The organism is Levilactobacillus suantsaiihabitans (assembly GCF_004745505.1).
Lineage (GTDB): Bacteria > Bacillota > Bacilli > Lactobacillales > Lactobacillaceae > Levilactobacillus > Levilactobacillus suantsaiihabitans.
The window spans coordinates 1-355,595 of record NZ_RKLX01000001.1; the positions used below are offsets into that span (position 1 = coordinate 1).

The 355,595-nt window shown below is 52.4% G+C and carries 330 protein-coding genes, 2 tRNA genes, 1 pseudogene and 2 riboswitches; of the genes and pseudogenes, 113 read left to right on the forward strand and 220 right to left on the reverse strand.

Annotated features, from left to right (window positions below):
• Positions 1-225 (forward strand): transposase (locus EGT51_RS00005; RefSeq protein WP_167850096.1); only part of this gene is annotated, 225 nt, incomplete at its 5' end.
• A 586-nt stretch (positions 226-811) separates the two neighbouring features.
• On the opposite strand, the gene EGT51_RS00010 is transcribed toward EGT51_RS00005, so the two are convergent.
• The 6 genes from EGT51_RS00010 to EGT51_RS00035 form a co-directional block, all read right to left on the reverse strand.
• Positions 812-1,771: an ABC transporter ATP-binding protein gene (locus EGT51_RS00010; protein WP_135366753.1), complete on the reverse strand. Its 960-nt coding sequence runs from the start codon at positions 1,769-1,771 to the stop codon at positions 812-814.
• A complete protein-coding gene (locus tag EGT51_RS00015) occupies positions 1,771-2,871 on the reverse strand; it encodes an ABC transporter ATP-binding protein (RefSeq protein ID WP_135366754.1) in 1,101 nt (366 codons plus the stop codon). Before EGT51_RS00015 ends, EGT51_RS00010 begins: the two co-directional genes overlap by 1 nt.
• 13 nt (positions 2,872-2,884) lie before the next feature.
• Positions 2,885-3,910, reverse strand: a complete 1,026-nt coding sequence (locus tag EGT51_RS00020) for an ABC transporter permease (protein WP_135366755.1) — start codon at positions 3,908-3,910, stop codon at positions 2,885-2,887.
• Positions 3,911-3,921: 11 nt separating this feature from the next.
• Entirely contained in the window at positions 3,922-4,851 is a 930-nt protein-coding gene (gene opp3b, locus EGT51_RS00025) for an oligopeptide ABC transporter permease (RefSeq protein WP_135366756.1), read from the reverse strand.
• Positions 4,852-5,051: 200 nt separating this feature from the next.
• Positions 5,052-6,680 carry a peptide ABC transporter substrate-binding protein gene (locus EGT51_RS00030; protein WP_135366757.1) on the reverse strand — a complete coding sequence of 543 codons (1,629 nt, stop codon included), beginning with the start codon at positions 6,678-6,680 and terminating at the stop codon, positions 5,052-5,054.
• Positions 6,681-7,738: 1,058 nt separating this feature from the next.
• Positions 7,739-9,364, reverse strand: a complete 1,626-nt coding sequence (locus EGT51_RS00035; RefSeq protein WP_135366758.1) for a peptide ABC transporter substrate-binding protein — start codon at positions 9,362-9,364, stop codon at positions 7,739-7,741.
• A gap of 329 nt (positions 9,365-9,693) precedes the next feature.
• Between EGT51_RS00035 and hflX the strand changes: the two genes are divergently transcribed.
• Complete coding sequence (hflX, locus tag EGT51_RS00040; protein WP_135366759.1) at positions 9,694-10,971, forward strand: GTPase HflX; 1,278 nt, start codon at positions 9,694-9,696, stop codon at positions 10,969-10,971.
• A 1,050-nt stretch (positions 10,972-12,021) separates the two neighbouring features.
• On the opposite strand, the gene EGT51_RS00045 is transcribed toward hflX, so the two are convergent.
• From EGT51_RS00045 to EGT51_RS00085, 9 genes are all read right to left on the reverse strand, one after another.
• A complete protein-coding gene (locus tag EGT51_RS00045) occupies positions 12,022-12,678 on the reverse strand; it encodes an amino acid ABC transporter permease (RefSeq protein ID WP_135366760.1) in 657 nt (218 codons plus the stop codon).
• An 18-nt stretch (positions 12,679-12,696) separates the two neighbouring features.
• On the reverse strand, positions 12,697-13,335 hold the full coding sequence (locus tag EGT51_RS00050; RefSeq protein WP_135366761.1) for an amino acid ABC transporter permease: 639 nt from the start codon (positions 13,333-13,335) through the stop codon (positions 12,697-12,699).
• Positions 13,332-14,168 carry a transporter substrate-binding domain-containing protein gene (locus tag EGT51_RS00055; RefSeq protein ID WP_135366762.1) on the reverse strand — a complete coding sequence of 279 codons (837 nt, stop codon included), beginning with the start codon at positions 14,166-14,168 and terminating at the stop codon, positions 13,332-13,334. The genes EGT51_RS00050 and EGT51_RS00055 overlap by 4 nt, the downstream gene beginning before the upstream one ends.
• A gap of 22 nt (positions 14,169-14,190) precedes the next feature.
• Positions 14,191-14,931: an amino acid ABC transporter ATP-binding protein gene (locus EGT51_RS00060; protein WP_135366763.1), complete on the reverse strand. Its 741-nt coding sequence runs from the start codon at positions 14,929-14,931 to the stop codon at positions 14,191-14,193.
• Between the two features lie 1,186 nt (positions 14,932-16,117).
• A complete protein-coding gene (locus EGT51_RS00065) occupies positions 16,118-17,047 on the reverse strand; it encodes a DUF6681 family protein (RefSeq protein WP_135366764.1) in 930 nt (309 codons plus the stop codon).
• Positions 17,048-17,067: 20 nt separating this feature from the next.
• Positions 17,068-17,586, reverse strand: a complete 519-nt coding sequence (locus EGT51_RS00070) for a hypothetical protein (protein WP_135366765.1) — start codon at positions 17,584-17,586, stop codon at positions 17,068-17,070.
• A gap of 74 nt (positions 17,587-17,660) precedes the next feature.
• Positions 17,661-18,119: a Fur family transcriptional regulator gene (locus EGT51_RS00075; protein ID WP_125576723.1), complete on the reverse strand. Its 459-nt coding sequence runs from the start codon at positions 18,117-18,119 to the stop codon at positions 17,661-17,663.
• 178 nt (positions 18,120-18,297) lie between these two features.
• A complete protein-coding gene (locus EGT51_RS00080; protein ID WP_135366766.1) occupies positions 18,298-18,873 on the reverse strand; it encodes a nucleoside/nucleotide kinase family protein in 576 nt (191 codons plus the stop codon).
• Positions 18,863-19,285, reverse strand: a complete 423-nt coding sequence (locus tag EGT51_RS00085) for a bis(5'-nucleosyl)-tetraphosphatase (RefSeq protein WP_135366767.1) — start codon at positions 19,283-19,285, stop codon at positions 18,863-18,865. The genes EGT51_RS00080 and EGT51_RS00085 overlap by 11 nt, the downstream gene beginning before the upstream one ends.
• 711 nt (positions 19,286-19,996) lie before the next feature.
• On the opposite strand from EGT51_RS00085, the gene EGT51_RS00090 reads away from it, so the two are divergent.
• The 3 genes from EGT51_RS00090 (at position 19,997) to EGT51_RS00100 (ending at position 25,881) form a co-directional block, all read left to right on the forward strand.
• A complete protein-coding gene (locus EGT51_RS00090) occupies positions 19,997-21,391 on the forward strand; it encodes an APC family permease (protein WP_135366768.1) in 1,395 nt (464 codons plus the stop codon).
• A 469-nt stretch (positions 21,392-21,860) separates the two neighbouring features.
• Complete coding sequence (locus EGT51_RS00095) at positions 21,861-24,302, forward strand: Xaa-Pro dipeptidyl-peptidase (protein ID WP_135366769.1); 2,442 nt, start codon at positions 21,861-21,863, stop codon at positions 24,300-24,302.
• Positions 24,303-24,969: 667 nt separating this feature from the next.
• Positions 24,970-25,881, forward strand: a complete 912-nt coding sequence (locus EGT51_RS00100) for a proline-specific peptidase family protein (protein ID WP_135366770.1) — start codon at positions 24,970-24,972, stop codon at positions 25,879-25,881.
• Between the two features lie 285 nt (positions 25,882-26,166).
• Here the strand turns inward: EGT51_RS00100 and EGT51_RS00105 are convergent, their stop codons facing one another.
• Entirely contained in the window at positions 26,167-26,766 is a 600-nt protein-coding gene (locus EGT51_RS00105; RefSeq protein ID WP_135366771.1) for a L,D-transpeptidase, read from the reverse strand.
• A gap of 98 nt (positions 26,767-26,864) precedes the next feature.
• Positions 26,865-28,418 carry an ABC-F family ATP-binding cassette domain-containing protein gene (locus EGT51_RS00110; protein WP_135366772.1) on the reverse strand — a complete coding sequence of 518 codons (1,554 nt, stop codon included), beginning with the start codon at positions 28,416-28,418 and terminating at the stop codon, positions 26,865-26,867.
• A gap of 184 nt (positions 28,419-28,602) precedes the next feature.
• Between EGT51_RS00110 and EGT51_RS00115 the strand changes: the two genes are divergently transcribed.
• Together EGT51_RS00115 and EGT51_RS00120 are read left to right on the forward strand one after the other, a co-directional pair.
• Positions 28,603-28,986: a VOC family protein gene (locus EGT51_RS00115; RefSeq protein WP_135366773.1), complete on the forward strand. Its 384-nt coding sequence runs from the start codon at positions 28,603-28,605 to the stop codon at positions 28,984-28,986.
• A gap of 15 nt (positions 28,987-29,001) precedes the next feature.
• Entirely contained in the window at positions 29,002-29,703 is a 702-nt protein-coding gene (locus EGT51_RS00120) for a CPBP family intramembrane glutamic endopeptidase (protein ID WP_135366774.1), read from the forward strand.
• A gap of 664 nt (positions 29,704-30,367) precedes the next feature.
• Here the strand turns inward: EGT51_RS00120 and EGT51_RS00125 are convergent.
• From EGT51_RS00125 to EGT51_RS00140, 4 genes are all read right to left on the reverse strand, one after another.
• On the reverse strand, positions 30,368-31,138 hold the full coding sequence (locus EGT51_RS00125) for an ABC transporter ATP-binding protein (protein ID WP_135366775.1): 771 nt from the start codon (positions 31,136-31,138) through the stop codon (positions 30,368-30,370).
• On the reverse strand, positions 31,068-32,036 hold the full coding sequence (locus EGT51_RS00130; RefSeq protein ID WP_135366776.1) for an ABC transporter permease: 969 nt from the start codon (positions 32,034-32,036) through the stop codon (positions 31,068-31,070). The genes EGT51_RS00125 and EGT51_RS00130 overlap by 71 nt, the downstream gene beginning before the upstream one ends.
• A gap of 17 nt (positions 32,037-32,053) precedes the next feature.
• A complete protein-coding gene (locus EGT51_RS00135; protein WP_135366777.1) occupies positions 32,054-33,025 on the reverse strand; it encodes an ABC transporter substrate-binding protein in 972 nt (323 codons plus the stop codon).
• Between the two features lie 952 nt (positions 33,026-33,977).
• Entirely contained in the window at positions 33,978-34,880 is a 903-nt protein-coding gene (locus tag EGT51_RS00140; RefSeq protein WP_135366778.1) for a DegV family protein, read from the reverse strand.
• A 724-nt stretch (positions 34,881-35,604) separates the two neighbouring features.
• On the opposite strand from EGT51_RS00140, the gene trpX reads away from it, so the two are divergent.
• From trpX to EGT51_RS00160, 4 genes are read left to right on the forward strand one after another with little or no spacing between them, the layout of a single operon-like run.
• Positions 35,605-36,600 carry a tryptophan ABC transporter substrate-binding protein gene (trpX, locus tag EGT51_RS00145; RefSeq protein WP_135366779.1) on the forward strand — a complete coding sequence of 332 codons (996 nt, stop codon included), beginning with the start codon at positions 35,605-35,607 and terminating at the stop codon, positions 36,598-36,600.
• Entirely contained in the window at positions 36,597-37,496 is a 900-nt protein-coding gene (locus tag EGT51_RS00150) for an ABC transporter permease (protein ID WP_135366780.1), read from the forward strand. Before trpX ends, EGT51_RS00150 begins: the two co-directional genes overlap by 4 nt.
• Positions 37,489-38,259: an ABC transporter ATP-binding protein gene (locus tag EGT51_RS00155; protein ID WP_135366781.1), complete on the forward strand. Its 771-nt coding sequence runs from the start codon at positions 37,489-37,491 to the stop codon at positions 38,257-38,259. Before EGT51_RS00150 ends, EGT51_RS00155 begins: the two co-directional genes overlap by 8 nt.
• 10 nt (positions 38,260-38,269) lie before the next feature.
• The gene (locus tag EGT51_RS00160) at positions 38,270-38,704 is read left to right on the forward strand and encodes a GNAT family N-acetyltransferase (protein WP_135366782.1); all 435 of its coding nucleotides are present in this window, start codon (positions 38,270-38,272) and stop codon (positions 38,702-38,704) included.
• A 449-nt stretch (positions 38,705-39,153) separates the two neighbouring features.
• Here the strand turns inward: EGT51_RS00160 and EGT51_RS00165 are convergent, their stop codons facing one another.
• Both EGT51_RS00165 and EGT51_RS00170 read right to left on the reverse strand, forming a co-directional pair.
• Positions 39,154-40,023 carry an NAD(P)-dependent oxidoreductase gene (locus EGT51_RS00165; RefSeq protein ID WP_135366783.1) on the reverse strand — a complete coding sequence of 290 codons (870 nt, stop codon included), beginning with the start codon at positions 40,021-40,023 and terminating at the stop codon, positions 39,154-39,156.
• A 148-nt stretch (positions 40,024-40,171) separates the two neighbouring features.
• Entirely contained in the window at positions 40,172-40,960 is a 789-nt protein-coding gene (locus tag EGT51_RS00170) for a TerC family protein (RefSeq protein WP_135366784.1), read from the reverse strand.
• Positions 40,961-41,194: 234 nt separating this feature from the next.
• Between EGT51_RS00170 and EGT51_RS00175 the strand changes: the two genes are divergently transcribed.
• Positions 41,195-42,511 carry a serine hydrolase gene (locus EGT51_RS00175; RefSeq protein ID WP_135366785.1) on the forward strand — a complete coding sequence of 439 codons (1,317 nt, stop codon included), beginning with the start codon at positions 41,195-41,197 and terminating at the stop codon, positions 42,509-42,511.
• Positions 42,512-43,035: 524 nt separating this feature from the next.
• Here the strand turns inward: EGT51_RS00175 and EGT51_RS00180 are convergent.
• Positions 43,036-43,662: a glycoside hydrolase family 73 protein gene (locus tag EGT51_RS00180; RefSeq protein WP_135366786.1), complete on the reverse strand. Its 627-nt coding sequence runs from the start codon at positions 43,660-43,662 to the stop codon at positions 43,036-43,038.
• 116 nt (positions 43,663-43,778) lie between these two features.
• Between EGT51_RS00180 and EGT51_RS00185 the strand changes: the two genes are divergently transcribed.
• Positions 43,779-44,765 (forward strand): YdcF family protein, encoded by a 987-nt coding sequence (locus tag EGT51_RS00185; RefSeq protein WP_135366787.1) that lies wholly within the window; start codon positions 43,779-43,781, stop codon positions 44,763-44,765.
• A gap of 143 nt (positions 44,766-44,908) precedes the next feature.
• On the opposite strand, the gene EGT51_RS00190 is transcribed toward EGT51_RS00185, so the two are convergent.
• The 3 genes from EGT51_RS00190 to EGT51_RS00200 form a co-directional block, all read right to left on the reverse strand.
• On the reverse strand, positions 44,909-45,886 hold the full coding sequence (locus EGT51_RS00190; RefSeq protein WP_135366788.1) for a linear amide C-N hydrolase: 978 nt from the start codon (positions 45,884-45,886) through the stop codon (positions 44,909-44,911).
• Between the two features lie 83 nt (positions 45,887-45,969).
• Positions 45,970-46,731 carry an acetoin reductase gene (locus EGT51_RS00195; RefSeq protein WP_135366789.1) on the reverse strand — a complete coding sequence of 254 codons (762 nt, stop codon included), beginning with the start codon at positions 46,729-46,731 and terminating at the stop codon, positions 45,970-45,972.
• A gap of 419 nt (positions 46,732-47,150) precedes the next feature.
• Positions 47,151-47,378: a hypothetical protein gene (locus EGT51_RS00200; protein WP_135366790.1), complete on the reverse strand. Its 228-nt coding sequence runs from the start codon at positions 47,376-47,378 to the stop codon at positions 47,151-47,153.
• Between the two features lie 202 nt (positions 47,379-47,580).
• Between EGT51_RS00200 and EGT51_RS00205 the strand changes: the two genes are divergently transcribed.
• Positions 47,581-50,382, forward strand: coding sequence for an MMPL family transporter (locus tag EGT51_RS00205; protein ID WP_135366791.1), 2,802 nt, complete (start codon positions 47,581-47,583; stop codon positions 50,380-50,382).
• Between the two features lie 454 nt (positions 50,383-50,836).
• Here EGT51_RS00205 and EGT51_RS00210 read toward each other — a convergent pair whose 3' ends face one another.
• The 4 genes from EGT51_RS00210 to EGT51_RS00225 form a co-directional block, all read right to left on the reverse strand.
• On the reverse strand, positions 50,837-52,273 hold the full coding sequence (locus EGT51_RS00210) for an MFS transporter (RefSeq protein WP_135366792.1): 1,437 nt from the start codon (positions 52,271-52,273) through the stop codon (positions 50,837-50,839).
• A complete protein-coding gene (locus tag EGT51_RS00215) occupies positions 52,270-52,812 on the reverse strand; it encodes a PadR family transcriptional regulator (RefSeq protein WP_135366793.1) in 543 nt (180 codons plus the stop codon). The genes EGT51_RS00210 and EGT51_RS00215 overlap by 4 nt, the downstream gene beginning before the upstream one ends.
• Before the next feature lie 106 nt (positions 52,813-52,918).
• Positions 52,919-54,172: an ATP-binding protein gene (locus tag EGT51_RS00220; RefSeq protein WP_135366794.1), complete on the reverse strand. Its 1,254-nt coding sequence runs from the start codon at positions 54,170-54,172 to the stop codon at positions 52,919-52,921.
• A 67-nt stretch (positions 54,173-54,239) separates the two neighbouring features.
• Entirely contained in the window at positions 54,240-54,710 is a 471-nt protein-coding gene (locus tag EGT51_RS00225; protein WP_135366795.1) for a MerR family transcriptional regulator, read from the reverse strand.
• 208 nt (positions 54,711-54,918) lie between these two features.
• On the opposite strand from EGT51_RS00225, the gene EGT51_RS00230 reads away from it, so the two are divergent.
• Positions 54,919-55,404 carry a C40 family peptidase gene (locus EGT51_RS00230; protein ID WP_135366796.1) on the forward strand — a complete coding sequence of 162 codons (486 nt, stop codon included), beginning with the start codon at positions 54,919-54,921 and terminating at the stop codon, positions 55,402-55,404.
• 213 nt (positions 55,405-55,617) lie between these two features.
• On the opposite strand, the gene EGT51_RS00235 is transcribed toward EGT51_RS00230, so the two are convergent.
• Positions 55,618-56,052, reverse strand: coding sequence for a GNAT family N-acetyltransferase (locus tag EGT51_RS00235; RefSeq protein WP_135366797.1), 435 nt, complete (start codon positions 56,050-56,052; stop codon positions 55,618-55,620).
• A gap of 14 nt (positions 56,053-56,066) precedes the next feature.
• Positions 56,067-56,732, reverse strand: a complete 666-nt coding sequence (locus EGT51_RS00240) for a histidine phosphatase family protein (protein ID WP_135366798.1) — start codon at positions 56,730-56,732, stop codon at positions 56,067-56,069.
• A gap of 343 nt (positions 56,733-57,075) precedes the next feature.
• Here EGT51_RS00240 and EGT51_RS00245 point away from each other — a divergent pair, with 343 nt between their 5' ends.
• Positions 57,076-59,166 (forward strand): LTA synthase family protein, encoded by a 2,091-nt coding sequence (locus EGT51_RS00245; RefSeq protein WP_135367052.1) that lies wholly within the window; start codon positions 57,076-57,078, stop codon positions 59,164-59,166.
• Positions 59,167-59,925: 759 nt separating this feature from the next.
• Here EGT51_RS00245 and EGT51_RS00250 read toward each other — a convergent pair.
• Positions 59,926-60,921 (reverse strand): NAD(P)/FAD-dependent oxidoreductase, encoded by a 996-nt coding sequence (locus tag EGT51_RS00250; protein WP_135366799.1) that lies wholly within the window; start codon positions 60,919-60,921, stop codon positions 59,926-59,928.
• Between the two features lie 36 nt (positions 60,922-60,957).
• Between EGT51_RS00250 and EGT51_RS00255 the strand changes: the two genes are divergently transcribed.
• Complete coding sequence (locus EGT51_RS00255) at positions 60,958-61,716, forward strand: alpha/beta fold hydrolase (RefSeq protein WP_135366800.1); 759 nt, start codon at positions 60,958-60,960, stop codon at positions 61,714-61,716.
• Here the strand turns inward: EGT51_RS00255 and EGT51_RS00260 are convergent.
• Positions 61,701-62,741, reverse strand: coding sequence for a PrsW family intramembrane metalloprotease (locus tag EGT51_RS00260; protein WP_135366801.1), 1,041 nt, complete (start codon positions 62,739-62,741; stop codon positions 61,701-61,703). The genes EGT51_RS00255 and EGT51_RS00260 overlap by 16 nt on opposite strands.
• 332 nt (positions 62,742-63,073) lie before the next feature.
• On the opposite strand from EGT51_RS00260, the gene EGT51_RS00265 reads away from it, so the two are divergent.
• Positions 63,074-64,033 carry a nucleoside hydrolase gene (locus EGT51_RS00265; RefSeq protein WP_135366802.1) on the forward strand — a complete coding sequence of 320 codons (960 nt, stop codon included), beginning with the start codon at positions 63,074-63,076 and terminating at the stop codon, positions 64,031-64,033.
• A gap of 140 nt (positions 64,034-64,173) precedes the next feature.
• Here the strand turns inward: EGT51_RS00265 and EGT51_RS00270 are convergent, their stop codons facing one another.
• The 7 genes from EGT51_RS00270 to EGT51_RS00300 all read right to left on the reverse strand — a co-directional run bounded on the left by EGT51_RS00270 (position 64,174) and on the right by EGT51_RS00300 (position 71,996).
• Complete coding sequence (locus tag EGT51_RS00270) at positions 64,174-64,836, reverse strand: hypothetical protein (RefSeq protein WP_135366803.1); 663 nt, start codon at positions 64,834-64,836, stop codon at positions 64,174-64,176.
• Positions 64,837-64,915: 79 nt separating this feature from the next.
• The gene (locus EGT51_RS00275; protein WP_135366804.1) at positions 64,916-65,731 is read right to left on the reverse strand and encodes a Cof-type HAD-IIB family hydrolase; all 816 of its coding nucleotides are present in this window, start codon (positions 65,729-65,731) and stop codon (positions 64,916-64,918) included.
• Positions 65,732-65,872: 141 nt separating this feature from the next.
• Positions 65,873-66,673: an alpha/beta hydrolase gene (locus EGT51_RS00280; protein WP_135366805.1), complete on the reverse strand. Its 801-nt coding sequence runs from the start codon at positions 66,671-66,673 to the stop codon at positions 65,873-65,875.
• A complete protein-coding gene (locus tag EGT51_RS00285) occupies positions 66,663-67,949 on the reverse strand; it encodes a PTS transporter subunit EIIC (protein ID WP_135366806.1) in 1,287 nt (428 codons plus the stop codon). Before EGT51_RS00285 ends, EGT51_RS00280 begins: the two co-directional genes overlap by 11 nt.
• An 80-nt stretch (positions 67,950-68,029) precedes the next feature.
• Positions 68,030-68,845 (reverse strand): HAD-IIB family hydrolase, encoded by an 816-nt coding sequence (locus EGT51_RS00290; RefSeq protein WP_167850097.1) that lies wholly within the window; start codon positions 68,843-68,845, stop codon positions 68,030-68,032.
• Positions 68,846-69,196: 351 nt separating this feature from the next.
• Positions 69,197-70,363, reverse strand: a complete 1,167-nt coding sequence (locus EGT51_RS00295) for a serine hydrolase (protein ID WP_135366808.1) — start codon at positions 70,361-70,363, stop codon at positions 69,197-69,199.
• A 463-nt stretch (positions 70,364-70,826) separates the two neighbouring features.
• Positions 70,827-71,996: a D-alanyl-D-alanine carboxypeptidase family protein gene (locus tag EGT51_RS00300; RefSeq protein WP_135366809.1), complete on the reverse strand. Its 1,170-nt coding sequence runs from the start codon at positions 71,994-71,996 to the stop codon at positions 70,827-70,829.
• 221 nt (positions 71,997-72,217) lie between these two features.
• Positions 72,218-72,308: riboswitch (TPP riboswitch) on the forward strand.
• A gap of 86 nt (positions 72,309-72,394) precedes the next feature.
• On the opposite strand from EGT51_RS00300, the gene EGT51_RS00305 reads away from it, so the two are divergent.
• The 5 genes from EGT51_RS00305 (at position 72,395) to EGT51_RS00325 (ending at position 76,576) form a co-directional block, all read left to right on the forward strand.
• A complete protein-coding gene (locus EGT51_RS00305; protein ID WP_135366810.1) occupies positions 72,395-72,961 on the forward strand; it encodes an ECF transporter S component in 567 nt (188 codons plus the stop codon).
• 441 nt (positions 72,962-73,402) lie between these two features.
• Entirely contained in the window at positions 73,403-74,815 is a 1,413-nt protein-coding gene (locus EGT51_RS00310; protein WP_135366811.1) for an ABC transporter ATP-binding protein, read from the forward strand.
• Positions 74,812-75,465, forward strand: coding sequence for an energy-coupling factor transporter transmembrane component T family protein (locus EGT51_RS00315; RefSeq protein ID WP_135366812.1), 654 nt, complete (start codon positions 74,812-74,814; stop codon positions 75,463-75,465). The genes EGT51_RS00310 and EGT51_RS00315 overlap by 4 nt, the downstream gene beginning before the upstream one ends.
• Positions 75,466-75,478: 13 nt before the next feature.
• Positions 75,479-76,165, forward strand: a complete 687-nt coding sequence (gene tenA / locus EGT51_RS00320) for a thiaminase II (RefSeq protein WP_135366813.1) — start codon at positions 75,479-75,481, stop codon at positions 76,163-76,165.
• Positions 76,166-76,204: 39 nt separating this feature from the next.
• The gene (locus EGT51_RS00325; RefSeq protein WP_225428652.1) at positions 76,205-76,576 is read left to right on the forward strand and encodes a hypothetical protein; all 372 of its coding nucleotides are present in this window, start codon (positions 76,205-76,207) and stop codon (positions 76,574-76,576) included.
• A gap of 675 nt (positions 76,577-77,251) precedes the next feature.
• Here EGT51_RS00325 and EGT51_RS00330 read toward each other — a convergent pair.
• Positions 77,252-77,434, reverse strand: a complete 183-nt coding sequence (locus tag EGT51_RS00330; RefSeq protein ID WP_135366814.1) for a hypothetical protein — start codon at positions 77,432-77,434, stop codon at positions 77,252-77,254.
• Positions 77,435-77,725: 291 nt separating this feature from the next.
• Here EGT51_RS00330 and EGT51_RS00335 point away from each other — a divergent pair, with 291 nt between their 5' ends.
• Positions 77,726-77,920, forward strand: a complete 195-nt coding sequence (locus EGT51_RS00335; RefSeq protein WP_125577738.1) for an LBP_cg2779 family protein — start codon at positions 77,726-77,728, stop codon at positions 77,918-77,920.
• Between the two features lie 76 nt (positions 77,921-77,996).
• On the opposite strand, the gene EGT51_RS00340 is transcribed toward EGT51_RS00335, so the two are convergent.
• The 4 genes from EGT51_RS00340 to EGT51_RS00360 form a co-directional block, all read right to left on the reverse strand.
• Positions 77,997-78,512: an O-acetyl-ADP-ribose deacetylase gene (locus EGT51_RS00340; protein ID WP_135366815.1), complete on the reverse strand. Its 516-nt coding sequence runs from the start codon at positions 78,510-78,512 to the stop codon at positions 77,997-77,999.
• 273 nt (positions 78,513-78,785) lie between these two features.
• On the reverse strand, positions 78,786-79,130 hold the full coding sequence (locus tag EGT51_RS00350) for a hypothetical protein (protein ID WP_135366817.1): 345 nt from the start codon (positions 79,128-79,130) through the stop codon (positions 78,786-78,788).
• A 281-nt stretch (positions 79,131-79,411) separates the two neighbouring features.
• Entirely contained in the window at positions 79,412-80,575 is a 1,164-nt protein-coding gene (locus EGT51_RS00355; protein WP_135366818.1) for a hypothetical protein, read from the reverse strand.
• Between the two features lie 80 nt (positions 80,576-80,655).
• Positions 80,656-81,639, reverse strand: a complete 984-nt coding sequence (locus tag EGT51_RS00360; RefSeq protein ID WP_287708291.1) for an asparaginase — start codon at positions 81,637-81,639, stop codon at positions 80,656-80,658.
• Positions 81,640-81,769: 130 nt separating this feature from the next.
• On the opposite strand from EGT51_RS00360, the gene EGT51_RS12880 reads away from it, so the two are divergent.
• The 5 genes from EGT51_RS12880 to EGT51_RS00380 all read left to right on the forward strand — a co-directional run bounded on the left by EGT51_RS12880 (position 81,770) and on the right by EGT51_RS00380 (position 86,132).
• Entirely contained in the window at positions 81,770-81,925 is a 156-nt protein-coding gene (locus EGT51_RS12880; protein ID WP_167850100.1) for a hypothetical protein, read from the forward strand.
• A gap of 51 nt (positions 81,926-81,976) precedes the next feature.
• Positions 81,977-82,075, forward strand: a riboswitch (purine riboswitch).
• Between the two features lie 120 nt (positions 82,076-82,195).
• Complete coding sequence (locus tag EGT51_RS00365; RefSeq protein ID WP_179951116.1) at positions 82,196-83,566, forward strand: nucleobase:cation symporter-2 family protein; 1,371 nt, start codon at positions 82,196-82,198, stop codon at positions 83,564-83,566.
• Positions 83,567-83,878: 312 nt separating this feature from the next.
• A complete protein-coding gene (locus tag EGT51_RS00370; RefSeq protein WP_135366820.1) occupies positions 83,879-84,775 on the forward strand; it encodes an ABC transporter ATP-binding protein in 897 nt (298 codons plus the stop codon).
• A complete protein-coding gene (locus EGT51_RS00375) occupies positions 84,768-85,985 on the forward strand; it encodes an ABC transporter permease (protein ID WP_135366821.1) in 1,218 nt (405 codons plus the stop codon). Before EGT51_RS00370 ends, EGT51_RS00375 begins: the two co-directional genes overlap by 8 nt.
• Before the next feature lie 74 nt (positions 85,986-86,059).
• Positions 86,060-86,132: transfer RNA gene (locus tag EGT51_RS00380), tRNA-Ala, on the forward strand.
• Between the two features lie 397 nt (positions 86,133-86,529).
• Here the strand turns inward: EGT51_RS00380 and EGT51_RS13175 are convergent.
• Positions 86,530-86,616 (reverse strand): type I toxin-antitoxin system Fst family toxin, encoded by an 87-nt coding sequence (locus EGT51_RS13175; RefSeq protein ID WP_125575124.1) that lies wholly within the window; start codon positions 86,614-86,616, stop codon positions 86,530-86,532.
• A 447-nt stretch (positions 86,617-87,063) separates the two neighbouring features.
• On the opposite strand from EGT51_RS13175, the gene EGT51_RS00390 reads away from it, so the two are divergent.
• The 4 genes from EGT51_RS00390 to EGT51_RS00405 are packed head-to-tail and all read left to right on the forward strand — an operon-like array spanning position 87,064 to position 90,842.
• Positions 87,064-88,173, forward strand: coding sequence for an ABC transporter ATP-binding protein (locus EGT51_RS00390; RefSeq protein WP_135366822.1), 1,110 nt, complete (start codon positions 87,064-87,066; stop codon positions 88,171-88,173).
• The gene (locus EGT51_RS00395) at positions 88,151-88,975 is read left to right on the forward strand and encodes an ABC transporter permease (protein ID WP_135366823.1); all 825 of its coding nucleotides are present in this window, start codon (positions 88,151-88,153) and stop codon (positions 88,973-88,975) included. The genes EGT51_RS00390 and EGT51_RS00395 overlap by 23 nt, the downstream gene beginning before the upstream one ends.
• Positions 88,972-89,775, forward strand: a complete 804-nt coding sequence (locus tag EGT51_RS00400) for an ABC transporter permease (protein ID WP_135366824.1) — start codon at positions 88,972-88,974, stop codon at positions 89,773-89,775. Before EGT51_RS00395 ends, EGT51_RS00400 begins: the two co-directional genes overlap by 4 nt.
• Positions 89,772-90,842 (forward strand): ABC transporter substrate-binding protein, encoded by a 1,071-nt coding sequence (locus EGT51_RS00405; RefSeq protein ID WP_135366825.1) that lies wholly within the window; start codon positions 89,772-89,774, stop codon positions 90,840-90,842. Before EGT51_RS00400 ends, EGT51_RS00405 begins: the two co-directional genes overlap by 4 nt.
• A gap of 472 nt (positions 90,843-91,314) precedes the next feature.
• Here EGT51_RS00405 and EGT51_RS00410 read toward each other — a convergent pair whose 3' ends face one another.
• From EGT51_RS00410 to EGT51_RS00430, 5 genes are all read right to left on the reverse strand, one after another.
• Positions 91,315-92,145: a hypothetical protein gene (locus EGT51_RS00410; protein WP_135366826.1), complete on the reverse strand. Its 831-nt coding sequence runs from the start codon at positions 92,143-92,145 to the stop codon at positions 91,315-91,317.
• A 108-nt stretch (positions 92,146-92,253) separates the two neighbouring features.
• On the reverse strand, positions 92,254-93,057 hold the full coding sequence (gene pstB / locus EGT51_RS00415; RefSeq protein WP_135366827.1) for a phosphate ABC transporter ATP-binding protein PstB: 804 nt from the start codon (positions 93,055-93,057) through the stop codon (positions 92,254-92,256).
• Between the two features lie 12 nt (positions 93,058-93,069).
• The gene (pstA, locus tag EGT51_RS00420) at positions 93,070-93,957 is read right to left on the reverse strand and encodes a phosphate ABC transporter permease PstA (protein WP_135366828.1); all 888 of its coding nucleotides are present in this window, start codon (positions 93,955-93,957) and stop codon (positions 93,070-93,072) included.
• Positions 93,947-94,900 carry a phosphate ABC transporter permease subunit PstC gene (gene pstC, locus EGT51_RS00425; RefSeq protein WP_135366829.1) on the reverse strand — a complete coding sequence of 318 codons (954 nt, stop codon included), beginning with the start codon at positions 94,898-94,900 and terminating at the stop codon, positions 93,947-93,949. Before pstC ends, pstA begins: the two co-directional genes overlap by 11 nt.
• 81 nt (positions 94,901-94,981) lie before the next feature.
• On the reverse strand, positions 94,982-95,875 hold the full coding sequence (locus tag EGT51_RS00430; RefSeq protein ID WP_135366830.1) for a phosphate ABC transporter substrate-binding protein PstS family protein: 894 nt from the start codon (positions 95,873-95,875) through the stop codon (positions 94,982-94,984).
• 285 nt (positions 95,876-96,160) lie between these two features.
• Between EGT51_RS00430 and EGT51_RS00435 the strand changes: the two genes are divergently transcribed.
• Positions 96,161-96,511, forward strand: coding sequence for a hypothetical protein (locus EGT51_RS00435; protein ID WP_135366831.1), 351 nt, complete (start codon positions 96,161-96,163; stop codon positions 96,509-96,511).
• Positions 96,512-96,561: 50 nt separating this feature from the next.
• On the opposite strand, the gene EGT51_RS00440 is transcribed toward EGT51_RS00435, so the two are convergent.
• Together EGT51_RS00440 and EGT51_RS00445 are read right to left on the reverse strand one after the other, a co-directional pair.
• On the reverse strand, positions 96,562-96,765 hold the full coding sequence (locus EGT51_RS00440) for a hypothetical protein (RefSeq protein WP_135366832.1): 204 nt from the start codon (positions 96,763-96,765) through the stop codon (positions 96,562-96,564).
• Between the two features lie 292 nt (positions 96,766-97,057).
• Positions 97,058-97,327, reverse strand: a complete 270-nt coding sequence (locus tag EGT51_RS00445) for a PTS sugar transporter (RefSeq protein ID WP_135366833.1) — start codon at positions 97,325-97,327, stop codon at positions 97,058-97,060.
• Positions 97,328-97,479: 152 nt separating this feature from the next.
• Here EGT51_RS00445 and EGT51_RS00450 point away from each other — a divergent pair, with 152 nt between their 5' ends.
• From EGT51_RS00450 to EGT51_RS00460, 3 genes are read left to right on the forward strand one after another with little or no spacing between them, the layout of a single operon-like run.
• Complete coding sequence (locus EGT51_RS00450) at positions 97,480-99,846, forward strand: ATP-dependent DNA helicase (protein ID WP_135366834.1); 2,367 nt, start codon at positions 97,480-97,482, stop codon at positions 99,844-99,846.
• Positions 99,843-100,535 carry a hypothetical protein gene (locus EGT51_RS00455; RefSeq protein ID WP_135366835.1) on the forward strand — a complete coding sequence of 231 codons (693 nt, stop codon included), beginning with the start codon at positions 99,843-99,845 and terminating at the stop codon, positions 100,533-100,535. Before EGT51_RS00450 ends, EGT51_RS00455 begins: the two co-directional genes overlap by 4 nt.
• Positions 100,532-101,449, forward strand: a complete 918-nt coding sequence (locus EGT51_RS00460; protein WP_135366836.1) for a sce7725 family protein — start codon at positions 100,532-100,534, stop codon at positions 101,447-101,449. Before EGT51_RS00455 ends, EGT51_RS00460 begins: the two co-directional genes overlap by 4 nt.
• Positions 101,450-102,033: 584 nt before the next feature.
• On the opposite strand, the gene EGT51_RS00465 is transcribed toward EGT51_RS00460, so the two are convergent.
• Positions 102,034-103,074, reverse strand: coding sequence for a lactonase family protein (locus tag EGT51_RS00465; protein ID WP_135366837.1), 1,041 nt, complete (start codon positions 103,072-103,074; stop codon positions 102,034-102,036).
• Between the two features lie 139 nt (positions 103,075-103,213).
• Between EGT51_RS00465 and EGT51_RS00470 the strand changes: the two genes are divergently transcribed.
• Complete coding sequence (locus tag EGT51_RS00470) at positions 103,214-103,657, forward strand: GNAT family N-acetyltransferase (RefSeq protein WP_135366838.1); 444 nt, start codon at positions 103,214-103,216, stop codon at positions 103,655-103,657.
• Between the two features lie 359 nt (positions 103,658-104,016).
• Here the strand turns inward: EGT51_RS00470 and EGT51_RS00475 are convergent, their stop codons facing one another.
• The 3 genes from EGT51_RS00475 to EGT51_RS00485 form a co-directional block, all read right to left on the reverse strand.
• Positions 104,017-105,606, reverse strand: a complete 1,590-nt coding sequence (locus tag EGT51_RS00475) for an APC family permease (RefSeq protein ID WP_135366839.1) — start codon at positions 105,604-105,606, stop codon at positions 104,017-104,019.
• A gap of 267 nt (positions 105,607-105,873) precedes the next feature.
• Positions 105,874-106,584 carry a VIT1/CCC1 transporter family protein gene (locus EGT51_RS00480; RefSeq protein WP_135366840.1) on the reverse strand — a complete coding sequence of 237 codons (711 nt, stop codon included), beginning with the start codon at positions 106,582-106,584 and terminating at the stop codon, positions 105,874-105,876.
• 14 nt (positions 106,585-106,598) lie between these two features.
• Positions 106,599-107,285 (reverse strand): VIT1/CCC1 transporter family protein, encoded by a 687-nt coding sequence (locus EGT51_RS00485; RefSeq protein WP_167850101.1) that lies wholly within the window; start codon positions 107,283-107,285, stop codon positions 106,599-106,601.
• Between the two features lie 415 nt (positions 107,286-107,700).
• Between EGT51_RS00485 and EGT51_RS00490 the strand changes: the two genes are divergently transcribed.
• Positions 107,701-108,201, forward strand: a complete 501-nt coding sequence (locus tag EGT51_RS00490; protein ID WP_135366842.1) for a Fur family transcriptional regulator — start codon at positions 107,701-107,703, stop codon at positions 108,199-108,201.
• 527 nt (positions 108,202-108,728) lie between these two features.
• Positions 108,729-109,826, forward strand: coding sequence for a peptidoglycan recognition protein family protein (locus EGT51_RS00495; RefSeq protein ID WP_135366843.1), 1,098 nt, complete (start codon positions 108,729-108,731; stop codon positions 109,824-109,826).
• A gap of 467 nt (positions 109,827-110,293) precedes the next feature.
• On the opposite strand, the gene EGT51_RS00500 is transcribed toward EGT51_RS00495, so the two are convergent.
• The 3 genes from EGT51_RS00500 to EGT51_RS00510 form a co-directional block, all read right to left on the reverse strand.
• Complete coding sequence (locus EGT51_RS00500) at positions 110,294-111,079, reverse strand: YibE/F family protein (RefSeq protein WP_135366844.1); 786 nt, start codon at positions 111,077-111,079, stop codon at positions 110,294-110,296.
• Positions 111,076-112,191 carry a YibE/F family protein gene (locus tag EGT51_RS00505; protein WP_135366845.1) on the reverse strand — a complete coding sequence of 372 codons (1,116 nt, stop codon included), beginning with the start codon at positions 112,189-112,191 and terminating at the stop codon, positions 111,076-111,078. The genes EGT51_RS00500 and EGT51_RS00505 overlap by 4 nt, the downstream gene beginning before the upstream one ends.
• Before the next feature lie 573 nt (positions 112,192-112,764).
• A complete protein-coding gene (locus tag EGT51_RS00510) occupies positions 112,765-113,190 on the reverse strand; it encodes a universal stress protein (RefSeq protein WP_135366846.1) in 426 nt (141 codons plus the stop codon).
• 253 nt (positions 113,191-113,443) lie between these two features.
• Here EGT51_RS00510 and EGT51_RS00515 point away from each other — a divergent pair, with 253 nt between their 5' ends.
• From EGT51_RS00515 to EGT51_RS00525, 3 genes are all read left to right on the forward strand, one after another.
• Positions 113,444-114,328 carry a hypothetical protein gene (locus tag EGT51_RS00515; RefSeq protein ID WP_135366847.1) on the forward strand — a complete coding sequence of 295 codons (885 nt, stop codon included), beginning with the start codon at positions 113,444-113,446 and terminating at the stop codon, positions 114,326-114,328.
• Positions 114,329-114,778: 450 nt separating this feature from the next.
• A complete protein-coding gene (locus tag EGT51_RS00520) occupies positions 114,779-115,282 on the forward strand; it encodes a MarR family transcriptional regulator (RefSeq protein WP_135366848.1) in 504 nt (167 codons plus the stop codon).
• A 484-nt stretch (positions 115,283-115,766) separates the two neighbouring features.
• Complete coding sequence (locus EGT51_RS00525) at positions 115,767-117,683, forward strand: M13 family metallopeptidase (RefSeq protein WP_179951119.1); 1,917 nt, start codon at positions 115,767-115,769, stop codon at positions 117,681-117,683.
• A gap of 101 nt (positions 117,684-117,784) precedes the next feature.
• Here EGT51_RS00525 and EGT51_RS00530 read toward each other — a convergent pair whose 3' ends face one another.
• From EGT51_RS00530 to EGT51_RS00575, 10 genes are all read right to left on the reverse strand, one after another.
• The gene (locus EGT51_RS00530) at positions 117,785-118,372 is read right to left on the reverse strand and encodes a cob(I)yrinic acid a,c-diamide adenosyltransferase (RefSeq protein ID WP_135366850.1); all 588 of its coding nucleotides are present in this window, start codon (positions 118,370-118,372) and stop codon (positions 117,785-117,787) included.
• Between the two features lie 102 nt (positions 118,373-118,474).
• Complete coding sequence (nrdJ, locus tag EGT51_RS00535) at positions 118,475-120,724, reverse strand: ribonucleoside-triphosphate reductase, adenosylcobalamin-dependent (RefSeq protein WP_135367055.1); 2,250 nt, start codon at positions 120,722-120,724, stop codon at positions 118,475-118,477.
• 810 nt (positions 120,725-121,534) lie between these two features.
• The gene (locus EGT51_RS00540) at positions 121,535-122,548 is read right to left on the reverse strand and encodes a LacI family DNA-binding transcriptional regulator (RefSeq protein ID WP_135366851.1); all 1,014 of its coding nucleotides are present in this window, start codon (positions 122,546-122,548) and stop codon (positions 121,535-121,537) included.
• A gap of 113 nt (positions 122,549-122,661) precedes the next feature.
• Positions 122,662-124,125 carry a UDP-glucose--hexose-1-phosphate uridylyltransferase gene (locus EGT51_RS00545; RefSeq protein WP_135366852.1) on the reverse strand — a complete coding sequence of 488 codons (1,464 nt, stop codon included), beginning with the start codon at positions 124,123-124,125 and terminating at the stop codon, positions 122,662-122,664.
• A 2-nt stretch (positions 124,126-124,127) separates the two neighbouring features.
• The gene (gene galE / locus EGT51_RS00550; protein ID WP_135366853.1) at positions 124,128-125,129 is read right to left on the reverse strand and encodes a UDP-glucose 4-epimerase GalE; all 1,002 of its coding nucleotides are present in this window, start codon (positions 125,127-125,129) and stop codon (positions 124,128-124,130) included.
• 268 nt (positions 125,130-125,397) lie between these two features.
• On the reverse strand, positions 125,398-126,567 hold the full coding sequence (locus EGT51_RS00555) for a galactokinase (RefSeq protein ID WP_135366854.1): 1,170 nt from the start codon (positions 126,565-126,567) through the stop codon (positions 125,398-125,400).
• Positions 126,568-126,739: 172 nt separating this feature from the next.
• Positions 126,740-128,179 carry a glycoside-pentoside-hexuronide (GPH):cation symporter gene (locus EGT51_RS00560; RefSeq protein WP_135366855.1) on the reverse strand — a complete coding sequence of 480 codons (1,440 nt, stop codon included), beginning with the start codon at positions 128,177-128,179 and terminating at the stop codon, positions 126,740-126,742.
• A 60-nt stretch (positions 128,180-128,239) separates the two neighbouring features.
• Complete coding sequence (locus EGT51_RS00565; RefSeq protein ID WP_125574986.1) at positions 128,240-128,482, reverse strand: hypothetical protein; 243 nt, start codon at positions 128,480-128,482, stop codon at positions 128,240-128,242.
• 350 nt (positions 128,483-128,832) lie between these two features.
• Positions 128,833-130,566, reverse strand: a complete 1,734-nt coding sequence (locus EGT51_RS00570) for a phospho-sugar mutase (protein ID WP_135366856.1) — start codon at positions 130,564-130,566, stop codon at positions 128,833-128,835.
• A 207-nt stretch (positions 130,567-130,773) separates the two neighbouring features.
• Positions 130,774-131,796, reverse strand: coding sequence for an aldose epimerase family protein (locus tag EGT51_RS00575; protein ID WP_135366857.1), 1,023 nt, complete (start codon positions 131,794-131,796; stop codon positions 130,774-130,776).
• A 252-nt stretch (positions 131,797-132,048) separates the two neighbouring features.
• On the opposite strand from EGT51_RS00575, the gene EGT51_RS00580 reads away from it, so the two are divergent.
• From EGT51_RS00580 to EGT51_RS00590, 3 genes are read left to right on the forward strand one after another with little or no spacing between them, the layout of a single operon-like run.
• Positions 132,049-133,170, forward strand: a complete 1,122-nt coding sequence (locus EGT51_RS00580) for an acyl-CoA dehydrogenase family protein (RefSeq protein ID WP_135366858.1) — start codon at positions 132,049-132,051, stop codon at positions 133,168-133,170.
• Between the two features lie 10 nt (positions 133,171-133,180).
• Positions 133,181-133,972, forward strand: coding sequence for an electron transfer flavoprotein subunit beta/FixA family protein (locus tag EGT51_RS00585; RefSeq protein ID WP_135366859.1), 792 nt, complete (start codon positions 133,181-133,183; stop codon positions 133,970-133,972).
• A 13-nt stretch (positions 133,973-133,985) separates the two neighbouring features.
• Complete coding sequence (locus EGT51_RS00590) at positions 133,986-134,951, forward strand: electron transfer flavoprotein subunit alpha/FixB family protein (RefSeq protein WP_135366860.1); 966 nt, start codon at positions 133,986-133,988, stop codon at positions 134,949-134,951.
• Positions 134,952-135,335: 384 nt separating this feature from the next.
• On the opposite strand, the gene EGT51_RS00595 is transcribed toward EGT51_RS00590, so the two are convergent.
• From EGT51_RS00595 to EGT51_RS00605, 3 genes are all read right to left on the reverse strand, one after another.
• Positions 135,336-135,665, reverse strand: a complete 330-nt coding sequence (locus tag EGT51_RS00595) for a hypothetical protein (protein ID WP_135366861.1) — start codon at positions 135,663-135,665, stop codon at positions 135,336-135,338.
• A 198-nt stretch (positions 135,666-135,863) separates the two neighbouring features.
• Entirely contained in the window at positions 135,864-137,582 is a 1,719-nt protein-coding gene (locus tag EGT51_RS00600) for a phosphoenolpyruvate carboxykinase (ATP) (protein WP_135366862.1), read from the reverse strand.
• Positions 137,583-137,895: 313 nt separating this feature from the next.
• Complete coding sequence (locus EGT51_RS00605) at positions 137,896-138,783, reverse strand: LysR family transcriptional regulator (protein WP_135366863.1); 888 nt, start codon at positions 138,781-138,783, stop codon at positions 137,896-137,898.
• Between the two features lie 166 nt (positions 138,784-138,949).
• On the opposite strand from EGT51_RS00605, the gene EGT51_RS00610 reads away from it, so the two are divergent.
• The 4 genes from EGT51_RS00610 (at position 138,950) to EGT51_RS00625 (ending at position 142,701) form a co-directional block, all read left to right on the forward strand.
• Positions 138,950-140,182 (forward strand): MFS transporter, encoded by a 1,233-nt coding sequence (locus tag EGT51_RS00610; RefSeq protein ID WP_135366864.1) that lies wholly within the window; start codon positions 138,950-138,952, stop codon positions 140,180-140,182.
• A 51-nt stretch (positions 140,183-140,233) separates the two neighbouring features.
• Positions 140,234-141,085 (forward strand): quinate/shikimate dehydrogenase, encoded by an 852-nt coding sequence (locus tag EGT51_RS00615; protein ID WP_135366865.1) that lies wholly within the window; start codon positions 140,234-140,236, stop codon positions 141,083-141,085.
• Positions 141,086-141,099: 14 nt separating this feature from the next.
• On the forward strand, positions 141,100-141,918 hold the full coding sequence (locus EGT51_RS00620) for an SDR family NAD(P)-dependent oxidoreductase (RefSeq protein ID WP_135366866.1): 819 nt from the start codon (positions 141,100-141,102) through the stop codon (positions 141,916-141,918).
• A 348-nt stretch (positions 141,919-142,266) separates the two neighbouring features.
• A complete protein-coding gene (locus EGT51_RS00625) occupies positions 142,267-142,701 on the forward strand; it encodes an ASCH domain-containing protein (RefSeq protein WP_135366867.1) in 435 nt (144 codons plus the stop codon).
• Between the two features lie 61 nt (positions 142,702-142,762).
• On the opposite strand, the gene EGT51_RS00630 is transcribed toward EGT51_RS00625, so the two are convergent.
• Positions 142,763-144,175, reverse strand: a complete 1,413-nt coding sequence (locus EGT51_RS00630; protein WP_135366868.1) for an MFS transporter — start codon at positions 144,173-144,175, stop codon at positions 142,763-142,765.
• Positions 144,176-144,364: 189 nt separating this feature from the next.
• Here EGT51_RS00630 and EGT51_RS12885 point away from each other — a divergent pair, with 189 nt between their 5' ends.
• The 3 genes from EGT51_RS12885 (at position 144,365) to EGT51_RS00640 (ending at position 146,428) form a co-directional block, all read left to right on the forward strand.
• Entirely contained in the window at positions 144,365-144,538 is a 174-nt protein-coding gene (locus EGT51_RS12885; protein ID WP_164505563.1) for a hypothetical protein, read from the forward strand.
• Positions 144,539-144,679: 141 nt separating this feature from the next.
• The gene (gene map / locus EGT51_RS00635; RefSeq protein ID WP_135366869.1) at positions 144,680-145,474 is read left to right on the forward strand and encodes a type I methionyl aminopeptidase; all 795 of its coding nucleotides are present in this window, start codon (positions 144,680-144,682) and stop codon (positions 145,472-145,474) included.
• 237 nt (positions 145,475-145,711) lie between these two features.
• Positions 145,712-146,428, forward strand: a complete 717-nt coding sequence (locus EGT51_RS00640; RefSeq protein WP_135366870.1) for a demethylmenaquinone methyltransferase — start codon at positions 145,712-145,714, stop codon at positions 146,426-146,428.
• Between the two features lie 826 nt (positions 146,429-147,254).
• On the opposite strand, the gene EGT51_RS00645 is transcribed toward EGT51_RS00640, so the two are convergent.
• Together EGT51_RS00645 and EGT51_RS00650 are read right to left on the reverse strand one after the other, a co-directional pair.
• Positions 147,255-148,106, reverse strand: a complete 852-nt coding sequence (locus tag EGT51_RS00645) for a helix-turn-helix domain-containing protein (protein WP_135366871.1) — start codon at positions 148,104-148,106, stop codon at positions 147,255-147,257.
• 166 nt (positions 148,107-148,272) lie between these two features.
• Positions 148,273-148,902 (reverse strand): DNA-3-methyladenine glycosylase, encoded by a 630-nt coding sequence (locus EGT51_RS00650; protein ID WP_135366872.1) that lies wholly within the window; start codon positions 148,900-148,902, stop codon positions 148,273-148,275.
• A 57-nt stretch (positions 148,903-148,959) separates the two neighbouring features.
• On the opposite strand from EGT51_RS00650, the gene EGT51_RS00655 reads away from it, so the two are divergent.
• Positions 148,960-149,352: a DUF488 domain-containing protein gene (locus tag EGT51_RS00655; protein ID WP_135366873.1), complete on the forward strand. Its 393-nt coding sequence runs from the start codon at positions 148,960-148,962 to the stop codon at positions 149,350-149,352.
• On the opposite strand, the gene EGT51_RS00660 is transcribed toward EGT51_RS00655, so the two are convergent.
• The 6 genes from EGT51_RS00660 to EGT51_RS00685 all read right to left on the reverse strand — a co-directional run bounded on the left by EGT51_RS00660 (position 149,306) and on the right by EGT51_RS00685 (position 155,629).
• Positions 149,306-149,983: an HAD-IA family hydrolase gene (locus EGT51_RS00660; RefSeq protein ID WP_135366874.1), complete on the reverse strand. Its 678-nt coding sequence runs from the start codon at positions 149,981-149,983 to the stop codon at positions 149,306-149,308. The genes EGT51_RS00655 and EGT51_RS00660 overlap by 47 nt on opposite strands.
• Before the next feature lie 312 nt (positions 149,984-150,295).
• A complete protein-coding gene (locus tag EGT51_RS00665) occupies positions 150,296-150,754 on the reverse strand; it encodes a universal stress protein (RefSeq protein WP_135366875.1) in 459 nt (152 codons plus the stop codon).
• A gap of 207 nt (positions 150,755-150,961) precedes the next feature.
• The gene (locus EGT51_RS00670; protein ID WP_404819910.1) at positions 150,962-152,575 is read right to left on the reverse strand and encodes a BCCT family transporter; all 1,614 of its coding nucleotides are present in this window, start codon (positions 152,573-152,575) and stop codon (positions 150,962-150,964) included.
• A 312-nt stretch (positions 152,576-152,887) separates the two neighbouring features.
• A complete protein-coding gene (locus tag EGT51_RS00675) occupies positions 152,888-153,499 on the reverse strand; it encodes a sugar O-acetyltransferase (protein ID WP_135367056.1) in 612 nt (203 codons plus the stop codon).
• A 666-nt stretch (positions 153,500-154,165) separates the two neighbouring features.
• A complete protein-coding gene (locus tag EGT51_RS00680) occupies positions 154,166-154,636 on the reverse strand; it encodes a VOC family protein (protein WP_135366877.1) in 471 nt (156 codons plus the stop codon).
• 117 nt (positions 154,637-154,753) lie between these two features.
• Positions 154,754-155,629: a ribonuclease H family protein gene (locus EGT51_RS00685; RefSeq protein ID WP_135366878.1), complete on the reverse strand. Its 876-nt coding sequence runs from the start codon at positions 155,627-155,629 to the stop codon at positions 154,754-154,756.
• Positions 155,630-156,179: 550 nt separating this feature from the next.
• On the opposite strand from EGT51_RS00685, the gene EGT51_RS00690 reads away from it, so the two are divergent.
• Complete coding sequence (locus EGT51_RS00690; protein WP_135366879.1) at positions 156,180-156,653, forward strand: hypothetical protein; 474 nt, start codon at positions 156,180-156,182, stop codon at positions 156,651-156,653.
• Positions 156,654-157,229: 576 nt separating this feature from the next.
• Here EGT51_RS00690 and codA read toward each other — a convergent pair.
• Both codA and EGT51_RS00700 read right to left on the reverse strand, forming a co-directional pair.
• Complete coding sequence (gene codA / locus EGT51_RS00695) at positions 157,230-158,465, reverse strand: cytosine deaminase (protein WP_135366880.1); 1,236 nt, start codon at positions 158,463-158,465, stop codon at positions 157,230-157,232.
• A gap of 27 nt (positions 158,466-158,492) precedes the next feature.
• Positions 158,493-158,789 carry a hypothetical protein gene (locus tag EGT51_RS00700; RefSeq protein WP_135366881.1) on the reverse strand — a complete coding sequence of 99 codons (297 nt, stop codon included), beginning with the start codon at positions 158,787-158,789 and terminating at the stop codon, positions 158,493-158,495.
• A 118-nt stretch (positions 158,790-158,907) separates the two neighbouring features.
• On the opposite strand from EGT51_RS00700, the gene thiD reads away from it, so the two are divergent.
• On the forward strand, positions 158,908-159,726 hold the full coding sequence (gene thiD, locus EGT51_RS00705) for a bifunctional hydroxymethylpyrimidine kinase/phosphomethylpyrimidine kinase (RefSeq protein WP_135366882.1): 819 nt from the start codon (positions 158,908-158,910) through the stop codon (positions 159,724-159,726).
• Between the two features lie 166 nt (positions 159,727-159,892).
• On the opposite strand, the gene EGT51_RS00710 is transcribed toward thiD, so the two are convergent.
• Positions 159,893-160,072 (reverse strand): hypothetical protein, encoded by a 180-nt coding sequence (locus EGT51_RS00710; RefSeq protein WP_135366883.1) that lies wholly within the window; start codon positions 160,070-160,072, stop codon positions 159,893-159,895.
• Positions 160,065-160,760, reverse strand: coding sequence for an NAD(P)H-dependent oxidoreductase (locus EGT51_RS00715; protein WP_135366884.1), 696 nt, complete (start codon positions 160,758-160,760; stop codon positions 160,065-160,067). The genes EGT51_RS00710 and EGT51_RS00715 overlap by 8 nt, the downstream gene beginning before the upstream one ends.
• A gap of 176 nt (positions 160,761-160,936) precedes the next feature.
• Here EGT51_RS00715 and EGT51_RS00720 point away from each other — a divergent pair, with 176 nt between their 5' ends.
• On the forward strand, positions 160,937-161,698 hold the full coding sequence (locus EGT51_RS00720) for an SDR family NAD(P)-dependent oxidoreductase (RefSeq protein ID WP_135366885.1): 762 nt from the start codon (positions 160,937-160,939) through the stop codon (positions 161,696-161,698).
• A gap of 142 nt (positions 161,699-161,840) precedes the next feature.
• On the opposite strand, the gene EGT51_RS12890 is transcribed toward EGT51_RS00720, so the two are convergent.
• Together EGT51_RS12890 and EGT51_RS00725 are read right to left on the reverse strand one after the other, a co-directional pair.
• Positions 161,841-161,990, reverse strand: coding sequence for a hypothetical protein (locus EGT51_RS12890; RefSeq protein WP_164505564.1), 150 nt, complete (start codon positions 161,988-161,990; stop codon positions 161,841-161,843).
• Positions 161,991-162,149: 159 nt separating this feature from the next.
• Positions 162,150-162,467, reverse strand: coding sequence for a hypothetical protein (locus EGT51_RS00725; RefSeq protein WP_125575019.1), 318 nt, complete (start codon positions 162,465-162,467; stop codon positions 162,150-162,152).
• A 126-nt stretch (positions 162,468-162,593) separates the two neighbouring features.
• Between EGT51_RS00725 and EGT51_RS00730 the strand changes: the two genes are divergently transcribed.
• Positions 162,594-162,667, forward strand: a tRNA-Arg gene (locus tag EGT51_RS00730).
• A gap of 53 nt (positions 162,668-162,720) precedes the next feature.
• Here EGT51_RS00730 and EGT51_RS00735 read toward each other — a convergent pair.
• The 5 genes from EGT51_RS00735 to mutY form a co-directional block, all read right to left on the reverse strand.
• Positions 162,721-162,963: a cytochrome b5 domain-containing protein gene (locus EGT51_RS00735; RefSeq protein ID WP_135366886.1), complete on the reverse strand. Its 243-nt coding sequence runs from the start codon at positions 162,961-162,963 to the stop codon at positions 162,721-162,723.
• A gap of 232 nt (positions 162,964-163,195) precedes the next feature.
• Positions 163,196-163,399 (reverse strand): cold-shock protein, encoded by a 204-nt coding sequence (locus EGT51_RS00740; RefSeq protein WP_024746588.1) that lies wholly within the window; start codon positions 163,397-163,399, stop codon positions 163,196-163,198.
• A 185-nt stretch (positions 163,400-163,584) separates the two neighbouring features.
• Entirely contained in the window at positions 163,585-164,205 is a 621-nt protein-coding gene (locus EGT51_RS00745; RefSeq protein ID WP_135366887.1) for an alpha/beta hydrolase, read from the reverse strand.
• 10 nt (positions 164,206-164,215) lie between these two features.
• Positions 164,216-164,536, reverse strand: coding sequence for a hypothetical protein (locus EGT51_RS00750; RefSeq protein ID WP_125575025.1), 321 nt, complete (start codon positions 164,534-164,536; stop codon positions 164,216-164,218).
• Positions 164,537-164,616: 80 nt separating this feature from the next.
• Complete coding sequence (gene mutY, locus EGT51_RS00755; RefSeq protein WP_135366888.1) at positions 164,617-165,756, reverse strand: A/G-specific adenine glycosylase; 1,140 nt, start codon at positions 165,754-165,756, stop codon at positions 164,617-164,619.
• A gap of 517 nt (positions 165,757-166,273) precedes the next feature.
• Between mutY and EGT51_RS00760 the strand changes: the two genes are divergently transcribed.
• Complete coding sequence (locus tag EGT51_RS00760) at positions 166,274-167,929, forward strand: peptide ABC transporter substrate-binding protein (protein ID WP_225428655.1); 1,656 nt, start codon at positions 166,274-166,276, stop codon at positions 167,927-167,929.
• Positions 167,930-168,033: 104 nt separating this feature from the next.
• Here EGT51_RS00760 and EGT51_RS00765 read toward each other — a convergent pair whose 3' ends face one another.
• Together EGT51_RS00765 and EGT51_RS00770 are read right to left on the reverse strand one after the other, a co-directional pair.
• Complete coding sequence (locus EGT51_RS00765) at positions 168,034-168,354, reverse strand: DUF7671 family protein (RefSeq protein ID WP_135366889.1); 321 nt, start codon at positions 168,352-168,354, stop codon at positions 168,034-168,036.
• Positions 168,351-169,391, reverse strand: coding sequence for a lipoate--protein ligase family protein (locus EGT51_RS00770; protein WP_135366890.1), 1,041 nt, complete (start codon positions 169,389-169,391; stop codon positions 168,351-168,353). Before EGT51_RS00770 ends, EGT51_RS00765 begins: the two co-directional genes overlap by 4 nt.
• Positions 169,392-169,661: 270 nt before the next feature.
• Between EGT51_RS00770 and EGT51_RS00775 the strand changes: the two genes are divergently transcribed.
• The 3 genes from EGT51_RS00775 to EGT51_RS00785 all read left to right on the forward strand — a co-directional run bounded on the left by EGT51_RS00775 (position 169,662) and on the right by EGT51_RS00785 (position 171,518).
• Complete coding sequence (locus tag EGT51_RS00775; RefSeq protein ID WP_135366891.1) at positions 169,662-170,042, forward strand: glycine cleavage system protein H; 381 nt, start codon at positions 169,662-169,664, stop codon at positions 170,040-170,042.
• A 283-nt stretch (positions 170,043-170,325) separates the two neighbouring features.
• Positions 170,326-170,541, forward strand: a complete 216-nt coding sequence (locus tag EGT51_RS00780; RefSeq protein ID WP_125575030.1) for a P8 family protein — start codon at positions 170,326-170,328, stop codon at positions 170,539-170,541.
• A gap of 224 nt (positions 170,542-170,765) precedes the next feature.
• The gene (locus tag EGT51_RS00785) at positions 170,766-171,518 is read left to right on the forward strand and encodes an SDR family NAD(P)-dependent oxidoreductase (protein ID WP_135366892.1); all 753 of its coding nucleotides are present in this window, start codon (positions 170,766-170,768) and stop codon (positions 171,516-171,518) included.
• A gap of 380 nt (positions 171,519-171,898) precedes the next feature.
• On the opposite strand, the gene EGT51_RS00790 is transcribed toward EGT51_RS00785, so the two are convergent.
• From EGT51_RS00790 to EGT51_RS00820, 7 genes are all read right to left on the reverse strand, one after another.
• Entirely contained in the window at positions 171,899-172,522 is a 624-nt protein-coding gene (locus EGT51_RS00790) for a histidine phosphatase family protein (RefSeq protein WP_135366893.1), read from the reverse strand.
• 11 nt (positions 172,523-172,533) lie between these two features.
• On the reverse strand, positions 172,534-173,445 hold the full coding sequence (locus EGT51_RS00795) for a DMT family transporter (protein WP_135367058.1): 912 nt from the start codon (positions 173,443-173,445) through the stop codon (positions 172,534-172,536).
• 612 nt (positions 173,446-174,057) lie between these two features.
• Positions 174,058-174,732 carry a methionine ABC transporter permease gene (locus tag EGT51_RS00800; protein ID WP_404819911.1) on the reverse strand — a complete coding sequence of 225 codons (675 nt, stop codon included), beginning with the start codon at positions 174,730-174,732 and terminating at the stop codon, positions 174,058-174,060.
• A gap of 9 nt (positions 174,733-174,741) precedes the next feature.
• Positions 174,742-175,806: a methionine ABC transporter ATP-binding protein gene (locus tag EGT51_RS00805; protein WP_135366895.1), complete on the reverse strand. Its 1,065-nt coding sequence runs from the start codon at positions 175,804-175,806 to the stop codon at positions 174,742-174,744.
• A 57-nt stretch (positions 175,807-175,863) separates the two neighbouring features.
• The gene (locus tag EGT51_RS00810) at positions 175,864-176,670 is read right to left on the reverse strand and encodes a MetQ/NlpA family ABC transporter substrate-binding protein (RefSeq protein WP_135366896.1); all 807 of its coding nucleotides are present in this window, start codon (positions 176,668-176,670) and stop codon (positions 175,864-175,866) included.
• Positions 176,671-177,185: 515 nt separating this feature from the next.
• The gene (locus EGT51_RS00815) at positions 177,186-177,734 is read right to left on the reverse strand and encodes a DNA-3-methyladenine glycosylase I (protein ID WP_135366897.1); all 549 of its coding nucleotides are present in this window, start codon (positions 177,732-177,734) and stop codon (positions 177,186-177,188) included.
• Positions 177,735-177,983: 249 nt separating this feature from the next.
• Entirely contained in the window at positions 177,984-179,624 is a 1,641-nt protein-coding gene (locus EGT51_RS00820; RefSeq protein WP_135366898.1) for a peptide ABC transporter substrate-binding protein, read from the reverse strand.
• A gap of 440 nt (positions 179,625-180,064) precedes the next feature.
• Here EGT51_RS00820 and EGT51_RS00825 point away from each other — a divergent pair, with 440 nt between their 5' ends.
• Positions 180,065-182,320 (forward strand): glycoside hydrolase family 3 C-terminal domain-containing protein, encoded by a 2,256-nt coding sequence (locus EGT51_RS00825; protein ID WP_135366899.1) that lies wholly within the window; start codon positions 180,065-180,067, stop codon positions 182,318-182,320.
• A gap of 66 nt (positions 182,321-182,386) precedes the next feature.
• On the opposite strand, the gene EGT51_RS00830 is transcribed toward EGT51_RS00825, so the two are convergent.
• From EGT51_RS00830 to EGT51_RS00850, 5 genes are all read right to left on the reverse strand, one after another.
• Positions 182,387-182,836 (reverse strand): GNAT family N-acetyltransferase, encoded by a 450-nt coding sequence (locus EGT51_RS00830; RefSeq protein ID WP_135366900.1) that lies wholly within the window; start codon positions 182,834-182,836, stop codon positions 182,387-182,389.
• 10 nt (positions 182,837-182,846) lie between these two features.
• Positions 182,847-183,830 (reverse strand): choloylglycine hydrolase family protein, encoded by a 984-nt coding sequence (locus EGT51_RS00835; protein WP_135366901.1) that lies wholly within the window; start codon positions 183,828-183,830, stop codon positions 182,847-182,849.
• A 486-nt stretch (positions 183,831-184,316) separates the two neighbouring features.
• Complete coding sequence (locus tag EGT51_RS00840) at positions 184,317-187,466, reverse strand: AAA family ATPase (protein WP_135366902.1); 3,150 nt, start codon at positions 187,464-187,466, stop codon at positions 184,317-184,319.
• Entirely contained in the window at positions 187,463-188,596 is a 1,134-nt protein-coding gene (locus tag EGT51_RS00845) for an exonuclease SbcCD subunit D (RefSeq protein ID WP_135366903.1), read from the reverse strand. The genes EGT51_RS00840 and EGT51_RS00845 overlap by 4 nt, the downstream gene beginning before the upstream one ends.
• Positions 188,597-188,612: 16 nt before the next feature.
• Positions 188,613-189,173 carry a DNA-3-methyladenine glycosylase I gene (locus EGT51_RS00850; RefSeq protein WP_135366904.1) on the reverse strand — a complete coding sequence of 187 codons (561 nt, stop codon included), beginning with the start codon at positions 189,171-189,173 and terminating at the stop codon, positions 188,613-188,615.
• Positions 189,174-189,393: 220 nt separating this feature from the next.
• Here EGT51_RS00850 and EGT51_RS00855 point away from each other — a divergent pair, with 220 nt between their 5' ends.
• The 4 genes from EGT51_RS00855 (at position 189,394) to EGT51_RS00870 (ending at position 193,835) form a co-directional block, all read left to right on the forward strand.
• Complete coding sequence (locus EGT51_RS00855) at positions 189,394-190,323, forward strand: matrixin family metalloprotease (RefSeq protein ID WP_135366905.1); 930 nt, start codon at positions 189,394-189,396, stop codon at positions 190,321-190,323.
• Positions 190,324-190,466: 143 nt separating this feature from the next.
• The gene (locus EGT51_RS00860) at positions 190,467-191,411 is read left to right on the forward strand and encodes a GH25 family lysozyme (RefSeq protein WP_135366906.1); all 945 of its coding nucleotides are present in this window, start codon (positions 190,467-190,469) and stop codon (positions 191,409-191,411) included.
• Between the two features lie 152 nt (positions 191,412-191,563).
• Entirely contained in the window at positions 191,564-192,517 is a 954-nt protein-coding gene (gene hemH / locus EGT51_RS00865) for a ferrochelatase (RefSeq protein WP_135366907.1), read from the forward strand.
• On the forward strand, positions 192,510-193,835 hold the full coding sequence (locus EGT51_RS00870; protein WP_167850103.1) for an Nramp family divalent metal transporter: 1,326 nt from the start codon (positions 192,510-192,512) through the stop codon (positions 193,833-193,835). Before hemH ends, EGT51_RS00870 begins: the two co-directional genes overlap by 8 nt.
• 40 nt (positions 193,836-193,875) lie before the next feature.
• Here the strand turns inward: EGT51_RS00870 and EGT51_RS00875 are convergent, their stop codons facing one another.
• From EGT51_RS00875 to EGT51_RS01010, 28 genes are all read right to left on the reverse strand, one after another.
• On the reverse strand, positions 193,876-194,997 hold the full coding sequence (locus tag EGT51_RS00875; RefSeq protein ID WP_135366909.1) for a glycosyl hydrolase family 8: 1,122 nt from the start codon (positions 194,995-194,997) through the stop codon (positions 193,876-193,878).
• A gap of 234 nt (positions 194,998-195,231) precedes the next feature.
• Complete coding sequence (locus EGT51_RS00880) at positions 195,232-195,552, reverse strand: carboxymuconolactone decarboxylase family protein (RefSeq protein ID WP_125580805.1); 321 nt, start codon at positions 195,550-195,552, stop codon at positions 195,232-195,234.
• A 12-nt stretch (positions 195,553-195,564) separates the two neighbouring features.
• The gene (locus EGT51_RS00885; RefSeq protein ID WP_135366910.1) at positions 195,565-195,975 is read right to left on the reverse strand and encodes a cupin domain-containing protein; all 411 of its coding nucleotides are present in this window, start codon (positions 195,973-195,975) and stop codon (positions 195,565-195,567) included.
• Between the two features lie 5 nt (positions 195,976-195,980).
• Positions 195,981-196,406 (reverse strand): MerR family transcriptional regulator, encoded by a 426-nt coding sequence (locus EGT51_RS00890; protein ID WP_135366911.1) that lies wholly within the window; start codon positions 196,404-196,406, stop codon positions 195,981-195,983.
• Between the two features lie 84 nt (positions 196,407-196,490).
• Positions 196,491-197,060 carry a TetR/AcrR family transcriptional regulator gene (locus EGT51_RS00895; protein WP_135366912.1) on the reverse strand — a complete coding sequence of 190 codons (570 nt, stop codon included), beginning with the start codon at positions 197,058-197,060 and terminating at the stop codon, positions 196,491-196,493.
• 234 nt (positions 197,061-197,294) lie between these two features.
• Positions 197,295-199,148 (reverse strand): SpaA isopeptide-forming pilin-related protein, encoded by a 1,854-nt coding sequence (locus EGT51_RS00900; RefSeq protein WP_135366913.1) that lies wholly within the window; start codon positions 199,146-199,148, stop codon positions 197,295-197,297.
• A gap of 291 nt (positions 199,149-199,439) precedes the next feature.
• Positions 199,440-200,282 carry an aldo/keto reductase gene (locus EGT51_RS00905; protein ID WP_135366914.1) on the reverse strand — a complete coding sequence of 281 codons (843 nt, stop codon included), beginning with the start codon at positions 200,280-200,282 and terminating at the stop codon, positions 199,440-199,442.
• 65 nt (positions 200,283-200,347) lie between these two features.
• Positions 200,348-201,523 (reverse strand): MFS transporter, encoded by a 1,176-nt coding sequence (locus EGT51_RS00910; protein ID WP_135366915.1) that lies wholly within the window; start codon positions 201,521-201,523, stop codon positions 200,348-200,350.
• An 81-nt stretch (positions 201,524-201,604) separates the two neighbouring features.
• A complete protein-coding gene (locus EGT51_RS00915) occupies positions 201,605-202,792 on the reverse strand; it encodes an MFS transporter (RefSeq protein ID WP_135366916.1) in 1,188 nt (395 codons plus the stop codon).
• Between the two features lie 191 nt (positions 202,793-202,983).
• Positions 202,984-203,412 (reverse strand): EutP/PduV family microcompartment system protein, encoded by a 429-nt coding sequence (locus EGT51_RS00920; protein ID WP_135366917.1) that lies wholly within the window; start codon positions 203,410-203,412, stop codon positions 202,984-202,986.
• Positions 203,413-203,567: 155 nt separating this feature from the next.
• Complete coding sequence (eutJ, locus tag EGT51_RS00925) at positions 203,568-204,416, reverse strand: ethanolamine utilization protein EutJ (RefSeq protein ID WP_135366918.1); 849 nt, start codon at positions 204,414-204,416, stop codon at positions 203,568-203,570.
• A 38-nt stretch (positions 204,417-204,454) separates the two neighbouring features.
• Positions 204,455-204,988, reverse strand: a complete 534-nt coding sequence (locus tag EGT51_RS00930) for an NADPH-dependent FMN reductase (RefSeq protein ID WP_135366919.1) — start codon at positions 204,986-204,988, stop codon at positions 204,455-204,457.
• 27 nt (positions 204,989-205,015) lie between these two features.
• A complete protein-coding gene (locus tag EGT51_RS00935; protein WP_135366920.1) occupies positions 205,016-205,792 on the reverse strand; it encodes a tyrosine-protein phosphatase in 777 nt (258 codons plus the stop codon).
• Between the two features lie 93 nt (positions 205,793-205,885).
• Positions 205,886-206,230: a BMC domain-containing protein gene (locus EGT51_RS00940; protein ID WP_135366921.1), complete on the reverse strand. Its 345-nt coding sequence runs from the start codon at positions 206,228-206,230 to the stop codon at positions 205,886-205,888.
• Positions 206,231-206,248: 18 nt separating this feature from the next.
• Positions 206,249-206,476, reverse strand: coding sequence for a hypothetical protein (locus tag EGT51_RS00945; protein WP_135366922.1), 228 nt, complete (start codon positions 206,474-206,476; stop codon positions 206,249-206,251).
• A 4-nt stretch (positions 206,477-206,480) separates the two neighbouring features.
• The gene (locus EGT51_RS00950; RefSeq protein WP_135366923.1) at positions 206,481-206,951 is read right to left on the reverse strand and encodes a GlcG/HbpS family heme-binding protein; all 471 of its coding nucleotides are present in this window, start codon (positions 206,949-206,951) and stop codon (positions 206,481-206,483) included.
• Between the two features lies 1 nt (position 206,952).
• Positions 206,953-207,531, reverse strand: a complete 579-nt coding sequence (locus tag EGT51_RS00955) for a cob(I)yrinic acid a,c-diamide adenosyltransferase (RefSeq protein ID WP_135366924.1) — start codon at positions 207,529-207,531, stop codon at positions 206,953-206,955.
• Positions 207,532-207,556: 25 nt separating this feature from the next.
• A complete protein-coding gene (locus tag EGT51_RS00960) occupies positions 207,557-207,826 on the reverse strand; it encodes a EutN/CcmL family microcompartment protein (RefSeq protein WP_135366925.1) in 270 nt (89 codons plus the stop codon).
• Positions 207,814-208,317, reverse strand: coding sequence for a PduM family microcompartment protein (pduM, locus tag EGT51_RS00965; protein ID WP_135366926.1), 504 nt, complete (start codon positions 208,315-208,317; stop codon positions 207,814-207,816). Before pduM ends, EGT51_RS00960 begins: the two co-directional genes overlap by 13 nt.
• Before the next feature lie 37 nt (positions 208,318-208,354).
• Positions 208,355-208,645 carry a BMC domain-containing protein gene (locus EGT51_RS00970; RefSeq protein WP_135366927.1) on the reverse strand — a complete coding sequence of 97 codons (291 nt, stop codon included), beginning with the start codon at positions 208,643-208,645 and terminating at the stop codon, positions 208,355-208,357.
• Positions 208,646-208,683: 38 nt separating this feature from the next.
• Complete coding sequence (locus tag EGT51_RS00975) at positions 208,684-209,214, reverse strand: BMC domain-containing protein (RefSeq protein ID WP_135366928.1); 531 nt, start codon at positions 209,212-209,214, stop codon at positions 208,684-208,686.
• Between the two features lie 14 nt (positions 209,215-209,228).
• Positions 209,229-209,582 (reverse strand): glycerol dehydratase reactivase beta/small subunit family protein, encoded by a 354-nt coding sequence (locus EGT51_RS00980; RefSeq protein WP_135366929.1) that lies wholly within the window; start codon positions 209,580-209,582, stop codon positions 209,229-209,231.
• The gene (locus EGT51_RS00985) at positions 209,572-211,419 is read right to left on the reverse strand and encodes a diol dehydratase reactivase subunit alpha (RefSeq protein WP_318531296.1); all 1,848 of its coding nucleotides are present in this window, start codon (positions 211,417-211,419) and stop codon (positions 209,572-209,574) included. The genes EGT51_RS00980 and EGT51_RS00985 overlap by 11 nt, the downstream gene beginning before the upstream one ends.
• 26 nt (positions 211,420-211,445) lie before the next feature.
• Positions 211,446-211,952, reverse strand: a complete 507-nt coding sequence (locus tag EGT51_RS00990) for a diol dehydratase small subunit (protein WP_135366930.1) — start codon at positions 211,950-211,952, stop codon at positions 211,446-211,448.
• A 12-nt stretch (positions 211,953-211,964) separates the two neighbouring features.
• Entirely contained in the window at positions 211,965-212,663 is a 699-nt protein-coding gene (locus EGT51_RS00995) for a propanediol/glycerol family dehydratase medium subunit (RefSeq protein ID WP_135366931.1), read from the reverse strand.
• Positions 212,664-212,680: 17 nt separating this feature from the next.
• Positions 212,681-214,357: a propanediol/glycerol family dehydratase large subunit gene (locus EGT51_RS01000; RefSeq protein ID WP_135366932.1), complete on the reverse strand. Its 1,677-nt coding sequence runs from the start codon at positions 214,355-214,357 to the stop codon at positions 212,681-212,683.
• Between the two features lie 27 nt (positions 214,358-214,384).
• The gene (pduB, locus tag EGT51_RS01005) at positions 214,385-215,101 is read right to left on the reverse strand and encodes a propanediol utilization microcompartment protein PduB (protein WP_135366933.1); all 717 of its coding nucleotides are present in this window, start codon (positions 215,099-215,101) and stop codon (positions 214,385-214,387) included.
• A gap of 118 nt (positions 215,102-215,219) precedes the next feature.
• On the reverse strand, positions 215,220-215,498 hold the full coding sequence (locus EGT51_RS01010; protein ID WP_135366934.1) for a BMC domain-containing protein: 279 nt from the start codon (positions 215,496-215,498) through the stop codon (positions 215,220-215,222).
• A gap of 221 nt (positions 215,499-215,719) precedes the next feature.
• Between EGT51_RS01010 and EGT51_RS01015 the strand changes: the two genes are divergently transcribed.
• The 4 genes from EGT51_RS01015 (at position 215,720) to EGT51_RS01030 (ending at position 220,587) form a co-directional block, all read left to right on the forward strand.
• Positions 215,720-216,784, forward strand: a complete 1,065-nt coding sequence (locus EGT51_RS01015) for a helix-turn-helix domain-containing protein (RefSeq protein WP_135366935.1) — start codon at positions 215,720-215,722, stop codon at positions 216,782-216,784.
• A 331-nt stretch (positions 216,785-217,115) separates the two neighbouring features.
• Positions 217,116-217,874, forward strand: a complete 759-nt coding sequence (locus tag EGT51_RS01020) for a glucose 1-dehydrogenase (RefSeq protein WP_135366936.1) — start codon at positions 217,116-217,118, stop codon at positions 217,872-217,874.
• A 170-nt stretch (positions 217,875-218,044) separates the two neighbouring features.
• Entirely contained in the window at positions 218,045-219,151 is a 1,107-nt protein-coding gene (locus tag EGT51_RS01025; protein ID WP_135366937.1) for a D-2-hydroxyacid dehydrogenase, read from the forward strand.
• 344 nt (positions 219,152-219,495) lie between these two features.
• Entirely contained in the window at positions 219,496-220,587 is a 1,092-nt protein-coding gene (locus EGT51_RS01030) for a helix-turn-helix domain-containing protein (RefSeq protein ID WP_135366938.1), read from the forward strand.
• Positions 220,588-220,678: 91 nt separating this feature from the next.
• Here the strand turns inward: EGT51_RS01030 and EGT51_RS01035 are convergent, their stop codons facing one another.
• Genes EGT51_RS01035 through EGT51_RS01055 form a run of 5 tightly spaced genes read right to left on the reverse strand, consistent with a single transcriptional unit; the run spans position 220,679 to position 225,740 of the window.
• Positions 220,679-221,410: a DUF4430 domain-containing protein gene (locus EGT51_RS01035; protein ID WP_135366939.1), complete on the reverse strand. Its 732-nt coding sequence runs from the start codon at positions 221,408-221,410 to the stop codon at positions 220,679-220,681.
• A 28-nt stretch (positions 221,411-221,438) separates the two neighbouring features.
• Complete coding sequence (locus EGT51_RS01040; protein WP_135366940.1) at positions 221,439-222,488, reverse strand: fucose-binding lectin II; 1,050 nt, start codon at positions 222,486-222,488, stop codon at positions 221,439-221,441.
• A 15-nt stretch (positions 222,489-222,503) separates the two neighbouring features.
• A complete protein-coding gene (locus EGT51_RS01045) occupies positions 222,504-223,142 on the reverse strand; it encodes an ECF transporter S component (RefSeq protein ID WP_135367060.1) in 639 nt (212 codons plus the stop codon).
• 43 nt (positions 223,143-223,185) lie between these two features.
• The gene (locus EGT51_RS01050; RefSeq protein ID WP_135366941.1) at positions 223,186-224,859 is read right to left on the reverse strand and encodes an ABC transporter ATP-binding protein; all 1,674 of its coding nucleotides are present in this window, start codon (positions 224,857-224,859) and stop codon (positions 223,186-223,188) included.
• The gene (locus EGT51_RS01055) at positions 224,847-225,740 is read right to left on the reverse strand and encodes an energy-coupling factor transporter transmembrane component T (protein WP_135366942.1); all 894 of its coding nucleotides are present in this window, start codon (positions 225,738-225,740) and stop codon (positions 224,847-224,849) included. Before EGT51_RS01055 ends, EGT51_RS01050 begins: the two co-directional genes overlap by 13 nt.
• Positions 225,741-226,227: 487 nt before the next feature.
• Here EGT51_RS01055 and EGT51_RS01060 point away from each other — a divergent pair, with 487 nt between their 5' ends.
• Positions 226,228-226,470: an alpha/beta fold hydrolase gene (locus EGT51_RS01060; RefSeq protein ID WP_225428656.1), complete on the forward strand. Its 243-nt coding sequence runs from the start codon at positions 226,228-226,230 to the stop codon at positions 226,468-226,470.
• Between the two features lie 201 nt (positions 226,471-226,671).
• On the opposite strand, the gene EGT51_RS01065 is transcribed toward EGT51_RS01060, so the two are convergent.
• From EGT51_RS01065 to EGT51_RS01085, 5 genes are all read right to left on the reverse strand, one after another.
• Positions 226,672-227,370: a type 1 glutamine amidotransferase gene (locus EGT51_RS01065; protein WP_135366943.1), complete on the reverse strand. Its 699-nt coding sequence runs from the start codon at positions 227,368-227,370 to the stop codon at positions 226,672-226,674.
• Positions 227,371-227,533: 163 nt separating this feature from the next.
• A complete protein-coding gene (locus tag EGT51_RS01070; protein ID WP_135366944.1) occupies positions 227,534-228,076 on the reverse strand; it encodes a hypothetical protein in 543 nt (180 codons plus the stop codon).
• 99 nt (positions 228,077-228,175) lie between these two features.
• Positions 228,176-228,586 (reverse strand): prenylated flavin chaperone LpdD, encoded by a 411-nt coding sequence (gene lpdD / locus EGT51_RS01075; protein WP_135366945.1) that lies wholly within the window; start codon positions 228,584-228,586, stop codon positions 228,176-228,178.
• A gap of 2 nt (positions 228,587-228,588) precedes the next feature.
• A complete protein-coding gene (locus EGT51_RS01080; protein ID WP_135366946.1) occupies positions 228,589-229,152 on the reverse strand; it encodes a UbiX family flavin prenyltransferase in 564 nt (187 codons plus the stop codon).
• 14 nt (positions 229,153-229,166) lie between these two features.
• Positions 229,167-230,633, reverse strand: coding sequence for a UbiD family decarboxylase (locus tag EGT51_RS01085; protein ID WP_135366947.1), 1,467 nt, complete (start codon positions 230,631-230,633; stop codon positions 229,167-229,169).
• A 122-nt stretch (positions 230,634-230,755) separates the two neighbouring features.
• Between EGT51_RS01085 and EGT51_RS01090 the strand changes: the two genes are divergently transcribed.
• The 3 genes from EGT51_RS01090 to EGT51_RS01100 are packed head-to-tail and all read left to right on the forward strand — an operon-like array spanning position 230,756 to position 232,644.
• A complete protein-coding gene (locus tag EGT51_RS01090; protein WP_135366948.1) occupies positions 230,756-231,643 on the forward strand; it encodes a LysR family transcriptional regulator in 888 nt (295 codons plus the stop codon).
• Between the two features lie 3 nt (positions 231,644-231,646).
• A complete protein-coding gene (locus EGT51_RS01095; RefSeq protein ID WP_135366949.1) occupies positions 231,647-232,207 on the forward strand; it encodes a DUF1697 domain-containing protein in 561 nt (186 codons plus the stop codon).
• Between the two features lie 26 nt (positions 232,208-232,233).
• Positions 232,234-232,644, forward strand: coding sequence for a peptide deformylase (locus EGT51_RS01100; RefSeq protein WP_135366950.1), 411 nt, complete (start codon positions 232,234-232,236; stop codon positions 232,642-232,644).
• Between the two features lie 171 nt (positions 232,645-232,815).
• On the opposite strand, the gene EGT51_RS01105 is transcribed toward EGT51_RS01100, so the two are convergent.
• From EGT51_RS01105 to EGT51_RS01115, 3 genes are all read right to left on the reverse strand, one after another.
• Positions 232,816-233,208, reverse strand: coding sequence for a hypothetical protein (locus EGT51_RS01105; protein ID WP_135366951.1), 393 nt, complete (start codon positions 233,206-233,208; stop codon positions 232,816-232,818).
• Between the two features lie 488 nt (positions 233,209-233,696).
• Positions 233,697-235,106: a subtype B tannase gene (locus tag EGT51_RS01110; protein ID WP_135366952.1), complete on the reverse strand. Its 1,410-nt coding sequence runs from the start codon at positions 235,104-235,106 to the stop codon at positions 233,697-233,699.
• Positions 235,107-235,189: 83 nt separating this feature from the next.
• Positions 235,190-235,600, reverse strand: coding sequence for a hypothetical protein (locus tag EGT51_RS01115; protein WP_135366953.1), 411 nt, complete (start codon positions 235,598-235,600; stop codon positions 235,190-235,192).
• 197 nt (positions 235,601-235,797) lie between these two features.
• On the opposite strand from EGT51_RS01115, the gene EGT51_RS01120 reads away from it, so the two are divergent.
• The gene (locus EGT51_RS01120; RefSeq protein ID WP_135366954.1) at positions 235,798-237,237 is read left to right on the forward strand and encodes an APC family permease; all 1,440 of its coding nucleotides are present in this window, start codon (positions 235,798-235,800) and stop codon (positions 237,235-237,237) included.
• Between the two features lie 39 nt (positions 237,238-237,276).
• On the opposite strand, the gene EGT51_RS01125 is transcribed toward EGT51_RS01120, so the two are convergent.
• Together EGT51_RS01125 and EGT51_RS01130 are read right to left on the reverse strand one after the other, a co-directional pair.
• Positions 237,277-238,218: a 3-hydroxyacyl-CoA dehydrogenase family protein gene (locus tag EGT51_RS01125; RefSeq protein ID WP_135366955.1), complete on the reverse strand. Its 942-nt coding sequence runs from the start codon at positions 238,216-238,218 to the stop codon at positions 237,277-237,279.
• A 67-nt stretch (positions 238,219-238,285) separates the two neighbouring features.
• Positions 238,286-239,677: a type II restriction enzyme gene (locus tag EGT51_RS01130; protein WP_135366956.1), complete on the reverse strand. Its 1,392-nt coding sequence runs from the start codon at positions 239,675-239,677 to the stop codon at positions 238,286-238,288.
• Positions 239,678-240,127: 450 nt separating this feature from the next.
• On the opposite strand from EGT51_RS01130, the gene EGT51_RS01135 reads away from it, so the two are divergent.
• Entirely contained in the window at positions 240,128-240,901 is a 774-nt protein-coding gene (locus EGT51_RS01135) for a DNA-methyltransferase (RefSeq protein ID WP_135366957.1), read from the forward strand.
• Between the two features lie 2 nt (positions 240,902-240,903).
• On the forward strand, positions 240,904-241,854 hold the full coding sequence (locus EGT51_RS01140) for a DNA adenine methylase (RefSeq protein WP_135366958.1): 951 nt from the start codon (positions 240,904-240,906) through the stop codon (positions 241,852-241,854).
• 136 nt (positions 241,855-241,990) lie between these two features.
• On the opposite strand, the gene EGT51_RS01145 is transcribed toward EGT51_RS01140, so the two are convergent.
• Positions 241,991-242,641, reverse strand: coding sequence for an MIP/aquaporin family protein (locus EGT51_RS01145; RefSeq protein WP_135366959.1), 651 nt, complete (start codon positions 242,639-242,641; stop codon positions 241,991-241,993).
• Between the two features lie 161 nt (positions 242,642-242,802).
• On the opposite strand from EGT51_RS01145, the gene EGT51_RS01150 reads away from it, so the two are divergent.
• Entirely contained in the window at positions 242,803-243,426 is a 624-nt protein-coding gene (locus tag EGT51_RS01150) for a DUF4867 family protein (protein WP_135366960.1), read from the forward strand.
• Positions 243,427-243,485: 59 nt separating this feature from the next.
• Here EGT51_RS01150 and pcp read toward each other — a convergent pair whose 3' ends face one another.
• Both pcp and EGT51_RS01160 read right to left on the reverse strand, forming a co-directional pair.
• Complete coding sequence (gene pcp / locus EGT51_RS01155; protein ID WP_135366961.1) at positions 243,486-244,094, reverse strand: pyroglutamyl-peptidase I; 609 nt, start codon at positions 244,092-244,094, stop codon at positions 243,486-243,488.
• 56 nt (positions 244,095-244,150) lie between these two features.
• Positions 244,151-246,370 (reverse strand): alpha-galactosidase, encoded by a 2,220-nt coding sequence (locus EGT51_RS01160; protein WP_135366962.1) that lies wholly within the window; start codon positions 246,368-246,370, stop codon positions 244,151-244,153.
• 294 nt (positions 246,371-246,664) lie between these two features.
• Here EGT51_RS01160 and EGT51_RS01165 point away from each other — a divergent pair, with 294 nt between their 5' ends.
• Positions 246,665-246,979: a winged helix-turn-helix transcriptional regulator gene (locus tag EGT51_RS01165; protein ID WP_135366963.1), complete on the forward strand. Its 315-nt coding sequence runs from the start codon at positions 246,665-246,667 to the stop codon at positions 246,977-246,979.
• A 427-nt stretch (positions 246,980-247,406) separates the two neighbouring features.
• Here the strand turns inward: EGT51_RS01165 and EGT51_RS01170 are convergent, their stop codons facing one another.
• Both EGT51_RS01170 and EGT51_RS01175 read right to left on the reverse strand, forming a co-directional pair.
• Entirely contained in the window at positions 247,407-248,846 is a 1,440-nt protein-coding gene (locus EGT51_RS01170; RefSeq protein ID WP_225428657.1) for a glycoside-pentoside-hexuronide (GPH):cation symporter, read from the reverse strand.
• A gap of 27 nt (positions 248,847-248,873) precedes the next feature.
• Entirely contained in the window at positions 248,874-250,433 is a 1,560-nt protein-coding gene (locus EGT51_RS01175; protein WP_135366964.1) for a glycoside hydrolase family 31 protein, read from the reverse strand.
• A gap of 301 nt (positions 250,434-250,734) precedes the next feature.
• On the opposite strand from EGT51_RS01175, the gene EGT51_RS01180 reads away from it, so the two are divergent.
• Positions 250,735-252,462 carry a phosphatase PAP2 family protein gene (locus EGT51_RS01180; RefSeq protein WP_135366965.1) on the forward strand — a complete coding sequence of 576 codons (1,728 nt, stop codon included), beginning with the start codon at positions 250,735-250,737 and terminating at the stop codon, positions 252,460-252,462.
• Between the two features lie 61 nt (positions 252,463-252,523).
• Here the strand turns inward: EGT51_RS01180 and EGT51_RS01185 are convergent, their stop codons facing one another.
• The 4 genes from EGT51_RS01185 to EGT51_RS01200 form a co-directional block, all read right to left on the reverse strand.
• A complete protein-coding gene (locus EGT51_RS01185) occupies positions 252,524-254,293 on the reverse strand; it encodes an ABC transporter ATP-binding protein (protein ID WP_135366966.1) in 1,770 nt (589 codons plus the stop codon).
• 17 nt (positions 254,294-254,310) lie between these two features.
• Positions 254,311-254,838 (reverse strand): MarR family winged helix-turn-helix transcriptional regulator, encoded by a 528-nt coding sequence (locus EGT51_RS01190; protein WP_135366967.1) that lies wholly within the window; start codon positions 254,836-254,838, stop codon positions 254,311-254,313.
• A 175-nt stretch (positions 254,839-255,013) separates the two neighbouring features.
• Positions 255,014-255,892: a hypothetical protein gene (locus EGT51_RS01195; RefSeq protein ID WP_135366968.1), complete on the reverse strand. Its 879-nt coding sequence runs from the start codon at positions 255,890-255,892 to the stop codon at positions 255,014-255,016.
• 356 nt (positions 255,893-256,248) lie between these two features.
• Positions 256,249-256,710 (reverse strand): VOC family protein, encoded by a 462-nt coding sequence (locus EGT51_RS01200; protein ID WP_135366969.1) that lies wholly within the window; start codon positions 256,708-256,710, stop codon positions 256,249-256,251.
• A gap of 131 nt (positions 256,711-256,841) precedes the next feature.
• Here EGT51_RS01200 and EGT51_RS01205 point away from each other — a divergent pair, with 131 nt between their 5' ends.
• Positions 256,842-257,558 (forward strand): sulfite exporter TauE/SafE family protein, encoded by a 717-nt coding sequence (locus EGT51_RS01205; protein ID WP_135366970.1) that lies wholly within the window; start codon positions 256,842-256,844, stop codon positions 257,556-257,558.
• Between the two features lie 41 nt (positions 257,559-257,599).
• Here the strand turns inward: EGT51_RS01205 and EGT51_RS01210 are convergent, their stop codons facing one another.
• The 5 genes from EGT51_RS01210 to EGT51_RS01230 form a co-directional block, all read right to left on the reverse strand.
• On the reverse strand, positions 257,600-258,670 hold the full coding sequence (locus EGT51_RS01210; RefSeq protein WP_135366971.1) for a 2,3-butanediol dehydrogenase: 1,071 nt from the start codon (positions 258,668-258,670) through the stop codon (positions 257,600-257,602).
• A gap of 120 nt (positions 258,671-258,790) precedes the next feature.
• Positions 258,791-260,179, reverse strand: coding sequence for an MDR family MFS transporter (locus EGT51_RS01215; protein ID WP_135366972.1), 1,389 nt, complete (start codon positions 260,177-260,179; stop codon positions 258,791-258,793).
• A gap of 230 nt (positions 260,180-260,409) precedes the next feature.
• On the reverse strand, positions 260,410-261,951 hold the full coding sequence (locus tag EGT51_RS01220; protein WP_135366973.1) for an FGGY-family carbohydrate kinase: 1,542 nt from the start codon (positions 261,949-261,951) through the stop codon (positions 260,410-260,412).
• A gap of 96 nt (positions 261,952-262,047) precedes the next feature.
• Entirely contained in the window at positions 262,048-262,824 is a 777-nt protein-coding gene (locus EGT51_RS01225; RefSeq protein ID WP_135366974.1) for an SDR family oxidoreductase, read from the reverse strand.
• A 123-nt stretch (positions 262,825-262,947) separates the two neighbouring features.
• Positions 262,948-264,375 carry a glycoside-pentoside-hexuronide (GPH):cation symporter gene (locus tag EGT51_RS01230; RefSeq protein ID WP_135366975.1) on the reverse strand — a complete coding sequence of 476 codons (1,428 nt, stop codon included), beginning with the start codon at positions 264,373-264,375 and terminating at the stop codon, positions 262,948-262,950.
• 416 nt (positions 264,376-264,791) lie between these two features.
• Between EGT51_RS01230 and EGT51_RS01235 the strand changes: the two genes are divergently transcribed.
• Positions 264,792-265,910, forward strand: a complete 1,119-nt coding sequence (locus EGT51_RS01235; RefSeq protein WP_135366976.1) for an ROK family transcriptional regulator — start codon at positions 264,792-264,794, stop codon at positions 265,908-265,910.
• Between the two features lie 93 nt (positions 265,911-266,003).
• Here EGT51_RS01235 and EGT51_RS01240 read toward each other — a convergent pair whose 3' ends face one another.
• Together EGT51_RS01240 and EGT51_RS01245 are read right to left on the reverse strand one after the other, a co-directional pair.
• Positions 266,004-267,566 (reverse strand): BCCT family transporter, encoded by a 1,563-nt coding sequence (locus EGT51_RS01240; protein ID WP_135366977.1) that lies wholly within the window; start codon positions 267,564-267,566, stop codon positions 266,004-266,006.
• Positions 267,567-267,601: 35 nt separating this feature from the next.
• Positions 267,602-268,702: an alcohol dehydrogenase family protein gene (locus EGT51_RS01245; RefSeq protein WP_135366978.1), complete on the reverse strand. Its 1,101-nt coding sequence runs from the start codon at positions 268,700-268,702 to the stop codon at positions 267,602-267,604.
• A 243-nt stretch (positions 268,703-268,945) separates the two neighbouring features.
• Here EGT51_RS01245 and EGT51_RS01250 point away from each other — a divergent pair, with 243 nt between their 5' ends.
• Complete coding sequence (locus EGT51_RS01250) at positions 268,946-269,812, forward strand: LysR family transcriptional regulator (RefSeq protein WP_135366979.1); 867 nt, start codon at positions 268,946-268,948, stop codon at positions 269,810-269,812.
• A gap of 48 nt (positions 269,813-269,860) precedes the next feature.
• Here EGT51_RS01250 and EGT51_RS01255 read toward each other — a convergent pair whose 3' ends face one another.
• The 13 genes from EGT51_RS01255 to argF form a co-directional block, all read right to left on the reverse strand.
• A complete protein-coding gene (locus EGT51_RS01255; protein WP_135366980.1) occupies positions 269,861-271,141 on the reverse strand; it encodes an MFS transporter in 1,281 nt (426 codons plus the stop codon).
• A gap of 34 nt (positions 271,142-271,175) precedes the next feature.
• A complete protein-coding gene (locus EGT51_RS01260; protein WP_135366981.1) occupies positions 271,176-272,225 on the reverse strand; it encodes a proline racemase family protein in 1,050 nt (349 codons plus the stop codon).
• A gap of 495 nt (positions 272,226-272,720) precedes the next feature.
• Positions 272,721-273,485 (reverse strand): ABC transporter permease, encoded by a 765-nt coding sequence (locus EGT51_RS01265; RefSeq protein WP_135366982.1) that lies wholly within the window; start codon positions 273,483-273,485, stop codon positions 272,721-272,723.
• Positions 273,478-274,188, reverse strand: a complete 711-nt coding sequence (locus EGT51_RS01270) for an ATP-binding cassette domain-containing protein (protein WP_135366983.1) — start codon at positions 274,186-274,188, stop codon at positions 273,478-273,480. The genes EGT51_RS01265 and EGT51_RS01270 overlap by 8 nt, the downstream gene beginning before the upstream one ends.
• On the reverse strand, positions 274,181-274,555 hold the full coding sequence (locus tag EGT51_RS01275; protein WP_135366984.1) for a GntR family transcriptional regulator: 375 nt from the start codon (positions 274,553-274,555) through the stop codon (positions 274,181-274,183). Before EGT51_RS01275 ends, EGT51_RS01270 begins: the two co-directional genes overlap by 8 nt.
• A gap of 244 nt (positions 274,556-274,799) precedes the next feature.
• On the reverse strand, positions 274,800-276,215 hold the full coding sequence (locus tag EGT51_RS01280; protein WP_135366985.1) for an NAD(P)(+) transhydrogenase (Re/Si-specific) subunit beta: 1,416 nt from the start codon (positions 276,213-276,215) through the stop codon (positions 274,800-274,802).
• Entirely contained in the window at positions 276,212-276,526 is a 315-nt protein-coding gene (locus EGT51_RS01285) for an NAD(P) transhydrogenase subunit alpha (RefSeq protein WP_125575806.1), read from the reverse strand. Before EGT51_RS01285 ends, EGT51_RS01280 begins: the two co-directional genes overlap by 4 nt.
• 2 nt (positions 276,527-276,528) lie before the next feature.
• Complete coding sequence (locus EGT51_RS01290) at positions 276,529-277,716, reverse strand: NAD(P) transhydrogenase subunit alpha (protein WP_135366986.1); 1,188 nt, start codon at positions 277,714-277,716, stop codon at positions 276,529-276,531.
• Positions 277,717-277,928: 212 nt separating this feature from the next.
• Positions 277,929-278,585, reverse strand: coding sequence for a hypothetical protein (locus EGT51_RS01295; protein WP_135366987.1), 657 nt, complete (start codon positions 278,583-278,585; stop codon positions 277,929-277,931).
• Between the two features lie 77 nt (positions 278,586-278,662).
• Positions 278,663-279,631: an aldo/keto reductase family protein gene (locus EGT51_RS01300; RefSeq protein ID WP_135366988.1), complete on the reverse strand. Its 969-nt coding sequence runs from the start codon at positions 279,629-279,631 to the stop codon at positions 278,663-278,665.
• A gap of 592 nt (positions 279,632-280,223) precedes the next feature.
• Positions 280,224-281,771 (reverse strand): YfcC family protein, encoded by a 1,548-nt coding sequence (locus EGT51_RS01305; RefSeq protein WP_135366989.1) that lies wholly within the window; start codon positions 281,769-281,771, stop codon positions 280,224-280,226.
• A 111-nt stretch (positions 281,772-281,882) separates the two neighbouring features.
• Positions 281,883-282,812, reverse strand: a complete 930-nt coding sequence (arcC, locus tag EGT51_RS01310) for a carbamate kinase (protein WP_135366990.1) — start codon at positions 282,810-282,812, stop codon at positions 281,883-281,885.
• A 14-nt stretch (positions 282,813-282,826) separates the two neighbouring features.
• The gene (argF, locus tag EGT51_RS01315; protein WP_135366991.1) at positions 282,827-283,825 is read right to left on the reverse strand and encodes an ornithine carbamoyltransferase; all 999 of its coding nucleotides are present in this window, start codon (positions 283,823-283,825) and stop codon (positions 282,827-282,829) included.
• A 107-nt stretch (positions 283,826-283,932) separates the two neighbouring features.
• Here argF and EGT51_RS01320 point away from each other — a divergent pair, with 107 nt between their 5' ends.
• The 6 genes from EGT51_RS01320 (at position 283,933) to EGT51_RS01345 (ending at position 290,166) form a co-directional block, all read left to right on the forward strand.
• The gene (locus EGT51_RS01320) at positions 283,933-285,228 is read left to right on the forward strand and encodes a sensor histidine kinase (protein WP_135366992.1); all 1,296 of its coding nucleotides are present in this window, start codon (positions 283,933-283,935) and stop codon (positions 285,226-285,228) included.
• Positions 285,228-286,061: a DNA-binding domain-containing protein gene (locus EGT51_RS01325; protein ID WP_135366993.1), complete on the forward strand. Its 834-nt coding sequence runs from the start codon at positions 285,228-285,230 to the stop codon at positions 286,059-286,061. The genes EGT51_RS01320 and EGT51_RS01325 overlap by 1 nt, the downstream gene beginning before the upstream one ends.
• Positions 286,062-286,296: 235 nt before the next feature.
• Complete coding sequence (locus EGT51_RS01330) at positions 286,297-287,274, forward strand: serine hydrolase (RefSeq protein WP_225428659.1); 978 nt, start codon at positions 286,297-286,299, stop codon at positions 287,272-287,274.
• A 303-nt stretch (positions 287,275-287,577) separates the two neighbouring features.
• A complete protein-coding gene (locus EGT51_RS01335) occupies positions 287,578-287,949 on the forward strand; it encodes a cupredoxin domain-containing protein (RefSeq protein ID WP_135366994.1) in 372 nt (123 codons plus the stop codon).
• Positions 287,950-287,968: 19 nt separating this feature from the next.
• Positions 287,969-288,241, forward strand: coding sequence for a cupredoxin domain-containing protein (locus EGT51_RS01340; protein WP_135366995.1), 273 nt, complete (start codon positions 287,969-287,971; stop codon positions 288,239-288,241).
• On the forward strand, positions 288,238-290,166 hold the full coding sequence (locus tag EGT51_RS01345) for a copper-translocating P-type ATPase (RefSeq protein ID WP_135366996.1): 1,929 nt from the start codon (positions 288,238-288,240) through the stop codon (positions 290,164-290,166). The genes EGT51_RS01340 and EGT51_RS01345 overlap by 4 nt, the downstream gene beginning before the upstream one ends.
• Positions 290,167-290,376: 210 nt before the next feature.
• Here the strand turns inward: EGT51_RS01345 and EGT51_RS01350 are convergent, their stop codons facing one another.
• The 5 genes from EGT51_RS01350 to EGT51_RS01370 all read right to left on the reverse strand — a co-directional run bounded on the left by EGT51_RS01350 (position 290,377) and on the right by EGT51_RS01370 (position 295,204).
• Complete coding sequence (locus EGT51_RS01350) at positions 290,377-290,856, reverse strand: glutathione peroxidase (protein WP_135366997.1); 480 nt, start codon at positions 290,854-290,856, stop codon at positions 290,377-290,379.
• Positions 290,857-290,965: 109 nt separating this feature from the next.
• The gene (locus tag EGT51_RS01355) at positions 290,966-291,679 is read right to left on the reverse strand and encodes a matrixin family metalloprotease (RefSeq protein ID WP_135366998.1); all 714 of its coding nucleotides are present in this window, start codon (positions 291,677-291,679) and stop codon (positions 290,966-290,968) included.
• A gap of 295 nt (positions 291,680-291,974) precedes the next feature.
• Entirely contained in the window at positions 291,975-293,168 is a 1,194-nt protein-coding gene (locus EGT51_RS01360; protein ID WP_135366999.1) for a multidrug effflux MFS transporter, read from the reverse strand.
• Positions 293,169-293,349: 181 nt separating this feature from the next.
• Entirely contained in the window at positions 293,350-294,156 is an 807-nt protein-coding gene (locus EGT51_RS01365) for a Cof-type HAD-IIB family hydrolase (protein WP_135367000.1), read from the reverse strand.
• Positions 294,157-294,334: 178 nt separating this feature from the next.
• On the reverse strand, positions 294,335-295,204 hold the full coding sequence (locus EGT51_RS01370) for a tyrosine-protein phosphatase (protein ID WP_135367001.1): 870 nt from the start codon (positions 295,202-295,204) through the stop codon (positions 294,335-294,337).
• A 230-nt stretch (positions 295,205-295,434) separates the two neighbouring features.
• Here EGT51_RS01370 and EGT51_RS01375 point away from each other — a divergent pair, with 230 nt between their 5' ends.
• The gene (locus tag EGT51_RS01375; RefSeq protein WP_135367002.1) at positions 295,435-296,178 is read left to right on the forward strand and encodes a glucose 1-dehydrogenase; all 744 of its coding nucleotides are present in this window, start codon (positions 295,435-295,437) and stop codon (positions 296,176-296,178) included.
• Between the two features lie 16 nt (positions 296,179-296,194).
• Positions 296,195-296,407: a hypothetical protein gene (locus tag EGT51_RS01380; RefSeq protein ID WP_135367003.1), complete on the forward strand. Its 213-nt coding sequence runs from the start codon at positions 296,195-296,197 to the stop codon at positions 296,405-296,407.
• A gap of 46 nt (positions 296,408-296,453) precedes the next feature.
• Here EGT51_RS01380 and map (EGT51_RS01385) read toward each other — a convergent pair whose 3' ends face one another.
• On the reverse strand, positions 296,454-297,242 hold the full coding sequence (gene map, locus EGT51_RS01385) for a type I methionyl aminopeptidase (protein WP_135367004.1): 789 nt from the start codon (positions 297,240-297,242) through the stop codon (positions 296,454-296,456).
• Between the two features lie 266 nt (positions 297,243-297,508).
• On the opposite strand from map (EGT51_RS01385), the gene EGT51_RS01390 reads away from it, so the two are divergent.
• The 4 genes from EGT51_RS01390 (at position 297,509) to EGT51_RS01405 (ending at position 300,833) form a co-directional block, all read left to right on the forward strand.
• On the forward strand, positions 297,509-298,426 hold the full coding sequence (locus EGT51_RS01390; RefSeq protein WP_135367005.1) for a hypothetical protein: 918 nt from the start codon (positions 297,509-297,511) through the stop codon (positions 298,424-298,426).
• Between the two features lie 251 nt (positions 298,427-298,677).
• Positions 298,678-299,514: an undecaprenyl-diphosphate phosphatase gene (locus EGT51_RS01395; protein WP_135367006.1), complete on the forward strand. Its 837-nt coding sequence runs from the start codon at positions 298,678-298,680 to the stop codon at positions 299,512-299,514.
• Between the two features lie 229 nt (positions 299,515-299,743).
• Positions 299,744-300,142, forward strand: a complete 399-nt coding sequence (locus EGT51_RS01400; protein ID WP_135367007.1) for an aggregation-promoting factor C-terminal-like domain-containing protein — start codon at positions 299,744-299,746, stop codon at positions 300,140-300,142.
• 151 nt (positions 300,143-300,293) lie between these two features.
• Positions 300,294-300,833, forward strand: a complete 540-nt coding sequence (locus EGT51_RS01405; RefSeq protein ID WP_135367008.1) for a hypothetical protein — start codon at positions 300,294-300,296, stop codon at positions 300,831-300,833.
• Between the two features lie 57 nt (positions 300,834-300,890).
• On the opposite strand, the gene EGT51_RS01410 is transcribed toward EGT51_RS01405, so the two are convergent.
• The 4 genes from EGT51_RS01410 to EGT51_RS01425 form a co-directional block, all read right to left on the reverse strand.
• Positions 300,891-301,373 carry a hypothetical protein gene (locus tag EGT51_RS01410; RefSeq protein WP_135367009.1) on the reverse strand — a complete coding sequence of 161 codons (483 nt, stop codon included), beginning with the start codon at positions 301,371-301,373 and terminating at the stop codon, positions 300,891-300,893.
• Between the two features lie 87 nt (positions 301,374-301,460).
• The gene (locus tag EGT51_RS01415) at positions 301,461-302,624 is read right to left on the reverse strand and encodes a DUF998 domain-containing protein (RefSeq protein ID WP_135367010.1); all 1,164 of its coding nucleotides are present in this window, start codon (positions 302,622-302,624) and stop codon (positions 301,461-301,463) included.
• Between the two features lie 129 nt (positions 302,625-302,753).
• Positions 302,754-303,620 (reverse strand): aldo/keto reductase, encoded by an 867-nt coding sequence (locus EGT51_RS01420; protein ID WP_135367011.1) that lies wholly within the window; start codon positions 303,618-303,620, stop codon positions 302,754-302,756.
• Between the two features lie 4 nt (positions 303,621-303,624).
• Positions 303,625-304,494, reverse strand: coding sequence for an aldo/keto reductase (locus EGT51_RS01425; protein ID WP_167850104.1), 870 nt, complete (start codon positions 304,492-304,494; stop codon positions 303,625-303,627).
• 119 nt (positions 304,495-304,613) lie between these two features.
• Here EGT51_RS01425 and EGT51_RS01430 point away from each other — a divergent pair, with 119 nt between their 5' ends.
• Entirely contained in the window at positions 304,614-305,483 is an 870-nt protein-coding gene (locus tag EGT51_RS01430) for a LysR family transcriptional regulator (protein WP_135367012.1), read from the forward strand.
• Between the two features lie 103 nt (positions 305,484-305,586).
• Positions 305,587-306,627: a zinc-binding dehydrogenase gene (locus EGT51_RS01435; protein ID WP_135367013.1), complete on the forward strand. Its 1,041-nt coding sequence runs from the start codon at positions 305,587-305,589 to the stop codon at positions 306,625-306,627.
• Positions 306,628-306,714: 87 nt separating this feature from the next.
• Here the strand turns inward: EGT51_RS01435 and EGT51_RS01440 are convergent, their stop codons facing one another.
• Positions 306,715-307,290: an NADPH-dependent F420 reductase gene (locus tag EGT51_RS01440; RefSeq protein WP_135367014.1), complete on the reverse strand. Its 576-nt coding sequence runs from the start codon at positions 307,288-307,290 to the stop codon at positions 306,715-306,717.
• A gap of 196 nt (positions 307,291-307,486) precedes the next feature.
• On the opposite strand from EGT51_RS01440, the gene EGT51_RS01445 reads away from it, so the two are divergent.
• From EGT51_RS01445 to EGT51_RS01460, 4 genes are all read left to right on the forward strand, one after another.
• Positions 307,487-307,912 (forward strand): Rrf2 family transcriptional regulator, encoded by a 426-nt coding sequence (locus EGT51_RS01445; RefSeq protein WP_135367015.1) that lies wholly within the window; start codon positions 307,487-307,489, stop codon positions 307,910-307,912.
• Between the two features lie 630 nt (positions 307,913-308,542).
• Positions 308,543-309,268 (forward strand): WxL domain-containing protein, encoded by a 726-nt coding sequence (locus EGT51_RS01450; RefSeq protein ID WP_135367016.1) that lies wholly within the window; start codon positions 308,543-308,545, stop codon positions 309,266-309,268.
• 352 nt (positions 309,269-309,620) lie between these two features.
• Positions 309,621-310,685 (forward strand): DUF916 and DUF3324 domain-containing protein, encoded by a 1,065-nt coding sequence (locus EGT51_RS01455; RefSeq protein ID WP_135367017.1) that lies wholly within the window; start codon positions 309,621-309,623, stop codon positions 310,683-310,685.
• Positions 310,686-310,702: 17 nt separating this feature from the next.
• A complete protein-coding gene (locus tag EGT51_RS01460; protein WP_225428660.1) occupies positions 310,703-312,160 on the forward strand; it encodes an Ig-like domain-containing protein in 1,458 nt (485 codons plus the stop codon).
• Positions 312,161-312,307: 147 nt separating this feature from the next.
• Here the strand turns inward: EGT51_RS01460 and EGT51_RS01465 are convergent, their stop codons facing one another.
• The 3 genes from EGT51_RS01465 to EGT51_RS01475 all read right to left on the reverse strand — a co-directional run bounded on the left by EGT51_RS01465 (position 312,308) and on the right by EGT51_RS01475 (position 315,542).
• Positions 312,308-313,438: a GGDEF domain-containing protein gene (locus EGT51_RS01465; RefSeq protein WP_135367018.1), complete on the reverse strand. Its 1,131-nt coding sequence runs from the start codon at positions 313,436-313,438 to the stop codon at positions 312,308-312,310.
• A gap of 646 nt (positions 313,439-314,084) precedes the next feature.
• On the reverse strand, positions 314,085-314,753 hold the full coding sequence (locus EGT51_RS01470) for a GNAT family N-acetyltransferase (protein ID WP_167850105.1): 669 nt from the start codon (positions 314,751-314,753) through the stop codon (positions 314,085-314,087).
• A 534-nt stretch (positions 314,754-315,287) separates the two neighbouring features.
• A complete protein-coding gene (locus EGT51_RS01475) occupies positions 315,288-315,542 on the reverse strand; it encodes a winged helix-turn-helix domain-containing protein (protein ID WP_167850106.1) in 255 nt (84 codons plus the stop codon).
• A gap of 261 nt (positions 315,543-315,803) precedes the next feature.
• Between EGT51_RS01475 and EGT51_RS01480 the strand changes: the two genes are divergently transcribed.
• Genes EGT51_RS01480 through EGT51_RS01495 form a run of 4 tightly spaced genes read left to right on the forward strand, consistent with a single transcriptional unit; the run spans position 315,804 to position 319,831 of the window.
• Positions 315,804-316,847 carry an ABC transporter ATP-binding protein gene (locus EGT51_RS01480; protein WP_135367021.1) on the forward strand — a complete coding sequence of 348 codons (1,044 nt, stop codon included), beginning with the start codon at positions 315,804-315,806 and terminating at the stop codon, positions 316,845-316,847.
• Entirely contained in the window at positions 316,840-317,748 is a 909-nt protein-coding gene (locus EGT51_RS01485; protein WP_135367022.1) for a carbohydrate ABC transporter permease, read from the forward strand. Before EGT51_RS01480 ends, EGT51_RS01485 begins: the two co-directional genes overlap by 8 nt.
• Complete coding sequence (locus EGT51_RS01490) at positions 317,748-318,575, forward strand: carbohydrate ABC transporter permease (RefSeq protein WP_135367023.1); 828 nt, start codon at positions 317,748-317,750, stop codon at positions 318,573-318,575. Before EGT51_RS01485 ends, EGT51_RS01490 begins: the two co-directional genes overlap by 1 nt.
• Positions 318,572-319,831 carry an extracellular solute-binding protein gene (locus EGT51_RS01495; RefSeq protein WP_167850107.1) on the forward strand — a complete coding sequence of 420 codons (1,260 nt, stop codon included), beginning with the start codon at positions 318,572-318,574 and terminating at the stop codon, positions 319,829-319,831. The genes EGT51_RS01490 and EGT51_RS01495 overlap by 4 nt, the downstream gene beginning before the upstream one ends.
• Positions 319,832-319,918: 87 nt before the next feature.
• Here the strand turns inward: EGT51_RS01495 and EGT51_RS01500 are convergent, their stop codons facing one another.
• From EGT51_RS01500 to EGT51_RS01555, 12 genes and pseudogenes are all read right to left on the reverse strand, one after another.
• On the reverse strand, positions 319,919-320,566 hold the full coding sequence (locus EGT51_RS01500) for a hypothetical protein (RefSeq protein ID WP_135367025.1): 648 nt from the start codon (positions 320,564-320,566) through the stop codon (positions 319,919-319,921).
• A 329-nt stretch (positions 320,567-320,895) separates the two neighbouring features.
• On the reverse strand, positions 320,896-321,843 hold the full coding sequence (locus EGT51_RS01505; RefSeq protein WP_225428661.1) for a helix-turn-helix transcriptional regulator: 948 nt from the start codon (positions 321,841-321,843) through the stop codon (positions 320,896-320,898).
• Between the two features lie 339 nt (positions 321,844-322,182).
• Positions 322,183-324,642 carry a phosphoketolase family protein gene (locus EGT51_RS01510; protein WP_135367026.1) on the reverse strand — a complete coding sequence of 820 codons (2,460 nt, stop codon included), beginning with the start codon at positions 324,640-324,642 and terminating at the stop codon, positions 322,183-322,185.
• A gap of 610 nt (positions 324,643-325,252) precedes the next feature.
• A complete protein-coding gene (locus EGT51_RS01515) occupies positions 325,253-326,845 on the reverse strand; it encodes a TIGR03766 family XrtG-associated glycosyltransferase (RefSeq protein ID WP_135367027.1) in 1,593 nt (530 codons plus the stop codon).
• A 73-nt stretch (positions 326,846-326,918) separates the two neighbouring features.
• A pseudogene (locus EGT51_RS01520) lies at positions 326,919-327,281 on the reverse strand (6-carboxytetrahydropterin synthase); the annotation flags it as partial.
• 2 nt (positions 327,282-327,283) lie between these two features.
• Positions 327,284-328,639 (reverse strand): TIGR03111 family XrtG-associated glycosyltransferase, encoded by a 1,356-nt coding sequence (locus EGT51_RS01525; protein ID WP_135367067.1) that lies wholly within the window; start codon positions 328,637-328,639, stop codon positions 327,284-327,286.
• On the reverse strand, positions 328,639-329,238 hold the full coding sequence (gene xrtG / locus EGT51_RS01530) for an exosortase family protein XrtG (protein ID WP_135367029.1): 600 nt from the start codon (positions 329,236-329,238) through the stop codon (positions 328,639-328,641). The genes EGT51_RS01525 and xrtG overlap by 1 nt, the downstream gene beginning before the upstream one ends.
• A 63-nt stretch (positions 329,239-329,301) precedes the next feature.
• Positions 329,302-330,501 (reverse strand): Firmicu-CTERM sorting domain-containing protein, encoded by a 1,200-nt coding sequence (locus EGT51_RS01535; RefSeq protein ID WP_135367030.1) that lies wholly within the window; start codon positions 330,499-330,501, stop codon positions 329,302-329,304.
• Positions 330,502-330,936: 435 nt separating this feature from the next.
• Positions 330,937-331,083, reverse strand: a complete 147-nt coding sequence (locus EGT51_RS13180) for an LPXTG cell wall anchor domain-containing protein (RefSeq protein ID WP_135367031.1) — start codon at positions 331,081-331,083, stop codon at positions 330,937-330,939.
• Positions 331,084-331,158: 75 nt separating this feature from the next.
• Positions 331,159-332,166 carry a helix-turn-helix domain-containing protein gene (locus EGT51_RS01545; protein WP_135367032.1) on the reverse strand — a complete coding sequence of 336 codons (1,008 nt, stop codon included), beginning with the start codon at positions 332,164-332,166 and terminating at the stop codon, positions 331,159-331,161.
• Between the two features lie 252 nt (positions 332,167-332,418).
• Positions 332,419-334,659 (reverse strand): lectin-like domain-containing protein, encoded by a 2,241-nt coding sequence (locus EGT51_RS01550; protein WP_167850109.1) that lies wholly within the window; start codon positions 334,657-334,659, stop codon positions 332,419-332,421.
• A gap of 176 nt (positions 334,660-334,835) precedes the next feature.
• Positions 334,836-335,597 carry a helix-turn-helix transcriptional regulator gene (locus tag EGT51_RS01555; RefSeq protein ID WP_135367033.1) on the reverse strand — a complete coding sequence of 254 codons (762 nt, stop codon included), beginning with the start codon at positions 335,595-335,597 and terminating at the stop codon, positions 334,836-334,838.
• A 544-nt stretch (positions 335,598-336,141) separates the two neighbouring features.
• Between EGT51_RS01555 and EGT51_RS01560 the strand changes: the two genes are divergently transcribed.
• Positions 336,142-338,286 (forward strand): amidase family protein, encoded by a 2,145-nt coding sequence (locus tag EGT51_RS01560; protein WP_135367034.1) that lies wholly within the window; start codon positions 336,142-336,144, stop codon positions 338,284-338,286.
• 898 nt (positions 338,287-339,184) lie between these two features.
• On the opposite strand, the gene EGT51_RS01565 is transcribed toward EGT51_RS01560, so the two are convergent.
• The 4 genes from EGT51_RS01565 to EGT51_RS01580 all read right to left on the reverse strand — a co-directional run bounded on the left by EGT51_RS01565 (position 339,185) and on the right by EGT51_RS01580 (position 343,070).
• Complete coding sequence (locus tag EGT51_RS01565; RefSeq protein ID WP_135367035.1) at positions 339,185-339,385, reverse strand: hypothetical protein; 201 nt, start codon at positions 339,383-339,385, stop codon at positions 339,185-339,187.
• A 555-nt stretch (positions 339,386-339,940) separates the two neighbouring features.
• Entirely contained in the window at positions 339,941-340,471 is a 531-nt protein-coding gene (locus EGT51_RS01570; RefSeq protein ID WP_135367036.1) for a plasmid pRiA4b ORF-3 family protein, read from the reverse strand.
• Between the two features lie 19 nt (positions 340,472-340,490).
• The gene (locus tag EGT51_RS01575) at positions 340,491-342,122 is read right to left on the reverse strand and encodes an SWIM zinc finger family protein (protein ID WP_167850110.1); all 1,632 of its coding nucleotides are present in this window, start codon (positions 342,120-342,122) and stop codon (positions 340,491-340,493) included.
• An 81-nt stretch (positions 342,123-342,203) separates the two neighbouring features.
• The gene (locus EGT51_RS01580) at positions 342,204-343,070 is read right to left on the reverse strand and encodes a LysR family transcriptional regulator (protein ID WP_135367038.1); all 867 of its coding nucleotides are present in this window, start codon (positions 343,068-343,070) and stop codon (positions 342,204-342,206) included.
• 153 nt (positions 343,071-343,223) lie between these two features.
• On the opposite strand from EGT51_RS01580, the gene EGT51_RS01585 reads away from it, so the two are divergent.
• Positions 343,224-344,045, forward strand: a complete 822-nt coding sequence (locus EGT51_RS01585; RefSeq protein WP_135367039.1) for an aldo/keto reductase — start codon at positions 343,224-343,226, stop codon at positions 344,043-344,045.
• 18 nt (positions 344,046-344,063) lie between these two features.
• Entirely contained in the window at positions 344,064-344,708 is a 645-nt protein-coding gene (locus EGT51_RS01590) for an NAD(P)-dependent oxidoreductase (RefSeq protein ID WP_135367040.1), read from the forward strand.
• A gap of 211 nt (positions 344,709-344,919) precedes the next feature.
• On the opposite strand, the gene EGT51_RS01595 is transcribed toward EGT51_RS01590, so the two are convergent.
• The 6 genes from EGT51_RS01595 to EGT51_RS01620 form a co-directional block, all read right to left on the reverse strand.
• Positions 344,920-345,243, reverse strand: coding sequence for an NAD(P)H-dependent oxidoreductase (locus tag EGT51_RS01595; RefSeq protein ID WP_225428662.1), 324 nt, complete (start codon positions 345,241-345,243; stop codon positions 344,920-344,922).
• Positions 345,244-345,601: 358 nt separating this feature from the next.
• Positions 345,602-346,369, reverse strand: coding sequence for a hypothetical protein (locus EGT51_RS01600; protein ID WP_135367041.1), 768 nt, complete (start codon positions 346,367-346,369; stop codon positions 345,602-345,604).
• Positions 346,369-347,457: a CAP domain-containing protein gene (locus EGT51_RS01605; protein ID WP_135367042.1), complete on the reverse strand. Its 1,089-nt coding sequence runs from the start codon at positions 347,455-347,457 to the stop codon at positions 346,369-346,371. Before EGT51_RS01605 ends, EGT51_RS01600 begins: the two co-directional genes overlap by 1 nt.
• Before the next feature lie 11 nt (positions 347,458-347,468).
• On the reverse strand, positions 347,469-348,032 hold the full coding sequence (locus EGT51_RS01610) for a hypothetical protein (protein WP_135367043.1): 564 nt from the start codon (positions 348,030-348,032) through the stop codon (positions 347,469-347,471).
• An 18-nt stretch (positions 348,033-348,050) separates the two neighbouring features.
• Positions 348,051-348,614 (reverse strand): hypothetical protein, encoded by a 564-nt coding sequence (locus EGT51_RS01615; RefSeq protein ID WP_135367044.1) that lies wholly within the window; start codon positions 348,612-348,614, stop codon positions 348,051-348,053.
• A 201-nt stretch (positions 348,615-348,815) separates the two neighbouring features.
• The gene (locus tag EGT51_RS01620; RefSeq protein ID WP_135367045.1) at positions 348,816-349,778 is read right to left on the reverse strand and encodes a 2-hydroxyacid dehydrogenase family protein; all 963 of its coding nucleotides are present in this window, start codon (positions 349,776-349,778) and stop codon (positions 348,816-348,818) included.
• A 99-nt stretch (positions 349,779-349,877) separates the two neighbouring features.
• Here EGT51_RS01620 and EGT51_RS01625 point away from each other — a divergent pair, with 99 nt between their 5' ends.
• From EGT51_RS01625 to EGT51_RS01635, 3 genes are all read left to right on the forward strand, one after another.
• Positions 349,878-350,279 (forward strand): winged helix-turn-helix transcriptional regulator, encoded by a 402-nt coding sequence (locus tag EGT51_RS01625; protein ID WP_135367046.1) that lies wholly within the window; start codon positions 349,878-349,880, stop codon positions 350,277-350,279.
• A gap of 239 nt (positions 350,280-350,518) precedes the next feature.
• On the forward strand, positions 350,519-350,773 hold the full coding sequence (locus EGT51_RS01630) for an AbrB/MazE/SpoVT family DNA-binding domain-containing protein (protein WP_135367047.1): 255 nt from the start codon (positions 350,519-350,521) through the stop codon (positions 350,771-350,773).
• Positions 350,770-351,120, forward strand: coding sequence for a type II toxin-antitoxin system PemK/MazF family toxin (locus tag EGT51_RS01635; RefSeq protein WP_135367048.1), 351 nt, complete (start codon positions 350,770-350,772; stop codon positions 351,118-351,120). Before EGT51_RS01630 ends, EGT51_RS01635 begins: the two co-directional genes overlap by 4 nt.
• A gap of 538 nt (positions 351,121-351,658) precedes the next feature.
• Here the strand turns inward: EGT51_RS01635 and EGT51_RS01640 are convergent.
• Both EGT51_RS01640 and EGT51_RS01645 read right to left on the reverse strand, forming a co-directional pair.
• Positions 351,659-352,432, reverse strand: a complete 774-nt coding sequence (locus EGT51_RS01640; protein ID WP_135367049.1) for an ABC transporter permease — start codon at positions 352,430-352,432, stop codon at positions 351,659-351,661.
• Between the two features lie 13 nt (positions 352,433-352,445).
• Positions 352,446-353,381: an ATP-binding cassette domain-containing protein gene (locus EGT51_RS01645; RefSeq protein ID WP_135367050.1), complete on the reverse strand. Its 936-nt coding sequence runs from the start codon at positions 353,379-353,381 to the stop codon at positions 352,446-352,448.
• Between the two features lie 149 nt (positions 353,382-353,530).
• Between EGT51_RS01645 and EGT51_RS01650 the strand changes: the two genes are divergently transcribed.
• Positions 353,531-354,049, forward strand: coding sequence for a MarR family winged helix-turn-helix transcriptional regulator (locus tag EGT51_RS01650; RefSeq protein ID WP_167850112.1), 519 nt, complete (start codon positions 353,531-353,533; stop codon positions 354,047-354,049).
• A gap of 82 nt (positions 354,050-354,131) precedes the next feature.
• On the opposite strand, the gene EGT51_RS01655 is transcribed toward EGT51_RS01650, so the two are convergent.
• Positions 354,132-355,595: ATP-binding protein (locus EGT51_RS01655; RefSeq protein ID WP_318531297.1), on the reverse strand; the 1,464-nt coding region annotated here is incomplete at its 5' end.

Sequence of the window (355,595 nt, forward strand, 5' to 3'; positions counted from 1 at the left end):
AGTCCTCAGCTTCTAACGACCCTTAAAACCTTTATCCATAAAAAGCAGTTCATCAAGAATATGACAAACTGCTTACTCTCCAACGGTCCAGTCGAAGGCGTCAACCGTAAGATCAAACAAATCAAGCGCACTGCCTACGGCTACCGCAACTGGACTAACTTCCACTATAGAATACAGATTGAATTCAATATTCGGGTCCAAAAAAGAGGCCCAATTCGTAAGTGAATTAAACCTCTCAAATTCTCCCCATCAACACCGGTTGACAAAGAGCCAAAAAAACGAGGACCCACAGACAATGACTGTCTGCGAATCCTCATTCCGTTTTATTCAGTTGAAGGTTGAAGATTGAAAGACGAAGATCAGCTGAAACTACTGTATCACGTCCTCATGGCGTCAAAAGTAGTCGTTTTCAGCCTTACAATGCAAACTGATTGCCTACCGTTCGCCAAGGCAATGCTCACCAGTAACAGGCGTCTTATCCCCAGATAGTAGCTGCATTAACGACTAGTCTTTCATTAACACAATGTTGCTGATAGCCGTCAACCTTGCCGGAGGCAGCCAGGGTGGAGCCAGCTGTGTCGGCGGTGTTGGCTGAGGTTTTGTCTCAGCCTACAGCGCGGGACGACTTGGAAGACTGACGGTCTTTGTCAGGCTTTCAAGCGAACCGGAAGACCGCTTCTCAGTCTGGAGGTGTTCCCCAGAGCAGGCGGAACCCTGACTGACGCAGGCGTCTGGTTTCATCAATTCAAGTGGACAGAACACCGTCATTACGGCAATCAGCGCGCTAATTTCACTTTCAACCTTCAGTCAGTTACTTGTGAATCAGCGATGCTTCGTGCGCGCGTTGGGTGTACATGTCAATTTCATCATCAGCGGCGCGGACCCAGTGACGGGGCGCGATTTCGACCAGCTTGCGTTCCTTGCCGTCGTTTTCGCCGCTACCGTCGTAGGCAATTTCTTCCCGGGTCCGTTCGAACTCAGGATCAGGAATTGGCACCGCGGACAGTAAACTCTTGGTGTAGTCGTGCAGCGGGTGGGCGTAGATCTCGTCAGAGTCGGCGATTTCTAGCATCCGGCCGTAGTGCATGACACCGATGCGGTCGGAGATGTACTTGACCATCGACAAGTCATGGGCGATGAACAGGTACGTTAAGCCCTGTTCACGTTGCAACTTCTTCATCAGGTTGACAACTTGCGCTTGAATCGACACGTCCAATGCGGAGATCGGTTCATCGGCGATTACGAACTTAGGATCCACGGCCAAGGCCCGGGCAATCCCGATCCGTTGCCGCTGCCCACCAGAGAATTCGTGGGGGTACCGACTGGAGTGGTCCTTGTTCAGTCCGACCGTTTCCAGCAAGTCTTCCACCTGCTTGGTCCGGTCGGCATCGTCTTTGGCCAAATGGTTGATGTCGATGCCTTCCGCCACGATATCCTTGACCTTCATCCGTGGATTCAATGAGGCGTACGGATCTTGGAAGATCATTTGCATGTCTTGACGGAATTCCCGTTGGTCATCCTTGCTGGTAAAGTTATCCACGTTCTTGCCGTTGAATAAGATCTCACCGGACGTGGGTTCATACAGATGGATGATGGCCCGGCCCGTCGTGGTCTTCCCAGAACCGGATTCACCAACGAGACCAAACGTTTCCCCCTTGTAAATGTCAAAGGAAATATCATCGACCGCGCGAACCTCATCGGCCTTGCCCACGTTGAAGTACTGTTTGAGGTGCTTGACCTCGAGGATTTTTTCGGCATTTTCGTAATCCATTATTGCTGTTCCTCCTGTTCTTCAACTGGGACGCTTGGCCGTTGCTTAGCGACCAAGTCTTTTTGCATAGCGGCGTACTTCTTTTGCCGTTCGACGATTTGTTCCGGTGGGGTCACCTTGGGTGCATCCGGGTGGAGCAACCAGGTCGCCGCGTAATGCGTATCGGATACCTTGAAGAACGGGGGTTCCTGTTCGGTATCGATCTTTAGCGCATAGGCGTTCCGGGCAGCAAAGGCATCCCCTGCTGGCGGATCCAGTAAGTCCGGCGGCGTCCCGGGAATCGATGGCAACTCGTCACCACTGGAATCCAGCGTTGGCATGGAGCTCAACAGGCCCCAGGTGTACGGGTGCTTAGGGTTGTAGAAGATTTCGTCAACCGTTCCATATTCCACGATCTTCCCGGCGTACATGACGGCCACCCGGTCAGCCATGCCGGCCACAACACCCAGGTCATGGGTGATGAAAATGATCGACGTGGAGATTTTGTCTTGCAGTTCCTTCATCAAGTTCAGGATCTGGGCTTGAATCGTCACGTCCAAGGCGGTCGTTGGTTCATCGGCAATCAGGATTTCGGGGTAGTTGATCAACGCAATCGCAATCACGATCCGTTGCCGCATCCCCCCTGAGAATTGGTGCGGGTAATCATTGATCCGGTTTTCCGCATCCGTGATGCCGACCAACTTCATCATTTCCAGTGCCTGCGCCAAGGCCTTTTCTTTCTTCATGCCCTTGTGGACCATCAACGGTTCGGCGATTTGCTTACCGATCCGCATGGTGGGGTCCAGAGACGTCATTGGGTCCTGGAAGATTTCGGCAATATCTTGGCCCCGAATGCTTTCCATTTCCTTGTCGCTTTTCTTCAGCAGGTCTTGGTCCTTGTAGAGGATCGACCCACTGGTAATGTCTGCGTTACGGGCGTTTAAGCCCATGATAGTCCGGGTCGTCACTGACTTCCCAGAACCAGATTCGCCGACGATGGCCAGGGTTTCACCCTTACGGAGGTCAAAGCTGACGTTCCGAATGGCCTTAACGTCACCGGCATACGTTTTGAAATTAACCTGCAGGTTGCGTACTTCCAAAATATTTTTTTCGTTTTCCATGACGTTAGTTCACCTACTCTTTCGTCCGCGGATCAAAAGCATCCCGTAAGCCATCACCCAAGAGGTTGAAGGCTAACATGATGATGGACAGAATCAATGCTGGCCACCACATCTGATAAGGCAGGAACTGGAAGTTCTTTTGCCCATCGTTTAACAACGTCCCTAGCGAAGCCTGTGGTGAGGAAATCCCGATCCCAATGTAGGACAAGGTGGCTTCAAAGAAGATGGCGTTGGGGATGGTAAACATCGTGTTGATGATGATCACACTGGAGAGGTTCGGCAACAGATGCTTAAAGGCAATCTTAAGCGGTCGCTCCCCCAGTGTTCTCGCCGCGAGAATGTATTCTTGCTCCTTGATCTCCATGGTCTGCGCTCGGACGAGTCGGGCCATGTTGACCCACGACGTCAGCGCGATGGCGATAATAATCGACGTCATCCCTGGTTTCAAGATCAAAATCAGTAAGACGATGACGACCAGGTTAGGGATGGAGAGGATGATTTCGATGACCCGTTGCATGAACGTATCAACGCGACCACCCTTCCAGCCCGAGAACATCCCGTACGTGACCCCAATCGTTAAGTCAAACAGCGTGGCCACTAACGCGATGATCAAGGAGATCCGCGTCCCGTAGAGTACTCGAGAGAACAGGTCCCGACCTAAGTAGTCGGTCCCCATGATGTAAAACTTGCCGGAAGCCCCAGCCTGCTTGTAAGCGTCGACCCGTTCGCCCGCCTGGACCAAGGTCCCGTTGAACCCGTTGATGTTCACACCGGGAATCTTCGACGGTAAGTTGGCGTAGGACGGGTTAACGGCGTTAGGGTTATGCGGGGAGACCACCAGTGACCCGAAGGCCATGATGAAGATGATGGCCAACACGATCAAGGAGACCCAGGCCCCCTTGTTTTTCTTCAACCGCCGCCAAGCATCTTGAGCGAACGTTAAGGAAGGTGCCGCAATTTTTTCACTATCCAGTGATGCCCGATCATCGCCGGAAATTCGCTTAAAGCTATCTTCAGGGAGTTTAACTGTATCTGCCATTTATTTACCTCCTAGTTAGCCTTGCCTGTGATCCGAATCCGTGGGTCAACGATTCCGTAAAGGATGTCGGTGATCAACAGAACGACACAGAGCATAAATGAATAGATGATGGTCAGACCCATAATGGTTGGGTAATCGTTCGTTAAGACGGACTTAACAAATTGTTCCCCGATTCCAGGGATGGAGAAGATATTTTCCACAACCATGGATCCGGTCATGATGTTCACGGCTAACGGTCCAACGATCGTAATCAACGGAATCAGACTGTTCCGCAGCGCATGGTGGTAAATGATCCCCGTGCGACTCAGCCCCTTGGCCTTGGCGAGTTCAATGTAATCCGAACTCAACACGTCGACCATTTCCGTTCGGACGAACCGCGCCGACTCGGCTAACGGCGTCGCTCCTAACGCGAGGGTCGGCAACACCGTGTAGATGAAGCCACCCCATTCGGCGATGGGGAACCAGCCCAGCTTTAACCCCAGGTAGTACTGGAGTAAGACGGCCAACACGAAGGACGGAATAGAAATCCCTAAGATGGACACGACCGTAGCGGTGGTATCAACCCAGGTATTTTGCCGCATGGCCCCAAAGGCCCCGACGATGATACCCAGGATAACCCCGAAGATCATGGCTTGCAGCCCAATCTGCAAGGATGGTCCGATCCGACTTGAAAGCAAGTAGGAAACGGGTTGATCGCTAAATTGGAAGGACGTTCCGAAGTTACCGCGGACAGCCCCTGCCAGATACAGCAGGTACTGTTGCCAGACTGGCTTATCCAAACCATATTGTTCGTAGATCAGCGCAATCTGACTTTTGGACAACTTAGCTTGGTTGGTCAGTGGCGTCCCGGGTAACAACTTCATTAGGAAGAACGTCACGGTAATAACAATGAATAAGGTCAGGATCAAGTAAAAGATCCGCTTTGCTAGGTACTTTGCCATTTGTTTACCTCTCAATCAGTAGACTTATTCGTTACCGTTAAGTTGTTAAACTTAACAAGAACTCCACAAAAACAACAAGATGATAAATGATTGCAATAATATCGAAAAGTAAGGACCAACTCGCGTTAATCCTTACTCCCCGATAAAGCTTATTATGTCAGATTTACACCTGACGAGTAATAACTGAATTAATTCGTGGCTTACTTAGAAATGTAGGCTTGACTGAAGTCCCAGTTAGCGCCGGTTGGGAAGTAGATCAATCCCTTGACGTTGGACTTAACCAATTGGGCTTTCCCTTGTTGGTAAATTGGGATGATCCCTTGGTCATTCAAGATGGCCTTTTGTGCACCAACCATGTCGTTCCAACGAGCAGCGGTGTTGTTGGCATCCTTACCAGTTGCGGCAGCGACATCCTTGTCGTAAGTCTTGTTCGACCATTTCCCGTTGTTGTATGAGTTGTCAGAGGTGAACAGTGACAGGAAGGAAATTGGGTCTGGGAAGTCGGCACCCCAAGCAGAAACCACGGCATCGAATTGCCCATTTTGTGAACGGCTCAACCGCGTCTTGAATGGCAGGTTGCTGTTGGTAACCTTGATGTTGCCTAACTTCGCCCATTGACTTTGCACAAATTCGGTGATGTTCTTACCGGCTGGCGTATCGTCGGCCATTAAGGTGAAGGAGTAGCTTGAACGACCGGTTTCCTTCAAGGCTTGCTTCCAAAGCTTCTTCGCCTTAGCCAAGTTTTGGGAAGTTGCTGAAGGAACAGCGGCGTCCGTGTTGAAGTCCTTACCCTTGTAAGAAGCTAACCCGGTTGAAACTAACCCTTTAGCCGTCGTTGACCCATCGGCTAAGACCTTGTTGACGAATTGGTTCCGGTTGATGGCCAATGATAAGGCTTGACGTGCCTTCTTGTTCTTCATCATGGAATCTTTCTTTTCGTTCAACTCGATGTAGAAGGTCGAAGCACTCTTCCGTTCAACGTATTGCTTAGAGTTCTTGTAGTTCTTTGGTTGTTGGCCACTCAAGTAAGTTGCATCCAGCTTGCCACTTTGGTATTGACTCAAAGCCGTTTGCGGATCCTTCATCGTCTTGATGTTGATCTTCTTTAGTTTAACATTCTTCGCGTTCCAGTACTTAGTGTTTTTACTCAAGGTCCAGTTATCGGACGTCCCAGTCCAGTATGTTAACTTAAATGGACCGTTGTAGACGTTCTTCTGGGCATTTGTTGCGTAACCCTTGCCGTACTTTTGAACGACTGATTGGTTTTGCGGGAAGAACATGGGACTGGCTACCAATGAAGGGAAGTAACTAGTGGCTTGCGTTAAGGTAACGACCACTTTGTAGTTCCCGACAGCCTTGACACCCAAGCTAGAAACGGCCTTCTTCTTGTTCATGATGGCGTTGGCGTTCTTAACCGGTGCGTACATGTAAGCGTATTGGGAAGCCGTCTTTGGATTGACGGTCCGGCGCCAGGCGTAAACGAAGTCTTTGGCGGTTACCTTGTCGCCGTTGCTCCAGTTGGACTTCCGGAGGTTAAAGGTGTAGGTCTTCCCGTCTTTGGACTTGGAGTAGCTCTTGGCGACCCCAGGATGAATGGAACTGTTCTTGCCAATCCGTAACAGACCTTCACCGGTGTTGTTCATGGTTTCCCCAGAAACGACGTCGGTTGCGGTCGATGAATCCATGGAAGGTAATGCGGAACTTTCCATCCAATTTAACGTTTGCTTGCTGGCTTCGCTAGAACTGCTGGAAGATGACCCACACGCTGCAAGTAAGACTGCCGCGAACGTAGCCACCGTCCCTAGTTTGACTGCCGAATTGATTTTCATTTAAATCCAACCCCTCTTAGTTGTTGTTTGCGAAATAAATTGACAACCTCAAATTTGATATTGCAATTGTATATTAGAAAAAGATTAAAATCAATAGGAATGGCTAATTTATTTTAAAAAAGTTTATAGAAACGTTGATATATCAAGGATATAAAATAAAAATTAAAATCTGATGTCACATTTAATCGGCCAAAAATTCACCATTTTTGTATACCATATACAAGAAAATGGCATAAAAATTAACTCGCTACTCACCGAGTATTCAATCTTTAAAGTGCTTACCAAGATGGGTAAAACGGTTTATGAGAATTGGACGAGGAACTTCGGTCGCTGACCGATCAATCCGGTTCACCAGAATTGACGGCTAGTTGGGCCACCACGGCGACTTATAACCTTCCCCGCGTTATTAGCCGGCTTCCTACCAATTGGCCCGGACAGCCCCGTTTTGGGCGACGAGTGAGCAAAACAAAACGAGCCTGGGAAAACCTCCCAGGCTCGTTGCGTTACCTTTACATAGTCGAAACGTGGCCACAAAGTAGTCGTTTTCAGCCTTACAATGCGAACTGGCCGCCTACCGTTCGCCAAATATGGGTTGGAACGCTGGGGCGGACGGGTCGAGCCAAAAGGCGGTCTCGACACCTCGCTTTGAGCCGCAGCCCACGTCTCAAAGACGCCAGTTGTCTAAGCGGCATGAATCGCGCCGCTAAGACAACTCCCACGGCTGAACCCATATTTGGCGAACTCTCGGCTACGGTGGTGCGTGCCAGTAGTATTCGTCTTAACCCCAGATAGTAGCTGCATTGACGACTAGCCTTTCATTACAGTGCTGTTGGTAACCGCCAACTTGCCGACGGCAGCCAGGGATGGCCCCATCTGGGTCAGCGGTGTTGGCTGAGGTTTTGTCTCAGCCTACAGCGCGGGACGACTTGAGAGAATGGTGGGCTTTACCAGGCTCTCAAGCAAACCGGAAGACCGCCCCTCAGACTGGAGGTGTTTCCCAGAGCAGGCCCCACCCTAGCCTGACGCGGGCATCTGGTTTCCGCAATCTATCTGACGACTTACTTGCTAATGTAAGCCTTGCTGAAGTCCCAGTTCGAGCTGACTGGGAAGTAGACGATGCCCTTGACTTTGGACTTCATCAGCTGTGGCTTGCCGCTTTGGTAAATCGGAATGATCCCTTGGTCCTTCAACAAGACCTTTTGGGCGTCGACCAGGTTTTGCCAACGCGCGGCTGGCTTGTTGGCGTTGGTCGTGGTGGCTTCCTTGACTAGCTTGTCGTAAGTCTTGTTCGACCATTTCCCATTGTTGTAGGAATTGTCAGACGTGAACAGCGACAGGTCGGTGATTGGGTCTGGGAAGTCCGCCCCCCACAGGGTCACCACGGCATCAAATTGGCCATCAGCAGACCGGGCCAACCGCGTCTTGTATGGTAAATTGCTGTTGGTGACCTTGAAATTAGGCAGCTTGGACCACTGACTTTGAACGTATTCCGTCGTGCTCTTGCCTTCGGCGGTGTCGTCAGCCATCAGCGTCAGAGAATAGCTCTTCCGGCCGGTCTCCTTCAACGCTTGCTTCCAGAGCTTCTTGGCCTTGGCGACGTTGTGTTCCGTAGCTGCGGGAATCGAGGCTTCAGACGCGAAGTCCTTGCCGTTGCGCACGGCCAGTCCCGCCGTCACGATGCCGTTGGCGACCTTGGAGCCGTTATCCAGCACTTGGTTGACGAACTGTTTACGGTTCAAGACCAGCGACAACGCCTGGCGCGCCTTGACGTTACGCATCATGGAATCTTTCTTCTCGTTGAGTTCCAGGTAAGCGACCCGCGAACTGTTACGGGCGTGGTATTCCTTAGAATTCTTGTAGTTCTTCGGTTGTTGCCCACTCAGGTAAATCGCGTCGAGCTTGCCACTTTGGTATTGACTCAGCGCCGTTTGTGGATCCTTGACGGCACTAAATTTGATGTGCTTGAGCTTGACGGACTTGGCATTCCAGTACTTGGTGTTCTTGGTCAGCGTCCAGTTGTCGGACGTCCCGGTCCAGTACGTCAGCTTGAAGGCCCCGTTGTAGACGTTGTTTTGTGCGTTGGTGGCGTACTTCTTGCCGTATTTCTCCACGACCCGTTGATTCTGCGGGAAGAAGGCGGTCTGAGCGACCAACGTTGGGAAATAACTGACTGGATGAACCAACGAGACCTGGACCTTGTAATTGCCCAAGGCCTTGATGCCCAGCGTGGAAACGGCCTTCTTGCCCGCCATAATGGCGTTGGCGTTCTTCACGTCCGCGTACAGGTAAGCGTACTGCGACCCCGTCTTGGGATTCACGGTGCGTTGCCAACCGTAAACGAAGTCCTTGGCGGTCACTTTGTCGCCGTTACTCCAGTTGGATTTACGCAGATTAAAGGTGTAGGTCTTGCCGTCCTTGGATTTGGTATAGCTCTTGGCCACGCCGGGATGCGTGCTACTGTTTTTGCCAAATTTCAACAGGCCCTCACCCGTGTTATTCAGCGTTTCCCCGGAGACCACATCGGTTGCCAATGAATTGTCCATCGTTGGTAATGCCGAGGACTCCATCCAATTTAACGTTTGATTCTTGGCTTGACTCTGACTCGACGAGGTCCCACACGCTGCTAACGCAACCGTTGTCAGCGCGGCGACCGTCCCTAATTTCAAAACTGATCGAATCTGCATAGACTTCCAACCCTTCTCATTAGTTTACCTAACCAATTGGTTATTGATGACAACTATATATTAAAATAAGATGAGAATCAATACCGAATCTTAATTATTTAACAATTTCGTAGGGAGCCCTTTAACCACAGTCACTTTCGCCCATCTTTTAGTTAAACCAGCGCCGTATTCTCACTGCAGCAGCCACATTTTCTATCATCGTATTATCATTTATTGATCTGAATTATTCGGCGACTGCGCGTCTTTTCAGCGAACCATTGCCTAATCCTGCGGCGTTTGCCAGCAAGCATGTTATACTTGGCCTATAGACTTTAAAGGAGGGTGATCTTTTGGAAGAAACCCCACGAACACCGGTCGTCACGATTGGCTTAAACGCTGGTCAGGCCACCTTTGGCTACTCGATGACTGAACTGAAAAACTTGGTGGAAGCCAACAACATGACAGTGGTTGAAGAGATTCAACAATCACTGCCCAAGCCCAACCCGGGCACTTACTTCGGGACGGGGAAGGTCGAAGAGCTGGCCACCATTGTCGCCGATGATGGCGTCGATACCATCGTGGTCAACGATGAGCTGACCCCTAGTCAGATTCGTAACTTGGAGGCGGGCACCAAAGCGCGCATCATGGACCGGACGGGTTTGATTTTGGAAATCTTCGCCAACCGGGCCCAGTCCCGCGAAGCCAAGCTCCAGGTCCAACTGGCCATGTTGCAATACCAACTGCCCCGGCTGCACACCAGCGCTTCGCAACGGCTGGACCAACAGACCGGTAGCGGTGGCGGCGGTGGCTTCACCAACCGTGGTTCTGGTGAATCCCAAACGGAAATGAGTCGCCGGACCATTCAGCGGTCCATCAACCACGTGAACCACGAACTCAAGGAAATTAACCAGGCGGCGGCCACCCAACGCCAACAGCGGGAACGCAATGAACTGCCTTCCGTCGCGTTAGTCGGTTACACCAACGCCGGCAAGTCCACGTTGATGAACGCGTTGGTCCGTGAATTTGGTAAGAGCGAAGAAAAACAGGTCTTCGTCAAGAACATGCTGTTCGCCACGTTGGATACCAGCGTGCGCCAGCTGACCTTCCCCGACCAAAAGAAGCTGCTACTTAGCGACACGGTCGGCTTCGTGAGTCAACTGCCAACGCAACTGGTCAAGGCCTTCCGCTCCACGTTAGCCGAAGCCGCCAACGCCGACCTCTTGATCCAAGTCGTTGACTACGCGGACCCAAACAAGGAAGCCATGATGGCCACCACGGAACAGACGTTAGAAGACATTGGCGTTACCGATGTGCCGATGATCACAGTCTTCAACAAGGCCGATTTGACCGACGCCCACTATCCGAACCGGGTCGGCGATCAGCTGATTCTCTCCGCCATGGATGCTGATTCCATTGACGCATTAGTTCAGGCCGTTAAGGAAAAGGTCTTCCACAATTACGTGACGGCTAACTTCCTGATCCCGTTTGCGGATGGGGACGTCGTGGCCTACATGAACGACCACGCCAACGTGCTGGACACCAATTACGAGGCGGATGGCACTGCGCTCAAAGTCGAGCTCCAGTCCGCCGACTTCGACCGCTTCAAGCAATACGTCGTTACTGAGTAAGGCGGTTGGCCGCCTCCAGCTCGCCAACCGCCTTACCGCTCCGTGAAATTCTAGTCTGGAACGCTGGGGGAAGGACCGCCCCGAGCCTGAGAAACGGTCTCGGGGCTTGCTTTGAGCCAGAAAATCACTGTCTCAAAGACACCAATTTGCCAGCAAAACCCGCTGGCAAATTCCCCGGCTGAGACTAGATTTCACTCCGCTCTCGGCTACTTTTGTGGTCATCCCTATTTACTTCCAGCGGCTCATGGTTGTCGGTAACATTGTGCTAGCAGGAATTAAGTGACGAGCTTCCGGCTACAGGGTGCTTGTCAGTCACAACGGTTCAGCTCTCGGCAGGTGTGAATTCACTGACTAATTGCTAGTCATTCAGCGCCGTTGATCTAAGCTCTTGTTTTTACTAGGTACTTAGTGGACACAAAGCCTGGACGCCAACCCGTTAGCGTTACTTTCAATAATCATCGACCTAGCCACTCGCTTCTTCTTGCGAGTGGCTTTTTGTAACTCTTTCTTAGCTAATTGAAGGTTGGACCTAAAATTAACGCGCCGATTACCGTAATGACGGTGTTTTGACACCTAAGATTGATGAAATCTGGTGCCTGCGCCGGCCAGGCTGACGGCTACCAGTAACACTATGTTAATGACCAGTCGTCAATGCAGCTACTATCTGGGGTTAAGACGACTGTTACTGGCAAGCGCTACCGTAGCCGGGAGTTCGCCAAATATGGGTTCAGCCGTGGGAGTTGCCTTAGCGGCACGGTTCATGCCGCTTAGACAACTGGCGTCTTTGAGACGTGGGCTTCGGCTCAAAGCGAGGCGTCGAGACCGAACTTTGGCTCGGCCCGTCCGCCCCAGCGTTCCAACCCATATTTGGCGGACGGTAGGCGGCCAGCTCGAATGTGAGGCTGTAAACGACTATTTTTGACGTCATAAGTCGCATGATAACAATGGCTTCAGTTGATTTTCACCTTTCAATCTTCAGTTAGCTAATGATCAAAAAACGCCCAGCCATTTCGCAATGAGATGGCTGGGCGTTTTTGGTTTTCATTTAAGTTAGGCTTGGCGCTTTTCCAGGTAATGGGCGAGCACGGACAAGCAGTAACAAACGATAAAGTACATCAGAGCAATCGCCACGAACATCGGGATGATGTAGTTGGTGTTTTGCCCGTAGATAATCTGTGAGCGGTACAGCATTTCTGGCAACAGGATGATGGTGGCCAGCGACGTGTCCTTGACCAGTGAAATGAACTGGCTGACGATGGCCGGAATCATCTTGACCATAGCTTGTGGCAACACAATGTACCACAGGCCTTGCCAGTAGGTCAACCCGTTGGCGCGGGCCCCTTCCATCTGGCCTGGGTCGACGGCTTGAATCCCGGAACGCACGATTTCGGCCAACATGGTCGATTCGAAGATTGTCATGGCCAAAATGGCGGCCGGAATAATTTCGGGTTTGACCCCCAGGTTGGGGAGCCCGAAGTAAGTAAAGAACAGGATCAAGATCAGCGGCAGGTTACGGATGATATCAATGATCAATCCCACGATGGCTGATAAGTATTTGATCTTCACGTACCGAATGACCCCGAGAATCGAGCCGATAATAAAACTCCCAATGATGGACACGATAGAGACCAGAATCGTGATCCCCAGCCCACCGAACAGGTAGCGTAGGTTATCTGGGGAGTAGGCATCAATAAAGTTTTGTAACATAATTTATTCTCCTCCCCTTTAAGCTAACCGTTTTTCCAAGTAGCGCATGTAGTAACTGATCGGCATGGTGATGACCAAATACAAGACCCCGACCGCCGAGTACGCTGCGATGGTTTCCAGCGAACTCGAGGCGATGACGTTACCTTGGTACATCAAATCAAAACCACCCACGAAGGCTAACGTTGAGGAGTTCTTGACCAGGTTCACGAATTGGTTACCCAGTGGCGGAATCACGTAACGAAAGGCTTGCGGCAAGATGATGTAGCGCATGGCTTGCCAGAAGGACAATCCATTGGAGCGAGCCCCTTCCATTTGCCCCGGGTCAACGGATTGGATCCCGGCCCGAACCGTTTCGGCGATAAAGGCCGAGGTGTAAAGCGTCAACCCAATCGTGCCGGCCGTAAACCCGTTCATCTTGATGACGTACAGCGGGAACACCACGTAGAAGAACATGGTGATGACCAGCAGCGGGATGTTCCGAAAAATTTCAATATAGACCCGGGCAATGCCACGGGCCACCTTGCTGGGTGATTCTTCTAACAGGGCAAAGAACGTCCCGAGAATCAAACTGAAGATCAGGGCAAGAATGCTACAAAGCAGCGTTTGGCCTAACCCATAGAGTAAGGTGCCCCCATATTCTGAAAAGATATGAATCATTCTTTAGCCGCCTCCTTGTAGTCAAAGCCCTTGACGTTGTGGAACCACTTGTGCAAGAGCTTGTCATAGGTCCCGTTTTGCCGCAACTCGGTCAAGGCCTTGTTGGTGGCATTTCTAAACGGTGTCTGGTTCTTGTCCATCGCGATGCCGTATGGTTCGGAAACGAACGTCCCTCCGGTCACTTCATAGCCTGGATTTTGGACGGACATCCCGTACAGGATCCCGTTATCGGTGGTCAACGCTTGCCCTTGGCCGGACTTCAATGCCGTCATGGCTTGCGCGTAGTCGGTCAGTTGTAAGACCTTGGCGTTGGGTGCGACCTTGGCGACGTTTTCCACGGAGTCAGAACCCACGACCCCAAGGACTGTGCCTTTTTCCCGGTTCAAATCTTTGACATTTTTAATGCTGCTACCACGCTTGACCAACAGCGATTGGCCGGCGTAGAAGTACGTGTTGGAAAACGCGACTTGCTTGCGCCGCTCCGGCGTATTGGTCATGGTCGCAATAATGGCGTCGATATTCCCATTTTTCAGCATCGGCATCCGGGTCGAACTCGTGACCTGAATGAACTTGGCCTTGGCATCCTTGCCCAGCATCTGCTTGGTCAGCGCCGTGGCTAAATCAACTTCAAAGCCCTTGATTTTCCCATCCTTGGTGTCTAGCAATCCAAACAACCGGGTATCTGCTTTGACACCCCAAGTGATCGTCTTAGACTGCTTGTCCGTCTGGTACACGTTTCGTGCGGACAGCGGCTTGCTGCCACACGCACTGACGATTACGGTCAAGGCAACCAGGGAGAGTAGCAGGCCCAAACTGCGAATTAATTTTTTCATCGTGAGCATACCTCCCCTGTGATTAGTGTGTCAAAATCTTGCTTAAGAATTGCCGTGCCCGTTCGTTGCTTGGCTCGCCATCGAAGAACTTCTCCTTGGAGTCGTCTTCCAAAATGCGGCCGTCCGCCATGAAGATCACCCGGTTGGCCACTTCACGCGCAAAGCCCATTTCGTGGGTCACAATCAAAGACGTCATACTGGAGTCACGGGCAATCGTCTTCATAACGTTCAGCACATCATCGATCATTTCGGGGTCCAAGGCACTGGTTGGTTCGTCGAACAAGAGGCACTTCGGCTTCATTGCCAGCGACCGCGCAATGGCGATCCGTTGTTGTTGCCCCCCGGAGAGTTGCGACGGCATCTTGGGTGCTTGGTCAGCTAACCCAACGCGGTCGAGCATTTCCATGGCGACCTTCTTGTTTTCCGTTTCGTCGCGGTGCAAAACGATCCGCGGTGCCAGCATGACGTTTTCCAAAATCGTCTTGTTGGCATAGAGGTTAAAGTGTTGGAACACCATCCCCACGTTCTTGCGGATCCGGTTCATGTCCGTCTTCGGGTTGGCCAGGTCTTGGCCGTTAACGATCAATTGCCCATGGCGAATCTGTTCCAGCCCATTGACGGTCCGAATCAGCGTCGACTTCCCGGAACCAGACGGCCCAATCAGCACAACCGTTTCCCCGGCATCGATCGTTAAATTAATGTTGTGTAGCGCGTGGAAATCGCCGTAATACTTTTCCACGTTGTGAAATTCAATCATTGACATAAGTATTCCCTCCACTAGTGATTTTTTGCCGTACTTGCGGCGACTAGCGCCCGAACCCAATCCCGTAAGACTGAGTTTTTAAAGTGTCTAAAGTAAAGTTTAAACCAAAAAAATTACCCGGTCAAAATAAACAGCTCTAGACCGCCTAGTCCCACAGACCGTTTTGGGGGTCAAAGGTTAGGTGTACCACGGGTTTTTGCGCCCTAAATTTTTTTCAAACGCGTCAACCCGTGACAGATGCGTCATTCGCCAACTTTTCACGTCCGCAACCATTTATACTACCGCGACGATTTTTCCCGTGATTGCGCCATTTTGGGGTGACAATTCTGGGTTGGATTTCGTTAGTAAAGATAGAGGATGATTGGCCTGGTTGGTGTCCGCGGCAGGGTGTGTACTGGCCGCCTTACCGTTCACTAGCTAGTCGTTGGAACGCGGTGGGCGGACGGGTCGAGCCAAAGAGCGGTCTCGACACCTCGCTTTGAGCCGATAAATCGCGTCTCAAAGACGCCAGTTCCCTAAGTGGCCAGAACCGTGCCACTAAGGGAACTCCCACGGCTGAACGCCTATCTAGTGAACTCTCGGCTACGGTGATGTTTGTCCGCAACGACTGGTGCCAATTGCCAGTCACAACCTGTAGCTTCAACTACCGTTATTCCCCCAATCCGACGGTAATCGTAACCGCCGACTTCGCAAATGACTGCATCCAAACAGTACTCAGGTGCTCCAATCGTTTTAGTATCACCCGTTCGTGTCGTCCCCTCATGCACCGCTTCAGGATACTAGCTAATACCGGTTATTCCTGAGGTTTACACCAGAGTCTCCCTCGCCACAACAAAAAACGCCGACCCCGATAATGGGCCGACGCAATGCTTTTCAGTTTCAGATTAGTTGACACGACTCTGTCACCACCACTAACCGGCTTGGCGAACAATCGTCAGCCAGTTACTTGGCAGGAACTACCGTAGTCGGAAGTTCGCTAAGGATGAGCTCAGCCGTGGGAGTTGCCTTAGCAGCGCTCTTGGCTGGTTAGGCAACTGGCGTCTTTGAGATGCGGGCTTCAGCTCAAAGCGAGGGGCGAGACCGCCCTTTGGCTCGACCCGTCCGCCCACCGCGTTCCAGTCTCATCGTTAGCGAACTGGAGGCGACAGGCGTCCCCACCATTAACGCAGGCGGACACCCACCAATCTTAGTGGTGGTAGCGGGAGGTGCGCGTCATTGGTTCATCGCTGGTGGCAGTGGCGTCGTAGCGGGCCTGACGACTGGTTTCTGTCGGCGTCTCGCGCTGGGCGTAACGTGCCGTAGCTGGGCGGTCGTCATGGTGCTTGTACGCCAGTTGGACGGCCACTTGGAACTCATTGGGCTGTTCGATCAACGACGTCCGGCCCAAGACCTTGAACGGCCCGCCGACTAACGTTGCGTTGGCCAGGTACAGTTCAAACTGGTCGCGGACATCGGCGACGTCTTGCAGGCCGACCGTGCTGACCACGCCGACCCGTTGTTTCTCCGCTTGATTGATGCCGGCGTAAACCACCAGTTGGTGGCCTTCCGTTTGCATTTCAAAGTAGGGAATCAAGACCGCCGGGCCAGAGGCGTAGACCGGTTTGCCCGTCTTGCGCGTCTGTTCCATGATCTCGCGGTCGCCCAAGCCAGAATAGTCCAGCTGGAGCAGTTGGTTCTGTTGTAAGCGCGTCGCCAGGTTTTGGACGTTTTGCGCGTCGCTGGCGGTGGCCGTTAATTTCCCGGGTAATATTTTCTTTTCATCGAAATACCCGTTGGCCGGAATGTTGCGGCCACCACGCATGGGTTGGGGCGTTTCCTCTGCTTCTTTGGGCTTGATGTGTAGCCATTTTTCAATCTTCGGTGAGATGTCAAATGGCGCCTTTTTTTCCGTGAAATAATACACCGTGTTCAAATAAACAAAGTATAACAGAATCAGTGCCACGAGCAGGATCAATAACCCCCAGAACGGGTGGCCATTTTGGAGATACCGGAACCCGATGTAAAACAGATAGAGGTCCCCTAAGGCGCCAATGATGACGTAGATACGGTTCTTAATTTTCGCGTTGACGTTGATGTAGCCTAAATAATGGTTGACCATGTCAAGAAAACTTAACATTGTCGGTCCCCCTTCCTTCGTTATTGATTCGAATCAGTTGTCCCGTAAGTCGTCGCATTCTGATTATCGGTCGTGTCAGTGGTGTCATTGGCGGTGTCGGCCGTACTGTTGTCGGTCGTGTTATCATCCGTCGTAGTCGTTGAAGAACTGACCGCACTGGAAGACGTCTTCTTTTTCTTCGACGTGGTCGTCCCAGTACTTCCAGTCGTGCCCGTCGTATCAGCCGTGCTGGATTCCGTGGTGGACGTCTTCTTGGCCGACGAACTTTCCGTATCCGTGGATGAGCTGTCAGACGACTCGCTACTGCTGTCAGAACTGTCTTTAGATGAATCTGAATCCTTTTTCTTACTGTCGTCGCTGGCCTTCTTCGAATCACTCGACGAGAAGCTGCTGACGAGTGATGAGCTGGTATTTGACACCCGTGAAGCCCCTTCATTGGTCTTCGTGACGGTGTTGGTCACGACGTTCGTTGCCCCGAGCGCTAGTGCCATCGAGACAATCGCGAATGGCGTAATCAAGGGTGGTGTACGATACCCCATGCGTCATTCCTCCTTCCGTTTACCTAACTACGACCATTGTCGCATAGGAAACTCAAAAATCCGTCAAATTTCTCTTAATTTTTCACTAAGTCTTGTTCCTGGACACCGGCCGCCTTGCACTCGGCACACAGGCCGTAGAGCTCAAAGCTGTGACCCGCAATTTCACAACCGGGTAACTGGTCGGAGAAAAAGTCCATCGGGCACATTTGCAGTTCAATCACCTTGCCGCAATTTTGGCAGACAAAATGATGGTGGTGCTGGTGGTGCAAGTCACACTGATACTTGACCCGCGCGCGTTCTTGTTCCGTGTTTTGCTCCACGATGCCGACTTCCTCGAATTCCTTCAAGTTGCGGTAGACCGTGTTGTGGCTCATCCCCGGAAACTCCGTGCGCATGTAAGCATCGACGGTCACCACATCGGTGTAGTGCGCCTGATTGGTCAACAGGAACTCTAAGAGTGCGTGCCGTTGCTTGGTCATCTTTAATTTATTCTTCTTTAAAATCGCTACGGCGGTACTTAAAGATTCTGCCATGATGGGTGGCCTCCTTGATTTATTTTCTTTGCACTAATGTCGGTGGTACTGGCCGCCTTGCCGCTCCGTGAAACTCTAGGCTGGAACGAGTGAGTGGCTGGCTTAGTGAGCGACCAGTCGGCTAGTGTTATTGCTAGTTGCCGAATTCCCTGTTAGTTTATCATATTTACTGCGAAACTCAACTATCGATTGCTTCGTCGCGCTGGAGGCGGGTCATCAGGTCGTCCAGCTTGATCTGGGTTTGTTGCCAATCGTCGTTGTTCAACTGAATGGCCTTGCCCTGTAATGCCAGGGGCATGGTCAAGTCGCGGCGGTACTCGGCACTGGCCAGGCGTTGGGCCATCATGTGCTCATCGTCCCCCCGTTTGCTCAACCGGTGGGCCAATTTATCTGGCTGACTCACCGTTAGGAAAATGATGACGGCTTGGTCGCCCAACTCCTGAGCGTAGGTGATGGCGCCGGCCGAATCTAACACGATCGCGTCAAACGGCGCCCGTTTGAACCCGCGCGCCAGTCCTTCTTTCGACGACCCATAATGGTAGCCCGCATAAACGACGGATTCCAGATAATGGTTCTGCGGGAAACTCGCTGGCGTTTCAAAATAATAATCAACGCCGTCGACTTCCCCCTGGCGTGGTGGGCGCGTGGTGTGCGTGATGACCTTGGTCACGGGATAGTGGCTCACCAGGTAATTTTGGACCGTGGTCTTGCCCGTTCCCGTAGCGCCGGTAATCACCAATACTTTAGGCGTCATGGTGGCCCTCCAGATAGGTGTTGGCCTGATCCAACAAGCCCTTCAGGTTGTCATAGCTCAACGTCTGCCGTGCTGTGGGATAATCAAACCAGCCAAAGTCACTGATTTCTTCAACCTGACGCGTAATCTTGCTATCGGCTGGCACCAACGCCGTATACAGCACCACATGCTTGTGATGCCCATTGGCCATGTCGTAATCCAGGTCCGCATGAAATTCCGGATTGATGGCGACCGCTAACTGGGTCTCCTCGCGAATCTCACGAACTGCCGTGGCAATGTCACTTTCGTCGCCCTCCACGTGGCCCTTGGGAAATCCCCAGAAGTCGCTGGTGGCACTCTTTAATAGTAGATATTGGATCTGATCATCAACCAAGCGGTAAACGACCGCTCCACTAGCATTTTCGGTAATCATGTGGTGTTTCCTCCTCGAATTTGACTAAACTCCTTCTATTCTAAATCGAAACACCGGGTAATGGGTAGAATTTCACTCTCTTTTCCCCGAAAATGCCGCGAACTCTCATTGACTTTTAATTTAATCTTAGGGTACACTATCTGCAACATCACCATTTTCGCGGGAAAAACCGCCTAAAGTGCTGAAACTCGCGGGCACAATGTGTATTATCAATGTATGGGGGAGCGCACCCCGGTCGCCTTACCGTTCCGTAGTGGATGCTGTCCGCCTTGCCGTTCGCTAAATCTGGGCTGGAACGCGGTAGGCGGACGGGGCGAGCCAAAGAGCAGTCTCGCCACCTCGCTTTGAGCCGAAGCCCAGATTTAGCGAACTATCGGCTCCGTTGGTGGCCATCAGTCATGTTAGTGTCACCTGCTATCTTACATAGCCGCAACACCCATGACAATCGACATCACCTCACAATGGTCTAAATAGCCACCATGTTAGCCGGGAGTGGAGCGAAGGCTAGGCTCAGCCGGGGAATTTAGCAGCGCCTTTTGCTGATAAATTGGTGACTTTGAGACGGTGTTTTTCCGGCTCAAAGCAAGGTCCGAGACCGGGCTTTGGCTCGGGCCGTCCTCCCCCAGCGTTCCAGCCTAGACTTTCGCGCAACGGTAGGCGACCAACACGACTCAGATTTCATGTTTCATCTATTATATTAGGAGGCTTTTTATGGGACTTGCGCGTATATTTCGTCGCGAACGCTTAGATAACTACTTGCGAAGTGACCAACACTTTGCCAAAACAATGACGGCCAAGGACTTGATGTCGTTGGGGATTGGGGCCGTCATTGGGACCGGGATCTTCATTTTGCCCGGTACCATCGCCGCGCAATACAGTGGCCCCGGCATCGTCTTATCCTTTCTGATTGCCGCCATTGTCTGTTCCACCGCCGCCATGTGCTACGCCGAATTTGCCTCCGTCTTGCCGGTCGCCGGTTCAGCTTACTCCTATGGCAACCTGGTCTTTGGTGAAATCATTGGCTGGGTTCTCGGGTGGGCACTGATTCTGGAATACGTTTTAGCCGTCGCCGCCGTGGCCAACGCGTTTGGCGCCTATTTCAAGTCCTTTCTGGCAGGATTCGGCCTCAATCTGCCCAACACCATCACCGGTCCCTACGACCCGGCGCACGGCACTTACGGCAACCTGATCGCCATTCTGGTGGTTTTTTTCATCAGTTGGCTGCTCAATCGCGGGATGCGTGAATCCATGCGCATCAACAATGCCATCGTCATCGTCAAAATTGCCATTATCATTTTATTTGTGGCGGTCGGCATTTTCTACGTGCGGCCCAGCAACTGGCAACCGTTCGCTCCGTTTGGCTCCAAGGGGATTTTGCGCGGGGCCTCGACCGTGTTCTTCGCTTACTTGGGCTTTGACGTGGTCTCGGCATCGGCGGCCGAGGTCAAGAACCCCAAGAAGAACATGCCCATCGGAATCATCGGCACGCTGATTGTGGCCACCGTTTTGTACATGCTGGTCGCCATCGTTTTGACCGGGATGGTCCACTACACCAAGCTAAACGTCGCCGATCCCGTGTCTTTTGCTTTGACGCTGGTCCACCAAAACTGGACGTCTGGCATCATCTCGCTGGGCGCGTTGGCCGGGATGTTTACCATGATGGTCACCATGATCTACAGCTCCTCGCGGTTAATCTACTCGGTCGGTCGCGACGGCCTGTTGCCGAAATTTCTAGGCAAGATCGACGACCAAACCGGGACGCCAAAGCATAGTCTGGGCGTGGTGACCATTGTGATTGCTTTACTGGGCGGCTTCGTGCCACTGGCCCAGCTGACCAACCTGGTTAACATCGGGACGTTGGTCGCCTTTCTGTTTGTCTCCTTCGGGATCTTACGCTTGCGCAACCTCCCCGATTTGCCCCACAACACTGGCTTCCAGGTGCCGTTGTATCCATATTTGCCGATTCTGTCCGGGCTTTTATGCTTTTACATGATGCTCCAACTGCCAGCTGAAACGTGGATTGCGTCGTCCATCTGGTTTGCGCTGGGCCTGCTGATCTACTTCGGCTACGGCCTCCGCCACAGCCGGCTCAACGACCAATCCTAGGTTCTAAGCAACACGGTGCGTGCTGGCCGCCTTACCGTTCGCCCCAGCCAGTCTGGAACGCTGGGGGACGGCGAAAGCCAAAGAGCGGTCTTTCACCTCGGCTGAGCCCGGCTGGGACTTCACTCACGGCTTAGATGGCAGATGTCAGAATCATTGGCCGCGTTGTGTCGTGTGCCTCAGCAATTGCTAATCCCACTTTTCAGCTAACTGTTTTCGTAGCCGGAGGCTGTCAGGGATGGCGCCAGCTGTGTCGACGGTGTTAGCAGAGGTTTTTTCTCTGCTTACAGCGTGGGACGACTTGGGAGACTTGCGGGTTGTGCAAGGCTTCCAAGCGAACCGGAAGCCCGCTTCTGGGCTGCAGGTGTTCCCCATAGCAGGCAGAATCCCTGACAGCCGCAGGCGACCAGTCCCCCCTAGTTTTTCCAAGAAACGTTGATTTCAAAAAAATTGATAAGGTAGGCGAAGATTTATGCGTAACCAACAATTTGCCATTCGGCCCACGGCACCCGCCCAGGCCCTTGACGAACTTCAACGAATTCACTTTTTAGATGAGAAAAGTGCTGACCTCAGTACCCCAAGTCTGCTCTTGCAAGACTTGTATGACCGGAGTTGGCCAGAGTTTAAGACCCCTGACGTCATTCACCAGCAACTGGCCAACCTGATGGCAACGCCAGATACCGATGGCTGGGCGTTTCTAAGCCATCATGATACTGTCCCTGTCACAGTCTTTTACAACCTAGCGTTACAACGGCTGGGCTTTGCGGTCGACCTGGACTTCAAATTGGCCGACCCGCTGGCTGCCATGGCCAAGATTCAGTTGCCCGTGGCCGACCATGCCGGCAATGACTTCACTATTGCCGAGCTCAAACAGGCTTGGTATCACCTGCTGACGACGCATTCCAAGAACGGGCAGACCTTCTTAGACCAACTGACCACCCACGGCTATTTCGAACCACTCGTGCACGACCCCAACGTGGACAAGCCCCTGATCTTTAACGGCAAATCCCAGGCAGTCTTTGACACGACCCAGCTGATTCGCGAGGTCGTTTACGTCGAAAGCGCCCAAGATACCGACCACGACGGCCAACGCGACCTGTTGAAAGCCGAGATCATTCGCCCAGCGGAAACGGAAGCCGGGTTAAAAGTGCCCGTCCTCTACACCGCCAGCCCGTACAATCAGGGCACCAACGACGAGGCCGGCGACCACATGATGCACAACGTCAACGTGCCGCTGCAGCCCAAGCAGCCCAATGACACGACGTTAGCCGACGTGACCGCCCAACCAGATACCACGCCAGTCCCGGCCCCTCGGCCCGTCACTGCCACCACCAAAGAAGCCGAACAGACCTTTGCGCGAGAACAATCCTACACGTTGAACGACTACTTCTTGGCCCGCGGCTTCGCGGTCGTTTATGCGGCCGGAATCGGGACGCTGGATTCCGATGGCGTCCGGACGACCGGTGACCCCGAGGAAACGACCTCCACGATTGCCATCATCGAATGGCTGGCTGGCAACCGCACGGCCTTCACCAGCCGCGCGGCCACTCAGGCCATCCCCGCTTGGTGGAGCAATCACGCCATCGCCATGACCGGACGTTCCTACCTGGGCACGCTAGCCACGGCTGCGGCCACGACCGGTGTTGCGGGTCTCAAGACCGTCATTTCCGAAGCGGCCATTTCCAACTGGTACGATTACTACCGTGACGGCGGTCTGGTCATTGCGCCCGGGGGCTTCCCCGGTGAAGACGCCGACGTGCTGGCCGAGGAAACGTTTAGCCGGCAACTCCAAGCTGGCGACTACCACCGCATCCAGGCCAAATGGCAAGCCGACCTGGCCGCCATCACCCATGACCAGGACCGCGCGACCGGGAACTACAACCGTTTCTGGGACGCCCGTAACTACCTGAAGCATGCGAAAAATATCAAGGCCGACCTCTTGCTGGTCCACGGCCTCAACGACTGGAACGTCAAGCCACGCAACGTTAATAACCTTTGGAACGCCGTGCGCGACTTACCCGTCACCAAGAAATTGATTCTGCACCAAGGCCAACACATCTACATCAACGCCTTTCGTTCGATTGACTACACCGACATCGTCAACCTGTGGCTGACCCACGAACTGCTGGGGGTCGACAACCAGGCCGAAACGCTGTTGCCCAACGTTATCATTCAGGACAATACGCAACCGGAAACCTGGCACGCCTACCCCGACTGGGATGCGCCAACCAACCCAACGCGCAGCTTTAATTTACAACACGATGAGCTGGTCGACCAGCAGACCCACGACCCGCTGGCCTACGCCACCAGCTTTAACGACCAATTGCCGGTCGAACAATACAACCGCTACACACACGACATCGCGGCTTGGCAAAACGACCTGCTGGGCGACAAACACAATGCCATGTTTAACCACCGGTTGATCTTCAAGTCCGCGGTCTTGACCGACGATCTGTTGCTGGACGGCAAGCCAGTGGTCGACCTGCGCGTGGCGGTCAACCAACCGGTCGGCATGTTGAGCTTCCAACTCGTGGACTACGGCGATGCCAAACGCCTAGGTGTCTCACCCACCATTCTGGCGCGCAAGGCCCTCGACGAAGGCTACCGCTGGCGTGAAGACGACCTGCGTGAATTCCAGCCGGCCGCAACCACGCCATTTAAGATGATCACCAAAGGCCATCGCAACCTGCAAAACCGGACCAACACTTACCACGTCGATGAGCTGAAGCCTAACGCGTTCTACGACCTGAGCGTGACCCTGCAGCCGACCCACTACCGGCTGCTTGCCGGCCACCAGTTGGGACTGGTCATCTATGCTACTGACTTCGGCATGACCGTCCGCGGTAACCAGGACCTGCAGTACTCCATCCAGCTCGGCAACTCCGCCCTGCACCTGCCTTACCTGGCGGAATAGTCTGGGCAACGTGGTAGCAGGGGCTGGCCGCCTGCCGTTGCGCGAAATTCCAGGCTGGAAACGCTGGGGGAGGACCGCCCCGCTTCATAGCAGGTGCTGGCCGCCTACCGTTCGCCAAATATGGGTTGGAACGCTGGGGCGGACGGGTCGAGCCAAAAGGCGGTCTCGACACCTCGCTTTGAGCCGCAGCCCACGTCTCAAAGACGCCAGTTGTCTAAGCGGCATGAACCGTGCCGCTAAGACAACTCCCACGGCTGAACCCATATTTGGCGAACTCTCGGCTACAGTAGTGGTTGTCAACAACCATTGATTCAGCTCTTAATAGTCGCCTAGTCCATCAACTAGCGTTCAGCTGACATGTTGTTCCTGGTCAACTCGCTAGAGCCAGTCAGGGATGGTACTTACTGTGCCGCTGGTATAGGTTGAGATTTTGCCTCAGTTTGCTTCTTGAAACAGCTTTGACAACAGACCGGTACAGGTCCAAAGTGAACAAGAAATCGTCTCTGCAGAAATTTTCCCCAAGCAAGGCAACATCCCTGGCGGCCACGAACGACCTAGTCACCACCAATCCTGTAGCCGACACTACATCATTCCGCGGTTAACGGTTTAGAAATATAGCTAACAGTGATAAACTATTAGTAACTCATTAGAAACGGGGGAATTTGACATGAAGCAAGGTACCACGATCATTACCTTAGACAACGGTTACCACCTTTGGACCAACACCCAAGGCACTGGTGACATCCACCTGCTCGCCTTACACGGGGGCCCTGGTGGCAACCATGAATATTGGGAAGACACGGCCAAGCAATTAGCCGCCCAAGGCCTGAACGTTCAGGTCCACATGTACGACCAATTGGGTTCTTGGTACTCCGACCAACCCGACTATAGCGATCCTGAAATCGCTAAGAAATATCTGACTTACGACTACTTCTTGAATGAAGTTGAAGAAGTTCGGCAAAAGCTGGGCATCGACAAGTTCTACTTGATTGGTCAATCTTGGGGTGGCGCATTGGTCCAAATGTACGCGGCTAAATTTGGCCAACACTTGAAGGGCGCTATCATTTCCTCCATGGTTGATAACATCGACGAATACGTTGAAAGCATCAACCATATTCGGGAAACGGCTCTGACCGCCGACCAAGTGGCTTACATGAAGCAGATCGAGGCCAACGGCAACTACGACGATCCGAAGTACCAAAGCTACGTGGACATCTTAAACGACGGCTACGTGGACCGGAAGAAGCCCGCTGCCATTTCTCATTTGATCAGCACCATGGCGACCGACGTTTACGGCGCCTTCCAAGGTGACAACGAATTTGTCATCAAGGGCAAGTTGGCTGAATGGAACTTCCGTGATCACTTGAAGGACATCAAGGTGCCAACCCTGTTGACCTTTGGCGAACACGAAACCATGCCACTGGCTACTGGTAAGAAGATGGCTGAGTTGATTCCACACTCCCGCTTCGTCACCACGCCAGAAGGTGGCCACCACCACATGATCGACAACGCACCCGTTTACTACGATCACCTGGCAACCTTCATACGCGACGTCGAAAATGATAATTTTAATGATTAAGGATTAACCACAAAAGCCTTCACCACCCCACTGGGGCCCGGTGAAGGCTTTTGTGTCGGTAACCTTGTGAAAATAGCACCCACGTCGACCATAGGTAAAAAAGGTTTGACCTAAACACAGAGATTCTCAGTTCCGTGTTCGGTGAGTTTATAAAAGCCTTGCCTAATAATCTAGTCAGATTATTAGGCAAGGCTCAATGATGACAAATGACGATATTTATCTGCTTCAATTCAAATTTCCCCAGGGTTGAGGCCTGTTTTGTTACTTTCAACCCTTAGTTCAAACCTAGTGAACCACAACTTTCATCCCGTAAGGCACGTGATTGTAGACCCACTTAGCATCCGCCACTGACAGGCGCACGCAACCGTGAGAAGCGGCCGTCTTGCCTAGCTCCTCGGCTTCGCTCTTAATGTAATTGCCGTTAGCATCAGTGGGCACGCTGTGGAATAGATAAATCCCGTGGTCCTTCCAAGAGACCCAATATTTAGCCCCTTCACCAGAACTTTGATTGTAGAAGAATTTTCCCCGTTCCCCTTGGATGGCATACGTGCCGTGAGGGGTCTTATTTTCCTTCCCCGTTCCCGTGGAGCAATACATGGTGTACAGCACCTTGTTATTGGCATCCCGGATGTACACCCGTTGGCGACTGGTATTCACGTCCAGCCAGGCATCGGTGTGTTGTTTGAGGTTCGGATAAGGCTTGTCTTCCGACGGCTTCCGCCAATTAATGGTGTCCGCCTTGGCCGTGTTATTGGCCTTCTTCGTCGTTTGGCTAGTGGGTTGACTCGTCGGCTGTGCTGTGTGGCCTTGGATCAGCCGGTTTACACCGACCGCCGCCACGATGACCAGCGCGACAACTACGAGTAACTGTCTTAAACGTCTCATTGTCTGCCGTCCTTTTCAAATTTTCCTAACTACCCCTACTGTAACGGATTTTTCTGAAAAAGGGAACGCCTTTTACCAAAACGTAATCTCGGTGCAATCTAGTTTGCAGAATTCTTTAAACTCAGCTTCTCCACGTTCAAAATCTTATCGACTAAGCCGGTGTAGAAACTGGCCTCATGGCTAACGATAATCGCATTGCCCGGGAAATTCAAGATGGCTTGCTTCAACGCCTGCTTGGTTTCGTCATCCAAGTGGTTGGTCGGTTCATCCATGATCAAGAAGTTGGCGGGTTCAAATTCCATCAACGCCAACTTAACCTTGGTCTGTTCTCCACCGGAGAGCTCACCGATCGGCTTCATGGCGTTGGCGGAGTCCAGCCCACATTTCGACAGCTTCGTGCGAATCGCCTTTTGCGGCAACTTTTCGTACTTGGCCTGGATAATCTGGAGTGGGGTTTGTTGGGTGTTGTCCCAAACCAGATCCTGACTGAAGTAGCTGATCCGTGCGGACGGTGAGAAATGCGCTTCCCCACCCTTGGCCTTGATGATGCCTAAAATGGACTTGATCAGCGTCGATTTCCCGACTCCGTTGAACCCGGTCAGACCAACTTTTTGGTCGGTCGTCACGGAGAACGTCACCGGCTTCAATAATGGCCGGTCATACCCCACGGATAGTTCATCGACCACCAAGGCGTTTTGCGACCCGGTCTCTTGATACGGAAAATCAAAGTGGGCTTGCACGTTAGTCGATGGCGGATCGACCCGTTCCATCCGGTTGAGCATCTTTTCCCGTGACTTGGCCATGGTCGACTTGGACCCGGCCTTGTTTTTGCGGATAAAGCGCTCGGCCTTTTCGATGACGACCTGTTGCTTGTCGAATTCCCGTTGTTGGGCCTTCTCGCGTTCACCCCGTTGGCGCATGGCTTGCTTGAAGCTGCCCCGGTACTTGGTGATCTGGCCAAACGCCACGTTGATGATACAGTTCGTCACGTTTTGCAAGAAGTCGTAATCATGGGAAATGATCAACGCGGCGCCGTCAAAGTTGTTTAGGTAGTCTTCCAACCACGCAATGTGGGCGACGTCCAGGTAGTTGGTCGGTTCGTCCAGTAAAATGACGTCGGGGTTTTCCAGCAACAGCTTGGCCAAGATGATCTTGGATCGTTGCCCCCCGGACATCTTGGCAACTTCATGGTCGCGACCGATGTCGTCTAAGCCCAACCCGGAGATGACCCGTTCGATTTCCGTTTCCACGTCGTAAAAGTTACGCGCGTCCAGTTCTTCTTGAATCCGACCGGCCCGTTCGAGCAACTTATCTTCCATCGTTTCCGCGTATTCGGTATACATCGCCGTCATCCGGTCATTCATTTCGTACAAATCGGCGTAGGCCGTATGCAGAAAGTCGATCAGCGTCATGCCGTCTGGAATATCGGCGTACTGATCCAAATACCCAATGTGGGTTTTCTTTTGCCATTTCACGGACCCCGTTAACGGGAGCTCCTGGCCGGTAATAATTTTAATTAAGGTTGACTTCCCAACCCCGTTTTGCCCGACGACACCCATGTGTTCGCCTTTTTCTAGGGTAAAACTGGCGCCTTCGTAAAGCTTCTTATCTGCGAAGCTCATGCTGAGGTCGTCAACTTCTAATAGTGGCACTGTTTGTCCCTTCCCTTCTTCTCTCAAGCCGAAAAAAGCCCCGACAACGTCAAGGCCTTTAGCTAAACCCATATTAGGTAGTAACTTACCACGAAAACCGGGGGTTCGTCAACTTCCTGGCCTAGGGCGGCCACCTATTTTATGCTATAATGATTAAAATTTATGCCTAAAGGACTGACACTTCATGAATATTCGTAACATTGACCACCTCACCTTAACTGTTAGTGACGTGGAGCATGCCGTGCGCTGGTACCACGAGGTCTTTGACCTGCCCATCATCGAATTTGATGATGGGCGCCGCGGCGTGAAGCTGGGCAAACAAAAAATTAATTTCCAACAAAACGACCAGCTCCATTTACCCGTCGCTAAGCACCCCACGGTCGGTGGCGCCGACTTCGCCATCATTGCGACCGACCCACTCGCCAACATTTTGTCTCACCTCACCAACTATGCGGTGGAAATCGTCGACGGCCCCGTGACCAAGCAAGGTGCCCTGGGCCCCATGACGTCAGTCTACGTCCGCGACCCCGACGAAAATCTGATTGAAATCGGCAAATACGACCAGTAGGAGGCGGACCCGTTCATGACTAAATTGACCCAATGGTTGGCGGCCGGTGGCGACTGGCTGGTGCGATGTCTCAAGTGGGTGGGCTTTTTGGCCATCTACTTGGGTGACACCCTCCTGCTGTCCATGGCGACCAGTCAGGCTCACCATCCCCAAGTGGCCACGCGCCTGATTGGGGTCATGCTGATCTACTCGGCCTTGCTGCTGGCCTTCTTGACCTGGCGCTACTGGCAACAGATCAAGCAAAGTAACCCCCGCCACATCGGTAAGTCCCGTTTCACGACCAAACGCAGTTGGCAACTAGCGGGCCTGTTTGTCCTGATGCTGGCGATTCAATTCGGCTGGAACCTCCTGATCAATTTCCACATCTTGAGTAGCCCCGCCAACCAGACAGAACTCAACTCCCAGATCCTGCAACTGCCATTTTGGAACCTGGCCTACGCCATCTTACTGGCGCCGTTCGTGGAAGAAATGATTTTCCGCGGCATCTTCTTGAATTACTTCTTCCGGCAAGACTCGCGGGTCATGAACTTCCTGGGCGTCTTCATGTCGGGGATGATCTTCGGCATGATGCACGTGATGAGCTTCACGCCTACGCTGTTCATGTATGCGGCGCTGGGCTGGGTGCTGGGCTTCACCTACCTGAAGTTCCGCGACCTACGCTACAACGTGACGCTGCATTTCTTGAACAATGCGTTGTCGTTGCTGGCATATATTTAAAACCGAAAACAGCCGGTACTCGTCTCACTTCAGAGATGACGTACTGGCTGTTTTTTAACTAAAGATTGCAAGTGAAATGAACGCGCTAATTGCGGTGAAGACGGTGTTCCGACAGCTGAATTTGGTGAAACCAGGCGCCTGCGTCAGCCAGGGTTCCGCCTGCTCTGGGGAACACCTCCAGCCTGAGGGGCGGTCTTCCGGTTCGCTTGAAAGCCTGACAAAGCCCGTCAGTCTCTCAAGTCGTCCCGCGCTGTAGGCTGAGACAAAACCTCAGCCAACACCGCCGACACAGCTGGCTCCACCCTGGCTGCCTCCGGCAAGGTTGACGGCTATCAGTAACACTGTGTTAATGAAAGACTAGTCGTCAATGTAGCTACTGCCTGGGGCTAAGACGATGGTTACTAACATGCACTACCATAGCCGAGAGTTCGCCAAATATGGGTTCAGCCGCTTAACAAGAGTGTGACGACAGGCGGTTAACTGCCTAGCAGTGTTAAGCGGAACCAGTTGCCTGTTGGCGAACGGTAGGCGGCCAGTTCGCATTTTGAGCTTGTGAACGACTATCTTTAACGTCACGAAGTACATGAACCAGTAGTTCCAGCAAATTTTGCTGCACTCTGAATGACAATTCGCGATGTCATTACAATTTCTCCCCGTCAGACCATCATTCCGCAAACAACGCCATCAACTTATCCTGTTGTAGATTGGCCTTGGCAGCCCCGCGGACGTCGAGCTTGATCTGGCCGTCTTGGACCATGACCAGCCGGTTGCCATAAGCCAAAGCATCGCTCATTTTGTGGGTGATCATCATCGTGGTCAGCTGATGCGTCTCCACGATCGTCTGCGTCAGCGCCATGACCTGACGGCTGGTCTGGGGGTCCAGGGCCGCTGTGTGCTCATCCAGTAACAACAAGTCCGGCTGGCTCAGCGTGGCCATCAACAGTGACAGCGCCTGGCGTTGGCCGCCCGACAGGTACTTGACCTGCGTCGTTAACCGGTCCTCTAGCCCCATGTTCAGACTTTTAAGCAATTCCCGATACGTGGCGTCCTGACTAGCCTGGCGGTAGCGGCGCAGGCTCATACTGCCGGTGTGGCGCTGAGCCAACGTCAGGTTCTGGGACACGCTCAGTTCCCCCGCCGTGCCCAACTTGGGGTCCTGGAAGACGCGCGATAGCCATTTAGCACGGTAGGCCACCGATTTTCGGGTAACGTCGTGGCCAGCCAAGGTCAATTGGCCCGCATCGGCTGGCAGCGTGCCGGCAATCGTATTGAGCAGCGTCGATTTGCCGGCCCCGTTATTGCCGATGACCGCAACGAAATCGCCCGGTTCAATCGTCAGACTGACATCCTTCAAGACGTGGCGCTCATTTACCGTCCCGGGAAAGAAGACCTTCTGGAGATGCTTGACGCTTAAGACTGCTGGTTGTTGATTCATGTTCATCGGCTCCAATCTGTTTGAGGTAACGTTTCAGCTGTTGACGGGTCTTGACCTTGGTCCGCAAAATCGGCAGGCAAATGACCACGACCAAGATGATGGCGGATAAAATTTTCAAATCGTCGACCGGGAAACCTAAACCCATGGCGACGGTCAATAAGAAGCGGTAAATGATGGCGCCCACGACCATGCCGCTCAGGCGCACCCACATCTGCCGACCATGCAAGAAGATCTCGCCGACCAAAACGGAGGCCAGCCCAATCACGATGGTGCCGATGCCCATGCCAATGTCGGCATAGCCGTTGCTTTGGGCGATCAGGGCCCCGGACAAGGCGATGCAGCCGTTGGAGACCATGTAGCCCAAGATCACCATCCGGTCCGTGTAAATGCCGTTGGCGGCACTCATGGCCGGGTTATCCCCGGTCGCCATCAGCGACAATCCCAACCGCGTCTTGAACAGCCAGATCAAGAGCGCTATCACAACGCCGGTCACGACCAGCCCCACCACGATGGTTTGCAGATCGCTGGACCAAGTGGCTGGCAGGTAGTTGGTCAAGACCTTTTGCGTCAACAGTGGCACGTTAGATTTGCCCATCACGTGCATGTTGATGGAGTACAGGCCGGTCATGGTCAGGATTCCGGCCAGCAGTGACGGCATGTGCAGCTTGGTGTCGAGTATCCCGGTAACCCAGCCTGCGACACAACCGGCGAGAAAGCCCAGTAAACTAGCGACCACGGCCGATTGTCCGCTCAACATGGCACTCACGGTGACCGCGGCGCCCAACGGAAAACTCCCCTCGGTGGTCAAATCGGGGATGTCTAAGATACGAAACGTCAGGAACACGCCAATGACGAGCGGCGCCCACAGTAAGCCCTGACCGATGCTGGTGATTAACATAACGGATTACCCCTTTCTTACGGCTTGGTGATCTGACTTGGCTTCAACCCAATGGCTTTGGTGTTGGCTTGGTTGATGTAGAGGTGAAGTTTCTTCGACGTTTGGACCGCCATGGTTTGCGGCTTTTGCTTATTTTCTAAGACGTTGTACGCCATCTTCCCGGTCTGCTTGCCCAAGTCATAGTAGTTGATGCCGTAAGTGGCGGTACCGCCGTCCTCGGCCATTTCAATCGATCCGGTCACAACGGGCAACTTGGCCGCCTTGGCCTTGGCGCCGATGGTCTTCATGGCGCTGGCCATCAAGTTGTCGGTCGGTAAGTACAGGCCAGAAACCTTGCCCGTCAAGCCGGCTAAGACACTGGCGACATCGTTGGTGCTGGTGGCGCTCACGACCTTTAGGTTTAAGTGGTGCTTCTTGGCGTAGGCCTTGGCCAGCTTGACCTGAAGCACGGAATTTTCTTCGGAGGAGTTGTACATGATGCCCAGTGGCTTGTTGCCGGTCGTCAGGCTCTTCAACAGTTTCAGCTGCAGGCCCACCGGCGTTAAATCACTGGTCCCACTAACGTTGGTCTGCGGCTTGGCGTTGGCCTTGACCAACCCGGCCGCTTTGAGATCCGTGACCGCCGTGACCAAAGTGGGCGTCGTGGTGGTCTTCTTGGCGAGTGCCTGAGCCGCCGGTGTGGCGATGCCTAGCAGTAAATCATTCTTTTGTTGAACCAATTGTTGGCTCATGGTATTCAAATTGGCTTGGTCGCCCTGGGCGTTTAAATAGTGATACGTCACCTTGGTCGACTTGCCGTGGGCCTTGAGTTCGGCCTTTAACCCGGCCTTGAAGCCTTGGCGCGCCTCATCTAAAGAGCCATGTTGCACGACCTGTAAGATGCCGACGTTAAGATTGCCAGATTTGGCACTGGATGTTTTGGTCGAACAGCCGGCCAGAACCAGCCCGAGACCGAGTAACGCGAGACTACTTGCTAATAATTTTTTCATTGTGATTTCCTCCTGTGAATGCTGCTGAAATTTAAAATGGGTAAATCTCACCAAATTTTTCGCAAGTGGCTTGCGTCCAAGCCGCCCTGGCCAATGCCAGGAAAACAAAAAACACCAGACAGATTCTGAGTAGAATCTACCTGGTGTTATCGGGCCCGATATACTTTTCCAGATAGATTACCCGTATCTATCTGGCGCTAAGTTCATGCTGAAAAACTTTAGCTATTCGATAGATACAAACGCAGTTGTGCGGCGCGTTCGTATCCAACGAGATGAATACAAACGCTATCTAAAGAAAAAGCTAAAGGCAAATTGGCTATTTAAATGAGTTCGGTAATGAAGTTGCATGATGGCAAGCTCCCTTTCATTTATCAATTTACATCTTTCAGTTAACCATGAAAAAATAAGACTGTCAACCCTGAATTTTAATTTGATTCTCATTTTTCAAGTGCGTTATATAGTACAAAACCGTACCTGCGGCAGCCAAGAACTCCGGCAGATGGGGGCACTAACTCCACGTGGATATCGATTATTCTTGGTCGACTCGTGAGGTCCGGCCGTGGCTGTCCAGTCACCATTGACACGACGACGGTGTTCCAATACCTAAAATTGGTGAAACCAGGTGCCTGCGTCAGCCAGGGTTGACGACTATCAGCAACACTGTGTTAATGAAAGACTAGTCGTCAATGCAGCTACCACCTGGGGTTAAGACGACTGGTATTAACACACACTACCGTAGCCGAGAGTTCGCCAAATATGGGTTCAGCCGTGGGAGTTCCTTTAGCGGCGCGATTCATGCCGCTTAGGGAACTGGCGTCTTTGAGACGCGACCTTCGGCTCAAAGCGAGGCCGAGACCGCACTTTGGCTCGGTCCGGTCCGCCCACCGCGTTCCAGCCCATCTTTGGCGAACGGTAAGGCGGCCAGCACGTCCCCATGCCGCCACGAAAACTGTTACTGGTCGCTGAAGTCGGTGGCTGGTTCGAGGAGGCTGCGGTAGTCCTGGCACCAGGCCAGGCCCATGGCGCCATCCCCCACGTGGACGCCGAAGCTGGGCCCGATCAACGCGACGTCAAATTTGACCGTCGGAAACCGCTTCTGTGCCCGGTCGACGGACCGTTGGGTGGCCTCGGGTTGGTCGGCATTTAAAATCGTGGCCCGCACCGGCGCGGCACCCGCCAGATCCGTGGCCAAGGCATCGGAGAAGTCGGCCATGGCCCCCTTCACCCGCAAGGCACTGCCGGCGACGCGCATCTTACCGGACGGGTCGAAGATCAAGATGGGTTTCCCAGCCAATAGTGGCGTACTGCCGGGACTGTGGCTGGGATTGACTTCCCCAGTCCGCAGCAGCGGCTTGATGGAGTCCACCACGAACCCACTGTGCGCCGTGGCCCGCAGCTGCGTCAACCGTTCAAAGATTTGGTCCACCGTGGCCCCCCGTTCGACCAGAGCCGCGGCTAGCCGCACCTGCTCGCCCATCGTCGTCAAGATGCCGCGCGAATCCCACGGCCAGACGTGGACACTGGTGATATTTTCCGCGTAAGCCGCTAACGTGTTCACAAACCCGGAGATGCCCAGCGACGGCCCGATCACGATGACGTCGGTCACGCCGGTTTGGGCCAAGTGATCACAAGCCGCTTGAACCGTCTTCATCGAAATCTGCGGGGCAGTCGGCACCATTTTCTTGGATTTCGACAGCCGCATCAACCGGTAGTAATCGGCCGTGCTCAGGTCCTGGTACTCGTGATATTGACGGTTGCCAAACATGATGGGTGCCGCTAGCAACGTCACGTGCCGTCGCTGCGCCTCATCAAAGTCGATGCCCGAAGACGTATCTGTTAAAACTGCAATTTTCATGGAGTAGCCCTCCTTGTCTCTGCTTTCAAGGCTGGTGTAGCCTCGCGCGACCAACCATGCCAACAAATCAACATCGTGATCAAGCGCAATTGGTTACCGTCTAGTATACCAAAATCCGCGGCCGCTAACGCAAAAATCGTGTTGAAACCGTGACACAATTAACCACTGGACCTTTTAACGTGAACACTAAGCCCGGACACCAACCTATTGATTAACAATCAACCGACTAGGTAAACTGATTATCCGCAAGAACTAGCCTGAGGTGATGTTCGTAGCCAGGTTCCGGGGTGATGTCAACGTTATTGCCCACCGCCCTGCAGGCTTTCACCGTCCACGTCATATTTGGCGGACGGTAAAGCGACCAGTTCACACCGAAAATCCCACCAAATTTGACCGAAACCACAAATTAAGGTTGACGGTCTGAAAAGGATGCCGTAAACTGAATTTATTCAATTACGGAAAGAAGGAAAAGTTATGCAACTGTCTAGCATTGAACTTAATGGACGTTGGCAAAGCCGGTAAATCAAGTCTCATCAGTGTTGATGCGACTTGAGCTCCCAGAGCGATTCTCGCATCTGCGCCGGCTAACTTTTCTGATGCAAAAGCCCGCACGGATGTTGTCATTCCGGTTTTGCGGGCCTTTTTATTTGGGCACCCAGCCGGTCTGGGTGCTTTTTTGTATCACCGACCGTTCATTCAATCCAGTAAAAGTGAGGTTATCATCATGAAACGCATGTACGGACTCATTGCGATTCTGCTCTTATTCCTCGGGTTTGCCTTCGTTCAGGAGAGTCGACCCGAATCCGCGCACCAAAAGGCGGTCCCGACCGTCGGCATTTTACAGCTGCTCTCCCACCCCGCCCTAGACGCCATTCACAAGGGCATCATCCACGGGTTGGCCGAGGAAGGCTATCACGTCGGCAAGAACGTCAAGATTGATTTTCAAAACGCCCAAAACGACCAGAGTAATCTCAAGACCATGAGCGCGCGTTTCGTCAACGAACACGCCAACGCTATGATTGGGATTGCCACCCCAGCTGCCCAGGCGTTGGCCAATGCCAGCTCAAACATCCCCGTGGTGTTGGGCGCCATCACCGATCCGAAGGGCGCCGACCTGGTCAAGAGCAACACCCGTCCCGGCAATAACGTGACCGGGGTGTCCGACCAAGCGCCGCTGAAATCGCAGCTCAAATTGATTCAACGGATCATGCCCAATATGAAGACGCTGGGCATCATTTACACCTCATCTGATGATTCCGCCACCGCGCAGTATCACCAGTTTGCGGCGCTGTGCAAGCAAGAACACGTCCGCCTCAAGGCCTACACGATTGCCAGCACCAACGACTTGAACCAGGTCGCCGAGCAAATGGTCAGTCAGGTCGACGCCATTTACGTGCCAACCGACAATACCGTCGCCAGTGCCATGCAAACGCTAGTATCCACGGCCAACGCCAAGAAGATTCCGGTCTTCCCGGCCGTCGATACCATGGTCAAAGCGGGCGGTCTGGCCACGCTGAGCATCAATCAGTACCAGCTGGGCGTGGAAACCGGTAAGATGACCGCCGCCATTTTAAAGGGCAAGAATCCTGCCACCACACCAATTCACTTTGAAAAGCGCGGGGAAATGACCATCAACTTGACACAAGCCAAGAAGTTGGGCATCACGCTTCCCGCCGACGTTGTCAAAGAAGCCAAAACCAACGGGGAGGTCTTCAAATGAGTTTAGCTGTATCCGCCATCGGTCAGGGCCTGCTCTGGGCCGTCTTAGGGGTCGGGCTGTTCTTGACCTTTAGAATTCTAGATTTTGCCGACATGACGGTGGAAGGGACCTTTCCACTCGGTGCCGCCACCGCCGTCGCTGCCATTAGCCAGGGGATGAACCCCCTGCTGGCCACCCTGCTCGCCTTCGTCATCGGGGCACTAGCCGGCTTGATCACCGGTCTGCTCTACACCAAGGGCCACATTCCCATCCTGTTGGCCGGCATCCTGGTCATGACCGCCTGCTACTCGGTCAACCTGCGGATCATGGGCCGCGCCAACGTGTCTTTGCTGGGAAAAGCCACGCTGTTCAAGAACCACCTGCTCGCCGGCCTGCCACAATACTTTGACAGCGTCGTGTTGGGCATCGTGGTCATGGTCGTCATCACCAGCATCGTCATCTACTTCTTACAAACGGAACTCGGTCAAGGCTTCATCGCCACCGGGGACAACCAGACCATGGCCCGTTCGCTGGGCATCAACACCGACAACATGAAGATCATGGGACTGATGGTCTCTAACGGTCTGATTGCCTTTGGCGGCGCACTGGTTGCCCAAAACAACGGCTATGCCGACGTCAACATGGGGATTGGCATCATCGTGATTGCGCTGGCCTCCATCATCATCGGTGAGGTGGCCTTTGGCGATTTGACCCTGAACCAACGACTGGTCGCCGTCACGCTGGGCAGTATTTTGTACCGCTTCGTGCTGTTGCTGGTCCTCAAGCTGGGCTTCAGTGCTAACGACCTCAACTTGATTTCCGCCATCATCCTGGCGCTATGCATGATGTTGCCGGTCTTCAAGCGCGTTTTGAACTTCAAGCACATTTTGAAACGGGGGTTGGATACCAATGACTAAACCACTACTCGAATTAAAGGACGTCGTGTTAAAGGTCAACCGCAACACGCCCGAAGAAATTACGATCTTAAATAAGCTCAATCTGACCATCAACGCCGGCGATTTCATCACGGTGCTGGGATCCAACGGGGCCGGGAAGTCCACGCTATTCAACGCGATTGGCGGCGACCTCAGCATTGACAGCGGCCAGATTCTGTTAAACGGCCACGACATCGCCCACGAATCCGTGGAAAAACGGACCCGCTTCTTAGCCCGCGTATTCCAAGATCCCAAATTAGGCACGGCACCGCGGATGACCGTCGCCGAAAACTTATTGCTGGCCGAACGCCGCGGACAACGGCGCGGGTTGATGCCCCGGGGGTTGAAGCATCACCTGGCCCACTATCAAGAACTGACCGCAACCATGCACAACGGCCTCGACCAACGGCTGACGACCGCCACCGGTAACCTATCCGGGGGGCAACGCCAGGCCTTGAGCTTCTTGATGGCCACGTTGAAGCGACCTGAGATCTTACTGCTCGACGAACACACGGCGGCGCTGGATCCACGGACCGGCCAGGACCTAATGCATTTGACCAACGAACGGGTCGCGCAAGATCAGCTGACCTGCCTGATGATCACCCACCACATGGAAGACGCTTTGACCTACGGCAACCGGCTGATCGTCCTGCACCACGGCCAGGTGACCTACGATGTGGCCGGTGCCGAGAAACAGGCGCTGACCAGCGAGCAGCTCTACAGTTTCTTCGCTGAGATCGAATAGGCGGTGCCCCATGGAAATTGTGATCTCAAACGCCCCGTTTAACCGTGCGGCCGCCCTATCCCTACGCCAAGCCACCTTCGTGACGGAACGGGGGATTCCCCGCGACGTCGAATTCGACGACCGCGATACACCGGACCGCTTGTACGTGGTCGCCTATGACCGACCAGACTTGCCGGTGGGCACGCTGCGCTTAGAACCCCAGTCACCCACGGAAATGCGCTTTGGCCGCGTCTGTACCAGTCAAGCCTACCGTGGTCAGGGAATCGGTCGCCAAGTCCTGGCCGCTGGAGAAGACTGGGCCCGCGTCCACGGCTTTACCGCTGGTCTGATTGACGGCGAACTCACGGCTCAAGCATTTTACGAACGTTGTGGCTATCACGCTATTGGCGCGCCCTTCGATGAGGACGGCGCGCCGGTCGTGACGCTGCGAAAAAAATTTAACTGAAAACACGCCACAGACTGACAGTTGTCGATACTGTCGGTTTGTGGCGTGTTTTATTTTCTTACTGCAAGATTCAACCCCTGCTGCGACTGCGGCGTATGGACTCGCCGGTAGAAATCAAAGAAGTCGTCTAAGTTCGTAATTTCTAAGCATCCCGCAAAGTAAGGATCCATGGCTTGAACCGAGGCAAAGCTGGCCGCCCCGGTGTTAAAGACGTGAAGACCGTAGTGGTGGTCGGCGTCTCGCTTGTGCTGGCAAGCTCACTATCAGGAATCAGATTAATAGGGGAACATATCTCAGTTCCTAATTTTACAGGGTTAACTCATGGCGCCCTCAACAGCACAATAAAACAGGCCAGGACAACACATCCTAGACCTGTTTTTGCCGTCTACTTTAAATAGCCGAAACGTGGGCCAACAAGCAACTGGTTCCGCCTGTTGGCCCACTTTCCTTCACGACTTCTGCTTGTAGGTCTTGATCAACCCCTGCGTCCCGTCGTTGCCCAGGCCGTCGTCATCGACCATGGCCTCGTACAACAACTTGGCCTGCTTGGTCGCTGGCAAATCCAGGTGCATGCGGTCGGCCTCTTGTAAGGCGATACGCAGGTCCTTTAGGAAATGCTTGGCGAAGAAGCCGGGGGTGTAATCGCCCTTCAAAATGCGGGGCACGTAATTGTCCATGCTCCAGTTGTCGGCACCGCCGCTACTGAGCGTGGCCAGCACCTGAGGCAGGTCCAAGCCAGCCGCCTTGGCGTAGACCAACATTTCCGTCAAACCGGTCATGGTCCCGGCAATCATGATCTGATTGGCCATCTTGGTGTGCTGGCCTTTGCCGGCATCCCCAAAGTAGTTGACCCGCTGGCCAATCTGTTCAAAGACCGGCAAGACCTGGTCGTAGGCGGCCCGATCACCACCGACCATGACCGTCAACGTGGCGTTCTTAGCGCCAACATCCCCGCCGGAAACCGGGGCGTCCAAAGCCAACGCGTGATGGTCGTGGGCAATGCCGGTTAATTTGACCGCCAGCGCCGGCGTACTGGTCGTCAGATCGACCACGACACTGTCCGGTTGAATGGACGTGAAAATACCGTGCTCGCCGGTGTAAACAGCCTCGACATCGCTGGGATAGCCAACCATGGTCATGACCAATTTCGCCTGCTTGGCCACGTCAGCGGGTGATGCCGCCCAGGTCGCGCCCGCGTCCAACACCGTTTGGGCGTGCGCCTTGGTCCGGTTGTAGACCACGACCGCATGCCCCGCCTTCAAGAGATTCAAGACAATGCCAGTACCCATGACGCCGGTACCGATAAACCCAATTTGCATAACAGTTTCCTCCTTGTTTATCACTCTTTTTATCATACCACGGACCACTGCTAGACCCAGTCGGCACGCTCACTGCCAACTGGTAGGTTTGACCATTAGCCCTATCCAAGCAAAAAAGATGACCCTCGTCAGGTCACCTTTGCCAGAATTACGATTCAGATTTTGAAGGATGCTTGACGGTCTTGGCCGCTGTCGCCCGTGCATGACGCCGCTTGCGAATCACGTGAATGATCAGCGTGATGACGATGGCGCCCAGGACTACGAAGCCAAACAGCGTTGCTGGAATCTCGATATCGATCGCGGGAATCGAGATGAACAATTTGACGGCGATGATGCCAATCAGGATGTAGGCCATCGGTTCCAGTTCCGGAATCCGCCGCATCAGGTTCATGATGACCTCGGCGACACCCCGCATGGCCAGAATCCCAATCAGGCCCCCAATCAACACAATGACTGGGTTGCTAGAAATGGCCAGTGAGGCCAGCACGGAGTCTACAGAGAAGATGATATCCATCATTTCAATCTGCAAGACGACCGACCAGAACAATGGCAGCCAGCGTTTCTTCTTATCCTTGACCAGCTTGCGGGTGTGCTTGACCCGCGTCTTGGTGAAGTACTGAAAGACCAAAAAGACCAGGTACAAGGCCCCGACGACCTTGATCTCCCAGAAATTAATGAGGTAAGTCCCCAAGCCAATGATGATGAACCGGAACAAATACGCGCCCCAGATGCCGTAAAACAGGGATTTTTCCTGTTCCTTACGCGTAGGCAGAGACTGGGTCTGCGCCGCCAAAACGACCGCATTATCCACGGAGAGTAAACACTCAATCAAAACTAATGAAAAGATAATCAACCAATCGTTGCCGGATGAAATCACCGTTTCCCAATTGTGTAAATCAAAGAATGGCCCATAAAGTTGGCCAAGAAAATGTAACAATGCTGGGGTCAGCTCCTCATAACTAATTTTATATTGGAGGTAATTTTACCACACTCCCTATAAACTTGCGACCCATTAAGTGAGTTAAGCCTAAATTTTTTTGTCAACTTAGTTAGTTCACCGAATTCGATTATAAAATAAATTGTTCAAAATGTTACCGAAAAGTGACAGTCCTGTTACCCTTTCGCAACCAAACCGCGGTACTATGGAAAACACTATAAGGGGAAATGGATGATGATTGTGAAGAAAATTTTGTTAATTCTGGGAACGGCTCTGGGTCTGGTACTGGTCGTGCCTGCCACTTTGGCACACGCCAGCAGTTACCTCAAAATCACGAGCCAAAAGTCAACCAGCTACAATGCCCGTTTTGTGAGTCAGAGTAGCCGCAATGATGGGATTTATTACTATGCGCCCTACTACACGCAACGGTCGGCCAAGACCCGCGATGCCAGCGGAAAAAACTGGCAACACCGCTTCGTCAAGGTCACCAAGGTCGCTAAGCTGTCTAACGGCACGACCTACGTCAAGTTCGCGTGGTACGGCAAAACGATTGGCTGGGTCAACCAAAAGGCCCTGCAAAAGTACAGTCGTTCGCAAAATGCTGCGGCCTTACTGAACAACGCCCATTTCCAAGGGCGCGCCATGTTATTTAACCACTACGCCACCGGGGCGAGTCGCGTCAGCGTGGGGGATGCCGACGTCTCAAGCAAGTTGGCCAACACTGCCAACACCCTCTTCCCAATTGCGTCGTTACAAAAGGTCCTGACCGGGGCCATTATCGAACAATTGGCAGCCAGTGGCAAGCTGTCCTTAACGGATAAATTAAGCAAATACTACCCAAGCGTGGCCGGTAGCGGCAACATCACCTTGCGGCAGTTGCTCAACCACCGGTCCGGTATCGACATGGACGAAACCACGCCGGATACCCTGTTGACTAGCCAGGCCTCCGAGCTGAACTACACGCTCGATCAGCTGAAAAGCACCGGGTCGCAGTCGTTTAACTACACCAACGCTAACTACACCTTGCTGGCGGCGATTGCTTCCAAGGTGACCGGTCAATCCTACGACACGTTGGTCCAAAACCGCATCATCAAGCCGTTGAATCTCCAGCACACTTACGCCTGGGACGACCTGCCCAGTGACAGCGTGGTGGCCAGTGGCTACACCTACAGCAATGGCAACAGCGTGACCAACAACGTTTCTCAAAAGCTGATGTCATCTCTGCTGGGAGCCGGCAATTACTATTCCACGCCGGAAGACTACTACAAGATTCAAAAGGGCTTGCGTAACGGCAAGATTTTGACCAAGAATCAGTACTATGACTTGGCCGATAACTACAAGCTCAACTACGCCGGTGGCTTGTACCACTACAGTGGCGGCATCAAGCGCGTTCGCGGGGCTTTGAGTGGCTCCGGTTACGAAACGCTGTACTACGGCTCCGAAGGCAACAAGAAAGGCGTTATCTTATTCGCCAATCAGAAGCCAACGAAGTCGATCGACAAGCTAGGCAAGACGCTCTATGACCTGGCCCGTTACTACAATGAAAACTAAGCCTTAACGACAATCCCCGCCATCAACATCCAGTCCATGAACGTTGGTGGCGGGGATTTTAGGTTAACTTTGATTGAAACTAGTGACTGATTGCTGCACGTTACAAACCGACCGCCCACCGTTCGCCAAATATGGGTTGGCACGCTGGGGCAGGTCGAGCCGAAGAACCCGTCTCAAAGTGGCCTCATGGCCGAAATGTGCGCCAACAGGCAACTTGTTCCGCCTATTGTCACACGCTATTTCAGCGGCTGGACCCGTAATATCCATCGACTTTCCTATTGGAACATTGTCTGGCTCTTATCACAATCGAGTAGTCTCAAGCCACAATCTGCCGGAGGAGGCCAGGGATGGCGCCAGCTGTGTCGACGGTGTTGGCAGAGGTCTTTTCTCTGCCTACAGCGTGGGACGACTTCGGAGACTTGCGGGCTAGGCAAGGCTTCGAAGCGAGCCGGAAGCCCGCCCCTTGGCTGCAGGCGTTCCCCATAGCAGGCAGAATCCCTGGCAGCCGCAGGCACTGGTTTGTGTTATGTGTCATACTGGTTCAAATTGTAAGTGGCAATGACGTTGTCGAGTTTTTTGGCGTAATCGGGATCGGTCGCGTAGCCGTTTTCCTGCAACAGCTTGGCCGCCGTTTGATAATCCGTGACCGTCTGCTTAAAGTAATTGGCCTTCAACAGCGCATCGTGATCCAAGATGGCCGCCGTCAGGCTCGGGTAATCGCGGAAGTTGGCGTGAATCTGAATCTTCTTGCCGTTCACGTATTCACTGGTCGGAAACGACTTGGACTGTCCCTGGTAACTGCCCTTGACCCCAAACGGGTTGTTGGCCTGCTGGAACAGTGCCGAGGTTCCCCAGCTGGATTCCAAAATGGCCTGGGCAATCACGATGCTGGGCAGCACCTGACCGTTTTGTTGGTAAACGCGTACGGCCGGCGCCGCCATTTTCTTGATAAATTTCCGCTGGGCTGCGGTCGTTTGTCCCATGACCGTCCCCGTGCTGGTCTGGTCTACGTGCGTCGCGCGGATGACCGTTTTGATTTGGCCCCGCATTAACAGACCGCCGCCCAAGACCAAGAGGACCACGACAAAGATCCAGGTCGCCGTTGCGGGGTTAGTCCCAGTTTTTCGTTTGTTACGCCGTCGTTTAGGCACCCGAATCCCTCCGTTTCCGTTATAATGGAGTCAATTATACCGAGTTTTCCCCCGAGTGCTACCCGCAATGAGGAAGCCTCAAAAAAACTTAACCTTTACGAAAGGAGTCAATGGCCATGTTGTTCAGTGCCAGCCTATTTCTAATTTGTTTAGCCGCTTTACTGACCTTCTGGCAGCCCCACGGTTTGAGCTCAGCCGTGGTGACCTGCATCAGTGGCGGAATCATCATCTTGCTAGCCGGTTTTTCCCATCACGCCGGCTGGCAAGTCGTGGCCCACGTCGGTTGGGTCCTGATTGGTCTAGTCGCGGCGCTGGGACTCTTCATTTTGCTGTTGATTCTCAACGTGCCCCGGCTGGTCGTCCGGAAAAATGAGCACCTGACCTACGGCGTGTTGGCCGGCATTTGGCTCTGGCTGATCTTAGGGATTGGCTGGCTTTACAACATCAGCCACGGCAACTTCTCCGGGACGCTGTGGCCCTGGGTCACCTTCATCCCCGTCTTTAGCGTCTACATTGGTATCCTGTTTGCCGCCAGTCTGGTCGGGTTCTTGCGGGCCAATCTCTGGCGCGCCCGCAAAGCCGACACCATCGTTATCTTGGGCGCCGGTCTGTTGCACGGTGACCAAATCGGCCGCGTCTTGGGCAGTCGACTAGACACCGCATTAGCCTTGGCACGACGCCAAAAAGGCCCCGTCACCCTCCTCGTTACGGGGGGCCAGGGACCAGACGAAACAACCACGGAAGCCGCAGCCATGGCGGATTATTTAATCGCTCACGACTGGCCTCAAGACCAAATCGTGCAGGAAACCCAAGCGACCAATACGTTCAGTAACTTACTTTACAGTCAGCGGCTGTGGGGCCAATTGCCGCACCAGGGCGGCCGGGTCGTCATCGTGACCAACAACTACCACCTGTTTCGTGCCGAGCACCTGGCCAGTCAACTGGGGATTCGCTTCGGGGGCTACCCCGCGCCGACGCGGCTAGGCTACCTGCCGACCGCTTGGGCCCGCGAGTTTCTAGCCATCATTATGTTACATCCCCGCTTGCACCGCGGCGTCTTGGTCGGCCTAATTGCGACGAACATCTTGTGGTTCTTGATTTAGCGGACTTTCGGGCGCTGGCCGCCTACCGTTCGCCAAATATGGGTTGGAACACTGGCTGACGCAGGCGCTTGGTTTCCCCAACTCTAGGTGTCAGAACACTGTCATTAATCAGCACGTTAATTTCACTTTCAACCTTCAGACGCTTAGTTCAATGCTGTCACGCTCAACTGATTGGGAACGTTGTAGAATTTGGGCTTCGTCCAGTTCAACATTTCCGGCGTCAAGCGCAACTGGACCGTGTCCAAGCGATTGTAGGGCTGGAAATAATACGTTAACGACTCGCACACCGTGGCTGCACGGTAGACGGAATACGTCGGCCGGTATTGAGAGCTGCGCGGAACCGTGACGCTGTCCAATAAGTGCCAGGCACTGATGATGGCCTCGTCCTCGTCGGCGGGCAGGTCCGCACGTTCCTTGTAATATGCCGCCCGGACGAAGCGCCCGCCCGGCGTGAAGGAGCCACTGGGGACCGGTTTGCCAGAGAAGCGGCCGGTCGTGACGCGCGGTGCGTTCAACGGCACCGTACCGGCTTGAAAATCGTCGGTGTAGTTCACGTACTGGCCCAGCCGTTTCAGCTGTAGCTCGAAGTCCTTACTGTTGGTGACCACGCCCAGCGGATTCTCACGTACGCGCATGGGAAAATGCGTGGGTTCAATGACCACGGTCCGCCCCGTCCGGTCAACCACGGCGAAGTGCAGCTCAGAATCGCCAATGTTATTGACGGCAAAGCGGTTGGTCATCAGTTGGATCTCGTCGATGTGGGCCTCAATGTCCGCAACCGACGCGTAGTGACCCAATAGATAAAATGAAAATTCATACGGTGCCAAGTGGACTTGCCCGGGCGTCGGCGTATCTACCAGATTAGAGCCATTGGCAAACGTCAGCTTTTGCACGCTCAATCCCATTTCATTCACACCGTCGGAAACGTCAATCTCATGATCGTGCGCCCCACCACCGCCAATCATGGCGTAGCGGTTAGTGTGCACGGCGTTGTCATATAGGCCCTGCCATTGAAAGTTGCGGGGCACAAACAACGGCTGCACGTACAGCGCGTGCCAATCCATGGTCCGCGCCAAGACGTGACTGCCATCCTTGGCAATTTGTAAAATACTGGTACACACGGGTCTCAGCCTCCTTTAAAAGTGAGCAAAAAGTCGGCCACCGCAAGAAGCGATGACCGACAACTTTATGCAGTTATTCTATTTTAAGCGAAATTAATCCCACCATCAACAATAATGGCTTGCCCGGTAATGTAATCGGACTTCTTGTCAGCTAAGAAGGAGACCAAGTTGGCCACGTCGGCAGGCTGTTCACCCCGACCTAAGGCAATGCTGTCAATGTTCTTCTGTAAGGTTTCCCCTTCAGGAACGTTGTAGATCTTCGCCATGCGCTTATCGATTTCATCCCACATTGGCGTCAACACGATGCCTGGGCAGTAAGCGTTGACCGTGATCTTGTCCTTGGCCAATTCCTTGGCAGCGGCTTGGGTCAGGCCCCGAACGGCAAATTTCGTCGCGGAGTAAGCCCCCAACATTTCAAACCCTTCATGGCCGGCAATGGAAGAAGCACTGATGATCTTCCCACCGGTGCCTTGGGCCTTGAACTGTTCCGCAGCGGCTTGGATACCAAAGAAGGCGCCCTTGATGTTAACGTCTAAGATTTGGTCCAGGTCTTCTTCGGAGGTTTCGATGACGGGGTCAATCTTGGCGATCCCGGCGTTGTTGACCATCACGTCCAAATGCCCCATGTCCGCAACCACGTTCTTCACTAAGTCAAACATAGCTTGCTTCTTGGAGACGTCGACGAAGTAACCCTTGGCACCATTCCCCACTTCAGCGGCAACCGCTTCAGCATGTTCTTGGTTCAGGTCAGCCACAGCAACTTGTAAGCCGTCGGACGCCAGTTGTTTCACGATTCCGGCACCAATTCCTTGGCCACCACCGGTAACAATCGCAACTCTAGTCATATGCAAACACTCCTTCTGATTTGTGAATTCAATTGGAACACTCTTATTAAACCACACCCGTGAAACCGCTTCAATTATTTTTCTAACGCTCGCCGCCACCCAGGATCGTAACACCCCGAATTATCTGGGGTTCGGTCACGAAAAATAAAAACGATCAAGCGGCTGACTTAACCAACTGATCGTTTCATTTGACCGGAGGCGAGAGTGGGACAAAAGGCGATTAGCCGGCGAGCATTTCAGCTATGTGAAGGTAAAACGAAGGAACCTGGGAGGTTTTATCCCAGACTCGACACAGGCCTAGCTTCACCAATTTTAGGTGTCCGCCCACCGCGTTCCAACGCCTATCTAGTGAACGGTCAGGCGACCAGTTCAACCCAGGTTGCTGACAACTCGTCCTCCAGAGCAGGCGACGGTGCGGCCTAAGCCTGCGCGTCGGTCAAAAAGGCTTGGAAACGCCGGTCGATTTCCTTCAGCCGAGCCGTCTCCCCCAAGGTGTTGGGCACGCTGGCACTGATTTTCAGGTAGGCAAACATGACCTGACTGGGATCTAGGCCCGCCTGGGTGGCCAATTGGCTGGCAAACGGGTAACGTTGGTCAGTTAACATTTTGGCAAATGGGCTCTGATAGGCTTGGTGATGCTTGGACATTGAACTCCCCTCCCTTTTTGGCTAATACAAGTAGTTATCACTTTAACAGTTTCGGTTTTGAAAGCAACTAAAGAGTTTCTTAAAGTTTGTTAAATCCGGCTTAAAACAGCCCGAACGCCGGTCATTATGGTAGAATTGAGTATGGATTGTACCCTGCTCGCACGGCAGGAATTTGGATACATAGAGGGGACTCAGATTACTTATGCAAGAACGGATTAGAAAGCTTCACCACAACCGAATCTTCGCACTCGTATTCTGGTTGATCGTGGTATTTGCGGCGATTGTTACTTTGCCGAATGTCAATACCATCATTCAGTATGATGGTCAACCACAATTGGCGAATACGAGTCAGCCCGTCAAGGCGACTCAGATTCAAAATACTTGGGGACGTAACTTGAATGGCACCTACACCGTCAACGCGGTTTTCAACAACCCAGATGGCGCATTAACGAACAAGCAATTGGCTGCGATCAACAAGACCGTCTCCAATCTGCAGAAACGCTCGAGTTATTATGGGATCCAAAAGATCACCACAATGACCAATACGCCAACCAGTAAACCGCAACTGTTCTCCAAGGATAAATCGACTGAGATCGTCCAATTAGCGGTCAGTCACAACCAGGGAACCGTCCGGCAAATCTCCGGTCAATTGACCAGCCAGATTGCGACAATTGGCTTAAAGACGTACGTCACTAGCCCAGAAATCGTGAGCGACGCGGCTAACGAACACATCGCGTCCTTCACGTTGATCGTCATCTTGATGACCTTACTGATCGCCTTAGTTGCCATGGGGATTTTATTCGCATCAATCATCGCCCCAATCATTACGTTCCTTGCCATTTTAATTAGCTATATTTCCACGCTTAGTTTGGCGACTAACCTGGCCTATCACTGGAACTTCGCGTACTCCGAGTACACGCCGATCTTCCTGTTGCTGGGGATTACTTTGTTTACGCTGTTGACCAGCTTCTGGTTCTTCCGCGACTTGCGTAACCACATCGACGACGGCATGGAAAGTCAAGAAGCCACGTCCAAGGTGATTCAAAACCTGGGTTACCGCATCTTGATCAGCACCCTGAGCTTAACGTTAGCCTTCGGGAGCCTGATGTTATTTGACTTCTCGTCCATTCGGGCTTACGGCCTGCTGGGCATCGGCTTTGCCATCACAGGGATTGCCAGTGTTACCCTGATTCCGGTCTTTGCCGGGATGTTGGGTGGTAGCCTCTTCTGGCCAAAGAAGACACGGCCAAAATTAAAGGACCACAAGCTTTGGCACAGTCTGGCCCGCTTCGGTCTGTGGCAACCCTGGATCGCCATCCTGGTCGTCATTTACCTGATTGGCCCATTTGCCTATGGCTACCGCAACCAACTCAGCTATGATAACGCAACGGATATTCCAAATAACCAAGCCGTGCAGGGTGCTCGCGTCTTAAGTGCTCACTTTGGTCAAGGGAAGGCCACACCGGTCACCCTTTACCTGCAAGCGAACAAGCGTCTCGATAATCAAAATCAATTGTTCCAGTTGGATAATCTGACCAAGAAGTTGCAAGCCCAACCCGGCGTTGCCAGCGTCACGTCGGTTACCCAACCGGGTGGTCAACCGATCACGCAGTACTACGCCTCAACTCAGTTAGGTAACCTGAACAATGAACTAACCGGTATCGTGGGGCAATTGGGCACCGTGCGCAACGACCTGAAGTCGGATAGCAACAACCTCCGGCAAAAGACGTTACAAAGCGAAGTCAAGCGCCTGCAAAAGCTGGCCTCCCAAACCAATAGTTTGGTCACCGACAGTAGCTCCTTACAAGGGGCGTTACAAGCGGCCCAGGCCAAGTCATCCACGGCAACGACCAGTTCTTCGTCTAAGCAAATCAAGCGCTACATCAGTCAACTGCTGTCGGTCAACTCTCAGTTGAACGCAGCACTGTCGACTCTGAGCACCTTGACCAGTGACATCACCACGTCGAACACGGATGCCACGGCCGCCCAAAGTAACTTGAGCAATTACGCCAACACCATCAAGGCCGTCAACAGTAGCCTGAAGGATTCCCGTAAGCAAGTTACCAGCATGCAAAAGTCATTGAACAAGATGTACCTGTACCTGAGTGGTTTACAGAGTTCTGAAGCTGCCAAGTCGTTGTACCTGTCACCGACGCAAATTGCCAGCGGTGATTTCCAACAATCCTTGGTCAACTTCACGGACGAAAAGGTCCAATCCACTTACTTGACGATCACCTTAAAGCACGCACCAAATGCCAAGGATACCGCCAAGACGCTGACCCAACTGAAACAAGTGGCCAACGCCCAATTACGTGGCACGGTGCTGGAAGGCTCACCACTGACCTTTGCCGGCCAACCAGCCACGACCGCCACGATTCAAAACCAGTTCCAACACGACTTACCACGGGTCTTGGCCTTGGTCTTCGGCATCACCTTGATCCTGTTGATCATCTTCAGTCGGTCCCTGCTGCAAGCCAGCTACTGGTTCTTGACCTTCCTGGCATCCACTGCGGCCAGTTACCAACTGACCCATCTGTTGATGAAGTGGTTGACGGGTAACGGCGACTTCAACTGGCAAGTGCCATTGTTGGCCTTCGTTCCGGTCACCGTCTTAGCCGTCGTTGAATTGACCCAGTTAGCTCTGAGCTACCGGTTAAACGACGCTCCACTCCTCGACTGGTTATTGCCAGGGATTCACGAGGTCGGCCAAACCATGCGCCATTCCCTGTTCATCATCATCGCCGGGGTCTTAGGCCTGTTGGTCGCCGAATCACAGACGTTGACGGCGGTTACCCTGATTACCATTCTCACGGCAATCATCTTCAACCTGACCTTACCAATCATGGCTGCGGCCTTTGGTAAGTTAGCGGTCATCCTGCCGGCCCAAAAGCCCCACGATTTCCACATGCCACGGCGGAAGAAACGGCAAAAGCGCGCTGATCGGCCAATCAAGTCTGTCACAAGTGATGAGACCAAATCGACTGACGATAACGACGCTAAATAAATGAATAAGTTTGCTGAAAGTCACTGACTGCGGTCGGTGGCTTTTTTGTTTGCGCTACTTCAAGCGTCCTTCCCCACTGCCTCAGCGTATGTACCAGGCAATTAAATAAGTTATCCCCCGCCAGTTAGGACGCGCCACAGCCCCGCTCAGGCCCCGATCACGGCAGACTAAAAACGACTGCACGCCGGTTACTCACCGAAGCTGCAGTCGTTTTGCGTGGGTCTAAAAAGGGTTGAAAGTAGCATTGACGCGTAGATTACCAGAGCAGTGGTGTTCTGACACCTAAAGCTGAGGAAACCAGGCACCTACGACAGCCGGGATTTCGCCTGCTCTGGGAAACACCTCCAGCCTGAGAAGCGGGCTTCTGGTTCGCTTGAGAGCCTGGCAAAACCCGCCAGTCTCTCAAGTCGTCCCGCGCTGTAGGCTGAGACAGCTGGCTCCACCACGCCCAGGGTTAACTCCGGGCTGGACGGCGGAAAAGCCGCCAGCCCGTGATGACCGTGGCCACCAGACAAATGGCCAACGAGACCATAAAGGCCACGCGCATGCCGGTGATAAAGATCTCCGGATGCGCCGGCAGGTACGCCGTGACCCGGCGCCCGGCGTAGTGACTCATGGCGCTGAACAGGACCGTGGTCGCAATGGAGATACCGATAATCATGCCCAGCTCCCGGGCTAAGGCGTTGATACCGCCCGCGACACCCAGGTTTTGGACCGGCACGGAACTCATGACGATCGAGTTGTTAGGCGACATGAAGATGCCGTTTCCCAGGCCGACCAGACCGATGAAAAACATGAAGATCCACAGCGGCGTGCCCAGGTTGGCCAACATGTAGCCGACCTGACTGATGGAGATGAGGACCAGCCCGATAAACGTCAGGAGTTCCGGCCCAATTTTATCGGACACCGTCCCGGCAATCGGCGCCACGACGACTTGGACGATGGGAAAAGTCATCAGCGCGTAGCCGGCGTAATTGGCCGCCATCCCCCGGGCATTTTCCAGGTAGAACGGCGCAATCACGTTGAAGAAGAAGTTGGCCACGAAGATGAGAAAGGCACAGAGAATACTAATGCTGAAGCGCTTATTTTTAAATAATTGCAACGCTAAGATCGGATCGTCCACCCGCAACTCCAATCGGACAAAGACCACCAAAGCCACGATGCCGATGACGAACAGCCCCAAGATGAGAGGTTGCGTGAAGCCGATTTCTTGGCCGATAAAGACCGCGGCAAACAGACTGACCATGATGACGGCAAATAAGCTGGCCCCCGCCCGGTCGATGGGCACGCGGGTCACCGTGATGTCGCGCGGCAGGATGCGTTGGCCGATGAACCAAGCCACCACCCCGACCGGCACGTTGATCCAGAAGATGTAGCCCCAATGGAGGTGGGCCAAGATGAGACCGCCGACACCGGGTCCGGCAATGCTGCCGAGGGCCACGAAGGACCCAATCATCCCCAGCGCCCGTCCCCGTTCACTGAACGGAAAGACTTCGGTGATGATGCCGTTGTTGGTGGCCATGGTCATGGCGGCTCCCACGGCTTGAAGTGCCCGCGCGACCAACAGGAAGGCCAGGCCCGCGCTGAACCCACACATCAGGGAACCCAGAATGAACAGGACCGAGCCCATTTTAAAGATGCGAATCTTGCCGCGCGTATCCCCCAGCTTACCGAAGACCAGCAGCAAGGCACAGATGACGATCAAGTAGATCGACACGACCCACTCCGCTTGGTTCATGGGGATGTGCAGGTCACGACTCATGACGGGCAGCGCAATATTGACGATGCTGGCATCCAGCGTCGACATGAAGGTGAAGAGGCACACGGCCACCAGGATCCACCAGCGGTGCTTTTGAATCTGCGGATCATCCGCAAAGGTTTTAACGTTCATTTCAAATTCGCTCCCTTATCCAAATCTGCCAGGCGAGCGGCGATCCAGTCGGCCTGCGCCTGCGCCCGTAATTGTTGTAACTCATTGACGCCCAGGGCATCGACGACATCCAGTGGGACCATTCGGGGGTGGTCCGTTAAATACGCCCGGACCGCCGCTAAATTGACCAGTTGCGCCTGACTAAAGGCCTGGAAGTCGCGTAACACGGTCTGTTGCCCCGCCGCGTCGAGAAGATGTAAAAAATTACATTTAATCTGAAAGGCCAGTTGCGCTTGCTTGTTGATGGTGACCGGTCGTAAGACTAGCCGTTGAAAATGCGCGCGCCCCTGGGCAGTCAACGTGGCCGCACGTTTGGACCGCGAGCCCGCGCCGCTAGCCAAGACAATATCACCGGCCCGATTCAACCGGTCCAGCAGCGGGTACAGCACGCCGTAACTGACGGTCTGTTCCTGCCCGACCACGGTGACCAGGGCCTTACGCAGCTGATAGCCCGCCATATCGTGGTCCATCAGTTGCCCTAACACAAATAATTCGTACACACTGTTCCCTCTTTTCTGCTTGCCTAGTATAATCTATCTGGCCGATACATGCAATAGGGCAAAAAAATAGCCATTTCGGATTGGGAAATGACTGTTTGTACCCGACTTATTCAGATTTCTTTAGTAATAGTTCATCTTTATGTTCCCGAACATAAGCCTTAAACATTGGATCGACAAATCGCCAAGAATTACGACCTTCATTTTCGACAATACCAAGACTAGAACTCTTCAGTTGCGTTAAAGCAGTACTGATTGGACTGGTCTTTTCTTGAGGATTATTACGGATTTCGTTCACTGCCTTTAAAATATCCTGGACAGTCATTGTCATCCGATCATCGTTTGCCATTACGTATAAAACATAGTTTCTGACCGTTGTTTTGGTACTTGTCTTATTTTTTGCCTTATTCATTTTTGACTCATATTCCAGTTCATTAACCTCAAAGATTCCCTGGATTGCGTCATCAATATACTCGTCCTTGATAATCTGACTATGATTATCAATAGCTGCATAACCAGTCTTTTGCCCCAACTCATGAACAACTTTACCAATTCCACTGGAAATAAAAACGGTTTTTTTAACCTGTTTTTCTGAACTCGCTAATTTAGCCTTATCCCAGCCAGTTTTTATAATCATCTTACTCTCATCTGAGTTCAAATACGGAACAGATATCGTTGCTAATCTACTCTTTAGCGACTGAACATCTTTCCACAATTGTTCAGCGGTGCTGGCAATGCCAACGAAGACAATCTTAGCATATGACTTTTCATAATTTACAGCATCATCAGACATATTCTTAGCAATTTCTGCCAATCTGATGCGTAGGTCACTAGCGTTATCAGTCAAGTTCTCCATATCATCAACAACCAGAACCATATTACGCTCAAACAAAGTTTTCTCCAGAATAGCAAAGTCATCAGTTCCTGAATACTGCTCTGACGTTTCTTGCAGAGAACCTCTATCTTGTCTGCTAAACTTGGCTGCCAACCAGCCCCAACCAGTCACGCCGCCCTCGGCTTTTTGACTGGTCTCGTTCATCTCAATATCCTGAACATGATGCATCAGTTGCAACTCATTTGCCACATCGGCAATAAAGCTTTGGGTAGTCGTTTTATTCGTCATGGTAACTCTGATACTTTCCGTTTTGTATTTATCTTTTAGTTTCGCTAAATTATCAAGGACCATACTTGTCTTACCAGCACCAGTTGGTCCAAAAACCAGTACTTGTCTCCCTTGCTGCGAAAACTCACGGAAAATCGTCTTATCCAAAGTACCACGCCCAACATAATTTTTGGTAGCCGGTTTACTGGGTGTGAACCATTTGGTTAACTCATCCTCAGACTTCTCACTATTCCAAGCCATTGCCGTCCCTCCCTATCCTTGTAAGTATATCATTGAGCGACCAATTAAACATGAAGATTATTCTCCATCATTCCGGCTCCGCCTGTACCAGCCGCTGGGCCTCCGCGTTGGGCAATAACCGGTAGCGAATCGGCCCCTCATCCGGCACAATGGCCAGCAGCGTTTGCTCGGCATCAAAGGCACCCAGATTCAAGGCCAGTTCCCCGTCGACCTTGGCAAAGCCCTTCAGCCCCGCCGTCACAAAGTGGTGAATGTATTTCATCCGGTCCTGGCGCTTATCCGCCTGTTTGGCGGCGCCAGCTAAAGTGAAGCCCTCATCCAAGAAATACTTGATCAGTGTGACCCGCACGAACGTCTTAAACGTGTACACGCGCGCCTGTTGGCCGTCGTCACGTTCACGGGCGGAGATCAACCCCTTCTTTTCCCAGTACCGCAACTGCCGCGCTGAGACTTCTGTCATGGACGCCAGCTCCCCGATGCGAAAGACTAGGCGTTGAACATCGAAATATTGCCGCGCTTCATTTGAAAATTGTGCCATTTACTCAGTTCCTCCCCTTAACGCTTATGTAAACTAAGTTACCAATAATGTGAGCTAATAGCAAATTTTACCCCCCAATCACTCATTTGTGGGCAAAAGTAATGATTTGTTTAAGACATTTAACAGCTCTGCAACTGGCTTGTTACATGTTTGTCATATTACATTGCTATTCTAGAACTTGTAAAATTCATGAGGGGTGTTTATTAGGATGAAAAAATTTATTAAAACAATCGCAGCAAGTGCTTTAGTTTTCGTTGGCTTTTTCGCTTTTAATGCTAGCAACACCACGACCGCTTCGGCCGCTACCAAGAGTGACTTCACGTCCATCTACAAGGTGGCCAAGTCACACTTAGGTGCCCGTTACGTTTACGGTGCCACTGGTCCTTCTGCATTTGACTGCTCTGGCTTTACCAGCTACATCTACAAGAAGGGTGCCAGCGTTACTTTACCACGGACTGCACAAGCCCAATACAATGCTTACAAGCACGTCAGCTACAAGAACATCAAGAAGGGTGATTTGGTCTTCTTCGGTGGTAGTGCCTACTCCATCTCCCACGTCGGGATGTACATCGGTAAGGGCAAGATGATCGACGCCCAAAACCGCGGGGTCGTTCGCGAAGCCGTTCACGCGCCATGGTGGCACGCTGTTGGTTACGCCCGGGTAAACACGTCTAACGCTGACAACGCTGATTAATTAACCGGTAACCCGTTCAGTAAACACCTCATGAATTCATCTGAACGTAAAAAATGTGACACGTTACGCACTGGCTAGAGGCCGGTGGTAGCGTGTTTTTTTGTGTGCAAAAAGGAGCCTGGGACAAACCTCCCAGACTCCTTCACCTTTACCTAGCTGAAACGTGCGCCACAAGGCAACCGCTTCCGCCCTCCTCTTTACAATATAGCTAACTTATTTCCCCGCATACCGCACCGTCTGATGCTGAATCCCAGCTTCTTCAAACGGTTCGCCGATGGGTTCAAAGCCGAGTTCTTTGTAGAAATCCATGGCCGTTAGCTGGGCATCCAGCTCGACGTGAGCCACGTCTGACTTCTTGGCGTCCTTGATGATTTGCTTGATCAATTCCGCTGCGTAGCCGTGCTTGCGTTGGTCAGCGACCGTAGCCACCCGCTGGATTTTTACCCGGTTGCCGGCCAGCATGTCAATTCTAGCCGTGGTGACAGGTTCATCATCCACATAGCCAACGTAGTGCATCTTATCCTCGTCGGTCCCGTCCAACTCTACTTTCGGGTCAATCCCCTGCTCTTCAATAAAAACATCCTTACGCATCTGCAGGGCATCCTTAAAGACCGGATTCAATTTACCCCAAGCCATTCTAATTTCCATCAAACCATCCTCGCTTAATCTTTTTGGTTGTAGCTTAATACCTGAATATCATCAGGCGTTAATAATAATTTGGTCACACTACCATTGGCGGGCCGCACGCTGAGATCGTACTTGCCTTGACCGTAGCGTTCCATCAGGCTCAGCAGCGTATTGCCGTGACTGATCATCAAGACGTTGTCGCCGTCGTTGAGGTCTGGGTTGTGGCGGATCAGGTCAAAGCCTTGGTCCACCCGCGCCCAGTATTCATCGTTGTTTTCGGCTTGACGAAACGGGTCGGCTTCCTTCAAGAAGTCCTTGGCCTTGCCAATCGAGTATTTTTCTTCAATCGCCTTAAATGAAGGCACCCCATGTGGCGCGCCGGCGACGTACCAGGCCTGGGCCATGTCCGTGCCTTCGTAATAACCGTAGAACTCTTCTCTAAAGAAAGACGCCGTGGTCAACTGCGCGGCCGGTTGGGAATGGTTGGCAGCTAAAATGGTCTTAGCCGTCTGTTCCGCGCGGGTCGTGTCACTGCAGTAGGCTGCCGCAAATTGCACGTCTGCGAGCCGTTTGCCGGCCCCTTCCGCATCCGCGATACCCGCTTCGGTCAGGGGTGAATTACTCCAGCCTTGAAGTTTATTGTAGATGTTAAAATACGTTTGCCCGTGACGGACCACGTACAGCGTGAGTTGTTTCGTCATAATCTAGTCACACCTTTCATCTGAATATACCTCTAGTGTACCAAAGATACTGCGATAGCGGTTACAATTTTCCAGCCTGACTTAAAGTTTTCCTAAACTTCTAAGAAAACCCCGTCGTGACTGCCAAAGTTTGCTACCATTAGGCAAATACGGGATTTTTTACCCGGTCAGCGGACGTGTTTCTATAATAGTAGAAACCAATTGTCCCGTCATCTGACTGCCCCACCAGCCCCGATCACCATCATGGCTGGATCTATGGTAAAATGAGACTACTTTATCTGCACAGAAGGAGCGAACGAACGTGGAACGTTTCAAAAAAATATGGGCCAGAACTGGGACCCGGATGGGCTTTGTCACCCTGATGGTCGTCTTGTTTTGGCTGAAGACCTTGGTCGCCTATTTCGTCGACTTCAAGCTAGGACTCAGCGACCCGTTTCAATTCCTGATCCTGCTCTTGAATCCCCTAGCAACGACCATCCTGCTCTTCGGGTTGGCGCTATACTTCAAACGCGCCCGCTTCTTCTACCCGTTTTTATTTCTGATTGACATCCTGAACACCCTGTTGCTGTACATCAACGTCATTTACTTCCGGGAATTCACGGACTTCATGACCGTTAGTACGATGCTGGGCTACTCTAAGGTCGACCAGGGACTGTCGGGGAGCTCGCTGGCCCTGACCTCGCCGCACGACATTCTGTATTGGCTGGATCTCGTGGTGGTGCTGGTCTTGATGGCCACGCGGCGCATCTACATCGACCCACGACCACTAAACAAGCGCGTCGGGCTGGCCGTCACGTCGAGCGCCCTATTGCTCTTCACGGTCAACCTGACCATGGGCGAAATGGACCGGCCGCAACTGTTGACGCGGACCTTTGATCGCACCTACGTGGTCAAGTACCTGGGGCTGGACGCCTTCACCGTGTACGACGGCATCAAGTCGCAGCACACCAGTGAATTGCGCTCGCACGCCAAGAAGTCCGAGCTCAGTGGTATTTTAAAATACGTCCACAAAAATTATGCCGCGCCGAACAAGAAGCTCTACGGGGTGGCAAAGGGCAAAAACGTCATCATCATTCACCTGGAGAGTTTCCAACAATTTCTGATCAATAAGAAGATCAACGGCCAAGAGGTCACGCCATTTTTGAACAAGCTGTACAAGAGCAAATCGACCTACAGCTTCGACAACTTCTTCCATGAGGTCGGCCAAGGCAAGACGTCCGATGCCGAGACCATGCTGGAGACCGGGACGTACGGCCTGTCGCAAGGCTCGCTGTTCACCCAACTGGGCAATGACAACACCTTCCAAGCGGCGCCCGCCATCTTTGATCAGGCTGGCTACAGCACCGCGGTCTTCCACGGCAACGTCGCCAGCTTCTGGAACCGTAGTAGCACCTACAAGAACCTGGGCTACCAGTACTTCTTCGACGCCAGCTACTACGACACGTCTGGAGACAAGTCGCTGGGCTACGGCCTCAAGGACAAGCTGTTGTTCAACGATTCCGTGAAATACCTGCAGCATCTCCAGCAGCCATTTTACGTGAAATACCTGACCGTCACCAACCACTTCCCGTTCACCCTAGACAGCGAAGATTCCAGCTTCAAGACGCCTAATACCGGGGATAAGACGGTCGACAACTACTTCAAGACCGCCCACTACCTCGACCAATCCATCAAGGAATTTTACGCCTACTTGAAGAAATCCGGGCTGGCCAAGAATTCGCTGGTCATGATCTACGGGGACCACTACGGCATTTCCAATTCCTCGAACAAGAGCCTGGCCAAACTGCTCGGCGTCAATCCGGATGACTGGAACGACTACGACAATGCCCAGCTCCAACGGGTACCGCTAATGTTTAACATGCCCGGCTACAAGAAGGGCAAGGTCGAACACACCTATGGCGGCGAAATCGACGTGCTGCCGACGCTGATGCACCTGATGGGCATGAGCACCAAGAAGTACATCCAGTTCGGGACCGACCTGTTCTCCAAGGCCCACAACCCGGTCGTGGCGTTCCGTAACCGCGATTGGGTCAGCCCCGAGTACACGTCAATCGACGGTACAGTTTACAGCAACAAGACCCAAGAGGAGATTCACCCAACCAAGCAGCAACAAAAACTGATCAACGCCATGCAAAAGCACGTCAATCAGGGGCTCAGCGATTCCGATTCGCTGAACCAAAAGAACCTGTTGCGCTTCTACCATCCCAAGGGCTTCAAGGCCGTCGACCCGTCCGATTACAACTATTCCGATGGGCTGCAAAAAGAAGAAAAGATCGAGAAGAAGTTAGGTCTGAAATCAACCAGCCTCTTCTCCCGCAATGGCGACAAGTCCACGCAACCGTTCTACAAGACGGATGCGCCTGAGCTGGGCCACAAGACGACTGATTCCAACCGAATCAAGATTACCAACCAGGATGACACTAGCGGGAAGTAACTTTGCGCACAAACATTGCATCCGTCACCACGACATCGATTACTAAATTAATAAAGAAGCTGTCCGTTCAATCTTAACGATTGGCCGAACAGCTTCTTTGCGTTTGTAAGAAAAACTTCTATTGTTAGAGATGGATAGATTGGTGAATTAGTGTTGTTGGCTGTCGCCTTCATCGGCAGTACCAGTCAACCGCTACGCTTATCCACGAATCTCCGGATAAGCAGCCCTACTGGCTGACCAACACGAGTAGTGGCGTTCAACTACTAATCGTAGCCGAGAGTGGAGCGAAACAGCGCTCAGCCGTGGGATTCACTTAGCGGTGCCCTTTGCCGGTTAGGGAACGGCGTCTTTGAGACGCGGGCTTCGGCCCAAAGCGAAGGTCGAGACCGCCCTTTGGCTCGGCCTGTCCGCCACCGCGTTCCGGCGTTAATTTCGCGTAACGGCACGGCGGCCAGCTCCAGCCACCCCTGCCTGTCCACCATTACGGCAGACGACCAGTACACTACTGGCTGACCAACACAACTGGTAATGGTCACCCACCAGTCGTAGCCGAGAGTGAAGCGAAATCTAGGCTCAGCCGGGGAATTTGCCAGTGGGCTTTGCTGGCAAATTGGTGACTTTGAGACGTGCTTTCCGGCTCAAAGCAAGGACTGAGACCGGGCTTTGGCTCAGGCCGTCCTCCCCCAGCGCTCCAGCCTAGACTTTCGCGCAACGGCAAGGCGGCCAGCCTCATCCACTGTCGCCCCACCGTCCACCAACTTAGTGTTGGTCGGACAGTGAGGTGCTGTGGACGGGGCCGCGGCGGTCCGGGAAGTAGCGCATCATGATGTCGCGCACCGCTACCGGCGCCTCACCATACCCCGTCGCAATCAGCGGCTGTTTGCCTGGATAGCTAACGCCGTCGCCAATCGCGTAGATGCCGGGCACGCTGGTGGCCATGGTCGAATCCACCGCAATCAGCCGGTGATTCTCCGCCAAGTCAACGTCCCAGGCATCTAACACGTGGTGGTCCGCCGTAAAGCCGTAGCTGACGACCAAATCATCGACCGTCGCTTGAGCCATTTCAGCTGACGAACCGACTTGTTTCAAGGTCACGGCTAAGCGGTCATCGTTGGTTGCCTGCAGGTCGCGAATCAAAAACGGCGTCTGCACGGTCACCGAGGAGGCCCGCAACAGGTCGACCATGTGCGGTAAGCCTCGGAATTGGTCGCGGCGGTGCAGCAGCGTGACCGATTTAGCCACCTTCTCCAACATCAAGGCCTGGTCGATGGCCGCGTCGCCCCCGCCGGCCACCATGACGTCGTGGCCGCGGAAATGGTCCAGGTCGCGGACGCTGTAAAATAGGTGACTGTCTTCAAAGTCAGCGACGTTGTTCACATTGAGTTTTCGGGGGGTAAAGGCACCGTTGCCGACCGCAATGATCACGGCGCGGCTCTGCGTCGTCCCGGCCGCGGTGGTGATGGCAAATCCGTCATCAGTAGCCGTGACGTTGGTGACCGCTTGGCCCGTCTTGATGGTCAACGGAAATTGGTCCAGTTGCCGTTGCTGGTTCGCAATCAGGTCTCGGCCACTGACGGCCGGAAAACCAGCGACGTCTAGAATCGTTTTCTCTGGATACAAGGCGTTGACCTGACCGCCGAGTTCAGCGAGGCTTTCGACCAGCTGAGTCTTGGCGTTGTTCATGCCGGCGTAAAAGGCGGCGAACATCCCGGCCGGGCCGCCACCAATAATCGTAATATCATAAGTCTCTGTCATTTGATCTGCTCCAATCTTGTTTGGGAGGTGGCCACTGTGAAACACCGTCGCGGACTCACCGTATTGTTAACGACACTTTTAGTCTTGGGAAGCTTCGGGGGGTGGTGGAACGACCGCTGGGCCGTGTTGCGGTCGGTGCGGGTGCCGCAAACGCGCACGGCCACCCTCTTTTTGCCGGGGACCCACGGCGCGTGGTTATCGCTGCGCAGCATGGTGACCAGCTTGGACCGGCCCCACGTGGGCACCTTTGCCCTGACCGCGCGGGTCTCCTGGAACGGCCACGTGCACTGGCACCAACGGCGGCGGGTGGCGGCCAACAATCCGCTGGTCCCGGTCATTTTCGCCGATAATACCCACCCGCACCGGCAGGCCCGTCAGCTGACGACCGTCTTGACCCAGCTCCACCGGCGTTATGGCGTGACGCGGGTCAATTTGGTCGGGCATTCCTCGGGCGGCACGATTGCCTACGACTACCTGGCCGACCACGCGCCGGCGCCGGTGACCGTGCGGCGCATCGCTATGGTGGGTGCCGACTTTCCCGGCCGCACGCGGTTGCGCGACCACTACCCACAGCTCCAGATTTTGAACCTGGCTGGCGTGATTGGCCGCACCGCTAACGACAGCGAGGTGCCCGTAAAGACCGTCACCCCACTGCGCCACCTGGTCGCGGGGCACGTCGGCCGCTACCAATTTGCGACCATTTCCGGGCCCGTCTGGGACACGCAACACTCCCTGCTCCACGAAAACCCGGCGCTAGACGTGCGGCTAATCCGCTATCTCTATCCGCCTAGCTGAGTGGCCTTTAAAATGCGTTGGCCTTGCAGCGTTCGGGCCTCGCGCAAACCGGCGTTGATCAGCACGAAGATGGCGACCCAGCCCACGGCAATCAGAACCCACTGTTGCAGGTATAAAATATCCAATAAGGCAAACGGCGCGTTCCAATCCCAGATGGCGTGCAGGGCAATCGCCAGCAGGTAGAACCGCAGAAATTTCGGCGCGACCATGTTACTCCCGGTCACCGGCTGATGGCGTTCCTTGGCCAAAATAATCGCCGCGCCCATAATGGCGGACCAAATCGTGTGGGTGCCGATAGCCTGCCAGCTGCGCATCAACAGCGTGACCAGACCATATTGCCCGGTGTAGCCGGCCGTTTCAAATACGGCAAACCCCGCCCCGATGGCCGCCCCCACCAACAGCCCATTAAAGATGTAATTCAGGTGGAACCGGTTGATGAAGTAAGCAATCACCAGCATCTTGGCGGTCTCTTCGATGAAGCCAACGATCAACGCTGATTCCCAGGAGGTCCCATTACCGGACGGAATCAACGAGTAGAGAATCATGGTCGCAATCAGCGATAGGATGCCACCAACTAAAAAGACCGTCATTAATTGATAGACTGAGATGTTGCGAAAGACGTTGATCTCAAAGAACATGATCAGCAACGCAAACGGCACGGTCAGCGAACCGATGAAGATCATCCCCGGCACGGCGTTGTTACTGCGAAAGACCAGAAATAGCATCGCCAGCAATACGAAGCTGGCTCCCAGCAGCGCGAAGACCCGCGAGAATAACCACGGCTTGACCGGAGCCGCCGAGACGGCTTCCAGTGATGGCGTGGTTTCCCGCGTGCCCACGATAAACAACGCCTCGGCATCGTCCAGGTCGTGGTGTTTGAAGACCTCGGAGAACATTTGGAACAGGTGAATCTCGACCACCTTGTTCTCCCCTGTCCACTCATTCATTTCCTTCGTCGCATCATCGAGTAAATGGTTGTGATACTCGAAGCGTTTCTTCGCTAATTTATTAACAGATTTGGCCATAGCTGGCCCCCCTCTTTGACCCGGTGACCCGTCCCAACTGGGGGGGCCGGCCACCGGTGTGTAAAAAATTTAAATTTTTTTAATGACGGCAATCACGGCTGATGTAAGCGATTTAAACAGCGATACACGGGTGCGTAAAACGCTTTACTCAAGCCCTTCCGAGCGCCTCATGAGGGGTCAATTTGACCGCTCAGTTAGCCTCTTCATTTTACCGTGAACGGCTATTTGCTTCAACTTGGTGACGACGTGAGCTTGCTAAATGTAACCAGTTACATTATAGTTAAAGATGGAATTTAACCTAAAACTTTACTCAAAGGGGAGACACTCTTATCATGGCAAAACGTAAAATGATTTTGGACTTGGATACTGGGATTGACGATTCTCTTGCAATCGCTTACGCATTAGGTGCACCTGATGTTGACTTAATCGGGATCGTTGGTTCTTACGGCAACGTGGTCGTTGAAGAAGGCGGCAAGAACGCGTTGAAGATTTTGGAATTGTTGGGCCACACCGACATCCCCGTATACTTAGGCGAAAGTCACTCCTCAACCTCTGATCACTTCGACCGGATGGAAGTTAGTGCAAACATTCACGGTCAAAACGGGATCGGTGAAGTGGAACTGCCAGAACCAACGCGGCCACTCGAAAAGGAATCCGGTGTTGATTTCTTAATCGAAGCTGCCCACAAATACGGCAAGGACCTGACCTTAGTGCCAACCGGCCCAATGACCAACCTGGCCGCTGCCTTGAAGAAGGCCCCAGAAATTGCCAACGAAATCGGCAACATGACCTTCATGGGTGGTGCCTTGACCATGCCTGGGAACGTTACCCCATTTGCTGAAGCCAACATCAACCAAGATGCCGAAGCGGCCAACGCCGTTTTGACCAGCCCACTGCACTCAACGATGGTCGGCTTGGATGTCACACTGCGGACCCTCTTGACCAAGAAGGAAACCCAACAATGGCGTGACCTCGGGACTGTTGCCGGTGAAAAATTTGCCGACATCGTAGACTACTACATCGAAGCCTACAAGCAATTCAACGACAACCTGGGTGGCTGTGCATTGCATGACCCACTGGCTGTTGGGGTGGCTTTGGACCCTAGCTTCGTTACGACGATCGACTTGAACATGGTCGTAAACTACAACAAGGAAACTTATGGCCGGACGATCGGTGACGACAACCGCTTGAACGAACCAACCAACGTCAAGGTTTCTGTCATGGTCGACAAGGACCGTTACCTCAAGGTCTTCATGGACTACTTGACAACTCTATTCAAGAACAACAAGTAATTTTATGCACGGTAAAAACGCCGACTCGCTTAACTGGTGAGTCGGCGTTTTATTGTGTCCTGCATAGTGATTCCAGGCCGCGCTGGTGGCGCTACAGTAAAAGACTGCCCCACTTCATCGGCGGGACAGTCTTTTTATAATTATGACTTGTAGTTAAAGTTATTGATCATGGTCTTAACCGCGTTGTTCGTGTATTGCGTAGCGTATTGTTTCTTTTGTGCAGCGGTCAATTCCGTGGAACTATTAAAGATCTTGGTGTACTTCTTTTGCAATGCTGGCTTGACGTACTTCTTGGCGTAAACAGAAGCTGGGCTCTTCTTGACCTTGGAGTAGGTGACCGACTTGCCACTGGTTGCCAGGCGCCGGTTTAATTTGGACCCGGTGACCTTGGTACTGAAGGTGGTGCTGGACTTCTTCGTCAGCTTGAAGGTGTAAGCCTTCTTAGTCAGTGACGTGGTCGTCTTGTTTTCAGTCGTCTTGAATTCGATCAGCTTGTACTTCGTCGTCAACGTCTTGCCAGTCTTGTTAAGCTTAATGGAGGTTGGCACCCCATATTTGACGTTGGCGTTGTTGCCGTTAAAATCACCGAAAATCAGCAGTGTCCCCGTCTTGCCGTTGGACTTATAGGTCTTGAAGTAAAAGGCTGTCTTTGACTTGGCGTTCTTATAGTAGCGTTTCAAATCAGTGTTCGTGAAGGTCGGTGTCTTCTTGGTGCTAGCGCTGGCCACACTTGGCGCAGCCACCCCACCCAGGGTCCCTGCTGCCAGTACAACCAATCCGAGTTTAACCATCAAACGTTTCATGCCATAATCCTCCTTAAGATTTATCCTATACACATTTAATAGTGCCATTACATCGTCAAAATAGCAAGTGTCCGCTCTCTTAGCTTAGACGTTCGCCGAAGGTTTGTTGCAGATATGCCGCAACTCCTGCCTCATTATTGACTTTTGGTGTGATGTGGTTGGCAGCGGCCTTGATTGCCGGCTGCCCGTTCAACATCGCCACGCCATCACCGGCGGCCTTGATCATGCCCAGGTCGTTTTCGGCATCGCCAAAGGCCATCAGATTGCTGAAGTCCCAGCCAAAATGCGTCAACAGTTGGCCCAACCCAACCGCCTTATCCATGTCGGCGGCCAAGAATTCCAAAATCTTGGGCTGTGACCGGACCACGTGGTATTGCGCGTGCATTTCCGGCGTCAAGGCGGCGACCGCGGCGTCTAACGTGGCCGGGTCGGTCGCCATGACGGCCTTACTGAAGAGATGGTCCGGCAAGTCGGCAAAAGCGGTCGGTGTAAAGGTCATCGGGGCCTTTAACATTTGTTGATAAACCGATGGCGTTAGATCTGACAAGGGGTAGACCTGCTCAAAGTCCAACACGTCTAAGGGGTAGCCGTGTTCGTGGGCGAAGGCGTGCAACTGCTTGAAGTCGTTGCGACTCAGGCCACTTTGCGCCAGGGCTTCCTTAGTCGTGTTTTGAATCACGAGCGCCCCGTTAAAGGTAATCGTGTAGTCCTCCGCGGTCGTCAAACCCAGCTGTTCGAGGTAGCCCCAAATCGCATTGATGGGCCGACCGGTACACAAGACCACCTTGATCCCGGCGTCGTGCAACCGCCGTAGCGCAGCAGCGTTGGCGTCACTAATGGTTTTGTCCGTATTGAGTAGCGTCTCATCTAAATCGAGCGCAATCATCTTGATCATTCGTTGTTAGCCTCCATGAATTTCCTAGTAACTCTAGTTTACTCGTCTCGGCTAGTGAAATAAACCGTTTTCCCCACAACGCCCGGGAATTTTCTCGGGGGTGCGGTCTCGCGTATAGACAGATACCTGCTAGACCAGTCCCTACGGCAAGATATCTTGTCGCATCAGGCCGACGATTTGCTGGTTTTCGGGCAGATCAGCGTGGTTGGCGTTGGCGCCGGTCACCGTGATCTGCGTGAAACCCTTGACCTGGTCTTGGAACAGATACTTGCCGCGGTTAACGCTGTCAAACGGCACGATACCATCGCCGGTAAAGGTCTTGCTACCGGCGATCGAGTAGACGACCAGATTTTTGGGCAGGCGTTGACGCCCGGCTTCGAGTAGCTTAAACATCGGCGTGTCCACGTCGGGGTCAGCCTCCTCCAGGTTGAACGGCGCCGCAATCGTCATGAGTTTATCGGCGTGCGTCTGGGTGGCGGCCAGGTCATTTTCCATAAAGAGGGTCAAGACCAGCCCGCCATTCGAATGCCCCATAGCTGAGAAATGATTGAAATGGTACGTGGCCTGCAATTTTTTAAAGGCAATCGTGAACCATTTGGCCTGTTTGACGATGTTGGCGTAGCCGTCGTGACGGTCCTGAAAGCCGACCACGATAAATGGGTGATCATCCCCCGCAGCCAGCGTGCCACTGTATTTCAAGGTGCCATCGGTCATGACCTCCACCCGCAACAGGCTGTGGGTCGTGTTCGTCTCATGGTTGAGTTCCTTGACTAGCGCGTTGAACCGATTCTGCGTCGCACTAGACCCTGGTACCAAGATGATGGGGTCCAACTCACTGCGATACTGGGCACGAACCACCGCTTCTTGGTGCGGCCGCCACCAGAAACCGGGCAGACACGCCAGCAACAACAGGCCCAAAAGGACCCAAAATTTAGGCTTCATCGTGCGCGCCTCCTTCTTTCAGCTGGGCCAAGCGATGCCATTTGACGAACGGGTAATAAATGGCGGTACTGATGGCCAGATCGACCAGCGCCAACAACAGCGCCGGCCAACTGCCCCCCGTACCCAGATAGGCCAACAACGGTCCCGGCGTCCCAGTCGCTAACGGATAGGCCACGGCCGGCACCCAGGCCAGACGCACGCAAAGCCAGCTGACACTAATGGTCGCTAATGGCGCCAACAACAGCGGAATCCCCAGGAGCGGACTGAGCACGACGGGGACGCCCACCATCAGTGGTGCGCCCACGTTGCCCAGCGTGGGAATCAGACTCAACCACGCCACGCGCTGCTGCCGGCAGGCGCCGCGGGTCAAGAAGATGGCGAACAACAACCCCAGCAACATGCCGCTCCCGCCGAATTGGGCATAGACGTTGACGATGGTGTGTAGCGTGAGGGGATGCGGCACCTGCCAGCCACGATGATCCAAGACGGCGGCCAGGTTTTGGGTGGTGATCATGCTCTGACCGCTGATGGTCAAGGGTCCCAAGACCCCCAGCCACTGGTAGACGCTGGTGAGAGCACTGACGCCTAGTAAGCCCAACAGAAAGTGCGGCAACTGGAGCGGTGCCCGCAACAGCCCGACGAAGGCGGCATTGAGACTGACCGTCTGCGTACTGATCCACAACAGGCCCAGTAACGCGGCACCCAGCACCCAACTACTGGTGATGCCAAACATGGCACCGAGACTGTCCGCAGCGCGCTGTTGCCGGGCCAGTCCCCACCGGTAGGTATTGCCGACTAGTAAGCCGACCAGTAGCCCCATGAGAATGCCGGTCAAGCCCAGGTTGGTCGATACCCATTTCACGGGTTGCAGGCTCAGGACCGACCCGCGACTGACGTTGAAAAATTTTAAACTGATGACGGCCGTGATTCCGGCCAATAACCGGTCGGCAATCCGCTCAGTGCTGGGGGCGACCAAATAAAAGCTCACGCCAAAGGCCATGAACATCGCCATCAACCCCAGTGTCCCGGCACTGATCAGCCGTAGATACTCGCGCAAGGCCCGCAGTTGGAACAGCCATTTGGCCACGTGCAGCGTCTGGTAGTAGTAGCCATTCGTCTGGAGCCAGGCCTCATCAACGAACTGGGCGAGGCTCCCCAACAGGACAAACGGGAAGCTCAGCCGCAACGTTTGACGAATCGCCGTGATCTGACGATTGCGTTGCCACCGAACTTCCAGGTCAATCAACCAAGACCCCCATCCCTGCGTCATTTGCATAGCACCACCCCCATACTGGCCATTGTACGGCGCGGATTAGGGGCGCGTCATTTCCTTAACTTGGTTAGCAAAGCGGGCACTCAAACCAACCACTGGTCAATTTGTTCACAGACCGCACCTTGGTCATTGGTGTGCTGCAGGCGTTGGGGCGCACCGGCTAAGACCTCCGGCGCCGCATTGGCCACCGCAAAGCCTTGGCCCACCTGCTGGAGCATGGCCAAATCGTTACCCGAATCACCAAAAGCAGCCATCTGGGCCGAGCCAATTTGCCAGCGGTCCCCCAAAAAGTCGAGGGCCGCGGCCTTGTTGACGCCCGGCAACGTCACGTTCATACCGCCCAGCCCACTGCTGGTCGCGACTAGACTGCCGGCGAAGTGCCGGTTGAATGCCGCCACCTGGGCCGTGATGTCAGACTTTAGCCAGGTCAGGTCTAATTTTAAAATGGCATCCCCGACCGTGGCCAACTGATCGACGTGCGTCAGGCTGGGATAGAATTCTTGCGAGTCACGAAAACGCTGGCTATCGGCGGTCAGCTGCGTGTAGGACCGTTTCCAGCCACACGCTAAAATAAAGCAATCCGCCATGATTGGCTCGCACTTGAGCCAAGTCACCGCGGCCAGCCACAGCGAGGGCGCTATGGCGGCCGTTTTAAGCACCTGCCCGTTGGCCGACGTGATCAAGGCGCCGTCTTCCACCACGTAGGTAATCTCGTGGCGCTGCTTTAACGGGCAAAACAAGCTCTGCGCGTGGTCGAGCGGGTCGCCCGTGGTCACAACAAAGCGGATGTCCCGAGCCTTCATAGCCGCTAACTGCTGGTCAAATTTAAGCGCGTCATACCGCCCCGTGCTATCGAGAAATGTGCCATCTAAATCCGTTGCTATCAACCGTGGAATCACTGCCCCCAACTTCCTTTCCGTTATTCGTGTAATCCCATCATACCGGGCCAGCGCGCGCAACGCAACGATAATCCCTTACAAATAAATTCATGAAAAAAACTGGTGCTTGCGGGTTTTTCACTGGCTTCTTCCGGGGCGTTTGTTGCGGCTGAAATTGGTAAACTTCATGACCGCATCGGTAGTTGGCCGCAAGAAATAAGCCTGGGAAAAATTTTCCAGACTCGTTCACGTCACTTCTACGTAGCTGAAACGGGCGCCAACAGGCAGCCGCGTCAAATTACCCACTTAGTCATCCACCTACCCAACAAAAAAGCGACAACCCATCAGCGGCTGCCGTTTTCTAGTCATGATTTACGCGTTCATACTACTGTAGCTGTAAGCCTTGTTCATCAACGACCGCGTTTCCGTGAATTCATTGATGTCATGCAGGACCACCGTGATGACCCGGTGCTTGCCAGTCTTTTGCCCCGTCCCGACGAAGCAGTAACCCGCCAGTGGCGTGTAACCGGTCTTCAAACCGTCTACGTTCAAGGACGCCTGATAGTACTTCCGGCCAGCCAAGAGGTTGTTGTAGTTGTAGGTCGTTTGGCCGTCAACTGACTTGGACCCAATGGCGCCATCCGTTAAGATCCGCGGGTAGTCTTGGATCAGGTGCCGGGCAATCAAAGCCACGTCCTTGGCCGAAACCATGTTGGCGTTGGCACTACCGTAAGCATAGCCAAAGGCCTTCAAGTCGCTGTTTTCCAACCCCGAGGCCGAAACGAAATTAGCTTTACCCAAGTTCCAGCTCTTGGCCTGAGCGTTCATTTGCTTGATAAACTTGGCGTTGCTGCCAGCGACCCATTTCCCCAGCGCAATCACGGCGTTGTTTGAGGAGTCCAGTAATGCCGCGTAGTACAGGTCTTGGACCGTGTACTTGTGACCACTCTTGAAGAGGAAGCCCCCACACGAGTAACTTTGCCCCATGGCAATCAGGCCCTTGCTGCTGGTATCGACCACGTCACTCCAGCTGCCAGACCCGCTACCGACCTTTTGCAAGACCAAATACAGCGTCATCAATTTTGACACGGAGGCGATGGGCCGCGCGGTGTTGGCCTTCTTGGACCAAACGGCCTTGCCCGTCGTGTAATCCATAGCAATCGCATTCTTGGCGTACTTCAGGCCAAACGGCGCCTTACCCTTGGTCAAATAGCCGTGCCAGATCCATCCCTTAACGGCCCCTGACTTATTCGACACATAATAGTAAATCCCCTTGGAATTGCCGTGCTTCAACGTAGCCTTCTGCGTCACGTACCAGGTGGTGTTGGGATACCCCTTCATGGTTGCCAGCTTGCGGTTGTGCGCCTTGTTATAAATGGCCCCCGCCGTACTCTTCTTGTGGTACGCGGTCTTGGCCAACTTGGTGGTCGACAACGTGGTGTAAACGGCCGCGTGGGCGGTCTCAACACCAGCACCTGCACCGACCGTCAACGCAAATAGAAAGGCCAGCGCGGCCCACTTGATTTTGTGTTCTCTCATGATGACTTGTCCTCTCTTGTTCAAACATTCTCACCCACCCTATCATGGTTAAGCCTGACGCGACAAGGGTTCTCGCGACTTTGTAACTAACTTGTTGGGGATGTAACGTTCGCGTAATCCACCACTTCTTGCCATAATCAGTTGGTGCATGAATCAATTTAAACCTGAACTGACAACGGTGGCTGGTACTGGCCGCCTGACCGTTCACTGAAAATTCTCCCGATTACAGCCCCCATCTCACGGTTGCCAGGCCCTGTCGACCTTCTGCACACAAAAAATGCCAGGGCGCTGACTGTCACCCTGACATTTTATGTTTACACATTTAATTGAACCGTTCACCCGGACTGACGGGGAATCCGTTGCCACCCGCCCCTCTGGCAGTCGGCTGTGCTGCCTGACGCAGGCCATTAGCCTAGTTTTCACGCAACGGCAGGCGGCCAGCGTGTACCAAGCAGACCAAGTGCTAGTTACTCATGCGACTCAAGCGGTAGGCGTGGTCCATCAGTGAACGTGTCTCCGTGAACTCGTTGATGTCATGCAGCACCACCGTGATGACCCGGTGCTTGCCGCGCTTGTGGCCGGTCCCCACGAAGCAGTAACCCGCCAGTGGGGTGTAGCCGGTCTTCAAGCCATCGACCTTCAGGGAGGCGCGGTAGTATTTACGCCCCTTTAAGAGGTTGTTGTAATTGTAGCAAACTTGGCCGTTGACGGTCATGGACCCAATCTTGCCGTCAGTCAAAACGCGCGGATAGCTGGTCATCAAATGCCGGGCTATCAACGCCACATCCTTGGCTGAGACCTTGTTGGCATTGGCCTTGCCGTAGGCGTAACCGAAGCGCTTCAGGTCACTGTTCTCCAGGCCCGAGGCCGAAACGAAGTGCGCCTTACCCAACTTCCAGGCCTTGGCTTGGGCGTTCATTTTCCGGATAAACTTGGCGTTACTACCGCTGACCCATTTGCCCAGCGCAATCGCCGAATTGTTGGACGAATCCAAGAAGGCCGCGTAGTAGAGCTGCTTGACGGTGTAGCGATGATTCAATTTAAAATGAAAGCCGCCACAATCCGCACTTCGGCTCATCGACACCAGGCCACGACTGGTAATCTTGACCTTATGATTCCAGTTGCGCTTCTTGCCGTCGATTTTCTTCAAGGTGAGATACAACGTCATGATTTTTGACACGGAGGCAATCGGCCGCGCCGTGTTGGCGTGCTTGGACCAGACGACCTTGCCCGTCTTGGCGTCCATGGCGACCGCAGCTTTGGCCTTGGTCAAGACGAACGGGGCCTTCCCGCGCTTCAGGTAACCGTGCCAAATCCACCCCTTGACGCTGTGCTTGCTGTTTTGCACGTACAGGTAAATGCCCTTCGATTTACCGTGCTTGAGGGTTGCCTGCTTGGTGGCGTACCAGGTGGTATGGGGATGGGTCGTTAAGTTGCTGACCTTTTTGGTGTGTTTCTTGTTGTAAATGGCGCCCTGACTGTGTTTCTTGTGGTAAGCGGTCTTCTTGATTTTCTTGGTGCTGACGGTGTGGTAGGCCGCCGCTTCGGCTAGCGAGGTCGGCATTAGCACCCCACCCAACGTGACGAGCGCCCCGAGCGCCAAGGCCCAGTGATTGAGATGACTTTTTTTCATAAGTTAAGTGCTTCCTATCCTTTAATAATTAAGTTCACTAACAATTAGAATAGCACTCTTCCTCATCGCCGGATAGCGCATTTGGCCGTTTTGGACGGGCTTTTGAGGCTTTGTAACTAAACTGTAAAAAACGTTTCCATCCTGAATAGATCAACGACTCGGCACGTATTTTTCCAGTCACGGTTGCATTTACCCGCCAAATTAGTTACGCTTAGGGTATTCAAATACGACTGGGGTGCCTCGCGGCTGAGATCAAACCCATTGAACCTGCTCTGGTTAATACCAGCGAAGGGAACGCGTTATTTAGCTATCAATGAACCCCTACTAAGTTTTTTTAGTGGGGGATTTTTTTATTCGTTGGGCACCCCCGTCAAAACTCTCATAGGAGGCATCATCTCATGAAAAGTTGGCACATCCGCGATATTATTTTGGTCACGATTCTCGCAATTTTTATGGGCGTCATCTTCTGGATCATTAATCCCGTCTACACCTTCCTGGCGGCCGCTTTGGCCCCATTTGGTCTGCAACCTTTGGCAAATGAAATTCTGTTAGGTATCTGGGTCATGGCCGGTCCTTTAGCTGGCTTTATCATCCGCATCCCCGGTTCAGCGACGTTGGGAGAATTTCTCGGCGCCGTTGTTGAAATGTTTCTGGGCGGCGTCTGGGGCGCTAGCACGCTGATTTCCGGCGCGGTTCAAGGTCTCGGGGCCGAAATTGGGTTTGCGGTGACTGGCTACAAACGCTACAACTGGGTCAGCCTAAGTCTGAGTTGCCTGACCACGGCCATCGTGACCTTCACGTGGGACCTGTTCCGGAGTGGCTATGCTGCGTATCATTTGGGCTTTCTGGTACTGCTGTTTGCAGTGCGGTGCTTATCGATCTTCCTGTTCGGCGGTGTGCTGACCAAGCTGATCACCAACCTGCTGGCGCGGGCCCACGTCTTACCCAACGTCAGCGCCAAATAACCATTCTGTGCGCTGGCTTGGCAACATTGGTATTGGCCGGCTGGCCGCCTGCCGTTACGTGAAAGTCTAGGGGGGGACTGGTGCTGGGGGAGGACGGACCGAGCCAAAGTACGGTCTCGGTCCTTGCTTTGAGCCGAAGAACCCGTCTCAAAGTCACCAATTTGCCAGCAAAATCCACTGGCAAATTCCCTGGCTAAGCCTAGATTTCACTTCACTCTCGGCTCCTGCGGTGTATTACCGCTACGGCAGCGTTAACTGTTATTTCACATTATTGGTTGCTCGCAACTGCGGTGAGTGGCGCAGGTTAGCTATTTCTTGGTCTTCCTAGGCACTATGCCTCGACTTTAAATCACTCAAGCACTCGCCAACCAATCGCTTTTTGTTTCACTTTCATTAATTTTAAAAAGTTTGCAAAATCTGTTTCACATTGGAGGAATTTTCGTGGCCACTGTAACCGTTCATGCACTCACATTTTCCTATCCCAACCGCACCCGGCCGGTCTTGGACGACCTCAACGTGACCTTTCCCAGCGGTAAGTTTTCGCTGTTGACTGGGGTGTCTGGTGGGGGGAAGTCCACCCTGCTTAAGCTGATAGCGGGGCTCACTCCTCTGCCGGATGCTGGGACGATCACCTTTGACGGGCAACCGCTCAGCCAAATCAGCCCCGCCGACCGGGCGGCCACGGTGGCCATGCTGTTTCAGGAACCCAGCACGCAATTTACCATGGATACCGTAGTCAATGAGCTACGCTTCGCCCTGGAAAATCAATGCGTTGACCCGGCGGCCATCCCCGCCAAGATCACCGCGGCACTGGACTTCATCGGTATCGCTGACCTGCGCGACCGGCAATTGATGCAACTGTCCGGCGGCGAGCAGCAAAAAGTCGCTTTAGCCATCATCGTGGCTATGGACAGCGACGTCATCTTGCTAGACGAACCCTTTGCCAGCATCGACCCGCCTACCCGCTTGGCGTTACTGGAGAAGCTGGTGATGCTATGTACGCAGCGCGGCAAGACCATTATCTTGGCCGACCACGACCTCAGCAATTACGACCGGTGGGTGGACCACCTGGCCGTGCTGGATCAGGGTCACGTGACGTTGTTGTCGCCGGCAGAAACGCAGACACGTTTTGCGGCATTCACACCGGACAAGCTCCGGTTGACACACGTGACGTTGCCTACCGACGACCTCACCGTCAGCCTGCAGGGCACCCAACTGGCACTGGGTCACGAACACCGGCAGTTGTTACGGCCGCAAGACCTGGCGTTATTTGCTCACCAGGCCACGCTGATCACCGGTCCCAACGGCAGCGGCAAGTCCACCCTGTTTCGCGCGCTGGTGCGATTGGGCAATTATCAAGGCCAGCTCACCTACGACGGCCAAGACATCCGTAAGCTCCCCCGCAAGCGCTACGCTCGCCAAGTTAGCTTGATGTTTCAGTCGGCCAGCGCGCAATTTCTCAACGTAACCGTGGCTGAGGAGTTAGCGTTGTCGCAAAAATTTGGTAATCACACCTACTTCACCCCAACACGCGTTCAGGACCTGTTGACGCAGCTGAATCTCGCCGACCACGTCGATCAGATTATCTACTCGTTGAGCAGTGGCCAACAAAAGAAGCTCCAGCTACTGTGCATGCTGATCATGGCGCCCAACGTGTTGCTGCTAGACGAACCCTTGAAGGGCTTGGATTTTGCGTCCATTCAAGTGGTCATGCGCATTCTGACCACCGTTCAACGCGACCTCAACTTGACGCTGATCATGATCAGCCACCAGCTCAGCGGCCTCGACGACCTGATCACCTTACACCTGGCGCTCGATCACCAGCAACTCACCTATCAGGAGGCGACACCATGAATCCCAGTTTAAAATTAGCCTTGGTCGTCTTGATTGCCTTGGAGGTGTCCTTCACCCAGGTCTGGACAGTCAACGTGGTGCTGATCATCGTCAGTTTGGCCTTGATGCTGTTGAACCACGTCACACTCAAACGCTTCTTGTGGCTGACGCTGGTCCCATTGTTCTTTGCCAGTGCGTTGGTCTGGTCATTGACCTTACAAGGCACCGCCAGCCAGCATTTTCTCCTGGTCATCTTCACCCGGATGTTCGTCTACGTCTACATGGGCGGGCTGTTCACCCAGACCACGGACCCCTTGACGTTGACCCGCTCGTTGGAACAAAATGCCAAGCTGCCGTCAAAATTTGCCTATGGCTTTCTGGCCGCTTTCAACCTGATGCCTAAGATTCAAGCCGAGGTCGCCACGATTCGCGCTGCGGCCTTGATGCGGGGCCAAGAACTGCACGTCTGGTCACCACAACTGTATTTCAAAGTCATTCTGGCTGCGATGAACTGGTCCGACCAACTGGCCGCTGCGATGACCTCGCACGGCTTTGTCGAGGGCGCACCACGGACCCATGCCATCACGGTGGCCTTAAGGTCGCGCGACTGGTGGGTCTTTGCCCTCAGTCTCATCGCCGTTCAAGTCGGGCTGTTCATCGGCCTACCCTAAAAGGAGTTTTGTTATGTTTACTGATCAAGCACATGCGCAAACCCAAGCCCTGTGGGACGCGTCCAAACGCCACCCCTTTATCACCCAACTGCAAGCCGGCACCCTGCCCGCCGCCACCTTTCGCTACTACCTGATTCAAGACCACCACTATCTCCACGAATTCGGCAAGCTCCACGACCTGGCGGCTGACCAAAGCCACGACCCGCGTGTAGTCAATCAGTTACGGGCCGGTGCGGCCAGCCTGCGCGACGGCGAAATTGCGGTGCGCCAGACCTTCTTTGACCGGCTCAACATCACCCCGGCAGAAGTCGCCGCCGTGACTGCCGCGCCCACGTGTTACGCCTACATCAGCCACATCTATCGGGCATTGCTGACAGCGGGGCCCGCGGGAGCCGTGGCGGGTCTGTTGCCGTGTTATTGGCTGTACGCCGAAATTGGTCAGGCGCTGGCCGGCACCGGATCGCCCGTCCCCATCTACCAATCCTGGATTGACACCTACAATGCCGATGATTACACCGGTGCCATGCACGACCAGTTGGCCCTCGCTAACTATGTCGCCACGCCAGCCAATACGGACGCGCTGTTAGCTATTTTCAAGAAGAGCAGCTGGTACGAACTGCAATTCTGGCAAATGGCGCTGGATCAAGAAGATTGGTCAATCACCGACGCTAACGCAGCATCTGCATTTTCAAGGCACTAAACCAGCGTTATAATGGAGCTACCGCAAGAAAGAAAGCAGGTGGCAATCTTGAAAACGTCACGTTTAACATTTCTAGAATTTTTCGGTTACCTAGCCTTGGTACTGGGCGTCGCCATTGAGCTCTATGCCCTGCTCAGTAGCCCCGGTAGTAAACTCAGTGGTGACAACATGTTCGGTGGAGCCGTCGTCATGGCCCTCGCCGTCGCCTTTATCCACAGCAAGCACCTGATCTTTAACCTGATTCTAATTGGCTTAAGCACCCTGGGCTTTGCCTACTTCACCTTCATCCACACGCAAAACTGGCTGTGGACGGTGGTCCTAGGCGTGGCCGTCGCGGCCTTTCTGGTCTACTTCTTCGGTATCCGCAGCGACGTCCGCCGCAACCAGAGCGACTGGTTTCATTTTAATTGAGCAAGGGTGCGGCAAAGGGTCCCTTACGCAGCGTTTGGATTTTTTCCAGACGCTTTTTGTTTGGCCAACTAAAGGTTGAAAGACGGAAATCAGCTGGAACTACTGTTAGCATGTGACTCATGGCGTCAAAAATAGTCGTTTTCAGCCACACAATGCGAGCTGGCCGCCTACCGTTCGCCAACGTCGTGCTTGCCAGTAACAGTCGTCTTAACCCCAGATAGCGGATATATTGACGACTGGTCTTTCATTAACACAGTGTTGCTGATAATTGCTACCTTGCCGGAGGCAGCCAGGGTGGAGCCAGCTGTGTCGGCGGTGTTGGCTGAGGTCCTTTCTCAGCCTACAGCGCGGGACGACTTGAGAGACTGGCGGACTCTGCCAGGCTTTCAAGCGAACCGGAAGACCGCTTTTCAGGCTGGAGGTGTTTCCCAGAGCAGACGGAACCCTGACTGACGCAGGCGTCTGGTTTCACTAATTTAGGTGTCAGAACACCGTCGTTACAGCAATCAACGCGTTAATTCTACTTTCAACACCTAATTTTGGACAGAAAAACAGGCCTGCCCGAAGGCCGACCTGTTTTCCTGCTTGATAAACTACAAGTGACTGTAGTGTGTAATCACAATGATTACCAAAGAGTTAGATGAAACAGCCGGGCGAACCCGACTTCGGGGCGGATCATTCCGCATTATTGACACTCGCGCGAAAGTTGCGCGTGTGCGGGGCATCTAAAATGCCCACGGGGCTGGTGGTCTGGCGCGTCGTGGTGTGTTTGCCCATCGTGAACCAGGCCAACCCGCTCACGACGCCCAAAATAATTACCGCGGCCACGAGGCTGCCAATGATATGTCTTAAATTCACGCTGCCACCTCACTAGTCGATGTTATCAAAATTTTCTAATAACTAGCTTAACCGCTGGGCATTGCAAACCTGTGACAGACTCACGTTAGTTTCCTAACAATTCTGCGACAATGGTTAACAACCGCGATTCCGGCCCATTTTCATATTGCATTTAATTTTACGCAATTTTTCCCGATTCAGCAAGCATTATCGAAAAAAACTTCAGATATCGGGACTTATTCCGCCGATTTCTGAAAAATTTAGTATAATGAACTTAAGCAGTCATTAGGATTATCATTTGGAGGGATATTAATGAGTCAAGAATTAAACGATTTGGCCGAAGCAATCATCGCCTACCAAAAGAAATACGATAAGACAGATGGAGAAATGGCCTTTGGCTCTCGACTGTCCGTTGAGAAGTTTCATGCCATCAAGACCGGTGAACTCGCCCCAACCAGCGAGGAACAAAGTGCTTTAAAGGGTTTCATCGCTACCAAGCCCCACTAACAACACTGATTAAATAAAAGACGCGTCAAGACGTTTGGCAAGTACGCTAACGTTTTGACGCGTCTATTTTTTTACATTAATCCACGACTTGCGCCCAGGCGCCCCGGTAAGCCGCCGCGGTCGCATCGTCAAACGCGACCATGCGCACCCGCTGGAGGTCGTTACTCTTGGCCAGCACCGACGCAATCGTCTGCGCCGCCACGGCCGCCGCATCCTCTAACGGATACCCGTAGACCCCGGTGCTCAGCGACGGAAAATCGACCGTTCGGCATCCGTGGTCCATGGCCAGCTTCAGGCTGTTGCGGTAACAGTTGGCCAGTAGTTCCGGCTCCCCGTGTTGCCCACCGCGCCACACGGGACCAGGCGTGTGAATCACCCATTTAGCCGGCAGTTTGAAACCGGGCGTGATCTTGGCTTCACCGGTCAAGCAGCCATTCAACGGCACGCAAGCCGCAAAGAGCTCCGGTCCCGCCGCGCGATGAATGGCCCCGTCAACGCCACCACCGCCTAATAACGTGGTGTTAGCGGCATTGACGATAGCGTCGACCTTGCTTTCGGTAATGTCTCCCCGAATCACTGCAAATTCAGCCACTATGCTCACTCCTTTGACCAGGGCCAGTGCCACCGCCGTTTTGGCTTGGCTGGCGCTTGCCCCTCCTTGGCTTTCAGCCGCTTCATGCCCTCCCGATACGGGTTGGCATACAGCGACGACAAATTCAGTTTTTGACTTGATTGAGGCGGCTTAGGTGAGTCCCGGTAAGGACGCAAGTCGGTTTGACACTGCGGACAAACCGTATCGGTCGCGCTCACGGCCGCACCGCAATGCGGACAAAATTTCAATTCAGCTGCCACCGCAATTTCCTCCTTAGTCGTGTCGCCGTTGCTGATGGGCCTGGTTTCGCGCCAGGTTCTTCTCGCGGGTCGCTGCCGCCATCTTGGCCCCAGCGGCCTTTTCGGCGGCCCGCTTTTCTTGCCGCTGCTTGGCCGCTTCGGCCTTCTGTTGTTCGGCAAGCTTGCGTTTTTGTTGACTGCGGTAGCTAAAGTAGCTCCACACCCCCACCGCTAACAGTGCCACCACGATTTGGATCGGGACTAACACCCAATTGACGTGCTTGGCAAAGAACGCATCGTAGATCACCAACAAGACCGCCATCGCGCCGACCACCGAAATCGTGTCTCGCGCCCAACGCGGTAATTTTTGCCATTTCATGTTTAACAAACTCCTTATGTAAGCGGCCGAACTCGGCCGACCGCAGTTAGTCATTTGGTTCTAAGTTTGATTGGAGCCAGCTGTGTCGACCCAGTTAGCTGACGTTTTGGGTCAGGTTACTGGGTGGGACGACTTGAGAGACTGGCGGTCTTGGCCAGGCTTTCAAGCGAGCCGGAAGACCGCTTCTCAGGCTGCAAGCGTTCTCCATAGCAGGCGGAGCTCTTGGCAGCCGTAGGCATCTGGTTTACGCCATTTCACCTGCAACCATCAGCGCTAGTGGCTTAAAGTTCGCCTTCGATGCGGAGCTGGCGTTCGACCAGGTAGGCGTCGAGGTAACCGAAGGAAATCTCGTCCACGTCGTCAATTTGGTACACCGCTCCCACGCGGTCAAGGGCATCGTCCTCAACCTTATGGAAGATAAACCGGCCGCCAGCGACGTGACTGGGATAACCACTCAGACTGTCGCCCCCCGCAAGTTTAATGTGGACGATCGTTTGAAACGCCGCGGCTTGACTCAGGCGGGCCTGGAATTGATCGACCGTCGCATCGAACAGGCGCTCATCGTTTAACACCGGCTGCAAGGGCTGCTGGCGTGCTCGGTTGAGCAACGAGAACAGCCGCATGGTCTGCAGGTAATCCGATTCAATGACGATGGCGTGCAGGCCGCTCAGACGCATCAGCGTGTAACCACCGAATTGCCCGGTCATGTCCAGTAGGCTCATGATAACCGCGTCGTCGGTCAGCAGGTTGATCCGCCCCACGTAAAACAGGTCGCGATTGTGCTTAGGAATCAGCGCCACTAACGGGTCCTTGCCCACCAACTGGGCCAGCGTGTCGTGGAATTGCGTGGCATCGGTCACGGCCACCTGGTCCTGGTGGGTCAGCTGTTGCAAGCGTGATGCCGCGATACCTTGTAAGGTCAGTTCGCGACCCTGAAATTCGATGACCTCAATATCGGCCGGATTCAGCGTTAAGGCCGGTTGATCACTAAAATCAAACTTATTGATCAGCTGGATCCCCACCGCATCGCTGGCGACACTAGTGATGACGCCTTCGTAAAAGTGTTCATCATTTTTCAAGACCACCATCAACACCAAGTGGTCGACCCAAGCGTGGCTCAAGACCTGCCGGCGTAAGTCACGTCGCTGGTCAAAGGTCATGGTCAAGCCCCCGGCCTGGACGAATTGCTCATCACGAGCCGTTCTGATCCGGAAGGCCATATTTTCCAAATCTTCACTCGAAAATTCAACTTCATCGATGACGTCTAACGCTAAGAAGACGGCACCATCAGGTATTCCGAAATCATCGTAAGTCGCGAGGATGATTCCGGATGTGCCGACTGTCGTCACGTACCCGGTGTAAACCACATCTTGATTCGTTTGATACACGTTGACCAGCAAATGCCGGTCCGATGCCCGGTTTAAGTCATTCACAATTGAATTCACATGACGACCCCCTTTTTCCTATTATCAGAAAATCTTACCATATATTGACCAAAATAGCCCGTCAAGTCCGTCAGGGTTGGTTAGGAAACCGCCGTACTGAGAAATTGGGCGAGTTGCTTGCCCGTTAGACCAGCGCTCAAGCCGACCAGCAACTTGATGCGCGCCTTTTGGCCGTTTAACCCTTGGCACAGCATCAAGCCCATTTTCCGCAGCTCGATTCCGCCGCCTTGGTAATCGTAAATGTCTTCGGCAACGCCATTATAGCACCGCGAGACCAACACGATAGGAATCTGTCGGTCTAACAGGCGTTGAATGGCGGGCAGCGTTTGTGGCGGTAAGTTGCCAGCGCCCAGGCCCTCGATGACTAAGCCCGCGGTCTGGTCGTTGTCCAAAAAGTCAAACAGGCTACCGTCCATCCCCGCGTAAGCCTTCAACAGGTACACGTGGTCCGTTACGTGGTCGATATCACAGGTGTCTTGGCGAATCAATTTCTGGAAATACACGGCGTGGTCCTTGGCTACGATACCGATGGGACCAAACGTCGGCGTCCGGAACGTAGCCACGTTGGTGGTGTGGGTCTTGGTCACGTAGCGTGCCGTGTGGATCTCGTCGTTCATCACGACCATCACGCCATTGCCCCGTGAGGCGTCGTCTGCGGCCACTTCAATGGCGGACTGAAAGTTATACAGGCCATCGGAACCAACCTCGTTAGACGAGCGCATGGCCCCGGTCACAACGACGGGAATCGTGCTGGGTAAGGTCAGGTCCAAGAAATACGCGGTTTCTTCCAAGGTATCCGTTCCGTGGGTGATGACCACGCCGTCGATGCCGTCGCGCTCGGCCTGGTCAATGCGTTGCTTGATCTGCAGCATTTCGACGGGCGTCATGTGCGGGGATGGTAGGTTAAACATCTCATCCGTGAACAATTCAACGCGCCCCGCCAGGATGGTCTCCTGTTCGGCGATGGGATTCTTGGCGTTGGGCACCACTTCACCCTGGTCATTTTGCGACATGGAGATGGTGCCGCCGGTGTGAATCGCTAAAATTTTCTTCAAAACTGTCAGCTTCTTTCCTCAAAGTTAAGCGTTAGGGGTAGAACCTGTCGGCTTTGCCGGTCACCACCCAAACTCGTTATCCACATTGTACCGTATTTGCGGTAAAATTAAGTTAGAATTCGGAGAGGATGACTCATAAATGTCAAAAAACGAAGATCGCGACAAAGTCTATGTTCCCGGGGTTCACGTCCATCCCAAGAAGTACAGCTCATCCGGCGGCATGGCCGATTGGGGCCCGGTATTCCACTGGTTCGGCGACATTCTGAAAAATCTCTGGCACAAAATCCGAAAATGACATCAGGGATTGTTTTTTTCATTTACCCGTGGTAAAGTAAGTGACATTCCATTTAAAAAATATGTGATTGCCTATATAATGCCATAATAAGGTTGGCGAGTTTCTACCCAGAACCGTAAATTCTGGACTATAAGCAAATTGAGGACGAAACTCTTTTTGCCGATGAAAAGAGTTCGTCGGCGAGTTTTCAGTAGCCCCCTTTTTGCAAGGGAGCTTTTTTGTTTTCACCAACCTTGGGCCAATAGACATCACAACAAGGAGGAAATTGTCTTGCAGTCCAAATCCGCAACTTCTACGTCGTCAGCGGCTCGCCAGCCACTTTCCCTGTGGCGCGCAGCAATTTTAGGGTTTCAGCATTTATTAGCCATGTATTCTGGTGACGTCATCGTGCCCCTTTTGATTGGGGGCGCGTTACACTTCAACGCCATGCAAATGGCCTATTTGATCAGTGCGGATATCTTCATGTGTGGGGTCGCGACCCTCTTACAATTAAAGCGTACCCCGCTGACCGGGATCGGCTTACCGGTCGTCTTAGGCTGTGCCGTCCAAGCCGTGACACCCCTGAGCGCCATTGGTAATCAATACGGCGTGGGCGTCATGTACGGCGCCATCATCAGTGCCGGGATCTTCGTCTTCTTGAGTGCCGGTTGGTTCTCCAAGATCAAGCACTTTTTCCCACCAGTCGTGACGGGGTCGTTGATCACCATCATCGGTTTCACCCTGATTCCCGTGGGCTTTCAGGACCTGGGAGGCGGCGATGCCACGGCCAAAAGCTTTGGCGATCCCAAGCTGCTGTTCATTGGCTTTCTGACTATGGCCATCATCTTGGGCTTAAACGCCTTTGCCAAGGGTTTCTTGAAGTCCCTATCTATTCTAGCCGGGATCCTGATTGGAACGTTCATCGCGGCAGCCATGGGGTTGGTCTCGCTCAAGGCGGTCGGCCAGGCCAGCTGGTTCCACCTGCCCCAATTCTTCTACTTCGGCGCGCCCAAATTCGAATGGTCCTCTATTCTGACTATGATTCTGGTCTCCTTGACCACCATGGTCGAATCGACTGGCGTCTTCTTTGCCTTGGGTGAAATCACCGGTAAGCCGATCGGCGAACAAGACTTGAAACGCGGCTACCGCGCGGAAGGCATCGCCGTCATCTTAGGCGGCCTGTTCAACACCTTCCCGTATTCCACCTTCTCCGAAAACGTCGGGGTGGTCCAACTCTCCGGCGTGAAAACGCGCAAGCCGCTGTATTTCTCCGCGGCCTTCCTGATGCTCTTGGGCCTCTTACCCAAGATTGGTGCGTTGGCCACAGTCATTCCCGATCCCGTCTTAGGTGGCGCCATGATCGTCATGTTTGGCATGGTCGGCGTCCAAGGCATCCGGATGCTCCAACAAGTTGATTTCAAAGATAACAACAACCTGTTGGTCTCCGCCATCTCCATCGGCCTGGGACTCGGCGTGACCGTCTATCCACAAATCTTCCAGGCCCTGCCGCAATCCTTACAGATCGTGATGAACAACGGCGTGGTCATTGGGAGTTTCTCGGCCGTCTTACTCAACATCATCTTCAACATGCGGCCCGCCCGTAAAGTGGCGCCGGCCCAAGCACAAGTCAACAGCACTGCGCAACCACAGAATAGAAAGTAATGCATATTTCAAACGACCAACCGGGCCCCTTTGCCCTGGCTGGCCGTTTTTGCCTCTAAGCCCGATTATAATGAATGTTATAATTGGGTACCTTTACATCGCCAAAAGGCAGTCGGTTCCGCTTAAAACTGCTAACCAAACAATCTCAACCCGGGATTAGTCGGCGAGCCTGAATGCTCGCCGGTTAATCGCCTTTTGGCTCACTCTCTCGTCTTTAGATGACAGCTACTTTACAAAGTGCCTACCCGCCTTTAGTTTCCCCACCATCTACGGGTATAATAGAGCCATTAACGCGATAGGAGCGAAACTGCCATGTTAAGCATACAGCACATCAGTAAGGAATTTGGCCCCGTCAAGGCCCTCAACGATGTTAGCTTTGACGTGCCGGACGGCCAGATCCTCGGCTTGATCGGCCAAAATGGGGCTGGTAAATCCACGACCTTTCATAGCATCTTAAATTTCATCACGTACGCCGGTCAGATTCACTGGCAAGACCACACCTTGGCCGCCACTGATTTCGACCAAATCGGCTACCTGCCAGAAGAGCGTAGCCTGATGCCCAAATTAACTATTGAACAACAAATCATCTACCTGGCACGGCTCAAGGGCCAATCCGCCAAGGTGACGCGGCCCCAAATCGACGACTGGCTCCAACGCTTCGCCGTCAAGGGGACCCGCAAGAGTAAGATCAAGGACCTCTCCAAGGGTAATCAACAGAAGGTCCAATTGATCTGCACTTTGATCCACCACCCCAAGCTCATCATCCTAGACGAGCCATTCAGTGGCCTGGACCCGGTCAACGCCGATCTGTTAAAGCAGGCCATCCTGACGGCCAAACAAGACGGTGCGGCCATCATCTTCTCCAGCCATGACATGGAAAACGTCACGGCGGTGTGTGATCGGTTAGTCATGCTGCGCAAGGGCAACGTGGTCCTTCACGGCACGCTGGATGAGGTTCGCGACCAATTTGGGAAGACCGAGCTGTTCGTGACCACCGATTGGTCGGCCGACCGCCTCGCCACCCTTCCCGGGGTTGCCAGCGTCACTTCGCGGCACGGTCGCCGTTACGTCTTACATTTGACCGACGCGACCGCGGGACCCGCCATTTTTGACGCCCTGACCCAGGGCCACTACATCGAGGAGTTCAGCCAACAACCGCCGACCCTTGACGAAATCTTCCGACTGAAAGTAGGTGAGGAACATGTCTAAGACTTGGGTAGTGACCTTTGAGACCTATCTGCGCCAGGTAAAATCCTGGAGCTTCCTGTTCATGATCCTCGGTCCGTTTTTGATGATTGCCTTGACCGCGGGCATCAGCTACATCAGTGCCAACAGTAATCGCAGTAGCAGTCAAGTCGCCGTCATCAGTGAGACCCCAGCACTCCGGCGGGGCTATCTTGCACAACACTCGGACAACATCAACACCAAGATCACCACGGTGGCCGCGGCCAAAAAAGCGGTCAAGGCCAACCACTTGGCCGGCTACCTCACCCTCAGCAATGACGGGACGCGCCTACGCGGGGATTATCACGGCAGTAAGTCAATGAGTAGTGGCCTGCAAGCGCAGGTCAAGAACTTCCTGACGCAATACCAGCAGGTCCAAAATTACCAAACGGCCAACCTGTCACCCAAGCAACAAAAGGCGCTGGCCCAAACACCGGTGTTGAAGCAACACGTGGCCACCAAGACCGGGACCTCTAACCTGGCCAAACTCATTTCTTTTTGGGTACTGGTGACCATGATCTACATCATTCTCATCACCTATTCTTCGATTACGGCCCAAGAGATTGCCTCGGAAAAAGGCACGAAGATCATGGAGATCATCTTCTCCAGTACCACGGCCACCAGCTACTTCGTGGGTAAGATCACGGGAATCCTCCTGATGATCGTCACCCAAATCGTCATTTACCTGCTGGGAGGCTGGGCCGGATACGCCATCGCCATGAACTATGCGGGGATTCACCGCCTGATTGTCGACCATCAGACACTGGTCAGCGGTGTGTTCCACAACCTGTTTAACCTGAACCTGTTGTACCTGTTGTTCGGCGTGGTCATCTACACGATTCTGGCTGCCTACAGCGGGGCGCTGGTCGCCAAGGCCGAAGATGCCTCTAAGGCGGCACAACCGGTCGTCATGTTGGGGATGCTAGGCTTCTTCGCCACCTTCCCGTTCCAAAACAACATGGACGCGGTGATCGTCAAGATCTTGTCCTACGTGCCCTTCTTCTCGTCATACTTCATGCCGATGCGAATCATCAACGGTACCGTGGGCTGGGGCGAACAATGGGGATCGCTGGCCATCTTGATCGTGGCCACCGGTCTATTCGCCGTTTACATCGGCCGTCAATACCAACGGTTGATGTTGCAAACGGACAGTCAAAGCCTCTGGCAGCACCTGTTCAAGGGATTCAAACACTAAATTTTTAAAGCCAAAAGCCACTTTTGCATTAACATTTTCAATCATCGTGATATAATAGAATGCATAAGTGGTATGGGCCTTTAGCTCAGTTGGGAGAGCGCCTGCTTCGCATGCAGGAGGTCGTCGGTTCAAATCCGGTAAGGTCCATTGAAGTAAGATTTACGATGAGAACGGTGGCACCAAGCGTGGCCCATAACGTTCTCATTTTTTTAATCCCTTCACTCGCAGCTGCCTTCATCGCAGACGGTCACCGTCATGGCTGACCGTCGTCGCACACACACCTTGGCAGGGGCAACACGGAACTGTTAGCTTAGCGGCTAGCAGTTTTTTTGTATTGCGGTTTACATTTATGTACAAAGCATCTCGTTTTAGGTATAAATGACAGCTGGTGTGTGTCAGTTGTTATTTATCGCTGTTGTGATATACTTAAGGTACAAAAAAAGTTTGTAACATTGGATTCACCAAAGCCCCTGACTACTGCAATAGTCAGGGGCTTTTTTATACGTCCAAGTTAACAAACGGGTGGGTCAGAAGTCGCCTAAAACTACCTATGCCGCCTACGTTCCAACCAATCCGTAAAGATGGCAACTAGGAGGCCAACAACCAGTGGTGCAAAAAAAGTTTGCAACATAAGGATTCACCTCCCCACTGTTGCTAGTGTGGGTAGGCAACCTCTTGATTATCAGGTATAGCTGTGACAATTGCCATGTTTTGTGAGATTTTTTATCGTAAACTTCTTAGCGCTACTCCGAAAAATATCGTGGCCATGAATCGCCGCACCTTCGTCTTGGAACGTCGGTTTTAGCCGGTCCGCTTAACTTTAGACACATCCCCCAGCCTGATGATGGCTTTTCTCGTCAACGGTTGGTAGGCTATAGGCATCATCCCGCGGTCGGGGCCACTGGTCTCGGCCTTTTTCGGCACGCGCAATTTCCGCCCTGGCTGTGTTAATTGTCCACCTTAATTATCTGACCCAACCACCATCTTTTTTCGTTTCAATTTCTTGCTAAACCCGCTATAATCAAAAAGGTTGCCCGGTTCGCCCCGCAACCAAATCTACCTTAGAGGAGGCCGCCTGATGCCCCAACCTATTATTGAACTGCGTCACGTCACCAAGCGTTACGATGACCATCCCATTTTGAAAAACATTAACCTCACGCTGGAGCCTGGAAAGTTTTACACCCTTCTCGGCCCATCAGGCTGCGGTAAGACCACCATTTTACGAACTATCGCTGGTTTTACCGACGTGACTGAGGGCGACGTGCTGTTTGCCGGCCAGCGGATCAATGCCGTGCCCGCCAACAAGCGCAACGTCAACACGGTCTTCCAAGACTACGCCCTCTTCCCGCACATGACCGTGGCGGAAAACGTGGCCTTTGGCTTAACCTTGAAAAAAACACCGAAACCAGAAATTGAAAAACGGGTCGCCCAGGCACTCCAGCTGGTCCAGCTCGCCGACTACGGCGACCGTGAGATCAGCGCCCTGTCCGGGGGCCAACAACAACGGATCGCCATTGCCCGCGCCATCGTGATGGAACCGCAAGTCCTGTTGCTCGATGAACCGTTGTCGGCGTTAGACGCTAAGTTGCGCCGCCAAATGCAATACGAGTTGCGCGACCTGCAGCAACGCCTTGGCATCACCTTTTTGTTCGTCACCCACGACCAGGAAGAAGCCCTCGCCATGAGCGATGAGATTTTCGTCATGAACCAAGGCGAGGTCCTCCAAAGCGGCTCACCGGTCGACATTTACGACGAACCCATCAACCATTTTGTCGCCGATTTTATCGGGGAAAGCAACATCTTACCCGGTAAAATGATTGCCGACTTCCAAGTAGCCTTTGGTGGCCACCAATTCGAATGTGCCGACGCCGGCATCCCGGTCAACGAACCAGTGGAAATCGTCATTCGGCCCGAAGACCTGACGCTGACCGACCCAGAGCACGCCAAGCTGACCGTGACCATCGACACCCAGTTATTTCGCGGCGACTACTACGAAATTGCGGCGACCGACCGGCTGGGCAACGACTGGCTGATTCACTCGGTCAATCCCGCCGAGGACGGTACGGCCGTGGGCATCACCTTCCGGCCGCAAGACCTGCACGTCATGCGCTTTGGCGAGAAGGAAGCCGAATTCGACGCGCGGCTAGAGACTTACGAAACGGAGGATGAGACCCGTGACGAAACGTAAAACCTGGTTGTACTTCATCCCCTACGGCCTGTGGCTGGCACTATTCGTCATTGCGCCGGTCGCTTTGATTATTTACCAATCCTTCTTTGACCTGGGTCACCAGTTTACCTTCAGCAATTACAGCACTTATTTTCAATCCGCCACCTACCTCAAGATGACGCTGAATTCCGTATGGTATGCCTTTTTGATCACCCTGTTCACCGGCCTGATCAGCTACCCCACGGCCTACTTTCTCCATCAGCTGAAGCACCGGCAATTCTGGTTACTACTGGTAATCTTGCCAACCTGGATCAACATCTTGTTAAAGGCCTACGCCTTCATTGGTATCTTCAGCCAGGCCGGATTGGCCAATCAATTTTTGACCTTCATTGGTATTGGCCCGCAACAAATTCTGTTCACCAACGCCAGCTTCATCTTCGTGGCCACCTACATCCAGATTCCATTTATGATTCTACCGATCTTCAACGCCCTTGATGACCTGAACCCGGCCTTCGTCAACGCCAGTCGGGACCTGGGCGCCAGCAACTGGCAGACTTTTCGGCGGGTCATCTTTCCGTTGACGCTTCCGGGCGTCAAGGCGGGCGTCCAAGCCGTCTTCATCCCCTCGCTGTCCCTCTTCATGTTGACGCGCCTGATTGGCGGCAACAAGGTCATCACGCTGGGGACCGCGATTGAGGAACACTTTTTGACCACCATGAACTGGGGCATGGGGTCCACGATTGGTGTGGTCCTGATCATCGCCATGATTATCGTCATGACGCTGACCGGCGACCAACGACCGAAAGGAGGGACGCCGCGATGAGACAAAAATTTGCCAAGGCCTACCTGATCTTGGTCTTTATCATTTTGTACGCGCCCATCTTATTTCTAATCGTCTACTCCTTCAGTCAGGGGGAGACCATGACCAACTACCACGGCTTCACCTGGCGGCACTACCAAACGCTCTTTAGCGACGCGCGGATGCTAGCCATCGTGGCCAATACGCTGCTGGTCGCCCTGTTGTCATCGCTGATTGCGACTCTGATCGGCACACTGGGCGCCCTGAGCATCAACCGCACCACCAAGCGGGTCACCCGTGAATCGCTGTTGACGTTAAACAACGTCTTGATGGTCTCACCGGACGTCATCATCGGGGCCAGCTTTCTGATTTTCTTCACGATGCTCAAAATTCCGCTGGGCTTTGGCTCGGTGCTGATGAGCCACATTGCCTTTGAAATTCCCATCGTGGTCTTGATGGTACTCCCCCGGCTACGGGAAATGTCGGCTTCCATGTTGGACGCCGCGCAGGACCTGGGTGCCACCACGCGGCAACTCCTGTCGCAAGTCATCGTGCCCTTCATTTCGCCCGGTATCTTTGCCGGCTTCTTCATGGCATTGACGTACTCGCTGGACGACTTTGCCGTGACCTTCTTTGTGACTGGCAACGGCTTTTCCACCCTGTCCGTGGAAATCTATTCCCGGGCGCGGCAAGGCATCAACCTGGAGATCAACGCGCTGTCCGGCGTCATGTTTCTCTTCTCCCTGTTGTTGGTGGGCGGCTACTACTGGATTCAACAGGCCAGTCGCAAACGCAAGCATCGTAAGCGGGAGGTGGTCTCATGAAACGTTTAGTCAGTCTGATCATCGGCTTACTCGCCATCTGCGGCCTGCTCGCTTACAGCAGTGCGCAATTGGAACGCTCCAGCGGCAGTACCGGCGACAAGGTCTTGAATCTTTACAACTGGGGCGACTACATTGACCCCGGTCTCCTGAAGAAATTTCAACGAGAAACCGGCTACCACGTCAACGTCGAAACCTTCGACAGCAACGAGGCCATGTACACCAAGATCAATCAGGGTGGTACGCACTACGACCTGGCCATCCCTAGCGAATACATGGTCGCGAAAATGAAACGGGCCCACCTCCTACAGCCACTGGACAAAAGCCGGCTGACCGGGTGGCACAACTTCGACCCACAATTTTTGAATCAGCCCTTCGACCGCGGTAATCGCTATTCGATGCCGTATTTCTGGGGCACGCTGGGCATCATTTATAACGACAAATTCGTCAAGGCCAGTCAGGTCCAGCACTGGCAAGATCTCTGGTCCCCTAAGTTCCGCGACCAGATTATGTTGATCGACTCGGCCCGCGACATCATGGGCATGGCCCTGATCACGCAACACCAGTCGATGAACACCACCGATCCGCAAAAATTGCGCGCCGCTGAACAAAAGCTCAACCAGTTGGCGCCCAACGTCAAGGCTATCGTGGCCGATGAAATCAAGATGTACATGGTCCAAGACGAAGCCGCCATCGCGGTCGACTGGTCCGGTGAGGCGGCCGAAATGCTGGCCAACAACCACCACCTCCACTACGTCGTGCCCAGCGAGGGCAGTAACTTGTGGTTCGACAACCTAGTCATCCCCAAGACGGCCCAACACTACAACGCCATTTACGCCTTCTTGAACTTCATGAGCCGACCCGCCAACGCCGCTCAAAACGCGGCTTACATCGGGTACGCCACGCCTAACGCCAAGGCCAAGGCGCTGTTGCCCAAGGCCATTCGCGATGACCGCCAGTTCTACCCCACGCAGTCGACCATCGACCACCTGCAGGTCTACCGCGACCTGTCGCCGGCCAAAGTCGAACTGTACAACGACCGTTATTTGGAATTTAAGATGCATCATTAACGCAACAGTTATTGACCGCTTCATAGCAGGAACTGGCCGCCTACCGTTCACCAAATATGGGTTGGAACGCTTGGGCGGACGGGTCGAGCCAAAAAACGGTCTCGACGCCTCGCTTTGAGCCGAAGAACACGTCTCAAAGACGCCAGTTCCCTAAGCGGCAAGAACCACGCCGCTAAGGGAACTCCCACGGCTGAACCCATATTTGGCGAACTCTCGGCTACAGGAATACACGTTAGTAACTATCGTCTTAACCCCGAGCAGTAGCTGCATTGACGACAGATCCTTCATTAACACAGTGTTACTGATAGGCATCAACTCACCGGAGTTGGCCAGGGATGGTCACATCTGAGTTGGCGCTGTAGGCCTCACCCTAGCCTGACGCAGGCTACTGGTTTCGCGAATTTCACTTTCAATCATTACGCAAAAAGCAGCAAGCTCTCAGAAGATACTGAGGGCTCGCTGCTTTTCCTTTTTAGGCCGGGTAGACCGTGGATTCACTCATGAAGTACTGTTGTTTGCCGACCTGGTAACCGGCGGCGATTTCAATCGAGTTCAAAACGTTCTTGGTCTTGGCCTGGTAAAAAGTGGTGGCATAATACTGATTCAGCCGCTTAATCGTTACGCGATACCGATACTTGCCGCTCTTCTTGACCTTGGTCCCGATGGCCTTGGGCACGGCACTCTTGGTATACAGCGTCGTCTTGCCACTCTTGCCCGGGCGCACGGCCTTGGTGATTTTTACGGAAGTCGTGGGCTTGCCGTCGACTTGCTTGTTGATGAAGGCACTGCGTTTGTAATACTCCAGGTAGCCATCCGGTGTGATGTGCACGCGGGCCAGCTTGGCCTTGGTATCATTCTTGGGGTACTTGGTGCCCTTGAACAGGTTGCCATCTCCCTTGTAGTTGCGCAATGCGCCGTCGGGATAGGTCTTTTGCGTCGCGTAGAACGCTAAGTATTTGGGCACAGAGACGTGTTTAAAATTCTTCGTGGTCGCCGCAATCGACCGCGTCATGAGACCCTTTTGGTGGTCGGTCTTGCGAATATGATAGCTCAACTGATTAATATTCAATCCGACCGCCGTCTTGCCGTTGCTGGCACTGATAGCTTGAATCTGAACCACGGTCCCCTTGGGGATGGTAATCGTCGCCGTCTTCGCCGCATTCTTGGTCACGATTTTACGTTTGGTTTGTAAAAATTTATGCGTCGTGACGCCCAAATACTGGGTGCTGGCGGCTGCTGGCACCATGCCACCAATCAATGCGCCGATAAAGACGAGTCCCGCCGCAAATACTTTCCTGTTCATCGTCAATTCCTCCCAAAACCTTGATAGGTTCATTATACGACAAGCACAGTCTTCGCGGCACCCAAAAAAGCTCGTGAATCAGCGTCTCGCGCTGACCCACGAACTCCATTAACCGAAGCTCCCGGCGATATAATCTTGCGTGACCGGAATCTGCGGATTGCTAAACATGGTTCCCGTCGACGTGTATTCCATGACGTGCCCCAAGTGGAAAAAGGCACATTGACTGCTGACCCGCGCAGCTTGCTGCATGTTGTGGGTCACGATGATAATCGTATACTTTTTCTGCAGTTCCAACAGGGTCTCTTCCACCTTGACCGTGGAAATGGGATCCAGGGCGCTACAAGGTTCATCCAACAACAGTACATCCGGTTCCATAGCAATCGACCGCGCAATGCACAGCCGTTGTTGTTGCCCACCAGACAGCGACAAGGCACTCTTATCCAGTGAGTCCTTGACTTCATCCCACAGGGCCGCACCCCGCAAGCTCTTTTCCACGCGTTCTTCTAGTTCTGCCTTGTTTTTCAAGCCATTGGCCCGCAACGCGTAGATAATGTTTTCGCGAATCGACTTGGCAAAGGGGTTGGGCCGTTGGAAGACCATCCCAATGTGCCGTCGAATCTCGTAAATGTTAACGGTCGGCTCGTTGATGTCGACCTGGTGATACCAAATCTTACCGGTGACCGTGGCGATACCGTCGTTCATCCGGTTCAGTGACCGCAAGTACGTCGATTTCCCAGAACCAGAAGCCCCAATCAATGCGGTAATCTGATTCTTGGGAAATTCCAAGTTGGCATCGTGCATGGCGTGGTTGGCCCCGTAAAAGACCTGTAAATTCTCGGTCTTCATGGCCAGTGGCGTATTGTCAGCGAAGGTCTGCACCGCCGTTTTATCAAATGAATATTGTTTTAACATTGCAGTTCCCCCTTACTTGCTGGCCGTGACACGCCGGTAGAGGAAGTTCCCCAGTAACCGGGCGCCCAGGTTGAATAACAATACGGCAATGATCAACACCGCTGAGGCTGCCGCAGACAGTTGGGCGGCATTGGTGGCCAGCCCTTCCGTGTTCACTTTCCAAATGTGCACCGCCAACGTTTCTGCGGGCCGGAATGGATTGAGCGGACTCGCCGCATCCATCGGGTTCCAATCCGCAAAGTTGGTGACGGGCGCACTTTGCCCCGCCGTGTAGATCAAAGCGGCGGCTTCCCCGAAGACCCGACCGGCACTCAAGACGATCCCGGTCACGATTCCTGGCAATGCCACGGGCAAAATGATGCCGATTTCCGTCTTCCATTTGGATAGCCCTAACGACAGGCCAGCTTCCCGTTGGTTCCGGGACACGGCGCTCAGGGACTCTTCAATGTTCCGCGTTAACAGCGGCAGGTTGAAGAACGTCAGCGCAATGGCCCCAGAAATAACGGAAAAGCCAATCTTGAACTTCACGACAAACAGTAGGAAGCCAAACAACCCAACGACCACGGAAGGCAGTGAGCTCAAGACTTCGATGGCGGAACGAATCAGGCTGGTCCGCCAGTTGTCCTTGGCATATTCGGCCAAATAGATGCCGGCCCCCAAGGAAATGGGAATGGAGATCAACATGGTCAAGACCAACAGATAAAACGAGTTAAACAACTGGACGCCGATTCCGCCGGCGCCACTGAAGGCATCCGTAGTCCCGGTCAAGAAGTTCCAGGTGACGTGAGGCAACCCAGAGATCAGAATGTAAGCCAGCAGGAAGATCAAGATTCCTACCACGGCGGCGACGATTAAGTCAATGATGACCGTCGCCAAAAAATCCGTACGTTTAGCGTTCATGTTTGAGTTGCCCCCTCTTTGCAATCACCCGCACCAGTGCGTTAAAGAATAATGACATCAGTAGTAAAATCAACGCCAATGACCACAGCGCGTTGTTCGGTAACGTGCCATCAATGGTGTCCCCAATCCCCGTGGTTAATTGACTCGTCAGCGTTGAGGCTGGTGAGATCAGGTTTTTGGGCATGATGGCCGCGTTCCCAATGACCATTTGGACGGCCAACGCTTCCCCGAAGGCCCGCGCCATTCCGAAGATGACGGCGGTCAGAATACCGGGTGTAGCGGACCGTAAGATGACCCGGGAGACCGTTTGCCACCGCGTTGCCCCTAAGGCTAATGAGGCTTCCTTGAAGTGACGCGGTACGGCCCGCAGACTATCCACGGTCATGGACGTAATCGTGGGTAAGACCATGACGAACAGCACAAACGTTGCGGAAATAATCCCGAAACCGGAGCCACCCACGATGCTACGCATGAAGGGCACGACTACGGCTAACCCAATGAACCCGTAAACGACGGATGGAATTCCCACCAGTAATTCAATCACGGGTTGTAGGAGTTTCCGGCCCTTGTTAGGTGAGATTTCGGTCATAAAGATGGCGGTCCCCACGGCAAATGGCGTGGCGACGATGGCGGCGGCAAAGGTCACCGCAAACGACCCGACGATCATGGGTAACGCGCCAATCTTGCCTTGATCCGGCGCCCAGTTGGTCCCGGTCAAAAACTTACCCAGGCTCACGTGGTTTTGCGTGAAGGTGGCGATGCCTTTAGACGTGATGAACCACAGCATGGACGCCACCACCAAGATGATGACCCCAATGCACAGGTAGCTGATACTTTTACCCAGCCAGTCTTCCCGCGTGGCCCGAGTCGCGTGATGCAACCGGGCAGACCAGTCATTGGACTGGGTCTTTTGTTGTTTTAGTTGGAAATTTGTTTGCTCCATGAATTGACTCCCCCTTTAAAAAAAGTGAAGGTGCTGTGTTCGCACCTCCACCCCTGTGACGACGACTATCGCTGCTGACGCTTAGTTTTGGGTAACTGTCCCCTTAGCGTCCTTGGTAACTTTCATATCATGGATACTGATGTAACCCATGTCTTTAACCAAACTGTTTTGAACCGCCTTGGAATCCATGTACTTCAAGAAGGCCGCAGTTGCTTTGTCAGGCGTCCCCTTGGTGTACATGTGTTCGTAAGACCAGATCTTCCACTTGTTATTTTCAACGTTGTTGTCCGTTGGCGTCACGTTGTCGATGGACACGGCTTGTAACTTGTTCGTGAAGTAAGAGAAGGCCAAGTAGCTGATGGCACCTGGAGTCGTCGCAACGATCTTTTGAACCGCACCGTTAGAATCTTGTTCTTGCGACTTCACAGCAGTGGCACCCTTCAAGACAGCATTTTCAAATGTTGCTCGCGTCCCACTTCCCTGTGCCCGGTTGATGATCACGATCTTTTGGTCTTTCCCACCGACTTCTTTCCAGTTGGTGATCTTCCCGGTAAAGATTTGCTTAACTTGGGCCATCTTCAGGTTCTTGATCCCGGCATCCTTGTTCACAACAGGTGCCATCCCGACAACAGCAACCTTGTGGTCAGTTAATTTGTCAGCCTTGATCCCCGCCTTTTCTTCAGCGAAGATATCCGAGTTCCCGATGGAAACGGCGCCGGCTTGAACTTGGCTCAACCCAGTCCCGGAACCCCCACCTTGAACGGTCAGGTTAACCTTGCTGTTCTTGGCTTGGAAGTTTGCGCCCGCCTTAGCTGCTAAAGGTTGTAAGGCCGTGGAACCCACTGCCGTTACCTTACCAGATAAGGCTTCGCTACTACTGCTCTTGCTGCTCGTTGAACTCGTTGCCTTGCCACAACCAACTAATAATAAACTAATTGCCGCAATCCCCATTGCTAACTTTGATCCCTTATTCATCTCTGTCACTCCATGTCTTTTTAAGATAGTAGAACCACCACAACGTAAGCTAAGATTTAAAAACCTTCCGTGGTGCTCCCCTTAACTTACAACCCTGATTCTACGTGGTGAATATATATTTTCCGTCGCATTCGTGTAAATTTTCGGTAAATTTTGCCAAAATCCTAAAATTAATGAAATTATGCCGATAGTTAAGGGTCAAACACGATTAATTTATTAATAACGTGCGATTAATTGCGTAATATTCCGATAATGGCTAGAATTAAGGGTGAGAGGTGACCAGAAGTGGCAAACAAAAAAGAAAGAGTCGCACGGCACGCCATCATCGTTGATATGAATGACTTTTTGATGGATTACGCCGCTAACAAATTAGGGAAACAACCCAATTTAGCTGAAAAGGTCGCGGCTGCGGCCAAGACCGATCTCAACGGATTAGATGACTTGTTCAAGGACGACGGTGCCGGCCGCCGGACCAAGTATTTGGACCTGGCGGAAGGGTTCTTACACGATGAAGCCGACGCCGATGAAGCCAATGCGCCCCACGACTTTACCGCTGCTAGCAAGGCCTTGGCGCAAGAAGCCATGAGCTACCTCAGTAGCCACCCCAACGAATTCGACCGTTGGGAAGAGGAATAAAAATGTCTATAAAATTAGCGTCGTGACCCCAAGGGGACGGCGCTAATTTTTTATTGCCATTGCCACAGATCTGCCTTCATATTCGTCGCAATGATTTTAGATAAGAGGTCAATAAATTGATCAGGCATATAGCTTGCGGTATCGAACGTCGTGGCTTGATCGTTTATTTTGGTAATTATCAAACCCTGATGTTCCAGGTGCAGGCCATACTTGGGCGCAATCTCACAGAGCCGCGCCACTTGTGCTTCGTCCATACCGATTCCTCCCTCGTCTGCTTTGAGCTTAGCGAATCGTCTGCCGGTCGTCAAGTGGCGGTCAGCTGTGGCACGATTGCCAATGAAAATTGATCAGCTGCCCGTTGGCGTACGCTTCAGCTATGTCAGGGGACGCCAAAAAGCCTGGGAAGTTGCCCCAGGCGCGTTGAGATTAGCGATTCACCGCTTAAGGGCGGAATCGACATTCAGTTATTTTAAGAACCGCCTAATCCAGGCACTAGCGAACGGTCAGGCGACCAGTCCAGGTCCTGTGGCGTAACTTTTTTGCTTGTTAATAACAATACTTATCTTTGGCCAGCTGCTGATGAATGGCGGCCGCCAACTGAGCCTCATCCGGGCCGTCCGCAACGACCTGGACAAAATCGCCACCATACTGGGAAAGCTGCGCCACTTCCTGGGCTAGCCGCGGATTCAGCTCAACGTTTGCGTTGACCCGAATCGTGGCCGTCCCAGAATAGCGCTGGCAAATCCGTTGCAGGGCCGCCCCGTCATCTTGGAGCGTGGGTGTTTCTTGGTATAATGGAAATCCGATTGTCTTCATCTTAATCACCTCTGCATCCTATTGTAAGCGATTACATAACAATTGCCAATCCTTTTAGAACTTTTTCACAAGAAAAATATCTTTCGCGAACACGCGTTCAAACTCGGCGGAAAGTGTGGTATGATATTGCCAGAAATGGAGGCGATGGCCGGATGCCAATCAAATTAGGGGTGCGTGAGCTGGTGGAGTTCACCCTGCGTACCGGTGACCTTAGTGCCACCTCAGGCAGCCAGAATACGGCGCTTCTCGGCGCTCAGATCCACCGTCGCCTGCAAAAACAGCGCGGTGAAAATTACCAAAAGGAATACTACTTAGATAAGGAACTGAACTTAAACGGCGACGACTACCTGCTTCACGGCCGAGCCGATGGCGTGACCCTGACCGAACAGGCCGCCAGCATTGAGGAAATCAAGACGTCGGAAACGGTATTTGACCAGCTCAGTGACAACACGCTGACGCTGTATTGGGCCCAGGTCAAGATCTATGCTTACCTATTAATGAACAAAGAAACCGACTTGGACCAGGTCACGTTGACGTTGACCTACTTCCAGACCAACACGGAGACCACAACGCAGACCGACCAAGTCATCACCCGTGCAGAAGCCCAGGACTTCTTTAAGCAAGTCATCACGGAATATGTGACCTGGCTGAAATTTCGGGCGGACCTGCGCGCTCGGCGTGACCCCACTATTCAAGCGCTCAGCTTTCCCTTCGGCGCCTATCGTCCGGGGCAACGCGAGCTGGCCGTCGCCGTGTACAAGACGATTTTAACCAGCAAACGGCTCTTCGCCGAGGCCCCCACCGGTACCGGGAAGACCATCTCCACCCTGTTTCCCAGCATCAAGGCGATTGGCGAAGGCGTGATCCAACGCATTTTTTATTTAACGGCCAAGCAAAGCACACGGCGGGTCGCCGAAGAAGCCGTCAGTCTGATGGCTAGCCAGGGGTTGCGGCTCAAAAGCATCACCTTGACAGCCAAGGACAAGATCATGTTTCCCGAAGAAGCCGACCTGACACCCGAGGAGAACCCCTACATGTTGGGATACTACGACCGCTTGAAGCCGGCGTTGCTGGACTTAATTCAACATAACGACCAACTCACCCGCCCAGTCATCGAAGACTATGCGCGCAAACACACCCTGGACCCGTTTGAATTTCAACTGGATGCCAGCCTTTTTTGTGACGTCATTATTGGCGACTACAACTACCTGTTCGACCCGCAAGTCCACCTGCAGCGGTTCTTTGCAACCGAGGACCCCGATAATTTCTTCTTGATCGACGAGGCCCACAACCTGGTCAGCCGCTCGCGCGATATGTATTCGGCCGCCATCACCAGTCGGCCGCTGGACCACCTGATCGACACCAGCCGCGACGCCCCTCAGGCCACGCCCAAGTTGCGTCGGCGCCTGCAAGATCTGCGGGCTACCTTCAGCGACGTGGCCCAGCCCATGCTGGCGGACGGGGCCACCGACAAGACCTTCTTGTTGCCGCCAGAAAATTTTGACCACGACCTCGGCCGCTTGGTCGAAGCCATTCACGACTGGTTAGTCGACCAACCGCAAACGCCCTTTACCCAGGCCGTTTTGGACTACTACTTCACGGCCATCAGCTACCAGCGCATCGGCGAGTACTTCGACGACACCTACCGCATGCGCCTGGAGGTCACGGATGGCGACATCACGCTCAAAGAGCTGTGCTTAGACCCCAGCGCGTTTTTGGCCGACAGCCTGGCGTTGGGCCACGGCGCCGTGCTTTTTTCCGCGACCCTGTCGCCCATGGCTTACTACCAAACGGTGTTGGGCGGTGACCAGGACAGCCTGGCCTATCAACTGGACTCGCCCTTTGAACCCGAGCACCAAGCCATCCTGGTAACGACCTACATTCAAACCACCTACAAGCAGCGGGACGCCAACCTGGCCAAGATCTTACTTGCCATCAAGACGTTGGTCGATGGCAAGACCGGCAATTACCTGATCTTCTTGCCGTCCTACAGCTACCTGCTCAACGTCAGTCAAGCCTTTCACCTGGCCTATCCACACGTCAAGACCGTCAGTCAGGAAGCCAAAATGACCGAGGCCGACCGGTCGGCGTTTCTCGCCAACTTTACCGCCGATCCCAGTGAAACACTGGTGGGCTTTGCCATTCTCGGTGGCATCTTCTCCGAAGGCATCGACCTCAAGGCGGACCGGCTGATTGGCGTGGGTATCGTGAGCGTCGGCCTGCCCGGCATCAATCCGGAAACGGACCTGTTGCGCGACTACTTCGACGAGCAGTCCCATAGCGGCTTTGCCTTCGCCTACCAGATTCCCGGGTTAAACAACGTCTTTCAGGCTGCCGGCCGGCTGATTCGCGGGTCCCAGGATGTCGGTATCATTTTACTGATGGACCAGCGTTTCGCCAGTCCTCGCTACACCGACCTGTATCCGCGGCACTGGCAACATTTCCGCCGACTCTACCGCCCCGAACAATTGTCGCAAGCCGTGCACAACTTTTGGCATCAGGAGGTCTCTCAACCATGAAAACCAAATTAACCTTGGCCCTAGAGGCTACGCTCTACGCTTATTGCCGCGAGGCCGGGGCCTTTGCCGTCGAGGAGGTCACCATGCCCGATGACCAGGGCATCGTCGACACGCTCAGCTACCAAGAATTGCCGGACAAATCCATCGAATGGCGCTGCTACGAGCTGAAGGTCACCAAGAGTGACTTTCACTCCAAGGCCAAGCTGTCCTTCATCGGCCACTACAACTACTTCGTCTTGCCGCTCAAGCTCTATCAAGAAGTCGCGGACGAAATCCCGGCGAAGATCGGCGTGCTGATCTACCGGCCGTTTGACCCCGCCCTGTTAGCCACCGCCACGGAAGCCCCCAGCACCCCGGGGTATTTGACCGTGGCCCGGCCGCCGCGTCGCCAAGACTTACAGGTCCCCGCATCCGAATTGACCACCCGCTTCATCGCCTCGCAGGCCCGCGAAGTCGGCAAGGCCAAGCAGATGGCCACCGGGTTAAAACAGTACAGCACTGAACGGTTGTACCAAGAATTGAAGAAGCGCCATCAACATTATGATATTTATGATCCGGACGCCAACTTCTACGACCAGTTCATCGAAGACACCCAGTCGACGGCGGTCACGGCTCTCCAAAGTGAAATCGACGCGCTGAACCTCGAACGCCACCAGCTTCAGCAACAGGTAAAGGAGTTGCGCTCATGATTTATTTCCCCTATTTTCGGGGACGCCAGTACGATTTGTTGGCGCTGAAAAATATTGCGCAACAACACGTGCTCCCACCCAATATCATCCCCATCATCGAACCCGTCCGCGACATCCGGGCCCTGCCGCAAACCGTGGCGGCCTTTGTCGCGCACGGCCAACCCCTCGTGGTCATCGCCAACCCGACCGTCAGCGATTACGCTCTGACCCAACAAAAGCTTTATGATTGTCGGCCCTACGCGACCAACCCGCACCTCATCGTGGGCCACGTTTTGACACCCACCACGATTCCGGAGCACTTAACGGCCGCACCGAACCACCGCACCCTACTGGTAGCCCGCCAATATGACGAACTGGTCGCCGCTGATCAGTCCGGCTGGCTGACGGCGCCGACCTACCTGCTGGTACCGCCCGAGGCCCGGATTCGCCAGCTGCTCGACCGCCCCAGCGTGAGTCTCTTTGATCACGCCTGGGTTCCCGAACACGACCGCAGCTACGCCGATATCGTCGACGGTTTCTTCAGTGACGACTGGGCGATAGCGGCTCTCGACGGTTACCAAGGCGTCAGCGACTACACCATTGGCGGCGCGCATTACAGCGAGCACGGCTACCCCGCCCGCGCCGTCACGCTGCACTTGACCTACTTTGCCGGTGACCAGCTACGGATTCACCGCTTCGTATCCGACGACCGCACCGACTTTCGCCACCCCAAGGAAAAGTTCTTCCAGGCCGTGTCCAAATTGGCGCAGTGGTTGCCAAAACAAGCAGTCGCCGTCCAAACCCCTGCCGCGCAAACGTTAGCCGCCTATCATGAGCAACACCATTTCCCCGGTCTGGGCGTAGTCAAACGGCTGAGCCTGGAACACCATTTGCAGACCATGGCCGCTTATTTTAAGGCGCATTACCCGGTTTAATCTGCTGGAATTTCTGGCATTAGGATTAGCTGTTGGACGCTTCGTAGTCGGGGCTGGCCGCCTACCGTCCGCCAAATATGGGTTGGAACGCTGGGGCGGACGGGCCGAGCCAAAGTACGGTCTCGGCGCCTCGCTTTGAGCCGAAGCCCACGTCTCAAAGACGCCAGTTGCCTAAGCGGCATAAACCGCGCCGCTAAGGCAACTCCCACGGCTGAACCCATATTTGGCGGACTCTCGGCTACAAAAGCGCCAATCAATATTAACGGCTTAACCCTTGGTAGCAATTGACTCATCAACTAATTTTTAGCCAATACAGTATCACTAATAAACCCTAACTTGGTAGGAGCAGCCAGGGATAGTCCCTTTGGATTCGGCGGAGGTTCTACCTCAGGCTAAGGGTGTTCACCCATAACCGGCCTACTCCAGACGGACGCCAGCTTCTGAATTCACTAACTTTAGTAGACACCCCACTGTTGTTCCAGGAATTAGACACATCACTGCTATTTTCAATCTTTTACCGACCCGTACAGAAAAATACCGCAGTCAGCAAGTTTACTGACTGCGGTATTTTAATCTCATACAAATTAAGCGGGTAAGACGCTGACGCCTTCTGGAACCATGAAGTCCTTTTGAACCATCGTCAACTTACCACTGTCTGCATCGCGCTTGTACAGCGTGGCGTTATCCGAGTTTTGGTTGACCACGACGACCAGGCTTTGATCAGCGGTCCAATTGAAGTCCCGTGGGAAGTCACCTTCCGTGGAGATTCGTTGTACCAGCGTCAATTTGCCGGCGTCGTCACTGGCAAAGACGGCCAAGGAGTTATTGCCCCGGTTGGAAACGTACACGAACCGACCGTCGCTACTCAACCGAATGGCTGCGGCACCGTTGTGGGTCGTCCAGTCGGCGGGAATCGTCGAGGTGATTTCCTTCACGGCAAATTGACCGGTGGCTGGGTCGTAACTCAAGGTGGCCACGTTACTGCTCAGTTCGCCGACCAGGTAGGCAACACCCTTTTGATCATCAAAGACAATGTGCCGTGGGCCGTAACCGGCGGTCATTTCCAATTGACTAACTGGGGACAGCTTGCCTGCAGCAGACACGTCGTAGACATACACTCTGTCGGAGCCCAGGTCGCAGACGACTAACCGGTTGTCCGGTGTCAGGTCAGCGAAGTGAGGATGCGGACCATCTGCTTGTTCGGGTGCGGGCCCGACTGGATCTGAATCCACGACCTTGTCCGTTTCCGTCAACGTCCCATCTTCAGCAATCGCGTAAACCGTGACTGCGGCCGTGTGGTAATTGGCCGTGTAGACCAGTTGCCGAGCCTCATCAACTGAAACGTAGGCTGGTGACGAACCGGGATCCAAGACCTGTTGGATGGCCCGTGGCTTGTCTTCAGAAACGTCATAGATGATCAACCCGCCGTGGGTCTCGCCATCCGTTTCCTTCTTGTTGATGACGTATAAGCGTTTGGCTGCGGCCTTGGCAATGTAGGTTGGGCTTCCAGCTGAAGCTAACCATTCACAATCCATGAGCTTAGGTGCTGCGGTGTCCACGCTGATCCGGTAGATCCCGCGACTAATGCGCTTGGTATAAGTTCCAATGTAAAAATCTTCCGTCATGTGTGCTGCCCCTTTCAACTAGTTACTATCACTTCTAAGTATAGCACAGCTCGTGGGCAAACAACGAGGAAGTCACTGGTAGAAATCCGTAAAGACCGGTACAATGGAGTAAAATCACTTTTGAAAGGACCCACTACCCATGTCTAGTTTTGAAGGGTATCATCCCCTACTGACCCCCCTCTTTCGCTTCGATTGGTTGACGCAATTCAACCTGAAAAATGTCGCCGACCTGACTGGCAACGACCTCGGTGTCACCGCCGATTGGGTCAATACCACCATGCACGACACCATGAACCGGACTGCGCTGACCTGGGGCATCGAACGCCGCCGCGTCCACAAGCTGGTCGCCTGGGGCGGCTTTTCCGAACTGAACCTGACCAAACACACCGGCCAGATTGGCTTTGCGGGCAAACGCCTGCCTGCCAGCGAGCAACAAGAAATCGTCGACCGCCTGGTACACTTTGGCCACGAGGAACTTCAGCTCACGGAACTGACGCTCATCGACGCGGGTAAATTGGACCCCGCCGTCTTGGCCGCAGCCGGCTTCCAGCCACACGCCAACACTTGGCGGTGGCGCGCTTAGACTGGTGGTTAGTGGTCAAAACGATACCGCTATTATCGACGTTTTCCTTTAATTAATACCTATTTCAGGATGCCCGCCCAATCGCGAGCATCCTTTTCGTCTGCCTAACTATTCGGCACTCGAACTAATCTATCCTCATAAAACAGCATCTTATTTTCAGATGGCAGGTCAATTCTCCTTAGCCTGAATGACCAACTTTCGCCGGCGTCAGCGGCACTGGACTCCGTGTGCCCCAACCTCAAATGGCCGAAACGTGCGCCAGCAGGCAGCCGGTTCCGCTTAAGGCTGGTAACCGCCTTCTGCCCCACTCTCAACAAAAAAGGGCCGCCCACCTGGACGACCCTCGGTGAGCGACGGCGCTAGTCCTCGCTCACCCGTTGATTTAATTCTTCTGCAATCCCGAAAGACTCGCTGTAGTAGGCGTCGCGCACGCCCAGGTAGTAACAAGCCAGGCTACCGGCCGCTACCAAGACAAAGTCTAGGGGATAAGCCACCCAGCCGGCCCCGCCGAAATCGTGGCTACCCGCCAAAGACATCAGCGTGAGCCAGACCATTTCTAACAACAACCACCGACTGCCGCGCAAACTGGCACGTAAGGCGCGCCAGCCCGCGGGTCGACGGACTTCGTAGTACACGTAAAACACCAGACCCAGGGCAATCACGCCAAAGACTTCAATGGTCGTGGGCCATTTTGCCCAATAGATTGCCAGGCTGGCCAAGACGTAGGCCAACGGCGCCCAGCCACGCAGGCCGTGTAACCGAAATGGCCGCGCAAACTGAGGGGCTTGGTGGCGCAAGGCGGCCACGGTGACCGGTCCCGTCAAGTACGCAATCAGCGTCGACGTTGAGATCACGTTGGATAAGGCACTCCAATTCCGAAAGCCCGCCACTAAGACCACGCCCAACAACATGTTGACGACCATGGCCCGCCGCGGCGTTTGGTACTTGCGGTTGACCTCACCTAACCGCGTCGGCATGTGCTTGGTCCCGGTCATAGCAGCCAAGGCCCGACTGGTCGTGGCGACAAAGGAGACTCCAGTCCCAAACGGCGACACGAAGGCGTCCAAGTACAGCAGCGTCGACAGCCAGCCCAGATTCAACAGGATGGCTAGATCGGCGAACGGTGACTGGAAGTTGATGCCTTGCCAGCCGTGAACCAGCTGCGATGCCGGTACCGCGCCAATGAAGGCCACCTGCAAGAGCGTGTAAATGACCGTGCTAATGCCAAAGGCAATCACAATGCCCCAGAGAATGTTGCGCTCCGGGTGGTCGATTTCATTGCCCATGTTGATAGTCGTTTGAAAGGCGTTGTACGAGAAGATAATTCCCGCCGCGGTCGTTGCCGAAAAGATCGATGCGCTACCACCGGGCATGAAGCCGGCCGTTTGGCTAAAGTTGTGAACGTCAAAGCCGGTCCAGATCAACACGATGATGGTCAACGTTGGAATCAACAATTTAAAAATCGAAATAAAACTGGTAAACCGCGTCAGCAATTTAACCGACCAAAAGTTCAATAAAGTAAAGGCGAGAATGAACAGGAACACCACGAGCAACCCCTGATTGGTAATGTTGCCATGACTGATAAATCCGCGTGTCCAGTTCGCCCAGGCCCAGGGCCACGACGCCATGTACTGCACGGCGGCCACGGCTTCAATGGGGATAATGGTTAAGAGTGACAACCAATTGGACCACCCCGCCACGAATCCCAGTAACGGGCCGTGGGAGAAGGCGGCGTACTGACTCATCCCGCCGCTCGTGGGAAACATCGTCCCCAACTCGATATAATTCAAAGCAATCAGGCCAATGACGACGGCCCCTAAAATCCATGATAAAACTGCGGCTGGACCAGCGATTTGGGCTGCCATTCCGGCCCCAAATAACCACCCCGAGCCAATGATGGCACTCAGCGTTAGCATGACCAGAGAGAATAAACTCATCTTGCGCTTCAAGCCAAATTCCTCACTTTCAAAAAATAGTCCGTTAACTCAGACACTTGGAAAATCCTTTCCAACATCTACGCCTCAGCCTTAGGCCGAAACGGGGACCAAAAAGGCAGCCGGCTGTGCTTAAAGCTGACAGCCCAACCATCCTCACCAGGATCATTCGGTCATCATCCTTAATACTCGCCGGCTACCTGAGTCCACTCTTAGTCAACGTGTTCGATACATTGTACACTTGCTATCTGGCAATGGCATAAGAAAGTGGAAATAATCTGCTTAGAAGAATTGCCCAACGTAATAGTGAATAAACATGGTAATAATGCCGACAATCAGGTTGCGGACAATGGCCGTCTTGACCAGGCCGTGACCTAATTTGGCACTCAGAAACCCGGTCAAGGTCACGGACAACAGGACCGCCACGATGGTTGCGGGCCACTGAGTCGCGGCTGGAAACAGCGTCATGGCTGCCAGCGGGAAGATGCCCCCTAAAGAAGCCGCGAACAGTGAAGAAAAGGCGGCGTCCCAGGGATTCATATAGTGGCCGAGTTGAATATCTTCCTTGACGTTAACGACCGTGCCCAGAGCATCCTTGGCCATCAAATCCTTGGCGATAGCCAGAGACGTTTCGGCGGACACCCCGCGGTCCTCGTAGAATCGTTGGACGGCCGCCTGCTGGTCGGCGTAGTTGCTCTTCAACAGCCGCGCTTCTTTTTCGACAGCAGCTCTTTCGGTATCCTTTTGCGTGCTGACGGAGGCGTATTCACCGGACGCCATGGAAAACGCGCAGGCCAACAGGTCGGACAAGCCGGCGATGAAGATCGTAAATTGATTGGTCGTCGCCGCGGCGACACTGAACAGCACCCCAACAACGGTCAAAATCCCATCGTTGGACCCGAGCACGCCGGCTCGCAACGTATTGAGCTTCTCATCCATTGTTTGGTGTTGCTTAGTTTTTTTATGCGTACGTAATTCTTGATTTGCTACCATTTAAACTGCCTCCCCTAGGCGAATAACCGCCCGATGCCGTAAGTGACTAGCATCGTTAAAATTCCCGCAATCACATTGCGAACCGTGCCGTTCCGCCGATTGGCATTGCCCAAGATGGCCGCCACGTAACCGGTGATCGATAAGGCAATCACCACAGCGACGAACGTCCCGGCAATCCGCCAGTTCTTCGGCATCAGACTGATGGAAACCAGCGGTAAGATGGACCCAGTTGGAAACGAGATCATCGACGCAATCGCCGCTGAAAATGGATTGGTATACTCCCCCACGTTGAAGCCGAAGCGCTCACGCACCGTGGTCTTCAGCGGATCTTTGGTCATCATTTCATGGGTGGCTTGTTCCGCCAATTCTGGCTTGATGCCACTAGCTACGTACTTGTCGCGCACAAATCCGTATTCCGTTTCGTAGTCGCTGTCCAACGCATTGGTCTGTGTCTGAATCGCCTTGCGTTGGGCGTCCTTTTGCGTATTGACCGACACGTATTCCCCCATGGCCATCGAGACCGTCCCGGCAATCATGCCGGCGATCCCGGAAATAAAGATGGCATAGCTGCTGGTCGCGGCCCCCGCCACCCCAACAACGATGCCGGCCACCGACAAGATACCATCGTTGGCGCCCATGACACTCGCCCGTAATACGTTGATCCGTTGCGCCAAGGTTGCTGGCTTCTTAGTTCTCTTCATCAATATCCGCCCCCAGATAAGTTTTGTGACATCCTTTTTTATTCTAACACTGTTCGAAATAAAAGTTTGGGTTAACTAATAATTTTGGCTAATTTAGAATCATTCTTATCTGTCACTAGACCCATTGTAAGCATCTTGCCTTGAAAAGTAAACTCTTATTTTGACTTTTTGGCAATTAATTGCGATTGATTCTAAATAAGTCGTTTTACTGGAACTCTTGGCTAGATGTGGTTTAATAGAGTCAGACTAGAGTCATTCTTAAAAAACATTTTCCCTAACCACTAGAATATGCGTATAATGGTCAAGTCGCTTCTATTCGGTAAGTGATACCAGCGACTCCATTACCACCTAAACCAAAATTTTGCTTCACTATTCTTATTGACAATAACACCTTTAATTAGAGGAGGGATTTATCTTGGCTGGTCAGCAGCAACTTCTTACTCACGCCTTACAAACGTTAAAAGACCACCACGTCCGGGTGACGCCCCAACGGCAGACGATTCTGACCTATTTGGTGACGCACCACAACCACCCCTCGGTCGACACGATTTTTAACGCGCTCGCCGTTGAGGCGCCCAACCTCAGCATGGCCACGATTTACAACACCTTGAATCTCTTCGTCGACCTGGGCATCGTGATTGAACTGCCCAACGACAACGGCGGGATTCGCTACGACTTCTACGGACGACCGCACTATCACGTTATCTGTGAAAATTGCGGTAAAATCACGGACGTCTTTACGCCGGAATTTTCTAAGATTGAAAATGAACTGAATGAACAGGCCAGTGCACAGACCGGCTACCTGGTCACCAGCAATCACGTTGAGGTCTACGGCCTGTGTCCGGAGTGCCAGCAAAAGCTCCACATCGACCCAGACCGACAAAAGTGGGCGCAAGAAGCCAACGACCGTCTATAACCTTCCGCCTACCGTTCGCCAAATATGGGTTGGAACACTGGGGCGGACGGGCCGAGCCAAAGGAAGGTCTCGGCATCTCGCTTTGAGCCGAAGTTCGCGTCTCAAATGGCCTCATGGCCGAAACGTACGCCAACAGCCAGCTATTTTAAATAAGTTCCAACCAGGTGGTCAGGGCCGTGGTCTTGACCCCTTTTTTCGTGCGGCCGTGGTTAGGAAAATTTTACTGAACCGTTACCAAACCAGCGGCTGGTTCCTTTCACAACTGTTTTCATAAAAAGGCCGCTCAGCCCCGCCATGGCAATGTTACAGCCACATTACAGGTGTCGTTAACTTTTAATCTATTTGCAAACACACCGAACAAAGGCCGCGGCTATCGTTATTAGCATCGTAATATTGGCCATGAAGCCCCGTCTGGCGCTTGTCGTGGCCACTGATAATGTATATAGTTGATAACGGATATTAATCGAAGACGACTGAGCAATCGGGTTTTCCCGGTTGTCGTAAAAATGACTAGAAAGATATGAGGGATGATCAGGGTGAAATTGCACAAAGTATTATTAACGGCATTGGCGACGTTGAGCGCTGCTGGGATCTTAGGACTGACCACGACTAACGCTTCGGCCGCGTCCAAGGTCAACAGTTACATTGACAGTCAAAACATCAAACCAGCTAAGATAACCAAGTCCATTTGGAGTGGTTTTCCAAAGAACAAGTACCGGCACGGCAAAGGCAAGCCTGAAGGTGTCGTCGTTCACGAAACGGCCAACCCCTCCTCGACCATTTATAACGAAATTGCTTACATGAAGCGCAACTACAACAACGCTTTCGTGCACAGCTTCGTCGATGGTTCCCGGATCATCAACATTGCCAACACCGATTACCTGGCTTGGGGCGTTGGTTTCCCCGGCAACGCGCGCTTCGTTCAATTCGAACAAGTTGAAGTCCACAGCAAGTCCGCATTTGCCCACGAAATCGCTAACGCTGCCTGGTACACGGCTTACCTGTTAAACGAATACAACTTGAAGCCTAACGACGCCGCTTACGACGGTAAGGGGACGGTTTGGTCTCATGGTTCAGTCGCCAAACATTTAGGTGGCTCCACGCATACCGACCCCGTTGGTTACTACGCCAGTGCGGGGAGCAAGTACTTTGGTCAAAAGTACACGATGTCCATGTTCTACACGATGGTCAAGAAGTACTACAAGGCCATGAACGTCAAGCACACCAAGCTGGTCTCAGCTAAGTACACGTCCGTGAACAAACAAGCAACGTTGAGCAAAAATTACAAGAAGTACTACCTGTACAACCACCTGAAGGGTGCCAACAAGAACGCCAAGCGGCAAAGTTGGTCCAAGATTTCGCCTAAGGTTGGCAAGACTTACTACATCGACATGGTTGGTAAGAAGAGCACGGGCCAGACTTGGTACCGTATCAAGCCTTCTAAGAACACCAAGAGCAAGACGCGTTACTGGGTCTACTCCAAGAACCTGTCTGGCGTGAAGAACGTGCCAACGACTAGCGCCAGTTCTAGTTCTGCCAGTTCTAGCAGCGTCGCCACCGCAGCGGCATCCAGTGCCAGTGCCAGCGGCAGCACCACTGAAACCAGCAGTGCTAGCAGTAACTAACTTATAACTATGTGAAACGACCATTCCGGTTCCCCCGGGGTGGTCGTTTTTTTGCCTGGTACGCAGTGACAGCGTGCAGATGGCCGCCAAATCTGAGAGAACGCTGGGACAGACGGTCGTCATGCCAGTGCCTCTCGCCGAGCACCCTACCGTAGCCTAAAAATTTCGTACAACTTTACAGATAAAAAGGCGTAGACCTACGAACAAACTTGGTCTACGCCTGAATCTTTTAAATTGGTGAAACTAGGCATCTACGTCAGTCAGGATTCCCACAAGTTAACGCTTATCAGCGACACCCTGCTAATCGGTGAATCAGTTAACAAGTCAAATGTGACAAAGGGCTAAACCAATTGTGGTTGGCAAGCACTCCAGTAACCGAGAGTCCACCGCGTTCCAACCCATATTTGGCGGACGGTAGGCGGCCAGCACAAACTCCGTTCTAACGAACGACTGGCAGATAAGCACCGCTATTTGTCCGCAGAGATTCGCTTAGCCGCGCGCTTGCGTTGGCCGGCGACGGCCCGCGTCATGACCCAGGTCGTGATGGGCACGGTCAGGATCACGCTGACCATGGCGAAGAGAATCATGAGAATCTCCGATACAAATATTTTATCATTTAAGATTTCACCCACTGAGTAATGCACACCGGTAAACCAAATGAACAGCGCCAGAAAGCCACCGAAGAAACCAAAAAACAAGGTGTTAAAGGTCGTCCCGATGATTTGCTTGCCCACGGCGATACCATCCCCCAACAAGCTCCTTAACGGGACCTGCGGGTGCTGCTCAAGGATTTCACTGAGACCCGCGGCAATCGCCATGGCGGCCTCGGCAATCGCCCCCAGCGTGCTTAAAATGGCCGTAGCGGTGGTCACCTGAACGAACTTGACGCCAACTAGCACCGACAAGCCCTCCAGGTCCTCGCTGTCCTCGGGACCGAAGCCCTGAACCAGCGCCCAGTGCTCGACCGGGACGATCAACAGGACCAAGACCACCAACACTACCGCCGAGGCGATGAAGGCCACCGTACTGGAGAGGTCGTCGCCACTGCTCATGAAGATGGTCAACGCCAAGACTAGCAGCCCGACCACTAACGTCACGATCAGCGGTGGAAATTGAAAGGCCACCAAGACGATGGCTAAGAACAAGAGCCCAAAGTTGAGCAGCAATGCCAGAAACGACTGGGCCCCGGCTTTGCCCCCCACCAGCACCATCAAGACCAATAAGACGAGTCCTAACACAGTAATCGTACTCATGCGCGCACCTTCTTTTCCATAAAGCGACTGGCCAAGAAACTGGCCAATGGGACCGCCAGCACGATGCCAATGCCACTGATGAGACTTTGGACGACCCCCATCGACATGTTCATCGAGAAGGTGTAGCCCCAACTATTGCCGTTTTTCAGATACAGCATTGCCATGGGGAAGGTGTCCGCCACGAAGATGAAGAACAGCACGTTGATCAGCGGGCCCATGATCGTACTGCCGATTTGGCGGCCGGACTTGAACACCTGCGCGGCTGAGAGTTCGGGCCGCTCACGTTTCAACGCAAACAGCGACGAGATGATGTCGGTCGACTCGTCCATGACCGCCCCCAGCGACCCCAACAAGGTCTCCGCCAAGAACAACGGCCGCGGCAATTGGGTGACGTACTGCATGGATTCGTAGTACATCCCTCGTTCATGGGTGAAATGAAAGACGATGAGCCCCACGACGATTGCGACGGCCGTGCCACCCAGCGTCGTGGCCAAGGTGATCAGCATTTGCCGATTGGCGCCCAACACTAACCACAGTGTCAGCGCCGCAAAGACCACGGCCAGGCTCCCGAAGATCCACAAGACCTGGGCGCCTTGCGTGGAACCGTTGAGCAGGATGGCTATTAAGAAGAGGACGCCGTTGGCCGCCACGCTCAAAAAGGCCATGAAGCCGCTGAATTGCATGATCAATAAGAGCAACCCCACGACCAGCCAGATCATGAAGACCAGCGGCGTGTCGCGTTTCAAATCCTTGGCCGAAGCCGTCAGGTGATCGTCCTGATGATCATGGACCACCACGAAGAGTTGGCTGCCCACCCGGTAGCGCTGATCCATGGCGCCCGACCGCGAATACGTGTTGGTGATCGTCAAATGGCGGCCGCGATATTGGCCGTTTAAAATCTGCCCGTGCAGCGTCTGCTTGGTCTGGACATCGGTGTTGTGAAAATCATCGGTCTCCTTGCTGCTGGGCCCCGTGGTGACTTGGGTTACGCGCATGATGGGGTCACGGTACAACGCCGCGTCATGTTGGGTCCCCCAGACCAGCAGGCCCCCAATCAGCAGTGTCACCAACCAGGCGAGCACCCGACCCCGGTTTGTCTTTAAAAATTGCATGTCCCCGTCCCTTTCTTCCTATTTTGCAAACACGCATCCAATATACCACTTTCTGACAGGTCGATTCCCTATCACCAAAAATTTTAACAAAATCACAGGAACCCGCGGACTGTCAACCCTTCTGACCCTAAATAATTGTGAAAGTCCCGGGAAAGCCTTGCATTTTGGCCTAAAAACCAGTACACTTACAGTCGATTGTTATTTTAATTAAGCGAGGGTTTTTACAATGAGAAAAGCACATCCAAATGGCGTACAAGGCCGCCGGAAGGTTAACCGTAAAAAGGACCGGAAGCGCCGCGACGAAATTTCAGACTTACAACGTTGGTTAAAGAACAAGAAGTAAGCTGAAACGCCAATACCATGAAACGCACTGACACTCGTCGGTGCGTTTTGTTTTGCCTTAAAATCAGTGTATCAAAAAAGGACTGCCTTGAGTTCCTGCAGTCCCGGATAATAGCTATTTAATTTAGGCTCAGCTGTTAACTGCTGGTAAGCCTGCAATGTAGCGCCGGTAGTCGATGGGTCACCACCCGAACTAACGGCTGGGTCGTTAACGAACGGTCAGGCGGATGCTTAATCCACGACCAAGACGCTGGTTTCGGAGTTGTGGACGACGTAACTGGTGGTAGAGCCCATGATGGCGCGGCCGAGCCCGTGTACCCCGGAGCGGCCGATCACCGTCAGCGACGTGTGCAAGTCAGCTGGCAACGTCTTGGCAATCGTTGGTTTAGGTAACCCCACTTGGAATCTGGTTTCCACGGGAACCCCTTGCGCCTCAACCTCTTTGACCGCACTATCCAAGAATTTGCTAGCGGCATCCTTGAAATGCGTCACGATTTCGCTACCGAATTCCGCGCCGTAGTGGGCATAGGTCTGATCACTGGCGACGGAAACGATGAACAATTTAGACCCCAGCTCCTTGGCTAACTTAGTGGCCTCAAGCAGTGCTGCGTGCGCGTTTTTACTACCATCCATTGGTACTAAGATCCGTTCATACATAATATCCCGTCCTTCCTATAGTAAACCATCCATGTGGTATCGTTTTCCACAACTTCATCATAACAATTCTGGCCAGTCCCGGGAAGTCTTTTGCTTGATTTATCACGAGATTTTTAGGCTTCCTGGCGAAATGTTAGCCAATTCTCATAGTCCCCCTCAACGAATTGGGGACTCGGATTTTGTTCCTACAAAATGCCCCAGATTGTGGTAAGATGGGTCAAGTAAAATTAATCACTGAGGGATGGATATCAATATGAAGAAAATTCTGTTGGGCGCCCTGGGTCTGCTTGCCTTGACCCTTGCCGGCTGCTCGAACAACGCACTCACGACGAACAAGACCAGCTACCACCCAACGGCTATGACCGCGGTGATTAAAGGCAGTGCCAAAACGAAGACGGTGGCCTACCGCATCAACGGTGGCACCACCCACCACGTCAAGACCGATGGCGGAACCTACTTCTTCCAGGTCCCGGCCGCAACGAAAACTCAGACGGTCAAATTAACCGCCGGCAAGGCCACCAAGACGGTCACGGTCAAACCAGTCACGGCCTTGGCGACTTATAAGACCTTTGCGGCCAAATACAACCAGATGGTAATTGCTAGTCATTTGCCAACCAAAGTCCAAAAACAACTGCAACAGGCCCAAAAGACCCAAGCGGCTACGAAAAAGAAGCTAGCCGCACTGGCCAAGACGGACCCGAGGGCTGCCGCAGCGGCGGCACAGCAACAACAGGCGGCTGCTAAAAAACTGCAAGCGCAAATGGCCACAGCTAAAAAGCAGGCCAAAGACGACCTCTTCCCCACCACGACAAAAGACGGCTTGAAAAACCTGGTCGACACCCAGGACGTGACCGTTCGTGGCAACGTTCAGGACGGCAAGCTGATGGGCTTGTCCCTCATCGTTCCCACCAAGCAAATGAAGACCAAGGCCGGTCAAAAGGCCTTTGGGACCACCTTTGCCTTGCTGGGCACCACGTTAAAGGCCAAGCCGAAAGTCGTCATCAACAAGTTTGAAAAGGTCTTGAAGGACGCCAAGAAGAACAGCACCTCTACCAATACCAAGACGATTCGGTCTAACGGGATTCGCTTCAACACAGGCTTCTCCACGGACCATTTGTACATCTACATGACTAAGTAACCCTTGTTGCTGCGAAGCCTCATAGTGGGAACTGGCCGCCTACAGCTCACCAAATATGGGTTGGAACGCGGTGGGACGGGCCGAGCCTGCAAGACGGTCTCGGCACCTCGCTTTGAGCCGAAGTTCACGTCTCAAAGACGCCAACTCTATTGACAACTTGTAAACCAAATCACTATTCACTGACCCAAACGAGACACGGCATTTCGCCGGTCTCGTTTTTTTGACGATTCAGATGTCCAACTAACACCTTTAGTTGTCGTAAATTCACTTACTTTTTTGCGTCTGAATACAAGCTGACTTATCTTATCCACTGTCTTCAAGCGCAATTATTTTCATCCCCACTCGTCAGGCCGCATAATAACGGTATGCTGAGTTAGTGAAGATGAGCCGTGATTTCCCAAGCCAACTTTGCTAAGGCGGCAACATTCGTTTTTCTAGGGGGAGTTTTTTATGCAAAACGAAGAAAGAGTATTTGAGACGTTTCTTCGGCAGTATCGCGAAATTTTTCGGGTGCTGATCAACGCGGCTGAACAAATTACCAGTCAGTATTCGGTGAGCTTCGAACAATATTTGTTGTTAAAACAAATTCATGAACAACGTAATATTACGTTAAGTGAACTGGCTGATTCAACCCGGACGACCCGTTCCGCTGCGGCTCGTAAGTTGCGGGCACTGTTACTGGACGGATTCGTGGAACAAGAGGCAAAGATGGACGACCGGCGGGTCAAGTACCTGCGGCTGACCACCAAGGGGGCCAACGTGGAACACGATATCCGGCAAGCCTTTCTGCAAAGCGCCACTACCTGGGAGGAAATTCCGTCCAACTTGAGTGGCAAGGACATCAATGAATTCTTCACGCAATATCAACAAAATATTGCGATTTGGGACCGGACACGGCCGAAGTTCCGTCGGCCAGTACTCCGGGCCAAGAAAAAGACTGCTGGCAACCATTGAAGATTCAGTGGCCGCACACGAATACCCAAGAGCGTGCGCCAAAAGGCGATTAGTCGGCGAGCATTAAGGCTGCTAACCGAATAATCCCGGTGTTGGATTGTTTGGTTAGCAGTTTTAAGCGGAACCGGCTACCTTTTGGCGCACGTTTCAGCTATGTAAAGGGTGACACGAACGAGCCTGGGAGGTTTTGTCCAGGCTCGTTTGTTTTACCCCGGGTGACCGGTAGTGACTTGTCCGCGACGTGGGTTGAACTGGCCGCCTTGCCGTTACGCGACAGCCAGGTTGGCACGCTGAGGCAGGACGGCTCAAGGTTACTCCCCTTCAACCCGTGATTTACCGCCCAATTGACCACTTTATGAGAATTTCGTGATAAAACAGTTTTCTTTTCGCGTTGAAAGGGTTAACCTGTTGATAACAAATAGTTTTTAAGGAGGATTCTTGTATGCGACTTGATAATTATTCGTCTAACCAAACACTCCCAACCATGGCGAGCGGCTTTCCGGTGGACACCGACCGACTGACCGATGACCTCTACGAAGCCGTCAACGGCAAGTGGGCCGAGCAAGCCACCATTCCGGGTGACCACTCCTCAACTGGGGGTTTCATGGACCTGGTTGACAACATCGAACACACCTTGATGGCCGACTTTGACGACCTGTTGGCGGGCAAACTCACTCCAGGTAACGCCGAAATGGGCGAGTTCAAAAAGCTCTACACGTTAGCCTTGAACTTTGACCAACGCGAAGAAAACGGCGTGGCTCCACTGAAACCTTACCTGGAGAAGATTGAAGGCCTCCGTGACTTTGCCGACCTGAATGCCCACCTGACGGAATGGTTCCTGACGGGCTTATCCACGCCGGTCACCATCAGTGTGGACCCGGACATGAAGGACACCGACCACTACGCCCTGTACCTGGACGCGCCTAGCCTGATTTTGCCTGACAAGACCTACTACGCTAAGGATAATCCGGCGGCTAAGCAACTCCTGCCGATCTTCACCACGACTGCCGAAAAGCTCTTACAACTCTGTGGCTACAGTGCCGACCGTGCCCAGACCATCGTGGCCCAAGCCAAGGCCTTCGATGCCCAAATTGCGCCTCACGTCAAGTCCGCTGAAGAATCCGCCGACTACGTTAAGATGTACAACCCATTCCCACTGGCCGACGTCGATGCCAAGACGACGCAACTGGATCTGACTGGTGCCATCAAGGGCCTGATCCACGACGCCCCTGCGCAAGTCATCCTGCCACAGCCAACCTACTTTGACGCCTTAGACAGCCTGTTGACTCCAGACAACTTTGAAAATCTCAAGAGTTGGATGCTGGTCAACACCGTCTTCGATGGCACCGGCGCATTGACCGAAGAATTCCGTCAAGTCGGTGGCACTTATCGCCGTGCCCTGTCCGGCCAAAAGGAAGCCCGTTCCCAAAAGAAGGCGGCCTACTACCTGGCAACCGGCACCTTTGGGCAAGTGGTCGGTGACTACTACGGCCGCAAGTACTTTGGGGAAAAGGCTAAGGCTGACGTGCGCGACATGGTCCTGAAGATGACGGCCGTTTACCAACGCCGCTTGAAGACCAACACCTGGTTGAGCGCCGCTACACGGGAAAAGGCCATCGTCAAGCTGCAAAAACTGACCATCAAGGTGGGCTACCCCGACGAGATTGACCCACTCTACCAGCAATTCAAAATCGATGACCACGCCTCATTATTTGAAAACCTGCAACACATTTCTGAAATTGCTATCAAGCACCACTTCAGTCGTTGGGGCCAACCCGTCGACCGTAAGCGTTGGGACATGAGCGCCAACACGGTTAACGCCTACTACTCTCCCGACAACAACGAAATCGTCTTCCCGGCGGCCATCCTGCAAAAGCCATTTTACAGTTTGGACCAATCCAGCAGTGCCAACTACGGGGGAATCGGAGCCGTTATTGCCCACGAAATCTCTCACGCCTTTGACAACAACGGGTCGCAATTCGATGAGTTCGGGAACATCAACAACTGGTGGACCGACTCAGATCTGGCCCACTTCAAGGACCTGGCTCAGGCCATGATCGACGAATTTGATGGCATCGACTTTGCCGGCCAAAAGGTCAATGGGAAGCTGACCGTTTCCGAAAATATCGCCGATGCCGGTGGATTGAGCTGTGCCTTAGAGGCCGCTAAGTCCGCTAGTGAAATCGACCTGAAAGCCTTCTTCATCAACTGGGCCAACGTTTGGCGGATGAAGGCCACCACGGAATACATGCAACTGTTACTGTCGATCGACGTTCACGCACCGGCCAAACTGCGGGCCAACGTGCAAGTCAAGAACCTCGACGACTTCTACACGACCTTTGACGTCAAGCCAACGGACAAGATGTACCTGGCGCCTGACAAACGGGTCAAGATTTGGTAATCCACTGCGATTGCGAATAAGAAAAGGGTAACTGTGAAATTTTCTCACAGCTACCCTTTTTGTTTTGGCTTGCGTTGCGGACTCACCCGCAGCAATCCCGCTTAATCCTTCGCTTGCTTCTCCGCTCTCGCCGCGCGCCGGGCCGCCTTCTGTTCGGCCTTGGCCTTGTTGCTAGGCACCTCTTGATAGCCGTCCAAATGGTTGACGTAGCGGGCCATCGCAAATAAATAATCCGATAAGCGGTTCAGGTACTTCAGGATGGCCGGTTCCAGCGGTTGTTCTAAGTTCAACGCCACCGCCGAACGTTCCGCACGCCGGGCCACCGTTCGCGCGTATTGGAGCTGGGCGCCCGCCGTGGAGCCCCCGGGCAAGATGAATTCAGTCAGCTCTGGCGTATTGGCCATGAAATAGTCCACCCGTTCCTCTAAGTGGGTGGTGTCGGCCAACGTGATCTCTTGATGGCGCTTCACGCTGATGTCGGCCTCCAGCATGTAGAGCTTGCGCTGAACCTCACTCAGTTCGTCGACCAGGTCCGGATGGGCACTCAGGCTAGCGACCACGACGCCCAGGTAGGATTGGAACTCGTCAATATCACCCAAGGTCACGATTTGGGCATCGGTCTTGGAGACCATCTTGCCGCTGACTTGCTTGGTCATACCTTGATCGCCGACCCGTGTATAAATTTTCATAATTTCGTTGCCACCTTCGTTAAATGATTTCGCTTACACTTTGATAATACAAGAAGCATTGACCAGGTACAATCAATGCTTCAAAAAATAGCGATTTAATTTTTACCGGATTGGGCAGGCGCCACCGGCACAGTCAGATTGGTCGACCAGCTCGATGTCCTTTTGGTCATGGTTACCGGTCATGGCCGCAAACGTTTCGGCGACGTCAGCGGTGATTTCTGCGCGCTTGGCGGCGTAGGTATCGGCCGTGATGGGTTCCTTCGGTGCTTGCTTGAAGTCGGCGCCACTGTATGGCAACAGGGACGTGGACTTGATGGTGTTGCGGTATTGGAGCAACAGGTCGCTGATTTGGTCGCCCTCTTCTGGTTGGAAGGTGATGGTGCAGCTGACCGCGTTGTCGGACCAGTACGTTTGCAGGAAGGCTTGGGTCGCAAATTGTTCAGCGATCGACACTTCCCCGGCGGACGCAAAAGCAGCGTTGTCGGCGTGAGCGGCCTTCACTGGGAATTCCACGCACATCGTGTTTTGGCTGTAGACGTCGGGTTCGACCTTGTAGCCACTAGCCTCCAGAGCTGGCAACAAGGGATCGCTGTCCTGGAAACGAATCCGTTGAATCAGGTAACGGGCGTAGTGGAAGTGCATCCCCTCGGAAACGCCGGCCAACTTGGCCACTGTCCCGGAAGGCTTGACCGTCGTGTGCTTGATGGACGGTTGGCACCCCAGCGTGTCGGAGTACTCCTTATCGGCCTGCACCACAGCATCGTACAGTGCACTGAACCGCTGAACGGCCGCCTGATTGTAGATCGGTGCCATGAACGTCTTGCCCGTTTCCGCATCATGCTTGGCTTCAAAGCCCGTGACCACGCGTTGTTTGAAGGTCTTTAAGATCCAGTCTTGAATCCCGGACATAGAAACGCCGATCCGCCGATTCTTTTGAATGGCGTTACGAGAGACTTCCCAGTCGTAGTGGCTAAACGTGACTCGCTTGGTGTACCGGGCGCCCAAGCCAAAGGCGTCCTCGAGTTGCCAGCCCTGTTCTTCGGCCACGCTCGGGAAGATTTCAAATAGGTTGCAAGGTTCCCCGTTGCTCAAGGAAATTTCCCCACACGGGTTGGTCCCTTCAACGGCCTCATCAATGCCTTCTTGACGGCCATCGATCAAGCGGCCGTAGTCGCGAGACAGGCCCAGGTTGACGATGCCGGGTTCTCCGTTGTGTTGGATAGAGTCGGCGATGGGCTGGTAGTCGGTAAACGCACTGTCCACGGCCACACTGTTGTTGGACGCCCACCGGTGATGGTAAAGCTTGTCCTTGTCTTGCTTCATGGTAATAAAATCATCGTCTTCGGCACCACCCAGCGCTAATTCAGCGGAACGGCGCACGTTGCCGGCCACGACGGTCTTACCGATCATGTTGCCCATATCCGTGCAGTCCACGGCGGTCAACTTGCGGCCAACCGCGTCGTTCAAGATGGTGTTGATGTCAAAGAGCATTTCGACCAATGGCATAGGACCAGAAGCCGTCCCCCCGAAGCCGTGGATGGGCGCATCCTTGGGCCGAATGTCGCTGATATCCAAGACGACCTTGGTCTTGCCATCGGGGTTGGTGCTGTCAAAGTGCGCATCGATCATGTTGGCGTTGGCCAAGACCCAGCCCTCGCGCGTATCCGGCAAGCGGTAGTAGCGCGCATCGGCCAGGGAGTGGCTGTGCATCCATTCCGAGCGATCCACAGCACCCAATTTGACAGACGCGTCGTAGGACTCGCTTTCGGCATCGATGACCACCGTCAGGTCCACGGCGTTGTCAACTTCTGGCATTTGGCTCACGTTGTCTGGCGTCACGGAGAAGCCGACACCGCCACCCTTCATTAATTGGTCGAACATGAAGGAAAATGGCATGGAAGCAGCGACCTGTTGGGGTTTGAGATAGCTGGGAACGATATGGCTATCTCCGTATGGTTGCGGCCGCACGGCGATGAACCAGCAGTTGTTCAAAGCATCCCCATTACGATGTTGATAGTCGGTCCCGGAGATCCACAGGTTCCGGCCAGAAGGCGTTGCGGCCAGGCCGTAGATCAAGCGGAATAATTTTTGCGCTTCTTGGGTCAGATCGGCGATAACTTGCGGATCCACATCCTTGGCCTGTAGCCGGGGGTCCAAATTGATATTGCCTTCGACCACCCGTTGGACCGTTTCCGGCCATTCTTCATTGCGTTGTTGATCCGGGAGCCAGCGAGCGTAGGTCCGCTTATAGGTCACCCAGCCGAGTTCACCCCAATGTGGTGTTACCTCATTTTCTGTTTTGGCGATAAATTCTGGCGTCAGCCGTACTGGCGCAGCGGTTTCTACGTTCATCATAGCAATCTCTCCTGTCCATAAAGTCTATACCAGATATAGTAGCGCATTCGCCAGGCAAATACAATATATGGTTAAATTGAATTGTCCCTAGACATTTTCCGGCCAGCCGTTAATAGCAAATCTGAGCCAAAATGCAACTTTTTTCGTCCGCCCAATTAATTGTAATTGGACAATTCAGCCGTTTCCCGCCAGAACGCGTCAACCAGCCGAGACAAACCACCGACACCCGGCGGTAGTAAACTACCCGCAGTCCTGGCCAATCAAGTTGGTGAACCAGCCGCGAGTGAAATTAAAAAATTTTAAGTCTGGTCGGTCAGTGACCCAACCGCTCCAATTTTGCATGGTCACCCCATATCTAGGGGGTCGCTCCTAACAGTCACTACTTCTAGTGGTTAAGACTGGGCTTCCCTGCCGTCAAACAGCCCGCCACTGGCTCTGACAAGCCGTGAGTCGCTTAGTCGTCCCCAATGCGGGTGCTTGCCTGGACTAGAGAGATCAGGGCCAGGGGCGCCGCTGAGGGGGATTGTGGCATGGCCGTGAAGTGGTTGGTTGATATAATTTTATTTATATAATTAACACCATTGACTTTCTTGACTGGATATGAGAAAGTAGCTGTACCACCAATACAAAAAAGCCCGGACCTGCAGTCCAGACTCTCTGTCAACTCAAATTTAATTCGTCCATAACGCCGTCACTAAGCGTGCAGTTCACGCATTATCGAGACCGCCTTTCGACCGTTCCCGCCCGGATTGGGCAAACGGTCGGCGGCCGGCCTCAACCTGACACTGTCGCTCATTCACTTCATCATTATGACTCGCGCGTGCTCTCGCGCAACATCAGCTCAGTCCCCACAGTAACCAACTGTGGTGTAGTCCGACCAGTCTGCAAACGGTTTTCGACCAAGTCCACCGCCGTTGCGCCCAACAGTTCCGTGTTCACGTGCACACTGCTCAACTCTGGGAACACGTACTTGGCAATCGTGGTGTCATTGAAGCTAAAGAGACTCACCCGTTGTGGCACGTCAATGTCGTTTTCGTGCAATGCCTTGAGAGCCCCCGCTGCCATGGGATCATTGGTGACGAAAAATGCGCTCGGTAGCTGATCCCCCAACTGGGCAATCGCCGTTTGCATTTCCTGATACCCGGAGTGATTCGTGTAATCACCGGCAAAGGTCAAGTCGGGATTGAAGGCTTGCCGTGCCGTCATTTCCCGTTTGAAAGCCTTGTAGCGGGGATCCGTGACTTCTAATTTACCGTCCGTGGTCCATTCGGAACCGTACAACAGGCCAATCTGGTCATGACCCTGCTTGGCGTAGAAATCAATCACTTGTTCCACGGCGAACCGGAAGTCCGTGACCACACTGTCGTAGCCGTGACACAGCTGATCTTGGTCCACAAAGACCAGGTTCGGCGTCAACTGGGCCAGCGCACTGACCTGTTGATCACTGAATTTACCGATGGCCACAATGGCGTCGACGTCTGGGTCAATGGCGGACAGATCATTTTGAAAGGTCCGGGTCGCTAAGATGCGTCGTTCCTCACAGCGCTTTTCTAAGCCCAACCGAATCGACATGTAGTACAAATCATCCAGTTCTTTGGTTTTCGAATACCACTGGACGATGGCAATCTTCAACTGCTTGCTCGGTGTCGCCGTGCGCCGTTTCATCTTCGTGTAATTCAGCTCTTCAGCAACCTCAAAAATCTGTTTGCGGGTCGCTTCACTCACGGATAGCGTCCGGTCATAGTTCAAGACCCGTGACACCGTCGCCAGCGAAACCCCCACAGAATTGGCAATATCCTTTAGCGTGGCTGCGATTGCCATCACCCCCTTCATCTTATTTTAGCATAATACGTCACATGGGGTTGCTGCCGCTGGGCACGGCGATTGCCATCCCCAGCCACGACAACCCCATGGACCAGAAGCTTTCATTCAGGTTAAATTTGGGCAATAAACTTGTCCAAGGCCGCTTGGCCCGTTGCGTCTCGCTTGAAGACCCCGGCGTCGGCCAGAACTCTAGCGAAGACGTTACCGATTTCTTGGTGCAAGACCTCAGTGACGTTCTCTGGCGTCAACTGGTGGTTTTGCTTGATCTCATCGGCCCAAGCCTTGTGCATGTCCGCAATCTCATTGGGCTGATCCAACAAGTACTTGGTGACTTCGGCCATTTCTGCCTTCAGTCGGGCTGGTAAAATCGCACGGCCCATGACTTCAATCAACCCAATGTTTTCCTTCTTGATGTGTTGGACATCCTGATGCGGATGGAAAATGCCATCGGGGTACTGCTTCGACGTCTGGTTGTCTCGCAAGACCAGATCCAAGACGTAGTCCTCACCGTCACGGTACGCGATTGGCGTAATCGTGTGGTGTCGGGTGTCCCCGGTGTAGGCGCGCACGTCAACGGATTCATCGGAATAACCGATCCAGCTGTTCAACACCTTGGTAGCGGCATTGATCAGTGGTTCCGGTTGACTCCCGGTCAGCCGAATATCGGTCATTGGCCAAGCCACGACCCCCGCCGTGACGCCGGCAACGCCCAAGTCAATCTTGCGGTCGATGGGTGCCTTCATCATTGGGAAGGTGTGCTTGCCACCTTGGTAGTGGTCATGCGTCAACATGGACCCACCCACGATCGGCAAATCGGCGTTACTGCCGACGAAGTACGTTGGCAGCGTCCGAACAATTTCCAACAGGTTGGTAAACGTATGCTGGTTGATGATCATTGGTCGGTGTTCCTTGGCCAAGAAGATGGCGTGTTCGGAGAAGTAAGCGTACGGGGAATATTGGAAGCCCCAGGTCTCGCCGCCCAGCGTCATCCGAATGATCCGGTGATTGCTGCGGGCGGGATACCCCAAGCGGCCCTCGTACCCCTCGTTGGTCATGCATAACTGATCCAACGGGTAACTGGTATTCTTGCTCTTCAACGCAGCGGCAATCGCCTTGGGGTCCTTTTCAGGCTTCGACAGGTTGATGGTAATTTCTAATTCACCAGCTGGTGTCTGCGCCGGAAAGACCACGTTCTTGGCAATATTGCGCGTCTTAATGTAGTTGTTGGCCTGGCTTAATTGATAGAACCAATCCGTCGCCTTGCTGGGACTGGCTTGATACCGATCCCAAAAGCCGCGGTTCACTGCGGATGGCAGTGGCGTCATGAAGTTCATCAAGTCGGCTTCCAAGATTTCCTTGGGACTTGGTGAGTCTTCAATCTTGCCGTTAGCGACCGCCGTTTCGATCATGGCATTGACCAGATCGATCGGTTCATCGGAGGCAGCCGCCCGAGCTACCCCATCGCCAATCAAGGCAAAGATGCGGTTCGTGACGTACTGCCGGTCCAGCTCCGTGTAAGGGGCTGGGGAGGCAACGACGTGATCAATGAAAGTTTGAATTGTGTCTTTAGCCATGTTTACTTCGTCTCCCGATCATTGTAGCCTTGTGGATGCGTTTGCTTCCAGTTCCAGGCTGTGCGAATAATGTCTTCCACGTTGTCAAATTGTGGTTGCCAGTTCAAGACTTCGCGAGCCTTGTCACTTGCGGCAATCAATGTGCTTGGGTCACCAGCCCGCCGTGGGGCCATCTTGGCAGGGATTTCCTTGCCTGTGACCTTGCGAGCGGCTTCCAGCATTTCCTTGTTGGAGAACCCGGTTGAAGACCCGAGGTTGAAGGCGTTACTGTCATGACCAGCCTTCAGGTATTCTAAGGCCAAAATGTGGGCGTCGGCTAAATCAACGACGTGTACGTAGTCCCGCACGTTGGTACCGTCCTTGGTAGGGTAATCGTCACCGAAGATCGACAATTCCTTGCGTTCGCCAGCAGCGACTTGCAAGATAATTGGGACCAAGTGGGTTTCGGGATGGTGGTCTTCACCAATGCTCCCGTCTTCCTTCGCACCGGCAACGTTGAAGTAGCGCAAGGCCACAAACTTGATGCCGTAAGCTTGGTCGGACCAGTGCATGATCTTTTCCATCATTAACTTACTTTCACCATAAGGGTTGGTTGGAATTTGCGGATCCGTTTCCTTGATTGGAATCTGTTTAGGTTCGCCATAAGTTGCGGCCGTCGATGAGAAGACGATGCGCTTAACATTGTGCTTGTTCATGACTTCCAGCAAGGAAACCATGCCGGCCGTGTTGTTGTCGAAGTACTTCAATGGCTTTTCCATGGATTCTGGGACCACGGAGAAGGCAGCGAAGTGAATGACCCCTTCGATATCTTCCTTATCAAAGACGTCGTTCAAGAACTTTTGATCCCGAACATCGCCTTCGTAGAAACGCGCCTTGGGGTTCACTGCGGCCCGGTGTCCCGTGACCAAGTTGTCGACAACGGCAACGTCATAACCCTTTTGTACCAAACGATCGACGGCGTGAGAACCGATGTAACCGGCACCACCTAAGACTAAAACTGTCATTGATCAATTCCTCCTCAATTATGTAACATCGCGGACCGCTTACGCACGGCGCCGCAATATCAGTTTAAACTGGTTGATTATTATTGTTAAGGCCTGGCGACTAGTGACGTTAATGCTCGCTGCCTAATCGCCCTGCGTACCACTCTATTGAAACGTGCCACTACCGGGCAGGCAGTTCCGCTTAACCCCACTAAACCAGAAATCAAAAACCGGGATTTCCGGCTTAGTGACGTTAATGCTCGCTACCTAACCGCCCTGCGTACCACTCTTACTTCGTTAATTCCTTAGGACCGTCCGCGATTTCAGCGACGTAGAATTCTGCCTTGTGGCCGATGGTTTCTTCGTAGACCTTGCCGACCTTTTCTTCAAAGTCCTTGACGTTTTCCTTCTTCACGATGGCAATGGCACAGCCACCGAAGCCGGCACCCGTCATCCGGGCACCCAAGACACCTGGTTGTTGCCATGCGGTTTCTACCAGAGTATCCAGTTCCTTACCCGTAACGGCGAAGTCGTAGTTCAAGGAAATGTGAGAAGCGTTGACCAAGCGGCCGAAGCTTTCCAGGTCATTGTTTTGCAGTGCCTTGAAGGCCTTCAATGTCCGTTGGTTTTCGAAGACGGCGTGACGAGCACGCTTGATCAAGGTTTCGTCGTTGATCAGGTAAGCGTTTTGGTCGAATTGGTCTTCGTCCAGGTCACCCAAGGTCTTGATGTCCAATTTCGTTTGCAGGCGCCGTAAGGCTTCTTCACATTGGGCCCGCCGTTCGTTGTACTTGGAGTCGGTCAGTTCCCGCCGCTTCTTGGTGTTCATGATAACGACCACGTTGTCGCCCAATTCTAGCGGCGCGTATTCGTAATCCATGGTGTTGGTGTCTAACAAGATGGCTTGGTCTTTCTTACCCATGCCAATGGCGAATTGGTCCATGATCCCGGTGTTTAAACCGAAGTAATCATTTTCAACTTGTTGGCCCACCTTAACCATTTCGACTTCATCCAACTTCATGCCGTAAGCCGCATGCAGAATCTCGCCCATCAACATTTCCATGGAAGCGGATGAGGATAAGCCAGAAGCATCTGGTAAGTTACCGTGGACGAAGAGGTCAAAGCCATGGTCGATGGTTAAGTTTTGCTTAGCCAGCTCGAACAACATCCCTTTGAGGTAGTTGGCCCAGTTGTCAGCCTTGTCAAATTCCAAATGGTCCAGTGAGAACGTCAACATCCCGGCGTCCGGCACGTTGGCTGAGTAAACCCGGAACTGCTTGTCATCACGCGCTGAGTAAGCGGCGTAGGTACCCATGCTGATGGCAGCTGGGAAGACGTGGCCACCATTGAAGTCGGTATATTCACCGATCAAGTTGATCCGACCGGGAGAGAAGAACACCCGTTGTGGTGCGACATCAAATTTTTCTTGGTATTCAGTTGCTAAGCTGGCGAAATCCATGGCGATTAACTCCTTAATAAATTTTTAGTAAAACTTTACTGTAATTATCATAGTCGCTTTTCGCGGCATTGTCAATGATTTTGTGAAGCGCTTTCTTACTAGTCTGGCCTGGCATCTAAGCACCCCACCCTACACAAAAGCCCCAGGCATTTATCCTGAGGCTCAATTTTAACTAGTTGTTAGATTCAGCCTTTTCTTCAGCTTCTTCTTCAACTTTTTCTGTTTCCAACTTGCTTTCCAATTCCTTAACGATTTGTGCGTGACGCTTTTCAGACAAGGTAACCTTGAACTGGTAGATCAAAGCGGACACAACCAACAGGATCATTGGCATGTAGAAGATGAAAGAGTGGAAGATAAACATTCCGTGGGCGGTAATGTCACTAGGCTTAGCGTTACCAGTCATCCCCGCGTGAACGGCGGCAATAACCACGATCCCAGTGGAGAAGGCCCCGGCTAACTTATCGATCAATGGCCGAACGGACAACGTGACGGATTCGTTCCGTGTCCCGTTCTTCCATTGCCCGTATTCCACACTATCGGTGATGGTCATCAAGGCGGCCAAGAAGATCATAGGGTATGGGAAGAAGAAGATGGCATCGGCAATGTACATCACGAGGGCGCTGTCACCAGCGAAGTTGAACAGAATGTAACCGACTAACATCATGCAAATCCCACCGACGTAAACTCCACGCCGCGTAATTTTCGAAACGATGATTGGGAACAATGGCACGGACAGAATCCCCAGAATGGCGGTAACCACCCCAATGACACTGTAAGCACCGGCGTTACCAATGACGTAACGGAAGTAGTAAATCAACAGTGAGTTCGTGACCACGTAGCTCAAGGCAAACAGAAGGTAAGACAACCCTAACCACATCAATTGGTCATTTTCACCAATGACCTTGAAGACATCGCGGAACCGGGTCCGTTCGGTGTTTTCCCGAATCAGACTCTTTTGTTCCTTGGTTCCAAAGAAGGTGGCCAAAGCCCCTAACAGAGAAACCAGCCCGATAACTGTCGCAAACCCTAACCAACCGGCACGGGTCTGCGTACTGCCGTGAGTACCAGAGAATTGTTGTGAGAAGTAAACAACCAATGGGGTAACGACAATGATGACCCCTTGTGAACCTAAGGTAGAACCGAAACGACCGACCGTCCCGAACTTGTTACGAACCTTGGTATCAACACTCAAGGCTGGCAACATGGACCAGAACGAAATATCTTTGAATGAATAGAAGATATCCATGATGACGAAGACGATTCCGAAGGCCAGGAAGTAAATCGAGGTGTTGGAGTCCGCTAAGCCAAACAGGCTAGAGAACATCAGAATCAAGCCGACGGAACTGACAATGGCCCCGGCCAGCAACCAAGGTTTGAACTTCCCCATCTTGGTATCGGTATTATCGACCATCCCCCCAATCATGGGGTCAAAGGCGATTTCAATCAACCGAATAACCACAACCATCGTGGTAACGATCCCGGCTTCAGCCGCTGAACCTTTACCCACGAACAAGGCACTGGTAACAAAAATAGCAAAATAAGTATTAAGTGTTGCGTAGAAGGCATCGTGTCCGAATGCCCCTAAAGCATATGAGAGATATTGCTTAATCATTGTGTTCTTCCACACCTTTCAACGGGAACTTGTCTAACAATTAACGGCCACCAGTTATGTCTAGTGATACCGGCGTTCAATGATCTTCGATAACACGTCTTCCCGTTGTTGTGCCTTAGCCATATCAAACTGGGATTCTTCCAGCTTGTTGAAGTCTTGTGCCAATAACGTGGCTTCCAGATAAAGAGTCAGTTGCCGTTTGATGTACAACTTATTTTCTTCATCAGGATACTGTGCGTTACCACCCAAAACTGCCGCAGCGAACTTCGCGGGGTCCAACGTAATCTTGTCATTCTTAGCCATTTGGAAACACCTCTGATTTCTAAAAATAGAATAATAACAAATTTCGGTAAAATCGCGCTTGCCTTTAACTAAAATGTAAGCGCTTTACAGTCATTATTCTAAGGACCTGTCCGGATAAATGCAACCTTTTTCATTGTGAATAAAGTTCTAAATATCGCTTAATCACGCAACTGTAAGCGATTGCAACCGGTTGTCTTTTCTTGATAAAAAATTTAGTAAAGGTCCTGGTAAATCCCGAATGTTCCCGGAGTTTGCGGTTATCGTGTAGCCACTGACCCTTGGAAAAATTTTGTAAACAAAAAGCAGTCGGCGAGGATGTCCCCACCGGCTGCAATCAATACACTCTTAAATTACTTAACGGAATCCACGTACTGCTTCAAAGCCGTTTCGTATCCGGCTAAGCGCTTTTGAGCTGCGGCGTCCGTTTGGTCACTAGTCCCAATGTAGAACTTGACCTTGGGTTCAGTCCCGGATGGGCGAATGCAGATCCAGGTGCCATCGCTCAACCAGTACTTCAAGACGTTGGACTGTGGCAGATCAATGGTGCTGGTCGTGCCATCGGCTGTGGTCTTGGTGCTAGTCGAGAAGTCTTCGACCGTTTCAATCTTACTATCGGCAAAGGACTGCGGCGCATTTTCCCGGAATTCGCTCATCAAATGGGCCATCTGGTCGGCCCCATCGACGCCTGGGAATTCCTCAAACGTGGTCTTTTCGGCAAAGTAGCCGTAGGTCGCGTAGAGTTCTTCAATGCCGTCGTAAAGCGTCATGCCGCGTTGCTTGTAATCGGCAGCGACTTCGGCCAACAGCACCGTGGATTGAATGGCATCCTTGTCACGGACGAATGGCTTGATCAGGTAACCGTAGCTTTCCTCAAAACCAAACAGGAAGGTGTGGTCGCCGGTCGTTTCGTACTCGTGAATCTGTTCGGCGATAAACTTGAAGCCGGTCAGGACGTTCTTCATTTCCACGCCATAGGCCGCCGCAATCTTGGTGGCCAGTTCAGTCGATACGATGGACTTGACCACGCGGCCGTTAGCCGGCAGTTGGCCAGCTTGCTTGCGGGCCTTTAAGATGTAAGCCAACAAGATCGAGGCAATCTGGTTCCCCGTCAACAGTTGGTAGTCGCCATCGGGTTGACGCACGGCGGCGCCCAACCGGTCAGCATCGGGATCGGTGGCGACTAGCAGGTCAGCGCCCTCCTTTTTCCCAAGGGCAATCGCCATGTCAAAGGCCTGGGCGAACTCAGGGTTCGGGAAAGGAACCGTTGGAAATTCGGGGTCGGCGATAGCCTGTTCCGGCACCATGGTAAAGTTCTGGAAGCCCGCTCCCCGTAAGGCGCGTTCACCGATGACTTTCCCAGTCCCGTGCAGTGGCGTGTAGATCAACTTCATGGTCTTCCCCACGGATTGGACCAGGTCGTGGTTGATGGTGACGCTCTCCACATTTTGTAAATAAGGTTGGTCGACGTTTTCACCAATGATCTGTAACGTCTTGTCCGCGCGCAAAGCCTGTTCATCGGCCACGGCAATGGCGAAGACGTCCTTGGCTGACCGGACGAAATCCGTGATCATGTCTGAGGCCTTCGGTGGCATTTGCCCGCCATCGGGACCGTAGATCTTAAAGCCGTTGTATTGCTTCGGGTTGTGGCTGGCCGTGATCATGATGCCCATGGCCGTGTGCAGGTGCCGCACGGCAAAGGACAGTTCAGGGGTCGGCCGCATGTCGTCGAAGACAAAGCTGGGGATGTGGTGTGCGCCCAAGACGTGTGCCGCTTCGTGCGCAAATTCGCGAGAGTGGTAGCGAGAGTCAAAACTGATGGCCACCCCTTGTTGCTTGGTGGCGTCGTCCAAGGTGTCCAAATACCGGGCCACCCCTTCGGTCGCTTGGCGCACGGTGTAGACGTTCATTTGTCCAATTCCGGGACCCATAACGCCGCGCATCCCGGCCGTCCCAAAGCTCATTGGCGCGCTAAAGGCCGCCTTCTTGGCGCTATCGTCATTGGCGATGGCATCCAAGTCATGTTTAATGTAAGGAATCATCGTTGGTTGTTGTTGCCAAACTTGATAATTATCTTGCCAACTCATTGTACAATCTCTCCTTGTTTTTTATGTTTATTGTTGATAACCGCCTGCTCTGAGGGGCGCTGCTCGCCGAAAAAGCGGGCTACCAATAGACCTACAGCCACACCCCATCATAGCATGCTCTCAGTCAATACTAAATCAGGGGCACCCGTCACCGGTCAAATCGTTAACCCACTTATCCACCGGTGGCGTGTTACTTAGGTCGAGCGTTTATTTCCGTACGTACTGGTAGCTGATAAAGTGCGTGACGGGTTGGTTAGCGGGTAAGATGACGTCGCCGAAGTCTTCATGGTGAATCGCATCCGGCAAGGTCTGGGCCTCCATGGCCAGCGCGTTGTAGTCCCGGGCATCGGCGCGCTTGGCGTCCGTTGGGTTGGCCGTGAAGACCACTAACCCATTGCGGTCAGAGAAGACCTGCACTTCGCGGTGGCCGGCTTCATCCCCGACCGTGGCGATTGGCGTATCCTTGCTAGGTTCCACGACGAAGGCATCATCGTATTCGACCTGCCCCGTTTGATGCAACTGGTCCAAGCCATCCTTGATGGTCCGTGGCTTGCTGAAATCGTAGCCGGTGCCGGCCGTCTTGGCCATTTCGCCCGTAGGAATCTTTTCACCGTTCAAGACCAACCGCTTGTCACCGGACAATTTCAACCACTGATGGTCCAAATCGTGTTGGCCGTCGGTGACGTTGAAGTAGGTGTGGATCGTCGGGTTGAACAGCGTGGCGGCGTCACTCTTGGCGTCAAAGGTAATGTCCAACCGGTTTTCTTCCGTCAACGTGTAGGTAATGGTCGTCGCCATGGTGCCGGGGTACTTGTCGTCGGCCTCCGTAGACGTGTGGGTCAAGACCACGCTAGCCGTGTCGGCCGTCTGCGTCGTCGTAGCGTCCCAGTTGGCAAAGGTAAAGCCGTGAGGACCCCCGTGACTGGCGTTAGGCTTTTCGTTTTGGTCAAGGTGGACGGTCTTGCCGTCGAGGTCAAATTGCGCACCGGCAATCCGGCCAGCGACCCGGCCCAAGGCTTGGCATAAGTAGTACGGGTTGTGATCGTAGCCTTTTAAGTCCGGCAGGTTAACGATCAATTGATGGGTCTGACCATCTTCAACGACGCTAAATTCTTGTAAGGTCGCACCCCAAGTCAGGACGGCCACGCGGGTCCCCTGCTGGTTGGTCAGTAAGTATTTCGTGACTTCTTGCTGGTTCAACGTCCCAGCGACACTCTTCGTAATTTCCATAAATGTTGCACCTCCATAATAGAATCCGCTTTCATTGTAACCTAACTGCGGCGTGAGCACCAACATTTTTACTAAATTTTTCTAGAACTTTTACCAATCGTCATGCCTGACGAGAATCCATTTTATTCCTATTAGGCATGATGGATATTCAACAATCATAAACTTTCACTGGACTTATCAATTGATTATCCGCTATACTGGCCCCAATCGTGCAGAACTACACAATTCGTGTTCAATAAGGAGGAAATATTTATGCCATCTACAACTGCTGCCGCCGAGAAGCTTTTGCTTCAAATGGTCGACGACTATACGCAACGGGAAATCAGTCCCCAAGATATGGCCATGGATGCCGCGGGTGACTTCCCTGAAGGGTTTCTCGCCAAGCTGACCGAGACTGGATTTCTCGGCATCATGCTACCCCAAGAATTCGGTGGCGCCGGCTTTGGGCCCGAGGTCACGGCGACGGTCTTGAACCACATCGCCCGGGGCAACGCCAGCACAGCAGTCACCCTGGAAGGCCATTTCAAGACGATTGATCAGATCTTAAAGTTCGGGACCCCAGCGCTGCAGAAACAATTACTGCCGAGCGCGACCGAACGGATCTTTGCCTTTTCCATGACCGAAGCTTCCGGGGGATCCAATCCGATGGGCATCAGTTCCACCGCTACTCGTGAAGGAAATCACTGGGTCTTAAACGGCGATAAGATCATGATCACCAACGGCGGGTTGGCCGAGGTCTACTGCGTCTTAGTCAAGACCGCGCCTCACGAATTATCTGTCTTCGTGGTCGATCAAGACATGCCCGGGTTCTCCTTTGGGAAACGTGAAGACTTCATCGGCCTGCGCGGCACCCCGGTCGGCGAAATCGTGATGGACCACATCATTGTCGACGATGACCATTTGCTGGGAAAAGTCGGTGACGGTGGTCTTATTGGTGATTCCGCCCACGACGACGCCCGCATCTTAATGGGGGCGGTTTTGACCGGCATCATGGAACACGAATTAAAAATTGCGACCGACTACGCCAAGGAACGTAAGGCCGGCAACACGCCGTTGACCGACCTGCAAGTCACCCACCGCAAAGTGGCTGACATCGCCTTGCGCAAGGAAACGACCAAGTTGTTGTACCAACGCGCCGCACAACTCAAGGCCGCTGGGCAACCGTACAGCGAAGAAGCCGCGATGGCCAAGGCCCACGGTTCCCGGGCCGCCGTTAGCGCCGGTGACGACACGCTCCAGATCCTGGCCGGCTATGGCTACAGCCGTGAATATCCGGTTGAACACCTGATCCGCGACGCCCGGGCCATGGAGATCGCAGAAGGCACCGTCGAAAAGATGCGCTCCGCCATCGCCACCGCTGAATTTAACAAATAGGAGGTTCCCCATGAAAATTGTGGTTTGTATCAAACAAGTTCCCGAAACCAACGACGTCAAAATCGACCCGGTCACGCACAACCTGGACCGGCGCGGTCTGGCGGGCGTGATGAATCCCTTTGACAAGAACGCCATCGAACTGGCCTTGACCTTAAAAGATAGCCGTGACGACGTGCAAGTCGCTCTGCTGACCATGGGACCCGACGACTACGCCGAATCCCTGCGTGAAGGCATGGCCATGGGGGCCGATGAAGGCTACCTGTTGTCTGACCGCGCCTTTGCTGGGGCCGACACCCTGGCCACGGGCTACGTGATTGCCCAGGCCTTGAAGAAAATTGGCGACGCCGACCTGATTTTATTTGGTCGTCAAGCCGTCGATGCCGATACCGGTCAGGTGGGGCCCATCGTAGCCGAATTTCTCCACCAACCGCAAATCACCTACGCCGCCAGTCTGCGACTCAGTGGCGCCAACGAGGTCACGGCCGAACGCCTGTTAGAAGACACCAAGCAAACGCTAGTCGCCCAACTGCCCGCCGTTGTCAGTGTCCGTAGCGAACTCAATACGCCCCGTTACCCCACGCCGCGTAACATTCAACTGAGTTTCGCCAAGCCACTGACCGTTTGGCACCATGATGATTTGGACCTCGACGATTCGCGGTTGGGGCAAGCTGGTTCACCGACCATCGTCACCAAGGTCTACGCGCCAGAACCCGTTAAGCGCGAATTGACCCCACTGACCGGGACGCCAAGTGACGCCGCCAGTCAACTGATCACGGCCCTGAAGAACCGGCAATTAATCTAAGGAGGAAGCTGCTATGTCAAAACCAGAATTATGGGTCATTGCGGAACGCCGCTTAGATCACGTGGAACCCACGACCCAACAATTGATTACCAAGGCCAAAGGATTAGCCGGCGACCATTTCAGCGTCGTGACCATCCTACTAGAAGCCACCACCGATCATTTGGAAGATGAACTCAGCGTTTACGGCCCAGATGAGATTCGCATCGCCCGCGACGACCGCTTTCCGACCGCCACGGACGCCGAACTCGCCGACGCCATCAAGCAGTTGGTCGATCAATACCAACCCAACTCGATTCTCTTCGGCGCCACCATCACCGGCCGTTCGATTGCTCCCCGGCTTCAAGCTAAGCTCCAGACCGGCTTGACGGCCGACTGCCTGGACCTGCGTTTCGACGACGAGACCCTGGTCGCCACCAAGCCTTCCTATGGGGACAACATCATGTGTGAAATCATTTGTCCCGACCACCGGCCCCAAATGGCCACGGTCCGGCCCAACACCTTCGTGGCGGCGCCGGCAGCCGGTGCGGCCACGGTGACGGACAGTCCTGTGACCTTCCATCCCGTTGACCGCCTCCACGTCACGGCAGCCACACCGGTGGTCAACACGGCCACCACGGTCGGCGATGCCAGTCGCGTTGTGGCGTTAGGTCGTGGTGCGGCTAGTGCGGCCACCATCGACAGCGCCACGAAGCTCGCGGAAAAGCTCGGCGGTCGCATCGGGGTCTCCCGGCCACTGACGGACCAACCGCGCTTCACCCACGACGACCAAATCGGCCAGAGTGGTAACACCATTCACCCCGAACTGATCGTCAACTTCGGGATCAGCGGCGCCGTTCAGTACCTGGTCGGCATGCAAGATTCCCAGACCATCGTTGCGGTCAACGCCGATGAAAATGCGCCGATCTTTGACGTGGCGGATTACGGCTACGTCGGCGATGCCCAGGCCTTTATGACGGCTCTGCTGGCGCAATTCAATTAAATTTAGATACATTGGCGAAACCAGGTGCCTGCGTCAGCTAGGGGTTCCGCCTGCTATGGGGACCACCTGCAGCCCAGAAGCGGGCTTCCGGTTCGCTTCAAAGCCTCGCAAAAAGCGCGAGTCTCTGAAGTCGTCCCGCCCAGTAACCTGGCCAAAAACGCCAGCTAACTGGGCCGACACAGCTGGCTCCACCCCTAGCTGACTCCGGCGAGATTGGGTGTTTATCATGACTTAGTGTTGGTCTGGTAGCCAGCCATCCGTCAAGGTATCTCTTTAAATTTCAATGACAATTAGAAAACGATAGACGAACAAGCGCCGTGCTTGCCGTCTACCGTTTTTTGCGTTTCCAAGAGATTTCTGTCCGCACTGAAACCGCCTCATCTATCAGCCCACCAGCGGTACCAGCAGATTGCCGATCACGATTAGAGGAGCGGTCAAGAATACTAGTGCCCCTGCCGCAACATCACTGCCTATTCGGGGGGTTCCTTGTGACGACTGAACCTCGCGTTGCCACCGCTTAACCTGGCTAGCGGCCCACGGAAAGGTCAGGTAGCTGCAGACCCAGTACCAGGACACCTCGTTCCAAGCAAACAGCGCCGGACTCAGCGTTAAGCGCCCCGTCAGCCACAACAGTCCCACCAATAACGGCAAGGCCTCGGTGTACCCCACCAGGTCGTGGCGCAGCGATTGGCCTAATTGTTTTGTATTGCGCACCGCCATCACCTTCTTTAATACCCTCAGCATAGTCCCGCTTGCCTGAATTGCCAGCGTTGTGAAATAGCCCGTGACGGTTCGTTTAGTGAAAATGCCAATAGTGGCTTAGCCGTTTAGGGGTGCGTGCAAACACCCCATTTTCCCCAACCTTAAGTCACCAAAAAAGCCCAGGCACTCGGCCCGGACTCCGTGTAAAACTCACATTTTCAACAAGACTTGCAACAATTCCCGCGCCGATTCGTTCAGCTTGTCTTGGGACTTGTCGTTGCCTAGGTGGGTATAGATTTCGCCCACGTAGACGTCGTCGTGGAACAGTTGGTCGAAGACGGCGTCGATCACCGGCTTAGTGGCCGCCTGTTCTTGGACAGGGCCGAATGGGTTGGCGAAGAACGTCGTGCTCATCCCCACCTCATCCGTGGTGCCCAGCGCCTTTCGCTTGCCGGCCACGAAGGTCGCCTTGGCAGATTCCTGGTCAGTAAACCGGTGAATGCCGATGGCGTCATCGTAGTTGTTGGCGTAGACCCACATGTCGATTTCGTGGTGCGCCACGATGCGTGACCAGGTGTTGGCCGGGATGATGACCCGCGCGTTCTTTTGCTCGGGGTTCATGTATACCCCCCGGTCCATGTTGTTGAAGGCCACTTCGCTACTCAGGTCATCCAAGCGGACAAAGGCCCCGGTCTCCGTGCCTTGGGCGTAGAGTTTGCCGTCAGCCAGCGTGAAGCTCCCCATGTCATCGAAGATGGTTTCGATGTTGACGATTTCTTCGTCGGCCACATTTTGCAGAGCCTCGATGGACTCGGACTTGCCGGCCCCGGAATCGCCGAAGAAGACCACCGTCTTGGTTTTCCCGTTGGCAAAGGTGATCTTGACCATTGAGCCGTGGATTGGCAGCTTCTTTTCCGCAATCATGTGGAGATTGTGCAGCGTCAAGCACATCTTCTTCATGTAGCCGAAGTAAGTCGTCTGGTCGTTGTACGGCACTTGGCCGACGTAGATGCCATTGGCGGCGTCGTAGAAATAGTGGCCGTTTTCTGGTTGGTCATCACTGGCAACGCCGGGTGTCCCAAATAACAGGACCAAGTCGGGCTTTTGCCCAGCAATTTCCTGGCTATCGGCCAACTGGAACAAGTTGGCCAGTGCAATTCCGGAAGCCAAGTAATCCCGGTGGAAGTAAATGTACGCCAGGCTCTCGCCAATCTTAGCGGGGTAACAGAACCAATCGTCTTCGGTCCCCTGGAAGTTGTCCAACGGGTTGACCTTGGTCGCCGTGAACAGGCCCTTACGCTTGTTACTCTTGGTGTGCAGCATCATTGGTGGCCGCAACATCAAGCGGCTGATGAAGCGAATATTTTTCAGCTTTTCGTAGCCGGCCGGTTCTGGCCACTTGACCTGTTCCAGCAGGACACACGCACTGGAACCGGCGCTGATTTGCCGATAAACGTGGTTGGCGTGCCCCTGTAGCTTCTCTTCGATCGTCCGGTACAGCCGAATGACTAAGTCATTAAAATGTTGGTCGATCGTCATAAATTCACTGCTGACCACATCATTTTGCCGGACTGTCATCGTGGCGACCCGCAGATACGTCCGGTAATACGAGTACAGGTCTTCGATGCTGGCCAAGACTTCACTCGCCGGGAACTGACGGGTAGCGTTCGGCTGATCAGTCAAAATGGCCTTGACCGTGTCCAAATACGTCTCCGGTGAAACCAGATTAAACGTGCCGGCCGGATCCGCGTCGGCGGGCACCTTATCGCGTTGTTCATCCAAGAACAGCCGCACGAAGCTGGCGAGCTCCTGACTGTTGACCAAATCAAAAATGCTGGTGATGAAGCGGGCGTTATAGTTGAGCACCGCCACACTCCGGTCTGGGTTCGCGTAAAACGCGGCTAAATCAATCGGTTTCGGTGTTTGCATGCAAAAACCCCTTTCAAATTATGTAGCCCCTATCGCTGCTGGTCGACTGGCCAGCGGACACTGACGACAGTCGATCAACCAGTACCGCCAAAATCAATCGGCGTTGACCTTAATACATCATTCTAGCCTAAATCCGTCCCGGTGGGAAGCAACTTCGTCAAAATCGACTGGCACCTAAAAACCAGCCCATCAGTCACGCCAATTCGCTCACACCCCTGTGCTTCCAGCCGCAACACCCATTAGCGACGTGGGGCAACGGTCGGTAACGCCACCACCGCAACCAACCGATAAGCCGGTCCAGCACCACTGCCTTCTACTTTTGCCCTGCCGATTGAAAGACTTGAAACAGCTGACGCAGGGTATCGTGTTGCGGATTATCCGCGCGGTACATGGCGTAGATGACCCGCAAGTCTTCGGGTACGTTGACCGGAATCTTGACCACGTCAAAAGCTTCCAGGTACAAGGTGTCTGCGACCAACCCGACGGCCGCGCCGGCTTGAACCATCCCGGCGATCGAGATCTCATCGGGATAGGCCGCGTCGACCTGTAGCTGGTCGGCCACGCCCTGCCGGCGCAAGGTGCGCTGGACTTTTTGGCCAATCAATAGGTCGGGCGTATAGGTCAACACCGGATACGCTGCCAGGTCCGTCAAATCCAACCGCGGCTTAGCGGCAAGGGGATGGTCGGGCGCCACGATGACGATGAAGGCCTGCTTAAGCAACGGCTGATACAGCACCCCGGCCGCGCGACTGTCCGTAGCGGCGATGCCCAGGTCATATTGCTTGGCGGCCAACCCGGTCTGAATCTTTTCGGTGGTCACACTGTGGAGCTCGAAGCGGACCTGCTGGGTGTGGGCTTGTTCAAATTGATGCAAGACGCGCGGCAAATAGGTCCCGATCACCGTGGGGATACAGCCGACCCGCAACGTCACCGGCTGCGTGGCATGGGCCGCCTGAAGCCGAGTTATCCCGTCATCTAACGTCTGTAGGCTTTGTTGGACCACTTGCAGGAGCTGCCCACCTGTGGATGTTAGCACAATGTGGCGCCCCTGTTTGACAAATAACGGCAAATCTAACTCGTCTTCTAATTTATGAATCGCGGTCGTCAGACTCGGTTGACTGACCCGCAACTCTTGGGCTGCCTGGGTGTAGTTCTCCAACCGCCCGACACATTCAAAGTAGCGTAATTGATTTAGGTTCATGTTCGTCCCTCTGTTCTATCTTTCACAATCTATAGGCATAGACTATGAATCGTTGACCAATCGGTAGTGGTATTTTTCCCTCCTCCACCTTAACATAAAGGGCGTAGAAAACGTTTTCTAATTCGAACTTATTCAATTCCTATTCTATTCAAGGCGGTGTTCAATCATGGAAGCAACTCACACAACTCCAGTATCCGGCCACCGACGGCTCATCTTTACCGCGGCCTTTATCATCATCTTCTGCTGTTCCGCATCCGCAGCGTTTTCTGTTTTCGCCGACACTTTGGTGAAAGCCACCAGTGCCACGGCCTCACAGGTGGCCCTGACCCTGACGATCTATCAATTCTTCATGGCGGCCTTCGGGATCCTGTCCGGGCGCATCATCGACCACTCTTCTCCCAAGAAACTGATGTACGTCGGTGGCTTTATCTTTGGCCTCGGCTGGTTTCTCGGGGCCTTCGCCCACAACATTTGGTTCCTGTACTTCTCCATCGGCATCCTCGCCGGGAGCGGCAACGGTCTGTTGTACAACCCTTCGCTACTGACGACGCTGAAATGGTTCCCCGAAAAGCGCGGGACGATTTCTGGCCTGTTGTTAGGCGCCGCTTCGCTCGGGCCGCTGGTCTTGGCCAAGGCCGGTGCTTGGCTCTGTGATACCATGGGCGCCAACGGCTTGATGCCGATTGGGATTGCCTATCTGGCGTTGATCTGGCTGGTCGGTTGGCTAATGGCTTCTCCAGAAACGCCGGCGCAAGACACCAATCAACCCGCACCGGCCACGACCGGTCAATCCCCTAAGCAAATGATGGGGTCCTTAAACTTCTGGCTATTACTCTTGCTGTTTGCGATTGCCTGCACGGCCGGCATCATGTTGATTGGGTCGCTGTCTTCCATCGCGCAGATTCAGCTGCAATTGACCCCCATCGTGGCGGCGAACTTCGTGGTCGTCAACACCCTGGCAAACTTCTTCGGTCGGATGATTACGGGGCGGGCCGTCGATAAATTAGGCGAGACTCGCACGTTACTGGTCATCTTATGCCTGACCATCATCGGCCTGGCCGGCCTGCGCTTGGCCACCAACATTGCCATCTTCACCATCTTCTTGATTGTCTTGGGGGCATCCTTTGGCGGCGTGCTGGTCGTCTTCCCAACCTTGACCGGTAAGACGTTTGGCCAGAAATTCTCCGGTACCAACTACGGCATCATGTTCTTCGGATACGCGATTGGGGCGCTGATTGGTCCGCAAATCGCGACGCTCTCCATGAATGCCGGCGCCGGGACTCACGCCTACTACGGCTCTTACTTAGTTGCCATTGGCGTGGCCGTCATTGGGATTCTGATTGACCTGTACCTGATTCACCAAGGCATCGGTAAGCACACACCAGCCCCTACCGACTAATCTTTCTGGCTGAGAAACGAACTTTAACCCATAACCAAAGGAAGTAATCTTATGGAAATCGATGGACATACTAAATTAGTGGGCCTGATCGCCCACCCGGCGGGACACTCAAAGTCTCCTGCCATGCACAATGCGGCCTTTGACCTGGACGATATCAACGCGCGCTTTCTGGCATTTGACGTTGACCCAGACCAACTCCCCGCTGCCGTCAACGCCCTGCGCGCCTTTAAAATGCTGGGAGCCAGCGTCTCCATGCCGTTCAAGCAAGCGATCATTCCGCTCCTGGACCACCTCGACAAAACCGCAGAACTGGTTGGTGCCGTCAACACCGTGGTCAACCACGACGGCGAACTGACCGGTTACACCACCGATGGTATCGGCTTCGTGGAGGCGTTAAAAGACGACGGTGTACACTTGACCGGCCAGACCATGACGCTGGCTGGCGTCGGCGGGGCCGGGACACCCATTGCGATTCAGGCGGCCCTCTCCGGCTTAACGACGCTCAACGTCTTCAACATCAACGACCCGTCCGTGGCCAACGCTAAAAAGATCGTCCAAATCATCAATGACCAGACCGATTGCCACGCGACTTTCTATCCACTGGAAGACCGGGACCAATTTAAACAAAAACTCAGCGAAAGTGACGTCTACACCGACGCGACCGGCCTAGGCATGGGCAAATTGGTCGACCAGACCTTGGTGGACGACCCCAGTTGGTTCCACGCCGACATGACGGTCTTTGACACCGTCTATGCCCCAAGCGTGACCAAGCTGATGGGCGTGGCTAACCAAGCCCACGTGGCACACGTCATCAACGGGCAAGGCATGCTACTGAACCAAGGCGCCGCGGCCTTCAAGTTGTGGACGGGACAACCGATGCCCTTAAAAGATATGACACTTTAGAGGAGGAAAAACACATGGCAGATTGGTTAGGATTAGCAGAAAAAGTCTGTGTCGTCACCGGTGCGGTCGGTGGTATGGGCGCTAAAATTTGTGAGGCTCTGGCGGAACAGCACGCCACCGTCGTCGCCCTGGATATGGATCAAGACAAAACGGCGGAACTGGTGACCACCCTGATTAATGAGGATCACATTGCTGGACTGGCAGTCACCTGTGACGTGACCAAGGAAGCCAGCGTCCAGCGCGCCGTCGATCAAGTTAAGGATACCTTTGGTCACGTTGACGTGGTCATCAACACCGCGGGTATTCTCAAGTTCGACCCCTTGGAAGACCTGGACTACGCCACTTGGAAACAAGTCTTAGACGTCAATTTAAACGGCTACTACCTGATTACCCATGAATTCGGTAAGCTCATGATTGCCCAAAAGCACGGCACCTTCGTCCACATCTCCACGGTGGCCAGTGACATCCCCGAAACCTACAGTGGCGCCTACAGCACCAGTAAGGCTGGCGTTAACATGCTCTCCAAGCAGGTGGCGGCTGAATGGGGAATGTTCGGCATCCGCAGTAATGTCCTCGAACCGTGCCTGGTCAAGACGCCCATGTCAGCAGCCTTCTACGCGGATCCAGAGGTGGAAAATGGCCGCAAGTCCCTGACTGCCAGCAAGCGTATTGGGACCACCGACGACATTGCGAACGCTATCTTATTTTTGGCCAGCGACCGGTCCAGCTACATCAACGCCACCGGCCTCGCCATTGACGGTGGCTTCAGCGTGATGATGCAAAACCAAATCCCTAAGCCCGGCGGCCGCCGCGGCTTTGCGGAAACACATTAATCGAATAGCCATTAAAATCCCGTTGATGTTGGTAGCGATGCCAGCATTGGCGGGATTTTTTGGTGTTACACGGCAGAATGGTAGCGGTAAACTGGCGGAAAACCGCCCAGTCCCAGCCCCATGAAAGTACTGCTCAATAACAGATGCTTAATCAGTGGTCGCATGTGTCTCTTCCCCTCTTCGATTGCCATCAACGACTAACAACAGCACCATCATACTACTAACAGCAGGCTTAGTCCAGCGTGTATATTATTAATGCAGTTATAATTATGCCACAACAAATTTAATATTGGACCTCCCCATCCCAGTGGCGTATAGTATTCTCAATACATACGAGGAGGCCTTCTCATGGACGTAGAAATTTTTTGGCAACAGTTTAAAAACGCTCACCCAGAAGTCACGACTAATCATCACGACACCTATGCGTTTGGCAGTGACGCTGACGCTTTGGCTCACCTGGTCAAAATCGGTCGCAAGACAGCCACCACTTCGGCCCTCGAGCTGTACGAAGCCGACGAGCCGTTGCCCTACGTGGGGGAATATAACGTTATCTTAGACGGCCACGACCAGCCGGTGTGTATCACCCAAACCAAGGTGACCGAGGTCGTTGCGTTTGATCAGGTCACCCAAGAACATGCCTATCACGAAGGTGAGAACGACCGGACTTTGACCAGCTGGCGGCAAGGCCACCGTGACTTTTTCACCGCGGAATATCAAGCCGTGGGGCGGACGTTTAACGAACAAATCCCCTGTCTTTGCGAGGTCTTTGAACGCGTGGATTAGCGGCAGTAAAAAGGAGCGGATCTCTTGTGTGGAGGTTCGTTCCTTTTTAATGGTTACCATTTTAGGCTTGTTGTTTCCGCCCATCGCGCAACATGGCCGCGAAGATCCAGCCGACCACGGCGACGGCCAAGAAGGTGACGAAGACGGCGTGGTAGCCGGCCAAATTAGCGGCGGCGTGACCCGCGACCTTAAGGTGATCAGCCGTGACCATCGCAAGAATCAACGTGGCGACGGCGACCCCGGTCGACCCTAAGATCTGCCGAACAGTCGTAATGACCGCCGTCCCGTGGGAGATCAGTTGGTCGGGCAAGGAATTGGCACCTAACGTGACCGCTGGCATCATGACGAAGGCATTGCCGCCCTCAATCAAAGCGGCCGTAAGAATCATCGCCACTAAAGACTGTTGACTGGTGACCAGGGTCAGCCACAGCCAGCCCAAGACGATCATGGTCATCCCCGTCAACATGGTGGCCTTAAAGCCAATCTTGTCGGCTAATTTCCCAGTCAACGGATTCAACAGACTCAAGACGACCGCCCCGGGAACCAGTGCCATCCCGGAAGCAAATGGCGAAATGCCTAAGACTCCCTGATAGTACAACGGGAAGATGATGGTGACGACGATCAGGGCGATGTAAGATGCCCCCGTCAACAGGACGGCCAGATCGAAGTTAAACGTCTTCAAGACCCGTAGATCCAGTAACGGCGTCGCCACGTGAAATTGCCGGTAAACGAAGTAGGCCACGGCCAAGAGACTAACGGCCAGCAGCGCCCCCATGGCCCCCCAGTTCACGGCCGTCTTGCCGATTTGGTTGACCACGTAGAGAATCCCGATGAAGCCGACACTACTGAGGACGGACCAGTAATCCAAGTGCGCCTTGTGTTGCGGCATCACGTCCTTGACCGTCTTTAACGCAATCACGAAGACCACAGTGATGATGACCATGAAGACCACGAACAGCCCTTGCCAAGTCGTGTAACGCAAGACGATTCCCGAGATGATGGGACCGACCGCTAACGCCGAGCCCATGACCAGGCCAGCGAAGCCCATGACACTACCCCGCTGTGCTTCTGGCGTGATTCGCAACATGACCGTCTGGTAGGACGGAAACATGATGCCGACCGCCATGGCCTCCATCACCCGTCCCAGCATCATCAGCGGAAAGCTGGTCGCCAGGTAAATGATGAACGTGCCGACGTCAAACAACGCCAGGACGCTTACAAACAAGACTGGAAAGCGGATATTATTTAACAACCAGGGACTGACTGGCATCATGACCACCATCACCAGCATGAAGCCGGTGGTCAGCCACTGGACCGTCGACGCCGGCACGTTAAAGTACTTCATTAACGTCGGGTACGCGGTCGATAGCGATGATTGACTGATGGACATGGTGAACGTCCCCGCTAGCAACGTCCAGATAAAGGCCAGGTGGCTGTAAGGCCGCCCCTGTAAATCGATTGGCTGTTCTGCCATGTAACTCACTCCTCATTCCCACTTTAGAAACATTATTAACTGACTTCTATCCTAGTCCTTTTCCGCGTCGCTGTAAACCAAACGCACGCCACCTGTTGAACGAAGTTACTTATTGGGCAATCTTTGTTACAATAGGGTTAATCACCGCAGCACTCGTTGCGAACTACGGAAAGAATTGAGGGCAAAACCATGGACTTAGTAGCATATTTAACCGATGAAATCGAGTTTCTCACGGAACAAATGGACCGGGCCAAGCAGGAAAAAGACAACGCCATGAATTTCTTGTGCGATGCCCGGATCACGGAAGCCAAACGCATCTTAGACCAGGTCAACGCCGGTAAGATTACCAGCCTGAAGGCCTAGTTTTTTAAGCCGAGCGCCAGGGTGTGCTGGGCTTTTTTGCTGGGAGATTGCCTCGCGACGAAAAGTTTTGACCCAGTCATTCGCCGAACGGGGAAAATAGGTGTACATTAGAAGTAGTTAAAAATTTTAGGAGGTCACACATTGATTACAATTAAATCAGACCGTGAAATTAAAAAAATGGCGGAGTCCGGTGCCGTTTTAGCTGGTGTCCACAAGGGCTTACGGGACATCATCAAACCTGGTATCTCCAGCTGGGAAATCGAACGTTTCGCCAATAAATATATTGCAGAACATGGCGCTACGCCTTCCGAAAAGGGCTTCGAAGGCTACAAATACGCCACTTGCGTCAGCGTGAACGATGAAGTCGCCCACGCCATCCCCCGCAAGGAACTGTTGTTAAAGGAAGGCGACATCGTGGCCGTGGACATGACGGTCAACCTGGATGGCTTTGAAAGCGACTCTTGCTGGACCTACGCGGTAGGCAAGATCAGTCCGGAAGCCCAACACCTGATGGACGTCACCAAGAAGTCCTTGTACCTGGGCATCGACCAAGCCGTTGTCGGCAACCGTATCGGTGACATTGGCCACGCCATCCAAGCCTACACCGAAGGCCAAGAACACATGGGTGACGTTCGCGAATTGATTGGTCACGGCATTCAACCGACCATGCACGAACAACCTAACGTCCCAAACTACGGGGAAGCTGGCAAGGGGCTGCGGTTACGCGCCGGCATGACCATCACCATCGAACCCATGATCAACCTGGGAACCTGGGAAATCGCTTCTCGGGAAACGGCCGACAAATCCTGGGAATACTACGTCACGGCTGATGGCTCACTGTCCGCACAATACGAACACACGCTGGTCATCACGGATGACGGTCCCAAGATCTTGACCTCCCAAGGCGACGAGATCGACAAGAAGTACCTGCTGTAAAACTTAACCATTGGCGCCAGGATTTGGTTCATTTCCTGGCGCTTTTGTTTTACACTGAGGGTTAGTAGACAAAAATCAGCTAGAAAGCAGGGTCACCCTGGCTGCCTCCGGCAAGTTGACGTTTATCAGCAACACTGTATTGGTCGAAAGCCAGCTGACAACCACTAATTCTAGCCGTTTTTTTGATTCTCAACCTTTAGCTGCACACTAAACCTAACTTACCTAGGGGGCATCACCATGACTTTAACCAATCACACACCGGAAGACACGGTGCAAGATATTTTTAACCGCATCGCACCACAATACGACCAAATGAATAGCGTCATCAGTCTGGGGACCCACCGGCTCTGGCGTCAACAGGTCATGCGCGCCATGACGCTTCACGCCGGCGACTTTGCCTTGGACCTGTGCTGTGGCACTGGCGATTGGACCCTGGCCTTGGCAAAGGCAGTCGGTCCCCGCGGTCACGTGGTGGGATTGGACTTTAGTCACGTCATGTTGCGCGAGGCCGACCGCAAAGTCCGCGCCGCTGACCTGGCCAACCGCATCACCCTCCGTCAAGGTGACGCCATGCACCTACCTTACCCGGATAACCACTTCAACGTCGTCACGATTGGCTTTGGCCTGCGCAACGTGCCGGACGCCAACCAGGTCCTACGCGAAATGGCCCGGGTGGTCAAGCCTGGCGGTCAGGTCGTGTGCCTGGAAACGTCACAGCCGACCAATCCCGTGATTCACGCCGGCTGGCAAGTGTACTTCGGCCACGTGGTCCCTCTGATGGGACGCTTGGCCCATCACTATCAGGCCTACAACTACCTCCAACAGTCCACGCACCGTTTCGTGTCCGTGCGTGAACTGGCGGACATGTTCGCAGCGGCAGGGTTATCCCAGGTCCACTACCAACAATTCAACCTGGGCGCTGCGGCCGTACACTTCGGCGTTAAACCGTACTAACCACGTCCACTGGGCTGATTGCCTGGCGTTCGCTAAATTGACGCGTGACAGACAGCGCCGTTCGTTAGATCCCCATACAGTTACTAACGAAATGAAATCGCTTTTTGTGACCCCCATTATTCGGTTCTTAACCTTTTCTTTAAGAACTGAGGGGTGAGAGATAAAAATCAGTCGTTTACAGCTTCGTAGTTCAAGCTGGCCGCCTACCGTTCGCCAAATGGGGTGGAACGGGTCGAGCCAAAAGGCGGTCTCGACGCCTCGCCTTGAGCCGAAGAACACGTCTCAAAGTGGCCTCATGGTCGAAACATGCGCCAACAGGCAACTGGTTCCGCCTAACACCGTTAATGCTCGCCAGTTAACCGCCTGTCGTCACACTCTTTTTAAGCGGCTGAACCCATATTTGGCGAACTCTCGGCTACGGTAGTACGTGTTAGTAACAATTATCTTAACCCCAGATAGGAGTTACATTGATGACTAGTCTTTCATTAACACAGTGTTACTGATAACTGCCAACTTGCCGGAGGCAGCCAGGGTGGAGCCAGCTGTGTCGGCGGTGTTGGCTGAGGTTTTTTCTCAGCCTACAGCGCGGGACGACTTGAGAGACTGACGGATTTTGTCAGGCTTTCAAGCGAACCGGAAGACCGCTCCTCAGGCTGGAGGTGTTCCCCAGAGCAGGCGGAACCCTGGCTGACGTAGGCTCTGGTTTCACTAGTTTTAATGGACAAAATGCTGTCGTTTCGGGAAGTTAACGTATTGATTCATCTTTTACTCTTTAAAAAGTCAATTAAAAAAGCTCAGTGCCGGCACCTGCCAGGACTGAGTTTTTTTAGTCTTGCGGAAACGCCGCAATCTGTTTTAACAATTTTTCGTTGCTGTTCAACCGCGCAAAGGCCGCGGCATCCTGCAAGTCTTGCTTGATTTGGGCCGGTTCGCCCGCCTGTTGCTGGGCGTTGCGGGCCCGTTGGTACAGAATCTTCGCCAGGTAATAGGTCACGTGGTAGCGAGCACACACGTCCACGCCGTAGTTCAACAGCTTGTCGCTAGCCTGTAAGTCACCAGTTTGCCCGTAGAACTGACCGGTGTAGTAAATGATGTTCAGGGACCGCCAAATGCTGTGGTTGTTTTTGAAGGTCAGGTTGTGGATCTCGCCGGCCACCTTGTTGAAGTAAAATTCCGCCCGAATGTGGTCGCCGTCCTGGTTGTACGCCACGCCCATCCCCGTGTAGGCCAACAGGGAGTACATGGAGTGATGACCCTCATCAAAGCGGTTCAAGATTTGCGAGAAGTCGTAGAGTGCATCGGCAATCGCGCCGCCGTTCAACGCCGTGACGTAACCGCGGATGAAGTAGTAGCGCATCTGAAAGTTGAGCGTGCCATTGGCGGGATCGCCTAGCTTGTCGAGGCTGGCCTGAGCAGCGTCATACTCGCCCACCAGCAGCTGGAATTCCGCCTGTTCCAGGGCCTGGGAGCGCACCGAGTCCTCATCATGGTTCAGGGGGAAGAGGTCATTTAGTGTCAATTCAAGCCGGTCACACAGTTGTAAGAGAATCTTGAGTGACGGGACCTTCCCGTTTCGTTCAAATTTACTCAATGTCGCTTGGGTACAAATTCCTTGCGCCAATTGGTCTTGGGACAGATGAAGTCGTTTTCGCGTTTCAATAAAGATATCAATGTTCATGAATTGTGCCATCCCTTAAAATATTCTAGGTCAATTATAGCAATTAATGATGCGCAAGCCTAGCTGATTTCTGCCGAACTGAAGCGTTATCCCAAAACAGATGCGGAACCCGTCCGATGACCGTTTGCTCTAAAGAGCAGCTAGTCCAGGCCCACAATCACCCGCGCTACGCTTGCCACCCATGGTGTTCTCGGTCCCAATCGCGTTTGCGGCTGCCGGAAACGAACGGATTGCCGGCCACGATGTAGCGCAGGGGCCGCTCTTGCCAACTACCAGCGCTGACGCCGACGCGCGACGTGGCCGCCACTGCTCTAGGGTGACGCGTGGCTTGTTCCGTGATCGTCAGATTGTTGGCGCCCAGCATGGTGCGGTTCAAGTCCTTCGATTGCAGGCCCAACGCCGCCGTTAATTTGCCCGGCCCATTGGTGATATCCGGGACGGGCTTGGCGCGATGCTGCTGCATGAGGGCCAGTCCTTGATGGGGTTCGATGCCCCGAATCAGGATTCCTTGTGGGGTCCCGGCCGCCTGGGTCGCTACGTCTAGCATGTAGTACCCGCGGAGGATGTAAATGTAAATGGTCCCCGGCGCATCGTACAAGGCCGCATTGGCCGCAGTGTAGCGGCCGTTGAAGGCATGGGCCGCCGTATCCTGTTCACCCAAATAAGCCTCAGCCTCAACGATCCAGCCGCTCATAGTCCCCGCAGGCGTCTGGTAGATCAATTCGTGGCCCAACAAGTCCTGGGCAATCTGGGCCGTCGGGCGGCCGGTAAAGAAGTCAGCTAAGGTGGTAGTCATTGTTTTTTCTCGCTTCCCTTTCACTATGGTAGAATTGACTCATGGAGATGGTCAACTATGGCAATTAAACTCGAACGTATTTACACAAAGCCCGCGGATCTAGCCGGTTATCGCGTGTTGGTCGACCGCTTGTGGCCCCGCGGTATTTCTAAGGTCAACGCGCAACTGGCGTCCTGGGAAAAGGAAATGGGTCCGTCGACGGAGCTGCGGAAATGGTTCAATCACGACCCCGAAAAGTTCCCCGCCTTTCAAGAAAAATACCTGGCGGAACTCGCAGCCAACCCAGCCTTACCGGATTTCTTAAACCTGGTGGCGACGCAGCTGGCTAAGCAAGACGTCATTTTCCTCTATGGCGCCAAAGATGAGACCCACAATCAGGCCGTCGTCTTAAAGGACCTGGTCCTCAAGCGTCTGGCTGACCGAGTGCCCGCAGAACGGCTGGCAGACTGAGGTCCCGCGTACTGGCCAACTGTGCGTCGGCCCCCGGTAGCGGGTCAACGTTAATGGCCACGGTCAGGCACCCGGCCGTCTTAGCGGCTTGCACGCCAGTCACGGTGTCTTCCAAGGCCACGCAATGCGTCGGGGCCAACCGCAACAACCGTGCGGCCGCCAAATACACGTCGGGAGCCGGCTTGCTGGCCTTTAAGCTACCGGCCGCCACGATGTGGGGAAAGTAGTCGGTCAACTGGAGACGCGCAATCTCGGCCGGCGCATTGGTCGAAGCTGACGCCAAGGCCATGGGGTAGCCCGCGGCCACCAATTCGTCCAAAAAGGCGGTGACGCCCGGCAAGCGATTGGCCGGCGTCATGGCCGCGACGTATTGGCGGTACAGGTCGTTTTCGTGATCGGTGATGGCTTTCATCTGCGCCGCATCGAACGCCCCTTGGCGATTGGCCGAGGCCAGAATCGTTTGTAGCGACCCCAACCGGCTCATCCCCGGCAACACCTCCGCCAAAACCGTGGTCCACGGAATGTGCAATTCCGCAGCGATGGCTCGCCAGGAGGCTAAATGATACTGCCAGGAGTCGGCAATGACCCCATGCAGGTCGAACAAGAATCCTTGAATCTTAGACGTGGGCATGCGCGTTTCCCCCTCTAATGGTTAAATGAATGCCTTAATTATACCACGCGTACCGTGGTGACTGGCGCCTGGGCGTAACCTGCCTGGGCGCTTTTTGGTTGCGCAAATTGACAGTAACAAAAAAGTTTGGGACAGACAAAGCCGCCCAAACTCTCTGTGCGCCATCCTTAAATGGCTGAAACGTGGGCCCCCAGGCAACTGGTTCCGTTTAAACCAGCTAACCACCTGGCCCCTGCTTCCTGTATCACAAATTCAGCTAACCGAAGCGCGCGGCCTAATGCCAACAATGCTTGGTCAGATTTTCGGATGCACCTAGCGAATCACAATGACCGACACGTCCGCCTTCTTGCCTAACCGCAAGCCAATGGCTCCGGGCTTACCGTGGCTGGCAAAGTCAACATCGGCCCCACACACGATCAGGTCGGGTTGGAAGTCGGGCACGATCTTTTGCAAGATCACGTCGTCCACATCTCCGCCCTCCGCGACGATGGGCCGCACTTGTTCAACGCCAAAGGCCTCGGCACGCTTGGCGTAGTCTCGAACGACCTGACGCAAGTGGTCTCGTTTTTCATTGAGCTTATCCGGCATCAGTGACTCATAAATGCTGATGTCATTGCTTTCCAAGACGGAAGCGATTCCCAGGTGAGCGCCGTAGTCCTTCGCCAGGGTCATCGCAAACCGAAAGGCCCGGGTGGTCGATGGACGGTCATCCTCATCGATCGTAATCAAAATACGTCGGAAAAACAGCGGATCATTACTTTCATCTGCCATAATTAATTTAATTCCCTCCAATGGATGATTCGGCCCTCATTGTATCATATTTGCGGGAAAAACTGGGGAAGAATCTTTTGGTTTTTACCGCGGGTTACCGGTAATGGGAAGTGGCTGGCGGGACAGGGCTTACTTTCCCCCAATATCCATTTTACCCAAATAAAAAGGCCAGGACACACGGTCCCAGCCTCAATCAAGTTCAATTTATTAGTTTGCGTGGTCTGGTGACAAGATCATTGGTCCCCGGACGGCACGCGGTAATTCGACGGTGATGCGCCGAACCACAACGGGTTGTGGAACGACCACCGGTGCTGGCTTGGGTTTGGCCGCCAGCATGTGCCAGATGGAATGCAACAATAAGATGCAGACGAACATCAGCGGGAATCCGGCAATCGTCGAGACAGTTTGCACAGTCTTGAAGCCCCCGACCATCACGATTCCAAAGGAGAAGATGATGAAGACGATGACCCAGATCATCCGGTTCCAGCGACTTGGTTCTTGCCCATCATCCAGGTGCAGACTCGTAAAGGACGACACGATGAAGGCGGACGACGAAATCGTCGTGGCCAAGAAGATGAAACAAGAGATACAGTACAAAGCCAAGATGATCATCTTAAACGGCAACGTCGCAATCACCGTGGCCACCACGGCGGCTTGGCCTTGCGTATTTAAGATGTGGACCAAGTTAACGGCCCCGGTCCGTTGGAGCCACAAGGAGTACCCGCCAAAGATGGCGTAGAAACTCATGCACCCCAAGGCCCCGTACGTCAGCATGCCGACTAAGACCTGCCGAATCGTCCGGCCCTTAGAGATACGGGCGATAAACAGCCCCATTACGGGCATGTAAGACAGCCACCAGCCCCAGTAGAAAATGGTTTCCTGCTGAGCGGTACTGTCCCCACCGTTAGGCAAGGTGTTGGTCGACATCGAAATAAATTTCTGGGCCATCAACCCCAGGCTGTTCGTTTCCGAATTCAAAATGTACACGGTCGGGCCAATAATTAAAATAATGGCTAAGAGCCCCAGCGCCGTCCAAATGTGGGCGGAACTCAAGCGGTTGATACCGCCATTTAACCCATGGAAAACTGTGACCGCAAATAAAATAAACAGGATGATGAAGAGCTCGATCTTTAGCATCAAGTTATCTTGCACACCCGTAAGTCGGCTCAAGACTTTGGAAATGATCGGAATTTCCATTCCAACGGACGACCCAATGCCGCCCATAATACCAAAGACGACCAAGAAGTCAACGACGTGCCGGGCAATCACCTTGCCACGGCTGTCGCCTTGCAGGCTGGTGATGGCGGCGCTGACGCGTTGGACCTTGGCGTGCTTCACGTAAAGCACGTACGCAATCGCAATCGTCGCGGGCGCAAACATCATCCAGGCCATGGGCCCCCAGTTGAACTGCCCCAACATGTGAGCTGCCCCATAGGCGTTGCTCGAAAATGGCTTAAAGCCAAACGCCGGGTGTTGGACGTAACGCAGCGGATCGACGATGGACAGCATCAAGATGCTGGCGTCGATGGCCGTTGCGAAGACCATGCTCCCCCACTGGAAGTTGCTGTAGTGGGGTTTGTCTTCGGGGTCACCTAACTTTACCTTACCAAACTTACCGAATGCCAGATACATAAAAAATAAAAAGTTGACGACGTACACCATCAAATAGGCCCATGACATGCGAGTATCAATCCAGTTCAACAATGAACTGAGCGTGGCCTGTAACTGGCCACCGCCTAAAATAAATAGCAATGACGCGAGTATAAATAAAACGATGGTTGGTACGAATACTAACTTATCAATATTTTTACGCGCTAAAATAAATAATCCTCCTCATTTGTTTCCTGCAGGCCAAGCCTCCAGCGGATGGTACTTCAATTAGATTGTACGAAAAAAGCGCGTTTCCAGGGTCGTTATCCGAGCTACCTGTACAGCGCGCTACCGTTAAATACAAATTGCTTTCGAAAATCTTCTTAAAGCGATATCCAAAATCTATTATACGCGGTCATTTAAATTAGTAAAATCTTGCTGGACGATAAGTTTTTTCTGTCTAAAATAAACCGGTTACAAGCCACGTCATGTTAGTAATCTAAGAATTTGATTAGAATTTAGAATTGGGACCCAAACCGGGGGTTACTTCCCCAGTTGATCCGGCCATTTGGCCCGAGCCGCCGCATCGCCAGTCGCACTATTATCAATTTCCTTGATCACGCGCGCCGGATTCCCGGCAATCACCACGTTGTCGCCAAAGGACTTGGTCACCACGGACCCCGCACCGACGACCACGTTGTTGCCCAACGTGACCCCCGGTAAGATGGTCACACGACCGCCCAACCAAGCATTATCGCCAATGGTGATGGGAGCGCCCATTTCCACATCATTGCTGCGTGCCATGGCGTTCAACGGGTGGACCGGCGTGTACAGGCCGATGTTGGGGCCGAAGTAGCAGTGACTGCCAATCGTGATGGGACAGGTGTCCAAAAAGGTCATATCGTAGTTGCCATAGAAGTGGTCACCGATGTGAATGTTCCAGCCGTAATCGAACATGAAGCTGGCTTCAACGAAGAAATCATCGCCGGTATCCGCCAGCAATTTCTTGTAGGCGGCGTTGCGGGCCCGGTTATCCGTCAGTTGGTTTGCCGCCTGTAACGACTTGCGGGCCAAGATGCGCCGGTCGATCAGTTCCTGGTCAAATTGTTGGTAGGGTTGCCCGGCTGTCATTTTTTCTCGTTCTGTTGTCATGATGTTATCAATCACTCCTCTTGGTTTTATGATACCACTGTTGGTAACGGGGCGACAAAAGGTCAATTATACTGGTCAAACCAGATGCCTGCGTCAGGCAGGGGTTCCGCCTGCTCTGGGGAACACCTCCAGCCTGAAAAACGGGCTTCCGGTTCGCTTGAAAGCCTGGCAAGACCCGCCAGTCTCCCAAGTCGTCCCACGCTGTAGGCTGAGAAAGAACCTCAGCCAACACCGTCGACACAGCTGGCTCCACCCCTGCCTGCCTCCGGCGAGATAGCGACTTGACCGTCATCTGGTTAAGCCAACAGCGAACTGTCCCTTGTTCAGCACCGGTGCATCAAGTGTTTTGGTAAATATCGACACAAAGAACTCGGTGACAACCCAAAAGTTGTTCTGGTTACTGGCCGCCTACTGTTCGCCAAGTATAGCTTAACAGCAACGACCGCTGTTGATTTGCCCACTACCGCAGTCCGGTAGCCATCACCTTGAGTTGTGCAAGTTCATCAGCAAAAGAGTCGCCCTTCACAGTAGAAAGTCGTGACTCGGCCATTAAAAAAGAGCCGGAAATTTTCTTTCCGACTCCCCCATTACTGATTAAAGTTGCGTGATTGACTCCTGCTACGGCCCCACTGACGGCGACCATTTTACACGAGTGTTACCCAGTCAGAATTAAGCTTCCGTGGTGGCTTCGCTGGGGTGGGCGGGCAATGACTGCTCGCTGAGAATCCAGGTGATGCCGTATGCATCCACGATTTGTCCCATTTTGCCGCCCAGTGATTGTTTGGCAAAGGGACTGATCACCTTAACGTCTGACTTGATCAGCCGTTGGTACAGCGCGTCTAACGCCTTGACGCTGGCGCTGTCGTCCTCATCGACTGCCAACATCAGTGAAATCAAGGTGGACGACGTCGGTTGCCCCATCAAGGCATCCGCGCACTGAATATCCAACCCCATGATTTGAAAGCCTCCGCGCATGGTCATTTTTTCCAGGTCAACCGCGGGATCCAAGCCGAAACGTTCGGCCTCGTCCACGGTTGGGCTGACACGGTAAGCATTCGTAGCGCCAAAGACGCTCTGATAATAATCGATCGCCTCTTTGGCATTTTCAAACTCCAGATACGGAATTAACTTTGCTTGCATCATCGGTACCCCATTCAATCCTTAATATTTGCTGGACTTAGGCTAGCCCCTAAATCCTTGGGTGCTGGTTCTCCCAATTAGATTACGTCTACAATCCCTCTAGCTAGCATTATACCCTTAATCATCTGTAAACGGTAGGTCGCGCAGGCTCCGCGCAATGTCAGCCACCGATTCGGCGGTCGATCGATGGGTCATCTCGCGTTGCGGTTGGTCCACCTGAGCCTTGGTGGGCTTGGGTTTGGGCGCTGCTGGAGTGGTCGTCACGGCTTTTGTCGTCGACGTCACTCCAGATTTGGTCATGTGGTCCATCGTTTGATTGAGTAAATGATCGACGAAGACATTCCCCTGGTTGGTGGCGTGGCCCTTGGTCCAACGGTACTGGAGGTCGGCAAATTGTGGCAATAAGCGGTCCACGTCCTGCCAGAGTTCCGCGTTGACCAGGGGACCGGCACTACGCTTCCAGCCGCGGCGTTTCCACCCGGCCAGCCAACCCTTGGTCACGGCATTCAAGACGTACTGCGAATCCAGCACGAATAAGATGCTCTCCCGGGTCTGGCCCAAGTCGACCAGGTGCTGCAAGGCATTGCGAAACGCCATGATTTCCATGCGGTTGTTGGTCGCACCAAATTCACCGGCCGATCCAGTCTCCACGCGGTCGGGCAACTCAATGCGGTAGGCCCAAGCAGCCTTGTCCGCGTCTCTGACGTGCCCGCCGGCGACATTGCCCGTGTTGCGGGACCCGCCATCGGTGTAGACGGTAATCGTCGCCTGGCTGGTCGCCGCGGGACGCGCCGTTGTCTTGGCCTGGGTCTTGCCGTGAGCGCTCGATTGGTTGCTTGCTTGCCCCTGCATAAATGCTTGAGCCGCGGCTTCAGTGGTAAAACTCTTGTATTGTGCGCCGGAATAACCGTTGACTTGCCGTTGCGTTTCCGGCCAGGTCCGGTAGATACCCGGCTGTTTGCCTTTGCGGACCGCATAGTATTTTTGTGCCATCTTCGTTCCTGCTTTCATGTTTTTTGCGTAACGCTTTAATCATCAGTTGGGTGTCAGCGGCTTGGTGGAACTGGGCCGCCCAATATGGGATGGAAACGCGATTAGCCAAGCCAGTGTCGCCTCGCTATGAGCCAACGACGCTGACGGGTTCACCGATCTCTCAGCGCCTAATTCGGGGCGCCTGGACGTTCCCAACCACCATTTCTCCATTTGGGAGGTGGCCAATTCTATTGACCATTCGCGACATTCCCGGTTGGCTTTTCGCCCATAAATCGGTTTAATTATTTCTCAAACTCGCCCTAGTTTACCATACTTTTTCCTGGATTTTTTAAAATCCGCCATTACCAAATTTATGAATCCGGCGCCATTGCCAGTGGGCTCGCGTCCATTTTTTTGCGAAAAAATTAAGTATCCGGAAAATCCCGAATTTATAAGGTTAAATTGTTTCCATAACTTTTAGATTATGCTAATCTAGAAGGTGTGAAATAATGACCGGAGAACACCGTTTTTTCCTGCATTTTCTAAATTTTTGAGGGGGTTTTCGTTTTTCATGAAGAATCCGATCCGTGCGACCATTATAACCGTCGACCAAGCCCGTGCCATGCTGAAAGACCAGCGTGACCAACGCGATGAACGTTTTCCAGAGCTAGCCGCCTCCGGTCAATACATCTTACCAGACTACCGGTTGACTCGTAAGCGAGAAGCCTTTAAGATTCGGCGCCATACGTTTTTGAAGAAACACTTCCGCTCCTACGTGGCGTTTGATTCCGACAATGGCCAGACGCTGTGGATCCACAACTTTCCCAGCCTCTCTGAAGCTTGTTTCTGGTTGAACACCGGCCTGAAGCCCAACGACACGGACTCGACCAGTTCCTATCAGGAATGGAAGACCAAGCACACCGATGAGATTGAGGCCTTGAAGGAACAGCTGCGGGCCCAACACCACGAAAAGAAAAAGCCGGCCGCCGTTGCCAAACCAGCGCACGTCTCGGCCGTTAAAAAAGTTAAGCACACCAAGAAGTAATGTCAACGCCGCCACTCCCGCAGTGACCGGCGTTTTTTTGCGTCCTGCAATGGTTTCCTAGGTGAAACCAGCCGCCTGCGTCCGCCAGGGGTTCCGCCTGCTATGGGGGACACCTCCAGCCCAAGCGCGGGCTTCCGGTTCGCTTGGAAGCCTGGCAAACCCCGCCAGTCTCCCAAGTCGCCCCACGCTGTAAGCTGAGACAAAACCTCAGCCAACACCGTCGACACAGCTGGCTCCACCCCTGGCAGCCTCCGGCAAGTTGACATCTATCAACCACACCGTGTTGGTCGGCGCCAGCAAGCGGTTAACCGACAATCATTAACGGTGCTAGGCGGAACCAGTTGCCTGTCGGAGCACGTTTCGGCCATGCGGCGTCTTTGAGACGTGGGCTTCGGCTCAAAGCGAGGCGTCGAGACCGCCCTTTGGCTCGGCCTGTCCCAGCGTTCCAACCCATATTTGGCGAACGGTAGGCGGCCAGTACGCGTTGTGCGGCGGACGCAGGCCACTGGTTTGCACAATCTAAAAAAGCAGACTGGCCAAGGAGCGGCAGTCTGCTAAGCGTGATGGTGTTTAAGTCTACAGATCCAGGTGAACCTGCTTCGGGTCGGTCTTGACGATGACCTTGCCGTGGTGAATCGAGTACAACACTTCGGAGCGTTGGTTCAGCGCGTTGTAGAAGTTGTCGTTGTTCATGACGACTAAGTTAGCGGGCTTACCCACTGCGATGCCGTAGTGATCGGTCACGTGCATGGCCTTGGCCCCGTGAGTCGTGACGAATTGATACGAGTTCATGATGTCATCGTACCCCATCATTTGCGTCACGTGAATGCCCATGTGCAGGGAATCTAACATGTTGCCATCCCCCATTGGGTACCACGGGTCCTTGATGTCGTCTTCCCCGAAGGCCACGTTGACCCCGGCGGCGTTTAATTCCTTGACCCGCGTCAAGCCCCGACGCTTCGGGTAGGTGTCAAAACGCCCGCCCAAGTGGGTGTTGATCAGTGGGTTAGAAATCATGTTGATGTGGGACATTTGTAAGAGGCGCATCAATTTGTAGGCATAGGCATTGTTGTAAGAACCCATCGCCGTGGTGTGGCTGGCAGTCACTTGGTCGCCCAACCCGGTCTCCAAGGCCAGTGTGGCCAACGTTTCCAGGCCGCGGGAAGCTGGGTCATCGATTTCGTCACAGTGGGCGTCGACCAGCTTGCCGTACTTTTGGGCCAAGTCAACGGCGAAATGCAGGGATTCCACGCTGTATTCACGGGTGAATTCGAAATGCGGAATGGCCCCGATGACGTCGACACCTAACTTAGCGGCCTGTTCCATCAATTCCTTACCGTGAGGAAACGACAAGATCCCCTCTTGCGGAAAGGCGACCAATTGGAGTTCGATAAAGTCCTTGACCTCGTCGCGCACCTCGATCAACGCCTTGAGCGCCGTCAAATTAGGATCGGTCACGTCCACGTGTGAACGGACGAACTGGATCCCGTTAGCGGCTTGGCGTTCCAGCGCTTGCCGGGAACGGGTCTTGACGTCTTCGATGCTCAACGTCTTCTTGCGTTCTGACCAGATCCGGATCCCGTCAAATAGCGTCCCGGACTGGTTCCATTCGGGGTCGCCGGCCGTCATGGTACTGTCCAAATGAACGTGCGGGTCAACGAATGGTGGTAAGATCAATTTATCCGTTGCATCAATCACCTGTTCATTGTCCTGTGGCGTTAAATGATCGGCAATGGCCGTGAATTGACCATTTTCAATCCGAATATCTTGTGGCTGCTTTGCATTTTCGATGTGCCCTTGTTTAATTAACATGCACGCTAATCCTCCTAGTCGCGATTTTCAATAAAATCCTGAGATGGTCAAGCCCAGTGCTAGCAAGGACCCGTCCGTGACGATGCCCGCAACGACGGCAATGCTTGCCACCGTCGCCGGTACCAGGCCCCACTGCGGTCCCCGGCGTGCCGAGCGCACCAACCCATATAAGCTTATCACAGTTAGCGTCAATCCGAGCGCTAAAGTCAGCGGTTCGTTGGGAATTAACGCATACAATTGGTCAAACGCCCCGGCGATGGCGACCCAACTAGCCGCCACGCCGCCGAGACTCCACCCTAAAACCGCTTTGCCCCCTGTGGTCATGCGCCCCACACCCCTTTTCATTTTGAGCAAACTTTCCGCGCCTTTTCAATAGCTATTTTCATCGGTTCCATGGTATGCTGAATACAATCAAGTCAAGTCATGGAGGTCCGATCAAATAATGATAAATTCATATCCACAAGCCTTAACGATTGCCGGTTCCGACAGTGATGGCAGTGCCGGGATGCAGGCCGACCTGCACACCTTTTTCGCCCGCGGGGTTTACGGCGCATCCGTGATGACCGCGTGTGTGGCCGGCAACTCGTATGGCATCCACGCCAGCGTGCCAATGCCCACCGATTTCATCGACCAGGAGTTTGCTGACCTGGCAGACGACTACCACATCCGTGCCGCCAAAACGGGGATGCTCGCGGATTCCGAGCTCATCGAAGACGTGGTCAAAAACTATCAAGCCGCCGACTTCGGTCCCCTGGTGGTCGACCCGGTCATCATGACCAAGCACGGCAATCAGCTGTTAGAGGAAAGTGCCTTCAACACGCTGCGAACCAAATTAATTCCGTTGGCGACAGTCCTGACACCGAACTTTTATGAAGTCCAAAAGATTGCCGAAATGACCATTCACAACGATGACGACATGATCATGGCCGCCAAGAAGATGCAGGCCATGGGCGCCAAAAATGTCGTTGCCAAGGGCAGCCACGCCGATAACCAGCAGACGACCGTCCGTGACTACATTTTGTTGGCATCGGGCGAAGGTTTCTGGCTCAGCGAACCCTACCACCAAACGGACCGGGTCAACGGCACCGGCGACTCCCTATCCGCTTGCATCACGGCCGAACTGGCCAAGGGCACCCCGATGAAACAAGCGATTGAAATCGCGAAGCAATTCGTCAACACGGCCATTGGCCACCCCATTGAAGTTGGCCACAAGTTTGGGCCCATCAACCACTGGGCGGCCCAGGACCGTTCCTACAATTAAAGATGACTTGGAGGCCGCAGTTGGCCTCTTTTTTTGTTGCTTTCGTAAACCCGAAGCGTGTGGGCGGTTAACTGTTTAGTCGTGTTAAGCGAAACCTGTGGCCTGTTGGCACACGGCGGCCAGCTTGGCCCAGGTCAACTGCTATTTGCCATAGCCACCCAGGCAGCTACCACTTGTCCGGGCGCCAGGTGCGGCCGTCGACTTCGCCGCTGAGCTGGTCGTTGCGCCGGTCTTGTTCGCGGACCATTTCCTTAAGTGCCAGCCAAAACGCCCGGTCGGTGAACTTGGCCTGTTGTTCCGCCAGCTTGTCAATTTGCAGTTGTAACCATTGCGATTGCTCAGTCATCGTCTCGCTCCTTAATCAAAGACAAGGTATCCGCCAGCGCGTCGAGATCGTCTTGTTGCTGGGCGAACTCGGCTTCGATCAAGCGTCCCGTGGCCTGTTGTTCCGGCGGTAGTTGGTCGATCATCCCCGGCAATTTTTGGGCAAACCAGGTCTGGCGTGACTGCAAACTATCCGGTTGGGTCTGCGTTAGGTAACGCTGATAATCCACGACCAATTGGAGCTTCTCCGGTTCCTCCAGGTAGGCGAATTGGTGAATCGCAAACGTCGGCAGCCAAGTCATTTTCGCCCGGTGCGCCACGGCGGCTAACGGTGCCAACGCGGCATCTAGCGTCAGTCCCTCGGCGCCCCCGCGCTGAAAGGCCTTGGCCGGCATCCCCGTGGTGACCACGATGCCCAGCTCCTTGTCGGCCAACGGGTAACGGTGGTCGCCGTAAACGAAGGTCCGCGTCAAAACAGTGTCTTCCCACTGCTTCAAGCCCGCGGGTGCCGCGTACCAATACAAGGGAAATTGTAAAATGATGCGGTCGGCTTGCCGCAGTTGCGCTTGTTCCTTTTCAATATCCAGGTGTGCTTGACTTTCAATGTGTTCCCAAACGATGTCCGCGTTCGTTGGCAAACTCGCCTTTAAAAATTGTTGGCTGGTTGAGTCGGCCAGGTGTGGATGGGAAACCAATACCAGGGTCGTCATGGCCTCAGCTCCTTTACTTATGTTCTCTAAAACTACTCTATCACAAAACCGCCGGGCAACGGATCTGAACGCCCAGTTAGTTTGTGACCTTTTTGTGAAAACGATTACAAAATTGCCGATAACGTGTATAATTGCTTGCTGGTAAAATGATTAACCAATATCAGGAGGGATTCATTATGGCAATACAATGGGACGTACAAGGTAAAAGTGTGATCATCACCGGTGGCGCTGGCGGTATCGGCCTGGGCATGGCCACGGCTTTCGTCAAGGCGGGCGCGCAGGTCTTGATCGTCGACGTCAACAAAGACCACTTACAGGCGGCTGCCCAGAAGCTTGCGCAATTTGGCACAATTGAAACGTTGAATCTGGATATTTCCCAGGTCGAAAATGACCGCCAGATTATCGACACCGCCGTGGCCACCTTTGGTAAGCTGGACGTCTTGATCAACAACGCCCACGCGTCGAAGCAAAAACCATTTACCAGCCTGACGGATGACGACTTTGCGCTGTCCTTTAATACCAGCTTCGCACCCACGCGACACCTGATGTTGCTGGCGCACGACCAACTCAAGGCCACGCACGGTTGCGTCATCAACTTCGCTTCTGGCGCCGGCATTCGAGGTCAACAGACGCAAGCCGCCTACGCTGCCGCCAAGGAGGCCATCCGCGGATTGACCCGGGTGGTTGCGCACGAGTGGGCCGCCGATGGCATTCGCTTGAACATCATCTCGCCCATCGCAGAAACGGACGGCGTCAAGCAATGGCACCAGGCCGCACCACAGCAATACGATCAGCTGGTCAACAGCATTCCGCTCCACCGACTGGGCGACCCTGAACACGACATCGGCGCCGTGGCCCTGTTCTTAGCCAGCAGCGCCAGTGCTTACATGACCGGGCAAACGTTGATGGTCGATGGCGGCGATATTCAACTGTATTAAGTTGTATCAAGAGAGTGGGCCAAAGGGCGATTAGCCGGTTCTGCTATGTAAAGATGACGCAAACGAGCCTGGGAGGTCTGTCCTAGGCTCGTTTGCGTCCCAAAGAAAAACGCCCAGCCAATCGACTGGACGACCCTAATTCTTAACTTAACCGACGATTGCTGTCGTCGTGGAATTTACTGCGCGTGGCCAAATGCTTACTCTTCTTCCGAAAAGCCGCCAGATTATTCAGGTACAATTGACCCACTCCGGCAATGACTAAAATCAGTAAAATGATCGCTACTGCATGCATAAGAATTCCCCCCGTCAACATTAGGTTACAAATATATTATCCTAATGTTACAGGAATATTGCAAGTGGTCACGCTTAAAAATTAGAATTTCTTGATAATTCAACACTGAACGACTGTTAGTTCCCTGATGAACCCCCAGCTCTTCTACTATTTATCAGATTATTTACTATCTGACTGATCAGCTGAGTTGCTAGATGATTTCTGTTGTGACTCTTTTTTCTCGGATTCTTTTTTCTGTTGATGCTTCTTTTGGACCTTACGCACCTGATCAGAAATCTGTGTCGACGGGTTCACGGTCTTCTTCCCGGACAGATTGGAGACGGGATAGGCAATGAACAACACAACGGCAGAAATGATTAAGTAACGGATATTTTTCTTGCGGTCACCGAGGACTTGTGTGATTTGAAAGAAATAATAAATTAATAAAATGGCAGCGAAGAACACAATGACTTCGGCAACGATATGGACAACACCCACGAGAAACCCTCCTTGACTAGTTTAGCCTAACTTTACTGGAACCACCGCCCCCTGTCAACTAACCGGACAGAACAGTGATTGACACGACCCGCTCGCTTCTCTATAATTAAGAAGTTATGGGATTTTGTCGCAATAGCTCAGCTGGATAGAGCAACGGTCTTCTAAACCGTAGGTCGAGGGTTCGAATCTCTCTTGCGACATTTAAAAAAGCGCCTGGAAGCTAGCTTCCGAGCGCTTTTTGTATTGTTTCCCGTTAGTCTTGATACTGACCCACGACGGGTAAGTTCTTCAACACCTTGCGGCCATGTGGCGACTTGCCATCGATCACACTAGTCAGTTCTTGGCCGGCCAGGTTGCCGTGGTGCTTACCACCGGCCCAGGCGTCAACGCCCGTGACATCATAAACGATGCCGGCAATCGCCACGTAAGCGGGTTGCCCGTCTTGTCCGTTAAACTTCGCTAATTCTGCTTGGTTAAATACCTTTTCTGCACTCATTAAAAGCACCACCTTCATTATTTGCTTTCATCATACCCGGAATTAGTTCCCAGCACAACTAATTCGTTTGTCACTTGATAAGCCAACTGGTTGGTGGTGCTCACTAACCAATACCGCCAGAAAATTGGGCATTTAACCGGCCGTCTTGGCACTCACTCGTTAAAAATGACCGCAAAAAAACCACTAACCGAAGTCAGTGGTTTTTACTAAGCACGATTTAGGCTAATGTAAATTAGTCAACTACCGTAACGTTAGCAGCTTGTGGGCCACGGTCGCCTTGTTCTACATCAAGGGATACGTGTTGGCCTTCTTCAAGAGTCTTGAAGCCTTCACTGTTGATAGCAGAGAAGTGAACGAAAACGTCTGAGCCGTTTTCCAAAGTGATGAAGCCGTAACCTTTATCAGCGTTGAACCATTTAACAGTACCTTGTTCCATAAGAATGAAACCTCCATGCGCATAGCGCAATAATATTTGCATTTGAAAGCTGGGGTAAAAAGGAGCCATTCTTATAAGAACGTCGAGCCTTTAAAACTTCCGAACCATAAATACATTAACCATAGGATAACAGGTATTTCCCAGAATAGCAAATGCAAAGTGCTATTTTTTTGAAATGTTTTTGCCTACCCCTGTAAAGCGTTTACCGCTAACCACTGTTGGGCTGCCAGCACCTCATGCGGCGTCAGCTGGTGGGTTCCGCCGGTTTCTTCCAACGTGGTTTCGACACCAATTGTCGTCAAATTTGCCAAAACTTTTTTTACCGTGGCAACCGTCACCAACGGATCATGGGCCCCCGCCGACAACCAGGCGTGATAGCCCGGGCGCGGCTTAGGCTGGGCGACTGGCAACAGTAACGGGTGGAACAAGACGGCGGCTTGCCCGGGCAACTGCCCCGTTTGCACGCCGTACGCCGCCATGGCCGCGCCGTTGGAATAGCCCACAACCACCAGCTGGTCGCTGTCCCAGCGGTGCTCGCGACAAATCGCTTGCGCCTGTTGCCCCAGCCACTCGGCCTCGGTCGCAATCTGCTGCGTATCGACCGGCCCGGCCGCCGTCTGCGCATAATATTGGCGCTGGCGGCCCTGCCCCTGACGCCCGCCAATCGTGATCAACGGACTTTGCGGCGCCAGTCGTCGGCCAAAGGTCAGCATCTCTTGATTCGTGCCCCCAGTTCCTTGCAACAACAACAGGGGTGGCGCGGTATTGGCGCCCGGCATGGTCTCAATCAACTGTTCTTCTGCCATCTGCGTCCACCTACCGGGCCACGATGAGCTCGATTTGACCCTTTTGTGGAGCGAAATTGAGGCCCTCACAATTTTCCGTCAAAATCTTACTGTACTCGGCCAACACGTCAGCGGGCAGCGGCGTGTGGGTGCGCAAATGCTCGATCAGCTCCGCCGCAGAAGCCAACTCCTTTAAGGTCACGAACAATAGCGCATTATTAATTAAATCATGTAAAAGATCTGTCAACAGACCGTTGGGCTTTCCCGCACGGTCCGTGATGACGACTTGCGGGCTCTCAACTTCTTGGTGATTCACCGAAATATGCTTTAACACGTCAAAAATCGTTTGCACGATTGATCACTCCTTCTTCGTTAGTTCTGTCGTGCCGGGATTGTTGCTTAAATCATACTGCAATTTGCCGGCGACGGAAACTAATTCTTAGCAAAAGCTGCCGGATGGCCCTGATTTTGGAACCGCGTCATCATTTTTTCTTGGACCTTCGGCAGGGGCAACGTGGCAATCTCACTGCCAGCCACCCATTTGCCGGGGAAAAAGGCCAGAGAAGGCGTCGTTGCGAGTTCGGCCACCAGCAGTTTCACCCGCCAGCGTTGATGGGTGTAGGTGTGGCTGACCGGCTGGCCCCCGACCACGGTCAAATCCAGGTCAAGTTGGTAATCCGTTTTAAATTGCCGTGTAATGGCCGCCAAGTCCTGAGCCAAGTTATTAGTCTCGGTAGCGTCTGCGGGGGGCAAATCGGCCTGTAACAGCAGCGGAAACGTCCAATATCCCGTTAACATCTGGGTAGCATCGCGCTGGACCAGTAAATAGCCCGCCGGTGAGTGGACGATGACCGCGTAGTACGGTATTAATTTGGGCCGCGGTGCCTTGGTCTTGACCGGAAAATCAGCGACCCGTCCCGTCTGATACGACGCGTCAAAGGCCTTGACCGGCGAATGCTCAGGATCAGAGTTCTTGGCGCGCATGTAACTGGCCCCCAGATCCATGATGGCCTGGTTGAAGGCCCCGGGCCGCTTGGGGTCCACGATAGGCTGAATCGCCCGTTCAAATACCTGGCGCGTCTGAGGCTTGGCAATGTCATCATCAATCAGCAACAGCCGCGCAAAGACCCGAAACGCGTTGCCATCCACCGCTGGCACCACCTCGCCAAAGGCAATGCTGGCGATGGCGCCCGCCGTATAGGGCCCAATGCCGACCAAATCGGTCAATTCAGCGGCCGTTTTCGGCCAGTGGCCCTGATAGTCGGTGACGATTTGCCGAGCCGCGCGCTGCAGATTACGGGCGCGCGAATAGTAGCCCAGCCCCTGCCAGGCCTTTAGTAGCGTGGCCTCGTCGGCGTTCGCCAGGTCGGTGACCGTCGGAAATGTCGCCATGAAATTTTGATAGTACGGAATCACCGTGTTGACCTGAGTCTGCTGGAGCATGATTTCACTGACCCAAACGTGGTACGGATCGTGGTCTTGACGCCAGGGCAGGTCGCGGCCCTCTTGATCGTACCAGTCTAATAATGTCCGGCGAAAATCCCGGATCGTCGCCGCTGACCATTTTTCCATCGGCTCTCCTCCTCAATTGTTTTTTCCTATTCTAACGAATTCCGCGCCCCGCCACAAGTAACCCTTGACGCCGCTGGTCTAGTCCCCTATCATCAGAAAAGAATAGCGCAGTTATATTGGCTAAACCATCACCTGCGGCTGCCAGGGGTTCCGCCGTTGAAAAAGAGTGTGACGGCAGGCGGTTAACTGGTGAGCATTAACGGTGCTAGGCGGATAATCCTGGGCTTGGATTATTTGCCTAGCAGTGTTAAGCGGAACCAGTTGCCTGTTGGCGCACGTTTCGGCCATGAGGCCACTTTGAGACATGGACTTCGGCTCAAAGCGAGGCGGTAAAACCACTTTTTGGCTCCACCCGTCCGCCCCAGCGTTCCAACCCATATTTGGCGAACGGTTGGCGTCCAGTTCGCATTATGTGGCTGTAAACGACTATTTTTAACGTCATAAGTCGCATGATAACAATAGTTTCAGTCAACTACATAAAAGATAAATCAACCATTAAGACACAGGAGTGGTACACGTGAAACATTGGGGAGCAATACTAATTTTCCTGCTGGGACTGGGAGTGGTCGCCGGGTGCCAGATGCCCTCAGAAACCAACTCGACCAGCGACAGTCAAGGGGTCATGACCAAGCGCCAGGTGCTGACCCTGGCCACGTCACAGCCCTTGACTACCTTAGACACCGACAAGCTGACGCAATTTGGTCGGCTGAACAATACGATTGAAGGCCTCTATTCCGCGACTGGCGAGGGCCAAGCCCAGCTGGCACTGGCCAAAAAGGTGCACGTCAACGCCGCCAAGACCACCTATACGTTTACCCTCTATAAAGATTCTTATTGGAGCAACGGCGACGTCATCACCGCCCAGGACTTCGTTTACTCCTGGCAACGGGCGCTGGCGCCGCAGACCAAGGCGCCGAACGCGGACCTGTTTGTCGGCATCAAGAATGCCCGCAAGATTTTGGATGGGCGCTTGCCGGCGACCCAACTGGGCGTCAGTGCGCCAGACAAATTCACCTTGGTGGTCCACCTGGATCATCCCATGGCCGAGCTGCCCCAACGGCTGACATTTCCGCTGTTTGGCCCGCAGAACCAACGCGTCGCCCGCAAATACGGCAAGCTATACGCCACCAAGCCGCAGTATCAGGTCTACGCCGGGCCGTTTATGGTCGCGGCCAAGGGCAATACGCGCCAGCACTGGCACATGGTCCCCAATCCCCACTACTGGGACCGCGAGCACGTCTACCTGCAGCGCATCAACGTGGACGTCTACCATACCACGCGGCAAATGTGGCGCGCTTATCGCCAGGGCACGCTGGATGAGATGCGGTTGGTCGGCATTTCCAACATCAAATCTTACGAGAAGCAAGCGGCCTATACGGCACGGCCCTACTCGAAAATGGTGCTGCTCAACTACCGGCAATTCGGCAAGAACCCGACCGTGGACCGGCTCTTGAAGCAGCGTTTGGCCCGGCTGGCGATTTCTCACGCCATCAATCGCAAACGCTTGGGCCAAGACTCTTACGGCAACACCTCGCTGGTCGCCCAAGGCGTCGTTCCCGCGGGGCTCAGTCAGGGCCAAAAAGGCACGGCGGACTTTGCGGCGTCCCAACCGGCACAAGCCACGTTGGCCTACCAACCTAAGCTGGCCAAACAACAGTGGGCGACCGCGCGCAAACGGGCCGGACTCAGCCACGTGACGTTGACCCTCAGCTATTTGGACGCCCCTTACAGCAAAAAAATTGCGACGCTGTTGCGAACCCAATTACAGTACGCCCTTCCCAGACTCACCGTGACGCTGCAGAAGCGACACTGGACCGTCAACCAAGCGGATGGTCCGGCCAACGCCGACCTGACGTTAACCACGCAACACGCGCAGTACGCCGACCCTCTGGCCATGCTGGCGCTTTTCACCAGCGACAATGCCGCCAACACCGGCTACTGGTTCAGCGAACGCTACGACGACCTGATTGCCCAGGCCAGCAACGCGCCGTCCTTTAATAGCCAGCGCTGGAAGACGCTACTCAAGGCCGAGGGCGAGTTGATGAAGAATCAAGGGGTCACGCCGCTATTTCAACCGGCCAGCACCTATCTGATCAATCCCAAGCTCAACGGTGTGCAATACAACACGGTTGGCACCCAGTCGAACTTTAAGGGCGCTTACTTCGTGAAATGATTTACTGCCACCATCAAAATTTGAATCACAGACCAAAGACAGCGTCCCACCAAAATTCGGTGAGGCGCTGTCTTTTTTGCTGATAAATATCGTTATCACCACGTTCAGTCGTCACTGGCCAGTGCTTGCCGCACCGTTTGGACCAGATCGTCGCTGACGAATTCACTAGTCAGCCGTTGCATCGGCGTGTAGTCGTGGCGCTGCTTGTAGTCCAGCGGTCGGGCCACGATGACGGCGACCCGCAGGTTGTTTTCCGTCAAGAAAATCTGGCCAACTCCCTTGAACTTACCCTTGCTGTGGCGACCAGTCCGCCAGTCGTGGAGCTTAAAGCTGCCATCGGGGTCGCGTTTGATTTCGTACTGACCGGAGGCGTTGGTCTCGACCGGCACGCCGCTGTAGACGTTCACGTCGTACTTGGCCTTCATTGCTGCGCCTCCCCCGCTAGAATTGCCGTAACCGGTGCGATGGCGTCTTCACCCAAAACAGCTACCACGTCCGGTTGCTGGAGTACCGCGGCAATCGCCGTACTGGTGGCCGCGATACCGGTCAGCTGTTCTGAAATGGCGTGGAGCTCGGCGGGGGTGCCGACTGAACCAAACAGCAGGGCCGCCCGCAACTTACCGGCGTGGCGCGTGAAGTTCACGTGCAGCTGTCCCTTGGCAACGGTCAACTTTTCATAGGCGCGGAAACCTGGGTTGGCGCCGTAATTCCAGGCGTCGGTGTTGTATTTTTCCGCCAGTCGCTGGTCGATGACGGCCCAGTCATGGTCGGTCAAATGGTACGTCTCAATTTGGTCCAGCCGGTCGACTTCAAAAATGTGACACAACAAGGCTTCCTTGAAGGCCTGGATGTCCAGATTTTGATATTCCGGCGCCAGGTATTGCCGCAGATTGGTGATGGGCACCCGGTTGGAGTCGACACCACGGTGCGGCCGTTCACTGGCCGGCAACAGTGCCGCGTGAGCCGCATCCACGTTCAAGTCGTACATGATGGTCCCACCGGCCGCGTAACCGTCACCATTTTTAAACATGGTCATGCCGGAAAATTTCTTGCCGGCCACCGTCAGGGCACTCTTGTTGCTGATGCCCAGGTCGGCAACGCCCATGGCCTTGAGCGCCCGCAAAACGGGTTCGGCAAAGACCGTGTAGTCGCCAAATTTGGACCCATCTTGCGGGTCACCATTGATGATGTGCTCGAAAATCAGGTTGCGCTCGTCGTGGTAAACGGCGCCGCCCCCGGATGTCCGCCGCACCAGCTGGACGTGATGCTGCTCGAGATAGTGGAAATCCACCTCGGCGCCGACGGTTTGGTTGATGCCGACAATGACGGCCGGCTGATTGACGTACATCATCAGGCCGTGGCCCGGCAATTTCAGGTCGTTGACGAGATAATTATCAATGGACTGGTTGACGATGGCATCCGTAACCACCTGGCCGTTGCGGCTGGTATCGATTAAAAACATTTTTGGGTAACGCTCCCTTCACGCTAAAACTGGCTGACGCTGGGCCAGGCCGCTTAGCGCTTTATTTTTTAAATACTGGTAAATACCAAAATTTTTCCAACTCTGGCACCTATTTTAACTGGCCCACTCTCCTACCGAGTGAAATTATTTTCAGTGTAGCATAAGCCCGCGGTAGCAACAACTCTCGCAGCCCGTGAGCAAGTTATTGTCAGCGGTTACACGTAAAGGGTATACTAGATGTTAAACATGACATACAGGGAGGAATTACTCATGGCTGCACAACACTCATTTTGGCAACGACTCATCGGCTGGTTCACTGGCAAGAAGACCCCAGCCGCCCCAGCAATCACGGTGAAGGACGGCGTCTGGCTGGAACAACGCGACCAGGGCCACTACCGCCTGGGCCTATCCAGCGACGCGCTCGAACAGATCGGTGACATTAGCTTTGCCGACCTGCCGATTCTAAGCGAAGACGTTCTGGCCGCTGGCGACGACATCTTAGAAGTCGAAAGCGACAAGGCCGTGGAAAATTTCAAGACGCCATACGCGGGCACTGTGGTTAAGGTCAACGAAGACTTGGTCAGCGACCCCGCTAAGATCAATAAGAATAAACAAGCGGATAATTGGGTGCTGGATCTACAGGTGGTTTAAGCCACGTTTGTCAGCCCAGTTACCAACCCGACCGCACTAACGGCCAGGTTTTTCGTTTACCAACGCGCGCCAATCCCCGTCAATCAACAGTTACTGTGTCAACGCAAATCTCCTCGCGACTGTCCATTCCCAGGCATTTAGGCCGGTATCACCAGCAAACTTGGCGACGTTAAACAAAATATTTACCATTTTGAAGTTTTAGGACTACTATGAAGATGAAGCCGGTGGCGTATGCCAGTAACAGAACCGCTGACCCCAATATTCATTTTGGAGGTAATTGGTTATGGCTGTTGTAGAAAAGACTGCTTTATTGGATGAAAAGATGAGTGAAGTATTCGACTGGTCAGATTCAAAGCAACCAGTTCGGGATGCGCTTTGGAACCACTTTATGGAATCCAATGGTCACAACACCGATGAAACTGAAGCTTCGATGAAGGAAATCGATGCGAAGTCCGACGATGAAGTTCGTTCTTACGTAGAAGATAACCTCAAGAAGTAAACCGGCTGTCTCAACCTAAAAATAACCTCGCCTTGGTGGCGGGGTTATTTTTCTTTGGAGAGTGAAACCAAAGGCGATTAGCCGGCGAGCATTAAGGCTGGTCGTCGATGACATCGCAGGGCACCGGTCGCCACCCTCACCTTTAGCTGTCAAGCAGACCCACTCAGTTTGTTTTGTGATATAATGAACATGTACAATAATCTTACATACTGGAGGTTTTTAGCATGACTGAACGACTCGATGGTAAAATTGCACTGGTAACTGGCGGCGCGGCTGGGATTGGCCTGGCAACGGTTAAACGCTTCTTAGCAGAAGGCGCAACCGTCGTTTTCACGGATATTAACGTCAAGGCGGGCGAAAAAGCTGCCGCTGACCTTGACACCCCTAAGGCCATCTTCATGCCACAAGACGTCAGTCAAGAAGCCGATTGGGAAAAGGTTGTCAAAGCCACACTTGATAAATTTGGCACGATTGACATTCTCTTCAATAACGCCGGCATCTTCCGCCTCATCAACCTACCTGAGATTACTGAAAAACAATGGGACCAACTCATGAACATCAACGTTAAGGGCGTCTTCTTCGGCATGAAGCACGTGATTCCGATCATGGCCGCCAAGAAGAGTGGTTCCGTCATCAACACGTCCTCAATCGCTGGCTTGGCCGGCTCCCCACAGGCCACCCTCTATGGTGCCAGCAAAGGGGCTGTGCGTTTGATGACCAAGGATGCCGCCATTGAATACGCTCCCGCTCAGGTCCGGGTCAACTCGGTTCACCCCGGCCTGATTGAAACGGAAATGGCCGACTACGCTTCAGACGTCTACGAAGCACCGAAGACCGACCTGGGGAAGATGCATCCCCTGGGCCGGTTGGGTAAAGCATCGGAAGTCGCTGCGACAGTCGCCTTCTTAGCCTCCGATGATGCCTCCTTCATCACCGGTGCCGAAATCCCCGTTGACGGTGGGGTTACCGCCCAATAACATAGAAACTGAAGATTGAATCTAAAATTAACGCGCTGATTGCCGTAATGACAGTGTTCTGACACTTAAAGTTGGTGAAACCAGGCTCCTGCGTCAGCCAGGAGTTCGCATTGTGAGGCTGAAAACGACTATCTTTTAACGCCATGAGTCGCATGATAACGATAGTTTCAGTTGATTTTCGTCTTTCAATTTTCAGATAGAACTTAATAAAAAAGTTGCGTAGCCAAAACTGGGCTGCGCAACTTTTTTTAACTGCTATTTTTTCAGAATAGCGCTTATTTTCATTATTCCGTTCAACAACTTTAGATGGCCGAAACGTGCGCCTTAGGGCAGCCGGTTCCATTTAAAACTATCAACTGCCTTGAGGCCCACTCGATTCTCTAGCGAAACTGCCCACTGACCGCATAGGACCGCAAATAGCGTTGGCCGGTCACCGGATCGATCACCATCCGCGTCAGGCTGGTGTTGCTTGGTTCTGGCAATGCGGTTGTGGCTGGGGCCGCCAGCATCAACAGGGCGGTGGCCTTGATGGTCAAGCCGTGGCTCACCACCAAAATATGGTCGTTGGGATGGTCCACGACCTCTTCGGCCAACCATTGCCCTACTCGCCGTTGTACGTCCAGGTAAGTTTCACCGCCGACTGCCGCTAAGGTGTCCGGCAAAGCTTCCCCCGTCAGCGCGTCAAAATCTGCCGGTTGCTGGGCCCGCAGTCCTTGAAAATTAGCGCCGGTCCACTGCCCGTAGTCGGCCTCCATCAGTCGGTCGTCAAATTGCGGCAACACGTCTAACGTCGCCGTTAAAGCCGCCGTCGTTTGCCGGGTCCGGTGTAAGGGGCTGCTGACCAACTGATCGTAGTGGCTATTTGACAGCCACTGGGCCAGCCGTTCCGCTTGTTGTAAGCCGTTGACCGTTAAATGCGTGACGGCACTATCCAATTGTCCTTGCATAATCTGGTCAACGTTGGCTTGCGTTTGACCATGACGCACCCAATCAAAGGTCGTCATTTGCTCACTTCCTAATCTACCCGCTCAAATTGCGTTTCAATCTTCCGCCGCCCCTGTTGTAACAGGTAAATGGCCACGATGACCAGGACGGAGCCGATGATTTCAGCAATCGTAATCTTGAGGCTTAAGAATAAAATCGACAACACGAACGTCACCACCGGCTGCGTGGCGTCGACGATACTGATGACGTCGGACGGCGCAAAGTGGGTGCTGTAGAGGATCAACGAGAATGGTAGGATGGTCCCCACGATGATGACCGTGGCCATAGACCCAATCAGCGTGCCGGTAATCGGTGGCATGTTCATGAAGACGGGGTGGTACAAATTGAAGACCACACCCGCAATAAACGTTCCCCAGCCTAACACAGTAATCGGCGCATGACCATAGTCACGTACCAGTGGCCGTGGTAAAACGACGTAGCAGGCGGCCGTGATCCCTGACCCAATCCCCCACAACAGGGAATTGAGCGGAATGGCTAACTGCGTAATGTCACCACGCGTAATGGCCAAGAAGACGCCGACTAACGCCACCACGAAGGCAATCAAATCACTACGCAATGGACGTTCGTGTTTGAACAACAGACTGCCCAACACGATGAACAACGGGCTGAGATACTGAAGAATCGTGGCCGCGGCCGCATTCCCCGTCTGCACAGCGATGTAGAAGGTCAGCAGGTTCGCCCCCAACCCAATCAGCGCATAGGCGACGATCCACCCAATTTCTGCCCAACTCTTAAAAATCGTAAACGTCTTTTTACCATACAATACCAAACTAATGAACAACAAAATAATGCCGGCACCCATGGTTCGCGCAGATAAGAACCAACTGGTCGGAATTGATTGGCCTTGTGAAATGAACTGCAGGACGGTCCCGGAAATCCCAAACATGGCCGAAGCCACGGTTGCCCAGAAGATCCCCTTCATGACATTTTCAGTTGGCGCACCTAAATTCTTCAAAACCCGATAAATCCTTTCTCTCTCATACCCGTAACGATATGCATCATAATTTTCCTATTTTACCGGAATATCATTAGAATTCGGCGGCAAAATGGGCCTTGCAAAAAATTTTTTTCAACACTGGCGTGGGAGTCAGCCACTGGTCCCACTCCAGCCCAGAACAGCCGGTCACGCGAAGCCAACATCCCTCTCGCTACACCTAATTATCCCAGTGAAACCTCGCCAACAAGCTTAGTCAGATAACCTAATTTGTCGAAAAATAGTTCAGCCTAGCCAATTTCTCTTAAAATCACAATGAGGCCAGGGCAAGCGCCCTGACCTCACGGTGATGGTATGTGTTAAATTTTAAAGTCCTGAAGATTGAACCTGAAATTAACGCGCTGATTGCCGCAGCGTTCCACCCTAGACTTTCACGCAACGGTAAGGCGGAACCCACGTCTCAAAGTGGCCGCATAGCCGAAACGTGCGCCAACAGGCAACTGGTTCCGCTTAACAGGGCTAGACAAATAATCCAAACCCGGGATTATCCGCCTAGCACCGTTAATGCTCGCCAGTTAACCGCCTGTTGGCCCACTCTTTTTAAGCCGTGTGGTCCACTTTGCGGGCCCAGAGGTCGCCAATCAGCTGGATGGCAAACACCAGGACCAGAATGATCAGCATGGCCGCAATCGTCACGTCATTTTCAAACCGACTGTACCCGACGTTGATGGCCAAGTTCCCGAGGCCCCCACCACCAATGGCACCGGCCATGGCGGTCAGGTCGATCAGACTGATCAACGTGAGGACGGACGAGCGGATGATATCCGGCAGGCCTTCCTTGAGGTACACGCGGAAGATGATGGCGATGGGACCGGAACCGACCGATTCGGCGGCTTCAATCACGCCCCGGTCGACTTCGGACAAGGCGTTTTGAATCTGCCGAGCGTAAAACGGCGCGGAACCAATGACCAGTGGCACAATGGCCGCGGTCGTCCCAATCGCAGTGCCGACGATCAACCGCGTCAGTGGCGCGATGACGGCGAGTAAGATCACGAACGGAATCGACCGGCACAAGTTGACGATTTTATCGAGGATGTTATAAACAACCCGATTTTCCAGGATGCCACCCGGTTGGGTCACAATCAACCCGACCCCGATGGCCATCCCGATGATGCCCGCCACGACGGCCGTGACAAACGTCATGTACAGCGTTTCGCCCGTGGCCTGCACGAACTCATCTTGCATGGTTACTGCATTAGGAAAGTATTTCGCAATAAAATTCAATTAGGCCACCTCCGGATCTGTTGGCTGTAAATGCGTTACGGTAATGCCCGCGTCCTGGCAATACTGCCAAGCGGCGGTCAACTTGTCGGGGTCCCCGGTCATAACAACGATCAGGTTCCCGAGCGGTGTATCCTGTAAAATTTCGACGTTCCCGTACAAAATGTTGGACACCACGCCGTAGCGCTTGTAAAGTTCGGTAATCAGTGGCGCGTCGGTGCTGGCGCCCACGTATTGGAGTTGGACCAGCCGGTGATGATCGTCGAGGCCCAGCGTGCGGGCTTGTTTGAAGATCTTTTCTCTGGCTTGGTCCACTTGCGTTGCCGTATTGATGAAGTCTTGCGTCAACGGCTTTTCTGGTCGACTGAAGATGGTGACCAGATCACCACGTTCAATGATCTCCCCATCGTCCATGACGGCTACCTTGTTACAGATTTCCTTCACGGCTTCCATTTCGTGGGTGATGAGCACGACCGTCAAGCCGAGCTCACGGTTCAGGCGTTTCAACAGTTCCAAAATGGACGACGTGGTCTTGGGATCCAACGCACTGGTCGCTTCGTCACTGATCAGAATCTCGGGATCATTGGCTAACGCCCGGGCAATGGCGACCCGTTGTTTTTGCCCACCGGAAAGCTGGGCGGGATAATCCGCGGCCTTTTCCGTCAGACCAACCAGGTCCAAGAGATGGGCTACTTTTTGTTGGCGTTCCTCATGGGACAAGTCGCCGCCCTTTAAGGGGTAGCCCACGTTGTCCGCAATCGTGCGGGATGCCATCAGGTTAAAGTGCTGGAAGATCATCCCGATCTTGGTGCGCGCCACCCGCAGTTCCTTGGGCTTGAGTGCCAAAATATCTTGACCATTAACTTCTACCGTACCGGCAGTGGGCCGTTGAAGGCGGTTAATGACCCGAACCAACGTACTCTTCCCGGCGCCGGAATACCCGACGACCCCGTAAATGTCCCCCCGTTCTACCGTGAGTGACACGTTTTTCACAGCCGTAACGGTTTGACCTTTGTTGTGGAAGGTCACATCGATGTCTTTTAATTGAATAATCGCTTCATTAGTCACAGACTCATTCTCCTTACTCGCCAATGCCGGCAGTTTCTCAGTCAACGGTCGTCGCTTTTACCAAGCTGGCACGGACAACCCGTTGTAGTACTTCTTGATCAATTTTTTCGTTTCGTTAGACTGGTAAGCCTTCACGATCTTCTTGTAAGTCTTGTTGTTCTTGTCCGCCTTGTTCGTGGCAATGATGTTGATGTACGGGATCGAGGCCTTGTTCAGCTTTTCCTTGTAAATGGTTTCGCTGTTCGGCAGCTTGGCTTCGGCCGCAAATTCGTTGTTGATAACGGCACCGGCAGCATCACTCAAGGAACGTGGCGTTTGGGCGGCGTCAACTGGCGTGATCTTCAGGTGCAACTTGTTTTCCGTGATGTTCTTTGGCGTTGGCAAGGCCAGCTTGTTGTTGACCTTGATCAACCCAGCAGATTGCAGTAAGTGTAAGGCCCGCCCTTCGTTAGTGGAGTCGTTTGGAATCGTGATCTGGTCACCCTTCTTGATGTCAGAGACGCTCTTGACCTTCTTAGAGTACAACCGCAGTGGTGCGCGCATGGTCTTCCCGATGGAGACGATGTGGGTCTTGTGCGCCTTGTTCCATTGTTGCATGAAGTAAGTGTGTTGGAACGAGTTGATGTCAACTTCGTGGTTGGTCAACGCAGCGTTGGGCTGGTTGTAATCCGTGAAGGTGACCAGCTTGATGTTAATGCCTTGCTTCTTCAAACGCTTTTGGATTGGTTTCCAAATCTTTTCATCAGAACCCATGATGCCGACCTTCACCGTCTTGGAGCTGCTGGACTTGCCACAGCCCGAAACGATCAGTAACGGAATCAACAATAATAAGAGCCAACTAAAATGTTTAAATGATTTCTTCATACTCAATAATCCCCTTTATCTACTAAATTCTAAATTTTAAGCTAAACGCCGCGATTGCACTGTGACCAAAAGAAAAAGTCCGCTCCTAAATTAATAGAAACGAACTTTGTCGTGGTACCATTCTAAATTCAAGTCAGGTACGAATACCCAGCTCCTCATTAACACTCGCCGGCTTGCGCCTTGAAGTGCGTGCACGATAATGAGTGCCGGACATTACCGCCTCATCGAAAGGACTCAGCGATACCAATTCATTTCAGGCCATCTTCACCCCGCCGTGGGCTACCCGCTTGCAGCAAATCACGGGCTCTCTTCAAACCATTGACGGTGGTTACTCTCCTGATCACATTGTTTTTCAATCGTTTAATTTATCTGTAAGTCTAATGCAACTTTAATCGGGTGTCAAGACAAAGTTGTCATAAATTTATTCATAACGAATCGCGCAATACCGGCATTCCCTTACCCATGTCCCCCGGAAACCGTTTGCGGGTGACATGACTTTCTCACCTAAATTTCACTTAATCGTCGCGGATTGGCTCACGCAAGAGACCCGCGGCCAGCAAGAACATGTGGGTGACGACTGGGCCAACAAAGCTAAAGCCCCGACGTTTCAAATCACGGGCCACCGCGGTCCCCAGTGGCGACTGATTGGTCAATTCCTCGCGGGTCACGGCCGGCAACAACAGCGGCGTCCCCTGGACGAATTGCCAGAGGTACTGACTAAAGCTGCCAAACTCCCGCTGAACTTGGACGATGGCCCGCGCATTGTGAATCGTCGCGCGAATCTTGCGGCCATTGCTGATCATCTCAGGATCCCGAGCGATTCGCTCGCCGTCCAGTTCATCTTCAAAGCCGGCGACTTGCTGCGGATCCATCCCCGCAAATAACCGTCGATAAACTGGCAACTTGCTAGCGGCCGCCTGCCAGCTGAGTCCCACCTGAAACACGCCGACCGTAAGTAATTCGAACAATATGTGGTCGTCATGCGTCGGGGTACCAAAATAAGCTGAGTATTCCTGGGTCCCGTTGCTATCCCAGACGTGACCGTCATTAGGCCCAATTGTCATGATTGCCATCCCCCTTCTGTCGTCCATGATACCAGAAAAGCCATCCCGTGGTTGTGGGGATGGCTTTTCAACTTGAAATGAGACAAACCAGATGCCTGCGTCAGTCAGGAATATTGTGTTAGCCCACACAACCCGAGTGACCGAACCGCTGATTTGCTACGCGTAACTAATCGCTCGTCAAGCATGAACTTGAGCGATTTAGCCAGATTGACTAGCCGAAAAACTAACTAGTTGCTACACCAACCATTTTTACTTGATATAGGCGTACTTATAACTCCACTGCGTACCAGCCGTGTTGTGGATGATACCGTGGACGTCGGAGCGCGTTAGGTAAGCGTAGTTGGCCTGGTACAGTGGCGTGAAGCTTTGCGTCTTGTTTAACAATTTTGCCGCTTGGACCATATCTTGCCAACGGGCCTCGTCATTGCCAGCATCCTGGTTTTGGGCCTTGTCGATCAGTGCGTCGTAACGCTTGTTCGACCATTTCCCGTAGTTCAGCGAGTTAGAGCTGACCGGAATCTGGAGGAAGGAAATCGGGTCGTTGAAGTCGGCGCCCCAGTGCGACAGGTAGAGGTCAAAGTCGCCGCTGGTCGACCGAGACTGGGCAACGGAAGCAGGAACGTTTTGAATCTTCAGGTTAAAACCCTTCAGGTTCTTTTCCAAAGCGCCCTTCAGGTACTGCGTCACGGTGCTGGCCGCGACGTCATCGTTGCCGGCCATGATGTTCAAATCGACCTTCTGGATCCCCAGTTGTTTCAAGCCGGCTGCCCACTTTTGCTTGGCCAGCTTGGGATTGTACGTGGTGGTGTTTTTGACCGCCTGTTGCTTGGCAAAATCTTCGCCCGTCTTCGGATCGTTGGCCAATCCACTGGCCACGAACCCGGTCGGCGTCACGGATCCATCCCCCAGAACCTTCTTGGTCAACTGACTGCGGTTGATGGACAATGCAATGGCCTGACGAATGTTTTGGTTACTCATGATGCGCCGCTTGGCCTTGTCGGCGTCTTGGAAGTTGTATTTCAAATGAATCACGATGGAGTAGGGATATTGCTGGAACTCCTTGTTGTTCTTGTAATTCTTGACCTGTTCGTTAGACAGTTGGGCAAAGTCCAGCTTCTTATTTTGATACAGGCTTAAGCCGGTCTGCGGATTGGTGACCACCTGGTAATTGATCTTGTGGAGCTTCACAACCTTGTGATCCCAGTACTGGTTGTTCTTGACGAAGGACCAGGTGTTGCCCGTCCCGTTCCAGCCTTGAATCTTAAAGGGCCCGCTGTAGACCATGTACTCGGACTTGGTGGCATACTTCTTGCCGTACTTGTCGACCACTTTTTTATTTTGTGGGGCAAACAGCGGATAGGCCATTAAAATTTTAAAGTAGGCGATTGGCTTGTCCAATTGGACGACGACCGTCTGCTGGTTCTTGGCGTGAATCCCGATGGTGCTGGGGTCGGCCTTACCGGCGATGATCTTATCACCATTCTTGATGCCGGAGAACATGGTCGTGTAAGACGACTTGGTGGATGGCGTCAACGTGCGCCGCCAAGAATAAACGAAATCTTGTGCGGTGATTTTGTCCCCATTACTCCACTTGGCGTTGTCGCGAATGTGGAACGTCCAGGTTTTCTTGTCCTTTGACATGGTCACCTTGTCTGCCAATCCAGGCGCGACCTTCCCGTTCTTCCCCAGCCGATAAAAGCCTTCAAAGACGTTCCCCGTCTGACCATACCCAGTTGCCTTGGCCAGGTCGATCGTGTCGAGCGCCGCGGTTGCGGGTAGCCGCAACTCCTGTTTGGGCTTGGCCGTCGATGATGTTTGCCCACAAGCAGCTAACCCCATGCCTAGTGCGACAACTGCGGCGACTAACCCAATTCCAGTCCATTTTTTCATCAGATAACTGCTCCTTTTTTCCTCAAATTTTGGTGTGCAATCCACAAAATTTTTAATTTTAAAGCCGAAAAAACGGGTTACCCCCCTCACGACATTCGTGAAAGTGGTAACCCGTTAGACACTGCCAACTTGAGTCGGCGCTATGTACTGCTACGGTTTAGCCGGAAGATCACGAATTGAGGCAACGCAAAAAGACACGTTACATTCGCAACATGCGGCCAGTTGTACTTGCATTTGGCTAGCGTTCATCATCGTGATCTTCCTCCTTTACTTATTTTTAGTTATTAAGTGGATTGCACAAGATTAAAGTTAACCTAAAAGCTGACGTTTGTCAAAGAATAAGTTTGTCCCGCGTAAAAAAAACATCACTGAGGGTAACATCGCGTGGTTGAAAACGGTATACTGGAAATAAGTTTAACTAGTAGAAAGGATTTGAACGTATGGACATCGAACGAACGCTAGCTGCACTCACGTTACCGGAGAAGGCCGCTTTGGTCTCAGGAAAAAAGAGTTGGTACACCGCGGCCATTGACCGCCTCGACATCCCCGCTCTCATGATGACGGATGGCCCTTCTGGTTTACGCAAGCAGACCGCCGATTCAGGCACCACCAACATTAACGATTCAGTTCAAGCCATCACCTACCCCGCCGCTGCGCTAAGTGCCAGCTCGTGGAACACGGATCTGCTCCGGCAATTGGGTGAGCATCTAGGAACCGAGGCCCGCGCTGAACAGATCAGCCTGTTGCTCGGTCCTGGTGTCAACTTAAAGCGCTCTCCGCTGGGCGGGCGCAACTTCGAGTACCTGTCCGAAGACCCCTTAGTCGCCGGTGAGCTCGGCAGCGCCTACGTTCAAGGCGTTCAATCCCAACACGTCGGGGTCGCCGTCAAGCATTTTGCCGCCAACAACCGGGAAAATCAGCGGTTCACGGCGTCCAGCGACATGTCGCAACGCACCTTGCGTGAGCTGTACCTGCGCACCTTTGAAATCATCGTCAAGGCCGCGCTACCCGCCACGGTCATGACCTCTTATAACAAGATCAATGGCACCTTGAATTCGCAAAACCGCCGTTTGCTCCGCAGCATTTTACGCGACGAATGGGGCTTCCACGGAGCCGTCATGTCCGACTGGGGCGCCGTTGCCAACAACGTTCAAGCCTTGCGCGCCGGTCTCGACCTGGAAATGCCGGGTCAAGGACAGGCCTCCGTTGACAGTATCATCCGCGCCGTGGAGACCGGTGAACTGGATGAAGGCACGCTGAACAAGGCCGTTCGTCACTTGCTCCACATCATCGAAAACTGGTTGCCCGCAGATCACCATGACACTTACGACCATGCGGCCCACCACGACTTCGCGCGCCACGTGGCTGATGACAGTATTGTCTTGCTGAAGAACCGGCACCAAGAACTGCCCCTGACGGCTAAAAACGCCGGTAACCTGGTCGTGGTCGGTGAACTGGCCGCCCAACCCCGTTATCAAGGGTCCGGTAGCTCGCACGTCAACCCGACCAACCTGGTCACGCCACTGATGGCTCTCCAAAACAGCGAACTGACAGCTAACTACTACCCAGGTTATCGCCTCGACCAAAGCGAAACGGACGACAGCCTGGCCCAAGCCGCCTTGGAAGCTGCTAAGTCGGCGGATCACGTCATCATTTTCGCCGGATATCCGGAAAACACCGAATCGGAAGGCTTTGACAAGACCTCGCTGATGCTCCCCGAAAATCAAGGAGAACTGATCGGTAGCTTGGCCAAGGTCAACGACCACGTGACCGTCGTCTTACAAAACGGTTCGGCCGTGGAGATGCCTTGGATCAACAGCGTCGATGCGGTCGTCGAAACCTACCTGGCCGGCGAAGCGGTCGGTGAAGCCACTTGGGACATCATCACTGGCAAGGTCAACCCATCAGGTCACTTGGCGGAGACCTTCCCTCGGCGGTTGACTGACACACCGATGGCCCCGACCTTTGGCCAAGACCCACATCACGAACGGTATACCGAGGGCGTCTTCATGGGCTATCGGTATTACGATACCCACGAGATGCACGTCTTGTTCCCATTCGGCCACGGCCTGAGCTACACCACGTTTGAATACACCAACATGGCGATCACCGAAAACGAACACGGCGCGACGGTCAGCTTTGATTTGACCAACACTGGCGATCGGCCCGGCCAAGCGGTCCCGCAACTCTACGTGGCGAACCACGCCTCTCACGTGCCCATGCCAACTAAGGAATTGCGCGCCTTTACCAAGGTTGCCGTTGCCCCCGGTGAAACCAAGCCGGTCACCCTCAAGCTCACCCGCCGCGACTTCAGCTGGTGGTGCGAAGGCAAGGCCCGCTGGCAAGCCGACACTGGGGACTACGAAATCATGATTGGCGATTCCTCACGAGACATTCGGCTACAGACCAAGTTGACGATGGACTTTAAGAACTCGCCCGCCCCGGTCACCATGGAGACCTACCTGACGACCATCGTTCAAGATCCGCGGTTACGTGACATTTTCCAAGCAACCGTCTTAGCCCCGAAGTACGCTGGTGAGAATAACTTCTTAGCCGCTACCGATGAAAATGGCAACTTGGCCCTGTTGCAAGATCAAATGTTTCTGAACATGCCGTTGCGCGCAGTGATTGCGCTCGGCGGCCCCGCACCGTTGATTGCCGACTTCATTGCCGCCGCCAACGAACGGAAAGGTTAAATTTAGATAGACTGCAGGCGCGATTATCAAGTATTTCAACTTGGTAGTCGCGCCTGCTTTTGTGTGCTAATCAGCCAGTGGCAACACCATATCTAAATGGGGAATCCCCGTGTCCAAATACACGTCGCTCACGGGTTGAAAGCCAAATGATGCGTAAAACTTTTGCAAATAAGCCTGAGCCTGTATCACGATGCGCTGCGCCTGCGGATAGGTCGTGCGCGCCGCTTGGATGGCCGTGTTTACCAGTTCATGCCCAGCGCCGTGACGACGGGCTGAGGGTGCCACCACTACCCGACCGATGCGGACCTGGCGAGGTTCGGGAATCAATCGAGCATAGGCCAACACGTGCCCGGCGGCATCTGGCAAAAAGAGATGCTGCGCTACCTGGTCAGCGTCGTCAACTTCCTGATAGGCGCAGTCTTGTTCCACCACAAAGACGGCTACCCGGAGCCGATAGATCTCAAATAATTCCGTCGGGGTTAACTCAGAAAAGGTCTTTTGGATAAATTCGTTCATACAGGCCTCACTAGTTCAGGTACTTGACGTGCGGGGTATGGTCCAACGGGTATTCCACGGGCGTATCCCAGTCGGTTAACATCTCGTCGGTCAGCTTGATACCTTGCAGTTCCAGGTTATCATACGGTTCCATGAAATAAGACCGCTCGTCCAAGTTGGCGTAGCCGCGGTACTGGGTGTAATCACTCTTGCCATCGGCCTTGAGCTTGACCCCTTTGGGAATCGTGACGCTGTCCAACAGGTGTTGTAGCAGGTTCAGCGTAGCCGGTGTGCCGGCCGTCTTCAGGCTGTAATGCTTGTTGAAAACGGTGCGAACAAAGCGCGACGGTGAGGTGTAGTCCCCGGGTAAGCCCAGCGCCCCGGTTCCTGGGCCTTGCGTCTTCAGTGAAAAGTCCATGTAGTCATGTAATGGCCGTTCTGCCGCTTGCATCGTGCCGTACGTGCTGAGATTTTGCAAATGCCAGCTCAGTTGCGGCGCATTAGTCATGACGCCCACGGGATCATCGATCAGATGCAGGTCTTCACTCGTGGCTTCCAACACCGCCGTTTCGCCGGTAGGGTCACTGAAGATAAAGTGTAGTGGCGTGGTCAATCCCAGCAGGGCTACGGGCACATCGAGGATCTGAATGTGGTGCACCAGCTCCCGCAAGTCAGCGACACTCTTGGCATTGCCGAGCACCCAAGCCGTGACGTCATGCGGTGCCAAGCCCAACTTGTCGGCTGGCGCCGTCTTTTGGTATTGCGCATATTGAGGGAAGTACAGGGCGGCGGCCCCCAGACCATATTCATTGACGCCATCCACAAACATGTAGTGGCTCAAGTTCCGGCCAGCGCCAATGAAGCCATACTTCGTGGTAAATTCGCCCGCATCCCCTTGAATCTTTTGGTTCCGCGGCATAAAGACGGGTTGGCCCCCTAGTTCAAAAGCAAAGTCCATCGTGCGCGCCAGAAAATGGTCGCCTTGACTGTTTTCGTAAGTCAAACTCGTACACATTGAAAATCATCCCGTTTCTAATTTAGTTACTCATTATTCTAACCCTTCAAAATCAATTTTGCACGGATAATCATTGAAACTATAACCAGTTAATTCAGTCTCACGCTAAACCGTTTCAGGGGTTATTTTGACGATTAACTTAACGGATGATGTGTGTGCGCAATCGTTTGGGGACAAAATTAGCTCACCATTTAAAGTCCGACAACCTAACGGCCAATTTTCACGTCATCTCGTGCTGGTCCGGTATCTATTTCGGCCAAGTCCGGGTATGCTTACGGTGAGAAAGGCGGCTTGGGGCAACCCCATCGATGACTAGTTTTTCCAGGGTGCCTAAACAGCAGCTTGTCCGTGACCCCCAAGGAAAAGGTGGTTCAGTTCGTGACACCAACCTTTCCGCTAGCCAGCGTCGTTCGTATTGACACGCCTTTCGCATTGAGACTGGGACCGACCACTCCAGCCTCTTTATTTTGGCCAAAATCTTTGCCCTCATTCGGCGGCGTGGTAACGAATCGTACTCTCACCGTTGCCATTGGCGACGACCTGAAGTTGGTTCTCCACCTGGTCCCGCAGTTCACTGACATGGCTAATAATACCAATCATCCGGTGCTTGCCTTCGATGGTCTCCAGCGATTCTAGCGCCGTCATCAAGGCATCCTCGTCCAGAGAGCCAAAGCCTTCGTCAATGAAGAGCGCATCCACGTCAACACTCCCGGTGGTCTGTTGGATCACCTCACCCAACGCTAACGCCAGGGCTAACGAGGCGATGAAGCTTTCCCCACCGGACAACGTGTGAACGGAGCGCTGTTCACCCACATGGTCATCGTAGACGTTGATCTCTAAGCCAGAGCGTTTCTTGGAATTGGCCTGTGCCTCATCGATGACAAACTGGTAACGACCGTTAGTCAGCTGTTTCAAGCGATGATTACCCACCGTCAGGATCTGACGCAAGTAGGTTTGCAGCACGTAGCGTTCCAGTCCCAGCTTGCTATTCGGTCCATCCCCGTTGACTACCCCGCTTAACTCGGTGAGTTCCTGAGTCTGTTTCAAGGTGGCCGCTTGGTCGGCAATCAACTGCTTTAACTGGGTCACCCGTTCGGCGTTATAGTCTGCCAGATTCTGTAATTGCCGTTGCTGTTCTTGCAAGTCGGTCACTTGCGCCTTGGCGGCCACTAATTGGGCCTGGGTTTGTTCACGTTGCGGCGTAGGTTTCCCCTGCGTACGTTTGACCAGCGTGGCAATCGACGTGGCCAGTTGAGCTTGTTGCTGCTGGAAGTCCTGCAACGTTTGCCGCTTGGTCGCTAACGTTGGCAACTCGGCAATTGCGGCCGTGACCAGGGCTTCTTGGTCGTCACCGACGGCTTGAAACTGGGCTACTAACTGTTCATGCACCGCCGCTTGTGCCGTCGCGAGGTCGGCTTGGCTGGTGTCGAATTCTTGGTGCGCCTGGGTCACCTGGGCCTGGCGTACTTCCACCTGCTGCTTGGCCTGTTGGACCGCCGCGTTGGCATCGTCCCAGGTCTGTTGATCCTGCTTGATCTGCTGAGTCAAGGCCGTTAACTGTTGATCGAAGTCAGCGACCGTCGGGGCATCAACCGGCAGTCGTTTGGTCTCCGTGGCCAGTTCCGTCGCCAATTTATCGGCCGTGGCCTGGCGATTCTTGACCGCCGTGGTCGCTGCCGTCAGTTGTTCCGTTAACGTCTGAGCCGTGGTCTGCAGTTCCGTGAGCGCCGCTTGCGCCGCCTGGAGGTCGGTCAATTGTTGGCGATTCTGGGCAACGTCTGCTTGGTAAGCCGTGACGGCGTCCTGATAGGCACTCGCCAGTTGGGCCAGGGCTGCGGTCTCGGGTTGGGCCATCGTCTGGCGCAACGTGGTCAGCCCCTTTTGAACGACCGCTTGTTGCTCGACCAGCTGTTGCTGGGCCGATTTAAGTTCTGTGGTCAGCTGCGTTGCCTGTTGTTCTCGTTGCTGGGCTTCTGCCGCAAGGCGCTTGACCTCATCTTCGGAAATAGCTGCGGCTCCAGTCGTGGCCGCCGGGTGTGGGTGGTGCACCGAGCCACAGACGGGACAGGGGCTCCCCTCGGTCAGCTGGGCACTTAACAACACGATTTGGTGGCGCAGAAATTCTTGGTTCTTCGCCTCGGCCAAGGCGCGTTGCTGGGTCGCCGTGGCGGTTGCGGCAGTCGCTTGCGCCGTTAAGTCTTGCTGGCGTTGTTCCAGGTCGGCTTGCTTACGAGTCGTTTCCTGTAACGTCGTCAGTTGTTGCTGTTGCTGCTCTAGGGTCGCCTGGCGTTTGGTCAGGGCACTCTGCGTCGCGTAGATCTCGGTTTGCCGGTCGATCACCTGTTGGTGCTTTTTCTGAGCCGCTTGGTTCGCGGTCACTGCGGTCTGACTACTGGTCACTGACCGAGTCGCCTGTTCAACGGCCGTTTGGGCTTGTTGGTTGGCCTGCTTTAGTTCAGTCACCCGCTGATAGACTGGCACCAGCGCCTGTTGTTGCGCCAAGGTCGTGTTGGCCTGTTTCAACTTTGCTACCAGTGGTTGTTGGCTCTTCAGATCTGCTTGCGCCGTAGCCAATTGCGCTTGTGCTTGGCTGAGTGCTTGTTGGGCCTGCTGGTATTGCTGTTGACGTTGGGCGACGGTCTGAGTAGCCCGGGTCCGTTGCTGCCATTGCGGTTGTAGTTGCTGGGTCCATTCCAGTTCGGCAATGCGTTGCTGGAGTTGGTCCATCGCCGGTTGCTGCGCCGTTAGGGCTTTTTGAGCCGTGCGTTGCTGAGCCAATTGCTGTTGGTCCTGAAGAAATAGCCGTTCTTGCTCATCTTGGCGAACCAACTCACTGTGCCGGTGATCGGCCGTCTGGAGAGTCGCCTGCACGGCGGCCACATCCTGTTGCGTCGTGGTCTGTTGACTGGCCATTAACGTTAGCAAGTCTGGCGTCTGATGATTGGCCAACAACGCCTGTGCACGCTCCTGATTAACCGGCGTCCATTTCAATTCGTCCAGCAACCGGTCTTGGGTCGCGGCCGTTTGGCGGTTAGCCGCCTCGTTTTGTTTCAATTGTCGTTTCAACTGATCCGTCCACCGGGCAAAAATCGTGGTGTTGAACAATTGCTCTAACACCGCGGCCTTGTCCTCACTAGGCGCAATCAAAAATTTCCGGAACTGCCCCTGAGGCAACAAGACGATCTGGGCGAACTGTTTGCCGTCCATCTGTAAGAGCTCTTGTAAGTAGTCGCGAACTTGGCCCTCCTTGGTCAATTGCGTCACTTCGTCTTCACCGGCAAATACTGTGAGCGTCACACTGGCCGTCGCTTCGTGGACCCCGGTACCGCGTTTCTTGGCTAAGATCTGACTGGGTTCACGCACGATTTCGTAGCGGCGGTCGCGATGGGTAAAGGTAAACGTTACCCGCGTGGTGTCGGTCATCGTGGCAAAATCCGAGCGCATCGACTTGGCCTCGCGGTCCACGCCCGAGGTTTGGTTGAACAGCGCATAGCACATGCCGTCAAAGATGGTGGTCTTGCCACTCCCGGTCTTGCCGCTGATCAAAAACAGCGGGGTGGCGGCAAACTTGGTGAAGTCAATGGTCTCATCGCGGTAAGGACCAAAATATTCAAGATGTAAGGTTACTGGACTCATTGATTTTCCTCCTTTTCCGCGCGCTGCAAGGCTTGCTTAGCCCACGTGAGTTGTTGGTCACTCAGGGGATGCTGCGTGACCTGGGCAAAGAAATCTTGTAAGAGCGTGACCGGATCCTGTTGCACCTGCTGCACATCTAGGGTGTCGGGCGTGACGTCCAACTGATTGACCCGATTCAACTCGATGACCCGCGGAAAACGGGTCTTGAGCCGCTGCATGACGTTGGTGATCGGCGTGGTATCCGTCAGATTCACGGCAATGAAGTCTGCCGGCGTCACCGGATAAATGTGGTTGGGGTCCAGCAAATGTTCAAAGCTGTCTTCCAAGACCACCAGATTATGCCACGGCCGCAACGGTTTAAAGGTCACCGTGACCGGCGTCGTGTCGGTATCCACGATCCACACGCCCTTAGTGTCGGCCGCCTCACTGGTCGAAAATTTCAACGGCGAGCCACTGTACTTGACCGTGGGTTCATTTTGCAAGGCTTCCTTACGGTGCAGATGCCCCAACGCCACGTAATCAAACGGCGCCAACAGGTCGACCGGCACGGCGTTGAGTCCCCCTACTTGAACCTGCGTCTCCGAATCCGTGTGCTGGCTGCCCGCCGCGAAGAAATGCGCGATCAAAACGTGGTGCTTATCTGGCGCAAACTTTTCCTGCATCGCAGCCACCAGCCGTTCCATGGCTTGGTTGACCGTTCTGATTTGGTCGTCGTCAAAGAACTGCCGCGCCGCGATTGGCTCAAAATACGGCAAGAGGAAAAATTGTGTGTCCCCTAAGGTCACGGGCGTTAAGGCGTCCGCCAATTTGGTGCGCAAGAAAAAATCGGTGCTCGAAAACCACTCTGCGCCGTAACCCAACCGCACACCAGAGTCATGGTTGCCACTGATGGCCAGCAACGGGAATTTATCCTGCCGGTTTAAGGTCACTAGCATCTGCGTAAGTGCCGTCACGGCCGGCTCGCTGGGCAAAGCGCGGTCGTAGAGGTCCCCCGCAATCACGATTGCATCCACGTGCTCCTCTTGGGCAATGGCTTCAATCTGACGAAACGCCTCTTCTTGTTCCGGAATCAAGTCATAGCCGTGAAGCTTCTTGCCAATATGCCAATCCGCTGTATGTAAAAAGCGCATAGTCGTTTCCTTCTTTCTACTTGTTCTCCGGTGCCCAATCACAACTAAGCACGTGGTCGTTTACCAATCCCGCCCCTTGCAAGAAGGCATAAATCGTAGTTGGCCCCACAAACTTGAACCCACGTTTCTTCATTTCTCGAGAGATGTGCTGCGCCAGATCTGTCGTGGCCGGGATCTGGTCGGTCGATTGGACGGCGTGCCGAATCGGTTGGCCGCCCACAAAGGCCCACAACCAGGTCGCAAAGTCTGGTCCTGCTGGCCAATTGGCCAAGACCTGCGCGTTGTTGACCGTGGCCTCTAGCTTGCGGCGGTTGCGAATGATCGCTGGATCCGTCAACAAGCGGTCGATGTCTGCGGGCGTCATGGCGGCGACCTTGGCGATGTCGAAATCGTCAAAGTCCCGACGAAAGGCTGCGCGTTTATTAAGGACCGTTTGCCAACTCAAGCCAGCTTGATAAGTCTCCAAACACAGCATTTCAAAGAGCTTTTGCAAGTCATGCTGTGGGCGACACCATTCCTCATCGTGATACCGTTCCATTACCGGCGAGCCTGTAGCCCAGTCACATCGTTTAACCATGACGATTCCTCCCATTTTTCCGTTAAATTCACTATACCAGATTCTGATTTGAAAACCAAACAAATGTTCGATTTATTATTTCATGAAAACGTCACCAATGCCGTTTTGATAGGTTAATTCCTCTGATGATTCAGTAATTAATTTTGCTTGACCCTTTGCCCCGAATGGCCTATGCTATTGTAAACACGATATGTTTTGGGGATTAGAGGAGGTTATCACTATGCGTAGAACACACCATCTCAAGGCGCGCTCACTGATTACGGCCGTTGCGGCAGCCCTAATCGTGACGCCCGTCGTCACCACCAGTACCGTCACGGCTTCGGCCGCCAGCGTAACCCCGTCTAGTGCATTGTTGAAGAAGTCTAAGGGCTATTACCAAAAGCACGCCAAGACTTTGGGGAAGAAATACAAGTTGGCTTATGATGCCCAGACCGCCCTGAAGAAAAACGGGAAGACCGCGGTGTACGTCAAAACCAAAGACAAGACGCTCAAGAAGAGTGTCACCACCGCGATGGCCTACTGGAACAAGAAGCTTGGTAAGAAGGAATTTACCCTCGGTTCCAAGAAAAAGCACAACCTGACGTTCTCAGTTTCCAAGTCGACCCCCACGAAGAGCGATCAAAGCGATGCCTGGTGGACGCCCGCTAAGAAGCAGTTACAGATTCGGCAATCCTTTTACACGGCCGAAAAGCAAAATATCGGCATTGCCATGACCAATCAGCTGAATGACGCCTTTTACAAGCAGTATTCTGGTGAGATTGAAGCCAAGGCCAAGGCAAATCTTGCAGCGGAGGGCATTAGCACCACTGATACCAGTTACTCAAGCCGCTTCAACCAAGAAGCTAGCAAAATCGAAACCAGTTTGCCAGAATACGCCGTCTTGAAAAAAGACGTGACACTGGTCAAAACCAAGCTGGCTAACGAAGGCCGGATGTACGAGTATGCCAGCACGATTGCCCATGAACTGGGCCACGTAATGGGGCTCAACCACTCCCCCAACAAGAAAGATCTCATGTACTTTGAAAGCGGCAGCACCAATGTTTACAGCTACAAGAAGGTCAAGGCTGGCCTTTCCAAATACACCCCAGTGACCAAGACCGATACCAAGCGCGCCAAATTAGCGCTGAAGATTTATGTGGCCGTTCACTGATCAACTCCGTAAAAAGTTGCTCATTATTTTTTGGTGGGCAACTTTTTTCTGCAATCGAACTGTAATCAATTGTAAATTGTCCGTAACCTCCTCGCAAGTCAGACCGTGTACAATGGACCCAAAGACTGAGGAGGATATCATTCATGCAAATTAAGTTTCGTAAATTAGGGGCCGGGTTGGCCGCTGCAGCTGCGATCTTAGCCGTGGGTATTGGGTTGAGCACGACCACGGCACAAGCAGCCGGCAATAAAGTTGCGGATGTTTCTCAATATCAAGGAAATATCAACTGGACCAAGGCGTCCAAGGACTTAAAGTACGCCATTATCCGGGTCCAACACGGGAGTAAGGGCGACGCGGGTTACATGGTCGACAGCAAGCGTAACGTCAACGCAAACGGCGCTTACAAGGCTGGCGTGCCATTTGGCCAATACATGTTCGCCGAATTCACGAGTGTGAAGGATGCCCAGCAAGAAGCCAAGGATTTCTACAAACGCAGTAACGCGCACACCAAGTTCTTCGTTTTAGATGAAGAAAAGCGGATGCCAAGTGCCAAGAAGTCAGAACAAACCTACGTCAACGCTTGGTTAAAGACCATGCGGAGTCTGACGGACAAGCCGCTGATCATGTATGCTGGTGAATACTACGCCAACGCGCATAAGCTGGACTTCTCCAAGTTTGACGGTTCTTGGATCGCCAAATACAGCTCCACGAAGCCTAAGGTCACTGGAACGTCCATCGACTTGTGGCAATACACCAGTACCGGTCGCGTTTCCGGAATCAGCGGCAACGTCGACTTGAACAAGATTCAAAACAATTCCGTCGTTAAGAGTTGGTTCGCCGGCACTTCTGCCCACAGCACCGCGAGCTACTACAAGAGCGTTAAGAACGTGACGGGCATCAAGATCGACAAGAACGTTTACGAATACAACAGTACGTTATTTACCAAGGGTCAACGCAGCACCAAGTTGACAGCTGGTAAGAAGGTCGCTGTCAAGGCGATCACCAAGAATAGCAAGGGCGCTTACCGGTTCCAATTGAACAACGGCAAGTACGTCACGGCTAACAAGGCGTTTGTCACGACTTACTAAACAAAATTCTCATCTGATTAGGGACTGCAATCTGGGATTGTGGTTCCTTTTTTGTTTCCACCGATTTCCCGAAAAATCGCCGTCCGGCAACACTGTAAGCGGTTCATTTATGCTAAGATTAGTTTAAACATAAACCCTTGGGGGGATTTTTCATGAATGGCTTACTCTTAGTCAATCTCGGCTCGCCCGCCTCACCCACAACGGCGGACGTCCATCAATATTTACAACAATTTCTCAGTGATCGCCACGTGATCGAAATGCCGCCCGCCCTGTGGCAGCCGCTGTTGCGCGGCATCATCTTACCCACGCGTTCCTGGCGTTCGGCGACGTTTTACCAACATATTTGGACCCAGGAGGGCTCGCCGCTCGTCGTGTATACCCAGCGGATGGCCGCACAGGTGCAGGCGCTACTGCCCGACTGGCACGTGGCTTACGCCATGACTTACGGGCAACCGGCGATTGGGCCGACGCTGACCCAGCTGGCGCAGACCTGTGACCACATCGTTTTACTGCCGCTTTTTCCGCAGTACACGCAGAGCACGCACGGTGGTATCTTCCAGCAGGCCCAGGATACCGGCGTTGCCGTGACACCAGTGCGCCACTTTTACGATCAGCCGGCCTACCTGGACCTCTTGGCCGATCAGGTCTGGCAGGCCTACCAACAGGCCAATTTCGACGCCGTCTTGTTTAGCTACCACAGTATCCCCAGCGCCATGGTTCGCCACGGTGACCCTTACCCGACGGAGTGTCAGGCTACCACGCAAGGCGTCTTGGATCGGCTGCCAGACCTCCCCGCTGATAAGGTCCAGACCGTTTACCAGTCCAAATTCGGCCCCATGCCTTGGCAAAAACCGTATCTCAAAAATACCCTGATGCAACTCGTTGAGCTGGGCAAACGCAACGTCTTGATCGTTACGCCGTCCTTTGTCGCCGACTGTCTGGAGACCTTGGAGGAAGACTATGTGCAAAATTACCAAACGTTCAAGGCCAGCGGCGGCGACAATTTCCAACTCGTTCCGCCCATGAACGACGATCCGCGCTTTGGCCGCTTTCTGGCCGACCTGGCGCAACAACAGCTCGCCAAGGCGGGTGATGCGCATGCCTGAACCCACGCGTCCCAGCCTAGACGAGGTCAACCGTAGCGTGCCTGTGCCTAGTGTCTATGAGACCTCCTTTTTTCAAAAGTTCTTGGCCTACAGTGGACCAGGCGCCCTGGTCGCGATTGGCTACATGGATCCCGGCAACTGGCTGACGTCGCTAGCCGGGGGCAGCCAGTACCGTTATCAACTGCTGGCAGTCCTGGTGCTGGCGATTCTGGTCGCCATGTTCATGCAGGACCTGGCCATCAAACTGGGTGTGGTCGCGCGCCAAGACCTGGCCCAAGCCATTGCGGTCCAGGTCCCCACGCCCGTGCGGATCACCTTATGGTTGCTCAACGAAGTGGCGATGATGGCCACTGACCTGACCGGCGTGGTGGGGACGGCCATCGCGTTGAAATTACTCTTTGACTTACCGCTAGTCTACGGCATTCTATTGACCGTGGCCGACGTATTGATCGTCCTGTTGTTCCTCCGCTTTGGAATTCGGCGGATCGAATTCATCGTGCTGGTCGCCATTTTGACCGTTGGCCTCATCTTTGCCATCGAGGTCTGGCGCGCCCAGCCCGTCCCCAGTGCCATCGCTCGGGGATTGGTGCCTTCGTTGAGTCTACTGACCAACCATGAAAAGTTAATCTTGAGCGTCGGCATCATCGGGGCGACCATCATGCCCCACAACCTGTATCTCCACTCGGCGCTGGCGCAAAGTCGTCGCTACGACGAACACGACCCTGCGCAGGTCACCGAGGCTTTACGCTTTGCCCGCTGGGATTCCACCGTGCACTTGCTGGCGGCCCTGCTGATCAATGCGCTGCTCTTGATTCTGGGCGGCACCCTGTTCTTCGGCCAGACCGGTCAACTCTCCAGTCTGCAGGCCGTCTATTTGGGCCTTAAAAATAGCGCCGTTGTGGGCGCACTGGCCAGTCCGGTGATGAGCTGGTTGTTTGCGGTCGCTTTGTTGATCACCGGACTGATCTCGTCGATCACCAGCACCTTGTCCGGGCAAATTGTGATGGAAGGCTATATCCACATCCGCTTGCCGCTCTGGCAACGGCGCCTGTTGACACGGTTCGTGACCTTGGTGCCCATCATTTTGATTGGGGTAGCGGTGGGCTTTAACGACCACACCTTCGAGGCCCTGATCGTTTACGCACAGGTGGTCTTGAGCATCGCCCTGCCGTTTACGCTCTTCCCCCTGATTCATTTGACGGATCAACCATCCTTGCTGGGCAACCACGTCAATCGCCGCTTCACCGTCATTTTGGGTTATGGATTAACGGCGGTCATCACAGTGTTTAACTTGCAATTATTACTTTCGGTCATTTAAAAAATGCGCTTGGGCACTCGTCCCAAACGCATTTTTGCTGTTAACTCAACGCCGTAACCACTTGCAAGGTCGCTGAGAAATAGTTCTTCTTTTCAATTGACTTCGGTAGCTGCTTAGCCGTCTTCTTTTTCAAGGCCGTGCGCTTCATTACCCGGGCCGCGTAGTTTACGGGCGCGGTGAAGGCCGTGTTTTCGTAACTGTTGACGGCCTTGCCACCCAACGTGTAAACCGCGGTGATCTTTGACTTGCGGTTGTAGAACTTCAACTGCTTGTTCAGCGCCTTTTTGGTCACGCTGTCATGTTTTAACTTATAAGTCTGAGCTAACCGCCACGGTACCCGGCAGGCGTTGTAACCGACTTGATTGTCCGTCCCGGATTCGATGGCATACGGCTGCACGGCCTTGAGCTTGAGGCTCTTGCCGGTCACAAAAATGAAGTCGGGGAACAACCCTGTCTTGTGACGAGCACTCAGCTTCTTGACGGCGCTTTGACTGCGTTTGGCGACCTTATTCCAAGAGCTGTCGTGGGTGTATTTCGCAAATGTCTTGAAGTAGCCCGTCATCAGGTCCGCCGTCCGCAACTTACTGCGATCATAAGCGCTCGTCGCCCAGTTGCCCATGGTTGGCAGCGAGGTCGTCGGATTGATTTCCTTTTGCTTGATGGCCTTGATCAGCTTCTTGGCCGCAGCCTTGTAGTTGACCTTCTTGCTGCCCCACTTCTTATCGGCAAGAATCAGTGCGTAGGCAATGTCCAAATCACCATCGGTCGCGGAATTCTTCTGCTGGCCGGTACTGGTCATCTTGTTGCCCCGCTTGGTCTGTTGCCACTGCATCAACGGCGTCTTCGCCGAGACCCGGTGTGCGCGGTAATACTTATAGAACTGATTAAACGTAGCGTGGGTGTTAGCTCCCTTCTTGGCGGCCAATACCGCGGCTAACATGCCATAACCCTGACCTTCCGATAAGGCCGTCGTGGCACCCTGGCCGTTGTTGGACTTGACGTATTTTTGCGTCTTGCCGCCCACGTAGGCCTTTTGCCACTGCTTATACAACGTCGTGGCCGACGCAGCGTGGGCCGTCACGGGTTGTTGGGTCAAGGCGACTCCCCCGACCGTCAAGCCGCACAGCACGGCCAAACCAGTGATCATCTTATGTAATTTCATGGTGTGAACTCCTTTCTGCTTTATAGGTTTATTATACCGCGCCACAGAAAAAGAGTGGATCAAAAGGTGGTTAGTCGGCGAACATGAAGGCTGAAAACCAAATATTCTCGGTCTTGGATTGTTTGGTTTTCAGGTTTAAGCGAAACCGACTGCCTTTGGACGCACGTTTCGGCTATGTAAAAAGCCTGGGAGTTTGTCCCAGGCTCGTGAATGTCCGATTTGATTTGCTAGCCATTAATCCGTGAAGATTTCCTTGGCGATGTTAAATGCGGACCACGCCTTAGGCCAACCCACGTAAAATGACAGATGGGTGATGACCTCGGCGATTTCATCCTTGGTGATACCATTGCCCTTGCCGATCTTTAGGTGGGCTGGTAATTGTTCAAAGTTACCGGCGGAGATCAGCGCAGAAATGGTAATCAGGCTGCGTTGGTGCGCGGACAATTGTTCTTCACGTGACCACACTTGGCCGAATAACACGTCATCATTGAGTTCCGCGAACTTTGGTGCAAAATCACCTAAGTTGTCGCGACCAGCTGTTTGTTTTTTTGCCATAAGTTTTACCTCCTAATCCAACGCATCGTAATGTGCGTCATCAACCGGTTCCAACCATTCTGGTGTGCCCGCAGTGATGGCCACGTGGCTGAGCCAGCTATCCTTGGTGGCACCGTGCCAGTGCTTAACGCCATCCTTGGTGACGACAACGTCGCCGGGATGTAATCGCCGAGCGGGCTGGCCGTCTTCTTGGTACCAGCCTTCGCCACCGGTGACCAGCAGGATTTGAAAGCCGTTGTGATGGATGTGCCAGTTGTTCCGGCAACCGGGTTCAAAGGTCACATTGCCAACGCCCACGCTGACATCGGGATCGTTGACCAACCCTTGGAGATAACTTTGGCCGGTGAAGACGTCTTGATACGCCACGTTCTTGTCACCGACGGGAAAAATCACGCCGTCTTTAACATTTTCATTTTTTGCCATTTGCTTTAGCCCCTATCTTGAAATTTTTGCAAGTAGTCATGGAAGCTCTCAGAATCCGCAATTGTCTGATCAACTTTGCCGTCGTACCAGTCGATCTTGTGGCTCAAGACCTTTAAATGCATCTGCAGTTCGGCGATGTCGGCTTCGGCATCATCCTTGACCTGCTGAAGCATCGCCCGGCGTTCGGGGATGGTGCTGTCACCTGCGGCCCGTAGCCGGACGTAGCGTTTCAGATCATTTAGCCGCATGCCGGTTCCCTTCAGATGAAGGATAAATCCGACCCAGCGAATGTCATGCGTCGTGTAAAACCGCACGCCGTTGTCGTCACGCTGGGGCAAAATCAGGCCTTGATCCTCGTAATACCGTAACGTATACGCTGACAAGCCTACCAGCTTGGCGAACTCGCCAATGCGGTACCGTTTTTCTGCCATGTTGTGCCTCCTTTACTTGCTAACAAGACCAGTAAACACCTTCAAGTGCACTCTAAGGCAAGGGGTTTTGACACTATTTTTAAATTAATTGATCGTCGTGAATTGGTCGATAGCCAGCTGCATCGTTTGATCGAAGCGCTGGTCAATTTTACGGGGCGACAGGCGTAAGAAGCCGCCAATCTCCTGGACAATGAAGCCAAATAACGCCGAGCGGTAAAGGGACGATTCCACTAGCGCCGAGTTATCCGCTTCATCTAAGTGGAGGCTCTTGAACATTTGTTGGTACAAGTCGACCAGGGCCTGATGCGTGGCGGTCAATTGCTGCAAATCGTTGGGATTTAACAATAATGGCGCCAAGTGCTGTTGTTGCAGGCACCCTGCCCGAAATTCATGGGCAAAGATCCACAGTGCTTCCTTACCGGCGACCCCCACCAGTCGTCGCATCAAGCGATCCGCCAGTTCGTTGACAAAGGTCAACCCGACCTGATCCAGCAAGTCGTTTAAACTATCCACATAGTTATACACAGATTGCGGTCGCACGTCGAGCCGGTTGGCCAAAGCCCGAATCGTCAGTTGGCTCAAGCCCTCGGTAGCGATGATGTCGTTGGCCTGATCCAATACCTGTTCCCGCGATAATGTCCGTCGTTTTACCATAGTGTAACTCCCCTTTTAGCGTCTTGGAGTTATTATACCGTGAATGGCCGGCAAAATAAACGGGGAGTGGCCTGGCATCAATCGTGGGGAACGCAATTGACGACCAGCGAAAGATTTTCCTTGCTTCGCTGACTATCATAGCATATAATCATCACCAAGGATAGTTAATCCTATTATAAATATATTTATAAAAAAGACGCCACCTGGCAATGCCAGATGACGCCTTTCTCCACCCTAATCATGACGACGAACGGTCAGATAACCGAATCCACTGATCAGCAACAAGCTAAGACCAATCCAGAAAACAACGGGATGGTGTTGTTCGCCGGTTTGGGGAAGCCGCTGCGCACTTGCTGATGACGCGGTTCCGGTAGTCGTCTGGCCTTGCGCTTGGCTTGACGACTGACCGTCGACACCGGTGGTTGCTTGGCCACTAGCACTACCAGCTGGCGTTGCTGCACTTCCGCCGACAGCAACACTCGAACCGGTCGCACTGCCCGCGGGCTCAGTCGCAGAACCCGATTGTCCCGGCTGCTGAGTCGTTGGCTGTTGTGGTTGCGTGACCGTTGGCTTTTGCGGCTTTTGTGGCTGCGTTACCGTTGGCTTCTGTGGCTGTTGTGGTACCGTTGGTTTCTGTGGTACTTCAGGTTTCTGCGGTACTTCAGGCTTTTGCGGTACCTCGGGTTTCTGGGGCACTTCAGGCTTTTGCGGCACCTCAGGCTTCTGGGGCTCCTCAGGTGTCTGCGGTTCACTTGGCGTGGTTGGTGGCGTCGTGGTACCAGGATTCTCAGGTGTCGTACCCGGATTTTCAGGCGCCGTACCTGGCGTCTCAGTACCAGTACCACCGCCACCTGGATTTTCAGGCGTCTCGGTACCGCCACCATCTTCGCCAGGAGCCTCGCTATTTTCCCGTTTGTCAGTCGCAAAGACTTCAACGGGAGTCGTTTGGCCGGCTACAATGGTGAATGGTAACGGCGTATCATCAAGCTCAAACCCAGCTGGTGGCGTCGTTTCTACAAATTCATAGTCACCCACGGGTAAGTTCTGGTAAATGATCTGGCCATCTTCATCGGTGACCAAATCGCTGGCAACAACGGTCCCATCGGCCTTTTGTAACCGATAGACCGCACCGGCCAACATCTCCTCATTACTTAGCGCCTGCTTGTTCAAGATGACTTCACCAGTCGCGCTGTCGCCAGCACCGCTACCGCTGCCACCCCAAGCAATCTGTGAGCCGACCGTCTTACCGTCCCATGTGGCTTGGTTGGTCCAACTACCGCCGTTGTCCAGCGTCGTCGGTCGCGTTTGGTAAGTCATGTTGATGGCCGTGGTGACATTGTCAAAGGTAAACGTTAATGTGTTACCATCCTGGCTGACGGTTGGCGTAGTCGTTCCGCTGGCCACAAAGTCACTCTTAGTAACGTATTCTCCCGTTTGCGCAACGACGGACCCCGGAATGTACTCCTGATTAGCGCCTAACGTATCCGTGACCACTGCATGGCCGACGTCTTGGCCAGTCGGGTTAAAGGCGATATTCCAGGTCAACTTGGCTGGCGAGCCGTCCGGATTCTTCTCACTGATCCAGCCGATTTTGTTTAATCCCCAGTCATCGCCGGAACCGGCCGTAATGGTCGTACCTTTGACATAGAACTGCAGTGTCCCGCGGCGGTTCGTCCCAACTGAGGCAAACGCGTCGTTGAACATGATACTCCCGGTCGTCGCACCGGCCTCGATGGTAAAGATTCCAACTTCACGACCCGTGTCATCGAGAATTGACACCGTGGTATCGTGTTCCGCCACGGCACCCGTTGGCAACTGAACCGTGGCCGTATCGCCAGTCGCAATCGGCTCGCCATCCGGAATTGCCCAGTCATAATGCACGGAATAACTCGTCCATTTGTCCAATGGCGTACCGTTGGCAATGGCGTTACCGTTCACATCCGTGATGGTAGCGTCGCCTGCCTGAAGGCCAGAAGTTGAGACCGCTGAAGCGTGAGCCGTGACGTTGTTGCAGAGAAATCCCCCAAACAGGAAGACGGCCACAGTCACGACCAGGCCAATGAATGCCCGATAGATTTTCCTTCGCATCTGTAATCCTCCCCCAATCCAAAATTCTAACTAAATGTTCCTGTCTATCCCACACCCTGTAATCACTATAGGCGCCTTTAGCGGGAAGGGGTTAGTGTTTCAATTCACCGGCAGTCGTTTTCGTCAATTATTCACCCAACCCACAAGTTTAAGCGTTGTTTGGTTGACTAACCCGCCAAACAATCATCCACTAATGCCGGTATACCGCCATTTAGCCGACAAAAAACGCGCAATCATTACGATTACGCGTTCAATAGAATAAGTCAACGAGTGATTTACTCCCGGTGCCAGTTAATCAAATTCTTCATAGGTGTTGGGGTCTTGGCCTTCCAACCGACCATCGGGCCGATTCAAGCCATCGATGGCGGCCACCTCATCCGGCGTCAGTGCAAAATCAAAGAGTGCCAAATTGGTGCGTTGATGGTTCAGATTGCGGGCCTTGGGAATCGGCACGATACCGCGCTGAACGTGCCAGCGTAAGATGATCTGACCGACATTTTTGTCGTATTTCTGAGCCAACTGTTGAATCAATGGTTCTTGGAGTGCGGCACTACCGCGTCCCAGTGGGCTCCAAGCTGAAGTCACAATGCCGCGTTGTTGGTCAGCGGCGACCATAGCTTTTTGGACCCAGTAGGGATGGACTTCGATTTGATTGACCGCTGGCGTCACGCCGGTTTCGTTGATGAGCCGGTCTAAATGCGCCGGTTCAAAATTCGACACGCCAATCGAGCGGATCAATCCCCGTTGCCGGGCGTCGATCATAGCCTGCCAGGCTTCGACGTAGTGGTCCCGCTTGGGCAATGGCCAGTGAATCAAGTAGAGATCCAGGTAGTCCAGTCCCAGGCGGTAAAGCGATTCTTGAATCGCCATGGTCGCATCGGCGTATTGATGGTACTTTCCCGGCAGTTTAGACGTCACAAAAAACTCGGCACGGGGAATCCCCGAACGCCGAATCGCTTCACCCACGGCGCCTTCATTGTCATAGTTGGTCGCCGTGTCCAGGCTGCGGTAGCCATCGTGAATGGCCGCTAGGATCTGATTGACGCCTTGGCCGCCCCGGACCTGAAAGGTACCCAGACCGATGGCCGGCATTTGGTAACCATCATTTAAGGTCACGTTTGGAATTGTTGTCATTAGAAAGCCTCCTCGAGCTTAACAGCTGATAGTTCCAGCTTACCGCAACCGATTCGAGATGTGAATTATGCTGTCTGCCGATGGTGTTTGATCACCCGGTTCAAACCGATAGCCAAGACCAGCGAGATGGCCGCATATCCGGCGGCTCCCCAGCTAATGTGCTTGAGGCCGACCGTTCCCAACATCCCCGAAGCCGTCGCGGACCCCAGAGAGATCCCAAAGTTAAAGAAAATCGAGTTCAGCGACGAGGCCAAGACCGTAGATTGCGGATAGTCCGCCTCGGCAATATTTAGAAAATGAATCTGAATTGGTGAGTTTAAGATGGTCACAATCAGGCTCAAGACCAGTAGCATCGCCAATCCAAGCACCTTGCTGGAGAGGCCCCACGGCAGCAAGACCAGTAAGATGACGTCGGCAATGTAAAACCGTGGCATGACCCGTAGCCCGTTGCGTTCGGCCAGCATCCCTGAGAACCGGTTGCTCAAGATGCTCATGATCCCAATCAGGAACAGCAGCCAATTTAAACTGGTCGTGCTAAAGCCCAGGGCGGTGGTCAGCAGCGGTCGAATGTAGGTGTAGTACGCATACATGGTAGCCGCGGTGAATAGCACCAGGGCAATGCCCACGATGACACGCCGGTCCTTCAACAAGACCAACTGGTTTTTCACGCTCCCCTGCACCTGTTCGACCTGACGCGGCAGCAACCAACCCAGTAAGACACACGTGATGGCACTGATGACGGAGATCAGGTAAAAGGCGTCGTGCCAGCTGTAACTGGTACTGATGGCCGTCCCAATCGGCACCCCGAAGACGGAGGCGATGCTGAATCCGGCAAAAATCCAAGACACCAAGCCGGCCCGCTTCTCCCGTGGGGCAATGGTACTGGCAAAGGTCATGATCAACGAGATAATGGCGCCAGCGACCACAGCCGTGATGATCCGCGAGACCAGCAAGATTGGAAAGCTCATGGCCAACCCACTGAGCGTGTTGCCAACCAGGAAGATGCCCATCAGGGTCATCAGCGTTTTATACCGACTGAACCGGTTGGTCAAAATCGTGATAAACGGCGTGCTAACGGCATAGACCGTGGCAAAGATGGTCACCAGATACCCGACCGTTGCCACAGGGATCCGAAATTCTTGGGCGATATCGGACAAGACCCCGACCACGATAAATTCATTGCACCCCAACATAAACGCCACTAGGACAAACACGATGGCTTGCCAACGATACTTGTTCATAACTGTTTTCCTCTGTTTTTCGTAGATTAATTATAGATTACCTGGTTTCGCACTAAACCGGGTACGAAATGACTCGTAAATTTAGCGTGCGGTCGCACTGGTCGCCCGGTGCCGAGCAACCACGTGGTTCAACCAGACGGCCACTACTAGCGACAGCCCGGCAAACGCAGCCCCACCCAGACCTAATCGGTTAAGCCCGCCGTGCGTCAACACGAGGGATGCCGTGGCGGACCCAATCGAAATGCCAATGTTGAAGAAAATGGCGTTTAACGACGAGGCCAGCAAGGTTGACTGCGGATAGTCCGCCTCGGCGACGTCTAAGAAATGGAGCTGAATCGGTGAGTTGACCACTGAGATAATCAGCATCAGCACCAAAAAGACGCCGAACCCGGTGATGGGATTTTTCATAGCCACTGGCAACAGTAGCAATAAGATTATATCGACCACGTAAAACCGCGGCATGGTCTTCAATCCGCTCCGTTCTGCCACCGTCCCGGATAACCGATTGCCCAGGATACTCATGATTCCCAGCACAAACAGTAACCAGTTCAACGCGGTGGTGCTAAAGCCTAGTCCGGTAGTCAATAACGGCCGAATGTACGTGTAGTAAGCGTATAGGGCCGCCGCGGAAAAGAGAATCAACACTGCGCCCAAGTAGACGCGCTTATCCGTCAGCAACACCAGTTGGTCCTTGATGCCCCCGGGCGTCTGCGGTAAATGCCGCGGCAATAGCAGCGCCATCACGATACAAGTCAATAGACTGAGTACGGAGATCAGGTGAAAGGCCACGTGCCAACTGGTCGCCGTACTGATGGCCGTCCCCACCGGCACGCCGACGACCGAAGCGATGCTAAAGCCGGCCGCAATCCAAGAGATCAACATCGCCCGCTTGTGGCGAGGCGCAATGTCGTTGGCAAACAGAATAACCAACGACTCGATGGCCCCAGCAACCGCAGCCGTCATCATTCGTGATACCAGAAACCACCCATAACTCGTGGCAAACCCACTCCAGGTATTGCCAATCAAAAAGATGAGCAGTAAGACCATCAGCGTCTTGTAACGACTAAACCGATTGGCCAAAATCGTGATCAGCGGTGTGCTAATCGCGTAAACAATTGCAAAGATGGTCACCAAATACCCCGCCGTCGCCACCGTTACTCGCAGTGAGCGCGCGATATCTGAAATCACACCCACTACCATAAATTCATTACACCCCAACATAAACGTCACCAGCACTAGGGCACTGGCTTGCCACCGGTATTTCGTCATGGCTGGACCTCCTGTATCGCAAATTGTTGATACTCCCTAGTTTAGCTAACTTTGGATAAGATAAAAAGAGTCTGGGTCTAAAACTTCCCAAACTCTTGCGCGATAACTTTAAGAAACCGAAAGATGAGTCAAAAATATTCAGATCTATTCCCTCAACTCTAGCTTCACATTTGAAGTATTACCTATATATATCAGTCATTTAAAAGCAGTTGGAGATCCTCAGTATTATCCCCATATAGGGCTGACACTTCAAATATCTGTTTGGCACCTGCCCGCTCAAGCTGTTCTCTGGCCAAATTGATGTCGTCATGATTAGCCACATCAATTTTTGTTACAACACCTATCACTGGCTTACTAAACATTGTACTAAAGGCTTCCGGGAAAACAAGTCGCTTATCTATTGCGCTTTGGAGTATCACAACTAAGTCAACATCCATTGCTGTTGTTGCCAAGCTTGTATACATACGCCGATGCTCTATATACTCACCCGGCGTATCGATAATATTCTGATAGAACTCAATGGATTGTGTCTTATTATAGTGGATAGCCATCCCCTTTAACCGTTGCAGCAAGGTCGTTTTTCCACATCCAATCGCCCCAATAAACATTGATCGCCGCATTCTCAAATCTCCTTCACCTGCTGGATCCTCATATTTTCACGATATGCTTTTAGCAAAATAGTATTCAATTATTTAAACAAATCAGTGTACCTTTCAATGCCAAATTAAAATAGCTAAAATAAAACCGCAAATAAAAACTCATATTTTCAGTTATTTTATTCATGATCTTGCATAGCGATACCGATTGGTGTCACAAACTGCGGATAATCTGGTTTATACGCCTGTACGCCTAAAGCAGAACTAAACGTATCAATGAATTTTTTGAAATTGATAGCCCCGCCAACTACAATAACGGGTTCTTGAATTTTATCCGTAGTAATTGATCTAGTAATCGCTGCCATTTTCTCAACCACAGGTCTAATAACCGCAAATACATCATTTTCCTGAGCAGCATTTCGCTTTGCCTTTTCTGCAGTCTCCATATCCCAATGATAATGCCCTGCTAGTACCAATGACATATGAAATCCACCTGTAGCCTCGTCACTCACTTGTACTAATTTCTGATTTTTAAATACGCTGACACCTGTGGTTCCTCCACCGATATCAACTACTGTTCCGTTCTGAACTTGAAGAAAATACGCAGCAGCTGTTGGCTCATCAATTACTGATCTGCAAACAAAGCCAGCTGACTCGATAACATTGCTTACAATTTTTGCACTACCTGCACCTGTTCCAGGTGGGATCGCTCCACAAGCCGTGGTCAATCGAGTTCCTAAAACATCTTCTGCCCGATCCTTCAACTTGGTTAGAATTCGGACTGAATCTATAAAATTCACTACTAGCCCATCTCTAACTGCATGATCATATTCAAAATTTCCATAGAGGACGTGATTCTTTCCATCCAGCACTATAAGTACGATACTTGACGTTCCAAGATCAATACCCACTCGTAGCTCTTCACCTTTTTGAACTTGCCGAACTGCTTTATTGCCGTTTACAATCTTTGCAAGTTGATTAATCTGCTTATTGGCCCTAACTATTAAATCAAGTTGCGACTGACTCATTTCATCACTCACCCTTACATCTAAATATTATCCTACATTTAAGTTTCTGCAAAATCAGCAAAATTTTTAACTGCACTATCCAACATTGTAGCTACCTGTGAATCTTGTAATTCACCATTATGGTCAAAAATGTCCTGTACCTTACCAATCGCAATCAACTCATTCATCACATTTGCTCCAGCATATCGCAGAAGTTGCTGAATATGGGTATTGGCAACAACGCCTCCACGCTCACCTGACGAATCAGTTATAACTAAAATTGGTTTCTTTTCAATATGCGCCTGTGGCAATGGTACGGATAATACATCAATAGCATTTTTCAATCCCCCAGGAATTGAAAAATTATATTCTGGTGTCACGATGAGCAACGCATCCATTTGATCCACAACGTTTCTGAAGACCTGCCATTCTACTACAGGAACTTGCTCTAAATCTGGATTATAAAGTGGTAAAATATCAAAATTCAGTTGAACCAGATTTAGAAACGACTGTGACCTTTCCAAGTAATTGACAATTCTTTGACTATATGAACGGGTGCTAAGGCTTCCCACGAGCACTCCAATATTAGCCATAATCAAACACTTCCCGTCTTGTATCGGCTACGCCAAGAATCGATCCTTAAATAACTGAACTTCCTCATCATGAAGATTTAATTGATTATGAAAGTAATGATCAAAACCACCATAGTCTTGCTTAATTTGCATGAGCACCTGATTAAAATAATCTTCTCGCACACTCGAAACGTCAAATATACTTTGTAAAAAAGCATCTTGTGTATTAATCATTCTAGCTTCAACTAGCCGTTCATTAATCCTTCGTGATAAAAAATAATTGCTTAACAAATAATCCTGCTTAATTACGTTTATTGGTATATCTAATAACTTTAAGAGTAATATGGTAATGATTCCCGTTCTATCTTTCCCAGTAGAACAATGAAATAGTACACCACCAGCCGGAGAATCAAGTAAAGCATCGAAGAATTGACGATACGCGTGTTGCGCCTCACCACTACAAATTAGCTTTTGATACCCCTTCATCATCTGTCTAAAACCAGTTAACCGTTCAGCCAACGGCCCTTTCAGCTCACTGAATTTGGTTTCACCATCCGTTAAGTTTTGTCTTGAGAGTGGAATTTTCAAATACACAATCCGACAATCCAATTGGTCAGGATAAAGCGTTACTTCTCGTGGAGACCTCAGATCAATCACCGTTCTTATACCATAATCATAGAGTTCTTTCTGATCTACGGCATTTAATTCGGTTAAGTAACCAGAACGGACTAATTTTCCATACTTAATTGAGGCACCACCAAGAGCGTTATAACCACCTAAATCACGGCAATTAAAACCATGTTTTAGTCTGATTTCCTTAACCATTATTTGTCCCCTCCAAAATAATTTCCAAGGCAAGACTTTTGTTTCACCAAGCAACAAGAAAAGGGCCACGGCCTAACGCTGTGGCCCTAAATCTTATGTCCTTGTAATCTTAGGAATGTCAAACCCTAACAAATCATGTAATTTAGCAATCACTGCATTCAAGGCTGATTCAACCTCAGATACCTCGCCAACAATTACAACGGAGCCACTAAAACGATCGATAAATCCCAACTTAACAGAACTAGACTTAGTCGCAATGTCGCCTGCAACTATCGCTGCTTCACTGGGCGTAATTGTTAGAATTCCTAATGCATTTTTAGGCGTTTGAATCCCTAGCTTTTCATAAATATCCGGTGTTGGGTTCGCAACGATGTGTGCTAACGTCACTTGTTTACCGGGAACATATTCTTGAATTGTTCGCTCAATATTACGTCCCATAAAACATCCCTCACAGACTTAGACTAGTTTTTCAACCTCATGCTTGATATTTTCTAACAAAGGAGAATTATCAACATCAGCTGATTCCCCCTGGATCTTTGCTCGCACAGAATCACGCACATCTTTTAATAAGGGCGACATTTCGTCTCTATGCATACTATTAGTAGCATGATTAACGCTTTCGGTAGCACCAACCTCTTGTGCTAACACATTACGAATAATCGATTCAATCTTTCCTTGATCCATAAGTCTAATCACTCTCTTTCATAAATGCATTAACTGCCGCTTCACAAATGGCCTGATCTTCTGCAACAGCACCACCACTAACGCCAATGGCCCCGATAATATGACCATCCACTTCCAATGGTATTCCCCCACCAAAAGTGGCTAATTGGCCACCCATCATTGTTTCAATTTGATATAATTCTGCACCTGGTTGCACCAGCTTGGACAACTGAATGGTCGGTTGCTTCATTGCAAGAGCACTCCAAGCCTTTTTTGGCGCCAATGTACTACTAACCAAGTTTGCCGATGGCATGTGATAACTCATTTGAACAACTTGATCTTCACGCATAATAACTATTGTGACACCAATACCAAATGACTTAGCGGTTTGCACAGCGGAATGAATGACACGTTCCATTCTATCTAAAGAAAAGTAACTAGTTTGCTGCTTTTCGATAACGCTCTTAACTACATGTTTCAACTGTTCTTCGTTCATATTAATGGCCATCCTTAACTCTTGAATAAACCTCAACGACTTGCTTCGTCACATGGTCAACCAAATCTTCATAGTCTTCCGAGCGAGCCATAATATACAAAAAGTCTGACAGTCTATTAATATATCTCTCTAACTCGGGACGAAATTGAACACCTTTTGATAATTTCACAAATGAACGTTCAGCCCGACGACAGATAGTTCGACAAACATGAAGCTGAGCACCAGCTACACTTGTTCCTGGTAAAATAAAGCTATGCAACTCTGGCAATTCTTTAGTATAGCTATCAATCACCGATTCTAGCATATGCGTATCATCATCAGTTATGAACTGACTCTGTTTTAAAAATTGCTCAGAATTCTGCGTTGCAATTTCACCTTGCAGGTAAAACATGCGATATTCGACAGCATGTAAAATTTTTTGATTCCTATCGCTTTTACAAAACTTATCTGCCAAACTAATATTGGCATTCAATTCATCAAACGTTCCATAGGTTGCGACACGAACAGAATCTTTTTCAACTCTCAATCCATCAAACAGGCTTGTCTTACCCTTATCACCGCCTTTAGTATAAATAGCCACTAGGATCATACCTCCTCAGACCACACTACTTATCAAATCGATCAATAATCCCCACAATTGTACAATCATTTACGTCCGCCGACTCATTTCCAGATTCACCGTCAGCTCGCCTAGCACCGGCACCTCTAACAACCAACACATTATCACCAATACCTGCATTAACTGTATCAGCAGCCACTTGCTCGAAACGGATTTCTTTCTGGTCTGAGTCAATTGGACGAACAATCATCAATTTTTTTCCAACCAACGATGAATCCTTTTGAGTTGAAACTACGCTACCAATTACTCTAGCCATATACAATTTTCTTCAGTCCTAACCTTTATTTTGATGTTTTTCCGGTCACAGATTTCTAAGCCCTCATCCGTTAATACTTGTCCTATTGTTTTAATAAGTACAGCATTGTCCGGCAAAACCGCAATTTCTCTTCTTGAGATAATCTTGTGATAGTCACTCACAACCAGTGAATTATGACCAACAATAAAATTGACCGGCCAGTCTAAGATCATTGTACGTGGAATGAAATTAACGATGCGTTCATTCACATTTAAGTAAAATTGAACATCATAATTGAGACCACTTAATATCCAAGACACCAGAGCATCATTAGACCGCAGGGAATATAAATTCTTAATCAACTGCACAGAAACATCATCAATAATGATACAACCGTAATCGATAAATAATTGCTTATCTAATGGAGATGGCAAGCTGTTGAGAGAAAGAACTTTATTGGATGCCTGTCTTTTCCTCAGCTTTGCAATAACCTTTTGGATCAAGTCATCCATAACCCCACCCCCAGTTCATCAAGAATTAATTATGCGTTTACTCTGCAGTGGTACCCGATACAGCTGGCAGAATGGTTTCAACCTCACTGTGTGGCCGTGGAATTACATATGAAGATACAACCTCTCCGACCGTTTGTGCTGCTTGAACACCTGCGTCAACCGCCGCTTTAACCGCTCCAACGTCTCCTCTAATCATGACCGTTACTAATCCTGCCCCAATCTTTTCTTGGCCAGTCAGTTCAACATTGGCTGCTTTAACCATTGAATCTGCTGCTTCAATAGAAGGTACTAAGCCTTTAGTTTCAATCATTCCTAAAGCGTTATTCATTTTAAATTCCTCCTAAATTCTTATCAATCTACTTTTCCTTAATCATTGTAATGAATGCACTTATTATGCGGTTCACCTAATTTACGTGGACAATTAGGATCACCACATAAATTACAAGTAACCTGATCATCAGAAACATTCTCAACAGATTTTTCTTCCAATTGTTTTTCTACATCAACACTCGTTTTTGCTACCGAAGTCTGTTGCTCTTCAGAATCTGGACGAGGGCCAAACATCGCTGACTTCTTCATCGTTCCATCCAAATTATATTTTTCTGGATTGAAGTTCTGCGGATCAACATCGGTAGCTCCTGAGCTCCCCAATTGATCTAATCCATCAGTTGGGCTCCCAATAACCAGACCTGCAACATAGCTCTCTGATAAAGTTTGCTTAACTGTTTCAACGGCAACTTTCAAAGCAGCTATATCACCTGTAAATTCTAGCGTAATCCAACCGTTGTCTGCATTGCGAATTCTACTAAGCTTCACATCACTCGTTTTCAGCATACGATCAGCGGCAACAGTTGCGCTAGACAGGCCATTACATTCCACATATCCTAACGCTTCCATAATTTAATCCCCATTCATGACAAATTCTTAAAGGGTATTCCCTTCACTAACCTAGCGGCATTGGCACCAAGCGTTCGGAGCTGTTTGGCGTCTACTACAGTTACATCAAATAACGGTTCTTGTTCAGGCAAATTCTTGTAATGAATGACATAACGTTTATTATCATAGGCAATCCCAACAGATAATCGCGATGCTAATGCTGCTTGGTAAGCTCGTGACACAGTATCTTTGACCGCAATACTTTGCAGTGAGAACGGAATTTGCTCTTCTTCAATACCATTCAGCAACGGTTTCAACCATTCTGTTCCTAAGCCATCTCGGTCAATTGAACCAATAACTATTGTTGGACGTTCGAGATCATTTGCCATACTGCTGCCTTCTTTCTGCTGCATAGCGAAGAACTAGACCAGTAGCAACAGCGTTTCGTGGGCCCATTATTCCTCGAACGTTTCCTCGACCTGATACTAAATTATAATGAGCGAGCTCATCTGTAACAAGCTGAGGAATTTCAAAATCAAGCGCTGATCCGCCCACTATTACGACAAACGGAATATCGCGAATATTTCCAGTAGGACTTACATACTTAAGCGCCCGAATTGCATTAGTCACAAAGACACGCTTTTTCGCACTTTGACGTACCAATTTAATTTTTTCGATACTTGGATTACCCGTTACTGGAACATATCCCTCAGGCTTAATGACAACAACTCTAGCGAACAATTCAGAAGGCAACGGCTTTTCAAAGAACTGAACTGAGCCATCCTCGTGCCGCAATTGAAACAGATTCTCAACTTTAGCCAACGGGTAACGCTTGATATCCTCAGCTAAATGAATATCAGATAATCCTAATTCAGAATTAATAATCATGGTCACCATATCTCCAGCCCCTGCCAGATGAATTGCGATCATTTTATCATCCTTATTAATAATAGATGCATCTGTTGAGCCAGCTCCAAAATCCAAAATGGCAATCGGCTTTGAAGTTCCCGGTGTCGTCAGAGCACCGTGAATCGCTGACTCTACTTCAGCTCCACCTATCTCGACCTTAACGTTAAGTTCTTTTTCAATTAACTTTGCAATCACTTCCATTTGTAAGTGATCAGACTTAACCATTGCTGCGATACCAACGGCGGACTCATTTAAAAATTCTCCAGCCAGTCCTCCCTTAACTTTAACTGGTACTTGCGTGTCAATTGCCAATAGATCTTGAATTGCAACATCCTTATTCTGCTTTCCGGTCAAAGTTGCCATAGTTTGGCGAACTTTTTCTAACATACCACCAATGTTTGTCCCAGATTCACCGGTAATATCTTTAATATGACGAAAATTAGAAATTTTTTTCATAATCGTTTCAGCGCCTCTTGAGACGCCGACTTCTTCTTTTCCATTTTCACCATTTATAACAATATTTCCGGCAGGAATGACTCGTGCCTTCACATCGCCCGCGGGCGTTTTGATGACAACGGCTGACCGATTTCCAATGAGTGCTCGCGAAACTGGAACAATATTTCTAGTTTCCTCTGAGTCCAGCTTGAACAACGTGGCAATTCCGTATGGATTAGCAAGCTGAGAAATAACTTGACCAGGACCGGCGACTTCAACGGCCGCTAGCATATGAACTGGCACCTTGTCAATCAAAGCAACCTCGTCAACGATTGGAATCCTCTTGGTTAAGCGGTTATCAACAAGAACCGCATCATCATTTTGAAGTATTGCCGCAACAACCTTGTACCCAGCAGCAACATATGCATTAATCAACTTTGCACAATTTTCAAAATCGATTTCTTTTGGCACAATAACAATATAGTTTCGATCCTTATCTTGTTCCTTAGCCAATTCTAAAATTGGTATTGTAATACCAGACTGCGTTCCAATGCCACCCGGCGTATCAGGATTATGGCCAATCATGGTGGATTCCGTAACAACTGTCTCAGTAATCGTTTCCATTGCTACATCTCCGATTACTGGAGTAGCCTCGTTAATTCTAATTAAATCAATATCATGAATTGACAAATTAGTTTTATCCAGCACCTGATTAAGTGCATCACGGATACCAACGAGATTTTCCTTAGTACCCTTAATCCCTGTCGTTGCAGCTATACCAGAGCCAATAAAGCTAGCCTCACCACTATCAGAAACACGAGCGAGTGCAACTTCGGTTGATGAATTTCCAATATCAACGCCAATCACATTTTCCATTGCCATCCCTAAACACCCTTTTCGGCTTTCTACTACTTATCTCCTTTGAGCTTCTTACGGCTCTCGTAATACTTTGCAGCTTCCTCAAACCAATTTGCACAAATAGTTGCATCGTATTTCGATCTCAGTTCTTCGGCGATCTCTAATAATTCATCCTTTGTAGAACGATATGGTCGCAAAGCGTTGTACATCTCTAATAAGCGATCATCCGGAATCTTAGTTAGCTCAGCCGCCCGATCAAAATTCATCTGAAGCGTTTTACGTCCAGCATCTCCGGCTACATCACCTTGCATTTTAAGTGCTTCAGCTGTAATCCGTAAATCCTTCCGGTCGATTCGATTATTTTTAATGTCATCCAGAGTTACTTCGCCAAGTGACTTACCAGAAGGCGTCTTGATGATATCGCGGTGTTGTTCATACAACGGATAATCTTCAACACCATACTGCTTTTCGCTATGAGAATCAGTTGTGGTCGTCACACCATCCGACTGATTAACTTGCTTCAAAATACTCTTAACTAAATCGTTAATATCACTCATCAATATCCCTCCTTAAAGTGTGACTTTAATCTCTTCTGCCGACTTACCAGCAACAACCTGGTGGGTCTCACGAATATGTAAGATGGCAGAAATTGCTTGGAAATTAGGTCGCGCCATTTGATCATTTGGCTGAGAAACTGGCTCTGGAGAGTCACCCTTTGCATAACGCGCTGCGTTCTTGCCGATTTGACGGAACATCTTTTCATCAATGACAGGAGCCTCTGGGAATAGTTCCAAATTGTTTAACGCCTCTTGGTCCTTCTGATGAATAATTACCGTCCCTTTTGACTGAATACCAATTGAGATACCAGACCCAGACAAATGATCGGCTTCAACCGCCATAAATGAAACGTCAGACGTATCATAAGCTTTAATCACTCGTGCTTTAAGGCCTTCCTCTTCAATCCCTGCGATCACCTGACGCAAAGCTTCCTTGTGAGAAACTCCCGATTCTGTCTTAGTTAGAACCGTTGCATAGGCTGGAGCCACTGCAATTACAATTTCATCCTTGGAATATCCTGGTTGGGCCAAGCCTACCGGTTGAAACCAGTCAACATTATTTTCTGGAACTGCACTTTCGTTACTAGATGTATTCTCAGCATCCGTCACAGCTGGTGCTTTCTTTTGAAAATCAATAGATTGATCAGTCTGCGTCTGTGATAAAACCTCACGAACAATTTTACGAACTAAATTTTCATCAATATCAGTCATAAAATAACCCTCCTCTCCTACATATCAAAGTGTTCTGGATCGATAACTTGAGGAATATCTGTTACTTTCTTCCATTCATCTGGATCATCATACAACCGATAACCAGTTCCTGGTCCCATGTAGTCATTGCCCTCATTAACAGCAGATTCAACATGCCAGTTTTCATCGAAGATCGCCGAGGTTTGTAAATAATCACCAACCACTTTTTGTTTCTGTAAATTAAGGATAGCCTCAGCGACGTCGTTAACATCACCATCAGCCAATGCTTTAATTACGTCAACAGCAGTAATACCACGGTCCATCATGTCTTGTGCCGCTTTCATATCAGCGACCTTATCACGTTTTGGCATATCTTCATGAACATCCGCATAAGTTGCTGCTTCAACTTCTTCATCAGTAATAGACGGTAATCCTAGTCCCTTAAAGACTACCTGTAAGGCTTTAGCAGCTTTCCGACGTACGTTAATCGCTTCTTCTTCTTTAATGGAATGGATCCCAAATGACTGACCGTAATCCCGTGATAGGAAGTGAATATCATCATAGTCGTAGACATCTTCATTAGATCCAGCAAACGTGTTATCCGGATTAGGTTCTGCACCATAACCAGAGCAAATAAAGTCAGTACCACCAATGAACTGACCCATAAATCTCCAAGTACGACGCATTGAAGAATGTGAAAACGATTGGTCACTACCAGTAGCAGATTCCAGGTCATACATCATGCACAATAAGTTTTCACCTAATACTTCGCGCAATCCATTCGGAACAGCGGTAGGGATTGAGATACAACTAAGTGAGCCATTTTGTAATCCCTGAACTCCGGAAGCCTTTGCCAACAAAATACAACGAGCTTCTAGATACAACATCGACTTACCTTCAGGATATCCCATTAATACTTCTGAACCAGAACCAGATGTGAAACGCATCTTAATTCCCCGAGAGGCATAGCAAGATGCCAGGAATCCTTTAGACCAAGGCGTGTCATCCCCATCAGTAAACGAACGATCCGTACCATAAACAGAAATAGTTTCAGCATACGACGTCAATCCACGCATCCCTAATTGTAGCTCCGTAGCTTCATCGACTGAACATTGATGCAAAACACCTGGACGTCCCGTCTGCGATCCAACTAGGACAGAAAGCGCGTTGAAAGGTGCGTCCCGGCTAACAGCAGTCGTCGTTTCCTCTTCAGCAAATCCTCTAAGAGCTGCTTCAGCTGCATCGGCAGCCAATTCAACTGGATTATCAATATAATTAGTGACATGACTTTGGTTAGCAGGTTTTCTCCGCTCACGCATCTTCTTGGCACCCATAATCATCTCGCCAAAATCCAATTGATTAATAACATCTTGGCCCTTGGCCGGCGTCATAGCCGTTGTATATTTCAAAACTTCCTTGTGAGAAATATTAGGATCAATCAACATCTTAGCAATTTTTGTAGAATCCATTGCCATAACCTTTTCAGCATTGGCAATATTGATCCCATAATTTGCGATATACATGTCAATCAGGTCAAAATCCTCACGTTTTTTCCCATCCATTTCGACAATAACCCCATCTTGGACCTTAATACTCGGTTCAGGATCATTGGGGCTCTTCATCGCAACAAAGCCTTCTTCAGGCCATTCCTTAACAATGACATCCTTATTGATCGGCCGCTGTTCAAGCTTTTCGAATCTCTTTTGACGTTTCATTAAGTAATCCTCCTTAGAATAAAGTTTTTACTGAATGTAGGAGGGATAATCATTTACTGGTTTATCTCCCATTTGTCCTAATAACTCTAATCCACGTTCGCGACCGGCGATAATCGCCTGTCGAACGGCACCCGACTCACCGCTAATAGTCAATGTCCCTTCATTAGAGGGGCTACCATTATGACTCGGAGTGGCAACTGAAATAATTTTCACGCCCGCTGTTTTTAATGCTGTATCCGCCATTACGATACCCACAGCAGCAGGACAAGCGTTTAAAATGCCAAACGCTTTTCCTTCTTCAGCACCTAAAGCCTCTACCAAGCATCCGGCTGCTCGTGCGGTATATTGAAGTTCCACATAGCCAGCATCATTACCGTAAACATCACCGAAGTACCGGTGTAAGTTTTTAAATGTAACCTTGATTGCTTCACGAACATCAGATGGATCATAGCCACCAATTACAATCATGCAACCTTGGCCGCCTCCACCTTTAGTATCATTTGTCCATTCAACATCAATACATTCTGTATTTGTTGACTTGATCCCTTCATCCATCGAAAATAGTTGGGGGCCACCACCGGTACGATCACTCACGATACCAATAACTGAATACTTTTTCTTCACATGCATTTTTTCAAGGAGTAGCGGATCCACATTGGGAATGCATAACCCAATCGTATCCCCAGCCTTGTCTGCACCCACAAATTCTGGTGCTACGCTGGTGGAATTCAAAAAGTCAATCATGAGACTGCCTCCTAATAATTTGTAACAGGGAGTTTTCAGACATAACGTTTATTACTAAAAAGGTCCTTATTTGTCCTCCACTCAAACAAAATAAGAACCAATTTCACTAGATCATTCTTTATTCCTTACGTGGAAGAATCTTCTCAACGTCTGTGTGAGGACGTGGAATGACGTAGTTAGAAACAACTTCGCCAACATTTCCTGCTGCCTGAACGCCAGCATCTACAGCAGCCTTCACAGCACCAACATCACCACGAACCATGGCAGTTACAAGACCAGCTCCAATTTTTTGTTGGCCAATTAAACTAACATTTGCTGCTTTGACCATAGCATCCGCTGCTTCGATTGAAGGTACTAAACCTCTTGTTTCAATCATTCCAAGTGCTTCTTGTTCCATAAGGAAACCCTCCTAAAGTCAATACGCTTGAAAGCGCTTACTTTTTGCTACACGGCTATTATATAACAAGTGATTCAAATTTTCCTGAACAGATTAGGATATATAATATGCAAGTTTACAAATATTCAGCTTAAATTATGACAATTATTTGCTTTAAAATTAAAAATATCTTATTGTGTAGATAGTAACAAAGCTAGTGATCAACGAAAGGAGATTTTCTTATGAATTTAAATTCACAAGAAAAGCAATACACCCAAATAAAACAAATTATATCTTTATTTTTTCAATTAACTAAAATTCGTATTGCTTTTATCGACCCTACGCTTCATGTAATAACCAGCGAGGGCCTTCTCGCTGATCCAACTAACTCAACCAACTACTTTGAAAAGAAAAAGAATTTGATTTTCTTTCCCATCGTGACTAATGATCGACTCAATGGCTTATTCCTTGCTGACAAGAGTGATATTACAGTCAATATGCTATCATTAAATCAAAAATCATTGGAAAGCGTCGCAAATGAGGTTTTGAGCACATATTATCAACGGGTCCTTATACTGTCCCCCCTAACTAAAGATGAAATTAATCAAAATCTACAATTATTTAATCTGCTCATCAACAATTCACATAACGCTACCCCTCTGGTACCGATTAAGAACAGTACATCTCCCATTACTACCCGAAACAAAGGTGTTAATGACATTGACATTGCCTTAAATTATATAGATCAGAACATCACAAAAAAGCTTACCCTACTCACCGTGGCCAACAATGCTTACCTTTCTCCAGCTTATTTAAGCCGCCTATTCAAGGAAAATTTTAAGATCAATTTCTCTGACTACATTCGACTTAGAAAAATCACCTTAGCTCAAAACAAATTAATGACGACTACGCAATCTATTAATAGCATTGCAAATAACTTAGGATTTTCTAGGGCAAACTATTTTAATAAGGTTTTCAAAGAAACCACAAATCTCACTCCTTTACAATTCCGTAAACACTATAGCGGCTCTAAAAAAATTTACACAATCTATCGTGACTTGACTTGGAACGACAATATTTCTGTCTATGCAGCTTCAAAACGTTTCTTTCAACAGCAAGGAATCGATTTAAAAGAAAAAGATGTTAATGGTCGTCCATGTATTGTCGCGATTGAAGATCTTTCATCACTTGGGAACGCTAGCGGGTGGGTTTTTCTTGTTGATGGTATTCAACCTCCCATCTTCCCAAGTGAACTTTACGTCAAAGATAAAACTGTTATTCAGTGGATTTTCGTTCATATTTCCTAAATTGTCAGTTAATTGCGCATTTTACCCGAATAATTATTCTTTCGGCCTAGCAACGTGAATAAATTCGCTAATTGATTGCAAGCAAATTCCATAACTAACGAAATAAATATCTCTTGCAAGTGAAGTTATGCACCTCAAAAATTTTCAACATTTTAACTTATTACTTTCCCCTTCTCCAAGGCTTTACGCAGTATTCAGGTCAATTTCTATCATAATTTCTTATAGTTACTTTACAGAAATGCCTGACATACCGGAAAAGAAAGCGCTTTACATACGATAATTGCATGCTATATAATACCTTTGTAACAAACTATAGAACGGAGGCTTTATAATGGGACGCTTGCAAGGTAAGGTTGCATTAGTAACCGGTGGTTCAAAGGGTATTGGAAAGGCTATTGTCGAACGCTTTGCTCAAGAAGGCGCAAAGGTTGTCTTCACTGCCATCGAAAAAGAAGCTGGTGACGTACTAGAAAAAGAGTTAATCCCTAATCGTCTAGTATTCATGCAACAAGATGTTTCCAAAAAGGATGACTGGGAACGCATTATCAAAGCTACAATCAATAAATTTGGTAAAATCAATATCATCGTCAATAATGCCGGAATTGGTGTCTTTTCTGATATTGAAAAAATGGATGAAAAGAACTGGAATTCCACGATCGGCGTTAACTTAACAGGTACCATGTGGGGTGTGAAATATGGTATTAAATCCATGAAGAACAACCATGAAAAGAACTCCATTATTAACCTTTGTTCTGTTGAAGGACTGATCGGTGATCCCGATTTACTTGCATATAATGCTTCTAAGGGTGGCGTTCGCCTTTTGACTAAATCAGCTGCTCTGCATTGCGCACGTGAGGGGTATGCTATTCGAATCAATTCGGTTCATCCTGGATACGTAAATACACCATTGGTTGAAAACCTCGAGAAGACTGATCCTAAGGTTAAAGATCATTTAGTTTCACTACATCCAATGGGGCGTCTGGCCGAACCGTCAGAAGTAGCAAACATGGCTCTTTTCTTAGCATCTGATGAATCCTCATTTAGCACTGGGTCAGAGTTCTTAGTTGACGGTGGTTACACGGCACAATAATCGATAATAGCTGTCATTAGAGTAATCTCAGCAAATTTAGAGAATTCCTTTCTTACTTGCTGAATGTCTTGCCCTTACCGATATCTTATTGATTTACAGTTAATATTTATACTTAAAATTGTTCACTTTCGATCCAATATCAAGTGAACAATGGAAATGAGGAATATTTAATGTCAGATATAAATGAAGATCTTATTAGAGAAGTCGTTAAACAAGTCCTTTCTGAATCAAAATCACAGGTTGATGAACCAGAAACTAAAAGCTTTAATTCAAATGGAAAGAAACGAATTTTCGCTTTTAGTATTCGTAAAGATGAAGAACCCTACGTTAAGGAATGGGCAAAGGCTCATCCAGAAATCGAAGTAGGATACACGGATGAATTATTAACAGAAAAAACTGCTAAATATGCTAAAGATGCTAACGGAGTAGTTGTCTATCAACAGCTTTCTTACACTGCTGAGACCCTTCAAGCTTTGGCTGATCTAGGCATTACTAAGATGTCACTTCGTAATGTCGGTGTTGATAATATTGATTTAGATAAGGCAAAGGCACTTGGGTTCGAAATCACCAACGTTCCTGTCTACTCACCAAACGCTATTGCTGAACATGCAGCAATTCAAACAGCTAGAGTTTTACGTCAGACAAAGGTCTTGGATGAAAAAATCGAAAATGGTGATCTTCGCTGGGCGCCAACTATTGGTCGAGAAGTTCGTGATCAAACTGTCGGCGTCATCGGAACGGGACACATTGGTCGTGTCTACATGCAAATCATGGAAGGCTTTGGTGCCAAAGTGATCGCTTTCGATACTTATCAGAATCCGGAATTAAAGCAAAAAGGCTATTACGTTGACACGCTGGATGAGCTCTACGCAAAATCCGATGTTATTTCTCTACATGTCCCTGCCACTAAAGATAACACTCACATGATTAACAGCAATTCCATTAGTAAGATGAAAGATGATGTTGTCTTAGTCAATTGTTCACGTGGTGCTTTAGTTGATACAGATGCTGTTATCAAGGCTTTGGATAGTGGCAAAATCTTCGGTTTTGTTATGGATACTTATGAAGATGAAGTTGGTATCTTCAATGCAGATTGGCGCCACAAAGATTTCCCTGACAAACGTCTAGAAAATTTAATTCACCGGTCTAATGTATTGGTAACACCACATACGGCATTTTACACGACGCATGCTGTACGGAACATGGTACTAAAGGCTTTCGATAATAACTGTAATTTAATCAATAATAAACCAGCTGATACTCCTGTAGCCTACTAAGTACCTTTTGACAGTACTTCATGCGTTACCTGCTGAAATCTCATTTGTTCACCGGAAAGTTTTATCCTCCCTAACCTTGAGATTATTTTGAAATACTGTATTTCATTTCAGATTTCAATATAGAGAGTCAAATCCAAAACATATTGGATTGACTCTCTATTTGTTTCACGTGGCGCTTGAAACTATTCGTATTGGTACTTTTTGCCCACCAATACAAGAAAGTACCAGCATTATTTTGTAAAATCTTGAAATAGTACTATTTTTTCGTTACAATTTGTTTAGATGTTAACGGATACATCGCTGAGTCAATGGGGACTCTACCACTTTACCGAGGAGGGTCTTTTATGCCTAATTTTTCACCAACTCAAGAAAACTATCGTGACCTGGCCCAAGCTTTAGCCAAATTCACCAGTCTTACGCAGATCAAGACCTTGTGCTACGGGTTCAACGGTATTTTACTTAAAAATAATCTGGTTTTTCTAAATGATTCCGCCATCAGAAGTAACCTGGCCGACGAGGATCTGACCAGCTTTGCCCTCTTCCCTATCAGTTGGGGAAACCAACTCTGGGGACTGATGTTGTGCGATGCCAGCAGCGTGTCCCAAAAACGCCTTGAACTGGCACGGACCTACCTCACTGATGTCTTGCATCAGGCGTTTGCTCAAGCGGATGTACCCATCCAAGTCTGGGAACCACTTAAACCCAATCAAATCAAACAGTTGAACTACTTTAACCATTTAATGTTCCCGGCAAACAGCCAACCCCGTTCAACCTCGGCTGATTTTACCATGGCCACAGCCATGATCGATGGCCAAGCCATTAGCAATGATGATGCCTACCAAAGCATCAAGCTGGCGGTTGCATACATTCATCAACACATTCAACATGCTCTGTCTCTACATGAAGTCGCGGAGGCCGCCTACCTTTCACCGTCGTATCTGAGTCGCTTGTTCAAAAAATATTTACACGTGAGCTTCGTTGAATACGTCAACAACCAAAAGATTGCCTTGGCGCAAGAACGGTTGGCCCTCACGTTCATTCCCATCAATCAGATTTCTGCTCAATTGGGATTTTCGCAGACCAGCTATTTCACCAAAATATTCAAACGCAAGACGCACTTAACGCCGTCCGAATTTCGGCAGCGCAACCATGCCATTCAAAAGGTTTACACGATTCCCCGTGATCTTGACTGGCAATCTTCTGATTCGGTATACGATGTCACCCGTAATTACTTCAAGCGCCGCGATATTATCTACCGGTCGGACACCGACGATGGTACGACTTACGTGACCCAGATTGGTGACTTAACCGATTCCGCTGGCACTCGTGGTTGGGTGTTTACCGTCGATGGTCAACAGCTCCTCCAATCCGTTGATGAGGTCTCGGTCCAAAATAAATCAGTGATTCAATGGGTCTACATGAACTATGCCCACTAAAATGATTCTACATTAACTAAAGAGGCTTCCGAACGGGTCAAAGCACTGTTCGGAAGCCTCTTTATTAGTTGAATATAACTTAATTGATTACTCAGTATCCCTTAGTCGTAAAGTACCAATGCACCTTATCTCCGGCTTTAACAGCCTTCTTATTAGCCGCCTGATCAATAAACTTCCCATTGACCCGGTACTTCCAGCCGCTGCCGACCTTGACGTCGTTTTCGGCTAGGCCGTTGATGCTGCTGACGTAGACGACCACGCCTTGTTGGGCCTTGATCTTGAGCTTGGATGATTGGAGCACCGTGAACGCGTTGGACTTGCTGTTCACCTTGACCTTACCATCGAAGAAGGTCTTCTTGTAGCCGCTGACCACTAAGTGTGCGGTCGCTGCTGATGACTTCTTCTTCTTGGTGGCTGACTTGGTTGTCGTGGCCGTGGTTGCGTGGCGCTTGGTCGTCCGTGCTGGCGAGCTTGTGCGATGCTTGGTAGCCCGCTTACTGGTCGTCGTTGCACTGGTGCTGGTGGCCGCCGACGAACTGGCTGCCGTGGCGTGATGCGTCGCGGCAGCCGTTGATGACGAGGTTGTCTTCGCCTTGGTAGCCGCCTTCTTGCTGGACGACGACGCCTTTTGATGCTTCTTCTTCGCTACCGAACTGCTCGTCGCACTTGCTGATGACGACGACGTTGATGACGAACTGGTGGCGACTGCCGCCGTGTCCGGTTCCGCCGCTTGCGTTTGGCGACTCTGTTGAAACGCCAGCGCGCCGCCGATCACTAAGATGGTGGCGACGACCGCCGCGATGATCCACCTGGTCTTCTTCATGCCAACTACCCCTTAACTCTATGATTGATTATTTGAACGTGTAAACTAACTTCTTGCTGTAGTTACCGTTGTGGTAAGCACTCGCTGCCACACTCGCTTGACCGTAAGCCAAGACCATGCTGTAAGCATCCTTGATAGACCCGTCAGCCTTAACGTAACTGAACATGGCCTTCAAAGGCGTTGCCGTTTGGCCCTTCTTGATGGCCTTCTTGTTGACGAACTTGTAAGACGTCTTGGTCGTGCTCAACGCCAAAATACCTTCGGCCGTCGAGTTGGCGTTAGGATTTTCCTTGCCGTTGTAAGTGTACCCAAAGGCCCCACTCTTGTAGATGTTCTTCTTCAGATAGTTGCGACCAGCCACTTCGGCCTTCTTAACCGTCTTGTTCTTGCTCTTACTCATCATCATGGCAGTCACTGCCGTGGCCGTAGTATCAGCGTCGACGCTGGCAGCCGTGTTGTTGTAAGCCCAACCGTTGTTGGATTGCTTGTTCTTAGCGATCTTCAAGCTCAATGAGTTCTTGGAGAATTTGGCCTTGCTAGGCTTCTTGAAGGTCTTGTTGGAAGAAACGGCTATCAAGGCTTGGCTTTGCACATTGACCGTTTGTTTGGACATGGATTGCTTGTACAATTTGTTAACCAGGTTCATGTTCTTCTTGGCGCCGGCTGGCTTGTACTTAGTCGGGTTAACGCCAATGGCTTGCAGACCAATGATGGCCGTAGCCAAGGTTGCGGGATCACTCTTGCTGTTGATGACCAGGTTCTTCTTGATCAACTTCTTGTTGGCCTTGGAGAACTTGTAGCCTTGCTTCTTCAAGCCTAACAGGAAATCAGAGTAACCCGAAGCGGCCCCCGTGGTTGGGAAAGCGGACTTGCTAAAGATCTTGGCTGTGCCGTTGACCCCATCCTTGTTTTGTTTCATCATTTTCTTCGCGTATGTATAGAGCGCTTTTTGTTTACTCTTTTGTGATTTCTTGGAAGCGACCTTGACACTAGCGGCGTTGACATCCATGACAGGTACGACGGCCCCTAAAGCCATAACGGCGGTCAATGAAGCAGCAATTAACTTATTGTTCAACATGAAAAATATCCCCTTTTATAAAATATTATATTTCGTGACTAACCGATCCATCAGTTTTCGCCACGGGTGATACAACAGTAACAGACTCACGGCATTGGTTGCCGCGTGAAGCGCGTCAAACATGAGACTGGCGGCAAACGACAGGAAGAAGCTGGCGGGACGCAACGGCCGAACGTAGGCCAGGGCGTACCACAGATCCATAATCCAGCCGAACCAAAAGCCCCACAAGGCGCCCCAGACGACCATCACCCAGACCTTATTTTTCAGCGGCGTCCGCCCAATCAAACCGGTCGTCAGGCCCATCAGGCCCCAGGCCAACATTTGCCACGGCGTCCACGGGCCTTGACCCAAGAACAGGTTGGAGACCAGTGCCATCATCGACCCCGAAACGAAGCCCAGTTCTGGCCCCAAGGTAATCGCGCTGACGATGACCACGAAACTGGTCAGTTGCACGTTGGGAATTGCCGCCAGCGGCACCCGGCCAATGACCCCTAGCGCCACGATCACCGCTAAGAACACCAACAGGCGCGTGCCCATTTGCCGCTTTTCAAAGTGCCAATAGGCTGGCAACAGGCTGCAAGCCAGACAGGCAAAACTAAAGATGACAAAATGATGGCCTTTCACCAGCAACATCCCCGCCAATACCAGCAGCATCAAGCCCACCGGTACGACTAGGGTCCAACTATTTTTCCACCAACTACGCTGTTCGATCTTTCTCACCTCCTTTCATGGCGACTTGCGTGACGTCGCGGCTGAACAAGGCGGTCGGCACCTGCTGGCGCAACAACCGGTTGATCGCCGTCGTGGACAAGAAATTGTCCGTAAAGAATTGCCGCGTCGGTTGCGGCTGATTGAGCCGGCCGTCAAACATGAACGTGCACGTGTCCGCAAATGCCGCGCAGAAATCCATGTCGTGACTGGCCATAATGATTGTCAGCCCATCTTCGTGGAAGCGTTGCAAGAACCGCCCAACCAGCTGCTTGGTCGCCGGATCCAAGCCCTTGGTCGGCTCATCTAGCAACAAGACTTGCGGCTGGGTGATCAACGCCAAGGCCAAGCCGACCAGCTGTTGCTGCCCCCCGCTGAGGTCAAATGTGTTGTGGTCGGCCACTGCAGTCAATTGCAGTTCCGTGAGCAGTTGCGGCACCCGCTCCGTCGCGTCGACTCCCGCCAATTTGGCCTGGGCCGTCAATTCCTCGGTGACGGTCTCGCCGCTAAATTGCTCCGTCGGGTTCTGCGACAGGAAGCTCAGCCGCTGCAGACGGTCGTGATTTTTCATCTTCCAAACCACCTGCTGGTCGAGCTTGACCTTACCATGTTGGGGCTTGCGCAGGCCCGCCAAGACACTCAGCAACGTGGACTTGCCCGAGCCATTTTTACCAATGATTGCCAGCCAACTACCCGGCGTGACGTCCAGATCGACCTGATGCAAGATGTCGCCGGTCGTCGGATAACGCAAGGACACGCCCTTGGCCGTCAGGCTGAAGTCGCTGGACGGCGGGCTGGGTTGGGGCTGCGGTGACGGCACCGCCGCAAACCGCCAGGCCTGTTGGGCGATGACCTGGCGCCCAGTCGTCACCGTCAGTGGCAATTCGGCCACTGGCAAGTGATGCGCCAGGAAAAACGCGGGCACCGGCGGCACGAACGGTCGCAACGTCGGCTCCGCGTGCATGCGGACCAACCCCGCCGACACGGGGCCGTCGTAGGCCAAGCGGCCGTGTTCCAACAACACCAGCCGGTTAGCCAACGCCAGTACCCGACTCAATCGGTGCTCCGTCAAGATGATGGTGATGGCCAGTTCGTCATGCACCTGCTGTAAAATATTGAGGAAATTTTGCGCCGTGGTCGGGTCCAGTTGCGCGGTCGGTTCATCTAGCAAAATGACCTGCGGCTTCAATGCCAGCACCGAGGCCAGGTTGACCAGCTGGAGTTGGCCCCCCGACAAGTCTTGCACGGGCGTATGTAAGAGTGAATTCAAGCCCAAGAAGTTAGCCACCTCGGCAATTCGACCATTCATCGCGGCCGTCGCGTACCCGAGATTTTCCAAGGGAAACGCCAGCTCCTCGATCACGGTTGCCATGATGGGCTGCACCTGAGGATCCTGGGCCACGTAGCCCAGCTGTTGCGCACTCACGTCGCCGGTCAAATCCGCTACTGGTGTCCCCTGGTAGGTCACCTGGCCCTGCTGAATGCCCGCCGGTTTGAGTTCGGTCTTCAATTGTTTGAGCAGCGTGGTCTTGCCGCTCCCAGTCGCGCCGACCACCGTGACAAAGTCGCCCGGATGAATGTCCAGGGAAATGTCGGTCAACGTGGGCACGGTCTGACCCGCATACGTGAAGGTCAGGTGTGTACTTTTGATTAGTTCTCGCATAGTCGGTATCCCACCTCACCCATCAATGGTAAATTAATAAAGCCAATCATGATTAAGCCGGCCCACCAATCGCCTGGGCCCAACACGCCAAACTGCGTGATGTCACCGGTCCAGCCCCAGCCGTGCAGGCGCAGACCCACGATGATTGCAAAGACGAGCAGACTGACCACGCCAAAGACGGCGTCCATCGCCTGCCAACGGAAGGTCTGGTAATGACTGCGTTTCTTGGCGCCAAAGCCGCGCGCTTCCATCAATACCGCCGTTTCCATGGCCGCAGACACGGAGTCGATCAGCAGGATGCGCAGCAGTTGGCCGGTCTTTTGTAGCCGCCCGCGCCAGGCGCCTTCGCTCACCACGATGCCGCGGGTCTTTTGCAGCATGACCAGCCGCCGAAATTTCTGCGTAAACAAGTTGACCATGCGCAGCGAAATCGTTAGTAGCATTGCCAAGCGCGGCACCACCGGAAACAGCAGGTAGCTGAGTTTGGGCGTAGTAATCACGCCATTGAACAACACGAAGGCAAGAATCATGCCCCCCAGCGACAAGGCCATCGTCACCCCGTAGAGCACCGCGGTCTGCGTGATGCGCACCGTGAGACTGCCCAGGTGGCCGATCCACAACGGACGCCCGGTCTGATTCAGGATGACGTTGAACAGCCAGATCATCGCCATCAGCGACCCGACCCCTTTGAGAGTACGCCAGACCTTTTGGCGATCAAAATACCAGCCGCACAGACCGCACAGCCCCACAAACAACGCTAGCGTGAGCACCAGGTGGTTGAAAATCAGCAATAATGTGAAGAGTTCAACGAAATAAATGGCCGCCACCAAGGGGTGTAGCCGACTGAAAAAAGTTAATTCGTCAAAGATACCCACACGCATTGCCCCGTTCACCGCCTTTCTGAAACCGTTTTCCAGGGTTCCATCTTATCATTTTTAGCCGCGACAAACCCACAATATCTTGTTAAGATAGTCCTTTTTTGTACTACCAATAGCGTTTTTTTGCGATTTTACGGATTTCTTGTCGGTACCGGTAGAAATTATACCAGGAAATGAGGCCAGCTGCTTGGACCACTCTTCTAAAATTGGGTGCTTGACGACGCGTGACCCCCTTAGCCACGGGAGTCAACCCTTTTTCGTTTTTTTCACAATCCTGAAGTTTTCCACGTGGCCTGTACCGCTGCCGCAACGCCAAGGCTTCTGGGACCCACCCAACGTCAGCCAAACGCGACAGTTACCGCTCGGCCTTTGCCCCGGCCACGATTCAAGGCCAATACCTCACCGGGACCGCGCCGCACACGGTCAGCCCCGATGGCTACACCTTAGACATCGCCTACAGGCTCCCGGATACGCGGAGCGGCAACTGGATTTGATTTTTGATTATCAAAATAATATTAAGCGGTACCCCGAATTTCAGGCCTATCTACGCCAACACCAGCCCAGGCTCCTGGCCGTTTGGGGCAAGAACGACCCGTCCTTCATTTACCCTGGTGCCGAGGCCTTCAAGCAAGACGACCCCCACACCGAAGTCGACCTGCTCGACAGCGGCCACTTCGCCCTGGAGACCCACGCTAGCACGATTACCCAGTTGATTATTCGCTACTTTGGGTAAGCTAAAATGAGAGCGCCCCCGGCTGCCTTTTGGCGCACGTTTCAGCTACGTAAAGGTGACGCGCAAAAAAAGGGGCCGCTGAAAAAACTAAAATGTTACTTGAAGAATCACCATCTAAGTCTAAAAATAGCCAGCAAAATGGATAGTTTCCTCCACTTTGCTGGCTATTTGACTGTATTTTTGGGAATTCGCGTTTGCAAATTAGCTCAGTGCGCCGTTTCCCACCGTCGCATGCCGTTTGGTAATAAAATTCAATAGCTGAAAAGTCAGCGACTCCGTTTCAACCGATTCCGGATGATCCAAGATCTGCTGTGGCGTCTGGTTCAAGACGGAGCCCGCTGCGTATTCGCCATCGTTGACCACCATTTCTCGGACGTTATTCGCTAAGGGCTCCAGGTGAAACTGCAGACCCAGCACGTTATCGCCCAACAGGAAACCTTGATTGCGCAGGTGCGCGCTGGAGAACAGCAACTGCGCGCCTTGCGGCAGGTCAAACATCTCTTCGTGCCAGTGCAGGACGGTCACGGTTGGCGGAACACCTGGAATCACGGTACTCTGCCGGGTGACCGGGGCCCACCCCACTTCCTTGGCTGGCGCCGCATGAACGGCCCCACCCAGTTGCTTGACGATTTGTTGCGCGCCAAAGCAGACGCCGAAGATGGGTTTGTGTGCGTCCAGGAGCTGTTGAATCAGCTGCCGTTCCGCCTTGATCCACGGCAAGTCATCGTTGGGGCTCATCGGTCCGCCCAAGACCACCAACAGGTCCGTTTGCGTGGCGGTCGGCAGCTGGCCAAATTCAGCCGGGTGGTAAACGTAAAGTTCATGCCGATTGGCGTTGGCCCAGCTCTGAATGGCACCCGGGCCCTCGTCCGGCGTCTGTTGTAAAACGTTCACTCGCACGTTAAAATTCCCCCTTAATCCAGCGAAACGCCATCCCAGCTGGCATGGCGTTCACTGATACATTATGCTGAAACTAATTCTTTTCCGCAACACAACTTGAGCTGGTCACCTACCGTCCGCCAACTGCCCTATCAGCCAGTGCAACAAAATTATACCGCAATGCTTATTTGTAATAGACCTCGCCGCTAAAATGCTTGGTGCCCCGCTGCTTGGCCACGTGTTTGCTGGTGTAATAGTGAGCCGCCGTCCAGACGCCGGCACCCCCGGCCTGGCTTAGGACTGGTACGCGTTTGCCACCGACCGTCTTGGTCATGACCCGGTAAAAGTCCCCGTCGCCCATGACCTGATTCCAGCCCCGGACGTTGAGCCACTGACTGCGATGAGACCGCACCGTGGTGGCCGTGCTCCAGGAGAAGTGGCGCCGGAATTTGGTGGTCGTTAGCTTGTGCGCGTGAATGTGCGCCAAATAGTTGACGGCGTGGTGCTCGCCGGCGTAGTAGGTCCGCCCGGAAATTGCTTTCGCGCTAAATTTCAGCGTGGATAATTTCCCGTTGGCGTAGTGATACCAGGTGTGGCGGTAGCGTTTCGGCAGCGCCTTTAAGGTCGTCTTGGCCTTGGCTTGCGCCGTGGTGGGTGCCGGTAGGTGACCGCCACCGACCGTGGCCGCAGTGGCCAGCACGGCCAGCCCCATTAACAATTTTTTCATATCTGAATCCTCCCCGATGGCAAACGGGTCCAGCCCATTTGTTACCTCCAATTATACGCTTGGTCGGCGGGCAGGTGTGTTACAGATTGACCACTAATCTCACTGGGGCTGCTCCGAATCGCTGTAGTATTCCGGCGCGGGGGCGTTCACCGGATGCGTCGCCAGCCAGTCCACGATTTGGTGGCCCAACGTTTCTCCCATCGGTGCCGACGCCGCAATTTGGGCCTTGGTGATTTGGTTGACGTGAATGCCGGCAGTGATGGTGCAGCTGCCCGGCAACACCGGTTGCACCACCCTGGCGATTCGCTCGCCAACAAAATTATCCTTGTGAAAGCGGCCATCATGGCTGGGAAACTTCACCGTGTGCAGCGGCGTGGTGCGGGTCAACGTGGTCACGTCGCCGATGTGGGGGTTACTGCCACCGGTCACCACGATGAGGAGGTCCTGGCCAATCACGGTCAGCTCCGCGGTGATTGTGTAATTTTCTTGCGTCACGTGAAATTTAGGCACGGTTAATCCCCCTCCCAACGCTTGGCCTGGGGCACGGCAATCCCAAAGGCATCCAACACCTTCATGGTCTGGTGGTCGACCAGGTCTTGAATGGTCTGCGGCTGATTGTAAAAGGCGGGGATCGGTGGAATGATCTGGGCACCCAACTTAGCCAGCTTGGTCAGATTTTCCAAATGGATCACGCTCAGCGGCGTCTCGCGGGGAACAATCACCAATTTGCGCTGTTCCTTGATGGTCACGTCGGCCGCGCGGGCAATCAGATTTTCGCCAAAGCCATAGGCGATACTGGCAACGGTCTTCATGCTGGCGGGCACGATGATCATGCCGTCGCTTAGAAACGACCCGCTGGCAATCGCAGCACCCTGGTCGCGGTCACTATAAACGACGTCGGCTAGGCTCTTGATGTCGGCCAACGTGGCGTCCGTTTCCAACGCCAAATTTTGTTTGGCCCAGGCACTCATGACCAAATGGGTCTCCACGTCGGGCATCGCCTGCAATTTTTTCAACAGGTCGAGTGCGTAAATTGTTCCGGAAGCACCGGTCACGCCAGTCACAATCTTCTTCATTTCCGATCAGTCCTTTACTTTAAATACTTCTGCCAATCCGGCACGTCCAAGAACTTGGCGCGCACGAATTGGTCCTTCATATCAAACGGCACGGTGCCGTCGATGACTAATTTGGACGACATTCCCCGGGTCCGAATCGACTTGGGGTCATAGGCCGGTCGTTCGGAAGGATCGAGCGGGTGGTTGCGCATCCCGGGTAAGACCAGTAAGTCCTGATCCGCTTGGAAGCGCGTATTCACGGTCCACATCACGTCGTTCATATCAAAGATATCGACATCCTCATCGACCAGAATGACCGTCTTTAGCTCCTTAAAGGCCGAAAATGCCAGGAGCGCCGCTTGCCGCTGAATCCCCTCGTCGGCCGCATCTGCCTTGTGAATCTGCATGATGGTCATCAGCTTGCCACCACCAGCCGGCGGATTGTACACGTTCAACACCTTGCCGGGAATGGCGCGGTTGGTCAACTCTAAAATGCTGGCTTCGGTAGGAATACCGGCCATGCTGACGTGTTCTTCGGAAGGACCGATGACACTTTGCATGATAGGATGCTCCCGATGGGTAACGGCCGTGACCTTGATCACCTGCAGCGCTGGGTTGGCATCACCATCATAGCCCGGAAATTCTGGCATCGCCTTGCCCGTGTGGGTGTTGATGTCTTCTTGGATCCGCTCGTGGGGCAAGATGACGCCTTCCAGCGTAAATTCGGAACGGGCAATCGCATTTTCATCGACCGTCAGTGCGGGCGTTAAGCCGACCGCCTCTTGGCGAATGGCCCCGGCGACGCCCAGTTCGTTGTAGCCCAGCGGCGTGGTCGGCGGCTCAAAGGTACACCCGATGGTAATGGCCGGGTCTAACCCGATGTTGATGGTCACCGGCATCGGTTCATTGGCATCCTCATATTCTTGGGCAAACGCGCCAATATGGCGGCCGCCCGGCATAATGTAGATGCCCAGCTTGTCCTTGTCTTCTAAGACCATCCGGTGAATCGTCACGTCACTCATAGTCTTGGCCTTGTTCGACCCCAGCACCACGCCCACCGTGATGTACGGGCCGGCGTCTTCTGGCGTATTGGTCGGCGCCGCCACTAACTTGCGAATATCAAAATCCGGGTCGGTCGCCCGATGCACGACCTCGTGCACCGGTGCGTCATCGACCATCACCGGCGGCACGGGATGTTCCACGGCGTCATTTAAGAATTGCCCCAGCGTGCGCGCATCATGGTGGAACATCAGCCCAACACGTTCACGGCTGGCCATCAACCCCGTCAATACCCGGGTACCAGCAAATCCCTTGACCTGATTAAACATCATCGCCGGTCCTTCTTGGGTCGGCCGTTGGACCGTCCCGCCGGCACCGATATAGCGGTATACGCCGGACAGTTCGGCATTGGGATCCACGGGCACGTCGGTGGCGTGGTACTGCCCGGGATGCGTTTGTAACTCTGCTAAAACTTTGCGTAAATCATACGGTTCGTTTGTCATGTGCTGACCTCCTTGTCATCTACATCGTCTAGCTTAGCCGGTAAAACGGTTGCAAACAATTCAGATTTCGACTACTGTTATGCTTAACAGGAATAACAGCCAATTTGAGAAAGGACCTGCCCATGACCATTGCCGACCTTTACAACTTCATCACCGTTTATCAAATCCGCAATATTTCGGACGCTGCCGTTGCCCTGCACCTGACCCAATCGGCGCTGTCCAAACGCCTGAAATCACTTCAGACCGAGTTGAACAGTACCCTGATTTCCACGCGAAACAAGCGCCAGCTGACCATTACAGAAAGCGGCGAGGTCTTTTTCCGTTACGCGCAGACAATGACGACGCAATACGAGCTCATGACTAGTGAACTGGCGGCATACCGCGACCTTAAGCGTGGGACCATCCACGTCGGCACGGTGCCCGTCATGGCTCAATACGGTCTGGCCACGAAGATGAGTCGTTTCATGGCGACCTATCCGCAGCTCAACATTCGCCTCGAGGAGCTGGAGGGAGCGGTTCTCCTGCACAAATTACAAAATCAGGAACTCGACTTAGGGATCTTGCGCGACGTCCAAAGCCAACAGCTCAACCCCTCACAATTTGCCACCGTGACCCTCGCCGACGATGCCCTCAAGGTCGTTTTGGCCGCCGATCATCCCCTCGCCGCCAAGTCTCAGCTGACCATGGCCGACCTGGCCGCCTTTGAAGTCGTCAGCCTCAATCCGGGCTCCGGCGTGTACGAAAAGATGGGCGAACGCTACCAGCAAGCCGGCATCACCCCCAACATTCGCTTCACCACGCCACACATCGAAACGCTGCTGGCCATGATCACCGGCACCACGCGGGTGACCTATCTGTTCGCCAAATCCGCCGCCCCCTTCCTGTCAGACGCCTTTGTAACGCGGCCCTTTGCCCAACCGCTGATCAGCCACCTGCAGCTGGTCTACCCTCGCGGTACGGTCGCCGCCGCCACGCAGCGTTTCGTGTCGGCGCTGACCCAGGAGGACTGACCCATGGATAACTTGTTGATCTTGCGGGGCATCAATACCGGCACGGCCCACCGGATCCCCATGGCCAACTTGCGCGACTGGCTGCGGGCGGCCGGCTTTGCTCGGGTACAGACCGTGGGCAATACCGGCAACGGCGTGTTCACCAGTGACACCCCGTTGACCGCAGACACGGACCGCGTGGCAAATCTGCTGGCTACACACGTCGACTTTGATCAGCCATTTGGCCTCATGGCCGGTCCGGACTTCTTGCACGAGCTGGCCCAGGCGCCGGACTGGTGGACGGACGCCGCCCCGGGTCAGCACATGTTACTGTTTAAGCTGACGACCTATGCGCTTAATCAGGATACCTGGTTGACGCACCAGCTGACCGCCAACGACCGCGTGGCCATCACGCCACACCTGATCTTTTGGACCGTCACCGCGCCAGACTTCCGCCATTCCGGCTACGGCCAATTGACCGGCACCCCGTTTTATCACCAGACCAGTACGCGCAGTTATCGCACGGCGCAGCGCCTACAACGGCTTTTGGTTCAGCGCGGTCAGTCAACGTGCTATACTAAGTAAACGACTCATTTGGGAGGAACCTATTCATGATCAAACCTGTGATTCACGACCAGACCCGCCTGGCCCAACCCTCAGCCCCCGCCACGGTGGCGGATACGGCGACCGTGACCGATCTGCTCGATACCCTGAAGGCCAATAGCGAAAACTGCGTGGGCATGGCCGCCAACATGATTGGCGTCAATCGGCGCATCATCGTCGTTGACCTGGGCCTGTTGCCCATCGCCATGATCAACCCAGTCATCACCAAACACGCCGGTCCCTACCAGACCAGCGAAGGCTGCCTGTCGCTGAGTGGCGAACGGCCAACGCAGCGCTTCAAGACGATTGACGTGGACTTTTTAAACGCCGCCTTTCAGCCACAACATCAGACCTTCACCGGCTTCGTGGCCCAGATCATCCAACACGAGGTCGACCACTGTAACGGGATTTTGATTTAGCTTGCCATTAAAATAGTACTAAAATAGAGCCTGGGAAAATTTTTCCAGGCTCTTTCATATCCCCTTTACATAGCTGAAACGTGCGCCAAAAGGCAGCCGGTTCCGCTTAAAACTGATAACCAAACAATCCCAAACCCGGATTATTCGGTTATCAGCCTTAATGCTCGCCGGCTAATCGCCTTTGGGCCCACTCTTTTTTTGCTGTGGTCGTAATTTCAGCCAGCCCCAGCCAATCAAGCCGAGGTTAAAAATCATGAGCAAGGCCCACAACCACAGGTAGTCGCTGATGACGTCAGGCACCTGGGAGTGCCACAGGGCCACTGTCATAACCACGATGATGATCACGTTGGCACCGAGCCCCCAGCGCTTGGTCCGCCGCCGCTGGGCAAACGCCGTCGCTAAGGCCAACCCAATCAAGACCGCCGTGAGCAGCAGGTTGCCTTGCCGCCAGTCGAATTCGACGCCTAAGCTCGTGTAAGTCGCCGGCTGTAGCGAGATGATCAAGAGAAACATCAGGCTTCCAACCACATTGAGTAAGGGCACACAACCATACAGTCTCTGCATCTTCGTCACCCCTTCGTGTTCCCTTCATGATAGGGAGATTGCCCGGAAAAGTAAACCAAAACGCTGGGGCTAAGTTATGTGACGTGACTAACGACTTGCGGGTGGGATATTTCTACCTACAGATTGAATATGGGATGAGCAGCGATTTAACCTAACCGCAGGCCGGCATCAGCCGTGGGAAACTGCTTAGTGACACAACGTTGGCCTAGGTTCAACGGCAACATTAGTCGATACCGCGAGCCCAACTCTGTGTCGATTGTCATCACCGTAGCCGGGAGTTCGCCAAATATGGGCTCAGCCGTGGGAGTTCCCTTAGCGGTGACTTTGGCCGCTTAGGGAACTGGCGTCTTTGAGACGTGATTTTCGGCTCAAAGCGAGGGCGAGACCACCCTTTGGCTCGACCGGTCCGCCCCACCGCGTTCCAGTCCCATATTTGGCGAACGGTAGGCGGCCAAGCCGGGTAACCAAAACGCAGGTATCCGGTTTCGCTACCCCGCAGTTTGGCACAACCCGTCGATCCAGTCGAAGAGGTCTGGCAGGTCGTAATCTCCGCTGTGGGGCGTCGCCCAAGGTAGGGCGAAGTCCACGTCGTAGCCGCGATTGGCCAATTTAGTTGCCAAGATGACGGGGATGGCAAAAGACGTATCGCGGTCGGCCGCCCCGTGGCGAATCCGCCAGTGTGGGGCTACGTGACTTTGCTTTTTCAATAAGTATGTTAATGGATTGACTGCTGCTACCAAATCGGCATCGGCCAACGTGGCCGGGACCGCGCTGTGGGCCTGTGCGAACGGCGTAAAGTGCCGCGCCGCTGTCAGTCGATTGCCGAACAGGTCATTTTCCGGATTGCGTAAATCCAGCGCATCGAAGGCGGGGACGGACTTCATCCGGGTAATCGCGCGCAAATACTGGGGCCAGTCGATACGGGTCACGGTATGGCCACTGACAATCACGCCGGCATACTTAGTCACGTCTTGGCCCGCATCCAAGGCCGTCTGCGCCGAATCCTTGAGGTAGCGCAAAATTTGTGTTTTAAAACTCCCCTCACCCGTGTGATCCAGCGACAAGGGATTGCCTGCGCGGTCCTTTAATTCGAGACCGTTGACATACGGGATGAACGCCGCTTTGAGTTGCGGTGACAACGCCCGTTCCTGCTCACTGAGATGGCCGTGAATGGGCGTGCAAATTTGACGGTTATCCTCAACACGAATCCGCTGGCGATGCCACTGGTCGATCCCGCTAAATTCCCATTCGTACGCCGCATCGGCGTGTTCCAGGTTGTGGATTGGGCAATAAGCCGACACGGCAAAAATGTCGTCGGTGGCCGGGGCCGCCCCCAGGTCTTGCAGGCGGCTTTCGAAAAAGTCTGCATTGCCGCTGGCCCCCATCAACGCGGACGTGGCCCCACCAGCACTGGTCCCATTGGTAATGATACGTTCAGGATTCCCCGGCAGACGCCCAGCGTTGAACTTTACGTAGCGCACGGCCGCCTTCATATCCACGATAAAGGCCGGCGCCTTGCCGGTATTTTGCCCCTGACCATCCGTCTGGGTGCGTCCGCGTAAGCCTGCCGTAACCACCACGTAGCCACGTTTCAGGGCCCGTAAGATGGTATCGCCACGACTGTAAACGGCCAGATTACCTGGAAAGTCTTGGGGTCCCGGCAAGTAACCGCCCACGGTATTGGGCATGAAGATAGGCGCCGTCACACGTTGGTACCCATTGACTGTCCCACCATTGAAGTATGGCGTGGGCACGAAAACGTTGAGCCGCTGAATTGGGTCCACGGGCATCGTCACGTAGGTCAGGTCCATAAACGCCCGGTAAGTGACCGGTTGCCCGTCGACCTGGGCCGTGTGGTCTTGTCCTTGAGTATCATCGAATCGTAAGGGCGTTGGCATGTTAAATTCCTCCATTTCAAACCGTTGTTATTGGCTCTACTGTAGTGGAAATCCACCGCTGGTGCAATTCTTTTGCCAATTTTCTACGCCTGATTACGGTCCTGAATGAAGTCAACCAGCTCCCACCAATTCGGCAATGGCGGTCGTTTACCGCCGGAAATGCGGGTGATTTTGGTCGGCCAACTGACCTGGTAGTCGATCTCCGTGGCCGCAAATAAATTGCCCTGATAGCCCTTGAGATAGCTGTTGACCCGGCCATCGAATTGAATCACATCACCGGCCTTTAGCTGGCCCAACTTCTGAAACCCCTTGGTCAAGTTAAACCACAGGTGATCCGTCATCAGCTGCTGATTACCGAGGAGCCGGACCTCGCGCAATAAAATGGTCGCCTCCTGGCCGCGATACCCCGCCTTTAAGCCATAGCGTTCGAATGTCCCCTGAAATCGGTGGCGCTGGTCGTTGCCCAACCGGGCCAAGCGCTTGCGTGTTGTCATGGTTGTTGCCCCCTTTACAGAACAACTCCGTGAAGATTGGTCAAATATTTTTCCAACGAGGCAATTTTTTCAGTTTGTGAACTGTGCGAGCCGTTTTAGTTGTTGTAAGCGTTACCATCAGGTAGAATAAATTCAGCTATTTCACAAGTGATGCCGCCCTTCATTATTTTACTAATCAACGAAAGCGAGCGATTATTATGCAGAACCTGTCCCGGCACATTTCGTTTCCCCGCCTCTTGATCTTAGGTGCGTCCAGCGTGATTGGCAGTAGCTGGATCTACACCAACGGGATTTTCTTTGACAAGTACGGCGCCGGGGGCGAAATTTTCGGCTTCATGCTGGCCACGCTTATCACGGTGTTGGCCTCACTGTCTTTTGCGGAACTGTCGTCCATCTTTCCGCGTAGTGGTGGACCCGTGGTTTACAGCTACCTGGCGTTTGGGAAACGTTGGGGCTTTGCGACCGGCTGGGCGATCTTGGGCGCCTATTTGAGCGCGCTGTCCTTTTACGTCACGGCTTCTAGCATGTTGCTGGCGACCCTGGTGCCCCAGATTTCAACGGGGCCGGGCTACACGATTGCCGGGGCCCACGTTTCCTTGATGGAACTGGCGATTGGCGTGGCCTTCACACTCTTCATTTTTGCGCTTAACGTTCGCGGCACCAAGCTGACGGCGGGCGTACAAGCCGTGTTGTTTATCGGACTGGTCATCTTGGGTGGTCTGCTGATTATCACCGGCTTTTCGCAAGGAAGCGTCCACAACTTCTGGCCGGCCTTCGCCGCGGGTAGTACGCCGTGGGCCAACGTGGTCCGCTTCGTCCTGCCTGCCATGACCTTTCTGACTGGTTGGGAGGTCGTCACGATTCTGGCGGAAGAAGCCGCGATGCCCCCGCGGAAGATCGGTAAGGCAGTGGTCGGCGCCATTTTGCTGGCGGCAAGCTACTACATCGTGGTCCTCCTGGCCAGCGCCTGGGTCTACCCGTGGGAAAAGACGGCCACCTTCAGCATGGGCTCCATCACGGCCTTCACCGCGGCGGGCTTCCCGTTGCTGGGCACGGCGGCCTATCTGATTGCCTTTTTGGGCCTGTTGACCAGCTTCATCGGCCTGTTCACGGCGGCACCACGGCTGATCTTATCCCTGGCACGGGCAGGACTATTGCCACCCCAATTTGCCAAAATCAATGAAAAACACAATACACCGGTCAACGCGACGGTCCTGGTATTGGTCTTTGCGGTCGGCTTCGGTTGGCTGGGGAAAGGCGCCATGACCTACTTCCTGGACCTCGGCGGCTTCTTCGTGGCCATGGCCTGGGCCATCACGGCTGCGGCCCTGTGGCGCATTCGGCAGACCTACCCAACACTGAATGGTGGCTTTCGGCTGAAACGCCTGTGGCCCAGTCTCTTGGGCGGTCTGCTGGCGATTTTGATTGCGGTGGCGACCCTGTATCCCAAGTCACCGGTTGCACTGGCCTGGCCGACGGAGTACATCATGCTCGCCGTGTGGCTGGGCCTGGGCCTGCTGTTCTACTGGTTGGGTCGACGCGAACATCAGCCCCAAGACGTGGCATTGCACCACCTGCTGGGCGAACAGGAATTTACGCGCCTGATTAACGTAAAAGAACAGGAAAAAACTGAATAGCAAAAAAAGCCGGGGAAAACTTCCGCGGCTTTTTCATGGTTACTGTTGATCTTGTTTTAGCAAATTGAGCAAGTCACGGTCTCGCTGCGCAACGATCTTCGCGCCATCGTCACCGTTCCAGTCGTAAAAGCCACGACCGGTCTTGAGACCCAGCTCGTGGTCCGCCACCTTCTTCGCCAGCGCGGGATCTTCCCCCTGCGTGGCCCCCAGGTCAGCGTAGAGGTACTTGCTGATGTTGTCGAACACGTCAAGGCCCCCGAGGTCGGCACTGGCAATCGGGCCAACCAGGCTCCACCGCCGGCCCAGACTGTATTTGATAATGTCGTCGACGGCTGCCGGCGTGGCGATGCCCTCATCCACGATGTGCAGGGCTTCGCGCAAGACGGCCAGTTGAATCCGGTTGCCGACGAAGCCCAGCGACTCTTGCTTGAGACCGACCGCGTGCTTGCCAATGTGGTTCATCAAGGCCACGGTCAACGTCACCGTGGCGGGCGCCGTCTGCTTGCCGGGCACGACTTCCACCAGCGGCATCAGCTGCGCCGGATTCCAGAAATGGGCCACGACGAACCGGTCAGGCTTGAGCAAGACGGATTGAATCGCGGTCGGACTGAGGCCCGAGGTGTTGGTTGCCAAAATGGTCTCGTCGCTGACTAGCGATTCGACCCGTTGCCAAACTTGTTTCTTCACATCCAGGTCCTCAATAATTGACTCAATCACAAAATCACTATCAACCAGCGCGGCCGCGTAGTCGGTCGTCGGCGTAATCCGCTCGAGAATGGCGGCATCCGCCTCGTGCAACAAGCCGGCCTCGCGAAAGGTCGCCAGGTCATGTTTGATGGCGGTCATCCCCTGTTGCAACGCGGCGTCACTGGTATCCAGCAACCGCACCGGATAACCCTTCAGTGCAAATTGCAACGCCGTGGCATGCCCCATGGTTCCGGCCCCGAGGTTGGTGATGGTTTTGATGGTGTTTAGATTCATTTGAAACGCCTCCAAGTTCTTTGGTTTGCGTTCTCTTTGCTCTCTTTGTTTAGTTTAGCATGAAAGCTCATCGTGGCTCATCAATAGACTCGAAAATGGCTGACCTAACCAGGGCAGCAGTACTTTCAATTCTTCGAAGAATCGTTGACTTGCCATAGTTCTTCGTTAAGTAAGGGGTTATTTCAGACGCCAGCATACATTTATCATCTGACGAAAGAGCCGAAGTACGCTTCATTGGATTATCCAACAAATACTTAAATACAATTCGAAACGGCTGATGTTGAAGTAATAGTTCAATCAATGCTAATTTTCCTTCATTACCATCCAATTTTACTAATAACTTTCTTCCACGATCATTAATGATAAACTGTTCTTTTTCCTTTGAGCATAAGCCCAAGTACAAAACTAAATTTCCATAGTAATCTCCCTGACGTTCAGCATAACCGAATACGCTTGCAATATCTCGCTTATTCAATCCAGTCTCCGGATTTCCTTCATTGCCCGCTTCGTTTAGAAGAGCCAGTGTCTTTACAAATCTAAGGTACGAGTTAGCTTGTGGAAGTATAGCCGGTTCCGAAACAATTCTACTACGCCTATATATACCAACAATCCTGTCCAAAGTAATCGTTAAATTATCAAAAAAGCGAAATGCTTTTTGACTTACCATTCTAATTGTTGAATAATTATTGGGATCATCGAAGGTATATTCATTAAAATAATAATTTCCACCAAGTAGCAAGAGAAATGTTGGACGAACTGGTTTTGTTACACCTCGATTTCTAATAACATAAAACGGATAGTAAAGTTGTCTCACAAGAAAGTCGGCTTCCGGCACAGCCTTAGCCTCAATAACAACGACTGACTGACTATCCTCAAAGGTCGCATCAATCTCAATTTGAGCACCATTAATTTGCAAACTCTGCGGATTATCAACTCCGATGTTAAAATTCATAGTGCCCGAGCCCATCCGCCCGTGAAGTACAGGTAGAAAATGATCTTTGCCACTGCCAAGTGCCTGATCTAACATTCCACTAGAAAAAGCAGCATCAATATATGCATTCTCTGAAGGAATTGTTTTTGGAGAAATCGTTTGTACCTTGGGGAACTCAAGCATTTTAGGTGATTCATTCTCCTCGATTTCCAATGGTGCATAAGCGTTAAACCTTCCCAAACGATATGTATACACCTTATCTATATATCCTAACGGCATTATATTGATGTAATCCTTTATTGTACCGGTACCTGTCTTGAACGCATCTGGCAAGCTGTACGACTTATCAAACTTTGCCAGATTACGGACATCCGGCCCATCCACCTCATTACTGGCCTGCTTTAGTTCTGGAGCTGTGATATCAAAGTATCCTTTACTATCTATTGAATCAAATATCCTATCCCCGGATCTATCAAAAATCTTTTGCCAAACTTCATTCTTACTCGCTTTATTCGTTCCCCTAGCCACTACACTCCCCGCCTTTCTATAGTCTTGCCACCTATTTTAACAGTTCAAGTATTTTAGAATCAAGTAACTCAAATATGAAGTACAACGTATAAAAATCTGCATGGCATCAGCTTCTCTAAGTGTTCTTAAATGTCGCAAAATATTTTACTTTCTGCTTAATTTACATGAATTCTCTCGATTCGCTTCGTATTTTACTTTATAATGAAATACAATACTTTGAAGAATTGCATAAGTTTTAAGTCAATTCAACATTTCAAATGACGCATCTAGCTTAAGCTGTTCAAATGCCAAACTAAAAACAAAGGGGACTTTTATAACCACGTATTTTATTAGAATTCCCTAAGTGAACGTCTGTTCCGACGATAATTTTTTATTTTCCCGTATACTTAACAAATAGAAGTGATCACATAATACACTAACTAGTGAGTTATCGGAGGAAAGTTATCCCATATGAAAGACGCTTATTACAAAAATAACCTTATCAAATTATACCAAGGTGACTCATTAAAATTGATGAAGCTCATGCGTCCAAATTCGGTAGATGTTATCATAGCCGATCCACCATATTTTCTATCAAATGGTGGGTTTTCAAATCGTGGCGGCAAAAAAGTCAGTGTCGACAAGGGAAGCTGGGATAAGCTAAGTGCTGAATATGAAAGTACGGAACAATTCAACGATATTTTCTTATCCGAAGCTAAACGCATTCTTAAGTATGATGGAACACCGTGGGTTTTTGGTAGCATGCACAATATCTTTGAAGTTGGCTATTTGATGAAGAAAAACGACTATCGTATTCTGAACAACATAACCTGGCAAAAGCTTAATCCGCCACCTAACTTGAGCTGTAGAATGTTCACTCATTCTACAGAAACAATTATTTGGGCCAAAAAAGACAAGCAAAGCCATCAAGTATTCAATTATCAACTTATGCGCGAACGTAATTATGGGAAACAAATGACTGATGTATGGTCAACTCCTGTTATCAAAAAGATTGAAAAACGTTTCGGTTATCATCCAACCCAAAAGCCTTTAAGCTTGTTCATAAGAATGATAGAAGCATCCACCACGCCAGAGATGTTAATTCTCGATCCCTTTCTAGGCAGTGGTACCACTGCTGTAGCCTGTCAGATGCTTCAACGTCAATGTATCGGAATTGAACTTTCAAGCAATTATTTAGATATAGCGACTCGTCGTATCAAAAATGAAGAAGGAGCCCTTTTTTAATCATGGATCAACCAAAAAAAGTATTACCAATAGCCCCTATAATAAAGTGGGCTGGCGGAAAAAAAAAACTAGCACCAATAATTGAACAGATGGTCGCTGCTCAAATTGATTTAAGTACAATTGATACTTATGTCGAGCCTTTTGCCGGCGGTGCATCTTTACTATTATTTCTTTCAAGTAAGTATACCTTTAAAAAGAAAGTTATTTTGGACATTAATCCAGATCTAATTAACCTTTATCTTAATGTGAGAGATCATCTTTCTGAACTAGTGGCTAAGCTAAGCTCAATTGAAAGAAAATATAATAATCTTTCCGCTACTGAACAAAAAGATTATTATTATACAATCCGCAACAACTTTAACGAAAACATCCTTGCTAGAAAATCCGACCATGATATTCTTAACACCCAACTCGAAGAGAAAATTTCGTCTAATTTAAATCAAGCATGTTATTTTATCTTCCTTAACAAGACTGATTTCAATGGTCTCTACCGTGTTAATTCAAAAGGAACATTCAACGTTCCTTTTGGCCAAAGAAAGCAAGCTACCCTGTTCAATAAGTCGAATATCATTAACTTTTCCGAACTACTACAAAACACTGAGATTATGCTTGGGGATTATCGTATAACCGAGGAATTTGCTGGACCGGGAACTTTTTTCTACTTCGACCCGCCTTACAGGCCTTTAACCGATTCATCGAGTTTTACTAGTTATGCTAAGTCTAGTTTCAATGATACATCGCAGCAGGAGCTCGCAAAATTTGTATCAAAAATCTCAAAAAAAGGAGCTCATTTCGCGCTTAGCAATTCTGATCCTCATCAAAGTGATCCTGCAGATGATTTCTTTGATACATTGTATTCCGACTTTACCATCAACAGAATACAGGCTTCCCGCATGATATCAGCTAAATCTCAAGGACGCGGCAAAGTCTCCGAACTTTTAATCGTGGGATAAATTTAATCGTAATTAAAACACTGATGTTGGCTTGAATTTTAATTCACGCTAACATCAGTGTTTTTCATTGCTTAAAGCCCAGCAAACGAACTACCGACCAATTCACCACACTTAACTCATGTCCATCAATCCTAACTCAGTCTTCGCTTCCCATAACTCTTGCAACAACAGCTGCAATAATTGCACCGACTTCCGGTGCTAGAATATACAACCACAAATGGTTTAGGGCACTTCCACCAGCTAAGATAGCCGGACCAAATGACCGCGCCGGATTTAATGATCCACCCGTTAGGTTCAAAGCTACAATAATCAGAAAGGCCAAAGTAACTCCAATTGTCAGTCCAGCAAAATTGCTGTTACCGTGCTGATTACTCGTTACATTCAAGATTACTAATAAAAATAAGAAAGTCACGATGACTTCAACAGAAAATGCTAATCCAGCAGAAATTTTAGGGAAATCTGTTTGTCCAAGCTGATTTGTAGCCAAACCCAAGCCACCAACAAATAATTTCATCACTGCCGACGCTACCGTTGCCCCCAAAACTTGAGCAATAACGTACCACACAGCATCTTTACCACTAATTCGCCGATTAATCACCATGGCCGTCGTAACTGCTGGATTAAAATGCCCACCAGAGATACCACCAAAGGCATACGCTGATACCGTAATTGCTAACCCAAATGCCAAGCCGATCGTCAGCGTGTTCCCAGCAGCTACGGTTACCGCACCCGTCCCCAGAAACACTAACATAAAAGTACCAAAGAATTCTGCCAAATATTTCTGCATCACTATTTTCCTCCAGTTCTATTTTATGTTGATTATTATAAAACACTTAAGACTATCACGGTACCATTTTGCAAATCCGCAATTTCTTTACCCGCAAGTCAAAAAATGTTCATAACTCCCGCGCATACTGAAAGCAACTTACAACTGGAAGGATGATTCTGATGCAAATTTTTGACGTAACCGACGAACGCTTCCGGCCTTATGGTCGCATCGTTGCCGCTGGTGACTTGGACGAACTGATTACAAACTTGAACGCGGTTCCTTACCCGCCAGAAAAGACGCAATACGTGGCCAACACCGAATCTTTGGCCAACACCACGGCCGCTCACCGGCTGGAACAAACGCTTTACGGCGGCGTACCGACTGAAACGGGTTACTGCATCGGCCACAATCATCTGCTGAACTGTCTGGAATTCCACAGCAGTTCCGAAATCAACGTGGCGGCGACTGACTTTGTCCTGTTACTGGGCAAACGTCAAGACATTCATGACGACCTGACCTACGACACCTCACAGCTGGAAGCCTTCCTGATTCCCAAGGGCACGGCCATCGAAGTCTACGCCACCACGCTACACTTCGCGCCGTGTGAAGCCCCTGGCCAAGACGGTTTCCGCTGCTTAGTCATGTTGCCCGCCGGCACGAACCTGGACCTCGACTTCACCGTCGACACCCAGGACCCGATGAACCGGCTCTTGTTCAAGACGAACAAATGGCTGATTGCCCACCCAGACGCCCACAAGGAAGGCGCATTCGTCGGGTTGGTCGGCGAAAACTTACGCGTCTAACACGATAGTGAAATGAAATGCGATCTGGCGAATAATCCGTCAGACCGCATTTTTTGCGTCTATTCAGCTGCAACGATGGCCGTGATGGCGGCGGTGATGCCGCGCACGTCATCCGCTAGGGACAACGACGGCACCCCCGGCTTGGCCACGACTTGACTGGGGAGAAACGGAATGTGCATGAAGCCCGCGCGCAATGCCGGAAATTCCGTGGCCCGCAAATACTGGACTTGATACATCAGCGCGTTGCACACGTAGGTTCCAGCCGTCGTCGACACGGCGCTGGGGAGCCCCGCCGCGCGAATCGTCTGCACCATTGCCTTCACCGGTAACTGGGTGAAGTACGCCGTCGCGCCCGTCTCCTGTAGCGGTCGGTCACTGGGTTGGTCACCCGCGTTGTCTGGGATACGCCCATCGGCCAAATTGATGGCGACGCGTTCCGGTGTCAAGGCCGCGCGCCCACCAGCTTGGCCGATGCTCAAGACCACGTCGGGGTGCTCAGTCAAAATGGCCTGGCGCACCACGGTCCCCGCGGTCTGAAATACCGTCGGCACCATCAATGGCACGATGGTCGCTCCGGCAATCGTGGCCGGCAACCGTTTAACGGCTTCAATGGCTGGGTTGGTGGTTTCGCCACCGAACGGGTCAAAACCCGTCACTAAAATTTTCATACGCATCACTCCTGGATTATGAGGATTTGATGAGAATTATACACCAGTTTTCCCAATTAATCGACCGCATCAATCGTAAAGACGCGCGCGCTGAAGTCAGCGGATGCTTCCACGCCTTGAGTGGTGGCCAACAGGTGGGGGATGAACAACCCAGCGTGCATCAGCTCGTCGCCAAAGTAGACGTGATCATCCCCGCTGACACGATACCGTTGGTCTGGCCGCAAACCGCGCAGGTACAGGCGGTTGTAGGCGGGATTGGGCTGATTCAAAATTTGATAACGGGCCACGACAGCTTGGCGGCCGTCGGCACTGACGACTTGCCAACTGCCCACGTTTTTGTCACCGTCAAATGGATTATCCAACCGGTAGAACGTCCCCTGTTGGAACAGCTCGCGGTGGGCCTTGTAGAAGGCCACTTGCGTCTTGATGGCGGCCTTTTCGGCAGCGGAACATTGCGTCACGTCGAGTTCATAGCCCAGGTCACCGAAGTAGGCCACCGCCGCACGCGTTTCAATCGGCGTGATCCGTCCCGTCTGGTCATTGGGCACGGCGGAAACGTGGGCGCCCATCATCGCCAGCGGGTAGCCATAAGACGTGCCATACTGAATGCGTAACCGTTCTACGGCATCGGTGTCGTCACTGGTCCAGGCTTGCGGCGCGTAATACATCATTCCCAGGTCGAACCGCCCACCACCAGAGGCACAGGATTCAAACAAGACCTGCGGATAAGCCGTCGTCAATCGCGCGTATAGTTGGTAAACGCCCAACATGTAACGGTGAGCGAACTCTACCTGGCGCTCGGCCGGCAACGTCGCGCTGAACGATTCCGTAATATTGCGGTTCATATCCCACTTAATATAGTCCAGATGCGCCTCTTTGATTAATCGACTAATCTTGCCGTACAGGTAGTCCACGACCGCCGGATTGGCCATGTCGAGCACAAATTGGTTCCGCCCCGGCGTCATTTCCCGGTGCGGCGCCACGACGGTCCATTCGGGATGCGCCCGATACAGTTCACTATCAATGGAAATCATTTCCGGTTCGAACCACAGACCAAACTGGAGGTCCATGCCGTGAATGCGGTCCGCCAAATGGGCGATGCCGTTCGGTAATTTAGCCGCGTAAACGTCCCAATCCCCGAGCGACGTGGTGTCATCGTCTCGGTGACCGAACCAGCCATCATCTAAGACGAACATTTCGATGCCCAGTTCCTTGGCGTCACGGGCAATTGCCGTTAATTTGTCTTCATTAAAGTCAAAGTAAGTACCTTCCCAATTGTTGATCAACACCGGCCGCGGCTGTTGGGCGAAATGGGGATTGACCAAATGATGCTGGTAGAAGGTCCCCATCTGCTGGCTCAATTGGTTCAGGCCGGCGCTGGTGTAACTGAGGACGGCTTCCGGCGTTTGAAAACTTTGTCCCGCGGCCAATTGCCAGCCAAATTCGGTCGGATTGATCCCCGTCAAGACGCGAGCCGTGCCAAAGGCGTCGACCTCGACTTGGTCCAAGAAGTTGCCGGAGTATACCAGGTTCACGCCCAGCGCCGCCCCGTGGTCCTCAGTGGTCTCCGGGCGAGCCAAGGCGATAAATGGATTCTGCTGGTGACTGGAGGCGCCCCGCAGACTGCCGACGCTTTGAATTCCGCTCCGCAATCGCTGGCGAATCAAATGGCGTTCACGCGCCCAACTTCCGGAGAATTGCAGCAGGTCATAGTTCGCGTCCGGCAGGTCCAATTGTAGGCTCAAGGCCCGGTCGAGCATGACCGTCTTTTCGCCTTGATTGGTGAATTTGGCGCTACGCACGATCACGTCTTGATGCGGGAAAACCGCATAACTCAAGGTCAGCGTCATATTCAACACGGCATCGACCAGGGTGATGACCAACGTCTGGGCGTCGTCTTCGCTGTCGTCAAACGTTGACGGCAGGTCGTCTAGTCGCTGCTTGCCGGTTAAGATCTGATAATCCTGATAGCGAAATTCGCTGATACGACTACCATCGGGACCGGTAATTTGAAAGGCCGGGTCCCGGTAGTCACCTTTGCCCAAGCTGGCAAATTCTTGCTTCAGCGTTTCCGGTTGAAAGTCCGGCTGGTCCAGACGCCAAGCCGGAATTGCACCGTGCTCTTCTCGAACGGTCAGCTCAGGGAAAGTGGGTTGGTCGTGAATGCGGGGACCGTAATAGAGCTGTCCCAGCTCCCCATTGGCCATCACGTGAAAGATGTAGCTGGTATGAGCCGTTTGCAGGTGAAATTGCTGTTGCGTAACTGAAATTGACATGTGCATACTCCCTTCTATTGGTTAACACTTAATCCCATCGTAGCATAGATTGTAAGCGCTGACGAGAGTGAGACAAACGGCGCACATTTCAGCTACGTAAAGGTGACGCGAACGAGCCTAGGAAGATTTGTCCCAGGCGCCTTGGTAAATCGCCCTCACTAATACCAACGAAATTAAGCGGCATTTTGTAACCCCCGATGGCTAAATTGACTTAAAAACCAGTCCTTGAGCGATCTAGTAGACAAGCTATCAGTCAAATGCTAAGCTAATTGGCATTCGGAAAGGAAGACGATCATGGCATTAACGCAACTCAACCTTGGCAGTGAACTGGGCCTTGAGGTGCTACACCAGCGCTGGTACGCTCTGGTTTTGTATCAACTAGACGCCGCCCCCACTGACTTTATGGAACTCCGACAAACGGTCCGTGGCATTTCCACGTTCAACCTGCTACTCCGCTTAAAACAGCTGAGTGACTGGGGTCTCGTCACAACCATTCCCGAGGACGACTACAGCTATCGCCTGACCACCAGTGGCGTCATGTTTCACAACATTCTGACCGCCCTGGAAGACTGGGGCAATCAGCAACTTACTCGCGAGCTATCCCGTTAACTGATGGTTGAAAGACAGAAATCAGCTGAAACTACTGTTAGCATGCGACTCATGGCGTCAAGAATAGTCGTTTACAGCCACATAATACGAACTGGCCGCCAACCTTGCCGGAGGCAGCCAGGGTGGAGCCAGCTGTGTCAGCGGTGTTGGCTGAGGTCCTTTCTCAGCCTACAGCGCGGGACGTCTTGAGAGACTGGCTGGTTTCGCCAGGCTTTCAAGCGAACCGGAAGCCCGCTTCTCAGGCTGGAGGCGTTCCTCAGAGCAAGCGGAACCCTGGCTGACGCAGGTGCTTGGTTTCACCAATTTTAGGTGTCGGAACACCGTCGTTACAGCAATCAGTGCATTAATTTTAGGTTCAATATTCAGCCGTTAATAAAAAAGTAGTATCCGCACCAATTCTAGGGGTTGAGATACTGCTTTTTTTATGCTAATCTTTCGTATCATCCTGCTGATTCCAAGTCTTTTCCAGTTCAGCGACGATCTCCGCGTGCTTGGCTTCCGTAATCTTGACCTTCTTTAAGAAGATAAACGTTCCCAGCAAGACGGCGATGGCCGGACCCACCACCATGATGAGCTTAAACGTCAATACGTTGCTAGCCGTGATGTCGGCCACTTTGGCGTTACCCGCCATACCGGCCAGCACCGCCGTCATCCCGGTGATTCCGGTGACAATGGCGCCGGCACACTTATCGATCAGCGGCCGCACCGACAGCACCAGCGATTCATCCCGGTGGCCCAGCTTCAACTGCCCGTATTCCACGATATCCGTGAAGGTCATCAGCACGACCAAGAAAATCAGCGGTTGCGGCAAATTAAAGAGCGCACCGGCCACGATGACCAGCCAAACGTTTTGATCCGCAAAGGCAAAGACACTGAGAGCAACCAACAAAATCACGATGCAAGAGACGAACACATTACGCCGCTTGAATTTCTTCGCTAATGCCGGAAACATCGACACAGCCAGAAAACCAATGATCATGTTGGCAATACCCAAGATGGAAAACATTGCCGCGTGCCCCAACACATACGTAAAGTAGTACAGCATCAGTGAATTGGTCAGGTAGGCGCCCATACCGTAGAGTAGATAAGCACACGACAACCACATGAGTTGGTCGTTGTGGACCAGCACGCTCAAGACTTGTTTAAAGCCAGTTTCTTCTTTGTTTTCACGCAACGGCGAGTCCACTTCGCGAGTCCCAAAGCCAATAGAAAGCGCTCCCAAAATTGCGATGATGGCAGCGATTGCGGCGTAAATGAACCAGCCACGGGAATCCCCTGTTCCCCCGGTATTGGTCTTAGAGAAGAACAGAATCACTGGAATGATGGTCACCGTCACGATAGTCCCACCTAACGTGGAGCCAATCCGAGCCACGGTCGCCGTCTTTTCCCGTTCCAGGGAATCAAATGACAGCGCCGGTAACATGGACCAGAGACCAATATCTTTAAACGAAAAGAAAATATCCATCACAATGTAAATAAACGTAAATACAAAGAGGTATAAGAATGGCCGTGCCGTTAATCCCCAGAGATTACTGAACAACAGCATCATGCAGACACCCGAAATCAGTGTCCCAATAATCACCCACGGCTTAAATTTGCCCCACTTCGTATTGGTCTTGTCAATGGTATTGCCAATAAAGGGGTCAATGAACAACTCGGCGATTCGCAAGACGAAGATAATCGTGGTCATGATCCCAATCATCCGATTGTTGGCCGCCGTATCGCTCCCGTTAAACAAGTGATTGGTCACAAACATAATGAAATAGCTATTCATGACTTGGTTGAATAAATCATGGCCAAACGCCCCAAAGGCATAAGTGGTGCGGGTCAGCACTTTATTTTGCTTGGCATTTTGCTCCATTTCCATGCTTTCTTCCTCGATTCTGTCAGATTGTTAGACGCGTTGATAGGCAGGGAGGCTCGCGAGTGTGACGGGAACCTCGACTTCGGCGGGTCCGGTCACTGGTTGGGCGAATTCGTCGGTCACCGATTGCCATTCACCAGCCGGAAAATAAATCGCCTTGGTGGTCGCCTGTGCCGTAATCACTGGGGCTACCAGTAACGATGGTCCCAATTTGAACTGCGTCTTTAAGTAAGCCCGGGGCGTCTCGGGGTGGTCATAGGCCATCGACTGGACGATGGGTTCTCCGGTTCTGGCCGCCGTCTCGGCTAATTTTAAAATTGTCGGGGCAAAGCGTTGGTGCAAATCGGCCGCCTCACGACACAGATCCAAGTGGTTTTGGTCCAGCACTCGCCAAGGCGCCAGTGAGAATTGCATCATGGGCATCAACGCGGAACACTGGGCAGATCGGACGATTAGCTCCTGATCAAAATGATCCAGTGTCACCAGGCTGCGAATCTCACCGCCGCCAATCATATCAGGGCAGCTGAAATAATACCCCATCAGGCCCTGGACAATGGTGTCGGGAATCAACTCCGCCAGGCCCTCGGCACCCCATTCAAATCGCTTATCCTGTAGGCGATTGACCAACGGCGCGCCTTGATTCTTATACATCGCCCGAAATTCATTGTAGGCAAACTCCTGACCAAAGTGGCCCCACAATTCGGTCTGCTGCTCCGGTGACAAGGCCATTTGCGACACGTCATCGGCCTGGTAGAAATGCGGATCACCGGCATCTAATTTGAATCCATCGACCCCCGTCTTGGCTTGCAGGTCCTGCAGCGTTTCCTTAAACCACTGATAGGTCGCCGGATTACTCAGATCTAAGATCGCACTGAAGCCGTTCCACCATTCCCGCACGACTGGCTTGCCATCCGGTCGCATCAGCAGCATCCCCTGTGCCAACAGATCCCGATACTCCTGCGAATCAGGACTCACGAAGGGGCAGGCCCACACCATGACTTTGAACCCTAACTGATGTAACTCTTGGACCATCGCGGGGGCATCCGGAAACTTCCGGGTCGAGAACTGCCAGCGACCATAATAATCCGCCCACAAGTCATCGATCATGATGATTCCTGCCGGAAAGTCATTTTCGATGATATGATGCGCGTAAGCCAAGACGTCCGCTTGATTTTGCTGGTAAAGTAACTCCATCCACGTGTTCCACTGCGGCAGCTCGAAAAAGTCGGCCGGAGGCATGCTCTCCAGTTCAAACGTGTGCTGGGCTAACCACTGTTGCGCGCCTTTGAGGCCATCCGCTCCAGCAACCAAGCGCACCTGGTCACGCGCAATGAGGTTCAACCGGTCGTCAGCCACCGTCAGTTTAAACGGCGAATAGCTGGTAATCACCCGGCCCTTGGTCGAAATGAAGGCCGGGGCCACCTGATTCCCATTGACCAGGTGAATCAGGTCCAGTTGATAATCGCTCCCTTGATGTAAGGGGTACTGGGAGCCATCCGCAATGCTGCCGCCATACCACTCTTCACCCGTCAGGAGCTCAACTTGCAGGGGTTGCTTTAGGTTGGTCGTTAATTCATTGACAGTAATCATCACAAAATTCCTTTCCAAGTCCTTTTTGAAAAACCAACTTCCGTCAACATCATATCGAATGCTGCTTTAAATTGATAGCAAAACGAATCGCTTTCATTTCATCCACTAAGTCATCGGCCACGTTCAATAGTTAAGTCACTTGCTTTACCGGCTTAAAACGAACGCTATGTATTGATTTGGTATGCTTTCTGTATTATTTTCATTAACCCTACTGACTTTGAAAGATTGCTCGGGTATGATGAAAATGTACCTGAAAATAGAAAAGTTAGTCGACCCGTTCATTTCGAAAGGTGGAATTTTCATGAAAGTACGCCAACATCCTTGGACCCAAAAAGCAGCCGTTTTACTTTCCCTTGCCGCGGTGACCTTACCCCTGGTCACGACGACCGCCCAAGCCAGCAAGCGCACCGATGATCTAACCGCGCACACCGCGCCTTATGGCTATTTCGTTGACACTTATCAAGCCAACGTCGCCAAGAACACGACGCCCCAGACCAATCCCGTCGTAGGCGAAATGGCCGAATTTTCTACATATTGGGCAGACGGCAAAAAGCTGAATGCCAGCCTGCTCGACCAAAACGTGGCCAAGGCTGCCGACATTACGCAACACCGTAACGACAGCGAAGCCGAACGGTCCTACCTAACGGATCGCCGGGACCTGCGCTACAACCTGATTTCCGGCTTAGGTCCTTACGCCAATGCCTTCATCCAAAACGCGGATGCCAAGACTGACTTCACGTCGATGCCCAGCACCCCGCTTCCAGCCAACGCCCCTTACAGCAAAGTCAACTGGGCCGACACCTCATCTAAATTGGGGCCCTTAGTCCAGCTAGTCAATACCACCGCCCGGTCCCCCTTCTCCGGGACCGGCGTGATCAAGCACGTGGTCAAATATGAACGGCCCTACCGGCAAAGTAAGGACGTTAAGGTTGTCCCTGCCTTAGCCAACGTCATGGCCCACGCCAAGGCCGACGACTACGACTTCCCTAGTGGCCATACCACGGCCGCCTTTGAGACCGGCTTAACGCTAGCCTACGCCGTTCCTGAACGCTTCCAAGAACTGATCACTCGTTCCTCCGAAGTCGGTTACGACCGGGTCCTCGCCGGGCGGCACTCCCCACTAGCCGTCATGGGGGGCCGCATGGTCGGTACCGCCATGACCGCCGCAACGCTCAACGACAGCAACAATCAAGACCTGATGAAGCAAGCCTACCAGGTCGCCCACAGTGATGCCCTGCTCAAGAGCCCCGTTACCAAGGCCACGGATGACTTTGGCGACTACCAAACTAACCGCGACGCCTACCGTTTCCGCATGACCTATGGGTTCAACCAAACGGGCGATACGTCAGCCGCCATGCGTGTCCCAAAGGGGGCAGAAGTGCTGTTAGCCACGCGGTTGCCTTACTTAAGCGCCACGCAACGTCGTGATGTCCTCTACACGACTGGGATGCCCGCTGGCTACCCCGTCATGGATGACGCCGAAGGTTGGGGTCGCCTGGATCTCTTCTCCGCTGCCAACGGTTACGGCGCCCTGAATGGTAAGGTTGCGGTGACCATGGACGCCAAAAAAGGTGGCTTCAACGCCAAGGATAACTGGCGCAACGACTTGGCCGGTAAAGGGAGCCTGACCAAAAACGGGTCCGGCCAGTTGACGCTAAGTGGCCGCAACACCTTCACAGGCGGCACGACCTTAAAGGCCGGGACCCTGCAACTGGCAACGACCACGGCCACTGGTAAAGGAAACGTCACTTTAAACGGCGGGACCTTACAACTCAGCACGGCCAAAGTCACCGTTGCCGGCAACTACCACCAAACACACGGGAAATTGAAACTCGCCCGCAACAGCCATTTAACCATCAAGAAGACTGCTAAGCTTGGCGGAACCTTGACTCTGACCAAGGGCGCCCTGAAGAATGGCACCAAGCTCCTGTCATTCCACAATCACAAAGGCAAGTTCAGTCACGTTTCCGGACTACCTAAGGGTTGGCACTTGGCTTACACCCAACACGCTGTAAAGCTCGTTAAATAATCTTGCGTACGCCAAAAGGACCGCAACTACTGGCAGCTGCCAATAATTGTGGTCCTTTTGCCTACTCCTTAAACTGGATCCGCACGTAATCGCGGTAGATGGGTAGACTCGCCATCAACTCCTGATGAGTGCCGTGGCCACTGACATGGCCGTCCTCGATGAAGTAGATATTATCCGCATCGACGATTGTGCTCAAGCGGTGAGCGATGATCAGCGTCGTCCGCCCCTTCATCAATTCACGCAACGCCTGTTGGACCATAGCCTCTGACTCGGAGTCTAGGCTCGCAGTGGCTTCATCCAATAAGAGAATCTTGGGATCGCGCAAGAACGCCCGCGCAATGGCCAACCGTTGCCGTTGCCCACCACTGACCTTGACGCCCCGCTCGCCGACCTGCGTATCGAGTCCGTCCGCCATATTGTGAACGAAGGTGTCCGCGGAAGCCAACTTCAAAACGTGCCATAGCTCCTCGTCGCTGTAGGTCTGCGCTGACCCGTACGTCAGATTGTGCCGGATCGTGCCGGCCATAATGGCAGAGTCCTGGCTCACGTAGCCGATTTGTGAGCGCCACTCGGTGAGGTTGACCTGGTTCACATCGATATTGCCAATCGTGACTTGCCCGCGTTGTGGCTGGTAGTAGCGTTCAATCATGCCAAAGATGGTCGACTTCCCGCCACCAGACGGTCCGGCAAAGGCCACGACCGTGTTAGGTTGCGCTTCAAAGTTCACGTCATGCAAGATCAGCGGGCCCTCGTCTTCATAGGCGAAATCCACGTGGTGCATGGCTAGCGGTTGCGCCGTCACGGATTGACTAGCGCCAGTCGTCAGCTGCTCTTCCGGTTCGGCCAACAGATCCCGTACCCGTTCCGTTGCGCCATTGGCCTTGGATAGGTCCGTGAAGAAACGCGCCAACGTGCCGGCGGGGCCGATGATTTGGAACAGATACATCAGAAACGAAAACATGGTCCCCATCGACATAGTCCCGGCAGATACCCGCACCGCGGCGTAGGCCAGAACGCCCACGAAGACTGCGAGCATGGCCGCCGTCATGGCGGGACCCGCAATCGAATCATAGATGGCCTCTTTTAAGCCAATACGGTAAAGATCATTGATCTGCTGAACGCCAGCCGTGGTTTCGTAAGTTTCCGCATTTGAGGACTTGACCAACCGAATCTCACTGAGCGTCTCATCGGTCGCACCACTAAAGGTCGCCATGGCATCCTGCCGTTGGTGACCAATCTTGCCGGATTGGCGCATGATGGGAAACATGACCGCCATCACGACGGGCACCGCCACAAACATGATGGTCGTCATCCGCCAGTCCATCAGTAACATAATCACCAAGGCCCCCACCAGTTGTAGCAACGAGGTCACCATCTGGGGAAATGAATTGGCCAACAGATTCTTGATCTGCATGGTGTCATTGACCAGCCGCGAGGTCATCTCTCCGGTCTTGACGTTGTCGAAATAGCTGACTCGTAAGCGCACCAACTTCTGCCACAACGTTTCTCGCAACCGGGCGACCACGTTTTCACCGAAGAACCCTAGGAGCGCCCCTGACACGGCACTAACCGCAGCGCTCACGATAAACAACGCAATGACGATAATCAGCAGCGGCCGATTCAACGCCTGTCCCAGCCCGTTGATCAAAGATTGTGCCAGCTTGGGAACTGCCAACTGGGCACCCGTGGCTAGAAGGCCCAAGAAGAGGCCGACCCACAACTGCCAGTACTTGGGTTGCGTTTGCCGAATCAATTTTAAAAATGCTTTGCTATTAAACTTACCAGTTGGCCGTTGTCGCGCGGTCATGGCGATTGCTCTTCTCTGTGCCATCCCTTATGCCTCCAATTTTAGAACCGTGGCCAACCACCCATGGGACCGTGGCCGCCCCGACCAAAGTGTGGGTGAGCATGGCCACCCATCATCTCGTGCCAGTCCAGGTCGTCCACATGGTGGCTTAGCTTGGTCAACAGCTCCGCCAACTGAGTTTGTTCCGCTGCCGTCAAGCCGGCGAACAACTTGGTCGACCAATCATCCATGCGTTGATCATATTGGTCAAACAGCTCGCGTCCCTGTGTGCTGAGCTTGACGATTACCGCCCGCTTATCCGTTTTACTGGGCACCCGTTCAACCAATCCGGTATCCACCAGCTTGGTGATCAGCGCACTGACGGAACTGGGCCGAATGTCCAAAATCTCCGCGATCTCGGCATTGGTCAAGCCGTTGGTCGATTGACTCAAGACTTGCAAGAGTCCCATCTGGCCGCGACCGCCACCATGGCCGCCCATCCCCGGTTGATGTCCTACTGTCATCAGTAACGCCCGATTCTGTAGTAATTTGCCAAAAATTTTCATCAGATCTCGACTTTTCTCTGTCATTGAAAATGGCCTCCTTGTTCTTGATGGCATTATCTTAGCATGGTAGTTAGCTTTTGTAAACTAAAACTAACTAAAAACTAACTATTTAGTTTAAAGCTGCTATTTCCAGCGTAGTAAAAAGGGCCTGGGAAAAGCCTCCCAGACCCCATCTATCAGGTTTAAATAGCCTGCTAATTTAGTTAAATCCCTCGCCAATGACGGTATAAGCAGTCGTCTTGCCAATGGTGTACAGGCTGGCGACACCGGTGTCGTCCCCCAGCCAGTTATCCGTATAGGCGTACGGCGTGTGTAAATTGGTCAGTTTGACCCGGTATTGGTGAGCACCGGTCTTGGCCACGCGACTGCTGGCAACGCCGGCCGGTTTCACCTTAGTATACAAGAAGACGCGACTCCCCTTGGCTGTGGCCTTGGTAATCTTGACGCTCTTGGTAGGCCGCTGGTCGAACGCATACGTCCACTGATAGCCGCCGTCGCCCGTCACAACGTGCGGGTGGTTCGGGTAGTATTCCAGGTAACCGTCCGCCGTGATACGAATCTGATTGCTGGTGATTTTGGGCACTTGGCTCAGCGCCTTCAAGCCACCACTCAGCAATTGCCCACCACCGTATGGCAGCGCGTAGACCGGTCGCTTGATCTTAGTCGCCTGGCTGGCCTTGATCTTCAGCACCAAGGTTCCCTGGCCCACAGTCCCCATCTTTTTCAAGGTTGCCGCCTTCAGGCCATAGCGCACGTCGGCGGCCTGGCTATTTTCCGTCTTCACCAAATACTTGCCCTGTTTGGTGGCACTAATAATCGTGCCCTTGGGCAAGGTCAGCTTACGTTGGATCATGGCCCCACCCTGAGCGCGATACGCCGCTAGTTTGGCCGGTGTCTTGACCTTGAGCCGGTAGTAGGTGTTTTTAAATGCCCCTCGCTGAGATTCATCACTGTGTAACCAGCCGCTACTAGAAATCGGTGTCGGATTAGCCGTCTCCGTGGCGGCCTGCGCGGACGTGCTCCCCATGGTGGTCGCCATGACGCCCACCGCCAGTAATGCTGTTAGTTGTTTTTTCATAGTCTCTCTCCCCGAATTTGTCTTGGGAGTGAGTATAGCATGGCACCAGTTCAAAAGATAGCAAAATCGGGCCGCCCCCCTTAGAGAATCGACCCGCCAATCATTCAGGTGAACCGCCATTCGTTGTGGTATGCATTACCCGGTCAACTGCCCAATCAGCTCCGCCAGTTACCCGTTATTTCCAGTCGCATGAGCTTAAATTGGCCAACTTGCCAACTTTTCCTAGCTATTTGCTGCGAAAACAGGTACACTAGTCAATGCAGGTTTGCGCCTGCCCAGTTGCTCTGTACATTCCAAATGTAACCTATGGATCAACTGGTGCCCTCATCTCGGATTGATGAGGGCTTTTTTTGTGTCTAAAATGACTGCCGCTGGTCCGCCCACGGGGAGCAGCTGAGCATCCACGTGATGCCATACTGATCCACGATGGTCCCCATCTTATTGCCCCAAAACTGCTGCGCGTACGGCATCTTCACGGTCACCTTACCGGAAGCCATCAACCGGGCGTACAGCTGGTCCAGTGCGGCCACCGCCTGGGTGTCGGCACTGTTGATGTCCAGCATGACCGAGACCTGGTTGGACGGCTGCGTTTGCCCGCCAAAGGCATCGGAAAAACTGAAATTCAGGCCGAGAATCTTAAAGCCGCCGTACATCGTAATGTCGGTAAGGTCGACGCCATCGGGAACCCCAAAGATTCTCGCCTGGTCGCGATCCGGACTGAGGCGATAAACATCCGTCGCCCCAAAGACCTCCTGATAGTAACTAACCGCTGTCTTAGCATCCGCAAAAGAAAAGTAAGGCGTCGTGCGCGCATCCATTTCAAACCACTCCTCTTCATTTAGTTAACCTTATTAAACGAGTTCTCCGTCCCCCTGTCAAGCCCAGCGACCGGTTGACTTTCGCTGGGGCTTCGGCCACACTAAAGATACTAGTGAAGGAGGAAACGGGTGTGGCTTGGTTAGTTGTCATTATTGCGGGATTTTTAGGCGGGTTGGTCCAGGGACTCACGGGATTTGGGGCCGTCATCATCATGATGATCTTCTTGCCCAACATCTTGCCCATCGACCAGAGTGCCGGGGTGGCGGGGCTGATGATGCTCGGTAGCGTCGTGACCTTGGTGATCCGCAACCGCCACGAGATTCGCTTGAAACGCATCATCATTCCCTTTTTGGTCTACGCCAGCGTGGCCAGCTGGTCGGTGCACCTGGGTCACGTATTGGATGTCCACCTGTTGCGGATGATGCTGGGCGGCCTCCTGGTAGCCCTGTCCCTGTACTTTTCATTGCATAAAAATTCCGGCGACACCGCCTATCCCTGGGTCGTTGCCGGGGCATTCATGATCATCTCGGGCTTCTTCAACGGGCTGTTTGGCATCGGCGGCCCGCTCATGGCCCTGTACTTTCTGTCCAAAGCCCGGTCGCTTTCGCAATACCTGGCCGACCTGCAAACATTCTTTTTGATCGATACCTTTTACATCACCACGCTGCGGGTCGCCAGCGGCATCGTGACCGCCCACCTGGTGCCTTTCATCCTCATCGGCATGCTGGGCGCCATCACCGGGACGACCATCGCAGCCCACCTGCAGCCCCGCCTCAACGTTGCCACCATGAAACGAGGCATCTACGCGTTCATCGGCCTCAGTGGGCTTTATTACTTATTCATTTAAAAAAGACGCAGCCGGCGATGGTTGCGTCTTTTGTCGTTCACTTATAATTCTGGTGAAATGAGGATTTTAACCTGAGACTTATCAACGGCTAACGTCTTAACGCCATCCTCAATTGCCCGGTCTAACGGAATTTTCTTGGTGATCAGTTGGTTAAACAAATCTGGATGCTGGTCGATAATCGCCATAACGGCCGGATAATCATTGTTATAGCCCAATGTCGTTAAAACATCTAGTCCTTGCATAATCAACCGGTTAGTGACATCAACCGTAATTGGCTTAGCAAATAAAGCAATCAACATAACCTTGCCTGCCTTCTTTACCGACCGAATACCGGTATCAAAGGTCGCTTGAATTCCCGCGGCATCATAAACAATATCCACGCCACCAGGTACCGCCGTCTTGATTGCGGCAGTAACGTCAGTTTCATCCGGATTCAGCAGGTCGGTCAGTCCCAGGTCCTTAGCCTTTTGTAACCGTTCCTTTGAGACATCAGAAATAAAGACCCGCGTAGCTCCGGCAATTTTAGCCAGAACCGCCGTCAACAGTCCGATTGGCCCAGCACCCATAACAGCTACAGTTTGGCCTTCACGCAGTCCACTCTTCTTAATAGCCTCATAAGCAACAGTTGTTGGCTCCGTCAGCGCCCCTAACTCATAACTCATCCCGGCAGGCATCTTGTGGGCAAAGAATTCACGAATATTCGCATACTCCGCATACCCACCATCATCGGAGAAACCAATGAAATTACTGCTACCATCGTCACCAATGGCATTTTCACAAAGGTTATACTTCCCCGCACGACAATTATCACAGTGTCCACACGCAATCAACGGTTCGACAGCCACTGGATCGCCGACTTTTAGCTGAGTCACTGCCTTGCCAACCTTAACAACTTCTCCGGCGAACTCATGCCCCATCGTAATTGGCAGCTGTTTGCCACTAATCGGGTGACGCTTGGTTGGTAAGGTCAAGCCCTCTGAATATTCATGCAAATCACTGCCACAAATACCACAGAATTTTACTTTGATCTGTACTTGATCATCATTGGGTTCAGGAATCGACACATCTTCTAACCGGACGTCCTGCTTGCCGTATACTCTAACAGCTTTCATCGTTAGAAACCTCCTTAAACTTGTATGTGAATTATGTAACTAACGTTAGTATAGCGCTATCAAAAGATAAGTATCAAACATTTCCACCCGACTTTTTTGGTAATAAAAAAGCACCTGAGTTCATTTCTCAGGTACCTCACCCAAACCATCAGCCTTCTTCAACTGCCGCGCCAATAACCAGCAGACGAAGACCATCCCCGTTGACAGCAAATAGCTGAACTTGATGCCAACCAGCTGACTGTTCATCGACCAGTGGATGTGGCTGGTGCTGGTCAGACTGATGATGGCCACCAGCAGCGCCGTGCCAAAGGAGGCCGCCACCTGTCGCAGCGTGTTGTACACCGCGACACCATCGGGAATCATGGCCAGCGGCAGCATCGACCAGGCGTGCGTCTGAATGGGAATCAGCACCAATACCAGGCCCAGCTGGCGAATCGTCTGCCCGGCGACCACGTAGGCCATCGAGGAATGGCTACCGGTCGCACTCAGTAGCAGCGACCCGCTCATGTCGATGGTCAGCCCGATCATCACCATCCGCCGGAAATTATATTTGTCATAAAACCGGCCGCTCAGTGGCGAAATAATGGCCGTGCAGACTGACCCTGGCAGCAGTGTCAGCCCCGACACGAAGGCGCTTTGGTGGAACACATTTTGCACCAACACCGGAATGATGATGGCGTTGCCGTACATCGTGACCATTAACAACATATTAATAATTAGCGGTAAATTAAACTGCCGATACCGAAACACGTGCAGGTTCAATAGCGGGTAACGCTTGGTCCACTGGCATTTGACGAAGAGTCCCAGTAACACCAGCCCAATCACCAACGGCACGACGCCCTTCACCGACCAAAACGCTGTCTCGCCCACGTTGGAGAAGCTGTAAAGTGCCGCCGTCAAGCCAAACCCGGACAGCAGTAAGCCAGTCCGGTCGAGTCGCTGCTGGTGCAGTTCGCCCACATTTTTCAAAAATTTCGGTGCCAAGGCCACGTCCACTAACATCAGCGGCAACGTCAACCCGAAGAGATACGGCCAACTGAGGTGGGTCAAAATTACCCCGGCCACGGTCGGCCCCAGCACTGGCGCCAGGTTCAAGGCCAGTCCGACGATGCCCATCGCAGCGCCCCGTTCACTGGGCTTGGTCGACGTCATTACCACCACGTTGACCAGCGGAATGATGATGCCGGCCCCCAAGGCCTGAATCATTCGGCCGACGATCAAGACGGGGTAAAAGGCCGCCGTGGCCCCAATCAGGGAGCCAACAATGAAAATCAGTGACGCCGTCAAGTACAACTGACGCGTTGTGTAGCGTTTGATCAAATACGCCGTGGTGGGAATCATCAACGCATTGATCAGCAGGTAGCCGTTGTTGAGCCACTGTCCCTGGGCGGTCGTGATGTGGAACGCCCGCATAATGGCGGGTAAGGCGGTGGACATCAGCGTTTGGTTCAAGACACTGAGGAACGCACCAACCATGATCAAGCTAAAGGAGAAGCGGTTCTTATGCATATGTAGGTAAACGACCTTCCAGATAATGAGAATTGTAGAAACGTGCTTAATTCAGGATACTAACGATGTTTCGGCTTGTCAATGAGAGACGGACCCAGGGCGGAAATGTTACGGGCAACAAACTAATATGACCACTGGGTAGTTTCGTCTTTCAGCCTTCAACCTGTTAACTGATTGCACACAAAAACGGCCACCTGTGTCCGGGGTAGCCGTTTTTGAACCCAATGTATTTATGATTCCGCAATGCCCGAAATCACTGATAGATCATGCATATCGTTGCCTAAATCCTTGTATAGGTTCCGATATAATTGGTAATACTTGTTGTAAGTCTCGTGTTGCGCAGCCCGTGGCTCAACTTTCTCACCTAAGACCTGCCATTTTTGAACCTCATCGGTGGTCAAGGTGTCGGTTGCCAAGCCAGCTAACATCACGTCACCCAGGTTAGCTTCCGCATCATCGACCGGCGTCCGAACGGCATAGCCCGTAACGTCAGCAAACATTTGGACCCAATCCTTGGAGTGGGTGACCCCACCGGCGATCACAATGTAGTCGCCTAAATCGCGACCCGTGCTTTCGATACTGTGCCGCAATGCGTAGCAGACCCCTTCTTGGAAGGCATGGAATAGATCGGCTTTCGTGTGTACTAGTGAGAGTCCGAAGACCATCCCTTTAGCATCGGAGTTCCATACCGGTGCCCGCTCACCCATGAAGTAAGGCAAGACGACCAAGCCACGACTGCCGGCCGGAACATCCTTCGCCTCTTCACCAAGGGTTACGTAAGCGTTATGACCGCCCTGGTTTTGAACGGCAACTTCGGCATCCCCGAAGTTATCCCGGAACCACTTAGTAATGGCTCCGGCAGTTGCTGAACCACTAAAGTTATAAACCAACTCGCGTGACTTGTAAGGGTATGGCCAAACGATCATGCCCCGACCCTTGATAGGCTTTTCGCTAACCAAGGCCGCGTTCATTGAAGAACCGATGGCTGCAACATAACGACCGGGTTCCAAAACACCCATACCGATATTAGCCGCACCCACGTCGACCCCACCAGCAATGACTGGCGTGCCTTCGTTCAGGCCTAAGTCGGCCGCAGCTTCTGCCGTTAGTCGGCCAGCGACTTCTGTGGCATCCACAAACTTCTGTGGCATCTTATCCATCGGTACACCCATCGCGTCCATCATTTCCTTGGACCAGGTCCCCGTGTTGATGTCAAAAAATCCCCCAATATTACCAGCAGCAGAGTAATCAATTGAGACCGCACCGGTCAACTTGTAAATGGCATAGTTGTTTGGTGGCAAGAACATCGCTGTCTTCTTCCAGTTTTCTGGTTCATGATTCTTGATCCACAAAACCTTCGTGTAGCCGTAGTAAGGGTCAACAACGTCATTCCCGGTAATTTCAGATAACCGTTTCAAATCAACGTTGGCTTTAACCCATTCCGTTTCTTTAGCCGCTCGGCGATCCATCCAAATTAAGTCTGGCCGTACTGGATTCATGTCCTTGTCCACGGGGACGCCAGAACCACCGTACAAACCGCTTAACCCAATACCCTTAATGTCGTCCGGATTGACACCGCTAGCTTTTACAACGGCGCGAATAGAATCGCGCACGCCTTTGTCCCAAACATCTGGCCATTGTTCAGCCCACAGTGGTCGGGGCGTCAAAACGTCATATTCTTCCAAATCCTGAGCAATCAGTTTACCGGTAGTATCCATTAGAATACTCTTGGTTCCGGAAGTCCCGATGTCAGTCCCAATTAAATACTTCATGAGTGGTGTTCCTCTCTTTTCCTAAAATTTCTGTTCATCGTCCATCGCGATATCGTGCTCACTGACACGCCTAGCTAGCGACGGACCAACAGCGATTTACCATGCAGTGAAGGCACCATCAACTAAGTAGTCGGCACCGGTTGAGAAGCTGCTAGTATCACCGGCCAAGTAAACGGCCATACCTTGTAATTCGTTTGGTTCACCCAAACGACCAAGTGGTGCCCAGTCATTCCAGGTCTTGATCAATGGCTTCAAGTCTTCGGAGTTCAGAGTCAAATCAGTTCCCATGTAACCAGGACTCATGGTGTTAACCCGCACACCCTTCTTAGCCCATTCGATTGCTAAGGACTTGGATAATTGAATAACCCCGGCCTTGGTTGCGTTGTAAGAGCATTGTGGTTGTGGCCGGTTAACGATGTGTGCAGACATGGAAGCCGTGTTCACAATGGAACCTGAGCCTTGCTTCAACATGTAACGACCAGCTGCCGTGGAGCATAGGAACACTGCATTCAGGTTCAGGTTGACAACCTTTTGCCATTGGGCGAAGGTCATCTTTTCGGCTGGCACATTCAAGCAAACCCCAGCGTTGTTGAATGCAGCATCCAAACCACCTAATTCCTTAACGACCGTGTCGACCATGTTTTGAACTTGGTCAGGATCCGTAACATCTGTTTGAATAGCAATGGCCTTTTGGCCCGTAGCCTTAGCAATTTCTGCGGCAGTTTCTTGCGCCTTGTCGATGTTGATATCAACAATGGCAACATCCGCACCGGCTTCAGCCAACCCAGTGGCCATGGCCTTGCCTAAACCTTGAGCCCCACCAGTAACGTAGGCTTTTTTGCCATCCAAACGCATGCGATCTAAAATACCCATGAATAATTCCTCCTAAATTTCAAAGTCTTTTTATAAAACGACTTTGTTTAATTCGTGAATAAGCATAATGCCATTCTTTTTAAAAGTCAATGGTTTTTTGACACCGTTTTCATTTTTCGTAAATTAATTAACTTCTGAATCCGCCTCCTTCAGGGTCTGATCCCGCTTCAACCGCTTTTGTAATTCTGCCACAATCTTTTGGTGCTTGGCTTCCGTCAGATCGACCTTGAAATAGAACAGAAGTGCCGCTAGAATCAGCAAGACGATGGGAATGTAGAACATAAATAAGTTAAATTGCGAGACCCCAGCCGCCGTAATATCAGACGGCTTGGCATTACCTGTCATCCCCGCCACAACAGCGACGATGCCCACAATCCCGTTAGAGGCAGCCCCAGCGAGTTTATCGATCAAAGGCCGAACTGATAGCGTAACGGATTCATTGCGGACACCATTAACCAGCTGACCATATTCGACACTGTCGGTAATCGTCATCAGCGTGGCCAAGAAAATCAACGGGTAAGGGAAGAAGTAAAACGATACTGCCAGCAGGACCAATCCGAGATTTTGCCCAGCTAGCAGGAAAATCACGTACCCAACCAGCATAAAGGCAATCCCACCAATGTAGATAGCCCGACGGCGAATCAGCGTTTCCAGTGTGGGGAATAGACCCACAGAAATGACACCGAGAATACACGTGATGACGCCAACCCAAGTATAGGCCGCTGCGTTACCCAATCGATAAGTAAAGTAATACATCAACAGCGAATTGGTGACCACGTAACTGAAGGCAAATAGAAAGTATGAGGCGGCCATCCACAGCAATTGCTTATTGTGACCAATGGCCCGGAAAATATCGGATACCGTCGTGTGCTTCACGTTGGCCCGAATCAGATTATGTTCTTCTTTGATGTTCAGGCAGGTAATCAGCGCACCACCCACACACAACAAGGCCACAATCAAGACGTACCCGGTCCAACCAGCACGGGTCTGTTGACCATAGGGCACCTTAGAAATCAGATGTGAAAACAGCAGAATCGCCGGTGTAATAATGACAATGACGATTTGTGCTCCCAACGTTGACCCAATCCGTGAAGCGGTCCCAAATTTCGTTCGGGTCCGGTTATCCAGGCTAACGGCTGGCAACATCGACCACAACGCAATATCGCTAAACGAATAGAAAACATCGATCATCAAAAATGTAATCGCTACCAAGACTAAGTAAAAAATCGGACTGTTCCAGGCTAAACCAAAGTAGTCTGAGAACAGAAAGACCAAGCCGATAGCCGCTACCACGGATCCAATCATGATCCACGGTCGGAATTTTCCCCAACGGGTATTCGTATTATCAACGATGCCCCCAATCATCGGGTCAAACATGATTTCACCAACCCGAATCACGACAACCATCGTGGTCACGATCCCGACCATCTTTTCGTCGCCGCTGTTCGTAAACAGCTGACTTGTCAGAAACATCATGAAGTAAATACTCAGCGTATTGTAAAACGCATCATGACCAAACGTTCCTAACGCATAGGAAATATACTTTTTCACCACAAGCACCTCTCTAAGTTTGCTCACATTGTTTTATAAAATCGTTTTATAAAACTAATTCGATTGCTATTATATCTGCAAACGTTTTCGGGCGCAATCCTTTTTCTCTATAATTATTCATTTCACAATCAGTCCAATTGAACTGAATTGTCGATTGGCTAGCTGTTTTTGTCCTATACCATCAAGAAAATTATTTGCCAATTCATTTCAATTGATCATTTATTTCAATAGCTAATTTGTCAAAATCACTGGCAAACGGCCTCCTAAAGATAGCGGTTACATTATTTTACAAATCGACTTTCTTCTGCCCAATTTGTGCTACACTGTAGGGTAATAACAGATGGTTGTGTCTGAGGATGCCGCTTAACGTCGGATTCTCACCATCGTTACCTACAAAATATGTAAAGGAGTTAGCTATGAGTACCAGTAACATGCAATCCATCAAACATTCCAACTACTCAGACATTTACCATTTGCTCTACGACAATGAAAAATTATCTAAGCAAGACATCGCGGATCAGCTGAACTTGAGCCTCCCCACGGTTAGCTCTAACTTGCAAAAATTAACTGAGCAAAAATTAATCGTGAAAAATGGACAATTGAAATCACTCATTGGTCGCCGGGCGACTGCCTACTCGATTGATCCCAACGTCAGCCTGAGTATCGGCGTTGAAATTTTCGCGCACCGGGCAACACTGGCCGTACTTAACTTAAAAAATGAAGTGATGGCTCTACAAACCAGTAATTTGGACTTTGCCAACGATGATCAATACGCCCAAGCCCTAGCACAGGCCATCCTGACATTGGTCCAGGAACACGGTTTTAGTCAAAATCAGATTGCCCACGTCGGTATCGGTATTCAAGGCTTAATCGACGGCGATGGCACCACGATTCTCTATGGCAAGATTCTTAATTGTACCGGCATGAAGGCCGCAACCTTTGCGCAATACCTCCCCTTCCCGGTCACCTTCTACCATGACGCCGACTGCGTAGCCCGTGCTGAATACAGCCAGCATCCCACAGACGGCATCTTCCTTTCGATTGGTGAACACATCGGGACAGCAGTTATCGTGAACGGCCACATGTTGAACAGCCCCAGCGGCCGGAATGGCACCATGGAACACATTACGCTCAATGCCAGCAACGGGCCTGTTTGCTATTGCGGGCGGCGTGGTTGCATTGAAACGTACTGCTCTTTGCACTCGCTCCTGCATGAGGACGAATCCTGTACCGACTTTTTTGATCAGCTTGCCCAAGGCGTCCCGGCAGTCAGCCAACGCTTTGACCAATACCTAGATTACCTGGCCGCAGCGATTTACAACCTGCACATGTTCGTGGACATTCCGCTGGTTATCGCAGGAAATCTGACGAAATACTTAACAGCGGAAAATCTAGCTGATCTCAAGCAACGACTCAAGCAGCGCTCTGTCTTTCCGGAAACGGAGAGCTACCTCCGCCTCGGTACCGTCAACAATCATGCCGTTGCTATTGGCGCAGCTATTCCAGCAATTCGGCAACAGCTACAAGACATTTAGCAGCAACTTACCAATACGTGAAAACGACCACCGAGAAAAAACTCGGTGGTCGTTTTTGATGTCAGCCTTACCGGTGCCCGCGGCAAGGCCGATTTAGTTTTTAGCGTCGTCCACACGCTTGATTGCAAGCATTGTTTCATCATACCTTCTGATTGCTTTGACAAACCCAAAAACATAGGCAACCAGAATCAAGAGAATCGGAATTCCAAGAACAACCACCGACGTCTGAACTGTGGTCAGCCCGCCTGACTGAATCAGGATGAATCCCATCAATGATATCGCTATGCCCCAAAATATCTTCAGATAATTGACCCGATGATCATTTGGCAACAGCTCTGATTGATTTACTGACATCTCAGCAATGGAATAAATCATTGATTCGTACTGAGTTACGAATGAGAGAATCACCGCAATCAATCCCAGAATCATCACCAATTTTCCCCAAGGTAACGTGTTCAGGTAAGCGAAGAATGCCACCGGATAACCTTGCGTCTGCAGATCACGCCAGATATCAACATGATGCATCTGAGTAAAAATGGCTGATGAACCAAACGTTCCAAACCAAATGAAGATGAACCCAACTGGCACTAGCAAATTGACCAACACAAACTGACGAATCGTTCGTCCCCTAGCCAACCGAGCCAAAAACAAGCCCGTGATCGGTGCTACTGTTGTCCACCAAGCCCAATAATAAATTGTATTTTTGGCTACCCATCCCGTCTGTTTCACAGGTTCTAAATATAATCCCATTTCAACAAAATTCTTCAGATAGCCGCCAATTGAAGACAACGTATTATTTAAGATGAATACGGATCCACCAAAGATAAACGCCCAAGCCAGTAACGTTGCGAAAACACTCATGTTAATGTTACTGACTAACTTGATACCCCGGTGAATACCGGAACAGGCCGCGTAGATACCGATTATGCCCAATATGGCAATGATAAGGATCTGTAACACCAACGGCTTAATTGCCAACTTAGTCATATAGCGAAATCCCGTTGATAACTGCAATGTCCCTAACCCAACATTGGTTCCCAGTGAGGCCACCAAGACATATAGGCACAACCAATTGACTAGCTGACCCATCCAGCCACTTGCTCGTTCATGCAATAATGGCTGCAATGCCGAATTAAGCGCAAATTTCTGTTTCAAATTCCACAGTGCAAAGGCGAAGCACAGACCCGCTGCCGTGTAAATACCATAAGCCTGAAATCCCCAGTGCAAGTATACATACTGTAGTGCGGTTTCGGCAGCGGCAGCACTATGCGGCAGTAAGTGCGTAAAGGGCGGCGGCGTCATATAATTCGTCAGACCTTCGCTAACACCGTAGAAGACAACGCCTAGAGCCATGCCTGAGGTAAACGTAATCGAAACCCAAGCTGCCATTGACATACTAGGTTGAGCTTGCTTGCCCCCCAACCGAATTTGACCTTGCTTGCCCCAGGCTGCCCACACACAAAACGGGATAAAACTAAAGGTAACCAATGCATAGAGCCAGCTGAAATACCGTTGTGACCATTGAAAGGTTGCATTTACCAATTGTCCAAATTGCTTATGATAAAATACCCCCGCTACAATAACCAACAAAACTAAAACTGCTGGAACTAAAAACACTTTGAGGTCTATGAATTTAAGCCGTTGTTTGAGCCGCATATGCCTACACCTTTCTGAACATCAGCTAATCTTTTCTAGTTTTGAGGGTTCACGTTCAAAACAATCTTACCGACTAACGTCTTGGACAGAAAGACTTTTTGCGCTTCAACGATATCCTTCAATGGAAATTCTTTAGCAACGACTGGCTTAATTTGACCTTTCTCAATATAGCTAATTAAGTTCGTGAAGGCTTCTTTAGTCTGATAGGTGCTCCCGAATAAACTCAAGTCTTTCAAGTACAGGTTACGTACATCTAAGTCCACCATTGGCCCACCAATAGCACCAACGACACCATATTTACCGCCTTTCTTCAAGACTTCCAACAATTCCGGCCATTGTGGACCAGCAACCATGTCCAAAACAACGTCAACCTTCATCTTACCAATCTTCTCAACAAAGCTATCACCACGTAGCAGAATCTCATCAGCGCCATAACCCTTGACCCGATCTTCTTGCCCTGGGTCACAAACGGCAATGACCTTAGCACCACGAATCTTAACTAATTGAACCAGTGCTGAGCCAACACCGCCGGAAGCTCCGGTGACTAAAACAACGTCACCCTTGTTCACGCCAACCCGAACCACTAAGTTTTCTGCCGTTGAATATGAACATGGGAAAGTCGCCAATTCTCCATCACTTAGATCTGAATGAATTTCAAATGCTTCTGATGACAAGGCCTTGGTGTATTCCGCAAAGCTACCATCACATTCAGAACCAAACGTAATGCATTCCAAGCCCTCATCACTAGCTGGTAGCTCTTGCATCGTCCGAATCAAGACACGTTGTCCAATTCGATCAGGACTGACACCATCCCCAACCGCAACGATAACGCCACTGCCATCTGCCCCTTGGATACGTGGGAAATGCATGGCTTCACCCAGCCAAGTACCATCTTCATGAACGTCTTCTTTGAACCCTTTGACGCCACCGGCATTACTTTCCTCTTTAACCTTCTTACTATACCAACCAGTCCGCGTATTAACATCCGTGTTGTTGACCGCAGCTGCACCGATTTTAACCAAGACTTCACCGGCTTCAGGGGTTGGCACTGGAATATCTTCTCGGTACTCTAATTTATCAAAACCACCATTACCCGTTAAGTAAACACCGCTCATTTTTTCTGGAATATCAGTCATGTTCATTTCCTCCTAGTAGCTCAAGAATTCACAAAATTAATTAAATCTCAATACAGCTATCGGATGCGCATCCCTAACTTGTATTTCCATCTTCGATTATATGCTCCTCATGCTCAGTGGCAATCAAATGATAATGAACCTAGAGTTCAATAAATTAAAACGCTTTCACTAAGCGTTGAAGTAGCAATGATTATATGCTACGATTTGCACAAGGAACTCGAAAACATAAAAGGATTTGATAGAATGCAAGAACGCTTTAATCTCGAATACTTGAATACCTTCGTCATTGCCGCTGAAACTAAAAAGTTTAATGTGACCGCTGAAATGGTCTACCGTTCTCACTCTTCTGTCAGTACCCAGATCAAAAAATTGGAGGAGCAAGTGGGCGAACCCCTTTTTATTCGGGAAAAAGATACCCTTACACTGACTCAGGCCGGTGAAACGCTGTATAAATACGCCCAACAAATCTTAGAGCTAAATGATTCCGCATTCAATTCGCTGAACAATGCTGATTGGCAAGGCGCCCTCACTCTTGGCGTTCCCACGGATTATGTTGCCTTTCTCGTCAAAAAAGTCTATCCGACAATCAAACAAGAATTTAACGATTACAATTTTGACATTGTTGCCTCTCGTAGCCGTATCTTACGGAAACAAATGGCTGAAGGGAAAGTTGACATCTCCTTAGTTGCTATGGAACCGCAATATTCAGACGATTACCCCCTCTGGGAAGAGAAAATGTTCTGGGTAGCTAGTCATGATCTAACTCTTGACGCTTCCCAATCCCTCCCAGTTGCGCTATTCTCAGATAATTGCATTGTGAATAACTACTCCTTAAGATGTCTGAAAAAAACTGACGCTAACTTTAAAGTGGTATTTAAAAGCACCATGATGGATAACATTGCTTCAGCGGTACAAGCTGGTGTGGCCGTCTCCTTACTTCCCGAATCGCTCATTACCACTGACATGCGTATTCTCTCCACTGACTTAATCGACTGTCCGTTCAAACTGAAAGTCGGACTAACTAGCAAGGATCAGACACATCGAGATATTGTTCAGCCCCTTGGTCAGTTGATTCGCAGCAAAGTTTCCCTCGCCACAATCCCTGCATAACCAGTAAAGGCATCACCCTAGAAAATCTAGAGTGGTGCTTTTTACTGACTATGCAACATCCTGCGTCTGAACGTTAGACTTAACCTTGGTTCCCTGATGAAGGGCTAGCCACAAAATGCCCCCACCAGCAGCGATGGCAATTAAACAACCGATTGCCATGTAAATCCAAATCATATGATAAGCCTGCGTAGCCGGATACTTATCCAGCCAAGCACCAACTTGCGTAAAGACGTATGCATCAGGTAAAAATCCAATAGTAGAAATGATGCCAGCTGCAGTCCCCGTCATCGTAACCGGAATCCGTGCTTCATCTTGCGTGGCATAGTAAACGCCGCGCGTGCCACTAGCTAAGAATCCAATAGCTAAGGTCATTATGATGATAACCACTGGTGCAGACTTAGGGATAAATAGCATCGCTAGCGCACATGGCAATAGCAACGTCATGCCAATCACACAAGCTTTGGCTGAGGACTTCAGCCACTTATCTGCCATGATTCCAAACAGCGGCATAGCAATCACACCAACCCCGTAGGAGCGGAACGTTGCCACCATACTGACAACACCATTTGAGACTCCCATTCCTGTCAAATAGGGCGTCGTGTACGACTGAAGTGAAAAGACTAAGTAAGTGCCAAAAATTAAGAACGAGACTAGCCATAGTCCTGGCGTTTTTAATAGCGCAACATAGTCTGCCTTAGTTATTTTGGCCTGCGGCTGATCTGGCTGGGTATCTTCACGAACATCAACCAAGACGAAAGCTGCCAAGATACTAGTCGCAAAGTAACAAATTGCATAAAATAATAAGACTGACTTCATTCCCAGCTTAACATTCACAAATTGCGCCAAAATAAATGTCGTGGTAATGGGAAGAAGAATACCAAACCCTGCACGAATACCTTCCGCAAAGCCATAATATTTCCCTTGTCCTTCACTACCCCCTAATATCCGAATAATCCGGACATACGCTGCCCAGAAAATCAGCGTACCATCTAAGGCTAATACAGCATGAATCAATAATAAAATGGGAAAAGACGGCAGAGCCATGTACCACAGAGAGAATAATCCCCCGACAACACCAGAGACCATAATCATTTTCTTCGAACTAATTCTGTCGGCCAAAAAGCCACCAAAAAAGTAACCAACTAAACTAGCGATTCCTACCGCACTAGACAGCAATCCCAGCTGTGTGTTCGTAATGTGCAGTGCACTAATAATCTGATCATAATACACTTCGCGTAAGTAAGGAACGTTGGCAATCGCTCGACCGAAGAATGCTAGTAGTCCAATCATTAGCCATTTTCTAAACGAAGATAATTTTGATAGTTCCAAACAACATCGCTCCTCCCATCAGGGTTTTAATTGCTCACCAAATATCACCGATGGTAAAGCCGTTTTGGAACGGATCCGTATCATCCAAGACCCACTTGTTAAATCCATAAATCCAGCATTGTCCACCCACAGTAGGCACAATAGCTTTATGACCGTGGATCTCGGTATCTTCAATGGCCCGACCTTCAAATCGAATTCCTAGCAAACCTTCGTTAATGAACGGTTGATTTAATTTCAAGCGTCCCTTGGCATGCTCAATCGACATTAGGGCACAAGTCCCAGTACCACAGACACCTCGGTCTAAGGCACCCTTCCAAGTCTCTGGCTTATCAAAATCAACTTTTCCAGTTGGGTACCAGTTGGAAGTACGCATATAAACATCAGGATCATCTGATGGCTCATGCATCATTGACAATGTAATACCAACTCCTGGATAGTCAGGGTGGTTAACCGGCAATTGATCGATTGCTGCTGTCGTCACTAACGAGGAAATTTTAGCAATTTCACTCCCCATTTCTGGTACCAGATGCAAGCCTTCGAATTGCGTTGCATCAATACAGCAATAGAACATCCCACCCCAAGCAATATCAACTTTGACCTTTCCTAAGTGTGGTACGTCAATTTCTTTGTCTAAGTATACTGGAAAGGCCGGAACATTCTTAAAGGTGACACGGGTTACTTTGCCGTTTTTACAGTCAGCTTTAATGTGAATCAAGCCAGCAGGCGCTTCCAAATCGAATTCACTGACTGGTTCTGTCATTGGAATTTGGCCAGTTTCTAGTAAGGCGGTGGCAACCGCAATTGTATTGCCCCCACTCATCATTGGATATTCCGTTTGTTCCATAATGATATAACCTGCCTTGGCCTTGGGATTTTTAGCAGGCACGATCAAGTTTGCACATGTGGCTGGAATACCTCTAGGTTCGCGTAGCATCAATAGACGGACTTGATCATCATTTTTCTTCAGCCATTCTTCCATCTCATACACAGAATCTCCAGGAATTGTAGGCACACCACTCGTAATAACCCGCATTGGTTCACCTTCGTGACACTCAACTGAATCAAACATTCTCTTGAAAGCCATTTCACATTCACTTCTTTCTTTGGATTTGCTGATAACCAATTATCAATCACCATTCGATGGTTGCGCTTTCATTGCTCTGTTGACTTCTTCTATTCCAACTCCCTTCAAAGAACAATTTTTATAAATTAAAGCTTCAATCTCTTGTACAGCCCTATTATTATGCTTATATTGTGAATATTCAATCAAATAAAAATGGATACTCCATTCAAAAAAATTGAATACCTAGTACTGACGCACACGTATCTAGTTTCTTTAGAAAATAATTTCTATTGAACTTGTGCATGGTCCTACAAGAAGACCCGATTCCGTACTTTCGTTACATGCACAGCAATTTAAAATTTTTCACTAATTTCAAACATCACTTTAAAAACCATTCACCCACAAAAACGGGCCTGGGATAAAACATCCCAGACCCTTATGCGTCAATTTAAATGGCCGAAACGTGCGCCAAAAGGCAGCCGTTCCACTCTCGTTTAGCAATTTCTATTCCACTGATTAATTCGGAATCGTTTCAACCCACTTCTTCAGCAGGACCACGTTGATGACAGCTTCAATCGCCGCAATGACCAGGAAGCCCACAATGTTCATGCCGAACAGCGTCTGACCGCTAGCACTCATCATGTCGCTCAAGTTATTGAACTCATGCATCATGAAGGCCGCCACGCGCACGACCAGGTAGATGACGATGATGTAGAGCACGGTGTCAATGGCCCGTCGACTGACATTGGGCAGGAAGTTGTTGGTGGCACTGACCACCAGGTGGACCAGCGAAATCGTCGTCCAGCCGAGAACGACCAGCGCGAGCCCCATCAGCCCCAGGCCAATGACAACCTTGATGGCCTCACCCAACGGATAGCGAGGATCCATCAGATCTGCAAATAGGCTGTTCAAGAACTTGGCATCAATCGTACTGGTGATGGCGTAAAGCACGACCTGAATCACACCGAAGTACAGGAACATCAAGAAGGATGATAACAAATTCGTGAGATATAATTTCGTTTCCCCAATCGGAATCAACCGGTAAGTGTCGCGGGTATAAACGTGTTCGTTGGCCACACTCATGAAGATAAAGGCCGCTAGGAACGCCGGCCCCGACCAAGCTGCTGCCACGCCGAAGAACTCGCCGCTTTGAATACCGCGGGTCACCACGCTCCACAGTAACGTTCCAGCCATCACGGCCAGTTCGGCCAAGAGGATTTTGTTGGTGGTCCGGAACCGTTCGCGACTCATCACTTGAAAGACTTTGCCAAAACTAGTCATGGCTGACACTCCCTTCATACAAACTCTCGTAGTAAGCTTCAATCCCAATGCCAAATTCTTCACGAATGGCGTCGCTAGCCTTATGGGCGTAAATCGTTTGGTTCTTGACGATGACCACCTCGTCTAAAATCGGCGCAATCTCAGCCACGTAATGGTCGGAAATGACCATGGTGGCGTCGGCCGGCTTCCATTTGATAATACTGCTAATAATCTTCTTGCGGCTCATGGAATCGATGCCACTGAAGGGTTCGTCTAGCAGGTACAACTGCGTTTGCCGCGCCAAGGTCAGGGCGATGACGACCTTTTCCTTCATCCCCTTGGACAGCGCGCCCAGTTTCAGGCTGGTGTCAATCTGCAGGAAGGTGACCAGCTCTTCAAACCGTTGGCCGTCGAAATCCGGGTAGACCAGCCGATAAAAATTGGCGACGCGGTCCACTCGAGTGTTGCTCTTGAAGCCCCGCAGTTGTTCGGTGAAACTGACGTGACTCTTGTGGTGGGCAGCCACACTGTCGCCACACACGGCGATGGTCCCAGACCCTTTGGCACTGCCCGTCACCAACCGCATCAACGTGGTCTTCCCCGCGCCGTTTTCGCCCAGGAGGCCCACGATTTTACCCGTCTGCAAGGTCAAATCTACATTATTCAAAATCGTTTTCAAATTGTGCTTGTAAGTGAGTTGTTCGATGGCTAACACATTAGTCATTCTGCTGCCTCCTTTGGGCGATAAATCGTTTCAAGCTCTCGATGATTTGTTCATCGGTTAAGTTCAATGCATGTAATTGTTCGTAGACCCGCTCCAACTGCTCCATGACCAAGTGCTCCTTTAACTGGGTAATCCGGGGTTCATCCATCGTGACAAAGTTGCCCTTGCCCCGCTTGGACTCCAGAATACCCTCCGTAATCATTTCCCCGAGTGCGCGTTGCACCGTGTTCACGTTGACCGTGAGATCGACCGCTAGCTGGCGAACTGCCGGCAACTTATCCCCGGGTTTCAGCTGACCGGTCATCATTTCATGATAAAGATAATTTTTGATTTGGTAATAAATTGGCACCTTATCATCGAACTGCATTTGTCCTACCTCCCTAGTGTTATATTTTACTAGTACACTATAACATGGGGACACAAGACTGGCAACCCTCCTACCACTAAAATTTGAACAACAGGGCATAAAAAACGCGCCCCAACAGCGTTCGTCGACCAGGACGAATTTTGTTGAGACGCGATTTTTCACTGAAATCCTTAGATTTGACCATCGGCGCTGCCAGTTTTGCTAGCCTAGCACCGTGAATGCTCGCCAGTTGGCCCACTCTTGTTTACGCCAAATACTGCTTCGTCGCAGCCACAATCTCTTGCAGCCCCTTCTTGGCATCGGAGAAGAACATCTGCGTGTTGTCCATGGCGAACAGTGGGTTTTGCACGCCGGCATACCCGGTACTCATCGACCGCTTGATAACCACGACCGACTTGGATTTGTCGACGTCCAAGATTGGCATTCCGGAAATGGCGTTGCCACTTTCGCGGGCCAGTGGGTTCGTGACGTCGTTGGCCCCAATGACCAAGGACACGTCGGTGCTCTCAAACAGTGGGTTGGCGTCATCCAACTGCTTCATTTGGTCATACGGCACGTTGACATCGGCCAGCAGCACGTTCATGTGCCCCGGCATCCGCCCGGCAACCGGGTGAATCGCGTAGTTGACGACGATGCCTTGGTCCGTCAAGACCTTGGCCAATTCGGCAACCTCGTGTTGGGCTTGCGCGGCGGCTAACCCGTAGCCTGGCACGATCATGACGCTGTGGGCGTAGGCCAGTTGCAGGCCAATGTCGTCGGCGGAAGTCTCCTTCACATCGACGGGCACATCGGCCGCAGCGACGCCACCGTCGCTATCGCCCGTCCCAAAGCCTCCAGCCAAGATGTTGGCCACGGAACGGTTCATGGCATCGGCCATTTGTAAGGTCAAAATGGTTCCGGCGGCCCCGACTAAGGCCCCGGCAATGATCAGGACTTGGTTGTTAATGACAAAACCGGCAAAGGCCACGGCCAATCCGGTGAAGGCGTTTAACAGCGACACGACCACGGGCATGTCCGCCCCACCAATTGGCAAGGTCATCAGCAAGCCAAAGACCAGACTCATCGCTAACGCCAGCGTGACGTACCAAACATTGGTCGGCAAGCCGATCATCAGGTAGGCCGAGACCAGGATGGCCAGGACCACGACGATGTTTAGCAGCCGGGCGCCCGGAAAACTGATGGGCTTCCCGGAAACGTGACCGGACAGCTTGCCCGTCGCAATCAGTGACCCGGAGAACGTGATGCCCCCGATGATGACGTCCAGTAAGACTGGTAGCGAGAAGGCCACGCTCAGGTTAGCGCCGTCACCCTTCAACAGGTAGTCGAAGATCCCAATCGTGGCGGCCGCGCCACCACCAACGGCGTTGAAGAGACTGACCAGCTGGGGTACGTCGGTCATCGGCACCTTGCGTGCTTTGACGACCCCGTAAAGGATCCCCAGTGCCAGGCCCAGCAATAAGACAATCCAGCCAATGGCATCAATCTTGCCCTCGACCACAATCGTCACAATAATTGTAATAACGGCGAGAAACATCCCCACGGCAGAGAGGCCATTCCCCCGCCGGGCCGTCTTAGGCGAACGCATCAAGTGGACCCCTAAGACGTAGCAGACCGCCGAAACCAAATAAATTAACGCTGAAACTGTTTGTAGCGCACTCATTTCTGCTCAGCCTCCCCCTTCTTCGCGGCCGGTTTCCGGTCAAACATGCCCAACATCCGGTCGGTCACGGTGTAACCACCAGCCACGTTGACTGCGGCAAAGAAGGCCCCGAGAAAGGCCAGCACATAAAATAGCGCACTGTTGGCTTCCGCGGCAATGACAAAGGCCCCGACCACGACCACGCCGTGAATCGCGTTGGCCCCAGACATCATGGGCGTTTGCAAGGTTGCGGGAATCTTACTCATGACTTCGAATCCCACTAATAGACTGAGAACAAAAATGGCTAAATTCGTAAATAATTCCTGACTCATGCCTAATCAACTCCTTTGGTTTCGGTTGATTCTGCTGGCTTAGCCGCTGGGCGCGCCGGCAATTTCAGCGCGTCGCGAACCCGACTGCTGATAATTTCACCATTAGTCGTGGCCAACAGCTCACCAATCACCTCATCGTCCACGTCCAAAACCAATTTACCGTCCTGAACGATGGCAGTTAAGACCGCCTGAACGTTCTTAGCAAACATATCCGAGGCGGAGGCGGGCAACTGGCTGGCCATATCCCCGGCGCCGATGATCTGGGCCTGCTGGGCCGTCGTCACCGTCTTGTCCGGTTGGGACCCGGCCACGTTGCCACCGAGGGCGCTGGCTGCCAAGTCAATGAACAAGGTACCGGCCTTGGCCGCATCCACGGACTTCTGGGTGACCAGCAGCGGTGGCCGCCGTCCGGGAACCTGCGCCGTCGTGATGATGACGTCGTTTTGCGCAATGAAGGCGGCTAACTCAGCCTGTTGTTGCGCCGTTTCTTCTGGCGTCAAGGCGCGCGCGTACCCGCCTTCACCAGTGGCGGAAACGGAGGTCGTCAAAAAAGTGGCTCCCAGCGATTCCACTTCACCACGAGAGGCCGGTCGAATGTCATAGCCCGACACCATCGCGCCCAGCCGCTTGGCCGTCCCGATGGCTTGTAGGCCAGCTACCCCGGTCCCCAGGACCAACACCTTGGTAGGTTTGGCGGTTCCGGCGGCCGTGATCATCATGGGTAAATACCGTGAAAACCGGTCGGCCGCCAGCAACGCGGCCTTGTACCCGGCCACACTGGCTTGCGAGCTCAAGACATCCATGGTCTGGGCCCGCGACACGGTCCGGGGCAGTAGTTCAAAGGCCAACGCATTGACTTTCTTGGCTGCGAGCTCCTGCACATAGTCCAGATCCGTCAGTGGTTGTAACAACCCTAACAAGGTCTGGCCGGCCTTCAGCTGATCGACGACGTCCTTGCCGGGTTGCCCAATCGTGGCCAACACATCCGCGCCTTGAATCGCGGCTTGGCGGTCACAAATCTTGGCCCCCGCGGCCTCAAAGACGGCGTCCGGATAGAAGGACCGGTCGCCAGCCCCCGTTTCGATCAGGACTTGAAACTCACCTTTTACCAATTTACGCACGACTTCTGGCGAGAGGGCGACCCGGTTTTCTCCCGGCGCTTCTCGTAAAGCAGCAATCGTTAATGACATGCCACCCATCTCCTTTTGAGAATTACTTCACAATTCCATCATAGGTCGCGCGCCAAGCTAAAACAAGCCTAACCTGCATAATTGTTCAGTTAATAAGGATACCGTCCAATGGGGTAATTTGTTGATTTATCAACCTTCTGAACGATTCAGTGGCGCAAAAAAGAGTCCCTCGTTATTTTAACGAAGGGCCCTCACTTGACGACCAACTGCCCTTAACTCAGCCAACCGTCCATTTCAAATTTTTTCGCTTGGATAATCTCAGCCGCTAAACTGACCAGGTCTTGAACCTTCCCCCAGTCGGTGTGCTGGACGGCGGCTGCCTGCAGTTGCGCCACTTCATCGGCCGAATACAGCCAGGCCAGCGCGCCTTGTTGGGCGAGAATCAGATACAGATTCACCGCTGCGGTGGTTGGCCGGGCGCTCAGCAGCTGCTGTTTCAGTGCCGTGATAACGGTCTGGCGACTCGCAGCTGTGGGTTCATAGATGACGTGGGGCTTCAGGTTATTTTGGAAAATCACCCGTTCGGTGGTCTGCTCCGCTAGCGTCTCGGCGCCAATGCCGTCGTAAAGCGCATTGACGATATCCCAACTGGTGACCAATTTCAACGCCGTCTTCAGCTGCGAATCTTGGGCCAAATCACCCGTCAGCCGAATCTTAAAGGCGTTCAAGTACTGTGGCAACTGGTCAAACCGCGTCGCATCGGCAATCGTCATCTGCCCAGCATTTGCGGCCAAGATGCCCTGGTCCACCAAGTCCAAGACAGCGGCCAAAACCAAGTAGGCCTGTGTCGTGAACCGGGTCCGCAGCATGGGCCGCTTGTCGATGCGTTCAGTCAGTAATAAATAATTTTTGGCGGTCGTTAATGCCAAAGTGGTCCCTCCCTTTCCCCGTTTGCGCGGGGGCTTACGATTAATAAGGATACCACACGCGAGGCCAGAAGCCCACTCTAGCCGATTTGCCGCGAGAACTTCTTAAACCCAAATAACTGATTGATTCGTTGGTCATACTCAGCCGGAATCTCTAAGTCCAGTGCCTTCAAGTTATTTTGCAACTGCGCCGGCTTGCTGGCACCAGTAATCAGACTGGAGATTCGGGAATCACGCAAGCCCCAGGCCAAGGCAAACGTGGCCAGGTCGGTGTCTAATTCCTTGGCCATCTTGATTAGCGCCTCCACCTTGTCCAGGTTGTCATCGGTCAGTAACGCCTTGATCTGGCCTTGGTACGTGGCCCGTGAACCGGCCGGAATCGGTTGGCCCTTGCGGTATTTACCCGTCAACAAACCTTGAGACAGCGGCGAAAATGGCACGACACCCAAGCCTAATTTTTCGCAAACGTCCAGCAGTTCGTGTTCGATGTAGCGGTCGAACATGTTGTATTGCGGCTGAACCACTGTCATTGGGTGCAGGCCCCGTTCCTGAATAATTAGTTGCGCCTCAAGAATCTGAATTGGCCGCCATTCGCTGACACCGTAATACAAAATCTTCCCCTGATCGACCAAGCCGCTCAGGGTACTCAGGGTCTCTGCCAGTGGCGTTTCCGGGTCAAACCGGTGACAGAAGTACAGGTCCAAGTAGTCCGTCTGTAGGTTTGTCAGCGATTGGTTCACGGATTCCGTGATGTGCTTGCGCGACAGACCGCGGTCGTTGACGCCATCGCCAGTCGGGAAGAAGACCTTACTGGAGACGACCAGTTCCTTGCGCGGAAATTGCTTGAGCGTCTTGCCCAAGAACCGTTCGGCCGCGCCACCACTGTAGGCGTCCGCGCAGTCAAAGAAGTTGATGCCCTTTTCATAGGCCAACTTGATGCTCTGCGCCGCCAGGTCCTGCTTGGCACCGTCGCTAACGTCCGTCATCCAACTGCCCAACGCTAATTCACTGACGCGCAACCCTGATTTACCTAAATGCCGATACTTCATGTCTAAATCCTCCTTGAAATTATGTAACCGCTTTATTTTTGTCGATATATTTAGTTTATCAGTTTTTATTGGTGGTGGCGCGTGATTTATTTAATAAATTTTTCTCGATTCCGGCCTAAGCTTACGCCCACATCAAAAAGGCCGACCCGCAAGTCGACCTTTCCCGTTGATTCAAATCGTTCTGCTGTGATAGTTGGCGACTCAAGCTGAATGCTAGAAACACTGTTGCAATACAACTCATGACGTTAGGCTTAGTTGTTCACTGCATCATAGTGGAAAATGGCTGCCTACCGTTCACCAATCAGCGTTGACTGGTAACCACTAGGCTGTCAGCTAGCCACCGGCCGACCCGCCGTTACTGATAACCGTCAACCTTGCCGGAGGCAGCCAGGGTGGAGCCAGCTGTGTCGGCGGTGTTGGCTGAGGTCTTGTCTCAGCCTACAGCGCGGGACGACTTGAGAGACTGGTGATTTTTGCCAGGCTTTCAAGCGAACCGGAAGACCGCTTCCCAGGCTGGAGGTGTTCCCCAGAGCAGGCCCCACCCTAGCCTGACGCAGGCACCTGGTTTCACCAATTTTAGTTGGCAGTAATCCTAGCTGAACATGACTTCCATCACCAGGATGGCGCCACCGAAGACCAACACGAACGCGACGACTGGCCAAACGAATTTGAACCAGTGCGAGTATTTCATGTCTAACATCTGCAGGGTGGCCATGACCAAGCCGGTTGGAGCCAAGAAGAGCATCGCGTATTGCCCGAATTGGTAGGCCGTTACCACGGCGAACCGCGGAATGTCGACCGTATCGGCCAATGGCGCGAAGATTGGCATCGCCAGCACAGCCAAGCCAGAGGAGGATGGCACGATGAAGCCCAAGACGAAGAAGATCAGCATCATAACGATGATGAAGACCGAACCACTCACGTGTGCCACCAGTGATGACGAGTATTGCAGGATGGTATCCGAGATCATCCCTTCGTTCATGACCAGGTTGATGCCCCGCGCGAGCCCGATGATCAGAGAAACCCCGACCAGACTGGCCGCACCGTTCGTAAAGGCATCCACGACGCCCTTTTCACCGATACCATATTTCCCGGTAGCGGTCATGAACATAATGATAATCGCGAAGAGCAGGAATGACGAGGCCATGGTTGGGAACCACCAGCCCTGTGACATAACGCCCCACACCATGATGGGGAACGTGATGACGAACAGGATCAAGATGATCTTCTTGCGCAGCGTAAAGGCTTGATTACTGGTGTCATCGGAGGCCACGGACCACATTTTATCAAAGGAACTCTTGTCCTCGTAAGTGTAGGAGAACGACGGCGTTGCCTTGACCTTCTTGCTGTACCAGTGCAGGTAGAAAATCACGAAGATGGCGGCGACGACCAACCCCCCGATCCGCCAACTGATTCCCTCGGTAAAGTTGATACCGGCCGCGTTTGACGCGATTACGACGGAGAACGGGTTGATGGTCGAGAAGGCCGTCCCGACCGAACTGGAGAGGAAGATGGCCCCCACACAGACGATCGAGTCGTAGCCCATCGCAATGAAGATAGGCACCAGAATTGGGTAAAAGGCCACGGCCTCTTCTTCAATCCCACAGAGCGTACCCCCGAGGACCATCAGGATGGAAACCAGGAAAATCAACATAAATTCGTGGCCCTTGGTCTTTTTCGTCAAGGCCATCAAGCCGGATTCGAAGGCCCCACTGGCTTTAACCACGCCAATTAGGCCCCCTAAGACGAAGATAAATACCATGATGTCCACGGCCTCGATGGTCCCGCGCACCATACTACTGGTAATGGCGCCCAGACCAGCCGGCCGTTGTTTCAGCCGGTGGTACGTATTGGGAATCGAGACTTCTTGGGTGATGCCACCGGACGTAAATTCCTTGATGTTGATCTTAACGCCCAGCTTATCCAGCTGTTCTTGGGTTGCCGGGACCTTGACCGTTTTCCCGGATGGCCGCGAGATTTGAAGCTGCGACCCACTGTATGATAGCTTAGAATATGAGCCGGCCGGAATGACCCAGGTCGCAATGACGGCGACGATGGTCAGAATGAATAAGATCACAAACGCGCCGGGCATCCGTAATTTGAATTTCTTCTTCGGCTTTGGTTCTACTGATGCATCCATTAAGTTCACCCCTTAAAGTGATTGATGGCTTAGCCAACACAAAACGTGGTCCAAGAACGGGTGTCACCAACATCTCCGCACAATTGGACCACGTTCCGTTAATTTAATGACTTAAGCTTTGATCAACGTCCCGACCTTGCCCGCTAAGGCATCGTCGAGGTGATCGAGTGACGTGATCAGGGCCGTCCGTCCGTTACCGCCAGCTACGAAGCCCAGGCAGGCCTCGATCTTCGGTAACATACTGCCGGGCGCAAACTGACCTTCGTCAATGTAGCGTTGCGCGTCTTGACTAGACAATTCCCGCAGTGCTTGTTGTTCTGGCTTGCCGTAGTTGACGTACACATCGTCCACGGCGGTCAAAATAATCAGTTGGTCTGCCGAAATGTTAGCGGCCAACAGAGCACTGGAGCGGTCCTTGTCGATCACGGCTGGCACGCCCTTAAGGCCGTCTGCCGTAGTCACGACGGGCACCCCGCCTCCGCCACCAGCGATGACCAAGTTGTCATTTTCAATCAAGTCGTTGATGCTCTTGATTTCAATGATCGACTTTGGCAACGGTGACGGCACCACTTGCCGATACCCGCGGCCAGCGTCTTCCACAAAGGTGTAGCCCTTCTCGGCCACGATCTGGTCGGCCGCTTCCTTGCTGTAGAAGGAACCCACTGGCTTGGTCGGGTGGTCAAAGGCCGGGTCGCTCTCGTCGACTTCGACCTGGGTGACCACCGAAGCGACATCCTTTTGAATGCCCTGGCGGTGGAGCTCATTGTGCAAGCTTTGTTGCAAATGATAGCCAATGTAACCTTGACTCATGGCCCCACATTCCGGGAATGGGAAGGCCGCAGTCTGGCCGTGTTCGGCGGCAAAGTTCATGCCCAAGTTGATGGCCCCGACTTGCGGACCGTTACCGTGGCTGATGACCACCTTATGGCCGGCCGCTACCAGGCCAATCAAGGACTTGGCCGTGTGCTTCACCAAGTTTAATTGTTCTTCTGGAGATTTGCCCAAGGCGTTACCGCCTAGAGCCACTACGATTTTAGCCATGTGTCTGCCTCCGATTATTCGCCTAAGGTTGCGACCATCACTGCTTTAATGGTGTGCATCCGGTTTTCAGCTTCTTGGAAGACGACCGAAGCATCGCTTTCAAAGACTTCGTCGGTCACTTCCATTTCGGTGATGCCGTACTTGTCAGCGATTTCCTTACCCACACCGGTTTCGGCGTTGTGGAAGGACGGCAGGCAGTGTTCAAAGATCACGTTCGGGTTGCCCGTCTTCTTCATCATTTCGCTGTTGATTTGGTATGGTGACAACAGTTCGATCCGTTCTTTCCAAACGGAATCTGGTTCACCCATGGAGACCCAAACGTCGGTGTAGAGCACGTCAGAGCCCTTAACCCCTTCGTCGATGTCATCGGTGATCAAGATGTCCGCTCCGGTCTTGGCCGCAATGGCGTTGACCTTGTCCCGCAGTTCCTTAGTTGGCTTTAAGGCCTTTGGGCAAACCAGGTGGAAGGTCATCCCCATGATTGCGCCACCGATCATCAAGGCGTTGGCCACGTTGTTGCGGCCATCACCCACATAAGTAAAGTGAATGTCACTGTAGTTTTTCTTCAGTACTTCTTTAGCCGTCAAGAAGTCCGCCAGCACTTGAGTCGGGTGGTCTTCATCGGTCAAGCCGTTCCAAACCGGCACGCCGGAATACTTGGCTAACGTTTCGACCGTCCGTTGGGAGAACCCACGATATTCAATCCCGTCGTACATACCGCCCAACACGCGAGCTGTATCTGCAGCGGATTCCTTCTTGCCCATTTGGGTCCCGGTTGGTCCTAAGTAAGTGACGTGGGCGCCTTGGTCGTGCGCACCGACTTCAAAGGCACAGCGCGTCCGCGTGGAACTCTTTTCGAAGATCAACGCAATGTTCTTACCCGTTAATTTTTGTTGTTCCGTCCCGGCGTATTTGGCCTTCTTCAAGTCTTCTGCCAATTGCAGTAAGAAGCCCATTTCCTTAGGGGTGTAGTCCAATAAAGTTAAAAAGCTACGATTACGAAGATTAAACATTGTAAGTTCCTCCTTTGTTATTTACAATCATAAGTATAGTAAGCGGTTTCATAAAACTTCACAGAGCTTCAAAACTTTGTTAAAACTTTTTCTAAGGAGTCCAATTCATGTTTAAGCAGTCCCGTTTCTTTACCCACGAGCGTTACCAGCGCATCTTGCTATCCGCGGTTTGTATTGCTTTAGCCTCGCAAGTGAATTTTCAAACATATGCCCCAGGATTCATCGTCACCCTGTCCGTCTTCATCCTGCCGGTCATCTTGTACTTCAACCGCGACTTCAACCCCATCTCGCTTACGGTAGCGGTGGCCATCGCCTCACCCGTGTTTCGTGGGCTGTTGCTGTTCATCAGCCACGACGTGAATTCGCACGATAACGTCATTTATATTTTGGCCGACATGGCATTTTACCTCTGTTACGGCCTGCTATATTACCTGTTGTACTGGCGTCGCGGCCAACGAAGCAACACGACCTTTTTCCTAACCATCGTGCTCTGCGATTACGTCGCCAACCTCTTGGAAGTCAGCCTGCTCACCGGCTTTGCGCACTACACCTACCAACTCTTTCAAATTCTCTTCGTCACCGCCCTGATTCGCAGCACCGTCAGTTGCCTGTTGGCCTTTCTCTACCATTACTTCCAACTGATGCTGCGTCAGGAAAACCATGAACAGCGCTACTACCATTTCATCTGGGTTGCCTCGGCCGTCAACAGCGAAGTCTACTTCATGCGCAAAAACATCAGCGAGATTGAAAACGTCATGAAGAACGCCTACACCCTGAATCAGGACCTGCAACAGGCCAACGTCAGTGAGGCCGAACGCGATAAGGCCCTCCAAATTGCCCGCGACGTTCATGAGATCAAGAAGGATTATCAAAACGTGATTCGCGGCCTGGGCGATTATTTCAATGACGACCACGATACGGCCATGCAGCTCGCAGATATCCTTAAGGTCACGACCGACTACATCCGGGAATCCATCAAGCCCAAGTTTCCTAACGTGACGATTGAGGTCCACAACCACGTGGATCTGATGGTGCCCAACCATTACTACCTGGTCTCGATTTTATCCAATCTGATTTTCAACAGCGTCGACGCCATGGCGGACCAGCCCAGCGGCACCGTGGTGGTCAGCGTCGTGGACCGCGGCAACGACATCTTGCTTAACGTCAGTGACAACGCCAGTGGTATGGACCCCGACACGCTGGCCATGATCTTTCAGCCCGGCTTTACCACCAAGTTCAATGAAAACGGCGACGTCTACCGCGGCATTGGCTTGTCGCACGTGAAGATCATTGCCCAAGAACAATTTGACGGCGACATTCACGTCGATTCCGAGCTGGGCAAGGGGACGAATTTTGCCGTGAAACTCAGTAAAAAACGCTTAGAACAGGAGGCAGATGCCTAATGAATTTCTACATTGTTGATGACGACCCCTCGATTCCCATGATTCTGCGTCAAATCCTAGAAAAGAACCCCGACAATACGGTGGTCGGCATTGCCCACGACGCCAAAAAGGCCCTGGCCGACATCATGCTGATGGACGTGGACATTGTCTTGGCCGACCTCTTGATGCCGGGTATTTCCGGCATTGAACTGGTCAAGAAGCTCAAGGCGCTCAAACCCGCGTTGCGCGCCATCATGATTTCTCAGGTCAAGGACAGCGATCTGCGTGCCGAAGCCTATGAAGCAGGCATTGAATTCTTCATTGATAAACCCATCAACGTTATCGAGGTGAAGACCGTAGTCGAAAAGGTCGCCCAAAGCGTGCAGATGGCCACCAAGCTCAATAACATCCAGTCGCTGGTCGGCGGCGGTGCGGTCGCCACGGCCCCGGTCGTGGATCAGAAGCAACAACAAAAGGAAAAGATTCTTTCTATTCTACGTTTCCTGGGCATCACCTCCGAGGCGGGCTCCTCCGACATCCTGGCGGTGGCCCAGATCATGCTCGACCAAAACCTGAGCTTTCGCGAAATCGACTTCAACGCCGCCTACCACATCGACGACCGGGAAAAGAAGATCATGTTCCAACGCATTCGCCGCGCCATCAAGACGGGCCTGACCAACCTGGCCAACATCAGTCTGGACGGTATGGGCGACGAAATCGTGGTCGAATACGCCAATACCCTGTACGAGTACAAAAACGTGCGTAGTGAAATGTTGCTGCTGGAGGGCACCCGCACGACCGGCGGCAAGACCTCGTTGAAGCGGTTCTTTGACGGGCTGGTTCAAGAAGTGTAATGCGGGCGGCGACAAGCAGTGCGCATTAAAAGCGGCTAGGTCACTCATCTCCGAATTGGATTAGTGACCTAGCCGCTTTCGGCCGAATCGATTGCTGACCCCCCTCACCCAATGCCGGCTGGCCGGGACAGTTATTTTGCCACCCCTTCATTTTCACGTATACGCCATCGCAAAATGGGCGTATAATTAAAACCATTAATTAGTTCAGAAGACCAACCCCAAAAGAAGTGATCATATGCCAATGAAACATGCTCGGACCGCCCCCCTCGGTCAACTCTTATTCAAATACCGTATCGTTGTCATGGCGGCGGCCATTGTAATTCTGGGCTTTACCGGTATCTTCAGCGTTCAAGCGCGCCAGAAGAATACCTCACAGGCCCAAGCCGTCACCCCTCATCAACCCGCTACTAGCCGGCAGATTACCCGCCAACAGCGGCACGTCAAAAAACAGCTCCATACATACTTGAAACACGTTACCGCTGACGGCAATACCAGCGTCAGTTTTTACAATTTAGGCGCTGTATCTGGCAGTCACTCTGCACAATCAGCCGTGGCCAAACAGTTCTACCAGCGCGGCAAACTGGCGACTTCCGCCAACGCGCACACGCCGGAGGTCTCGGCCAGCACCTACAAACTGTTCATTGCGGCCTACCTGTTCCACCTCACGCAACAGCACGCTTACACCTGGACGACCACCAATCAAGACGGCTTCCACCGAATGATCGTCAACAGCGCCAATGATTTTCCGGAAAGCATCTTGGATACCTATGGCCTCGACGGCATCAACGCCTACCTGGCCAGCGAAGGGCTCTACTCACCGACCTTTGTCGCCGGCAACGAGGCCACCACAACGGCGACTAGTCTGCGTAAAATTTTGGTCAAATTGGCTCGGGCCGAGGCACCATTTAATAACGCCCACAACCGCACTTGGTTACTGTCGCTGATGAAGCAACAGGTCTACCGTGACGGCATTCCCGCCGGTGCGGCCGCGGCCACCAAGGGAACGGTCGTCGCTGATAAGGTCGGCTGGCTCGCCGATACCAACAACGACGCCGGCATCGTCACCCTGCCCAACGGCCAACGCTACGTGCTGGTCATCATGACCCACGGCAACGGCCAGAGCGGCTTTAGCGGCTTTCCGCGGATGGGCCAGATCACCAAGCACATCCAGAAACTGGTCTACAATCCGAAATTGGTCAAACAGCTTGAATAAAAAGAGAGTGCGTCAACAGGCGATCAGCCGGTTAGCAGTTTTAAGCTGAACCGGCTGCCTGTTGGCGCACGTTTCAGCTATGTCAAGGTAATGCGAACGAGCCTGGGGAGGATTTGTCCCAGGCTCGTTTTTTGTTGCCTGGCGTTGAGACCCCTACCCTTCAGGGCGACCAGTACCATATTCCCCGTGAAATATATCATCTTGGCATACCGAATTTTTATCGTTGACAAACGTAAACGATGGCGGTATGCTTAATTCATCAGTTAAGGATTACAAATGTAAACAAAAAAGGAGATCCGCCTTATGCTTAAACTCATTATTCTCATCGTTGCCCTCTTACTCATTGGCTTTATTGCCTGGTGGTTCTTTGGCAATCACGCCACTGCGGCCGTTGATGCCGCCGTGAGTGACAACACCCAAGACGTGGGCGTTGAAGTCAGCGGTGGCTACTCGCCCAGCACCGTCGTCTTGAAGAAGGGCGTGCCCGCGACCTTGACGTTTAACCGCAAGGACCCCTCCAGTTGTTTGGAACAGGTCGTCTTTCCCGATTTTGGGATCAACGAATTTCTTCCCCAAAATCAGGCGCACGCAATTCCCATCGACACCAGCAAGTCCGGCGAATTCGATTACGCTTGCGGCATGAACATGTTCCACGGCAAAGTCATTATCAAATAATTTATGGAGGTCTACACTCATGACAATCAAACAATCTGCCAACATTACCGTTGATGGCGGCTACCAACCCGCTAAAATCGTCTTAAAGGCCGGTGTCCCCGCCGACTTGACTTTCACCCGCGTCAGTGACGCCGGCTGTTTGGACCAAGTCCACTCCGCTGCTTTGAAGTTCTCGCGTGACTTGCCGCTGAACCAGCCGCAAACCGTGACGGTCGATACCAGCACCCCCGGCGAATTTCCGTTTAGCTGTGGGATGGACATGTTCTTTGGAAAGGTGGTCGTTCAACCATGAGTATCAAGAATCGGTTCGTCTTTTCGCTTGTCGTATCGTTACCCATGCTGATTGAAATGTTCACCAAGCCCTTGGGACTGATGCTTCCCGGTGGTGCCTGGACCATGTTTCTCCTGGCAACGGCAGTGATGGCCGTTTCCGCAGGGCCGTTCATCCAAAGCGCCTGGGCTGCCTTTCGCCACCACCACGCCAACATGGACACGTTGGTCGCCATTGGGACGATCACGGCCTATCTCTACAGTTTCTACGCCATGCTAGCTGGCAAGGACGTCTTCTTTGAAAGCGCGGCCTTCGTGGTCACCTTTATCCTGTTGGGCCAATATTTCGAAGAGAAAATGAAGCACTCCGCTTCCGGCGCCGTTAGCAAGCTAGTCGACTTACAGGCCAAGGACGCCGAGGTCCAACGCGACGGTCACTGGACGAAGATTCCGCTGGCCCAAGTGGTCGTCAATGACGTCATCCGCGTACGCCCCGGCCAAAAAATTGCCGTCGACGGCGTCATCGTGGATGGGAGCTCGACCATCGACGAATCCATGGTCACGGGTGAAAGTATGCCCGTCACCAAGCAGGCCGGCGACAAGGTCATCGGCGCCACCATGAACAACACCGGGACCTTCACCTTCAAGGCCAGCAAGGTCGGCAACGACACGCTGTTGTCGCAGATCGTCGATATGGTCAAGAAGGCCCAGACCAGCCACGCGCCGATTCAAAAGACCGTGGACAAAGTGGCCGATATCTTTGTGCCCGCCGTCTTGATCGTGGCCATTGCCACCTTTACTATTTGGTACGTCTTCTTAAACGCCTCACTGGTTAGTGCCATGCTCTTCGCCGTGTCCGTCGTCATCATTGCCTGCCCGTGTGCACTGGGTATCGCGACGCCGACAGCCCTCATGGTCGGTACCGGCCGGAGTGCCAAGATGGGCATCCTGATCAAAAATGGTGAGGTCCTCGAAGCCGCCAACCGCGTCAAGACCGTCGTTTTCGACAAGACCGGGACTATTACGGCCGGTCATCCCCAAGTCACGGATATCGTGGGGGACACCCAGGTCTTACAAATCGCGGCTAACCTCGAAGTCGCTTCGGAACACCCGTTAGCCGCCGCTATTTTGGCTAAGGCCCAGGCCGAAAACGTGGCCGTTACCGCCGCCAAAAATTTCCAAGCCATCGAGGGTAAGGGTGTGCAGGCCACCGTTGACGGGCAACCCGCCTTTATCGGTAACGACAAGCTGATTGCCGACTACCAGTTGTCCGCCGACTTACGCGACCGCATGACCCAGCTGCAAGGTGAGGCCAAGACCGTGGTCCTGGTCGGTGTCGCCGAACGCATCATTGGCCTGATCGCCATTCAAGACGCCCCCAAGGCCAGCTCAGCCACAGCCATCGCCGCTTTGAAACACCGCGGGTTACGGACCGTCATGTTGACCGGCGACAATCAACGGGTGGCCCAAGCCATTGCCAGTGAGGTCGGTATCGACACGGTCATCGCCGACGTCTTACCCGGCGACAAGGCCGACCACGTCAAGCAACTCCAAGCTGACGGTCCCGTCGCCTTCGTGGGGGACGGTATCAACGACGCCCCGGCGTTGACGACCGCCGATGTGGGGATCGCCATGGGTTCCGGTACGGACATCGCCATTGAATCTGGCGGTATCGTCCTGGTCAAAAACGACCTGATGGACGTGGTTCGGGCCCTGGAACTCAGTCAAAAGACCTTCAATCGCATCAAACTCAACCTATTCTGGGCGTTCATCTACAACACTCTGGGCATTCCGGTGGCCGCTGGGGTCTTCGCCGTCTTCGGCCTGTCGTTAAGTCCTGAATTGGCCGGCCTGGGCATGGCGCTCAGTTCCCTGTCCGTCGTGGCCAGCTCGTTGCTCTTAAATAAGTCCAAATTAACGTCCACGCCAACCACGCGTGTGGCTTAGGAGGTCATCGTGATGTCAGAAAAATTCTGGAGTAAAAGCACCTGGCTAACCGTGCTGGTTGGCGCCATTTACGTAGTGGTCGCTACCGGCATTGGGGCCCTGATTGTGGGACACTAACTTTAACATTGACAAAAAACAGGCGTCTGGGAAATTTCCCGGGCGCCTATTTTTTGTCTACGTTAAAGGGTCCATCTAGCCCACGCGACTTGTCTAGTTTTGCGACTGGGCCAAGGCCGTCACGATGTCGGGTTCCACCTTTTCCGGTTTGGTCACCGGCGCATAGCGGTCGATCAGCTGGCCATCACGTCCAATCAGAAACTTGGTGAAGTTCCATTTGATGCGACCGTGCCCCGCAGTTTCCTTGAGGTAGGTAAACAGTGGATCCTCATCGTCGCCGTTGACCGCCACCCGCTGGGTCATGGGAAAGGTCACGCCGTAGTGCAGCTGGCAAAAGTCATTGGCTTCCTCATCCGTTGCCAGTTCCTGGTGAAACTGGTTGGACGGCAGGCCGAGGACCTCAAAACCCTGATCATGATATTTCTGGTAAAGGGCTTCGATGCCCGCCAACTGTGGTGCCAACCCACACTTGCTGGCGGTATTCACAATCAACAACACCTTGCCCTGGTAGTCCTTAAAGTCAATGGGTTGCCCACTCATTTCCGTTTCGGTAAAATCGTAAATCGTTGCCATAAAACCGCGTCCCTTCTGATTAACGTCCTGGACCAATTTAGTATCAATTAGTTGTATGCAACCCAATCATACACCAAATAGGTCCCCGTTGCCGCTGATTTGCCAGGCTTTATTTTTGGTAAATGGCCCGCAAACTCTTGAGGTCCGCCGCCGATAGCTGCGTCTTGCCCTGGTCGATGGGTGTCATGACCGAGCGCTTATCCGAGCTGTGATCCAACCCCAACGCGTGCCCCAGTTCGTGGACAGCCACGGATTTTTTGAACGCCTGCGGATACGTAGCGTTGAGCTTGGCGGTGGCCGTGTTGGTGGTCAGAATACCGCACCAGCTGATGCGCTGGGTGATCTGTGGGCCACCGTGGCCATATTCAACGGTCGCCTGACCGCGTGGCTCGCGCTTATGGTAGATGCCAAAGGTGATTCGGTTGGTCTGATCACTGCCCTGGCCCGCCACCAGCTGGACGATACCCGTTTGATTGTAAGTGTTGACGGCATAGGCGAAGACCTGTTTCACCTTGGCCGGCGTGTTGGCCGCGAAGTGATAGTAGTACTTTTTTTGCAACAACAACCCCTGCATGGCCTCCTCCACCGGCGTATCATCGGCACCGGTCTGGGTAGTGGCATCCTTGAGATTGCGCAAAATGTAGCCACTCGCCTGGTAATTCCCCGTCCCCTGGCTCGCCGCCGTCTCGGACCGCCCCGTGACCGTGGCCCAAATGGCCGCCCGGTAATACTGAAACTGGGTCGATAATGGCTGCCAATTGACCCCCACAAAAATCGCGATTCCTAAAATTAGGGCGAGTAACACCCGTCTGACAAGTTTCACAGCGTGACCTTCCCTTCCAACTCGCTTTGCCGTAAGCCGCTTCTAATTAGTTTGATTCTAGGCTATCTAGTTGTGGGCCGCAACTACTTTGCCCCGGGAATTTTCAAGCGCAGATTTTTCTGGATTTAGTTCTAAAGACACTGGCTGGAGCTTGGTTTTCGACTGCTAGGTGCCATTTATCTTGGCCGGCCATGAAGCGGAGCACCGCCTAAGCCTTGACGCGGCCCGGTCGTCTGACAAATTTTCTTATCAAAAAAAGACGCAGGGTCGCCCCCACGTCCGTTGCAATTTAAGTTTAATTTTCAGCAACCACTCGCGAGTGGCGCATCACCAACCCCACCAGGCTCAGCAACATGCCCGCACACAGGGCCAACATGTACCACGGCAGCGTTTGGACCGTGCCGTTGTGCAACCAGCTCATGCCATAAGTGAAGCCGCTGACCAGCAGGTAGTAACCCAGGCTGAACCAGCCACTGGCACTGCCCATGACGTCTTCGTAACCGATTAAGGCCCGATTCAAGGCGTTGGGCAGGGTCACGTTTAGCCCGAGAAAGGTCAGAAAGATGGTCACCAACATGGCGCGGGCGCTTTGCCCATACGCCGCGACGACTAAACCGCCGCTAGCCAGCACGCTAAATCCCAAGCCGACCAAGGCCACCCGTTCCGGTGACCACCAGTTGAGCAACCAGTTGACCAACACGGCCCCCAAGAGGCTCGCGCTCGCTAGGATCAGGCCCAGCCAGCCATAGTGCACGGCCGAATAGCCAAAATGGGTCATGAAGATGAATGGTGCTTCGGCGTAGTAACTAAACAACACACCGTTGATGCCACCGATCAATAGCCCATACCCCCAAACGACGCGGTCGGTCAACAGACGCCGAACCACGGCAACCTGATTGACGGGTGCAGCCGCCACCGTTGTGGGCTGGGTCTCCGGCAAGCGGCTGAGGGCATACAGCCCCACCGCAACTGCCATGACTACCAACGTGCCAAAGACGCTACGATACCCAAAATAGGTCTGCATGATACCACCAATCAGGGGCCCCAAGGCCGGCGCCAACGCCATGGCGGCACTGGTACGGGCAAAGACCCGCGCGCCGGTCAGTCCACTAAAGCTTTCGCGCATGATGGTCTGCGTCACCACGGACCCGGCGCTGGCACCAAAGGCTTGAATCAGCCGACTGGCCAATAGCCAGGTAAAACTAGGACTCCAAAAGAGGCCCACATTTCCCAGCAAGTACACCCCTATTCCGGCTAACATGGCCGGACGCCGGCCCCATTTATCGGCCAGCTGGCCCCAAATCAAGACACCGATGGCAAAGGCCACAAAGTAACTGCTCATGGTCAATTGGACCCGGTTGGCACTCACCTGCAAGGCCGATTGTAGTTGCGGCAAGACTGGGGTGAAAATAGATTCGCTGATCTGGGGAAACCCCACCAGCGTAATGATCAGTCCCAAAGACGGGACGGTTTGACGGACGTTTTTCACAAGTTTTCTCCTTTAAAAGTTAATCTAGGGAAAAACGTCCTTGGCCGTTTGCGGGGACACACGCCATTAAGTTATTCAGTTCCATGGGTTGTCACCCCTTTCGTTTAAAGTCCCTTTACCATACGGGATTCCATTGAAGTTGTCAACTCAAAAAAGCCAGGACCGCAGTCCCAGCTTCGACTTACAACACAAATTGTTGAATCGCATCCGCCACACCCGACTCAAAGTCGTGCGGTGTCACGAACTTAGCGACTTGTTTGACCTCAGGAATCCCGTTAGCCACGGAGACTGGCATGCCGACTTTGGTCAACATCCCCAAGTCATTGGCGTTGTCCCCGATGGCCATGATCTCATCGGCGCTGACGCCCAATTGCCGGCCCAGATCCAAGATGGCCGTACCCTTGTCCACGCCGGCATGATTGACTTCCATGTAAATGCCGGAGGAATAGGTACAGTTGATCTGGTCAAAGGCCGCGGTGATGGCGTCATACACGGCACGCCGCACGGCCAGATCCGGATTCATCACGATGACTTTCATGATGCGGTCGTCGGCAAACTGATCAAATGACCCAGTCAGCTCATCAAAGGTCACCCCGCGCGTCTTCAGGTAGGCCATGTCATCCGCCCGGGGCCGGTAAATGTACAAGTGATCCAGCGTATAGACGTGAATGTCCACATCGAACTGTGTCATGATGTCAAAGGCCTTCTTGGCCTCGACAAACGGCATTTGATTGCTGACGATGACCCGGTTGTCTTGGTTTTCAACAACCACCCCACCGTTGTACGACACGACGTATTCGCCCGGCTGCTGGTACAGATGCAACTTCTTCAAGAGGTTCTGTACGGTCAAGAAACTGCGCCCGGTGTTGGGGACAAACTTGACCCCGCGTGCCGAAGCGGCCGCAATGGCATCGATGTTGGCCTGTGAGATACTGCCATCCGTCCGCAACAACGTCTCGTCTAAATCACTGGTAATAATCTTGTACAAACTGATTCGCTCCCTCTGTGGTTTAGACCTAGTGTACCATGGTGTAGACCAATCTGGGAAGGGGGATGCCGGATTCAGCTACCGGTAAACATCATTTCTTTTGGCCGCTTTTACGACAGCCAAAACTATGACGCGTCACTGTTCCGTCTTCATCAGAGATTCCCTAAAAGAAATCCGCTTACTTCAAATACAACTTCTGTAGCTTCGTCCGATCCGCCTTCGTCAGGCCCAGGCCCTTTTGCAGGTATTTGTCGACGGAACCGTACTTCTTATTGATGGCGGAGAAAGCCGCGTTCAAATAAGACTTCTTGACGACCATCATATCCGTCATCAGCTTGATAGTCGCGGCATCGGCACCCTTGTCTTTCAGCTGCTTGATGGCTGCCTTATTGCTGGCCGCCAGATACTTGTTGGACAACAGGTAATCGCTCATGACCGTCTTACGGCTAACGCCCAGCGCAGACAGCACTAACGCCGTGCCAATCCCAGTACGGTCCTTACCAGCCGTGCAGTGCCAGAGCACCGCTTGCCCTTTGGGATTCTTCAAGAGAATCTTGAACAGCTGCTTGTAGGCCTTCTTGCCTTGGGCACTCGTCACCATGGCCTTGTAGCCGTTCTCCATGATCTTCACGCCATCCTTACTGGTCATGGAAAATTGCTGAGAAACATCCTTGACCACGGGATCGAATTTGTAGGTCACACCAGAGATCTTCACGTCGGGTGCCTTGGCTGCTTCGGCCTTGGACCGTAAGTCGACGTCGGTACGGACGTGATAGACTTTCTTGAGTTTTTGCGCATCTGCCTTGGTCAGCTTATTCAAGGCTGCTGCCCGCAGTAACACATGCCGCTTAACGGTCTTACCCGTCTTGGTCCGGTAGCCGCCTAAGTCACGGACATTTTCCGCACCTTGTAACTTGATCTGCTTGCCTGCCTGCGCGGTCGTGGCGTGAGTCGCCGCCTGAACGGGGGTCGCAACGGTCTGGGCACCCAGTCCCAGAGTCATGATGAGTGCACCTACTGATAAGCCTAAACGTAATTTGGATTTCAAGAGAATCCCTCCTAGAATTTAATTCTTAACTAGGATAGCAGGCCACTGTAGATTTTCCGTATCAGTTACGTAAAATTTTGGTAGACGTTATACAATTATATTTATCATTGCGCCCCACACCCCAAGCTCCGCAACACTTTTGCCCACCGACCAATTGACCAATAAACGGCGACACCCCTGCTCACGATTTGTGATACCATGAACTTAGAATCTACAAGGAGGTAATTTGGATGACTGCACGTTTACAAAACAAGACGGCCTTGATCACGGGTGGTGCCGGCGGAATCGGTATCGGCATTGCCAAATGCTACTTACGGGAGGGCGCCCGCGTAATCTTGTCTGACCTACAAGAAAGCGATGGCGAACGGGCCCTGGTCCGCGACCACGACACCGCTAGTTTCGTCACCCTAGACGTGACGGACGAGACGGCTTGGCAAACCACAATTGGCGACATCGGCGACCAATTTGGCCAGCTCGATATTCTAGTCAACTGCGCGGGCATTTTGCCGGAAATGAAGCCGCTGGATGAGATCACCCTACCCGAATGGCAACGGGTCATGGACATTAATTTGACCGGGAACTTCTTGGGCATGAAACACGCCATCAAGGCCATGAAGGCAGCTGGTGGGTCCATCATCGACATTTCCTCGATTGCCGGCATGGTGGCCAGTCCCCTCATCTCGTCGTACTCGGCATCCAAGGGCGGCACGCGCATGCTGACCAAGGCCGCCGCCATCGACGCCACGACTAAGGGCTACAACATCCGCGTCAATTCGGTCCACCCCGGCGTCATCAACACCCCGATGACCAGTGGTCCGAACGACCAGGTCGCCCAAGTCTCCGCGGCCATCCCCATGAAACGCGTCGGCCAACCGCAAGACATCGGCGAGATCTGCGTCTACCTGGGTTCGGATGAATCCAACTACGTGACCGGGTCTGAATTCACGGTCGACGGCGGGTACACAGCGGTTTAACCAGAAGGAAAATGCCATGACAGTTGTCAAAAAGCAACGAATCGGTCAAGAAAGCGTCCTGCCAGTTCCGGAAAATAGCAACAGTCCGTTTGAACAATACGAAGTCACCGCTGGTCGCGATGGTGCCATCGTTTTCTTACCCAAAAAGCTCAATCCATTCACGGATGAGCAAGTCATCAAAAAACGCAAAGGTGCACTAACCGATCATGACTCTTTCCCAACATCATAGGATATCAAAGGGGTCTGCGACTTGTTCGCGGACCCCTTTTTGCTAACTATTTTAATAAATACTGCGCATCCAACGCGTGGTCAAACGACGTCAAAATCTTAGGACCGTCGTCCGTGATAACAATCGTGTGCTCGTATTGGCAGCTCCAACTGCCGTCGACCGTGCGAATCGTCCAACCGTCATCGGCCGGGGCACTGCACTCGTAGCTCCCGACATTGATCATCGGTTCGATGGTAATGGTCATCCCCGCCTTCAACCGCGTGCCATGACCGGCGCGACCGTAGTGCGGCACGTCTGGGTCCTCATGCATGGTCGGGCCAATGCCGTGGCCGATATAGTCGCGCACCACGCCGTATCCCAGCTGATTTTCCGCGTAGTCCTGGATGGCAAAGCCAATATCGCCGATGCGGTTGCCCACCACAGCCTGGTCGATACCCTTGTACAGTGCCTTAAGCGTGACGTCCATCAGCGTTTGCGTTTCGGCCGACGGGGTGCCCGCCACAAAGGCATGGCAGGCGTCGCTCAGGTAGCCGTGATAGTCGATGACCGTGTCCATTTTGACCAAATCGCCGTCATGCAACACGATGTCCTTGCTGGGGCAGCCGTGGCAAATCATGTCGTTAACGCTGACGCAGGTCGAGTACCGGTACCCTTCGAAATTCAGTTCACCAGGCGTGGCGCCGTGACCCACGATATAGTTGTAGGAAAAGTGGTCGATATCCCAGGTAGTGATCCCGGGTTTAATGTAGTCTTCGAGTTCGTGGAAGAGGCCGACTAAGATGTCGCCCGCCGCCTGCATGCCATCGATCTCGCGTGGTGATTTTAATGCAATCATGCTGTGCCTCCTGAGGTTTGGTTGTTTCTTTAGTATACCCCAAGCTAGTCGAAAAGAAATGACCAATTCTGGCCAGTCCGCTGCAAGATGACAGTCCGCCCCACCGCCAACGGTCAGTCAAATTTCTCAGGACCGCAATGCCAGTAGTGGCAACGTTTTCACAACATTTTCAACCTGAAATCTCGTCAGCATCGTGTTATAATCAAAACCGCTTAAGCAAAAAATCCGATTTTATATAAATAATTATAAGGAGGTACCTGAGTTCCATGTCATTATCCCCACTTGAACGCCGCGACTACCTGATTGGCTTTGCATTTGTCCTCTTGATGGTCGCGGCAGCAACGCTTCTCGGCGACTACGAAATCATTCTTCCCGAGATTGGCGCGCTGACGGCCGGCACTTGGATCTATCACAATAGCAGTTGGATCGCGCAGCCGTTTAAGATCTTCCTGGCCCCGTCCGGCACCGCAGTGATTGGCTTTCTGGTCAACCAGTTGAGCATCACCTACGCCGAAAAGGTCTACCTGACCCTGATTCTCATCTTACTGCTGCTCAGCGTGTTGCGCTCCACGCTGGCGCCTTCGTTTGCGACCGGGCTGTTGCCCATCATCATTGATGCCACGCACTGGTCCTTCATCATTGCCATCCTGGTCTTCACGTTGACGCTGACCGTGGGCGTGTTGTTACAGGGCCACTATCGCGGCAAGCCCGCGGGCCAACCGCTCCACGTCTCCCACATGCTGGGTTTCACGCTGGTCGCTTCCGTGTGGGTCGCGGCCGTGTGGCTAGCCGGTTTTCCCCAGATGGCGGGAATTCCGCCGGTACTGGTGGTCTTCTTCGAGGTCTCGCAGTTGCCCGACTATCCCGGCAAACTGGCCATTCGCCAAATTATCGCCTTAGCCGGCGCCGCGACGTTGGGCGTACTGATTCACACGCTGCTGGCCTCATGGCTGTTGACCACATTACTGGCATTACCGCTGGTTTTCGTGCTCCTGCAGCTGCTACACATCAAGCTGCCCGCAGCCTACGCCTTTCCACTGTTGGCACTGGTCCTACCAGCCAACATGTTTCACACGCTGCCGATTGCCGCGAGCCTGGCCGCCTGCTTCTTTCTGGGCACTGTCTTTGTCTTCCGCAAGGTTCTGGCGCACCAACACGGCTTGGCTTCGGAAAATAACGGCTAGCTCATCTTTCAACTGAAGGTTGAAAAACAAAATCAGCTGGAATTATTGTTATCATGCGACTCATGACGTTAAAAATAGTCGATTTCAGTTTCAACTTTCAAATCTTTCAAAAAAACCACTGAAGCCAGTGGTACCAAGGGTCGACCGTCGTCGGCTCTTTTAATTTACAGAGATTTTACACAACCAAGACAGCCCTTTTACGTTGCTCTGATAAGCTAGAGCTTACTGCTACTTACAAAGGGGAATTTCTTGTGTTAGACATCATTAAAGCCATCATCCTAGGCATCATTGAAGGGGTCACCGAATTTCTACCGATCAGTTCCACGGGGCACCTGTACTTGGCCGACGAATTCATCAAGCTCGACGAACCCACCGCTTTCATTAATATGTTTATGGTGGTCATCCAACTGGGCGCCATTCTGGCCGTGTTAGTTCTGTATTTCAACAAACTCAATCCGTGGGCTGCCAATAAATCCCGGCTGGCCCGTCGACAAACTTGGTCGCTGTGGGTCAAGGTCGTGCTAGCCATCCTGCCCGCCGTCATCGTAGGACTGCCGCTCAACGACTGGATGGACGCCCACCTGACCAGTTGGCCGGTCATTGCGACTACACTGATTCTGTACGGGATTTTATTTATCGTGATTGAAAATTACAACCGCACCAAAGCCCCCCACTTCACCGACCTCAACACCCTGCCGGTCAAACTGGCCATCCTCATCGGTTGCTTTCAGGTCCTCGCCATGGTGCCCGGCACCTCCCGTTCGGGGGCAACCATCCTCGGGGCCATTCTGCTGGGGACCTCCCGCTACGTGGCGACCGAATTTTCCTTTTTCCTGGCGATTCCAACCATGTTCGGCGCCTCGTCACTTAAGATCGTCAAATACCTGATTCACGGCAATACCTTCACTTATAGCCAGGTGATCATCCTCCTGACCGGCGTCATCGTCTCCTACATCGTGGCTTACTTGGCGATCAAATTTTTGCTGAGCTACATCCGTAACAATGATTTCAAACTCTTCGGGTGGTACCGAATTGCGCTGGGACTCATTGTCATGGTCTATTTTGGTTGGCAACACCTTTTTTCGTGACCTGCGAATAAACATGACTATGGACTATTGAAATATTTACTTAAATCCGCTGCCATTCCCATCACCATGCGGTTTTGGTGTAGTCTCATAAGGATTAATACCCCCAACAATGTCATATAACTTTACCTCGTTGTGACGGCCTTTTAATTGCGTAGTAACATGCCTGCAACATTCCTCGCGTATGCTACTAGGTAGAGATTAACAAACGAGGAAGAGTGTTTAAAAAAATATGACTAAATTTAAAATCAAATTAGCTGCAATTTTATTAGTATTTGGGATCTCCTTTGGGATGATCACCAACGTTGCCACCAGTTTTAATTCGGAACCAACTGTGACCGCAGAAGCTGCTACGCTGTCTGCTAGCCAAAAGAAGAAAATCGCCAAGATCAACTCTGGTTTATCTAAGAAGCAAAAGGCGGCCAAGAAGTGGATTGCTTACCGCGAATCCCGCTACAGCTACACCGCTCGTAACGGTAACTGTTATGGTCGTTACCAATTACTGAAATCCTACTTGCACGGTGACTTATCCGCCGTCAACCAAGAAAAGACTGCCAACAAGTACGTGGCCGGTCGTTACGGTACTTGGACCAAGGCCAAGTCTTTCTGGCAACATCACCACTGGTACTAAACCAACAACTGAATTTAGCCATGACCACCCGAGTGTAGACTGCGCTTGGGTGGTTTTTTAGTCGTGGCGCCAAAGGTTAACTCTCGCCAATTGCCTTTACGCCAGCGCTTTCAACCGCTACACTGGGGATATCCCGTTCTGGAGGCACCTTATGTCAAAACTAACCAAATGGCTAATCGGCCTCGCTGGTCTGTTGTTACTGGGTGGTTTGCTAGTGGTTCTGACTCACCACGATTCCACGCCCACCACCAAACCAGCGACCACCCGTCCGGCTCACCACCACACGACCAACTTAACCACCGCCGACTTGGCTCACCACCCCAAGCTCACTTACAGCGCTATCATTTACTACGCCATCAAGGACCCTAAGCTTCAGCGTTGGCAGGAAGTTAACGATTTTCAAGCAGGCTGGCAGGTCGAGCACTACGCGACCAAGCACCCGACCCGCTACTTGGTCTGGCCGGACCAAAACATCACGGCGGCGAACAAGAACCTCGCCCCCAACTGGTTCACGCTTCAAGGCAACCGGGTCACCTATGACAGCATGATCGTCCATTCATTTCGCAAGGACCAAACAGCTACGACCACGCTGCGTAAAATCGTGGCCCGTATCAACGCCAACCACGCGGCGCAAAAGGTGCGGCGAATGCCGACGAAGATGACCGTTTTAAATCATGCAAAACAAAACTAGCCGCGATGATGTGGGGATTACCACCAATCATCGCGGCTAGTTTTTAAATATACTTCATTAGTACTTGCCATTGGTCATACCGGCATAGCGATGTGCAATCTTGTGTCCTTTGACAAAGTCAAACCAGTAGCCACCCTGAAATCCGCGGACGACTTTGACCTTTTTACCTTTAATTTTACGAGTTGCCAAGCTGAGACCATTTGTCGGCAACGCACTTTTTGAGGAATCTTTTAATTGGCTGTCCAGCCGGAAGAATATCTGACGCTGAGCCTTACCATCAATTTTAAATGACAACTTGTGGACTTTGCTCTTGGCTTTGGGAGTCAGCTTAAAAGCCTTCGTATAACCGGGGCCAGACAATCGGGCACTGTGACTTTTGATAACCAACTTATCCCATTTCTTGTGACCTTCATACTGATAGAAAGTTCCTCGAAATTTATGCGGTACAGTCGTTGAAGCTGCTTGGACGGTCAAGGTGCCCATCACCCCAAACGCAAGAAACACGCCGATTGCGAGTAACAAAAATTGTTTAGCCTTCATTGAAATCCCTCCTGCTATTAGAATAGCCTTTCCTATTAACAATGAAAAGCCCATCTTAACCAGCTGGGATCATTTGGCCAACCCCACTCACTCCTGCCGCGTAATCAACCCTTCCGTCCCCACATTGATCAACGCTTCAATGCGGTCCAGCAGCATGAGTATCCAGCCAAACGCTAGCACGAATGCAATCATTTCAAACGCCGTCAACGAAAAGTAGCCGACGACCTGGAACAGCACGGCGGCAACGACCAGGGCCGCGCCGATGCCGTACGACAGATACAAGAAGTCTTGAGTGACTTGCGGCAATAGCCAGCGCACGCCGACAATCAGGGCGATGATGAAGTAGACCAGAAAGACCGACACCTGGTCATGCAACGCGTGGGAGCTGATGTTGTTGGGGAAGACCCCCACCAACCCCAGGTCGATGGCCGTTAATGTCAACAAGCCGCGCAGGACCAGCAAACGCCGGGTCTGCGGCCAAGATTCCTGCAGACGCACGAACAGGTAATCGATCAGCGCAATCATCAACAATGCCGAAAAAATCAGGGTCGCGTTGAACTGCCACCCACTAGAAGCGCCGTTGGTTCCCAGAAAACTCAAGTTGTGTTGCCACCAATATTTCTGATTATTCACGGCCATGGCGATGATGACCCCGCTAATGATGACCAGCAACAACACCGTCGACAGCACGCCGGCGTCCACGACCAGCGCAAAGTAGATCATGACGGCGTTGGTCACCACCCCAAACGCAAACAAGATGATGCTGGCCGTGACGTTGCCGAAGCTGGCCCCTTTGAACAGAACCCCTAGCAACCACATACTCCCAGTCAACAGCAGGCCTAAGATCAGGGCAAACGACAGCACAATCACGGGGAAGTTTCGCCAGTAAACGTTTTGGCTAAAGTGATTTTCCGGATCGTGGCGCCCCCGGATGAAGAAGCCGGCAAACAGCGCCGTCCCCATGACCACCCCCAGGACAATAATGGCGGTGGCTAAGGAATAGTCACCGACCAAGCGAATCGTTTTCAGATTTTGTTGCAGACAAAAAATATAGAAACCCAGGCTCACCAGCAATGCCGTCAGCACGGGCCACAAAAAGACCCGACCCTGAAATAATTGTTGGCGGGGTTCCTCCAGCTGCACGACCAGCCGGTTACGTTTCACAACCAGCTTGACCGGCGTGTTCTGCCGCAGCTGGAGTTGTTCCCCAATCTCCGCGGGGATATTTAATTGAAAGTCTTTCTCACGCATGTTTTCCTCCGTTGCTTAGTGTCACAATGGATTCTATTATAACATGTTCCCCCACTGAATTAGTGACCAAATCGGCTAAGCACCAAAACGGCCGCAGCACGAGGCTGCGACCGATTTGGTGGTGTTTAACTAATCATTAGCATGTACATCAAAGGCGCCCAACAACATGTCCTGAACGCCCGGTGCGTCCGGATCATGCCGGCCCTTGCCGGTGTCCAATGCGGCCAATTGCTGCATCTCCTCGGCAGTCAAAGTGAAGTCAAAGATGTCCAGGTTACTCTTGATCCGCGCCGCGTGCACGGACTTCGGTAAGACGATCACACCCAGTTGGTTTTCAAACCGCAAGATGATTTGGCCGACATCCTTGCCGTACTTGGCCGCCAATGCCGTTACGACCGGATTTTGAAGCAAGTCTTGATCGCCTTGTCCCAGTGGTGCCCAGGCTTCCAGTTTCACGTCGTCGGCAGCCATCAGGTCGCGCAACGGCCGCTGTTGGAAGGTTGGGTTGAACTCAACTTGGTTGACGGCTGGCTTGACGGTGAAGTCCGGCACAAATTGTTGCCAGATTTTAGGCGTCATATTGGAAACCCCGATGGACTTGAGCTTGCCGGCCTGTTGGGCCTCGGTCATAGCTCGCCAAGCACCCGGCACGTCGCCGTAGGGTTGGTGAATCAAATATAGGTCCAAATAATCCAAACCCAACTTAGTCAAGGACGTGTCAATGGCGCGCTTGGCTGCTTCGTAACCGTAATCCTGCAGCCACAGCTTGCTGGTGACCCAAATTTGGTCGCGGGGAACGGCACTGGCAGCGATGGCCTGACCGACCTCGGCTTCATTGAAGTAGGCCACGGCCGTATCGATATGCCGGTAACCGGCGTCTAAGGCCGCGGTCACGGCCTGTTTGGTCGACCCGTCGCTGGGAATCTGGAACGTTCCGAAACCAATGGCCGGGATATCATGACCATCATTTAAATGAATCGTTGGTTGATTTGTCATATCATTACTCCTTTAATTGTTTCAAACTTGACCCGAAAATTTGTTCAATCGTTACGGGGTCACGGTGGTCAAAGAACTGGCTGGTCCGCTGGTCTAAGTCGGCAATCGTCTGCATGTCAGCGGCCGTCAGTTCAAAATCAAAGACATCAATATTCTCCTGAATCCGTTCGGGATGGACCGACTTGGGAATCACGGTAATGCCGCGTTGCAACAGCCAGCGCAAGATGACTTGGCCGACCGTCTTATGATGGGCTTGCGCAATCGTCTGCAGCGTCGGGTTGGTAAAAATCTCCTGCTTGCCTTCCGCAAATGGCGCCCAGGCCTCGACGCGGACATTTTCGCCCTGGTTAAACGTCACCTCAGCGGGCTGTTGATACCACGGGTTGACCTCAATCTGGTTCAACGCGGGCTGGATTGGCATAGTCAATTCTAAGTTTTTCAGTTGGTCGGCGTAGAAATTAGAGACGCCGATGGCCCGAATCTTCCCCGCCTGGTAGGCTTCCGATAAGGCCCGCCAAGCACCCATGGTGTCGCCGTATGGCTGGTGTAAGAGGTACAGGTCTAAGTAATCCAGGCCCAATCGTTTCAGCGACTCGTCAATGCCTTGCTTGGCGCGGTCATACGTGAAGTCGGACACCCACAGCTTGGACGTGATAAACAGGTCCTCGCGGGGAATGTTGCTCTTGTGAATCGCACGACCCACGGCTTCTTCGTTGTGGTAAGCCGCCGCGGTGTCAATCAGGCGGTAGCCGGCATTCAGGGCCGCCGTCACGGCAGCTTCACACGCCGCCAGGTCCGGAATTTGGAAGACGCCAAAGCCCAGTTGCGGCATCTCGACACCATTATTTAAGTTAACAGTTGGCACAGTCACCATAGCATTCACCTTTCCTTTACATGTGTTGGGTCTACTATACCGCCACTTGTCGCGGTTGAAAATTACCACTTGTTCATGCTAGTATACGATTAACGTATGCTCACGAAAGGAGTCCCCCTATGCTTGCCAACTACCTACTCGAAGAACTCGTCACCTTTGCGCGCTGTGGTACCCTGGCTGAAACGGCAGCGGCCCTGCACGTCACCCAACCGACCGTCACCCGCGGTATGCAAAAATTAGAAACGGAGTTAGGCGTGCCACTTTTTATCCGGCAGCCCAACCGGCTCAGCCTGACGCCGACTGGTGAACTGGCCGCTCGTGAAGCCGAGCGCTTACTTCAGGCCAATGACCAAGCCGTCCACCGCATCCAAAATTTTGCCCGCAGCCAACAAACCCTCACGGTCACGTCCACGCTTCCTGGCGCCCTCATTGTGCTCGACGCCCTGCGCGACCAGCTACCGGCACAGGTGCAGTGGCCTACTCACGCCCTGACGACCGACCCGTTAGTCGCCTTGACGACGTACGCCGCCGGGCTAGTCTTTACCAATGTCCCGCTATCAGGCCCTACCGTGACTGCGCAACGTGTGGGCACGGAGCGACTGGCCGTCAACCTCAACCAATTCATGAGCCAGGCCAACCAGCCCAGTATCACCTTCGCGCAACTCAAGGACCTAAGTTTCGTGGTCCTCGACGACATCGGTCCGTGGCGCGCCATCATTCAACAACACATCCCCAACGCCAAGTTCTTCTACCAAGAACAACGCGACGCCCTGGCCGCCATCACCCAATTTTCCGACTTCCCCTACTTCAATACCAACATCACCCCCCTCGACCCAACGCCCGCGCAGGCCACGTCCGCTGACAACCGCCGTCGTCTGCCCATCACGGATGCCGCCGCGCAAATGCCGGTGTACGCCAATTACCTCACCAACGAAGCCACCCGTGTCCAGCCGGTAATCGACCAGGTCATCGCCATTTGGCCCGAGTAAACCGTTCCTTTCAATGGGCCTCAGGCGTTTGAAAGGGTACTTACTTTACTTTCATTTTGCAAACGCTTAGAATTCATTTAGACATGTTTAGGAGGTCACAATCTTGAAAACAACGATGTTTATGAAACCTGGTAAGGTCCAGATCGAAGATATTGATAAACCTACGATCCAAGCGCCCGACGACGTCATTATTCACGTGGTCCGGACCTGTGTTTGTGGGTCTGACCTGTGGGCTTACCGCGGGTTAGAAGACAAGGCCGCCCACTCGGAAAACAGTGGGCACGAGGCCATTGGAATCGTCGAAGAAGTCGGCAGCGACATCACGACCGTTCAACCCGGCGACTTTGTCATTGCGCCATTCACTCACGGCTGTGGACACTGTGTTGCCTGCCGTGCCGGCTTTGAGGGCGATTGCCAAAACCACACCGACAACTTCAGTAACGGCGTGCAAGCCGAATACATCCGGTTCCAACACGGCGAATGGGCCCTGGTCAAGATTCCTGGCCAACCCCAAGATTACAGTGAAGCCATGTTGAAGTCTCTGTTGACCTTGGCTGACGTCATGGCCACCGGTTACCACGCCGCTCGGGTTGCCAACGTTTCCGCCGGTGACACGGTGGTCGTCGTGGGTGACGGTGCCGTGGGTCTCTGTGGGGTCATCGCGGCACAAATGCGCGGTGCCAAGCGGATTATCGCCATGAGTCGTCATGAAGACCGGCAAAAGATGGCCACTGAATTTGGCGCCACTGACATCATCGCCGAACGTGGCGACGACGCCGTAGCCAAGGTGATGGCCTTGACCAACAACGCCGGTGCCGATGCCGTGTTGGAATGTGTCGGTACGGAACAATCCAACGACACGGCCATGAAGGTTGCCCGTCCCGGTGCCATCGTCGGTCGGGTCGGCTTGCCTCACGAACCGAAGATGGACATGAGCGAATCCTTCTACAGCAACACCATCATTGCCGGTGGTCCCGCTTCCGTGACCACCTATGACAAGCAGGTCTTGTTGAAGGCCGTGCTAGACGGCGACATTCACCCTGGTAAGGTCTTCACGAAGTCCTTCAACCTGGATGAAATTGATGATGCTTACCAAGCCATGACCAAGCGTAAAGCCATCAAGTCACTGATCGTTGTGGATTAACTTTTAAAATTGCCTGATCAAAAGGGCGCCCCACTGGCAAATTGCCGGCTGAGCGCCCTTTTGTTTACGCTTCTATTCTACTTTATCTTACTTCAAAACCGCGAAGCCACCGGTCCAGCCAATCTTCTCCTTGGCGGCCAGCGTCATTTGCAAGAAGCCAAAGCTTTCTAATTCGCGGGCCCGCTTCAAGGCACCGGCATCGACGACAGCCACGCCACTGTCGGTCAACGCTGCGGCTAATGCTTGCTTGGCGTCATCGTCATCCCCGGCGGCCATCACCGTGGTCTGCGCTTGGTCACTGACCTTGCGACTCTGCAGAGTGGCGGCGAAGGTCGTGTTGAAGGCCTTGACCACCTTAGAATCTGGCAGTAAGGCAGCGATTTGAGCTGCGGCCGAACTGTCGGCGGGCACGACCAGTTCATCCCAAGTGTCAAAGTTCAATGGGTTGGTAATGTCCACGACCACCTTGCCGGCCAGTGCAGCTTGGTTGGCCTTGGCAATGCTCAACGCGGCGTTGTAAGGCACCGCTAAGACCACGATGTCGCCTAAGTTTTCAACGGGATCGCCGGAATCAATGAAGCTGACCTGGTTGCCGCCCTGCTGGAAAACGTCACCGATTGCTTGACCCATGTTACCCTTACCAAAAATTGTGATTGCTGCCATAATGCAGACCCCCTGTGATTAATATTTTTGTATTAGTTTTAAGTACACTTTTAAGATACGTCATCGATTGTTAAAAGTCAATTCGTTTGCTTAATAATTTTTGTTATAGCTGTTTAAAAAAACATTTTACCTGATTTTTCGTAGAAAGTGTTATAAAATAAGATACAGAATATAAGTAAAAAAGGAGGCCGTCCCCATGGCCAATACGCAATTCAGTGATACCATCCACGTTCTGGTCTACATTGCCTACTTCAAGGGGCACAAGATGACCAGTCCAGAGATTGCCAGCAGTCTGGAAACCTCACCCAGTTTGATTCGAAAAATCATGGCGAACCTGAAACGCCACGGACTCTTAGCCCCGACCCACGGACCGACCCAACTGGCTTTGGCGCGGGACCCCGCCGACATTACGTTACGCGACATCTACGCCATTTTACCCGGGCAAGCGCCCCTGCTCAACGTTGACACTCACACCTCACAAAACTGTCCCGTCGGCCGCGCTGTGCCCCAGGTGTTGACCCATTATTACCAGGAGATCCAGGCCGCGGCCGAAGCTAAGATGGCCAAGATTACCCTACAAGACCTCTTGAACGACGTCACGCTGCTGGACCGCCTCACTTAGACGTTTGCCGCGACTCACGACGTTAGGATTAGTTGTTGACCGCGTCATAGTGGGGACTGGCCACCTACAGCGCGGGACGACTTGAGAGACTGGCGGACTTTGCCAGGCTTTCAAGCGAACCGGAAGCCCGCTCCTCAGGCTGAAGGTGTTCCCCAGAGCAGGCCCCCACCCTGGCTGCCGCAGGCGTCTGGTTTCACTAATTTTGCTTGTCAGAACACCGCTGTTACGGCAATCAACACGTTTAATCTTACTAGCAACCTGCAGTCAATTAGACTTACCCACTCATTAATCCACGTAAGCGACCAAATCCCAATAAAATGGATTGGTCGCTTTTTGAGTGTGGCCCTATCGTAACCATAACAAAATTCCCACATTTACCAGCGAAACGCACCTCATCTTTAGCAGTTGGTATACGGTCCGTTCTAAAGCCAGCATTTCCGTATCACTCGTTGACAAAAGCCTGATATGCTAACGGTGTCAACGAGGTAGAGAGAACTGCCAGAGCGCATTAGGCAGTCAAATTCCTGACAGCGCAACTGACTGAGCCCTTAACGACTTGGGCAGCGCCTTTGCTTCTGGTCTGTCACCTGCCTCGGCGTTTCATGGCATTTAGGATAGGAGGAGAATACCATGCGAGCTTTAAAGTTATTTCGCGGTATCGGGGCCACGGCGGCGGTTGCAATCGCCGTACTCGGCTTCAGTGCTGTTATCGCTGACGCCTCAGGTCCTGGCACGGCAACCAGCAACCTGACCAACGTTTCCGGTGGTTACGTCGCTGACAGTACTGGTAATGCCGAAGCGACGTCTAACGCCGAATTTACGGTCACGCCCGGGACGCTGAGCTTGAATCAGGTGCCTAACATCACGTTGGCCAACACCGACGTTAAGTCCATTGCCTCTGGTGACACCAATCTGGCCGTCACCAGCAATGCGCCAACCGCGGGCACGGCCTACGATGGCAACAACACCGGGACGTTAAACATCACCGACTACCGGGGCAACAATGCCGGCTGGTCACTAACGGTCGGGTTGAGCCCCTTCACTTCGGGCACAGCGACCATCACGGACGCAACGTTAACCTTGGATCAAACCGCAGGCACGCTGGACAACAGTGCCACGGCGGTACCCAACAGCATTAAATTAACGCAATCACCCGTCACCAACGGCTGGATTAGCAGTCCACAGTTGTTGTGGACCGCCGCTGCCAACACCGGTGAAGGCAACAACACCGCCACCACGGCATCCAGCAGCAATTTGGCCATCACCAAACAAGCCGACATTGTGGCCGGCACCTACGACGCCACGCTGTACTGGGCCCTGCAAAACGCCCCAGCCGCAACTACGCCAGCGACGTAATCGCCAGTTGCTTCACTGTTAATCGCTAAGTTCACCGTCAAATGAAAAGGTAGTTTCTCCCCGTCATCCGCGCGGTTGTCTGAACAGCGCGGTTCGGGAGCAGACTACCTTTTCCTTCGACCCAATCCCTAGCTGGCAAATCTATTTCGTCGTTAATCAGTTCAATTAGCCATCTGGTTAGTGACCGTTGACACGAAACGTGCGCGTTAGGATTAGGTGTTGGCCGCTTCACTGCGGGAACTGACCACCTACCGTTCGCCAAACAGGGGTTGGAACGCTGAGTGGTCGGTAAGGCGGCCAACATGCGCACACTTCAGAACAGTTTTGAAACGCAATCAAAGGTGGGATAATCATGAGATTAAAACGGATTTGTGGTTGGCTAATCGCCGGCATCCTGTTCATCGGCTTGCTGGGCGGGGCGGCACCCGTGAACGCTGCGAAGGTCCCCGCCAACTTCGCAGCGACACCCCTGCTGCCGAAGAACCAGCTGTCTTCTAAGGCGGGGTACTTTGATTTGAAAGTCACGCCGGGGGCGACGCAGGTGCTGAAATTAGCGGTGACCAACCCCAGCAACTCAGCCCGCACACTGAAGGTCATCCCCGTCAACGCCACCACCGCCGACAGCGGCCACGCGGTCTACATCCCCACGAAGCGGCCGGCCGACGCCTCGGCGCAGACCACGTTTACCAAAATGACGTCCGGCCCCGTCACAGTGTCCTTGGCTCCGCGGCAAGGCAAGACGGTCACGTTTTACACGCGGATTCCCGCAAGCGGTTTCACCGGCGAAGTGCTGGGTGGCCTGTTCGTGACCGATCCGCACGCCACCTTGTCCAAGCAAGAAAATGGCGACAGTTCGGACTTTCAGCTGAACAACCGCTACGCCGAAGTCACGGCCGTGGCCCTGCAATGCCATCCGGGCCAAACCTTTAAGACGAACCTGAAGTTGGCGGCGGTGGGCGTCCATCAGCCCGACACCCAACCGACCGCCTTCGCGCGCATCCGCAACCTGACGCCCGCGCTCTTCGGCGACCTGCAGATCGACGCGCGCGTCATGCGGGCCAGCACCGGCCAACAGGTGGCCAGCCAAACGCTGCGCAACGGCTCCATGGCACCCAACAGTTGGTTTGACGACAACATCAGCCTGGGCAACAATCGCCTGGCTGCCGGTAAATATCTCCTGAAGCTGCACGTCACCAGCGGCAAGCGCATCTGGAATTTCAGCGGTGCCTTCACTCTGACACGACAACAATCCGCGCAGCACAATTCGTTGACACATGCCGCCCATCAGCCTAACTACTGGTGGCTGTGGCTGTTAGCGTTGTTGCTCGCCCTACTGCTATGCTTTGGGGCGTACTGGTTGGGCAAACGCCGACGCGACGATGACGACGATGATGCCGATTCGGACCAAGACAATTAGGCAAGGAGGCCATAGACATGGCGATTACACAGTTTCTCAAACGCGCCGGTGTCAGCCTCTTCGTCCTGATTGCCGGCCTCAGCATTGGCGTCTCCGCCCACGCCGCGAGTGCACCCCAGACACCGACCTCGCCACCCACGTCAATCATGGGCATCAACCTCGCCGGTGGCTTCACTCAAGAGCCCATCGATTCAAACCACGTTTCCGGCGATACCGTGACGCTAGCCGCTCAGGGAACCCGGAATATTTTGGAAGCCATTACCAACCCCTTTGGCAGTCGGAAATACGTTTGGTGGGAATCCACGGACGGTGGCGACACTTACAGCACCGTGGGGTCCAACAGCACGACCTATACGTTTACCGCGCCGCAGGTCTCCAGTCCCACCCAGCTATATTTTCAATGTGAATATGATTTTACCGGTATCGGCCTATTTTACAGCGAATGGTCACGCATCGCGACCGTTACCATCACGCCCAGCCGGGTCCCGACCACGGACATTCAAGTCACCAGCGACAGTCCGGGGCTGTACAACGGCGAGTCGACCACGGTCCACGCCACACTGACGCCGAGCACCGCGACCGACCCCATCACCTGGACCAGCAGCAATCCATCGCTGGCGAGCGTCGACGACTACGGCAACGTTACCGCCACGAATACGTCCAGCGACACCAGTGGCACGGCTAACGACCACGGCATCGTCACCATCACCGGGACCAGCAACGGCCATAGTGATTCGGTCAAGATTGCGATTGGGGCGCTGCAAAACGTCACGGTCAACGAAGGCAGTGATGCCACCTTCACCCTCAAGGACCTGCCAGATGGCATGAGCGTTGCCAACTGGTATCGGGTGGAGGACGGCACCGCCACGGCCCTGAATTCGACCAGCACCAGCTATACCGTTGCGAAAACCACGGTGGGCGGCGACAACGGCACGTCGTACTACGCGACGCTCAACTATACGGTCAACGGCAGTACCAAATCGGTCAACACCAACTCAGCGCTGCTGACCGTCAACAAGAGTGGGCTCCTCGCTTTAACGGCGGTACCCAACTTCAATTTTGACAGCGTCGACGTGGACGCCCTGTGTGCGGACAGCACGACGCTGGAAAACCACGACTACGGTACTGCTGGCAGCGCTTATGACGGCAACGATAACGGTGAATTGTCCGTCATGGACAGTCGCACGACCGGTGGCGACTGGACGCTAACCGCTAGCCTGGCGCCCTTCACGCTAGACGACGGCAGTGACGGCAATTTGGGCACCACCATTTTGGATCTGTACGACCCGACGTCGCGGCTGGATGAAAACGTGCCGGACACGTCAACGGCCACGAAAATCTACACGTCCAGTGACTACGACGGCCAGGACTTCGACGTCACCGATAGCGAGCTGAACCTGCCGCCGGCGCCACAAATCGTGGCCGGCGATTACCAGAGCGTCATGACCTGGACTTTGTCGGTGGCCCCTAGCTGATTGCTGGCTAAACTCACTGAACACCACAAAAAACATTCCCCAGAATCGCCGACAACCGCCGACTCACTGAGGAATGTTTTCTTGTTTTTTTCACGTAATTGTTTAATAGCACTCAAAAACCATTTGACCGGAGGCGGCCAGCCCAGCCTACCCCGCCGTGATCTGCATCCGGCCGTTGCGTTTCGACTGGTACAGATTGTGGTCGACGCGGTTGTAGAAGTCCAACGGCGACTGGTCCTTGTCGATGATTTCGGACACACCCACGGAGATGGAAACGTGGATCACGGTCTTAGCCGTGTGAATGTTCATGTGATTGACCGCTTGAAAAGCTTGGTTGACGATGCGCTGCGTAGCTTCCAGGTCGTAGCCAGGGAACAACACGTTGAATTCCTCGCCCCCCGTGCGGTACAGCCGCAAGCGCGGATCGTTTTCTGCCAGGACCGTCTGGACCGTGGTGGCCACCTGCTGTAGCACCTCGTCACCCACGGCATGGCCATAGGTGTCGTTGAAGTGCTTGAAATGGTCGATGTCAAACATCATCATCGCCATCGGCCGGTTAGAAGTCTGGCTTTCCTTGAACAGGTAGCTGACGGATTCCGTGTAGGCAGCAAAGTTGCGCGTCTGGGTCAACGCGTCGTGACTGGCAAATTTCGCCAGCCGCAATTTCAGCTCCGTGTCGTGCATCAACATGGAGACGTACACGTATAGCAACGCTTCGAAAATCACCAGGTAGAGCCATTCTTGCCAGAAGGTCATCCAGGAGAAGTCGAATTTCAACTTCATCCACAGCCATAACAATCCCCCGAACGGAATACCAACGGCCATATACATCAACGCGGCGTACCGCTTGCTATAAAATCTATTGCGCACCTGATTTAACACGATGAAGAACGTCATCAACGTCAGCGCGTGCCCCCACGATTGCCAGTAGACCAGCGACCCGTTGAAGACCATGTAGACCAGTAGAATCGGAAACAGCGAGTAGACCGGCATGTGAATTTTTAAGAAATACGCACAGAAAATGACCGCAATCAGTTGGAAATTCATGAACTGCCAGGAAATGTGCGTGCCCACGACCAACGTCTGAATGCTAAAGGCAAAGACGACCATGTACAAAATACCATACCAAGTGTTGATGGTTTCCTCCGCAATCCTCAGGCGATGCGTCCGTGCCCATGACGCAATCCAATTGTACGAAACCCAATAGAGTGTGAAGACCCCGAGGACAAAGAACACGCTGGTAACAAACGGCGGTACCTGCCAATGAGACCAAGTCATAAATTAACCCTCTTCTTTTAAAGTTTACGGGAATAGCCAGGCACCGGATACCGGCCCTGGTTCAAGTCAACGATAGCGTTCGGTCGCAATTGACCGAAACGGTTTACCTTGCCGCAAAAAATGTATTTGCGACAATCAATTTGACCCCAATTCATTACATGTGTCTCATCATAGACCGCCTAACCCTTAAAAACCATATCCAGATGTGGCAAAGTGCTGAATTGTGTGAACAATTCTGTTTACGTTTATAAGTTGATGGTTAACTAATAATCCATTGGTTGGATTGGTTGCGGGTAAACTCGATGGAGGCTGAACACCCGTCACACCTTAGTTTGTTAGCTACTTAATGATCAACAATTTTGCCAGGCCAGACCGTCTTTTCTCCATCTCGATAACCATCCCCCTCCCACAGATGTCGCTATCCTGAGAGTCACAGCTTATTGGCAGAAAGTTGTCGGCTATCCATGGACGGCTGTCTTAATTTCGTTTAAGCTCAGCGGTAATCGCACACAGTCTGCACGGCTTATTACTTCGCGCGTGATTGTCATCACCGACATCAACCACCGGCTTCATTTAGACGAAAAAAGACTGGCCACAGCCAGTCTCTCGCGACGCCCCCGAACTCAAGCGGATTCGGAAGTGTCAATCAGTCTACCAATAAATGATGCGCGGTGTCCGTCGCCAAATCATGCACGTGCCCCGTGTACAGATACCCGGACAGTCGGCGCTGTTGATGCGCTGTTTGCCAGTCGATCTGTTCATGGGTGCTTTCGCGAAAACCATGCTGGCGGTAAAACCGGTCCGTACCCGCCACCGCGGTGAACAAGTAAACCTTGTCCACGGGTGCCGCATCCCAGTACGTGGCCACCGTGTGCATGAGCTCGCGGCCGATCCCCAGATTTTGATATTCCGGGTCGACCATCAACAGCACGATTTCCCCCAAGAACTCACGCCGTTGCAGGTTTGCCAGCAAGCGTTCATCAATCTCGCTACGCTCATTGAGTTGCTTCAACAGTTGCCAGCCCCCTGGCCGCACGGCTAAAGCCGCCTTGGCCACCAACAACTGCCATACATCATAGGAACGTTCCTTCTTTTGGTACTTGGTATCCGCCAAGATGGCCCCCACCACCTGGTGATCCCAAACCGCGACCCGCACGTAATTCTGCTGGGTCATGCAGCGGCGAAAGTAAACCTGGGCAGCCAGATTGTTGCGCTGGTCATCTGTCCGGTCAAATCGCCACAGGCGGCCGACAATATTTGCCAATGCCGGCACATCTTCGTACCGCATGGCCCTGATGTCAAATTTGTTAATCAATGAGGCTGCCTCCTTATCTGCGGACGGGTTCCCCAACCCGTCACTGCCAATTTGCCCTTCTAACATTGCTTACTTTCATTTTACTCCGATAACCTGAAAACTTCTATTCTGCTTACTCCCCGACCCCTCAGTTAATCAAGTTGTTTCCTGATCAACTGTCCTTATTTTACCGAGTGACGCCGATGGCTGCTAGCTAAATTAAAAGAAGTTTGTCTGAGAAATTCTCAGAGTTTACCATAAACTGTTTCATTTTACAGCGGAATTGTGTAAACCAGTTGCCAGCGACTGCCAGGGGGGCCGCCTGCTATGGGGGACAGACCGGTGTTACTGATTTCCGTCACCCAGGCTGACGCAGGCTTCTGGTTTCCGCAATTTGAATGGACAAGACACCACCTCTCCGGCAATCAACGCGTTAAGTCTACTTTCAGCCTTCAGAAAACAGCTAAAAATAGACCCGTCACGGCGTTTTAAGCCGAACAGGTCCGTTTAGTTGTGTCCAATCGTTTTGAGCCGTTAACCGCTATTCAGGCCCCTTTAACGTGGCGCTGTCGTCGTTGGCAGCTTGCGGGGCCAGGTGACCTCGAAGATGCTGCCTTGTGGCTGGTCGTCGCGGGTCAGGACCTCGCCCGGGTGTTGCATGAACGTGACAAGCAGGTCGAATTCGCGTTGCGTCAAGGCGGCTTCCCCACTGGCACACGGAATCACGGTGTAGTCTTCAAACCCCAACTCGGCGCTCAACAGCGTGCGCAGGCCTTCCTCGTCTTCGACTAACAAAATCGTTACTTTCAAAATGCCACTCCCCTAAACTTAGTGGCCTTAGTTTAGCACGGTTGGCCGACCTAGCCGCAGCGGGAAAAAATTCTTAACGAAAGGTTGGCAATTTGACCGGCGACCACCCACCAAAGAAAAGGTCACTCCCCAACCATCTGCCAGAAAAATTATTGATACCACCGGCTGTCGGAATAGGCTATAATTAAGGAACAATAGCTACTTTTAACGACGTATAATGTCGTTAAGCGTGCGTTTTTAAGTAAAGGAGGAACTGGCTTCATGCAGGTCACGCTTCACGAGATTACATTGGCATATGACCGTCAGCCCGCACTGCTCGACCACTTCAGCTGTACGTTGCCCGATGGCAAGTTGGTGGCGCTCTTGGGCCCCAGCGGTAGTGGGAAATCGACGATCTTAAACTTACTGGCGGGGCTACTCACCCCGCAAGCCGGGCAGATTTTCTTTGACCAAACCGACGTCACCACCTATGACAGTCGCCAACGCAACATCGGCATGGTCTTTCAAGACTATGCGCTGTATCCGCATCTAACCGTTCGCGATAACATTGCCTTTCCTTTAAAAATGGCCCGCTTCAAAAAGGCTGCGCGCTATCAACGCGTCGCCGAGCTGGCTGACCTGGTCCAATTGACCGACCAACTGGGAAAATTTCCCCAAGAGCTTTCCGGCGGCCAGCAGCAACGCGTCGCCATTGCCCGGGCGCTGGCAAAACACCCGGCACTCCTCTTACTGGATGAACCCTTATCTAGTCTCGACACCGCCCTGCGCGAAGAGCTCCGCACGGTCATCCACCACATTCAACGACAGACCGGTGTGACGACCTTGCTCGTGACTCATGACCAAGAAGACGCGCTACAAATTGCCGATGAAATCATGGTGTTGGCCCACGGGCGTTTGCAACAAATTGGCACGGGACAAGCCCTCTACCAATCGCCACACAATCTGACCGTGGCCCAGTTCATCGGCCGACCACAGATCAATCTCTGTGCGGTTACCAACTTGCCAGCAACGCTGCGCACACTATTGCCAGCCGCACAATTGGCCCAAGCCACGACCCTGGGTATCCGGAGCGAAGCCGTGCACGTGGCGACGACCCCGTCACCGCTGACCGCAGCGCTCACCGCGCAAGTCCGGCTGGGCCGCGATACGCAATCTCATTTACATACCAGCTACGGCGACTTCATCAGTACTGCCATCGCGCCAACCACAGCAACCGCTGTGCCGCTCACGATCGACCGGCAAGGCTGCCTGCTGTTCGACGCCCAGGGCGCTTGTCTGTGGTCGGGAGGTGACGACCTTGCTTAACACCAAACCGACTTTAAAATCCACCCGCAAGGCCCTGCTGTATCTGGCACCGCTACTCATCATCACACTGGTGTTTACCGTGTGGCCGCTAATTCACGCCCTCCTCATGAGTAGCTACGTGCGCTACAACTATTTCACCAATCACGTTGGCGCAATCGGCTGGGCCAACTTCGCTTACCTCTGGCACGACCCCCTCTTTCATCTGGCGCTGCGTAACACCCTCTGCCTGGTCTTCGTGGCAATGCCCGTGACCGTGGCTTTGGCCTTGGTGATTGCGCTGGGACTCAACCGTATCCCCCGACTGGCCCGCTTCTTTCAGACCATCTATTTCCTTCCCTTCGTTACCGCCACGATTGCCACGGGACTGGTTTGGAACTGGATCTTTCGCCTGGACGGCGGCCTGTTAAATGCCAGCCTGCAGCACTTGGGCATTTCCCCCATCGACTGGCTCAACGACCCGCACGTCGCTTTACTGGCCCTCATTGTGGTCTGCGTCTGGCAGGGGCTCGGCTTCAACGTCGTCTTGTTTCTCGCCGGACTCAACCGGATCGATGCTAAATACATGCGCGTGGCGCAACTCGATGGCGCCAACGCTTGGCAGCGGTTCACCAACGTGACCTGGCCACTCCTGTTGCCGATGACGGTCCTGATCGTCATCAACACGGCCGTCACCAACTTTAAAGTCTTCGACCAGGCCTTCGCGCTATTTCACGGTGCCGCGGGTCCCGGCAATTCCGCCTTAACGCTGATGTTTTATCTGTATCAAAAATTTTATGTCGATAACCAATTCACGGTGGCGGCGGCTAGCGGTGTGGTCCTGTTCTGCTTGGTCGGCTTACTGACCTTGCTGACTTACGGCTACTTTCGCTGGCAACGTCGCCGGTTAGGGGGGCGGTCCTAATGCGGGTGTTGACAACTTTCCTGTGGTACCTCCTACTCATCTGTGGCGCCATTTTGATGCTGCTGCCGTTTGCCTGGATGATTCTGACTAGCCTGCAACCGGCGACGACCACCTTGACGATGCCGACCAACTGGCTGCCGCGAACCTTGCAGTGGGTCAATTATCAGCACGTCTGGCAACTGGCGCCGTTTACCCGGTACTGGCTCAACTCGCTGCTGGTCACGACGACTACTACGCTGGGACAACTCTTCAGTAGTCTGCTGGCCGCTTTTGCCTTCACTCACCTGCAGTTCTACGGTCGTCGCTTTCTATTCGGCCTGCTCGTCGCCTTGATGTTGGTTCCCGGTGAACTGCTGCTGATTCCCAACTTCGTGACGATTGCGCAACTTCACTGGGTCAACACCTACGCCGCGCTGATCATCCCCTGGCTAGCCAGCGTCTTCATGGTGGTCACGCTCCACCAGGCCTTTCAATCACAGCCCCGGTCGCTCTACTATGCGGCTCACATCGACGGCGCCAGCGATTGGCAATACCTCTGGCACATTCTGGTGCCAACCAACCGGCCCATCATCACGGCCGTGGCGGTCCTCCAAGTGATTGCCTCGTGGAACGCCTTCATGTGGCCCCTAATCATGACCAACAGCGAGCAATTCCGCACGCTACCGGTCGGCTTGATGGCCTTTACCAGTGAACAAGGGACCAACTACCCGCTCTTAATGGCGGCCTCGGTCTGTGTCATTTTACCGCTACTGATTCTTTACGTATGCTTGCAAAAATATCTGATGCTGGGAATCACGCAATCCCGGTGGAAAGGATCAACCCAATGAAAAAATTTTCACGCTATCTCCTACTCATGGCCACGCTCAGCCTCTTAGGCGTGCTCGGTGCCTGTGGTCGCCAAACGGCAACACCCACGCCGGCCAAACGGACTACGGTGACCTTCTGGCACGGTATGACTGGCACCAGCCAGCAGACGCTCAACGCCATGATTCGCGATTTCAACCATTCGCAAACCCAATATCGCGTGGTCGCCAGCGGTCAGGGCAACTTCGCCAACGTCCAGCAAAAAATCACGGCCGCAGCCAAATCACAGACGCTGCCAACGTTAGCCCAGACGACTTATACCAACGTCCCTGATTATTTACACGGCAAATTTATCGTCCCGCTCAACGGCTATATTTCTAAACGCACGCTCAATCGCATCGATCCCACGTTGCGCCAGGTCAGCCAGTATCAGGGGAAAACTTACGCCATGCCTTTTTCCAAGTCGATTGGTCTGCTCTTCTATAACCAAGACCTCTTGCGACAGCTTCACCTGACCGTCCCACGGACCTGGCACGACCTGGTACGTGACGCGGCGAAGGCCCACGCCCACGGCTACACCGGACTCGCCCTCGACCAAACCTTCCGGCCGCAATGGAGTGCCTTGGCCTGTCAAGCTGGCACGCCGCTGGTCGCCAAGCACCCGCGGCTATCGAGCCCCCAGATGTTGGCCGCGACCGACGTGATCTACCAAATGATCAAGCACCAAACGGCCGCCACGGCAGGAACGGATGGCTTCGGTAACGTCCGTTTTCTCAAGGGCAAGACGCTCTTTTACACGGGAACTTCCGCGGCCATTGGCATCATGCAGACCAACACACCCAAGGGGCTTCACTGGTCGGCCGCCAAGATGCCTAGCTTCCGCGGCAATCCGCGGGTCTACGCCGTACAAGGCAACGAACTGGTCATGTTCAACTCGGCTTCTCCGGCCCAACGCCGCGGGGCTGCAGCGCTGATGAAATTCCTGCTGGCCGAAAAACAGACGCTCAAATGGGCCAAGGCCACAGGCTACCTACCATTGACCACCAAGGCTTTGCGGAGCCAAGATTACCGCAACTACCTGGCCAAGAATCCCGCCGCCCAGGCCACCGTCAAGTCCCTGCCATACGGCAAGCCAGACACCGCCTTCTACGGGTATAGTGAAACGCAAAACGCCGCTACTCAAGTCGCCGACGAGCTGGCAACGCTCCAAACGACTCCCAAACAGGGATTGGCCCAGCTGCAGCGAAAGTTGACGGCTCTGCAAACGGATGGTGAATAAGTTTATCTATAAAAGGCGGACTAGCACACCGATAAGTCCTATCGACGTGTTAGTCCGCCTTTGTCATACAACTAGTGAAAACGATTATCAATGAACAACTTTATTGAAGAAGCCATAAGCTGTGTACGACGTAATCTTAATACCCTTAAATGGTTTGAACTTGATTTGATCAACTTTCTTTTTCATTGCTTGACGTAAGTACTTTTTCACAGTGGGATTCATCTTGCGATACCCTTTTTGATTGTTTAAGGCGTCCTTGCGGGTCGTAATGTTGATACCAAAGGGATTGGTGGCAACAACATTCTTTTGTTGCTTGGCCTTCTTCGCTCTGGTATAAATAGTCAGCTGATTGGCGTGTTCTTGCTCATCATAACGGATCAATACAGCGCGGCCACCGATTTTAGTCCGCCGAATCGTGTTGATCCCGATGCTGGTGACCAAATACATAGTGTGCTTGGGTTTGCTCAAGGTGTATGGCATGAAGTACCGCTCGCTACTGGCAGTCGCATTAGTATCATGTTTCTTCCGGTAAGTCGATGGCCCGAACTTCTTGGCTGTCACCTTAAACTTGTGGCCTTTGTTGTACCAAGTTCCCCGAAAGGTCTTCGGCAGTTTCGTCACCTTGTGGGTCTTGACCGCCGCTTGAGCGGATGTGGGCGTGGTGAGCGTGCCACTAGCCAACAGGCCACATCCCACCGCCACTAACAGTGCACTAACAAATTTAACCATTTTCATATGTATGCATCCTCCTTAGTTGACCCGGTTAAATGACCAGGTGCTACCTTGATTATACAAAATGGGGGTGCCACAATTTGTCACTAGCGCGCTGTCCGCTAAAAATAGGCAAAATAAAAAGAGAGTGGGGCAAAAGGCGATTAGCTGGCGAGCATTAAGGCTGCTAACCGAATAATCCCGGGCTTGGATTGTTTGGTTAGCAGTTTTAAGCGGAACCGGCTGCCTTTTAGCGCACGTTTCGGCTAGGTAAAGGTGACGCGAACGGGCCTGGGAGGTTTCGTCCCAGGCCCTCGAAGCTATCCAATTGCGTATGGCCCGCTACCGTTGCGTTAATCATCATACTGATCTCGCGCCGCCGCCAGCGCATCGCGCACCCGGCGGACCAGCGACACCGGTGACAACACGCGCAGACCGGCACCCTGACTCAGCAACCACAGCATGGCCCCGTCCGTTTTGACGTAGGCCTCGATGACGCAGCTGCCATCGGCGTTTTGCTTGATGATCCGTGACCCCGGAAAATGGTACAGCGCCGTTTGCGGATAATTGCGGTACAGGAAACGAATCTGCGTGAGTTCGCCGGTGTCCAGCAAATACGTGTAGTTGCGGTGCTCCTGTAACGAAAAACGTTTGGCATAGTCCAGCTTTTCACCGGGTAATTGTGCCAAAATCTCCACGATGCGGTCGAGCCGATATAACCAGTAGCCGCCGTGTTCTTCGCTCAACATGGCCACGTAAAAGTAGTACGTTTCAAAAAATATCGCCACCGGCTGGGCGTGATGAACTTGGGGCTGTTGGTCGTCGCCACTACTGCCGCGATACGTGAAGACTAGCCGCTGCATCTGGGCGATACTTTCCGTCATGTCCTTTAGGCGCTTCAACAGGGGCTTGGCGCGTGATAGTGGAACGTAACTGCCGCGCGATAACGTCAGCTGTTGGCGGACGGCTTCTTGCATTTGCGGCGAAAGGCTGTCCACCAAAAAGTTCAACGTGCCGTTCAACTCGTCTTGGTCCAGGGCCCGCGAACCGATGAGAATGTTGCTGGTGGTCAGGGCCATTTCAAAGTCGGTCTCCTCGCTTTGCCGCGCCAACCGGTACGTCCCCTGCTCTTCCAGCAGATTGCCGGCCACGTATTCCGATAAGGCACTGCGAATATAAGCAAAATCCCGCTGACAAGTCCGCCGACTGACTCCGTATTTGGCTTCTAAATCGCTTTGCCTCAAGGTTTCGCCGGACATTAACCGCACCATTAATTCCGCTATCCGCTGATTACTTTGCACCACTCTCACCTCGCTCGTTCTGTCACAATGTTACTAGTTCAGCCCTAATTTAACCAAGACTATATCCACCATTATGGAGCGTTACTCTGTAAAAGTAAACCGCCTGTTGGATTTTTTTCGCGGCCGAACGTGAAAAAGAGTGGGTGTGGTCCCACTCCGCGTCTAACGTTTTTCAAACTAAGTGGTGACGACGCCTATCAAATGTCGCTAGCTCCCCATAAACCGGCTACCACCCCATCACCAGCAACCCCTCCCCCAAACAAAAAGGACCAACCCCCAACGGAGTTGATCCTCTTCTGCGCATGACGCGCGAAATGTTAAGTTAATTGAATCGAAGAATTACTTCTTCAGTGGAGTCCATGCCCACTTCGTGAATTCTTCAATATCATGACCTTCGTCACGGGTAACCTTGAAGTGCTTAGCTAAGATGTCATCCATCTTCTTGTCGAAGGCCTTAGCGGCAGCTTCGTCAATAACGCCCTTAGCAGCTAAGGTGTTCGCAGCATCCTTGGCTTGGTGGAACCGGTCAAGTTCGGAGTATACACGCATGTCGTAAGCAGTCGTGATATCACCGTCTTCACGGTAACCGTGAACGTGTAAGCCTAAGTGTTGACGTTCGTAGAAGAAGGATTCGATCAAGTCTTCGTAACCGTGGAAACCAAAGACAACAGGAGTCCCGGATTCGCCGAAGAGTGAAGTGAATTCAGCATCGCTCAAAGCACGGTCGTCGTTTAAAGGCCCGTTCTTCTTTTGCAGACGTTCTAATTCAACCACGTTGACGTAACGCATCTTAACAGCTGGGAAAGCATCGTTGATCAAGTCAACAGCAGCCAACGTTTCGATGGTTGGTTCAACACCAGCAGAAGCAAAGACGATATCAGCATCTTCGCCTTCAGCAACAGTAGAAGCCCAGTCGATCGTCTTCAAACCGGTCGTAGCCAGTTCTTCAGCTTCGTCGATTGAGAACCATTGTTGACGAGGTTGCTTGGAAGCAACGATGTGGTTAACCTTTTGACGGTCCTTGAAGGCCCGGTCAAAGACAGCCAATAACGTGTTCCCATCGGCTGGCAGGTATTGGCGGATGAAGTTAGACTTCTTTTCAGCCAAGTGGGTCAGCATACCTGGATCTTGGTGAGTGTAACCGTTGTGGTCTTGTTGGAACACAGTGGAAGTCGAAACCAAGTTCAGGGATGGGTAATCGTTACGCCATGGTTCTGCGGCAGCCTGACGGATCCACTTGAAGTGTTGCGTCGTCATGGAGTCAACAACCCGCAAGAATGATTCGTAAGACGTGAACACACCGGTACGACCAGTTAAGGTGTAACCTTCAAGCCAACCTTCAGCTTGGTGTTCTGATAATTGGGCATCCAAGATACGACCTTCAGGAGCTTCGTATTGGTCATTTGGTTCCTTGACCTTACTCATCCATTGACGGTTGGTAATCTTGAACATTTCCCAAAGACGGTTAGACATCGTTTCATCAGGGCCGAATACACGGAATGATGATGGGTTCTTCGTCGCAACGCCAGCGAAGAAGGTTGACAGAACGTTCATGTCCATGTTCTTGTTGCCATCTGGCAATTGCGTCCCACGGTTGTTTTCGTTGATGTCGTTAGCGAAGTCTTTCCAGTTAGGTAAGTCGAGCATGTCGGCCTTGGCACCGCGAGCACGGCCACCGTTAGCAACTGGGTTAGCAGCCATCCGCTTGTCGCCCTTAGGCGCAAAGTCAGCGACTTCTGCCTTCAATGAACCATCCGTGTTGAATAATTCGGCTGGCTTGTATGAGTTCATCCAAGCTTCGAATTCTGGTAATTCATCAAAGTTGTTTTGGCTCAAGCCAAGCGGAACTTGGTGAGCACGGAAGGAGCCTTCGATTGGTTCGCCGGCTGGGTTCTTTTGAGGACCGCCCCAACCCTTAGGCAAACGTGCGATAACAACTGGCCAAGCTGGGATAGTCCCATCTTCGTACTTGCCGTTTTCGCGGGCATCCTTTTGGATTTGTTGGATATCAGCGATGGCTTGGTCAAATAATTGCGCAGCCTTTTCGTGATAAGTCATGTAATCGTGGATATCGTCGTTTTCAAGGAAACGTGGTGACCAGCCTAAGCCTTCGAAGAACTTAGAAATCTTGTCATCGCTCATCCGTGAGAACAGCGTTGGGTTAGAAATCTTGAAGCCGTTTAAGTCAAGGATTGGTAAAACAGCACCGTCGTTCTTAGGGTTCAAGAACTTGATGGAGTTCCAAGCAGTCATGGCTGGGCCAGTTTCAACTTCCCCATCACCGACAACAGTGAAGGCGATTTGGTCTGGGTTGTCTAAGACAGCACCAGTTGCGTGGGAAAGGGAGTAACCAAGTTCCCCACCTTCGTGGAGTGAACCAGGCGTTTGGGCAGTCATGTGAGAACCGATACCACCAGGGAAGGAGAAGCGCTTGTATAAGCGAGACATCCCTTCAAGGTCTTGGGTGATTTCTGGATATGCATCCGTGTAAGTCCCATCCAAGTAAGAGTTCGTTACCATAACTTGGCCACCGTGACCGGGACCACCGATATAGAACATGTTCAAGCCGTACTTGTTGATCAAACGGTTGGCGTGGGCGTACAGGAACGTTTGTCCTGAGATCGTACCCCAGTGCCCGATAGGCTTCACCTTAACGTCATCTTTTTGGATTGGTGTGTTCGTTACTGAGAACAATGGGTTGCTCTTCAGGAAGATCATACCACCGGAAAGGTACGTCGTGGCACGCCACCAAGCGTCAACTTTTTCCAAGTAAGACTTGGAATCGTAATCTACTGCCATGAATTCTTACACTCCTTCGTTAGGTAACTTGCTTTGCAACAATTAACGTCAATCAGCCGTAGCTAATTTGTATTCTTTAATCATACTAAACTTTTTCGAAAAGTCAACCTTTTTTATAATTGGTTCGTCCCAATTATAAAATTAATTGGTTTTCAAATGGCGCCAGTTGGAAAAATTGCGCGGTAATTTCAGATCTTCGTGGCAGGCACATCCTTCCTTATGGTTGTCCTGACAAGTTTTCTTAAATTAACCCATTTCCGTTCATAGTATAGCAAACTTCCGAACCAACACGGTCGAGTTTGCTCAGCAATCGCCATTTTTCGTCAAAATCCCGATGAAAACTGACTGCAACGGTGGCTTGAGTATAGCAGAGGCCCTAGCTAGGTGCTCGTGATTGGTCAGGCTGGCGGTGAGCTTACGGTTTTCTTTAGGATTTCTGTCTGTCAATGAGACGGTGTCGCCTACCACCACGATCCGCACTGGCCGCCTATCGCGCCTAGTGACAAAGCATCATGACAAAAAAAGCCTGGGAAAATCTCCCAGGTTCATTCGCTTCCCTTTTACACAGCTGAAACGTGCGCCAAAAACCAGGCGCTCATTCTCTTAATTGCTACGAATTCCGCTCCAACTCATCCGCCGCAATAGCCGCGTCGAGTCGGCGTTCGTACCCGCCGGCTAGGCGCTTGATATTGATGACGACCCGTTCATAAGAAAGGCTCGCTAACAGTAAGAGGCACGGCAGGTACTGGATGATGTACCGACTCCGGCCCCCTTCAAATAGGAGTAAGAAAATGAAGCCGCCGACCAACGACAGTCGTAACATCTGAATGATTTCGCGGCGCGGGCCAAAGCTCAGGCCAATCGTCCCCAGCAAACAGATCCACCAGAGTTGCGCCGCAAACCGGAAGTCAGCGATGTGGCGGCCATAAAGGTAAATATAATTTTTAAGTTTATTCGAGATTCCTTTATTGCTGGGCTTCTGATTTTCGCGGAAGAAATTCCCTTCCTTGAGCCAACCAAAGGTCCCATCGGCCGTGTTGTTGCGTTGCTTCTTAACTAAAAATTCAAGGTAACCGAGCGGCCCCAGTTTCTGCAACCGGGTTTTCAACATCTTAATGGAGTAATCCGTCTTTTGTTTCTTCGTTGGCAGGACTGCCATCATAATCGCTTGCTTTTCACTGTACCCGCCTTGACCGTAGACCCCCATGGCCATGAAGTGGATGGCGGGAATCGATCGGGATTTATCCAACTGAATGTACGTCTGATTTTGCACCCGGTTGTCCACGTACCGGTACGTTTCAAACCCACTTCGGCCAATGAAGAGGAGCATCGCAAAGGCAATGAAGAGGGCTTCCAGCGATAGGCGCTTATAAGTCACGAGCAAATGCAAGCCCTCAATAATGGCAATCGCAATCACCGGAATGATTGAAGAAGGCTTCATGAAATAAGTGAGCATCACGCTGATGCCAAAGCCGTTAGCCGCCGCTGCCCGAAGCAACGGATGGATCGTCGACCGGCGCATGACGAAATAACAGAATAAATAAAAGGATACCAGCGGCAGTCCCCACGCATCGGTATACGGCATAATAATGCTGGGAAAGACTGCTAACCAGGCCGCGTGAAAATACATAGCCGTGCCCAATGCTCGCCGTTGGACCAGCCACACACTGGCCAGATTCAGGAGCGCTGACAGGTCCACGAAGACTAACGTGACGTAATCAAAGAACATCCACGACGTCTGCCCCGTTAGCGTGACCAACCAATGCATGAACAGCATGATGGGCATGTTGTTTTGGTTCAAACTGTAATACGACGTGACCCCGACTTCCTGGACGTGCGTCACGTTGACGGCCGCATAGTGGAGCATCCCGGCATCAAAGCCACTGACGGGATGGACAAAATAAATGAAGATAATCTGCCCGACTAAGACGAGTACCAACAAGATAGTGCCGGTACGAATCTGCTCCGTAATCAGGACCTGAACCAACCACGCATGAATCCGCGGGTAGGCATAGTTCATGACCAAAATCGCCACGATGCCAATCACCAATCCCGTCGTCAGCAGCGTGGTACTGGTGCCAAACGTGGCATTGTCACCCAAAATAATATTTGGCGACGTCAGCGCGAAAAACAGCGTCAGGAAAAACAGAATCCGCCAGAAGAAATTGATGACGCTTTGGCTGAAGTTGTAGAACCTACGCATGGTCGTCCGCCTGGGGTTTCGCGTCACCTTGAGCCTGTTGGGCGAGGACTTCCTCTTGGGTCGGGAACTGCCGCTCCGTGACGTCGATGCAATACGACCGGGTCGGCGAATCACTGACCTCGATGCGCAGGAGCACCGCGTTATTTTGCCGCAGGATGCCGTCAATTTGATTGAAGAGGTATTCCGTGACGTTTTCCACGGTGGGGTTGATCACCTTGAATTCTGGCAGGTCATTCAAGTATTTTCCGGACAAGGCATCGATGGCCTTATTCAACGACTTTTCAATATCAAAGAAGGAAACCATCCCCTCGAACACGTGCAGTTCACACACGATTTCCCAGGTATGATTGTGCTTCTTGCCGGTCCCTGACTTCCAGCGGACCGCGTGGCTGGCATTGACGTATGATTTAATCTTGTAAGTGCGTTGTTTTTGCATCCTCATTTTCCTTTCCGGTCCCGGCGCCGTTGTTCTTGAATCGTTTCCACGTCGTCGCGTAACACCGCCGTGATGCGGTGAAATTCCTCGCCGACACCTCGCATGTGCCAGGTGGCCTGGGTGGTCATGGCGTTGATGATGCCGATCAGACGAATCCACGAATTGACAAACATATACAGTGGCAACAGTAGGGTCACCCACCACAGATGAGAATAAAACCGCTGCTCATCCGGGTACTTGCGCAGAATCACGCAGACACTGGCGAAGTTCACGATGGCCACGAATACGTAGAGCACGTAGATCAGGGCATACGACAGGATCAAGATCAACGGCGCATACCCGAAGGCCACCAGGACAAAGCTGGCAAACGTCCAGATCATCCGCGGAAACGTAAAGGTGTGGTCGATGATCATCCGCCGCACCAAGAAGTTCTTGAAGAACCGCTTCAAACTCGCGGTCTGCGACATATAGCTTTCGGTGACCTCCAACTCCCCGCGTTGCCAGCGTTGTCGCTGGGTGTAGAGCTCGGAAAAGCCCGAGATCGGCTCGACGTAGAAAATGGCGTCGGCACAGATGACGACCTTCTTGCCCAGCCGGGTGCGAATCTGAAAGGTCATGTCGGTGTCCTCGCCAATCGTGTCAATGTCGTAGAGAAAGGTCTCCATCAAGACCTCGCGACGAAAGGCGGAAAAGGCCCCCGACATGGTAAATAGCTGGTCCTTAGACGACTCAATCGTCCGCCCCGACAGGAAGGCTTGCGCGTATTCGTAGTACTCATTTTTGGCCAGCATCTTGTGCCAGAATCCCTTGACGTTTTCGACCATTTCTCGCTTGGGTAAAATGGCGCCCGTCATGGCGGCGATGCTGCTGTCATTTTCAAAACGTAGGACCATGTTCTTGACGGCATTCTTCTCTAACAGGCCGTCACTGTCAATGTTGATGACGTAGATGCCGATACTTTCATAAATGGCGGTATTGAGCGCCCGCGCCTTCCCCTTGTCTGTGTTGACGTAGCGCAAGATCAGCTCGGGAAAGGTGTTTTGCGCCCGAGCGTAGGCGCCAAAGCTATTGTCAGTACTTTGATTGTTAGCCAGGACCACTTGCATGGCGCTCTTGGGGTAGGTCTGATTGTTGATCGAACGGATGCACTCGAATAAGGTATCCTCCGAATTGTACACCGGCACGATGATGGTGACCCACGGCCATTTGCCCGGCGGCGTCAACTTCGGCTCATGCAGGTGAATCCGCATCAGCTTGATGGTCGAGACGATGGCTGGAATAATTTCCACCACGATGGGAATCAACGCCCAGGTGATCCAGAACCCCATGCGGGTCAATGCTAAATTAATCCAGTACATCAAAGTTTATCTTGCCTCCAATCGATGAACTCCCGATAAATACCGTGCGCCAACTGTGAATAGGTAAAGACGTTGTAGTACAAGGCAATCACCAAAACATAAAAGACTAGCCGACCGACGATTGAGTGGGCAATGAAAAAGGTCTGCCCACCCCCGAAGTGCACGATGATAATCACCAGACACAAGCGAATCACGTTGATGGCGTAGATGTAAACCAAGCCAAACAGCGCGTAGAAGACCTTTTCCTTGCGTTGATACATCGGAAAGAAGACCACCAGCGCCACGAACGCGCAGGTCTCAATGATGCCCGAACACTCGTAATCGATCGACATGATGACCGGATTGGCGCCGTTGGTGATGTAGACCAGCCCGGTGTTGTACATGATGGTACACCACCCCGTCAGGTCGTGAAATAACGCGACACCATGGATGACGGCGTGGGTGAAGAACCAGACCCAGTACGGCCGACTGATGGCTGACAGGATAAAGAAGAGTCCGGCACTCCCCACAATAAAGAAGTAGGCAGACAGCCGAGCTCGTTTCAATACCGATAGCGCGTACAACCACACCACCGTCCCAATCAGGATACTTATTTTCATTCGCACCAGTCCTATTAATTAACTTACCGAACGTTACGGGGCCAATGGTTGACCATTACTGAGTTATTTGCCCGCTGTTTTATGCTCGCGACGCTTCAGCTTACCGGACTTGCGTAACCGCCAGTAACCCAGACCAGCAATGCCCAGGCCAATCCCCGAGATGACGTAGGGGCCGGTGGACCCACCGGCGACGGTGACCTTTTCATTTCCAATGTTGGGGTTGTACATCGTGATGGTCTGACCAGTCATGCTCGATAGATTGAGCTTACTGAGGTCGACTTCAAATTCCGCGATACTATGACCATCTTCCGAGGAAACATATCCATCCCCGACAGTGCCATACTGATGACCTTCATTGTAATCCCCACCAGTTAAGTTAACCTTCTGTGGGTGGTCTGCACTGGCGCCCCCGTTAATTTCGTCAGTCCAGATATAGATCTTCTTGCCATTAAAATCAAAATTATAATCGCCGTAACCCGGGACTGTCCCATACTTCATCTTGACGTAAAAGTAAACTTTATCACCATCGCTGACCATCGCGGTATACCCGTTATACCCTTCAGTTAAGGTGACCCCTTTCCAGTCCGCAAACTTACCATCAATCGTGATATTCAGGTTATCGTTATCATTGCTGGCGTTGGTATCAGTGGTGGTTGTCGCCTTAGAACTACTGTCGGCCTTGCCATTGATGACACCGGAAGTAGCATTGGCATCGTCACTAGCGGACATATCGTCTACAGTGGTCTTCGCTGCATCGCTCCCAATATTGGAATTGGTCATAGTGACCTGATCTCCGTTGTCTGAGTTCTTTAGCCCAAACTTACTGAGATCGATTCGAAACTCACCCAGATTATTGTTGCCATCATTCGATGCATAGCCAGCGCCAATCGTTCCATATTGCGTACCATCATAATTAGAACCACCAGTCACCGTGAATGACTTGATAACTCCCTTATTCTGTGATCCGATATCTGCAAACCAGGCATGATAAGTTTTCCCGCCTATCTTAAAAATGTAATCACCGTGTCCCGGAACCTGGCCGTTCTTCATTTTCACATACACATCAATATACTTACCATTACTCTTCAGAGCCGTGTACCCGCTATACCCCTCGGTAAGACTGGTCCCGTCCCAATCCGAAAACTTCCCATCAATCGTGATGTTATCGCTCGCGTGGGCCGTCACCGGTGTCGCGCTCACGGTCGCTGCGCCAGCTAGTCCTAACGCAACTACACCTGTCATCATTAACTTCCACAACTTCATGAGGTCAAATCCTCCCTCCAAGAAGGCAAAACAGCCTGTTATCTAAACCGGCTGCTACCTGTGCAACTATCAAATGTTTCATCTACCGCTATACTATGCCATCATTGTCCATTAAGCAAGCTAACATTTTCATACAATATATAGTTTCTAATCGTTCGGTAACCCCTGGCTTAATGGCTGAGGCACACCCCACTCAGTCGTCATCATGACGGCCCTTAACCACCTCCATTGTACTAGGTTTTGTCGCCGGTAGCGAACTTTTCACGTCACTTTTTGTCGGGAAGAAAGCCCGTGAAAATTTCCCACAAATTTTAAGCTTACGATAAGCTTTCCTATTAAAGATTCAAATTGGTCATTTTCCGCTAAGACTAAAAACGGCCAAACCACGTTAATGGTCTGACCGTTTTGCCGTCTATTCTACTGATTCACTGTCATTTAGTGTCGGCGCCACCAACGCAGGCCACCCCCGCCTAAGACTAGGAGGCAGACCGCGCCCAACCACTGGGCCCAACTGGTCGCCCGTTCACCAGTCTGTGGCAACTGTGTAGTCGTGCTGGTCGGCGTTTCGGTGCTAAAAACCACGGCTCCTCGTTTGGACTAAGCACTGATTGGCAGCATCTGTACTTGACCATTGGCCACGTTTCTCAAGCCACGCGGTTATTCATCGAGCGAAGCCCAGTCAGACTGTTCAGGACTGACGAGCTTATCGGCTAACTCATAGGAAATCCGCTGGCTCACTTGCATTGACAGCTGGCTGGCTTCGGTTTGTGCCAGTTCAAGGATCTGGTGATTACTCAGCTTGGCAAAGTACCGCGCTGTCTCCTGTAAGGCCGTCTGTTCACTCGCGGTAAACACCGTTAGCTCAGGATTTTTCTGGGCTACCAGATGCGTTTGAATTCCCCCATCAATCGAGACTTCCCGCGCTTTCAGTTGGCCGGTTGCCACAATCACCCCGTACAGTAGGCCGTAATTATCGGGAACCGGACCAGCTGCCGACCGCACGTAAGCGACACCGCTGACGGCCACCGTGTTTCGCCAAAAGTGCGTAAAATCCGTGTAGAACAGCAGTTGATTGAGGATTGCGGGAGTCAGTCGCGGCAATTGTTTGGCGAAGAAAAGCACCATGTTCGTGAATTTTTCCTGATCAAACGCCACGTAGCCGGCATCAGCCGTGTAAGCGACTGACTTGAACAATAACGCCACCCCGGACGTCAGGAGCTGCCGCGCATCGACCGTTGCGTGGTCTGCTAAATGCTGCTGTAAAGCTAGTCGACCGCTTTTCGACAGTGGTCGACTCGTGTGAGCCAGTAATTCATTGGCCAGCAGCGGATTATTTTCTAACGCCAGCAAGCGACTATTATTGGCCAACGACGGCAACGCCCCAGTTTCATAGGTAGCGACGGTCGTCGGGCTCCAGCTCAATAACGCCGCAAAGTCACGTTGACTGAGGCCCAGGCGTTGACGAAGCTGCTTAATCCGTTTAACTGTGATCATCTGATTGTCGCGCCGATAAATGTCAAGCGCTTGATTGATGGCAGCGTCATCCAGCTTTTCATCAAAGACCTGTTGCTGTGTATCTGAATCAAACTTAGCTGGTGCTGTGACTTTAATCTGTTCCCCCCGGACCCGGTAGGTCTCTTCAACTTCTCGAATTTCAAAAGTCATTGGGCTCACTCCTTTCAATTAAATAACGAACGGTGAAACGTGGCGTGCCCGTTTAAACTACCTTAAGAAAATCCGTGCTGCCTGCGACCGCATGTCCCCCATCATCTATTGATAGATGAATCATAGCATTGCTACAAAATTGTAGCAAAACATTCGATTCCAATTGATTCACCCATTAAAAAAATGTGATTGAGACCCCTTAAAGGTCCCAACCACATTGAAGTTTCGTCTATTCTACTGATTCACTGTCATTTAGTGTCGGCGCCACCAACGCAGACCACCTCCGCCTAAGACCAGGAGGCAGATTGCGCCCAACCACTGGGCCCAACTGGTCGCCTGTTCACCAGTCTGCGGCAACTGTGTATCCGTGCTGGTCGGCGTTTCGGTGCTAAAGGGGCCGGAAACTACGGCGCCCCGCAGCGGGGTGTGGTGGTCCGTCGTCTGAAAAGGACTCGGTCGGTCACCCAACGGTCGTTCCGGCGTCGTCACCGATTCTGCTGGTGTGTCTGGTTGATCGGGCGTCGTTGGCGTCTCGGGCTGACTTGGGTCCGTGGGCGTCACTGGTTGGTCGGGGTCGACTGGTTGATCCGGATTTGTCGGCTTCTCGGGATTCGTCGGCTTATCCGGGTCGACTGGTCGTTCGGGATCCACCGGTTTGTCCGGGTCGACCGGCCGCTCGGGATCCACCGGTTTGTCTGGGTCCGTCGGTTTCTCGGGATCCGTTGCCGTCGGCCGATAAACGACCGTGAACACCAAATCCGCATTGTCCGACCACACCTGCTGGGCACTCACCGCCGTCAGACTGCCATCCGGCGCATCGTTGGCCACCACAGTGTAATTAGGCACCGTCGGGTGGGAGCGGGCCGCAAATTGGCTGGCTGCGCCCGGGGTCCATTTGGTCGTCGCCGTATCGACGGGTTCACCGGTCGACGTGACTGTCGGCTGGGCCGCATCGCCAGTCGTGTAGTAAATTCGCTGGTCCCCAGTCGTTGGGTCGGTAATGGTCACAAAGGTAATCGGCTGCGCCTGATAAGTGGACGCCACCGGCTGACCCTGCTCATCGACGTAATGAATCGTTTCGTGGACCACGTGTCGGCTGACCTGATAATCCGGTGCGTAAACGTAAACGACGGTCCCGTTGTCCCCTGGCTGCGTCAGCTCGCCCGTCGCGGGGAGACTCGCCTGTCCCGTGACGGTGCCCGTATCCAGCTGTACGAACTGGTAGTGGGGAATCGTCAGTTGCGTCGTGGCATAAGTCGCCCCCACCGTGGGCCCGTCCGGATAGGTGACCGCCGCCTGGCCAATTTGCTGGCCCTGGAGATCCACGTATTTGACATTCACCGTCGCCGCCTGCTGATAATCAAACCGGGTGAGTTTGAACTGCTGCAGATTCTTGGCGCCACCGGTCGAGGCGCTGACAATCATCGCTAGCGCCTCGTCCGTTGTCGGCACGGTCTTGCGCCAGACTAGTGGCGTACCATCGGCCTGCGTATAGCGAATCGTCAACTCCCGACTGTCCCCATCATAATCGACGCTGAAATCATGGAATTTGCCATCCAAATCGGCAGCGTCCAAGGCTTGGACGGTAGATTGATCCGTTTCTGCCCACCACCGGTCGTGAAACTGACGACTTTCCGTTTGGACCAGGCGCTTATTAGTCGTCACAAAGGCGCCAAACTGCGGCGTGTCCGGGTCGGCCGACCATCCAAACCCATTGGAATCACTCGCAGCGATCTGTGCCCCCGGCAGATCAGCCGTTGGTCGGGCGGCGTCATTGTGCCAAGTATCCAGCTTAAATCCTAAGGCGTCGACCAAGCCACCAATGCCCAGGTTGCCCCCGGCATTGCCGACATCGCTCACGTTACCGTTATGAAAGGCGAACCCGATCCCGTCTGCGCCGCCTTGCTGAGACGTCTTATCTCCCAAATTCACCTGGCCTTCTAGCGAAAAGCTGGTGTTCATGTCAATCTTACTCTTCAGCGAAAAATTACCGACCTGATCATTTTTATCCGGCGTCAACGTCACGATACCAGTCTGCTGGTCGTAGGTCGCATCACCGTTCAGCGCAAAATAATCCGTGAAATTCTGGGCATCCACGTGTGACTGACCGACTTTCTGGACGGCTTTGGTCACGGTTGGCACCACATTCTTGCGGACCGTCACGTCGGTGGGGACTTGGGTCGCGGCCTGTTGCGCCACCGTCGCGGGTTGCACGGGTGTTTTTGCTGCTTCCTCAGTCGGTGCCGGAGACTCTGCCACCACCTGGTCCTCCGGCGTCTTGGCTGGCTCATCGGTAGCTTGGGGCGTGGCCGGCGCTTCAGTGGTGGTCGGGGCGTCCGCCACCGGAGACTCGTGTTTTACGGACATAGCCGTAACCTGGTCCGTCGTCGCTTGAGGCCCAACTGCCCCCTCAGCCTGAACTACCTGTAGGCTGATTCCCAACAGGACAACTCCCGAAAACAACCATAGCTGTCGATAATTTCGTCTCTGCATCACTGTTTTTACCCCCATAACTTCAATCCACTCAACTAATCGGTATTGAGTATAACGGGAGAAGGCCGGGCCAAACGCGAATTTGTATTTAATTTTTTCAAGTCACCCCCAAAAATACAAGTACTGCATATTCTGGCGTTAACCCCCGGCAACTGGGGTGCTATCGGCGAATAAAGTTAATCTACTTCACTGTTCTGTTGCCGATATTCCAGTGGGGTCATCCCGAGTTCACGTTTGAACCGTTTGGAAAAATCGGCCGCGTCGTAAAAATTCAGTTCTTGAGCAATCTGGCCGACCCGCATCGTGGTCAGCAACAGGATGCGTTGGGCCTCGCGGATCTTCTTGACGTTGATGTAATCACGGATCGACATGTGCATCTCCTCGTTAAAGCCCCGCTGCACGCCAATAGGATTGCAGCGCTGATTCACGTGAGTCAACACCTGCTTGACCGTCAGCTTTTCGCGCACGTGAGCGTTGATGTAGTAAATCACGTCCAGCGTGGACTCCAGGTGGTCGGCGTAGGCCAGGCCGTCCGTTTGGGCCAACTGGCCGAAGTCCTCGATGATGCGTTTCATCCAAGGAATGTACTTAGCCGTCGTCACCGGCAACGCCAGTAACTGCTGGTGATACTGGGTGCGTAGCTGGACAAATTTGAAAATTTTCACGTGATTTTGAATGCCCTCAAACGAGAGAATATCCACCAGCGCGTGGAGTTGCGCCACTTTCTGTTCCGGCGTCAACCGGTTCAACAGGTCCCGCGAACGCGCCAGGTTTTCCGTCGCAAATTTCAGGCCCTCGGCGATGCGGCCCGCACGGTAAAACCGGATGAAATCCCGCTCCACGTAGCCAATCAAAATCATCGCCTTGGTGAGTTGGTCCTGTTCCGTGTAGGACCGAATCGAGTCTAAATATTGCGTGTATTGTAAATCTGATGCCACAAGCAATTCCTCCCAAAAATAGTTAAGCGCAATGCTTGGAGGCAATCCTATCAAAAAATTTTCTGAAAATCTATGGAAATGCCTAGCCCTTAGCCAAGCCGGCCGATGTGAGGGATTAGCGCAACCGGTTGGCGCTCGGCGGTGCACAGACCCTGGTAAGCCACACGATTTCTCAAATGCCAGCGTCTCCTCTTGCTTTAAATTGCACCCCCGACCGTTTACTCGCCACGCCAAAAACTTTTTTCTCAGCTGAAAATGAGTGTCTCTTCTCGCGGTTTTCTGTTTTAGTCCTGTAGCGCCACGACAGCCAGAACCAAAATGCTCCAGGATTCATTGGTGACATCGGCGCTTGGCCATTTGCTATCCCTCCCAAGATGGACCACACAAAACTGACATGCCCAGTGAAAATCCCGCATCCCCACTGGCTAGCGTTCAGGTCCCAATCATTCGCGCAGCAAATTATTAGATGGAAGCCTTTTCATAAATACTCTAAACACGTAAAATGGGTGCTGTTGGAAAAATAATATGAAAGAAGTTGTTTTTATTGGTTAAGAACACCTCACGCCACGGTCAACGCTGGTTAACGTTGGCCCTGGTACTCATTTTGAGTCTGGGAACGCTGCTGCCGGTTACAGCCAGCGCCGCAGACAGTACTGTTACCGCCAATGCCCCGACAGCCGTCGCGCAACCAGCTGGTATCAGTGAACATGCTTACGAAACACAGAGTGCCCTGCAGCTGGCCCAAGCCGTCCGCAGCGGCCAGACGACCAGCACGCAATTGGTCAAGCAGGCCATCGCCAAGGTCAAGGCGGACAATCCGCGGTTAAATAGTGTCATCACGCTCCGCGAAGATGCCGCGCTCAAAGAAGCCGCGGATCTCCAGGACACCGGGCAGAAATTTCTCGGTGTGCCGATCCTGATCAAGGGTCTGGGCCATACGATAGCCGGCATGCCCAATACCAATGGGCTACTCGCTTCTCGTGACAACGTTACCAAATCTACTAGTCGTATCGTGAAAAATTTGCAGGCCCAAGGTTTCATCGTCATCGGCCAGACCAATTTTCCCGAAATGGGACTGCTGAACATCACGAACTCCAAGCTCTACGGTCCCGCCAGCAACCCCTGGAACCTGGCTGATAATCCCGGTGGCTCTTCCGGCGGCAGTACCGCCAGTGTTGCCGATGGGATGACGCCCGTAGCCAGCGGCAGCGACGCCGGTGGTTCCGTGCGGATTCCGGCTTCCTGGTCCGGCGTGATCGGTTTGAAACCCACCCAAGGTGCCATCAGCAGCGACAGTTCTGCTGACACTGCCACAACGGTCAATTTTGTGGAAACCAAGACCATGGCGGATACCGCGGCCCTATTTGCCGGGCTCAAGAACGCCACTTTTAAACTCAACGCCGTTCCCGCGCAGCTAAAAGACACACCGATCGCCTACTCCACCAAGTCCCCCGTCGGCACCCCGGTGAGTCAAGACGCCGTTGATGCGGTCCACCAGGCCGTTAATTTTCTCAAGGCACAGGGCTTTACTGTCAAAGAGGTCAACGCGCCCACTGATGGCGTCGCCTTGATGAAGGCCTACTACCTTCTGGACACCAGCGCCGGAAGTGTTGCCAACTATATCTCAGCACCAAAATTGGGCCACGCCATTACCACCAATGACGTCAGCACCCTGGATTGGGCCCTCTACCAAGCCAGCAAACGCGTAACCGCCGACCAAACAGCCGCGGCCCGCGACACGATTGCCCAGGCCAAGGATCAAATGGCCCGCTTCCATGAACAATACCCGCTGTATTTGACGCCGACGACCGCCACCACGGCACCGGCCAACAGTGATCCGAGCGTCTTACCGGCCTACGAGGCCAAACTGGCCAAGATTGACCAGTTGGCCACCAGCGAAGACCAGCTCCAATTGATTTACGATGCCTGGCTTCACGGCCTCAGCAAGTCGCCCTTTACCCAGCAAGCCAATCTGACTGGGGAACCCGCCATCAGCTTGCCGACCTACGTCTCGCCGCGCAACGGGATGCCCCTGGGGATTCAGTTCAATGCCGCGAAGGGTGGCGACGACCTGTTGCTCAAGATGGGCGACCTCTTCGAAAGTCACCATCTATTCAAATTGCTGCAGGACCGGCAAGCACCGACCACCGCAACGACCCCGACGACGCCAGCAACCCCGGAAGCCCCAAAAACACCGGCGACTAAACCGGCAACGTCGACTCCCAAGCCGGCCAAACCTCGTCAGACGAAGCCGACCGTTCGGCCAGTGACGAAAGCCACGCCGCGCAAGGTCCTGGTGACGAAAAAGGTCATTGTCTACCGTCATTTAACGGGAACCAAGGTTGCCAAGACTTACGCCAAACACCAGCGGTCCACTGCCCACGTCTTTAACGTGCTCGGCACGGTCCGCGCCCATGGCCACCTGTGGTATCGGGTGAGTGGCGGCTACATCAAAGCGGCCGCGGTCACACCCCTGTACTACCAACACCCGACCAGCAAGGTCAAGACGCTGCAAGGCATCTACGCCTATTCGGGCAAAACCCTCAAGCACGCGCAACGGCAACGCTATATCAAGCCGGGACGGGTGCTGAAAATTAAGCGGCTGGTGAAGACCGGCCACGTGACGCGTTATCAATTGCGTAATGGGGATTACATTACGGCCAATAAGCAATTTATCGTTTGGAAATAAGCGTTCCAGTACGGCTAAGCCATTGACGGTTTAGCCGTATTTTTTGTCTTCAGCTGAAGGTTGAAAGTGAAATTAAGCGCTGATTGCCGTAATGACGGTGTTCTGACATCTAAAATTGGTGAAACCAGGCACCTGCGTCAGCCAGGGTTCCACCTGCTCTGGGGAACACCTCCAGCCTGAGGAGCGGTCTTCCGGTTCGCTTGAGAGCCTGGCAAAACCCACCAGTCTCTCAAGTCGTCCCGCGCTGTAGGCTGAGACAAAACCTCAGCCAACACCGCCGACACAGCTGGCTCCACCCTGGCTGCCTCCGGCAAGGTTGACGTCTATCAGCAGCACTGCGTTAATGAAAGATCTGTCGTCAATGCAGCTACCATCTGGGATTAAGACACCTGTTACTGGCAAGCACAACCTTAGCCGAGAGTTCTCCAAATATGGGTTCAGCCGCTGGAAAGAGTGTGACGACAGACGGTTAACTGGCGAGCATTAACGGTGCTAGGCGGATAATCCCGGGTCTGGATTATTTGTCTAGCAGTGTTAAGCGGAACCAGTTGCCTGTCGGCGCACGTTTCGGCTATGTGGCAGATATAGACGTGTTTCTCGGCTCAAAGCGAGGCGTCGAGACCGCCTTTGGGCTCGGCCCATCCCCCAGCGTTCCAACCCATATTTGGCGAACGGTAGTCGGCCAGTTCCGACTATGAAGCTATCAATGAGCAAATTTAACGCCATGAGTCGCATGATAACAATAGTTCCAGCTGATTTTCATCTTTCAACCTTCAGTCTTCAGCCAAACAAAAAAGACCAATCCCATTAACCGGAATCAGTCGTTTTCAATACTAGGTCAATTGATTTACCTTCTCAGCGATTAACGTTACTCCGTCTCCCGCTTGTTCCCGCAATCTTACTGCATCCGATACTTGCCGCCCCGTTTTTGGATGTCCATTTGCACCCCACTGGGCTTAACGCTTTGGCACCACTTGCGGTAGTCGCGGTGCTTCTTGTGCAGCTCCCAGACTTGATAACAGAACTGTACGAGGCCATAGATCAAGAAAAATAAGCCCAACAGGGTCCCCAAATTTTCCAGCAGTACTTGCAATGTCATTGTGATCTCCCCCTATTCCTTATCACAACTCCGCTGACCAACACTCACACGCGTTCGTCTTTAAACTTTGCCGCCTGAAAAATCACGCTTAGAACTGATGTCCCCCTACGCATCCTCAGTCCCCCAAAATCTAAAGACGCAACGTTATCTCTTGGCCTAAATCTATCACGATATCGACGGTTCATGCAACGTATCAGGCTGAATTAACTATCCTGATTTACAATCCGTTAGCTCAACTAGAACTGTTTTGAGTCAGCTGGGGCCGCTACTTGAAACAAGACCGCGGACATGTACCGGTAATACTTGCCATCCACGGCGTATGAATAGGTACAACTAGCGGCGACCATCTGACCGGCCTGCACCGTAATTGTAACCTAATACAGCTCACTGCCTAATTTGATTTTCCTCGACCATACCAGAATTGCCGCCGTCGATTTAGAAATTAACCGTTTAATTCAGCTAGACCAAAGCGCCCCATCCAATCTGTCCTGAATGAGCCGCTTTGACTTTAAGTAATTTCTGTTTTAACCGTTTCGGCCCAACGCCAATTCCCCGTCAAAAATACCATTTCTCAGCATTCATCGCCTTCTCAGCCGTCTTCCAGTGGGCCAGCAGAAGATTCACTGCCTCCCGATTGTAACGATCACCCTGGCCGTCGACACCCTTTCCTCGCGCGTCTTCTAAGCGGTTAGCACCGGAACCCCGCACACAACTGGGCAGCTGCCGCCCCGCCAGTTGGGTCGCCGTCAAGAGGTGCTTTAAGGTGATCACGTGCTCCCAGCTATCGCCGAAGTCGTATTCGTAAATCACCGGCCCGACCGCGACATCAGTGTACAGGTGCCCCTGGGACGCGGGCATGTCCCCCGAGTCACCCCATTCATCGACCGATTGCACATACATTTGCTCGCGGTTTCCCTTGGACCAGAAGCCGTAGAGATGCTCATTTTCCCAGCCAAACGCCAGCTGTAACAGCACGTGTAGCTGGTCGTAACGAATGTCGATAGGGACCAACAACGTCCGCCACGTCGCCGGGCGAACATCCTTTAATTTAATCGTGATTTCCATCGCAATGGGTTTCTCTGACATGATAATTCCTCCTCGTTTTTTAAAAGTAAACGTTCAGCTCATCCATCATGGCCGAGCGCCGGTGGTAACGTTGCCGCCAGTCTCTGGCCACCTGATTGGCAGCCGGTCGGCCACCAGGCAACTTGACCAGGTCAGTCAACCAGGCGACCAACTGGTGGTACTGGGTGCGGGACTTGGCCGACTGGGCCGCCTGATACAGCTCTTGCACGTATTTTTCAACCAGCTGCGGGGCAAATTGCGGCAACAAGAACCGTTGATAGGCCTGCACCGCCTGTAATCCCGGTCGGGCCAGGACGCCCGCTAGTAAGTCGGGGGTCGACTGATCCACGGCCAACAAGGGCAGCCAATCCGTGCCTTGCGGCAATCCGGCCAACAGGTATTGACGCCGCTGCGGCCATTGTTCAGGCGCACACTGGCGCTTCAAGGCCTGGTAAAAGCCCGTATCTCCCAGGCTGTAGCTCAGGACCAATAGGGACCGTTGCAATTCCAACGTGACAGTCTGGGCCAACTGCCGGTACAGCTGGCGCAGTGGGTCGCTAAAGTCTGCCCTATCCCACGACGAGGCAGCCTGTTGGCCCAGAATCAATTGGCGCACGGCCGTTGCGTAATCCTGCTGGTCCAGCCGCAGCGCCACGTACGCCAACCGCGCCTGCTTGGTGCTGAGATAGCCCACACAGAACCGTTCGATCTTGGCCGGTGGCAGCTTGAGCTGTTGCATGGCCAATAAATGCAGCTTCACCCAGCGATTGCGCTGCCGCTGGCGTTCCCGCCGATCTTGAATCTGGGGCACGATAGTCAACTGATGGGCGGTCCAGTCGACTTTTTCCTGAAGAAAGTCCGGCTCTAGAAAGGTATCAAACATCACGGTCAGCGCATCCGTTGCGACTACTCCCAGCCGCAACACGTCCGCTAAGAACCAGTCGAACGCGGCTTTCTTCACCCGGTAGTCGGCTGATTTAAGCACCCGGCGCCAGGCGTGCACGCACGCATCGACCAGCCACATGGTCTCGTCTTCCAGACCGTCATCGAACACCAACTCGGCGATGCTCAAGGCCACTTGGTTAACTACCTCAACGGCCAGCTTCACCTGTTTTGCCGCCAACAATCGCCGCACCGTTTGCGCCAAGAAATCGCCAATAGCCGTGGTAAGTGCGTCCCCCTGGGGATAGTCGACGAAATAGGTGCCGCCCGTGTACTTTAGCATGACTTGGTCCAGCTGGTGTTGGTAGTCGCTCAGATCCGTGCCCGGCTTGTGGGGATCACGGCCCAGCTGCTGCGCAAACTGGGGCATTAATCCGGGATCGACCTGCATCATTTGGGCCAAGAAGTCGCGCACCTGCTGATCCGTCGCGCGCTTCAGGAGGGCAGCGACGGTCGTTTCGTCAGGAGTGTTGGCAGCCACGTCATCGGCCATGAACAAGACCGCGGCCATGTGCTTGCAGTAGCGATCCCCCGCGGCATACGGACAGGTACAACTGCCCGCCAGCAGCCGTTCGCCATCCACGTCGAGCGTGACTTGATAGCGTTTACTCCCTAACACTGTCGCCGTGATCTGCCCATCGCGGTGCCGAAAATTCGTCACCAGGTCCTGCTGATAATAGTCCCAGCCCCGCTTAATGATTTGTGGCTCAAATAACGTTTCCCAATCCACCGTCCCCATCCCCTCTCGTGTAGTTGTTTCTACTATACCAGCTCAACGCCGGAAACACACGACCTGCTGGCCCTACTTCACCTACCCCTTCTTCTCCCGCAAGAATTCCACAAAGGCCGTCGCCGCGCGCGAATGGACCTGTTGGGCGCGCCAGACCAAAGCGGAGCGGAGTTCTAGCTTGGGGACTAAGGGAATGAATTTCAAGTGGTCAAAGTGTTGATTCAATTTCAAGCACACCACGACGCCGTGGTTGTGCTGGGCCAGCATGGCCGCGTTGTACAACAGATTGTACTGAGCCAGGTTGCCCATTTCCGCCGCGTACTTGCCCGACCAATTTGTCAGCTCGTCGTGACCCAGCTTGTCCAAGACCGTGATGACCGGAGTGCCGACCAAATCGCCAGGGTGAATCGCCTCATAGTCGGCAAATTTAGACGTCTCGTGGGCCAAAATGCCCCAGGTCTCTTTGCTGGCCATCCGGACGAAATCATACCGGTCCATTGCGATAGGTTCGATCAACAGGCCGACGTCAATCACGCCGCGGTCGATGCCGGCCTTGATGTCATCGGTATTGCCGCTGTGCAGGGCGAACTTCACCTGGGGATGGCACTGCTGGAAGGTATCCATCAAGTCGGCCACCTCCGCCATGCTCTGCAGCTCGCTACAACCAATTGCCACTGTCCCCGTCAACACCTCGCTCGCCTGCAGGTCAGCCTGAGTCCGCGTCATCAAGTTGACCATGTCCTGGGCGCGTTGCCGAAATAACTGCCCGGCCGGCGTCAGCGTGAAGCTGTGGCCGCTGCGGTCAAATAACGCCACGCCCATTTCCTGTTCCACCCCCTTGAGTTGACGTGATAGCGTGGGTTGCGTCACGTGCAGTAGTGCCGCCGCGCGGGTGACGTTGCCCTCCTTGGCCGTCATTAAAAAGTAATTCAAGACGCGTAAATCCATGGTAACGCCCTCCAATTTCCTCATTTCCCTGATTCTAGCACAACTATTCAGTTTTTGTATCGTCAACATGTAAACTAAGTATTTTACGAATCGCCCAAACACGTGTAGGCTAGTGCCTAAAGTTGATTTGACGATGAAAGGAAGTTTTAATCCATGGAATACGTGACCTTCAATAACGGTGTCCAAATGCCCATCTTGGGCTACGGCACCTTTCAAACGCCACCGGCTGTCACCGCGCAAAATGTGACCAACGCCATCAATCTGGGCTACCGCAGTATTGATACTGCTCAGGTCTACGGCACGGAACCCGGCGTCGGCACGGCGATTGCCAACAGCGGGCTAGCTCGCGACCAATTTTTCGTCACCACCAAGACGCAAACGGACGGCTACGAAGCGACCGCTCACGGCCTGGATGAGTCGCTGCAACGCTTGGGCGGCGACTACTTCGACCTGGTGCTGATTCACTGGCCCACAACCCATCGCTTGGAGACCTATCGCGCCCTAGAAGACGCCTACCAAGCCGGCAAGGTCCGTGCCATCGGCCTCAGTAATTTCAACCCCAAGCAACTCGACGACCTCCTGGCCAACAGCCACGTCAAGCCGGTCATCGACCAAGTAGAGACCCACCTTTTCTGGCAACAGGCCAAGCTACGGCCCTACCTCGATGCCCACGACATCATTCACGAATCCTGGGCGCCACTGGGGGAAAACTTTGGGCCCGAAATGATGGCGTTACCGGCCGTGACGACCATCGCCCAAGCCCACGGCGTTACGCCTGCGCAGGTGCTGCTTCGCTGGTTGACCCAACAGGGCATCGTCACCATCCCCAAGTCCACCAACGTTGACCACCTCGCAACCAACCTGGCGTCACTAGACTTTGATTTGACGCCAGCCGAAATCGCCAGCCTCCGCCAATTTGACCGCCACCATTCCATCAAGGATTGGCCGCAGTCGATGCGTGAGGACCGTTACTAACTGAAAGGAAGTCATCTGATGAAAATTGCTGTTATTGGCGCCTTTGGTAAATCTGGTCAGGCCATTATCCATGAAGCCAAGCAACGCGGGCACACCGTGTTGGCCATCGCCCATCGCGACCATCCTGACATCACCCTGGGAGCAGATCACCTGTTGATCAAGGACCTCTTTGACCTGACGAAGGCCGACCTGGCCGACGTTGACGCCGTAATTGATGCCGTCAGTGCCTGGACACCGGCAACATTTGCCGTCCACACCACCGGGATTTCCCATCTCGCCTCATTGCTGGCGGGCACGGCGACCCGTTATCTCAAGGTCGGTGGGGCCGGCACGCTGTACATCAACGCCGAACACACCCAGATGCTAAAGAACCGCGCCGACTATCCGGCCGACTGGCTGCCCTTGGCCGACGTCTTAGTGGCCAGTCTCAACCGACTCCGGTCCTATTCCAACTTGGCGTGGACCTACGTGACTCCGGCCTTCAACTACGATGCGACCGGCGCGGCAACCGGCCACTACCACGTCGACGGCGAGGATTACCTGGCCACCGACGATGCCAACAGCTATATTAGCTACGCCGACTACGCGACCGGCATGATTGATTTGCTGGAAAGTGGCCGCTACGTGCGCCAACGGATCACGTTGGTGGGCGGCGAACGGTAATTTTATAGACATTAAAGGCTGACCAGCCGGGAGAAATTCCGCGCCTGGTCAGCCTTTTAGTTACTTTTCCAATGAAACAATCGTCGTCAATGTGGCTACTATCTAGGGTTAAGCCGACTGTTACTGGTAAGCACTACTTTACGAGAGTTCGCCAAATACAGGACAACGCCCCTCCTGTTGGCCAGTTTCAGACTCAGATGATGACTTGTCGTTAATCTTGCCCAGTCAAAACCCGCTGCGGTAGCGTCGCCAAAAACCGTTCCCGCACGTCATCGGTGGTAGTGTTGGCCTCTCCCAAGTGAATCCAGTTCGTGTGCTGCGGGTCAATGCCGATGTCAGCGAAGACGCGGTTGATCAGGTTGCCCTGAATGGGGTCGCCGGCCTGGGTCCGCAGGTAATCTTTCGTCACCGTGGCCGTTGTGATGACCGTGGCCTTTTGGATATTGGTCAATAAGCCGCGCCACGCGGGAGCCTCCTCGTAGGCGAACCCCTTGAGCATGACCTTGTCGAAGAATCCCTTGAGTTCAGCGGGCAACTGGGGGGAACAGCAACAAGCCAAAGAAAGTGAGCCAAAAGATAATTAGCCGATGAGCCTTAGAGTCGATAGCCGCAGACTTTCAGACTTGGTTGGTCGGGCTAGTCGGTTTAAGCCGCGGTTGTCTTTGTCCGTCTTGGCTAATTTAAAAGACTAAGCAAAAGCGCTTGAGGTAGTTTGCACACCAAGCGCTCTTATAATACGAATTCAATTTATGCCGGCAGCACTTCAATCGTGGCTCCGGTCGGTTCGGTCGAAATCATCCGGGCCAATGAGGCGTCTCCCGCATACTTCTGTTGATAAGCTTGCGTAATCTGGGCCAACAGGCAGTCGGTTCCGCTTCATTTTGGAAAAATAATTAGTCGGGCAACAGGATAAACCACACCGTTCCGTGGTTGTCAAACCAGTAAATGCCAATCTTAGTGGTCGTCGCCCGTAAGACCGTTTGGGTATAGTCCGGTTGGTTGTGACCCGTAATCATGTAAAAATCAATCGTCGCTTGGCTTAACCGTTGACTGTTCTTCAGGTCGGCCTTACTGCTGGTGCTCCCAATTTCCATCACATTACTATCGGTGGGTAATCCCAATTTAGCAGTCTCCTGATCATAAGCTTTCCAGTTAACTTTGGTTTCAGCATTTTTCCCGATTGTTAGCCAACTGGCGTGTGCTTTCAACATATTGACGCGCGTCGAGTCCAGACGCAATGGTGCAATCCCCTTGGCGGCCCGGTAAATATTGGCTTGTTTCACGAAGCGCTTCGCCATGGCCGCATTCATTGTGGCCACGGCAGGCGTTGCTTTACCGGACTTGAGGTATCCCCGCCAAAGCCAGCCTTTGACCTTACTCGTGTTGATGTAGTAGTAAACTTTCTTCTTACCATTTTGCTTGATGGTCGCATGCTTGGTCACGTACAGCGTCAAGTGCTGGTAGGATTGGGCTTTGCCCCGCACCTTGTTCAGCTTCTTTGACGTATAGATAGTACCCTTCGTGGCATGATAGGCGGCCCGCTTCACCTTCGTGACCTTGACCGTCTTCGTCGCGGCTTGGGCGGGAAGTGCCGGGAGGACGCCTAATCCCAGAATGCCCACGCTCGCCAGAGTCAATAAATGCTTGGCAAATCTTTTCATCAGTAGAACCCTCCATTAACTTTTAAATCAAATAGTCGGGTTGTGTACGACATGTCTGCTTGATCTTCAACGCCAGAAATGTTAATCACGTAGGCGTGGTTGACTTTTAGTTGACTCTTCTTGGGTAAGAAATAAACTGTGGTCCCAAAAAAGCCATAACCTCCTTGACTGGCATTGACGTGCGTTACTTTCACCGTCTTCTTGGCAGTCTTATCATAGACCCGCACTTGGGGGGTTGAATGACTATCACCCGTGTCTTCGTCAGGCCAAGAGACCGACCATGGTGCTCCCTGACTAACTAGTGCATACGGCATCAGACCTGCTCGTGGAAAGGCGGTCTTCTTAACAGGTGTTGTTGCGTCATAGCTATTATCAGCAAAAACTCTTAAATCGTTGTAACCACCTGCCTGACCGACACCAACGCGATCGATGCCTCCCAGGAGCCACAACCGATGACCAGGTTCTAAGCCACTAAGATCACCATCATCACTGAGATATCCCGTCACAATATCATAAGGTGCGGTCATCCCCTGAGAAAGATTACTCTGATTGGTTGCGTCGGCTCCTTTTTGCCAATTAGCTTTAGAAACAAAGCTAGGCCGTTTAATGCCAACCAAACCGTGGGACAGGCCCTTATCCGCAGCGGCCAACGTGGCTGCACCATACTGAGCTGAAGTGTTCCAGTCACTATCAGCATGAACCTTGCTCAGGCCAAACATGGTCCGGTAGAAATTGATCCAGTTGACGGTCCGGTTGATGTAGCTGGCACTCAGTTTACCGGGACGAAAGGGCTTCTTCAGCCGCGGCTTTTGCGCGTACATCCCCTTGGTCGTCACGCCAATCCGTTTGGCTTGCTTGCGGTAACGCAAGACCTGGGACCACTGCTTAGCCGTGTAGTATTTCTTTTCTTTGGCAGTCCTCTTGGCCTTTTTAGTCTTAGCTTTTTTAGTCTTTTTGGCTTTTTGCTTCTTGGCTTTGGTCTTCTTCGCCGCTTGAACCGTCGTCTGTGGTGTCACGGTCTCAACAACCCCACCACCGACCAGAACGGTCAACGCGCTGACGGCCAATAGCCGCGTGAGTTTTTTCACGAAATTCCCTCCTAATCCGGATAGTCTTCGATCAAACCGGTTGGGTTAAACGCCTTAGCCTGAGCTTTGGTCTTGTAGTAGTGTTGCAGATGGAGTTCGCCGTTGCTAGCATCCCACACGCGATCAATGAATAGTGATTTAATTTTTTTACCCCGGTAATGCCGCGTCACAATCTTATAGCCCTCTGTTCCTGGATCATTGATCTTAATGCCTTTGGAATAGTATTCCCAGGGATGATCCATCAACCAGCCCTTACTCATAAATAGAACCGTATCCCCCTGATATTTCTTCACATTTTTAGTTTTCTTGTTCAGCGGTGTTACCTTAACTGGGCTATACCCTGTACGCCACTTCTTGCCACTGAAGTTCCGAAACGAAGTCTGCTTGGCCTTGATCGTGTAGCGGTTGTAGTGGCCCTTCTGGTAGTAATACCAGGTTCCCTGAAATTTCTTGGGGAAACTGGCCATGGTCGTCTTGGTGCTGGCTTGCGCATCCGTCGTTGGCGTCGTCACGGCTAAAGCCGCGCCCAAGCTAACGGTCGCCAGTAATGCGCCCATCATATTTGTGAATTTCATTGATTTCGTCCTCCTTGCTTATTTGTGCATTGCGCCAACTGGATTGAAGTGCTTAGCCTGCGCCTTGGTTTGGTAGAAGTGATCTGTGGAGCTGGTGTTAAACGCTTCATAAGCCTTCATATATAGCACTTTTACTGACTTACCTTTGTAACTTTTGTGAATTACCTTGTAAGTTCCACCGCCATCTGTGACCAATAGACCACCCGGCACTATTCTGGTATAGCCATTCTTAGCCGCAAACGCACTGACACGATTGCGACTCTTACGAGTAAAGTCGGCAGTTTCGGCATAGCTTGAAAGACTCTTCACCTTAACGTATTTCAATGTCCGCTTAGTCGTAAAGATGTTACCACGAGCAAAGTAGTTCCGCAAAACCAACTTCTTCGTCGTAAACTTCATGCTCTTGTAGTAATACCCATTGTTCTCCTCATAGTGGTACCAAGTCCCCCGCATGTTTTTGGGGAAGGTCGCCAAACTACTCTTCGCCTTGGCCTGAGCCGTGGTCGGGGCGTTCAGTGTCGTGCCACCGATGCCGATTGTGGTCGCCACTAAGAGGGCGCCTAAAAGATGATTCACTCGCATAATCTGTTCCTCCTCATTACATTCTGTTAGTGGTCGTTCACGTCAGTTGCTTATGTATCCCACTAACTAAATTTCATTATAGCGATTGGGGGTGTCACAACTTGTCATTTCAAATGATTCATTACAAAAAAAGTCCATCTAACTGATAATCACCAGTCGATGGACTTCCGCATTGTCTTTAATTTGCTAAAATCAAGTCCGCTAAGCGTTGACCACGAACTTTGGTGCTTGACCTTGGTCCAGCAAGACCACGTTGTGCGCGACGATGTTGGCCATGGCGTCCCGGGCTTCGACGGTGGCGTTACCAATGTGTGGCACCAAAATCACGTTGTCTAAGGCCTTGAAGCCGTCGTCAACTTCAGGTTCGTTTTCGTAAACGTCCAAAGCAGCTCCGGCCAATTTACCAGCCTTCAACGCTGCCAGCAGAGCCGTCTCGTCGACGATTGGTCCCCGGCCGACGTTGATCAGGTAAGCCGTGTCCTTCATGTTGTCGAAGGCGGCCGCGTCAAACATGTGGTGCGTCTGCGGCGTGCCCGGTGCGTTGATACTGATGAAGTCACTGGTCTTGATCAGCTCTTCTAACGGCAGATAGTGGACGTTGAGCGCCTGGGCATCCGCGTCTGACAACGGATGTGGCCCGTAGTAAGCCACGGTCATCCCCATGGCCAGCGCGCGTTTGGCAACTTCCTTACCGATACTGCCCAGGCCTACGACCCCGAGCTGCTTGCCCGCAATCTCGTGGCCCAAGAAGAACAGTGGGGCCCAACCGGCAAAGCCCTTGGTCCGCATCAGCTTGTCACCTTCAACCATCCGGTGGCTCAACGCCAGCATCAGGCCCATGGTCACTTCCGTCACGGAATTCGTGGAGACTGCTGGCGTGTTGGTGACCTGAATACCCTTGGATTTGGCGTAGTCGGTATCAATGTTGTTGAAGCCGGCCCCAAAGTTGGCGATCAACTTGAGCTTGGGTGCCGCGTCGATAATCTCGCGGTCGACCTGGGTGGACAGCGTGGTGATCAGGTAATCGGCACTGGCCGCCTGGCGCAACAACTCGGCATGTGAAATCAAGCCCTCACCCGTATAGCTGGCGAACTCTAGATTGTTTTGCTGCAATTCATCAAGTGCAACTTGCGGAAACTGGGCGGTTAAATAGACTTTTTTCATAATTTGCCTCCTAAAGCTTTGATACTCTTAGTATAATGGAAACGGATACATTCTCAATAACGCACTTTTTAGTTACCCATTCTACAAGGAGGAAATCACATGACTGATTCAGTTCGCAAACTCGTCCAACAACGGCTCCGTGACGGCGATTACACCTGTCGCAAGGAGTTCACCCTGGCCATGTTCAATGGCAAATGGAAAGTCAATATCATTTATCACCTGGGCCACGAAGGCAGCTACTACTTTCACGAACTCCAGGCGCTGTTGCCCCACGCCTCGCACAAGGAGTTGGCTAAAAAGCTCAAGGAGCTCCAAGAAGACAGCCTGATCGACCGCGAGATCGAAGACAATGGCCCGCGGGTCAAGGTCGCCTATTCCCTGACGCCGCTAGGACGCTCGCTACTGCCCATCATCGACGCCATGTACGACTGGGGCGACCAGCGCCTGCGCGAGCTGAATGTCCACGATGTCCAGTTTGGGTTGGGGCAGGTGAAACAGTAAGCAAAACCGGTCAAGCGCTCGAGTGGGTGGCTGACCGGTTTTTTTTTTATTTTCTTACTGGATAGCAAACGCAACCACATCCCCCAATTTCCGTTTTAATCCCTAGTTTTCGCGCCCGCCTGACCAGGATATTTGTCAATCGACGCGGGTTTTAGTTTTCTCTCACGCTCGGGTTAAATTTGTCGATAAATGGATTTTAACATGGTAATCTGAGTAAGAAAAAGTAAGGAGATGGTCATATGAAGAACGTCGTTAACGTTAAGGCCAAATTATCTTCAAAAAATCAGCTAACCATTCCCAAGGCTGTTCGGGACTCATTAGGCCTAACCAATCAGGACAAAGTTATTTTCCAACTCAGCGACGGTACTGTTACCCTTAAAAAGGACACTGATTTTTGGCATGAAGTCAATCAGCAGGCACAAGTTTATGGCAATCTCGATACCAATGAATTAGCTTGGGGGAATGACCAGGGAGACGAGGTTATTCCTGAATGACTTATAATCCCGGCGAAATCTACTATGTTGATTTCGACCCAGCTAAAGGGACCGTGAAAAGAAAAAAGCGCCCGTGTGTTGTGGTCAGCAATGCCCACTACAATCACTATTTCAATACGATCATCGTGGTTCCTATCAGCTCAAGCAAGAAGTTTTTAGAAGAAACTCGGTTCATCAAGTCCCCACTCTTTATTCAGCTGGCCAACCACCAGGACGTGCAAGGAACCATATTGACACAGCATCTCCGTTCTATTGATCCCAGGCAACGGATAACTTCTGCGCCCATTGCCCAGTTGACGACCTCTGAATTGGCTGATGTCCAACAGGCCTTGCTGAACTTCTTTTAAAGAAATGACCAGCGCCTGCGCGAGCTGAACGTCCACGATATCCAGTTTGGGTTGGGACAAGTTAAACAGTAAGCAAAACCACGCGTGGGCTAAACAGCGCTCAGCCGGGCAGTCGGGGCGTTTGTGAACCCCACCTGCCGAAGCTGTGAGCCGCGCCAATCAACGCCAAACGCGCCTGGGACAAACCTTCCAGACGCGTTTTCTTTTGCCTTTAAAAAACGTGTGCCAACAGGCGGTTAACTGGCGAGCATTAACGGTGCTAGGCGGATAATCCCGGGTCTGGATTATTTGTCTAGCAGTGTTAAGCGCAACCAGTTGCCTGTTGGCGCACGTTTCGGCTATGTGGCGGATATAGACGTGTTTTTCAGCGCAAAGCGAGGCGACGAGACTGTTCTTTGGCTCGACTCGTCCCAGCGCGCCAACCCGTATTTAACGAACGGTAGGCGGCCGGGTTGCCTTGTGAGGCTGAAGACGACTACTTTTGATGCCATAAATTGCCTGATAACACTTGTTCTAGCCGATTTTCGTCTTCCAACCTTCAGTTACGGTCATAAGCCCACACCGTCAATGGCGCAAAGACCAGCACGATGATCACGCCGGCGACCAACACCAACAGGGATTCGTGCGTCCAGCCACCCGTGGCTAAGATCTGGCGAATCGCGGTGATCACGTAGGTCACGGGATTCAGGTCCGCCAACACCCGCAATGGTTTGGTCAGCGATTTGAGCGGCACGAAGGCGTTGGACACGAATGACAGGACCAGCATGGTGATCAACGAAAAGCTCTGGACGGTCGTGGCCTGCTTGGCTAACAGCCCCAATAAGGCAAAGACCCAGGACAGCGCCCAGCCAGTAAAGATCGCCAGTAGGCCGCAAACCAGGACCCAGCCGAACCCCGCGGCGGGCCGCCAGCCCATCAAGAAGCCGGTGGTCAGTGAGGTGATGGCCGCAATCACCAGCCGCAGACTGTCGGCGAACAGCTGGCCGGCTAACGGCGCAATATGAGCCATTGGCAGCGATTTGAACCGGTCAAAGATGCCGGAGTCCAGGTCTTCGCGGAGCTGGGACCCCGACCCGGACGCCGCCGACAACATCGTTTGTGCCAAGATACCGGGGACAATCGTCGGCAAATACGCCTGCACGTTGCCGGCAATCGCGCCACCGAACAGGTAGCCGAACATCACCATGAATAAGACGGGCTGGATGATGACATCCATGAACCGGTCCGGATTGTGCACCGTCTTCAATAAATTGCGATAAGCCATCGTGGCCGTGTTCATGACCACGTTACCACTGTGTGTTTGGACATCCATATTTTCAAGCCTCCTAATTCTGCCCCACGGTCAACGCCATGAAAGCGTCGTCCAGTGAGGGTTCCGTGACGGACAACCGACTGACAGCCACTTGGGCGCGTTTCAGCGTTTCTAAAACCGGCGTCAGCTGCGTAAGTTGGGACAAGGTGACGCTGAGTTGTTGACCGCTCTGCCGAACTTTGCCGGCGACGGTTTGGGCTAAAATACGTAACGCCGCTTTGACCTGACTGGCCTGGTTCACGGTAAACGTTAGAACCGTGCCGCCGACCTGTTGCTTAAGTTCGGCCGGCGTGCCCAGCTTGACCAATTTGCCATGGTCAATGACCGCCAACCGGTCGGCCAATTGATCGGCTTCCTCCAGATATTGCGTGGTCAACACGATGGTCGACCCCTGGGCCACCAACCCCCGAATGGTGGTCCACATCTGCGTGCGCGTCCGCGGATCCAAGCCAGTCGTAGGTTCATCCAGAAAGATCAATGCCGGACGCGTGATCAGACTGACGGCCAAATCCAAGCGTCGCCGCATCCCGCCGGAAAAGTGTTTCAAGGCCTTATCTGCGGACTGTTCCAACGAAAACTCGGCCAACAATTCCGCCGTGCGCGCCTTGGCATCCGCCCGAGACAACCCGTTCAACCGCGCAAAGATCATCAGGTTCTCCCGTGCCGAGATGTCCTCGTCGACCGAGGCGTATTGCCCGGTCAATCCAAATAATGACCGCGCCCAGCGCCCCTCTGTCGCGGTGTCGTGGCCAAAAATCTTGACCTGCCCGGCATCCGGCTTGAGTAACGTGGTAATCATCCGCAACGTCGTGGTCTTGCCGGCACCATTGGGCCCCAACAGACCGAACACCTCACCGCGGTGAACGTTAAATGACAGGTCAGCGACCGCTAAATTATCCCCAAAGCGTTTCGATAGGTGCCGCACTTCAATTGCATTTTCTTCAGACATGTTCATTCCCTCTTAGCTGGTTTATTAATCAGGTCCCCCTGACTAAAAATATCATAAGGCCCCCTGATTAATTTGTCAACCATCTTGCCACAAGTTTCGCTGGTCACGGCGGCGATGTCAGGTATAATGGCTGTATGGAGGGCGATAGCATGCCTAATTTAACGAAAAAAAGAAACGCGGCCGGCAAGCTCATCGAGTACGGCATGGTCCAGCACATGGCCGATGACCTCGCTCACCGCCGCCACGCCAACAAGGGCGACCAGCAATCGCCATTTCAGGGCCAGGGAAAGATTCTGCTGGCCCTGTCGCAAACGGACGGCCTCTCCCAAAAGGAGCTGGCCAACCGTCTGAACATGACGGCCCAATCCACGGCCGAGTTCGTCAATAAGCTGGTCAAGAAAAACCTGGTCTCTAAGGAGAAATCCACGGTCGACCGGCGCAAGACCATCATCCGCTTGACCGACCACGGTCGCCGAACCGCCAGCAAGGAATCCGCCAAGATTCCCGCCTATTTAGACGACCTGACGGATACTGAATTGGACCAGCTGATTGCGATTTTAACCAAGATCAACAACAGCCTGTACGACGAGATTCACACGGAAAATCCCAACTGGTTTGAGAATTTCCAGCGGTCGGTGGCCGATCACTTGCGGGATTGGTTTTTGTAGGATAGTCATGTCAGCATCCCCACCGATAGCGGGCATTAAAAAGCGGTTAATCCCTAAGTTTGCTTGGGATTAACCGCTATATTTATTTGATTAATTTATAGTACTGATTAGGAGACGTCGGTGCTGAAGCAATTCTTTCTAAAATTCCCATCTCGGTCAAATGTTTCAGCGCTTTTCTCACCGAAGTTGCACTGTAATTTTCCACCTGTTTTAACACATCTTTCGTTTTGATGTTTCCTTGTTCATATGCCATTCCGATTGCAGCTTGCTCAATAAAGTTCAAGGAATCCCAATCTGATCCAATCCTAGACTCCAGATCATTATTTTTTCTAAATGACCTCATTACAATATTATTCTTCAAAGTTAAGTTAACACTATTTGCATCAACATCATACACTGGTTCATCAAGAAAAAACTCACTCATATCTTTATAGATTCTATCGACACCTTCGCCAAATTCTCTTACCCATCCAAAATCAGTAAGGGCCCGTGCAATATATGGATTACGAGAATAATGAGTATGTCTTATATTCGCAGTTGTCACGACAGCCGGAAGTGAGCCTGGACTATGAATCTCCAACCTATCATCAAACATCACTATCCGAATATCATCCCCCGTATAGTTATAGCTCCGATGCGTTACAGCATTAACAATTCCTTCTAACCAGGCTCCTTTAGGATACTCTGGAACGTTAGTGAATTTCCCAGTTTTTAAGTCTAGACTCGAAAAAGTTCTTAATTGTGACTCTACTTCTTTGCTTGCTCTATCAATCACTTTTGGAAGTGGGCCCTCAATCAATACCTGTTTAACCACATTCATATCCGTTCCTAGTTTAGCTTCACGACCCTCGTATCGGATAAAGCGAATACGAGCACCAGGAATAAACGCCGTAGGGGTCTTTGCTAGTAGCAGTACACCTGCAACAGATAGTTGATATGAAAAACTGCCATTACTATCACGAACCCTTTTTGCCAATCCCTTAGGAAATAACAAATCCCAAATATTATCACCAGTAAAACCATACAGTTCTTTATATTGATTCAAAGTATCAGAGTCTAAATCTTCAAGAAATGCATCAGAGACAGCCTGACTCTCAAAGACTCTGATTCCCTTATCGTATTCAAGATTTTTTCTTTCTTCAAACGTCACCTTGTGTGTTTCATCACCGATTCTTAAGTAAACTTCATCCCTTGAATTTGTATATATCTTCCCATCTGCGGGATTAACGGAAAGCAACCAGATCTCATCGTTCTTACCTTTTTGATTGACGATTTTTTTCTTATCAATTGCCACATCAATTGATGGAATAATTCTTTGCGTGCCTATTTGCTCAATGTCATTTTTCTTCTGTTCTGAAAGTAAACTGATTCCTTCATACTCTCTATTCTTAATGCCTAACGCTACTGTTCCTCCGTCGGCATTTGCAAAAGCAATCAAAATATCGGCAAGACGCCCAATATCGTATCTAGCACTCTTTCTATCAAACGTTTTCCCCTCTGGAATCATTAATAAATCAGACACACTATATCGAAGTTTACCCAACGT

What these genes read in the sequence shown, in the direction of transcription:
- EGT51_RS01480 (WP_135367021.1), top strand. Translation starts at nt 315,804, where the DNA reads ATGCAGGTCACGCTTCACGAGATTACATTGGCATATGACCGTCAGCCC.
- EGT51_RS00450 (WP_135366834.1), top strand. Translation starts at nt 97,480, where the DNA reads ATGCCAATCAAATTAGGGGTGCGTGAGCTGGTGGAGTTCACCCTGCGT.
- EGT51_RS00645 (WP_135366871.1), bottom strand. Translation starts at nt 148,106, where the DNA reads ATGAACATTGATATCTTTATTGAAACGCGAAAACGACTTCATCTGTCC.
- EGT51_RS01025 (WP_135366937.1), top strand. Translation starts at nt 218,045, where the DNA reads ATGTCAGATATAAATGAAGATCTTATTAGAGAAGTCGTTAAACAAGTC.
- EGT51_RS00370 (WP_135366820.1), top strand. Translation starts at nt 83,879, where the DNA reads ATGTTAAGCATACAGCACATCAGTAAGGAATTTGGCCCCGTCAAGGCC.
- EGT51_RS01345 (WP_135366996.1), top strand. Translation starts at nt 288,238, where the DNA reads ATGAGTATCAAGAATCGGTTCGTCTTTTCGCTTGTCGTATCGTTACCC.
- EGT51_RS00885 (WP_135366910.1), bottom strand. Translation starts at nt 195,975, where the DNA reads ATGGCAAAAAATGAAAATGTTAAAGACGGCGTGATTTTTCCCGTCGGT.
- EGT51_RS00235 (WP_135366797.1), bottom strand. Translation starts at nt 56,052, where the DNA reads ATGGAAATTAGAATGGCTTGGGGTAAATTGAATCCGGTCTTTAAGGAT.
- EGT51_RS01120 (WP_135366954.1), top strand. Translation starts at nt 235,798, where the DNA reads ATGCAGAACCTGTCCCGGCACATTTCGTTTCCCCGCCTCTTGATCTTA.
- EGT51_RS00785 (WP_135366892.1), top strand. Translation starts at nt 170,766, where the DNA reads ATGACTGAACGACTCGATGGTAAAATTGCACTGGTAACTGGCGGCGCG.
- EGT51_RS00460 (WP_135366836.1), top strand. Translation starts at nt 100,532, where the DNA reads ATGATTTATTTCCCCTATTTTCGGGGACGCCAGTACGATTTGTTGGCG.
- eutJ (WP_135366918.1), bottom strand. Translation starts at nt 204,416, where the DNA reads ATGAGTCAGTCGCAACTTGATTTAATAGTTAGGGCCAATAAGCAGATT.
- EGT51_RS01125 (WP_135366955.1), bottom strand. Translation starts at nt 238,218, where the DNA reads ATGAATCTAAACACCATCAAAACCATCACCAACCTCGGGGCCGGAACC.
- EGT51_RS00585 (WP_135366859.1), top strand. Translation starts at nt 133,181, where the DNA reads ATGAAAATTGTGGTTTGTATCAAACAAGTTCCCGAAACCAACGACGTC.
- pduM (WP_135366926.1), bottom strand. Translation starts at nt 208,317, where the DNA reads ATGGATGACTTGATCCAAAAGGTTATTGCAAAGCTGAGGAAAAGACAG.
- EGT51_RS01015 (WP_135366935.1), top strand. Translation starts at nt 215,720, where the DNA reads ATGAATTTAAATTCACAAGAAAAGCAATACACCCAAATAAAACAAATT.
- map (WP_135367004.1), bottom strand. Translation starts at nt 297,242, where the DNA reads ATGATTGCATTAAAATCACCACGCGAGATCGATGGCATGCAGGCGGCG.
- pstC (WP_135366829.1), bottom strand. Translation starts at nt 94,900, where the DNA reads ATGGAGCAAACAAATTTCCAACTAAAACAACAAAAGACCCAGTCCAAT.
- EGT51_RS00230 (WP_135366796.1), top strand. Translation starts at nt 54,919, where the DNA reads ATGAAAAAATTTATTAAAACAATCGCAGCAAGTGCTTTAGTTTTCGTT.
- EGT51_RS01640 (WP_135367049.1), bottom strand. Translation starts at nt 352,432, where the DNA reads ATGGATGTCCAAACACACAGTGGTAACGTGGTCATGAACACGGCCACG.
- EGT51_RS00720 (WP_135366885.1), top strand. Translation starts at nt 160,937, where the DNA reads ATGGCAATACAATGGGACGTACAAGGTAAAAGTGTGATCATCACCGGT.
- codA (WP_135366880.1), bottom strand. Translation starts at nt 158,465, where the DNA reads ATGTTAATTAAACAAGGGCACATCGAAAATGCAAAGCAGCCACAAGAT.
- EGT51_RS00780 (WP_125575030.1), top strand. Translation starts at nt 170,326, where the DNA reads ATGGCTGTTGTAGAAAAGACTGCTTTATTGGATGAAAAGATGAGTGAA.
- EGT51_RS00610 (WP_135366864.1), top strand. Translation starts at nt 138,950, where the DNA reads ATGGAAGCAACTCACACAACTCCAGTATCCGGCCACCGACGGCTCATC.
- EGT51_RS01375 (WP_135367002.1), top strand. Translation starts at nt 295,435, where the DNA reads ATGACTGCACGTTTACAAAACAAGACGGCCTTGATCACGGGTGGTGCC.
- EGT51_RS00830 (WP_135366900.1), bottom strand. Translation starts at nt 182,836, where the DNA reads ATGAACGAATTTATCCAAAAGACCTTTTCTGAGTTAACCCCGACGGAA.
- EGT51_RS01460 (WP_225428660.1), top strand. Translation starts at nt 310,703, where the DNA reads ATGGCGATTACACAGTTTCTCAAACGCGCCGGTGTCAGCCTCTTCGTC.
- EGT51_RS00985 (WP_318531296.1), bottom strand. Translation starts at nt 211,419, where the DNA reads ATGGCAATGGAAAATGTGATTGGCGTTGATATTGGAAATTCATCAACC.
- EGT51_RS00895 (WP_135366912.1), bottom strand. Translation starts at nt 197,060, where the DNA reads ATGGTAAAACGACGGACATTATCGCGGGAACAGGTATTGGATCAGGCC.
- EGT51_RS00010 (WP_135366753.1), bottom strand. Translation starts at nt 1,771, where the DNA reads ATGGATTACGAAAATGCCGAAAAAATCCTCGAGGTCAAGCACCTCAAA.
- EGT51_RS00605 (WP_135366863.1), bottom strand. Translation starts at nt 138,783, where the DNA reads ATGAACCTAAATCAATTACGCTACTTTGAATGTGTCGGGCGGTTGGAG.
- EGT51_RS00700 (WP_135366881.1), bottom strand. Translation starts at nt 158,789, where the DNA reads ATGACCACAGGGGGCAAAGCGGTTTTAGGGTGGAGTCTCGGCGGCGTG.
- EGT51_RS01175 (WP_135366964.1), bottom strand. Translation starts at nt 250,433, where the DNA reads ATGATTACTGTCAATGAATTAACGACCAACCTAAAGCAACCCCTGCAA.
- EGT51_RS01190 (WP_135366967.1), bottom strand. Translation starts at nt 254,838, where the DNA reads ATGACAGAGAAAAGTCGAGATCTGATGAAAATTTTTGGCAAATTACTA.
- EGT51_RS00845 (WP_135366903.1), bottom strand. Translation starts at nt 188,596, where the DNA reads ATGCGCTTTTTACATACAGCGGATTGGCATATTGGCAAGAAGCTTCAC.
- EGT51_RS01415 (WP_135367010.1), bottom strand. Translation starts at nt 302,624, where the DNA reads ATGCGTGAGAAAGACTTTCAATTAAATATCCCCGCGGAGATTGGGGAA.
- EGT51_RS00315 (WP_135366812.1), top strand. Translation starts at nt 74,812, where the DNA reads ATGAATCCCAGTTTAAAATTAGCCTTGGTCGTCTTGATTGCCTTGGAG.
- EGT51_RS01165 (WP_135366963.1), top strand. Translation starts at nt 246,665, where the DNA reads ATGGCATTAACGCAACTCAACCTTGGCAGTGAACTGGGCCTTGAGGTG.
- EGT51_RS00240 (WP_135366798.1), bottom strand. Translation starts at nt 56,732, where the DNA reads ATGACGAAACAACTCACGCTGTACGTGGTCCGTCACGGGCAAACGTAT.
- EGT51_RS01400 (WP_135367007.1), top strand. Translation starts at nt 299,744, where the DNA reads ATGACTAAATTTAAAATCAAATTAGCTGCAATTTTATTAGTATTTGGG.
- EGT51_RS00270 (WP_135366803.1), bottom strand. Translation starts at nt 64,836, where the DNA reads ATGAAACGTTTGATGGTTAAACTCGGATTGGTTGTACTGGCAGCAGGG.
- EGT51_RS01325 (WP_135366993.1), top strand. Translation starts at nt 285,228, where the DNA reads ATGAATTTCTACATTGTTGATGACGACCCCTCGATTCCCATGATTCTG.
- EGT51_RS01030 (WP_135366938.1), top strand. Translation starts at nt 219,496, where the DNA reads ATGCCTAATTTTTCACCAACTCAAGAAAACTATCGTGACCTGGCCCAA.
- EGT51_RS01440 (WP_135367014.1), bottom strand. Translation starts at nt 307,290, where the DNA reads ATGGCAGCAATCACAATTTTTGGTAAGGGTAACATGGGTCAAGCAATC.
- EGT51_RS00870 (WP_167850103.1), top strand. Translation starts at nt 192,510, where the DNA reads ATGCCTGAACCCACGCGTCCCAGCCTAGACGAGGTCAACCGTAGCGTG.
- EGT51_RS00565 (WP_125574986.1), bottom strand. Translation starts at nt 128,482, where the DNA reads ATGGCTAAGAATGACAAGATTACGTTGGACCCCGCGAAGTTCGCTGCG.
- EGT51_RS00495 (WP_135366843.1), top strand. Translation starts at nt 108,729, where the DNA reads ATGATCAGGGTGAAATTGCACAAAGTATTATTAACGGCATTGGCGACG.
- EGT51_RS01330 (WP_225428659.1), top strand. Translation starts at nt 286,297, where the DNA reads ATGCCAATGAAACATGCTCGGACCGCCCCCCTCGGTCAACTCTTATTC.
- EGT51_RS00795 (WP_135367058.1), bottom strand. Translation starts at nt 173,445, where the DNA reads ATGAAGGGGATCTTCTGGGCAACCGTGGCTTCGGCCATGTTTGGGATT.
- EGT51_RS00470 (WP_135366838.1), top strand. Translation starts at nt 103,214, where the DNA reads ATGTCTAGTTTTGAAGGGTATCATCCCCTACTGACCCCCCTCTTTCGC.
- EGT51_RS01580 (WP_135367038.1), bottom strand. Translation starts at nt 343,070, where the DNA reads ATGGATTTACGCGTCTTGAATTACTTTTTAATGACGGCCAAGGAGGGC.
- EGT51_RS00015 (WP_135366754.1), bottom strand. Translation starts at nt 2,871, where the DNA reads ATGGAAAACGAAAAAAATATTTTGGAAGTACGCAACCTGCAGGTTAAT.
- EGT51_RS01040 (WP_135366940.1), bottom strand. Translation starts at nt 222,488, where the DNA reads ATGTTGAACAATAAGTTAATTGCTGCTTCATTGACCGCCGTTATGGCT.
- EGT51_RS01455 (WP_135367017.1), top strand. Translation starts at nt 309,621, where the DNA reads ATGAGATTAAAACGGATTTGTGGTTGGCTAATCGCCGGCATCCTGTTC.
- EGT51_RS00160 (WP_135366782.1), top strand. Translation starts at nt 38,270, where the DNA reads ATGGAAATTGTGATCTCAAACGCCCCGTTTAACCGTGCGGCCGCCCTA.
- EGT51_RS00855 (WP_135366905.1), top strand. Translation starts at nt 189,394, where the DNA reads ATGCGTAGAACACACCATCTCAAGGCGCGCTCACTGATTACGGCCGTT.
- EGT51_RS01000 (WP_135366932.1), bottom strand. Translation starts at nt 214,357, where the DNA reads ATGAAACGTCAAAAGAGATTCGAAAAGCTTGAACAGCGGCCGATCAAT.
- EGT51_RS01215 (WP_135366972.1), bottom strand. Translation starts at nt 260,179, where the DNA reads ATGCATAAGAACCGCTTCTCCTTTAGCTTGATCATGGTTGGTGCGTTC.
- EGT51_RS01425 (WP_167850104.1), bottom strand. Translation starts at nt 304,494, where the DNA reads ATGGTGACTGTGCCAACTGTTAACTTAAATAATGGTGTCGAGATGCCG.
- EGT51_RS00875 (WP_135366909.1), bottom strand. Translation starts at nt 194,997, where the DNA reads ATGAAATTACATAAGATGATCACTGGTTTGGCCGTGCTGTGCGGCTTG.
- EGT51_RS00070 (WP_135366765.1), bottom strand. Translation starts at nt 17,586, where the DNA reads ATGGGGTATCGTACACCACCCTTGATTACGCCATTCGCGATTGTCTCG.
- EGT51_RS00555 (WP_135366854.1), bottom strand. Translation starts at nt 126,567, where the DNA reads ATGGATTTCGCCAGCTTAGCAACTGAATACCAAGAAAAATTTGATGTC.
- argF (WP_135366991.1), bottom strand. Translation starts at nt 283,825, where the DNA reads ATGTTTAATCTTCGTAATCGTAGCTTTTTAACTTTATTGGACTACACC.
- EGT51_RS00295 (WP_135366808.1), bottom strand. Translation starts at nt 70,363, where the DNA reads ATGAGAGAACACAAAATCAAGTGGGCCGCGCTGGCCTTTCTATTTGCG.
- EGT51_RS00075 (WP_125576723.1), bottom strand. Translation starts at nt 18,119, where the DNA reads ATGGCAGAATCTTTAAGTACCGCCGTAGCGATTTTAAAGAAGAATAAA.
- EGT51_RS01115 (WP_135366953.1), bottom strand. Translation starts at nt 235,600, where the DNA reads ATGACAACACGCAAGCGCTTGGCCCGGTTGGGCAACGACCAGCGCCAC.
- EGT51_RS01510 (WP_135367026.1), bottom strand. Translation starts at nt 324,642, where the DNA reads ATGGCAGTAGATTACGATTCCAAGTCTTACTTGGAAAAAGTTGACGCT.
- EGT51_RS01545 (WP_135367032.1), bottom strand. Translation starts at nt 332,166, where the DNA reads ATGACTTTTGAAATTCGAGAAGTTGAAGAGACCTACCGGGTCCGGGGG.
- EGT51_RS00520 (WP_135366848.1), top strand. Translation starts at nt 114,779, where the DNA reads ATGCAAAACGAAGAAAGAGTATTTGAGACGTTTCTTCGGCAGTATCGC.
- EGT51_RS00665 (WP_135366875.1), bottom strand. Translation starts at nt 150,754, where the DNA reads ATGGCAGATGAAAGTAATGATCCGCTGTTTTTCCGACGTATTTTGATT.
- EGT51_RS01235 (WP_135366976.1), top strand. Translation starts at nt 264,792, where the DNA reads ATGAGTACCAGTAACATGCAATCCATCAAACATTCCAACTACTCAGAC.
- EGT51_RS01445 (WP_135367015.1), top strand. Translation starts at nt 307,487, where the DNA reads ATGGCCAATACGCAATTCAGTGATACCATCCACGTTCTGGTCTACATT.
- EGT51_RS00185 (WP_135366787.1), top strand. Translation starts at nt 43,779, where the DNA reads ATGTTGTTCAGTGCCAGCCTATTTCTAATTTGTTTAGCCGCTTTACTG.
- EGT51_RS00975 (WP_135366928.1), bottom strand. Translation starts at nt 209,214, where the DNA reads ATGGAAGCGTTAGGATATGTGGAATGTAATGGCCTGTCTAGCGCAACT.
- EGT51_RS01225 (WP_135366974.1), bottom strand. Translation starts at nt 262,824, where the DNA reads ATGGGTATTTTAGATCGCATGCGTTTGGATGGCAAAAAAGCCTACGTT.
- EGT51_RS00445 (WP_135366833.1), bottom strand. Translation starts at nt 97,327, where the DNA reads ATGAAGACAATCGGATTTCCATTATACCAAGAAACACCCACGCTCCAA.
- EGT51_RS00125 (WP_135366775.1), bottom strand. Translation starts at nt 31,138, where the DNA reads ATGAATCAACAACCAGCAGTCTTAAGCGTCAAGCATCTCCAGAAGGTC.
- EGT51_RS00540 (WP_135366851.1), bottom strand. Translation starts at nt 122,548, where the DNA reads ATGGCAATCGCAGCCACGCTAAAGGATATTGCCAATTCTGTGGGGGTT.
- EGT51_RS01050 (WP_135366941.1), bottom strand. Translation starts at nt 224,859, where the DNA reads ATGCGAGAACTAATCAAAAGTACACACCTGACCTTCACGTATGCGGGT.
- EGT51_RS00905 (WP_135366914.1), bottom strand. Translation starts at nt 200,282, where the DNA reads ATGACAACAATTCCAAACGTGACCTTAAATGATGGTTACCAAATGCCG.
- EGT51_RS01265 (WP_135366982.1), bottom strand. Translation starts at nt 273,485, where the DNA reads ATGACTAGTTTTGGCAAAGTCTTTCAAGTGATGAGTCGCGAACGGTTC.
- EGT51_RS00510 (WP_135366846.1), bottom strand. Translation starts at nt 113,190, where the DNA reads ATGTATGAACGGATCTTAGTACCAATGGATGGTAGTAAAAACGCGCAC.
- EGT51_RS00065 (WP_135366764.1), bottom strand. Translation starts at nt 17,047, where the DNA reads ATGTTAAGTTTTCTTGACATGGTCAACCATTATTTAGGCTACATCAAC.
- EGT51_RS01035 (WP_135366939.1), bottom strand. Translation starts at nt 221,410, where the DNA reads ATGAAGAAGACCAGGTGGATCATCGCGGCGGTCGTCGCCACCATCTTA.
- EGT51_RS00200 (WP_135366790.1), bottom strand. Translation starts at nt 47,378, where the DNA reads ATGTCCAAGCATCACCAAGCCTATCAGAGCCCATTTGCCAAAATGTTA.
- EGT51_RS00560 (WP_135366855.1), bottom strand. Translation starts at nt 128,179, where the DNA reads ATGATTAAGCAATATCTCTCATATGCTTTAGGGGCATTCGGACACGAT.
- EGT51_RS01645 (WP_135367050.1), bottom strand. Translation starts at nt 353,381, where the DNA reads ATGTCTGAAGAAAATGCAATTGAAGTGCGGCACCTATCGAAACGCTTT.
- EGT51_RS00620 (WP_135366866.1), top strand. Translation starts at nt 141,100, where the DNA reads ATGGCAGATTGGTTAGGATTAGCAGAAAAAGTCTGTGTCGTCACCGGT.
- EGT51_RS00430 (WP_135366830.1), bottom strand. Translation starts at nt 95,875, where the DNA reads ATGAATAAGGGATCAAAGTTAGCAATGGGGATTGCGGCAATTAGTTTA.
- EGT51_RS01625 (WP_135367046.1), top strand. Translation starts at nt 349,878, where the DNA reads ATGACTGATTCAGTTCGCAAACTCGTCCAACAACGGCTCCGTGACGGC.
- EGT51_RS00045 (WP_135366760.1), bottom strand. Translation starts at nt 12,678, where the DNA reads ATGTTACAAAACTTTATTGATGCCTACTCCCCAGATAACCTACGCTAC.
- EGT51_RS00900 (WP_135366913.1), bottom strand. Translation starts at nt 199,148, where the DNA reads ATGCGAAGGAAAATCTATCGGGCATTCATTGGCCTGGTCGTGACTGTG.
- EGT51_RS12890 (WP_164505564.1), bottom strand. Translation starts at nt 161,990, where the DNA reads ATGCATGCAGTAGCGATCATTTTACTGATTTTAGTCATTGCCGGAGTG.
- EGT51_RS01070 (WP_135366944.1), bottom strand. Translation starts at nt 228,076, where the DNA reads ATGAAAAAATTGTTAATGGGGCTGGCCGTGCTGGCCACTGCGGCCACG.
- pstA (WP_135366828.1), bottom strand. Translation starts at nt 93,957, where the DNA reads ATGAACGCTAAACGTACGGATTTTTTGGCGACGGTCATCATTGACTTA.
- EGT51_RS00150 (WP_135366780.1), top strand. Translation starts at nt 36,597, where the DNA reads ATGAGTTTAGCTGTATCCGCCATCGGTCAGGGCCTGCTCTGGGCCGTC.
- EGT51_RS00990 (WP_135366930.1), bottom strand. Translation starts at nt 211,952, where the DNA reads ATGAGTGATATTAACGATTTAGTTAAGAGTATTTTGAAGCAAGTTAAT.
- EGT51_RS01630 (WP_135367047.1), top strand. Translation starts at nt 350,519, where the DNA reads ATGAAGAACGTCGTTAACGTTAAGGCCAAATTATCTTCAAAAAATCAG.
- EGT51_RS13175 (WP_125575124.1), bottom strand. Translation starts at nt 86,616, where the DNA reads ATGTTGCAAACTTTTTTTGCACCACTGGTTGTTGGCCTCCTAGTTGCC.
- EGT51_RS00835 (WP_135366901.1), bottom strand. Translation starts at nt 183,830, where the DNA reads ATGTGTACGAGTTTGACTTACGAAAACAGTCAAGGCGACCATTTTCTG.
- EGT51_RS01105 (WP_135366951.1), bottom strand. Translation starts at nt 233,208, where the DNA reads ATGCAGAGACTGTATGGTTGTGTGCCCTTACTCAATGTGGTTGGAAGC.
- EGT51_RS00570 (WP_135366856.1), bottom strand. Translation starts at nt 130,566, where the DNA reads ATGAGTTGGCAAGATAATTATCAAGTTTGGCAACAACAACCAACGATG.
- EGT51_RS01615 (WP_135367044.1), bottom strand. Translation starts at nt 348,614, where the DNA reads ATGCGAGTGAATCATCTTTTAGGCGCCCTCTTAGTGGCGACCACAATC.
- EGT51_RS01275 (WP_135366984.1), bottom strand. Translation starts at nt 274,555, where the DNA reads ATGCAGTTCGATGATAAGGTGCCAATTTATTACCAAATCAAAAATTAT.
- EGT51_RS00640 (WP_135366870.1), top strand. Translation starts at nt 145,712, where the DNA reads ATGACTTTAACCAATCACACACCGGAAGACACGGTGCAAGATATTTTT.
- EGT51_RS01260 (WP_135366981.1), bottom strand. Translation starts at nt 272,225, where the DNA reads ATGGCTTTCAAGAGAATGTTTGATTCAGTTGAGTGTCACGAAGGTGAA.
- EGT51_RS00155 (WP_135366781.1), top strand. Translation starts at nt 37,489, where the DNA reads ATGACTAAACCACTACTCGAATTAAAGGACGTCGTGTTAAAGGTCAAC.
- EGT51_RS00960 (WP_135366925.1), bottom strand. Translation starts at nt 207,826, where the DNA reads ATGGCTAGAGTAATTGGTAGCGTAGTTTCAACTCAAAAGGATTCATCG.
- EGT51_RS00395 (WP_135366823.1), top strand. Translation starts at nt 88,151, where the DNA reads ATGAGACCCGTGACGAAACGTAAAACCTGGTTGTACTTCATCCCCTAC.
- EGT51_RS00630 (WP_135366868.1), bottom strand. Translation starts at nt 144,175, where the DNA reads ATGGCAGAACAGCCAATCGATTTACAGGGGCGGCCTTACAGCCACCTG.
- EGT51_RS01500 (WP_135367025.1), bottom strand. Translation starts at nt 320,566, where the DNA reads ATGAAAATGGTTAAATTTGTTAGTGCACTGTTAGTGGCGGTGGGATGT.
- EGT51_RS00500 (WP_135366844.1), bottom strand. Translation starts at nt 111,079, where the DNA reads ATGAGTACGATTACTGTGTTAGGACTCGTCTTATTGGTCTTGATGGTG.
- pduB (WP_135366933.1), bottom strand. Translation starts at nt 215,101, where the DNA reads ATGATTGACTTTTTGAATTCCACCAGCGTAGCACCAGAATTTGTGGGT.
- EGT51_RS01185 (WP_135366966.1), bottom strand. Translation starts at nt 254,293, where the DNA reads ATGGCACAGAGAAGAGCAATCGCCATGACCGCGCGACAACGGCCAACT.
- EGT51_RS00055 (WP_135366762.1), bottom strand. Translation starts at nt 14,168, where the DNA reads ATGAAAAAATTAATTCGCAGTTTGGGCCTGCTACTCTCCCTGGTTGCC.
- EGT51_RS00590 (WP_135366860.1), top strand. Translation starts at nt 133,986, where the DNA reads ATGTCAAAACCAGAATTATGGGTCATTGCGGAACGCCGCTTAGATCAC.
- EGT51_RS00120 (WP_135366774.1), top strand. Translation starts at nt 29,002, where the DNA reads ATGACTAAATTGACCCAATGGTTGGCGGCCGGTGGCGACTGGCTGGTG.
- EGT51_RS00285 (WP_135366806.1), bottom strand. Translation starts at nt 67,949, where the DNA reads ATGCAAATGACGCAGGGATGGGGGTCTTGGTTGATTGACCTGGAAGTT.
- EGT51_RS00390 (WP_135366822.1), top strand. Translation starts at nt 87,064, where the DNA reads ATGCCCCAACCTATTATTGAACTGCGTCACGTCACCAAGCGTTACGAT.
- EGT51_RS01550 (WP_167850109.1), bottom strand. Translation starts at nt 334,659, where the DNA reads ATGCAGAGACGAAATTATCGACAGCTATGGTTGTTTTCGGGAGTTGTC.
- mutY (WP_135366888.1), bottom strand. Translation starts at nt 165,756, where the DNA reads ATGGAAAAATGGTCAGCGGCGACGATCCGGGATTTTCGCCGGACATTA.
- EGT51_RS01430 (WP_135367012.1), top strand. Translation starts at nt 304,614, where the DNA reads ATGCTTGCCAACTACCTACTCGAAGAACTCGTCACCTTTGCGCGCTGT.
- EGT51_RS00205 (WP_135366791.1), top strand. Translation starts at nt 47,581, where the DNA reads ATGCAAGAACGGATTAGAAAGCTTCACCACAACCGAATCTTCGCACTC.
- EGT51_RS00715 (WP_135366884.1), bottom strand. Translation starts at nt 160,760, where the DNA reads ATGACGACCCTGGTATTGGTTTCCCATCCACACCTGGCCGACTCAACC.
- hemH (WP_135366907.1), top strand. Translation starts at nt 191,564, where the DNA reads ATGAATGGCTTACTCTTAGTCAATCTCGGCTCGCCCGCCTCACCCACA.
- EGT51_RS01195 (WP_135366968.1), bottom strand. Translation starts at nt 255,892, where the DNA reads ATGAAAAAACAACTAACAGCATTACTGGCGGTGGGCGTCATGGCGACC.
- EGT51_RS01350 (WP_135366997.1), bottom strand. Translation starts at nt 290,856, where the DNA reads ATGGCAACGATTTACGATTTTACCGAAACGGAAATGAGTGGGCAACCC.
- EGT51_RS00615 (WP_135366865.1), top strand. Translation starts at nt 140,234, where the DNA reads ATGGAAATCGATGGACATACTAAATTAGTGGGCCTGATCGCCCACCCG.
- EGT51_RS00525 (WP_179951119.1), top strand. Translation starts at nt 115,767, where the DNA reads ATGGCGAGCGGCTTTCCGGTGGACACCGACCGACTGACCGATGACCTC.
- EGT51_RS01380 (WP_135367003.1), top strand. Translation starts at nt 296,195, where the DNA reads ATGACAGTTGTCAAAAAGCAACGAATCGGTCAAGAAAGCGTCCTGCCA.
- EGT51_RS01305 (WP_135366989.1), bottom strand. Translation starts at nt 281,771, where the DNA reads ATGGATGCATCAGTAGAACCAAAGCCGAAGAAGAAATTCAAATTACGG.
- EGT51_RS00175 (WP_135366785.1), top strand. Translation starts at nt 41,195, where the DNA reads ATGATTGTGAAGAAAATTTTGTTAATTCTGGGAACGGCTCTGGGTCTG.
- EGT51_RS00260 (WP_135366801.1), bottom strand. Translation starts at nt 62,741, where the DNA reads ATGGCCAAATCTGTTAATAAATTAGCGAAGAAACGCTTCGAGTATCAC.
- EGT51_RS00265 (WP_135366802.1), top strand. Translation starts at nt 63,074, where the DNA reads ATGGCAAAACGTAAAATGATTTTGGACTTGGATACTGGGATTGACGAT.
- EGT51_RS01300 (WP_135366988.1), bottom strand. Translation starts at nt 279,631, where the DNA reads ATGAAGTATCGGCATTTAGGTAAATCAGGGTTGCGCGTCAGTGAATTA.
- EGT51_RS00625 (WP_135366867.1), top strand. Translation starts at nt 142,267, where the DNA reads ATGGACGTAGAAATTTTTTGGCAACAGTTTAAAAACGCTCACCCAGAA.
- EGT51_RS01140 (WP_135366958.1), top strand. Translation starts at nt 240,904, where the DNA reads ATGGATCAACCAAAAAAAGTATTACCAATAGCCCCTATAATAAAGTGG.
- EGT51_RS00195 (WP_135366789.1), bottom strand. Translation starts at nt 46,731, where the DNA reads ATGACTAGAGTTGCGATTGTTACCGGTGGTGGCCAAGGAATTGGTGCC.
- EGT51_RS01585 (WP_135367039.1), top strand. Translation starts at nt 343,224, where the DNA reads ATGGAATACGTGACCTTCAATAACGGTGTCCAAATGCCCATCTTGGGC.
- EGT51_RS00080 (WP_135366766.1), bottom strand. Translation starts at nt 18,873, where the DNA reads ATGACGCCTAAAGTATTGGTGATTACCGGCGCTACGGGAACGGGCAAG.
- EGT51_RS00860 (WP_135366906.1), top strand. Translation starts at nt 190,467, where the DNA reads ATGCAAATTAAGTTTCGTAAATTAGGGGCCGGGTTGGCCGCTGCAGCT.
- EGT51_RS00775 (WP_135366891.1), top strand. Translation starts at nt 169,662, where the DNA reads ATGGCTGCACAACACTCATTTTGGCAACGACTCATCGGCTGGTTCACT.
- EGT51_RS00735 (WP_135366886.1), bottom strand. Translation starts at nt 162,963, where the DNA reads ATGAGTGCAGAAAAGGTATTTAACCAAGCAGAATTAGCGAAGTTTAAC.
- EGT51_RS00580 (WP_135366858.1), top strand. Translation starts at nt 132,049, where the DNA reads ATGCCATCTACAACTGCTGCCGCCGAGAAGCTTTTGCTTCAAATGGTC.
- EGT51_RS01100 (WP_135366950.1), top strand. Translation starts at nt 232,234, where the DNA reads ATGATCAAACCTGTGATTCACGACCAGACCCGCCTGGCCCAACCCTCA.
- EGT51_RS00770 (WP_135366890.1), bottom strand. Translation starts at nt 169,391, where the DNA reads ATGTTTTTAATCGATACCAGCCGCAACGGCCAGGTGGTTACGGATGCC.
- EGT51_RS00090 (WP_135366768.1), top strand. Translation starts at nt 19,997, where the DNA reads ATGGGACTTGCGCGTATATTTCGTCGCGAACGCTTAGATAACTACTTG.
- EGT51_RS01490 (WP_135367023.1), top strand. Translation starts at nt 317,748, where the DNA reads ATGCGGGTGTTGACAACTTTCCTGTGGTACCTCCTACTCATCTGTGGC.
- EGT51_RS00920 (WP_135366917.1), bottom strand. Translation starts at nt 203,412, where the DNA reads ATGCGGCGATCAATGTTTATTGGGGCGATTGGATGTGGAAAAACGACC.
- pcp (WP_135366961.1), bottom strand. Translation starts at nt 244,094, where the DNA reads ATGAAAATTTTAGTGACGGGTTTTGACCCGTTCGGTGGCGAAACCACC.
- EGT51_RS00530 (WP_135366850.1), bottom strand. Translation starts at nt 118,372, where the DNA reads ATGAAAATTTATACACGGGTCGGCGATCAAGGTATGACCAAGCAAGTC.
- EGT51_RS00405 (WP_135366825.1), top strand. Translation starts at nt 89,772, where the DNA reads ATGAAACGTTTAGTCAGTCTGATCATCGGCTTACTCGCCATCTGCGGC.
- EGT51_RS00350 (WP_135366817.1), bottom strand. Translation starts at nt 79,130, where the DNA reads ATGAAATGGCAAAAATTACCGCGTTGGGCGCGAGACACGATTTCGGTG.
- EGT51_RS00710 (WP_135366883.1), bottom strand. Translation starts at nt 160,072, where the DNA reads ATGACTGAGCAATCGCAATGGTTACAACTGCAAATTGACAAGCTGGCG.
- EGT51_RS00105 (WP_135366771.1), bottom strand. Translation starts at nt 26,766, where the DNA reads ATGAGACGTTTAAGACAGTTACTCGTAGTTGTCGCGCTGGTCATCGTG.
- nrdJ (WP_135367055.1), bottom strand. Translation starts at nt 120,724, where the DNA reads ATGAACGTAGAAACCGCTGCGCCAGTACGGCTGACGCCAGAATTTATC.
- EGT51_RS00940 (WP_135366921.1), bottom strand. Translation starts at nt 206,230, where the DNA reads ATGGGACGTAATATTGAGCGAACAATTCAAGAATATGTTCCCGGTAAA.
- EGT51_RS01020 (WP_135366936.1), top strand. Translation starts at nt 217,116, where the DNA reads ATGGGACGCTTGCAAGGTAAGGTTGCATTAGTAACCGGTGGTTCAAAG.
- xrtG (WP_135367029.1), bottom strand. Translation starts at nt 329,238, where the DNA reads ATGAAAATAAGTATCCTGATTGGGACGGTGGTGTGGTTGTACGCGCTA.
- arcC (WP_135366990.1), bottom strand. Translation starts at nt 282,812, where the DNA reads ATGGCTAAAATCGTAGTGGCTCTAGGCGGTAACGCCTTGGGCAAATCT.
- EGT51_RS00410 (WP_135366826.1), bottom strand. Translation starts at nt 92,145, where the DNA reads ATGAACAGGAAAGTATTTGCGGCGGGACTCGTCTTTATCGGCGCATTG.
- EGT51_RS00085 (WP_135366767.1), bottom strand. Translation starts at nt 19,285, where the DNA reads ATGATTACCGAAAATGCTAGTGGAGCGGTCGTTTACCGCTTGGTTGAT.
- EGT51_RS00135 (WP_135366777.1), bottom strand. Translation starts at nt 33,025, where the DNA reads ATGAAAAAATTATTAGCAAGTAGTCTCGCGTTACTCGGTCTCGGGCTG.
- EGT51_RS12880 (WP_167850100.1), top strand. Translation starts at nt 81,770, where the DNA reads ATGTCAAAAAACGAAGATCGCGACAAAGTCTATGTTCCCGGGGTTCAC.
- EGT51_RS00165 (WP_135366783.1), bottom strand. Translation starts at nt 40,023, where the DNA reads ATGCAAATTGGGTTTATCGGTACCGGCGTCATGGGTACTGGCATTGTC.
- EGT51_RS00130 (WP_135366776.1), bottom strand. Translation starts at nt 32,036, where the DNA reads ATGTTAATCACCAGCATCGGTCAGGGCTTACTGTGGGCGCCGCTCGTC.
- EGT51_RS01170 (WP_225428657.1), bottom strand. Translation starts at nt 248,846, where the DNA reads ATGGAAATGGAGCAAAATGCCAAGCAAAATAAAGTGCTGACCCGCACC.
- EGT51_RS01200 (WP_135366969.1), bottom strand. Translation starts at nt 256,710, where the DNA reads ATGGATGCGCGCACGACGCCTTACTTTTCTTTTGCGGATGCTAAGACA.
- EGT51_RS01245 (WP_135366978.1), bottom strand. Translation starts at nt 268,702, where the DNA reads ATGACTGATATTCCAGAAAAAATGAGCGGTGTTTACTTAACGGGTAAT.
- EGT51_RS00335 (WP_125577738.1), top strand. Translation starts at nt 77,726, where the DNA reads ATGAGTCAAGAATTAAACGATTTGGCCGAAGCAATCATCGCCTACCAA.
- EGT51_RS00840 (WP_135366902.1), bottom strand. Translation starts at nt 187,466, where the DNA reads ATGAGTCCAGTAACCTTACATCTTGAATATTTTGGTCCTTACCGCGAT.
- EGT51_RS00935 (WP_135366920.1), bottom strand. Translation starts at nt 205,792, where the DNA reads ATGGTTAAGGAAATCAGACTAAAACATGGTTTTAATTGCCGTGATTTA.
- EGT51_RS01180 (WP_135366965.1), top strand. Translation starts at nt 250,735, where the DNA reads ATGAAAGTACGCCAACATCCTTGGACCCAAAAAGCAGCCGTTTTACTT.
- EGT51_RS01055 (WP_135366942.1), bottom strand. Translation starts at nt 225,740, where the DNA reads ATGCGTGTGGGTATCTTTGACGAATTAACTTTTTTCAGTCGGCTACAC.
- EGT51_RS01110 (WP_135366952.1), bottom strand. Translation starts at nt 235,106, where the DNA reads ATGCCAACGCCCTTACGATTCGATGATACTCAAGGACAAGACCACACG.
- EGT51_RS00515 (WP_135366847.1), top strand. Translation starts at nt 113,444, where the DNA reads ATGAAGAAAATTCTGTTGGGCGCCCTGGGTCTGCTTGCCTTGACCCTT.
- EGT51_RS00600 (WP_135366862.1), bottom strand. Translation starts at nt 137,582, where the DNA reads ATGCAAACACCGAAACCGATTGATTTAGCCGCGTTTTACGCGAACCCA.
- trpX (WP_135366779.1), top strand. Translation starts at nt 35,605, where the DNA reads ATGAAACGCATGTACGGACTCATTGCGATTCTGCTCTTATTCCTCGGG.
- EGT51_RS00035 (WP_135366758.1), bottom strand. Translation starts at nt 9,364, where the DNA reads ATGCAGATTCGATCAGTTTTGAAATTAGGGACGGTCGCCGCGCTGACA.
- EGT51_RS00945 (WP_135366922.1), bottom strand. Translation starts at nt 206,476, where the DNA reads ATGGATCAAGGAAAGATTGAATCGATTATTCGTAATGTGTTAGCACAA.
- EGT51_RS00050 (WP_135366761.1), bottom strand. Translation starts at nt 13,335, where the DNA reads ATGATTCATATCTTTTCAGAATATGGGGGCACCTTACTCTATGGGTTA.
- EGT51_RS00210 (WP_135366792.1), bottom strand. Translation starts at nt 52,273, where the DNA reads ATGAACGTTAAAACCTTTGCGGATGATCCGCAGATTCAAAAGCACCGC.
- EGT51_RS01590 (WP_135367040.1), top strand. Translation starts at nt 344,064, where the DNA reads ATGAAAATTGCTGTTATTGGCGCCTTTGGTAAATCTGGTCAGGCCATT.
- EGT51_RS01620 (WP_135367045.1), bottom strand. Translation starts at nt 349,778, where the DNA reads ATGAAAAAAGTCTATTTAACCGCCCAGTTTCCGCAAGTTGCACTTGAT.
- EGT51_RS01150 (WP_135366960.1), top strand. Translation starts at nt 242,803, where the DNA reads ATGCAAATTTTTGACGTAACCGACGAACGCTTCCGGCCTTATGGTCGC.
- EGT51_RS00300 (WP_135366809.1), bottom strand. Translation starts at nt 71,996, where the DNA reads ATGAAAAAAAGTCATCTCAATCACTGGGCCTTGGCGCTCGGGGCGCTC.
- EGT51_RS00825 (WP_135366899.1), top strand. Translation starts at nt 180,065, where the DNA reads ATGGACATCGAACGAACGCTAGCTGCACTCACGTTACCGGAGAAGGCC.
- EGT51_RS00740 (WP_024746588.1), bottom strand. Translation starts at nt 163,399, where the DNA reads ATGGAACAAGGTACTGTTAAATGGTTCAACGCTGATAAAGGTTACGGC.
- EGT51_RS01220 (WP_135366973.1), bottom strand. Translation starts at nt 261,951, where the DNA reads ATGAAGTATTTAATTGGGACTGACATCGGGACTTCCGGAACCAAGAGT.
- EGT51_RS01535 (WP_135367030.1), bottom strand. Translation starts at nt 330,501, where the DNA reads ATGAAGTTGTGGAAGTTAATGATGACAGGTGTAGTTGCGTTAGGACTA.
- EGT51_RS00250 (WP_135366799.1), bottom strand. Translation starts at nt 60,921, where the DNA reads ATGACAGAGACTTATGATATTACGATTATTGGTGGCGGCCCGGCCGGG.
- EGT51_RS00140 (WP_135366778.1), bottom strand. Translation starts at nt 34,880, where the DNA reads ATGAAAATTGCAGTTTTAACAGATACGTCTTCGGGCATCGACTTTGAT.
- EGT51_RS00950 (WP_135366923.1), bottom strand. Translation starts at nt 206,951, where the DNA reads ATGAACGAAGAACAGTTGAAACATGTAGTTAAGAGCGTTATCGAAAAG.
- EGT51_RS01420 (WP_135367011.1), bottom strand. Translation starts at nt 303,620, where the DNA reads ATGACAAATCAACCAACGATTCATTTAAATGATGGTCATGATATCCCG.
- EGT51_RS01390 (WP_135367005.1), top strand. Translation starts at nt 297,509, where the DNA reads ATGTCATTATCCCCACTTGAACGCCGCGACTACCTGATTGGCTTTGCA.
- EGT51_RS00020 (WP_135366755.1), bottom strand. Translation starts at nt 3,910, where the DNA reads ATGGCAGATACAGTTAAACTCCCTGAAGATAGCTTTAAGCGAATTTCC.
- EGT51_RS01010 (WP_135366934.1), bottom strand. Translation starts at nt 215,498, where the DNA reads ATGGAACAAGAAGCACTTGGAATGATTGAAACAAGAGGTTTAGTACCT.
- EGT51_RS00915 (WP_135366916.1), bottom strand. Translation starts at nt 202,792, where the DNA reads ATGACGAAATACCGGTGGCAAGCCAGTGCCCTAGTGCTGGTGACGTTT.
- EGT51_RS00305 (WP_135366810.1), top strand. Translation starts at nt 72,395, where the DNA reads ATGAAAAGTTGGCACATCCGCGATATTATTTTGGTCACGATTCTCGCA.
- EGT51_RS01090 (WP_135366948.1), top strand. Translation starts at nt 230,756, where the DNA reads ATGACCATTGCCGACCTTTACAACTTCATCACCGTTTATCAAATCCGC.
- EGT51_RS01280 (WP_135366985.1), bottom strand. Translation starts at nt 276,215, where the DNA reads ATGAGTGCGCTACAAACAGTTTCAGCGTTAATTTATTTGGTTTCGGCG.
- EGT51_RS00660 (WP_135366874.1), bottom strand. Translation starts at nt 149,983, where the DNA reads ATGCCCACGTCTAAGATTCAAGGATTCTTGTTCGACCTGCATGGGGTC.
- opp3b (WP_135366756.1), bottom strand. Translation starts at nt 4,851, where the DNA reads ATGGCAAAGTACCTAGCAAAGCGGATCTTTTACTTGATCCTGACCTTA.
- EGT51_RS00820 (WP_135366898.1), bottom strand. Translation starts at nt 179,624, where the DNA reads ATGAAAAAATGGACTGGAATTGGGTTAGTCGCCGCAGTTGTCGCACTA.
- EGT51_RS01135 (WP_135366957.1), top strand. Translation starts at nt 240,128, where the DNA reads ATGAAAGACGCTTATTACAAAAATAACCTTATCAAATTATACCAAGGT.
- EGT51_RS00440 (WP_135366832.1), bottom strand. Translation starts at nt 96,765, where the DNA reads ATGGACGAAGCACAAGTGGCGCGGCTCTGTGAGATTGCGCCCAAGTAT.
- EGT51_RS01240 (WP_135366977.1), bottom strand. Translation starts at nt 267,566, where the DNA reads ATGCGGCTCAAACAACGGCTTAAATTCATAGACCTCAAAGTGTTTTTA.
- EGT51_RS00060 (WP_135366763.1), bottom strand. Translation starts at nt 14,931, where the DNA reads ATGTCAATGATTGAATTTCACAACGTGGAAAAGTATTACGGCGATTTC.
- EGT51_RS01650 (WP_167850112.1), top strand. Translation starts at nt 353,531, where the DNA reads ATGCCTAATTTAACGAAAAAAAGAAACGCGGCCGGCAAGCTCATCGAG.
- EGT51_RS01145 (WP_135366959.1), bottom strand. Translation starts at nt 242,641, where the DNA reads ATGCAGAAATATTTGGCAGAATTCTTTGGTACTTTTATGTTAGTGTTT.
- EGT51_RS00970 (WP_135366927.1), bottom strand. Translation starts at nt 208,645, where the DNA reads ATGAATAACGCTTTAGGAATGATTGAAACTAAAGGCTTAGTACCTTCT.
- pstB (WP_135366827.1), bottom strand. Translation starts at nt 93,057, where the DNA reads ATGTTAAAACAATATTCATTTGATAAAACGGCGGTGCAGACCTTCGCT.
- EGT51_RS00095 (WP_135366769.1), top strand. Translation starts at nt 21,861, where the DNA reads ATGCGTAACCAACAATTTGCCATTCGGCCCACGGCACCCGCCCAGGCC.
- EGT51_RS01335 (WP_135366994.1), top strand. Translation starts at nt 287,578, where the DNA reads ATGCTTAAACTCATTATTCTCATCGTTGCCCTCTTACTCATTGGCTTT.
- EGT51_RS01160 (WP_135366962.1), bottom strand. Translation starts at nt 246,370, where the DNA reads ATGTCAATTTCAGTTACGCAACAGCAATTTCACCTGCAAACGGCTCAT.
- EGT51_RS00815 (WP_135366897.1), bottom strand. Translation starts at nt 177,734, where the DNA reads ATGACAATTGGGCCTAATGACGGTCACGTCTGGGATAGCAACGGGACC.
- EGT51_RS00480 (WP_135366840.1), bottom strand. Translation starts at nt 106,584, where the DNA reads ATGGTAGCAAATCAAGAATTACGTACGCATAAAAAAACTAAGCAACAC.
- EGT51_RS01565 (WP_135367035.1), bottom strand. Translation starts at nt 339,385, where the DNA reads ATGACATTGCAAGTACTGCTGGAAAATTTGGGGACCCTGTTGGGCTTA.
- EGT51_RS00575 (WP_135366857.1), bottom strand. Translation starts at nt 131,796, where the DNA reads ATGGAAATTACGAAGAGTGTCGCTGGGACGTTGAACCAGCAAGAAGTC.
- EGT51_RS00745 (WP_135366887.1), bottom strand. Translation starts at nt 164,205, where the DNA reads ATGGCAGAAGAACAGTTGATTGAGACCATGCCGGGCGCCAATACCGCG.
- EGT51_RS01635 (WP_135367048.1), top strand. Translation starts at nt 350,770, where the DNA reads ATGACTTATAATCCCGGCGAAATCTACTATGTTGATTTCGACCCAGCT.
- tenA (WP_135366813.1), top strand. Translation starts at nt 75,479, where the DNA reads ATGTTTACTGATCAAGCACATGCGCAAACCCAAGCCCTGTGGGACGCG.
- EGT51_RS00280 (WP_135366805.1), bottom strand. Translation starts at nt 66,673, where the DNA reads ATGAAGCCTAAATTTTGGGTCCTTTTGGGCCTGTTGTTGCTGGCGTGT.
- EGT51_RS00455 (WP_135366835.1), top strand. Translation starts at nt 99,843, where the DNA reads ATGAAAACCAAATTAACCTTGGCCCTAGAGGCTACGCTCTACGCTTAT.
- EGT51_RS00680 (WP_135366877.1), bottom strand. Translation starts at nt 154,636, where the DNA reads ATGCAAGCAAAGTTAATTCCGTATCTGGAGTTTGAAAATGCCAAAGAG.
- EGT51_RS01080 (WP_135366946.1), bottom strand. Translation starts at nt 229,152, where the DNA reads ATGAAGAAGATTGTGACTGGCGTGACCGGTGCTTCCGGAACAATTTAC.
- EGT51_RS00765 (WP_135366889.1), bottom strand. Translation starts at nt 168,354, where the DNA reads ATGAAGGCCAAGTACGACGTGAACGTCTACAGCGGCGTGCCGGTCGAG.
- EGT51_RS01250 (WP_135366979.1), top strand. Translation starts at nt 268,946, where the DNA reads ATGCAAGAACGCTTTAATCTCGAATACTTGAATACCTTCGTCATTGCC.
- EGT51_RS01600 (WP_135367041.1), bottom strand. Translation starts at nt 346,369, where the DNA reads ATGAAAAGATTTGCCAAGCATTTATTGACTCTGGCGAGCGTGGGCATT.
- EGT51_RS00690 (WP_135366879.1), top strand. Translation starts at nt 156,180, where the DNA reads ATGAAGAATCCGATCCGTGCGACCATTATAACCGTCGACCAAGCCCGT.
- EGT51_RS01450 (WP_135367016.1), top strand. Translation starts at nt 308,543, where the DNA reads ATGCGAGCTTTAAAGTTATTTCGCGGTATCGGGGCCACGGCGGCGGTT.
- EGT51_RS00220 (WP_135366794.1), bottom strand. Translation starts at nt 54,172, where the DNA reads ATGGCTTGGAATAGTGAGAAGTCTGAGGATGAGTTAACCAAATGGTTC.
- EGT51_RS00655 (WP_135366873.1), top strand. Translation starts at nt 148,960, where the DNA reads ATGGCAATTAAACTCGAACGTATTTACACAAAGCCCGCGGATCTAGCC.
- EGT51_RS00485 (WP_167850101.1), bottom strand. Translation starts at nt 107,285, where the DNA reads ATGAAGAGAACTAAGAAGCCAGCAACCTTGGCGCAACGGATCAACGTA.
- EGT51_RS00910 (WP_135366915.1), bottom strand. Translation starts at nt 201,523, where the DNA reads ATGAACAAGTATCGTTGGCAAGCCATCGTGTTTGTCCTAGTGGCGTTT.
- EGT51_RS12885 (WP_164505563.1), top strand. Translation starts at nt 144,365, where the DNA reads ATGGACTTAGTAGCATATTTAACCGATGAAATCGAGTTTCTCACGGAA.
- EGT51_RS00375 (WP_135366821.1), top strand. Translation starts at nt 84,768, where the DNA reads ATGTCTAAGACTTGGGTAGTGACCTTTGAGACCTATCTGCGCCAGGTA.
- EGT51_RS00225 (WP_135366795.1), bottom strand. Translation starts at nt 54,710, where the DNA reads ATGGCACAATTTTCAAATGAAGCGCGGCAATATTTCGATGTTCAACGC.
- EGT51_RS00115 (WP_135366773.1), top strand. Translation starts at nt 28,603, where the DNA reads ATGAATATTCGTAACATTGACCACCTCACCTTAACTGTTAGTGACGTG.
- EGT51_RS00930 (WP_135366919.1), bottom strand. Translation starts at nt 204,988, where the DNA reads ATGGCTAATATTGGAGTGCTCGTGGGAAGCCTTAGCACCCGTTCATAT.
- EGT51_RS01340 (WP_135366995.1), top strand. Translation starts at nt 287,969, where the DNA reads ATGACAATCAAACAATCTGCCAACATTACCGTTGATGGCGGCTACCAA.
- EGT51_RS01270 (WP_135366983.1), bottom strand. Translation starts at nt 274,188, where the DNA reads ATGACTAATGTGTTAGCCATCGAACAACTCACTTACAAGCACAATTTG.
- EGT51_RS00275 (WP_135366804.1), bottom strand. Translation starts at nt 65,731, where the DNA reads ATGATCAAGATGATTGCGCTCGATTTAGATGAGACGCTACTCAATACG.
- EGT51_RS00465 (WP_135366837.1), bottom strand. Translation starts at nt 103,074, where the DNA reads ATGACGGAAGATTTTTACATTGGAACTTATACCAAGCGCATTAGTCGC.
- EGT51_RS00880 (WP_125580805.1), bottom strand. Translation starts at nt 195,552, where the DNA reads ATGGCAAAAAAACAAACAGCTGGTCGCGACAACTTAGGTGATTTTGCA.
- EGT51_RS00810 (WP_135366896.1), bottom strand. Translation starts at nt 176,670, where the DNA reads ATGAAGAAATCATTTAAACATTTTAGTTGGCTCTTATTATTGTTGATT.
- EGT51_RS01515 (WP_135367027.1), bottom strand. Translation starts at nt 326,845, where the DNA reads ATGCGTAGGTTCTACAACTTCAGCCAAAGCGTCATCAATTTCTTCTGG.
- EGT51_RS00030 (WP_135366757.1), bottom strand. Translation starts at nt 6,680, where the DNA reads ATGAAAATCAATTCGGCAGTCAAACTAGGGACGGTGGCTACGTTCGCG.
- EGT51_RS00995 (WP_135366931.1), bottom strand. Translation starts at nt 212,663, where the DNA reads ATGACTGATATTGATGAAAATTTAGTTCGTAAAATTGTTCGTGAGGTT.
- EGT51_RS00890 (WP_135366911.1), bottom strand. Translation starts at nt 196,406, where the DNA reads ATGGCAGAAAAACGGTACCGCATTGGCGAGTTCGCCAAGCTGGTAGGC.
- EGT51_RS01285 (WP_125575806.1), bottom strand. Translation starts at nt 276,526, where the DNA reads ATGAGTCAGGAATTATTTACGAATTTAGCCATTTTTGTTCTCAGTCTA.
- EGT51_RS01495 (WP_167850107.1), top strand. Translation starts at nt 318,572, where the DNA reads ATGAAAAAATTTTCACGCTATCTCCTACTCATGGCCACGCTCAGCCTC.
- EGT51_RS00790 (WP_135366893.1), bottom strand. Translation starts at nt 172,522, where the DNA reads ATGACGACCTTTGATTGGGTGCGTCATGGTCAAACGCAAGCCAACGTT.
- EGT51_RS01290 (WP_135366986.1), bottom strand. Translation starts at nt 277,716, where the DNA reads ATGTCATTAACGATTGCTGCTTTACGAGAAGCGCCGGGAGAAAACCGG.
- EGT51_RS01095 (WP_135366949.1), top strand. Translation starts at nt 231,647, where the DNA reads ATGGATAACTTGTTGATCTTGCGGGGCATCAATACCGGCACGGCCCAC.
- EGT51_RS00100 (WP_135366770.1), top strand. Translation starts at nt 24,970, where the DNA reads ATGAAGCAAGGTACCACGATCATTACCTTAGACAACGGTTACCACCTT.
- thiD (WP_135366882.1), top strand. Translation starts at nt 158,908, where the DNA reads ATGATAAATTCATATCCACAAGCCTTAACGATTGCCGGTTCCGACAGT.
- EGT51_RS01570 (WP_135367036.1), bottom strand. Translation starts at nt 340,471, where the DNA reads ATGTCAGAGAAACCCATTGCGATGGAAATCACGATTAAATTAAAGGAT.
- EGT51_RS00545 (WP_135366852.1), bottom strand. Translation starts at nt 124,125, where the DNA reads ATGGCTAAAGACACAATTCAAACTTTCATTGATCACGTCGTTGCCTCC.
- EGT51_RS00980 (WP_135366929.1), bottom strand. Translation starts at nt 209,582, where the DNA reads ATGGCAAATGATCTCGAACGTCCAACAATAGTTATTGGTTCAATTGAC.
- EGT51_RS00650 (WP_135366872.1), bottom strand. Translation starts at nt 148,902, where the DNA reads ATGACTACCACCTTAGCTGACTTCTTTACCGGCCGCCCGACGGCCCAG.
- EGT51_RS01525 (WP_135367067.1), bottom strand. Translation starts at nt 328,639, where the DNA reads ATGTACTGGATTAATTTAGCATTGACCCGCATGGGGTTCTGGATCACC.
- EGT51_RS01405 (WP_135367008.1), top strand. Translation starts at nt 300,294, where the DNA reads ATGTCAAAACTAACCAAATGGCTAATCGGCCTCGCTGGTCTGTTGTTA.
- EGT51_RS01045 (WP_135367060.1), bottom strand. Translation starts at nt 223,142, where the DNA reads ATGCTGCTGGTATTGGCGGGGATGTTGCTGGTGAAAGGCCATCATTTT.
- galE (WP_135366853.1), bottom strand. Translation starts at nt 125,129, where the DNA reads ATGACAGTTTTAGTCTTAGGTGGTGCCGGTTACATCGGTTCTCACGCC.
- EGT51_RS00245 (WP_135367052.1), top strand. Translation starts at nt 57,076, where the DNA reads ATGGGCTTTGTCACCCTGATGGTCGTCTTGTTTTGGCTGAAGACCTTG.
- EGT51_RS01410 (WP_135367009.1), bottom strand. Translation starts at nt 301,373, where the DNA reads ATGAAGGCTAAACAATTTTTGTTACTCGCAATCGGCGTGTTTCTTGCG.
- EGT51_RS00685 (WP_135366878.1), bottom strand. Translation starts at nt 155,629, where the DNA reads ATGGCACAAAAATACTATGCGGTCCGCAAAGGCAAACAGCCGGGTATC.
- EGT51_RS00850 (WP_135366904.1), bottom strand. Translation starts at nt 189,173, where the DNA reads ATGGTTAAACGATGTGACTGGGCTACAGGCTCGCCGGTAATGGAACGG.
- EGT51_RS01085 (WP_135366947.1), bottom strand. Translation starts at nt 230,633, where the DNA reads ATGACAAACGAACCGTATGATTTACGCAAAGTTTTAGCAGAGTTACAA.
- EGT51_RS00400 (WP_135366824.1), top strand. Translation starts at nt 88,972, where the DNA reads ATGAGACAAAAATTTGCCAAGGCCTACCTGATCTTGGTCTTTATCATT.
- EGT51_RS01610 (WP_135367043.1), bottom strand. Translation starts at nt 348,032, where the DNA reads ATGAAATTCACAAATATGATGGGCGCATTACTGGCGACCGTTAGCTTG.
- EGT51_RS01210 (WP_135366971.1), bottom strand. Translation starts at nt 258,670, where the DNA reads ATGAAAGCTGTTAGAGTATACGGCAAGCAGGACGTCCGGTTAGAAGAT.
- EGT51_RS01320 (WP_135366992.1), top strand. Translation starts at nt 283,933, where the DNA reads ATGTTTAAGCAGTCCCGTTTCTTTACCCACGAGCGTTACCAGCGCATC.
- EGT51_RS00505 (WP_135366845.1), bottom strand. Translation starts at nt 112,191, where the DNA reads ATGCAATTTTTAAAGACAAACCGGGGTCGGGTGCTCGCCTGGTTGGTG.
- EGT51_RS01465 (WP_135367018.1), bottom strand. Translation starts at nt 313,438, where the DNA reads ATGACTTGGTCTCATTGGCAGGTACCGCCGTTTGTTACCAGCGTGTTC.